The following is a 461373-nucleotide window of genomic DNA, read 5'->3' on the forward strand; positions in this document are numbered from 1 at the left end:
TTACCGATTGCAGTGACTCAGTATCGTGACACATCGCTATGACAGATCACGCCCACAGATCACTGCTTTAATTTGTGATTTCCGATTTGCTACTTATTTGCTACTTATTTGCTACTTATCGCTCTCCCCATCGCATCCCCCCTTTCCCTTGATCCACGGCTAACCATTTCCAATGAGTCATTTGTTGTTCATGAAAGATTCCTGTTACAACGCACCAGTTTGTTCAGTTCAGCAACACACCAATCGTCGACTTTTGTTAAGTAAAAAAGCGCGACGTGGCACTGTAACGCGTGTGCCACTTTTTTTGCCGTTTCCTTACCCGGAGTTTTGCTGCCGCTTTCAATTTGTGAGTAGTAACTGCGGGAGATTCCGGCAAGGCAAGCGACGTGTTGTTGGGTTAGGCCTTTGGACTTGCGTGTGTCGACGAGCCATTGGCGCATGGCGAAACCTCCTTAACAATGCTGTTTTTGATAAGGTTTTGGCAGTTTCATGACTACTTGATTCATGTTTAGGCAATAAATACGATAAGTACGTTTGTGTTAACGAAAGACAATAACAAGTTCGTCAACAGTAGTTCACCTTAGTAGTAAGCACTTCACACCCAATCAATTTAGAAGTCATTAGATTCAAGGAACGAGCTATTCCCATTATAACCATTTGCAATTACTAGTCAACAATTTTATTGCCATTTTCAATTATAACTGTATTTGATTGCCGTTACATAGCTTAAATCTTATGCTCTTACTAACAGATCATTGCTGACTGTAATACTTCGGAGGGAGCAGAATATGAATATTGGATTAAGAATTAGAGAGTTAAGATTAAGCCAAGGTATAACGGTTACCGAGCTAGCCGAGAAAATTCAAATTTCGCAACCATACTTATCCCAAATTGAACGTGGCGACAGGCAAGCTCCCATCGACGTTATTGGGAATATATGCCAAGTGTTTAAAATCTCCTTGTCACAGTTCTTTGCTGACGAGCAAACCCAGCTTCCTCCCGATATCCTTCAGTTAATTGAAGCCGCTAAACAATTAACGCCCTTGGAGAGGAAATATTTAAATATGTTTTTGCAGTTATCTTTAGAAAGGAAATCTCGTGACAGTGAATAAAACCTGTTCATCAATAGACCACCTTATTATCTTTACCACCTTCATGACAGAATCCTGTTACGAAGGTACCAGTTTGTTCAGTCCAGCAACACACCAATCGTCGACTTTTGTTAAATAAAAAAGCGCGACGTGACACTGTAACGCGTGTGCCACTTTTTTTGCCGTTTCCTTACCCGGGGTTTTTGCTGCCGCTTTCAATTTGCAAGTAGTAACTGCGGGAGATACTAGCAAGGCAAGCGACGTGTTGTTGGGTTAGGCCTTTGGACTTGCGGGTGTCGACGAGCCATTGGCGCATACTATTACCTCTAAAATGACACAATACGTGTAATAGAAACCGACATCATTACACAAATTGCGTATTATAAACACCATGCGACACTATTCGTGTAATTAAACTCAATGTCACTCATAGTGTAGATATAATGAAGCCAAAGGAGGGCTGGCCTTGCTTGGAGAACGTTTAATGCAGCTACGAGGGCTGCAAGGGTTACGACAAGAAGATGTTGCAAATAAGATCGGGATTGCTCGAACAACGTACGCCATGTACGAACAAAATCGTAGGGAACCCGATTATCAAACGCTCCACAGTCTAGCCCAACTATTTGAAGTAAGTATTGACGATCTCCTCGGTTTCGAGGATAACCAAACAGACCTTTTTGAGTTACGGAATCTGCTGAAACACGAGCACGTCACATATGGTGGAAAAATACTTAGTGAAAAGCAGCGTCAAATGGCCATAGCGTTTTTTGACGCGGTATTTGTCGATGAAGTAGTGGAGTAAAGAGTTATCATCACGGCATAGGTATAAACAAAACATATCCACCGACAATTACAAATCGGCTAATAAATTCGTGCAAACCTATTTCCAAGTATCAAATCCACCTCTTGTACATATTTTATGACCATGCATTCTAATTGTCAACACATTTTATGACTTTTAGTTCTAAAGTCGATGTAAGACTGTTTTATAAAGGTATTAAGTATACAATGATCATATACATTTTTTTCTAAAGGTGAAGCGAATGAATCAATATTTCGATGGCTCAAAACTCAAGAGGCTACGGAAAGAAAAAGGGCTAACTACTCAGCAGATAGCGAACAAAGTTAACGTATCTCAATCATATATTAGTCGCTTTGAAAATAATAAAGCGATACCCGATGTAGATATGCTTTCAAGAGTGTTGGAAGTGCTTGATACAGATATTTCATCTTTTTATTCAAGCAACGATGAACTTCCACCCGATCTACAGGAGCTTATTAGAGCAGCTAAAAAGTTGACTGTTGAAGAACGGCAAAAATTCACGGAGTTACTTAATACAATCCTGGAAAGATTAGAGAAGCGCAATAACGAATAAACATCAAAAGAAAAAAGGACAAACCACGGTAATTCCGTTATGAATAGGTCGACCAAAACCAATCACATCCTGAGGAGTTACCGATGGTTTTGTCAAGACCAACTGCGAAGAGTACTCCTATAAATCAGGACTATTCGTCCTACTTAGGTACTCTGACGACAAGCTACGATAAAAAAAACAACACACAATTCCCGCTCCCTACTTCACCACTACCCACCTGCTATTGCTCCCTGGTCCCTTAGGATTGGATTTAGTAGGCGCTGCGCCGAGCTTAGAGTATTTCCCTATATTCCTACTAACCGAAACAAACAACAAAAAAGCTCAAAAATTCTTCCGTTCTTAGCAGGAATTACCCATCCCCTTGTCGAATCCACTTACTAACACGCATTTTACCGATGAATGGGGGTCAATAATATGGCGATCGATCCGATCACGCTCGGTTCACTCATTCGTAAACGCCGCAAGGAAATGGGGCTGACATTGAACGACTTGGCGAGTGACACCATCTCCGTCCCGACGATTAGCAACATCGAACGCGGCATCACGGGCAATCTCGCCAGCGATAAAGTCGCCTACATCCGCGAGAAACTCGGATTAACGGACGAACTCGTGCAGCAGATGCTGACGAGCACGAAAGAAGTGGACGCACGCTTCGCGCAAAAAATCGCCAACGTGCGATATTTGGCGGAGCTGAATTTGCTAAGTGAAGCACGCCAAGAAGTAAGCGCCTTAGAAGGTGACGACAAGTTAGACGAATACCCTCGTTACGCCATAACAGTGCAACTGTTAAAAGGAATCGTCTTGCAAAAACAAAGTCAGTGGGAACGAGCAAAAAATGCGCTACTACAGGTGCTACGGCGACTGCGCGAAGAGCCTCTGGAGGATCCGAACAACCTTGCTGCTGAAGCGTACTTTAATTTATCCGTCATCACAGCTCTAGACGACCAAGATTACGAAAAAGCGATTGAGTACGCAAACATGGCGCTCGACGTGTTTCAGAAAGAAGGTGATGAACAACAGCTAGAAGGGCGTGTGCTGTACAATATAGCACTCTATTACTACCACTCCGAACAGTACGGTCAAGCGTACAAATATGCGATCGATGCACGACCCAAATGCGAACAGGTGTATGACATGAAGACTCTACTTTTGACCTTCAACAGTGAAGGGTTAATTCTGTCTGCTCAGCATCTGTACAGTCAAGCCGTGCAAGTGTTTCAACACGCGATTAACCTGTCGCGGTCATATTCCGCCGATCCGTGGATCGGAAGTGTACTTTATCTTAACTTAGGTGATTCGCATTACCGCGATAAGGCCTATACTGAGGCGCTACGGTGTTACGACATCTCGCAGTATCTTTGTAAAAAAACGAAGGACGATCTTCAACAAGCCATGCTGTACTTGTCATACGGTGAGGTCTACTTCGCAATGGAGGAATACGAGAAGGCGTCAGAGTATGCTGACAAAGCCTCGGAGCTAGAAAAGAAGTTCGACCTCGCTTCTGAGTATTTGCAGCTCTTGTTACTAAAGGCGAAAATTGCTGCTGAGCAAAATTCTGCTAAGGTCATGCCTATCTGCGAAGAGGGGATTCGTCTGGCGGAAAAAAGTAAGTTGTTCAACAGAATGAAGGACTTTCACTTCGTTTTGGCGAACTACTTTAAGCGGACAGGCAACCTGGAAGCATTTCATCAGGAGACGCAACATATGTATGACATAGAATCTTTCATTCGCGGGAGGTAAACGTTGTGAAAAAAATTATCGCTTCTATCGTCGTTATCGCAATCCTAGCAATTCCCTTGACTTCGTTTGCTGGAACAAGAGGGCCGATCGTCAGATCCAATAACACCGTCGTGGAGAAATAAACAACTAACACTTAATGGTCCGTTAAGCGGAGCGCGTGAACGCACCTCGCCTAACGGATTTTTTCTATTTTGATGACGACAACACTAATGAGCCACAATAGCAATAACCACGGAATTATTTCTATTGTACCCCTATTGTTAAAGTACACTATCTATCTTTATCTTCCCGCCGTTTTGGCCGTAAAAAAATGCTCCGTTTGTTCACCTCATTTCTATACACTCCAAAAAAGCTCAAAAATTTTTCCGCTCTTAGCAGGAATTACCCATCCCCTTGTCGAATGCTCTTACTAACACATATTTTACCGATGAATGGGGGTCATCATTATGGCGATCGATCCGATCACGCTTGGCGCACTGATCCGTAAGCGCCGCAAGGAAATGGGTCTGACGTTGAACGACTTGGCGAGTGACACCATCTCCGTCCCGACGATTAGCAACATTGAACGCGGCATCACGGGCAATCTCGCCAGCGATAAAGTCGCCTACATCCGCGAGAAACTCGGGTTAACGGATGAACTCGTGCAGCAGATGCTGACGAGCACGAAAGAAGTGGACGCACGCTTCGCGCAAAAAATTGCCAACGTGCGATATTTGGCGGAACTGAATTTGCTAAGTGAAGCACGGCAAGAAGTAAGCGCCTTAGAAGGTGACGACAAGTTAGACGAATACCCTCGTTACGCCATAACAGTGCAACTCTTAAAGGGAATCGTCTTGCAAAAACAAGGCAAGTGGGAGCGAGCCAAAAAAACGCTTCAGCAAGTGCTGCGACGGCTGCGTGAAGAGGCGTTAGAGGAACCGAACAACCTTGCTGCCGAAGCGTACTTTAACTTGTCTATCATTGCCGCATTTGACGATCAAGATTACGAAAAAGCGATTGACTACGCAAACATGGCGCTTGACGTGTTCCAGAAAGTAGGTGATGAACAACAGCTGGAAGGGCGTGTACTGTACAATATAGGAAGCTTTCACTTCCATCTGGAGCAAAACGGCCAAGCGTATAAATATGCGATCGAAGCACGTAGCAAGTGCGACCAAAGTCAAGATATGAAGACATTCATATTGACGTATAACTTGGAGGCACAAACCCTTAAACGTCAATGCCTTTACGAACAGGCCATCCAAACGTTCCAGCAGACAATATACCTTTCGCGGTTGCACTACACCGACCCGTGGCTCGGGAGCATCCTGTACCTTAACTTGGGTGATACGCACTACCGCGCTAAAGCGTACGAACAAGCGCTGCAATGTTACGACACGTCCTACAGGCTTTGTAAAGAAACGAAAGACGAGCATCAGCGTGCCACCATCTATTACTCATACGGCGAAGTCTACCTTGCGATGGGAGAATTGGAGCGAGCAAAAGAATTCGTAAACAAATCTTTAGAGTTAGCGCGAGAGTTCGATTTTACTTCGGAATACTTACACCTTCTGTTGCTGCAAGCAAAGATCGCTTCTGAGCAAAAATCTTCCGATGTAACCGCCCTTTGTGAAAAGGGGATTAGCCTAGCGGAAAAAAGTAAGTTGTTCAACACGATGAAGGACTTTCACTTCGTTTTGGCGAATTACTATGACCGGATCGGTAACCGGGAAGCATTTCATCAGGAAACGCAACATATTTATACCATAGAGTCTTTAATTCGCGGGAGGTAAAGCTGTGAAAAAAATTGTGGCTTCAGTCGTCGTAATTGCCCTTTTGCTCTTACCAATGACTGCGTTCGCCGGTGACAGAATGCCGGTCATAAGATCGCACAGCACTGTCGGAGGGAAATAAACAACTAACATTTAATGGTCCGTTAAGCGGGGCGCGTGAACGCACCTCGCCTAACGGATTTTTTTATTGGTGTCCTATCTCACACACCTGTTAATAGGTATGTGCGTGTTCGTCACCGCTTCATTCCCTTACGCAATCACAATATCCATCAACTCTTCATAGCTACTAACCACACCGTAGTGCAGCTCGTCGGTATTCAACCGTTGGAAATGCTTCCGTGCACAGGCGACCTTCGCTTCCTCCACCCCGCGCAGTTCGAGGGATTCCATTGTACCCTTCGTTTCCGCAATAAAGTATATATGTTTCACCACACCTTCCTTGAACACGATCGCCCAGTCAGGGTTGTAGTTGCCGACCGGTGTCGGGATAAAAAAACCACGTGGCAACTTCGCATATACACTAACTTCGGTACTCGTATCCAGCGCTTTGGCAAAGGATTGCTCCGTATGAGAATCGGTCACAACGTAGTCGAAAATATGTTTGTCTACCGATACCGCATTTTCCCCCAGTTCCCCTTGCAACGTATTTTGTGTAAACACGTCGGTGGTAAACGTATCGCCTAGCACATCGTATGTAATCGATTCGATGATCGTCGCTGCCTTCTGTTCGTTGATGAGCTTTGCTACACGTAGGATAAACTCTTCCGGGTTGATGCGGAACTGACGAAAGGTCGCTTCTTTAATCCCCGTCAAAATGTGGACTATCGTTTTGCGCGTCAGCTTCGTCTCATCCATCAGTTTACCGATGAGATCGTACGTCACTCGTGTGTTCACAACGCTGTCGACCATGCCTGTTTTCGTCCGAAGGATCTTAAAGCCTTCACCCTGCTTCAACTGTTCCTTCGAATCGATTTTTTCCAACGCGCCGTGTGCAATCTTAACACGTAACTGCGGTACGCGTAATTCCTTATCTAAAGTCTCAATGCACTTCTTGATGAGCTCCTCGGAATCAAACCTCACGGTGTATACCGTCTGTTTGTTAATTTTTCGCCACAGCTCTTGAAACTCCCGCTTGTAAAAGTTGTCGTTCGGCTGCAAATCTCGAATGTTTTTGCCCCGTTCATTTTCTGTCAGGCTAACCTTATCCGCGACGTAAACTGTCTCAACTAGCTTAACAATCGACTGCTGGAAAGACGCGAGTTCTTCCGATAACTTAAGATTTCCTGCCGCTGCATCGGCAAAATAATCGTCAGTTAAATGACCCTCTTCATTAACATAACCATGACGAATAAACGCATAATTAAACTTGCTCGCCCAGTCCTCGTCGATACGCAATTGATCGCCATTCGGAGCTTCTAATACTTTGCCCAAAAAGAAGTTTTGGTCCACTTTTTGCGGTCGCTCCGAAAGTGTTTCAGCAATTTCACTCTGCAGATCTTGGGCAAACTGCTCATACGATTCGCTCGCCACGACGGTTAGCCGATTAATTTCGTGCACATCGATTCCAGGCACTGTGGCATCGACACGCTCACCTTCTTGGTTAACGCAAAGCCTGAGGCCACGCCCGACTTCTTGCCGTTTTTTAATCGTCGAGTCGCTTTGCTTCAGCGTACAAATTTGGAACACGTTCGGGTTGTCCCATCCTTCTTTTAGTGCCGAGTGAGAAAAAATGAAGCGTGTCGGTTCTCTAAAGCTAAGCAACCGTTCTTTATCTTTCATAATGAGATCGTATGCGTCGACATCGTCGGACTCCGTCTTTCGGCCACGCACTTTTGGATCGACGAGTCGCTTGCTCTTCTTGTCGACAGAAAAATATCCTTTATGTGTTTCATGCACTTGAATTCCTTTTAAGTAGCGCTTGTACTTCTCATCCTTGCAAATAGCGAGTTGTTCCTCTAATAGGGTCATATATTCTTCAACAAACATGTCGGCATATAGACCGTTTTGTTCTTGGCCATCGGCATCGTATTGTCGGTAGTTCGCCACTTCATCGATAAAGAAAAGGGACAACACCTTAATTCCTTGCGCGAACAGTTCCCGCTCCTTCCGAAAGTGCGATTTGATCGTCTCGCGGATTTGAATGCGCCGAAAATGTTGTTCGTTCACGTCCCCTTGTACATCTCCAGCATCTAACGTCACGCCGTTCGCGAAGTGAAGGCGGTTATTGCGACCGTCAATTTCCGACACTTTGAACCCTTTGTATTGCTCAAGTCGGCCAGATAACTGATACAAGTCGTCGTTCACGTGAATTTTTCTCACTTTCTTGGCCAGCCCCGACTTTTGACGCACCTCGAATTCGAGGCGAGCAATCGGTGCATGTTTGTTGCTCACATCAATTCCCTCTAAGTACAAATAACTTTCTGTGCCCGTAGTTCCTTTTATATCGATACCTTTGACGTTAATTTTTTTTACGAGCTTCTTATTATAGGCATCGAGAGCATCGAGACGATACACTTTGTTGAAATCCTCGCGGTGTGTCGCCGAATAGCGCAACGTGAACAATGGGTTGAACAACTGGAGTGCTTCTTTCGTCTTTTTGCCTTCTACCGACTGCGGTTCGTCGATAATGACAATCGGGTTCGTACTCGCAATGACGTCGATCGGGCGGCGCGATTGAAAGTCGTCCAACTCCATATAAATGCGCCGCGCATCCTTCCCCCGTGCCGAAAATGCCTGAGAATTAATGATCATAACGTTAATACTTGCGTCACTGGCGAACGTGTCTAGTTGGTGTAGCTGCTTCGAATTGTAGACAAACACGCGTGCCTTCATCCCGTATTCCGCCATGAAGTGGTCTTCCGTCATTTGAAACGACTTGTACACCCCTTCGCGAATGGCAACCGACGGCACGACGACAATATATTTGCTCCAACCATACGCCTTGTACAGATCGTACATTGTACGGATGTATGTGTACGTCTTTCCTGTACCGGTTTCCATCTCAACCGTTAAGTTATACTTGCCTTCCAGTTTCTTGGAAACTGGCAACCCGGTCCGCCCCTGCACAGCTTGAATATTTGCCAACAGTTCACTGTCGCCCAATTTTATTCTGCTATTATTGTATCCTTCATCCGAATAAAATTTGCCTGTTTCATAATCTTCAGCATTGATTTGCCTATGGATAACCCTCTTCCCTCTATCAATCGTAAACCGGGACGACTCATTCGGTTGCCCCTGGAAACAGTCGACGATGCTCTTGACGGCGTCCATTTGAAATTGCTGGTGTTTAAATTTGATCTTCAACGTCAGTCACCATCCTTACAACACTTGAATTTCCGTACTTGGGGACAACCGTTTGAACAGTTCCTCCACATTAATGCGGGCCGCGTCATCTCCGAATGACCGATCGCGGAATACGACGCGTAGTGGCTGATCTGCCGCGATCTGTTCCATCACTTCTTCCGACACATCGTCATCGAAACACGCCACGAGTGAATTGCCGGCCACGTAGTGAACTGTTTTCCCGGCGATCTGCTTCGTTTCCATCGGGAGCGACAGTTCTAGTCCGCATTCCAGCATCACTTGTGCGAGTAAGTCTTCCCCAGTCCGGTCTTCTTTAATGTTCGAGATGAGCTCGTACATCTCCATTTGGCTGACGTCGCCAGGTGCATAGTAGACATCCTTCATGTTCGACGAATCGACGCGGAACACGCGGAAGCCATAGTCAATCTCTGCCCCAGTTTCCTCCTTGATCTTCTTTGCAGCACGACGAATGCGTTCTTTGCCGATTTCGCAGATGTTGTGGTAACCGGCTTTGTATGCTTCTGATTTTTCATCCGTTTCCTCGGGGAGCTGCACCATGATAAACTTCCTACCGCTATTATCCTTTGCATTCAATCTGAATACTGCTTCTGCTGTCGTAGCTGAGCCTGAGAAAAAGTCAATAACAATGTCGGATGATCCAGTTACCTGCTCTATTAACTGTTCTATAAGTGATATGGGCTTGGAATAATTAAAAATCGACACTTCAAAAAGGTCTTTTATTGCCCTAGTTCCTTCCGAGTTCATTCCAACATCCGTTAATAATGTTGAAATTGGATCAACGTTCCGTTTCAATTCACTCATAAATCTTTTTAACATCGGACGCCTATTTTCATCATCAGGAAAGTAAATTCTTCCCTCAGCAATCATTTTCTCCATAGACTCCGGTATATACGCCCATACTCGGTTAGGATTCGCTTTATACACCTTGTTAGTCTTGGGATCCACAAGATCATAAAACTGATTTGGTCTTTGGTCCTTGGTCATACCCACAGTTAAGTTATCTAGCATCCACGGGCCCCTAGGATCATTGTCCGGATTTTTGTATGATGTATATTTCTTCGGAATCCCGTTAAATACAATACCACTATTTTTCCCATAAGCTAGTACATACTCGTGGTCAGTAGATACTAATGTTGCAGCAAGCGCAGAAGACGTTCTTCTTTTCCAAATAAAGCAACCGATAAAACTTTCTCTGCCAAATATCTCATTGCATAACTTCTGTAAGTTATCTAGTTCATTATCATCAATACTAATAAAAATAACCCCGTCTTCGCAGAGCAAATTCCTCGAAATCTTCAACCGTGAGTACATCATCGATAACCAATCACTATGAAAACGACCGTTAGAGTCTGTATTATGAAACAGACGGTTGCCATCTCTGTCAACCTGTTCCGTTTTTTCCAGAAAGTACACGGAGGATTCCTTAAAATCATCCTTATAAACAAAATCCTGACCAGTATTATACGGTGGATCAATATAAATACACTTCACCTTGTTCAAATACGACTCCTGCAACAACTTCAACACATCGAGGTTGTCGCCTTCGATGTACAAGTTTTCCGTGCTGTCCCAGTTGACGCTATCTTCCTTTACTGGACGCAATGTTTTATTAATTGGCGTATTGGCGTTTAGGATGGCCTCCTTCTTACCGGGCCACGTCAGCTGATACCGCTCCTTTTCCCCTTCGACGAGTACGTCGGACAGTTCTTGCTTCAATAGTTCAAAGTCGATCGCATGCGTTAATTTCCCTTGTTCATCTTTTGTTTCTGTGATGACGTTCGGAAATAGAGCTGCGATTCTTTCGATGTTTTTTTGTGTTAAGTCGGCGGATTTCATTGCTAGTTTACTAGTCATATATAGAGCCTCCAATCATTGTCCCAATAGTTGATCCAATTCTTTTTTCATCCGTTGTCGCTTTATATTTAACGCCACTTTGTGGTCGAACTGTTTTTCGCGGCGTATCTTTCACGTCAAGCGTGCACATTCTTTATTCAGTTTGTCGATGCGCTGTTGGCGGTCAAGGGCAACTTGCACTGAATATGACGACTTTCCGATTGCCAGGGTTGAGCGGTTTTGCGATCTTGTCGTCGATGACGCGTGCTAACGTGTTTAATTTTTTGTCGTGGGCTGGCGTCACTTTTTCCATCTCTTGCAATAACCCGTGCAAAATGTCGCGATCGTACGCTAAGTCGCTTTCCCAGCTTAACACGTCCATATCGGACAAGTTAATTTTAATCGTATCGCCGATGCTAAATTCGTCGTCCAGCCAATCGTCATCGTCAAGATTGACGCGGGCAATGTCGGTAAAGCCAATATCGCTCGCTTGCTTACTCCGTTCATACCCTGCGATCCGTTCAAGCGTTTGTTCGATTTTGGCCAGTATTTTTTCCAGTGTGATGCGGAAAGAGGCAACCGAACTTTCCAGCCGCTTCAACAAGTTAATGCGCATTAACGTCTGCAAGTTACCTTCGCGATCGAGCTGTTTAAAAGTACTGCTGCCTTGCAACACTGTGTCGTATCGCTGCTCGTAAAAGGACATGCGACTCGGCAAAATGTACTTAAACGGTGCATAAATCCCTAGATTGATGCGCGACAGTCCTGTATAAATGTCGTCGTATCCGATGACGTCTTCTCGCTCGGTTAAATTACAGTACTCCGACCGCGGCGCCAACCTTTTCGGGAACTCGCCAATCTCCTCGGCTTTGTAATATTTTTGGATATGTTTGCGCGAACGGGCGATCGTCAGGCTATCCAGCAACTCAAAAAAATCAAAGTCAAGCATGCCGAGCAGTTTTTCCGTCGTCCGCTGGGCAATGTCCAACTTCGCCCATTGGTTAAACGCCGCTTGCGCCCGTTTAAAAATATCGTTAATTCCCCGCTCAGTCCCGAGCTTCTCATCGAGGTCGACGGTCGTAAAGCCGCTGATTGGCATGTACGTGATGGCACTGTTGACGGGCTGATCATGTCTTAATTTGTCGTCGCCCCTGACTTCGTCGTACCTGTGATCGATGTTACTCTGATCCGCGTAACTGTGATTGGCTTGTTTTATATTGGCGTTCTTTTGGTCGAACTCTGTTTTGTCGCGCGATTGATCACCCGTCTTTAGGTTGATCATGCCAGGCATAGCTCCGGCCGTCCGGTTGGACTTAAACGTCACCTTCCGTTTGATCCCAATCACTGCATTCTTTCGCAATTGCCTTGAGCGTCAGTTCGTTTTTTAAGCGGATTTCAAACTCCGTGCCCGACAAGCTCTTTTCCCGATCCCGCTTCGGTATGTAAAACTCGCGCAACTCCTTCTTGAAACTGTCAGCGACAAACGTCGGCGAGGTAAAGATGAAGCGGATTTCTTCTATTTGTTCGAGTTCGTTCTTTAACGCTTCGTACGCATAAATAGAAAAACAAGACGCCGCAATCGATACTTTCGTCTTTTTCTGTAGCGTTTGTTTTAGATCGTCGCCGAACAGCTGCTCGACGTTGTTGAACACTTCCATGACAACACCTCATAGTTGAAGCTCGTGCATGTACGACTCCTCATCGATATTATACTAGGTAAGTAAGACTACTATCACATGAGCAGCCCTTAGCCGAAGAAGCTAGCCGTGTGTGTTACGGAGCCGAGCATCGTACGAGTGGTGAAAGGCTCGTATTCACGCGAAAATCTTAAATATTATCGTACCTTGACGGTTTAGACCCCGTCAAGGTAGTGGAAGGGAGGAGGTTATCATTACTCACATTCACATACGTCGCATCCACATTCAGGACAGCTGTTTTTTGCTACAAACACTTGGGCACGTTTCACGTTCGTGATCGGTATTCTACCGGTTACGCCTTGTAATTCACCCGTCCCCCAATCCGATTCCTTCATGCGTTCAAGATCGAATATTCTCTCCCAGCTCTCTTCTTGCGTCATCTGACTCTTACCGTCCCTAAACAACCGCTCCTCTTCATCTGACAAATATAAAAACCCGTCGTTTAGCGGGCAATGCCATGCCATAAAGTCAGAGACTAAGACACGCTCATCGTCTACCTCAACTTCCAGACAAACTAATACTTCCCCTTCGTTCCCATGACCTCCGGCATTTAAATCGGGTTCTTCGAGCCATAGCCAAACCGGGAAGGTGCCATCGTGGCCGATCCGCCGATTCATTTGCTTGATCATCCACCGGTATGGACGAAGGAAATAGTCCCATACGTACTGCTCTGAACCGATTAGGTAGCCCCTCTGCTGGGCCTCTTCCCAAGCTTCTTTTTTTTGTATTGTCCAGTATGTGCTCATGTGGTCTCCTTTCATAAAGGTCGGTTGGTTGATGGGATTTAAAACGACGTTTTTGAACCGAAATAACCTTCAAGTGCTAGTGACTAAGTGTCAGGAAGATACACATATTCCTATTGTAATATAAAGAACCTGTCAAATACGGTCAGGGAATGTATGTTCCTAACCGAGGGACTATATGTTCAAAAGGCGTATACCCGCCACGCATTGCGAATTGATACTACATTAAAAAATGATATAATAGGAAAGTAGATCCATTATTTTTTTCTATTATCCGCGACGGTTGACGACCGAGAGGATGCCCGGCGAATGATTCACTTTTAGCTTGCAAATAACCGTGCATCACTTTCAACAGTAATGATCGGAAACTTCCTTCCATATATGGTCTCCACTCCTTATCGATCGGTCACTGTACTATCGTTATATTTCGACCGTTTTAACATAGATAATTAAAAAACAACAGGTATTTCGTTTGTTTTTTTCGCTATACATTTATTTACTATGAGATTGTGACGATGTGGATCATTGGCTTTGTTGCAGTTTTTCGCCAATCAGTACCCCCGTTCGTATTATTCTTTATATGTATACTTTACCATCTTGACACGCCTTTGGCCTACTTATTGGTGAGGTGTGGGCACTAAGGATGTGTCTGTATATTGATACGAATCTTCCACCTCATGACCCTCCTTGGAAATAATAACGCTAGCTGTTCTACTCACGCTTTATAGTCAAAGATCTTGGACATTCGTTCGTCTTTCGCAAACAAATCCTCGATGCTTTTCCTCATTTTACGTATGAGGCGTCGCCCTTGTCGCTTCTCAACATCCCTCCACAGCTGACTTAGCTTATAAATGGCAGCAGCGTCAGCCCCCCACTTCCCGAACCCGGGGGTTTTGTAGTCGTATCCACGATCTCATAGAACTCTTTCAAGTCGTTTTCGAGTGCCTGCAAATCTTCGATCACTTCTTTTTTGTGTGCGTCATCGATTACTATTAAGCCCCTATAGTAACTTGGACATCACTAAACACTTTAAGTTATACTAGTGATGAAAGGGGCAGAATCAAATGAAACGCCGTCAGTTCACCAAGGAATTTAAAATCCAAGTCGCAAAGGAAGCCATGGAGGTTGGTAACCAAGCGCTAGTTGCTCGCCGCTATGATCTCGGTTCTAACTTGCTTAACCGATGGGTTCGCGAATATAAGGACGGGCACTACGGGGACGTCCCGATCGAATCCGCCCAACCACGCGAATTCAGTGATCTTGCTCAGGAAAATGATCAGCTAAAACGGTTGTTGGGCGAAAAGGATTTAGAAATTGCCATTTTGCGTGATCTTGTAAAAAAGCAGCACCCTCACTTGCTGAAAAGATTGAAGTAGCGGACAAGTGGATTTCTAAGGGATACCCGATCCAAACCGTTTTACGGATTGTCCACGTACCGCGTTCCACCTATTACTATCAGAAACACTATCGGGTGAAGGAGAAGAAAGTAAGTGGGGGGAGACCGGCACCAGGTTACTCCTTCACAAACAGCGGGCAAAAAGTGTCCGACGAACAAATTAAAGAATGGCTTATGGAGCTCGTCTCGGGTGATGGCTACGCGTATGGGTACCGAAAATTAACGGTGGCGCTCCGTTCGACGTACGATTTAGTCATTAATAAGAAAAAAGTGTACCGTCTCTGCAAACGGTTAGGCATCTTACTGCCGCAGCGACGGAAGCGAATCCGCCACCCTAGGCGCCTTGCACGTAACCGCCTCGTTGAGCGATCGAATGAGCTGTGGGAAACAGACATCAAGTATGGGTACATTGCCGGAGAAAACCGCTTTTTCTTCCTGCTTTCCTACATTGACGTTTATGACCGTTCGATTATTGACTATCATGTTGGATTAGCTTGCGAAGGTCAAGACGCTGTTCAGGTGCTACAACGAGCGCTTTCGACACGCGGGCTTCAGGAGGCACAAGAAAAGCCGATCATCCGGACGGACAATGGTCCACAGTTCGTATCTAAAGTATTCGAAGAAGCTTGTGAACACTACGGTTGTGAGCACGAACGTATTCCGCCGAACACACCGAATAAAAATGCCCATATTGAGGCGTTTCATCGGATCGTTGAGGACGAATGCTTCAACAAGTATTCCTTTGAGACGTACGAGGAAGCATATCGTACCGTCATAGGCTTTATGGACTTTTATAACAACCGCCGCATACACGGTAGTATTGGGGACATGAGCCCCGCGCAGTTTTTCCATGCGCATCAAACATCTTCGTTGCGCACGAAAGCCGTTCGACTCTGATCCTTCCCTTTCGTCTTCCAAGCCAACAGCCGCTGTAAGACGTGACGTCAAGGGCGAGCGAAAGCGAGGGCGTAGCCTTTACCCTTGACGGAAGGTCTGAAGCGACTACACTTCTATTGACGAAAGGAAGCGAGAACCAGAGATAACGTGAGCTTGTAGTTATGTATGTCCAGTTTTAAGGGGTTTATCCGATTAGACCTTCTTTGACGAGCACATTACATATACCATCTAAGTTTTTCGTTAAGTATTCCACAAATTGAAGAACATCATCGGATTTATGATCAACGTCTGCAATCAATTTAGGAAGCATCGCTACAGTTCCGGGCGTATGTATGCCTAATTGTGTCAAGTTCTTTATTTGTACGCCTTTTACTCCTCTCTTGTTACTCTTCTATAAAAGTGACCAACTCCATTAGCATCTTAGCTTTTTTTTCTTCTTCTTTCACGTTTAGATGGCACGGCTTATTCTTATCGAAACAAGTAACACTATAAAAAAATCTAATTCCTTTGTTACTATTGTTCGATTTAATATAACTAGAGAAATTATATGCTGTATCTTTTTCGTCTTCTAATCGAAATTCATTTTTTGCAAGGTATATTTCCTTGTCCTCCAATTTAATTTTATCGAATTCCCCATTATAATTGGAGGTACTACTTAAGCCTTTTAACTGGATATTTATTGAACTTGCCGATCCATCTTGTATATAATTTATATGCACGTAAAAATCCACGTTATTCTCACTAGTTCCAAAGTCGATTTCCTCGTAAAACTTATCTGGTGCCGAATATCCCTTCTCGGACAACTTAGCCCCCTCCGGAAACAACATTGTATAACCGCCCACCCCCGAGCGAAATAAATAATACCCTTCCTTCACGGGCTCCGTTGAATCCATAAACTTTCTTGTGAATTCGTCTTGAAACGCTGTCACTTGCGGCAATTTCTCGGGAGGTAACGATTGTGGGTCTTTACTCATTTGACAACTTCCTGTCATCAAAAAGAGACATAAAAGGAAAATGGACACACCTCGCTTCAAAAAGACAACTCCTTCCGAATTTGCAATTGCACGATACTATGTTATGTACCATAATTACCGCTTTATTTTTAAAGTCAAGTGTGAATAGTTGACTAAAGGGGGCTCTTCGCTCTTTCTCATGGGTAAACCATGGGAGCCTTTTCGCGCTTAAAAGGTTCTCATAGACGAAAGCAGCCGTCAAGAAAAGCGCTTGACTCCTGCTTTCGTCTATGAGATGGGGCAGCTAAGCGGAAAGGCTAGTTATGCTTGCCTCGACGCGCAAGCCCGAATGTACAACTTGTTTGCAGTCATGTACACCATATGAATGAGATTTTGGGGATTACGGTAACCACGTGCCCTTCGCTTTGCCGCCTGTATAAGGCTATTGAGACCTTCTAAAAGACCGTTAGTCATACGTGTTGTAAACCAGCGCAAAATACCCTCCTTATGTTTCTTTATCGTCTTTGAGACACGTATAAATGGGGGTAATTGCGAGCGTGTTGCCCAGCCTAACCATTCATCTAAGAAAATGTCGGCAAAGAGTTGGTTAACCTGCCATAAATCCTGTAAAGCCAGTTTCATTCGATACGCCCGCCCCGTTTTAAGGTTACCATCTTTTAATCGCTCGAGTGTTTTCTTTTGATCGTTGGTTAACATATCTTCGTTCTTAAGCCAAATATATTTGGTTTTATGTAACTCCGGCGTCTGTTTTTGCTCTTCCTTTCGGACGTCGTCGACTGCCTCGTTAACCATTTTCATCACATGAAACTTGTCGAATGTGATCTGGGCGTGCGGAAAGGCGTCCTGAATCCCCCTAATAAAAGCGGGGGACATGTCACAGCACATTTCAGCGATTTGATCTGCATCTACCCCGTTGCTGGATAAGTGCTCTCGAAAGCGATGGATCGTCTCCGAGCCCTTTCCTTCGACAGCAAATAGAACCAGTTTACGATCCGCATCCACAAACAAGGTGATGTACTGGTGACCTTTACGAGAGGACGTTTCGTCTATCGCGACACGCTTTACATTAGACAGGTCAAGTTCCTCCATGGCTCTTTCCACGTAATGGCGAAAAATGCGCCATAACCGCGTGTCATGTTCACGTAGTTCACGAGAGGCAGCCTTCACTGGCATTTCCGACATTAGGCGCATCGCGTAGGATTCGAAATGCCAGGTAAAATGGGATGAGGGTCGAGACCAGCTGACGTGTACAGTGATGACCTTATGACATTGACGACAGGTTACACGAGGGACACGGGCATGGACATACGTTTTCCACTCCCAAAAATCTAAGTGCCGCCATGATTTTGAAGAAACATCGTATGCTTTGGAGGGGGTTCCACACGTTGGACATGGAAATTCGGCACCACGAGGGAAATCGAGATACAGGTTCCATTGTTCCTGTTCTTCGTCGTACGCCATGACTGTTAATTCCCAAGGTTTTTCGATTAAGAGCGCCGACTGCAATAGCTTAATTAACGTGGTATTCTCTGATGTGATCCACATAGTAACCATACCGCCTTTTCTATCTTTTTTAGCAGTATGGACAACTTTGGAATCAGCAATACCCATCAGCTTTAGCGAGGAGGCTTTTATAAATACAGAAGGACCTTATAATTCTTTAATGCCGTTAATTTATATAGCTTGCCATTCATCACTTCCAAAGCTATGTCATGATTATATCATAACAAACTTATCAGAACGGATGTTCGCACAAAATCTAATTATATTTTATTGATTACCTATTACGTTATTTTATTCTTGTGTCCTTTAGGCACTGCGGATTGTGAAGGGAATCTACGCGGCAGCCACAAGGTTGCGTATTTTATCCTCCTGGTGTTTTTTTTACCCGGCCAATCGCCATCGCCATCATGACACAAAGCACTAAGCCTCACCACGCTAAATGGCGTGCGGAGGCTTTGGACAAAACGTGGTACAGCGCAAAAAGCTTAAGTAACGACACGATCTTGACACCCCCTTACTCCCCCTATATAATAAAGCATGCAAAATAGCCGAACATTGACCGTTTATAATGGCGTTATTAACGGAAGAGGTTCTTAGCTTAACCCTCTATAAAAAACTAAGGACAGGTTGCATTAGCGCGGAAAGATAAACCATGTGCCTTAGGCCATGGTTTTTTTGCTTTTTACCAGCAATTAGGAGGTATTGGAATGGCCGGAAGAAAAGAGGACGAACTAACGAGTCTATCTTCTTTAGGTAACCAAGCGACAACGTATGCGTTTGATTATGCACCCGAAGTATTGGAGGCGTTCGACAACAACTATCCCGACAGAGACTATTTTGTTAAGTTCAACTGTCCGGAGTTTACGACGTTATGTCCAAAAACGGGGCAGCCAGACTTTGCAACGATATATATTAGTTACATCCCCGATCAAAAAATGGTCGAGAGCAAATCGCTCAAGCTTTATTTGTTCAGTTATCGGAACTACGGCGGTTTTCACGAGGACAGCGTCAATATGATTATGAATGATCTCATCGAACTGATGGACCCACGCTACATTGAAGTGTGGGGGAAATTTACGCCGCGCGGTGGCATTTCGATTGATCCGTACTGTAATTACGGGAAGCCAGGAACGAAATATGAAAAAATGGCGGAACAGCGCTTGATGCAGCACGATCTGTACCCTGAGAAAATAGATAATCGTTGAGGTAGCTTATGTTTATTTATTTAAATGCTTTGTTCGTGGGGCTGTTATTAATCTCGAATATTCTTGGTGTGAAATTATTTCAAGTTGGCCCGTTTATTTTGCCAGCCGCGGTCATTGTGTACGTCGGGACTTTCTTGATTACCGATGTCATCGGTGAAGTGTACGGAAAAGAAGCGGCCAGAAAGACAGTCCAGGCCGGCTTCATCACCCAAATCTTTGCCTTGGTGTTCATTTTTATTGCCATCACGCTTCCTGCAGCCCCCCTGTTTGAGCGGCAAACCGAATTCGAAAACATCTTGGGAGGCAGCTTCCGAGTCATACTGGCAAGCTTAATTTCCTATTTTGCTAGCCAAAACGTGGATGTGACCATTTTTCACCGTCTGAAGGCAAAACACGGCACGAAGAAGCTTTGGTTACGTAACAACGTGTCGACAATGACCAGCCAATTCATCGACACGACGCTCTTCATTACGATTGCTTTTTTGGGAACCGTCCCGGTGAATGTTTTGTTCGGTATGATCGTGACGCAGTACGCCTTTAAGTTTTGTATCGCACTTCTTGACACGCCTTTGGCCTACTTATTGGTGAGGTGGGCGCGAAGGATGGACGTGGCTACTTTATTTCCAAGTAAGTAAATAAGCCTTCTTTTTCTACCCCAGTATTTGGATCCCTAACGCCAATTTCCACATCATAATTTGATTTTGGGAGAATTTCCGCGAGGTTCTCCTTAATTGCTGGTGAATGCGTTCACAATACTTCAGTTTACGCCCTTTGTTTAGTGCAAAATAGGATTACATAGTTTTGCAGAAAAACGTATAAAATCTGCAGAACAAAAAAGGCTTGTCAGCCTTCAAATTGCAGGAATACCGACATTCCCGCAATCAATGTATCAAACAATTTAGGGACGAAGAAAATCGTTAGGTCTCCGCCATTGCGAAATGGTGACACCTAAACAGCCGCTACTTGAACGTCTTACGAAAAGACTCCCACATACTGTTGGCCTCAAATACATCCCTTCTTAATTGGAGCATTTGATTCCCAACAGCTTCGCTATAGTCGCCACCCAAAAAGAAACGTACTTCCTCTCCCATATTCCATAACATAATCTCAATGAGATACATTTGGAGGACGGTCTTTTGATTTGTTTCATCTTCTGCTTTTGCATCGCTACTCAGCGTTTGAATCTCTTCTCTTTCTTTTCCCAGTATTTCCCCTATAGGTCTATGTACTTTCATATATTGCTGAAAGTCTGGATCCAAAAAAGGGTAATTTGTTGCCATGTCAATATTCCCCCTTGTAGGCAGACATCGCCTGTGCAAGTGTCATCTCTCGCACCTCAAAGTCATTAGACGTTTCCATTATTACATCAGTTACTTCCATCATTCTCTGGTATACGCCGTCAAGTGCATCTAATAACCTCGACAATTTTTCTTGATCGTAACAACGGTATTTGCCCCTCTTAAAGCGCTCTGTCCTCAACGATTCAACCGCACCAATTCTCGGATCGCTATTCTTTATATCTTCCGACTCCATTGGCAATTGCTCAATATCTGTTTCTGCTCGATCGATGACTGACTTAATGCTCTTGTGAAGATCTTCTTCCATTTGTCCTAGTAAATCCATCGCTCGACGGAAATATGGAGCAATCTCATGTTTAAGGACATTGGCAAAATGTTGATAACGTTCCTTGTCAAACTTTATTGGTTTTGTTCCATCGCTACCAGCAGCAAAATCAATTGGGGTAATGCTATAAACATCCCATAACCGGCCGTCAACACCGCGAAATCCCCCAGTAGAATGTTGTTCAATTGGCCCAGCATGCTTTCGATTCCGTATTCCATGTAGATGGTCCTCTAACCACTTCTCTTTCATAAAAGGATTTGCTTTTATGGATCCTTTTGAGTCCACATGGTAGGTGTTAAACGGCAGTCTTCCAGTAGTCCTAAACATTAAAGCGTACTGGAAAGCCCGTTCATTACGCGCAATTTCTTTATCAAAAATGAACATATTAATATTATCGTATGTTTTTCCATCCATCTTCTTAGAGTACTTCCTGTCGATTGCCGTCGGATTAAACGCATACACTTCGACATCCGGATGTACAATTCCTATCTGTATAGCGAGCTTTCCCGACATTGAATGCCCAGTTACAGTGATTTCTGCTTTAGGATACTTTCGTTTGACTTCCTCGACGTAATCAAGTGCCTGTTGGCTGTAGTCGACTGTTCGAATGCCCTGACGACCAATAGTTTGCTGCGCATCTTCAACATCACTAAAATCTGTTCCCGGAAAGGTGATAACGATCTGATCTGGATTGTCTGGACTACCCTTAGTAATCGCATTCATGTGAAAGCCTGTTTCTTTTTCAATGGCACCACCGCGATAGTTCTCTATTGTGACTTTTTCCTTGGAGTACTGGGGGACTCCCTCGACAAACTGAATTGTCTTATCGTTTAGCCATTTATGATATTCCTCCTCCATTGCTCGATAAAGATCTTCTTCATAAAATTCGTTTCCAACCCGGTTAACCCTTTTTTCTGCAAAATAACTAATATCCATGGCAATGAGCTGGTAGTCAGCTTGTGTAAAGCGTTTAGTCACTTTTTATCCACCTCACTCTATCTCCAAGTAAGTAAACAGACCTTCTTTTGCCACACCATTATTTGGATCACGAACTCCTAGTTGCACATGATAATTTGATTTTGGGAGCATTGTTATTAGTTGCTTCTTAATTTCACTAGCCTGTTGATCATCAATCCCTTCCTTCCTACCTACAATATCCATTTCTGTATCCAATCGACTGATTTTATCTTTGTTGTCCTTAATATATTTCCTTAGCTTATCAAATGACTCATCGCTATCTCGAAGAGCATCTTTCAGATCACTGCTAATCTCAGTATCTAATCCAACACTAGTCTGGAAATACTTGACCTTTGTGTTTTCCGGCCGGAGCGGGTCGATTATTCCCAGACCTTCTAAATAATCAATCACCGGTTTAAATTCATCGTACCTTTCCTCCAAATACAACTCATTAAAGATTTTAACAGCTATGTATTCCTGATGCTCTTTAATAGCTAGCGTTTCCGGATCACCGTTTAGTGCCATGGATAAATACGGATGACCATAGTATTTGATATAAATGCTAAAAAACTTCTCTCCCCTAGGCAACGTAAAAGGGTCACCTATTTCTACAATGTCTAGCTTATCCGGGTCAAGCTTATATCGCTTGACATAATGTCGCACACGTTCTTCAATCTTCTCCCGATTAAGTTCCACAAAGTTCTTCTCCCTATACGCATTGACCATTGTTATTGTCCCCCCAATGACGATGATGGCAATGATGACGATCATTACTTGTTTCGACTTCGACAAGTGTGCGACCTCCCCTCCACGTGGACGAATGCGCTAACATTTTGTGTGAGTGTACGCCTTTTGAGACGTTAGGTACGTCAATAGCTCTTTTGCCTCGACTAGTCGTTATCCGTTCCTATCCTCTTGGCCAATATTATAAATTATTCACCATATCAATGCAACATATCTGTCATACATTTTTGAAAAATAACCCCTCCATTTCGGAGGGGTACAATCATTGTTTTTTCAGCACTCCGCCCATCACGCCGATTTGGCTGATTGCTTTTGCTACAGACATGCTGTCCGTAGTAGGGTCGCCATAAAAGCTATTCAAGGCTTCTATAAAGTAGAGGGCGCCGGCTTGAACGGAGTAACCATCTCTTTTCCAAGCCGATATAATCTTGTCGACCACATATTCTTTCTGATCGTCCGTCATGTACGCCCAATCCTTGCCGTAGGTACTGCCTGGGCTCTTTGTCCATAGTTCTTCTTCCTCATCATAAGTGCTTTCGCTCTCATAGGAATCATTAAAGAAGATAGCGTATATTGCAGCGCCGATCAAAACGACGATAGAAATAGCTAAAAAGCCACCAACAACGTAAACGTCTTTTGACCTGTTTTTTTTATCCATTTTAGTTCCTCCGTTCATTTAATCCCCTCCGAATAGAGAGGATTTATTATCATCTAAAACTTCAATATGCTATCGTACAGAAAAAACATGACGATTGAATCTGTGCGTTCGGTGCCGGGTGGTCAGTCTTGGTTAGACGTCCCATTCGGGGCGTTTTGTTGGTCGGCGGCACTACGACAGGCTTTGAAGTGCCCTATCGCGAAACGTCTGGGTCATGCGGCGTAGCATGAGTATGAAAGAAAACCGTCGCACTTACTCTTGCGTGTTCACCCCACCGTCGCCTGTACCCTTGCCGGCTCGATTCTCATCTCGTCCAACTGCCGCCACAGCGAGGCCATCGCGGCGTCCGGATCGCGGTAAAACGCCGATCCGCGCACGCGCCAAAAAGTCCATCCGGCCCGTTCCAACACATACTGGCGCTCATTGTCTTCCGCCCACCGTTCGATGCCGTGCCAGCGGTCGCCGTCGCACTCCACCGCCAGCCGGTTGTGCAGTCCTTCCACGACCATGTCGATGCGGTACTTACCGACTTTGAGCTGGGGCGTCACGTGGTAGCCGCGGGCGATGATGCGGCGCGCCACTTCTTTTTCAAAGGGCGATTCCAGCATGACGGCGACGTCTTCGTACGCTTCCAGTGAGCGGGTCGGATGCTGACAGTAGTTGAGCAGCCGGTAGCGCATGTCTTTTGGGTTCAAATCGTCCAGCGTCACTGAGTGATACAGGCTCATTTGGTTACGTGCGCGGCTAGCGGCGACGTTGAACCGTTGGCGTGACTTGACGTCAGTCATAGCGCGAAACCTCCGGTTGTCGGCGACGACGAGGGACATGAATATGATGTCGCGCTCGTCCCCTTGGAAGGCGTAGGCGTCGCCACAAATGATGTGGCGCTTCACCATTTCCGCTTCGCCGATCGCCTCGCGCACTTTTTCCTCGATTACTTTCGCCTGGTCGTTGCCTTGCAAGGAAATAATGCCCATCGACTGACCGTCGTAACGGCTATCGGCAATCATCGCCTCTATGTCGGCAGCGATCGCTTCCGCTTCGACGACGTTGATCGTCTTTCCTTGCTCACAGTAGCCGGGCACGCGCTTAGCGACAACGGGGTTATCGACCCGTTCGGCGGCGTTCGGCAAGCGCAACGGGATCATGCTGCCGTCGTAGCACAAGTCGTTGGAGAACTGGATAATCTCCGGCACGGAGCGGAAGTGCTCTTTCAACATGAGACGCGCGTTTTTCGGAAAAATTTGATCGGATAGCTCGAACAGCGACGTTTTCATGTCCAAAATGTCGCGGCGCGGGATATTTTGCAGGAAGCGCCGGTTCAATTCGTTCACTTCCTCCTGATTGACACCGACAGCGTACGGGCTAATTTGTTCGTCGTCGCCGACGATGACCGCTTTTTCCGCCCGCATCAGCACGAGTAAGGAAAAAATGTCGCACTGACTGCTTTCGTCGACGATGACGACGTCGAACTTTTTGCCGTCGACAGCAAAGTTTTCGATGACGCGGTTGATCGGCATAATCCACACGGGGATCGCCGTTTGTGCCCCGGCCATTTCGCGGCGCGCCTGCTTGCGGTACTTGTCGGCATAGCGGCCGATCCCTTTCCCGATCCGTTTGATTTTTTGCTTCCACGCTTGCAGCGACCGTTTTTCGCCTTCGGATATTTGTTCGATTTGCTGTTTCCACGTTAAGTCAGCCACAATCTGCTCGACGAGTTCTTGCTCTCGTTTACGCAATTCGACAATGCGCTGTTGAATCTTTTCCGGCCGGTAGCGGTCGAGCTGCGCCATCCACGTCGCCAGCTGTTTGTATTGCCACGCCTCAGTGTAGTCGACGGGAAATGCCCACGCTTCGCCGAGGGACTGCCGCACATCTTCCTCTAACAGTGGCGCGGTTTCACTTAACTTTTCCAGTAGGTCAAAAAAGCGCTGCACATCTCGCTGCGTTGCCGTCTGTTCCGCCAACGTCTCGTGTAGCTTGTTCCACGTGGCGACGCTGCGTTCTTTATAGGCGTGCGAAAACTTTTGCCACAGTGGGTGTGCATGGTCTTGTTGGCTTGCGAGCTGTAAGCGGTCGAACGTCTCTTGGCTCGCTTCGCGCAAGGCGGTGAAGCGCAAGTCGTCACCTAACGCCGTTACGGCACGCTGCAGCTGTTCCAGATCGCCTAGTCGATGCCACTTGAAGCTGCCTGGTAAGTTAAGGTTGCTGCCGCTCGCCAATGTTCGTAACTCCTCGATCGACGCAGCTAAAGCGAGTGTCGTGTCGATGTCTTGAAGCATTTGCTGTATGCGCACGAGAAGGCGCGGTTCGTCGGCACGGAATGTTGGCCCCTCTACGTCGGCCACGAACTTGTGCCAGACAGTAAGTAGCGTCTCCGTCTCTTCCCGCATCAACACATCGTTTAGCGCCGCGTTCACTTCCTCAGCGTTTTGGAACGGCTGGCCATTGACGATCGGCGCATCCTTCAAGTACTTGATTTTTCGCCCTTTAAACAGCCAAAACATCGCCCCCGGCTTGTCTGCGCGGTACTGTTCTCGCAACTGGGTTAAGTGCGTTTTCAGTTCATACCGCGGTCGATCCGGCAAGTCAATGCTGTACTGGACTGTCTCCCGCTCATAAGCGTGAATGCGGGTTAGGCGCTCTTCGATGTCTGCCTTGAACAGGCGCCACTTCTCCGCATAATCTCCGCCGGCGAGCATGTCTTCGACGACATACTGTAAAAAAAGAGCTCTCCCACACAGTCCGCTGGAGGGTAATGTGCGCCAACCGTTCCGTCGCCTCGCGGCAAAACGGTTCCTCGCGCGGCAACTTATACGATTGGATGAGATCCTACGTTTGTTTCACCCGTTCGCTTAGTGTCTCAAAATCGTTCACCCATTCGTTAAACTGCTCTACCGTCAACAAGTCGTCGGCTTGGGGCAACGTCGCTTCGCGCAAAAAAACGTCCGCTGGCTGTAACGCGTCGCGCAGCGCCCACAATTCCTTCATCTCCTGTGCGGCAAGTGGAAACGGGGCGTTCAATTCGACCTCATCGCGCAGCCAGGAATGGTCGACGCTCGCGTTCCGCAAAATGTGTGCCGCTTCGAGTGGTTTAAGCGTTTGGTTGTACCAGCGGCAGGAGTCGTTTTCTTTCTCCGCCCACTCTTTCAGCAACGTTTTTTGCTCTTGGATGTCGCGGCGTGCGTCGTGTAGCTCGTTACGGTCGCGTGCGATGTAAGTCGCAAGCCGCTCCGTATCGAGCGTACCCATTTTTTCCGAGATTTGATTAATCGCTCCTTCGATTTGCTTGATCGACTGTCCGTCGCCACCTAAATAGGACACGCAGAGGGCGCGAATGTTCTCTGGAATTTTGTCGGCGAGCACCGCTAGCGCCTTCTCCGTCTGACTTGTCACGAGGACGCGTTTGCCGTGTGCCAAAAAGTTGGCGATTAAGTTCGCGATCGTGTGGCTTTTGCCCGTCCCCGGCGGCCCTTGTACGGTGACGCCGATACTGCCCGACACGCGGCGCACGATGTCGCGCTGCTCCTCGTTGGCTGGAAGCGGAAAATAGACGTCCTCGGCGACGCTTTTCCACGCGTGTTGGTCCTCGGGGGACAAGGTGGTAACCCTTTCATCCTCGCTGAGAAGCACTTTGATCGTCTTCGAAGCGTCAATGTCCCCGCTTTTGATCAATTCCACGGTACGGTTTAAGTCTTCCCGCAACAATTGCAGTCCACGGCGACGCATGAACAGCACCGACTCGTTGTAAATGATCGGAACCGTCTGCACAGGGAGTTTTGCATCGATCGTTTCCTTGTATTGCCCGTCGGCGTGCATCGACTGCACAAACGCTTTATAAAAAGCGCTTGCACTCTCTTGGTCTAGCGGGTCTAATCCCCTGTCCTCCTCATATTGACGCTTCAACGCCTCCATGTGATCTAATTTTAGCTCGTGAATGCCTGTCAGCATGTCTGTTTCGACAAGCGTGCCCTTTTGCGTCGGGATCACGTAAAACACACCTTTTTCCGGGTCGAACCTTAAATCACACGGCGTGACGAGCACGGGGCGGTACACGTCTTCGGGGGCGTGGGACAGCGTGAGCAACCCGTGGCCAAAGGCGAGCTCGAGCAACTCCCCTTCGCGTTCAAACCGCTGGTACATATTAAACAGTTGCCCGTACAACCTCTGCACGCTTTGTTTATGCTTCGTCTCCTTGGCCCAGGCGCGCCACTCTTGCAGCCACTGTTTCGCCACCTGTACCCGCTTCGGGTCATCGCCAAAGTAGACGGTGACGACTTCCTTTTCACCGTTTGCCGCTCGAGTAACGCTTTGCACGAGCTTTTCTTTTTTAAATTGGGGCGAGGCGCTCGGATCGCGAAAGCTGTCGTCTTTGAGCCAGGTGCGGATGAGCGGGCTCGGTTGTGGCGGCGGATCGATTTTTTGCTTATGTACTTCGAGCCAAGCATCCCCGCGATCCCCCTCGCCAAACAAATAGCACCCCGTCCCAAACGGAAAATCTACCGTCGCCCAGTGCTTTTCATACGATTTATAGTCTCGGATCGGCGGGGATTTCATTTCATGTAGGGCGGACAAGTATGCAAACAGTTGTTCCGTCTTGCTTCTTAGGTCTTGCACGTCTTTCACCTCAATGTTCTTCTTACCAACGAACATTTTACCACACTCTTATGTCCACATCGGTCAGCAAACATATATTCGGATAAGTATGTAGTTGCGGTTTTGGTGAGAAAAATAGGCTAAATCTGCTTATATAATCATATACGCATTTGGGGCGTTATCATAGATGCCGTTAATGCTACTTCCCAATTACTAGATGTATCGAATTGTTACACACTACGGTGGGAAGTCGATTCCGTGTGCAACAACTTCAGGGGGGTTGCGGCGTGTTCTAGAGGAGATTGGCGTATATGGACAATTTCTCTTATTGGGTTTTAGTAGAAATGAAATAACCGAACCTTTGAGCATGCCTATCAAAGTTCAACTGGTAATAAATGGGTTAATAAAGGATCACTATATGTCTCCAAAGTTTATTTACCCCAGTGTTGAAATAGAAAAAACAAGCTAATTGTATCTAATGACAATACTACTTACGCACCCCTTTCTATGCAAATACCGATGTAATGTGACCCCATTGATAATCATATGGTGGTAAGCCTAACATTTATCCCGGCAAGAATACTCTCGAGGATCGAAGCGTCGCCCACCTCTCCCTCGCCATTAACCGCTTCCACTTCTAAACCATCCACTCCGAACTCGCCGACACCTTCCGGCGTTCTCGTCCGATTGGTCGGATGGATCTTGTTAATTTCGGTTGAATGTCGGGATTTGGTGGTCGTAGACGAACTGCTGGATACGGGTCACAGCTTCTTCGTAAGGTTCGATCGGCTTGGTGGCAATCGGCAGCTGGTGCAGTTGGGGGAAAATGTCATCGATGTAGTGGGCTGCCTTCTCTTTGGGATGTCAGTTGTGCGAAGGCGAAATAACCAAACCTAGGACGAATGAAGTCTATCAAGGTTCGGTTAGTAAAAATAAGGAGCATCACGTATCTCCAAAAGATTATTGATCCTCCGTGGCGATTAACCTGCATAAACAAGCCAATATGGGTATTCCGCACCGTTAGTAATCTAAGAAACGATCTACCCCTATGTTTTCAACAAAAAGGGAATGTAAGTTCGGGGCAATCATTACAGCATCATCAACATCTAGATTACCAAAATCCGTTATATAGAGGCCGAATCCTCTTGATCCATTTAGATACATCAATACGCCTCCGCCTTCATCATCGCCGATCGCTAAAGATTCCGGAATGAATTCTTGGATATTGTACGCCTTATTCATTTCAATACATCCTAACGGTCCCCAGATACGTATATACTTTTTATTATCAACATTAATTTCCACCTCTGTAGCTTGACGAACAATATCAAAATAGTCCGTAGGGACAACTATTGAGGAAAACCTCTTCAAGTCCGCAATTTCCTTCCCCGTACAAGGAGGTTGTTTAGCATCCACACTAAATTTGCTGCTTAAGTCTGTGAATAAATTCATTAAAAATCCAACCTTTCATATTTCACTCCTAGTTTATCGAGCATTTTATATTGCTGCTCTAATACCCTGGTTATACTATCACGTGAGAAACCGGCCTTGAGTCAATGGGATCGTGCTAAGCGCTCATTGACGAATGCATTGCGACTGTTTAAAGAAGAGGGTATCGATCCACAAACGAACTTAGAAGCGGAAGTGTATCACTTTTTGTCGCTTTGCGCGTTTTACGGCGATCAAGATTATGAGCAAGCGATCGAGCAAGTCGATATAGCATTAGCCGCTTTCCAAGAAGGTGGCGATCTAGCACATTTACCGGGTCAAATGTTGTACGACAAGGCGAATTACTTCTTCCACTTGGAACGCTATGCCCCGGCCTATAAATACGTTGCCGAGGCACAAAAAGCATGTGAGCAGACCGGTGACATAAGGATGCTTATTTTGTCATACAATTTAGAAGGCTTTGTTTTCAAAAGGCAACGTATGCATGACAGAGCTATTCGATGCTTTCGTAAAGCGATCCGGATGTCGGAAGCGTATCACCCAGATTGGCAGCTCGCGAGTATTTTATACTTAAACTTGGGTGACACATACTATCGCCAGCAAAAGTATGACAAAAGTTTGCATGCATACGACATCGTGAATGAACTATGTCCGAGAACGAAAGATGATAACGTGCGTGCAACGTTGTACATCTCGTACGGGGAAGTGTTTTACAAACAGCAAGAGTACGAGAAGGCAGCAGAATACGTCAATCGTGCCACGAACTTTGCCAAGAAGATCCGCCTCACATCGGAGTATTTACAGTTGCTGATACTGAAAGCAAACATCGCCCTCGAAACGGACAGCGCCGAAGTGGAAGAGCTTTGCCGCGAAGGGATCGACTTGGCGGATAAACGGATGTTGCCCGACAAAAAGAAGGAATTCCTCTTTATTATGGCAAAGTGGAAGGTCGCGAAGGTTACTGGTGCGCCTCTTATCGAAGTACAATAGTTACAGATAAAAGTAAATTGTTCTAAGCAAAATGTAGTACATGGCCGATACTTGACTTAACAACATGATCCAACGCGCTGATCCACCAATTAGACAAATGCCATCGGCCATGATTTCACCCAGTTCACCTTTGCTCAGTTGTACGCCTTTTCCGCTGATCCAGCGTCTGCCCGGAAGCGTCTTTCCACTCCATCCATCCGTTATTTGTCCTCCCTAACACGGCAGCTGCAGCGGCACTTGGCGAACTAAATATGTAATCCCCCGTAAAGGTAACGACACCGTTTCCGTCTGCAACGAGCGTACCGTTATCTAACAACTCGCCTCTCATTTTTTTAATCCACGCGCTAGTTGCAGGTGAAACGGTAGGGTTACAAATCGATCCTTTAAAAACGACAAATCCTTCATCGGTATACTCACCTCGGGCATTTGCGTCTCTCACACGGCAGTAAAAAATGTCCTTCTCCCGTTCACTCGAGACTTCTTCAAATACCGGATAACCTAAAGCGGATAGTAGTACTTTCATCGTTTCAAACGTGTCGATTAAGTCGACAACCATATGTTCTGGCAAAAATGGTTCCGTTGGCTTCTGACTATTTTTTACTTGATAACGCCCTGTGTCAACTGCTTTACAGTAACAATACGCCTCCAAGTATTTTACATGCCCCTTTGTAAAACTTTCCGTTTTTGAAACGACAACTACGGCCACATTCCAGAAATCCTTATCCGGATCTTGATGGTGCTGTTTAAGACGCTCATAGCAATTTTCCGCTTCACCAATATAAACATATGGTTTGCTGTCAGCATCACCCTTTCCAAACAAAAAGTAAAGGCCGACCGTTTTTGCCTCTTGACGCAAGCCCATTTCCTGTAACTTATTACGAGGAATCAACAGTAGTTGTACAATACGCGTCGTAATTTCAGCGATTTTAATACTTGTAGGCGAACCGTCGGGCATGAAAATTTGAATCGTTTTCCCTACGGGTTTCTCCTTCATCATACCATCCCTTCTACACAAGCCTCCCGCATCACGTGTGACACAGGAGGCTGTTGATCGTCCACTTCTTTGAATCCGTGTCTTACGTTCCCTTGTCTTACGATCCCTTGATGTGTATTATATCAATACTTAATCTCAAACTGGAACGGTTCGAAGTCGAGTTCATAATTGTCCGATGACCCTTCCAAATACAGCGTCACTTTACCCTGTTCGCTATCAAGTTTCGGAAACACGAGCACGCCTTCCGATGTAACGCCGGGTAAAATTTCCGACTGCACCTGTGGGTAATCGTCATTCAATGTATCTACTATCTCATGCTGTTTATTGTCGGCGACGAGCTTAGTATTAAAGTCATAGAACTCAATTTTGTTTTTCGACTCGTTGGTGATACTTAAGTAAACACGCGTTTCTTTTTCTGCTAGCTCCATTTTTTCGACGGTTACTTTGTAACCGTGCTGGTGTTGCGTGTCGTTAATGTCGACTTCTTTTTGGGCCTCGGCAAATGCTGTAACGTAATCCGTTTTTTCAATGTGCTCAGCATCGATCGCTGGTACAGTGACGTCCCCACCGAACGCGTTGGCGCCACTGAATTCACCCTGCACGACTCCGGTGACGGAAATGATGTCACCGTTGTTCACGTCGATGTCCGGATCGTCACTATAAATTACGATGTTCTGTTCGTACTCATCCGGATCCAAATACGCTTGGATACCTATCTGTCCCTTATGATGTTCCGGTTCGACGAAAATTTTTGCCGCAAACTGGACGCGGGCACCTTTATACTCGTCCGGGTTGGCATACATTTTCTTTAATTCAGCGGGCGATAACGGCTCATCCGATACGGGCTCCTCTTTCCCTGTGCTGCCCTTTTCGCTCGCTTCAACCTTTTTTTTGCCTTTGTCTGCTTTTGATGTCGGCGTTCCGTCGCCGCCGCAGGCGACTAGCAGCGCCATGCTCAACATGGCGAGTACAACAACTAACAGTAGCTTCTTCATTTGAATACCTCCAATGATTTTGTATGTATGATCTGTGATGACGTCTCTAGCGTAGCACGGCTATACTGTCAAACCCGGTCAGCGAACAAAAGTTCGCGAAACTTGTAAATAAAAATTCCATGGTTCTCACTCTCAATCTCTTCACTCAATCTCTTCATCCGTTACCTCTTCACTCGCAACCTGAGTGTGAAAAGGTAATCCCATGTTCTCGCAAAAAAAACGCACGGTTGGATGCCAAAGCATCCTTCCATGCGTTTAAATGACGTAAGTTTTTATCCGTTGATGTAGGTACAACCGCTTGACGTAAGTTTTACCTACTATTGACGTAAGTGTCATCCATCGTATTCACTTTTCAGGTTACTGCACGGTGCGTTAACGGTTGTCCCCCTACTTTTTCTTCGCTTTTTTCACCGTGACGTAAGTCGTCTTGCTTACTTTGCCTTTCGCGTTCTTTGCCGATACAGCTAACTTCGTACCGGTTTTTTGCCGTTTGATCTTCACGCTGAAGTTGCCGCTCTTGTTCGCTTTCGCTTTGCCGAGCACGGTTTTGCCGCGTTTTACCGTGACGGTGGCATTAGCACTCGTTTTACCTTTTACCGTCTTGCTCGTGCTGTACACGTTGTTTACTTTCGGCTTCGCCAGTGCTTCCGACTTACCTTGTTTCACCGTGACGTAAGTCGTCTTGCTCACTTTGCCGTTTGTGCCCTTCGCGGTGAAGGCAAGCTTCGTGCCGGTTTTTTGCGGCTTAATGATGATCGTGAAGTTACCATTCTTGTCTGCTTTACCTTTGCCGAGTACCGTGTTACCGCGTTTGATCGTTACCGTTGCGTTAGCGCTCGTTTCACCTTTCACCGTTTTGGTCGTGCTGTACACCGTCTTTACTTTCGGCGCTGCTGGGGCTTCTGACTTACCTTGTTTCACCGTGACGTAAGTCGTCTTGCTCACTTTGCCGTTTGTCCCCTTCGCGGTGAAGGCAAGCTTCGTGCCGGTTTTTTGCGGCTTAATGATAATCGTGAAGTTACCCTTCTTGTCCGCTTTACCTTTGCCGAGTACCGTGTTACCGCGTTTGATCGTTACCGTTGCGTTAGCACTCGTTTCACCTTTCACCGTTTTGGTCGTGCTGTACACCGTCTTTACTTTCGGCGCTGCTGGGGCTTCTGACTTACCTTGTTTCACCGTGACGTAAGTCGTCTTGCTCACTTTGCCGTTTGTGCCCTTCGCGGTGAAGGCAAGCTTCGTGCCGGTTTTTTGCGGCTTAATGATGATCGTGAAGTTGCCGTTCTTGTCCGCTTTACCTTTGCCGAGTACCGTGTTACCGCGTTTGATCGTTACCGTTGCGTTAGCGCTCGTTTCACCTTTCACCGTTTTGGTCGTGCTGTACACCGTCTTTACTTTCGGCGCTGCTGGGGCTTCTGACTTACCTTGTTTGACGACGACGGTGGTCGCTTTGCTGACGAGACCGTTGGCGTCTTTCACGGTGACCGTTAGTTTTGTACCCGTTTTTTGCGGCTTAATCGTAACGCTGAAGTTGCCGTTTTTGTCCGCTTTGGCCGTGCCGAGTACCGCTTTGCCAGCCTTGACAGTGACGGTACCGTTAGCGATCGTTTGGCCTTTTACCGTCTTGCTCGTGCTGTAGACGTTGTTCACTTTGGGCGCTTTTGGCGCTTTCGGTGGAACAGGGGTCGTCATGTCGGCGACGAAGTCTTTGTACAGCAAGTAGAAGACACTGGAAGACCAGCTAAAGTTGCGCGCGTGCAACGTTTCCCCAGTTTCCGGGTTGTAGTTCTCGTGGATCGGACCGTCTCCTAGCAAACCTTCGGCACTGTCAAACAGCTTTTTCGCCATTTGACCGGCTTCTTTTTTGTAACCGTAGTTGTCGAGTGCTTTAACGCCGAAGTACGCTTGGTCCATCCAAACCGGTCCTCGCCAGTATTTATCCGGCGAATAACGCGGGTTGTCTTTCGATGCAGTCGGGAACGGCATTTTCGTGTTAAATTTGTTTTCGTCCATTGCCGCGTTTTTGACGGCTTCCGCTTGTTCTTTGCTTGCAGCTTTCGCCCAGAGCGGAATGAAGCCTTCCACACCTTTACCGCGTTCGACTAACGGTTTCTTCGTCTTTATGTCGACGTCGAAGAAAAAGCCTTCTTTTTCGTCATACATGTGCTTTTGGATGTAATCTTGCACATACTTTGCTTCTTTTTCGTATTTAGCTGCGTCCTGATCTTGTTTGAGCAATTTCGCCATGTCGGCAAGATACAGTTTTTCCGCGTACAAGTAGGCGTTGAGGTCAACCGATTCTTGCGAAATCGAATAACCGAGGAGCTTGCCGTCTTGATCCTTGTTTTCTAACACTTCGATGCCGTAATTGACGTCAAAGCGCGGCGCGTTGTCCATACCGCTTTCCCACGCGGCAGCCAAAATGATTTCTTCTTTGCTGTTGTTTAAATCGTCAACCGTGCCGCCGTATTCGGCGATGCCGTTGCCGTCGTGGTCTCGGTTCGTGTACCACCAGTTGTGGTATTTGACGAGTTTCGGATACATTTCTGCGATAAAGTCTTTATCGCCGGTCTCTTTGTACACTTCCCACACGGACCATGCGGCGAGGGCCGGTTTCGAGTTACGTTCGTTCCAGTTGCCACCACCGTCTGCTTGGTCGTTGTAGAAGACGCAGTCGATGATCATTCCGTCGTCTTGCGGACGGTGCGAGTCTTTCGTGATTTGGTAATCAAACATGGAGCGAATCGATGACTTTGCCAGTTCCGGATCGAAGTTGACGACCCCTACCGATTGTTTCCACGTGTCCCAAGCCCAAAATCCGCCCGTAAACCAAACGTAAGAAAACGATGGCGTGATACCGTCGTGCTTCAATTTACCGGCCGGACTGCGCCAGTTCGTCAGGAGCGTTTCCATCGCTTTCACTGCGGCGCGGTCGTAGTCGTTAATGTCCGACGATTTTTTCACCGTGCGCTTGACGTAGTCGTCCCAACGTTTGTCCGTGTCTTTAATGTACTTCTCCGGTTGGGCAAAAATGCTTTTTACTTTGTCGTGTTCTTGCGTTCTTTCTTTGTCGGTGAACGTGTAGCTATGCGTCGTGTACAACGCGTGGTCTTTTTTCGCACCGACGGTAATCGGCTGATTCAGTTCGGTCGTGTAGCTGTCTCCGTCGACGACCGTCTTCACTTTTTCCGGATATTTTACTTCGAACTTCACTTGATCCGTCGTGAAGTACGACCATGTGCTTCGCACTTTTTTAAAGTCGACGCGCACGCCGTCTTCAGTCGCAGCGAGGTCGTACGCGCTTTTGATCGGCTCTTCTTTGTACCGTAACAGATCACCTTTCCACTCCATCTGCAAGGTGAGTGGCTTGTCCGTTTTGTTTTCGACGACCGTCTTAACGAGTGCGGTGCGGTTCGTCGCATAGCGCAGCTCGAGAACGACGTTCATGTCTTTCAGTTTGTACACTTGCTTGAGCATTCCCGGGTAATAGGTCAGTTCTGGGCTGGCGTCTTGCGCGAGGTCAACCTTTTTCCCTGTTTTTGCGTCAAAAATTTCTAGTTGGTTGAACGCTTTACTGAGGTACCAAGGATATTCCTCGGCGACGTAAATCGGCCCGACAAAGGCACCGAAAAAGTCTTTGTCTTCCTTCGATGGGAGCGAATAGCCATGCCACGCGCCCAAGTCGACGAACGTGTTCATTTTGTGGTGGCCGCCGGGGTAAGCGCCCTCTGGCACGCCGTACGGGTTTAAGACGTTAGCGAGTGCTTCTTTAGTGGAAACTTTCTTAGCGGCATCTTCCTTAGTAACGGAAGCTTCCTTCGCGGAAGCTGCCTTCGCCACAGCCGGATTCGCCTGAAACGGCGTGACGTAAGTGAACAGAAGCGCTATCATGGTGACGACGACTAACCATTTCTTTCCTCTCACTTTACTTCCTCCATTGTATTTTTATTGTCCTGTCCTTTTTTATAGCAGCACCTTATTTATAGCACCCTATGCGTGGAATAACAACAAACACTTTTGTGGACAACACGCTCTATCCGACGCGCGCGGTCCGTCGCAAGACGCCCGAGTAAAGAATGAAATAGGCCGAGCGCCAGCGCCTTTCCCCCTCTCTAGGCGTACATTTACGGTAAAACTGTAATTATTTAAGTATTACTGTAAATTCACTGTGCATAGCTTTGTTCGGTGCGCAAGACAGGGTTTGCTATGTCACTAATTTAACAAGCAAAAGGTGTGCCAACGTATCAAAAGGGTTGTCATACCAAGGAAAAAAGGCCCTGGTGCGCACACATTGCACACACAGAGCCTTTAAAACCTTGCACACATTTCTTACTAAACGTTAGGCGCCACCTTGCGGAGCCTTTTTCAACTTTCAACCGCGGGCTTACTTGGCGAACTTTTGCTCTGTAAAACTGTCTCTCACATTGTGAAGAGTTGCTTGGCAAGCCCTCACTTGGCGAGACGCGCCATGTTTTCCGCGGCGTCGTCCGGAAAGGTCACTTCGTGTTGCTCGGCGATACGCGCGAGTACGGGGCGCCAGACAGCGATATCGGTCTCGGTGATGTCGATTTTTTTTAGTGGCGGCGGCGTTGGTTGCTCCTGATCGCTACCGGTTAATTGCTGCTGTAACAGTTTGTCCGTCACAATCCCGAGATGCATCCAGATGCCGAGCTCACGTTCCGGTTCCCAACCGAAGTGATCGCGCACCGGGCCCATTTCGTTCGCCAGCAGCTGACAAAAACTGCGCGGGTTGAAGTGTTGCACCGTTTCACTCAAACCTTGTTCAATAAGGGCGGGTATGTCTGCCACTTGCAGTGATGCCGTACGCGGCGCGGTGATCGGCCCGCGCGTGCGCTTGAGTAGACGCTCGAGGCGGGCTGTCCCGTCGGATTGCAACAGTTCCCAAATAGGGATGTACGGTACGCCCTCAAGGTTGGGCGGGACGGTGCCGACGACGGCGATGAGCTTGTATTCCTTCGCTAAATGCTCGAGTAGCGGCGACTGACGACTCTCCGGGTCGATGCGCACGGAGCGCACGAGGACATCCGCGTCGGTATCACTTTCCGCCAACTGTTTGCGCAGCCAATCTTCGAGGGAAACGGCCGCTCCTTCGCCCGTTAAACAGACGGTGGCTATGAGGCGCTGCTTGTCTTTCTCGCCATCGTCGCCCGCCTCTTCGGAGGCGCTGAACGGTTGGGCAAAGTAAGCGAAAGGCGAACGCAATACATGGGCGGCACTGTCGGCAACGGTTTGCAAATCGTTTTCTGGCAGCATCGCCTTTCGCCCGGCCTCGATCACCATTGGCAAGTTGACGTGGGCGAGCGTCTTTATCGGTTTCCCGAGTTCCTGGCTAAGCGCTTCGCCCATCGACACGAGGGAGCCGATGTCGACGAGCATGAGCACGCCCGCCCCGCTCTCGATGCGCGCAATTTTTTTCGCAATGCGCCGATAAGCGATGGATGTCGACTGGCTGAGTGGCATGTCGACGGCGTGGATGATCGCATTGCCGAGTAACGCGTTCGTCACGTCGGCCATCGAGCTAGCGGCAGCATCGCCGTGGGTGACGACGAGTACGGCGACGCGGGACGTTTTGGTCACGTGTTGCGCGGGCGGAGCTAGTAACAGCCCGAGCAAGTCCGTTTCGCGTGCCGGCAGTTTTACATTGAGCCGATGTTCGAGAAACGCGGTCAGTTTTTGCGCTGCTTTTTGGTAGGCGGCGGACACGGGCGCGATTTGCGGCAAGTCGCCGTACCGCGCCGACGATCCTGGTCGGCGCAACATGTTTTGCGTGTGCAGGGCGATCGCAGCGATTTGGTGGACGGTTAGTGGTGTCGGCAAGTCGTCGTTAATGTGCGTTGCCGCTTCGCGAATCGTCTGCAGCAATTGCTCGTTTACTAGACGCATGTCGTCGAGGACGTGGCCGTCTTGGTTGCGTGACGTGTTGAACAGAGTTTGTACGTATTCGTCGACGACTTCTTGCAGCGCTTGCGCCGTCTGTACCGGACCAGCCCCTCGTTTATGCAAAGCCCGTTCGCGTTCGGTGAGTAATTCGTACACGTTAGGTAGTGGCATCGTTTCTGCGTTCGCCTCGATCCTCGCCGTTTCGACGACAGGTGTGGCGTGTCGTTCCTCAGACGGTGAATACGAGGTGCCACTACTTTGTACGGTACTCGGTATGTCGCGGCTCGTGATCGTTACACGTTGTTCGCGGTGATTCAGACGGCGCAAAAACGCACGGGCACAAGCGATTTGTACGTCGCTCTGCAGTTGTCCGATGTTGCCCGGACACGTGTAAGAGAGCAGCATCGCCCTGCTTTCCGGCGAGATGGACAAAGGAACGCCCATCTGTGTCGCTTCGTGCTGTAAAAAGTGCGTCAATAACGCTTCCCGTTCAGATCGCGTCCGTTTGCGCAGCGGCGGGAGTGTCAGCTTAACCGAAAAGCGGCGGTATAGCGTCGGCAAGAGGACGTCTTGCGGCAATTCGGTCGTTGCGCCGATGAGCCGAATGCTTGCGTGCCGTTCCAGCGACGCTTCCCCGAGCCGGCGGAACATCCCTTGGTCGATGAGGTAAAACAACATTTCTTGGCCGGACGGCGGCAAGCGGTGTATTTCGTCGAGGAACAATATGCCGCCGTGGGCGCGCTCGACGAGTCCGATGCGGTCGGAGGTAGCGCCAGTAAAGGCACCCTTCTTCACCCCGAACAGTTGCCCCATTAACAGTTCCGGGTTATGTGCGTATTCAGCGCAGTTAAAGGCGACGAACGGCGCCGCTTCTTTAAGCCGCTTTTGTTCGACGGCGATGTCGTACAATTTGCGGGCGAGAAAGCTTTTGCCGACGCCTGTTTCGCCGAACAGTAAAATCGGCAAGCCGTTCGGAGGGTAAAATAAGGCAGGGAGCGCCTCCTCGAGTACCGGTTTTAAGCTTTCTCCCGCACCGATCACCGCTTGCGACAGTTTCGATAGAAGCGAGTTGTTGTTGTCGTGCTTAGGCTTCGACTGTTGCGGCGGTTGCAGTCCCTCAGGATTCACCTCACGTGATAGCTGATCCGAGGACATCTGCTGGGCGTTATGCCGTGTATGCTGCGAATCGTGTAACTGTTGCTCTGAATCGGACGCCGTTGATCGCGTGTCCAGCAGCGGCTGTTGTGGGTCGGCTGAATTCTGGAGCGACTCGGCTCGCGCAGGGATCGGGGCCGACGGTGTGCGTGGTAGACCGACCGACACGTCCCGCTCACCCTGGAGGCGCTTACCAGCATCAACCGGCAAATAACGTACGGGACGTCCGACGACTTTTTGAGCCCGCTCGGCTTTCACGAGTTCGTTCAAATAGCGGCTCGCCGTCGAGCGTTCGATTTGCAGTGCCTCGGCAAGTTGTGCCGCCGTGATCCCCGACAGTGTGTGAGCAGCGAGCGTGTGCAATAGCTGTTCGGCAACGTCGACCTTTTTCAACACTAATTCCTCCATTCTGCCTCCATTATACACACATCACACACTAACAAACAGGCGGAACGACAGGGAACTCATGGAGAAAAGACGACACTTGCACAATGGGATATCTGTTAATGTTTTGCTGAAGTTTTTCTATAGCTCCTGTCACTTAACCGCTGCGGCGATTTTTCGGTTGATCGCTTCCCGTTTGCGTAGCAACCAATCGCTGTCGACGGGGTAGTCTCGAAACGTTAACGGGCGCTCTAAGTCTTCTTCTAACAGCGCGAGCACTTTTTCCTTTCCGACGAGTGTCTCCAACAGTTGTAACGCGCGCAAGTCTTGCAGTGCCTCGTAAAACACTTCTAGGCGGATCGATTCGATCGGGCCATCGTCGCCGGGATAGACGAGAAAGGCATCCCCCGACGGAAACGCGGCATCGGCATCAGTCGTACGAAACGGGTCGATTGCGCGTCGCGAATACTGGGAAAACCAAAAATTGTATCCCCAATGGAGAAAGCCGGCGATGTCGTACTTGTACAGTTGCATCCCGAGCACGCGATTTCGCGCCGACGGGAAGTTGAAGAAGCGGTTGGACACGTCTTTGTACTGTGAACAACAGTAATACGTCCACAAGTTGGGCACACCGTTCTCAAGAAAAGGTTCAATGTGGTCGCTGGCCGGAATCGGGTTTTTCACCAGTCCTTGTTCATAGAAGGAATAGTCGGACAAGGCGTCGATGAGCGGAAACGCTGCTAAGTGGCGGTGCAGTAGACGACTCGCTTGGCGGTAGGAAGACAAGTGCTCAGCGTGTGGCTCGTCCGATACGTGGAAAAAAACGTGCTTTTCTAGGCGATGCTGTTTAATATAGCGAACGAGTTCCGGTAAAAACTGATCCAAAAATTGTTCGTAATCACTTCCTGCCGCGTCCGTTTTCCAGCCAAAGATCTTGCGTTGTTCGCCGTTTTCCGTCGCGACAATTTTTGGCGCATGGCGGGCGCCCCACTGCGTAAACAGGTGAGAAAACTCAAAGTAGCGCATGCCCCGCGAGCGGCAGCAAGCGATCCAACGGCTGAGTCGTGCAAACCCGAAAGTGTACTGATCGCCCACTTTCTCGACGTCGACAAGTTGTACTGTCGGTCGTTCCCCACCAACTGCTGTATCGAGTGGCGGTGTAAAAAGCGGTGTCAAAATCGTGTTCACGCCGTGTCGCGCGGCAGTGTCCACATATTGTGCGATACGCCGCCAATGTGCCTCGCTAAATACGTCGTCACTGTAATAAACAGCGAGGCAGTCGGCGTGGAACCATTCCGTATGGATGAGTCGCTGCTCTGGTAGCGCTTGTGGTATGACGTCGAGGGTGAATGTCTCTTCGCCGAGCAGTTCGCCTGTGGCGGTCCCGAAGGCGACGCGAATTGGGTGCACACCCGGCGCCACATCTTCGCTAAGGTGTACCGTCACCCACACGGCCCGCCACTGCCCGGGGTAGCCGACGAGCCCTTCACCAGTGTAAACAGCGTGGCCTACGTCACCTGCATTGCCGGCGTGACCTCCTTTACCCACGTTACTATTGTCGCCACGGTCGTTGCCGTCTCCGCCGTCTCCGAGCGAGTACAGTGGATACAGCGGGTCGGGGTACAAGCCGGGCGTCGTTCGCAGCACGCGACCGTCACCGTCGTGGTAAGCCGGTAATTCCGATGGGACGAGGCCGACCGAACGTACGCTAATCACATCTCCTAGGTCGGAATCGATTCGCACGCGCATCCCTTTTAGTAAAGCATCGCTGTTGCGGTAGGCGACTTGAAACGCATACGTTTCGTTCCATAGCGCAGAGCCGTGGCAATAAGCGGAATCGGTTAGTTCTTCGTCGGCAAAAACTTTTGTAAGCGAACTTAAGCAGCGGGTTTCGAAGCGCCGGGTTGTTGTAGCCATAAGAAAGGTTGCCTCCTTTTACTTAGTGGGTTGATGGGTTAATTGTTTTCTCCATTGTATCACAAGCGTCGCGCATTCATTACATCGATCCTTTGCCCCTCTTCGCTCCACACTTATTCGACCATTACACAATGGAAGCCCCTTACAACAAAAAGGCGCTCCCACCCGTAGAAACCTGCGTTTGGGTGCGCCTCTCTTCGCATGTGCCCCTCTCCAGCACTTTATAACGAAATTGCATCACATCTTCTGATCAAACCGCTGCACTGTCGCAAACGAATCACTTTCCTCGTACGACCACTGCAACGCAAGTCTTGCCATACGAGGATGCCGGCGCCTAAGCATACAACTCCTGCCACTCGGCCAACTGTTCTTTCATTTGCTGCCTGTAAGCGACCGGTGCCAATATTTCTGCTTCTGGGCCGTACTGATACACCCAGTTCAAAAACTCGCGGTCGTGGTTGAGCGTCACCTCAAATAACAACCCGCCGTCCGGAAGGTCTCTCATCCACGGCCGGACGAACATCTCCTCCTCTTTTATGTACGGTGCAATTTTCGGGCTAAAGCGCACCTTGAAGCGAATTTCCCGATCGCCTCGCTCGATCGACCACGTGTTTTTCAAATACTGTTTAATATTAAATTTAGATTTATCGAATCCTTCATCCGTCAACTTTACATCGCGGAAACGACTAAGCCGGAATGTCCGCTCGGATTTAGCTTGGTGACAGTAACCGATCACATAAAAGCGCTGTTCACGCGGCACGAGGTAATACGGGTCGATCTTACGCTGCGTCAATTGACCGCGACTTTGCGTATAGTAGGCGCAATCGATCGTCTTCTCCTCAAGAATGGCCTGAATGATCGGAGAGAGATAATTCGCGTGCGCTACCCGGTATGCCGGTTCCCCCATCTGAATAATTCCTGCAACATCTTCTAATAGATCTCGCTGATCGTTTCGTTCCTTCGTGTGAGCAGCCATTACTTTGTCGTAAGCTGTGTTAAATCCCGGCGGTAACTTTGACCGATCGATAATGGAAGGCAGTAGTGAAAAAGCGAGCTCTTCTTGGTCTGTCCACTTGATCGGATGCATCGCAAACCGACCGATGAACGTATACCCTTTGCCGTACCCGACATTCGTAATCGGCACGAACAAACTAAGTTCTTGTAAATCGCGGTAAATCGTCCGCTTCGTCGTCTCACACCGATCCGCCAATTCATCGGCTTTAATGCCCGGATTGCCTTGTATCGCGTAAATAATCCTTAAAAAACGAATGAGTCTTGACATGTATCAACCATCCTTTTTTACCGTGTAGTTCGCATCCTAGTTAGACGATTATGACGTCCTCATCTTTCGTTGACAACCTCATTGTACGAAACATCAGTGACAACATAGCGTCAGCGAACGACTGTTTGCCAAAAATAAACAAAACAGTCCCCGCACAATGTCGTAGGACACGATCACAGTTACGTCACGTGATTCAATAAGTATGTACGACGTGCGCGAAGACCTCATCTGTAGGCGAATTTATAATGTGCGGATCTATCATGTGCTGGGCTATAATGAACGGAGAATAGCGATGGCCATACGGAGAATAGCGATGGCCATACGGAGAATCGCAATGGCCATAAGGAACAAAATAAGACTGGGCTACTAAAACGACCGCGTCTCATACTCCTGTTCCCGCTTCAACTCTTCAATATCGACTTCCTCTTCCTTAGCGTGCCTCTTTACGTCGTCCGGTACGGTAATTTCCTTCACTTTGTTAAAACTGTGGAACTGCGACGCGGAAATGGATTGCACGTTCTCCAAACCAAAACCGCTATTTTCGGTGCCGTCCTTCGCTACGACGATGCGCGTCAAGCGATGATTTTTGCGATCGATGTAGGTGACTAACTCATACACCTTAAACTCGAACGCTTTAAAATCTTTATCCCATAAGTTCTGCGTCAATTCATCTAGCGTGTCGTAAGATATTTGCCACTTCTTGAGCTCAATGGCATCGCGCGTCGTCAACGCAAACGTCAGTTTATAAAACGAGTCACTTTCTTCCACGTCTTCTGGTTCGGGCAGATGGTCGAGCATGCCTAATTGTTTCTCCAGAAACAACTGGTTGTCGTCAAAACCGTCTAGCACGTTTAAGTCGGTCGCTTTAATAGGAAAGGTCACGTACTCCCCTAATTCGTGCATCTCAAACCCGTCGGTCCACAACGCGCCGTCTTTATAGTAATCGTGCATCTCGAGTGAGTCATCGTTAACAGTAGAGCTTAAATCGCGCGTAAAACTGTACGGCTTGCGAACAAAGGCGGCTTTCTCCTCAATGAATATTTCATCCTCCCCTTTAACCTTGGAATCGAGGGAGCCTACTATACTAAGTAACTGAAAATCGTTCTTGTAACTCGCAATCCCTGCCTCTGCTTGCCGCACTTTCTGTTGTAGTTTTTTCCACGATTGCTTGGACGGCTTGTACTTGCTTTTTTCTTCATTCCCGGTGGATAGGAGCGTTAACAAGTGATTCTTGTCCGATAGTTTTGCCGCGACGCCACTTTTACTATCCCTTTTGCCGCTCTCTTTACCGCGCTTCTGCTTGGAATCTTTCTCCTTCTGTTCACTCTCCCGCTCTAGCTCTTCCATCTTTTTCTTCATATCCCGTTCATACGTTTCTGCCTTTTTTTTCACCTCATCGGGCACTTTGATCGTGATTGGTTCGTTGTAGTCGGATAGCGCTAAGTTGCTTTTGACTTGAATCTCTCTTTCTTCTTTGAACATCGATACCTTAGCCTTATAATGTAGCTCGTACACGAGGGGGCGGAACGTCTTTCGATCGACGACGAGCGTTGCACTTATGTTGTCGAGCGACAGAAGTTCGATTGAATCTCTACGAGTATTATACTGTTCACCCAAGACACCGATACTGAATCGCTCAAACCGCCGCGCCATTTCCCCGTCATCTTTTACGGTAGCACGGACGCGGTACACGCCCTTTTCCACTTTGACCTTTTCCTCTAGTAGGTGCAGCGCCTCAAAATCGCTCGTTATGTAATCGAGGATTTTTTTATAATTGGTCGCTGGGTAAAACTTGGATGCGTCGAACCATTCCCTCTCCCGGTAGTCGTCGTACCGCCACCTTTCGTCCTCAGGCAGATCCCCGCGATAAAAACCGGTGCCTTCGTATAGTTCCCCACCGGAAAAATAAGCCTCCTGACTGAGGTCGTCTCCATGCAATCGTTGCGAGTGAAAGGCAAAGGGCTCCTTCAGCACGTCGTATTTCCATTCCGTTTGGTAGTCGATGTGGCTGTCGCCTCGCATGTCGCTAACGATATTCACTCGGTAGCTTTTTAAACCGCTTTCAGACTTCTCGTTGACAAGTTTCATTAACTCGTCGACCGTTTGCGGATGCTTCTTTCCCCCTTTCTCCTTACTCCCTCCCTTCTTTTTCTCTTTCTTCTCTTCCTCTCCCTTCGCCGACGCCGCTTTGTCGCCTGCAGCTCCTTTCCCTTGCCCAAAAAAGTTACAGCCGCTTAATAAAAGTCCGGCAACGACGATGAGCGTGACGAACATCTTCCATCTTGTTACTGTTTTTCGCAAACTAACGCCTCCTTACTCAGCTCCTAACTTAGTTACCCCTTATAAACACGACGTGCATTAAAACGTATGGATGCCAAAATCATTTGGTGTGAAAGAAACTCCTTCGCCGCGATCTGAATACGTCTCAGCAAAGGAGTTGTCATGTTTAGGATAACATAATATTGGCATTGGTGGAACATATTTTCGCGAATACGATACGAATTTTTTCTTTATTTAAGCCCCGTAAGGGCAATTCCTTGGGTAAAGTACCGTTGGAAGAAAATAAACACTAAAAACGTCGGGATAAAAGATACGACCGCCCCTGACATCTCGATCCCGAAGTTCCCTTCCCGCGTTAACAGCGACGCCAAACCGACGGTTAGTGGGTACATCTTTTCTTGCGTCGTGTAGATGAGGGGGGCTAACAGCTCGTTCCAGTTACCGATAAAGGCAAACGTCCCGACAGTCGCCATGACCGGCTTGGAAATCGGAGCAATGATTTTGAAGAAAATTTGCCCGTCGCTCGCGCCGTCCATATAAGCCGCTTCTTCCAACTCCTTCGGAATTGTCTGCATAAACTGTTTCACTAAGAAGACACCCATAATCCCCCACAGTTGCGGGATAATCATCGGATAGTACGTGTTGATCCAGCCGAATTTGCTAAACATGATGTAGCGCGGGATGATGAACAGCTGACTCGGGATCATCACCATCGCCATCATCGTCCAGAAAATGACTTCCCGCCCGAAAAATTTCTTCTTCGCAAAAATGTAGCCGAGAATCGTACACAAAAAGACGTCCGTGATGACCGGAATGATCGTAATGAGCGACGAGTTCAAGAACCACCTAAAGAAGGGGGCACGGAAAAAGATGTAGTGAAAGTTGTCCAACGTCGCTTCTTTCGGCCACCAAAACATCGGATCGGCCATCATATACTGTATTTTTTGCAATGAACCTGACACCATCACGATGAAAGGTAACAAGAAAATAAGCGCGAGAAAAGTTGTCACCACGTAAAGGGTAATTTTTTTCCCTGTTCCGTTTTTCGACATGACTTAACTTCACCACCTAACGCAAATCTTTTTTTAATAGTAATCGACCTGTTTGCCTAACGCTTTGCGCTGGAAGAGTGTAATCGCCAAAATAATGAAGAACAACAGGTAGGCCATAACACTCGCGTAGCCGAGTCGGAGCGATTTAAACCCGGTTTCGTACAAGTAGAACACGATCGTCATCGTCGAGTTGTTCGGACCGCCGCCCGTTAATATAAAGGCAGAATCGAAGATTTGGAACGAGCCGATCGTCGTAATGACGGCGACGTAAAAGTGGATCGGTTTTAATAACGGAAAGGTGACGCTCCAAAACGTGCGCCATGCCGATGCCCCGTCAATTTTCGCCGCTTCGTACAGCTGCGCCGGAATCGACTTTAACCCCGCAAAATAGTAAATCATCGTACTACCTGTCACTTTAAAAATACTGAGACCCGCCAGGACGATGAGCGCTTGCTTATCGGTCGCAAGGAACAGCTGTGTCGGGATGCCGAGAAGCTCTAAAAATCCGTTGATCAACCCGTACTCCGTCCCGCGGAACAACCAACCCCAAATACCGGAGACGACGACGAACGATGTGACGACCGGTAAGAAAAAGACACTCTTGTACACGTTGGAAAATTTAATGTCTGAGTTAATGAGTAGCGCTAATATTAACCCGAGAGCCATCGTGGGCAAAATGTAGTAAATGGAAAACAACGTCGTATTCCAGAGCGACTTCCATGCGAGACCGTCACTGAATAGCTCTTTCCAGTTCGCTAGCCCGACAAATCGCGGTTCTCCGATGATCGGCCAATCCATAAACGTCAAGATGAAACTAAAAATCATCGGGATGAGCTGAAAGATCGCGAAGTGAATGAGAACGGGAATGAGGACAATGTAGACAATCGCATTGCGCCTGAGCTCTTCCTTGATCCGCTGCCCAAGCGGCCTCTTCCGTTGCTTCAACTGGCCTGCCGTTAGCTTGTTCATTTCTCTCACCTACTTATAACGGCTCATATAGGGAATCCGCGTGGACTCCCTATACGAGCCAAAGTTGCGTTTATTTAAAGCCTTCCCGCTCCATAACAGCCTTTATTTCGGTCGCCGCTTTCTCTGCTGCTTCTTTTGGCTTCAACTCGCCGGAAAGCATCGCTTGGATGCTAGCCGTCATGTTTTGCCCGATCTCACGTCCGATCGGATGGATAACGCCTGGACGCGTATCTTTCGCTTGCTCGACGAGCTCTTTCAAAACGTCGTCGCCGTCGAATATTTTAGCAGCCGATTGACGCGGCGGAATGTACTGCGTAATTTCGTTAAACTTCTCGATATTTTCCTTGCTGGCCATGAACTTAACGAATTCTGCAGCGGCCGCCTTATTTTTACTGTTACTTGGTACCGTATACATGCCTGTCGTACCGTACGAAACTTTCTCTTTGCTTTCTAACATCGGGCCGACGCCCCACGCGAAGTCAGGCTTCTCAGCGCGCAGTGTCGCTACGAGTTGACTGTCTCCGAAGTAGGACAACGACTTTCCGGCGCGGAATATTTCAAACTGCGACGGCGCGGAAACGGAGTCCTTCGGTACGAACCCTTTTTCGTAAAGGGTGTTGATATATTCGTAAGCGGCGACACTTTCGGCTTCGTCGACGCGTACTTTACCTTCGTCGTCGATCACCCGGCCGCCCGCTTGCCAAATGTACGGGTACACCGCCATGTTCGGGGCGTTCCCACCTTCAAACACACCGATGAATTTACCTTTTTTCTTCGCCTTCTCTGCCAACTCCAAGTATTCGTCCCAGTTGGTCGGCAGTTTTTCTGGATCGCCGCCCACTTCTTTCACTAGGTCGGTGTTATAGTACATCCCCATGACACCTTGCAAAACCGGTAACGCATAAACTTTGTCTTCGAAAGTCGCTGCGAGTAACGCAGACTCGTTAAAGTCGTCTTTGTCGTAGCCGTCGAGATAGTCGTCTAACGGTTCCAACACTCCCTTGTGTGCAAATTGCGTCAGCATGTCCGGGATGATGTAGAACACGTCCGGCCCTTCATTCGCGGCGAGCGCTGTCAGCAAACGCTCCTCGCGGTTTGGCCACGGAATTTCTTCGATCGTCACTTTCACATCCGGGTATTTCTTTTCAAACGACTTTTTCAGATCGTTGCGAAAGTCAGCTTCTTTTTGTCGCAAGTCGGTACCGACAAACGGATGTGTCCACACCGTAATTTCTCCAGAAATTTTGCTGTCATCTTTTCCCTTCTTACCGTCTGCCTTCCCATCGCCAGCGTTGTCCGAGCTGCACGCTCCGAGAACGAGTGACATCGCTAGCATGACGACTAATAACGTGTATGACCATTTTTTCAACAAGGTGTACCCCTCCTCCGTCATTTGCCTACTTTTTATATTGATAAAGCTTGTGGCCGCGAGAGAAGTAAATGTTACCCGCCGCGTCTTGCGCGAATAGGGCGGCATTGTCTACGAGCGTTTCGCTTTCCCACGTCTTCGGATCTACTTTGAACAGGTGGTTTAACGCACTGCCGTACAAGTAGCCATCTTCGTCAAACGCAAGGAATCCTCCGCGCCAGTAGTGCTCCACTTGCTCCCACTTAAAAGGATACAGCTGTTCGTAACGGACAACTTTCCCAGCTTCTGGATCGTATTGGAATAAGTAGCCCGCTGTAATGCCCCACAACTTCCCGTCGTTGTCGAAGGTGAGGGCGGTAATCGCTTTTTCTCCAGGGATGGGAACGACTTCGGATACTTTCTTTCCTTTGGCGACGTCCCAGACGAATAGCTTCCCTTCCTCTTGTGAAGGTGTCGTCCCGAGTCCGCCGTAAACAGACGTTCCACCGTATACGAGGCCGTTCTTGTAAGCGAGTGCGGTGATACTTTGCTCCTTTACGACATCATGGTGGACGAAATATTCTTCAGTTGCAGGATTAAAGAACGACAATGTCCCGCCTAACTTCCCGTAGTCGGGCACTGTCCCCATCGCTAACTGTTCGCCAGCAGGTGCTAACGCAAACGGGCGGTCTTGTCCTTCGTCTCGCAACCGAAAATGTTCCACCGGGTTGACCCCGTAGTTGTACGGCTGCTGCGGATCGTATGAATGCAGTTGCGCACCGGTGTAAACACCCATGTACAGCTTATCTCGGAAGGTCGTCATCCCTTCGATTTGGGCAATCCCTTTGTATTCCGTTATGGCGTCCGCTTTGTAGTCGTACGTGGACAGGCCGCCGGAAAAGTAACCACCGACATAGATGTTGCCGTCCGGGCCTTGTGCGAGCGACTGGATCGTCGCCGGTTCACCTTCTACTTGCCCTTGTATCGTTTGATACTTGCCCGACTGCGGGTTGTACATGCGAATGCTGCCGTCGAAGGTGATACTGACTAACGTTTTCCCAGGAAAACCTTTCTGCTTTAGCTTCACCCACCCGAAGTCCCGTGCGGTCATTAAATTGTCAAAGCCGGTTGCCCGCAGACTCTTCTTTTTCAAATGATAGGCGTGCAGCTCTTTGTTAATGATCATGTACACTTCGTTTTTGGGACCAGCTGACGATACGTCTAGTCCGTCCACGTGTTCAATTTCGTCGACGAGATCCATCGTTTCTAAATCGTAGACGAGAACGGTGTTGACGCCTGTCACCCAAGCAAACAGTTTGTCTTTTGCCACGTTTACACCGTATACATTAGCGCTGTCGGCGTATTTTTCCGGTAAGGGAATTTCCCGCTTCTCACCGGTTTCAATGTCGAGTTCGACGAGATTCGGGCCTTTCGTGCCGACGCCGACGTACACTTTATCTTTGTATACGTCTAAGCTACGCGCATACTGTTGCCCTTCTACCATCTGGCCGTAGTCGCGAAACGTATCGGTCTTCGGATCGTATTGGAATACTTTCCCTCCTGGGTATGTTCCGCCGTAAATCCTCCCTTGATCGTCCGACGCGAGGCGCCAAATGTACGATTCCCCTTTGATTGGCTTCCCGATCAGCTCGACGTGATCGGCCCCGGGAACGTAACGGAACAATAGGGAACTTCTGTAAGTACCGATATACACGTTCCCGTCGGGGTCAACGGTTACACCCCAGGAACTGCTCGCTCCTTCTAAGGGGAAACTGTCCACGCGCTCCCCCGTTTTGGCGTCGATCACATTAAAAATTGCGGGGGAACCGGTCGAGACGGCGTAAATCCATTCCTCGCCGTTCGGCCCTTTCCCGTAGGCCGCACCGGGAATCGATACGTTATGTATCGCTGTTCCGATCTCGCGGACGTTTTCGCCGTCGGATACCGCTAGCACCGAAGGCGTCCAAACGAATGCACATGCTAGTAAAACAACTAGACTTGCTGTTAATAGACGTTTTATCATGTTTTACTATCAAAGCTCCTTTTCCCCAGCGACATAACATCTATGATTCATCTTCTTTACTGTGTTACCCTCCGTCAGACGCGCTTCGTGCAATCACCTCCTTAAGGGCTGACCTCCCCCTCGTCTACGTTCGCTTACAACGCGCTCGCTCGTTAGCGGTCAGGTGCTACTTAGGGATGCATAGCGTACTAACCGGTCGCCGCCTAATATTCGATGATGATCCCGAGTGTCGTCTCCGGCGATTCGCGGAACGAATCGTACGCTTTGCGGGCGTCGTCGACATGCAGCACACGGCTGATAAGTGGATCGACTTGCAGCTTATTCTCCGCTAGCAGGTGGACGTATTCTTGCATGTTGCGCCCTTCGGTCCAGCGTACGTAGCCGATCGGATAGTCGACGCCGCCTTTTTCATAATGTCGGTCGTAACGCCCCGGACCGCCGGCGCGCGAGATCGCAAGTTCCGCCTCTTTTTGAAACATGAGCTCACGGTCGAGTGTAACCGGTAGGTCACCGACGATGACGATGCGGCCACGGTCGCGAAGCCACGCCAAGCTCGTGTCGATGAGCTCTGCATTTTCTGCACTGGCACAGATGAGGACGCTATCCGCACCCGCCTGCTCCGTCTCGGTGCCCAGATGCGCCTCTAACTGCTCCTCCGTATCGCACACGATGACGTGGCGCGACGTCTCACGCATCATTTTGCGCCGACTGGCGAGTAAATCGTAAGCAATGACGCGGTAACCAGCATTTTCTGCGATTTGCGCCGTCAGCTGCCCGAGTAAACCGAGCCCGAGTACGACTGCCGTCTCCCCGAATTGCATGTTCGCTTGCCGCAACCCGTGAATGACGATCGCGCCGATCCCGCTAAACGCCGCCGCTTTCAGGTCGACGGTCTCTGGGACGGAGACGGCGAGGTTTTTCGGGACGACTAAATATTCCGCATGGTACACGTACGGCGCACCATAGCAAGTCACGCGGTCGCCTTTCTGTACGTGAGTCACTCCGTCGCCTACCTCAATAACCTCCCCAGCGGCACAATAACCGAGCGGTGACGGATTCGGGTTGTTTTGCTCAATCATCATCATTTCCGTCCCCGGGCTGATGGCGGAGTACGTTGTCTTTACTAATACGTGATCTTTCGGCGCCGTTTCCGGCCGGGGGAAGTCAGTTACGAGGACTTCCCCTCTTTGTCTAGCGATGCACTTCATCGATAAGCGCCCCTTTCTAATGTGACAAGATGTGTCACTCAGCAGCCGCGCCCTCGATCGCCTCGTACAGTCGTTGTAAGTGATCGCCGGCTACTTCGTGTGTCGTATCTGCCAGTTCCTCCATTTGCGCGGCCAATGGCGCGACGCTTTCCCCACGGCGGTCGGCGTCGAGCAGTTGGAGCCCAAACTGACTGACGCGCTGTAATTGCTCCGCCCACGGCTTGAGGTTTTGCGCCAAGCGCTCATTTTGCAAGCGCCCTGTGACAATGAGCTTCGCTGCCGAGTCCATTCCTTTTAAGTGCGCGTACAGGCGGACGTAGTGATCGCCACCGCCAGCAGCACCGTTTTCCTGTGTACCGACGCCGAGGGCACTAGTTTCTTGAGCATCTGCGTCGGCGGCACGGCGCTCCCGCAAGTAGGCGTCGACTAACGTTCCGAGAGGCGTATGCGGCTGCTCTTTCAAGTTGTAGTACAGCGAGTGCTGACAAAACGTCCACACGGGAAGGAAATCGTCGTCCCCCGCGATTTCCGCGACCGCGTTGACATAGGAGAGCTGCGGATCGTAACCACACGGATCGTTCAAGTAGTCAGCAGCCGTCGCCAGCGGAATCTTTGACGCCTCTGCTTGGTTCATCGGATTGAGAATAATACCGCGGCTCACTGCGGGTAAGTGCGGGTCACGATTTATGTAGGGTCCAATGTGCAACAGGTGTGTCATTGCGGCGTCGTTAACGGGAAAGTTATCCCAGTAGAGCGGTGGCCGTTTAAAAATGTTTGTCAGCACTTGCGCCTCATCTTCGCGAATCGCCCGCGCGCACACATCGACTCCCGTCCAAAAAATGTCGATTTCTGGCGCGACGCGCTCGCCGAGTTCTCGCACATACGCGTGGTCGCCGTCTCCGTGATACAATGTCGGGCAAATGATGAGGTGGTTCCGCTCGTCTAACGCCTTCAGTCGCGCATACGTTTTAGCGATTAAGTCGCTCTGCGCTTCAGCTAGTGACTTATAGTTAGCCTTGTCTTGTTCGTGTACTAATTCGAAGGGGATATCATCTAGAAACAACCCAAATGTGTTCACGCCTTGTTCACTTAGAAGTCCGAACTTCTGTACTAACAGGTTCAAATCTGTTTCATCACTATAAACAATACTTAGTCCCGGGCTTACGGAAAACACGAAGTCAACGTCGTGTGCTCGGCAAGAGTCGATCAATTGGACTAACTCGGCTAACGCCTGCTCTGGATACGGTTCGCGCCAAAGTTCGCGGTGGTAGCTGTCATCTTTAGGTGCATAGACGTACGTGTTGTATTTGTGCTTAGCCATGAAGCGGATCATGTCGAGCCGTTCGTCCATTGTCCACGGTTCGCCGTAAAAACCTTCGATAATCCCTTTGTACGTAAACGACATCGTTTACATCCTTCCTGTAAGTGTTTAGAAAACGATCATATAGACGTTACTTGTAGTTCATATCTGGTTTATACTAAAGATAAAGGATACAAGATTGTTTGTCAACAACTGTGTTATCCGTTTTCATTAAGAAAAAGAGGCAGATTTTCGAACATCGCCCAGGGAGGAAGGTAGCGAGTGAAAAATAAACGTCCCACACTACTTTTTTCAAAGCAGCTCGGGACGTTTGTGACGAGAACGGGTCGACCTCCACTACTCAGTCAGCCAGAGAAACTCGCGCATAAATTGTTCTTCGCTAATCATATGCGACCAGAGCAATTTCAACAGCGTGTGCATGTCGCGGCTGATCAGTTTACTACTGAGCCCGAGTTCATCAATCCAGTGAAATGTCGGGATAATTTCTCGAAACATGTGATAACGCGACGGATGGGGGACTTCCGTCGCGCCGTTCCACTCGGCCGCTTGTTTGACTGCGGGAATACTGAGCGTGCGCTGACGGATAAGCATCTGTGCCTCTAGCGACGTTAAATAATCCACGAATAGTTTACACGCCCCCGCATGGCGCGACTCTTTGTTCACAGCTAAACCAATCGCCAGCGTCAACGTGCGTGGCTCATCAAAAAATGGTAGCGGCGAGATGTCGTAACGGAACGATGCGTTCCTTAATTTGTTAATATTGAAATAGGTCGTCATAATGACCGACGCTTTTTCATCCTGAAATAACGCGATCGTATCTGCTTCACTTTCCGACAAGAGCAATGCAAACGGGTTATTGTCAGCCACTAACTGGTGTGCATCGTTTAATCGCTGCATAAAGCGCTCGTCGGCGACGAAAGGGCTACCGTCCGTCGGCAAACTTTGCAACAAAAAAACGGGCCAACGGTTCGGTGACAGTAAGTGGGCGTAAAACCCGCAGCGGTTCTCACCCTTCAATTGCAAAGCGACACGGCGCAACTGTTGCCACGTCCAGCCACTGTCCGGCTCGGCTAGTCCTTTCTCTGTAAAGTGGTCTTTATTGTAACAAAGTATGAGCGGTGAAAATACAAATGGTTGCACGAGCAGGTTCTCATCCACTGTGAATACATCGGTTAAAAATGAGTAAATGTGTGGCTGCTTCTGCAAAGGGGCAAATTGGGCCGACCCACCTGTTTCTTTCACCGCTAGAAAGTCGTGATAATTAATCGAAATGACGTCGACGAGATCGTGAGCAAAATAGTGTTGCACTGTTCTTTCATAGTCGTCGTAAGGCAAAACGAGTGGTTTCACGCGAGTCGACGGGTACGACTTTTGAAAACGGTCGATGAGGTGCATGAGGTCGGCTTCTTCTAATAGCGACGGATAGTAGCCGAACCGAATCGTCACGACCTCCTGGACCGATTGCTTGACGACGACATTGCCGACGCGTGGTTTTTTTTCGATCAATCCTTCTTGAACGAGCACGTCTAACCCTTTGCGCACCGAGTTTTTACTCAAGCGGAATTGCTTAGATAGCTCGTTTTCCGAAGGGAGGAAGTCCCCGTCTGCATATTTGTTTGACTGTATTTCTAAGCGCAACGTATCGATCATGCCCTCGTAACGGGTGCGAAACGTTTTACGACTCACCTTTTGGTTCATTCGTATCCCAGCCTTATAAACTAGACATATACCAGTTTATTATACACCATATACGGCCTATACGAAAAGTAGGGCAGGGAAAGGCGTGGTGTTCGGTTTAGTCAGAAGAGGCAATGCCGTCGAGCGCTAGGCGAGCGGCACCGATCATACCAGCTTCGTTTCCTAGCGGGGACGCAGCGACGTGAACCGTTATTTTAGCCCCTTCACATAACGTTTGCGCGAGAAGGTCTTTCCACTCTGCGTATGAGTCGATCACGCCGCCGCCGAGAATAACGATCTCCGGATCGAACATGTTTTGCACATTAATTAAGACGACACTTAAGTCGGCGACGAACTGCCGGACGACTTCTAACGCTTTCTCATTCCCCTGACGATATTGCGCGAGTAGTTCATAACTGTCCCATGCCGGATCCACCTCAGCCGCCAAACGGTTCAGCGCCGTGCCCGACACGTACTTTTCGACGCAGCCTCGCTGTCCACAGCCACACGGAATGCCATTTGGGTACAATATCGTATGCCCAAATTCCCCCGCGCCACCAGTGATACCGGGTATGACCTTCCCGCCATTGACGAGTGCGCCCCCTAAACCAGTACCGATCGTTATATACGCATATTGCGTGCGCGCTTTTCCCGCACCTAACCAACCGTCTCCTAAAGCGGCCGCGTTCACGTCGTTCGTGACGAACACCGGCAGCGACAAATCCCCTTCTAACACCTTTTTTACTTCCGTGCCCGCCCACCCCGGAATTGTGTCTCCAGCGGCGACGATGTTACCTTTAATCGGGTCGACTCGTCCCGCCGTACCAACACCGACGGCACCGATCGCTTTCCCTTCGCTTTTCGCTTGGAGTGCGCGCACTAATTCGGCCACCGTTTGCAAAATCGCTTCGCTACCGCGCGGCGTTGCGGCGCTAACCGTTGCCTGAATTGTCCCGCCACCATCTAGCAGCCCTACCTTTATTTTTGTCCCACCTAAGTCGACACCGATGACGTTCATTGTTCCATCACTCTTTCTTCTAATGTAATGTTTACACGGTAATCCCCCTCCTTCAGAGAAAGAGGACATTACCCCGGGACGTTAATTCCTCTAATCGCATCCGCATACCTTGCCGTGATTTCTTGTGGACGGGTAATTGCTCCCCCGACGACGACAAAGTGAGCACCGGCATCTAATGCTGCCACTGCTTGTTGTGGTGACCGGATGCGTCCTTCCGCAACAACTGGAACGGCTAGTTCTTCCGCCAGTTTACTGACGAGCGCTAAGTCTGGTTCTTGTTGTTGTGGACTGTAGGGTGTGTATCCGGACAATGTCGTCGCCACATAATCAGCGCCACAGGTCGCAGCGTGTACACCCTCTTCAAACGTAGAGACATCGGTCATGACGGTCACCTCATGCCGATGTAGCTCGGCGATCGTTTCGGCGAGCGTTTGTTTGTCCGGCCGTGCACGCTTCGTCCCGTCAATGGCGACGATGTCGGCACCCGCTTCGTGCACGGTAACGGCATCGGCGACTGTCGGGGTAATATAAATGTCGTAGTTCGCATAGTCTTTCTTCTTAATCCCGATGATCGGTAGGTTGACCGCCTTTTTAATGGCGGAGATATCGTCTTCGCCATTCGCGCGAATCGCAACGGCGCCACCCATTTTCGCAGCGCGCGCCATCGCAGCCATATGATGTGACCCGTGTAGTGGTTCGTCCTCTAACGCTTGACACGACACGACCAACCCGCGATGGGGTATTATCGTTCCCATTATATTCTCCTCTTTCTTCTCCCAAATGAATGCTAGCATTTGCGAATACTTATTGCCCTTTTTCTTTTCCTATGCTCCTGCCAACAATCTAATGTGTACTATCGTTTCACATGCTAGGTCGTCCTTCACTCTAGCCTTTTACTGCACCGGCAGTCGTTCCGTGTCAACTGGCGCTGGAAGATCAAGTGAGCGCCACGACGTACTCATTCCATATGCCGACATAGTTAAAAATCGACGCTTACACCAACTAAAATAAACAGCTACCCCATCGCGATAAACGTCGGAAACATGAGCCCGCTAATTAAAGAAGTAGTAAAAGAGTTGCGTGACTTAAACCGAATCCTCCCTGACACGTAAGCGGGTAACGCTGACAGCCCGACGATCGTAAAGATCGAAACGAACGTGACGATGACACTATTTTTAAAGCCGGTACCGATGCCGGCCTGTTTCCATACATTCACAAAGTTATCCCAATTAGGGGGAAGCGGCAATGCCCACGGTTTCGTCAAAATGTCACTCGATGATTTTAGCGCGTTAAACAAGGTCCAAATGATCGGCAGTAAAATGAGTACCGTCCATATGCCTAAGATGACATTGCCGACAGTACTACCTATGCCCCATTTAGATTTAAGCTTCGGCATTTTCTTTCCCCCTCATCACGCGTAATGTCAGTATGGTCAAAAAGAGTGTTATGATGAAGCACACAACTCCCGACGCCGAGGCATAACCAAAATTGTAATTGTCAAACGCCTGCTCATTAATAAACAGTGAAATTGGCTCCGTCGACCGGTTCGGGCCCCCTCCGGTCATAACTGATATGTGGCCCAGTTTCAAAACAAACTAATATCCAGCTGCTCCATTAACAGCCCGACGCCGAGCAGCGCATTCGTCCAGCCACTTTCCATACAGTACGGTCCCCAGCCCGTGTCGCCGTTGTTGCCGAAGTACTCCCCGCGATTTAAGTCAAAGGCGCGCATCCAACCGCCGTTGAAGCGCGGATTATCGCTCTGGAGTTGTACCTTAGAAACGAAGTCGCGAACGTTTTCGTACATGGTGTGTACCGTTTCGTCCTGCGTCGCTTTCCACAACTCCCACAAATTCATGAGCAAAAAGTTGTTCGTGTACAACAGGTCAGCAATTCCTTCCCCGTTATGAATGAACACGCCCGCATCCTCTTTTCCATACCGTTCCGGGTCAGGGTTGTCTGCTTCAGCGATCGCCCCGAGCGGGTGCGCGTGTTGCCGTAAATAAACGATGACGCTAGCGATTGCGTCATACAGTTTCGCTTCCGGACGATAGCGAACGAGAATCGCCAACGCGAGTAATAGGCGCGTATAGCCTGACGTCTCACTGTACATGAATTGCAGCTCGCCCGTGTGGTCTAGCAAATACATCGTCCCGCGGTACGCCGTATCCAAATAGGCGTCGTCACCACTCACGATGTAAGCTTGTAAATAAGCGGCGTGGGTAATACTTTGAAAGTGCGGGTTCATGTTTACCTGTTGCTGGCGCGCCCACTTGCGACCGTGTGCCCGCAGCTCGTCACCGTCGAACTGCTCGGGGCGCAACCCGTTAGCGTGCTGTGTCTCTAGGAGCGCTTGAGCAGTTAGTAAGCCGCGTTTTTTGTATTGTTCGCGACCGGTTTGCCGATATAAGTAGAGCAGGACGAGGCACACCCACGCATTGTCGTCGGTAAACACTTTGCCCGGCTTACTGCCCGGATAGCGAAACCACTTCCAAAAACCGTACGTCGCTGACTGCGGATCCATATCTTGATAACCTTCGCAAAACAGATATTCCAGTAGTTTGTGTGCCCGCGCTTCCCAAGTCGTATCTCCCGTGTGCTTACTGTACAAATAACACATGAGTGCAGTATGCGCGTGACAGTCGGGACGATGGTCGCGGCGGATCCTCCGCGTCAAGGAGTGGACGTTTTCATACACGCCCTCCGACCCGTCGCGTTGCGGCAAAATGCCGGAGTGCAAGAACCAGTCGGCTACTGCGGCAAGCGCCTCTTGCGGCGTGTGGTACGCTAAGCGCAGCGGTGCCTCCCATTCGCTGAGCGGAAGACCAACTTTCTGTCGTAGTTGTGCCCATACGCCACCCCACAGGGCATACGGCCGGTAAGGAATAATGTCCTTGCTACCTAACAAGGAAAAAGCAGCGTAAACCGCACGCCCTTCGCCCAATGTGCGAGACACGAGGGTCGGGGTACCGACACGTTCCTCCCCTAGGTGGACGGCTCGGTGCGTCTCGTAAAAATGTCCACACGTCAGCCACACCTCACTGGAAAAGTTAAAGCCCTTCTGAAAATAGCCGTCCCATTCCAATAGCACCCCCGCATGCTCAGCGAGCAAACCTTCCGCGACCCGCATCTTCTCCGACGTGCGTACAACGGACGGATAATCTTGCTGAAACCCGAACAAGCGCGACGTCGGGTAATCGAGGCAGGCCAAATTCTCACCGTACAACGTGCCCCCCGCAGCGACGTAATGCCACAACGCGCTGCTCATTTCGTTCGTCAGCTCTGTCGACTGAGGGCCGTTCGCCCCGAGGACGACGACGTAGTCATAGGCGTGTAACGCATCGCCCCCTGCTGCGGCTAAACCGGCTAACGGCTTCATCTCAACCGGTACCGTCCAGCGATTTAACACATACTCAGGGTGCGCAGACAATTGTGCATCGTAAAAAACAACTATCTTCATCATCTGTCACCTTTCTCATAGCGCCTGTAATTTCGGCCACGCCAATTCAATGCCACTCGCTGTTAGCTGGCGCTGAAAGTCCTCCAGAAGTGCCTTTTGTTCGTACACTTCCCGCGGTCGCTTTTTTTTCGCTAACGCGAAAGCTGCCAAATGACCAGCCACTTCGCCGATGTTCCACTCGACGGGGTGCAGGCGGTAACAACCGTTCGTAATGTGCGTCGAACCGATATTTTTACAGGCGGGCAGCAAGTTGTTCATCCGCACAGGGATGAGCGACCCTAACGGAATTTGGAACGGGTGGCTGGCGAAGTCGATGTAATGCCGGTTACCGGTACTCGGGTGTAAATCGATGCGGTAACTACCGACACCTACCGAATCGTGAAACACTTCTGCCCCGCGTTCGCCGCGCACCTCGCCGCTAATGTGTTGTTCTAGCACGGTAAAACACGCTTTAATGCGGCGTGATTCGCGAATGTACGGCCCCATCGCCAATCCGTCGTCGGTTCCCATGACATCTTTGCGCAACCGGAGCTCTCGATAACCGTATCCTCCATCGTGTCGCGGCGCCTCCGTTTGCATCCAGTACAAGAGTGACAAACTCAACTGCTTCGCGCCCTCTAAATGACGGTTCGCTGTCGTTTCGTCCACTTCAAACACCGGCCCGAGCCAGTAGTCGTTTTGAGGCCAGTTGACGATTGTTACATCGCGGAACCCGCTCCCCGGTAGAAAGTGGCGTTCGTCGATGACGCGGCGGTACGTCCATAGCGAGAAGTGCTCTCCCTCTGGAAACAGCGTATACGTCCGATGCTGTAACGTCTCCGGGTACACCCCAGACCAACTGAGCTGCAAATCGGGCCAAAAATCGGCCTGATACGTGCGCCAGAAGTCGTATTGCGCCGGTTTTTCAATCGTATGGTCTTCTTCCGGCACAAAATCGACCGCAAAGCAGTGCGTGATCGCTTGCATGTCGAGCGGATCCGCCTCGTCGGGCAAGGCGTGCGGCTCGCCTGTTTGCGCTTGAGACTCCGAGCCAGTTACGTATTCGACACCGGCGAGCGGCAGCAGTTCACCCGTTTCCGTCGCATCTAAAAAGTACGGCGCCGTCAACTGGTTTTGCTCTCCGCCGTGGCAGTCTTTAACAGTTAGCGATAAGATACGATCTCCTTGAACTTCCGTGGCGACAGGCGTATGGTGTGTCCACACGGTCAAATTGCCGTTGTGAATGTAGGGTGCCAACATTTGGTACATGACCGCAAGCGCTGCACGCGGTTCGTGCGACAACTTGCTAACGATCGCGCTTCCCGGGTTGAACTGATCATCCGCTAACGCCTTGGCGCGGAGCGGGAAATTGCTTTTGTAATATGCCCGCACGAGTTGGCGAAAGCGGCGGTACGAACGCGTACAGCCAAATTGCTCCATCCACGGATGTTCGTCCGGCGGCACCGCCTGACTCGTCAGCTGACCGCCGATCCACGCCGTCTCTTCCGTCAGTATGACTTTCATGCCCCTACTGGCCGCTGCAAGAGCTGCCGCGACGCCACCCGTGCTGCCTCCGATAATGACTACGTCTGCCGTGTATTCTCGCATTGCCGTTCCTCTCCTTACTTACGTAGTTACTAAGGATTGTAATTATTGGGACTTGGGTACTGGGGCTAGTTACCAAGTCTTGCAGTTACTGGGTCCCACAGTTACTAATAACCTAAAGTTAACTGGGATTTGTAATTAGTTTCACTTATAGCCCCCAAACTTGTGATTCCTTGCCTTACAAGCGTTTCCGCCGGCGTTAACGTCGCCGTGCGGATGGCATCAGTTACGGGAACGCCACAATGCTCGACCATTACTCGAAGCGCTATATTCTGACGGTTCAACCCGTTTTCCCCTTCGTTATGGACTACTTCGTAACTTTCTTGCGCTATTTTTCTTCGCAATGAACGCGTATGTGACCTTTTGCTTAAGCTCGTATAATCTCCTTGACTTAATTGTAAGTTGACATCTCTCTGCTGTCAATATAATCTGCTATAATATGAATATAAGGAGGATATTTTCTCCTAATGGAGACATTTAATTGGAGTGAAGGATCGATGACACGCACCGTTGAACAACCGCTCGTTGCTTTTGGGGACAGTAACACGGAAAGAGCCAATTGGAAAAGTAACAGTTACGACCCCGCGCTTAAATGGGTGACGCTATTACAGCACGACCGCGGTAAGTGAATCATAAATGCCGGTGTCGGCGGAAACACCTCTTCCCCGCTTATTCGCATCTTTCTCTTCTGTCTCCAAACAGACCGTTTCGTGCAAACGGTGTTCTACTAGCGAAATAATGCTCGATCCCTATAGCTCACACCAACCAATTATTAATCAAAAAGACCATCCATGTTCAACGGATTGAGATACATTCGATTTATTTTTGATGAAAAAGCTGCCATTTAAATGTTATGATAGCAAGAATAAACGGTTATTTATCTCTTTTACTCACTAGCAAGGAGGTGCTGATCATGTGGAAACCGGATCGCCATAGCAACCAACCACTTTATCAACAAATTGCTGAAGACATCGAACAACGAATTTCATACGGCGAGTTTCCACCCGGCAGCCTACTGCCTTCCGAACGAAAATTAGCGAAACAACTAGGCGTCAATCGGAGCACCGTGATCCTTGCTTATGCGGAACTTCGTGCACTTGGGATCATCGAAAGTCGGATGGGAAGCGGTACCAGGGTCAGCAAATTTAAATGGGGGGCGACACCGAAGCATACCCCTAACTGGCATCGCTATGTAGAGGGTGGACATTTCTTACCGAACTTACCCTTTTTGCGCCGGATCCGCGAAGCACTGCAAAAAGATCGTCGTTTGATTGATTTTGCGAGCGGTGAACTGTCAGCAGATCTCTCGCCGGTGAAGGAAATAAATCTCGTGATGAGCGAGAACCATTTAACACAATATTTGGGATATGACAACCCGCAAGGATTTGCTCCACTTCGCGAGGTGCTCGTCGCATATTTAAATCAATATCGCGGTATTCATACGACAGAATCATCCATTCTCATCACATCTGGCTCTCAGCAGTCGTTATATTTAATTACGCAATGTTTACTGACTCCAGGGGATGCGGTGGCAATCGAAGATCCTTCCTATTGCTATTCCTTGCCTATGTTTCAATCGGCCGGTCTTCGTTTGTTCCGCCTTCCTGTCGATCATAAAGGCATTCGGCCCGAAGATGTCCGTGCCCTGTACAAAAAACACCGGATCAAGATGGTGTTTATAAACCCGAATTATCAAAACCCTTCAGGTGCCCTTCTCGATTCAGAACGACGCATTGAATTGCTAAATGTTGCAAGCGAACTGGGACTCCCGATTGTTGAGGACGATCCCTTCAGCCTGACTGCCTACGATGGCAACCCGCCCTCACCGCTGAAAGCAATTGACCCAATTGGCTCGGTTCTCTATATTGGCTCCTTCTCCAAAATCGCGGCATCTGGCTTGCGCGTCGGCTGGATGGTCGCGCCGCATGCTGTCGTCGAACGGCTGGCCGATGCGAGGCAACAGATGGACTTCGGACTGAGCGTCGTGCCCCAACAGGTGGCTGCGCAATTTTTGCAGTCTCCATACTTCGATCCCCATTTGGATCGGTTGCGCACGCAGTTGTTTTATAAGCGAAATTTGTTAGTAGAAGCCCTGCAGAAAGAATTGTCCCATTTAGTCAGTTTTCAAATCCCTTCTGGAGGATTGCACATGTGGTGTAAAATAAATCCGACGATAAACGATCAGAGGCTTTTCGAAGAAGCGATCCGACAGGGAGTCATTTATGTGCCTGGTAGTGTCTACGGGTCTGATTCCGGTTATGTGCGCTTCACTTTCGCAAGGCCTAAAGCTGAGGAGATCGTTCCGGGTATTTCCAAATTCGCAGCATCCTTGCGGACTGTTCTCCGTTAATCCTCCGTTCACAGCGTTAAAGTGGATAGGAATAGTGGATAAGAACGGTGATTGTAAAAGTAAGTGGATGGGGTAAAAAGCGGAAGCAATGGATGGTTACCGATGGATGAGGTCCCCTTATAATAGTCGTAATGGATAATTTTTAAACAAGGGGGCTTACAGTCGTCTAGTGAACAATCAAAGCGTGGCTACAGGAATATTATCTGCGTTACTCGCTTGCACAGGTGGCGCCATTTTAGTCATTCATACGGCCGATCTCGTAGGATTAAGCCGGCCAGAACTGATCTCATGGCTATTTATTGTTTATGTTATAGGTGGCTGCTTGAGCATTATTTTCACAATAAAATATAAAATACCGATGGCGGGTGCGCATTCGATCACTGCAATCGCTTTTCTGAGTACGGCAGCCGCCGACTTTACTTTGCCGGAATTGGCCGGGAGTTTTATGATGGCAGGTGGCTTAATGGCTTTGCTCGGCTTCTCGGGCATATTTAAAAAAGTGTTGGCACACATCCCTAAACCGTTAATCGATGCGATGTTGGCGGGTCTTATTCTTAATTTTGTCGTAGAAATCGTTCCCGCTTTTAAAGAGTCCCCCCTGATCGCTGGGTTAGCCATTCTAGGGTTTTTCGTTGTTCCTAAAATCTCTAAATCAATCCCCCCACTACTCGGTGTGCTTCTTTTCGGCGTTCTCGGCCTCCTCCTAGGATACGATTTCCCGAAGATTTCAGGCGAACCGTTTAGCTGGCCACATCTTGTCACGCCATCTTTTACAGCACACGGTTTCTTTTCCATTTCTATTCCAGTCGCCGTATTGATTTTGAGTAACGACCTCGCGGTCGCACTAACGGCGTTGAAAAAAAACGGATTTGATCCACCGATCAATCAAGCGATTGCTTTTTCTGGTTTAGGGACAGCACTGGCCGGTCTATTCGGAGGACATTCTGCCAACATCGGAGGCATGATGACTGCCCTTTGTAGTAGCGAAGAAGCAGGTTCAAAGGACAGTCGCTATTGGGCAGCCCTCGTTTCAAGTGTCGTTGTGACTCTATTCGGCCTCTTTGTCTGGAAAGTCGTTGTGCTCATCGAAAGTCTACCTGCCTTTTTTATTACTTTGATAACCGGATTCTCCCTTATAGGCGTGTTGTTAGGGAGTTTACAGTCCGCATTCACGGAGCCGACATACAAATATTCCACATTGTTTGCCTTCGTGATTGCCATCTCTAACGTATCCTTTATCGGAATATCGTCTGCCGTGTGGTCACTGTTAGTTGGCGGGATTGCTGCCAAAGTACTCGGTGAAGGCGACATTGGTAAAGACAACCCAGCCAAGCGCCAAAATAAAGCCATCTAGGGAGAAAAATTTCTTCCAAAGACGGCGCTTTTGTACACAAAAAGGTATTAAACGGTCAAAGCTCGCTTGTTCTAAAACTGGATGGGGAGTAAATCACAGTGAATGGGTGGTTACTTTTCGAAAGGAACGTTTTACAATATGTCACACGATGACCGTTGTAGATGGAGGGATTCTTGTGAAACTACCACAATTTAGCGATACAAGTAAATCGTTTCGCCTCGTTCTCGGTATAGTAGCTTTTATTGTCGCCATCATGCTTGCAATCGGGTTTGGTATAGTCGCAGTTAAACTCATCATAAACGACGTGCCTTATTCAACGGCGATTCTCATCGTTTCACAAATAATTTTATGGTTATTTGTCTATAGAGGTGCAGATTGGCTTTACAAATCAATTGTTTCATCTAAAGAGGAACAAGTGACTCAACAGGAACAATCGATTCAAAAGGAACGGACCACCTCCCCGACCTGCTCTGATAAAGCCGACCGTACTTCGTAAGTAAGTGCCATTATATTCAGGAGATGACCGCGGAAATCCCGACCATACCCATTGCCCCATCGCAAGAGCTTCGGGCTGCCCGTAGGAGTTTGTACTACGCGGGCAACCCGAAGAAAACTTAGTGGAAACTGAAGCGACATAGTGACCAGTCCTTCCACATGTGACAGTCCTTCCACATCCATTCCCACGAACTTTATGACTGTTCTTTCCCTTTACGTAATCCCCTCGGAATAAGAAGCAAAAACAACAATAATGTTCCAATGGCAATGAGTACAATATATAAGATTGTTAAACTAGACGAAGCCGCTGCATTGTCTCGCTCGTCCTCTACCGTGTGAGATGGCCGTCTGTCATGGGTGGAAAACAGCTTTAATTCCGCAGCTTTAGCCGCAATCGTATTGTGTTCCTTCGTGTCCCTGAGAAACAATTGACCCGTCACTTGTTTGAAAACGTCGTTTTCCTTCCTTCGGAATGTCAACTTCTTTTGCTCCTCAGAAAAGTCGCCTTTCTGACGGTATAGCGACGGATCATGAAAGTAATCCGTATTCAACTCTACTTCCGCATCTTTATACTCGTTTGGTTCAACATCTACGTCACTATCCCCGAAATCCGTCTCCGCTAATGTTACTTTACTAGGGACGAGGACTAGGAGGGTCATCATTAGGAGGGCCATCACCAGGACGACCCCTATAGCGATTCGCTTAGTACCCATAAGTTAATCACCCTTTAGATACGTACTTACGCCCCTTCCTTCTTTTTATCCCTCTTTCTGTTATCCGCCCTTTGACCCTCGCTTGCCGAGTCCGATGTCTTTGACGTCGTCTGGCTCAGTTTTACCCCCTCCTCCTCGCGGTCTTCTCCCGTTGGTTCCTCGCCCTCATCTTCAACTTCAGCACGCCATCCGAATGCCCGTGCCACCCACGGAATACATGTCAGTACGATCGTAAAACTGAGTAAAACGACGACTGCCTCGACGAACAGAGGATCTGTCCCGTACTGAATCGCCAAATAAACCATTGTCACCGGATCGACAAAGTTGAAGTTCGGAATGGCATTGTCGAGTAACGGGGTAATGAATAACACAATGAGCCCGACACTCGCAAACCAACCGATCATTGTACTAAAGCGGAACGCGACGCGGACAAACGTCGAACTAGCCGTTAGTAAGAGAATCGTAAACACAGCCCACATAATGGCACGCTCGTCGGGCATCTTGTAAATTTGTAACCCGAATAAACTAATCGTCAGTCCGACAACTATATTTAAAAGCGCGAACAGCGCTCCCCTCACAAGCAGAGGTGCCCTTTGATAATAGTGGCTGAAGTAACCGATCAACAAGCTACTGATTAACACGATGACCAAAATGACGAAGGGCGGCACCGTTTTCTTTTTCTCGGAGGGCACTTCCCCCTTAACTTGTAATGGGTTTGACAAATAGTCATACACGTGGCCGCGGTTTTGACCATCGACGATCGCATTACCCAAAACGTTGTAGACGTCGCCCTGCACCATTTCTGTCGACTCAACGTTTTTCTCCCAATTCTCATTCAAGCGGTCTGCCTGTTTCTGTACGCCAGCTACATTTTTGTGCAATTCATTCGTGTAATTGATGATGCCCACTTGACGTTCTCCGAAAGATTGCACGAGCCGATTCATGCCGTCGAGCTGAAGCCTCATGCTTTTGTGCGCTGACAGGACGATCTCACCGTTTGACGGCCCTGTTTTTCCGCCTTCGGGTGTCGATTGCATGTCCGTTAAGATCGATTGTGCGTTTTCGTGAATCGTTTGCAGCTCCTCAATGGCCGCTTCCTGCTCATGCGCCACACGTTCGCCATACTCTTTGGCCAACGTTTCAATGTCACCGTTGTGTAACTGCATTTCCTCCCCGGTGTTCTCCAGGTCGGTTTGCAATTGTTGCCAGCCGTCTTGTTCGTCCTGATCGGTAGCAAGCAGACGTTGGAGGCGTTCGTTAAGCTTCTCATCGCCTAGAACAGCGTCTTTACTCGGATTGTGCGTTTGACCGATCCCTTTTACGGTAGCCATATATTGCGATAGGTAGAAATAGTAGTCAATCGCTTTCTCCAAAAAGGCACCCTCTATGTCCGTTTCAAAGGCTTCCTTTAATTTTTTCTTCCTTTCTTCGGACAGCACTTCCGAGTTTAAAAGCGATTGCTCTTGTTCCTTGATTTTTTTAATGATTGGGGCTACAACGTCGTTAGCTAGCTTGTTGTATTTTTTATCCAACTCGTCGTACTCATCCTGCAACTTCTTGTGTTCTTTTTCTAAGTCCTCATACTTTTCCTTCCAACCGGCGTCCGCCTCGTCTTTTTCGCGAAGTTCTTTCGCAACCCCTTCAATTTCCCCCCTCAAACCGTCTAACTCTTCTATGACCTCGACGACCTGCTCCGGCTTCTCGTCAGGGATCGATTCCAACGTCTCCTTTAATTTACCCATTGACTCGGCGACACTTTCCAATCTTTCCTGTAGATCTTCCCTATCCCTTTCCTCTGGATCAGGTTCCTCCTCCTTATCGCCTTTGTCACTAGGTGGGGGCTCTTTGGAGGAACCTTCCACATCCTTTTCCCGTAATTCCTTCCTTAACGGAAGCATCGTTTCTTCCAATTTGTCTAGTGTAACCCGTTCGTATTGCTGTTTATAGCGATCGATCAATTCACTTTGCAATTCTTTTAATGCCTTTTCCTGCTGTTCAACTTTACTCGCACGCACTTTACTGAGATTTTCTATAGATTCGTTACTCTTCTCAATCATTTTTTGCATGCTACCCGCACGTTCAACGACAGGATCGACGTATTTTGCAAGATGTTCGTTGAGCGGCCCTTGCCTTTCGGCAATACTCTTCATTCCTTGCTGAATCTGCAGCATACTTTTGTGTTGCGCCTCTTGCAAAAATTTCCTTTTTTCCTCTTGGAACTCCCTGTAGTCAGCAATCATTTGCACAAAACTCGTAAGTTGTTGTTCGATTTGTGTCGCATCACCATCACGCTTGCCGGAGTCTTTAGCCACTTGTTGCATATTCTCTTGCAGGTGTTTGAGCTGCTCCCTTTGTTGATCCACTCTCCCCGCTAACTTTTCCGAATTTGGCCCGTAGAAGGCGTACATCGCCTCTTGGAAGGCGATCTCCTTCTCCAAAATATTGTCGAACTTCTGGCGTATATCGTCAATTTCTTGCGCCACATAGCTCCAGTAGAGGGAAGAAGTGATCGCATTCATTCGATGCGTCGCTTCTTCCAATTCCCTAAGCACCTTCTCTTTATTCACTGCGTTCAGCTGATTTTGCACATCGTATTGCAACGTCGCCCTAGTCGGCTGCTCATCGCCATACGTCAAAATATTTGCGGAAAAGTTGGACGGGATGTACATGACGGCATCGTATTTCAATTTTTTTAGTCCGCTTTCCGCTGCGCTACGACTGAGGACCGTCCAGTTGTAATCGGAATCTCGATGCAAGCCCGCTGCGATGTTTTCACCGAAGCGCACCGTTTCATCAACAATAACAACGCCTAAGTCTTCATTCACTACGGCAATCGTACGCGTCGCGTTTTCTTTCACGCGAAGCGGGTCGTGCCCAATGTAACTGAAAAATAGCGCAGGTACTGCTAAAATCAACACCACTGAAATAATTACTTTAAACGTATGCTTCCACTGCTTCTTCATACCGCAATCCTCCTTTCCACCGTATGGTGTGGAATTTGAATTTTTTTGTCTTTGCCATTGAGGACGTAATAACCGAATCCGGCATTAATGTCTGCCTCATTGCGACTGTACGGAAAGGTAAACATGCCTTGATCCGCTTTTCTCATTAAAAGAATCACTTGACGAATCTGTTTTACCTCACTGGTAAACCCGTCGTACCCCTTAGAGAAGTCGTTACTATTACCACAGGCGATCACATTGAATCCTAAGTGACTGTAATCATTCATAAACTCAGCGAGCCGATTTTGCACGGTACTATCGATCGTTTGTTGCAATCGTGCAAAACCGTCGACGACGAAAAGGAGCTGTGAAAATGAAAGTTGCTCGATTTCTCCTTGCTGGACCGCCTGCAAATACGTTTCCTCTCGTTCTTTCAATTCACTTTCTATGTCGTCTAACCATTGTGCGATGCTATCCTTCGTTTCCAAATAGTCGATGCCTTCGACTTTGGCATAGCTCGCTAGCCCGCGGTCGATCGAATCAAATAAACCGATGCTAAACGCTTGCTGCGACAACGCTTCGTCTAAGATGACCTTGATGAGATTCGTCTTCCCCTTTTGCGATTGACCCAAAATTAGGCAGTGCTTATTTTTAACCAAATCCATGTGAACGGGCTCTACATATTCCTCGTCCAAACCAATCGGATAAATGCCTTGCTGTCGAACGACACGTGGGTCACTGTACAAGTCGCTCACCTCTAATGTCGCAGGCAACATGGGGATCGACTCCGGTTTCTTTGCATCGCGGTATGTCTCTCCGATCAATTGAATGTCGCGTTTCACACGGTCTAGAATCGCAAGATCATCCTCGCCATCAGCCGGAGAAAACACTTGCGCATAGAAGGAGTCCTCTTTTTTAATAATCGCCCGCCCAGGAATCGGCTCAAGCTCGTACGGCAGTTTTCCGCCAATCGAATAAACTTCGGACTTGTCCATTAAATAATGAACAATTTTCGTCTTTAAGTTATTCATGAGCGCCTGGCGAATCGCGTTCACGCGCGTCACCGTATACATCATATAAATGCCGAGGGATTGCCCGTCGCGCACAAATTGGGTGAATTGCGTCTCCATGTCCTCGTACTCTTCTTTGGCGAGGTCAAAGTTATCGACCGCAATAAAGATGATCGGAAGTTTCTCATCGCTCAACGCGTTGTACATTTTAATGTTACTCACTTCTTTTTGCTGAAACAATTGCTTCCGCCGGCTAATCTCCTCTTTCATAATCCGCATGAATTTATCCATCTTACGCGCCTCGTCCATACGGAAGTAATCGGCCGTATGCGGCAATTGCCGTAGCGGTAACAGCGCGCCGTTGCCGAAATCAAAAATGTAACAGTGAAACTGCTCCGGACTGTAAATGGACGCGAAGTTTAATAGCAACGTCATAACCGTCATCGATTTTCCGTAACCCGAAGAGCCGAAGATGCCGATACTACCGTCTTCGATCATTTCGTAACCGTACGGGCGTTGACTTTGCTTCTCCGGTTCGTCAATCATGGCAAAATAAAACTCCCCGTCCTTTTGCGATACGTGGTCGTAACGCGATAGGCGTTCGGCAAGTGGCGGCAACCAAGGGCTTTTTAGCTTACGGATGTTCAACTGCTGCTGCGTCTCCTCAACGTGATCGACGATTACTTCAATTTCCGATTTGACGGCTTTCTTCTTTTGCTCTTGCGAAGACGATACTTCAGACAGCGGAATGAGACCGAGGTCGGTCACGATCGCCACTTCATCCTCTGTACTCGATGCGTCTTCCATGTACGGTGCCCCGCTCCAAGCCGATTGGAACAGTTCGTACACTTCGTTGTTCCCCACCTGTAAATAGCCGCGACCGGTCACTGTAATCGAGGCAGCGTCGGCGTTTTTCAACACTTCTTTACTGTCGGCGGCGTCTTGTACTTTTAAGGCTACGCGAAAGCGGGCGTTACTCCAGATCTGGCTGTCAATGACACCCCCCGGTTTCTGCGTAGCCAAAATGAGGTGCACCCCTAGGCTACGACCAATGCGGGCGGCACTGACGAGTTCCTTAATAAAATCCGGTTCTTCACTTTTAAGCTCGGCAAATTCGTCAGAGATTAAGAATAGATGCGGCATCGGCTCTTCGGCCACACCTTGCTTGTACAAATCGGTGTAATCGTTAATATGGTTCACTTCATACCGGTCAAACAGCCGTTGCCGCATTTTTAACTCACTCTTAATCGACGCCAGCGCACGGGCGCTGAAGTTTTTACTGTTTTCGATGTTCGTTATGACACCGAGTAGGTGAGGAATATTTTTAAACGGCTGTGCCATCCCCCCGCCTTTGTAGTCGATGAGCAAAAACGCCACTTCGTGCGGATGATAACGAACGACTAGCGATAAAATGTATGTCTGTAAAAACTCACTTTTCCCCGACCCCGTCGTACCAGCCAATAAGCCGTGTGGACCGTGCGCCTTTTCGTGTAAGTTCAACTCGACGAGGTCGTCTTTTCCCTTCAAGCCAATCGGCGTGGCAAGCGACTTCGACGTATCCGTTGAGAGCCAGTTTTGGGCAATATTTAAATCATTGACGTCCTCTGCCTTAAACAGTTCTAAGAAGGACACCTTCGTCGGAATAGAGTTCGTCATCCCAACTTGGTGATCGAGCGTACGCAGTGTACGGGCGAACCATTCGTTTCCAGCGTACTGGTGGTCGTCCAATTGAAACGGAATTTGTACCGCTTTCCCTTCTTGAATCAGGATGTCGCCTTCTTGCTCGTTAATGTAGCGCACGAGCGTCTGGATCTGTTCAGATAAACTTTCCTTCGCTTCGGCGGCAAAAATAACCGATATTCCTAAGCGAGGGTCCCCACCTTCTAAATATTCCATAATGACGTGCTCGCTAATGAGCTGGTGATCTGTCACGATAAAGACAAAATGGGGTGAAAACCTAATCTTGCCTTTCCGTTCATCGAGGTCGCGCTCCCTGAGCAACTCGTATATGGACGACAGCAATTGGTCCCGTGTCTGCTCGTTATAAACAAATCCTTTGGCATACGCGTGTGGTAGTTGAAAGTGAGGCAACCACTTCATCCACTCCCAGTCACCGTATTCTCGCTCGGAAAAAATTAACACGAAGCGGAGCTCGTGATAACTGTGGAAAAAGGCGAGCTGCCCGACCAACTGGTGGATTTCGCGCTTGACAATTGCCGCTTTGCCGATTAGCCCCATCGCACCCTCAGAGAGACTGACTGTAATCGGCACATTCGGAATCTCTTTGTACACTTGTTCCATCACTTGCGACTGTTCGAGTAAATCGTCAATTTCGCGGTTAGACATATCGCTACTGCTTAAAGAAATTTCATAGCTTGCCGGAACTGTCCCTGTCCCTAAACGCAAATCCAAAAAGTCGTCACTCTCAGGCGTTCGTTCCCAAATGCGGTCGGAAATTTGCTCTGTGAAATATTTCATCCGCTCAAAGGACGGGTAATGGTAACGCAAAAAGTGTGTTTGTTTTTCTGATACTTCATGCATTTCTTGTCGTTTATTTTGCAAATACCTCGTATATACCCGTAACCTCTTTTCCTTTTTCTCTTTATGTTTCCGCTTTTCCCGGAAATATTGAACCGTTGACATAATTAATGTCATCGTAAACATGACGATGGACATTAAAATGAAAATCCCCCGCGGTTGAATGATAACGATTGTCCCCATAACGAGCAACATAACGAGCGGTGGCAAAATCGTCATCCACAGCCCTTTCGAGCTATCCTCACTTTCCTGAGAAGGAAAGGACAAACTAATCTTTTCTTCCGGCAACTCATAGATCATGCGCGGCGTGCGGCGGAAAAATGGGTATTTCTTCATCATTTCTGATGTGGGCTGTTCAATTAGCGGTAGTCCCGCCCGAAAGTCCACAAAACTCGTAATCTGTAGCACATCGTCTTCTAACAAGCACAGAGTCATGAACGGCCAAAACAGACGATCCCCTCTTGTGAGAGTCGTCGGCACCGTCACTTTTTGACCGTTCACATACAGCCCTGCACCGTTCGGTAACACCTTCCACCTTTGACCGCTTTTTATTAAGCGAAACCCGTTCCTAGATAAAAAGGTGAAATGCTTATGGATCATACAATATGCGCGATCGCTCATAGAAACGGCGCTGGATTCGCTAGGCTGTCCGCTGTCGCCGTGATCGCTTAAGGAAAAAGACAGTTGTTGACGATCGCCGACATAATATTTTCGCTCCCTAGGGGGCGAATCGGTAATCAACAACGACAACGTGTGTGACCCGTCAGTCAATTGGAAGGGTTCCGTCTTGGACAGTGTCATAATCAGTTGACCATCCTGAAACAGCTCAAACACTTTCTCCCCGTCTTCGTGCTCTCCCACGTGGATCGTTAGTGCTCCCCCAGAAAAGGGGAACGAACGAACAGTCAACGTATGTTGTATTTCCGGTCCGATGGTCACTGTACGCAACGATCGGTTATTTAAAAACAATTGATGATAACTTGTATCCGTAAACACCCACAAACAATTCACGCGACCACCTCCAGATACAATTGGCTAACTTTCCGGCTTCCGTTGAATGTTATTTTTTCCCTCACTCTTTCTTTTCTTTATCCTCTCCGGATTCCTTTTTCGCCTCTGAATCAGCCTTTTTCCCATCTGACCCTTTCTGCTCGCCCTTTTTCTCTTTTTCCTCTTTCTTCCGCTGTTCTTCTTGTTTTCTTCGCTGCTCTTCTTGTTGCTTCCGCTTTTCTTCTTGCTGTTTTTTCTCCTCCTGCTCCTTTCTTTCCTGCTCCTCTTGTTCTTTATGGTACTCGTCGATCTCCTTTTGGATCCCCTCTAGTTTCTTTTGCTTTTCCTCACCCGATAAGTCCCCGTCAGCTTTAACCTCCTCGCTGTATTTAACGAGCGCGTAGACGAGCAAATCTTGTTCCTCCAACGAACGCGCAACATCGATTGCCTCCTCGTTTTCCCCGCGTCCAAGGTGAATCCAGTAGGCGTAATATTGCGGGTCTGACTGAAGGGTAACCATATCGCGAATGTTTTTCCGTTGCTCTGCATCTAACGTCATCGACACGCTCACCGCATACGATGTCGCTAGCCCGTACTGAACGACTGGCGGCATCTCGTCGATCTTGTAACGCTCCAACGTATTAACCACTTCACTGTATTCATTATTTAGGAAGTACTTACTGCTATCCAAAAACGCGTCGTGTTTCGGTTGCTGAAAGAAGATCGCATAACCCGTATAAATTAATGCCGGAAGCAAGCAAACCAAAAGCCCGATAGATATGTAACGGTTTCTCTTCCACTTTTTTTGCGGAATATGTACAAGTGTTTTATCCTTGGCTTCCAACTGATCGATCTGCTCTTCAATGAGCGCCTGTAACTCTTCCAAATCCTTGGCTGTCATGATACGTTTAGTAGTTTCCGAGAGCTTCGATGTCTTATGAAAGTTTAAATACTCGTCAAACGTATATTTCTCATCAATGGCTGCCGCTACCGCCGCCTTGACCTCGTGCTGTAACCGTTCGCCATCCTTCTCATAAGGTGGGATACTCTCCTTCACGCCGTAGTGAAGGAAGTACGGTTCCATACTTTTGTCAAACACAATCGTCTCCGGACATACAATGAGATGGAGCCGCGACAGTGAATGTTCCCTTACCTTTTTTACTAGCTGATGCGCAAATCGCCACCTACTCTGCCTATTTTTAGTACAAATAGCGTCAAAGGCTTCAAAGTTGGACGGCGGATGGACAATAACGATTAACTCATCATCTGTTTCGACAATTTCCTTATGTAAACAAGGTGTCATTTCCTTAAGAAGGTCAATTTCTAACCTGTCATCGAGTTTTATTTTTTCCTTTTGAAAAGCAAACGTATAGCCATTCTCTTTACCGATGCGGGCTTCCAATTGCTGCTCCAAATAGGTAGGCTGTTGTTCAGACATCCCGATCGACTCCTTCTTCGTTATAGGATCTCTAGACGATCTCCTGTAGTAATCCCGCAATCGACCAGTTTATCCCTTCCGGAAAAAACGACGTGCTTGTTGGGGATACGCACCCAATACCCTTCCCTCGGTTCAACGCCAATCTGCTGCGCCTGCCAGACGATGTCTACGACTTGTTTAATCGAATGGTAGTCAGAGAGACGCAAATCGAACGTTTCTCCTGTATAATGTTTTAAATCGATCGTAATCTCAATATACATGCGTCGTCACCTCAAACATGCATCGTCACCTCAAAAAAAGGAGGAAGCGCCTTCAAACGTCAGAAGTGCGCTTCTCTGGACATTCATGAACTTCGTGTCATCGATCTTTATGTATGCGCGTTCAGTATACTCGCTAGATGACGTTAGCGGGCGTTAATTTGGCTAGCGATGCTTTGGTCAGTGTCACGAAGGATACCAGCGGTTTTATGGAGCTGTTGACCGATTTCATCAAGCAATTGACGCATTCTCTGAAACGAGGGTTTCAGATCCTCATATTGTTTAATAAATGCTTCACTCGATGCACCTTGCCACTTATCCAGCAATTCACCCGCCATCGTTTCTAATTTGCCGTTAACGTCTTCCAAAACGTTACCATTCTCCAGATAACGCTTAGCTATTGCTTCAAGTTCAGCGGGGGTTGCGCGAATAACTTCCGACACAATAATCACTCCTCCTAATATAGTTAATTCATCATTATTGTATAATACAAATAGAAAAATGGCAAGCATTTTTTGAAAATGTCGTCGAGATTTTTTTGTTGAATGTATCGTTATATTTTCTTCACCCCTAGTTTTATTTTATATTTCACGCATACCTCCTGAAGCGCAATTCTCGCGTGTTGAAAATTTCTTCATTCGCCACCCTCATCACTCCTTTCTTCCGAAGAAGGTTCTATAAACGTCACTGATTCCATCAAAAGCTTCGCCTTCTGCTCTTCCTGCTTCACGTCCAAGTTACAAGGCTTCTCCGAATCCTGACAGGCGACACTGTAATAAAAAAGGATCTCCTGAGGATTGTCTTCGGCCCGTATGTAACTAAAAAAGTCATATACAGTGTCATTTTCATGCTCAAATTCTGTTTTCGTCGTTCCATAGTTAATCGTTTTACCTGGCATAGCCTTCTTTTCGAATTTACCATTATAGTTAAAGACGCCACGTACCCACCCTAATTCACTATCCTCCCATTCGCTAAAGTCAGAAGATATGTAATCAACTTTAACGTGATAAGCAATGTTTTTCTCCTTTGCACCAAAACCCACTGTCTCGAAATGGTCGCCAGGTGCTTAATATACTAGATCCGCCATTTTTGCATCTTCCGGAAATAGCATCGTATAACCGTTAACCCCGGAACGGAACAAGTAATAACCTTCCTGCACAGGTTTTATTGAATCCATGAACTTGCGGGTAAACTCATCTTGAAACGCTGTCACTTGCGGCAGTTGTTCTTACGGTATCGCTTTCAATTTTTCGTGTTCTTTGCTTTGGTAATTCATTTCACAACCCCCTAGCACGATCAGCAATCCTATAAGTGTGATGACGGCACAGATGCGGTGTTTCAATCGTGTAACTCCCTTCATCTTTCGCTCATCTCTGTCTTACGTACTATTATTACTGTTTCCTATTGAGAAATCAAGGTTTTTTGCACTAATTATCATATAAAGGAGTCCTTTACTTATGTAAAATTATCTTCATTTTTTTCGTCCGTTACGTTGTTCTTCCGATGATGGTTCTATAAACGTCACCGACTCCATCAGCAGCTTCGCCTTCTGCTCTTCCTGCTTCACGTCCAAGTTACAACGCTTCTCCGCCTCTTAGCAGGTAACACTGTAATAAAAGAGCATCTCCTGAGGATTGTCTTCGGTCCGTATGTAACTAAAAAAGTCATATACAGTGTCATTTTCATGCTCAAATTCTGTTTTCGTCGTTCCATAGTAAATTATTTTACCTGGCATAACCTTTTTTTTCGAATTTATCATGAAAATTAAAGTAACTATGCACCCATCCTAATTCATCACCCGACCATTCGGTAAAGTCAGTTGACCTGTATTGAACTTTAGCGTAATAAACTTCATTTTTCTCCGCTTTCCCATAATCACCACCAAAACTCATGGTCTCAAAATGACTACCAGGTGCCGAATATGCTAGATCCGTTATTTTTGCATTTTCCGGAAATAGCATCGTATAACCGTTAACCCCGGATCGGAACAAGTAATAACCTTCCTGTACAGGTTTCGTAGAATCCATGAACTTGCGAGTGAATTCATCTTGAAACGCCGTCACTTGCGGCAGCTGTTCTTCCGGTATCGCTTTCAACTTGTCGTGTTCTTTACTTTGGTAATTCATTTCACAACCCCCTAGCACGATCAGCAATCCTATGAGTATGAAGACGGCACAGATGCGGTGTTTCAATCGCGTAACTCCCTTCATCTTTCGTAAAAATAATCGCAAGGCTTTCATACAATGCTCATCCCCAATCTAGTTAATCCAGTTGTTATATATGTTCTAAGATACTATACTTAGAGCAATCATGCGCCCGCAAAAATTCATAATACGCAACCCGCAACCTTTTGCAAGCGCATACGTATAACAAGTATTAAAGGAGGACAAATGATGCAAAAACTAATTGTGTTTTTTATCGGGGTACTCACAATGGTTGGTCCCACCCTCACTCAGTTTACATCGACCGAAGAAGTCTTTGAACAAGTCATCGCCGCCCACGAAGCGATTGACTCCGTACAAATTGACTTTACTGATGAGGATCGCACTGAAGATGACTCAAAAGAGACAGGCATTGAACAATACGACTTTAAAAAAGACATCGCATCTGCCCACTACAACGAATCTAAACGTACGACCTATCAAGATAAAAAAGGTGTCGTCGTTGTTCAAGACGGTAAAGTAGCGAAACTTGACCCGTTTGCACGCGATGTCTTCTCCGTTATGTTAGATAATAGTAAACAGAAGCATAAAAATTGGCTCGCCTACTATCAGTCCTTTGACAGCGATATATGGAAACAGTTCGACGTCCAGGAAGATGACGAAGCGTACATACTTACGTATAGTGGGGATAGCGATCATCGTCAAAAGCTCCTCGAAGCAACAATTGATGACCACTACACAAAAATAAGTAAAAAACGCGGCGAAAAAGTTAAATATTCGGATGTAACAATCAAACAATTCGACATGAAAATCACTGTCGATAAAGAATCATTTTTAATAAAACGGATTGAGCAGGAACAGAAGTACTCTATAACGAATGACAACGGAAAAGCGTCGTTCGATAATGTAGTCACCTACGACTACTCTCACTACAACGACGTAAAAGCGATCAATAAACCGAGTGAGGACAAAAAGTCGGCAAAGGATAAAAAATCGGCGCAAAAAGAGAAAGGTAAACCTCTTAGTAAAAAAGAGAGCAAAACTTACGAGCAGGAAGCAACCGATTATTTAGAAGCGATGATCCAAGCGACTGTCTATCAAAACGTCGACGGCTACGTGGAGAATATTCCGGGTTCACAGTCCAAAAAGGAAAAACGAGAAGACGGGGAAGCGGAGAAGCTCTTATTCGTCGAGTTCTATAAACAAAACTTGCAGAACAGTTTACAGCAGTCTGGCGAAAAAATTGAGGACAAGCAGCTTGACGCCGTAGCCGATGCGTTTCTCAATGCCCTCTCACAAACAAAGTATAAAATCGTCGACGCCAAGGCAAAATCTGCCGACGAAATTATCGTTCGTCTCGATATCGAAGGGTTTAATGACACGGCGATTAATGAGGAGATCTTTCCACCGCTCGCCCAACAATATGAGGACGGTAAAATTAGCACAGAGGAGTTTACCAAAAAGCTTTTCAACGCACTGATCGAGAAGTATAAGGGGGACATTGCGTTAGAAAAGCCTGCCACCACCGAGGTCACCGTTTTGAGAAACAACGACGGGTCCTACACCGTGATACAGGATCAATACTTGATGGTGTTCGTGCAATACTAAAGGCAACCGACAGCGTTGCGCAGCCTTCTTGGAACAAACGGTTGCCTACCGACATGGTCCGACGTAGTGCGAGATGCACGGTTGTCGTTCAAAGTTGCTACTCAAAGTTGTAGCGCCTTCCCCGTTTCCGCAGATTCGTACAACGCGTTAATGATTTTTTGCAACACGATGCCTTGTTGCGGCGTGCTCAGCGGCTGGCTCCCCGTCAAGCAGCAGTCGACAAACCGTTCAATCTGCAAGTCGTGATTTCCTTTTTCCGAAAGGTGGGCGGGGGTAATATCGATGAGTGTGTCGTGCTTTTCTTGATATATTTTAAGCGGGAACACGTCGGCTCCTCCGCGATCCCCCATGACGGTCACATCCATCTTGTCGAGGGGGCCGACGTTTGCCGCAAAAGCCGTCTCGAGCAAGATCGAGGCGCCGTTCTTAAACGTGATCATCCCGCGAGCCATGTCTTCGACAGAGTAATTTTGCCAATCCCACGCACCGAGCAGGCCAACCCCGCGTTTCGTTCCTAACTTTTGATAAGTAACCCCCAATACACAATCCGGCTCGGGGTAGTCCATCAAATACAGGGCCGTGTCGAGCATATGTACGCCGATATCGATCAGCGGACCGCCCCCTTGCAGTTCTTTATTCGTAAACACACCCCAACCGGGAATGCCGCGCCGGCGCACGGCGTGCACGCGGGCCGCGTAGAGATCGCCTAATTCGCCAGCGTCGACGAAGCGCTTTAGAACTTCTACTTCTGGCGTGTGGCGATAGTTGAGCCCGTAGGTCAAATATTTTCCTACTCTAGCTGCCGTAGCCGCCATCTGCTCTGCCTCGGCAACGGTCATCGCGGGTGGCTTTTCACAAATGACGTGACAGCCTGCCTCCAAAGCGGCGATTGTCGTCGGAGCGTGAAACTTATTCGGGGTGCACACACTGACAGCATCGAGGTGTACCTTTTGGAGCATCTCCTTATAATCGGTAAAAACGTGCGCAATGCTGAACTTCTCCGCTAGCTGTTCCGCCTTCGCACGGACGATATCGCACACAGCAACTATTTCTACTTTATCTCCACATTTTAAGTAAGCGGGTACATGAACGTCGCTCGCTATACTGCCAGCACCGACGATCCCCACGCGCAACACATTTGTCAACTTCTGCAGCCTCCTTTTTTCTGTGATTATACTATCTTAACCGTCTACAGGTTGCAAGGGGCCATACCGATCAGACACAAACGACATGTTATAATAACCGTACACACATTCTCACCTTTACCACTAAAAAACGCAGGGGGGACAAGTATGCACAAAATTGAAGATCGTGCCGTCGTCTTATTTCAAGGGGATAGCATTACTGATGCCGGTCGCGTACGCACTGACGATAGCGACTTGGGGCAAGGTTACGCGATGATGGCTGCGTCCCTATTTACAGCCCGTTACCCGGAAAAAGAAGTGACCTTCCTCAACCGCGGGATTAGCGGTGACCGAGTGATCAATTTGCAACAACGGTGGCAAGAAGATTGCCTCGACTTAAAGCCGACGTGGGTCTCCATCCTAATCGGCATTAACGATTGCTGGAGGCGGTTCGATCAGAACGACCAAACGACTGCCGACCAATTTGCACAGTCCTATCGCGAAATTTTACAGCGTACGACGGAAACAGTTGGAGCAAACTTAATTTTACTCGAACCGTTTGTATTGCCTTACCCTGTGGATCGGAAGCGGTGGCGCGAGGACCTAGATCCCAAAATTCACGCCGTCCGAGAGTTAGCACGGGAATTCCAGGCGCTTTACATTCCGTTAGACGGCCTTTTTGCCCAAGCGGCGGCAAAAAGGCAACCGAGTTTTTGGGCGGCGGACGGCGTCCACCCGTCATTAGCGGGACACGCATTAATCGCGAACGCTTGGCTCGCTGCGGTAGGCGCACAGGAGTAGTCCCAAGACATCTAATATCCAGCGTTCTATAGCCTTTGCCTTCATTTTCGTACGATAGTCACCCTAAATGTAAGACTTTTTATTGTAGGGTAGACTGCAATCTCGTCCGTAAACTATACATCGTTAGGAAGACAGCTATGACTCAGTCAACCGAGAAACAGAAACAGCACCGTTTACCAACGGCACCAAGCCGAAAGCGACAGCTGCTTAAAGACTACACCCTGTTATTTATCGGGGCGTTGATCGTCGCCTTATCGTTTAACCTTTTCCTGAATCCGAACCAAATCGTCGCCGGTGGCATTAGCGGCGTGAGTACGATTATTTACTACTTGTTCGGCATTGAACCGGCTTACACGCAATGGCTCATCAATATCCCGCTATTCGCAATTGGCGTCTATATTTTGGGGGCGAAGTACGGCGTGAAAGCGGCGATTGGTACCGCCGTACTGCCGCTTTTTGTCTATTTTACGAAAGTGATCGGCCCGCTGACGACTAACCCGTTACTCGCTTCGTTGTACGGTGGACTCGTGCTCGGCATTGGCGCGGGCGTCGTCTTTCGCGGCGGCGGTTCGACAGGCGGTACCGCACTGCTCGCACAAGTGATCAATCGGTTAACCGGCCTTTCTTTAGGTGCTGGCGTGCTCATTTGTGACGGTCTCATTATTTTAAGTGCCGGTTTCGTATTTGGCCCAGAGCGGGCGCTATATGCACTCATCGGTCTGTACGTTACGAGCAAAACGATCAACTTAGTGCAAGTCGGGCTCAACTACTCTAAGGTCGCCTTCATTATTTCCGACAAATACGAGCGGGTACAACAAGCCATCCTTGACGATTTAGATCGCGGCTTGACGAAAATCGGCGCACAAGGCGGGTATACGGGAGATGACCGAGCGGTGCTCATGTGTGTGTTCCCGCACACGGAACTCGCTAATTTAAAAGAACTCGTGCGCCGCGTCGACACAGACGCGTTCATCATCGTCACCGACACGAACGAAGTGCTAGGACAAGGATTTCGCTCCAATGTATAACAGCCGCACGACATGGCACACCGATCATTTCTGCGGCATAGCGTCGCCCTTCCATTCCGTAACGTAGTGACGCCGCTGTGCCGGCTCTAGTTTCCGAAACATATCCGCCAATTCTGTCGGCTTTAAGAAGTTGTAGACACGGTACCGCTTTTCTCCATCTAATTCTAGAAAAAATGCTAATTGGTCAGCCGGATGCAGGTTCAAAAAGTCGCGTCGAAACTGCTCCCGCTGTCCCACTTTTAACGCCCGAATCATGAAGTACGTATACTCTTCGCGAAACTTGTATTTATAAAGTTTAATCATGGCAATACTCCTTCCGTAAAATATGTTAAATGTGTTCGACCTCCACCGAAAGAACGTGATCGATTTTTTTTAGGAAATAATATATTTCTGTCGTGTACTGTTTTTCCGGAGCCGCAACGGTCAGCTCGATTTTTTGGTTGCCGTTTTCCAAATCCTTCAATTTTATATGTTTGATGTTATAGTCGACGCCTTTTTTCTGTCCTTGTTCACTCCGTTTGCGCTCGATCGTTCGTAGCAACTCGGTCATTTTCATATTCGGCTCCATAACGATTTTGACTAACACGTTGCGCTGCCGCAGCGTGCGCGGGCCGACTATTTTTAGCAAAGACGGCACGCCGTTTACAGCAACGATGAATAAAACGACCGCGCAGACGGCCTCTAGATAAAATCCAGCGCCAACCGTAATACCTAACCCCGAAGCGCCCCAAATGAGCGCGGCCGACGTTAATCCCGAGATGGCATCGTTGTTGCGGCGCAAAATGACGCCAGCCCCGAGAAACCCGACACCGCTGACGATTTGTGCCGCCAGCCGCATCGGATCCATGTTCGGATGGGTCGGACCGGCGAACTTGGCAAACGATTCAATGGAGACGATCGTCACCATACAACTGGCAATGCTAATGACCATGCACGGCTTAACGCCGAGTGGTTTTTGTTTCATTTCCCGATCCATTCCGATCAACATGCCGAACAGCAGAGAGAGCACCAGTTTGATAACCATTTCCATCATTGTTCGCACACCCCTTTCACGTAAGCATTATTCACAATAGCATCCCCTTCAATAAAGGCACGTTGTTCATAAAACATATCAAAACATCGCGTTCGCAAAATAAATAAACTCCCCCTGCCAATAGGGAGAGCAAGATTGTCGACTTCTCTGCCTGGTGCGGTCTGGCGTACGCGAAACGGCAACGGCGGCCTTACACAAGGCACGGCGTACACTCGTAGCAGCATTTGCAGCACGCAAATTGTCCGCCAGGCGCTAGGCGGCCTGCGCAAGGCGACTGTATGCGCGGTGTCTTTTGCCATAATGTACCGTGTGCGCGAGGCAATACGGCGAATCCTATCTGCACGGCACAACGCAAATGAGACGCGAACGGATACACGCGGTAAACTTGAACCTGAACCATGTGCGATCGGCCTCGCTTTCCCTAAACTCCCTAACATTGCAAAGTCATTCGTCTTTGATGATCTCAGTAAACAACTTTCTTCACCCACGCGGCATCCGCCCCCTCTCATAAAATAGTAAAAAGCCCTCCAACGATGCCAGAGGGCTTACGAATTTATGCGCAAACAAACAGCATGGGCCCCCTTGTCGAGTTTTGGCACTACACAACGTAAAGAGACACTTATGTGCTCTTAGCCACATTAAGAAGAGCCTTAAGCCGGCAATTCCTGTTCTACCCGTCGGCATCTTTCGATATTTCCGGGCAGTGGCCTATGTTCGTGTAGGAGCCTCACCTAACGAGTATTAATACAATTGTCTGAACAAAACTTAAGACCAGTATGTATCATACCGTTGTTTTTTCATATTGTCAACCGCAACATGCCTTTCAACGAGTCTAAATATTATTATAGCCCATCGCCTTCGCCCCCCTCGCCGTCATCGATATAAAGGTGGCGCTCATCCTCCATCTTCGCTGCATACATGACGCGCCGCAAGTCGCGATAACCTTGCGTCGTCAACTCATCAGTTAACCAATGTTCATCTTTACCGATCAGCGCCAGGTTGTGGTACTGAATGTGGCCATCGATGACAAGCGGCAGGGCGATCCCGCGATAAGATTTGTCGATCCGTAAGTCCCGTGGCGTCACTGGGTACAAGTCCTCGAAGGGCAACACACTAATCGTGCCCGTCGGCTCCAAGATAGCGTACAGCACTTCCCTTACGTCGGGGTAGCCTTTCGCGCGAATGTACGTTAACAACTCAGCTAAGGAAATTTTGCTCCTCTGTAAGTTGTCCTTCACAATTTTGCCGTGTTTCACAAGAATGGTCGGTTTCCCCAAGATAAATTTATTGCCCCACTTAACGAGCGTCAAGCGGGAGAAACCAATTTGCACGGTCAGTAACACGGCGATGCCGACGAGCGTCTTCATAATGCTTTCATCTAAAAGCGGCTTCGTCGCCAGTGCAGCGATCATAACGATGGCAATTAAATCGTGCGGTGTCACCTGTGCGAGGACAGATTTCCCCATTAGGCGCAAAACAGTAATGGCTATGAGGAACATGCCAATCACTTTAACGATATATAAAAACAAAGGACTCACTCCGGATTTCTTGCCGTTAACTGTCGTTCGAAACAAGTGTGTATCGTTTGGTATCTTAATATGTCCATTAGAAACGCCTTTTTATGAAAACGCACATGGATTGCTTTTGTACGACAACCGTCCGTGAAAATACGTAACGGATAAAAAGTCAGCCGTACAGCCGCAATGTGTTTTCACGAACAGTTTGTGCCACAACGTCTACCGGGAGTCCTTTTATTTCGGCTAATTGACGAATGACCGCGGCTACCATGCGCGGGTGTGTCCGCTGCCCGCGAAAGGGTCCGTCAAACGGCCACGGCCCGTCTGTTTCCACCATGACGCGTTGTAGCGGATACGTTTTCGCCAATTGTTGCCTCGACGGCTCGTACAAAAGATCGGGGGTAAATGAAATATAATAGCCGTTGTCGATCATGCGCTGAACAGTGGTCTCATCCCCTTTAAACCAGTGAAAGTGTGCTTTGGTCACGCCGTACGCCTCCAATAAGTCACATGCTACCGCCGCGTCTTCGTAAACGGCGTGCAACGCGATCGGCTGATGTAGTTCGGCCGCTATTGCGACGAAACGCTCCAATAAGGTGACGTATGGTGCTAAGTTAAAACACTCACCCTTTTTTTCCGCTTCTCGGCGCCGATAGTAGGGCAATCCAACTTCCCCGATCGCCGCCACCTCCTCTCGGTGTGCGCGGATCCACGTGAACAGCTCATCCAATTCACACGTCGGCGGCAGTGATTGCTCCGGGTGAAAACCGTAAGCCGGTAAGACACGTTCGGGGTAGCGTAAATACAGTTGCCGCGTTTGTTCGGATGAGTTAAGATCCATCGACACAGCGACGACCCGCTCCACCCCGTACGTGGGGAGCCCCTGTAAAATTTGTGTTTGTGCGGTAGAATCGTATTGATCTAGATGAATGTGTGCGTCAATCATGTGCTTTTTGACCCCATTTCGTCTTAAATTCGCGACTTACTTCCCCAAATTTCCGTAGAATCGAGTATACTATTACAAATAGTACGTTGCAATTGACAGGCAACGCGTCTATAACGCTACACAATGAAACATATGTATAACGCTACAATGAAACGATTGGAGTTGGTTGGCCGTGTGTCCCTTACACACCACAGACAAACTTATGCGTGCCGAACAAGTACTAACATACATCAACGACGGCGACGACCTTATCGTTCCTCTATCTAACGGCGAACCGCCAACATTATTGGACACACTCGAAGCACACGCCAGCCGCTTAAAAAACGTCCGCATCCACCAGGCAAACCCGCGTCAAGACCGTGCCTATATTCGCGGCGAATACGCCGGTCACTTGCGCCACGTCGCCTATTTTTTGAGTCCTGCCTCGCGCGAGGCGTACAACGCCGGTCTGTGTGACCTCATGCCGAATGACTTTCACCGGACGCCGCGCATACTTTTAGAACAAACGCGGGCGAGTCTCGTCCTTGCCGCCGCAGCGCCACCGGATGCGGAAGGCTATTTCTCCCTTGGTACGAACGGCGATTATGCAGCTGCCCTTATCGGAAAAGTACCGTTTTTCCTCGAGGTGCGCCCGACGATGCCGCACACCTACGGCCAAAACCGGATCCATATGAGCCAAATTGAAGGATATATCGTCAGCGATACGCCGAACCTCGTCGTACCGGCCGGTACGTTTACGGATAAAGATCGACAAATCGCTGCCCACGTGATCGAACACATTCCCGACGGCAGTACACTACAAGTAGGGATCGGTAACATTCCGAGTGCGATCATTAATGAATTAAAGGCGAAAAAACATCTCGGCATCCACACCGAGCTGCTTACCGACGGCATCGTCGACCTCGTGGCGGCTGGGGCGATCGACGGCAGTATGAAAAAGACACACCGCGGAAAAATTGTCGGTACGTTCGCCCTCGGTACGCAAAAACTGTACGATTTTATCGATGAAAACCCAGATGTACACATCTTACCCGTCGACGCCGTTAACGACCCGCGCATCATCGGACAAGAAGATCACATCGTCGCCATTAACGCGACGACGGCAGTCGATTTTTACGGCCAGTGTGCGTCTGAGACGATCAACGGCAACTACTATTACAGTTCGAGCGGTGGACAAGCCGATTTTGCCCGCGGCGCCGCTTTTGCTACAGCGGGAAAAAGTTTTATCTGCCTCCATTCGACGACAAAAGACGGTAAAACGTCGAAAATCACCCCTCATCTCGCACCCGGTTCCGTCGTGACGACCTCCAAAAACGACGTGCACTTCATCGCCACCGAATACGGGGCAGTCGACCTAAGAGGCAAAACCGTGCGGGAACGGGCAAAACGACTCATTAGTATCGCCCACCCGAAATTCCGCGAAGAGCTGACGTTCGCCGCGAAAAAGATGGGACTGTAAACGAAAATCCCCGAACGTTATTTATAAATTTTAACGCTGAGCTATAGGCCTACAAACGACACAGACGGTACGCTTTACGTACCGTCTGTTTAGGTCAGGTGGAGTCCCGAGTGTTGTCGATCAAGTGTACCGTTACAAGTTTTTCCGTTATGCGATGCGGCGAGCCGCAGGCTTACGATTAATCGGCTAGTCCAGTCACAACTTGCTGTTAATCGATTAGTCCCGTCACAAACTTGCTGTTAATCGATTAGTCCCGCCTCTTTCAAAAAATCGACGGCGACGTCTTCATACTGTTCTTTATCGATATCGACGCGCGCATTTAGCTTTTGCATCGTTTCGTTGTCAATTTTGTCAGCTAGCTTATTCAACACGTCTTCTAGTTCAGGGTGTTTCTTTAACGTGTCGGCTCGAATAAGTGGCGCTGCGTAATACGGCGGAAACAATTTTTTGTCGTCCTCGAGCACTTTCAAGTTAAACGCAGGAATGCGCCCGTCCGTCGCATAAGCGTCAATGACATCTACTTTTTCATTTTTTATTGCCTTGTATATAATCCCCGAGTCCATCGACTGTGTCGCGGCAAACTCGAACCCGTACGTTTTTTGTAGTCCCGCATAGCCGTCTTCCCGTTCCAAAAACTCCGGTTCCGACCCGAGCGTCAGCTCCCCGGCCACCCGCTCAAGATCGGAAATCGTCTCTACGCCCCACTTTTTCGCATCTTTTTCACGGATCGTGAGTGTGTACGCGTTGTTGAAGCCGATCGGTTTTAGCCACACTAAATCGTATGCTTCCTGAAATCTCTTTTTTACGCGCTCATACGCTTTGTCCGGGTCGTTAATCGTCTTTTCTCCCAAAATATTCATCAGACCTGTACCAGTATATTCGACGTAAAGATCGTAATCGCCGCGGCGCAGGCCATCGAACACTGGGGCCGTCCCACCGACGAACGACTCGTAAGTGACGTTTAGGTCGGTATGAGCCTCAATGAGGTGCCCCATCATGTACACCATAATTTCCTGTTCCGTAAACGGCTTTCCGCTTATGGTGATCGTGTGATCTGTCTGTTTTGCGTTATCGGCCACGTCGCCCTGGCCAGGTGTGTCCGACTTGGCTTGGTCGGCGTTACTCATGCCGACGAAGACGGCGATGGGCACGATTAATAGCGCTGCCGCTACCGCAACCCAGCGCAATTTGCGCGTACCCGTTTTCGGTTGCTTTACTTTGTCCCCTTTGGGCTTTACGCGTATCTCTATTTTTTTTAACACAAAATCTAGCGCGATCGCCAGCAGTGCAGCTGGCAGCGCGCCCCCGAGAATGAGGCCAGTGTTGTACGTTTGTAGGCCGCGGTAAATTAAGTCACCGAGACCGCCTGCTCCGATGAGACCCGCAACCGTCGCAACCCCTACGATTAAGACGGCTGCCGTGCGGATCCCGCCCATAATCACGTTTAAGGCAAGCGGGAATTCGACCATCCACAACACTTGGCGATTCGTCATCCCCATCCCTACTCCTGCTTCGATCACCGAACGGTCAACGCCGAGAATGCCGAGATACGTATTGCGCAAAATCGGCAGCAATCCGTATACAGTGAGCGCGATAATCGCCGGCGTCTTCCCCGTCCCGACGAAAGGAACTAAAAATACGAGTAAGGCAAGGCTCGGAATCGTTTGAAATACGGCAGTAACCCCGATTATGGGATCGGCAATTCTTTGGTGGCGCGTCAACCAAATCCCGAGCGGCACAGAAATGATAATGGCGATTCCGACGGAAATTAAAGACAAATACATGTGTTCGACAATAAGCCCCCACACCATCGGCCAACGATTTATAAATACGTCAGCTGTATCAGAAATAATTTCACTGATCGTGATGACCTCCTGCTCCTTAAGTTCCTTAAAGTTACTATTGCTCGTAGTAGGGGTCAAACGGGCTCACGTCACGTGAGCCCGCTCTATCAGGCGCAGGAACCGTTGCGCAGCACTCAGCTTCCGTATCCATCCTATTCGGCCGTATTTCGCACGTCCCGTCCCCTGTGAAAAATAGAAAAAGGCGGCAGCCGCCGCCCTTGTACACGATGAACTTGTCGGAAGTGGGAAGTGAACATATGATGCTGGGCGCACGGATGAGTTAGCCGACAGTGACCGACAGTAATCGAGAGTGGCCGACAGTGACGGACAGTGACCGACTGCTTACGGCTAGCCCGTCAACGACGATACGTTATCTTTCTCCGGCTTGTTCATCACGCGGTTATTGCCGCCGTTCGCAATAATGTTATCACGCAAATACGCCCACTGCTTTTTGGCAACCCTCCCTTGATTTTCTTTCGCATAGAAAATATTCAACACTCTCTCCCGCTCGTCTTTATAGTCGTCGATCCCGGAGGCGAAGTCGGTTAACGTCTGCAGTAATTCTTCAAATTCGCGCACGTGCGGCCCCGGGGTAACTTCGTCGTACTCGTAATACATCTCATTAGACGTTTTTAAGTATTTTTCCAGATCGTAACAGTAAAAAACAACAGGCCGGTCAAGCAACAAGTAGTCCGTATAACAACTCGAGTAATCTGTGATTAATATGTCTGTATACTTTAAAAGCAACTGCGGATCTAGATTGTCGTGACTGACGTCGATGACGTGCTTCAACAACTTTGACACGTGCCCGTTGCTATACATGTGGCGTTTTACTAAAAACTTATATCCATAAGTTTCACAAAACGCGTCGATGGCCTTGAAATCTAGGACATCGTTAATATCAGTGTCCTTTTTACCGTGGTTTCTATGCGTTGGCATGTACGTAATAATTTTTTCCCTTTTAATATATTCCGGAAATTCCTTCTCTTCGTCTGATTCATAAAAGAAGACGTCGTTACGCGCTTGCCCCATTTGTAACACATTTTTTGGCGATACGAGAAATGTCTCTGGGTAATACGACGATACCCGCTCGCTCGTCGAGATGACGTAATTGTTTTTCGCCGTTTGCGTATGCACAACGCGCATGTTGAAAAACCGTTTGAGGCGTTTCGGTTCGTGCATCGCTTTATACGTAAATGTCCTTTTGTTGGCACCCCACACCTTTTTTAAGCCGACGCCGTGCCACGTATTGATCGAAGTAGCACCTCCGAGCAGCATGCGGTTAAAATCGTCGTGAATGGAATGTGAATGAATAAACGTTTTGGCACGCAATTGCATAAATATTCCTTTTAACGAATGGTAATAATACGCTTCGTAACCGAGCTGGCGGACGCGCTTTACCGCGCGTTTGTTTTTTAACACCCACACACAGCGCAGACCGTCTTCCTCGATCGCTTCTAAAAACAAGTATTTTGGGTTCCCGCGAAAACCGTTGCCGTTTTCGGCACCAAACACGATGAGTTGCTTGTCTCGCGGGAACAGTTTTGCCAAATGGTAAACGATGACGACCAACGACCGTCTTATGAATACTTTCGCAAACTTCCCTGTCTTTACCAAAAAGTTTTTGTTCAAGGAAAGGAATATGAAGAACAAAAGCGCTGTTTGGATGACAGGATTCCATTCCAAAAAAGTTACCATGGACGATTCACAACCTCTTTTCTCTCCTTTGAGCACCCGCGTGTTGCGATCGCGCGTATCAGACGACGGTCGCATCGCGAGGCACACTTTTCTTCACACGATACACCCGACGCCTGCCATTATTAGCGTTTAACGTCAGGGGCTGATTTCTTTTATTATTGTACCAAATTTTGTGGTATGCGGGCTGACATTTTTTGTACGCTGGCAAAGTCTTATTATTTCGGCGCTGTCGGAATAAGCGACCGCCTATTGAATCATCGCGCTTTAATAACATCAAAAACTTGGCTGTAACGTTTTTTCGTTGCGAAAAAATAACAGGGAGCGGCTTTTTCTACCCCACTCCCTGCGTACACATGCATATGCCTGTTGTTCGCATCCTGTTACCATTTTATTGATGCTTAAACAGCACCCGACAACTATCCGCATTTTTCGTCTCCCATGAGAAATATATTTCATACTCCCCCGAATTGTACACGACAGACCAGGTTCCATCCTTCATGCTTGTGCCTTCCGAGCCAGGGGAGCCGAGGATGCGCGTCACTTCGTCGAGTCGTACATCCGCCAACAGAGTGATTGACGAAACGGTTGATTGGTAGATGTGAAAGACTACGTTTTGCGCATTGTAAGCAATGTAATCGACTTCGTAAACGCCGCGTTCGTCCGGTTCCCCCCACCTCTTTTCAATTTCTGCTTGCTCAGTGGCTAAAGGGATGTCGATGCCGTTTAAGATCCCTTGTGATGCTAACTGTAGCGTTTCTTTATTCAATTTGAATAGTGGGTGGATCGCTTTTGGCTCTTGGTGTTTCTTGTCGGGAGATTTGTCGGAACCGCCTTCGCTGTCCCTAGCGACGGTTTCCTTTCGAGCGTCCTTCGCACCCGCTTCTTCTCCCTCTCCGTCCCCTTTTACATCTTCCTCGGAACGACTAGCGTCAGTTTCTTCGTCATCCTCTGACGCGACGCCTTCGTCATCCGTTGCTTGCCCGGAGCGATCTCCTTCTGTTTTTTCAGCATCTTCTTTCTCGGCGTGGTCGCCCTTTTTATCCGTACTGTTTTTCTCCAGACTCTCTTGTTCCGTCTTCTTGCTATTGCTATTCGTTCCCTTTCCGCTATTCTCCGGTTTTCCGTCCTGTTTCTCTTCTGCACTCCCCTTTGATACGTCCTTGTCCTTCGCCCCACTGCCACATGCGGCTAGTGCAAAAACGAGTACGACAGAAATGAGTGAAAAAAATGTGCGCCGCATGCGTATACCCCATGCGCTTCCCGTGAACAACTTGCCTCTCCCCCTTAATCACGTACATCAAAAAAGCTCGCAGTAACATCTTATGGATATGCCTAAAATAAGTGCGATATGTTTTACCGTGCTATGTCTTATTAATGCCTTTCGTATGTGTAACATTTCTCTCGAAGGGTTTTAGCAGGAATTTGGAGGGAGAATATAGAAAAGGAAGACCTAAATAGTACTCCTAACCACCACGAAAGGAGAGGTCTTCCTTGAAAACCATTATACCAGAAATCGCTACTATCTTGGAACAGTCTACAGATATGTTGTCGTTTTGGGAAAGCTTACGTATTCGCCTGATGGAAGTGATGGCTGATCTGTTCGGAGAATTTTTGGAGCAGCTCGATCAGATGATGACGACGCATTACAAGGAAAAATACGGTTGGAAAAGTGAGCGATTGGACAGCCGGGAGTTCACCAGTTTTTTTGGGACAGTGTCCTATAAACGCCACTTGATGTACGACCGAAACGGAAACGCACATTACCCTGTCGATGAGGCAATCGGTTTAAAACGCCGTAAAAGATACAGCCCAGACCTTATGATGCTCGGAGCAGAGTTAGCTGCAGCGCCGGGAATGACCTACCGCCTCGCCTCAGAGGTCACGCAAAAACTTGCCGGTATAACGATCAGCCATACGACGTTTCAGCGCTTAGTAAAAGAAGCAGGTGAAGCTCAAGCTGTCATGGATGCTGAAAAAAGGGATCGAATTTTTGAGGATACGGTAATTCCTAACTCTCCGTCCGTTAAGCACTTATATTGCGAAGCAGATGGCTTATACGTCAAAGGGAGAGGCAAAGGAATAGAGATCAAAAATATGCTTGCCTATACCGGGTGGGAGCAAAACGGACAGCGTGTCTCGTTAACAGATCGTCACGTCTTTTCTACCGTTGAATCGGTGGATGACTTTTGGGAAATAGGTTATGCAGCGATTCGACATCGTTGGGATCTCTCACATACACATGTGGCGACTAATGCGGATGCGGCTTCATGGATCTCTGAGGAACGCGTTCAAAATACCTTTTCTGAAGCGACATCGGTTGTCCGCCAATTGGATCCTTTTCACGTAAAGAGGAGTATTCGTCGCGGGTTGAGCCGCCAGCCAAGGCTCATTCCTCAAATTGAAAAGGCAATATCCGAAAAAAATAAGGATAGGTTTAAAGCGGTGATTGATACGGCACAGGGAAATGCAGAGACGGAGCGAGAGGAAAAGCGTATCGAGAACATGCAGAAGTATCTTGAAGGGCACTGGGAGATCCTCTGCGACTGGCGTGAGGTTAGTCCAGACGTGCCAAAAAATGCTCGTAGGATGGGATGCATGGAATCGAACCAGAGACGTCTGGCATACCGCATGAAACGTCGTGGCATGTACTGGAGTGAAGAAGGGGCTCAAGCCATCGCCAAAGTACAACAAGGCGTTACCAATGGGACGTTGAGACAGGCATTATTAACTGTCTGGCCCAACCGCCAAGTGACACAAAAACTAAAACGCCATGCGAGGCGAATAGGTAAGTCGGATCACATTGGGGTTCAAGTTGGCAGGATCCAAGTAGGTGCCGCATCAGCTTCAAGTGCTATTGGGTATTTGGATAAGGTGGTTAATCGCCGTCCTTGAAGAGTTAACTCCTCAAGGGCGGACAACAAGTGAACGTTAGGGAATGACATATTTAGGTCTTTAAATCCTTGATCCTGTAAGGTCGTCGAGTAAAGCTTGACACATACATGCCTTTCTGCCGAGGCGGTTCACCTTTCTTTCTATGCTACAATTAAAAAACGGAGGAGATAGGGAATGAAAATAAAGAAGGTGCTCAATAATAGCGCCGTCATCGTACAAGATCAACAAGAAGAAAAAATCGTTCTCGCCCCTGGAGTCGGCTTCTAAAAACGGAAAAACGACTTCGTCGACCGTACGAAAATAACAAAAGAGTTCGTCATGAACAATCCAAGCGAACAAAAGCGGTTCAAGACTCACTAAAGACGATTCCTAAGGAACACATCACCCTTTCGGAAGAAATTATTACTTACGCTGAGGCGCGCCTAAATACAGAGCTCCGATTTCGTATGACGAAGATGGAAAAATGTTTTTAATACGTTAACAAAAATCGGCCCTTCCACCATCGCTTGGGCGAAGAGTGTAGGGCCGTATCCTTATTTTAGTATAGGAACACGTGGCACGTCGGTACGCGACCATCAATCATCCCCTAACGCAAGACGTAAGCCGATCAACACAAAGAGCAGCGCTTTCGCTAAGCCGACGTATCGTGCTACCCGCGGTTTTTCCCACAGCTTTTTGCCGACGCTGCCGGACAAGAGGGCCACAAGGAAGAAAATGCATACCGCCTGAACCATGAACAAGATCCCTAAAAAAATCATCTGTAAAGGCGCGTTCCCCGCTTGCGGCGAAACGAACTGCGGCAGAAAGGCTAGGAAAAACAAAGATACTTTCGGATTCAGCACGTTCATAAAGATCCCGCGCCGGTACAGCTGTCCTAACGTTTGGCGTTTCACGGTACCTGCAGTTGGCGCTTGTTTCCCTTCGCGCAACGCTTGCCACGCGAGGAACAACAAGTAGCAGATTCCGGCGTATTTAATCGCTTGAAAGGCGAGCGTCGACTGGTGCAAAATCGCGGAAATGCCGAGGGCGGCGGCGAGGGTATGCACGGTAAGACCAGAGCACAACCCTAACGCAGTCGCAAGCCCTGCTTTTTTACCGTGAGATACGCTTTGCGCGGCGACGAACAAAATATCTGGCCCAGGTGCAAGTGTCAGTAGCGCTGAAACGGCAGTAAAATAAAGGATAGTAGAAATATCCATAACGTCCCTCCCCTCCCTATTAAACGAATCAGTTGAATATATTTTTCGCGGCGTATAACGATGTTTCACTCTACATTAACGTAAAGCTTCCCCGCTGCCAACTGTCGCGTTTCATTGCCGAAGTGATCTCGCGCCGTCACTTCGATATGTGCCCCAGCAGCACGCATGTTCGCCGGTACGGTCCAGTAACCGACGTAGTAACCCGGCTTTGTTTCCATGAACGGCAGGTGGATCGCATTGGCCTTCGTCCCAGCGCGGACGCTAGCGGTGACAATAGTAAACTTGCGGCCAGTACGAAAGAGAGCAACGTTTTTGACAACATACCCTTCTTCTTGTTCATCTGCATTAACCCTTCCCTCTCCAATATTTATGTATATTCCCTTTATATTATAGTTAATATTTGTAGTCATGCCTAGCATGTTTTTGTATTTTGTCAATTTTCAATATGCCTTGTCTTCCGCTCGTCACCTCGAAATACTGTTGGGAAACGCTGCCAACTGTCGCGTTGATCCTTGCTTCCTTTCTATGTTCATAATAAAGAACGGCAAACGATGAAAACAGTCGTTTTCATTCGCTACTACGTACTAACTACCGCAAATTGCTCATTTTTCGTGCCTTTTGACCCTTCCATCTACTGACTGTTTCCGCTATAATTCTTAATAGAGAACAAAGGTAAGAGAAGCTTTGGTAAGAGGAGCTTTCCATTACCGCACACCGTACACACTTTCGATTTACCTGCGACTGGGAATGTGCCTACGATTGAACTTCCTCGGTCAAACAAAAGCGCCGAAACAGTTGGCCAAGGAATTCAATATATTTCACACACTATGTTAAGGAGGAAATAAAGTGACAAAAAGAACTAAAATTTTATCGACGTTAGGCGTTTTGGTATTTGCCATCGCCCTCATTACCGCTGGGTCTTTCGCACTCTTCACTTCGGAAGCGTCCAACGAAGGAAATACGCTCAACGCGGGGACGTTAGAACTCGTAAATGCGCACGGCAGCCATGCCTTCTACATTAACAACGTGGCACCTGGCGACAGCGGTACCGAAACGGTGAAAGTACATAACAAAGGTACGCTCGACGCTTGGGTAAAAGTGTCAAAGGTTGAAACGAGCGGTGCGCTCTTCGATGGTAGCCACCCGGTTCAACTGCAGCACAGCGAAGACGTTATCAAAATTGAAGCTGGCGGCTACGGCGACGTGCCTGTCAACTGGGTCTTCCCGCGCGAAGCTGGCAACGAGTACCAAGGACAAACCGGTAAAGTTAACATTCACGTCCAAGGGGTACAAGTGAAAAACAACGACGATCCGAACAACATTGACTGGTAAGTCTTAAGGTTTATGAAGTTGGGCGCTTAACTTCAATCTTTAAAAATTGTGCGCGGCGATGACTCGTTTTGCCGCGTACATTTTTTGATGTTATTCATTCCCTCAGCATGTTACTATTAGCATGTTACTATAAGACGATCGATCCGATTGAGCGACGTTTGTAAGTCTACTTTCTACTAACTGGGGGAGGTTCTCATGCGCAGACCTTTATTTACCCTCATCAGTCTCTCCGTCACCGTTCTTTTACTACTGGCGGCCGTACCCGCCTCGTCGTACGCCCTCATGCGAGCGGAAGTGCAAGCGCCGGCCGGAACGTTCGGTGCAGCATTTGTCTTTCCCGACACAGTCGACAAACTGGCTCAAAACGTTCACGAGGCACGCGTTCGCGTGAAGGAACTGCAGCAAACAGCGCGCTCTCTGAACAAACAAAAGTCGTGTTCCGAAGCGAGAGACGCGGTACAAGCGATCCAAGACTCGCACCGGCAAGCGAAAGCAAGCGTTAAGAAGCTTACGCAGTACCGCGAACGAGCCGCACAGGAGGTAGCGGATGCGTCCGAGAAATTTGCGGCACAATCGCCCAATGTGCAAGCGGCAAAACGGTTGCAACAAACGATCGCGCGCGCCTACAACCGTGCACAAAAAGATTTCGCACAAATTGAGTCGGTAACCCAAACGGTAACCGAAGCTGTGAAAATGTGTCGCGAAGACGACAGCGCGAAAGAAACAGAAAAGAAAAAGCCTAAACAGCGGAAAGTGGACAGCCCGCAAACTAAACGGGGCGAGAAGTTAGACAAGCCGCCACGCAAGACGAAGGACAAGACTGAAGAGAATTCTGTAGACGAGTCTGCAGACGAGGGGAAAGACGGTTCTAAATCGGGCACGACCAACGAAACTGGCGACACGACAAAGGATCGGGCAAAAGACGGGAAAAAGGATAGGACGAACGACAGGACGAAAGACGACAAGCGAAGCGAACAGTCTGAGCCCACCAACCCCCGTTCGCCTGCCAACAGAACGAAGCCGTCGCCAGATGGATCGAACGGTACTGAGAAAAACGAGAAAAAAGTATCAGATGCGACGGAAGGCACCGCCCAATAAAAAAGCGATAGCCGACCAAATTAGTGCATTTGAAAAAGTGAAGCATACAGCAAGGCGGGATTGTAATGAAAGCGAAGGGCGCAAAAAAGTGGATCAGCCGCATCGCAACGACAGTCGTTGTCGTTGTCTTGCTCTTAATGATATTAATGACCGTGTCGACCGTCACTGCAGGCGGGCCACTAAATCCGCTAGGATATGAACTGTTTGTCGTCTTATCCGGCTCAATGGAACCTTCCATGCAGACTGGTTCTGTCATTCTCGTCAAACATACCGACGCGGAGCAGCAACCGTACAAAAAAGGTGACATCATCACGTTTCGCGCTGAAGGGCAAACGCTCATCACGCACCGCGTTCAAGAAGTCGAACGCGACGGGGACAGCTACAAGTACATTACAAAAGGTGACAACAACGACGCCATCGATCCTAACCCGGTACATCCGGAACAAGTCGTCGGTCATTTTAGCGGGGTCCACATCCCTTATTTGGGCCATGTGCTCGCCTTTGCCCGTTCGAAGGCAGGGATCGCTTTATTGCTCATTATTCCCGGCCTATATCTCATCGTCACCCAAATCGTTTCGTTGCTACGACTTAAGGAAAAAGAAAAGTCGGCACACGAGTCGGCAGATTGAGGGGCAACGCCAACGCGCGTGCCGTTGCCCCCCTTTTTTTTACTTTAATCGACGAGCTCTTTCCAACGAAAAATGGCGACGGCCACACAGTTAAGAGCGCAACCATTACCCCGATTGAACAGAGCGTGACAGCCAGAAACGAATCGCCAACCTCCCCTTCGGCCAACACGGCATATGCATGTGTCGTTAACTGCCCCGGGCTCCAACTCAACCACTTTGTAAAAGTGGCAGTAGCGACCGATAAAACGGTGACGCTAGACAAGGAGAGAAACGCGACGGCACCGACATTTTTCATTAAGATACTGTAAAATACGACGACAGTAACGACAAAACTGAGCCAGAAGCCGTACAGGAGCAAACTGTAAAACCACCGCTGAGGTGAAACCGCGCCGATTAACAGCTCCGTATAGTACCACGATGCGCCGTAACCACACAACAAGGCGACCCACGTGAGTAGTAACAGACTAACCCATTTCGCCGTTACGTATGACGTATACGGGACAGGTTTTAGCAGCACGATCGCCGCGACGCCGCTTTTCCGTTCCTGGGCAACTGTTCCCATCGCAGCCAACGTAAGTACGAGTAAACCGAGCACTCCAAAATCGGCCAACGATTGCGTAAGTACTTCTGCCCCTGTCGGCAACGGAATGTCAATCGAAGCCCCTTCTGGAAGGCCGCCAGCCGTTTCCAATATTTGCGGGAGATAGTAAAAGCTAAGTGGTTTCATCAACCCGAGGACGACAAACACGAGCGGAACCCAAACCCATTTATAGCTGCGCCACATATCTAGCAATTCCTTATGAAATAACACGAACCACTGCGTCATGACTGTACCACCTCCATAAACAGTTGCTCTAGTGACGTGTTCCCCGTCTCAAACCGCGACAGCGACACGCGGTGAGCGGCGAGGGATTGAAGGAGGCTCATTCTTGCCTGCGCCAGATCGTCCACGACCAGTTTGTAGGCCAACCCCTCTTGAGAAAAGTGACTGATCACCCCTTGCCGCTGCCACTCCTTTGCAAGCGGTGCTAGTTCCTCGTCACCTTCGATGACAACTGTACCTCGTTGATGTTTCTGGCGGATCTCTTGTAAACGAGCAGATAGTTTCAACTGTCCTTCATGCATAATTAAGACCGAGTCACTAACCGCCTCGGCGTCGTGCAACACGTGCGTGGAAAATAATACAGTCGTTTCCCGCTTAAGCTGACCAAGCAAGTTGAGTACGTCTCGCCTACCGAGCGGGTCTAGTGCGGAAACTGGTTCATCCAACATGACGAGTTTCGGACGGTGAATGAGTGCTTGCGCAATCCCGAGACGCTGTTTCATCCCGCCGGAGTAGTGACTAATCCGACGGTTCTCGGCGTCAGCGAGACCGACGAGCTCCAGTAGTTCGTCGGTCCGCTTTATCGCGTATAAAGGCGTACCGATTGTAGTACGCTTAACGACACGTTTTCGTTCACAAAAAAAAAGACTACGAATCGCGTGATCCTTAGTCTGATTGGCAGAATCGACAATGCATGCCACATAAGCATCTCGGCACGTCCCAACTGTTTGACATCTGGGAGTTCGTCAGCCGTTAACCTTCCGACATTTGCGGAACCCTTGTCCTTAACAACTCGAGGAACAGCTCCATCGCCTTCGTTTGAAATGGCGTCCGCTGTGTCACGAGCGAAAACTGCCGCACGAATGGAAACCCTTTTAGCGGCACAACATGTAGCGTACGCAAGGCGAGTTCTTTGCGAATTGCCCAGTGCGATAAAAAGGAGATGCCGAGCCCTTCCTCCACTGCTTGCTTAATGAGCTGCGTACTACCAAATTCCATGACTGACGACGGCTTGAGACCGTTCTCGGCAAACATGTGCTCGGTTACGCTACGCGTACCTGACCCGACTTCGCGGACGACCCACGCCTCCTGCGCCAAATCGGCGATCGCTACGCGCGACTGCTGCGCCAATCGATGATTCGCACCGACGACAACGACCATCGCATCGTCGGCGAAGGGCGCCACATAAGCGTTATCGGGGGCAACATCCCCTTCAACAATGCCGACGTCTAACTGGCGGTTGGCGACGCGGTCGGCGATGTAACGCGTATTGCCGATTACCACAGTTGGCTTGATTAACGGATAGGCGGCGTGTAGCTCAGCGATCAGGCGCGGCAAAACGTATTCGCCAAACGTATAACTCGCCCCGATTGCCAGACTGCCACTCGCTTTATACATCATTTCATCGACCAGACCTTGCATCCGCGAATACAACGCAATAATCTCTAGCGCATGGTGCAACACGACCTCGCCAGCCTTAGTCGGACGAATGAATTTGTTGCTCCGCTCTAACAAACGCGCGCCGACGCGTCGTTCCAGCGCCTGGACGTACTGGCTGACCGCTGGCTGAGTCATGTGCAGTTTTTCCGCCGCTCGCGAAAAGTTTTCTTTTTCCACCACGGTTACAAACACGAGTAGTTGTTGATCCATATGACAACCTCTCCTCCGTCAGACGACTCAATTGTATAAGTGTTTACTTATGATAACCATCATAAATGCTTATTTCACTTATTGCATGTCTTCTTATATGATAGCACTATATGTGATCGTTCCATTACGTTAAGTACCTTTCGCCATTTTACACAAAATTAACAAAACACTTTTTAATCAATGGAGGTAGGCGTATGTCATTAGAAGAAACACATGCGTCTCCAGCTGAGACGCCCCTCACCGCAACCAGCAAATCAGCGGATGCGCGGTCTTTACGTACCGCACGTATGTACCGCTGGCTGGGAGGTATCTCGTTTACATTAGCAATCGCCTCGCTCGGATGGGGATTGGCACTCGTTCCCGGTTTTAACCGCGTCGGCCCGCTCGCTTGCGCCATCGTTATCGCCGTTGCGTATCGGCAACTGTTCGGATACCCAGAAGCGATCCGTTCCGGTATCCAGTTTTCAGCAAAAAAACTATTGCGCCTAGCAATTATTTTGTACGGTTTGAAGTTAAATATCGACGTCATTTTGCACCAAGGTCTAGGATTGTTGGCAATCGACGTCGGGATTATCGCTTTCGCTATCATTTTTACGGTTATGCTGGCAAAGTGGCTAAAAGCCGATGCGTCGTTATCACTGCTGTTAGGAGTCGGTACGGGCGTGTGCGGGGCGGCGGCGATTGCAGCAGTCTCGCCAATCGTCAAAGCAAAAGAAGAAGATACCGCGATCGGCGTCGGGATTATCGCCTTAATGGGAACCGTGTTTGCGATCGGTTACACCCTCTTACGTCCGTTCTTGCCGCTCGCCGACGTCGATTACGGCATTTGGTCGGGATTTAGTTTGCACGAGCTTGCCCACGTCGCCTTAGCAGCCGCACCAGCTGGCGAAGACGCGCTCGCTGTCGCGCTACTGGCGAAACTCGGTCGCGTCTTTCTCCTCGTACCTCTCTGCTTCATTTTAATGTACTGGATGAAGCGCTCCGGAAAAGCAAACGAGGATACGACGGTCGACTTTCCTTGGTTCCTGATCGGCTTTATCGCCATGAGTCTGTTTGGCAGCTACGTCCTCGGTACGTTCATAACTGTTCCGCAAGCGGCTATGGACGCGATCTCGACAACGACGACGTTTATTTTAACGATGGCAATGGTCGGGCTAGGGTTGAACGTCAGCTTGCACGACGTACGCACGAAAGGCATGCTGCCGCTACTGGCGATGACGATTACGTCGCTCTTGCTGTCGGTCGTTACGTATGTGGTCGCTGCGAATATGTAATATAAACGTCAGTACTGTTCGCAAGTAAAAAAAATAAACGCCGGTTTTTTTACCGGCAAACAGCGCCTCACGCAAACCGTTCTAAAATGGCGGCAAAATCGAAGCGGTCGGCGATCGTCGTCTTTTTTGGCGGCTGTAAATACCGCTTATCTTTCTCAAACCGCTTGAACACCTCGTACGTCGTCAACGCATCGTCGAGAGCTTTATGCTGCTGGCCTGTCCCATTTTGGCCGTAAGCGCGAATGGCATTGCGTAAACTCGTTAAGTTGCGATCGCCGAAAAAACGACGGTACTCATCAGCTAAGTCAAGTGTTCTAAACGGATTCGGAAATGGTAGGTTTGCCCGATAACAATTGCGCCGCAAGACAATCATATCGCCGTCCCCCCACGTCACGACGATCGTCGGTGCCAACTGAATGTACGCGTCAAACGTCTCTACGAGCTGTGAAAATGATATTCCATCGTCGACCGCATCTTGCGAGATGCCGAGGAACGTCTTGCATCGCTCGCTCAAGACGGGAAAGTGCTCTGGCCGCACGTAGCTGGAGAACGTATCGTATATTTGCCCCCCGATGACCGACACGATCCCCACCTCAATAATTTCTGCAAAAAATCGGTTATTGCCGTTTTTTCTACACGGTTGTTGACGTTTTTTTCCTTCGGGCATCGTGAACTCAAAATCGACAAATAAATATTGATTCATAGCTACTCCTCCTTTGACTGTCTCACCGTATTTGCCTTGCGATGTGTGCATCTTTCCGGTTCTTTTTACCGCTGGGCGCTATTACTATTTTTATGGTGCGTAAGGTGTGAAATGCCTTTTTCTATGTATAACGTACCATGGGCCATGTACCCAATCTAGTCAGCGAACATCAGTTTTGTTATGAAAAACACCCCCATCTCTTGCGAAGAGATCGGGGGGAATAAGCAGCTTCTGTTTGGCAACCGTTACACTTCGGTTGGTACTCATTGCCTTTCCTTGCGGCACGACTAATGATATACTTAAATGACAGCATATACTGTTGGATAAAGATGGATCTTTAGGTACAACTGCTATAAATCTAGGGGGAGTGGCAGAAACATAAATTGTACAAAAGAGGGTTGGAAAAATGAAAAAAGTACTCGCACGCGTCCGCTCAGACGTGCGTTTAGTGGCAACAAAAAGCGCGCACCGCACGCCGAAAACTAGAAAGTTTATTATAAATAGTCTAAACACGAATCACCTTCATCGTAAGGTGTTTTTTTATTGTTTGTTTCGCCGTTACAACTTTATGTAGTCTAAGCACCTTTTTTACTTAGTCGCATCTTTATCGTTCCGTAAGGTAACTGTTTGACTGCGTTATCTGTTCACGTTTGCTAAAGATTGCAGGAACAAAGCGTTGGATACACTAAAAATTGTAGGATTTGTAAGAGGTGAGGAATATGCGTTCATCCCGCGTCGCTGCATTATCGATCGTCAGTAATACAAGTCTCGTCGTTTTAAAAATTATTATCGGGGCGTTAACGGGTTCAGTCGCGATCGTTTCGGAAGCGATCCATTCCGGTCTCGACCTCGTCGCTTCAGTAATTGCTTATATTTCCGTGCGCACGTCGCACCAGCCACCTGACCGTTCGCACCCTTTTGGGCACGGCAAAATAGAGAATGTGTCCGGGACGATTGAAACGTTACTCATATTCATCGCTGGTGCTTGGATTATTTATGAATCAGCGAGTAAATTACTGAGTCCGACTACTCTGCGCCTGCCGTACCTCGGCATCGCAGTCATGCTTTTCGGGGCGCTCGTCAACTTCCTTGTCGGACGAAAGATTGGCCGCGTCGGAGAAGAGACTAAGTCGGTAGCGATGAAGTCGAACGCACTTCACTTAATGACAGACGTGTACACATCTTTGGGTGTCGCAGCGAGCCTAATGCTCGTCAGTGTAACGGGAATGCACGTTTTAGATCCGCTCATCGCGATCGGCATCGCCTTGTTTATTATGAAAGAAGCGCTCGATTTAGGGAAGGAGTCGTTCTTGCCACTCGTCGATGTAAGCTTGACGGACAAGGAACACCGGCAGATCATCAGTATTCTTAAAAGATACGCCCATGAATACATCGAGTTCCACGACTTGCGCACGCGCCGCTCGGGTCCAGAAGAACATATCGACCTCCACCTCGTCGTCGCAGCAGACAAAACGGTCGCAGAAGCCCATTCCTTGTGCGACCGGGTGGAAGCCGATATTCGCAGTAGTTTTCCGCAGGCGCAAATTCTCATCCATATCGAACCGGAGTCGGAGCGGGGGCAAGCTGAACTACCGTTGCCGTAGCGCGGGCGCATCCCTCGCCACGGCGACTGTTCGTTCAACGTTCGGTCGCGCCTCTCGTCACACGAGTGGGTTAAATCTGATGAACAGGTGGTACAAATAAAAGCCGGCGTTACCTAAAAAGGCGAGAAACGTCACGTAAAAACCGACTGTCGTTAAGTTGATAATTAAGTCCTGCCGTTTCTCGTCCTTTAATTTAAGCAAACTAACTACGAGAATCGCTAACGCCAATACGATCAAAAGCACGACCGTCGTTTCGAACATCGTAATATGTAACGAGGCCGTTTTCAAATCCAGTTGGCCAACCTTGTGTAGTAATTCTGTCGGCTGATCCCATAACTCCTGCGGCGCAACCGCCAGTAGAACTGCCGTACCGATAAACATCGATATAGCAATAACCGCTGTTACGAGTAAAGAAACGATAATCACTCCCAAAGCGGGATCTCTCCTCTCACACTTCACATTATTTTACAGTATCTATAGTTTAGTTTAAACCGCTTATGAATGGAACTACTATATAAAATGTGTGCGGGTTTAGTTCTAAAAACGATGTGACGGCCATCTCGATTCACACATTGCGACCTGCACGTTACTACTTTATCGCAATGCGTGTTTTTGCACAACATTATTACACACATCGTATGCTATCGTTCACATTAAAAGCAGCAAGTCTTGTGGATCGGCCAACAGTTCGCCAAGCCTGTTCGTAAAGTTGACCGCTCGTACACCGTCAGTCACGCGGTGATCAAACGACAAGGACACATTCATCATATCGCGAATGACAATCGTCCGTTCATCTTGTGCCTCCACGACGACAGGACGCGCTTTTATTTTGTGAAATGCGATGAGAGCAACTTCCGGATGACGAATGATCGGAGTAGCGGACGTTCCACCGCGCGCGCCGACACTGCTTACGGTAAACGTGCCGCCAGAGATGTCATCCCGCGTCAATCGCTGCGCCCGCGCCTTCTCGGCTAACTGTTGAACTTCCTCTGCCAACGTCAGTAAACTTTTTTTGTCCACGTCTTTGATCACTGGTACGACGAGTCCTTCAGCTGTATCGACAGCGATGCCGAGGTGATAGTGCGGGTGCAAATAAACGTCCGTGCCTTCCGCACTCCACGTCGCGTTGAAGACGGGATACTCCCGCAAGGCCAACGCTAACGCTTTAAGAAAAAAAGGAAGGAACGTCAACTTGACGCCGCGCGCCTCTGCTTTCGGCTTCAACTGCTCGCGAAGATGGATTAACTCAGTCACGTCCAACTCCTCAAAATGGGTGACGTGCGGAATCGTAAAGGCGGATTTGACCATATTTTTCGCAATCGTGCCGCGCAGCCCATTAAAGTCGAGCTTTGTGGATTGTGTGGCGACAGAAACGTCCGTCGACGGGTTCGGGTTAGTTGGGTCCGCCCCGGAAACATAGTGCGTATCATACAAATCGCGACTGTCGCGATTGTCGCCACCGTGATTAGCTATGTTATCATGAGAGTCGTGTCTATCACGGTTGTCCATGCGATCACAACGATCATCGCCACCGTGGTTGTCATCGATGTCACGACGGTCGAGCACGTCCAGGTTCTGCCGTTCCGGGGAAATTTGAGAATAGTCTGGCCGCAATGAGTCGCGGCGCACATCTTCTTCTAGTACTCTCCCCCCTGGACCTGTACCCTTTACCGTCTCGAGGCGCACGCCTAGTTCGCGCGCGAGGCGGCGCGTGGCTGGAGCGGCTAGCACGAGTTGTTGCCGCTTAGTCGGCGAGTGCACATGGTGCACGGTACTGTCGCTTGCGATGAGCGGAAGCTCCCTGTGAGGATCGGGACTTGTTCGACTGTTTTTTCGACTGTCATCTCGACTGTGATCTCCCTCTACGGCAATGCGTAAAAGTAAGCCGTTCACTTCGACCACCGTTCCTGCGTCGACAAATACGCGTTCGACGACACCTGTGGCTGGTGCGGGAATTTCCGCTACGACTTTGTCCGTCAGCACTTCGACAATCCCTTGATCTTCAACGACTCGCTCGCCTTCGCGGACGAGCAGTCGCACGATTTCACCTTCTTGCATCCCTTCCCCAATATCCGGTAAACGCACGTCTACAGCCATGCGCTCCCCTCCTCAGTTTTGTTTTACCTTTTATTTAACTATCGTTCCTTAAGCAGTGATCGACTCGACCATCGCGGCAGTGACTCTAGCAGCCGTCGGCAAATAGTCGTCCTCCACGGCAAAAGCGGGCACGGGGACGTCGTAACCGCAAACGCGTTTCAGCGGCGATCGCAAGTAATAAAACGCTTCTTCGCTAATGAGTGCAGCGAGTTCACCGCCTAAGCCGCCCGTTTGGTGCGCTTCGTGCACGATGGTCACACGGCCCGTTTTTTTTATCGAAGCGACGACGAGATCGCGGTCGAGCGGGGCGAGGGTACGCAAATCGATCACGTCAGCCGTCCAACCGTGTGCGCGCTTTAAGCGCTGTGCAGCTTCTAATGCGACCGATACCATCGCCCCCCAAGCGATCACCGTCATGTCGTCACCGCTCTGTACACGGACGCCCTTCCCGATTGGCACGCGGTAAAGCCCGCTCGGTACCTCTTCTTTTTGACTACGATAGACCTTGGTCGGTTCGAGAAAGATCACCGGGTCTGGATCTTCAATCGCGGAGATGAGCAACCCTTTCGCATCGGCAGGACGACTAGGAACGACGACTTTCAATCCTGGGGTGTGAACGAAAAACGACTCCACACTTTCCGAATGCAGCTCTGGGGCGCGCACACCTGCACCCATCGGTGCGCGTATGACGAGCGGCACCGTATATTGACCTTGCGAGCGCACGCGTAAGCGCGCGACGTGAGAAACAATTTGCTCGAAGGCGGGGTAAAGAAAACCGAGAAATTGCATTTCTGCGACTGGCAACAGCCCGTTTAAGGCCATTCCGATTGCCGTACCGACGATCCCCGACTCTGCCAGCGGCGTATCGATGACTCGCTCGTCGCCGTACTTTTCGTATAGCCGATCCGTCACGCGAAAGACGCCGCCGTTGACACCGACGTCTTCACCGAGTACGAGGACTCGTTCGTCGGTGGCTAATTTCACATCGAGCGCATCGTTGAGCGCTTGCACCATATTCATCTTCCGCATCGTCTGCGCCGTCATACGAAGGCCACCCCCCAATCGTTTTTGTTAGACGCCTCGCGGTGGGCGCGCATCACTCGTTGTTGCTGCTCGTAGAGCAGCCAGCTTTTTTCCGCTGTCACATGCTCAAACATTGCCGCTGGATCTGGCTTTGGTGCTGATTCCGCCAGCTTTAACGCCTCTTCGACGCGCGCCGTCGCCTCCTGTTGCCACGCGCGCTCCCGCGTTTCATCCCACTTACCATGGTGCGCGAGTAACAACTGCACCCGTTTTAAAGGATCCTTCTCCCGCCAGCGTGCGGTCAACTCCTCTTGGGCGCGGTACTTGGCGGCGTCGTCTGCCGTCGTATGCGCCCCGTAACGGAAAGTTACCGCTTCAATCAAAGTGGGGCCGCCTCCGCCCGCAGCGCGCCGCACCGCTTGTTCGCTCACCTGTTTGACTGCAAACACGTCGTTACCGTCGACGCGCACACTCGGTATGCGGTATGCCTGTCCCCGTTCGGCCACCGTTTTTGCCGCCGACTGACGCGAAAACGGGACGCTAATCGCATAGCCGTTATTTTGGCAAAAAAAGATGACGGGCACTTGAAAAACACCGGCAAAGTTTAACGCCTCGTGAAAGTCGCCTTCCGATGTCGCCCCGTCGCCAAAATAGACGATTGCGACCGTTTGTTCCCGCTTCAGTTTCGCCGCCCAAGCGACGCCGACTGCGTGCAACATTTGCGTCGCAATCGGTACAGACGGCGGCAAAATGTGCCGCTGACGCGTGGTACGTCCACCTTCGACGCGACCCATCCAATAAATGAACTGTTGCACGAGGTCGTCGCCGAAGGCGATCATTGCGGCGTGGTCGCGATACGTCGGAAACATCCAGTCGTCGTCCCGCAGTGCAGCCGCACTCCCGATTTGGGCTGCCTCCTGTCCCTCGAACGGCGCGTATGTGCCGATGCGCCCTTGCCGCTGCAACCGAATCGCTTTGCGGTCAAACGTGCGAGCGAGCAGCATCTGCCTGTACATTTTTTCAAAGAATGGCATGTCCCACGTTTCGCCGTCATCTTGCAATTCCCCGTTCGGGGCAAGCAGCTGTACCATTTTTTCTTCCACTCGGCATCCCTCCGTATCCGTGATCCGTAACTGGCTTCAAGTAGCCGTTATGAGCTATTAGCTCCCAGAAGCCGTCAGCGATTGTCTGCCGCCTTCGGTAACGTTGCCGGCTAATCTGGCAGTTTCTTTACGATCGCAGACAATTGGCGATATGCTCCGTTGATTTGCTGTGTCGGTAGGTGACGATTCGTTATGTTTATTTGTCACGTTGAACTGTTTCGAAGACGTTCTCCGTTCGTCGGTCGACGATGCGCACCGCTTTCCCTTCACTGCGCGCAATGCCGCCTGGACGGATGAACTTAATTATAGCCGCCACATTGAGCCGTTCTCGTAACTTACTTTCGAGCCGCAACCGCAGGTCGTGTACAGCATCACACCTCTCAATCTCCTCGCTATTCGAATATTCGTACCGCAATCCATAAGGTGGTTCTGAAGCACCCCTGAGATCCGCACCCTGCTCCTTTGCGCGTCCGGCAATGTGTGCCGCATAATAATGTGCCGTCAGCTCGACGTGCAGTTCACAATAATCGAGCGCGCCCCGCTTACTTAAATGCAACTGATAGTGCGGCGCCAGTTCCACGTGTTCCAACAGCACGGGTTCGATTTCAGCCGGAAACACGTTCACGCCGCGAATAATGAGCATGTCGTCGACACGCCCCTTTACGCGAGACATGCGCGGTGTTGTACGACCGCACTCGCACGGTGTATACGTCAACGAAGCGATATCGCCCGTGCGGTACCGAATAACAGGAAACGCCTCTTTCGTCAGCGACGTAAAGACGAGTTCCCCCGTCGCCCCTTCGGGAAGCACTTCCCCAGTCTCGGGATCGACAACTTCCGCATAAAAGTGGTCGGCGCCGATGTGCAACCCGTCTTGCGCCTCGTAGCACTCGATGGCGACGCCGGGTCCGACCACTTCGCTAAGACCGTAAATATCGACCGCCTTGAGCGCCAATTTCTGCTCGATCGTGCGACGCATCGCGTCTGACCAAGGTTCCGCGCCAAAAATGCCGTAGCTGAGAGACGTCTCGCGCGGGTCTAAACCGAGCTGTTCCATTTTTTCCGCAATCGCCAGCATGTACGACGGCGTCGCAGAAATGCCGTCCGGTTGTAAATCGCGTATGAGTGTCACCTGCCGCTCGGTAAACCCTCCGGACACTGGGACGACCGTCACCCCGAGCCCTTCTCCGCCGTAGTGTAACCCGAGACCGCCAGTGAATAGGCCGTAACCGTAGGCGTTATGCAACAGATCGCCCGGTTTCCCCCCGGCACACATAATCGCCCGCGCGCACAACTCTTGCCAGATGCGAATGTCATTGCTCGTGTATCCGACGATCGTCGGTTTCCCTTTCGTTCCAGACGACGCGTGTACGCGCGCCAAATGCGTCCGTTCAACAGCTAACATACCGAACGGGTAATGCTCGCGCAAGTCACTCTTTGTCGTAAACGGCAACTTGGCGACATGCGGCAACGTCTCGATGTCATCTGCGGAAATTCTCGCCGCAGCTAAGCGTTCCCGGTAAAAAGGTACCTTCTCGCTGACGCGCGCGACGGTTTGTTTTAACCGCCCCAACTGTAAAGCCGCAAGCAGCTCCCGCGGCATTGTCTCTACTCCGCGATGCAAAATCACACGCTCTCCTCCCTCACCTCAAGTTTGTCTCCCTCTTTTTTTTACGAATATGCACAATGCGACACAATAAGGACGACTCTTACCGACCCCAAAATGCCTAAAAACCCAAATGTCACTTACTACCGCTGGGTGGTACGTCCGTTAACCGGTATGTGTCCCTTGTAAAAAAATTGTTGCGCGCGCGTTGCATGGCGAGGCGCTGTTCGACGACGCGATCGGCCGCTGCTGCCGTGCATATGCCTTCCCCCTCGGCCATGGCATAAACTTGTCGCAACGTATCGTAAATCGTTTTCGTCTTTTGCAACACTCGCTCTTTGTTCGCGCCGTACAGTTCGTCGGCCACTTGAATTAAACCGCCACTGTTCACGATGTAGTCGGGCGCGTAAGTAATCCCTTTTTGCTGTAACCTTACCCCGTGCGCTCGCGACAGTAGTTGGTTGTTCGCGGAGCCGACGATAGCTTTTACTTTTAACGCGTCAAGCGTGTCGTCGTTAATGACTCCACCGATAGCACAAGGGACAAACACGTCTGCACGTGCTCCGTATATGTCGCGTTCGGGGACGGTTCGCAGCGTGCCAGGAAGCGTTTCACTGTGCGCCGCCATCTGCGCCATTTTCGTTTCGTCGACGTCCGTCACGTACACGTCGGCACCTTCGGCCAACAACTGTTCCGCTACTTTCCAGCCGACCTTCCCTAACCCTTGCACCGCATACGTGCGCCCCGCCAGTTGCTCATCGCCCCAAACGACGGCGTTCGTCGCTTGAATGCCGTAAAGGACGCCTCGTGCCGTCGGAATAGACGAATCGCCACTGCCACCGTACACTTCCGGCAAACCGACAATAAAAGATGTTTCTTTACTCGCGTGCACAAAGTCTTCCGGCGTCGTCCCCATGTCTGTCCCCGTATAAAACCGCCCGCCTAACGACTCTACAAACTGACCGAACGCGCGAAATACATCGGGCGATCTGTCTTTGTGTGGGTCGCCGATCAGTACCGCCTTTCCTCCGCCGAAAGAGACATCAGCGGCTGCGCATTTGTAAGTCATTCCTTTGGAAAGCCTAAGCACATCTTCGAGCGCCTCGTCGACCGAAGCGTACGGCCGCATGCGGCACCCTCCCATCGCCGGTCCAAAAGTCGTATTGTGAATCGCAATGATCCCCTGCAAACCCGTTAGCGGATCGTTGCAAAACACGACTTGCTCGTGTTCTCGCATTTTGTCAAACACTTTTCTCTCTCCCCCATAAACAGATATACTCCACACCGCCGCCTCGTTATGCATACGTACTGCAACGCTTTAAAGCGAGCGTAAGCGCTTTCATTATTTAGATAAAAAATGCGTGCGCTCCCGCACCGCGTTCAACGATTTTTGTAAACATGCCCTATATGATGTTTATTTACCGACATGGTAACATTTCGTCATAATCTCTGTCAATGTGTTTCCGTTTCAGTCGCAGCAAAAAACCGCCTACTAGTTGGCGGTTTCCATTAATATTTTAAAATGAGGGGATGCTTAACTTAAGCGTATGAACCGTACCGCCACATGATGATTGTTTCCTCGAAATCTGATAATAATGACATGAGTAGGGCATGCTACATGTTAACCTATCGGTCGGCCACACCTTTATTATTCCTTATGGACACGCGTGAATGTTAGGAGATGATTCCGATGACGATTAAACAGCGTTCGCTAACCATTTTGCTCACTTTAGCACTGCTCGCGGGCTGCTCCAACTTTTATAAAAAAGGCGGTACTGCCACCCCGAGTAACAAAACGCTGACCATTCTAACGGCAAAAAGCGCGCATGCCACCGCTTGGCAGTCGGTCATTCCCGACTTTGAAAAAGAGACGAGCATTAAAGTGAAGGTACTCGAAGTTGCCCCAGAGAAATTCCATAAAACGTTGCGGCAAAAGTTTTCGGAGGCAAACGCTGACTTCGATGTCGCCTATGTCCCACTGAATTGGGTGTCTGACCTGTATCAGCCTGGCGACATCGGTGCGATCGCAGAAGGGGAAAAAATTAAAGAGTGGCCACTGAAAGATTTTAGCGGGATCGACAACGCTTTTTTTGGCAAGAAAAACAAGCTCTACTTTATTCCGTATATGCAGGAAACACACGGCATCGTCTATCGGACCGACTTGTTTAACGACCCGACCGAACGGGCCAATTTCCAAAAAAAGCACGGCAGCAAACTCGAACCGCCCAAAACGTTACAGCAGTATCGCCAACTCGCCGAGTTTTTCCACCGTCCCTACAAAAACATAAACGGTGTCACTTTAGCGGGGAAGGGGAATATGCTGACAGGTTTCCAATTTTATGATCGGTTGTTCAACTACGGCGGCAACTTGTACGACAGTAACTTCCATGCCGCGTTTAATAACGAAGCGGGCGTCAAAGCATTAAAAGACCTTAAGCAACTGATGCGCTATGCGTCGCCGGACGCTAAACGGTTCAGCTGGACAGACGCCGCTAACGAGTTTTTGCAAGGTCGCAGTGCGATGGCCGAAATGACGACGTCGCTCGCCCTCGCGGCGCAAAACCCGCAGCGCTCGAAAGTCGTCGGGAAGGTCGGATTTACACCGTTCCCGGGTGCAGACGCAACCGCGCGGTCGAAAGCGTCGCCGGCAACAGTGCCCCGGCTGTACGTCCCGTACGGCTTTGTCCGGGTGCAAAAGTCGACTCTTAAAAAAGAAGCGGCACAATGGATTGAATTTGCGACTCGAAAAGCCGCGATGGAAAAAGCAGCACCGCAGGGCAACATTCCTTCCCGTTACTCAGTGTTAGTAAGTAAAAAGCTGAACGACAAGTACCCTTTTTATCGCCAGCACGCCGCTGCGCTAAAAAATGTGAAGTGGCGACCACTACCGCACATTGCGGAAGGCGATACGATTGCGACGGAGATTGTCCCGAATGCAGTAGCGGAATATTTAAACGATCAATTGACTGCCGAAGAAGCGTTAGAAAAAGCTGCACGGCAAACGGAAGACCTACTAAAGCGGCACGGTTACTATAAGAAATAAGACATGTAGTTACGTTTGGTTATTTTGTGATAACTTCGTTGTCACCCACCGTGTCGCCTGTTCATCGGCTGTTTGCGGGTAAGCATATGTCAGCTGCTCTGCCGTCTCCGTCGCGACCAACCGAAACAAATCCATCGTTTTTAGCAGTGCACGACGTACATCTTTTGCCTCGTAATGGGCAAAACAATGGCGCAAGGAGGCGATTACTCGCTCATCTGCCCACGCGGAAAATCGCTCGATGATTTGTGCAAACTGTTCATGATGACTTTTGCTTGCCACGTTAACGCCCCCCACTATAACAATAAATTTAAGTTCCTTTCCCATAGGCACCTAAAGATGCTTCTTCGACACCTCGCCCACAGTGTAGTTGAACCCGTTCACGCTAAACACCCATGTTCAATCGAGCTACGGCCCCTCCCAATGACCGTATATACGTGTATACGTTGCAAAAAACGTTTCGTTCCCGGCTATTCTCGATCAGTCACCTTTATTTTACCTCGCCGACAGACGACATACAGCACGTATAAACAAATGGCGACGGCCAGCGCAGCGAACAAGTAGCCCTGGTAATCGTTAAAAAACTGTCCGACCGCCTGGACGTTTCCTTGGAAGGTGCGCCCGAGCAGCAACATCGTAAACGCCCACGGGAACACGCCGATTAACGTGTACAACGCATACGGAATGGCGCGGACGCGGCACATCCCCGCGACGTAAGAAATATAGTTACCAATACCAAAAGGGCGTGTGAGCGCAATGCTCCACAAGCCGTAACGGTGAAATACATTTTTCGCCGCATGTAACTTAGAACGAAACCGTTTCGGCACCGCCGTCTCTAGGCGGTAACCGACGAAGTACGGCACATAACTCGCCGCACAGTAGACGATACTCATCGCTAACGCGTAGCCGACCAACTCCGCTAGCGACGGATAGAGCAAAAAACCGTACGTAACTACGACAATAAAGCCGGGAAACGGAAGGGAAGACCCTTCGGCAGCCATCGCCAAGAGCAACCCTACGACTCCGAGTTGCGCGAGCCAGTCGACAATCATCTGCACCTCGTTCCACCCTCCTTCTTTGCCTCCCTATAGTGTGTGTGCCTGCCCGCTACCTCATGCGTTGCCCCACAAAAAAACCGACCACTGAAGGCCAAGAGACCTAACCAGCATCGGTTCCAATGTCGTTCCAATGTCGTTTCAATTTGGGTTCTATGTCGGTTCAATGTCGTTTTAAATGTGAGTTTCAATTACGCCCATATTAAATCGTGTACCATGTCTTCGAAGGCCGGATATTCCAATGACCGGTATTCATTGACGGTATTCATTGTTCGCCAGTTTATTCGTCACTGTCGGGGGCAGCGTTCGCTTTGGCATTCCCTTTGACATTACCTTCTGCTTTCACTCCGACAACTGCGGCCTTCGCCAGCAGTTTATACGTCACATCGTCCATCGGCGGGTTGTGCAGTCCTGCACGCACGTCGCGATACAGCCGTTCCATCCCAAAATCATCCGACAAACTGCGCGCCCCGACGATGCGCATCGCCAAATCGACAACTTCTAGGGCGACATTCGTGGCGTGCGTTTTTACGGCCGCTAATTGGGGCTGTAAAGAGAGCCTCTCCTGTGGCGACGCTTCGTCCCAACGGCGCGCCACGTCGTACATAAACGTACGCGCAGTGAGCAGTTGCAATTCCATCTCGCCGATTTTTGCTTCAACGTGCGGCACTTCGGCGATCGGATGGGTCAAGCTGTTCGGCTGGTAGTGCGCGGCATAATCGACGGCAATGTCGCGTGCGTTCAGTGCAACGCCTAGATAACAGGCGGGAATATGCAGCATCCATCCTCCACCGTCCGCGTTGCGGCGGGACCGCTCGCTGGCAGCGCGCGTATCAATTAAATATTTTTCCGGGACAAACACGTCGTTCATGACGATGTCGTGACTACCCGTCGCCCGCATACCGAGGGCACGCCACGTCTCCACGACTTCAATATCGTCCCCACGCAGCAAAAAGTCCCCCACCTTCCCGTTCTGCGGGTCGCCAAGCACATCGCTCTCAATGGTTGCCGGCACCAAAATCCACGAAAGTTCAGGGCTAAGCGTACTGAACGTTTTGCGCCCACTGATACGGTACCCGCCAGCGACGCGCGTCGCCGTCGTCTGCGGCTTCCCACCGCGACTCGGGCTGCCTGTCGCCGGTTCCGATGCACAACTGTTTATTAAAGCTCCCTCAGCTACGACTGAGCGACACACTTCGGCAAAAATGTCCTGCGGGAAAAACCCGCTCTCACGCAAGTTAAGCATAATGCCCACATGCCAGCCAATCGCCAGCCCCGTCGACCCGTCGCCGCGGGCGAGCTGCTCCTGGTGAAGCAACATCTCGTACAAAGAAATTTCTTTTCCTCCGTATGCTTTAGGCGTCGTCCAAGCCACGTAGCCTGCGCGCCGCAAGGCAGTGATGTGTTCGTGCGGAAAACTGCGTTCCCGGTCGTGTTTAGCCGCTGTTTGCGCAAACTGGCGCGATAAGTCACGTACGAGGCTAAGTCTGGCGCGTTCTTCTTCTGTGCGAGTAAACCACGTCTGTTCCATGCGAAAACTCCCCTTCCGGGTATTCAATAAATGATGTAGGATCACAAATCCCTGCCCACAGATCTTTTATCGATGGATGTAACTCCTCAAACGGCTTCGTTTAAGTAGTCGCGTAAAATCCACATGACCATAAGCCCCCCGAAAACAGAAAAACCGATAAGGCTAAAACTGTCTAACGGCAAAAGCGACTGTTTCACGACAACCGCACCGATCACTAAAGTCACAACGATAAACCACATCGCCACATACCCTGCAAAATGTGCATTGGCCCGCGTACGTTGATCGTGTTTAACGTAAACCTCGTTCCACTGTTTTTGTTTATGTGTAATGATAGCCGTACGTGTGACTTGGATCGCCTTTAGCCCGATTAGCGCGAGCATTACCTTTGGATTAGCCGCGAGAAAAAAAGCGAATAAAAGTAAAGCTACAAGCGTTAAACATTGAAACAAAAAGTAAGTCTTGTACTTAACGTTTACCATTGGACATTTCCCCTTCGATCCAGAATAACTTTTCTACTGGGCAATCTAACGCTTTAGCTAACTTTAGTGCCGTTCCGACGTAAGGTTCGTAGCGTTGTTTTTCAATGGCGATTACCGTTTGCCGCGTGACTTGAACGACTTCGGCCAGTTGCTCTTGCGTCATTCCCTTCTGTTTGCGGAACTCCTTTACACAGTTTTTTACCGTCATTTACATTGCCTTTCTGCATGCCTTATTATGTAATGTATACATTACATTTCCTATCATAATGCGGTCCGAAGGTAATGTCAACCTTACAATTTTCACTCCTTCAATCGTCGCTAGTTGTCTGTCTTCTTAGTAAATATCCCCACACGTAACATCACACTTTTACAATACAAAAAAACTGTCTCGAAAGGTTTTTTTCCCCTTCAAGACAGCCCCCAATGGCTCCCTCGGTCTTAATCGATAGCAATTTCCCATTTTCCGTCGGCGTGGACACTAATCACATACACTGCTCGATCGTCGACTTTTTTGGCAACCGATCCTTCATAGTGACCAATCTCGTTCACGAGTAGGTTGTCTCCGTCTACTTTTACGATAAAATTGCTTTCACCCGAATGTTTCGATGTAAAAGTAGTCAGCTTGTCTTCCAGTTCCACAAAAACGACGCTATCTCCTACACCTTCTATTTTAGTCGGCGCGACGGGATACTCTGCGGGAACGTTTTGCGTCACGTTTATATGCCAAGGACCGTCCGCATTAACGTTTAAGTAAGTACTTACCGTCAGCAGGGATCAATGCTAACGTTTTTCCCTTATACGTCCCGATTTCATTGATGAGAAAGTCTTTTTTGTCGCCGTTTTCGTCCAGCAAATGTACAATAAAGTTGGAACCACCTTGATGGTCCGCCTCGAAGACGGCAAATCCGGATGACAACTCAAAGGGTTTCGTCGCTTGATCGCCTGTGCCTTCGCGGACAATCGGTTTTACTTTCTCATAAAGGCTCTCCGCCGCGACAATGTTAACGTCTTCGTCATCATTGTCAGCGGTCACTTTGTCGCCGATCATATATTGACCTTGTTCTCCGTACGTCTCTTGGATTGTCTCGTCTTGTTTTTCCGGTCGAAAGACGAGATAGGCGTATATTTCCCCGTTAGCAAAGTGACTAATATCCTTTTTGACCTTAAATTTTCCATCTTTAACGGTCAGTTCTCCCCGGACCAATTCATCTTCATTTTCTAAATGGGTGACAATATAGCTGAGGATCGCCCCGTCTTCGAGGTTTGTCTTCCCTTTAATCGTCACTTGATCGTCCGTAATGGAAATTTTTTCGTCCAAGACTACCTCGACTAAGTCCTTACCGTCCTCCTCGTCTTCACCGTCTGTGCCACTTTCAGTTTGATCGTCCGATTGATTGTCGCCTGTTTGCTCGTCATTTGTTGCACCAGAGGATTCATCCAAGCTTCCTTCATCGTCTTCATTCTTTCCGTCTTCAACTGTTTCCGTAGCTCCCTCACCTGCCGCTTCTGCACCACTCGCTTTGTCCTTGATGCCGACCTGCTCAGCAACGACCACAATAAATAGACATCCAAAAACAACTGAAGCAAGTGTTCGACCGATGACGCCATGGTGCTTATACTTCCACATCAACACAATACCAACAGGCGCAAACAAAATAAGTACCACCCACGCAAACCATACTTGTTCGTAAATCTTCTTCTCTTCCACTTTCGATGCCTCCCTTGTCATGTGGTGTCAATAAAAGAAATTTTGTCGTTATGCATCCCATTGTACCGACCAGAACTGTCGGCTCTTGTCAGCGAACGACAGTTCGAACAAAAAAAGCCCGGGGAGATGATCCGGACAAGGGAGTTATTCAAGGAAGCGTAATCCTTAATGATCCAGGATACCGATCGCGACTTGCGCCATACCGCTACTCATTATCTAGCAAAGGAAGAGTTCAAAATCATGTAGAAACGGCGGGGAGTATGGTAAACTAAATCGGACGACTAACCTTCCGCGCGGAACGCGATTTTAAAATAGGCTTGTCACTACTTACTAGAGGGATCGACAATGGAACAAACCTTTTCGTTGCGCCAAAAGGCGCGCCAGCTCTTTATTATCTTATTGCCAATCTTAGTGACGCAACTTACGTTGTATGCGATGAACTTTTTTGACACGGTCATGTCTGGACACGCGAGTGCCGCTGATTTAGCTGGGGTGGCGATCGGCTCGAGTCTTTGGGTACCTGTCTTTACTGGGCTGAACGGTATTTTGCTCGCGTTGACGCCGATCGTCGCGCAATTTGTCGGCGCGGCACGTACAGAACGCGTCCCTTTCACCGTACAGCAAGGAGTTTACCTCGCCCTCGCGATTTCCGTCCTCGTTATCGCCTGTGGGGCGTTAGTACTGCAACCGATTTTGAACGGAATGGATTTGGAAGACGGCGTACGCTATGTCGCTTTGCACTATCTGATCGCGCTCGCTTGCGGTATCGTCCCGTTGTTTGTGTACACTGTGTTTCGCTGTTTCATTGACGCGCTCGGCGAGACGCGGGTGACGATGGTGTTAACGTTGCTCACTTTGCCGATTAACATCGGCCTCAACTATGTCCTCATTTTCGGTAAGCTCGGTTTTCCGCGTCTCGGCGGCATCGGGGCAGGGTACGCTTCGGCTGTTACTTACTGGTGTATCGCCAGTTTTGCTTGGTATGTCCTGCGGCGCCGGCAGCCGTTTGCCACTTACCGTCTATTTAGTAAGTGGCACAACATCTCGCTCGCCGCGTGGAAAGAGCAGTTAAAACTCGGCGTCCCGATCGGGTTGGCCATTTTTTTTGAGACGAGTATTTTTTCCGCGGTGACGTTATTAATGAGTCGGTTCAGAACGATCACCATCGCGGCGCACCAGTCGGCGTTGAATTTTGCTTCCTTTTTGTACATGGTGCCAATGAGTGTGTCGATGGCGTTGACGATCGCCGTCGGATTCGAGGTCGGCGCCAAACGGCCACGCGACGCCAAAACGTACAGTTACATCGGCATCGCGATTTCGTTAGTCGTGGCGATATGTTGCGCGCTCGCTTTGTTCATTTTTAATGAGCAAGTGGCTTATCTTTACACGAATGAGCCGACCGTGCTGGAACTGACGCGACAGTTTCTTATGTACGCCATATTTTTCCAACTATCGGATGCGATCGCTGCGCCAATCCAAGGGGCGCTGCGTGGCTACAAAGACGTCAACGCGACCTTTGCTTTGGCGCTCATTTCCTATTGGGGCGTCGGGCTGCCGCTCGGCTACGTGTTAGCCACTTATACGTCCCTCGGCGCTTTCGGCTACTGGATCGGTTTAATTTCTGGACTCGCCGCGGGGGCAGTCGGACTGTTGTGGCGGTTACTTGCCATCCAGCGACGGCATGAGACGCTTGTCGGCGGACAGTCTTCTGCGGCAAAGGTTTAGTAGGTTGACAGGTGCTTGTGAGAGAGGATGTTGTGTGGCTTGCCTTAGTGCATCACACGACTAGCGCCTGTCACCCGGCGGTAAATCGTGTCGCGACCGCGTAAAGGCCTCCTGTGTGGCCGTTCTTGGCGACGATTTCTGCCATGATACTAACGGCCATTCGGAGCTAGTTGGAGCAGCCATTCATTGGTATAATAACGGAAGCACACATAGGCAGACACACAAAACGGCAGAGGTGAAAGTCGACGATGAGCAAAAGCGAACAAGAGTATTTGGAATTATGCGAGCAAATTTTACAAAATGGTATAAAAAAAGAAGACCGCACAGGGACAGGGACGCTTTCGATTTTCGGGCACCAGATGCGGTTTGATTTAAGCGAAGGCTTCCCCTTACTGACGACGAAGCGAGTCCCGTTCCGGCTCATTGTGAGCGAACTGCTCTGGTTTATTAAAGGTGACACGAACATCGCCTACTTACTGCGTCACAACAACAACATTTGGAACGAGTGGGCATTTAAAAAATGGGTAGAAAGCCCTGCCTACAACGGTCCCGACATGCGCAATTTCGGGTTGCGCGTCCAGCAGAATGACCAGTTTCGCCAGCAGTACGAAATAGAAATGGCGGCCTTCAAAAAGCGCATTCTCGAAGATGAGCCATTTGCAAAAACGTACGGCGATTTAGGTCACGTTTACGGACAACAGTGGCGCGCATGGAAAACGTCGGCCGGCGAGACGATCGATCAATTAAAAGACGTTATCGAAGCGATTAAGCACAACCCGACGTCGCGGCGGCTCATCGTCACGGCATGGAATCCGGAAGACATCCCGAGCATGGCGCTGCCACCTTGCCATACGTTGTTTCAATTTTACGTATCAGAAGGGAAATTATCGTGCCAACTGTACCAGCGAAGTGGGGATGTGTTTTTAGGGGTGCCGTTTAATATCGCCAGTTATGCGTTATTAACGCACCTTATCGCGCACGAGTGCGGCTTGGCCGTCGGCGACTTCATCCACACCCTCGGCGACGCACACATTTACTTAAACCACGTCGAACAGGTGAAATTGCAACTGTCCCGCACGCCAAAAACCCTCCCGACATTGTGGTTAAACGGGGACGTGCCGTCAGTGTTCGCCTTCGATGTGCCTGATATTCGTTTGGAAAACTACGAGCCGCATCCGGCAATCAAGGCTCCCGTTGCGGTGTGAGGTGACGAGTGCCAATTAGCTTAGCGAAACGCCGAACGATTGTAGCATTTGGAGAATGCGTACGGGATGCGTCGCACGACAAACGCGGTGTGCGCACCGTACGAGCATCCATGCTTGGGGCAGGGCCAGACGTACAAGTGTGCCAAGTGCCGCGTTTGTGATATTATTTTTACTAAAAAGGCTGTGATTATAATGATCGTATCGCTCATCGTCGCCATGGATCAAAACCGAGTCATCGGGTACAACAACCGCTTGCCGTGGCACTTACCGCGGGAATTGCAATACGTGAAGAAGACGACGATGGGACACCCGATCGTCATGGGGCGCAAAAACTACGAATCGATCGGCCGCCCGTTACCCGGCCGGCGTAATATCGTCTTAACGCGCAATCGCACGTTTACCGCACCAGGTTGCGAGATTGCCTACACGGTCGACGACGTTTACCGCATGTGCAAAGGTGAAGCTGAGATATTTATTTTCGGCGGCGAACAAATATACAAGCTATTTTTACCTGTGGCAAACAAACTGTATCTAACGAAGATCCACCACTCCTTCCCAGGGGATACATTTTTCCCCGAGATAGATACGGACGAATGGAAAGAAGTGTCTGCCACCCAAGGCATAACCGATGAAAAAAATCCGTACACGTATTACTTCCACATTTATGAGCGAAAAAACGTGTAATGGCACGACACCTTTTATGTCGTCGCCCCGCTTTTTGTGTAACCCGCTCTCGCTCTTTTTTGGTGAGAAAGATCACGAAATAAAAGGTCTGTACCGCTACAGACCTTTTATTTGTGAAAGACGTTCCCGCCGGCTTTCATACTCGACCTCTGCCACTACTCCCTACGGCTGTTTTTTATCTAGCTATTCAGCACCAGGCTACTATTTCCCCGCTGCATACCACCTAACTGCATACCACCTAACTGCACACCACCTAACTGCATACCACCTAGCGGTACAACGTGTACGGCAATGCACATTCCTTAAAATCTGCCACTTCCTCGGCACATTTTTCCAAAAATACTTCTGTCGATCCGCCCAAAATGTGCGCGCGGAGGCGGTCCGTCCCAGCGAGCAAATCAAAAAAGTAGCGCCCGTCCTCACTGAGCGGTTGGAAGGCGAAATCCTGTGGATACAGTTCGGCCACCGTCTCTAATAGCTTCAAGCCCGTTTGCAACGCCTGAACCGTCCGCCGCTCGGTGACGTGCAGTTGGACTCCTTCACAGCGAACGCCGCAATGTTTTTGGTACGTCGGCACGAAGGAGATCGGACGGGCGATCACCCCGGGAACACCCCGCGCGTTAAACCGCTTCGCCAGTTCATAGCCATCGACGTACGGCGCCCCGACATATTCGAACGGCCGCGTCGTTCCCCGCCCTTCTGACAAATTCGTCCCTTCGACAAGACAAGTACCCGGATACAACACACTCATATCGATCCCGGTCGTATTCGGAGATGGCGGTACCCAAAACAGGCCCGTCTCGTCATAGTACATGTCGCGCCGCCATCCCTCCAGCGGTACAACGGTCAGCTCACACGCAATCCCGAACGCGTACTTAAACAACAACGCTAGCTCCCCAATCGTCATCCCGTGCCGATTCGGCAGCGGAAACATGCCGACAAACGATTGAAATTCAGATCCAAGTAAATTACCCTCAACTTGCACGCCGCCAATCGGGTTAGGTCGGTCTAACACGACGAATGCCTTACCCTGCTCGCCGCACGCTTCCATGACATGGGCCATCGTATAAATGAACGTGTAATAGCGCGCGCCAATGTCTTGTAAATCGAATACGACGACGTCGACCGGATCCAACATTTCCAGTGTCGGCTTTTTTGTCGCGCCGTACAAACTGTACACGGGCAATCCGGTGTACGGGTCCGTCGACGAGGCGACTTCTTCACCTTCTTTCGCATCGCCGCGGATCCCGTGCTCTGGCCCGTACAACGCCGTCAACTGTATGTCGGGATGCGCGTACAACAAATCGATCGTCGGGACGAGCGCACTGTTCACCCCAGTCATATTCGTCACGAGCCCGATCCGTTTCCCTTTAAACTGCTCTACCCGCTGTTCCAAAAATACGTCTAAACCTACTTTCACCTTACCAATTCCTCCCCGTCCGGCACCTTTTTCTCTCTTAATATCCTTAAAGTGGCATACTATCACTCTTCGTGCTCATTTTGCTCAAGATCGCACGCTACCGCCTCATCTTGCCCACTGCTTGTCCGGTTCCGTCTTCCACCAGACCGATTCACTGCGACCAAATCCCGCGCATAGGCACGGTGGTGAGCAACTTTAAAAAAACTGCAACCGCTTCGTCAGTGACCCCCGCGGTACGGCAAACGCCTGTGCCCGTTTGAAACCAGCAGGCGCCCCACGTACGATTGTTAGCGCTTTATAGTATTCGATAAACGGGAAGCCCGACGTCTCTCCGCGCGCATAGGCATATACGTGCATCGCTTTCACCCACGTATCATACGCTTCCTCTGGGATGTCGATAAACACCTCCGGGTGAAAGTCGTGCGGGTCTTCCCAGTTGTCCGCGTAATATAAGTGCGGCGCAAAATGGGCGGGCAAATCGCGATTAATCGTCTTTAACGCCGCATAAAAGCGGGCATCTTCCACGATATGGTGCGTGTTCGTATGGTCCTTATGGATACTGCCTTTCCAATGAGTCAAAATAATGTCCGGTTTCACTTCGCGAATGACGTCGGCGACTTCGTACTTCACCGTATCGTTTAGCGGCAATTCCGCGTCTTTGTAGTCTAAAAAGCGCACATCGGCGCCGACAATTTCCGCAAACTGGTGTGCCTCTTCAATTTTCTGTTTGGCATAGTCTTCCGGAGAGAGCGTCGGATGCCCTTTTTCCCCTGGGGTTAAATGTAAAAACGTCGCTTTATGCCCCGCTTGCGTGTACTTGGCGATCACGGCTCCTGCCGTTAAGTCCAGGTCACCCGCGTGACCGCCAATCGCCAGAATGTGTGACTTTTTTTCGTTAGTCATTTTTTAGACCTCCCACACGTTTATCGTTCATTCCTCCACTCGTTAAAATTATAATAACTTCTTCATCACGTGAAAGTGACGGGTTACTGAAAATCCTGCTCGCTTATACAAATGACCGGCAGACGTCTTTTCGCCCGTCCACAAAAACCACGCCCCGTGCAAGCTTTCCGCCCGCATAAGATGTAAACATTCGTAGAGCAATATTTTGCCGAGCCCTTTCCCTTGTTGTCCCGGGTCGACACCGAACGGACCGAATCGTTCGGGAAAGCCTTCATAACCCCCATACAAGCAAAAACCGACTAACTCCCGTACCTCGCGGGCGATTAACAGGCGTTCTAACGGCAGCCCTTGTAAGATCCCTTCGCGAATCGCGCGTCCCCAATCAGGGTTAAACACGTCCTTCGCAAATTGAATCACCTCATACAAATCGCGATCCGCGGCTTGCCGGAACGTATACCCTTCCGCTTCCCGCTCTTTTTTCAACGCCTGTACGTCCTGCGGAATCTCGTAACCGACGAGTGAGCGATCCATCGCTACTGGTGAATACTGCACCGCAAACTGCTGCGCGAGTAAAAACTGATACGCTTCAGGATATGTCTTTTCATCGATACCGGGTAAAATGTAGTTCGGCGCATACGAAGCAAAAAACACGTGCTTGCGACCGTTAGCCTGCAAAAACTGGCACACTTCCGCAAACAACTGCGTCCCGATCCGTTGCTGGCGGTACGCCGGGTGTACGAAAAAAAACGGCATCCACCCGTTCTCCGACTCCAAGTCCGTGCCGTGCATCGGCATTAGCCGCCTTACACCGTACGCACACCCCACTAATTCACTCCCGGCAAACGCTAACTGCATCCCCTTCGGATCAAAATTCGCATCGAGCAATACGAGGTGACGAAAGCGCTTAGACGTGATCGGGTCCCGCGGCAAACAATCGTTCCACAACTGGACGATGGCAGCTTCATCCCCTGGTGTATACGTACGGTACGCGATCTTCCCCATCGTTCCTCCTCCTAATGTCTTTTATGTTTATGTACGACAACAATACGACAACAATACCACAAGTAATAGAAACCGGTTACATGAGACGCAACCACTTTTTTTATTCGGTACTGTTTAAGGTCTATTTTAACACAAGGAAACGTGTTGTTCGAAGCACTGCAAAACATATGAAAAAGGTAACAAAACAGATGAAAAGGTTCCTTTCACCAGTGACAAAACGTGTGGACAGAACACACCCGCTATCAATGGCATCACTTACAAATGTATGAACGAATACATTTTACAGTGGGTTTTCCGCCTTTCTTATCGAAAAGAGGTAGTCAGCGCTGTTCGTTCGGTGTATGCTGGGAGTATTGTTACAGTTGTACCGTTGTCTCATCAACTGATACTGGGGCACCCATCTCCTAACAAGGAAAAGGAGGATGCACATGATTAACGTCACTGTATGGAATGAACATCGCCATGAACAGACCAACCCGGAAGTAAGCGCAATTTATCCTAACGGCATTCACAACGCCATCGCCGACTTTCTCACCGCAGAGGATGGCTTAGCTGTGAGAACAGCAACGCTTGACCAACCGGCACACGGTTTGACCGCCGACGTTTTGGACGCTACCGACGTGTTAATTTGGTGGGGACATAAGGCACACAAAGAAGTAAGTGATACGGTCGTCGCCGCTGTGCAGCAGCGCGTCTTGGACGGAATGGGCTTGATCGTCCTCCACTCCGGCCACTTCTCGAAAGTATTTAAAAAGTTGATGGGAACGTCGTGTGATCTAAAGTGGCGTGCAGACGGTGAAAAGGAGCGCCTGTGGGTAATCGACCCGACCCATCCAATCGCTGCTGGCATCGGGCCGTACATCGAACTAACCGAGGAAGAAATGTACGGGGAACACTTCGATATCCCAGCCCCAGACGAACTCGTATTCATAAGCTGGTTTGCCGGCGGAGAAGTATTCCGCAGTGGCTGTACGTTTCGCCGCGGCAACGGCAAAATCTTTTACTTCCGCCCCGGACACGAAACGCACCCGACGTACCACGATCCTAACGTGCAGCGCGTCATTGTAAACGCCGTCAGATGGGCGCACCGCGTCAATCGCGAACGTCCGAGATATGGCTGGGTACCGCCGCTCGAACCGCATACACCGAGTTAATTTATTTGGCGTAAGCGTCAGGGCGCGATAACGTCAGTCGACATTGTAATCGTGCGACATGGCAGATGGCGAAAGAATCTCTGTCTACTAGCTCACTGTGGCGGAACATAAAATGTACGGATGATGTCTTTTGCTTTTTAACCTAAATAACTTTAAAGAGGTGACTGTACGTATGCAAAAGTTAAAAGTAGGTGTCATCGGGTGCGGCAGTATCGCTAGACACCGCCACTTACCGGAGTATGCAGCCAACGCACAGGTGGAAATTGTCGCCGTCAGCGACCCGCACACCGACCGCGCAGCAGAACTCGCAGACAAATACGGAGCCACCGCGTATACCGACAACACACAGCTGCTCGCGCATCCTGATCTCGCTGCCGTTAGCATTTGTACGCCGAACAACGTCCACGCACCGCTGACGGTAGCGGCTTTGAACGCTGGAAAACACGTGTTGTGTGAAAAGCCGATGGCGACGTCTCGCGAGGAAGCACTCGCAATGATCACCGCCGCGAAACAAAATGGCAAAAAACTGATGATCGCCCACAACCAGCGGTTCGTCCCGTCACACAAAAAAGCGCGGGAGCTTATTGCGAGCGGAGCCGTCGGAAAAGTATACAGTTTTCGCACTGCTTTCGGTCACAGAGGACCGGAAAGTTGGAGCATCGACGGTATACAAAGTTGGTTTTTTAACAAGAGCGAAGCATTTGTCGGCGCCATGGGCGACCTCGGCGTACACAAGTCCGATCTCATCCGTTACTTGCTCGGCGAAGAAGTCGTCGAAGTGGCCGCTTTCGTCGACACGCTAGCGAAAACGGATACAGATGTCGACGACAATGCGGTGTGCGTGCTACGAATGGCAAGCGGTGCGGTCGGCACATTGACCGCCAGCTGGTCGTACAACGCCGGAGAGGACAATTCCACAGTCATTTACGGGGAGAAGGCGACTCTCCGTCTCGAAGAAGATCCCGCACACCCGCTCATCGTGCAGTATGCGAACGGCGAGGTGGAACGCCACGCACTCGCAAGTATCCAGTCGAACGAAGAAGGTGAACAACACAATTCTGGGGTGATCGATCGGTTCGTCTCGTGCATTTGCGACGACAGTGAGCCCGCTGTCAGCGGCGAAGAAGGAATGAAGTCCCTCGCCGTCATTTTGGCAGCACTCGAATCACAAGAGGCGAAAGCAGTCGTGTGCATTGACGTCAACACATAAGCAAGTGGCGGATACGAAGGAGTGTAAGCGCTGATGTGTAAGCGATGACGAGTAAGCGATGACGAGTAAGCGATGATGACGGATCAGCGCCGAAGGCGGGTCAGCGCCCAAGGTGGGTCAGCGCCCAAGACGGGTCAGGCGCCGAAGACGGAGACACTCCAATGCGCAGACAACCGCGCGATGACGTTCACTGTATCGCATAAAGAGCCGTTCGAACCAGTCCTAACGATGAAAGTGAGCGTTTTTTCTATTAGCCTTTTTCTATTAATGAAAGGAGATATGAGTAATGAAACTCGGGGTATTTACAGTCCTTTTTTCAGATCGTCCCTTTACAGAAATGCTCGATGACGTGCAAAGCGCCGGTTTAAAGGCAGTTGAAATCGGGACGGGCGGCTTTCCAGGCAACGCCCACTGCCAACTCGACGAGCTGCTCGACAGCGCGGCGAAGCGGAAAAGCTATCTGCAAGAAATCGAGTCGCGCGGGCTGACGATTAGCGCCTTCAGTTGCCACGGCAACCCGCTCTCCCCCGACAAAACGTTCGCGCAAACATCGCACGATACGTTTGTAAAAACGGTACAGCTAGCAGAACTGTTAGAAGTACCAGTCGTCAACTGTTTTTCCGGTGTCGCCGGCGACTGCGACACGGCAAAATATCCGAACTGGCCCGTCGCCCCGTGGCCGAACGAATACGGCGACGTACTTAAGTGGCAGTGGGAAGAGAAATTAATCCCTTACTGGAAAGAGTGGGGGAGTTACGCGCAAGACCACCACGTCAAGATCGGGCTCGAGTTGCACGGCGGTTTCTTAGTCCATACGCCGTACACGATGCTCAAGCTGCGCGAAGCGACGTGTGAAGCTGTCGGGGCAAACCTCGACCCTAGTCATTTGTGGTGGCAAGGGATCGACCCCGTCGCCGCCATAAAAATTCTCGGAAAAGAGCAGGCGATCCACCATTTCCACGCCAAAGATACGTACGTCGACCAAGATAACGTCAACATGTACGGCCTCACTGACATGCAACCGTACAGTAACGTCCAAACGCGGGCGTGGACGTTCCGCTCAGTCGGCTGCGGCCACAGCGTGCAAGAGTGGTCCGACATGATGAGCGCCTTGCGCACGTATGGGTACGACTACGTCGTCAGTATCGAGCACGAAGATCCGCTCATGTCGATCGACGAAGGATTCATGCGCGCCGTGCGCAACTTGCAGTCCGTTCTCATTGAAGAACAGCCGACCGACATGTGGTGGGCGTAGAACCGCCATCGGTGGGCGTAAAACTGACATGTAGTGGGCGTAAAACCGACATGTGGTGGGCTTAAACCCGTGATGTGGTCGGTATAACGCGTCACGCGAACGACTTTTGCAACAACTGCTGCGGGGCGAGGCCGGCTTGTGTGTACGCCCAAGCGAGCGCCCCGATCACCGGTTCGACCTGCGGACGGATAAACTTAGGCGCAACGGCGAACGACTGCGCCATTTTTTGCGCCAACAATTGCTGCAGTGCCGGTTGGAACGCCCCGCCGATTAACCCGACGCGCGGCGCATCGCCCGTGAGGTCGAGTTTCGTAAGCGCGGTATGAATGGCGAGGGCTAACTCGTCGGCCGCCTCGGCTACAACCTCCGCCGCGACGCGGTCACCGTCAGCGTGCGCTTGGAACAGCTCATACGTAAACGAAGCGATCGTCTCTTTAAACGCACTTCCGTACAATTTTGGAATGAGATCGGCCGGTGAAGAAACTTGCCACTTACTTAGCGCCAACTCGGTTAAAGCAGTCGCTGGCCCGCGCCCGTCGTAAGCCTTCATCACTTGGACCAGCGCGCGCCGCCCGAGTTGGAAGCCGCTCCCCTCATCCCCTAACAAATAGCCCCAGCCACCGACGCGACACCGTTCACCCTTCTTGCCGATGCCGAACGTAATTGCACCCGTCCCCGCGATTTGCACGACACCCGGCCCGCCAAACGTCACCGAACCTAACGCGTTCATCCCGTCGTGGTCTAACGTCAGGCGCGGCTCCTTCCCGAAGGCCTCGCGCAAACAAGCGTGTACTTTTTCCGCTTGCGCCGAGTGACTCGTCCCCGCAACCCCCGCAAAAATGACGCTGTCACGCCAGCTTTGAACGTGTGGGGCAAGTTGTGCCTTTATCGTGTGAAACGTCTTTAGCACGTGTGCCTCACTCGTCCCGTTCAAGTTGGAAGATCCTGCGAGCGCCTCCCCGAGAATATTGCCCTCTGCATCGGCGGCGACTGCCGCCGTCTTCGTCCCGCCACCGTCAATCCCAATGTAGATCGTCACCTTTGTCACCCTTCTATGTTTTAGTCACTTGATGCAGCTCTTAATGCCATATCCGCTAAACGTCTGCTCATTCCAGTATACAGCTTCTGTTCAGCATACAATACGGGGCAATAACTTGTCACCGAAACGTCCACATTCACGGGCGGTGGATGGTTTTACTTGAATAATAATTTTATAATACATATGACATTTCACTATATGTTTTTTCGTTTTTTGAATGGATACGCTCGGGTGACTTCATAGTCGCCTCGCCCACTTACCAATAGTTTTTTTTTCGGACACATGTCGTTTCTAAATCATAATACGATACAAAACATGTTATAATACATAGTGAACACTAATGATAACTACGATGTGTTCACTTCAGTTTGTATCCGGTATGCAAACACACTTAACAAAAAGGGGACGTATTCATGTACGATTTCTTTATGCCCAACGTAAACTATTTCGGTCGAGGATCTGTAAAAATTACCGGTGAACGATGTAAAATTCTCGGAGCGAAGAAAGCGTTAATCGTCACGGATCGCTTTTTGCGCAATCTCGAAGGTGGGCCAGTCGATCAAGTAACAGCCTCACTACAAGAAGCTGGAATCGCTTTCGCTTTCTACGATGGAGTCGAGCCCAACCCGAAAGATACGAACGTACAAGACGGTTTAAAAATATACGAAGCAGAAAAATGCGACCTCATTTTGACTGTCGGCGGCGGCAGTGCCCACGACTGCGGGAAAGGGATCGGGATCGCTGCCACGCACGACGGCGATTTGTACGAAGACTATGCTGGCATTGAGACGCTGGAAAACCCGCTTCCGCCGATCGTTTGCGTAAACACGACAGCCGGCACGGCGAGTGAAGTGACGCGCCACTGCGTCATCACGAACACGAAGAAGAAGATTAAATTCGTCGTCGTCAGCTGGAGAAACACCCCCCTCGTATCCATTAACGACCCTGAGTTAATGGTGGGAAAACCGCCGGCACTAACCGCGGCTACCGGGATGGATGCATTAACCCACGCCGTGGAATCGTACGTCTCGCTCGGGGCGAACCCGGTAACAGACGCTTCCGCCATTCAAGCGATTAAACTCATTTCCAACAACTTGCGCCAGGCGGTCGCCTACGGGAAAAACATCGATGCCCGCGAAAACATGGCCCACGCCTCACTACTCGCCGGAATGGCCTTTAACAACGCCGGCCTCGGCTACGTACACGCGATGGCTCACCAGTTAGGCGGACTGTACGATATCCCGCACGGCGTCGCTAACGCCGTCCTCTTGCCGCACGTCGTGAAGTTCAACATTATCTCGAACCCGCAGAAATTCGCTGACATCGCCGAGTTTATGGGGGAAAACATCGAAGGGTTATCTACGATTGAAGCGGCGGACAAAGCGATCGACGCGATTAAGCGCTTGTCGACAGACGTCAATATTCCAGCAAACTTGCGCGCGTTAGGCGTCAAAGAAGAGGACTTTGAATATATGGCAAAAATGGCGCTGCAAGACGGTAATGCCTTTAGCAACCCGATTCAAGGGAAAGAGCAAGACATTATCGACATCTTCAAAGCAACGTATTAAGGTATTAAGCCTATTGAATGCATGGTCGTGGATAAAAATTGTGAAAGGCTGGTCTGACTACAGACTAGCCTTTTTCTAGAACGAGATGTAGTTGACACCTAAGGGTATAATTCCTGTTTAAAAGGCGGGCTGACTTAAACGCGTTGTGGTGTTTTTGGTCAGCCCTTGCTGCTTATTTCTTTGCTTAGTTCACCTTCAAATGCGGCTCCATATTACCCCTATTACCTCCCACCGATCGGTATTTCGTTCTGCTCAAGCCCCAATTTCTGTCTAACCCGCCGCGTCGCCTTGACGAGGTTCTCTAATGCCGGCACAACCTCTTCCTCGCGGCGCGTCTTCAACCCGCAGTCGGGGTTGACCCAGAACTGCTCCGACGCGATCACGCGGATGGAGCGTAAGATCGTCTGCACGATTTCTTCCTGTGCTGGCACTTGCGGGCTGTGAATATCGTACACGCCTAACCCGATTTGCCGCGGGTAGTCGTACTGTTCAAACGTCGCGATCAGTTCTCCGTGGCTACGAGATGCCTCAATGGAAATGACGTCTGCTTGGAGCGCGTCAATCGCTGCAATCGTCTCTGCGAACTCGCTGTAGCACATGTGCGTATGAATTTGCGTCTCGTCTTTGACCGCACTCGACGCGAGGCGAAACGCGTTCACCGCCCACTCTGTGTACTGCTGCTGGTCTTCCTCTTTCAGCGGCAACCCTTCGCGAAACGCCGGCTCGTCGATTTGGATAATTTTCAGGCCGTGACGCTCCAAGTCGAGCACTTCGTCCCGTAGCGCCAGTGCGATTTGGAAGGCGATATCTTGACGGGAAATATCTTCGCGCGCAAACGACCAGTTCAAAATCGTCACCGGTCCGGTGAGCATCCCTTTTACAGGACGCTCAGTGAGCGACTGGGCGTACACTGTCTCCTCGACCGTTAGCGGTTCCGGACGCGACACATCGCCGTAAATAATCGGCGGCTTCACCCCGCGCGACCCGTAAGACTGTACCCAACCGTTTTTCGTAAACGCAAACCCGACTAGTTTCTCCCCGAAAAACTCGACCATGTCGTTGCGTTCAAACTCGCCGTGCACGAGGACATCGAGTCCGGCGCGTTCTTGAAAGGCAATACAGTCAGCGATTTGCTGCCGAATGTACGCGCGGTAAGCCACGTCGTCCAGTTCTCCTTTTTTCCAGCGGCGACGCTGTGTCCGCACGTCTTGCGTTTGCGGAAAGCTACCGATCGTCGTCGTCGGCAGTAGCGGTAACGGTGTGTTTGCCCGCTGCTTTTTCACCCGCTCGCCGTACGCCGACGCCCGTCGGAAGTCGTCGTCACCAACTGCCGCAAGGCGCGCTTTCACTGCGTCGTCATTGCGAACCGCCGACTGCTTCAGGGCAGATAACGCCTCACTGTTTTGCCTAAATTCGCTTACGACAGTTTGTAATCCCTCGTTACACGCCGTCCGGAGGAGGCACAATTCGTCTAACCGCTCCTCTGCAAAACTCAAACCGCCCTGCAACACGGTAGGTAACTGATCTTCACTCGATACGGTATGCGGTAAGTGCAGTAAACTAGCTGACGGTTGCAGCCATACTTGCTTCGCACCGCTCACGTTTTGCACTTCGTCAATTAAGGCCCGCGTCTGGACGAGGTCGCTCTTCCAAATGTTGCGCCCGTTGACGACTCCGGCGGCTAACACTTTCTCTTGCGGAAAACCGTATTGCTTCAGTTGCGAGAGGTTGCGCCCGTTGCGCACAAAGTCTAACCCGAAGCCGTGGACCGGCAACGTCACGAGCTCGCGGTAAGCGGTTAGTCCGTCAAAATATGTCTGAATGAGTAGCTTGCTCCCGCTAACCCCTGCGACGAGTTGTTCATAACAGGTGTGAATAAGCGGAACATGCTGCGCGACGTCACTTAGGACGAACGCCGGCTCGTCGAGCTGGATCCAGCGCGCGCCTGCCGCCTGCAACTGTAGGATGACCTCGCGGTACAGTTCGGTTAACCGGGCTAACAACACCGGAAACTGTTCTGGACGGTATCCTTTAGCCAACTTGAGGAAGGTGTATGGCCCGAGTAGCACGGGCTTACCGTCGATGCCTAACTGTTCTTTGGCGAATTGATACGCCTTAAGCGGTTTGTTCTCGAGTAGCCGCAGCCCTTCCGTAACCGTTGAACCCGTTACCGCAGAAGTTGTAATCTCCGGAATCGCGTCTCCCACATTTGTCCCCTGCGAACTTGCTTCTTCTTCCGTACTAATTACTCCTACACTCGCTACCTCCCCACTTCTCGTACCCGCTACCTTCCTACTTTGTACCCCCGTTTTCCCCCTGCTCGTTCCATCAGCACCTGTCGTTCCAGCCGGATCTGTTACTGTGAAACCGGTAAACTCCGGGACAATGTAATGGTAGTTCGTGTCAAACCATTTCGTCATCTCGCACGCGGGACGTCCCGCCTTGCCCCGCGCTAAGGCAAAATACGTGTCGAGGGAAAGCGGGTCGTCGATCACGTCTTTGAACCGATCCGGGATGAGGCCGAACATGATCGCGTGGTCGAGCACGTGATCGTACAGGGAAAAATCGCCGACAGGGATGAGATCCACCCCTTTTTCCTGCTGCGTCTTCAACAGTTCGAGCTGCAATTGACGCACTTTGGCCGTAAACGTTTCCTCGTCGATTTTCTTACTCCAATAAGCTTCCAGCACCTTCTTAAGCTCGCGCTTTTTCCCGAAGCGCGGATAACCGATATTGCTCGTAATGACGTTGTTGGACATACGATCTTCTCCTTTCCGATTCATTTTTCTTACCGTTTTGCTTTATTTGCCCATTTATTTTATCGAAACGCTTCTTCTCTCTTTCATCCTTGCCATCCTATCTTTATTAGATCGCCACACCGCTTCTTTATGCTGTACAGATCTTTGTTCAATCACCTGTACCCACTTCAGTTGCTACACTGTACCCGTTTTGGTGACAACACTTTTACCTGCCCCTGTTGCTACGTGTGCTTCGAGAGCATCTGCCACACCCTTCGATTCACCGACGGCGGCAAACAGTTGCTCCACGAGCGATGCATCGCCGAGCGGGTAGATGTGCACCCCACTAACAAACGGGCGGATCTGTGTGAGTAACTCGGCGACAACTTGCACGCCTTGCTCCCGTCCACCCGCTTGCACCCGCGAGAGCGCCTCGTCGCTGAGCGTGATTCCTGGCACCTTTTCGTGGACATAACGCGCCATTTTGTAGCTTTTTAGTGGCATGAGGCCGAACAAAATCGGTACGTCGAGATGCCCAGTCGCCGTTAAAAACTGTTCGACAACATCGCGGCTAAACACTGGTTGAGTCTGTATAAACTGTGCCCCCGCCGCTACTTTTTCTTCAAACGCGCCACTTCGCGCGGCAAGTCGTCACTGCCGGGATTCGCCGCCGCACCGATGAAGAAATCGGGAATACTGCTTAATGGGTGACCTGTCTTGTCTTTGCCGAGTTTTAACTGCTGCGCGAGGCTGATGAGACCGACCGTGTCCACTTCGAACACTCCTTTTGCATCGGGGTGATCCCCGCGTCGGCAGTCGTCGCCAGTCAGTGACAAAAAGTTGCGCAAGCCGAGGGCAGCCGCCCCTAACAGCTCCGCTTGCATCCCGATCACGTTGCGATCCCGGCACGTAACGTGCGGAATGACTTCTACCCCGAGATTTTCTTGCAAAATGTGACCGAGGGCGAACGGATTCATCCGCATCGTCGCCATCGGACTGTCTGCAATGTTGAACGCATCGACCCACGGCCGGATGCGGCTCGCACTGTCTAACGTCGACTGCGGGTTACTCCCTTTCGGCGGCTCCACCTCCGCCGTGACGACAAATTTTCCATACCTAAGCTTCTCGCGCAATCCGTGCACGTGAATACTCATCGTGATCACTCCTTATCGCTTGAATAATATCTTTCTTTAAATCCCGCGGATCTTCTAACCCGACCGACAGCCGCAGCAGCCGCTCACTAATACCGCGCTGTACCCGATCCGCCACTGGCATCGCGGCATGAGACATCGTCGCTGGATGTGTCAAAATACTTTCAACCGCCCCAAGGCTGACACCGACGAGGGGAAGCTTCGTCTGTTTCAGTAGTGCCCGCACGTGTTCGTCGCGTGCCACCTCAAACGAGAGTACGGCCCCGAAACCACTCGTCTGACGCTCCGCCAGTTCGTGTCCCGGGTGGTTTTGCAAACCGGGGTAGTACACGCGCCGCACCCACTCCTGCTTACCTAGCCACTCCGCTAATTGCTGCGCGTGTATGGTCGATAAGTCTAACCTCGCCTTTAACGTTTTTAATCCTCTTAGCACTAACCAACAGTCTTGTACCCCTAACACTGCGCCGAGCGCGTTTTGCAAATAAGCGATTTTCGCTGTCCAAGCGGCGTCGTTACTAACGACTAACCCCGCGACGACATCGCTGTGTCCGGAGAGGAACTTCGTCGCACTGTGTACGACGATGTCGCATCCTAAGGCGAGGGGCCGTTGATAGTACGGTGTCAAAAACGTATTGTCGACAATTGTCAGTAAGCCTCTCCCCTGACCCAGCGCACTGATCGCGCGAAGGTCCGTCGTCTTCAACAGCGGGTTAGACGGCGTCTCCACATAGATCGCCTTCGTCTCGGGGCGAATCGCTGCGCGCACACTGGCGATGTCAGTCGTGTCGACAAAACTCGCCGTCATGCCGAAGCGTGGTAACACTTGGTCAATGAGCCGGTACGTCCCTCCGTAAACGTCAGCGGAAACGACGAGGTGATCGCCGCTAGAAAAGCCTAAAAGCACCGTAGAAATAGCTGCCATCCCCGAAGAAAAGGCAAACCCAGCCTCACCCCCTTCTAACTCGGCAATCACTTCTTCGAGCGCGTGACGCGTCGGATTGCCCGACCGCGCATAGTCGTACGTGTTAGACCCTCCGCGTTGGTCCAGCCGGAACGCACCTTGTTGATTCGGCAGGTTGAGTTTGTTGAGCTGGTCGAGTTGGTCAACGTCTTGCGCATACGTCGACGCTAAATAGATAGGTACTCCCGCTGCCCCTGTCACCGGATCGACACTGGCGCGGTTGTGCACCAACTTTGTGGCGAAATCCATCCTTATACACGCCCCTTTCGTCCCCCTAACGTTATTTCGAGGGATCGTCATTTGTTCGTTACGTCATTTTCGCTTTGCATGATTTCCTCATAACTTCCATTCCAGCGACTGTTAGGGAACATCACCCCCTTACCTTTTTCACTTTGACACCGCTTTTTGCCCTAAACCCCTCGTGGAGAACACCGCTCGGCAAAGGCAAAAGCTTGCGCCAAATCGGCACACAGATCGTCCACGTGTTCGATCCCGACCGAGAGGCGTAACAAATCGTCACTCACGCCGATGCGTTCGCGCACCTCCTCCGGGACGTCAGCGTGCGTCTGCGTCGTTGGATACGTCATAAAACTTTCCACCCCACCTAAGCTTTCCGCAAAAGCGATCACCTGCAGCTGCTGTAAAATGTGTGGGATGAGCCGCCGATCGCGAACCTTGAACGAAATCATGCCACCGCCGCATCGGTAAAGGTCGTCTGTCTCGTCGGTGGAGAAGTCACCTCCTGCGCTCAACGACTCGTTCGAGAAAAGCGGCTTCTCACTCGAGATGGTCGCCCGCCCCATGGGGTGATCCCGCCAATCGACAAAAACCGCCTCCTCTGTCGAAGGCATGCCATGCGGCTGTCTTTGCCCCAACGTCTGCTTCTTTAATGCATCTGGCGAACGGTACACTTGCGGATAGTACACGTCCGTCACTAGTGGGTGCTGTCGTAAAAAGCGAACCACATGTTTCGCGTTACTTTCATGGCGCGCCATGCGCAGTGCCAACGTTTTTAACCCCCGCAACAACAGCCAGCTGTCAAACGGACTGAGTACGGCACCTGTCGCATTTTGCACCGCGTGTAGTTGTTCGCCGAGAGCCTCGTCCGTGCAAACTAACGCACCAGCTAACACGTCGTTGTGACCACTCAAGTACTTCGTCGCGCTGTGGACGACGAGATCCGCCCCGAGCGCGAGCGGTTGCTGTACGTACGGCGTCAAAAAAGTGTTGTCGACAATCGTCCACGCGCCGTGCGCTTTGGCGATAGCCGCCACAGCTGCAATGTCAATGACGTGCATGAGCGGATTGGACGGCGTCTCTAAAAACACGGCTTTCGTCCGCGACGTCATCGCCGCTGCCACTGCCCCGGCCTCGCGCAGGTCAACTGTTTTCACGACGATCCCCGCTTGGCGAAAAGTCGTTGCAAACAACCGATATGTGCCGCCGTACAAATCGAGCGGAGTGATGATCTCGTCGCCGGAAGAAAACAAGCTTTGCAAGGCGTGAATGGCCGCCATCCCGGAACTAAACGCCAACGCGCGACAGCCACCTTCTAATTCGGCGAGTACTTGTTCAACCTGCTGCCGCGTCGGATTTGCCGTGCGGGCATAATCGAATCCGGTACTTTCCCCAATTGCCGGATGCCGGTAAGCCGTTGAGAGGTAGAGTGGATAACTGACCGCTCCAGTGCGTTCCTCCCTGTCGACCCCCGCTTGGCAGAGCGTCGTCTCAATGTGCATGGATACATCCCCCTTCCTTGTCTTTTACATCGGTGACATCACATGTCTGTGTCCACACCCGTCCTCATCGGTGACAGCATATGTTAGTGTGAAGCCCAAGTTTGTACAAAGCCGGATGAAACATGTTAGTAAGCCATTGATCACATGATGGGAACCTCCCAAAACAAAATCCCACCATAAATCCCGAGATACATCCGCGAAACAAAGAAAGAGGCCGCCGGATCCCTCACAACATCACGTGGGATCAACGGCGGCCTCTAGTTTGTCTAGTCAGCCGAATCATTCTTTCACTTGTGTTATTCACTTTAACCGCACTTTCTCGTTTGTCTCGATTTGAATGACTTGACCATTTTGTACTACTAGCGTCACCGAACCGAATTGCAACCGTTGCAAAATACCTGTTAAACGCTGCAATACTTCCGGATTATCCGCTGCGACTATTTTCCCGGAACTACCCTTTTTTGTCGTACATACCAACTTACATCACCTAAACCTTTCTTGCCAAAGCTCTTCCATAACGCGCTTGTCTTTTGTGCCGGACAGCTTTTGTTCGGTTACTTTCGAACGACTACTTGTGCTGCTTGCGACTACTTGCGCTGCTTGCGGCCGACTACTTTCGATTAACTGCTTGCGATCGACTGCTTTTTGGACGCTACAAACCGTATTGCGTTTCACGTGTACACGTGTACTGGTCATGGATAACAAATAACCGCTGCAACCCGCTCCTTTCCAAAAATTAAAAGCTCCCCTTCCCATATTGGAAAGAGGAGCGCATTTGCGTCGTTAGACACACTCTTATCTTCCAAAACGGGTCAACCATTTTGCGGGAATTAGCACCTTTCAGTTCGTAAACTGAGGTTGCCGGGTTTCATCGGGCCAGTCCCTCCACCACTCTCGATAAGTACGTATGCAATTTTTTTAATGACTGTATTGGCAATGCTGCTTGAAAAATGTTTCATTTATCATAACCATAAGGTATTATCGATGTCAAGGGTTTTTTTGTGGCGATCAGTACGAACCGATGATATACGCGGTTCAATGCTGATCATATGATAAAATTCTCCGCCTTTATGTCATCGACAAATTCAATAAATGGTGGGTCAAAATACATCGAATGCCCATATTCCCCGGGCACCCCTATTCCATACACTCCTGAAGACTTCTTTCATTCGCTTCCTCAAATGACAATTGTATATACTCCTTAGCCTCTTGACGATATTCATCTACATCGATCCATGTCGTTTGGTCAATACTTATCTTGGCGCAGCATCTTTCAGCAATGTGAATGACCGCCTTGTGAACCGCCCTGATGTCGACTAAACACGCGTCTTCATCAACCTCGACAAATACTAAATGCAAATCACTATTTAAAGATACAACTTCAAAATAGATGTTTTCTTTAGACTGTAAGTTTCCACTCCATCTTTTATCGTCAAGCCACTTATCCCATGATAATGTGAGACCAGTACTTTCCCTTAAACTTTCTTGCCACCCAACCCTCGATACGTTCACACCGTCTTTCCACATTTTCGCGACTAATTCATCTGCAGTGGGAAGACATGTTTTACCGTTTGTTTTCAGAAAAAATCTCATTATTCCTCCTAATTATTCAGCCAGCGTACAGCTTTTTCTAAATTACTTAGTAGTTCCTTTTTCTTCCCTTTACTTAATTTTAGACTATTCGGTATCTGTGGTTCTAACGGTAGCTTTGGATCAATTCTATAATCAATTATTGACCTTTTATCACCACCCGCTTGAATTTGTATTTTACTCCGTCTGGCTCAGCATCGACTCGTATCTTAATTTTTTTGCCCCGATAAATCACTTCAATTGGCTTACCAAATGTTTTACTTGTTATTTTAACATTTTTATAGCGAACGGGAGGGACATCAGGAACTCTATTTCTATCTCGCCAATCATTCCCCTTCTTAGACAGACGAAACGTATCCCCTGCATCATTGGGCACACCTACAGTCGCCGGACGACGTCCCTGAAGGTCTTGTGCCAGCCTTTCCGCATACTCCTTCAAACTTTCACTGCTCTGACGAAGTCAAGCTTCCCGTTGTTCTTTAGTCTATTCGCGTACTCCTTAATTCGAGCCACTGTCTCTTTTGTAGCCTTAAACCGTTTGGCCGCCCTTGTTCCCTTTATCGTCCCTTTAACACCGCGACCTACTTTACCCATTTTCGCATGCTTACTCAATCGTGAGGGGGGGAAATATCGTTAGAATCCCCCAAGCAACAGACTCCTCCCACTCCTCCTCCGATATTTCCTGCTCAAAAATGGGCTCCTCGCCGAAAATAGCACGATAAAAGTCGTTAATACCAGCAAATTCCCCCGCCTCATATAGCGCCTCTTTTGCAAGTTCCTCCGGAGTCATCCCGTTAATGCCTTCCACTTCTACCGTCTGATCTGCCGCGTGAATTTTATCAATTTCCTTGATGAAGGGCGTAATCTCATGATCCGTCAAAAAGTGGTTGATCGCAAGCAGGGCGTCTTGATACGGCTCTAGCGGACGGCCGGTGTAGTACATGTCGTGTATAAACGGCATCATGTCGTCCACATATTTTTTGCCGAGCTGCTCGACAGGTGCCAAGACATGCTCGATCGCTGAGAGGTCTTCCGCGGCAAGCGTGTCTCGCGCCTTGCGGTAAATGCTTAAATGCTCGCTAATGACCTCCTCCTGCTCGGAAAAATGACGGTGGACATCTTTAAAGTATGTAGCGATCTCGTATGTATTGACGACGAGTTTGCTCACTTTAATCACTCCTTTGACCAACCCTGACCCAACTTTAATTCACCCATTCTTACCCATTCTATTGACAACATCTGTATCGGCCTATCAACATTTGACCGCTATGAATTAAATAGTTTCAACTTATTTCCCTACTGATCCCTTCATCGACTTGCATGAAGTTTTCTACGATCCCCGTTGCATTTTCTCGGAGCGTTCCTTCAATGCGAATAAGCATTTCCAGAAGGCGAGTTAACGCTTCGGCATAATCGACGATCGGGGACAGACTACTATTTAAAAAACCTTGTGCCACTAAGGTCTTCTTGAACGCCTTTAATGTTTCCAGCATCGTCTCTGTTTGTGTCTTGACGGCATTCCCGAAGTTTTCCTCCATGAGGTGACGATCGATAATAATCGTTGATGTTGGCATTGCTATCGTAGCCTCCTTCTTAGTTAAAGATCTGACCGGTCGTGGTAACAGACAGCATGTTATCAGGAAAACTGTCATGCCCCTTCATCCAACATATTGGCACTCCGCTCATCGGCACCCGTTATTTGCTCATTGACGATCGCCATTAGCTCGATAAACGTCGTCATGTGTTGCACAACGAGTTCGGCCGATTGCAAGTATTCCTCGAACGTCTCTTTGTACGCCTCGACGGCTTCGCCTGACATTTCACCGAGGGCCTGCTCCATTTGCGAACGGGTCTGGTCGTTCGCTTCGGCAAAAAGATCGAGATCGCTTTTTAATTTCGACATCCCGTGAGTTGTTTGTTCCGAATCGTAGGAAATTCGCGCCCCCGGGCCACCCCCGCCATCTGCGGTGTGAGTAAGCATTCGTCGACACCCCCGTTAATCAACGGACTCCAACTTTAAAAATGTGCCCGTCTCGTTAAAATAAATGTTGTAGCAACTTTAGTACACTCGGATCCATCACCGCGTCCTCCATGTACGATGCCCGTTCTTCGCGAGTCTTTGGGAATAGAATAGAATAATAGTGCTTATATTCCTCTTGTTTTCGTGTATAGACCGTTTTTAACTGTTCTTCGACAGCACGGATTAGTTGCGAATGCTGTTTTGCGTAGCTCGCCAGATGCCGCTCCCTTTTTGCAACGATCGCCTCATTTGCTTTAAGCGATCGGCTATTGTGCCACATCGCGTAATCGATCTCATTCGCAAAACCGCTACTGATCGATGAAGCATCTTTGAGTGCCTGTAAGACTTCGCCTAAATGCTTGATCCGCGTATCATAATCCATCGGTATCACCCGATTCTGCGGATTTACCTTGCACGGGCGGCGCATTATTCTCGGCCATATTTCCTTTGGCAAGTGGAGTCAATTGCTCCCATTCCTCCATCATCCCGACAACTTCTTCCTCTTCTTTAGTCACATACCCGCGGAAAATGACATCTTTAATGTCTTCTTCGTTAAAAAACGTCACATCCTCGTCGGTGATGCCTTCCGGATAAAAACAACCCATATAGTCAAAGTAAACATCCTCGGTCATGCTGTCGTTACCGACGACAGTTTTCCGACCGACGATCATTAACGGGACAGTTCCATCGTGAAGACATATGACAGACCCGATCGGCAGCATTCGTTTCCACTCCTTGCGACTGATTGCCCACTTAGAATAATAGAGATACCGCTTTTACTTTATGCAACAAAATAAAGTGACACCGATATGATACCGCTGCCAAACAAATAATTGCAGCCATACCGTTTCAGCTATTCCCGTTGACGATAAACTTATGTACAAATGTAGCAGTTGCAAGTTCAATAAACAATGTGTTCAGTCCAGCGTGATACCTCAATACTATTACTTTACCCTGAATTCTCCAAATTGTGTGTTAGATGCATTTTACTACATACGCATAATAATAGCAATCATAATTTTTACTTCAGTTTGATACATTCCCCTGTCTTACTAGGAGATCAAGGTGACAGACATCACTAACATTGAGCTAGCGAGCTGTACCGCGATCTCCCTTTTCCTTGAACTCTTCGTCTAGACCCACTTTTCGTCTAGACCTATATATTTATATTTGTCGCTTATATTACCGCAAAATTACCCCGATAGCACCATGCGCTCTTCTGTTTGTGCTCCGACTCGCCTTTGCGCCTCTCCACGCTTAAGTGGAAGTTCAATACGCGTCTCATCACCGTCTGCTTGGAAAAAATGGACATTCGCTAAGGGCAATTCAAGTAGCACCGGTTGATCGGGTTTACTGTTTTCTACGGCTCCACTGAGCGCCCCTGTGCGCGTCGCCCGCAAGATCTGACTGCCGACGCGCACATGATACACATACTGGTGCCCCAAGTATTCGACACGGACGAGCCTGCCGTGGATGCGAATCGCCGACGCGCAACTGCCCGCGATGCAATCAGTCGTCGAAGTAGTAACGGCCTCCGGAGATGTAATAGTCGCCCGAGTGGAAACGATACCCTTTGATACGATTCGCACATCTTCCGGACGCACACCGAGTTGAAGCCCATTGCCGCGTACGTGCTTTTCGAGTGCGAAACGCATGTGCTGCGGCAACGGCAGTACCTGCCCTTTCGACCGAATAGGTTTACCATCGGATGCCTCCGCAACAACAATACCTTCCCCTTCCAACCATACAGAGACGATGTTAATCGTCGGGCTGCCGACGAAGCGGGCGACGAACACATTCCCCGGTTGTTCGTAAATCTCCTGCGGCGTCCCAATCTGCTGCAATTGCCCGTCCTTTAACACGGCGATGCGCTGCCCGACCGTCATCGCTTCCACTTGGTCGTGAGTGACGTACACCATCGTCGTCCTTAACTTCTCGTGCAACTCGACTAACTCCTCCCGCGCACTGTGGCGCAGCTGCGCATCTAAGTTGGACAGCGGTTCGTCAAGCAAAAAGTACGGCGCTTCGCGCACGGCAGCCCGCGCCAACGCCACGCGCTGCCGCTGCCCACCGGACAGTTCTCGCGGCTTACGCTGCAGTAAGTGTTCAATGTTCACCATGCGCGCCGCTACTCTAGCGCGCGCCTCCCGCTGCTGCCGCTTCACTTTGCGCAATTTCAACGAAAATGTCAAATTGTCCAATACCGACAAGTGCGGGTAGAGGGCGTAGTTTTGGAACACCATCGCCACGTGCCGTTCACTCGCGTCGACATCGTTCACGCATTGATCGCCAAAATAAATCTCCCCCGCCGACGGCTCCTCTAATCCGGCGATTAAGCGCATCACCGTCGTTTTGCCGCAACCAGATGGACCGAGTAACACGAGCCGCTCACCACTCCGGACTGTAAGACGTAGCGGTGGAATGACCTGCACGTCGCCAAAACGCTTTTCTACATCGATAAAACGAATATCACCTTTCGTCATCATGCCTGCGCCTCCCTTAGCCGCGGTGTATAATCCTCTTAAACCCTCTTAACCTTCTTATATCCTCCTAAACCCTCCTAAACCTAAACCCTGTTAAATCTTCTTTAATGTCCTTAAACATCCTAAAGATAGGTCGTAGCTTAGCCACCTTCGACCTTCATTAGCAGCCACGTCCTCCTATCCTACCTCACCAGCCACACGAGCAACCTGCCACCTCCCCTTCATACGCGAGCGACTATCCTTTCACCCCCGTGTGGAGGAAACTACTCATAATGTGCTTCTTCACGAACAAAAAGGCGAGTAGCGGCGGTAACGAAGCGAGCGTCGCCACGGCCATCATCGGGCCCCACGACGAACCGCCTTCCGCGTTGATAAACAGTTGCAAGGCGAGCGGCACCGTCAACATCCCTTCATCGTTAATGACGAGAAGCGGCCAAAAGTATTCGTTCCACACGTTAATAAAAAACAAAATCCCGAGGGCGACGACCGTCGGACGAACCGCAGGAAAAACGACGCCCCACAGGCGCTGCCAATCACTCGCACCGTCGACGCGCGCCGCTTCCAACAGCCCGGGCGGCACACTGCGAAACGCCTGCCGCAGCAAAAAAACGCCCATTCCGTTAGCCAATTGCGGCAAAATGAGCCCCGTATACGTGTTGAGCAACCCCATGTCGCTAATGAGCAAATAGTTCGGCAGCATCGTCACTAACACCGGAATGAGCATGCTCGCGACGACTAAGTAGAACAAAAAGTTTCGTCCCCAAAAGCGGAATTGCGTAAACGCGTACGCCGCTAGCACACTCGACACTAACTGAAAAGCAGTCACGACAATCGCGACGACGAACGAGTTAAAGAAGAAGCGTAGCAGCGGCACACCCGTGAGGACGTGGACATAGTTGTCCCAAGAAGGCGGCAGCGGCACGGGATTAGCGTAGTCGTCAAAAATTTGCTCCGGTTGTTTAAACGCCGTACTGACCATCCACAGGAGTGGAAATAAACTCATGGCGACACTGACTAACAACAGCACATGCCACGCATTCCACTTAATTTTCATAGTAAATCCTCCGATCGATCACGAACGCCTGCAGCAAAATGAGCAAAAGGAACAGCAAAAACGTTACGACCGCTACAGCCGAGGCCAAACCGCTTTGGAAAAACTGGAATGCATATTGATACACTAAAAACACGATGTGGCTCGTCGCCTGGTTCGGCCCGCCGTTCGTCAACATTTGGATCGGTACAAACGCGTGCTGAATCCCGAACACGACTGTAATGACAAACACGTACAACAACGTACCGCCGCTAAGCGGCACATATATATTGCGCAACAAACCAGATGCGCGTTTTAATCCTTCAACCCTCGACATCTCAATGACATCTTGCGGTACAGCGAGCAAACCGGCTAACAAGACGATAAAATGGTACCCAAACGTTTTCCACGCCGTAATGATCGCCACTGACCCTAACGCCCACTCCGGATCAGTCAACCAATTGACTTTCGGGAGCCCGATCCATTCAAGTAGCTCGTTAACGATGCCGATCAACGGGTTAAACAACCACAAAAACGCAATCGAGGCAACGGCGAGCGACACGACGGTCGGAGTGAAAATCGCACCTTTGTAAAAAGCCTGCCACTGCCCTCTAACGCGCGTCACCGCAAAGGCGACGAAAAACGGTGCGACGAGTATTAAAGCGAGTAAGAGCACGATGTAAAGCCCCGTATTTTGCACCGCCGTCCAAAACTCGTCACTCGACACTAACGTTTTGTAATTGTCCCACCCGACCCACTGTTTGTTCGGACTCACCATGTTCCAATTGAAAAAGCTAATGGTCAACGAATGCAAGAGTGGGTAGTAAACGAATACGAGCAGTGGGATGACCGCAGGCGCGATGTACACGTACGGTTTTATTTTTTTTGCGACTTTCGCGACTTTCTGCGCATTCCACCGCTGCAACTTCATCGCGCGCCACTCCTTTGCTCGTGAAAGGTTTGCTGCGCCGAGAGCGTGACATGGCTTTCCTCCGCCAACCGCCGCGCGACTTCCTCACCGTGTGCAAGCAACGTATCTAACGGTGTGCCGATGCCGTATTCGAGTATGACCGTGCAGTCGTGCGTGTACTCGCCGAGCGCCGCCCACACCGGATCCCAATCAATCGTTCCCGTGCCGACCGGTAGGTGCAAATCGCGGACGCCGTCGTTGTCGTGCACGTGTACGGCGGCGACTCGTTCCCCTAACTGCCGCAACAAACTAGGCACGTCCCAACGGTTCATGTGGGCGTGACCGATGTCGACTAGCGCGTCGATTTCAGGGATTTCAGCAAACAACTGCGTAAACTCGACTTGATTAAATAAGGCAGTCTCGGCCGCACCGACGTTTTCCACGACAACTTTTACCCCGACATCGTGGGCGAGCCGCCCCAAGTTTCGCAAATACACTTTGGCCCACGCTTGTGCCTGCTCCCGCCTGAAAATGGGCGCAAGATGCATGTTCGGATGGATGACGACGTGTGTCGCACCGATCGCCGCCGCCCACTCCACCGACTGTTTGTACACGGCAAACGAATATTCCCGGATGGTGCGGTAGCGCGAAGCTGCTAAGTTCACTTCAAAAATCGGCGCATGTACACTGAGTGGACCGCTGTAGGAGGAAAAACGGCCCCGCTCGCGCTGCCAATCGTACGGATGTTCCCTCCATTCCGGGCCGTCGGTAAGTATTTCAATGCCACCTTCCCACGTGTATAGAAGTTCTTGCGCCTCACTGATGCGGTTCATGTAAGGCAACAAGCTAATTGAAAGTGCCATTCCTCGGTCTCCCCTTTTTTCGCTATTTTGGAAAAGCATAGTGACCCTCTCCATGCAGAGCGATCGTTCCTTCTCATATCGGATGTCCAATCAGGATGTCCTAACAGGATGTCCAATCAAGGTGACAAACAGGATATCCTAGCGAAGACCATTAATTCAGCAGCTCGTTCACTTTCTCTGCCGCTCGTTTTAGGGCATCTTTCGCTGTACTTTTGCCGGTGAGCACGTCATCGCGCGCATCGATCAGCGCTTGCTCGGCTTGCAAACCGTTCGCACCCGGAAAGTTCACCCACGGAACGACGACGTCCATTTGCTCCAACGCCGGTTTCATTAACGGGTTAGAATCGAGGAACGGTTTAAGTGCCTTTGGATCTTCGTCCACCCCTTTGCGCGGTGGCAAATAGCCCGTTTCTTGCACCCAAATCGTCAGCGCCTCAGGTGACTGTAAGTACTTAATGAATTCCCACGCAGCCGCCTGTTTTTGCGCATCTGTCGCTAATACGAACAAGGCGTTACCGCCGGCAGGAATCGCACGCGGCTTATCGCCGAACGTCGGGAACAACGTCGTGCGTACATCGAACTTACTCTGGCTTTCAATATGTTCCCGCTTGCCGATCGTCGTCAGCATCATCGCTACCTTGCCGTTCGAAAAAGCTTGAATCCCCTCTTCCCAATTCGCGTGGAGCGCGCGTTTGTCCTTCACCATTTCCCCCATCATGTCGTACACCTCAGTCACTTCCGGCGAGTCGAACGCTGCCTTTAACTTGCCACCCTCTTCTCGCAGCCAATCGCCGCCATTCGACTTCGCGAGACCATACTGAGCCCAATTATCCGGTGGCTCCTGAATGTAAAGCCCGTACTTGCCCGTTTTGTCCCGCACCCTTTCGCTAAGCTTTTGTACGTCTTCCCACGTGTGTGGCGGCTTATCTAGATCGGCACCCGCTTCCTTGAGTAGATCGGCGTTGTAATACAGCACCGGGTTACTGACCGCGTAGGGCAATCCAGCCAACTTTTCACTGCCCGTGCGGCCAAGGTCCAAAATGTTCGGCAGGAAGTTGTCCTCGACAAAATTCGGCTCCTCCGCATCTTTTGTAGCTAACTCCTCGATCGGCGTGTACGGGACGTTCTCATCGACGTACGTAATAAAGTTGTACCCGATTTGCGCGACATCTGGCGGGTTGCCACCGCTAATCGCCGCCTGCGCCTTTTGTAGCAGACCGGGATAGTTACCGGGTTGATACTTTTCCTCGACACGAATATTTTCGTGTGTTTCGTTAAACTTTTTGACAATCTCTTTAACGCCGTCACCGCCCCAATCTTTGGAGTTCACGTGCCAATACTCAATCGTCACCGGATCGCCGCCGTTGCCGTCAGCTGCATCCCTACTTGTCTTGCCACTCGACTGCGCCGTTTGACAACCGACGACTAATGCGAGCAACCCTAGCGCCAACGACGAACAAAGTGTCGCTTTCACCCATCGCTTCAAGCTAGTCCCCTCCCCTTATAAAATGATGTGCGGGCTTTTGCAAATCACGCAAGCTACGTAGATGCGCATTACAATTAATAGCTTAAACGGTGAATATTAACTATGCGTCAAACAGCAGTTAACGGCGTGTAAACGTCTTGTGTGATCATTGTTAATGAATGTCATTGTAAATGTTAAATATCGCAGCAAAAGAAAAAGCCGAGTGGGGAACTCGGCTCTTGCACCTTTTTCACTTAATTTTCTTCGTTCACTTTATTGCTCCCCGCTTGTGTGGAAAAACTGAGGCGGAGACGTTTTTTATCTCTTGTAAATAACGCGTAAAAAAGTAAGTAACGTACTTAGTGCACGTTTCCTCGTGCGTTCCCGTCCTGTAGTTTCCCGTCGCGTTGCTGAATTTCTTGCACCGCATCCTGCACGAGCGTCACCCCTTGGGCGATGGCGGGACCACCGCCAAAAGCAGTAGCGACACCGACCGCCTCCAATATTTCTTCTTCCGTCGCTCCATGTTCAAGCGCCCCTTGCACGTGATATATCGTACAATACTCGCTGTTTGCGACGACGCTAATAGCTAACGCCATCAGTTGCTTTGTTTTCGCATCTACCGCTCCCGCTTGAAAACACGTGTCGGTAAAATGGTTGAAGCTATCCACTAAGTGAGGGGATTGCTCCTGCAGGCGCCCCAACCCTACTTTGTAGTCTTGCAGCGCTAACCCTACCCAATTTTCTTTGATCATGCTGCTTTCTGCTTCCATATGAATACCCTCCAGTCACCTTTGCTTTCCTCAACCTGTCTAACTGGCCATTGAACGACAAACAAACCGCGATCGCATATCTTCACCTGTCACTTCCTTAGCTTGTGTCTGGGAACATTTTTTATGTTAGGATCAAATGTATTCCGAGGAAAAATGCAAAACTGTACGTCTTCCGTGAATAAGTTATTATTCCCTCACCTTCTCCCCCTTCACATACGCACTGCTGAAAAGAAACAAACGCATAAGGAAGACGAGCGACGGAATAAGCAACAACAACCCGGCGACAAAGGCAGCGACGAGCGCCGTCCCCATCGCGGTGCTCGTGACGCTGGAAATCGTTACGTGCGGGTACAAAATGTACGGCAAGTGGGAAGCGCCGTACCCGAAAAAGGCAAACAAAAACTGCAACATGACGAGCAGGAACGCCCAGCCGTACGCTCGTCGCCTAAAAATGAGCACGGTCGCAGCGACAAAACAGGCGAGAGACAGCAAAAACACCCAGGCGATGTCGACCATCGCTTGAAAATGTTGCGGATTGTGCAGGCGCAACGTGAAAAAGACGAGGCCACTGGCGACGATCGTCGGTCCGCTCCATCCGAGCGCGTACGTCCTGAGCACGTCCTCCGCCTCCCGATCTTCTGCCCGCCGCGCATAATACGTGAGGAAACTGCTGCTAATAAACAGGACACTGACGAGCGCGAGCAACACGACTGTCCACGAATACGGACTAAACAACAACTTTGTCGGCAAAAGCTGTACCTGACCGTCCACTTTTTTAATAAAGCCACCTTCAGAAATGGTCAACACTGTCGCCAGAGACGCCGGCAGGAACCAACTCGTCAGCGCGTAAAAAAACAAGTACACGTTACTTTCGCGAGCCCCGTAGTTGGCAAACGCGTAAAACGAGCCGCGGATCGCTAACAAAATGAGCGCCACGCTACCGGGAATGAGTAACGCCGTGCCGAAGTAGTACGCCGTGTCCGGAAAAAAGCCGACGATCCCGACGAAGAAAAACACTAAAAAAACGTTCGTCACTTCCCATACCGGAAAGAGGTATCGGTCGATAATGTGGTTGATCGCGCGGTCTTGCTTCCGCAAACGACTGTAATACGAGAAAAACCCGGCGCCGAAATCGATCGACCCGACGATCACGTACAAGTATAAAAACGTCCACAATACGGTAATTCCAATTTTCGCTAGCGTTATCTCCACTGTTCTTCCTCCCGTATCTTGCCGCGCTCTGCCCGCTCTGAAAGCTCTTTTTCCGCAGGGTTGTTTTTAAACATGCGCCTGAGGATGACGACAGTGATGATGCCAAGTACGAGATAGAGTAACACAAAGGCGAGAAATACCGTACCGACGTTGTCCGCCGTCGTCGCTCCTTCCCCCGTTCTCATAATGCCGCGCAACACCCACGGCTGTCGTCCTACTTCGGCAAAAATCCACCCTAATTCGATCGTCAGCATCGCGAGCGGACCGCCGACTGCGATTGCCCACAGCAACCACTTCGGAACAGCGGGCGCGCGCCGGATGTCCGCCTCGTCTAAAGATGCGTCACGGGCGCCTAAGTCTCGATCTGTCGCTTGATCGCGTCGAGTAACTTTGCGCCTCTTACGCACCTTCCGCAAATACCATCCAACGAACACCCCGGAAACAACTATTAAATAAAAACCGTTGACGACCTTCGAGTCAAATAAGTAATGCACATACAACGGAGGCCACTCATCGCGCGGAAAGTCATTTAAGCCGACGACTTCCGTATTTGGATGCGTGCCGGCCAAAATGCTGAGCGCGTACGGAATCGTAATCGCGCCTTTCACTTCCTGCGTCTCTTTATCAAGGAAGCCACCAAACACTAACGGTGCCTGCCGTCTCGTCTCGAAGTGCCATTCAGCAGCAGCAAGCTTTTCCGGTTGATGCTTAGCGAGGAATTTTCCGGACAAATCGCCGTTAACGATTGTGAAGAGCGCAAAGACGAAAGCACAAACCATCGTCAGTTTTAACGCTTTACGGTAATAGATGTGCACACGTCCGCGCAACATTGCTAGCGCAGCAATCGCAGCGAGAATAAATGCCGTCGTCACATAAATGGCGAATAAAAAGTGGGAAACTTTGGACGGAGTCGCCGGATTGAACATCGCAGCGAGCGGCCTTACATTGACGATTTGTCCGTCTACGAGATCAAAGCCAGTAGGGGTGTTCATAAACGCGTTAACCGACGTAATGAAGACAGCGGACGCAAGCGATCCGAAGACGACTGGCAGCGACAACAACCAATGGTAAAGTGGCCGTTTGAAGCGATCCCACGTGTATAAGTAAATGCCGAGAAAGATCGCCTCAATAAAAAAGGCGAACGTCTCCATAAACAGTGGTAAAGCGATCGCCTGGCCGGCGACGCGCATAAAGCTCGGCCACAGCAAACTAAGCTGTAACCCGATCGCCGTACCTGTTACGACTCCGACCGCGACCGTAATCGTAAACCCACGCGACCAACGCCGCGCCATGAGCACATAGTGCGGGTCATTGCGCCTAATGCCGATCCACTCCGCCAGCGAGACGAAGAGCGGCACCCCGACCCCAAGTACGGCGAAAATAATGTGAAAGGCGAGTGTCGTCTCCGTAAGCGCCCGCGCTAGCGTCACATTGTCGAAGGTGCCACTACTAAATAAACTGAACATGCCTTAAGTCACTCCTGCCTATCCTTCCACTCACGATCATCTTGCGATGCTAAGGGATATGTTTTTCCGTGCCCTTACGATGTGATAGTCGGTAACTACTCATCGTTAGTAGTTACCAACTTTTTGCAGGATATGAGTACAGGAGTTATTTTTTCGTGAGACTGTCACTTGTTGTACCTGTGTTGTGTACGTACTAGTACTATCCTAAATACCGCCCGTCGCTACGACACATCCGAATCTTTTCGCGTACTGCCTGTGCCATTGCTTCTTTCGCTGGATACATGTACTTTCGCGGGTCACTCGCCTCTGGATGATCTGCCAAATACTGTTTCAAAGCTGCGGCAAACGGCAGTTTTAGTTCGGTCGCGATGTTCACTTTGCAACAGCCCATATCGATGCACGTTTGCACATCGGCGTGGGGAATGCCCGAGCCCCCGTGTAACACTAACGGTACGTCAACCACTTCCCTAATAGCAGCTAGGCGTGCAAAGTCGAGTTTCGGTTCGGCCTTGTACATCCCGTGCGCCGTACCGATTGCCACGGCTAACGAATCGATGCCCGTTTTCTCTACGAACTGTTGTGCCGCCTCCGGATCCGTGTAGTACGCATCAGCCACATCGACCACGAGATCGTCTTCCTGCCCACCTAATCGGCCGAGTTCTGCTTCGACCGTCGCTCCATGCGCATGTGCGTAAACGACCACTTCTTGTACGATCGCAATGTTTTCCGCAAACGGAAGATGCGAGGCGTCGATCATAACCGACTTCGCTCCGAGTTGCACCGACTGCTTAATTTGCACCAATTGTTCGTGGTGATCGAGGTGTAGGGCGATCGGGATCGCATACCGCTTCGCCGCAGTGTCGGCAATCGCTTGAATATAGTCGCGTCCAGCATAGTCGAACGTACCGGGTGTCGCCGCCAAAATAACCGGGGAGCCCATCGTAGCAGCTGTCTCCACAACGACTTGGATCGTTTCTAAGTTGTGAATGTTAAACGCTGGAACGGCATATCGTTCTTTTTGCGCCTTTAATAGCATCTCTTTCGTATTCACTACCATCGTATACGCCTCACCTATCGTTAAATGTAAGTTGTTGTTAAAGCAACGATGTATCAATCCGTTGTTGCAGCTAAAGCCATTCGCAGTTGCTCGTACACTTCTTGTGCGCTTTCTGCCGCTAACAACCGTTCCCGTGCCTCTTCGTGCACGAGCATGCGCGAGAGCGAGGCGAGCAAGGTCAAATGTGTACTCCCCGCTTCCCGTTCCGGTACGAAGAGTGCAATGGTGAAGCGGATCGGTTTCCCGTCCATCGACTGCCATTCCACACCTTCCATCGTCCTGACGATGACTATTCCCGGTTTAAGCACGTCTTTTACTTGCGTATGAGGGATGGCAAACCCGTCGAGAAAACCGGTCGTCCCTTCTTTTTCCCGGGCGAGCAACCCTTTGACAATCCGCCTTTTCGACGACGCAATCCCGCCCACAACAGCTAATTCGGCAATGCGCGCAAACACGTCTTTTTGCGTTTTCAAGTTTTCGTCGATCTTTATAAGTGCCGGGTTGAGTAACGATTCGATTTCCATGGCAATACACTCCCTTTAAACGCTAAATCAAATGCGGTGCGTTGCTTTACATAACCTGTTAAGCTGCCGTCGCTTTTTTCTTTCGGTACAAGCCGTACAGTACAGCGCCGACGAGCGACCCAACTAAAATCGCCAATACCCACTGGAACGCCCCAGTGACGACTGGAAGGACTAAGAAGCCGCCATGCGGTGCCGGTACTTGCACTCCGAACAAATACGTGAGTACCGCCGAAATGGACGAGCCGACCATTAAAATCGGGATGACGACGAGCGGGTTTTTGGCCGCGAACGGAATGGCGCCTTCCGTAATGTGCGTCGATCCCAAAATAAAGTTGACTAAACCGGCGTTGCGCTCCGACGCATCGAAATACTTTCTAAAGAAAACGGTCGCAAATGCGATGACGAGTGGCGGCGTAATACACGCAGCGGAAACGCCGGCCATAAAATAGTGATTCCCTTCCGCCAATAACGCTGTCCCTGTCACATAAGCCGCCTTGTTCACGGGACCACCCATATCAAACGCACTCATGCAGCCGACAATAATCCCGAGCAATACCGGGTTAGCCCCTTGGAAGTCAGACAGAAACGCTTTCATTGCTTCGTTAATGCCTGTCATCGGCTCAACAAGCACGACCATGATAGCGCCGATTAAGAAAATCCCAATGACTGGATACAGGAAAATAGCTTTTAAACCGTCGAGCGATTGCGGTAGCTTACTAAACACCTTTGACAGCAAAACGACGATGTATCCGGCGAGAAAACCAGCGACGATCCCGCCGAGAAAACCGGCGCCACCAGTGTGGGCAATCATCCCACCGATAAAACCGACGACTAAACCCGGCCGTTTCGCAATCGATTCAGCGATAAACGCGGCCAAAACGGGGACCATCAGTTCAAAGGCAATTCCGCCGGTACTCTTTAAAAACTCTGCGATCGGATGATACGTTTCGTGTTTCGGATCGAACGCGTGAATGCCGAATAAGAAGGAGACGGCAATGAGCACACCGCCACCGACGACGAACGGCAACATGTGGGAAACGCCGTTCATTAAATGCTTGTAAATCGCCCGACCGACTTTATTCCCTTGCATCTGTTCCGTATCGTTTTGTCTCCCATTGCGCGATGGTGCGTCGCCGTTAGTTGCACGGTACGGTTTCGCTTTCCCGTCTACGATGAGCTGGATCAGCTGTTCCGCATCTTTGATTGCCCGCGCCACCGGGACATCGACGGCCGGCTTTCCGGCGAACCGTTCCGCTTGCACGTCTTTGTCCGCCGCAATAATGACTCCGTCCGCCGCATCGATGTCGGCTTGAGTCAACTCGTTTTCTACCCCAACTTGTCCGTGCGTCTCTACTTTAATCTCGACGCCGAGCTTTACTGCCGCTTTTTTTAAAGCTTCTTCGGCCATAAACGTATGCGCGATCCCCGTCGGACAACCAGTAGCAGCCACAATTTTAAGCTTACTCATCTGTATCGACACCGCCTTTAATATGATAAATGTTTGACTCTCACTTGCTGCGCCAATGTCTCGAGATTTGTCAAGTCACTTACCCCTTTGGAAAAAGCTGTCGACGCACCTGCTGCCGAAGCGTATACCATCGCTGTTTCGACCGTCTGCCCAGCCGATCGCTTGGCGAGAAACGTAGCGAGCAACGTATCGCCGGCACAGGCCGAATTGACGGCTTCTCCTGGCACAGACGACACGTACAACACGCAATCGGGGGAGAAATACATGGAGCCGCGTGCGCCTAACGAAACGATCACTTGCCTCGCCCCCCTTTGCAGCAACTCTTTTCCATACCTTACAATTTGTTCATCGCTTAGCATGTCGCGTGAGTCGCAATCAAAGAAATGCGCCAGTTCTTCTTCGTTCGGTTTAATTACATACGGATGAAACGGTAAACAATCCAACACTTTTTTTGAACTCGTATCGAGGACGAACTTTAACTGATGCCGTGCGGCAATTTGCGCCATCTCGACAAAAATGTGTGCATCTACCCCCGGAGGAAGACTGCCCGAGACGACGAGTGTACTTCCACCTGGAAGTGCCTTTATTTTTTCTAGCACGGCTTGCACGTTGTCTTCGGAAATGCGGGGCCCTCTGTTAACAATTTTGTATTCTTCGTCGGCACGTACAAAAATGTTCACTCGCGTAATGCCAGCAACGTCGACAAAGTCGGTCGCGATCCCTTGTCGTCGTAACTCGTCCTTAATGTAGGCGCCGGTGAAACCGCCCACAAAACCGAGCGCCACACTGTCAACGCCTAAATGTTTTAACGCTACGGACACATTAATCCCTTTGCCGTTCGCTTGATAGTCTTCTTCATAGGTGCGATTGACAATGTCTGGTTTAAGGGCTTCCATGGCAACAAATAAATCGATCGCTGCGTTTAGCGTACAGGTGTAAATCATTGTTACCACCCCCTCCCTAACCTCATTATGTCATACGAATGGGTGCACGTGTTTACAGCCTGTGTAAAGGTTTTCGTGCATCGTGCCATAAGAGCAGGAATAATGCCATAAAAAAATGCCCCTCCGAAATACAAGTGTCGTCGGGGCGTGAATAAAAAAACAGCGCGGCTTATATGGTAAAAGACGGTACAGGTGCTACATTGACCTTCGATAGTACATGCAGTTACTGCCTGTTGAATTGTCGTTCTCACAACATACGAATGACGTACGCATCCAACAAAATGCGCGACAGGACGTGCAAAGGTAAGCGTGAGCGCACTTCGTAGTCGGGGAAAAAAGAGTGCGCACTTTTATAACCAACCAACACCATTTCCGATAACTTCGCTAAAGTAGAATCGACCTTCGTCGTCAACGTGAGCGTGCTAATATTTTTGATCTTAAAGTTTTTACAGGCTTCCACTAATTCAATCGTTTCGCCGTTTAACGACACGAAAATGACGACATCTTTGACGTGCAGTTTACGCGATTTGACGCGAATAATGTTCGGATCGGTATGCATCTCGCAATTTTTACCAATCAGCTGTAGTTTTACCGTTATTTCATTACCAATCATTTCCGAGAAGCCACGAGCAAAAACGTAAACTTTTTCTGCATCGTATATTTTTTGAATCGCATCTTCGATATTACCGATGTTGAGCATTTGAATCGTCTTTAACACTTCGCGCTCATTTTTCTCGATTGCACCCTTGATTTGACTATCGATGTCTTCCATCGTATTTTTCTCGCTTGACGCTTTTATTTTGTCGCGAATGCTGTATTTGAAGGACGTGTAGCCTTGGAAGCCAATTTTCTTCATCAATCTAACGATCGTCGCCGTGGAAACATTCGCTTCTTCGCTCAAGGAAACGATCGACATGTCTGCGATTCCCTCGATATGGTCGTAAATGTATTGGAGCAAGTGTCGTTCGGAGTCACTTAATAGCTTAAGCTTTTCATAAGGGATGTCGAAAATGATGTTATCCATGTAAGTGCCTTCCTCATCCGCTGAATAGTTGATCTTGAAACAACTTTTTAATGTCGACACGTTGTAGATGACACATTGTGGACCGCTACGATGCGGGCAAAAACCGTGTGACACGATCGATTACGACGAATAACAAATGAGCCGCCAGCCGCACTGTTAGCGCGTCCCGATCCAAGCGCAGGATAAACTTTCGCTATGTCAAAACTTGACACGTTTCCACTAGTGACGATTTCCTCGATTAAATGTTTGGCAGTATTCGGATCCAACCCGAACGGCGTCGGTGCACTTACGCCGGGCGCACAACCATCTGCTAAACGATACATTTGGATCACCTACTAGCCTCGTTTTATCCTGCGGATGATACCGATTTTTTTGTGATATCCCTCGTATGATGCCCATTTTTAGTATAGCGGATGGGAGCGACGTCGTTCAAGCAAGTTATTTGCATTTTATTACATAATTCAACATTGTACAATCGATACTTTCAGTTTATTACACCGCAATAAATCCAGTTGAAAAAAGCGCTTCCACATACCATAATATGAGATATAATACAATATACAGAGGTGAACATTGTTTGACATTAAGTGAAGAGGGGGATTTACGTGTTCAAGAAGCTGTCCTTTAACAAAGTGTTAGTTGTCATCGTTACAATCGGCCTCGTCGTCATCGGATCGATATTTATTTATGAGATGAGTGGAACCGTAAAAGCTGACTCCGCAATGCCGCAGCCTCCGAGTATTGACGATGTCCCGCACGATGCAACAGGTGAATCTATTATGTATGGATACCGTATTTTAAAAGAGACGCAAAGTGCTTTGCCGCCAGAGTACATCGGTAATGCACTCTCTTGTTCTAGTTGCCACGCGATCGAGGGACGTAAAGAAACGGCGATCCCGCTCGTCGGGGTTACAGTGGCATACCCGCAATACCGCTCCCGCGAAGATCGAGTCATGTCTGTCGAAGACCGCGTGAACGGCTGTATGATTCGTAGCATGAACGGCCAAGAACTCCCCGAAGATTCGAAAGAAATGCGCGCACTCGTCGACTATATCACTTACATTTCGTCTAACGTCCCCCAAGACAGCAACACGCCGTGGCTCGGTCGAAACGCGCTAAAAAACGCGCCAGAGCCAAATATCGCCCGTGGCGAAGAGTTGTACAATAAGTCGTGCATTGCGTGTCACGCCTCCGATGGCTCGGGCATCGGGCCGACAATTGGGCCAGCCTTATGGGGCGAAGGGTCGTTCAACGACGGCGCCGGGCTAGCGCGCTTTTCGAACCTCGTCGGGTTCATTAAGCGCAACATGCCGCTCGGAAGGGGAGGCACATTAACTGAACAACAAGCGGCCGATTTAGCCGGATTTATTCTCTCGCACGACCGCCCGGAATTTAAATGGAAAGAAGGAGACTGGCCCAAAGGGGGTAAACCGTCCGATTCTCCGTATTAAGAAAAATGAGTACAGACCCGTCTGGTCTCGCGTTCAACCCGGCGGGTCTTATCGATTCAGCTGCTTAACGCGATAAACAGCTGTCTAACGCAATAAATTGTTGCAGACTAATGAATATCCCGTTTCTTGAACTGGCCGCCTTTAACGTCGTGAATGTCGCCGATCGCTAGAAACGCCTGACTGTCGAACTCGTCGACGATCGCTTTCAACTTCGCTTCTTCCAGCCTGGTGACGACGCAAAAAATCATCTTTTTCTCGTCCCCGGTATAGCCACCTTCCCCATTGAGGTAAGTAACCCCCCGCCCTAATCGGTGGAGAAGCGCCTCGCCGATCTCTTGGTGACGGTCGCTAATAATCCATACCGACTTGGTCGAATCGAAACCTTCAATGACGATGTCCATCATTTTATAGGCGATAAAATAAGCGATCAAGGAGTACATCGCATGATTCCAACCGAAAACAAACCCGGCACTCCCCAAAATAAAAATGTTAAAAAACATAATGACTTCGCCCACAGAAAAAGGAAGCTTCTTATTGAACAAAATCGCCATGATTTCCGTCCCGTCGAGTGAGCCGCCGTTTTTAATGACGAGCCCGACTCCGATGCCTAACGTAATACCTCCGAACACGGCTGCTAGCAGCGGGTCGTCCGTCAACGGCTTAATGTCGTGCAACTGGACCGTTCCGATCGACATAATGACGACACCGAACACAGCCGAAATAGTAAACGTTTTGCCAATCTGCTTGTATCCTAAAAAGAAAAATGGAAAGTTAAGGACGAACAGGAGCAAACCTAACTTGATTTGCAAAATGTGAGACAGGATGATCGCAATCCCCGTAATCCCACCGTCGATGACTCGATTTGGAACGAGGAAAATCTCTAACGCAACGGCCATTAGCATAGCACCGAAGACAATACATACGGCACGCCTGAGCACGTTCACCTTCGTTAACGTCTTGTGTAAATTTTTTGTCGTTGTCGCCAAACGTCCACCTCGCCTTTAATGTTTTTTTTACTGTATTATTATACCACAAAAAGGCGTGTAAACTGAATAAAAAGCCTGTTACGAACCATAACACCATTTGTGTTATGTAAACCCGATGAGTAATTACCCCCTGCCTTCGGTACAAAGACAGGGGGTAATATGTCCTAAATATTTAAATACCATGTAGCGATCGAGAAGTAAATGAGTACGCCGGTCATGTCGCACAAGGACGTAATGAGCGGTGCGCTCGCCGTGGCCGGGTCTAACTTAAGTTTGCTAAAAATAAACGGTAAGGACATGCCGATCACGGAACCGACGATCACAATACAAAGCATCGTTAAGGAAACGACAACTGCTATTTCCACCCCGCCCCGGAAAACGCCGATGAGCGACACAGCGACCCCCATCGCAACACCTAGTAACCCCGCTACGACAAACTCTTTTCGAAACAGCTTTAGCCAATCTTGTACGCGCACATCGCCGACTGCTAACGCGCGGATCATGAGCGTCGCCGACTGTGAGCCAGCGTTACCGCCACTGTCGACGAGTAACGGTAAGAAGAACACGAGGGAAATATAGGCCTCAATCGTATCTTCAAAATGTGCGATGCCAGCACCGGAAAAAATGTTCATAAACACGAGTATGATGAGCCACGACACCCGTTTGCGAAACAACATAAACACACTGGCTTCTTTAACGTTTACATCTAGCCCAGAAACAGGTGCCATCTTGTGAAAGTCTTCCGTCGCCTCGTCATCGATGACGTCGATGATATCTTCAACGTGGATGATGCCCACGATGACGTCGTCTTTGTCCACGACTGGGATCGAGACGAAATCGTGCGTCCTCACTATTTTTGCAACTTCTTCTTGATCCATATCGACGGGGACAGCAATCACATCGGTCGCCATCACCTCTACAATTTTACGCTCCGTCGGCGCGGTAAGCAATTCGCGCAAGCTAAGGACCCCAACTAAACGCCGTGCGCGATCAACCACGTGAATGTAATGCATGCCGGACATATCTTCGCCGGTCTTACGCAACTCGCGGATGACGTCGTCTGTCGTGCGCTCGCCCTCCACGACTAAAAATTGCCCGCTCATAATCGCCCCAGCCGTCTCCGCCTGGTATTGTTTTGACGTTACTGGAAATGTCACCATGTCTACTTCCTCCTCTGGTGCCTCCATTTCCTACAGGAGTGGTGGAAATGGAAGCACGCATTACTTTCTACTCTGAATAATTGCTTAAACTGCCTAAAATAATTGATTGAGTAACACCTACTTGAATATGAATCACTATCCATTTGATCCATTTCACACCACCCCCTCAATAAACGAGAAAAAAATAAAAAAATGCATGCTCAACGAAAGAAGACGTGCGCATGCATGGCGTGTTTCCCCTAGTCGTTGAGTTTTAGCACTGTACGGCATAGGATTATATCCAGCTACGTTAGAAACCACCTTAACTCGATAGTTCCTGTTGACCCATTGGCGTCTTTGGACATTTTTGGGCAGCAGCTTATCTCCGTACAGGAGCCTCACCTAACGAGGTTTATGAACTTTTTCCAGCCACATAAGACCTTATTACACTCTCGCTATCTTGTCAAGACGGATGATCTCCTGCATCCGCAACCTCCCGTTAGTGTCACTTTAACGGTTGGGGGAAACGATCCGTGTCCCGTCCGAACAGTTTCATCACCACTTTATACGCGACGACTGCGGCAATTGCACCGACGACAATCCCGCCGAGCACATCTGTTGGGTAATGATGACCGACGTAAATGCGCGAGAAGCCTAACAGTAAAGCGAGTAATATGCCCACACTACCGATTTTACGGTTGTACGCCCACAGCGCTCCTGCGATTGCAAACGCCGCCGCGGTGTGGTTACTCGGAAAAGAAGGAGACGTGCTGTGCTCCAGTAATAAATTGACTTGATGTTCGCTAAAGGGCCGCGCGCGAAAGTAAACGAGACCGATGACATAGTTAACGGCTACAGCAAGAAAGGCTGCCCCGAAACCGGTGAGTGCCGCCTTCCGGTGTCCCCTAAAGGCGAGTAAGATCACGAGTGCCCCCGCAAACACGTAAGGCCCATACGTCGTCGTCAATTTCATTAACGTGTCGCACACGTCATTTTGCCCTGCTAAACCGTTAATTGCTTCAAACAGTTGGTAATCCATAGCTGCCTCCATCGTAAGCAGATTGTAAATAACACCCTTTTAAGTATAACTCTTTTATTATACAGTTTGTTTCAATTTGTGCAATATGCCAAGTGATCGAGGCGGCCATTTTGCAACTCGTCCATAAAAAAAGTCGACAAAGTGTCACTTATTCATTCATACTTTTTTTCCGTATTTTGTCTCGTCCTCTTACTAACAGAAAGAACAGCAACGGCACGATCAAACATAAACTAAGGATGCTCCAAACAAGATTCGCGACACTTATCGTTTGTCCTGACCATAAACGGTAAACTGTATAAAGCGCGTACGGGAAGACGATCAACACGGAAGTAACGACTCCCGGCGTATAGCGACGTAAATAGAGCGCTTGACCGAGGTGCGTGAAAGCGTGCAGGCCAAAGAACACGACAAACGGCAAAAAAAGGTAATATGCAGAAAAAACAGCGGCTAACACGGTCGCTAATGTGACACCACAAAAAACCCAAAACACGTCTGTCGCAAATTGCAATGTCGTCATTTGAAAACTACTAGACAAAAATTTTCTCATTCTCGGTGATATTTTTTCTAAGACGTAAGTCTGGTTTCGTTTCGTCCATTTCTCTGCGGTTAATATTTCTTCGAAGTCGTGAAACATGAAGACGACTGGAAAAAGCCACACGACACTTAACAAATCAAGGTGTGCATTCAACCAATTTAGTAGCATATGCCCCCACTCCTTACCCTCGCAATTTTTAACGTTTCTCCTCTGCCACGATGCCGTACAGAAACATCTCGGCCATCTGTTTCCCAAGTTCTACCGCGCCGATCTCTTTCGAAAACACATTATTCTCTTTTGACAAACTATACGATCCGCTTGTAGGCCTATTTTCCTCACTTGCTAACAAGTTCATTGCGCCCAACGATGCATCTCCCGCTCTTGCATACTCATCTCCCCCTTTCGATAACTCGCTCTCCTCGTCTGACCACTCACCCGCCTCTTTCGCTAACACGTACCGCTCTGCCAATCTTTCAGATGCGGCAACGACGGATTCGGCGATCACTGCAACGTCTAAATCGCTTTTGACTAACCCTAACCTTTGGTTTTGTGACATATTACATGCGATTTGCCCGACGATTTTTTCCCGCATCTGTTCGCGATCCAGCGCATGGTGCAGTGCGATCTTTGATAGGTTATAATTTTCACTAAACAAGTTAAATAACGTGGCAAACGTATTGCCAATGTAAGATGGCAATTCTTGCGGCAATAGATCTGTTGCGCGTTTACCCGCATCACTAATTTGCATGAGCCGCTCGTCAAAATCGCTCAACAACTGTTCAAAGACCTCTTCTTTGCTCCTAAAGTACAAATAAAAGGCCGCCTGCGTTAATCCAGCTCTGGCAACGATGTCACTCACTTTCGTCCCTTTGTACCCTTTTTCCGCAAAAAGCGCTTCGGCTGCCGCGAGCAGCCTTTTCTTACTTTCCGCCCCAGACGTTCGTGCCATCGATCATTCCCCTTTCCAGATGTTCGTACTACCGACGTTCTCCTTTGTCACGACGTGCATTTGCCGTGTATTTACGTATATTAGCGAATGTTTCGTTGATAACTAACTAGTTAGTTATAGTTTAAGTCAATTCGTACAACAGTGCAAGGGGAAAATGCCGCCCTTTTTTCACATTTAAATGCCTTCGTCTAAAAATAAAAAAAGTGGTTGACACAACACTAATCGACGGTTATTATATAACCATCGGTTACTAACCATTGGTTATCAAATGGCGTTATTGATAGAGGAGATTAAATATCGCTATTAAACGCAGTGATTAAATAGATGTCGTCCTTTAGTCGGGAGAAAAAGAATGCGATAGGAGTTGTTACAATGGCGAAAAACAGAAACGACACGCGTGCAGTAGAAACGAAACAAAGCATCCTCGATTCCGCAGCGACATTGTTTGCCTCACGCGGCTTTGACACGGTTACCATTCGCGAAATTGCTCGCGCCGCTGGCTGCTCGCACACGACGATTTACTTGTATTACAAAGACAAACTCGACCTGCTTCAACAACTGTCGATCCCGCCACTTATCGAATTGGAGCAGCAAATGCAGACGATTTTGGACGATGGAGAGGTTACTCCGACGGAAGCGTTGCACCGCCTCAGTTATGCGTTTCTCCACTTCGCCCTGTCCAATCGCAGCATGTACCGCCTTTTCTTAACGGTGCGCGCGGGCCGGGTAGACGAAGAGCACGTGGAAATGCCCCTTAATCAACTGCGTAATCAGTTGTTCGCACATTTAAGGGAAGCCTTGCGGCGATGTTTTCCCCATGCGGGGACCGAGGCTAACCTGCTGTACACGCGTATTTATTTTTACATGTTGCACGGCGTCATTGAAACGTATTTAGAAAGTACGGAACCGCTAGACGAACTAATAAAACGCGTTGCACCGCTACTCGACGAGGCGCTCGACGTCGTCCTGATGGGAATCCAACAGAAAGCAGCCAACGATGAGGGGTCGACAACAGAAGGAGGTAAACAATGATGATGAAAAAGGTACAACTCTCGTCACACGTTTGGCGGTTAAGCAGCTGGCTGGTCGTACCGATCAACGTGTGGGTCGTCGTAGAAAAGCAAGGGGTAACACTGATCGATGCCGGCATCCCTTCGATGGCGAAAGGGATCGTCCAATTCATTGAGCAGCTAGGAGCTGGCCCACTTACAAAAGTGCTATTGACGCACGGGCACGTCGACCACGTCGGCGCACTCGCGCACATTCGCCGCACGTACGACGTTCCCGTCTACGTCCACCGGAAGGAAATTCAGTATATGGAAGGGCAGCTCCCTTATCCGCGTCGCAAAAAGGCAGCCGCCACAGTTCCGCCCGCCCTCGTCCAACCCCTAGAGATGGACGAAAGTAGACAATTGTTACCGGTTGGCGACTTAACACCCTACTTTTCCCCTGGCCACGCGCCTGGACACGTCGTCTATTATCACAAGGAAGACGATGTGCTGCTCGCTGGCGACCTCTGTACGACGTTTGGCGGGAAACTGCGCCGCCCAATGCCGATGTTTACGAGCAACATGGCACAAGCAATAGCCAGTTGCTCACTCATCGACACGTTGCAACCGCACCTGCTCAGCATTTGCCATGGGAAAGAAATTTATCATCCTCACGAAAAGTATGGCGCCTTCCATAAGCGTTGGCATCGTCGTACAGCAGCAACTGTGCAGCAGCGTACGGGTTCAAGCTTTGGACACACCGAAGGTGACGCTTAAGCCTCAAGGACTTATGACGTTCCCGCGTTTATGTCCTCGTACGTAAGCATTAGAAAGAAATTGCGCGAACTCTCACTCTGCGACATTCGCTAACGCCTCGAGAAAGCGCGCTTCGTCCCACACCTCGATGCCGAGTTGTTCTGCCTTAGTCAGTTTGGAACCAGCCTTTTCCCCGGCGATTAATAAATCGGTGTTTTTGCTGACGCTACCAGTCACTTTTCCGCCGAGGGTAGTGATTTTTTCGCCTGCTTCTTTGCGCGACATCTCGTGCAATGTACCGGTGAGCACGACAGTTTTACCGCTAAAGGGACTATCCGTCGCCACCTGCTCTTGCCGCAACCCTTTATAGGCAAAATTCACTCCCGCGGCTTGCAGACGTTCCAACGTCGCCGCCACTTCCGGTTTGGCAAAGTAGGTAACGACACTGTCCGCCATTTTCGGCCCCATACCTTCAATCGCCAGCAGTTGCTCCTCATCGGCTTGGCGCAGTGTGTCGAGGTCGCCGAATGCTTGCGCCAGCAACTCGGCCGCTTTTGCCCCGACTAAGCGAATGCCGAGACCAAAAATGAGTTTCTCAACTGAATTTTGTTTGCTTCGTTCGATCGCAGTGAGTAAATTGTCCACCGATTTCTCACCCATCCGCTCGAGCTTCAGCAATTCGTCCCGCTGTAAATCGTAAAGGTCGGCGGGGCCGCGGACGAGTCCGGCGCGGAACAGCTGTGTGACAACTTTTTCCCCTAAACCGTCAATGTTCATTGCGTCGCGGGACACGAAGTGAATAATCCCTTCCCGCGTTTGCGCCGGACAGTTCGGGTTAATACAGCGCAGTGCCACCTCATCTTCTAACCGTACGAGTTCACTCCCACATTCCGGACAGTGCGTCGGCATGCGGTATTCGCGTTCTTCTCCTGCCCGCCGTTCAGCTAGCGACTGCACCACTTCCGGGATGATATCGCCCGCTTTTCTCACGAGTACGTGATCGCCGAGGCGAATATCTTTCTCGCGGATTAAGTCTTCGTTGTGCAGAGAGGCGCGCTGTACGGTCGTCCCGGCTAACGTCACCGGCTCTAACACGGCGGTCGGGGTGACGACACCGGTGCGCCCGACAGTCACTTCGATCGCTTTCAAGAGCGTCACCGCTTCCTCGGCCGGAAACTTGTAAGCGATCGCCCAACGCGGACTTTTTGCCGTCGTTCCTAACGCTTCTTGTAGGGAGAAATCGTCCACTTTAATGACGATGCCGTCGATCTCGTAATCGAGTTCGGCGCGGTGCGCTTGCCAGCGATCGATATAGTCGAGGACATCGTCGATCGAATGGACGAGCTGCCGCTCGTTGTTCACTTTTAGACCTAGTTCACTTAAATCGTCGAGCATCGCCGACTGCTGCCGCACGTCCAACTCTGCACTGTCGGCAATCCCGTACATAAACACACTGAGGGCGCGTTTGGCGGTTATTTTCGGATCTAACTGACGTAGCGACCCGGCGGCGGCGTTGCGCGGATTGGCAAAGAGCGCTTCACCTGTTTCTTCCCGTTCGCGGTTGATGCGCATAAACTCTTTTTTTGGCAAATACGCTTCCCCGCGCACTTCTAAGTCGACGGGTCGGCGCAGTCGCAGCGGGATGGCGCGGATCGTTTTTAAGTTTTGCGTAATGTCTTCACCGACACTTCCGTCGCCGCGCGTCGACCCTTGTGCGAAGCGCCCGTTTTCATAGCGGAGCGATATGGCTAAGCCGTCGATCTTTAGCTCACACATGTAGGAGATGCGCTCGACTCCGGTCGCTCGTTTGATACGTTGGTCGAACTCGCGCAACTCTTGTTCGTTAAAAGCGTTGCTCAAACTGAGCATCGGGATCGGATGCGCCACTTTTTCAAAGTGCGGGAGCGGCGCCCCACCGACGCGCTGCGTCGGTGAGTCGGGCGTGACGAGGTCGGGAAACGCCGCCTCCAGTTGCTGCAGTTGCCGCAACAGCTGGTCGTACTCTGCATCGGTAATTTTCGGATCGTCGAGCACGTGGTAGCGGTAGTTGTGCGCGTCAATCGTCTCCCGTAACTGTGCGATGCGTGCCAGTGCAGTCCCACGGTCTACTTGGGACTGATGAGCTTCATCTTCCACATGATTAGTTTGCGGTTCATGTGGATGGTTCTCTAGCTGTCCATGTGTATGGTGATTATGACGTCGATTCTCCTCCGCCTGCCCTTGCGCATCTTGTTTATGCGGGTGGCTCCCTTGCTGGATATGCCGTTGTTGCTCTCGCTGTTCGTCGCGTTTGTCGCGTTTGTCCACTCGCGTCGCCTGCCTTTCGGAAACGTTTCGCTGGAGTTTTTCGCGAAATGTTTCTTAGTAATTTTTTGCTACAATGAATTTTAAGGTCATGCAGCTATTTTTAGGTTGTACAGTTAAAGTTTTTTCAACGGTGCAAAGCGTGCTAGTAACCGTTTCACGCCGTTCGGAGCGGGAAAAGCGACATTCAATTCGACGTCGTCGCCTGAACCGGTCACTTTGACGACAGTACCTTGGCCAAACTTGCGGTGTTCAACTTTGTCGCCAACTTTCCACGCGTCCGGAGACACATTCGGTTCGGCGATGCGGTGCGATTTTAACAACGGTTTTTGGGCCGAGCTGCCCGCGCGCCCGCCCCCATCTCGCGAGCTGCGACTGCCGCGTTCACTGGAACTTCCCCACTCGCGGTTACCGCCTCGACTGCCCTTGCCCCAGTTATCTCGATCGCCCCGCTTGCCGAATCTGGAACCATAACTGGCGCCATTTGCTCGGCCAAACGCCTGCCGACCGCCTCCGGCCATACCGCCTTCGGAAACTTCTCCAGCCAGACCGACGTCTTCAACGAGTTCAGCCGGTATTTCCGCCAAAAAGCGCGACGGCATGTTATTCGCTGTCCGCCCGTACAACGTACGCGACTGTGCTCGGGTTAAGTATAGCCGCTGCATCGCCCGCGTGATCCCGACGTAAGCGAGGCGCCGCTCTTCTTCCAGCTCTTCCTCTTCCATCAGCGCGCGCATGTGTGGAAAGACTCCCTCTTCCATCCCGATGAGGAAGACGTGCGGAAACTCCAGCCCTTTTGCGCTGTGCAGCGTCATGAGCACGACGGCGTCTTTGCCTGCACCTTCTGTTTCATCTTCGTCCATCGTATCGATATCGGCGATGAGGGCGAGTTCGGTCAAAAACGCCACGAGTGACTTGTCGTCGTTTTTTTGTTCAAAGTCTTGCGTGACGGAAATAAATTCGTCCACGTTCTCCAGCCGCGTCGCTGCCTCGATCGTCCCTTCGCGCTGCAGTTCTAGGCGGTATTCCGTCCGCTTTAACACTTCTTCGGTCAACTCCGTCACGGAGACGTACTCGATCATCGCATGTAGTTCGCCGACCATTTGCCGGAAGTCGCGTAAACTGTTGACGAACCGTTTTTGCAAGCCGATGTGTTCCACTTCGGCCACCGCTTCGTAGAGGGAAAGGCCGTTTTCCGCGGCATAGGCGGAGAGCCTGTCGACGGTCGTCTGCCCGATGCCTCGTTTCGGCACGTTCACGATGCGCGTAAAACTCAAGTCGTCGTCCGGGTTCGCCACTAAGCGCAAATAAGCGAGTAAATCTTTAATTTCTTTTCGTTCGTAGAAGCGGATCCCGCCGACGATTTGGTACGGAATGTTCGACTTGATGAGAACTTCTTCCATGACGCGCGATTGGGCGTTCGTGCGGTACAAGATGGCAAAATCGCGGTACGCACAGCCGTCGCGCTTGCCGCTGACGATTTTGTCGACGACGTAGTACGCTTCGTCGTGTTCGCTGTACCCTTCAAAACTTTCGATCGCTGCACCTTGTTCGCCTTCGGTCCACAGTTTTTTTTCTTTGCGCTGCGCGTTGTGCGCAATGACCTCGTTCGCCGCGTTCAGGATCGTCTGGGTGGAGCGGTAGTTTTGTTCGAGTTTAACCACTTTCGCTTGGGGGTAGTCGTGTTCAAAATTTAAGATGTTACTAATGTCTGCTCCGCGCCATTTGTAAATTGACTGGTCGCTATCGCCGACGACACAAATGTTTTTGTGCTGTTCTGCCAGCATTTTTACTAACATATACTGGGCGTGGTTCGTATCTTGGTACTCGTCGACGTGAATGTATTGAAACTTTTTCTGGTAAAACTGTAACACATCGGGCACTTGCCGGAACAACTCGATCGTCACCATAATTAAGTCGTCGAAATCGAGGGAGCTGTTGGCACGCAACTTATTTTGATAGGCATCGTACACATCGGCGACGACTTGTTGGAAGAGATCGCCCGCCTTTGCACGATAGGCACCAGCGTTGATCAGTTGGTTTTTCGCCTGACTAATGTGCGCGAGAATCGCCCGCGGCTCGAATTTTTTCGGGTCGAGGTTTTGCTCTTTTACAATTTGCTTTACGACGGTCAGTTGGTCGCTGCCGTCCAAAATGGTAAAGTTGCGCGAATAGCCGATGCGGTCGATGTCGCGTCGCAATATGCGCACGCACATGGCGTGGAAAGTAGAAATCCAAATGTCTTCCGCTTCCGGTCCGACCATGCGGCTAATGCGTTCTTTCATTTCCCGCGCGGCCTTATTTGTAAACGTAATCGCCAAAATATTCCATGGGGTAACGTGCCGCTGATGCAACAAGTAGGCGACGCGGTGCGTCAATACGCGCGTCTTACCGCTGCCAGCACCGGCGACGATGAGCAGCGGCCCTTCCGTCGCCGTTACTGCCGCACGCTGTGCGCTGTTTAAACCGCGCAACAAGTCCTCCCCTTCCGGTGTTCCAAAGTTCATGAACGTCAACTCCTAAACCGAACATATGCTCTATATCGACAATCATACCATACGCTAGCCGCTCGTTCTATACTCTTATTTTTATCACTAGCAGCCACTCATGTTTCACGCTATTTTTTTACTGCGGCGACGGTGCGCAGCGCCTCGTTTAAATTGTCGTACAACCCGTTGCCGACGACGATCGTATCGGCAATGGCCGCCATTTCCCGCGCCTCAGCCACTGTGCGAATGCCGCCGCCGTAAATGAGTTGCGTGTCACTTAGGCCGCGTGTTGCGGCGCGCACCACTTCCGGATCGCCGTAAACGCCGCTGTATTCGAGATAAAAAAGGGGCAACCGTAAGAGATGCTCCGCCAGTTCCGCGTAGGCAGTCACATCTTCTGCACGCAAGTCGGTGCGGCTTCCGGTCATACGAGCGACCTTCGATTCCCCGTTGAGTACGACGTATCCTTCTGCCAGCACGTCGGTCCACGGAATCATGCTGCCGAATTGCTTCACCGCTTGTTGTTGAATCCCGACGAGCCAGTGCACGTCAGTCGTATTTAAAATCATCGGAATGAAATAACCGTCAAAACCGGGCACGACTGCGTCGCGGCTCGACACTTCCTGCACACAGGGCAGTTCATAGCGGCGAATGCGCGCCAACAAATCGACGGAGTTGTCGAAAGTGACGCCGTCCGTCCCGCCGACGATGAGCGCGTCGGTTCCGGAATGGCAGATGCGTTCTAAGTCGGAATCTGTCAGTTGTTTTTGCGGATCTAGTTTAAATACGTGCCGCCAGTCGGCGACTGTCTTGGCTAACGTCATTGTCTCGCCTCATTTTTTACTGAACTTTTCTTTCCCTATTATAGCGAAACGGCTGCTCTGTTTCATGGTATAACTACTGTAAAACTATGCGCGCCGTTGCAAGTGTCGTGAACGTCGTTGTGAACGTCGTTGCGAACGTCGTAAATAAAGAACCCCTTACTCCTTTTCATAGGAATAAAGGGCTACCCGTCGCCTCTCACCCGCAAGAGGCGACTGACTGTATATGATGGTGCGATCGTCGAGTGCAATGATGCATGAGACTGCTGTAAGGTTAAGGTAACGGCATCGAATCGCGCCACCGCAGAACGACCGTCTCGTTAATACGCCCGTGCAAACCAAACAGTGTGCTCAGCCGACTTGCCGCAAGCGACACACGTGTCCATTTTCTCTGGCGGGCCGAACGGAATGTTGCGACTCGTCGCACCAGACTGCTCTTTTACCGCCTTTTCACACGCATCGTCGCCGCACCAGCCAGCGAGGGCAAAACCTCTTTTCTCACGGACGATGTCAATCATGTCGTCCATGTTGTGGGCGACGTGCTCGTTGTCGTCGCGGAATTGTTTCGCCTTCGCGTACATGTTTTGTTGGATGTCGTCTAACAGGCTAGACATCCGCTCCAGCAATTCGCTCTCCGGCACGAACAGTTTCTCCCCGGTGTCGCGGCGGACGAGCACGACTTGGCCGTTGTCCATATCGCGCGGTCCAATTTCCAAACGTACCGGTACGCCGCGCATTTCGTACTCGTTAAACTTCCACCCCGGACTGACGTCGTCTCGCTCGTCCATTGTGACGCGCACTCCAGCTCCAACTAACCGCTTGCGCAGCTCTTCCGCGTGGACGTTCACGCGTTCGCGCGCTTTTTTCGGGCCGATCGGGATGACGACAACTTGCGTCGGTGCAATGAGTGGCGGCAGTGCCAAGCCGCGGTCGTCGCCGTGTACCATAATAATCGCACCGAGAATGCGCGTGCTCACGCCCCAGGAAGTCGTATACACGTGCTTCAGCGCGTTGTCCTTGTCCAAAAATTGAATGTCGAACCCTTTGGCAAAGTTTTGCCCGAGGTAGTGCGACGTACCCGCTTGCAACGCTTTGCCGTCTTTCATCATCGCTTCGATCGAATAGGTATGTACGGCGCCGGCGAATTTTTCCGAAGGCGTCTTCTGTCCGCGGTAAACCGGGATCGCCAGCACTTCTTCGACAAATTCGGTATACACATCGAGCATTTGCTTCGTTTCCGCCTCCGCCTCTTCTGCCGTCGCGTGAGCGGTATGGCCTTCTTGCCACAAAAATTCACTCGTGCGCAAAAACGGCAAGGTACGCTTTTCCCAGCGCACGACGTTAGCCCACTGGTTAATTTTGAGCGGCAAATCGCGGTACGACTGAATCCAGCGCGCGTACATGTGACCGATCACTGTTTCTGAGGTCGGCCTAACGGCGAGGCGCTCTTCTAGTTTTTCGCCGCCCGCTTCCGTGACCCACGGCAGCTCGGGGTTAAACCCTTCGACGTGCTCTTTTTCTTTTTGAAAAAAGCTCTCCGGAATAAAGAGCGGAAAGTAGGCGTTGCGGTGCCCTGTCTCTTTAAAGCGGCGATCGAGTTCGCGCTGGCACGCTTCCCACAGCTCGTACCCGTCCGGCTTAAACACAATACAGCCTCGTACCGGTGCGTAATCCATTAAGTCAGCTTTTTGAATCACGTCGAGATACCAACGTGAAAAATCTTCTTTTTGCGGTGTGATGTCTTTAACAAATTGTTTGTCTTCTTTTCCCATATTCAGCATCCCTTACTCGATTCTCAAAACCGTTCGCCCGTTTCATCACAGCTGACGACTCGTGCAGAGGTTTGTTATGCTTTCATTATAGCGGAATTGTCGCCCTGTTTCATGCGCAAAGCGCTTTACCGTCCCTGTCCCACGACTCTGGCGTCGCCTTTCGCACCATTCCCGCGTCGCTTTTTCTAACCATGTTGCGATTGTTCGCGACTCCCTCACTTTCACTACTCGTCATCGCGATTTTCCGCTGCCCCTAACCGTTCGAGGGCAAGCTTGTAGCCGTCCGTGCCGTAGTTGAGACAGCGTTTCACGCGCGAGATCGTCGCCGTGCTCGCACCTGTCTCGGATTCAATTTTGCTATATGTGTGGCCCAATTCGAGCATGCGGGCGACTTCGAGCCGCTGTGCGAGCGACTTTATTTCATTCGCCGTGCAAAGGTCGTCGAAAAATTTGTAGCAGTCATCCAACGTTTTCAATTCGAGTACAGCCTCAAACAGTTGGTCGATTTCACGATCCTTCCACTTTTCTAAGGACATCTATAATTCCTCCCGCCGCTTTATAATTGTCGTCTTATAATTGTCGTCATGTAATTGTCGTCAAAAGGATGCGCAGCTAATGATCGTCGACAACAATCTGACGACGATCAACCATTCTTTAACCCATTATCACTTTAACCCTTCGACGTTGTAAAGGAATTTTCCTGCTATTCCTCGTAAGTAACTGTGGCATCTTCTGGAATGACGTTCACCCACGTTTTTCCGGGAACGAGCGGCAACTCTTGTCCGTCAGCAAAAGGGCGCGGGAAACCGTCCGCGTACTTCCACTCGATGTCGCGGACTCCTCCTCCTTGGAACAACCACCCTTGGCCAGAGCCGGTTAATTCTACCGCCCGTCGCCCCTTATTGTCAAGTACGCGGTGCTTCGCTTTAATCACTAACACGTTTTGCATCGCCAGCACCTCGCCACTCTCCCGATCGACTTGCTTTTCCCCCATCGTATCGCGGGTGTATCGTTTGGCATCTGCATCGTACGAGTAGCCCAATTCGTACAGGCTGCTGTAAACGACGCGAATGTGATGCGCCTTCTCGCTCACCTTCCCCCCGGCAGCTGTCTCCACCGCCTCTGCAGCAAAAGACAGCTGGGGTAGTGTACGTCGGTCAGTGAAGCCGTTCGCGGCAATTCCTTGCGCGACTTCCTCTAAACTCGTATACAAGTTGTGCGGTGCCTCGCGGTCGTCGGCACGCCAAAAATACTTCCCGTTACGGCTAATCTCGTTTAAACTCGGATACCCCGGTTGCGTAAACCGCGCTTCTGCTTCCGGACTGCCTCCGGCGTGCACGACGACACTATCGAGCCCTTCGGCTAAATCCAAAAAATAAGGACGTACGCTACGAATTGGACCGATTGTCCCCTTCTGTTCCACATGATAAAACGCAGCAAAGCGCGTAATTTCTCCTTCCGCCAACACTTCAAACACGATGTCGGCACGTCCTAATCCGGACTGTGGCCGCGCCGCGGGATGGTTGTTGATCATCGCCATGACGGCGGGACGATCTGTCGCTGTTTTCATTTTTTCACCAGTTAACGGGGCGATGCCCGTCTTGCCTGTCGTTCCGCCGCTCTTGGGATCCTTCGTCCCGTCCGTCTGAGCGGGCGTGCCAGTTGGGGCACTCGTACACCCAGCGAAAACGACACTGAAAACGACAAGGATGAGGCAACAAAGTTTTGGTACCTTTTTCATAAACAATAATCCTACCTTTTTTATAAAAGTTATTGGTCTGTCTCGTAAACAAAGGTCGGTCAGCTCTAGTATAGACCAACTGATAGGATTTAAGAACAACGCGCCTTGGGTGAACTGAGTAGTTTTGCAAGCATGCCATTGCGAGCAGCACCACTTTGAAAGCGTTTTTATTTGTAGTAGAAACAATATACCACAGCCGCCAACAGCTGTGCAAACCGCTACTGTCTCATCGCTAGTTATACCGCTCGTTCGACCGCTTGTTATACCGCTCGTTCGACCATTTACAGATCGGTGAAACCCGCCAGCCACGAACCGTTTACTGAACGGACTACAAGTAAACGATCCTTAATCAGTAAAAAATCCCATCCCGTATAGTTTCGTTTCCCCGAGACAAGCTATGCACAACATTCGTGCGGGAGGTGTAAGAAGCAGTGCAAAAAAATGTCGGTACGTTGGACGCCACGTTACGCATCACGTGCGGTTTAACGGGGCTCGCTTGGGCGACGGCGCGCCTCGTTCAGCACCCAGATCGAACGACGCCAAAAATGATTGCTTGGTTAAGCGCGATGAAAGTCGCAGAAGGCATCACCCGATATTGTCCGATGCTCAAATTGTTATGCATCGACACATTAGAAGGAAAAACAGCGAAAGATTTGTTTACGAACAGCGGTTCCAACACTATTCGCGCATAATGACCCGTTAAAATGGGTGTATAAACGAAGGCACGGGGTAGTTAGGGAAAAGCTTGTAGCCTTGTAGCCGCACAAATGCAGGGGAGAACGTTTTATATATATGTCACGGGCGTTTTATCTCGATTCCTTAAGTAGAAAACTCCCCCGCTACGTGCGGTAAGCACTTATATTCAACAACTGGGGGATCGTTTTAAACGCGTAGCCTTCACCTCGGAGCGAGTTAATGATCCGCGGCAACGCCTCCACCGTATTGCTCAAGTCTTCCCCCGGTCCTCCAGCCGAGTGCATGAGGACGATCGATCCGAGGCTAGCGTGCGCTAGAACGTTCGTCGTCACTTGGGCGGTCGGAATTCCCGTCCAGTCCAAACTGTCGACATTCCATAATATGATCTTGTACTGTAATTCGCGCGCAACGCTGATAACCTCTTCATTCAACGCCCCGTACGGCGGGCGGAACAACAGCGGCCGCACTCCGCCGACTCGCTGCATTTCATCGCTCGTCCGCGTTAATTCGCTACGAATCGTTTCTCTATTTTCCCGTGCCAAATTCAAATGGTTCCACGTATGGTTGCCGACGACATGTCCTTCCCTTAACATCCGCTGAAACACACTCGGCTGCTCTTGAATACGCGTCCCGATAACCATAAATGTCGCTTTCACACCGTAGTTGCTCAGCACGGTTAATATGCGCGGCGTGTATTCGCCATCGGGACCATCGTCGAACGTTAGCGCGACTTCTTTTTTCTCTGGTCCTTTTAAAATGACGTCTTGCGGATAGCGCGCATGCCAATCAATGATGCGTGGATAAGGTGGACGCCCGCCACTTCGCTCCGTGCCCCCTTGCATCGGCGGAACTTGTTGCAGCCAACTCCGGTACCGCTGTAGCCACTGATCGCGTCGGTAGAACCAACTGTTGTGCGGGTAGAAAGTTTGGTTAAAGGCTTGTCGTGGAAACACTAAGCGCGAATCGAGAGTCGCAAAAGGCGTTGGAGGTGTCGATAAATACCAGTTGTGCGGGTTGATGTAACGGTTCACGCGTTGCCCCCCTTTGGTACCATCTTACGCCGAAACATGGGCAGACGTTCTATTGTCGTGTCAACATATGTTAGTGGGTATTTAGGCGCTAACCAGTAAACGGCTCTAATTATTTTCCTTTAACACTTCATCCCCTTTAACACTTCATCCACGGCATCACTAAATATATCGGGATCCTCCTTCTTTATTTCAACCAAAAAACCCTTTATTACATCTGCCGTTAATGGATCAACATTTGTTAACACTTTCCTATAGACAGATCTTACTCGAGCGTGGTTAAGAATTCTATAGTGCAATATTTCCATCCATTCTTTGGAGTAACTTATGCTCGAGGGAACAGATTTAGCAACTAACGCTAGCCCCCTTTCTATATCATTCTTGTATAAATCCTCAATCGAATGGATTAACCCAAACATAACCTCGGAGCATTCTGTATCATCATCCAAAACTTTGCACAAGCTCGGAATGATAGATACATCTTCGTTGGCAATAATCATCGCTAGAGTCTCTTCAAATTCCCGTATCTCATCTTCATTCTTCATTAATCGCTTATCATAAAGTTCTTTTAACATTTGATCACTGTTCATCCTGCAAATCACCCCTCTCCCTCGCCATCAACCATTTTCACCTCCAAACCATCTTCGCCGCATTCGCCGACACCTTCCGACGCTCTCGTCCGATTGATCGGATGGATCTTGTTAATTTCGGTGATGAATGTCGGGGTTGATGGTCGTAGACGAACTGCTGGATACGGGTCACGGCTTCTTCGTAAGGTTCGATACCGTTAATCTAAGAAACGATCTACCCCTATGTTTTCAACAAAAAGGCATGTAGGTTCGGGGCAATCATTACAGCATCATCAACATCTAAATTACCAAAATCCGTTATATAGAGGCCGAATCCTCTTGATCCATTTAGATACATCAATACGCCTCCGCCTTCATCATCGCCGATCGCTAAAGATTCCGGAATGAATTCTTGGATATTGTACGCCTTATTCATTTCAATACATCCTAACGGTCCCCAGATACGTATATACTTTTTATTATCAACATTAATTTCCACCTCTGTAGCTTGACGAACAATATCAAAATAGTCCGTAGGGACAACTATTGAGGAAAATTTCTTCAAGTCCGCAATTTCCTTCCCCGTACAAGGAGGTTGTTTAGCATCAACACTAAATTTGCTGCTTAAGTCTGTGAATAAATTCATTAAAAATCCAGCCTTTCATATTTTACTGCTAGTTTATCGGTCATTATATTAATTTTGACCTAGTTTCTTTATAAATTTCTCCAACAGATCTGTGTACTCTTTCGCGTCCTCTTCACCAATCCACCCGAGATCATCTAAATTATCCATAATACTAGTTGTTAACTCTGTCAACGTTTCCACTTTATCCGCATACACCGAGCGATCTAGCTCGTATAATAACTCCAAAAATTGCCCGTCATAAAGTTCCCCCGCTAAAGGATCTTCTTTGAGAAACTGTATGGCTTTTTCTACCCCCAAGTCAATTAACACGTTTTGGCCTATCATCCTATAGACGTCATTAACATCGATGTCATCAACTGTTTTTTCTATAAAGGTACTGTACCACTTTTCCAGGGCGTACTTTGGATTTTTTGCTGCGGGAGGCATACTATAAATCTCCTTAATCTTTCTTCCGTCGGACATCATTTTATCCTTCCGTAAGGATCGAATAATTTATCGAACACCTTTAGTTCCGGATGGATGGTAACTATTAGTCACGCAAATTCACGGGAATTGGCGATGAGCCGAAAATACTAGCTAAATGTATCTAATGACAATAATACTTTCACCACCTTTTCTATCAAATACCGATACAATGCGACCCCATTGATAATCATATGGCGGGAGGCCTAACATTGATTCAAGCCATTCGTCATGTTTTTTTTCTTTTTCATTTCATTATCCAGAGACCAGTCAATCCATGATTCACCTGGTGTGTCTTCCGAAAGATGTATACTGTTAAGGAACCCGCTTAAAAAATAAAGGCTTCCTCGCTAAAGCTGATGGGTATTGCTGATTCCAAAGTTGTCCATACTGCTAAAAAAGATAGAAAAGGCGGTATGGTTACTATGTGGATCACATCAGAGAATACCACGTTAATTAAGCTATTGCAGTCGGCGCTCTTAATCGAAAAACCTTGGGAATTAACAGTCATGGCGTACGACGAAGAACAGGAACAATGGAACCTGTATCTCGATTTCCCTCGTGGTGCCGAATTTCCATGTCCAACGTGTGGAACCCCCTCCAAAGCATACGATGTTTCTTCAAAATCATGGCGGCACTTAGATTTTTGGGAGTGGAAAACGTATGTCCATGCCCGTGTCCCTCGTGTAACCTGTCGTCAATGTCATAAGGTCATCACTGTACACGTCAGCTGGTCTCGACCCTCATCCCATTTTACCTGGCATTTCGAATCCTACGCGATGCGCCTAATGTCGGAAATGCCAGTGAAGGCTGCCTCTCGTGAACTACGTGAACATGACACGCGGTTATGGCGCATTTTTCGCCATTACGTGGAAAGAGCCATGGAGGAACTTGACCTGTCTAATGTAAAGCGTGTCGCGATAGACGAAACGTCCTCTCGTAAAGGTCACCAGTACATCACCTTGTTTGTGGATGCGGATCGTAAACTGGTTCTATTTGCTGTCGAAGGAAAGGGCTCGGAGACGATCCATCGCTTTCGAGAGCACTTATCCAGCAACGGGGTAGATGCAGATCAAATCGCTGAAATGTGCTGTGACATGTCCCCCGCTTTTATTAGGGGGATTCAGGACGCCTTTCCGCACGCCCAGATCACATTCGACAAGTTTCATGTGATGAAAATGGTTAACGAGGCAGTCGACGACGTCCGAAAGGAAGAGCAAAAACAGACGCCGGAGTTACATAAAACCAAATATATTTGGCTTAAGAACGAAGATATGTTAACCAACGATCAAAAGAAAACACTCGAGCGATTAAAAGATGGTAACCTTAAAACGGGGCGGGCGTATCGAATGAAACTGGCTTTACAGGATTTATGGCAGGTTAACCAACTCTTTGCCGACATTTTCTTAGATGAATGGTTAGGCTGGGCAACACGCTCGCAATTACCCCCATTTATACGTGTCTCAAAGACGATAAAGAAACATAAGGAGGGTATTTTGCGCTGGTTTACAACACGTATGACTAACGGTCTTTTAGAAGGTCTCAATAGCCTTATACAGGCGGCAAAGCGAAGGGCACGTGGTTACCGTAATCCCCAAAATCTCATTCATATGGTGTACATGACTGCAAACAAGTTGTACATTCGGGCTTGCGCGTCGAGGCAAGCATAACTAGCCTTTCCGCTTAGCTGCCCCATCTCATAGACGAAAGCAGGAGTCAAGCGCTTTTCTTGACGGCTGCTTTCGTCTATGAGAACCTTTTAAGCGCGAAAAGGCTCCCATGGTTTACCCATGAGAAAGAGCGAAGAGCCATTTTTTATAAGGTCATCGACCTCGGGAACAAATATTTGCGGTAGTTTCTCTGTGACTAGTTGTGGCTTAAAGAGACTGGAATTCAGAATCCTCTTGCGGTGGGCGTTTACATATTAATGGTTTAATAATTCAAGGAGTCGTATTAAATAAGTCGTGATTTTAGTGCATCTTCGAGCATAGCGTCAAAGTCTTCGTATGTACTCATGGGTGTTCCTGAAGGCTTATCAAGTTCCAAATAAACCCCCTTTATTCTATCCAAACAATACCACGCAACATCAGAGTCCCCAAAGAAAAGGAACCTTTTTTGCCACTCATTGTCATACTATATCTTATTTGTATCTACAAACCCGCAAATTTGATCATTAATTATTTCACCGATTAAGAATTTATCAACCTCATAAATAACTAGCCCGTTGAAATCCAATCCATTAGTAACCTTAAGAAATTCCAGGTATCCAGCGGGCAGTTTAGAACAATCTAATTCCTCTCTAACCTTATGCACCATTTGCCTAATGGCATTCGCGTCTGCTGGGCTCTGAATTCCATTTCCGTACTTGGCCTCAATTTCTTGTATTTTTAGCGGTAAGTCCTTCCACATATATTATCCTTCCTAAAAAAACCCTTCGGATACATGATCCCTTTCGGCATCGGCGGAGAATCTATTTCGATTCCGGGGATGAATCTCACACACGATCACTTTTTGGCGGCTCATCTGGTGATTTCCCAAGGGCTTCTGAGGTCATTTGCTCTGGTGCAAACTAGTTGCAACAGATCACAGGCAGGAAGCGCGACGTACGGCGAGTCTTCGGCAATAAATTGCTCGAGCGCGTGCAAAGAAGAGAAAATCGGAAGCATATTAATTGATAAATTGACCATTATTCACGTACGATTCTAATTTACACTATTGTCCTATTACTGGCAATACCTTTGTTTTATTTCTAACAAAAAAGTGTCACAAAAAGGGCTACTGCTGAACAAAGTCACCTCTCGAATAGCTGTATGTACATGAATCTCCCGTTTTTCCGGAAAAATACTGCAAGCGGCTGCGTACAACTAACAGCGTCGAAAGGCTCCACGAGGAAATTCGTCGTGAACGGGTCATTAGTACTTTACCGAATCGTCAATCGATCGTACGCTTAATCGGCGCGTTGTTCATGGAAAAAGATAAGCAGTGGGAGAGCGGTAGGGGGTATCTTGGACCGCGTACTTTGAGTGGCGAAGGACAAAAGAGTTCGCCACCAAAGTCACTCACATCGTGCAGGCTTTACATGGCGGGGCGGGCATGATCGGCTGGTTCGCCGTGCGGTATGTCATTTCACATCCGCCCAAGCGCAAGAAATCATGCCCGTAGAAGCTCCATGTCAAGCCGTCATCGGCGCTCATTCTAGCTGAGGTTATTTTTACACATAAATTAGGGTTTGATCTTGCTTGGGTCAATTAAATCATAATGTTTTATAAATAATCAATCATTGTAAATAAAAGCCACTGCTTTCATCGCTTTCTCCCCAATATCCTGGCGGTAGTGTCGGTCCGTAAAATGAATGCCCTGCACGGCATCGTATGCACGCTGCTGGGCGTCTTGTAAGGAAACGCCCAAAGCCGTTACACCTAACACGCGCCCGCCGTTCGTGACGAGCTGTCCCGCTTCGTCGATTTTCGTGCCCGCATGAAACGCGTACACATCAGGCACTGCCTCGTCCCTGTCGCGCGGCACACAATCGTCGTGCAGGTCATCGTTACGCGCGGCTCTATCGTCGTACATGCCGTCATTGCACTGCACGCTATCGTCGTGTGGCTCATCGTCGTGTGGACCACCATTGCGCGTAGCATTATCGTCGTGTGGCACATCGCCTAACGACGGCAGGCCGTCGATCGGATGCCCTTTTTCGAAGTCGCCGGGATAACCGCCGGAAGTGAGGACGACACAAAGCGCAGCCCGCGAATCCCACTCCAACGCGACCTGATCGAGTGTCCCGTTACTCGTCGCTCGTAACACAGGCAATAAATCGCCGTTCAGCCGCGGCAACACGACTTGTGTCTCCGGATCGCCGAAGCGCACGTTGAATTCGATCACTTTCAGCCCTTCGGCTGTGTGCATGAGACCTGCGTACAGCACACCGCGAAAGTCGAGCCCTTCCGCTTCCATCGCCTCGGCCATCGGTTGCAACACTTGTGTGACCGCCTGCTGTATAAGCTCCGCATCGAAGTGGGGCACAGGTGAATAAGCGCCCATGCCACCCGTATTTGGCCCGGTATCACCGTCGTATACCGCTTTATGATCTTGCGCTTCGACCATCGGCACAACGGTGCGGCCAGCAACGAATGCCATCAGGGACAACTCTTCCCCGCGCAAACATTGCTCCACGACGACTTCGTCTCCCGCCGTACCAAACACGCGGTCACACATGATGCGCTCAAGTGCCTGCTCTGCTTCATCTAACGTCTCGGCGACGGTCACGCCTTTGCCCGCGGCTAAACCGTCCGCCTTAATGACGATCGGTGCGCCGACGCGCCGCACGTAACGGCGCGCTTCTTCGTAATCGGAGAACGTGCGGTAATCCGCTGTCGGCACGCCGTATGTCGCCATTAACTGTTTGGCGTACGCTTTACTGCCTTCGATTTTGGCTGCACGCCGGTTCGGTCCGAAAATCGGCAAACCCCGTTCGGTAAAATAGTCGACAATCCCGTCAAACAGCGGTTGCTCTGGCCCGACGACAGTATAGTCGATACGTTCGGCGACGGCGAACGCCGCCAATCGGGCAAAATCGTTTGCCTGAATATCGACACACGTCGCCACCGCGGCGATCCCTCCGTTTCCCGGGGCACAAAAAACAGTCTCTACGCCTTTACTTTGCTGCAACTTCCAACAGAGGGCGTGTTCCCGCCCACCACTGCCGACAACGAGTACGCGCATCGTTTTTGCCTCTCTCCTTTGGAAAAAATTAATGTTTGAAGTGACGGACTCCCGTCATGACCATCGTCATCCCGTGTGCGTCGCACACGTCGATCGAATCTTGATCCCGCTTCGAGCCGCCCGGTTGAATGACGGCCGTAATGCCTGCCGCAGCAGCGGCTTCCATCGTGTCTGGCATCGGAAAGAACGCATCGGAGGCGAGTACAGCGCCGCGCGCTTTTTCCCCCGCCTGTTCGAGAGCAATCTTTGCCGCGCCGACGCGGTTCATCTGTCCCGCTCCGACGCCGATCGTCTGATTGTCCTTCGCAAGCACAATCGCGTTCGACTTCACGTGTTTGACGACGCGCCAAGCGAAGAGCAATTGTTCCCATTCCGCAGCCGACGGTTCGCGTTTCGTGGCGATGCGGCACGCGTCTTGATCCAACTTGTGCACGTCGGCTTGCTGCACAAGTAAACCGCCTTGCACCGATTGCATCTTATACGTCGCTCTGGCTACTCCCGCCGTGTGCATTCGCAGGAGGCGCAAGTTTTTCTTCGTTTGTAAAATAGCGAGTGCCTCCGAGGTAAAGTCGGGAGCAAGGACGATTTCGAGAAAAATGTCGTGCATGCGCCGCGCGGTCGCTTCGTCGACGGGGCGGTTCGTCGCGACGATTCCCCCGAAGATCGACGTCGGATCAGCTGCATACGCCTTCTCATACGCCTCGCGAACCGTTGCGCCGAGGCCGACGCCACACGGATTCATATGTTTCACCGCGACGACGGCTGGTGCGGAAAACTCGCTGACCATTTCCCACGCCGCGTTGGCGTCGTTAATGTTGTTGTACGACAGTTCTTTTCCGTTCAACTGCTCACTGGCGGGCAAACCGATAATGGTGTTCGGTTCGCGGTAAAAAGCGGCCGATTGGTGCGGGTTTTCCCCGTAACGCAGCGTCTGCACGCGTTCAAAGGGGAGCGTCAACCGTTCCGGATAGGTACCATCAGAAGCAGTAGCTGCTGTGATCGCTTTTTTCGCTGTTGTAGACACTTCCTTTGTTACTGCTGCTTTCTCTGCCACAGCCGCTTCGGAAGTTGTATCTGGGGCCGATTCGGTTTCCTGCGTAAAGTAGGCAGCGATCACACTGTCGTAAAAAGCGGTGTGGCGGAACACTTTAGCCGCGAGCCGCCGCCGCCAAGTGGGGGACGTCTCACCGTGTGCCCGCAATTGCCCCACGAGTGCTGCATAGTCGGCCGGATCGACGACGACGGTGACGGCCGCACAGTTTTTTGCCGCTGCACGCAACATGCTCGGTCCGCCGATGTCGATGTTTTCAATCGCCTCATCCCACGCGACACCTTCTTTGGCCACCGTCTCTTGAAACGGATATAAGTTGACGACGACGAGGTCGATCGGTGTGATGTTCAGCTCGGCCAACTGATCGCTGTGCTGCGTAAGGTCCCGCCGCGCTAAAATGCCACTATGGATGTGCGGGTGTAACGTTTTGACGCGGCCGTCCAATATTTCCGGGAAGCCGGTCACGTCGGAAATACCGACGACCGGGAGACCGGCTTCTTCAAGTGTGCGGTACGTTCCTCCCGTCGAGACGACCTCCCAGCCTAACGCCGTCAGCTCGCGCACGAGTTCGACGATTCCCGTTTTGTCTGACACGCTAACAAGCGCCCGTTTTTTCATCAGTTTACGCCTCTTTCCTTCGCTATTGGATAACACTATCGATTCATTCGCTTCGTTTTTGCGACAGCTGTCGCTGATTACTACCGCTTACTGACGCTTTTTTAGTTACACGCTACTGTGTTTCCTCAATTAAGCGGCGTATGACTTCCGGATACAATTCGTGTTCGACCGCCTGAATTTTTGCCGTTAGTGTCTCACGGCTGTCCGTTTCCGCCACTGACACTGCCCGCTGGGCGATGATCGGGCCGGTGTCCATCCCCGCGTCGACGTAGTGCACCGTCACGCCCGTCACTTTCACCCCGTGCTGCAGCGCTTGTCCGATTGCGTCTTTTCCCGGAAAAGAAGGTAGCAGCGAGGGGTGGATGTTGACAATCCGCCCGGCGAATTTATCTAGCAATGTCGGTCCGATTAGGCGCATGTAGCCGGCGAGCACGAGCCACGAAACGTCGTAACGTCGAAGGACGTCTCGCACGGCCGCCTCATACGCCGCTTTGTCGGAAAACGTGCGCGGGGCAAACGCATGCTGGGGTACGCCGAGTCGCTCTGCCCGTTCGAGCACTGTCGCGCCAGGACGGTCACAAATGAGGACCGATACGGGGACGCGCCACCCTTCCTGCTGGCTCACTTCAACGAGTCGCGCAAAATTAGAACCGCTCCCCGAGGCGAATACTGCGATGGTCACGACCAATCCCCCTTAAGCGTTACGCGTGTGGGATTGGCTGTATCGCCTACTTCGACAGTAGCGTCTCCACTTGTTGCACCGTCTGCACCGACAGTAACGTCTACACCGACAGTTACATCTCCTGCAGCCTTTTCCTCTCCACCGGCTTTGTTCCCTCCGTCTTTCTCCGATAACTCTTGAGGTACGACCGCACCGATGCGGTAAGCCTGTTCCCCTAAGGCATTAGCCCTTTCGATGACGGCGTCGGCCTCCTGCTCCGGAACGGCCAGCACGAAGCCGATGCCACAGTTGAACGTTTGCGCCATCTCCTCCGGCGATAATTTGCCCGCGCGGCGCACGACGTCAAAAATTGTCGGTACGGGCCACGTGCCCCATGTGATCTCGGCCGCTAACCCGTCGGGTAGCATGCGGGGCACATTTTCAAAAAAGCCGCCACCGGTAATGTGGCTCATACCGTTTAGCGTGTGTTCCCGCAAAAGGGTCAGTACTGTGCGCACGTAAATGCGTGTCGGGGTGAGCAATTCTTCTCCGAGCGTTTTCCCGTCAGCTGCCGGCGACATCTTTTCATGCGGCGCGATCCCACCGATTGCGGCGACAACATCCGCCACAGGCCTCTTCAGCAGCGTTGAGTCAGGGTCGACGAGCAGCCGCCGCACGAGAGAAAACCCGTTGCTATGCAGCCCCGAAGAGGCGAGTCCGATCAAAGCGTCCCCAGCCTGGATGCGCACCCCGGTGACGAGGTGTTCCCGCTCGGCAATGCCGACGCAAAATCCGGCCACATCGTACTCGCCGCGCGCGTACATTCCCGGCATTTCGGCGGTCTCCCCGCCGATCAAGGCACACCCGGCCTGTGCACAGCCGTCGGCGATCCCTTTGACGACTGCCTCTGCCTGTTCCGGCTGAAGCTCTCCCGTCGCCAAATAGTCGAGGAAAAACAGCGGTTCCGCACCTTGCACGGCGACGTCGTTCACGCACATCGCCACACAGTCGACCCCAATCGTGTCATGTCGATCGAGGGCAAAGGCAAGCTTCAATTTTGTCCCTACCCCGTCTGTCCCGGCGACGAGTACCGGTTCGCGGTAACCGGCGGGAAGGGCGAATAAACCGCCGAACGCCCCTAAACCGCTCAGCACTTCCGGCCGCGCCGTGCGCGCCACGTGCTGCTTAATCCGCGCGACTGTTTCGTACCCCGCTTCGAGATTGACGCCCGCGCAGGCATACGCTTTGTTAACACTGTTCTGACCGGCTCCGCTATTTTCCGTTGCACTCACTATGCCGTCTCTCCCCACAAAATTTTTCTTGAATCTCGGCGTCCGCTTTTCCCTCCGCTATCTCCTATCTGTACATGACGGGATTGCTATTTATCGCTCCCCAATATAAAGGAGGAAACCTCTTAATGGACTGAGCGTCTTTACGACGAAAGATCTTCGTATATTTCTGTCGGATACACCCCGTCGAAACACGCGAGACAGTGCCCGCGGTTCACCTCATCCGCCGGTCGTCCGACTGCCTCCAGCAACCCGTTCAGCGAGAGGAACGCCAAGCTGTCTGCACCGATCAATTGGCGGATGTTTTGCGGCGAGTGGTTCGCCGCAATTAATCCGTTGCGGTCTGCCGTGTCGATGCCGTAAAAACACGGGTTTTTTACCGGCGGCGAACTGATGCGGACGTGTACTTCCGTTGCGCCAACTTGCCTGAGTAGCTTGACGATGCGCTTAATCGTCGTCCCGCGGACGATCGAGTCGTCAATTAAGACGACCCGTTGTCCTTCCACGACGCGGCGCACCGCACTGAGCTTCATTTTTACGCCTTGCTCGCGCAACTGTTGGCTCGGCTGAATGAATGTCCGCGCGATGTAGCGGTTTTTAATTAACCCTAATTCATAAGGGTATCCAGCGGCTTCCGCATAACCGATCGCAGCGGATATGCTCGAATCGGGGACTCCAGAAACGACGTCCGCTTCGACTGGCGCTTCCACGAACAACTGTTTGCCGAGCCGCTTGCGCACGCTGTGCACGTTTTGCCCATCGATGTCGCTGTCAGGACGCGCAAAGTAAATGTACTCAAACGTGCAAACAGCGCGCCGCGTCTGTCCGGTGAGACGGTCGACGTGCATGCCGTCGCCGTCTAAGACGAGCAGTTCCCCTGGCGCCACTTCCCGCACGTACTCGGCCCCGATGGCATCAAACGCACACGTCTCGGAGGCGAACACGTAACTGTCGCCTAACTTGCCGATCGACAGCGGACGAATGCCGTGCGGGTCGAGAGCGGCGATGAGGCAATCTTTCGTCATGATCAAAAAGGCGTACGCCCCTTTTACCATGCGCAGCGATTCCTTCACCACTTGCTTCAGCTCGCTGTAGCCGGAACGAGCAATCAAGTGGGCAATCACTTCGGTGTCACTCGTCGTCTGAAAAATTGAACCCATCCGCTCCAACTGATGTTTAATTTGCGACGCATTGACGAGGCTGCCGTTCATTGCAAGCGCCAACTCACCGTCATGGTAGTTAAACAACAGTGGCTGCACGTTCGCCGGCGACCGTTCGTCGCGCGTCGAATAGCGCACGTGCCCAATCGCCATGTGACCTGATAGCTTTTGCAGGGCTTCGGCGTCAAACACTTCCGTCACTAACCCCGTGTCGCGATGAGCCGTAAAGCGATGCCCGTCTGAACTGACGATCCCACAACTTTCTTGGCCGCGGTGCTGCAGCGCGTGTAAGCCATAGTATGTCAGCTGCACCGCGTCTTCGTGCCCGAACACGCCAAACACACCGCACTCTTCGTTTAGTTCGTCGATGATCGGCTCAACTGACATGCTAGCGTTCCCTCCCACACATGTTTCAACTCGCTGACGTCTTCACGTACGACGACGTTGTCGTTAACGGCTATTTGTAGCGGAGTCCCCGCCACTGTCACCTTACCGATCACCGCACACGACGCACCGTGCACCTTCGCGATCTTCTGCACGTCGTCTAACTGTGCCTCGTTCACCGCGAGCAACACGCGCGACTGACTTTCACTGAACAGGACGTCCGTCGCCGACAGTTCCGTTTGCAATATGACGTCGGCACCGTAACCACCCGCGAAACACGCCTCGCAGAGGGCAACGGCGAGTCCGCCTTCCGATAAATCGTGCGCCGCTTGCACGTGTCCAGCGCGAATCATCGCTAAGGTAGCCTGCTGCACAGCTCGCTCCCGCGCCAAGTCGAGCCTAGGCGGTCGCCCAGACGGCTCTCCTTCCCGCACGTGTTGCCACACACTGCCGCCGAGCTCCGCGTACGTTTCGCCGAGCAAGACGAGCACGTCTCCCGCTTGCTTAAAGGCGTGTGTCGTCGTATGTGCCACGTCGTCGATCAACCCGACCATGCCGATGACTGGCGTGGGGTAAATCGCTTTGCCGCCCGTCTCGTTGTATAGGCTGACGTTGCCGCTGACGACAGGCGTTTCTAAGCTGCGACACGCGTCACTAATGCCGCGGACACTTTGCTCAAGTTGCCAATAAATGTCTGGTTTCTCCGGATTGCCGTAGTTCAAGTTGTCGGTTACGGCGAGTGGTTCCGCCCCGGAACAGACGACGTTGCGCGCCGCCTCGGCGACGGCAATCGCTCCCCCTGTGTACGGATCGAGGTACACGTAGCGCCCGTTGCCATCCGTCGTCATCGCCAGCGCTTTTTTCGTGCCAGTAATCTGTACAACGCCCGCATTCGCACCTGGTCCGACAACGACATCAGCATGTACGCTGTCGGTTGGTGCTTGATCGCAGACTTCAGCGCCGTTGCCTCTGTACGCGACATCCGTATCCGCACATCCACAGCTGTTTTCCACTGGTGAAGCCCCTGCTACTGACGCTACAAATTGCTCGTACACCACGCGCTTACTCGCTGCGTTCGGCGACTGTAGTACCTGCCGCAACGCCGCACCAACGTCGTCCGTCTGCAACGTCGCACCCGCTTCGCGTACACCGTTTTGCGCATAGTCATCCGGTTCGCGCGCCGCACGGGTATACTCCGGCGCCTCGTCAACTAACGCCCGTACCGGGACGTCACACACTTCTTTTCCGCGGTGACGTAAGCGCAGACACTCGTCATCCGTCACGCGGCCGACGACGGCCATCGGTACGCCCCACTTGTCGGCGACGGCGCGAACGTCGTCTTCCCGGCCTGCCGCCACAACGATGAGCATCCGCTCTTGCGACTCGGACAACATCAGTTCATACGCGCTCATGTCATTTTCCCGCTGCGGTACTTGGTCGAGGTCCAACTCAATGCCGTTCCCTGCCTTTGCCGCCATTTCCGCACTCGAACTCGTCAATCCAGCTGCACCCATGTCTTGAATGCCCTCGACGATGCCTTGGGCGATCAGTTCCAAACACGCTTCCATGACCCGCTTCTCCATGAACGGGTCACCTTTCGGCACGACCGGCTGTTCCGCATCTGTATCGTCCGCCAGCTCTTCTGAAGCAAACGTCGCCCCGTGAATGCCGTCGCGCCCGGTACTTGGCCCTAAATAAATGACCGGGTTGCCGACGCCAGCAGCGACACCTTGCTGGATGTGCTTATGCTCGAGCACACCGACGCACATCGCGTTGACGAGCGGATTCCCGCGGTATGCCTCGTCAAATAGGACTTCGCCGCCGACTGTCGACACGTCGATGCCCCTGCCGTATGCGGCCATCCCCTTAATCGCCTCGGTTAACAACTCCCGAACCCGTTCGTCAGACAGCGGTCCGAAGCGTAGCGAGTTCAACAGGGCGACCGGCCGTGCCCCCATGGAAAACACGTCGCGCACAATACCGCCGACACCCGTCGCCGCGCCGTCGAACGGCGCCACAGCGGACGGGTGATTGTGACTTTCAATTTTGAAGACGACGGCCTGTCCGTCGCCGATGTCGACGATGCCAGCCCCTTCTCCCGGCCCTTGCAACACGCGTGCTCCCGTTGTAGGAAAAAGCCGTAACACCCGCTTGGAATTTTTGTAACTGCAATGTTCCGACCACATGACACTGAAAATGCCCGTTTCGACATAATTCGGCTCGCGGCCTAACGCGTGGCAAACTTTCGCGTACTCTTCTTCGGAAAGCCCCATCGTTTCATACAATTTGCCCTCAGCAATTTCGCGCGCTGTCGGTTCTCCCTTGTGCACTGACGTTCCCCTCCTGTGATCGGTCCATAAATGATTTGTTAATTGTTAACTGCTTATTCTCGATTTTTTACTCGGCGGCTACTTCTCCGCCGCCGAGACGCTTGTAAATCTCCTCATACGCCTCGCGCACATTGCCTAGGTCGCGGCGGAAGCGGTCCTTATCCAACTTTTTTTTCGTCTCCGCATCCCAAAAACGGCACGTATCCGGCGAAATCTCGTCGGCCAACAGCAACGTTCCGTCCGCCGTCAATCCAAACTCGAGTTTAAAGTCGACGAGGATCACTTGCCGTTCGCGCAAGTAGCTTATGAGCAAATCGTTCACTTTAAGCGCCATTTGCTTCATTTGTTCTACGTGTTCCGCCTCGGCTAGCTTAAGCACGGAAATGTGGGAATCGTTAATGAGCGGATCGCCGAGGTCATCGTCTTTGTAGTACGTTTCGACGACGGCGTGGGCGAGTTCCGTCCCTTCCGCTAACCCGAGTCTTTTCGCCAGCGAACCGGCCGCAATGTTGCGCACGACGACTTCGATCGGCACAATCTTCACGCGCTTTACTAACTGTTCCGTCGGCGACAATTGGCGCACATAGTGCGTCGGAACACCGTTCTCCGCTAAATAACGAAAAAAAATGTCGCTAATCAGGTTGTTCAATTCCCCTTTGCCGCTAATTTGGCCGTGTTTTTTCCCGTCAAAAGCGGTCGCATCGTCTTTATACTTAACCCACACGACATCGTCTTCAGCTGTCGCAAAAATTTGCTTCGCTTTCCCTTCGTACAACAACTCGCCTTTTTCCATCGGTTTCCCTCCGACTCCAAATTTTTTAAACGTCACGCGAGATGGTTGACTACACAAACCGACTATTAAACGTTTCGCAATGCAACTGCACGGCAACTTTGCGTTTCATAAGAACCGCTCTATAACCGCTCTACTCCAACCCTAGCCGTTTAAAAATCGTGTCCACGTGCTTCAAGTGATAGTTGTAATCAAAACAGTCCGCGATCGCCTCGTCACTGAGTACAGCAGTAATACGGGCGTCGCCTGCGATAAAGTCGCGAAATGGCTGCTGCTCTTCCCACGCGCGCATCGCGTGGCCTTGGACTAAGTCATACGCTTCTTCGCGCGTCATGCCTGCGTCGATGAGCGCGAGTAAGACGCGTTGCGAGTAAATGAGCCCGTACGTCCGCTGCATGTTGGCACGCATGTTCTCCGGCAGAACGCGCAAGTTCTCCACGATACCGGCAAAGCGTCGCAACATATAATTGAGCAAAATCGTCGCATCCGGCAAAATGACCCGCTCGACTGAGGAGTGGGAAATGTCCCGTTCGTGCCACAGCGGCACGTTTTCGTACGCCGATACCATGTGGCCGCGCAGCAAGCGCGACAGGCCAGTAATGTTTTCTGAGCCGACGGGGTTGCGCTTGTGCGGCATCGCCGACGACCCTTTTTGTCCTTTGGCGAACGCCTCTTCTACTTCGCGCAGTTCCGTCTTTTGCAACCCGCGTATTTCGACGGCGAACTTCTCTAACGACGTGGCGATGAGCGCCAGTGTCGCCATATACTCCGCATGGCGGTCGCGCTGCAGCGTCTGTGTCGAAATGGGTGCCGGTTTGAGCCCCAACTTGTCACAGACGTACTGTTCCACCGACGGCGGCGTGTTGGCATACGTCCCGACGGCGCCGGAAATTTTCCCGTAACGCACCGTTTCCGCCGCGCGCTGAAACCGCTCGATGTTACGCTGCATCTCCGCATACCAGAGCGCCATCTTCAGCCCGAACGTCGTCGGTTCAGCGTGTACCCCGTGCGTCCGCCCCATCATCACCGTGTCTTTATGTTCGATCGCCTTCACTTTTAACACTTGTAAAAAATGCTCTAAGTCGCACTGTAAAATGTCGTTCGCTTGCTTCAACAAAAACGATTGCGCTGTGTCGACGACGTCAGTCGACGTCAACCCGTAGTGCACCCATTTAGATTCCGGTCCGAGTGTCTCGGATACAGCGCGCGTAAAAGCGACGACATCGTGGCGCGTCTCCTGTTCGATCGCGTGGATGCGGTCGACGTCAATGCGCGCCTTTTCCCGAATGAGAGCGACGTCTTCGGCAGGAATTTCCCCGAGTTCGGCCCACGCCTCACAAGCGATAATTTCGACTTCCAACCAAGCGCGGTAACGGTTTTCTTCCGTCCAAATCGCGCCCATTTCCGGACGCGTATAGCGGTCAATCATGTGTGTATCCCTCGATTCCGTCTGCTTGTAACTTCGCGTCTTTTTGCGCCGCTCGTTCCGCCATTTGCTCGCGGACGCGGGCGAATTGTTGCCGCACGTCGGCATCGTGACTCGCGACGATTTGCGCTGCGAGCAACCCGGCGTTGTACGCCCCGTTCACCGCAACCGTCGCCACGGGAACGCCTTTCGGCATTTGCACGATCGCGTACAGCGCGTCCGTTCCCCCTAATGCGCTGCCGGCCAGCGGAACTCCGATGACAGGTAAGTTTGTGAACGCCGCAATGACCCCAGGCAAGTGCGCCGCCATACCTGCCCCGGCAATAATTGCACTAAACCCGCGCGCTTCCGCTTCCCGCGATAGGTTTGCCGTCTTGTCCGGCGTACGGTGTGCCGAAGAAATGTGCACCTCACTGTCGACACCGCATGCAGTGAGCGCGTCGACGGCCTGCTTCATTACTTCTAAATCCGAATCGCTGCCCATGACCACGAGTACTTTCGCCATGAAGATTGCCCCTTTTTCATAAAAATATAATAACGGCAAAAAAATAACCGAACGAGAGATTTTCGACAACGAGAAAAATCTACCGTCCGGTTATAGGACTCGGCACGTATCGACAGTGTGATGCTGCCTTAAGCCACTAGCCTAGCCTAGCCGCTAGCCGCTCGCTTAACGCCGCTTTGCACAGCTAAAACATAAAACCACTTCGCGCAAACCGCTTTCTGCAGCTTAGAAACCTGTCGACTTTCGCACCGGGCATCCGACCTAGCCGTAACACTTTTTCCCGTAGTCCAGGAATTTACGGTTCCCGGGTAGAGACTCTCGAGCCAATTCTCGAGTATATACGAGAGACTATGCGTTTTTCAGTTCACTTACAGTCTAACAAATGCGCGATCCCTTTGTCAACGTAGAAACGAACAATTTATAGTTTTTCCTTTATATAGTTCGTGTCTAGCGAATTAAGAGGGCAAATGAGCGCCCATCTTCCCTTGACTGCCTCGCTGATTGTACACGTTTGTCCCTATAATTTGCGTGAGACGTTCGCCATTAACGGCGCCTAATGTAAAAATTATCCCGCAGTAAGCGCCAGTTGTTCGGAAACGACTCGCTTATTTCCCAATAACTAACTCCGCGAAGGCCGTATTTTTTCACTAAATTAAATTTCTCCTGCATGCTTTTGTCATTTTCAAACCACACGATGTGCTTTTTCCCCCTCCCGTCCGTATAGCGGAAAAACGGCGCCTGCGCATCCCGGTCGTAATTTACCGTCGCCCCGTATTTCTCCGCGAGTGCCGCTGCTTTTTGCGGTCCGATTCGTTTCGCTGGCGGGCCGCCTTTTTTGTAGGGCAGTACCCAATCGTAACCGTACAGCGGTGCTCCCATCACAATCTTCTCCCGTGGGATGACTGAGACGGCGTAGTCGAGGACATTTTTTACTTGGCTGATCGGCGCTACCGCCATCGGCGGTCCCCCGGTCCATCCCCATTCGTAAGTCATGAGGATGACGAAGTCGACGATGCGCGCGTGAGCACCGTAATCGTGGGCGCTATACCACGGCCCGGCCTGCTTGCCACTAATTTTTGGCGCAAGCGCCGTCGACACGGGAAAGCCGGCCGCTTTCACTTTAGGGGTAATTGTTTTCAGAAATTCGGTGTAACGGTCGCGGTCAGAGGCGAAAATGTGTTCAAAATCGATGTTGAGCGCGGCGTACTTTTTACTCTTCATCACTCCGAGGACGTTGTCGATCAACCGATTCATCGCCTCCTTATCCGTGAGGATCGCATGGGCCACTTCTTGTGAAAACGTCCCGTCCGCAAAGTTCGTAATGACGAGCATCGGCTTCGCCTTACTCTGCCGGGTAGCGGCTAAGGCCGTATCATCTTTCAGTGGAATGAGTGACCCGTCTTTTTGCACCCGGTAGCTGAACATCGCGACGTACGTTAAGTTGTCAGCGACTCCCTTCACGAGCTGCGGCGCTTTCGTCGGACTAGTCGGTTCCAAGTAGCCGATACTGTCGATCGTCGGCTTGTCGCTAGCGATCCGCGCGCCCTTACCGCCGCGAACCGTTCCTTTACCGACGCGGTTCGTCCCTTTACCGACGCGGTTCGTTCCTTCATCGCCCAGCATTTTCGCCGGTTTTTGTCCATTACTTTTCACCCGACTTTGACCGCTCGTTTTCGTTTGCCCTGGAGGTGTGGCAGATTGATCGCGTCGCGTCGCCTGTCCCCCCATCCTGCAAGCACCTAAAAGCATACAAATTAACGCTAACAAAAGCAGTGTTTGCTTCGATCGTTTCATGGTGAACCTCCTTTGTCATGTTCAAAATCATTGAATGGTAGGTGTTTTTAATATGTATCGCGGAAAAAGTTCTATACAGAAAGAACGCTGCAAAGGTCTAGGAGAGGGGAACGTCTTCAAAGGCAGGGGAAAAATTGCTCCTCGGCAATCACCTGTATAACTTGCGTTTCCATTCGTATGCATTATGATAAAAAAAGGAATATACACACGGATGAAGAGCGAGAATGGAGAGCGAAAACGGTGGAAAACAATCAATGGAAAAACCGTGAAAACAAAGCAGAGGACGACGAACACCGCACGTCTTTGCCATCAACGACGCCGGGGCCGGAACGAGAGCCGGATCGCAATCGCAATGCTGGGCGCCAAAAAGGGTTTTGGAAATGGCTCGGGGGGATCGGCGCGATTATCGTTACCTTTATCACAAAACTAAAATCGCTACTACCACTACTGAAACTGGGGAAATTCGGCGGCACGATATGGAGTATGGCACTGATGATCGGCGCTTATGCCACCTTTGCGCCGTGGACGATGGCCATCGGCATAGCGGTCATGATCTTTATTCACGAAATGGGGCACGTCCTGGCGGCAAGGCGGCTAAATATTCCCGTCTCCGCCCCGACGTTCATCCCCTTTCTCGGCGCATTAATCAGTATGAAAAAACAACCGCAAAATGCGCGCGGCGAAGCGTACCTCGCGATGGGCGGTCCCTTACTCGGCACAGTCGGGGCACTCGTCTGTTACGGATTGGCAGAAGTGACAGGCTACACGCCACTTTACGGCGTGGCCCTGATCGGTTTTTTTCTCAACTTAATTAACTTGTTGCCGATTCACCCGCTGGACGGCGGCCGCATCGTTACCGCTATCTCGCGCTGGCTGTGGCTCGTCGGACTCATCGGCGGCTTAGCCGTCATCATTTACTTGCGCTCGGTGCTGTTTTTTATCATTTGGGCCTTGTTCGCCTGGGAACTCGTCAGCACGTTCCTTTTAAAAAGAAAAAGGAACGATTACGTCGATCGCTACCGCAAAACTTTTCCCGATGTGGAAGTACAGCGGTTTACGGAAGTGGGGGTCCCCGTGCCAGCAGAACAGCACGTACGCCAGCTCCCTTACACCCAATACTGTGACGTCGCCACGAAACAACAGTTGCTCGCCGTCGCTTATCCCGGCATCGGGGTGATCGGCCGTTTTCCGTTTGACGAAGCGCAAATTGAAAAAGTGGAGTTAGTAGAGACGAAACAAGCTTCTCCGACCGACGTACAAATGACAGTGACGATCTACTGCCCGCACAACCCGGACAAATACCCTTCACTCGGTAAAGACGCTTATTACGATGTCCCGTTAAAATCGCGCATCTTGTTCGGCATCGGCTATTTCGGCCTAGCCGCCTTGCTCGTACTCCTGTTATACGCTGTCAATGTGAGTGCCCAGGCAGGGAACGTCCTGCCTTAAAAAGTCCTTTGTCGAACTCGGCTGCGGGACTAGCAGGGTGACGATCCCGCTCGCCGCCAATGACCACGCGCTCGTCGGGGTCGACTAGCGCAACCTCACGTGATCACGACGCAAAACGCATGCCCATTCAATCATAGACCCGTCGCAACCGCGCCAGTAACTCATTGAGCGGCAGCTCAGCCAAGGAGTCGAGCTGTACATCGACCCCAACGTGGTCAAACGACAGATGCTCCGTCATCGCATTCGGTACGACGACGCAATACAGTCCCGCCCGCTTCGCAGCTAAAGCGCCGTTCGGGGAATCTTCGATCGCGACTGCCTCCGCACCGTTCAATCCGAAGTCGTCAAGCACTGCTTCGTACAAATCCGGCGCCGGCTTCACCCGCGTCACATCGTCCGCGCACCTCATCGCACCAATGTTCGGCAGCAAGTGCAATCGCTCTAAATGGCCGCCGACCCAGTCCCGCGGTGAACCGGACGCTACCCCCACCTTCAGCTGCAAGCGTCGCGCCTCTTTCATATATTGTGCGACCCCAGGCCGGATCTCTTGCCCCTCCAACAGCTGCATCAGGCGCGCCCTGCGCTCCCGCCGCACGCACGCCCGGTCGATGTTAGCGCCGAGTTGCTGTTCCAAGTAGGTGATCGGATTAAACATATCATTAGCAGTGCCAATCACTTGTGCCCACATAGAAAAGGGCAGCTCGCAGCCGTACGCCTGGTACGTGTCTTCCCACGCTTTAAACTCGGCACTTTCCGTATCGAGAATCGTCCCGTCGAAGTCAAATATAATCGCTTTTATCATTTGATCCCTTCCTCCATCGCCACATCATTCCCAGATTGGTAGGTGGTCATCTACGCGAAAAGATAACCCTTTCGGCAGCATACAAGTCCTACCTATCTCGCAACCGACTCCGTCAACTAGAATTATAGCGTATATCGCCATTTATTTTCCGCCATACAATGTCTGTTTGCTGACGTGTTTTCTGACAAAATCCATCCTAAACCGCAGCAAAAAACCGCCCGCATTCCACAAAAAAATGCCACAAAAAAACGATTGCATTTCCCATAATTTCGTTGTATCGTTTATCCTGTTCGCTTATTTTGACAGGCAAAGGGGGCTACCTTATTGGCAGCACAATCTACTAAACAAACGAAATTAAAACGGACACTCACACTCGCACCGGTCGTCCTGATCGGGCTCGCCTACATGGATCCGCTCGTCGTGTTCGACTCGTACGGCATCGTCGCACAAAAGACGCAAGGCCACGTCGCTGCAGCGTATATTGCCATTTTGATTGCCCTATTGTTCACAGCGTACAACTACGGGCAAATGGTCAAAGCGTATCCAGTCGCGGGTTCGACATATACTTACGCCCAAAAAAGTATCCACCCGAAGGTCGGGTTTCTCGTCGGCTGGGCGGTCATGCTCGATTACTTGTTTTTGCCGATGGTCAACTTCGCAATCGGCAGCGCCTACTTGACGGCGGTGTTTCCGCAAATCCCAAGTGCCGTGTGGGTGCTCTCCTTGACCGCCCTAATTACGACGATCAACGTGTTTGGCATCAAACTAACCGCCAACGTAAACACTGTATTCGTATTATTCCAAACAATTGTACTCACCGTGTTTGTCGCCTTTATCATTTACGGTTTATCACACGGCATGGGCGAAGGGACTCTGCTTTCAACTGAACCGTTTTATTCGCCGACGGTTGAGTTGCCGCTTATTTTAACGGGTGCGTCTATTTTGTGCTTTTCCTTTTTAGGTTTTGACGCGGTGACGACACTGTCGGAAGAGACGCTGAATCCACAAAAAACGATTCCGCGCGCCATTTTTCTCATTGCACTGATCGGCGGGGTCATGTTTATCGGCACATCGTATTTTTTGCAACTCGTCTTTCCGAACTTTATGGACTTTAAAAACCCAGATGCGGCGTCGTTACAGATCGCTTCGTACGTCGGTGGAGCGTTCTTGCATTCCTTTTTTCTGGCGGGTACGATGGTCGCTGTCATTTCATCCTCGCTCACGTCGCACACGAGTGCATCGCGCCTGTTATATGCGATGGGGCGCGACGGCTCCTTCCCGAAAATATTTGCCTACGTCCATCCGAAATATAAAACGCCGGTGTTTAACATTTTGTTAATCGGCGCGATTTCGCTCACCGCTATTTTCGGAGAGCTCGAAGTCATTTACTCGTTCATTAGCTTTGGGGCGCTACTCGGGTTTTTGTTCGTCAATCTATCCGTCGTTGCCCACTATTTCGTCCGACAAAAGAGACGCAACGCCCGGGACGTCGTACGCTATTTGCTCGCTCCGCTCATTGGTGCCGCCCTTACGCTGTGGTTGTTCTCGAGCTTACAACCGTCGGCTTTGCTGCTCGGCACCGGCTGGATCGTCATCGGCATCGTGTACTCTGCCTTCGTCGCCAAACAGCGCCCAGCACTCGAGTTTAACCAAATTTGACCGTATGACGAGTTACTCCTGTGCTCGGCGATACCAATCGGCGACAAAAGACTGAAAGGAATGTTTCGTCACCTGCTCAAACGCCGCACGCGTACGCGCGTTCAGTTCGCTGCGCTTATCGACACTCGCCGCATCGATTTCCGGATACATTTTTAACGCCGCACACCACGCGTTTAATTTTTGCTCACCGAACGTTTGTATGTAATAACGCAATAGATCGTAGCAGTGCGCATAATACGCTGCCGCCTCCCGTGCTGACAATTGCTCTAAATTGAGCCGCTCCATTTCCGCAAACGTCCAGCGCGGCTTTTTTAACGACATATTTTCTCGCGTACGCAGGCCCGGTAACAAGTGGTGTTGATAGTACTCGGCCAATCCTTCCTGCATCCAGTAAGCCGCATTGTCTCGCGTCTCTTCACTCAGTAACTGGTGTGTCAATTCGTGGACGATTCCGGATGCGAACGTCTCGTTCGGCGCGACGGCTCCGATAAACTTGATCGCCTGCCCGCTTTCGTTCCAGCCAGCCACCCAATGCGGGAGTGACAGCTTGACCGATTGGCGGAACGCCTCCCGTTGGTGGTAAAGTTTAATTTGCACATGCTGCTCGATTTGCCATTCTAATCGTTCTTGAAAAGCCATAAGCGCCTTTTCAGCTACGTTAAGCGCCACAGTCGCTTGTTCCACTAGCGATTTATCCGTATATTTAACAGTCGCGCGTTCACCGGACTTCGTATAAAACTGCACGTCCGCGTCTTTCCAGCCGTCTTTCGTCTGTACGTACATCACCGGTTGCTCCAGTACGTGTGCTACCCCGTTTCTTTTATAAGTCTGACGTAGGCGAACTTGCAAAATGTCTGGTTTGTACGGCGCGATCGATTCGACCGTCAGGGCAAATGTTCCAGAGTCGATTGTCGCGACAGCGTCGGCAAACCAGCGCCGCCTCTCTTGCACGTACATGTCGTCTTCCGCCAACAAATGTGCGGCGAACTTTTCCCAATCGCCCCGATTAACTGCCTTGCTTTGTGCGTGTACGACTTTTTTAATTTGCCTTTCCACTTCAGGGATACGCCCTTTGTTGTGGTTCTGTCCCACCGGGTCGATGAGTGTCGCCTCGTCAATCAGTCCTACTTCGTCAACCGCTCCCATCTTGTCGACCCGCCCCGCTTCATCGACCTGCCCTGCTTCGTCGCCTCGCGCTGCCCTCTCGATCCACCCAATCAGTCTAGCTTCGTCGCTCTTCCGTGTCTCAGCCGCATACAGCGGCGCCGCTCCCCAAGCGCTCGCTACGGCACACACGATGCACAAATATATGAAAAACGTACGCAATCCGCCCACACCTCCTCCCCTTTAGTGTAAACCTGCCATGTCTTATCTTATTCATTCGGCGAGGGCGCGAACAACCTCTCGTACGAAAACCGTTCCGCCGGGCAAGGCCGCGCGACAAACAAAAGAAAGACCTGCCGCACGCACCCGCGTACGGAGGTCTTTCTTCCGCAATTATCCGTAACAATCCGTAATAGTCGTCACAGTCGAAAACCGTCCACGCCGTTAATGACTAAATACTACCTAAGTAAATGAAGCGAAAAATGAACACGATGCCGAGAACGTACACGATCGGATGCACCTCGCGCCACTTTCCTTTAAACACTTTCGCTAACGGATATACGATGAATCCCATCGCAATGCCGGTGGCGATGCTAAAAGCGAGCGGCATGAAAATGACGGTCAAAAACGCCGGCACCGCTTCGTCGATCGCATCCCACTCAATTTCGCGCAAGCTCTTCGACATGAGCACGCCGACGATAATGAGTGCGGGTGACGTAATTGCTGGCACGGACGCTAAGCTTTCCACGACCGGGAAGAAAAAGAGCGACAACAAGAAAAACCCAGCTGTCACGACCGACGTCATTCCCGTCCGCCCCCCAGCAGCGACACCGGCCGTCGATTCGACGTACGACGTGACCGTCGACGTCCCGAGCATCGACCCGCCGATCGTCGCGAAGGAGTCAGCTAACAATGCACGGTTGGCTCGCGGCAATTTATTGTCTTTCATCAGCCCTGCCTGCGTCGCGACCCCGACGAGTGTACCAGCCGTATCGAACAAGTCGACGAAGAAGAAGGCGAAAATAATCGTCAGAAACCCAGCTTCCAACGCACCGAGAATGTCCATTTGCATGAACGTCGGCGCAATGCTCGGTGGCGCCTGCACGATCCCTTGCGGCACGCTGACGACGCCAGTGAGCATACCGACGACCGCAGTAATGAGCATGCCGTAGAAAATCGCCCCTTTGACATGGCGCACCATGAACAACACCGTCACTAATAATCCAAACAACGTCAATAAAATGCCAGGTTGGGTCAATTCGGTGTTGAGCGATAAATACGTCGCCTCATTCGGGACGATAACTTCCGCGTTTTTCAAACCGATAAAAGCGATAAACAAGCCGATCCCCGCCGAGACGGCGTGTTTTAGTCCTTTCGGGATGGCGTTAATAATCATTTCGCGCAGCTTCGTCAGCGATAAGAGGACGAACACGACTCCGGAAATAAACACCGCACCGAGCGCCGTTTGCCACGAAATGCCCATCCCTAACACGACCGTGTACGTGAAGTAGGCGTTCAATCCCATACCCGGCGCGAGTGCGATCGGATAGTTGGCAAGCACACCCATTAGTAGTGAACCGAGTGCAGCTGCCAGAGCCGTCGCCACAAACACGGCGCCGAAGTCCATCCCCCCGTCTTTCCCTAAAATGGCTGGGTTCACGAGCAAGACGTACGCCATCGTCAAAAACGTCGTCGTCCCCGCCAATAGCTCGGTGCGCATGCTCGTGTTGTGTTTTTCAAATTGAAAAAAGCGCGATACGGACAACATCCATTCCTCCCTTGTTTTGAATAAAAAAAGAGCCTAGTTCTCCGGGCTCTGTGAGGCGATTTGTCCTACAAAAAAACCAACGCTACCTTTTCTTTAAAATAACCATTGCTCATTGCTAAAATAACCATTCCGAAGTTATGGATAAAAATGGTACATAGCCATTCACAAAATGACGCGGTAACGTGGTGTTTTCGTAGTCAAGCAATTTACGGTTGCCTGGTAGAGACCGTTGGACCGTATTACCAACGATATACGAAAAGACGTATATAGTTTTCGTTCGTGTATTTCACATCGCGTACACTGCTTGTACAAGTGACACTGACAGGTAGGAAGCCTATGTGCACCTCCCATGCAATCCAAAAGATGCTGACAACTTTCCGAACCTATGCAGCGAGGACACCCTATAGAGGCGACTTTCACGTCCCGATGTATACAAAGTGTACGCGATATGCGTCGTTCTTGTCAATAGAATCGAACATTTTCCAAAAACATATACATATTATTCGTGTTTAGTTACTCCCACTCGATCGTAGCTGGCGGTTTGGACGTTATGTCGTACACGACGCGGTTCACGCCAGGTACTTCCTTCGTCATACGGCTGGACACGCGCTGTAGCACGTCGTACGGAATACGCGCCCAGTCAGCCGTCATCCCTTCGACCGAGTGGACTGCGCGAATGCCGATTGTGTAATCGTACGTACGCGAGTCGTCCGTCACCCCGACGCTGCGCAAATCGGTGAGTACGGCGAAGTATTGCCAAATGTCGCGGTCGAGCCCAGCGTCACTAATTTCGGCGCGCAAAATCGCATCCGCTTCGCGCACGATGTGCAACCTCTCTTCCGTCACCTCTCCGATGACGCGAATGCCGAGACCCGGGCCAGGGAACGGTTGCCGCCAGACGATTTCTTGCGGTAAGCCGAGCGCTTCGCCGACTTGGCGCACCTCGTCTTTGAACAATTTTCTTAACGGCTCGACGAGTTGAAAAGACATGTCTTCCGGTAAGCCACCGACGTTGTGATGCGATTTAATCGTCGCCGACGTGTCCGTCCCGCTCTCGATCACGTCCGAGTACACCGTGCCTTGAGCTAAAAACTCGTGATCGCCGAATTTCTTCACTTCTTCTTCAAACACGCGGATAAACTCGTTCCCGATAATTTTTCGCTTTTGCTCGGGATCGGTGACGCCGCGTAGCTTGTCTAAAAAGCGTGCGCTCGCGTCGACTTTGACGACGTGCATGTCAAACTTACCCGCGAACGTCTCCATCACACTGTCCGCTTCCCCTTTGCGCAACAGTCCGTGATCGACAAACATACACGTTAATTGATCGCCGATCGCCTTGTGCACGAGTGCCGCAGCGACCGATGAGTCAACGCCGCCGCTCAATGCGCAGAGCACTTTGCGCTCCCCGATGCGCGCTTTGAGCTTAGCGACCGTATCGTCGACGAATGACTCTGTGCGCCAATCGCCCGTGCACTGACAAATCTCATACATAAAGTTTTTTAAGATTTTATCCCCGTACACTGTATGCCTTACTTCCGGATGGAATTGAACGGCATACACGCCCGAACGGGCGTCGCTCATCGCTGCTACCGGCACATCCGCCGTACGCGCGTCCACGCTGAAACCTTGCGGCACTTTCGTGACGACGTCACGGCAATTCATCCAGACGTCGTGCGTGTCTGCCACCCCCTTGAGCAGCACACTGTCGCCGACGTTTTCCACTTCCACTTTACCGTTCGCACTGACCGCGCCCCGTTCGACGGTTGCCTCGAAGTGAGTCGCGATCAGATGCATGCCGTAACAAATGCCGAGAATCGGCACCCCTAACTCGAAAATCGCCGGGTCACACTTGCGAGAGTCTTTGGCAAACACACTGGTCGGTCCCCCAGAAAACACGATGCCGCGCGGCAAGTTTTTCTTCAGCTCAGCAGCCGTCGTCTTGTAAGACAACAGCTCGCTGTAGACTCCCAAGTCGCGAATGCGACGCGCGATTAACTGGTTATACTGTCCTCCAAAATCGAGAACGACAATGCGTTCATGCAGTTGTTCCACGGTTACCATCTCTTTTCTACAAGCAGCGGTATGATCAATGCACATATTATATCAGAGCATTTCCCGCAATCAAGGGCGCAGCCCTTTTAAGAATTTTTTCCATAAATCTTGCGCCGTTTGCCACATCTCGCGCGTCCAAGCCCGATCCCCATAGCGAGAGGCTTCGTACAGCCGCGTTAAGTCGATCAGTTCGTCCCGGTCCTGCTTGCGCCAAGCGAGCGACGTCGCGATGTAATCGCGCACCGACTGATCGGGGGTACGCTCCCCGTAGCGTTTTTCCAACAACTGCAATAACTGTTCGTATGCGGCCACGAAGCGTGCTTTGTTGTAGCGCCCATCGGTGGTGAGCCCCTCGTCGCCGTGTGCTCCCTTGCGGTGGGTGGCCCCTTCGCGCTGTAAGGCGCGCTGCAAGGCGTATAGCCGCCAGCGCCAAAATCGGCGGCGCCCGATCCACCAACCGACTCCGGTTAAAGCAAATAGAGCGGCACCACTTGCGACCCACCACTTCCACGGCGTCCCCGCTGTGTTTGCCTGCTGTGTGGAGGCGTCATATTCAGGTGCATTGTCGGGCGCTTCTTCTGGCGGTGGAAAATCGGCGAGTTTGGGCAAATCGTCCGGTTGCTGGGCCTCCATCCCGTCGTGATTGAACAGCTCGTCAACGTTAACGTCTTCGTCCTTTTCGATCGTTACCGGGCTATAAAAGCCGGGCGTCGGCTCAAACGGTAGCCAGCCAACGTCCGGAAAATACACCTCGACCCATGAATGAGCGTGTAAATTTTTTACCGTTACCTCGTACCGCTCGTTGTCGGAATCATAAGAGCGCTCACCCGGGGCAAAACCTTTGACCCATCGCGCGGGGATCCCGTTTGCGCGCAGTAACACGACCATCGACGTCGAGAAGTGGTCACAATACCCTTGCTGCGTATCGAACAAAAACTGGTCGACGAAGTCGCGTTCTTGCGGCGTCTCGGCGACAGTTTCTGTCTCGTACGTCAAATCGGGATTGTGCTTCAAAAAACTTTCCACCGCTAAGACGCGATCGTACGGTGTCTTTCCTTTTACTGTTTCCTCGGCCAACTGTTTGATTCGCCGCGGGAGCTTTTGTGGTAGTTGTAAATATTTTGCCGTAATTTCCTGCGGGTATTCCACGCCACTTTGCCTGAGCTTGGCTTCATTTACGAGTGGCTGCTCAACGCCGATTTCATAGCGAGCGAACGGCTGATCGTTCGCATTGCGGTAGCCGCTATCTGGGGCGATCACTTCGAGGACGGCATCTTCCGGTTCCACTTGTGCTGCATCGTAAGTCATCAATTGACCGGCCGTAAATAGCACCGGATATTTGCGCTTGCCTGTAAACGTCACTTGCTGCTTCACTTTGCGCCCCTGCATGTTTTGAAACAGCGGCCGCGGCGGTACTTTTTCTACCGTACGCCGCTCGTGCGATTGAAACCAGCCGTGCCCATCGTAGCGGTCTTTCGCCTCCCCGCGCCAGTAGAACGGTTCGTCGACCGTCGCTTCAAACACGACTGTCTCGTCTTGTGTAAACGAGCCACCTAAATACGAGTCGTTACCGCCGTAACCGATTTTGCGTGTCGACGTCCCCCCCGCACCAGATGGTGCCTTATCGTTGTAACTCGTTATAAATGGCACCGGGTTCGGCCAACTAGCTTCTGATTTCGGCGCATAATAACCGATCGACACGGCGCACACGATGAGGGCGAGTGCGGCAGAAAACCAAGCGAGTAACTGGCGCCGCTCCGGCGAACGCGAGCGACGTCGCAACTGATCCAACCGGCTAAAAGCGAGCATGAAAAATCCGTAACTCATCGTGCGCACAATCGCAAAACTGCCGTCAAAGGGCGTAAAGCTATCTAACACGGCGAGGTAGACGACAGTGAGCAGCAACAGCCAAAAAATGCGGCCACGCCGCACGACGTCACGGTACATGACAACTTCCAGCAACCAAATAAAGAAGAAAAAACTTATCGTACGGATAAGCGGACTCATGTCTAGCCATGCCATCTGCCGCAATAGAGCGACATCTTGGCTGACCGTATCGGCAACAGTTAGTAACCACTGTTTTCCGAGAAAAGGGATGCCTTGTGCGTCCATAAACAAGTGATGGACGAGAAAGAGCAAAAAAAGCGGCTTCAGCACCACCCTTATCGGCCACGGGAGGCGCAACATGTCCAACAAGAGCAAAAAGGTAAAGGCGATGACAAAAAAGTCAATACGCACAGTGTCGGTATACTGTTTGAGCGGCTTCATCCATTCGTAAAACAGCGCCAAACTAAAGGCACCGTAAAATAGGAGCCTAACGAACTTACGCACTCGAGCGTCCACCTCCCCGCACGATTTCGGCAAAGCGGTCGTCGTCGACGAATGTGACAGACACTTTTAGCAGCGCTACCGTCTTGAGGCGCGACTGTTCGCTGTCCGCCAGCTGTCGCCGGGTACGCACCCAAAATAGCGTCACGTTTAGGCGGCGGGCACGCAATTCACTCAGCGCCCGCACCGTGCTCGCCCCGAGCTGCGATGTGACAAAAACGACCGTCGCACCGTACGGCAAACGCTTCGCCTCTTGCAACATCACGCGATCCGCTGTGAACGGGCAATCGGCGGCGACTTCCGCCAAATGTTCGTAAAGTTGCATAAGGTCGCCGCCGCTATGTTGCGGCAGCAGCGCGAAGGGCTGTTTTCCGTAAGAAATGAGACCAACGCTAAACCGGCGTTTCACCGCATAACGGGCGAGCGAGGCGACAAGACTGACGGCCCGCTCAAAACGCTCCACATCGTACGCGTGCTCTCGGCGGTCGAGAAAAAACACAATGTCGTTCGCTTGCTGGAGTGCAAATTCTTTCGTTTTCAACCTACCGCCCCGCGCCGTCGCCTTCCAGTGAATGCGCCCGAGCCGATCGCCGTTCACGTAATCGCGAATGCCGACGACCGTCGTCATATCTTCGGACAGTCGGTTGTAAGCGATCGCTGCGCCCGCCGCTTGTTCATTAACCGTCTGCCAAACGGGAATCTCACAAGTCTTAGGATAGACGAGGATCTCACTTTTCACAGCAACCGTCTGCTGTCGCTGCAAAAAGCCGAACAAATCTCCCACTTGCAACTGTACCGCATGCCACTCGTGTCGTCCGCGCGGCAAATCGTCACAGACGTAAGTAAACGTGAACGTCTTCTTGAACCACGGAAATAACACCGTCGCCGCCCGGTGCTGTGACCGCTTTAGCGCCTCCGGCAGGATATCTTTTACGTACACCCACGGCAAAGGAAACGCGAACCGCCGCGTGAACGTGAGTTGCACGTCGAGTTCGCCGCCCGCGTGCAATCGCGCATACGTCATTTCACGCGTTACCGTTACCCCTTTTAGTGCGAACAAATAGACGAACAGTTCATAAACGGCGACCGTTAACAACGTATAAAAAAGAAACCACGGGACAAAGCCGCCTTGAAACTTACCGTAGAGAAATGCGGCCACCAATAGCAACAGCACGCCGATTAAGCCAGTCGCACGCCGAAATGGACGCAGGCGCAACATCGTCACTCCTTCCTTTACAAAAACCCGCCATTCAGTTTCACACACTGTTTTTTAATAAACGTTTTATTTGTTACGGTATACGGGCACAGGCGTATGTTGCAAAACATCTAGTAGCACTTTTTCCACAGCAATGTCTTTCAGACGCGCATCCGGTTTAAGAATGAGGCGGTGACTAAACGTCGCGAGCACGAGTTGCTTGACGTCGTCGGGAACGACGTATGAACGTCCGCGCATAAAAGCGAATGCCTGAGCCGTACGGAAAAGCGCGAGTGAACCACGCGGTGACACGCCGAGGTAGACGTGGGGATGCTGGCGCGTCGCTTCACTCAGCTGCACAATGTACGTACTGACTGAAGCGTCGACGTGCACATCGCGCACGCGCGCTTGCAACTGACATAATTCCTCCTTGCTGACGACCGGTTTAAGCGCCGCGAGCGGATGGGTTGTTTGCTGCCGCTCAAGCATCTCCACTTCATCGCGTTCACTCGGGTAACCGAGGTGCAACTTCATGAGAAAGCGGTCCAATTGCGCTTCCGGCAGTGGAAATGTCCCTTCGTATTCGATCGGGTTTTGCGTCGCCATTACAAAAAATGGTTGCGGCAGCTGGCGAGTCACGCCGTCGACGGTAACACTTCCCTCTTCCATCGCTTCCAACAACGCAGCTTGTGTCTTCGGGGACGTGCGGTTGATTTCATCGGCCAAGACGACATTGCCCACAATCGGACCCGGACGAAATTCGAACTGCAACGTTTGCTGGTTAAACACGGAAACACCGGTGACGTCCGAAGGCAATAAGTCGGGTGTAAACTGGATGCGCGTAAAGTCGCACCCAAGTGACTTGGCCAGTGCCTTTACGAGCATCGTCTTGCCGACGCCGGGTACGTCCTCCAACAACACGTGTCCACCGCAAAGCACCGCTGCGACACTCATGCGGATGACCTCTTCCTTGCCGACGATCACTTTCGTAACATTGTCCGTAATTTTGGCAATTGTCTCGTGACGCTTGTCGAATCCCTCACTCGCTGCTCTATGCATCGACAGTTTCTCTTCCTCCTCAAATTCCGTGGCGCGTTGACTTCTTTCCTATAGTGTAACTAACAAATGTATCGTTGACTAGTGAGAACTTCTAAGTAATAAAAGTGAAGTGAAAATTGGAATCCAGCCTAGTGACTGACATACGATAAGAGTAACACCGATCGGTTAAAGGAGTGAGAACCGAATGTACGATAACCCATTCGCATCTGTTCATACGATGGAGGACACCCGTTTTATCAAAGGCATTACCGAAGCCATTAATGGTGAATATAGCGCCATTCACTGCTACACTCACTTATTCAAGATTGCCCCTACGAAAGAAGAACAGTCAGTCATTCGCGAAATCAGACGTGATGAGAAAAGGCACTTTCAAGAGTTCGTTGATCTTTACATTAAGCTGACAGGCACGAGGCCAACACCGCGAATCTCAGAGCAATGTCCAAAAGATTACTGCAAAGGACTAACCGTTGCTTTTAAAGACGAACAGAAAACGGTCGATTTTTATTTGGATCTCTCTGACAAGGCGACGAATCCTCATATAAAAGATAGCATTCGCCGTATAGCTTCTGATGAACAAAATCACGCAGTTTGGTTCCTGTACTTTTTGACAAAAAACGATTGCCGGTTGTAATGGAAATCTGAAGGCCATGCCCGTAGATATTGTATCATGTCCACTTGCGTACATTTTACATACTTCACCGTCACAAGTTTTAAGTTGCGTTTATTCACGTCTTATCTACGGGCGACACTTATTTAATTAGCGAGCAATATCCGCGGCACAAAATGTTCTGTAGCGAGGACAAGTGAACAACGCCAAGTGAGCGTTTTGCCCGCGGCAACTAACTACACGATAGCTTCCTTCCCAAACCCGAGGACCCTCGCTTTAAAATAAATCCCCTTCGCGACGGCCAAATCAAAATACGCCGCCCCGACCGATTTAAAGAATGTCACTTCCTCATTCGTCTCCCTAATTAAACCCTCTCGCCCACTTACTTGACTGAGCTCCGCATAAATATATGAAAAACTCCAGTCGCTTTCTTCGTTTGCGTGCATCAGTTCTCCAGCTTCTTCTTTCACACCTGTTAGATCGTCGACGACAATTTTATCTGCCCGCTCAATAGTTCTCAGGTCGACTTCTCGCATCGAGGGCAAATACGAACCGACTCCGTTAATGTGCGTCCCTGGCTGTAGATCGTTCCCGTCGAATACGGGTGTATTGGAGCGAGTGGCACAGCAAATAATATCGGCCTCCCGCACAAGTTCTGCGACAGCTTGGGCGACAACGATCTCTTGGCGAACGCCATATGCTAGAAGCTTTTCTTTAAACTGCTCCGCCTTTTCCCGGGTGCGATTAAACAGTGCAATTTTTTCAATATCCCGTACTTCCAGTACACCTAACACTTGTTCAAACGCCATCGCCCCGGTGCCAATGACACCTAGCGTCTTTGCGTCTACTCTCGCTAATTTTTCTGTTGCAATTCCACTCAGCGCACCGGTCCGGAGCCGCGTTAAATAAGACGCATTCATCATGCACAAATGTTCACCGGTTTGCGCATCGGTCAGCAGCATCACCCCTTGGGTCGTCGGTTTACCTCTCTGAGGATTTTCCGGAAATATCGATACGACTTTAACAGCGGTGATTTCCTCTGCTAAATCCGCACTCGGCATATACAACGCAGATGCTTGATGTTTAGGAAATTCAATCACGGTGCGGTGAGGGTTGTCGATTAGCCCCTCGTTTTTTGCCGCGAGCCCACGCTTTAAATCGGCAATCGCATCTCGCATCAAATAATTTTTCTGTATGTCTTGCTCGGCTAAAATAAGCATGATTTCTCTTCTCTCCATTTTCCGTTTTGTAGTCGTTTTATTTTTGTCGTTTTATTTTTATGATTGTTTCCTGATCAATTCTTACTGACGACTTCCGGCGTTCACTTCTTCATCTAACTCCTTGTCTAATTCCTTGTCTAACTCCTCGTTGTGGCGATCCTTCACTGCCCAAACGGCGAGCAAGGAGATGACCGCAGTGAAAATAATGTACAACGCCACCGATACATACGAATTATTAAACCGCATCAGCAAAGCGGTTGCAACTAGTGGCGCCGTTCCACCTGCGACAGCTGCACCGATTTGATAACCTAAGGTGATTCCCGTGTACCTCACTTGCAGCGAAAATATTTCGGAAAACATTGTTCCTAACACCGCCGTGATCGGCGCCCAAATAATCCCCAACCCGATCACCGTCGCCAGTACTAATAGTAACACGGAACCTTGGTGAATCATCCAAAAGTACGGAAACGCATACACGATCATTAAGATGGTCCCCCATACGTACAGCGGTTTACGACCGACCTTATCGGACAATTTCCCCATCACTGGAATCAGTATCGTCGTAATAATGGTCGCGATCATCACCGCGTTGAGCGTTACCGTCTTACTATAATGTAATTGATCCGTCGCATAGGAGACAATAAAGGTGCCAAAAATATAAAAGGGTGCCGTTTCGACCACTTTAGCGCCAATCGCAATAATCACTTCCCGCCAGTGATAACGAAACGTGTCGACGATCGGTAGTTTCGATATTTCCCCTTTAGCTTGTGCTTTTTTAAAAGAAGGCGTTTCCTCGATGCCTTTACGTATCCATAACCCAAAAATGACGAGCAATATACTCAAAATGAAGGGCACCCGCCAGCCCCACATCATAAACGCGTCATTGGGCAATAGCGTCATAAGCGACAGGGCAAGCGTTCCCATTAACATCCCGATCGTCACACCCATTTGCGGGACACTGCCAAAAAACCCTCTCTTTTCTTTCGGCGCGTATTCGACCGCTAGCAACAAGGCGCCACCCCACTCGCCGCCTAAACCTAAACCTTGAACAAGACGCAACACAATGAGCAGAACCGGTGCCCAAATGCCGATCGTCTCATAAGTTGGCAACAAGCCCATCGCGAACGTCGCGCCACCCATCAAACTTAACGTTAACACCAACGTCTTCTTTCTACCAATTTTATCACCGATATGACTAAAAATAATGCCTCCAAACGGGCGAATAAAAAACGCCAGCGCAAAGGATGCATACGCATACAATAAACCGAACGTCGGATCATCGCTTACAAAAAAAATCTGGTTGAATACTAAAGCGGCGACGCTTCCATAAAGAAAGTAATCAAACCATTCAATCGCACTCCCTACTAAACTCGCAATGAGAACTCTGCGGTTGCCTCGATCCATTTGGTGCCTCCTCCCATTCGTGTAAAGTATCTCGTTTGAGGTAAGATTACACTATTTCCTATTAACCAGCAATCTAGCCTAGATTAATCGTGAAAAAAGAGGGTGACAACTTTATTTTGTAATATCTAATTTATAACATAGCGTCAACTGTTGTACGCTCATTTGATCGACTTGTCGATTGTAATTTTTAGCAAAGTTCATGTGCTGTGTGTCAATATTTCTCAAGGCACTTACATGCTCACTCGCTTTATCAGCCATTTTGTTTTGAATCGCTTGCACGAGTTTTCCCTGGCTGTCTTTTGTTTCGTTTTTGATTAGCCGTTCCAGATCGTGTGTCTTTCGGATGAGGTCATCGACGTGATTGTTCAGTGTAACCCCCTTATACGACAGATCCCCGACAGTGACGATTTGGAATGTGTCTGTATATTGATACGAGTCTTCCACCTCATGACCCTCCTCTGAAATAACCGCGCTAGCTGTTCTACTCACGATTTATAGTCAAAGATCTTAGACACCCGTTCATCTTTCGCAAACAAATCCTCGATGCTCTTCCTCATTTTTTGTATGAGGCGTCGCCCTTCGTTGTTCTGTTTTGAAATTTCAGGAATGACACCACCGACTTCAGTCGCATTCAGGCCGGGAAAATAATCGGCGGCCACAATTTTCTCTAACCTACCCGCTTTCGTATGCACACCACTTCTAAATAGAAGCATCTCTGCTTTCCCTCTATTTTCTGGGTAACTTAGTAGTCCCTGAAAGTTCTTCGGGTCTGCTTCTAAGCTGCTAATTTTATCGGCAATGGCTCGCTGCCTGTTCCGATAATCCTCGACAATTTCCCGCGCAAACGTATCGACATACTGTTTTAACATCTCTTCTTTTTCGTCGATAATAGCCATTCCCTTTTGATACATGCGCACCGCCGAAGATAGGTTCACTTGAATCGACTCGCCACCGGATCCACCCTTAATGAGGAGCAAATCGTCGCCGTCATACGCCCTCCCTTTTTTTCGTCCAATGGCGTTCAGCATTTCTTCAATCCCGTGACTTTCGACGATGGTGGAGACCTTCTCAAAGACACCTTTGAGTCGCCCTTGTCGCTTTTCGACATCCTTCCACAGTTTGCGGAGTTGAATAAGAGCCGCGGTTGCTGCCGCCGCCTTATTTCCACCTTTAGCATGATCGACCTTAGCTACAATCCGATAAAACTCGTCCAAATCTTTTTCAAGTGCCTTCAAATCTCCAATCACTTCTTTTTTTTCCGCGTCATCGATTAATCCTTCTTTAACGAGTACGTCAAATATTCCATCTAAGTTTTTCGTTAAATGCTTGATGAAAGCACGGACTCCATACGATCTTCGGTGAACGTTTCGAATCAATCTGGGGAGCATTGCTGCAGCTACGGGTGTATGTAAACCTAACTGCGTTAAATTCCTTACTTGCTCTATGTCGACTCCTGTTGCTTGCCATACGGCTGCTTCTAGTCCTCCTTCACGATAGGCATCCCCATACCGCGCAAAGTAGGATTGAATCTTGCGGATTTCCTCCTCCGGTATTTGTTCCGTGTATTTACGAAGACTGTTAAAGGCCGGATTTGTTTCCACATACTCAACTTCGCCAACTTCAAAGAAGCCCGCCCCAGCCAAGCTTGCTGCAAACAGCGGGTCTTGTAGCGATATCATGTTGTATATTTCGTCTGTGACGCCTTTGTTTTTGTAGTATTCTTCGGCGAATTTCTTGACTTCGGCGGCGGGAAGTTTGTTGATGGCGTCGAGATCCCTAGGGTTGATGTTAAACCTTTTGGATAACCTGTATCTGAAATCGGGGTCAAAATTCCACAATTGATTAAAGTTGGGCTTTGCTCCGTTTACACCGTACAATTTATCAAAGTATATTTTACCATCTCGACTACCAACCAAGCGTACATTTGTATTATTGTTTTCCGCAAGAGAGTGTCCTAAGCCAATTGTCAGGATTTGTTTACCATCTGGGTTGACTGCTTTTATGACATTGTCATAAAATGCAAGGGCATCTCTGTATTGTCTATTATCCTTCCCGGGAAAAATCCCCAATAGATTATACAGCCAATCTTCTAGTGACGTCGAGCCTTGCGAGACAATGTACAATTGGTTGATTTTTCGATCCTTATGATGAAAATGAATGGCGGTACCAATGTAACTCGATTTAATAAGCGGGTCCATTTCCCCTTTTTCGTTCCATTCGCCTAACGTACCAGATTTAATAATGTCAAAACCAGCTGGAACTTCTTTTCCTGTTTCCTCAAAGTAAATTCGCCTAATTTCCTTTTTTATCGTCTTATCATCCAGATTATCTTCCTTAATCCGATACTCCAATTGTATAATACGTAACCTTAGCTCTTCTGTGTTAAGAATCTCTTTATTTACCACGTCTTTCACTCCTTCTTCAAGTTATTTCTCTATAAAAGTAATGGATTCCATAAGTATTCTAGCCTGTTCTTCTTCTTTCCTCACATCTAAATGACAAGTTTTTTTTGCATCTAGGCAAGTTACACTATAAAAAAATCTAATCCCCTGGTTACTTTCTTTAGATTTAATAAAACCAAAGAAATTATACGCTGTATCCTCTTTGTGATCCGAAAGAAATTCATTGTTACCTATGTACATTATCTTTTGTCCTACTTCCCTCTTTTTGAATTCACCATTGTAATGAGCCTCACTTCGAAAACTATCTAACTGACTGTCTATTAGATTAACTGTTCCACTGAAATGATATTCTATTCTTACATAGTAAGTTACATTTTTTTCTTCGCCTCCAAAATCAATCGTTTCAAAAAATTTATCCGGTGCCGAATACCCTCTCTCAGATAACTTAGCCCCCTCCGGAAACAACATCGTATAACCATTCACCCCCGAGCGAAATAAATAATACCCTTCCTTCACAGGCTCCGTTGAATCCATAAACTTTCTTGTGAATTCGTCCTGAAACGCTGTCACTTGTGGCAATTTCTCGAGAGGTAACGATTGTGGGTCTTTACTCATTTGACAACCTCCTGTCATCAATAAGAGACATAAAAGGAAAATGGACACACCTCGCTTCAAAAAGACAACTCCTTCCGCTCCTCTTATCACCCAATGTTATGTACTATTATCAAACGCGATGGTCGATCGGAAAAAGGTGCCGCTCCCTCGCACCAGACCCAAACAGACGGTCATCGTCAAAAAAACGTGGGATCGATTCATCTGGTCGACTATGTAACAAGTTTAGATGTGTACGACCAAAAATTGTTTCGGTAACACTTCCATTTGGTTATGCAAAAAAAAGTAACGAAAAACGTCCGTGTTTCGATTACGGGGGGAGGTTTTTCGTTAGGAGGACAATTCGACAACTGTCCTCCTAACAGATTGCTAAGCGTTCACCAACACCCACCAAGTGGACTTTAACATTAGGCATTAGCACCATAAATAAATGCTAATGGGCGGACCAGTCTGTTACTTGCCGTCTTGTTGAATGTGCACTTCCATGCCGTGCGCCGGAGGATTTCTCGTAGCAGCAAACGAGGTCATTGGCAATACCAAGAGCGCAGTAGCGATGATTGCAGCAATAAGTTTTTTCATAACGTTTCCTCCTTGCGAATTAAAGATTCTACCTGATACATATGTTCGGCTTCCTGCAGAAATGATTCTCTGTTGCCTGTTCGCTCGTAATAATTCGCCAAAACAAAGTGGAAGTCCTTCTTTTTGTTGAACAACTTACTTCTTTCCGCCAGTCGAATCCCTTCTGCACAGACCGATGTTATTTCCGAAGAACTTTGCTCCAAAGCGATGTTAGCCTGCAACAGGAGAATTGGTAAATACTCCGATGTGTAATCGAACTTTTGTGCTAATTCAGCAGCCCTGTTAGCATATTCCGTTGCCTTCTCGTATTCTCCCATTGCAAGATAAACTTCTCCATATGAACAATAAAGAAGTGCACGCTGCTGTTCATCTTTCCTCTCTTTACACAATCTGTACGAGAGGTCGTAGCAGTGCAACGCTTGTGCGTACGCTTTGTTACGATAAAGCGCATCGCCCAAATTAAGGTACAAGACACTTCCAAGCCACGGATCGGCGTAGTGTATGCGCTGTAAATGAATCGCATGCTGAAACACTTCTGCAGCCTGGACGTATAGATGCTGGCCAGACAAGATTAGCCCCTCGGCGTTGTATGTCAATAAATAACATTTCATGTCATGAGCCAGCTCGCACTTTGGACGAGCCTCCATTACATATTTATAAGCTTGGCCATACTGCTCTAGATGCAAGGAATAGCTCGCTTTATTATACAGCACACGACCTTCAATATGCTTTTCATCACCTTCTTTCTGAAAGGCGTCGAGCGCCATGTCGGCGTATTCGATCGCCTTCTCGTAATCCTGATCAGCTAGCGCAGCCGTTACGGACAAGTTGTAGTACGCCTCGGCTGCAAGGTTATTCAATTCAGTAAGCGAATGTTCGCGAAGGTGCCGCAACACTTCGTGGAACGCATTTGTTGCCCGCTCCCACTGACCCTGTTTTCGCAAAACAACACCTTTCAGAAGTTGTGTGGTCGTCGCGTACAGCGGGTAGTCGGCCAACTTGCCGTCTTTTTCTAAAGCGCTTACTTCGTGACGTGCTTCAGTAAGCAAATCGTGCTCAGCCAAGTGTCTGACGGTGGCTACCATTTGCTTGAGGCGTTCTTCGTCCTCTCCCGTTTTTTTCAACATTTGCTCAACCAGTTCGTCCGTCAAGCCAAGTTGTTCACGGATGTAGGTAACCTTCTCACTAGCGAGGTTACCGGTGATGCCACGTTCGATGTTGCTAATTGTCGGGACGGAGACACTATCGTTAGCCAAGTCGTTCAAAGTAAGCCCCATGTCCTTGCGACGTTTACGGATGAGTGAACCTAACGTAATCGGATCAAGCACCACAGTAAAATAACCCCCATTCTGCGACAAAAAATATTGTTACTAGAACTATTCGATAGTAATCTGCTAATTCCTGCTGCTAACGAAAAAAATTTTGAGTCTTTTTTTGTGCTTCTTCGCTATTATGTATGTTTAACCCTTGTTCAGGCTACATTGACTGATTAGCTTATAACCGCAAAAAAAGGTAAGTGGTCGTTTACGTAAAATTCCGTAGGGGTAAAGTAAATGCCTTAGGCTGTTGTCAGAATCGCAGCTTGGATTCTGCGATACGCGCAAAAGCTGATGCACATCCATAACCCGTCATGCTCTATATGAAGTATGGTGAACGACCGGCGAAAGAAGTAATCGATGAACTCGGAGAAGAAGTGTTGCCGGAATTTCCGGTTATTGATTAAATAACAGATCGTTGCCCCCCTCTTCTTTAAAGAGGGTAGGATTTAACAGTATTTGAAGCGTTATCATTGATAATCGCATTCGGCGCTTTAGTTGCCGTACGGTTAGATGAGCGAGAAAAAAGACCGCCCTTGTACAAAGGTATGCGGTCTATCCGTGAAACCCCTGAGCCTGCCACCCTTGTAGGGTAAGCCTATTGTACGTGACCGTAGGTGTTCCTGCACCTGCAGTCTTTCTCAGTGCATGCAATAACTTGGAAAGCTATTCCCGATCCCCATGCACGCCTTGCTTTGTTTGGTTGCGCCTAATCTAACCATCCACTCTTCTACTTCGATAATACCACAATAGTGAATCAAAACAAACACCGAATATGTTCTCATTAACCTTTGGCAACAATGACATTGCCAAATTGATAGTATCTTTTTATTGTTGTTTCCATACAGCAGTCCTAAGATGAAGGTAAGGAACTTAAAAGAGAGGTGCTACAAAATGGCGACCGAACAAACTGGGCAAACAGGCGGTTTCCGTGTGAAGGTACAGCAGTTTGGCAGTTTTTTGAGCGGGATGATTATGCCGAATATCGGCGCTTTTATTGCATGGGGCCTTATTACGGCGCTATTCATTCCGGATGGATGGTATCCGAATAAAGGGTTAGCGGAATTAGTTGGCCCGATGATTACGTTTCTATTGCCTGTATTAATCGGTTTTACGGGTGGACGTCTCGTTTACGGTATGCGCGGTGGCGTCGTCGGTGCCACAGCGACGATGGGGATGATCGTCGGCGCGGACATTCCGATGCTATTAGGTGCCATGATTATGGGACCCGTTGGCGGTTATGCGATTAAAAAGTTTGACCAATTAGTTGACGGTAAAATTAAATCAGGTTTTGAAATGCTAGTCAACAACTTCTCGGCGGGGATTATTGGGGGAATTTTAACCGTTTTAGCGTACGTTGCTGTCGGGCCAACCGTACTTTCGTTAAATAAATTACTCGCAAGCGGTGTACAGATCATCATCGATGCCAGTTTACTTCCCTTGGCAAGTGTGTTCATCGAGCCAGCGAAAGTGTTGTTTTTGAACAACGCCATTAACCACGGTATTTTAGGTCCGATTGGGATTGATCAAGCGGCATCAGCTGGTAAATCTATCCTCTTCTTACTGGAAACAAACCCTGGTCCAGGTCTTGGTATTTTACTCGCATACATGCTTTTTGGTAAAGGAACGGCAAAACAAACCGCACCCGGAGCGGCGATTATTCATTTCCTCGGCGGCATTCATGAGATCTACTTCCCTTATATCTTAATGAAACCCATCTTATTGCTCGCTGTGATCGCCGGTGGGGCATCAGGTGTACTGACGTTCTTGTTATTTGGCGCAGGCCTAGTGGCAGCACCGTCGCCGGGAAGTATGATCGCACTTATGGCGATGACACCAAAAGGCGGTTACCTCGGCGTATTAGCAGGTGTCCTCGTAGCGACCGTCGTCACGTTCGTTGTGACCGCTTATATTTTGAAAGTATCAAAACAAGACAGTGGCGATTTGCAAGAAGCGACGGAAATGACGTCGGCGATGAAAGGTAAGACAAACGATGCCACACGACTCGCGGAGAACGAGCCAAACCACGAGCGGGTCGATGGAATGAACGATGGACGGCATGGTCAAGTAGAGCCCGGTGTCGGCGAGGACGATCTATCAAAAGTAAAAAAGGTCATCTTCGCTTGCGATGCTGGCATGGGATCGAGTGCGATGGGAGCCTCCATTTTAAAGAATAAAATGAAAAAATCTGGATTAGACGTTCGCGTATCGAATACAGCGATTAGTCAGTTACCAGATGACGCGGATATCGTCATCACGCATAAAGATTTAACCTCTCGAGCCCAAGAAAAACTGCCGACAGCCCGTCATATTTCAGTCGAGAATTTCTTGAACAGCCCGAAGTACGATGAGTTGGTCGACAAGTTAAAAGGACAACAGCATTAAACCGAGACCGAGGTGAGCAAAAATGTATATTTCTTCAAGGGAAAAATTAATTTTGTCCACCTTGTTATATCAAACGACAGACGTAACGGTGAAAGAGCTTGCGGAAGCAATCGATGTCAGTACGCGAACCGTTCACCGGGAATTGAATCATATCGAAGACATCGCCAAAACATACGGCATGTCACTCATTCGAAAATCAGGTGTAGGGATCCGACTCGTCGGCAACGACGCGCAAAAAAAACAGCTCGAAGCAGCCTTTGCCAAAAAAAAGTTGTTCGATTATACGAAAGAGGAGAGGCAAGCGCTTCTCCTCACCATTCTACTGGAAGTTTCGGAGCCGGTAAAGCTGTTTGCTTTAGCGAGTGAATTAAATGTCACAGTCGCAACGATTAGTAACGATTTAACACAACTAGAGTCTTTCCTTCAGCCCTTTCATTTAACCGTTTTGCGCAAAAGAGGTTCCGGCGTCGAAATCAAAGGAAGCGAACGAGCGAAGCGACAAGCTTTAAGCCACCTCGTTGCTGATTATGTGAACGAAACGACGTTAATGAACGCAATGAAGAAACAAAATGACGAAACCAATGCAGATTCTATTTCAAACCGCCTATTGCAACTTGTTGAATACGATCGATTAACGGCGGTAGAGCAGGCGGTAAAAGAGGCGATTCACGCGTTGCCATACGAAATGTCTGACGGTTCGTACGTCGGTCTCGTCGTCCACTTGACATTAGCCATCGAGCGCATAAAAAAGGGTGAAACGATCCGAATGGATTGCGCCTATTTAGCGGAGTTGGCAAAGACGCCTGAATACAATGTCGCACAAATGATTGTGGACCACTTAAGCGAACATTACGATATACCAATCCCTTTAGCTGAAGTGGGTTACATTACGATGCATTTGCAAGGTGCAAAAATACGCGGCGGCCAACATCCGCTATTGGACGAAAATGATTTGCAAGTGGCGGTCTATGCGCGAAAGTTAACGGAATACGTCAGCGAACAACTCGGTGTTTCCTTAGTCGGTGAAATGTCACTAATGAAAGGGCTCGTCGCACATTTAAAGCCTGCCCTTTATCGCATTGAACAAAAAATGGGCATTGCAAACCCTCTTCTAGAAAAAATTCAAGCAGATTATGCGGACTTGTTCGAGGTCGTGAAACGTGGTGTCGCCCACATCTTCCCGCAATGGGAGATTCCGGATGAGGAAGTCGCCTATTTAGTCATGCATTACGGCGCTGTCCTGCTACGCACGAAGCAATCGCAAAAAGTAAAGGCGTACGTCATTTGTTCGAGTGGCATTGGCACGTCCAAAATGTTGGCTACACGACTACGCCAAGATATTCCCGAAATTGGCGACGTACACAACGTTTCAATGTTTGATTTGCACAATATCCATATTCGCGAAGAAGATGTCGTCATCTCGACGACTCATATTCCCGATGCGACTTTTTCTTATCATTTGTTAGACCCGATTCCGTCAGCCGAAGACATTCAACAGACGCGTCGCCATATTCAACGCCATTTGCTCACGCACGCGGCAAAACAGCCACACGTTAAACGACCTTCTGAAGGGACGGACCCTGTTCATCTGTTTGAAGAGGTGCATCTGTACAGTGGTATGGTCGTGCGACTGTTAAAACACATTCGCGTCGTACGTGCAGAAGCGACGCATTCGGTGGAGACGATTTTAAGGCATCAATGTACCTTGTTGGCCCAATCGTTACGTATAGACGATGTCCAACCGATCCTTAACGCATTATTAGTGCGAGAACAGCTCGGTGGACTCGGCATTCCAGGGACGGAATTGGCACTGTATCACACGCGCGACGCGCACGTACGAGAACCGCTGTTTACTGTCATCCATCTCGATGAAGGTAAGACGATTCAAGGCATGGATCGAAAGCCAATGACAGTGCGTTCAATCTTACTCTTGTTATCGCCTAGCGACGCGTCGAGCCAAATGTTAGAGCTCCTTAGCTTAATTAGTGCCAGCATTATTGAGAGCGATGAAAGCATCCATCTATTTGAGACAGGAAGTAAGCAAGACATTCTTCGTTATTTGTCGGGGAAATTTTTTGAGTTTCTAGAGGAAAAACAGCAAATAGTCCCAATATTGAAAAGTTAAGTTAGTTGTCTTAGGCACCGAATCAATTTTTAAATACATAATGGGAGTGAAGAAACATGTCATTGCCAATTTTATCGGCAAACAACATTCAATTAGGAGCAACTGCCCCAACGAAAGAAGACGCCATTCGCCAAACCGGACAATTACTCGTCGACCGCGGATATGTCGAAGTTGGGTATATCGAGAAAATGTTAGCGCGAGAACAGTTAACGACCACATATATAGGGAATGCCGTCGCGATTCCACACGGTACAGAAGACGCGAAAAATGAAGTAACGACGTCGGGGATTGTCATTTTGCAGTTTCCGGAAGGTGTCGACTTCGGGGACGGCAATATCGCGAAATTGTTAATCGGAATTGCCGGTAAGGACGGCGCCCATTTAGAGATCCTTTCCCAAATTGCAATTGTATGTTCCGAAGAAGAAAATGTCCAAGGCATGACTCAGGCGACAACAAAAAAAGAGATATTAACTTATTTTGCGGACATGACTAGCCCACAAGCTGTTCATTTCGGGGCAGGGAACATCGGTCGCGGCTTTATCGGTAGTTTATTGTACCAATCGGGTTATGAAACGTCATTCATAGATGTGAATGAAGCGGTTGTAGACGCGTTGAATCGCCGTCACCAGTACACCGTTCGTTTGGCAAACGAAGAAAAAACGGCGGAACACGTGAAAAATGTGTCGGCGATCAATAGTGCAAAGCAACCGGAACGTGTCACGGAAGCGATCGTGCACGCAGATATCGTCACAACAGCCGTCGGTGCAGACGTATTACCGGTCATTGCCGAGGCCATTGCGGCTGGACTACGCGCGCGTTACGAACAAAATCGTCAGCCATTAAATATCATTGCCTGTGAAAATATGATCGGTGCCAGTCAACTGTTGCGCTCCTGCGTATACGAACATTTGACGCAAGAAGAACAAGAGGCGTTTGATGCACTATTCCACTTCCCGAATGCGGCTGTCGACCGAATCGTCCCGGATCAAGGAAATGATGATGGACTAAACGTAACGGTTGAACCGTTTTATGAATGGATGGTCGACGAGTCGCTGGTAGTTGGAGAAAAACCGGACATAAAAGGAATGACGTATGTTCCATCCTTGACGCCTTACATTGAACGAAAGTTATTTACCGTAAATACCGGCCATGCCGTTGCCGCTTATTTCGGATACTTGGCAAAGGCGGAAACGATTTATGATGCGTTACAAGACGAAGAAATCCTGGGCTTGGTCAGGTCGGTGTTGCAAGAGACTGGGGAAGTGCTCGTTGCGAAACACGGTTTTAACAAAGCAGAACATGCCGCATATATTGAGACGACGATTCAACGCTTTAAAAACCCACTCATTGTCGACGAAGTGATCCGCGTCGGTCGTTCGCCAATGCGTAAACTCGGCCGTAATGACCGCCTCATGAATCCTGTTTTTCAATATGAACAACTGCTTCAGAAGGAACCCGTAGCGTTATTAAAAGGTGTTGCTGCTGCCCTTCGATACGACGTCCCTACGGATGAAGAAGCAGTAGACGTGCAACGCCTCATACAATCAAAAGGCTTGACGAAGGCGATTGAGACGATTACAACTGTGTCGAAGGCATCACCGATGATGACGCACATCGTTGAAGCTTATGAAGCATACGAGACTCAAGAAGCATAGGAAAAAAGACGCCCAAAATAAGGCGTCCTAAATGATCGCCTTCGGCGCTTTAATCGCCATACTGTTAAAAGACCAATAAGGATCGACCGCTCGCTCTTGTGCTAAAGGTGTGCGGTCGAACCGTCATACCTATGAGCTGCCCCTTGTAGGGCAAGCCTATTGTACGTGACCGTAGGTGTTAACCGCACCTGCAGTCTTTCTTGATCTATGCTTGGATAGTGCCACAATAGTGAATCAAAATAAACACCCATAAGAAAAAAGCTTCTCACAAGTCCAACGAACTCGCGAGAAGCTTTTATCTATTATCCAAGAGATACCCTTATATTACCGTATCCACGTCTCGGGTTTCTTGAATTAAATGCCTGTATTCAGTGGGTTTTAAGCCCTTGTTACATCATGCCGCCCATTCCGCCCATGCCGCCCATGGCGTCCATGCCCGGAGCGCCACCTGCGCCTTCTTCTTCCGGCTCGTCAGCGACAATCGCTTCCGTCGTCAAGAACATGGCCGATACCGATGCAGCGTTTTGTAGTGCGGAGCGGGTTACTTTCGCCGGGTCGACGATCCCTGCTTTAATCATGTCTTCCCACTCACCGGTCAGCGCGTTGAACCCAACGCCTGCTTCCGCCTGGTGCAACTTGTCGGCGACAACGGAACCTTCGAGGCCAGCGTTCGTCGCAATCATGCGTACCGGCTCTTCGAGGGCGCGCTTCACGATGTTGACACCTGTCGCTTCGTCACCTTCGGCCGCAACTGCTTCCACTGCTGCGGTAACGTTGACGAGGGCGGTACCGCCACCGGAAACGATCCCTTCTTCAACAGCCGCACGCGTCGAGTTGAGGGCGTCTTCGATACGCAGCTTTTTCTCTTTCAATTCCGTTTCGGTCGCCGCACCGACTTTGATCACTGCAACACCACCAGCCAGTTTGGCCAAACGCTCTTGCAGCTTCTCTTTGTCGAATTCGGACGTCGTGTCTTCCAACTGTTGACGGATTTGGCCAATGCGCGAACCGATTTCCGCCTTTTCGCCTACACCGTCGACGACGATCGTGTCTTCCTTCGTAACGCGAACTTGACGGGCGCGTCCGAGTTGGTGAATGTCGGTCGATTTCAGTTCGAGACCGAGATCTTCCGTAATGACTTGACCACCTGTCAGGATGGCGATGTCTTCCAACATCGCTTTACGGCGATCGCCGAAGCCAGGAGCTTTAACGGCAACAGCAGTGAAGGTGCCGCGCAGTTTGTTCACGACGAGGGTCGCCAGCGCTTCCCCTTCGAGGTCTTCTGCGATGATCAAGAGCGGCTTGCCTTGCTGTACGACTTTTTCTAACAGCGGCAAAATGTCTTGGATGTTGCCGATTTTCTTATCCGTAATTAAGATGTACGGATCTTCCAATACAGCTTCCATCGTGTCGTTGTCCGTCACCATGTACGGCGAGATGTAACCGCGGTCGAACTGCATCCCTTCCACGACTTCCAGTTCGGTCGTGAAGCCTTTCGACTCTTCAACCGTGATGACGCCGTCGTTGCCGACTTTCTCCATCGATTCGGCGATCAACTGGCCGATTTCGTCGTCGCCGGCGGAGATGGCTGCCACTTGCGCGATCGATTCTTTTCCTTCGATCGGCTTGGAGATCTTTTTCAACTCTTCGACAGCTGCCGCGGTCGCTTTTTCGATCCCTTTGCGGATGACCATCGGGTTCGCCCCAGCGGTGACGTTTTTCAGTCCTTCGCTAATCATCGCTTGCGCCAATACGGTAGCAGTCGTCGTACCGTCACCCGCGACGTCGTTCGTCTTCGTCGCTACTTCTTTGACGAGTTGCGCACCGGCGTTTTCGAACGCATCTTTCAGTTCGATTTCTTTCGCGATCGTCACCCCGTCGTTCGTGATGAGTGGCGAGCCAAACTTCTTCTCTAATACGACGTTACGCCCTTTCGGTCCGAGCGTAATTTTGACAGCATCAGCTAACTGATCGACACCGCGTGCCATCGCACGACGCGCGTCTTCACGAAACTTAATTTCTTTTGCCATTCGTCAATTGCCCTCCTCATATGTAGGTGGTTAGTTTTTTCACTACTGGAGAATCGCGAGAATGTCGCTTTCACGCAAAATCAAATACTCTTTATCGTCAACTTTAACTTCCGTGCCGGCGTACTTGGAGAAAATCACACGGTCGCCTTCTTTTACTTCCAAAGCAACTTTTTCGCCGTTTTCGTAGCGTCCGCTACCGACGGCTACAATTTTACCTTCTTGCGGCTTCTCTTTCGCCGAATCGGGAAGTACAATGCCGCTAGCAGTCGTTTCCTCTTTCTCCACAGCCTCTAATACGACACGATCACCTAAAGGTTTAATCACGAAAAACCCTCCTCTGTTCTTACGGGTGTTTTAGTCGCGTGTTAGCACTCACCGAGGCTGAGTGCTAACATCACTTTCTATGATATGCATTTTTACGCCCGATTGCAAGTCGTTTAAGGCGAATTTTTTACTTTTTTTATTCCGATGCCTCGTTCCACTCCGCATCTTGTGCTTGTATTTTGCGGTAGACGCGCTGTGACAGCCAAATGCTAATCTCGTATAGCAAAATGAGCGGGATCGCCACGAGTATGTTGGAGATAAAGTCTGGCGGCGTGATGACCGCTGCGACAATGACGAGAATGACGTAAGCAAAACGACGCATCTTGCGCAAAAAATCCGGTGTAAGTATGCGGATGCGCGTTAAGAACATGACGATAATCGGCAGTTCGAATGTCACGCCGACGGGCAAGACGAGGCGAAACATAAAGCCGAAGTATTGGCTAATCCCGTACATTTCCTGGGCGCCGAGCCTATCCGCGAGCATCGAGACGAACTTGACGAGATAAGGAAAGAGAAAGAAGTAGGCGAACGAGACGCCGACGATAAATAAAATAAACGCCACAGGGATGTATATCAGCGTGGCGCGCTGTTCTTCCGTTTTTAGACCCGGCTTGACGAAACGCCACGCTTGATACATAGCAAACGGCAACGTGAAGACGAGCGAAAGGACAAAAGAAAACTGCAAGTAAACGCGTAAAGAGTCCCCTAAAGAAAAGACGTTCCACGGAATGTTTTTCGCCGCCGGATCGTTTTTCAAATAGTGAATGACCGGTTCGACAAAAATAAAGCCGGCGATGAGGGTTGCTAAAAAGACGAGTAGCACCCAGATGATTCGCCGGCGCAATTCGCTAATGTGTTCGACGAGGTGTTGTTCACGATCACTCATAGCCATGCTGCCTCACTTTTGTATTTCTCAGTTACTTCTGATCACTAGCAGGTTTCTTTACGGAAGGCGTATCGTCGTCAGCTAAATCCTTTGTCGCCTTTTTAAACTCGCGCAACGTATTGCCGAAGGCGCGCCCTAACTCCGGCAGCTTATTCGGTCCAAACATGATCAACGCGGTGACTAAGATAAGAATTAACCCGGGAATACCGATGCTCGGCATATTTAGCACCTCCTTACTAACGTTTTCAAGTTTATTTCAAGTTTACTTGACGTGCTTACACTTCTTCGGCTTACTTTTCGCCTGATGCTCCTGGCACTGAATCTTTCGCACGCACAGTCGATGGCGCCGCATCTTTGGCACTCGCCTTTGACCGCGCTGCCTCTTTGCTACTCGCATCGGGCTGCGCTGCACTTTTGGCGTTCAGTTGCTCGTCGTTCGGTTGCTCGTCGTTCGGTTGCTCGTCGTTCGTACTGCCGACGTTCGTAGCGCCAATGCCTGTATGCGCGTTATCGCCTGCGGCTTGCTCTTCCTCGTCGGCGTCTGCAGGGTAGTTTTTCAAAAAGTAAATGAGTGTTTGCAACTCGGTCGTTAAATCGATGTGATGCATGCGTACGTGCGGCGGAACCGTCAGCCGGGCCGGGGTGAAGTTGAGAATGCCGTAAATGCCCGCAGCGATGATTTCATGTAACGCTTTCTCCGCTGCCGTAATCGGCACCGTCAAGATGGCCACATCGACCTGTTGCAGTTGCTTTACTTCCGCCAGACGGCTCATCGGATATATTGGGATGCCGTTTATTTCGCTGCCGACTTTTTGCGGATCGTTATCAAATCCGCCGACGATTTTCGTATTGTGACTGCGGTAAAAATTGTAGTGCAGCAAAGCGGTACCTAAATTACCGACACCGACTAACACGACATTCGATACCTCGTCTTGCTTCAAGAATTCCCGTAAAAACTGCAGTAAATAATTGACGTTATATCCATAACCTTTTTTTCCTAATTCTCCGAGGTAAGAGAAGTCACGGCGGATCGTTGCCGGATCAATTTGTAAGGCATCACTCAACTGAGCAGAAGATACACGCATTTTTCCAATCGCGTGTAACTTCTCCAAATAACGGTAATATACTGGTAAACGTTTTGCTGTTACTTCCGGCAATTTTTGTTGCTCTGCCATAAGTCTCCTCCAAATGATGCGTCAATCTTAACTCCCAATTAGTAGATGCACCCGACATCTGTATATCGTATCTTTTCTATATGATACACCTGTAGGCATCCGTCGGCAAGTTAACCATTTTTGACAAGTTGTCGACTATTTAATTTGCAAACGACAGCGTTTCCCTTTCTGTAACGAGTCCGTCCAACTTTTGGTCGTAGTCATTGTGCGGCACTTGTGGGGCGACTTGGAGTGAAAAAGCGACGCCGATCGCGTGAGCGGTAGCAGCTAACGTCGGTAAAAAACGGTCATAGTATCCACCGCCGTATCCGATGCGGTAACCGTCCCGCCCGAAGGCAATGCCCGGTACGACGACGAGGTCGATGTCAGCCCCTTCCCCGCGGCGTTCTTCTTGCACGGGCGGTTCCAATATGCCGTACACACCCGGCACCAATTCAGCAAGATCGTTCACCCGGTAACATTCGATTTGTTTCGTTTCTTTGTTCGCATGGGGCAAATACACCACTTGGCCATTCTGCCAGGCGCATTCGATCAACGGGCGAACGTCGACTTCTTGTCGGATCGGCATATATAAAAGAACCGTCTTGGCCGCCTGAAATGACGCAGTCGCTGCCATCCGCTCGCAAATTTGCTCTGAATATTGTTCGTATAACGCGGTCGGCAATTGACGGCGCCGCGCCAAATAATCCCTCCGCCACTCTTTTTTAGACAACTAAATGCCCTCCTCGCACATACCGATCAGTACCTTCTTATTTTTTTCTTACCCGTTCATTTTTGTCAACCGACAATTTGTCATTTGAACTTGTTGAAACCGTGCATGAGAGGCAATGTTCTCCTATGGTTAGCGTTTTTCGTATATACGTTGTCCACAGTATAACGCTATTTATCCACAGTTTGCGAGTGATTACCCACAACTTGTTAGTACGTTATCGACAGGTTATAGACAGTTACAGTTATGCACGGGGCGTCCCGGTTTGCCAATCGCGGCAAATGATGATGAGTAGCGGAATGACGACGTAGACGATCGCCGTCGCCGCCGAGACGATGCCGGAATCGTTAAGGACGAGGGCGCTAAAGGCGGCGACGACGATGGCTGTAAACCCGTGAAATAAATACGGGTACCGCTGTTGGAGCCACTGTAACCCGCGCATCGGTTGAATGATGATCACCGTCATCGCTAAAAACGACACAAAAAACACTTTTCCCCACAATGATCCTTTAATGAGGCGAATGTTGAGCATTAATTTGCGCGAGGCAATATCGACGATTTCGGCAAAGTCGCCAGACAATAAGTAGGAAAACGCCCGACCGACATGAGACGGTGATCCCGCAGCCACCGTCACGTTCATGAGGAGGAGACAAAGGGCTCCCACGACACCTAGTCCGACCAAGGAGAGCCAAAACCGCGCCTGCCACTTCTCGTAATAAAAACGCGCATAGGCCACTCCAAACCCGATCGTGGCAGCTAACGCACCGCCCGCGTTCGTTCCTAAAAACGGCGCAGAAAAGTAGAAGACTAAAAACGTAAACAGCGCCGCGACTATAAGTCGATGCCAGCGGTTGGCGGGGCGCTTCCATTCCAGTAGTGCCGCGACCATTAAAATGACCGACCCGAGGACGACACCCATATATTCATTGCCGATGCCGTAATAACGTGCGCCGATAATCGGGTCGTAGCCGAGAAACGACTGCTGAATTAAACTGCCGCCACACAACCCATCGACGAGCACGGGCATGAAACCGACAATGCCTAACACGAAAAACAACGGCACAGTCGGCAACCGTTTCAGCAAGGCGGCACTCGTAAACGCCAAGCCCATCAATAATGCAGAAAAAAGTAACGACGACTTTACCGGCACGGTCGCGAGCACTAAAAATAAGACCGGTGTCAACACGATACACAGTAGCGCGATTTGTAGTGCCTCTGTACGGCGCCACTGCTTGTTTAACAACAGCCATAAAGCGATGAGCAGCATCGCCACTTGATAAAAAGCGTACGTATATATGACAAACGGGCGCAAGCGGTAGACGGTCAGTACTTGCTCCAGCGTCGGCCACAACTTATCGGTTAATCCGTTACTTACGGTTACAGGTCGTCCGACCATCAACCGCGGTACCGTGACGCCAAATGCTTGTAAAACGGTCGGTGCCACGTCGATGTTGGCGATGATCCCCGTACGCCGCGTCGTCCCCGAAGTAAGAACACCGCCGGACGTTTGGGGGCGCCCGGGCTCATACCAAATCGTCGGCGCTAATTGCGCCTGCCGACTCGCCCGTCCCGTTTCGACGACAGGGGACAACAACCACAACACGTCACCTTGCCCCATCGTTTGCGCTAATCCGGCGAGAAAGCGATCCATCTCGTGCATAATGTTGCGCACCATTTTTTCGCGGCGTATGTCCGTCATGAGCGCCGTCTCTTCTTGCAGTCGAAATAAGTCTCCCAACTCGACGATGCGAAACTGCGCCTTTGACGCGCGCAGTTCCCGCAACAAATAGCCGTAATTCGTCTTTACCCCGCCCGGGCGTCCCGCTTGCGCGGTGTACATCGGCGCGTCGATTACCGCTTCTTCTACTCTTCCGTACCGGTCCATCGCCATAAACGGCGCGAAGCGACCGCTGTCCCCGCTTCCCCGTACGACATCTGTATTTCCCCAAACGGCGGTGTGAATGTCCGCTTTTTTTAACCTTTCACCGAGTAACGCGCTAGTCACGCGTTCATTGCCGACACGGTTTGCCTCATCGAACGGAATGACTGTCGGATAGACGACACCTTGCCGAGGTTTAATGCCGAGGCGCTCTTGCACAATGTGCGCGACTTGGCGTTCTTTAACTGTTTCGCCAACTTGGTAAAAACCGTCTGCCTGCGGCACGGCGACGCGGCGCCCCGCCGCTAACGTCGCATAGCTGTTCGCTAACGTATCCGGCCCTTTCGTACGCAAGTTCATCGCTCCTACAGCGCCTTGTGCGAGTAGTTGGCGAAACAGCGGATATGCGGTACTGAAGGGATCAGCAGCCTCGTGCAAATAATCGAAAGAAAGCGCCGGGATCGAGACGACCGTCATGCGCTGAATGGGCTGTCGTTGTTGTGGGGACTGTCGGGGCTGTCGAAGCTGCTTTGCAAATCCACGCGCGACGTGTCGTTCAAGCGGCGCATTGCGATGTACCTGCGCATAACTAACGGGAAGCGTACTGTGGATAAGAACACCGATGAGTATAACAGAACTAAGTAAACGTTTAACCGAACTAGGTAAACGTTTAACCGCGAGCGCACTCACTGGACGGTTAACGACGTGTGGACATTTACGAAGGGATAGCAGGCTGCTTACTGACGATAAATACTCGCGAAATAAACATAGCGAGTTGTTAACGAAACGTAAACAGCATCGTATACGGTCCAATGAGAATCTACGATCCGACAAGAATCTACGGTTCAACAAAAATCGCCTCTCTCAAAAACTGGGTGCCTTTAGATTGCCCAACTCTCCTGTTTTTATCGTCATTCGTTTATACACATGCTAAATGGTTCACATAGCAAGTTATCCACTGTTTTATCCACATTATCCACAGATTTTTGAGTATTTCGGAGGGATATGCTGTGGATAACAGCTTTGTACGCCCCAGTTGTTTCTTCGTTGTTTTCCACAATATCCACAACATCCACTTTCAACTGTTGACAGATTACCCACAACGATATGTTCGTTATTTTGTTCGCAAAATAAAAAAACAGGGATAAATTTGGCCTGTAGCGAATTGAGATATATAATTTTTTAGAGTACAAAAAACCCGAGGCTCTAAACGAGAGAGAGCCCCGGGTCAGCGTTTAAATCCCAACTCGCGGTGATTCCTTTCTTTTTCCACGCGTAGTAGCCGGCGGCAGCGATCATCGCCGCATTGTCGGTGCATAACGCAAGAGGCGGGATGTGCAGTGTTACGGCACTAGCCTTCGCGCGCGCTGTTAACTGTTCGCGCAAGCCGCGATTGGCAGAGACACCCCCTGCGACTAGCAACTGCTTGACGCCTGTCGCGCGGACGGCGCGAAACGTCTTTTCTATGAGCACCTCTGAGACGGCTTCCTGAAAACTGGCGGCGACATCGGCGGCAAACCGTTGCTTGGCGCTTCCGCCCTCGGGATGGCCGTTTTTTTGTGCCGTCATTCGTTCGTGCGGTACATCGTTCCGTTTGTGTCGTTCATGCTGTTCGTTTCGTTCCTTCGGCAACCCGGTCCGCGCCTCTGCTCCTAGTCCATGCTCTTTTTCCCAGCGGGCAACGGTCTGCATGACAGCAGTCTTCAAGCCGCTAAAACTAAAATCGAGCGACTCCGGCTCCAACCACGCCCGTGGAAACGTGTACGTAGCCGTTCCTTTATGCGCGAGCTCGTCCACTTGCGGTCCTCCCGGATACGGCAGGTCTAACAGCCGCGCCACTTTGTCGTACGCTTCCCCGGCCGCGTCGTCCCGCGTTTGCCCGAGACGCGTAAACGAGTAGTGATCCTCCATATAAATGAGCTCCGTATGTCCCCCCGAGACGACGAGGGCGACGAGCGGGAATTGCATCTCGCCTACGAGCTGGTTAGCGTAAATGTGGCCGGCAATATGGTGTACGGGAATGAGTGGTAACTGACGCGCAAAGGCAAGAGCCTTCGCAGTATTCACTCCGATCAGTAAGGCCCCGACAAGACCGGGACCTTGGGTGACCGCCACCGCGTCGATCTGCGCCAGCGTAAGCTCCGCCTGCGCTAGCGCCTCTTCTAACAACACTGTGATCGCTTCGACATGATGGCGGGAGGCCACTTCCGGTACGACGCCACCAAATTTCCGGTGAATGTCGATTTGTGATGACACGACATTGCTGAGTAGCTTCCGTCCACCTTGCACGACGGCAACCGCCGTCTCGTCACAACTCGTCTCAATCCCCAAAATGTTCGTCATCTAATGTCACCCACATAATCCATGCATCTTCACGGTCGTCCGCGTAATAATTTGGCCGCGTCCCCTCGTGTTGAAACCCTAACTTCCGGTACAACTTTAGAGCAACGGTATTCGAAGGCCGCACTTCTAACGTCATTTTATCTGCCCCTTTCGCTTTCGCGAGCACCATGACGTAACACATGAGTTTTTCCCCAAGTTTGTGACCGCGAAAAGCGGGATGGATCGCGATGTTCGTAATGTGTGCTTCGTCAAAGATGACCCACATCCCACAATAACCGACGACGCACTCGCCACACGTTGCGACCGTATATTGGGCAAACTGGTTTTGCTCCAGTTCGTAGTGAAAAGCGTCCTCAGACCACGGTGTCGTAAACGATAGCCTTTCAATTTCTGCTAGTGCGGGTATGTCTCGCGCCTCCAGCGGCCGGAAGGCAAAGTCTCCTACGGAAAACTCGCTACGTGTGCAGTCGTTCAGTTTTTGCTGGCGCGGTTCTGTCGGTTCCAATTCCGCTCGGCCTCCGTTGCTTGCAAATAGTTTGGAGCGAAGCGGTGTACGTCGTCGCTACCGTTTACCCGCCATTTTTCGATCGCCAACAGGCCGACCGCCGCTGGGCGAACCGTATCGTCAAGCGCGCTCGCAAAGAAGGCTCGCTCGCCTAATTGAGCCGCGATCGATGCGCGGTACGCTTTGGCTCCGTCGCCTAAAAAGAGGCACGGCCCGTCTGTACGGCGAGCTAACTCGTCGATCCACGCGTCGAGCGGCGTCACGCGTTCCGCCAAGTGGCACGTCGGCGAGAGGTGCATCTGTTGCCCTTCAGACATGGCCGTGTACGCAAACTGATAACAACCCGTATACACGCGCTCGCGGCGCGCATCCCACATCGGAACGACGTATCCGTTAAACGAGCGCCCATTCGCGGCGAGTGCGGCTAAACTAGAAATGCCGATGAGCGGAACGTCGAGCGACCATGCGAGTGTTTTGGCCGTCGTCACCCCGATGCGTACGCCGGTATAGGAGCCCGGTCCTCGTGTGACGGCAATGCCGTCGATCTGCGACATCGTACGCTCAGTTTCTTGCAGCAGACGGTCAATCGCCGGCAACAGCCGTTCCGTATGGTGCCGCCGCTGCGCGGTCGTCCGCTCTCCCAAGAGAGTGTCGGCGCTCATGACGGCGACGCCCAACACGGACGTGCACGTGTCGATCACTAACCAATTCACGTTAGGGACAACTCCTTCAACCGTTCGCTCCAACGGCCGTCGGGTGCCTTGATGTCGATGCGCCGTAGGCCGTCCACTTTGACCGCGAAATGAATATGTAAGGCGTCGTCCGGCAAGTAATCCCCTAACCGCTCGGGCCACTCGACGACCGACACCCCGTCCCCGCAAAAATATTCCTCAATCCCTAATTCCAATGCTTCTTCTTCCGCTGACAGACGATAAAGGTCCATATGATAGAAAGGCAGCCGCCCTTCGTATTCTTTAATGAGTGTAAACGTCGGGCTATTCACTTGTTCCGTCACTCCGAGAGCTGTCGCAAACCCTTGTGTAAATGTCGTTTTTCCCGCCCCGAGATGCCCTGTTAGCGCGAGGACGTCTCCGGGCTGGACGATTGCGGCCAAGCGCTCCGCTTGTCGGTGCGTGTCGTCGACGGAAGCACTCTCTACCGTAAGATGTATCATCGTTTCTCCCTTTCACTCTCGTCCCGGCACTCGCCGCCCTTCGTTTACGTGCAGCGGCGGCGGGTCACGTTGTTACGACGAACGGCGTATTTGCTTGTCCGTCCGTTTCCATCTTATTATAACTGTTCGCCTTAAGGCAATCCATACGCGTATAAAGTACGAGAGAAGTGCCACAGCCATGAGAGGCAAAGAAATGTGCAACGATGTCGCGGTGGTCTAAAGCTGCCTTACCTCGTTAGGTGTGCGAACACGTGTTGCAACTGCTGCTTCACTTCTGTAGCACTTTGGATCCGCTCGGCGGGCTGCTGTTGGATGAGCTGGTGTACGCATTGCAGGAGCGCCTGCGGTAAATCGCGGCGCAAAGCGGCTAACGGCTGGTTCCCCGCATACACATACTTCCCGCCACTCAATAAATAGTAGAGCATCGCGCCGAGGGAAAAAAGATCAGCCCTTGAATCAGTTTGCACTTTTTCAAACTGTTCCGGCGCGGCAAATCCGTTCGTCCCCAGCTGGACCGTATCGTGACTTTTGTTCGCGTGAAACGTGCGTGCTGTTCCAAAATCGATCAAGCGGGCTTTGCCCCCTCTGTCGACGATGACATTACCCGGTTTTAAATCGCGGTAGACGATTGGCTCAGGTTTGCGCGTGTGTAAGTAGTGCAGCACATCGCACAGTTGCAGCGCATACGCAATGACCTCCTCATCGGGTAACTGCTTGTCTGCTGCACGAAACCGTGCCAAAAGTGTTTCTCCGGCAATATACTCCTGCACGAGATACGAATACTCCCCATCCGGAGCGGCAAAGAAATCTGCAATGAGGGGGAGCTGGGGATGATCCAACGTACTCAAACACTGCGCTTCTACGACGAGGCGCTTCGCCCCTGGGGTAGCCGTGCGCGCTTCTTTTAACGCCCAGTACGTTTGTGGCAAACGGCGGTCCTCAGCCAAGTAAACGGTCGCCATCCCCCCCACACCGAGTACGGACAATACCCGGTACCGGTCTTTTAGGACATCGCCTCGCTGTAAGTGGACATCGTAAGTATCCAACTACTTTCAGCTCCTACACTTTTTTCGCTATCGACGGCAAATAATTGTTCACTACTGTTTGTTTTGGATAGATAACGCATGCGATTGACCCGCGTAAATGTGGCGTAGCAAAGCGACGGTAATGTTGTCGGTCGATCCACTCCAGCGGGCGTAACGCGTCAGTTTGTCGCAGACGCTTTGGAAGCGCGTATAGCGCTCCTCTAACGCTTCCAGCATGAAGCGAATCTCCTCATCCGAATATACCGAGTAATAGCCGTCTGTGCACAGTAAAAAAATGTCATGCGGTTGGTAAATGCCCCGCGTCTGATACGGAACCACCCCTTGTTCCAGTCCGAGACACTGTACCAGCACGTTGCGCTTGGTGTGTACCCGGGCTTCTTCCTTCGTCATTTGCCCCAACCTCACTTGCGCTTGTACCCACGAATGATCTTCGGTCAATTGGGTGATGTAGCCGTCGCTTGTCAGAATTTCCGTCTCCTCGAGAAAGACAGGCTCGGCGGCAGCAATGCTTTCTTGGGAAAGGCGACGCACGTATGATTGAAACGAATGACTTCGGCCGCTACTTCGGTAAATGCGACTGTCGCCGATGTGAAAAATGACGTACTCGCCTTTATAAAGCAACAAGGCCGATAAGGTCGTTCCCAGTTTCTGGCGCATCTTCTGTCCGATCTCTAGTAGACGTTCATTAATGTTGTACACGCACGTGTTTAGTTCGACCGCAATTTTTTTAATAAATTGCTGTTGCTTTAATAGCTTTGGCAGGCGTTCGTACCACCACATTTCGATCATGGCGACAGCTGTCTGACTCGCTAAGTCGCCCCCTTCGTAGCCCCCCATACCGTCCGCTACGACAGCAATCGCCACTTCGTCTCCCGCCGGATCGGCCATCGCCCGCACAAACACTGCGTCTTCATTCACTTTTCTTACAGCACCCGCATCTGTCGCCAACCCGATCTGCCAATGCGCAAAGTTCGTCCCGCTCATGTTTTTTCACCACTTACTACATAAATTACTGTTACAAATGACGACTAAAAACAACGGTTAAACATAACGACACCGATCGCCAGCTGCCTACTATCCCACGCGATCGGTGTCGTCCCGCTACCGTACCTCACTATTCGATCTGGAACGTATACACCACGCGGCCAATCTTGATCGAATCGCCTGTTTTCAGCGCATATATTTTGTACGGCACCATTTGCTCGTCGTTTAACTTACTTCCGTTTTTTGATCCGACGTCTTTCACCCCGTACAAATCGCCTATGCGAATAAACTCGAGGTGCTGACGAGAGACACCGATCGAATCCTCGACGTACTGGCACTTTTGCGGATGGCGCCCGACTGTAAAATGATCGCGATCGATCGCGACGCGCTCCACGTCTTCCCCACGTTTCACTTCGAGAAAAGGTACACTGTGCGGCAATGCGTAAGCGTCACCCGCGTCGTCCTCTTCATCGCCGAGAATGACGGTCGGATCGTCTTGTCCAGCGGTCGCTTCGCCCTGTCCTGCGGTCGCTTCGCCTTGTTTGGGCATACGCTTGGCCTTACGTTCGGGCATACTGTCACGCTCACCTGCCGCCGACACATCTACTGGCACATCAATTTGTTGCTTCCGGGTGGCGTCTGCAGGGTCTGTGGGTACATCTGCAGGGACTGAGGATACGGCCGACGCTTTCGATGCAACATCGCGGGAAGCCGGCTTTTCCGCGGATTGATTCGCCAAATGAACGGGTGAAGGCGTTCCTTCCGCCGAAGCGTTCGCAGAATTAGCGTGAATCGTTCTCATCGCCGCGGCGTCCGCCAAATCACTATGAGACGATCCTTGTCCATCGGAGGCACTCACTGAACCAGAAGCAGGTGCTGTCTTTTCCACAGGAAGCTCTGTCTGCGCTTCAGCCGTGGCCGCCACTTCTGCTTGCACAGATCCCTCAGATCCCTCGGAACCCTCGAATCCCTCGTCCGCTACGACGCGGTCTCCTGTCGATGTCACACCGCCCTGTCGCTCCGCTGCTTGCTTCTCTGCTTGAAACCGTTCAGCAGGGCTGGAAGTCGGTGTCGACTGTGGTGACGTAGGTTGATACGACATTGGCTGGGACGTTGACTGCGACAATGGCTGCGCTCGTTGCGGAGTTTCTAGTTCTGGAGTCCCCAGTGTCCCCGTATGCGGTTGCGGTACGTGCGTTGTGCCTTGCTGCCCCACACCGACGGTCGGTTGTTGTGCCGCATGAGGTTGCCGGCCTACCGGCGTAGCAGGAACAACATCTCTTGCCAGCGACTGCGCGGTCTCCTGTCCAAGCGCCTCCGTGGATCTCTGCTGCTCTACAGAGGCGACAGCTTCTTCCTCTAACGAAGTCAATGGTACTTCCGGCCCGTCAGCACCCGCTGCTGCCACAACGTCTCCTCCGCCGCCTTTTTGCCAAATTTTAAAAATGACGTAGCCGTTAATGGCAATGACGAGCACAGCGACGACGGCAAGTAACAAGAAGTCTTCTTCAGCCGGCTGATCGGTTGCTATAAAAACAAGCGCGATCGCAAGTACGGCCGATACGAGTAAAAGTAACTTTTCCCTACGCCCGAACGAGGAAGCCACCGCACCTGTCGGGTCGTCGCTTCCTTTTCCCTTCTTCACCGCTTTTTCCTTGCCTGACGCTTTATCTTTCTGTTTATCTTTCTTTCTACGTTTTTTCTTCTTACCCGAACGGTCGCTGGCATCGTCGCGTACGTTTTGTGCGGCAGTGACGGCAGGTTCTGCAGCCGGAGCCGCCTCTCGCGATGCTTGTCCCCCCGTTGCGCTATTTGTTTGCAACTGCAAAAGTAACGCTTTAAGTCCGCTTAAGCTGAAACTAGAGTCGTTCGTATAGGTGGCGATTTCTTGGTGTGCTCTACTCGGCATGCCTTCGACACCGTGCGCCAATCGTAACAGCAACGCTTTTAGCTCGTCGTACATTGGCGCTTTGTTTTCGAGCGTTTGCAGCGGTAAGTACGTGACGAACAGTTCATTGACATCTTTGCCAATGTATATAAAGTCCTCCAGTAACACGTACTGCTGGTCACTCAGCATGTACATGGTACTTTCTTCGAGTGTCACCACAAGATGCAATAGGAGCGCATAATATTCGTATGTGGAGAGCCTTTTTTCTTGCAAATAGCGAGATAACGGCCGCTTACCAGCAATGTTGTAGTGAAAACGGATGTTAAAGTCGATGTCCTCTACTTTCAACGGCAACAGGCGCGGAATGTCGTTCGACTGGATCATCTTGACTTGAATCGGTACTAAGTCATCGTTACTAAACCCTTGCGCCTCGTCTTTTGACACGACCATGTAATGCCCGTTTTGTTGAATGAAACTGCAATGTAAGTTGTACACAGACGTTTGCATAAACAAGTCCCCCAAAGTTACAAAGTAAACCAATATGTCGTGGCGACACCAGGTAACACCGCATACATGAACGGAAAGCGCGTCGTTTTCCCGACGCTAAATTCTAACGCCTTAAAATCGCGTGCGAGCCATTTCATGAACACCTGCATAAACGCGTTCACCACGCGGAGCATGATTTTACGCGAAAATAGCAACAAAACAATACCGATGATTCCAGCGTAAACGATCGCATACATCATGTCGTAAAGTGCGTGTTCCACGCCGACGAGCGCGCCAATGCCAGCAAACAGTTTTACATCACCGCCCGCGACAGCTTTAAAGAAGTACAAAAGTAACAGCAGACCACCGCCAGCGAGCATACCGAGGCCGGAAAAAATGAGGCCGTCGATGCCGCCTACGATTAGGTGGTAAACGAGCCCGGTAGCTACCGCCCCCATCGTGAGCCAGTTAGGGATTTTATACCACTTCACATCCCAGACAAAGGCGACAATCAAGTAAGCGATGAGTAAATAATCGTGTAATTGCACGTGCTACATTCCCCCCTTACTTACCGATCCACAACCGCTCGCTCACTTGCTTGCGGAGCTTAAGTTCCTTATTGATGAACGGCGCATTAATTTTTAGCTTGTATTCAACTGTTAGTTTGAGGTAGGGCTGTGAGCCGTTTAAATTTGGAACGGTAAGGTCGGTCACTTTTACTTTATCTTTCTTAAAAAAGTCGTCGTTAGCGTACTCAGCAAATTTGTCCTGCATGATCGATGTTAGTAGTGCTTTAGACTGGTTAGTAAAAATTTCTTGTGCGGATCCTTTGCCGAATAGTTGAATGACTTTATCCAACAGTTTCTTTACGTGATCAAGATTTAATACGCCGGCTGTGCCCTCCTTAATTTTATCATCGATAGTTTTGTTCGCTTTCCCCCATACGACGCTTGCAGGGTAAGCGTGGGTTGCAATGAGCCCCGCTGTGTCTGAAGCAGCGTGGTTGAGGGCAACTTCTGCAATGGCCAAGCGAATCATCGTGATGAGTAACATGACGAACAGGAGAAAAACAGGTAAAAGCATAGCTGCTTCGAGTGTCATACTGCCATCGGATTCGCGGCGGAATGTGCGTAGACGGCTCACGCTGTCGGTGATGATCATGATCTATCCCCCTTTACTAGTAGCTTTTGATTCCTTACTTTACTTCACTTGCGTCAAACTCCCATTCGACCTTGTTCATGACAACTCCTAAACCTTGACCAAATACAAGCTTATAGGTCTTCCCTTTTCTAATTTCGAATAGGAGCTCGCCATCTGTCGATTCATAGGGCGATAACTTCCCTTTTAATAACTTCACACCGCCTACTACATCTGCTACGTTATCAAAATATGACCCATCTACTTCTATATTTGATCCTTGAACAGCACTTGCTTCAAGAATTTTCTTACCCACATTCTTCACTGTCACGTCAACAATCAAATAGACCTCTTCTATCGATTCCCTACCCCCTACTTCATCGGCATATTTCGCGGAATTAAGCGTTACTTCATATTTTCCCGCGGTGCTCTCGATTAAGGCAGTCTCCCCCATCTTTAACCCGGACTGACTTTTAACATCACCAGACGGTAGGTCACCAGAAGTTTCGTCAGCATCCCCATCCTCGTCAGCCGTACCATCACTTTCATCCTGAGCACCCTCCGATCCGTCAACCGTTTTGTTATCTTTTGTTGTTTCAGCAGACGGTTTGTCTCCCTGCACCTTACCCCCACCCGCTTCTTCACCGCCGGAAGAACATCCGACGATGAAGAAAAGGAAGAGGGTGAGTACGAATATCATCTCTAAAATATATCTCTTCACTCGTAATCCCCCTTAAGCAACTTCCTACAGCAAGGATCTGTTTACTTTACTTCGCTACCGTCAAATTCGAATTCTACTTTGTTCATGACGGTGCCTAAACCTTCCCCGAATACGAGTCTATAATTCCCTGTTTTCTCAATATCAAATAGCAATTCGCCACTAGCCGATTTACCAGGGGCTAAATCACCCTTAAGCGCTTTTATACCCTTGACTAAATCAGCCTGATTATCGTAAGCAATTTTCTCTTCAGTAAAGACCTTTGATCCCTGAACCTCACTCGCATCAAAATTCTTATCTCCAACATTTTTCACAGTCACATCTAAAATGAGAAAAACATCTTCAAATGGCTCCTCGTCCCCAACCTTATTTGCATACTTTGCCGAGTTTAGTGTTATTTCATTTTTGCCTACTGCGCTCTCAATAAGTCCTGTCTCGCCAATTTTCAATCCAAGCTGATCTTTGACATCACCAGACGGTAATTCTCCGTCATCCTCATCGTCCGGATCTTCTTTAGCGGACAACCCATCTTCTTTTTCTTGTTGTTCGCCTGATCCTTTGGACTTTCCTTTATCTTTTGCTTGATCCTTGGTTCCATCTGAAGCCTGCGTATCACCAGAATCCTTCTTACTAGCTCCCTCACCACCAGAACAACCAACGAGTAGAATAAGACTAAAAACTAACACCAACATCACCTTAAACATACGTTGCATACAATCTCTCCTCTCGGTTAATAAGAATAAACTGACTCCTTCGTAATTTCATACTTCCCATCCCTCACTCTACCTGACACCATCTCCGCAATGTGAGGTAGAAACCACAAGTCGACAGAAGCTTTTACCCGCGCCTTCACATACGTCGGCCGCTTCGTAAGATCAGATTTTGATCTATGTTCGATAACGGCAAGCACCCTTTGCATCTGACTACCTCTTGGGTGAAGGAAGAAAAAGACTCGTAGGTAATCTTTGTAACCGAACTGAACCCGCAGCTTCTTTAATAAGAAATCTTTTTTTCCTTTAACAAGTAGTTTATTTAGATCCAGTACCGTCTCCGTTAAAGCGTATGCCACCATTGCAAGAAATTTAATAAGCGGATGGGGAATTGCTTTGATCCAATCCACGGTCAACGCATTGATCATATTCATCGCAAATCGCAAAGCAAACAATTCACCGATCGCTGCTCCGTAGTTTGCACCAGGAACGTGGATACCATAAAGAATGTATTCCACTTCTTTTTTCTTAAGACTGTAATTGCCAATCTTTAACGGATCGAGATCCTTACTTTCAAAGTGCGTTAAAATATATTCGTTAATGTATACACGATCCCGAGCGCTCACCAACCCGTCACCCAACGCCTTGAAAATGTTGTCGACGATATCCATTTGATCTTTAGCTAGGTCACTTTCGTCTTCGGACAAATCTGGCTGCTCATCGGATGCATCTCCACCTCCCGTGGATTCGGCGTACTCCGCATACTTATCGACAAATCCTTTGAGCCGCTCATATTGTCTCGCTTCATCCTGAAGTCCAGTTTTAGCATTCCAAATTTCGCTCAAAAATTTATTTGCATCTTTAACCGCTTTGGAAAATTCCTTCCAATGCTTCTTGTACTCCTTGTCCTCAAAAACCTTCAGCACCTTATCGTACAACTTTTTAATACTTTTTGCTTTTAACCATGCCTCAGCGATGTATCGGTCAGCCTCAACGTGAGCTGCCAATATTTTTGCATGGTCTCCAGCAAAATCGAGTTCCCCCAGATGGAATTTAGAATCCAAATACTCGATATGATTGGCAAAGTTATCGACGGACGTGGCTAGATCGCCCTTTTTAGGTGACTTATCCTTTTTGGATTTATCCTTTTTTGGCGCCTTATATTTTACCGCATCTTTCGCCTTGCCAACGAGCTCTACGAGCTCATCGAGTCGTTTCTGGTCGATGACATTATCCTCTATTTCCTTCTTCATTTTGGCGATTTCTCGTGCGATATCGCCTGTATCACTGTCGCCATCAGCATTATTAATGGCATCATCGTAATCATTGTTTGCTTTCTCTTTTGCTTCCTCTAGATCCTTTTTGATCTCCTTATTTAATTTGGAAGCTTCCTTGAAATGCTCCTTTGCCTTTTTTAAATGACCATCAATCTCGCCTACTTTTGATTTTAAATCTTTAAGTAGCTTTTCAGCTTGTTTCTTATACTCCTTAGCCTCCTTTTTTTCCTTTTCCTTCTTCTCCTTTTCCTCCTTCTTCTCTTTCCCTTTACCCTTATCGTCTTTGCCTTCTTCCTTATCTTTATCCTCGTCTTCTTCCTCCATAATCTCCTTATATTTTCTAAAGTGTTTCGTCACATCCGCTAAATTCTCAACGTTAGGGAATTCCGATTTACTAGGTCCAGTAATAACGGGAATCGTCTCTGCTTGCTTTTTACTTGCTTGCCCCAGCTCAAAGTACCCCTTGCCCCACTCTACGTTCCTATTCTTTAACTTCTTCTTGATCTTCTTTAACACATCCGTGAGGGCACTAATCTCCTTCATCCCTTTAGCCGTTGGTAGAAACTTCTCCAACACTTCCCGCGTGAACTCGATCGGGGCACGATATTTCATATCCTCCAAAATTTGGTGAGTTATAATGTCTTCGTGAGCGACCATTCGGTTATTTTCTGGCTCGATCGACGTATCCTCCGCGATTGTATTAACAAATTTGTAGTAATCCTCTTCACTCAGTGCTAAGTTATCCTTAAACACCTGTTCGAAAATCTCCTGTTCTTTACCATCAAAACCGAATAAGCCATACTTCTCTTGGATCTTACTGTCAAATGATGACATAACCGAACGAGTAGCGGCTTTAACAGCACGATCCACCTGTGCCTCGGCGACGTAAATACGCGCATAGTCAATGAGCACGGCATTAAAGATGAATAATAGCAACACCATGATAATTAAGTAGATCGATATCGCACCGCGCTCATCGCGAATGAATTTCCGTTTAAACTTTCTTGCCCATTGACGCATTATTAACACCCTCTATACATTCAAGGCCAACCGTAGGCTAGCCCATTATTTTTTCCCCGACTTCTTGTTGAACTTTAACAACTTCTTCGCGTCCTTTTTTAATACATCCAGGTACGTTAGCATTAAATCCGTTGTGCGGGTAATTTCGACGGGTTCACTAATAAACGAGCTAGCCTCGGCCTCTACCAAGCTTCCACCGAGCATTTTACTCACGAAGCTTGGCAGGCTCAACTTCTGTTCCAATTTCACCGTTATTTTTCTACCGGTAATACTATTCTTGTACGAAATCTTACCCTTTGCCCCACTCGGCAACATATCCGTCGACGCACGACCCATTTTACCCTCTGGGCCTTTACCGCCGCCACCGCCCCCAATTGATACGCTTGCCGAAGAGTTACCGAATATATTCACGAACTGCGACAAAAACATATCGTCCGTCAAGCGCCAATACAGGCCGTCGCCGCCGTCGCTCGTCGTATACTCCTTAATACCGAACTCCCCGGTCTTTATATCCTTCTTACTGTTGTCCCACACGTAAGCGACCTGCGAAGCGATGACGCTCGCCCGCTGGTGCAACAGCGCCTTCTGGTAGATAACGAGGCTAAAAAAGATGAGCAACATCGTTATGATTAAAAGAATGGGGAAGAGGATGGAAGCCTCGATCGTAAAGGCTCCCTCCTCGCACCGCCATCGCTTACCCGAGTTGGTCAGAGGCTGCATCACGCATCTCCCTCTCTCTTGAACTTTCCCTGCATACGTTTAATTGAACTGCTTGATGTTTTTGTCTCCCACGCCGATTAAATGATCGATCCATTCCTTAATCTTACTTCTAAACAGAAGTGCGATTACGACGATGACTGCGATGATCAGCATGATTTCTAGTGTTTGCAAACCCTCTTCATCTTTCCAAAAACGCTTCAACCATTGCCACATATGTTTCACCTTCCTTTCTCCTTTATTCGACACTCATATATAGTTGTCTGGCGCAGCGAATTAGAGCATCTTGAGGGCTGGCCAGCCAACGATGATCATCACGGCGATAAAAATAAGTAAGAGTGGGAATACGAGTTTCGAGGAAGCTTCTTCCCCCTTCGTCTTAGAGATCAATTTGCGCTTTTCCCACAAGTCCTGTGATAGCTCGCGCAAGGAGAGTACGAGATCGTGCCCGCCCTTGCGGTAATTGAGCAGCACGGTCGTCGTAAAGATCGAGACCTCCTGGATCCCGCACTTCTTACTCAGCCCTTCAAGAACTTGTTGGAACGGTTCATTCGTCGCCATCTTATTGACGACTTCCCGCAACTCGACGTAAAGGGGGTTGTCCTCGTCATCCTGCTTTAACTCCACACAGCGTACGATCGCTTGTTGCACCGTTTCGCCGGCGTTGACGAGCAGAATGACTTTGTTGACAAACTCGGGTAGCTCGATGATGATGTCGTGGCGCCGCTCTTTTTCTTGATTCGTCAGCGAGCGAAACATCATCATCGGGATCATCACCGTGATGAAACACCCAACAACAAAAATGACGTGGTCACCTTCAGCGACGAGGGCGAAGACAACGCCGCCCAAAAAACAGAGTATGACTGCCGATACTACTTGCGCTAAATACATCTTCGTGTACTGGGAAGCGTATCTCAGTCCGTACAGACTGATCATTTTTTGCTGTACGAAGGCGATTTTCCCGTAAAAGCGCTCCATCAGTTTGAAACGGTCGAGAATGTACAACGGAATCGGCGCCATGAAGGTTAGTTGAAAGCCGTCTTTATACTCTTCCACAAATTCGTCGTAACGCTTCCCAGCGCGCAACTTTAAGACGAGTAGTGCAACGATGAGAATGACGGCTAGTATGGCATAAATAGTCATGTGACGCACTCACACCTTAATATTCATAATGCGCTGGCTCAACCAATACGACGCGCCGAGCAGTAGTAAACAAAACGTCATCACGACGGGACCGAAGTCACTCCACCGGTACAGTGGCTCTAAGTAGTCGGCAGCCATATACTTGAGTAGTAAAATCATCCCGAGTGGCACGACGCTTAAAATTTTCGACTCGAACCGTTTTTGCGCCACCATGACGGAGATTTCTTGCTGAATGTCGATTTTGTCGCTAATGATATCCGACGTGCGGCGAATGACTTCGACTAAGTCGCCCCCGGTGCGCTTACACGTCGTAAACACATCGACGAAGTTAATAATGTCTTCCACCTGCGTCCGGCGCGCAAAGTCTTCCAGCGCCCGTTCGATCGTCGCCCCGTTTTCCACCCGGCGGTTAATCAATTCGAATTCGCGGATAATGTACGTATTCGGATCCGGGTAGAGGAGGCGCAAGTCTTTCACGACTTCGCGAAAACTGTTCTCCGTCGAACGACCTGCCGCCAGCGATGCGGACAAAGAGGCGATCGCCTCTTTAAACTGCAAACCGAGCTCTTGTTCGCGTTTGGCGAGCAGCTTCTTCTTTTGCACACGTGGGAAAAACAAACCTAGTAAGGCGAAAATGGCAGCCGCAATGAATGAGGAATAAAAAATATACCCGATGAAGAAGAAGAACACTCCCGCTGCTAACGCGTACAACACGTACTCTATGAGCCGCATGTGGTAGACGGTATAATCGAGCGGCGCATTGTCGTCGACTGGTTGCCACAGCTGCTTGACCCGCTCAGCGAGAGACTGTTTGTGAGGTTTCTTCGCTAATACAGTATCTACGTCTGCAAACGTGTTGTTCACGGCCACCCCCACCTCGTTCTCCGCTGCTTCAGCCGCAGCTTCTCTCTCGGCGCGCTTCCGCTGCCGAATCGAGTAGAAGAGATATCCGACGAGCCCTAATACGACGACGAGCAACACACTATCGACGAGCTCCATTTCATAGCCCCCCTTTCTGTAGAAGTAGTTATGCAACGACTTGTAGCCCATTAACCTAATACTTGGTCAGCTCATCTGCCAAATAAATGGATCATAGCCAACAAAAAGCGCCCCGCAATTGGAAGATAATTACCATAATCCTGGACTATCATTCTCTACAAAGAAATACCGGCCATGCGCAACTTCAATTGGTTCTGTAACGCGTTCCCTGTCGGCTGTAAGGCCCCTTTGACAAATCCGTCCTCCGTCTCGCCCTCTTCGACAAATTCGTATAGCGGATTCAACTGTAGTTCTCCGCCTTCGACACCGAGCACTTCGCTAATGTTCAGCACTTTTCGCGTATGGTCGCGCAAGCGGGCGAGGTGTACCATAATGTCGATCGCCGAACCGATTTGCTGGCGAATCACTTCTACGGGCAAGTTTGCACCGCTGAGTACCATCGTCTCGAGACGACTGAGCATATCGCGCGTCGAGTTGGCGTGACCGGTGGACAGTGACCCGTCGTGGCCAGTGTTCATCGCCTGTAACATGTCCAGCGCCTCGGCGCCGCGCACTTCCCCGACGATAATGCGATCCGGCCGCATCCGCAATGACGAACGAATAAGGTCGCGAATAGTAATTTCGCCCTTCCCTTCCGTGTTTGCGTTGCGCGTCTCTAACCGGACCAGGTTCGGAACGCCCTGAATTTGCAATTCAGCCGAGTCTTCGATCGTAATGATGCGCTCGCGCTTCGGAATGAAGTTGGACAAGACGTTTAGAAAAGTCGTCTTCCCGGAACTCGTTCCCCCGCCAACGAGGATGTTGTAACGCGCTTGCACGAGCTTTTGCAAGAAGGTCGCCGTCTCCTGCGACATCGCCCCGTTGGCAATTAAGTCGTCGACGACGAGAGGCTTGTCCGGGAACTTCCGGATCGTCATAACCGGTCCGTTGAGCGCAATCGGCGGGAGGACGACGTTGACGCGCGACCCGTCGTGCAAGCGCGCATCGACAATCGGCGACGATTCGTTGACGACGCGGTTCACCCGGGAGACGATCGTCTGGATAATGTCCTCTAGCTTTTGGTCGCTTTCAAACTGGACAGGTATTTTCTCGATGTTCCCCGCCCGCTCGATAAAAATATCGTCGTGACCGTTAATCATAATTTCGGTAATTGCCTTATCATCGATGAGCGGCTGCAACACGTCGAGCCCGCGAAACGCGTTGTAAATGCGGTCGACGAGCCACTTCATACGGGAAGCAGTGAGCGTATGTTCTTCCGCGTATTGAAACACGGCATCTTCGACGAACTGGCGCAATTCTTCATTCGTCGTCGTATGTACAAAATCTAGCGTTTGCCGCAACTTTACAATTAACTCTTTTACGACGTCATCTTCGATCACGGCTCACACCTCACTCTGCTGCAGTGTCTTTTGCCATAAAGGCCATCACTTTTTTCGTAAAAGTTGGGGAAGCGAGGAGTCGTCTCGCCTCTCCGATCGATTGCCACTCGGGGACGAACGGCAAGTACCCGTCAATCTTAAAGCGAAATTTTAACAGCTCGCTCGCAATCGTGCCCGTGTACCGATTCAGTGCGAAAACAATTTTTTCACTATCGATTTCGTTCCTGGATAGTCCGTCTTCCTTCTGCAACAAATACGCGGTTTTGGCAAAACTGAACACGTTGTTGTCCAATACCCATACGACTCGGTCGGCACAGCGCAAAGCCGCTCGCACGCGTCCGTCGGCAGAACTGTCTACATCTACGACGACAAAATCGTAGTTTTCCGTCTCGATGAGGCCAGAGATGAGTAGCTCTACTTCGTCCTCCGACAAATCGGCCATCTCCTCAGCACTCATAGAGAAATCGAAGTAATCTATCTTTATATACGGGTCATGCCTCTTTAAGGTTTCTATTTTCGACACGATTTGTTCACGTTCGGCCATTTTCACATAATACAAAATTTGCGGCGACGACTTGCGCGCCTCGGTTTCGAACCACAGCGGCGTCGAGTTGAACAATTCTAAATTCAGGTAAAAGACGTTTTTCCCCTGTAACGCCCACTGCTTGCACATATTAAGGGCAAGTGTCGATTTGCCCGCACCCCCGGTCGCTGCGTAGACGGTGACGATCGACGTCCGCTTTTCCCCGCCAAAAAACGTCATTTCCTTCCCGAAACGTTCGTAGTAAAGTGACAACAATCGCGAACGCAACTGATTGAGCGGCTGGTATTTGAATATGTACGGTATCTCGTCGACTCGCTGCGATAGCCGCTCATCTTCTAGCAAGATCGTCAACCCGATCTCGTAGGCCGATAAATCGTCGGGCAGCAGCTCCGGAGAGACGAGTAAAATGTCGAGGCGGGAATTTGACTGTAAATATTCGTTCAACCGTTCTTTCGTCGAGAAAGATTTTAAGTCGAAGCGCATCCCGTCATCCGAGGCTCGGACAAAACCGGAGACGAGCTCGACGTAGGATACGTCAGTATCAGCCATCACTAACGATAACTTTTTCACTGTGATCACCACTTGACTATCTACTATTTCTTTTATTCTTGCGCCACATATTAATCACGAAAAATAAGTTGCCATAAAGCCAAAAAATGCAATTAACCCATTAAAGACGATATAAAACAATTCCGGGTGTGTCAAGGAGGACTTTTCTACGAGGTGCTAATGGTCTTCATATTCTCATAAACAGCATGCAAATGTCAACAAAATGTGATAATATTAAACGGAATTATTTTAAGGGGTGGACAAGTAATGAAGCGCAGCGACAACAAGCAACAACAATCGGAAGCAACTTCGCGCAGCTCAAAAATGCTGTGGACAATCATTTCAGCTATGTTAATCTTCGTCGCGGTTTTCGGGCTTTATACGGCAGGTGAATCAATGGCTTCACCGCGTAACCTCGCTGGCGAAATGGTAGCGGCAATCGACGACAAAGACGCGGCAGCGTTAGCAGCTTTGTTGACAACGGAAGATGAAGAGCTATCTCTAGATAAAACGTCCTTAAACAACTTCATCAATTTTTTACATAAGAACGAGAAAGCTTACAAAAAATTAACAAAGCATCTCGAGCAACAAATAGCTGCTTTCGAGTCGGGTGCGAAAGTTTCCAAACGACATGCGACGATCAATTTGCAGCCACAGGGGAAAAAATGGGGAATATATGACAGCTATCGTCTCGTCGTCTCTCCCGCTACCGTCAACGTATCGTCCAACATCGGTGCGAGCGACATTTATGTCGACGGCAAAAAAAGCGGCACGGTCAAAGAAGGGAAGACAGCCTCGATCGGACCGTTACCCCCCGGCTCTTACGAATTAAAGGCCGTCGCTAAAGACAAGCAGCTACAAAAAGCGGAAACGAAACAAAAGCTCACCTTATTCCAACTACCGAAGGCTGAAAAAAAAGTGGCACTCTCCTTTGACGCCCACCCAATTGCCGTTACATCGACTTACGCCAATGCTGAAATATACGTCAACGGAGAAAGTACCGGTTTGACGGTAGGTGAGGCAAAGTCGTTCGGCCCACTGCCAGTCGACGGTTCCGCCGTCGTTACACTAAAAAAACAGTTTCCATGGGGTGTCGTGGAAAGCGACGAGGTGAAGGTGACTGACAAACAACTGCGCATCGATTTCGCTCCGATCCCGGAGGAAATGCAAAAACAATTAACGGATGTGCTGAACGACCACTTGGAAGAGCACTTCGCCGCCTTGGCGCAAGCTGACGAGAAAAAAGTAAAGCACGTGACAAACGCGTATCGCAAGAACTTCGCGAAACAACTTAAAACGTTGACAAAGGAAGAAAAGAAAAATGCTAGTAAGGTGAGCCGCGCAAGTTACGACACGAGCGCGCTGACAGAGCCGAAATGGAATAAAAAAGAGAAACGGTACGAGCTGATCGTCGATTTCGCCTACGTCGTCAATGAGGACAAAGACCAAAAGAAAGATCAGAAGAAAAAAGATAGTAAAGCGAAAGACGATAAAACGAAAGACCGTAAAGCAGAAGCAGACGGCACACAATACGTATCCCAACTCGTCCTCAGTTACGACGAAAAGGAAGAACAGTGGCTCATCGACGACATGACCACTGCCAAACAGCTAAAGGCAAAGGAAACGTTCAAGGGAGACCAAGAGATCACCTTGTGAATGAGACCACCTTGTGAATCAGATCAACTTGTGATTGAGACTACCTTGTGAAATCGAGAGAACCCATTGTTAATGAATAGAAAACCTTTGTAAGCTCGTCGAAAACCCTTCACAGCTTCGCACGAAGGGTTTTCGATTCAAGAACGGTTTAAGAACGATTCAGGAACGGTTCAAGAACGATAGTGATCCTTTTTTCTAGCAATTGCGTTGTGCTAAAATAGAACGATATTACCAAACTATAACGTAAGGAGAGGAATTGGATGAAATGTACGAACTGTGGACAAGTATTTGACGGCGACGCTGCCTTCTGCCCAAATTGCGGCACCCCGTTCAGCAGCGAAAGCGGTAAAGGTCCCACGCCCCCTCTCACAGAAACGCCTCTTGAGGGATCGGAACCGCAACCGTCGCAACAACCGCAGCAGGCGGAGCCGACGGACGATTCGTCACCGTATACAGCCGGAGGGAATCTGGTAGACGGACAGTCGGCGCCATCGCCGGGACAGCCACCGTCTTCTGGACAATCATCGCCGACCGAACCGTCCCAGCCGACAGGGCAAACACCGTCTAACGGACAAACTTCCCCACTGGGACACGTACCATCTGCCGAGCAACCATCGCCGGCCGGACAAGCACCTTCAGCCGAGCAACCATCGCCGGCCGGACAAGCACCTTCAGCTGAGCAACCATCGTCGGCCGGACAAGCACCTTCGATGGAGCAGCAGCAGGCATTAGGGTCGCCCCCATCGTTTCAACCCGGGCAACAGGCACAGGCAGTCCCGCCCCAAAGTCCACCTACACAGCCTAAGAAACCGATGAATAAAGCAATCATTTGGATCGCTGCTTCGGTCATCGTCCTCATTGGGGTCGGTTTCGGACTGTTTAAGTACGGTGAAACCCTTGCAGCACCGGCTAATGTCGTCGACGAATTTGAAGCTGCCGTCAAAAGCAAAGACGCCAAAGCGCTGGTAGGCATCCTGGAGTCCGGGGACGAAAAACTAAAGCTAAGTGAAAAATCTTTAGCGAACTTTATCAAGTTTTTACAGAAGGATAAAGACGCCTTCGACGAGCTACTGGAACACTTGCAGAGACAAGCCAATCATTTCGATCCGAAAAAAGATGACTTCCCAGCTGAGGAAGAGAACGAACACGCCAGCATCAACTTAAAGAAATCCGGTAAAAAGTGGGGCGTGTACGACGACTACCAATTGATTGTCACACCTGCATCACTGAACGTTTCATCGAACCTCGACAATAGCGATATTTTCGTCAACGGCAAAAAGGCCGGTAAGATTAAAAGCCGCGACAAAACGCTTACTGTTGGCCCACTCCTGCCGGGCAGTTATGAAATTAAAGCAGTCGTCGACGGGAAATTAGCAAAGACGGAAGCGAAAGAAAAGGTTACTCTGTTCCAAATGGACCGAGCAAAGGAAGAAGCTAAACTTTCCTTTGACGCTGATTTCGTTACACTCCGCTCCGAATATGCCGATGCGGAAGTATACGTTAATGGTAAAGAGACGGACATGACCGTAAAAGATGCCGTCGACGTCGGCCCGCTCCCGCTCGACGGTACGATTGCGATCAGCATAAAGAAAGACTACCCGTGGGGAACAATTGAGAGTGAACCAATAAAAATCGAGGAAACGTTTGTCGATATTGACTTTTATCCAATCTCGGAAAAAGAGAGCAACGAACTGATGGACTTCATGAACACGCACATGAAAGAACGCTTTGCCGCCTTGGAAAAGCGGGATGCAAGTAAACTGACGGGCGTGACGAAGAACTATGTGCAGGACATCGAGAAGGAAATCAAAAAGATGAAAAGCGATAAAAAACGCTTTTCCGGCGTGTTCAAACGCATTGGTTACGATGTAAAGTCGATTGTTCATCCGATCTGGAACGATAGCAAAAACCGCTATGAGATCCACGCAAAACTCGTTTACGACTCTAAAGAGGACGAGTATAACGAAGGTGAAAAACCAAAACTAAGTGAACGCCCATTTATTTCGCGCACGTTAATCCTCCTGTACGACGAGAAGGAGAAAGAATGGGTCATTGACCACATTCAAAGCGATATTCACATTCAAACCGACCGCGACTTTGAGTTCTAAATTTCTAACGAACAGCAAAGAAATAAAAAAACCTTTCGCAACTTACATCGCGAAAGGTTTTTTCTGTTGGAGCGGGTGATGGGAATCGAACCCACGTATCTAGCTTGGAAGGCTAGTGTTCTACCATTGAACTACACCCGCAAGTGTAGCGAATCCCACGTCGACCTATAAAAATAAAATGGTCGGGATGACAGGATTTGAACCTGCGACCTCCTCGTCCCGAACGAGGCGCTCTACCAAGCTGAGCCACATCCCGATAAATGGTGCGGTCGGCGAGATTCGAACTCGCACAGCCTTGCGGCCACTACCCCCTCAAGATAGCGTGTCTGCCAATTCCACCACGACCGCACATATTGAATGGTGAGCCATGCAGGACTCGAACCTGCGACACCCTGATTAAAAGTCAGGTGCTCTACCGCCTGAGCTAATGGCTCACAACATTTGGCTGGGGAGGCAGGGATCGAACCTGCGCATGACGGAGTCAAAGTCCGTTGCCTTACCGCTTGGCTACTCCCCAACAAAATAACTGCTCATCTGGTCGACTATCACTAACTGTTCAACTATTACCGAGGTAACAGCTAACGGTTTAACAATCGACTGTTCATTAACTAATCGTTTAGCAATTAAATTCTAAGACCGATGTTACCTTTACACCGTGCAAATCACAGTGGCAAACCGTCATGGTGGACGGTGACGGGATCGAACCGCCGACCCCTTGCGTGTGAAGCAAGTGCTCTCCCCCTGAGCTAACCGTCCGCAAATCACGACACACTTGAGAAACAACGGTTGCTACATAACGTACCCGTTTGTCCGCTTGTCCATACACAATCCAATCAAACCAAGCCATGTAAAGAAAAGAAAGGCAATCAAATCAGATCAGCGCGACAAAGCGAGTACTACTGGCGGAGAGAGAGGGATTCGAACCCTCGCGGGGTTAAAAACCCCCTAACGGTTTAGCAAACCGTCCCCTTCGGCCTCTTGGGTATCTCTCCATAAATAAAACTGGCTCCTCCGGTAGGATTCGAACCTACAACCTATCGGTTAACAGCCGAGCGCTCTACCGTTGAGCTACGGAGGAACAGTAAGTAGGCACATCTTATAGTATACAGCTTCCACTGAAATAATGCAAGAGAAATTTTACACATTCTTTGCCGCATCGCTAAACAACATGCGAATGCGAGCTGTTCTAAGGATCGCCGTGATCCGTCATACAAACGAATCGACAAAAAGGCGATTTGAGACAGCGAATATAATTTAACATATTTGCGGGTAGTTGGTCAAGACCTTTTTGATACCTTTGTTAACGATAATTCGCCCGAACACTTCCCACAGTAGTACCGCCTTGGATCCATTTTCCGCTTACGATAATATTTCGTACGACAATCGCGACAAGTGAGCACGTATTTGATCGGGCGCGATTTTGTCGCATTTCCTGGGAGTGGCGTGCAAAAACGGGAACCGCCCACCTTTTTTAACAAGGCCTTAAACTCCGGGTCACGGTGCTTGTACCCTTTTCCGGTCAAATGCAAATGGTAGTGGCACAATTCGTGGCGAATGATGCCGAGTACTTCCTCCTCGCCCAACTCCCAATACTTCGGATTGATTTCAATCGCATGATCGTGGGGAAAATACCGACCACCTGTCGTACGTAGGCGCGCGTTGTAACGCGCTTCGTGACGGAAGGGTAAGCCAAAGTCTGCAAGGGAAATCTGCTCCACCCACGTTTGTAACTGTCGTTGATCCATCGGAAATCTCCTCGCTCACTTCCGTCGCTGACGCGAGTGTTCCACCGCCTGCTGGCGACAGAACACAAACGTCACGCATATCAAACTTTGTATCGGTACGGTCAGACACGAACGAGCCACCTGTACGCATATACTATTATCGCACGAACGACACGGTAAAGTAGCCAATCTTTTCACTGCGACTTAACTTACGGAGAACCACTTAACTGGGAACCATTTTAGTTGCGATCCATCACAGTCTGTTACCCTACCACCACTTTACACGCGAAAGGAGGGGCTTTTTTCATGCCCCTATGGCTGCAGCGGCAACTAATGCGCGCTTTTTTGCATAAAGATATTAGACAAATACGTATGGTGAACGAGTGCTGGTTTACTTACCGCGAAAAAGTTACCGTGCGTAATGCATAATAAAACTACAAATGTCCCTTAATAAATATTATACCGCGATATCTACCGCCATGCATATGACCAGACATCTGCCGAATTGCCGAATGACCTACTTAGCCGTTACAATCGGGATCGACCGCCCGACGGCTTTGCGCTACTCCTTCATGCTCTATAAGCTTGGTGGGATCATGCTGAGAGACACGCGCTCGCGACGTGTATCGACACCGATCACCCATACGTCGACGTGATCGCCGACGGAAACGATTTGCATCGGATGGCGCACAAACTTGGTACTCAGTTTGGAAATGTGCACGAGGGCGTCATTTTTTAAGCCGATGTCGACAAAGGCGCCGAAATCGACGACGTTGCGTACCGTTCCTTCGAGTTTCATCCCTTCGGATAAATCTTCGATTTTCAATATATCCGTGCGCGTGTTCGGTTTTGGCAATGACGCGCGCGGATCGCGCCCAGGGCGCAGTAATGCTTCGACAATATCTTTTAACGTCGGAATACCGCAGTTTAACTGTTTGGCAGCGGCTTCGTAATCTAATTGCCGCAACTCTTCATTCAACAGTTCGACACCGATTAACTCGTAGTCGGCACCTAGCCAGTCGAGTAGCGCCTCAACGGTCGAGTAAGATTCCGGATGAATCGGTGTATTGTCGAGCGGATGTTCACCGCGCGGAATACGTAAAAAACCGACAGACTGCTCGAATGTTTTTGTCCCGAGGCGCGGCACGTGTTTTAGCTCTTCTCGCGAGTTAAAACGCCCCTCTGTTTCGCGGTATTTGACAATGTTGCGCGCTACGGCAGGCGTAATGCCGGAAACGTATTGCAATAGCGACGTCGACGCCGTATTTAAGTCGACTCCGACGTGGTTGACGGCCGATTCGACAACTGCTTGTAAACTTTCACTCAATTTCTTTTGGTTCACATCGTGTTGGTATTGTCCGACGCCAACGGCTTTCGGCTCGATTTTTACGAGTTCGGCGAGCGGATCTTGAATGCGTCTAGCGATGGAAACAGCGCTGCGCTCCGACACGTCGAGATCCGGGAATTCGTCTTGCGCGACCTTCGAAGCAGAATACACGCTGGCACCTGCCTCGTTGACGACGATATATTGCACGTTTTTGCTGCACTCTTTAATGACGTCGGCAACGAACAACTCCGTTTCCCGCGAAGCCGTCCCGTTGCCGATCGCGATTAGGCTGACGTTGTACGTTTTTATAATGCGGTGAAAAATGAGTTTGGCCTCGGCAATTTTTTTCTGTGGCGGAGTCGGGTAACACACCTCGACGTGCAGCAATTTTCCCGTATCGTCAACGACGGCCAATTTACATCCCGTGCGGTACGCCGGGTCGACGCCGAGTACGACGTTGTTCGGAAGCGGCGGCTGCAACAATAAATTTCGCAGGTTCTCTGTAAAAATGTGAATCGCTTGTACTTCCCCTTTATCCGTTAACTCGTTCCGGATATCGCGCTCGATCGCAGGGGCGATTAACCGCTTATAACTATCGCGCACAATGTCGTCCCACCACGGTGTCGTCCCCTCTTCACTACCGAAAGCCTTTTGCTGTATATATTCGTAAATGGCTTCTTCTGGCGCCTCGATCTTAATGCGCAACACTCCCTCTTTTTCCCCGCGGTTGATCGCCAACACGCGGTGCGGCGGAATAGCGTCGATCGGTTCCGTGTAGTCGTAATACATTTCGTAAACCGATTCAATCGATTCATCGCGCACGGTCGTGTGCAAGTTCCCTTCTCTCCAGATCGTCTGGCGCACCCATTGACGAATGTCCGCGCGGTCGGCGATTTCTTCAGCGACGATGTCAGAGGCGCCTGCAAGCGCTTCCTCAGGGGTTGCAACTTCCTGTTCTACAGAAACAAATTGGATGGCTAGCTTCTCCAACTGTTCCGCATCGCGACACTGTTTGAGATGTGCTGCGAGTGGTTCTAGCCCTTTCTCGCGCGCGATGGAGCCCCGCGTTTTCCGCTTTGGGCGATAGGGGCGGTAGAGATCATCCACTTCTTGTAACTTCGTCGCTTGGCGGATGCTTTCCGCTAGTTCTTCTGTCAACTTTTCCTGTTCGTCGATTAAGCGAATAACTTCTTCTTTACGCGATGTCAGTTGTTTTAAGTAGCGGTACCGTTCATCGACGGCTCGGAGTGCGTCTTCGTTCAACTCGTCCGTCATTTCTTTGCGGTAACGCGCGATAAAAGGGATCGTATTCCCTTCGTCTAGCAAGCGAATGCTCGCTTCTACTTGCGCTGGGCGTATATTTAATTCTGTAGCAATCTGTTCGCTATATGACAGCTCCATGTTATCCTCCACATTATTATAATGGCACTAGTATAGTATCTTTGTCCAGTTTAGCGGTAATTGTATCAAAAATAAAGAGGAATCACTCATTTTACATGTTAATCGTTAGAAGACTAAGCTTGCGTTCGTCGTGGTGTCCATTATACTTTACGTTCGTTAAAAGCATTCGCATGCGTCCATGTGCATCGCGTGCTTCAATTTTTTTAAGGCGCGGCGCTGTAATCTGGAAACGTGCATTTGTGAAATGCCTAACGCTTCTCCTGCTTTTTTCTGACTGAGGTTTTCATAAAACGTCAAATGAATGATTGTATTTTCACGCTCACTAAGCACGCGGCGCGCCGTATCTAACGCGACCTGCCGGTTGACTCGTTCGTAACCGTCTTCGTCTACACCGATGAGGTCGAGCATCGTCACCGTACTGCCGTCACCGTCTGCCTCAATCGGGCTGTCAAATGATAACGCGTGGTAGCTGCGTCCCATTTCCATCGTTTCTAATATTTCTTCTTCCGTTACTTGCAAATACTCGGCAAGCTCGTAAATTTTTGGGGAACGCTGGTAGTAAGCGGTCAAAACGTCGACTGCTTTTTTTATGCGGGGACCAAGCTCCTTAATGCGCCGCGGCACATGCACACTCCACGTTTTATCGCGAATGTACCGCTTTATTTCACCGACGATCGTCGGCACGGCAAATCCTTCGAAACTAGTCTCAAATCGCGGGTCATATCTTTCTAATGCACCAAGTAAGCCGATCATGCCAACTTGTACTAAGTCCTCATACGACTCGTTTCCCCCGGCAAAACTAGCAGCTAGTGATTCGACTAGCTTGCGATAGCGATTGACAATCTCGTGTTGCAACGTACGCGTCGGATTACTCTGGTACTGTTCGATGAGAACACGCAAGTCACCGTTATCCCGAAGGTGCGTGTTTGCGGACATGATCTTCCACCTCATCCCTTTGCAGCAACTCAAGTTTTTCCATCAAGCGCTCATCATTCATAATTTCAGTGTGATCCATTAACGCTTTCATTTAATACAACTACGAGAGGCGGTTGAATGTTTCGCTCTACTCTGCCTTTCTTTCGGTTACCGCCCCTGTGTTAGCTTTGTCATCCACTATGGATTTGTTGGAAGGAAAGTTCTAGTCGGTTGCAAAAACGAAGCATCTACTTAAAAAGTCATATTTAGTTAGAAATCGATAAGCCCTAGACTAATTTGTAGGGCTTCATCGATTTTTTCCATTATATCTTCGTCTAAGTGAGTAATCTTATCGGTTAGCCGTTGCTTGTCGATCGTGCGGATCTGTTCTAGCAGCACGACAGAGTCGCGGTCAAAACCGTACATTTTTGCATCGATCTCTACGTGCGTAGGGAGTTTTGCCTTCTGAATTTGCGCTGTTATAGCGGCAACGATGACAGTGGGGCTAAAGCGATTGCCAATATTGTTTTGGATAACGAGTACCGGTCGTACACCGCCCTGTTCAGAGCCGACGACCGGGGACAGATCCGCAAAATAAACGTCGCCGCGTTTGACGATCAAAGATCTACACCCCACTAACCAGACGGTTTAAAGTGAGATCCGCTTCTTCCTCCGCTTCAAACGCTTCTGACGCCATATTTAAATTTATTTTGGCCATTTCCATATAACCGCGCTGCATCGTTTCGCGAATGTGTCGTTTTTTCCGTTCCTGAATGTACAACTTCATCGCCCGGCGAATGAGTTCACTGCGGTTGGAACATTCTTTTTCCACCATACCATCAACCTCACGGAGTAAATGCTGCGGTAAACTAATCATGATCCGCTTTGTTTCAGACACTCAACGCACCCCCAACAAACATCTCCGTTCACACTATCCCAATTATATTACCATTATGTCGTACCGTTTGCAAAAATATACGACGCAGCCACGTTCTCACATAAGAGGCAAACTCATTCATTCGCCCATGTATTCGCCACGATTTCGCATATTCCTGCTGCAAACGTCATTTTTCTAATTTTCATCCATTATCTCAACACTAATCGACACATCTCGCTTTTTTGCTTCCTACATAAATACGCGGGACGCGATGACCGATCGCACACGTCACTTCGTAATTGATCGTCCCTAGCAGTTTAGCGACTTCGTCGACACAAATTTGTTCGTCTCCTTGACGCCCGTAAAGGACGACTTCGTCTCCGTTGGCGACGGTTAGTCCGTCTGGAACGGCGAGCAACGTTTGATCCATGCAGATGCGACCGACGATCGGCACGCGCCTTCCGCCCACGAGGGCACAACCGCGGTTAGACAACAGGCGGTTCAAGCCGTCGGCGTAGCCAATCGGCAGTGTCGCGATTGTCACGTCTGTCTTCGTCCTATACGTCGCCCCGTAGCTGAGTGCTGTCCCTGGCGGCACGCGTTTGACGTGCACGATTTTCGTCTTTAGCGTCAGCGCAGGTTTTAAGGCGACGTGTTGCTTCTCTACTTCGTCCGACGGATACAAGCCGTATAAACTAACGCCGATTCGCGCCATATTGTAACCGTATTGCGGCATGTCGATCGCTGTAGCACTGTTAGCACAGTGAACGAATGGAAAGGTGACTCCGAGTGCTCGACATTTCGCTACAAATTGTGAAAAAAGATCCGCTTGCTGATCAGTAGCTGTTTTATCGCGCGCATCAGCACACGCGAAGTGCGTGAAAATACCTTCCCACGTCACCTCGCGGCTATTAATCGTCGGACGTAACAACGGTTCGACCTCGCTCAGTTGTATGCCGAGACGACCCATACCTGTATCTACTTTTAAATGGAGGAGTGCCGTTTGACCTAATGCGCGCGCCGCCGCCATCACTTGTTGCAACTGATCGGGGCGGTATACGGTTAAACGTACGCAGCGGCGAATCGCTTCGGGGAGTCCGTATGCAGGAACGTATCCTAAAACGAGAATTGGCGCGTCGATCCCTGCTTCTTGTAATTCAATCGCTTCGTCTAGCGTTGCCACTGCCAAATAACTCGCGCCACTCGCCAGCGCCTCTCGGGCAACCGGCGGTGCACCGTGACCGTACGCGTTCGCTTTTACGACAGCCATAATGTTCGTTTCGCGGGGCAGCCAGGCGCGAAAGGCTTGCACGTTATGCCCGATCGCATCCAGATCTATTTCTACTACCGTCTCGCGGTAATAACGCTGTGTCATTCTGTCAAATCTCCTACTGTTTGTAGCCTCTTTCCGCCATAAATCGACTCTGCTTCAACTACATAATATATGATCGCGGTCGCCGAGTGCAACATCAAAAACCGTTAACAATATACGATGCCTCGCGTTCGCTCGTTTATGATCACACGTTTATGATCACAAAAAAACGCCCGCGGATCTTTAGCACATCCTCTGTGAACGAGAATGATTCGCGTGACCGCGCGGTACGGAGCGGGGAATATACCCATTCAATTATTTGCTCGCTTGTAGTGATTCGGCGATCTGGACCATCTCTGCTTCCGCGAGCGCCCCTCGCAATTGAAACTCGACGCCGTTGTTCGTCCAGCTTAGCTCTTTCTCCTCGCCTTTATGGAGGACAACGCCGACAGTGTCTCCCAGTTGCACGGGCTCGCCGATACTGTTAGCGATAGTAGGAATCGCCGTATTAGCAGGCCGCTCTAGGAGAGTGAACGGATGCTCACCACTATAGCGGTAGACGATGCCCTCGCCGTTCTGTAGGCGGATGTGCTGTTCGCTTTCGAGCTTTGTCCCTTGCGGGAGGTGTGCCGGGGTAAGGCTGCCCACCTTAGCTACCGCTTCTTTTTGAGTGTCTCCGGCTCCGGCTAACGCCTCCTCCCCCCAATCGTCCATATTGCGTTTCATGTCGAATGCTTTATCGTCAAACCTCACATCGGATTCAAATTTCTCGAACGAAACTTCTACTAACGTTTTTCCGTCAGCGTCAAGTAGCGACATTTTTTCGGGGGAGTATTTTTTATTCAACTGAATGCGTTGGCGTTTTAACATTTGATTCTGTTTGTAGTTGGCCGCGACATCAAAAATATAGCTGTCTTCGACTTTTTCAAAGGTGCGGCTTTCGTCGCCGACAATGCTGTTAAGCAACGTTTGGTACAAATATGGTTGCCCGTGCTCGTCAGGCCAATTGCTTTGGAAACTAAAATATTTGTCGTCTTTCGGCGTGAGAACGAATACCCCTTCATCGTTGCGCAATATGATTTGGGTGACGTCTTTCCCTGTATTTTTCAACGCCACGCGGTAGTAGTGCGGCGGTTGGTACCACACTTCGATCGCGTATTCGTGCTTTTCTTTCCCTGACTGGATCGTCATTGTCGCATGGGATCGGTAACTGTCGACAGCGTGAGATTTCACCGTTAAATCTTCCACGATATCCGCTTCGCTCTTCATGCCACAGCCAGTGACAACGACGAACAGAGCGAGTATGAACACGAGGAACCACTTACTCCGAGGCACGCAATCATCCCCTTAAGGAAAATGTCAATTTCCCGGGAAATGTGTCGGTTATGCCTCGAGACTAGACTAGTTGGATGTCACTTCGCGAAGCGCGGGCCCGATGTGTTCCACCGTATCCGAAGCGAGTACACTATAAGGCGTATCGTCAGCCTCCGCCAGTTGTCCTGCATAGCCGTGAACGTAGACAGCGAGCGGGACGGCAACTGCGGGATCGATCTGTTGCGCGAGTAAAGCGGCAACGACCCCGGTCAGCACGTCGCCGGAACCGCCCTTCGCTAGCGCCGGCGTGCCCGTCGGATTCAAGTACAAGCGGCCGTCAGGTAACGCCGTTAACGAGTACCGCCCTTTCAGTACGACGACCGCACCGCTTTCGCCGGAAAGCTTACGTGCTGCTGCCGGGCGGTTTTGTTCGATATCGCTGACTGACGTCCCTAACAAGCGAGCCATTTCTCCTGGGTGCGGCGTTAGCACGACGGTCTCGCGGCAACGAGTTAACATGGCCAAGTCTTCAGCTAGTACCGATAAGGCGCCGGCGTCGAGCACGATCGGCGCCTTAGCCTGTGCGACAAGCGTGCGCAGCCATTGTGTGTCACCGGAAAAACGCGGCATACCTGGTCCAATCGCCACCGCCTGAAACTGCGACATTCGTTCACACAGCGATGCAGCCGTCGTTTCGTGCCAACCATCTGCCGTACCTCTACCGACTCCCCACGTCATCCCTTCCGCAAAGCTCGCCGCGACGACGTCTTGTATGTCACGTGGCACTGCTGTCGTCACTAGCCCCGCACCCGCCTTCAGCACCGCCCGCGCCGTAAGGACGGGCGCCCCAGCCATCCCGCGTGAGCCACCGACGACGAGAACGTGCCCGTACGTCCCTTTGTAAGAAAAAGGGGTTCGCGGTTTTACCGCCTCCGTCCACAACAGTCGTTCGCTCACTTGGGCGCGGACGGGAAACGCAGCGGCTAACGACGATGGAATGCCGATGTCGGCGACGACACATTCGCCCGCCAATGTCGCACCAGGCGCCAAATAGTGACACCACTTCGGAAAGGCGAATGTCACCGTACAGTGCGCGCGTACAGCAGCCCCTAACACGGCCCCCGTGTCCGTCTCTACCCCGCTCGGCACGTCGACCGCGACGACGAGGGGGACATTTGCTGCGTTAATCGCTTCAATAACCTCGTTCAGCGGCTCCCGTACCGCTCCCTTAACTCCCGTGCCGAGCAAACTGTCGATGACGACATCACTCTGCCACAACGCTTCCTTTAACCTCGGTGCGTCTATTACGCGGTACGTCTGCATGCTTAACTGCAAGTTCTGACAAACATTCCAAAAATTACTCGCCTCGCTGCTCATTTTTTCCTCGCTACCGATCAACCACACCTCGACGTGATAACCAGCGCAGTGTAAATGGCGCGCAGCCACGAACCCGTCGCCCCCGTTGTTACCGCTTCCCGCGAGTACGGTGACGCGACTGCCACATCGCGCACGGCGCTTCACTTCGTCAGCGACTGCCCGACCTGCTACTTCCATCAACACGGCAGAAGGAATGCCCACCTCTTCGATCGTTTGTCGATCCAACTGGCGCATCTCTCGTGCATTAACCAAATACACACTATTCCCTCCTAGATGCGTTATATATGTATGTCCGCCTCGTCCACAATATGCGCGCCTCAACCTCGTTCGAGGACGACTTGTGCCGCAGCAATCGTCCGAGAATGGGTTATCGTGACGTGGATCCGTACGTCTTCCCACCCGAGCCGTGTACGGGCCTCCTCGCTGACGGTCATTGTTGGCCGTCCCGTCGCCTCGGCTAGCACTTCGATGTCATGCCAGCTCACTTGGCGTCCGATTCCCGTCCCCGCCGCTTTAGAAAGCGCCTCTTTGGCCGCAAATCGCCCCGCTACATACTCACGCTGGCGCACGTCGCCGCCGACGAGCTGCGCGCGTTCCCGCTTTGTGAGAATGCGTGCGGCGAGGCGCGTAAACTGGTCACCGGTGAAACGCTCCAACTCGACAACATCTAACCCGATCCCGATAATCACTCATACAGCCCCCTTATTTTAACATGACTTAACGACCCTCGCCCTCCCTACCGCTTGGGATGCCTGTTTCAACCATTATACCAAACCGCATTTCCTTTTTTTGCACGCCTCCTTTGTGACGATTAAAATCGTTATGAGGGGAGAAATAATAACATACTAATGACGAATCGTATGGGAGTGAACGAACGTTGCTCGACATTGAAGAAAAAATGCACACATTTTCCAACACGCGCATGTACGTGCAATGCGCGGGAAGCGCAGAGCAAGCCGTCCTGCTCATCCACGGCTTTCTCGGGTCGACGTTTTCTTGGCGATTCCTGTTGCCGCAGTTAAGCCCATTTTGCAAAGTGTTCGCCGTCGATCTCCCCGGTTTCGGCCGTAGTGACAAAAGCACGAAATATCCATACACACTCGCTGCATACGCAAAATCGCTTTACGACCTCCTGCAAGCTGAAGGTGTCAAACGAGTCACGTTGATCGCCCACTCACTCGGTGGGCAAATCGCGTTGCGGTTAGCGACGATCGCCCCGCAGCTCGTGAAACAACTCGTCCTAATCGCGCCATCAGGTTATTTACCAGAGGCGACGCGCCTCCAAAAATTTATATACGCCCTCCCCTTTACTCACCGATTCGTCCCGTTCATGCTCAAAGATGAACGGGTTCACAAAGAACTGAGTAGCGTCATCTACCGCACGGACGCCATCGACATCCAAAGCTTGTACGACGGTTACGTGCCACCGCTCAAAGAACGTTCCTTTCACCGTGCGCTACTCAAGTTCGCACGTGCGCGTGAGAGCGATCTGTCACCAGAAGCGTTACGGAGCGTTAGACACCGCACACTACTCATCTGGGGGCGCCACGACCGCGTCGTCCCGCTCACTGTGGGACAGCGCCTATCGCAAGACCTCCCTAATGTGCAATTAGAAGTTGTGGAAGAAGCTGGACATTTACCGATGGAAGAAAAACCGCGGGAAGTGATGCGCCATGTGACAAACTTTCTCTCCCTCCCAGTGAAAAAAAGTCGTGCAACGGAGCCAGACACGACATCAACAGAAACGGTGGAAACAGGGACAACGGAAACGGAGCATCCTGTCAGTAAAGGTGCGGTAATGGATTCGTGAATACAAACCGTGTAGAAAATGAACAATACGTCCGCCGCAAGCTAAAAACCCCGCGCTCGTTCGCGGAGCCGCGGGGCTCGATTAGTCTATACCGCCTTAACTTGGCAACCGGGAATGCGGTATTTGCGGGAATACAGCCGTCAGTCTTAGCCGCAGTATTTGTCGTACGCCGCAGTTAAATCGGCGACAATCGCGTGTCCGTCGCGTCCTTCAATTTGTTCGCGCGGCAACATCCACTGAATGTGACCATCTTTCAGCAGTGCGATCGAAGGAGATGACGGCGGGTAGCCCGTAAAGTACTCGCGGGCCTTTGCGGTCGCTTCTTTATCTTGGCCAGCGAACACCGTCACTAAATGGTCTGGCGTCACGTCGTGTTTCAGCGAATACGCCATTGCTGGGCGGGCGAGACCACCGGCACAGCCACACACCGAGTTGACAAAAACGACCGTCGTCCCTTTATTGTTTTCCAGTGTTTCGACGACGTCTTCGGGGGTCAAAAGCTCCTTAAAACCGATCGAAGTCAGTTCTTCGCGCATCGGCTTAACGATATCGTCCATATATTGCCTATAAAACATCGACATGGCAATCCCTCCATATGTTGTCTTTCGCTTGCCTCTCCTTGCTCTCATTATAATGTGTTTATTATGTTTAATAAAGGTCAGCGGGTATTTTTGGCTACAAACGACGCTAACCTAGACAAAAAATGAGCACTTCGTTAAAATATAGAAAGTTATCCTCACACACAGCATCCGATTACCGACCGTCGTATCCACATCGTGTGGCATTTTTGTTAATTATAACCAAAGAAAATTGACAAAATTTAAATCCCCGTAATATAATCGTAACTATGTTACTGTAAAGTAGCGCAGAACAATAAGAAAAGGCGGTGCAGTATGAAAGAAAATACAAATCCGTACGAAATTGTCAAACAGCAAATTCAAGCTGCAGCAGAAAAACTCGGACTGAACGACGGTGTCGTACAAATTTTATCGCGCCCGATGCGTGTGCTCTCTGTGTCTTTTCCCGTGAAAATGGACGATGGCACGATTCGCGTCTTTGACGGGTACCGCTCCCAGCACTGTGACGTCCTCGGACCGACGAAAGGCGGCATCCGCTTTCACCCGGACGTCACAAAAGACGAAGTCGTCGCCTTATCGATGTGGATGACGTTTAAATGTAGCATCGTCGGCGTGCCGTACGGCGGGGGTAAAGGCGGTGTCATCTGCGACCCGCGCAAGCTAAGCGAAGGCGAACTTGAGCGGGTAAGCCGCGGCTTCATGGAAGCAATCGCTAGCTTCGTCGGCCCGGACAAAGACATTCCCGCACCAGATATCTATACGAACGCACAAGTGATGGGCTGGATGATGGATACGTACAGTCGCATCAAGCAAACGTACTCCCCGGCAGTCATTACCGGAAAGCCGCTCAGCATCGGTGGCTCGCGTGGACGCAGCGAAGCGACAGCCAGGGGATGTGTGTTCGCGATCGTCGAAGCGATGAACCAACTGGGAAAACCGCTGGCATGCGCCACAGTGGCCGTACAAGGGTTCGGCAATGCCGGTAGAGTAGCCGCCAACTTATTGCATGAGCTCGGGTGTAAAATCGTCGCCGTATGCGATACGACGGGCGCTATTTACAACCCGGACGGCCTTAGCGTTGAAGAGTTAGAACACCTCAAAGACGACGAACATAGCACGATTAACGACTGTCACGGCTTTTCAATTACGGTAGATGAACTGCTAGAGTTAGACGTCGATATCCTCATACCGGCGGCGATGGAAAACTGCATTACCTCGGAAAACGCACACCGCATCCAAGCACGGATCGTTGCCGAAGCAGCAAACGGCCCCACGACACCTGCTGCTGACCGCATTTTGGCGGCAAACGACGTACTCGTCATTCCTGACGTATTAGCTAACGCAGGCGGGGTGACCGTCTCATATTTTGAGTGGGTACAGAACTTAATGAACTTCTATTGGACCGAAGACGACATAAACACGAAACTGCACGACGCCATGGTCACGGCTTATCGCAAAGTGACAGATGTCGCGAAGGAATACGACACAGACTTGCGTACAGCGGCATTTATGACCGCCCTCTTACAGCTCGCAGAAGCGATGGAGGCACGTGGCTGGGTATAACCCCTAAACAATCAAAAACAGGTCGTGAAAAAACGGCAGCGTCATGAAAAACTGTGACGGCAAGTTTTTCTTGACGCTAAAGTTCACGGCCACAAGGTACAAGGTTCAGTTGTTCACTTGTCAAAAAAACTGAGCTGAATCGTGGGACGCTGCTCCAAATTAGAGACAGCTAAGCCAATGAGCCGTGTTTCTTCGTGCGGTGCCAGTTGCCTGAGCAATTGTAGCGCCGTCTCGGCAATCGTATGCTCATCCCGCGTATATGCCCCCAACGTCGCGCTCTTCGAACTCTCCTGGAAGTCAGCATTTTTCACCTTTACTGTAATCGTCCGACCAAAATAGTGCCGTCTTTCGAGCCATTCGGCAATGTCAGCGGCAAACCGCCGCAAATGTGTGGCCAACTCGGTCGGATCTTTCGTGTTATAGGCGAACGTCGTCTCTCGGCTAATCGATTTACTCTTGCGTTCTGTCTTCACTTCTCGTCGATCCACGCCGCGGGCAAAATGGTACAGCGCCTCCCCCTGTTTACCAAACATACGCCGCATTTGCGGCAAACTGTAAGCGTACAGGTCGGATATTTTATAACAACCCAAGCGGTGCAACTTCGCTTCCGTGCGCGGACCGACACCGCGCAACTTGCTAACGGGCAAGTCGCGAATCCGTTCGATTGCTTCCTCTTGGCGAATGACAGTAAACCCGTTCGGCTTTTCCAAATCGCTCGCTAGCTTTGCCAAAAATTTGTTCGGAGCGATCCCGACAGAAATCGTAATCCCCGTCCGCCTGCTCACTTCTCGTTTAATGTCCCTTGCCGTTTCGACGATGCGCGCCCCGTGCGCTGACAGATCCAAATACGCCTCATCGATGGAAACTGGTTCGACTAATGGTGTAAACTGGTAAAAAATGCGAAAGATAGCGCGCGACACCTCTTTGTAGCGCTCGCGGCGCGTCGGTAAAAAAATGCCGCGCGGACACTTGCGGCGAGCCATAAACGTCGGCATCGCCGAGTGAACGCCGTAAGCGCGGGCCTCGTACGAACACGTGGCGACGACGCCCCGCTCCCTGATACCACCGACAATGACCGGTTTGCCGCGTAGTTTTGGATTGTCGAGTACTTCCACAGCTGCGAAAAAACAGTCACAGTCTACATGCGCGATACGTAAGGACATCCCTTGAGCACTCCACTTGTCTCTTTTAAACGAAGGGAATGTGTGTTCCCAACCCTTTCATTTAGCATAACAGAAAAAAGACTGTTTCGCTACACATACGAATCGTTCGTAATAAGTGGTGTGTGTATAAATGCATGTGTGTTAATGTACGTTCACGCGGGGTATACAAGTGTTGCGATGGAATGGAAGCAATAGTTTGCCGCACTTCTGGCACTTACTCGTATAATACGGTACCCCCGTCGAGCTGCCGAAACCCGGGGCGACTGGCCAACTCCCGTGCGAGGTGAAACACTGCTTCGTCTTTTTTTTTCGCCTCGATCATGACATCGAAGTCATAGACGCCTTCATTTGTGGCGAGTTCTCGAACGATCGCGAGAAAGGGTAGCAAGTCGTCCGGATTGATCCAGTCAGCGTGACGGCGCTGTCCAGCAGCACTTTTCACGCTTTGGGGCGAAGAGATGTGCACTTTCGGTACAAGGCCACTCCCTTCCCACGTCTGGAAGATCGGTCTAACGAAGTCACGCAAATCGCTATCCGTTTCGCGGTTACACTGGTGGTGGTGTATGTCGAGCACCATCGGCACTTGTAACTTCTCACTGAGGACGAGTGTCTCCCGCGCTGTAAACGTTTTGTCGTCGTTTTCTAACGTAAGGCGCGCTCTGACGGCGGACGGCAGTAGTCGCCAATGATCCTGAAAGCGCGCCAGCGACTGTTCTTTGTCGCCGTACCCACCTCCGACGTGCAACACGAACTTCATCTGTTCGTCCAGCCCCATTGCCATCGCCAGTTGTACGTATCGTTCAAGGTCGGCAACCGCCTTTTGTACGATTTCGTTTTTGGGTGAATTCAATATCGTAAAGTGTTCCGGGTGAAAACTCACGCGCATCTTTTTCTCGCGGACAAATGCGCCAATGGCTGCGAAATCGCGCCGCAAATAGCGAAAAAAATCCCATTCGCGCGTCAACTCGTGCCCGTACAACGGGATCAGTTTGGAAGAAAAACGGTACACGTGCACTCCAGACGCGTACGCGTGGCGTAAGATCCGCAGTGTATTCACTAAGTTTTTTTCCGCGATACGCGTTACTTTTCGCAATGCCGCTTTGCGGTCAGCGATCTGTTTAAACCGCGTCACCGTCATCGTCTGTGACGGCGAAGCGTTTTTTAGCGATAACGCCATGGCGACAAAACCGAAGCGAATCCGTAACAAGTTATGGCCCCCTAACAGCAACTTGCTTCTCACATCAACTGTCCGCGTGCAAGCTGACTCCAATTGTCCACTACTAGCTGACATGTCCTCCGTACGAACTAGTACCTATTTTCCACCGCGTGCGCTCACATTATCCACTACATGGAGATCATAAAACGGGCCATAGTAGACACTTGTCCCTACGGTACGCTATAGTAATTAATTAACATCTATGCTTTATTTTGCACTTATAATTTTCATCTAGGAGGCTCATTAATGACTCAAGCAACGATCGCCACCTTACTCGTCGGAAAACCGCAAACGTTTGGGACCGAAGGTGCCGCTGATCCACTGAACCGCCCATGGACGAGTGGTATTGTGAAGCGCCCCGCCCGTGGACCGATCTGGCTCAGTAAAACTAACTTGCACGGAGATGGACAAGCCGATCTACGCCATCACGGCGGACCGGACAAAGCCGTGCTCGTCTACGCCGATTGCCACTATACCGCTTGGGAGCGCGAGCTACAGCTACCCAACTTCGGACACGGCGGATTCGGAGAAAACTTCACTGTGACGCATATGACTGAAGAAGACGTCTGCATCGGCGATACGTACCGCGTCGGGGAAGCGGTCGTGCAAGTGTCGCAGCCCCGTCAACCGTGTTGGAAACTAGCCCGCCGCTGGCATGTGAAAGATTTAGCGTTGCGCACGCAAAAGACAGGGCGCACGGGATGGTATTTACGCGTGTTGGAAGAAGGGAACGTCACAGCAGGCGCGTCCATCACCTTACTCGAACGCCCGTATCCCGAGTGGACAGTCGCCTACTGCAACGAAATTATGCATGAGCGGCGCAAAGACAGTGAGTTAGCTGGCAAGTTAGCTGCCTGCCCCCTCTTAGCAGCCAGCTGGGTGAAGACGTTGTCGAAACGAGCGACAACAGGAGAGCAAGCGGACGAGCGCAAACGGACGATTGGGTCGAACGAGGACGCGTAAACATAGAAAGCGACCGGTATTTTCCGCGTCGACACATGCAAGGTTATTAACACGGTACAGAGTTATCACATACACGCTCATTGCATACAAAGTCATTACATGCGTTGTCGTCCCGATTAAAAAAACCGCAGAGTAGGGGCCGATCCCCTACCCAAGCGGCGATTTTAATCACGTACACGTTTCTTTTTATAGGCGACAAACTCATCTACCGTCAAAAACGTCTCCTGTATGCCGAGTTTTTGCGCCAGTTGCGTGACAGCGGGGGGTTCGAGATAAGCGCGTGCTAGCAGTTCCCGCTCGGCGAACACGTCGCGCGTCGCTCCGTCGGCCAGCACTTGCCCGCGGTTAAACACAATCGTGCGCGCAAAGCACTCTGCCACAAAGTCCATATCGTGAACGATTGTCATGACGAGCTTATTTTGCGCCTCGAGCGCGCGCACAATTTGCTTAATGCGCACCTTCCCCGCTTCATCTTGTGCAATCGTCGGCTCGTCGAAAATGACGATGTCCGTGTCCATCGCGACGATGGCGGCAATACAGACGAGCTTTTTGTCCGACAGACCGAGATCTTGCGGGTTGACGTCCACCTTGTGCTGTAAGCCGACCATCTCTAACGCCTTGAGCGCATTTTCCCGCGCCGTCTGTTCCGTCTGCCCGATGTTTAACGGGCCAAACATCACCTCGGCGAGTACGTTCCCTTTAAAAATTTGCTCATCCGGATTTTGAAACACGAGGCCGATCTGCTTGGCGAGTACTGCTGCCGTCGTCTGTTTCACGCTGTTCTCACCGATAAAAATATCGCCCGCCGTCGGCTTGAGCAACCCTTTCAACAGTTTCACGAATGTCGTTTTACCGGCGCCGTTTTGCCCGATAATCGCCGTCGAGCGGTTGTCAAACGTAAGGTTAATATTTTTCAAGACGGGCGTCCCTTCGTTATACCCAAAGGACATATCTTGTACGCGAATCATCGTCATTGCTTTAACACCTCACAGGCGGCGTCGAGTGTCACCGGGTAATACGGGGAGTCCGCCTGCTTCAGCTGCAGCGCGCGACACACTTGCGTATAGATCGGAGCCGTCATACCGTACGTTTGCAAATCGTCCCGAGAAAACACTTTTTCTGGCGCGGCAAAGTCGATACATTTTCCTTCGTCGAGCAATAACACTTTGTCCGCGTACTGGGCAATCTTTTCCAACTTGTGTTCGACCATGACGACAGTCATCCCTTCGCGGCTCAAGCTTTGGATCGCGCGAAACACTTCTTCTGACCCTTGCGGGTCGAGTTGTGACGTCGGTTCGTCGAGCACAATTACTTCCGGCTTCATTGCGATGATACTCGCGATCGCCATCCGCTGCATTTGCCCGCCGGAGAGGGCAAATGGGTTACGCGCTTTAAATTGGGCGATGTCTAACAGCTCGAGTGCCGCATCGATACGCCGCTGCATCTCCTGCCGTTCGACGCCCATATTTTCTAAACCGAAGGCAATCTCTTCGTAAACGGTCAACTTCCCGCCCGTTACTTGCGTAAATGGATTTTGGAAAACGATACCCGCCTTGTGCGACAACTCGCTAATCGAATGTGTCTTCACTTCTAATCCATCGACGATCACTTTCCCGCCGTAAGCCCCGTGGTAAAAGTGGGGCACGAGGCCGACGAGCCCTTGGCACAACGTCGACTTCCCCGCACCATTCTGCCCGACGACGCCGATGAACTCACCCTGTGCCACTTCAAAAGAGATGTCGTCCAAGGCTAGTTGATCTGTCTCTGGATACTTGTACTTCAATCCGTCGACAACGATTTTTTTCATTGCACAATCCTCCAAACGACTGCCAACACAATAACAGCCCACATGCTCCAGCGAATCGCTCTCGTAGCGATATACTGCCTCTCTTCGTTTAAAAACGTCTTTTCCCCTTGAGCGTTGAAGCCGCGCACTTCGAGCGCCATCGACCGCTCTTTGACACTAATTAACGAATTGAGCACGACTGGACCGATCAATGGAAAAAAAGCCTTCATTCGCACACGCAAGCTCCCTTCCGTTTCCATGCCGCGGGAGCGCTGCGCATCCGTAATCGTCGCCATCGTCGCCATCATTTCCGGCACGATCTGAAACACGGAGCCGATCACGTACCCGAAGCGCGGCGACAACCCCCGCCGCACGAGTGCTTCCACCAACTCCGGCGGCGGTGTCGTTAACACTAAGAGCGAAAACGCACTGACAATTGTCACGACGCGCAGCGTAATGACAGTGGCAAACGTGAGCCCTTCTACGTAAAACTTCATCGGTCCAATCGTAAACGAGACCGTTTCGTTACCCGGGTAAAACAAACCTTGAATGATGACAACTGTCAGTAAGATTAGAAAGACAAACCCAAACATCGGCAGAGAACGTTTAAACACTTTACCGACGAATAAAAGACTTATACTGACGAGGGTACAGGCGATTAACCCCGTAAGAGTCGGTACGAGAAACGCCACGACGAGCGCCGCTACGGCGTACCACAGTTTGTTCACCGGGTCGACGCGGTGGATGAGCGACTCCCGTTCAACGTATAAGCTAGCAAATTTCACAGCGATTCACCGTCTTTCTGTTACTCGTGCTGTTTAATCTAATTCCTCAACTTCGTTCTTGCTGTACAGCTGCTTTACACCGTTCGGCAGCCCGCGGAAAATCGCATAAGATACTAAGACGACTAACAGTTTATCGGGCAAGTCGACGACGATTTCATTACAAAATGAGGCAAGCCACATCGAGCCAGTAGAACCCATCACTGTCGCAAAAAGTGCGTCTCCCCAAGGATTCCCTGTCTGTCCACCCCAAAAACCGATGTTTAACGGGGTAGAAACAACGACTGCAGTGAGTCCGACGACGAGACCGGTCACAATTGCTTTCTTCCAACTGGCAATCCACCCTTTGTACGCCATAATCCCGGCGACGAGACCGATGGCTGCACTCGTAATGCCGTATACGATAGAAATCGGGTCCATCGTCAATCCGTAAATCACATTGTTCACGGCACCGGAAATCGCCCCGATGATCGGACCCGCTAACATACTGGCTAAAATCGTCCCGATCGCATCGAGCCATAGCGGTAGTTTTAATGCCCCGGCAAATAGTTTACCGATGTAGTTAATCCCAATCGCCGCCGGAATGAGGACGAGTGCCGCCGTAGAAAACTTAATCGACCACATACTTTGTTTTTGCAATGTTATTTGACCTCCTAAGGTAGTACTTTCCTAAAAGGCACACGGATTTTTTTGAACAACGCCATAAGATTTTCTGCCGTTATTTAAAGGCGCTTGACACCCTTAGTATCTACAGTAACCTCGCCAAAATTGCCGATAATATTTTTATTCGCCTTTAATTGTTGGTCTAATTTATAGACAGGCCTAGCGTTACTTTAGCATCGGCGACGACGGTTTCCAGTGCAGTTGTCATTTGCCGTTCTTCACCGCGCGCACTCGCGTTCTCTTGCGCCACAAATTCGTTAATGCCCCCCTCCAAACTGCCTGCCGCTTCGACGACGACGTTTAAAAGAGAAGCCGTACGCACTCCGCGCAACCGACCGATCACGAACAGCGCCGCCGTTTCCATATCTGACCCGAGCACCCCTCGCTCCGACCAAAAACGGTCAATCGCTTCCTCCCGGTCGGTATAAAAACTGTCGTGACTGCGCACAGGCCCACAATAATTAGTATAGCCCAGCCGATCGGCTGTCGCGACTGTGCGCGCTAACAAGTGTGGGTCGGGGATGGCCGGGTAACCTTGTTCAATATATGCTTGTGACGCACCGTCATTTCTTACGGCGCCAGCAGCAATAATAAGATCTCCGATGCGCGCCTGCGGTTGCAGTGCCCCGCAACTGCCGATGCGAATCATCGTCTGTACGCCGATATTGTGTAGCTCTTCAATCGCAATGCCCGCCGACGCACCGCCAATCCCGGTAGACGTGACGAGGACGCGTATGCCTTTGTACGTACCGCAAACTGATTTGTACTCGCGGTTGTAGGCGAGTTCACGCGGCTCTTCCAAAAAGCGCGCCACCCGGTCGACGCGCGCCGGATCCCCCGGCAACAGGGCATAAGTAGCCCCTACGTCGTTACTTAGTTGAATGTGTGGTTGCAATTCCTCCGTCATCGTGCAAACCCCTTTCCGTCATCACCTAATTCAACGTCCCTTAAATCAAGCGACTACGCGCTTCTTCCCGCTTTAATTTGTCGACGTCTGTGACGATTATCTCGTCATTGTCACTTATAATTATCTTTTGTTCACTTAAATTTTTTAAAATGCGGTTGACACTGCGCGGTGTGACGGCAAACTGGTGACTCAACTGGTGCTTATCTACCGTCACTTTAATCCCATCCACCTGGCGCACACCGTGTGCCAAACTACGCACCAAAAAGCGACAGATGCGATGGTACAACGAGTAAAGGCTGTCTTCCCCTGCCTTCTCAGACAAACGGTAAAACAACGCACTTAATTCTCGCATAAAACGTGTACTAAAATGTGTGTCCCTTTCAATCCATTTCATAAAATAATCGCGCTTTAAGCCAATTAGCTTAACATCTGTCAACGCTTCCACATTGCACACAAAGGGTCTTAAGTCAAATATTTCTAATTCGCCAAGTAAGTCACCTTTCTCATACGTCGCTTGTGAATATTTACGCCCATTTTCTGCTAAGACGTTAATATCGAGTAACCCTTCGACAACGATAAAAAAGCTGTCTTGCACATCCCCTTGCCGAAAAATAACGTGTCCGCTTTCGTACGCGTACGTTACCCATTGTCGTAAAATCTCGTACGGGCAATGTTTAAGCAGGTCGTATATTTGGCGGTTGCGCTCCATGATGTCTACAATCTCTTGGATATACAACGCATTCACTCCATATGGTATCCCGTTTCCCTTTGCTCGCCAAGGACATTTGTCCCCGGCTACACGTATTTTCACCCAACTTTTTATAAAAAACAACTGTCGCGCGGGCAATTGTCCTCTAAAAGACAAACATGCCACAATGAGGGGCGTACGACTGCACACCCCGTGCGGCATGTGTATGTTTAAATGTGAGACTCAGTAGTTAGTCATTAACGTCGTGTTGCGTGTTTTGCCCCTATTTTTCTCCTCTTCCACACCTCAATTTCGGCACGAGCCGCGTTGCGACGAGATAAATGACAAGCGGGCCGGGAACGCTCGTCAACCCCCAAATGCCCCAAAACCACTCGTTCCGATTTCGTTTGCGCGCATCGACGAACAACCACATCCCTTGAGCGAACAAGAGGAGACCGATGGCGACCCAAACGATTAACGGGATGTCATTCGCGGTGACGTTCATCTGCTACCCTCTCCCCTCGCACAGCGGCACGTTTCCGCTCTTTTCTCACGAATACGGCTAAAGGGACGACGAAAGCGAACAGTTGCACAGCAAGAATGTATTCGATTGGCAATCGGTGATACACGAAGAGGAAAACAGTACATACAGCGATCGCCACTAAACTAAACGACACTAAGTCGCGCCGTAGATTTTTGCGTTGCTGCTGCCTTTCAGCGGCGACAAACTCGCGAAACCACTCGGGATCGGGCGTGTACACCGGCGCCACTCTATCTAATTGTTCCAGCCCGGCCTGCAAGCGGTCGATCGTTTGACGCTCTGCCTGTTCGCCAAGCGATTCGTTTGTCACCTCACGCTCGCAATCGGTAAGCCGATCCATCCCTGTGCAACCGAACCCCTTCGTATCGTTGCCCTCACAAACGAGCCCTTCGTAGCCGTCCGCCCGAGTCATCCCCTTATGACGATCGGTTCCATACTTTCTTTCCTTACCGTTTGACCGATTCGTTTCCTCATTCACCTTGCGTCAACTCCTTTCGCAGCTTTTTTAAGCCGTTGTGGACGCGCGATTTTACCGTACCGGCGGCGATGCCTGTCATCGCAGCTATTTCTTCATACGTGTAGCCGTAATAATGCTTTAAGACGAGCGGCACGCGCACGTCGTAAGCGCACTTCGCTAACGCGTCGAGAACAGCGGGCCACTCTTCGCGCACGTACTGCGCCTGCCAGTGCATTTTTCGTAACGCGCGCTGTTGATCCCGCCACTGTTTCTCCCTTTTTTTGCGCCGTAAATCGTCAATGTACATGTGCGTCGCAATCGTAATGAGCCACGAAGAAAACTTCGCCTTTCCGTTGTACGTACCAATTTTTTCAATGCATGTCGCCATCGTCTCTTGCACCAAATCTTCGGCCACGTGCGGGTCCATTGTAATTTTTGTTAAATATTTATATAAAAATGAATAATTATCCTGTAATAATGTCGCTAACGCCCGCTCGTCACCTTGCATTGCCTGTTTGATACACTTTTTTTCCTGTAGTGTATCCATCAATCGTCGCTCCTCCTACACGGCTACTTCACTTGGCTTTCGAACAACGCATTACGGTTGTTCCACTTCGCGACCCTGGGTAATATCAATATGATCGCGAGCAACAGTACGCCGCCGATAATGAATAAGACAGACACGTGTAACAGTAACAGCCCTGTAAATTGCATGATGAATAAGGCGACGAGCGGTACGACGATCAGTCCCGACAATTGGTATGCTTCTTGATAGCCTTTGACTTTCGCTGAAATGACGACCGTCAGTAAAATGACAGAGAAGCTAATGATCGGTACGACCCACAACAGCAACACGAGCCAATTCCACGTCGGGAATATAAGCGACTGAAATAGCGGATAGGCGAGTGCATTCACCGCGATCCCGTACAAGACAAAAGTAGCAAAGGTGATGGCCATCGCGGGTAGGAAGGCCGACAACAGTTTGCCGACGAACAACTCTTTAATGTCGATCGGTGCGAGCAACAAACTTTCTAACGTTTTGCGCTCCTTCTCCCCGACAAAGCTGTTCGCGCCGATCACACTTGCCACCATGACTGGAATGAGCAGAAAAAACGGGACGAATATATAGTTGACGAGCATGTAGATGGCCTGCTGTTCCAACCCCGCAAAAGATTGTAACGTCTCCTTAAGGTTCCCACCCGGCAGTTGTTCGATTAAACCGACGAGCATCTCGCCGCCGTTCATACTCGCAAGGCCGATCGTACGGATGACGACGATGATTGCTATTGGTAAAATCACGCCGATCACGAGCGGTACGACGAGCAGCGGTAGCCATATTTGTACATTCGATGTCGTACTGCGGATGTCTTTTTTAGCAATAGCCCACAGCGCACGCCTATTCACGGTTAGCGCCTCCTCTAATTTTAAAGTATAGCGTCTCTAAATCGCGATTGACGATTTCCGCGGCAAATACGTCGGCTTCTTGTGACAATGTACGCAAGAGCGCAGGAATCTTATTTTTTTCCGGCAGAGTGAACAACAGCTCCCGCTCGGACAGCCGCTCAAACGAACAGCCTGCGACGCGCCCTGCGACCCCGTGCCAATCGGTTTCAACCTTTAACATGGTCTCAGTCAAATATTTTTGTTCAATCTCATGTAAACTCCCTTGCTCGATGACGCTTCCGCCGTCGATAAAAATGTAGCGGTCACAAACGGCGGCGAGTTGATCTAAAATGTGTGAACAAATGAGCACCGTCGTCCCTTGCTGCTCGTTCAGTTCTTTAATGTACGCCAATACCATGCGAATGCCTTCCGGATCTAGTCCGTTCGTCGGCTCATCCAAAAAGAGAATGTGCGGTCGATGTAGGAGCACTTTCGCGAGACCGAGCCGTTTTTTCATCCCTGTACTGTACGTGCCGACTTTTTTGTGCTGGTGTTCTGTGAGAGCGAACTGCGCTAACAATTCATCGATACGGGCTCTGTCGTCTACGCCGTACAAGTCACTGAAAAACTGTAAGTTGTCGCGGCCGCTCATATGTTCATACAAACCAGCCGTCTCCGTCAACGTACCGCTCCTCGCCCGCAGCTTGTTGCCGTGGCGAAACGGATCGCTCCCCGCGACGGCAACCTTTCCCGCGTTTGGTATGATTACGCCGTTGAGTAAGCGAATGAGTGTCGTCTTGCCCGCGCCGTTCGGCCCTAACAAACCGACGATCTCCCCGCGGTTCATGTGAAACGTCACGTTATGCAACACAGGCTTCCCGCCGAACGATTTGTCGACTCGTTCGACCGATATGAGCGGTTGACTGTGGCCGTTATCCTTGTCGCCCTTGGCACCCCGGTCGAGTAACTGGTTGTCCTCTCTTGCGATCGTCGCATGCGATTCATTTATGGATACGCGTCGCTTACCTCCCTCTGTTGGAAAAACGGGTGCGTGATCTCCACCTTTTTCAGTAAGTTGACCTGTTCCAGTACTCGCTGCCATGCGATCAGCTCCTTTCCTTGTATATCCGTGCCGACACTGTGTTTTCACGATTGCGCCAGCACGTGTACCACCTTCATCGTGCGATATTCAAAAGTCACCCATAGTACGAACGAGTCACGTGAATCGTTCACTCTTTTTTTTAAAAAAAATTGCAAGGGGGGCGCCAGCAAGAAAGGGTCACGGCGAATTTCTTTTGGTCGGTTTCGTTTGTAATCCGCTTGGGAGGTTCGGTTACGTATAGGCGTTGTTACATTATGAGCGCAAAATGAGCGAAAAAAAAACGCCTACACCGTAGAGGTAAAGGCGTGGGATTGCTCCGCTGTATTCGTGAGCACCGTCTTTGAGGAGTGTATTCCTACTGATCAGCAGCTTCGCGAGATATCCCTGCTTCCTCCGCCCCTACCGCTTGCTGCCGCAGGCGAAACTTTTGCAATTTCCCGCTCGCATTGCGTGGCAGCGCATCGACGAAGTAATACTGGCGGGGCCGTTTGTAGCTAGCGAGTTTGCCGCTCACCTGACAAAACTGATCGAGCGCCGCGGCGGTCAATCCAGCTTCTTTCGGTACGACATAAGCAGCGACGCGCGCACCCCACAGCTCGTCCGGCTCACCGACGACGGCGACGTCCAACACGCCCCTGTGCTCGTACAGGACATCCTCAATTTCTCGGGGATAAATATTTTCGCCGCCACTGACGATCATGTCGTCGACGCGGTCGGCCACCCACAAGTAACCGTCCGCGTCGAAGTAGCCGAGATCGCCGGATCGGTACCACCCGCCCGCGAGCGCTCTGGCCGTCGCTGCTTCCCGATTGAAATAACTGCTCATCATACAAGGCCCTTTAACAATAATCTCGCCGACTTCCCCAGGTGCGACAACATCATCCGCATGCGTCGGTTCGTCGTCGCCTGGACGGACGACGCGAATCTCGTGATTCAAGCAGGCACGTCCCGCCGAACCCGCTTTTGTCAGCTGCTCATCTTCGAGCAAAAACGATACGGCCGGCCCCATCTCCGTCATGCCGTACGCCTGAATGAGGCCGATCCCGAAGCCGTCGTGGCAAGCGCGCACGAGCGCAGGCGCCATCGACGCGCCCCCGTACAGCCCGAGCCGGAGCGTGCGAAGGTCGTAGGTAGTCAAATCTTCCTGCAGTAACATATTCCACATCGTCGGAGCGGCAAAAAATTGCGTGATCTGCTCCTCTTGAATGAGTTGTAACACGTCTTTCGCGTGAAAGTGGTGCATGATAACCGTACTCCCGCCTACGTGTATACGCGGTAAAAAGGCACAGTGCAACTCGGCGCAATGAAACATCGGTGCCGTCACTAAGCCACGGTCGCGCGCGGTCAAGCGCATCGTACTAATCATAATAAGGCTATGTTCGACCATGTCGCGGTGTCGGTGCACGACCCCTTTCGGCTGACCCGTTGTCCCGCTCGTGTACATAATCGCGTACACATCAGATTCGCAAACGCTTACAATCGGTCGAGCCGACGATGCTTGTGCCACCCGTTCGTCGTATACATCTGCATAAGCCGGGGGGTCGTCATCCACATACCAAAATTCGAGCTGTGTGAATTGCGATGCTAACTTCTCCACTTCCTGCGCCACTGCACGCTCAAACAGTAGCACCTTCGGCGCCGCATCACGCAAGATGAACGACAGTTCATGCGCCGTAAGGCGAAAGTTAATCGGGTTAAAGACCGCGCCGATTTTCGCACAGGCGAACAAAGCGGTTGCAAATTCACTCGTGTTGTACAAAAAAGTCGAGACGCGGTCCCCTTTCGTTACCCCAGTAGCTAACAGGGCATTGGCTAACCGGTTAATTTGCTCGTCCCATTCGCCGTACGTCCAGCGCTGCCCCCGCTGAACGTCGTACAGTGCCTCTTTCTCCCGAAATTTGTGTACTGTCTGTTCAAACAGATCACCGATCGTCACATACATAAAAGAAACTCCCTCCCCTGTTGCAGTCAGCCGCCGCCGATCCATACCGCAGTGATCAGCTGAACGATCAGCTGACGATCAAAAGCTACAACTGCAATGGACTGACTATTTTTGACTCACACTATACGCGAGGGAGGGTGGGTTGTCAATATTTTAAATAGTAATGTACTGACTACCTCAACTGATCGAACACACCTGACGCTTCTTCCACTTCTTCCTTAGATAAAAAACCGGTAAATTGATAGACGAGTACACCGCTCTCCGTAACTTTCACCGTAGCAATGCCGCGGCGCGTAAACGTTTCTAACAACTCTGTCGCTTCCTCCGTATTAAGTGATGTTTCCGTCGCCAATTCAACCGCCGTTAACGCGCCGCCTTTACGTTCAGCCAAACGCAAAATTTCCCGTTCAAAGCGCTCATCGTATTGCTGTGACAACACCTTGCGTTTGCGAACGACCATGAACACACCCAAGCAAAAAGGCAATACGCCGAAAAAGAGCAGAACGACTAAGTCGGTCGTGAGCGAAGATTCCTTCCCGATCGCCATTGCCGCCAAGCCAATAATAAAGATTAATCCGCCAAACAAAATAAGGACGATCCCCAACACTAAAATAAAGCCGTTAAATATACGACTTTGTGGCTTCCGCATCTCTTTAGCCTCCGTTCCCCTGTTTAATATTTAGCAATATGTAACATACGTTTCCGCATGGCTTCACCTACCGCTTACGCCTGTCGCAAACTAGCTACAACTATGAGCGGTATCATTGCAAACTGACAAACACACAGGCACGCACTGAACACCGCGTTTGGCGGTACCTACACACTGTACTAAGTATGTACGTTCATAGTACCACAAAAGTTTCACTAAGCGCAGTACGGCGGCTATTCGCGCTTAAAAACGAATAGCCGCCGTCGATTCGCTTTTACGTTATCTGGAATCGTCGTCAGAAGTCGATCGTATCATCTTGCGTCCTACCATACGCCATAACGCTTTCAGTTAATCCGTCTCAATGCCGATGTTATCGTAAAATTGTAAGAGGGTCGTCTCGACAATTAACTACGCCTGATTTCGCCGCGTTTTTTTGACAGCCTTTCTCCCTCTAAGCTTGGCCTTTTGCGCCTCTCTGCGCGCAAGATACATCTGTTCGCGCTGCAGTTTGACATAATTGTGGTAACGGGCCGCAGCGAGCGTTCCGTCAGTAATCGCTTGTCTGACAGCACAATTTGGCTCCCGTTCGTGGCGGCAGTCGCGGAAGAAACAGTACTCTGCCAGTTGCTCGATGTCGGCAAACGCATCGCTGAAGCCGTCGTCCGCTTCCCACAACGTTAGCTCGCGCATTCCCGGCGTATCGACGATGAGGCCGCCCTGTGGCAGTACGATCAATTCGCGATACGTCGTCGTATGCCTGCCGCGGTCATCCCCTTCTCGCACATCGTTAACTTGCTGCACCTCTTCCCCGGCGAACGCGTTCACGAGCGTCGATTTCCCGGCGCCGGAAGAACCGAGTAAAGCGACCGTTCGCCCTCTTCCCAAATGCGAAGTGAGTGCTGCCATCCCTTCATTTGTATGGGCGCTGACGACGTGAATCGGTACGCCGGAAGCAATCGCTGCCACCTCAGCTACCTTCGCCTCGCTGTCCGCACACAAATCAGCTTTACTTAAAACGATCACAGGCTCGGCACTGCTTTCCCACGCCAAGACGAGATAGCGCTCGAGGCGGCGCAAATTAAAGTCACGATTAAGGGCGTTGACTAAAAAAACAGTGTCGACGTTGGCGGCGACAATTTGCGCCTCGTGTGTCGTCCCTGCTACTTTGCGCATAAATTGACTTTTCCGCTGCAGCACGCGGTGAATCGTCGCTCTCCCTTCAGGCCGTACTGAAAAAACGACCCAGTCGCCGACTGCTGGAAAGTGTTCCCGCCCCGCCGCTTCCGCCTCAAACCGGAACTTGCCGGCTACTTCTCCTAACAACTCTCCGTAAACGGAAAAAATGCGGTACATCCGCTTATGTTCCAACGTGATCCGTCCGACCGCGTACGATTGCTCATCGACATCTGCACACTGTGCCGCAAAAAAATCATTCCATCCTAACGTTGCTAAATCCAAATGTAAATCCAAGCGGATTCCCCCTAAAAAAGTTTGACCATAAACATACGGATGCGGTCACGGAAGAATCCTCGACAAAGCTTCCTTCGAAAAGGTGTCGCGACGTATAGAAGGCCCTTTTTAACCTTCGAACGTCGGAACGTCGGTCATGTCTTGTTGGAGATGCTCCGTGACACAGTGACAACTACTTCGCATAAATCAAATAAAATTTCCGACATAACACATCACTCCTCTACCGTTCTTGTGCAATGATTGCGTTTATTATAGGCCGACTGCCACTTTTTGTCTAGCGCGGGCGGTGGCTCTGTATGTGTCAAGCTTTACTCGACGACCTTACAGGATCAAGGATTTAAAGACCTAAATATGTCATTCCCTAACGTTCACTTGTTGTCCGCCCTTGAGGAGTTAACTCTTCAAGGACGGCGATTAACCACCTTATCCAAATACCCAATAGCACTTGAAGCTGATGCGGCACCTACTTGGATCCTGCCAACTTGAACCCCAATGTGATCCGACTTACCTATTCGCCTCGCATGGCGTTTTAGTTTTTGTGTCACTTGGCGGTTGGGCCAGACAGTTAATAATGCCTGTCTCAACGTCCCATTGGTAACGCCTTGTTGTACTTTGGCGATGGCTTGAGCCCCTTCTTCACTCCAGTACATGCCACGACGTTTCATGCGGTATGCCAGACGTCTCTGGTTCGATTCCATGCATCCCATCCTACGAGCATTTTTTGGCACGTCTGGACTAACCTCACGCCAGTCGCAGAGGATCTCCCAGTGCCCTTCAAGATACTTCTGCATGTTCTCGATACGCTTTTCCTCTCGCTCCGTCTCTGCATTTCCCTGTGCCGTATCAATCACCGCTTTAAACCTATCCTTATTTTTTTCGGATATTGCCTTTTCAATTTGAGGAATGAGCCTTGGCTGGCGGCTCAACCCGCGACGAATACTCCTCTTTACGTGAAAAGGATCCAATTGGCGGACAACCGATGTCGCTTCAGAAAAGGTATTTTGAACGCGTTCCTCAGAGATCCATGAAGCCGCATCCGCATTAGTCGCCACATGTGTATGTGAGAGATCCCAACGATGTCGAATCGCTGCATAACCTATTTCCCAAAAGTCATCCACCGATTCAACGGTAGAAAAGACGTGACGATCTGTTAACGAGACACGCTGTCCGTTTTGCTCCCACCCGGTATAGGCAAGCATATTTTTGATCTCTATTCCTTTGCCTCTCCCTTTGACGTATAAGCCATCTGCTTCGCAATATAAGTGCTTAACGGACGGAGAGTTAGGAATTACCGTATCCTCAAAAATTCGATCCCTTTTTTCAGCATCCATGACAGCTTGAGCTTCACCTGCTTCTTTTACTAAGCGCTGAAACGTCGTATGGCTGATCGTTATACCGGCAAGTTTTTGCGTGACCTCTGAGGCGAGGCGGTAGGTCATTCCCGGCGCTGCAGCTAACTCTGCTCCGAGCATCATAAGGTCTGGGCTGTATCTTTTACGGCGTTTTAAACCGATTGCCTCATCGACAGGGTAATGTGCGTTTCCGTTTCGGTCGTACATCAAGTGGCGTTTATAGGACACTGTCCCAAAAAAACTGGTGAACTCCCGGCTGTCCAATCGCTCACTTTTCCAACCGTATTTTTCCTTGTAATGCGTCGTCATCATCTGATCGAGCTGCTCCAAAAATTCTCCGAACAGATCAGCCATCACTTCCATCAGGCGAATACGTAAGCTTTCCCAAAACGACAACATATCTGTAGACTGTTCCAAGATAGTAGCGATTTCTGGTATAATGGTTTTCAAGGAAGACCTCTCCTTTCGTGGTGGTTAGGAGTACTATTTAGGTCTTCCTTTTCTATATTCTCCCTCCAAATTCCTGCTAAAACCCTTCGAGAGAAATGTTACACATACGGTGGCTCTTGTAGAAGCAAAATAAAACGCCTAATCTTGTCCTGAAAAAAATTCTTTGCCCCAAGTGCAACTTTCTGCTCCCAAATAACGTCTTTTTTTTATAGAATATGAACGTGCGTTTTTGAAAGGGGTGTGCGAATGGAATCATTCGTCAGCATCTGTAAACGACTCTGGCAGAGCAGCGCGACCCAGTGGACCGTAAAAACGGCCTATTACTTATTCATTCTGCTCGCCTTGCTCTGGATTCACGTCCTCGGCGATGCAAGCTCTAGTAATTTCATTTATAACGAATTTTAAGGTGTGAAAACAATGAACATCGTGCAACTCATCAATCGTTGGGGCAGTGTCACCCCGGAGCGCATCGCCTTTCACGCGAAAGAGCAACCGCTCTCGTACGGGCAACTGCGCAGTCGTTCCGATGCGTTAGCTCACTGGATTACGACACAATTTCCGCAGGATTACGCGCCGATCGTCGTCTACGGGCACATGCAACCGGAAATGCTCGTCTGCTTTTTGGCGTGTGTAAAGGCGGGACACGCCTACATTCCGCTCGACGAGTCGCTGCCGCTGGAACGCGTGATGCGTATCGTCGCTGACTCGGGTGCCAAACTCGCCTTGTCGCCGACGGACTTACGCGACCGCTTACTCGTTAGTACATTAGCGGGCGACTGCGCAGCCACTCGAGCGAAAGACGGTGCACGGGGTGCGCCGGATAACGCACCCGGTTATGCGAGTATTTCGACGAATGGTACACCCGCTCCGACGGCTGACGGTGCGACAGCTTCCTTGATTGATCCGGTGCCCGATTATGCGACTGGTCAAGCCACCAGTGCCGCGATTGAACCGACATCCGAGTACGCGGTGCTGCCAGGTGTAACCGTGCTCGACTACAGCATACGTAGCGCGCTTAAGTTGGATGAAGTCATCCGCGCACACGATGGCAAGCGACCGGATCCTGCCGATTGCGTTAGCGGGGAAGACAATTTTTACATCATTTACACGTCCGGTAGCACCGGTGCGCCCAAAGGGGTGCAAGTTACGCACGACTGTCTTGCGAGCTTTATCGCGTGGGCGACGCGCGAATTCGCCTTAGAAAAAGGGCAAGTGTTTCTCAACCAAGCACCGTTTTCATTCGACTTGTCGGTGATGGATCTTTACCCGGCACTGCTTAGCGGCAGTACGCTGTGGCCCGTGGACAAAGAAATGATCGCCCGGCCACGGGACCTGTTCGCGGCACTCGCTAAATCGGGTATAAACGTGTGGACATCGACGCCGTCCTTCGCCGAAATGTGCTTGCTCGACCAATCGTTTCAGCAGCAATTATTGCCGTCCTTACACACCTTTTTGTTTTGCGGCGAAGTGCTGGCGAACGACTGTGCAGAAAAGTTACTGGAACGCTTCCCTGACGCGCAAGTGTTCAACACGTACGGCCCGACCGAGGCGACCGTCGCCATCACGGCGGTTCGCGTCGACGAAGACCTCGTGCAGCGTCACCGCCCGCTACCGGTCGGCTATTGCAAACCGGACTGCCACCTGCTAATCGTCGATGAAGACGGACACCCGGTGGCAAGCGAGGAAAAAGGTGAGATCGTCATCGTCGGCCCGAGCGTCAGTAAAGGGTATTTCAATGACCTCCAGCGTACGGCAGCGTCGTTTTTGACCGTTGATGGCATGCGTGCCTACCGCACAGGGGACACCGGTTATTTGCAAGAAGGCCTGCTGTTTTACGGCGGACGCAAAGACTTCCAAGTGAAGTTACACGGTTACCGCATCGAGTTGGAAGACATTGAACACCACTTGCGCGCCCTCCCGCTCGTGAAAGCAGCGGCAGTGCTCCCGGTGTACAACGAGAAAAACGGCAAGTGCGACTTTTTGACGGCGGTCGTCGTTCCCGAGTACAACCCGTCAGGCAGTGCGTTCAAGCTAGCAGCAGCGATTAAAAAGCAACTTGCCGCGTATGTGCCAGCGTACATGGTGCCGCGCAAAATCGTGTTTAAAGACAGTTTGCCGATGACCGCTAACGGTAAGTTGGACCGCAAACAGCTCGTCGGCGGGATTTAACGACCGATGACGCCTTACGAAACATTACCTTTTTTCCTGTTACTGGCGGTCCTGCTGCTGCCGACCGTCATCGCCGGTTTACGGGAAAAACCGTTAATAACGTATAACTTAGTCCTTACGCTGCTGTTCGTCGGGATCATTTTTTACGACAAGTGGTGGGAGCTGTTCTGGCTGTGCCTGTACGTCGTCTGGCAAACGCTGCTCATTAAGACGTACCTCGCCTACCGCCGTAAGCAAAATGCGACGTCGGTGTTCGTTGCAGCGGTCATCTTGGCGATCGTGCCGCTTTTGACGGCAAAACTGACGCTTTCCAGCTTGTTCGCGGCACCAGGCGGTGCGAAGTGGTTCGCTTTTCTCGGCATTTCGTATTTGACGTTCAAAAGCGTGCAAATGGTGATGGAAATTCGCGACGGACTCATTAAAGAAGTCGGCACGATTGACTTCTTGCGCTTCCTGTTGTTTTTCCCGACCCTCGCTTCCGGCCCGATCGATCGCTGGCGCCGTTTTCAGAAGGACACGGCACGCACGCTAAACCGCGAGGAATACATCGATTACTTGTACAGTGGGATCAATCGCATTTTCCAAGGGTTTCTGTACAAGTTTATCATCGCCTTTTTGCTGAACACATACGTGCTCGAAACGGCGTTTGTGCAAAGTGACAAGCCGTTGGCGACACTCCTGTACATGTACGCGTACAGTTTGTACTTGTTTTTTGACTTTGCGGGCTACAGTTCCTTCGCCATCGGCGTCAGCCGCATGATGGGCGTACAGACGCCGGAAAACTTTAATAAACCATTTATAAGCCGCAACATTAAGGACTTCTGGAATCGGTGGCACATGAGTTTATCGTTTTGGTTCCGCGACTACGTCTACATGCGGCTCGTCTTCTGGCTGACGAAAAAAAAGTTGCTCAAAAACCGTTACACCATTTCGTACATCGGCTATTTCGCCTTGTTTTTATTGATGGGATTGTGGCACGGTCTGCAGTGGAACTACATCGTCTACGGCTTGTATCACGCCGTCATGATCATTAGTTTTGACTGGTTGGAGCGGAAAAATAAGAAGCATAAGTTTTGGCCAGATAACCGCTTTACCCACGTGCTCGCTGTCGTCGTCACGTTTAACTTTATTTGTTTCGGACTACTCATTTTCTCGGAACGCGGAGCGGCGTTCTTCGGCTAACTTAGGAGGTAAATTGACATGACTTTACAACAACGAGTTCTCGACATTTTAACGGACATTTGTCAAACAGACGAAGTAAAAGAAAGACTGAACGTCGATCTGTTTGCGGAAGGATTGCTAGATTCGTTCGCTACCGTGCAGTTATTAATAGAAATCGAAGAGAAACTAGGCATTAGCGTCCCTATTTCCGACTTTGACCGAGAGGAGTGGGCGACGCCACAAAAAATTGTCCAGCACCTCGAGGGGGTAAAATGAAAAAGCCGCGGTTCGGCCCTTTGCTAATCGCGCTCACCTTACTCGGCACGTGTATCTTTCTTCCGACGTCGCTCATTGTCGGGCAAATCGACAGAAACAAAACAGAACAAGCGGCGACGTCCTTGGATCCAATCGTGTTCAAAGGGACTACCGTGCAAGAAGCGATGCTAAAAGACGAGCGCTTTTTGCCTATTTACGGCTCGTCGGAGCTGTCGCGGCTCGACCCGTACCACCCGAGTAACTATTTTTACAAATATCCCGCCGGCTTCACCCCGTTCTTAATCGGACGCGGCGGGTCCCAGTCCCTTATTCACTACTTGAACATTGCGTCAGTCGGCGATGCGCTGCAAGGGAAAAAAGTGGTCGTCATCTTGTCCCCGCAATGGTTTAAGCCGAAGGGAATTACGGAGAACCACTTTGCGGCGAATTTCTCCAAGCTACACGCGTACCGCTTCTTGCGCAATGAGAAGATCGACGAGAAGGCGAAAGCGAACGTAGCGAAGCGGCTACTTAAATTTAAAACCGTCAAAGAAGACTCGCTCCTCACTACAGTGCTCAACAGTTATGCGAAAAAAGGCGAGGGCGCCCAATGGCAAACGGCGGCAGCTAAGTCGCTCCTCAACATGCAGATCAGCTTGCTAGAAAAAAAGGACGCGGTCAACACGCTGCTCCGCGTGCGCAGCAAGAACTTAAAGGCGCGGAACACGTTGAAAGAGAACTTATCGTGGAAAGAACTAACGCGCGACGCAGAAACGTACGGGCGCAAGCATTCGCGCAACAACCAATGGGGGATCGAAGCGCGCTACTACAAAAAACATAAGCAGAAAATCGAGCGCAGAACGTTCAAAAATAACGCTTCGTACGCTAAATCGCCTGAGTACAAAGACTTGCAGCTGATGCTCGACTTGTTTAAAGCGCTAAACGTGGATGCCTTGTTCATCTCGATTCCAGTTAACGGGCCGTGGTACGACCAAGCTGGCTTCCCGAAGCAAGGCCGCACGACATATTATGCCAAAGTGCGTAAGCAAATCACGTCGCAAGGCTTTAAATTCGCCGATTACAGCAAACACGAGTACGACTCTTACTTTTTGTGTGACCCGACTCACCTCGGTTGGAAAGGCTGGATGTACGTCAACCGCGATCTCGAGAAGTTTTATAAAAACGAGTTCAAGAATGCGAGTAAGAAGCAGGAGAAATCAATCGAGAAGCTGAAGAAGAATCAATCGAGAAACTAAAGAAGTAAGTAATGGTAAAAATGGACCGCTCACGATGCGAGTGGTCCTTTTTGCGTTATATTGAAGTTATTTTGTGGCTTTACTTTAGGAGTTACTTCCCATCCTTCTTTATAGGCGTACCTTCCGTACGTCCCTTGGCGATCGACGTTTCTCGTAGACTTTTACCGCTTGTTCATGTCGTTCGGATGTGGGCCACGGCGGGCACCGCGGTCGAGGCCGTCGATCGTCGCCATTTCTTCATCCGTCAATACAAAGTCAAATACGTCATAGTTTTCTTCGATGCGCGACGGCGTTACCGATTTCGGAATGACGATCGTTTGCTGTTGCAAGTGCCAGCGTAACACGACTTGCGCCGGCGATTTCCCGTGTGCGTCGGCAATCGTTCTTACCGCCTCATCTTGCAAAACTTCGCCACCTTGATCGAGCGGGCTCCACGCTTCGACATAAATGTCGTGCTCTGCACAAAACTGTTTGAGCGGCTTCTGCGCAAAGTACGGGTGACACTCTACTTGGTTTAGTACCGGCTTAATCTCACACTCGTTAAACAACCGCTCCAAATGTTCGCTCTCAAAGTTGCAAACGCCGATCGCCCTAACTGTACCGTCTTTGTATAGCTTTTCCAGCGCTTTGTATGTATCGACGTACGTATCGTACTCCGGGGTCGGCCAATGAATTAAGTACAAATCGACGTAGTCCGTTCCGAGCCGCTTTAAACTTTCGTCGTACGCCTTCAACGTTTGCTCGTAACCTTGGTCACTGTTCCAAACTTTCGTCGTCAGGAAAATGTCTTCCCGCGGGATCCCCGACTGTTTGAGCGCCTTGCCGACGCCCGCTTCGTTTTCGTAAACTTTCGCCGTATCGATCGACCGATAGCCAACTGCGAGCGCCTTTTCGACGGCGGCCGTCACTTTGTCGTCTTCTACTTGCCAGACTCCAAACCCGAGTTGGGGCATGGCAATCCCGTTATTTAGCTTGACTTCCTTCATTTGTAACAGCTCCTTTTTGAAAAGTTAGACAGTAGGCATAGTTGTAGGCATATTATACCATATATCACTAGCATTGCGTTAAACTGCGTTAAACCATTCATACACTTCTCAACGGTCCCGGAAAATATTCGCATCACTGTCATTTAACCCATTAAAAAGATTTTTCGGAATGAGGGTACAGGTCATCCTGTACAAATCTCACACTAAGGAAATTTAATTAATGGATTACGGCAAATAAATCGTGCGCTTGCCCAGCCAAGGCTTTTCAGGCCTTCTGCCCGTATGTTTTAAACTTCTCTAGCATATGCGTCATTTCTTTGTCGTCTAAAATGACTGGTTCGCCGATTGATTTTGCGCGGTAATATACTTCACAGCAAAACTCGATCTCCTCAGCGATGTTGAACGCCTGCGGCAAATTGTGCGCACCGGCGAGTAAGCCGTGATTCGCCAGCAACACCGCATAACGGTCTTGCATCGCCGCAAACGCGTTTTCGGCAAGCTCTTTCGTACCAAAACTGGCATACTCGGCGCAACGCACGTCTTTTCCGGCGAAGGCGACTAAATAGGAGACGGCTGGCAACGACCAACGCAGCGAAGCGAGCGTCTTAGCATACACCGAATGTGTGTGAACGACGGCGTCAATGTCGCTGCGCCGCTCGTAAAAAATCGCGTGCATCTCCAATTCGCTCGACGGCTTGCGCGTCCCTTCGACGATGTTGTGCGCGCGGTCGAGCACGACGACGTCTTCCGGTGTCATGACATCGTAATCAATTCCGCTCGGACTAATCGCCATCAGTCCTTGTGCACGGTTAAAGACGCTAATGTTGCCCCCCGTCCCTTTCGTCAAGTTGTGTGCGGTCAGTTTGCGACAGTATTGTACGATTTGTTTCCTTTCACTCGCTAACAGCAACGGTTCTCCCCCTTATCTATTTTCAGGAGCTATTCCTTAGGTGGCGGCGCCATAATGACCTCGACGCCATTCGCGCGAAAGTCTGCAAGGCACTGGCGCTGCCGTTCGGTAAACGGCTGTTCTTGGTCGGTAATAATCCCATCAATCCGTTCAGCCGGACAAATTTTGAAAAAAGCGAGCGTGCCAATTTTCGAATGATCCGCCAACACGTACACTTTGTTCGAACGTTCGATGATCGCCTGTTTCGCTTCGCCTTCATCGATGGCCGAATCGGTCACGCCTTCAGTAAAGTCTAATGCTTTACAAGAAATAAACGCTTTGTCGATATAGAGCGACTGCAAGTAGTGCTGCATGGAGGAACCAATTAACGACAGCGACCCCCGACGCAAAAAGCCACCTAACAGGATGACCGTAATTTCCGGATCTGCGGAAAGTTCCACGGTAATGCTAATGTTGTTCGTAATGACGGTTACTTTTTTCTTAAACTTGATTAAGCGGCTCAACTCGAGCGCTGTCGTACTGGCGTCAAACGCGACGACATCCCCGTCTTCGATCAACTGCAATGCTTCGTAGGCGATCTTTTTTTTCTCATTGACGTGTGTCCGCAAGCGATCTTCTAGCAAACCGTCGTACACGCGCTTCTCCTTTAAGCGCACGCCTCCATAAACGCGTATAATTTTTCCTTCGTCTTCTAGCTTGTCAATATCGCGGCGGATCGTCATCTCAGAGACGGAGAAGCGCTCGCTAAGAAAGGAAAACTCCGCGTAGTCCGTCGTCTCTAAAATGTCGAGTATTTCTTGTCTTCGCCTTTCCGGTAACTTTGACATCACACCTCGCCCAATCTGTATATTGTGTCGTGTCGGGCGTTTTCGCCCGACACTTAAATATGATAACACGCCGGGTTTAGTCAAACAATTTCCGTAAGTTTTCATTGTACGGCGGGCGGACGACCCCTTTTTCTGTGACGATGGCCGTTACATTTTCATAGGGCGTGACGTCGAAGGCCGGGTTGTACACCTTGCTCTCCTTCGGTGCGGTGTACACGCCGAAGCGGTTAATCACTTCTGCTTTATCGCGCTCTTCGATCGGAATGTCTGCCCCTGTCGCCGTTTCCAAATCGATCGTCGACGTCGGCGCCGCCACGTAAAACGGAATGCCGTAATATTTTGCTAAAATGGACACGCCGAGTGTGCCAATTTTGTTCGCCACGTCCCCGTTGGCCGCGACGCGGTCCGTCCCGACGATGACGGCGTCGATTTTCCCTTGCGACATCACCATTGCCGCCATGTTGTCCGTAATGACGGTCACATCGATGCCCGCGCGCATCAGTTCCAGCGCCGTCAACGTCGACCCTTGCAGGCGGGGCCGCGTTTCGTCGGAGTACACTTTTAAATGCCACCCTTTTTCTTTCGCTAAATACATGACCGATGTCGCGGTGCCGTACTTCGTCGTCGCCAGCGCCCCCGCGTTACAGTGGGTGAGGATGCCCATCCCTTCGTGGACGAGCGAGAGCATGTGTTCCCCGATTTTCCGGTTGCTGTCTTCATCTTCTTTATGAATCGCTTGCGCTTCCTTTAACAGCCGCTGCTTCAACTCGGCAATCGGCAGCTGTTTGTTTTGCTCGGCGACGCGCGTCATCCTCTCGAGCGCCCAGAACAAATTGACCGCTGTCGGTCGCGAATTCGCCAAAATATCCGACTTTTCCTTTAATACGGCAGCAAAGGCGTCATACGACTGTTCCGGTGCCCCTTGAATGCCGAGGTACAGCCCGTACGCCGCCGCCACGCCGATCGCCGGCGCGCCGCGGACGATCATGTCGGCAATCCCTTCCGCCACCGCTTCCGCTGTGTCATACGCGTGATAAGTGATATCATTCGGTAGGACTGTTTGGTCTAGTAAAACTAATTGGTCATTTTTCCACTCGATGGCTAACAGTTGGTCCGCCATTTACGCCACTCCTAACTATTTTGTAAATGTTACTCCGTACGCCGGACGGGATCGTTTCAGCTGCAGGTGGATCGCCGGCTCACTAGTAGCCGAGCCACCAGTGTAAGATAAACGGTCCTCAACTGTGCACACGTGCCTGCTGCTTTAACGCCTGCAAGCAGTCGTCACCTGTACGGAAGTGGGCGTGTCGTTTAATGAATTGTTTGGCTGTCGACAAGCAAATACGCTCCGCGCGCACTCTCGCCGCCGCGTCTTCGATCGAGGTAATATCTTTTACTTTGGCTAGCCCGACGATACGGCGCGTCAGCTCCAAGCCCGCGACGGCAACCGTATCGCTCAGTACGGTCTCTAAATACCATTGTTTGAATCCAGGTTCTAACGCCATCACTTCAGTGGCGTGTGCGTCCCAGGCACGGTTAAACTTGTCCACGAATAAGTCAAACACATCGACGATCGTCTGCTCTACCCAGACGACAAAGTCGCGCTTGTCGTAGGCGTCGCCGTTTGCCCAGGCAAAGATGAGGTTGGCAATGACGTTTCCTAAGTCGTAGCCGATCGGTCCGTAAAAAGCGAATTCTGGGTCGATCACTTTCGTCGACTCCGGAGTTACGAAGACGGAACCAGTGTGTAAGTCGCCGTGGATGAGTGCTTGCGCATGGGTCATGAAGGCAAACTTTAATTTCGCGGCCTCTAAGCGCAATTCGTCATCGCCGTATATTTCCGCTTTAATCCACGCCTCGTTCGGTGCAAACAGTTCGTTGCGCTGTTTATAGTCGTTGAACGGCTCCGTGTACACGAGGTCCTCCGATATTTCACACAACTCGGGATTTAAGTAGCGCCGCACGAGTTCCTTCTTCTTTTGATGGTCCAAGACGACATCGGTCGTCAAGAACGTCGTATTTACGATAAACGTCGTCATATCGTCGGCAAAACGCGGAAACTGTTTATGAGCAATGAGGGCGTCACGTAAAATTTCGTGGTCCGATAAGTCTTCCATGATGAAACAGCTCATGACATCGTCGTACAAATAAACTTCTGCCGCGAGGCCAGGCGCGAGTTCTCCTTGTAACTGAAGGGCATTCGCTTCAATTTGGATGCGGTTCGTCGATAACTTAAAGTCGTCGGAGATGCGCGCCGTCGTGCCTGCATGTTTGACGATGACCGATTTCCCCGTTTCCGGATCTTGCACGCGAAACACGTAGTTTAAGTTGCCGTCGCCGATTTCTTTACACGTTAATTCACTGTCTACACTGAAGAAGTTTGTCTTTTCTTTTACGTATTCTACAACGTCATCAGCATCCATTAAAAAATAGCTCGTAAATCGGGACATAGTTGGGACACCCTTTCCTAGTAATTAAAATTGCTCGCGCATTCATCAGGCTGACCAGGACATTCGCGCCATATAATAAATGTTAATCCACGTGTAGATGATGATAACAATTAACATGTATGTGTTAATTGTTAACGATATTATAACATGTATTCACTGTTTATAAACACGTTTTAACAATTTTATTGTGGTAACTCAAACCAAATATGTCCTTAACGGGAGTGGATTCGATCGGCGGAACAGAAGTTCTGCAGCATAACGTGCGGGATGGTAGCATCTGCTTTTACTGGCAACTTATTATATAATCAAAGGAGGGAAAACTTGTATTGCGCCTACGCCAAACGGGGCGGGGGCAGCTGACGAGGAGGCATCACATTAATGAAAGGACGGACGTCGTGCTGGCGTCTCTCGTGGCAATTTATTAAACAGTTCACCGAACGTTTTATCGCCGACCGCGTGACCGACTTGTCGGCGCAGATCGCTTACTACTTTTTACTGTCATTGTTTCCTTTTCTTATTTTTACTGTAACTTTACTCGGCTATTTCGTTTCCACGGAAGCCGTCTTAACACTTGTCAAAAACTATGTGCCGATGGAATCAATCCCGCTAATCGAAAAAAATGTTCGCGACGTGCTAGAAGTGGACCGCGGCAGCCTGTTGTCAATCGGAATTATCGGCACGCTCTGGTCTGCGTCTAACGCGACGAACGCCATCATACGAGCCATTAACCGCGCTTACGACGTGCAAGCGAACCGCCCGTTTTGGAAAGAGCGGAGCCTCGCCATCATCTTGACGCTAGCGTTAATTTTTGTCATTTGGGTCGCGCTCGTATTGCCAGTATTTGGACGGGAGATCGGGATGTTTGTATTCTCTTTACTGAACTTGTCGGACACGTGGTTGTCCATTTGGGCGTTTTTTCGCTGGGCGCTTAGCTTTTTCGTCTTGTTTATCGTGCTTTTATTTTTGTACTACTTCGCCCCGAATAAAAAACTGCGCATGCGCCACGTCTTTTGGGGGGCACTTGTAGCGACGGTCGGCTGGCAACTCGTTTCTTTGGCCTTTTCATACTTTGTCGGACAGTTCAGCAACTTGTCCGCCACGTACGGGGGGCTCGCCGGGGTGATCGCGTTAATGATTTGGGCGTACATGTCCGGCATGATTATGATTGCCGGCTGTGAAGTGAATGCGACGTTGGAAAATTTGCGTACAGCAGGTGGCAGAGGGCCGGATCGCGACGGCGATTGTCATACTAAAGATGACGACGGAGGTGCCGGCGATGACGGCGACGGCGACGGTGACGACGACAGGAATGGTGGCGGAGACGACGGAAACGGAAGTGGTAAACAAGGACGGCCGAAACGACGGATCATCGCCAAAGGCGTTCGCTAGTCGCCTTCACCCCTCTTTTTCACGGAAGGCTATCACCAATTTGGGTAATATAAAGATATTGTTATGAGCTCTTATCACGACAGAAGAGAGTGATCGCAGTGTGGTACGAAAAAAGCGTTACTGACGTCATCGAGCAATTGCACACGAATCCTGAGGAGGGTCTAACGCAAGCAGAAGTTGCCGCGAGGCAGCAAAGACACGGACCGAATGCGTTTGCGCCGCCTAAAAAGCAGTCGATCTGGCAATTGCTGTTCGCGCAAATTAACAGTCCGCTCATCTACATTTTACTCGCAGCGGCTATCATTTCCGCCATCGTCGGCGAACTGAGCGATGCGGTTATAATCGGCCTCGTCATCGCCTTGAATGCGGTCATCGGGGTCATTCAAGAAGCGAAAGCAGAGCAATCGCTCGCGGCGCTACAAAAGCTGTCGACGCCGCAAGCTGTCGTCCGCCGCGACGGGGAAACGAAAGAAGTCCCCTCTGAATTACTCGTCCCGGGAGATATCGTCCTAATCGATGCTGGGCGCTACGTGCCAGCCGATTTACGATTGCTTAAGACGACCAACTTCAAAGTTGAAGAATCGGCGTTGACGGGGGAATCGGTTCCGGTCGACAAACGGGCCGACTGGTCCTCTTCAGAAGAAGTGCCGCTGGGCGATCAACAAAATATGGCCTTCATGTCCACACTCTCGACGTACGGGCGCGCCACAGGCGTCGTCGTCGCAACGGGCATGGCGACGGAAATCGGCAAAATCGCCGGTATGCTCGGCGCGGAAGCGAAAGACGAAACGCCGTTGCAGCGGCGTCTAGCTAGTCTCGGCAAAACGCTCGGCATCGGTGCGCTCATCGTTTGTGCGGTTATCTTTGCCCTCGGCTACTGGCAAGGGCGCGAACCGCTAGACATGTTTCTACTCGCGGTCAGCTTAGCCGTCGCCGCGATCCCGGAAGGGTTGCCGGCGATTGTTACGATCGTCCTCGCGCTCGGGGTGCGGCGAATGATTAAGCGACACGCTATCGTGCGCAAGCTCCCCGCGGTAGAGACGCTCGGTTCAGTCACGGTCATCTGTTCCGATAAAACGGGGACGTTGACGCAAAACAAGATGACCGTCGTCCGCTATGCCATCGGCACAAAAGCGGGCGACATCGCCGCGCTGAACAGCCGCCGCTTTGCCGAGAGGCGGTTGTTGGAACATTTTAGTCTCTGTAACGACGCCACCTATACAGCAACTGAACAGACGGGCGACCCGACTGAAGTCGCACTGTTAGCCGCGGCAGCTACGCACGATATTCACAAAGAATCGCTTGAACGCGCAACCCCGCGCGTACATGAAATTCCCTTCGATTCGGAGCGGAAACGGATGACGACGGTGCACAGGAGCAGTCACAGCAATGACGACAGTGGCAAGTATGTCGTCATCGTCAAAGGGGCGATCGAGCGCGTGCTTCCCCGCGCCAAACATGCCATTATTAACGACTCCGTCGTTCCGCTGACGGACGACGGACGCGAGGCGATTGCCGCACGCGCGAACGACATGTCTGAAGACGCGCTACGGGTGTTAGCGACGGCCTATAAAGAAGTTGACACGATACCGGAGCGCCCAGAAGATCTAGAGAGCGACCTCATTTTTAGCGGCTTCGTCGGCATGATCGATCCACCGCGCGAAGAAGTAAAGGATGCACTCGCTGCGTGTAAACGAGCTGGCATTAAGACGGTCATGATCACGGGCGACCACAAAGTGACCGCAGTCGCGATCGCTCGTGAATTAGGGATGGCGCACGATGCTAAACAGGCGATCACTGGCGCGGAAATCGATGACCTATCTGCTGCAGCACTCAAGGAACGCGTCCCTGACTTGGCGGTATTCGCTCGCGTGTCGCCGGAGCATAAAGTGCGCATCGTCGAAGCTTACAAGGCGAACGGCCACATTGTCTCGATGACGGGCGACGGCGTCAACGACGCCCCTTCGTTAAAGCGGGCCGATATCGGAGTAGCGATGGGCGTGACCGGGACGGACGTGGCCAAAGGCGCTGCGGACATCGTACTGACAGACGACAATTTCTCGACAATCGTCGCAGCAGTTGCGGAAGGACGCAACATTTACCGCAACGTAAAAAAGGCGATCCTCTTTTTGTTGTCGTGTAACGTCGGAGAACTGATCGCCCTGTTTTTCGCTATTATGTTGGGCTGGCCCGCCCCGCTCCGCGCGATTCACATTTTGTGGGTTAACTTAATTACGGATACACTGCCAGCTATTTCCCTCGGGGTCGACCCCGGAAGCCCCGACGTGATGGATGAAAAGCCGCGTCGGCAGAAAGCGGGCATTTTTGCTGGCAGCAGCGGCATTTTTACCGTCGGCAACGGCTTACTCATCGGCGCGTTAACGCTCGTCGCTTTTTTAATGAGCGTCAAAATGTATAGTGGGGCCCCTTCTCTATTTGCCGTCGACTTCGACAACTTGTCCGCGGACGCGCTGGCGCACGCACAGACGATGGCGTTCGTCGTGCTTAGCGTGTCCCAGCTGTTTCACGCGTTAAATTTGCGCCACCCGCGGCGGCCACTGTGGCAAATCGGCCTGTTCGGCAACAAGTTATTGCTCGGTAGTATTGCCCTCGGCATTGCCATCCAAGCGGCACTCGTGAACCTCCCGTTTTTTCAAGATGTGTTTCACTTGCACCGCTTAAGTGCCAGTGACTGGCTGCTCGCGCTACTGTTGTCGCTCGTGCCGCTCGCACTGAACGAACTCGGCAAACTGTTCGCCTCAGTCAAACGTCGGAAACTCTAAATCGTGTAAAATGTAGGCGAGGAAAAAGACGGCCGACGGCTGCTCGTACGTCTGCTGCACGACGCGCAGTTGGTGACGGTAGACGTACTCGTACTCGCTCGGATTGTTGCGTCGCTCCATGTTTACTTTTATGAGAGCGTCCAACTTATCGACGAGGTCGACCATCTTCCCTTCGTACGTATTTTCCTTCGCCTCGACCGTGTATGAGATGAAAGCTTCGTGCATATACGGTGGCAGTTTGTGTACGAGGTCTAGGTTCACTTTCCGTTCGTACGCTTCAAAGGCGCGCTTAATTTCCGGGCTGGAATGTTTCACCGGCCCGAGCACGTCGCCGGTCACTTCTTCTACGATGTCGTGCCCTAACAATTTCCCGACAACGGCTAAAATGTCAATCTCGACGCCGTATTTAATTTTTTCTAAGTAACTGTTAAAAATGCCGAGCGCGGTCGAACGGAAACCGTGAATCGCGTCATCGTCGTACACAGTGTTCACTTTTCCTTTCCAGCGGCGCACGCGGTCTAACATTAAGACGCTAAATAAAAAGTCGTACAGCTCGTCGCCTGCATCGACGGCGGCCATGAGCGTGCGAATGGACGGCAAGTGATGCCGCCGCAGTTTGTCGGCCAGCTCCTCGTATTTGTCCGCGAAAAAGTATGTCGAACCGTATAGCACTTCGCGGTGGCAAAACATCATCGCGTCAAACGTATCGACCCCGTCGACAAGTTGCCCCTCGTATGAGTCGTCTTCGGCGCAAACGATAAAGTCGGTAAAAATCGGTTGCAACGACTGGGACAGATACGAGACTATTTCTGTACTCGCTTCTTTTTCTAAGCGATAAATGTGTTCTCGCACTTCTTCGCTCTTTTTCGTCCGGTGTTTGATCGGTCCTGTAATGACTTCGTTTAAATCGTGAAAAATGGCGCGACAGACGATTTTGAGCACGTCGGGGTCTTTCCCGTACTGTTTTTGCTCGATGAGTGCCGCGATCAACCCGTACACGGCGCAGCGGTAGCTATGGCTCGCCGTATTGTCTTCAAACTTCGGGGCGTACTCGTCCCACCGCGGCACGTACTGCATACGCGTCACAATGTTTATAAACTTCCCGTTTTGCATCGTTTCTCCTATCACCTCAACTACTGTTTCTTTAACCCGCGATAGCGCGCTGTACGGAGCTCTTCCACATACGGCTCCAAGTCTGGCATGTTCAAGTCCCGCGCGATATTGACCGCGTCCTCGATGTCGTACGGCACGCGCACGAGCTGGAGTCCGAAACCTGCCGCCTCGTCACTGCCGTACACGCCCTCCAAGACGGCATACGACGCTTGTGGCACATCGAGGGGGTTGCCGACACTCCCCGTGTTAAACAGCGTCTTACCGCGATAACTTTGTACGAACGCGTTGTGCACATCGCCGTAACCGACGACGTCCGGTTCTCGCTTACAGCCGGCAGCCGCGACGAGCTCTGTATTGTCAAACATCGCGAGGCGCCGCTCGAACGGATGCCACGGTTGCACGCGGTGGTGCACACTTTGCGGCGAGGCGTGTACGAAGCGGACAAGCTTCCCGCTCAACACGATGTCGTGCGAAAACGGCAGGCTTGTCAAATAGTCAATCCGTTCGGGTCCGAGCCGCCTTTGATGCCACGCAAATGTCTCGTGTTCAATCGGCCGCTCGATCAAGTCGTCCCAGTTTCCCCTAATGACAATTTCGCACACTTCGCGGATGCGGTCGACGACGAGATCCGATTGCGGGCCTTTACCGATTAGATCTCCTAAGCAAAAAATGCGTTCAATCCCGCGTCTACGAATATCTTCGAGAACGGCGTCCAACGCCGGCACGTTCCCGTGAATGTCTGAAATAACCGCTATCCGTTCCACAACTTCGTCCCTTTCTGTTGTCAAATGTGATGTGTGATATCTATTTAACCATATCACGGATTGTGTTTCCAAATGTTTTAAGTTGGCGCCAACTTTGCTAAAATAGAGGCATACACTTTTGATAGCGTTTTCTTAAATGTGCAGCGTCAATCACATGGGGTAAAAAAGGGCGCAAACTTTACGCAACGTATATCGTGCGACGACTAGTCGTGCTGACACGAAAAAAAGTGGGACGTAAGGAGTGATTTTTTGACAAAAACAGTATGGCACCCGACTCCAGCACAAATGCAAACGACGCGCTTGTACCGCTGGATGAAACAGCTCGGGTTCGGCGACTACGAGTCATTTTTTCAAGCGTCGATCGACGATATAAATTGGTTTTGGGGCGAGGCGGAAAAGGCGCTAGGCATCGCCTGGTTTGCACCGTATACGCGCGTCCTCGACCTGTCGCGCGGCATTGAGTGGCCCGAGTGGTACGTCGGCGGCAAGCTTAACGTGACGTACAACGCCGTAGATAAGTGGCTCGTCGATCCACAAATAAGCACGCGTCCGGCTGTCGTGTGGGAAGGCGAAGACGGCACCGTCGTCACTTACACGTATGAACAACTTTCCGCAGCGATCGATCGCTTCGCCCGCGGCTTACGGCGCGAAGGGATCGCCAAAGGGGACCGCGTCGCCATCTACATGCCGCTCCTTCCAGAAACGATCGTCGCCATCTTAGCGATTATAAAAATTGGCGCCATCTTTATCCCTTGTTTCTCCGGTTACAAAGCTGACGCGGTGGCCAAACGGTTAACGGGCGCGCAGGTAAAAATGCTCATTAGCGCCGACGGCTACTTGCGCCGGGGCAAAGCTGTGGCGATGAAAGAAGAGGCGGACAAGGCGTGCGCGCTGGCGCCGTCTGTACAAAAGCTCGTCGTCGTACGCCGCCTCGGGCGTGACGTCGCTTGGCAAAGCGGACGCGACCTCGATTGGCGCGATCTAGCGAAGAGTGAAACAGAAAGCACAGCTCATTTCGAGCGCGCGGATCGTGCGCACAAGGCATACCGTGTGGATCCTGCGCATAAGGAACCGACTGCAGCTGCATACCGTCCGCTAGCAGCAGAGCAGACGAACGGTAACGATCCGTTCATGATCATCTACACTTCCGGAACGACTGGCCGCCCGAAAGGCGCCGTGCATACGCACAACGGGTTTGCCCTCAAATCGGCCTTCGATGCAGCGTTTAGCATGGATTTAAAGCCAGGAGACATCCTCTGCTGGCTGACGGACATGGGGTGGATGATGGGACCATTCCTCATGTTTGCTTCTCTGTTCAATGCGGCGACGATGGTGCTGTACGAAGGGACACCGACGTACCCCGAAGCAGACCGCGTGTGGCAACTAGTAGAAGACCACCGCATGACCCACCTCGGCCTTTCGCCGACGCTCATCCGGTCACTCATGCCACACGGCGAACAACTCGTCAAACGGCACGACTTATCGAGTTTACAAGGAATCGCCTCAACAGGTGAACCATGGAACCCGGAGCCGTGGCACTGGCTGTTCGAGACAGTGGGACAAAAGCGCGTGCCGATCTACAACTACTCCGGCGGAACGGAAATTTCCGGCGGCATTTTAGGCAACGTGCCGCTGAAACCGATCGCCCCGATTAGCTTCAACTCCCCGCTACCCGGCATGGACGTCGACGTTTACGACGCGGAAGGCAGACCAGTGCGCAGCGAAGTCGGCGAGTTAGTCATTAAACAGCCGTGGGTCGGGATGACGAACGGTTTTTGGGAAGAGCCTGAGCGGTATAAAAAGACGTACTGGAGCCGCTGGCCAAACACGTGGGTACACGGCGACTGGGTCATTCTAGACGACGACAGTGGCCAGTGGGTTATCACCGGCCGATCCGACGACACGTTAAACGTCGCCGGTAAACGCCTCGGTCCGGCAGAAGTAGAATCCGTGCTCGTCGCACACCCTGCCGTCCTCGAAGCGGGAACAATTGGGATCCCCGACGAGGTAAAAGGCGAAGTTCCTGTCTGCTTCGTCGTATTGAAATCGGTTACTTCCGCAGCTCGTTCACCCGACGGAAAGCTAAAACCAAATGAAGGGAGTCGCTATTCGACATCTCGAGCAACAGGAGATGTGACCGAGCAAGGGCGGCAAGCACCTAGCGCCAGTCAAGTAGCACAACTTCACGACGAATTGATGGTTTTGGTCGCCGAACGGCTAGGAAAGTCTCTTTGTCCGAAGGCGATTCATTTCGTCCCCGACTTGCCGAAGACGCGCAACGCAAAAATTATGCGCCGCGCGATTCGCGCCGCTTACCTCGGCCACGACCCGGGCGACTTATCTGCTTTGGACAACCCAGAAGCGGTGACAGCGATCGCCCACTTAAGTCGGGTCAAAAATAGTTGACGTACCAAGTGACCGTTTTCTCGATCCCGCTCGCAAACGACTCTTCTGCCTTCCAGCCGAGCTCTGTTTTAATTTTCGTGGCGTCAATCGCATAGCGAAAATCGTGCCCCGGCCGATCGCTGACGAAGCGAATGAGTTCACGATAGCTTTTTACTGTTGCGCCCTGCGCGGGCGGGGGCGCCACCCGGTCCAAAATGGTGCACACCGTCTCTGCAATGTCAATGTTCCGGCGCTCGTTGTCCCCGCCGATATTGTACGTTTCACCGCTCTGGCCGCGGTGAAACACTGAGTCGAGCGCCTGGCAGTGGTCGATGACGTACAACCAATCGCGCACGTTTTTACCGTCACCGTAAAGCGGGATCTCCTTAAAAGCGAGTGCTCGGCTAATAATCGTCGGAATGAGTTTCTCCGTATGCTGTTTCGGACCGTAATTGTTAGAACAATTTGTGGTGACGACATTTAATCCGAACGTATGCCAGTAACTGCGTACGAGGAAATCGGATCCTGCCTTACTTGCACTATATGGGCTGTTCGGCGCATACGGCGTCGTTTCGGTAAAATAACCGCGCGCCCCGAGCGTCCCATACACTTCGTCCGTCGAGACGTGTAAAAAACGGGCATCTTCGCACCCCCGCTTTTTGCAGTGTGGACCTTCCATCCACTGCTCTCTTGCGACATCGAGCAACGTAAACGTGCCGTGCACGTTCGTACGCACAAACGCTTCTGGGGCGACGATGGAATTGTCGACGTGCGACTCGGCGGCGAAGTGAATGACCCCTTTTATGTCGTGTGCGCGAAATAAATGCGCGACTAATTCGCGATTACAAATGTCGCCGTGGACAAATACGTAATTCTCGCAATCCGCGACGTCTTCCAAGCGGCTTAAATCGGCGGCTGCTGTTAACTTGTCTAAATTGACAATGCGGTACTGCGGGTATTTGTTGAGGAAGTAAGGAATAAAATTCGATCCGATAAAACCTGCCCCGCCCGTGACGAGGACAGACTGTTGCGGGCCATTTTTAGGGGCAATCTGCTGTTTCATGGCACTTCTCTCCTTTGCCGAACCGTTTACTTTCTCGTTGACGATCCCTTGCTCCTATTGATTTTCCTTTAGCGCCAATCGTTAACGGTAATGTGTCCGTACAGATCATATGATATATTATGAGTTGACAACTATTGCGTCCTTTAAAGTCTCCAAACGAATGACGGTTTTTTTATGAAAGGAGCATTACCCGTGAGAATCGTATCTATCGAACCGACCCCTAGTCCGAACAACATGAAATTAAATATGGATGAACGCCTTCCCGACGGAACGGCTTACAATTTTACGAAAGATAACCGCGCAGGTGCGCCTTCTTATATTGTGCAACTCCTCGACATCCCGGGTGTGAAAGGAATTTTTCAAGTTACCGACTTTATTGCCGTCGAGCGCGACCCAAAAGCGGATTGGCAAACGATTTTGGCTGCCGTGCGCGACTTTTTTGCCAAAACGACGATCGCGCCGAACGAAGCGGCTGAAGTCGAAGAAAACCGCTCCGACAAAACGTACGCTTCGACCCAACTCGCCGCTGCAGTGACGCAAACGGCGTTCGGCGAAGTGTACGTGTACGTGCAAATGTTTCAAGGGATTCCGTTACAAATTAAACTCACTTCCGGCACTGAGGAAAAGCGGGTGGCGTTGCCACATCGCTTCCTAGATGCTGCCATGCGCATACAGTCCGCGGCAGGCAACTTTGTGTTCGAACGTGCGTGGGAAGAGCGCGGAGTGCGCTACGGCGAAATGGACGACGTAGGTGCACAAATCGCGGAGGAAATTACCGCTGCTTACGACGGCGACCGCTTGAACCGGTTAATCACCCGTGCCCTCGAGCAAAAAACGGATCAGCCGCTAACACCTGATGCGCTGTCTGCCGAAGTGGTCGCCGAACAATTAGCGGATCCCGACTGGCGCAAGCGCTTTGCCGCCCTCGAACGGCTCCAGCCGACGGTCAAGACGCTCCCCGTCCTCAAGCAAGCACTAACTGACGAGAAAATGTCAGTGCGCCGCCTAGCGACGGCATATTTGGGCATGATCGAAGACGCGAACGACGTCGTACTGCCCCTCCTCTATACGGCGCTAAAAGACCGCTCGGCAACAGTGCGGCGCACGGCTGGCGACTGTCTTTCCGACTTAGGCGACCCCGCGGCGATCGGTCCGATGTGCAAGGCGCTACACGATCGGAACAAAATTGTCCGCTGGCGCGCCGCCCGCTATTTGTACGAAGTCGGCGACGAGTCCGCCATTTCCGCCCTGCGGGACGCGCAAGACGACCCGGAATTCGAGGTGCAAATGCAAGTAAAACTCGCGCTCGAACGCATCGAAGGCGGTCATGAAGCAGAAGGCACCGTCTGGCAACAAATGACGCGGGCGATTGGCGAGAAAGGAGTGCACCGACCTTGATCTCGATTAAAAATGTCACAAAAAGTTATGGAAACACGAACGTCAAAGCCGTCGACCAGCTGCAACTGGACATTCCATCCGGGCAAATATTCGGTTTTCTCGGTCCTAACGGCGCCGGCAAGACAACGACGATCAAAATGATTACCGGCATTATTAAACCGGACTCCGGCGATATCGAAGTTGACGGTATTTCGGTAACGAAGGACCCCCTCGCAGCCAAGCAGCGCATCGGTTACGTGCCGGACAGCCCCGAGCCGTACGATCGGCTGACTGGCTTGGATTATTTGCGCTTTATCGCCGACGTTTACGAAGTGAGTGCAGCAGAACGACAAGAGCGACTGCCAGAGCTGCTTCAGACGTTCGGCATGGAAGACGCCGTCAGTCAACTCATTCAAAGCTACTCCCGCGGAATGAAACAAAAAATTACCCTGATCGCCGCCTTGTTACACCAACCGTCCGTGTGGATTCTCGACGAGCCGATGGTCGGACTCGACCCGCGCGCCGCCCGCCTCTTAAAAGAAGCGATGCGCGCACATTGCGATCAAGGTCACACCGTGTTTTTCTCTACACACGTGTTAGAAGTGGCAGAGCGCCTGTGCGACCAGCTAGCAATTATTCACGGTGGAAAGCTGATCGCCTCGGGAACAATGGCGCAGCTGAAACAAGGAAAGGGCGAAGACGTGAGTGACGAGAAAACACTGGAAAACTTATTCTTGGAGTTGACTGAACGGTGAATGTTACAAAAGCGTTACTTCTCGTCACACTTAAAAGCCAGTTCAACCTATCGGTACTGAAACACCGCTACTTCGTCAAAAGGGAAAAATTGTGGGAGCCAGCCGTTGCCCTGCTCATTTTGCTCGGATTTATCCCGTTTGAAATGCTTGTCGTAAGCGTGAGTACGCAATTGTACACGGGCCTCGCTGCCGTCGGGCAACAGTCGTCGCTGCTTACGTTACTATTCGTTTTTACGCAAGTGTTGGCCTTCGTCTTCGGCTTACTATACGTCATCGCCAATCTGTATTTTTCGAAAGACATCGAAGGACTGCTCCACTTACCAGTCACGCCGGTGCAAGTGCTGACGGCGCGTATCGCCAGTGTGTGGATTAGTTTAGTACTTACGACGCTCCCGTTCATCGCTCCCGGTTTGATCGTGTACGGGCTGCTTGAAGGGGAAGGCATCGTTTTTTACGTCGCGGCACTACTCATGCTACTACTTGCGCCACTGTTGCCACTAGCGCTAGCGACAGTCGCTAGTATGCTGCTCATGCGGGTGACGAATTTAAAAAAACATCGTGACGCCCTACGGGTACTCGGCGGCTTGCTCGGCGTCGTCTTTTTCTTCGCCTTTCAATACGTGGGCCGCACCTTTTTTGGCGAAGGGACGACGAATTTGGAAGACCCGGGAGCTGTGCGCGACTTGTTCGCTGGGCCAAACGGACTCGCCGCACTCGTCGGCAGTACGTTCCCTCCGAGCCTTTGGGCGACGTACTGCTTAACGACGCCTTTATTTTCGGGTGGTTGGGCTTGGTGGGGACTGTTTCTCGGCACTTCCAGCTTAGCAGTCGTCCTCGCCGTCGGCAGCGGAAAATATTTTTTATATCCCGGACTGATCGGCAGTAGTGAATCGACTTCACAGCGAAAAAAGTTGCAACCTAATGACATTGCGGCACGCATCAGTCACGTCCGTTCACCGCTCATCACGCTGTTTCTCAAAGAATGGAAAGTATTTATTCGCACGCCTGTGTTTCTATTAAATAGCCTCATGTCAGTACTGTTTTTGCCCGTGATGGTCGTCACCCCGATGGTCGCCACGAACGGGATAAATGTGTTATCTCGCCTTGCAGCGGAAGTTCCTCACGGTTGGGAAGTGATCCTGTGGGGTGGCGTCGGCGTCGTCACACTTATATGTGGGGTAAATAGCATCGCACCGTCGGCAATCTCGCGCGAAGGGAAGTTGTTTTACTTGAATAAAACGTTCCCGGTCCCCGCAGCGACTCAAGTGACGGCCAAATGGTTGCACGCGACACTGTTCACGAGTATTGCAGCCTTTATCGTCACTGTCGGCATTGTCATTTTAGGGGCGCCGCTAAGTGTCGGGGCATGGGTACTGTTACTCGGAGCGACCATCGCCGCGGTATTCAATTTGCTAGCCTTAATGATCGACTTGCGCTTTCCGCGCCTCACCTGGTCTAATCCACAAGAGGCAATGAACAAAAACATGAATGCGCTCATTAACATGCTCATCGAGTTTGCGCTCGTTCTTGTCCTCGGAAGCCTCATCGTCATCGCCTTTATCGTCGGCGTTCCGCCACTGGCGACGAAGCTCGTATTGCTACTCCTCTTTGTCGCTTGTAACTGGGGATTGCTTAAGGGCGTGCAAGCGTATGCCGAGCGACGCTACGAACAAATCGAGGTGTAAAACCTTATGTAAACAACAAGCCGGGGCCACTTCCCGGCTTATGCTGCATCGTCACTACTGTACTTTTTCCGGGAAGTCTCAAGCTACCCTATTCCCTACCCGCTCTCACATGTTGCCCTACGTAGGAATAGGCTATTGAAGGCTGAGTTACCGCGAAATTAATGTACAGTATTTGTAAGTAAAAACTCCCTCTCTGTTAAGTAGATGGCCTTTAACAGAGGGAGTTTTTTGCACGCGGTTTTCAGGTATAGGTCTGGTGTTTTTCTCTCGCTTTTTATAAACTAGGCGATGTTGTTATACGTGTGTCCACCGGGCTTTTCGGGGAGCAACCACGCCGCTTCCCTTCTTAAATACGGAACCATCCAGCGATCGAAGCCGATTTTACCGGCATTCATTCCGGCAACGAGGACAAAAACTGTCAATAACACCATCTGCGGATTACTGCTCGTCGTTCCAGAGAAGAGGAAAGCGAAATTCATGACGATCCCCATACATGCTGATAATGTCGTGAGGAAACCGAAGATGAGGCCGAGACCGACGAAAAATTCCCCCCAAGGAATGAGCACATTAAACAATATGATGTGAGGGATGGCGAAACCTTCCAAAAAGTTTGCCCACCAACCTTGTACGGCAGGATGGTCGCCAGCCGTCGCCTGCACCGCCGCGTGTAAATAATTCGTCGCGTCAAACCCGTCGACGATTTTGAGCCAGCCGGCAGTCATCCACGTCCAGCCAAGATAAAGCCGCACGATCAATAATAAGTACGCAGCCACCTTGCTCTCGCGTAAAAACGTAACAAACACTGCGATCAACGCTCCTTCCTTCTCTTGTACCTCAAATGTACAACGCTTGGATGTGCATTAATAGCAGTTTGTTAGTAAATTCACAGTATAGCCTTACCTTTTTGGCAGTTGTGCAACGGTCCGATCCTTACGTGCGTGCGGTGGTAGTTACTGATGACAGCGTGTTGTGCTTCGCTTTTAAAGCGGTTGCGAATGTTCACCGTGTAATGTTTGTCATAAACGTCGACAATGTAAGGGCGGTATAACGCTTCGATGAACGGTGTCTTACTGATCACCATTAACGCTTTCCCCGATAAGTTTTTAAAATCAGCGGCTAGCCGGCGATGCTCCGCCTCGGCAAAGTCGCCGCTGAACCGTAAATTGCCGTAGTCCGTGAACACGCAGTCGTACGGCGGGTCTAGAAATATGAAATCGTTATCATTTGTCTCGCGAAGAATACGTCCGTAATCCGTCGTGCAAATGTGCGCACTTCGCAACAACTCACTGTGCTGACGCGTTAAGACGTTCGCGTTAAAGCGATTGTAGTGACCGTACGGAACGTTGTATTCGCCTTTTTTGTTATAGCGGATCATCCCGCTGTATGCCGTCTTGTTAATGAAGTAATAAACAGTCGCCTCGAGGTATTGGCCGGAAGGGCAATTAAATTCCTCTCGCATGCGGTAATAAAGGCACTCGTTCGGATTGGGCACGCGCACCTCGCTGTGTGCCACTTTTTTTCGCTCTAAAAAGGTGCGGTGGTTGCGCTCGTATGTCGCTTGTAGCTCGTCAAGCTCGCGCCGCACACGGCCATAGCGATCGCGCACTTGTCGGTACGCGCGCATCAACTTAGCGTTAATGTCATTCAGTAACGCCCGCCGCGGTTCGAGGTGAAAAAAAACAGCGCCGCCCCCAAAAAAAGGCTCGACATAGCGCGTGTAATCGCTGGCTGACGGGAAATAGTCAGCGAAAAACGGTATGTCCCGCATTTTTCCACCGCGGTATTTAAGAAAGGGTCTCATCTCCTCACCATCCTTAATCCTTCGCATTCACCGATATGTAAAGACAACAAAAGCTTTGTGCGATAAACCTATTTTTCCAATTATCGCATATTATTACCGTTTGTCGCAACCGAAAAAAAACTGTATAAATATGACCCTTTAGAAAAACAGACCGACAACCACCTAAGGTAGGGCGGTTATCGGTCTGTTTTACGTTTGCCACTAACGTGCGCTTGACTACTTTTGCGAAGCGCGCCACTCGTCGATCTGCTTTTGTGCCTCTTCCATAATTTTGTCCAAGCCAGCTTCCTTAAATTTCTTGGACGCTTTCGGCAAATATTCTTTCGGGTCGACGGAGCCCGTCATCAGCGCTGCCCAATACTCGTCTTTGACGTTGTTGACGGCTGCCAATTCGGTCGATACGTTCGCAGGATCGAAGTTAAAACCTAACAGTGGTGCATCGGTGGCCGATTCGTTAAATTTGTCGAATTGATCCCACTTGTCATCCGGATCGTCTTCAGTTAAATAAGTGATCATCATATTACCGAGCGTGAACGACGGCATATCGTAGTTTTTCCCCGCCGGCAGATCTTTCACGCGATCGCCCTTCACTTTTTCATAGTGTTCCCCTTCGATCCCCGAGTCGACTAAGTTGCGCAAGTATTCGTCGGTGTTCAACAGATTGAGGAACTCCATCGCCTTTTCTGGGTGCTTTGACGTCGCGGAGATCGCTTGTAGCGAGCCGGTCACCGACCACGTATACGTTACCGGATCGTTAATCGGCTTCGTCACAACTTCGTAACCTAAGCTATTTTTCCACCCGTTCTCCGCATACGGTTGGTAGTGGACGCGGTCGACTAACCACTTGCCAGTTTCCATCGCGTCGCCGCCGGTTAACGTCGCGACGTCTTTCGGCAAATAACCGGCCTTGTAATACTTGTGCATCGTTTCCAGCGTCTGTTTCACTTCCGGTGTTTCAAACAAGTTAACGAGTTTGTAGTCCTTCGTATCTAACTTGACACCGAGTGGTAACCCTTCAATTAAGTAATCGTATGGAATGTCCGGTGTAAACGTCTTATCGGCAGAGATCGGCGGTATGCTAGGTTCCTTTTCTTTAAACGCTTTTAACAGCGGCTCTAAACTTTCCAGAGATTGCACATCCGAAATATCGAGGTCGTATTTATCCAAGTACTGTTTGTTAAATCGCCATACCGACTGAGCCGGCAATTCTTTGTTTGCTGGTACGCCATAGTTTTTGCCATCGACTTGTGTCCCTTCGAGAAACGACGGGTGAAGCACGTCTTTAATCCCTTTCCCATACTTGTCTAACAAGTCGTTGATCGGTAAGAAGGCACCTTTGCGCGCATTTTGCACATAGTCAAATGCCCAAGACGACGTAAAGACGATGTCGAACGGTTCGCCCGACGCGGCCATTACTTGCATTTTTTCGGTGTAATCGCCCCAGTCGACCATTTTCATCTTAACAGTGGCGTTAATTTTTTCTTTCGTATACTTGTTAACCTCTTCCATCACTTTATCGACATCTTTTTGCGGGGTTCCGACCGTATACCACACTAATTCGACCGGCTCTCCCTTCTTACCTTTCTTGTCGTCCCCCTTGCTGTCGTCGGCGCTGTTCGAGCAGCCGACAGCGAGCAGTGCAAAAACTAATACACATGACAATGCGACACGTAAGCCCCTGCGAAGTTTCACGTCATATCCTCCTCAAAAGCATATGTTTTATTACAAACCGTCCGCGTGAATGCCGCGACAGCTATCACGGCTAGTCATCCACCCGGCAGCTTATAACCACTTCATGCCGTCGGCGTCACTCTTTAACGGCACCAATTGTTAAACCTTGCACAAAGTACTGTTGGAAAAACGGATAAGCCAACACAATTGGTCCCGTCGCGAGTACGACCATCGCCATCCGCGACGTTTCTTGCGGCAACGAAGCAAGCAGTTCCATACTGACGCCGCTATTTTGCGTGCTTTGCAAAATAAATTGCATACTGTTTTCGATGCGCATCAACATCGACTGTAATGGCACTAAATGCGGTTCATCAATATAGAGCAACGCGTTGAACCAGTCGTTCCAATAGCCGAGCGTACTAAACAGCCCGATCGTCGCCATTGCCGGTAACGAAATTGGCAAGACGAGGCTAAAAAAGATACGAAACTCTCCTGCGCCGTCAATTTTTCCCGATTCGATAATCGCCTCTGGCACGGACGAGCGGAAAAACGTGCGCATAATGAGAATGTAAAACGCGTTTACACAGAGCGGTAAAATGAGTGCCCACACCGTGTTTTGCAAATGCAGCACTTGTGTCACGACCATGTACGTCGGAACGAGCCCCCCGTTAAACAATAGCGTGAAAAACGCAAGGAACGAGAAGAAGTTCCGATACTTAAAGTCGCGCCGCGAAATCGCGTAGGCGTAAAAAGAAATGACGAGCAAACTGACAATCGTACCGACGACAGTGACGAAAATTGTCACGCCGTACGAACGTAGCAACTGATCCCCTGCTTGAAAAATATACTTGTACGCCTCTAAGCTCCACTTCTCCGGAAACAAACTGTAACCGTTGTGTGCGAGTGTACTTTCGTCCGTCAGCGAAATGATAATCACGAAAATAAACGGAAACACGCAGATGAAGGCGAATGCCCCAACGAGTATATTCATCGCTATATTCCAACCCGGGGGGAGACCGTGTATGTCCCGCGGTTTACGCGCGCGCCTCTCGCTCCGTCTTCCGTTCACAGCGGTAGTCGCCATATGAGTCCCACCTCCCTAAAATAGTGCGCTATCTTTGTCGATCTTGCGGACGATATAGTTCGCTGTAATGACGAGAATAAACCCGACGATGGACTGATACAAACCGGCTGCCGCACTCATACCAATCTCTCCGGTCGTTTTTAACCCGCGGTACACGTATGTGTCAATGACGTTCGTGACCGAGTAGAGCGCACCTGAATCGCGGGGCAACTGGTAAAACAACCCGAAGTCTGAGTAAAAGATGCGTCCGACCGCCATTAAGGTCAAAATGATCATCAACGGTTTGATCATCGGCAACGTGATGTTTTTAATTTGCTGCCATTTGTTGGCACCGTCAATCATTGCCGCTTCGTACAGTGACTTATCGATACCCACAATAGCAGCTAGGTAAACAACACTCGAATAGCCGAGGTTTTTCCAGAAGTTCATGAAGGTCAAAATGTAGGGCCAATATGTCGGATCCGAATACCACAACACAGGATCGATGCCGAACCAACTGAGCACTTGGTTGAATACCCCGTGGTCGACGCTTAAGAAACTGAAGGCGAAGTAGCTGACAATCACCCAGGACAAGAAGTACGGCATAAACATGCCCGTCTGGTACCACTTGGCGAGTCGCTTGTTCGCTAACTCACTCAACACGACTGCCAAAAAGACAGACAGCACGAGGCCGACGAAAATAAACACAAAGTTGTACAGCAACGTGTTGCGCGTAATAATCCACGCGTCCCCCGTACTGAACAAAAACTTAAAGTTTTTTAACCCTACCCACTCACTGTTGATAATACTCGCGAGAAAACCGTCCGGACTAAACCGGTACTCCTTGAACGCAATGACCGTACCAGCCATCGGCAAATACGAAAAGAAGAAAAACCACAACGTCCCAGGGAGTACCATCAGCAGCATCGCTTTGTTATTACGCAAATTTTTGCTGAAACGTTTTACCGCTTTCACCACTCATATCCCTCCTCCCGAACGAGCGGGTTACTCACCGCTCTACTACCAACATACTAGAGAAGGGATTGGCGCTAAAGTTAAAAAAAAAAAGGTTTACTGGACAAACTAAATAAAGGGCATACAACCGTTACGGTAAGTTCCGAAATTCAGTCGGCGAGACACCGACGTACCGTTTAAACTGTCGATAAAAGTAACTCGCGTCCCAAAAACCGACTTTGCGGGCAATTTCACGTGTTTTTAAATGTGTCTCACGCAACAGTTGTTTCGACTTCTCGATTCTGTACCTGTTGACATAATGACTAAAAGACTCGTTCGTCTCCTTTTGAAACAGTTGACCTAAGTAAACAGGGTGGACGTTATACGTCTGTCCGAGCATCTTTAACGATAATCCTTCCGCATAATGTGCGTCGATGTGACGCAACACTTGTTGCACAATCGGCGTCACCTCGTCTTGCGGAGTCAAACTGTCCATCGCCGTTTTTGCGACCACTTTTACGTATGTTTTTAACGCATCGATCGACGGCGCTTGGAACACCCGAGCAAACATATGCCGATACACAGTTAATGTGCTCGCCTGTGTGCGGGATCCCTTACATACGTTGTTGAGTGACTGTTGAATATGGACGATGATGTCGATCGCCGCCGTCTGCAAATGGGCAGGCGTCACGCCACTTTGACCTTGCAAACGTGCAAAGTCAGCATCGATTAATTGGAATAGCGCCTGGCGGTCGCGCGCGAGCAGTGTTGCAGCGTAAGCGGGTAAATCCAACTGAAAAGCCGGCGTCCTGCTCAGTGCGACGGGGGACAACTGCTCGATCTCTAATACGTGCGTCTTTGGCTCGATTAAATAATACTGCGCGGCGAGCTGTGCGTCGGCGTAGCTTTTGGCTGCTAGTGCCTTGCCGGACACGTCGCCGCCGATACCGATGACAACTTCGCAGCATACTGCACCTTGTAAGTCCTCGTAAAGGGCGTGGAGCCATTCTGTCGCTTCCACTTTGGCGGCCCTGCGATTCTCAAGGGAAAAAATAACGACAGTCTGCCCTGCCTTGTCCCGAAAACAAACCGTCTGACATCGCTCCTGAACCTTATTTCGCACGATGTCATACGTCAAGTACAGCTGTTCGCGTACTGCGGGCGACGGTACGTCGCTGAAGCCCTGAGCGAAAGAGGTTTCCCCTTCCTCATACGGAATCACTTCGATGACGGCGACGAGATAGTACGGCCCATCCAACTGAACGCCGAGCATGCATAGTCGCATCTTTAACTCTTCGCCGTCGATGGCGTTCGTCAGCCAGCGGTACAATATATTGTCGCGAATAATGTCCATGTTTTCACGTCCGTAGACGGTGTCGGCTATCGATGTATCCAGTTTTTCCACTGTACTGCGAAGTGTCTTTTTTAGTTCTTCAATATTGATCGGCTTTAACAAGTAGTTTTCGATCCCGAGCACCATGCCTTCTTTCAAGTAGTCAAAGTCATCGTACCCGCTAAGGACGATAACCTTCATCTCTTCGTTTAATTCCTTCGCCCGCCGGATCAACGTTAAGCCGTCCATGTTCGGCATGCGAATATCAGTGATCAATATGTCGACGGGTACTTGTGACAGCGCTTCTAACGCCTGACGGCCGTCTTCTGCCTGCCCGACAATTTCTAATCCGAAGTGCGACCAATCGACGATCGCGTACAACCCTTCAACGATAAACGGTTCGTCGTCAACGAGAAACACTTTGTACATCCGCAACATTCCCCCATCAAAGTTGTCTCCTTAAACGCAAAACGTTGCTATCGTCCGTCCGATTGACGTTTCCTCTCCTGACTATCGTAAAATTTTGCTAGAAAATTTGCTAGAAAAGAAGCGTACCTTAAACGTTTAGTGAACTGCTTCACGACACTGTGCCCGTCAGCTCTGAGTTGAGCACAGCCGGAATCGTCACTCGCACTGTCGTTCCTTTTCCTTCAACGCTGTCGACGGTGATACCGTATGAACTGCCGTATAAAATTTTTATCCGTTCGTTTACGTTTTTCAATCCGAGTGACGAAGTGCTATAAGCTTGCGGCGCAGCTAAGGCGCGTTGCAGTTCAGCCAACTGCTCGCTGGCAATCCCTTTGCCGTTGTCTGTTACTTCGATGACAATATCGTCGGCCACTTTACGGCCGTAAATGGCAATCCGGTTATTTTTGCGGTCGAGGCGGATGCCGTGCACGATGTAATTTTCAATAATCGGCTGAAGCGACAACTTCATCACGCGGCATTCTAACACATCTTCCGCCACCGCAACGTCAAACGTAAACTTATCGCGGTACCTGATGCGAAAAAGTTTTAAATAGCGGCGGCAATTTTCAATTTCCTCACGCAAGGTGACGATGGTCGCATCCTTGACTAAATGTTTGAACAGCGAGGCCATAATATAAATCATCTCCCCGACGTCGGTGGCCCCTTGAGAAATCGCCCGCATGCGAATAGCCTCCAGCGTGTTGTACAAAAAGTGCGGGTTAATTTGCGCTTGAAAGGCAATGAGTTCAGCCTGTTTCTGCTTAATTTCCGACTTGTAGACGCGGTCGATATACCGGTTTAATTCTCGGCACATTTGGTTGAAACTAGCGGCAATTTGCGACAACTCGTCCTCTTGTCGTACCGGGATACGTACTGATAAGTCACCCCGCTCTACTTTTTGCATCGCACCGATGACCGTCTGCGTTCGCCGCGAATAATTTCGGACGAAGGCAGCGGCGAGTGTCACGGCAAACACGATACATACAGCAGTCGCGATCGCAATCGTACGCCGAAGCGCGACGTAGTTTTTTTCAATTTCCGCTTTTGGGACGACGTTCGCCGCCATGTAACCGGGCCGGGTCTCGTTAATCGCGGTCACATACGATTCTTCTTCGAGTTGTTCTGTTTTGCCCGTCGTATGTAATCGTTCGCGATATGGATATGTTTGACCGATATAACGGTTGGACGAATCGAATAGGACAGTCCCCTCAGCCGACAGGACGACCGAATACCCTTTTATTTCGTCCGCCTTTTTTTGCAAGACGCGTTCAATGCCGATACGGTCGTACACGACGACTATTTTACCGACTGTTTGTAACGTTTGCGGATCTTTAATATCGTGGGCGAACATAAACTTGCCCTCGTGCGATTCACCGATCGCCTTTTCTAGCCAATAGTTAGCCGCTTGAATCGTCGCGCCATCTCTCATGCGCTCCATGACTTCCGGAATGTACGATCTTCCCGGTTGCAGGGGATAGTAGCGCTTAATCCCTTTTCTTTTGTACACGTACAAATCATTTTGTACCGCACTGTACAAAATGATCTCGGCGATATCCTCGTCTTTATCCATCTCATTTTTGAAAAAAGTATCGATGTTAGGGACAGTAAAGCTGTTGCTGTCTGAAAAGACATCTAATCGGTGCTGCAGATATTTTTGCAAACCGTTTTCCAAAAAAAAGACGGTTTCAGACGTCAACGCTTTTTCTTGATAGAGCCGATGAATCCGAGATTGAGCTGATTCATAGGTCGTGTTAAGGTGGCGACTAACACTTTCTAACAATTGCTTTTGCTCGGTTAGCTCTTTTTCGATGAGCGATTTGGCAACTAATTGATTGACGAGAATAGCGAGTGCCACTAAAGTAATCACGACAATTAACGAGTAAAAAAGGACGATTTTGTTAAACAGCTTCCGTTTGATGTACTTGTTATAACAGTTAATTCTAATCACCTATACATAATTATATACTTGTAACGGTGGACGACAAGTAAGATGCACTCGCTTCCTGCCAACAGTTGTGACAATACACGTAAAAAGCCCGAGAAATACCTTCTCGAGCTTACTGTGTACGCAACTTTAGTTTGTGAACGTTAGCACATACTTCCACTTCGGCTAGTGCTTGTCCAACATCCAACTAATGTTAGCCTAACTTAGTTTGCACCCCTAGTTCGGTTTGAACCACGCGGGCAATGCTGTTCACGTACCGTTCCAGGTCGTGCGCATTCGGTCCTTCCGCCATGACGCGGATGAGTGGCTCCGTTCCCGACGGGCGCACGAGGACACGTCCTTCCGCGCCTAGTTCTGCCTCCACAGCCTCAATCGCGGTGCGGATCGTTGTGTTTTGTTCCCAGCCGTCCTTCTCCCCGACATGGACGTTTATCATTAATTGCGGATACTTCTGCATCGACTCGGTTAAGCGACCGAGTGAGCGCTGCTTCGCTTGGATGACGTTAACGAGTTGTAATGCGGTCAATAAGCCGTCGCCGGTCGTACTATAGTCGAGGAAAACGATGTGTCCAGACTGTTCGCCACCTAAGTTGTACCCGTGCATGCGCATTTTTTCCATCACGTAACGATCGCCGACGCGTGTTTGTACGGTGTGAATGTTTCGCTTCTCCGTCGCTTTGTACAGTCCGATGTTACTCATGACTGTTGTTACTAACGTGTCTTGCGCTAAGCGCCCGTGCTCTTTTAAGTAGGCGGCGAGAATGTACATGATGTAATCGCCATCGACGACGTTGCCATTTTCGTCGACTGCGATGAGCCGATCGGCATCGCCGTCAAAAGCGAGGCCGAGGTCAGCCCCTTCCTGAACAACGCGATACTGTAACTGTTCCGGGTGTGTCGATCCGCAGTTGGCGTTAATGTTTACGCCGTTAGGGTCTCCCCCGATGACAATCACTTCGGCTCCTAATTGTTGAAAGAGGCGTGGTCCGATGTACGACGCTGCACCGTGCGCACAGTCGAGGACGATTTTCAAACCGTCAAAGCGGTGAATGATCGTTTGATTGAGATGCGCCGTATACGACTGCAACAAATCTGGCCGTACGGTGAGTGTCCCGACGCGATCGCCGACGGGACGCGGCAGTCGATCGTCTGCATCGATTAACGCCTCGATCTCCGCCTCCGTCTCATCGGACAATTTAAACCCGCTTTGTCCAAAAAACTTAATCCCGTTATCTGCCACTGGATTGTGGGAGGCGGAAATCATGACGCCGGCGTTAGCCTCAACGTGCTTCGTTAAAAAAGCGACGCCCGGTGTCGTCACGACGCCGAGTTGAATGACGTCCGCCCCGATTGATAGCATGCCGGCAACGAGTGCCGCTTCGAGCATGTGACCCGAAATGCGCGTGTCGCGGCCGACGACGATTTGCGGCCGTTCCGCACGTTTCGTAAGGACGTACGCACCTGCTCGTCCGAGTTTGTAGGCAAGTTCCGCAGTTAACTCTTCATTCGCAATCCCGCGTATTCCATCTGTTCCAAAGTATTTCCCCACTCGCATTGCTCCCCCTAATCACTTATCGTTTATCTTTTAATTCAATCTCTACCGTTTCCGGTGGATCGATGACTTTGATGTAAGCCGGTAAATTCCAATGGATGTTTACCTTATGCTTTCCTGGACGAAAGTTAGAAACGTTAATGACCGGCTGGATCTCGCGTTTCGTCAAACTGCCCATGCGCGTCGCTGAACCGGCGACGACGACAGAAACAGTGTCGTCATCGACAAAACGAACTTTCCACCCTTCCGGCATCCCGTTGACGCCGAACGACAAGTCTTTAAACGTCCGCTTCTTCGACCGGACAATCTCGACTTCGATGCGCACCGTTTTCGGATCTACTTTGTCAACCCCTTTAATTAACGGGATTGGCAGCTCAAACGTTCGATCCTTCGTAACGTCCGATAAATCGAGGGCGGGACCGCGGTACACTTCTAACCCGTCAATGATGTCCTTCTTTCCAAAGACCGTCACTTTCTCCTCACTCATCGTTACTTTTTCCACACTGTACCCATCTGGCGGCAGTTTATCAATCTCTGGCCGGAGTGGTATTTCCTTGGTTGGACTCGTGATCGGTACTTCGACATCGGCAACCGGTTCGCTAATTTCCACATCCTCCATCGCCGTCCCCGCTTCGTTGACGGCCTTTAACTGGACACTCTGTTTCACCGACTTCGTATCTTCGCTCAGTTTCACCGTCGCTTTGACGAAAGCGACATTTTTTAAACGACTTTCACTGGCACGAACGAGCACTTTTTGCGGCGTAACGACCGGGGTGCCGACACTATACCCTTCTGCAGGCTTGCCGACGACTTCGACATCGACACTCATCTCTTTTTGTTGCTTTTCTTCAAGCACGACGCGAACAGTCGAAGGGTCGGTTACGTAATCGGCACCTTGCGGCAGCCCTTCAACTTTTACAGGCACGTTGCGGTGCACGCCCGCATCCAGATCTTTTAAATCGACGTATGCCCGGTAATTGCCGGCAACGACGCGATTGAGAATAAAGTTGGAGCCGCGCAACGTTAAGTTAACCGTCTGCGGTATATCGGCGACGACTAGGTTGTCGTTGTTTAATTGGGGTTCGAGGGAGACGTCGCGAATAATTGTACTTGCAGTCTTGTTATCTTTGGCGATGCCGAGCGCAGAATCGTTGACGACGATATAGAGCAAAACAGCTAAAATGACGGACATTATTTTGACGAATGCGTTACTCCGCAGCCATTTGTCCATTGTCGTCCCCTCCTTTTTTCCGCCAGAACCAATTGCTCTGAGACGGCCTTAGCTCGCTATACAACTTGGCAATTAATGATTCTTCCGATAAATCGCGAATGATATCGCCATCCATCGCGATCGACACTTGTCCTGTCTCTTCCGATACCATGACCGAAATGCAGTCAGACACTTCGCTAATGCCGATCCCCGCGCGGTGACGCGTCCCAAGCTCTTTACTTATAAACGGATTTTCCGTAAGGGGCAAATAAGAACCAGCGGCCATAATTTTATCTTCGCGAATGATGACTGCGCCGTCGTGAAGGGGCGTGTTCGGGATAAAAATGTTAATGATTAGTTCCGAGCTAATGGCGGCATTCATAATAATACCGGTCTCCATATAGTCCGTCACACCCGTTTCACGTTCCAAAACGATCAAGGCCCCAATGCGCCGCTTTGATAAATAACTGATTCCCTTTACAATTTCTCCAATTTGTTTCGTCACGCGCTGCTCGGCGAACGTATTGCCCCGGTTAAATAGCAACTTGCCACGCCCGAGTTGTTCGAGTGCACGCCGCAGTTCCGGTTGAAAGATGATGAGAATGACGAGCACCCCGAAGGTGAACACTTGTTCCATCATCCAGCGCAACGTTTGCAAGTTAAAATACGTACTAACGAACCACGCGAGTACGATGACGATGATCCCTTTTAATAACTGTACAGCCCGTGTGCCACGCACGAGCATTAACAATTTGTAAATGACAAAACTAACGATGGCAATATCGACGATGACGTATAAATAGTCCGTCATTCCTGCGAGCCACTTCATGAAAAATCCCCCGTTTTTAAACCGACCTACGCCCTTTTTATTTTTTTAAAGATGAGGGCTGTTATTTGTTTATGTTACAGCTTGTCAGTTTATCTCTATTTCATTAGCGTGTACCCGTGCGCTTTTTTTAAGCTGTATGCCTTGTTTATAGCTTACTAAAGTCTTATAAAGTAAGCAACGGGGAACCGATTGGTCCCCGTCATTGGAATAATTTACTAAAAAACTGAGCTGTTTCAAACCAAATCCAATCGACAATACGATCGATTTGTTCGTTTTTTCCGTATATGTTTGCCGTCGACGCCAAGAAGACTTCCCCGTCCACGGCGACGACGTCACCTGTTACCTCCCCGTACACTTCGACTTTACCGCCGTTAACGACTAGGTCGCCCTCGACGACCTCACCTTCTTTAACGCGTACAACTTGTTTTTCGTTGTCAAATTCGATCGCCGCTAAATTTTTCGGAGAAGTTGTCACTGAGAACTTCCCTTGCGACTGCCACGCGGACGAGACGAGACTCGCACCCATCAGTATGAAGAACAGCGCTGCCGCGACGAGGAACGGGTGCTTACGCAAGCGGTCTGACCAACCGGCCCCACGTTTCTGCTGTGGCGGGCGGGGCTGATGCCGCGGATCCTTGTTTGCCACTCGCTCGGATGCCGGTCGCGCGTCATCGCTACTGGCCACGTCGCGCATAAAGGGGCGCTGTCGTTCCTCGCTCCCTGTTTGTTCGCCTGTCTCCGGCTTCGCTCTCCTCGCTCGCTCGCCTTCGCGGTGTTGAAGCCCCTCTCCCGCTGTCGGCAGAGGTTGCGCGTATTGCGGTGATCCTTCGGCCGCGGCTTGGCGCGGTAATTTCCGCAGTAGTTTTGCGGTAAAATCGGCGGGCGCCGCGACCGCACCGTCAGCAGCCAGCAAAGTCTCTGTACGGTCAAATTGTTGAAACAACTGACGACAGTGCGCACATTCCCGTAGGTGTTCCCTCAATTCGTTCTGTTCGTCTTCCGGCGCATCGCTATCAAAATAGTCGTGCATATGTGAACGGCTCGTATGGCAATCCACAATCGGCCACTCCTTCCTGCTCATTAAGGTCGTCATAACGAGATCGCAGACCTATAAAGACCCTAGAACTTTGCGCAGTGATTCCCTTGCCCGGTGGACACGCGTTTTTACCGTCGACACGGGCAGCGACAGTACTTCACCAATTTCGGCTAAGGTCATGTCATGAAAATAGCGTAAAACGATGGCCGCTTTGTAATGGGCAGGTAATTCCTCGATCGCGTCCTTAACTTTTGTCCTCAGTTCTAACGACATTAACGATTCCTCCGGTGTCGGTTCACTACTTTCTTGACGACTGTACCAATCCTCCCCGTCATCGTCCCCTATTGAATCATCTAATGAATAGTGGGCTTTTCTCTTGCGGATGTGGTCAATACATAAATTAGTAGCTATCCGATAAATCCAGGTAGAAAACTTTCGCTGTGGATCAAACCGATCTAAGTTCTTATAGACCCTAAGAAACGTCTCTTGGGCAATTTCCTCAGCGTCTTGAGCTGAACGCAACATGCGCAAACTCAAGTAATATATTTTGTCCTTGTACTGTTCGACGATGCCGATAAAAGCCGTTTCATCACCGTCCACCGCTCGTTGAATAAGGAGGGCTTCCAGCTTATTCTCTTCTTGCATCTAACTCATGACCTCCGCTGTATGCGGGATCGCAAATTTACGCGCGTAGGCTTAATTTGCGATCTCTTAATATATACGAAGCGCTAAGCATACGGTTTCACCTTATTTGTGTAACTTTTTTACAAAACTGTTTCCCCGAAAATAGAGCCGAGTAAAGCAACAGCCGTGCGCGCCGTTTTATTTTCCACGTCGAGAATCGGATTGACTTCGACGACTTCGACAGATGTCAGTATGTCCGCCTGGGCGATCATTTCCATCGCGAGATGGGACTCGCGGTATGTCACGCCACCCGCTACCGGTGTCCCTACGCCTGGCGCTTCGAGCGGGTCGATCCCGTCGACATCGAGGCTAAGGTGCACTGCCTCGGTGCCGTCCGTGACGATGTTTAGCGCCTCTTCCATGACAGTGGCCATCCCGAGGCGATCGATTTCGTGCATCGTAAACACGTGGATTCCTTGTTCGCGAATAAGCGCCTTTTCCCCCGCATCTAACGAGCGCGCCCCGATAATGACGATGTTGTCTGCCGCTATTTTTTGCCCTTCCCGCCCACAAGATGTCAACCGCGGGTGCCCCAATCCTAAACTAACCGCGAGCGGCATGCCGTGAATATTACCAGAAGGGGACGTTTCCGCCGTATTCAAGTCACCGTGTGCATCGAACCAAATGACGCCCGTTTTTTTTCCCGCTGCCGTGATGCCAGCGATCGTCCCGATGGCAATACTGTGGTCGCCCCCGATGACTAGCGGAGAACGCCCTCTTTGAACGACATCGGCGACCGTCTCGGCCAATTGTTCGTTGACCGTGGCTACTTCGTTCAAATATTTTAGTTGATGGTCCCCGATCACGTGCGACTCCGGTGTGGGAACTGGTAAATTGCCGAGATCCTCCACGTCGTATCCGAGTGCCTCTAGTTTATCGTTAAGGTGAGCATAGCGAATCGCACTCGGGCCCATGTCGACTCCACGCCTTCCCGCTCCGAGATCTAACGGCACACCGATAATCGATACTTGTTCTTCCATATATATACCCTCCTACCTTTATTTCCTACCTTTATGTACGTCTTCAATGAGCTTGTCCTGATGGGTGCTCACACGGAACGAATGTTCATCGTCACCTGTATGACTCAAATAAAACCGTTGAGTAGTAACTTTTTCCCTTTTTGAATGCAAGGCGTTAGAAACGCTTACTACGCGTTAATGTCGTCTTCTGTCTGTTGGCATTGTTTACTGCACGTTAATGATGTGGCGGACACCCCGACTGCAAGGCACCAACGTGCGTGCTATGTAGTTATTATACCGAAAAAATGCCCGTTATGTTGTCGATTCGTGGGTCTAAAGTTAAGGGCGCCAATTTAGCGGGAAGTGGGACGAAAGTTAGTGTCTAGGAAAGTATTCCCGAATAAATCCCGTTGTACCTATTCCATCCGCATGTGTTGAAACTTTCCTCACATGTTCCACCCGCGAACGTCACACATTAAAAACGACGCAAACGCGTCAAATTCCTTCATCCGAGGTGACGCTAACGTGGCACGCCGAAACCGTAACGAACTGCTCGTCCCTGGCGCAAGACGTTCGATGGAACGATTGAAGGAAGAGACAGCACAGGAAATGGGAATTGAACTCGGTGCCGACCAAACAGCGCGCAACAACGGCGCGGTCGGTGGGCACATGGTCAAAAATCTCATACGGTTAGGTGAAGAATCCCTCGGGAAGAAGAAGTAGGAAGCGGTTTCGCCGTCTGCAATGAGGGTTGATTGACAGGCGTTTCAAAAGGCGATCAAGTTTCCTCAATTTCAAAAAAGCCGCTCGACAACGTATCGAGCGGCTTTTCCTAAAATATGGAGCGGAAGACGGGATTCGAACCCGCGACCCTCGCCTTGGCAAGGCGATGCTCTACCTCTGAGCCACTTCCGCGCATGGTGCGGGTGAGAGGACTCGAACCTCCACGCCGAAGCGCTAGAACCTAAATCTAGTGCGTCTGCCAATTCCGCCACACCCGCGTAACGGTGCGGTGTTTAATTAACAATACATATTGTACCACGTGGCGGATGGTATTGCAAACATTTTTTTGGGGATGGATCGTTGTTTGACTTTAACTTCTTTTTAGACGATCTCCAGGTTCGCGAGCCCTTGGATTTGACTTTATATTGTACTCCACACTGAAACATAATTCCAAGATAAAAAAACCGACAGTTCCCCTAAGGATCCCATCGGTTTTGAAATGACTCCGTATAAAAAACACACGTGTTGTGTGCAGTATCAAAAAAAGGGACTATGGAGGGAAGAGCTTTTGGGGGATTTTTTCCACAAAGGTAACTATTCAAAAGTAAGTTGTGATAGAATAGGGGAAGCAGTAGGTCGGCTTCTCATGGGAGGGTGGCTCATCCCCTGATGAAAGGGGGTGAGGCGTATGACAGTGTTTGAAGCGTTGACGCTCATGATTGCGTTCGGCACTTTGGTTTATATGCTGTCAAGACGCAAATAGACCTCCCTTGAGTAGGTAGCTCAAAAAGGGAGGTCTACTCCTTTGTAAGAGCCGCCCCCTTTAAAGGGGTACGGTCTATTGCGAGACCATAGGTGTAGCAGCACCTGTGGTCTTTATTATGTTACTCATCTTCTATCATCATTATAACACGATTGGCAATAATGTACAGGTCTTGTTCTATGATTCCCTTTTTTTACAGAGTAGCGATACATTGAAGGCCTCACCGCGCATTTCCTTAAGGCGTTCATAGACGCGTCCCGAGGTATGCTTCTGTTTACGCGGAGCTTTTAAGTCGCCCCCTTGCCATTCGTCGATCGTCTCCTTGTAGGGATCCAGTTTGGATCGACGCGGTTTCCGCTTCGGAGTTTCATTCCAATCCTCCATGTCGATGTACTTTTTAATGGTTTTGAAGTCGTGTGTTGTTCGCCGCTGAATTTCTCGTAAAGATAGCCCGTATGTGTAACATTTCTCTCGAAGGGTTTTAGCAGGAATTTGGAGGGAGAATATAGAAAAGGAAGACCTAAATAGTACTCCTAACCACCACGAAAGGAGAGGTCTTCCTTGAAAACCATTATACCAGAAATCGCTACTATCTTGGAACAGTCTACAGATATGTTGTCGTTTTGGGAAAGCTTACGTATTCGCCTGATGGAAGTGATGGCTGATCTGTTCGGAGAATTTTTGGAGCAGCTCGATCAGATGATGACGACGCATTACAAGGAAAAATACGGTTGGAAAAGTGAGCGATTGGACAGCCGGGAGTTCACCAGTTTTTTTGGGACAGTGTCCTATAAACGCCACTTGATGTACGACCGAAACGGAAACGCACATTACCCTGTCGATGAGGCAATCGGTTTAAAACGCCGTAAAAGATACAGCCCAGACCTTATGATGCTCGGAGCAGAGTTAGCTGCAGCGCCGGGAATGACCTACCGCCTCGCCTCAGAGGTCACGCAAAAACTTGCCGGTATAACGATCAGCCATACGACGTTTCAGCGCTTAGTAAAAGAAGCAGGTGAAGCTCAAGCTGTCATGGATGCTGAAAAAAGGGATCGAATTTTTGAGGATACGGTAATTCCTAACTCTCCGTCCGTTAAGCACTTATATTGCGAAGCAGATGGCTTATACGTCAAAGGGAGAGGCAAAGGAATAGAGATCAAAAATATGCTTGCCTATACCGGGTGGGAGCAAAACGGACAGCGTGTCTCGTTAACAGATCGTCACGTCTTTTCTACCGTTGAATCGGTGGATGACTTTTGGGAAATAGGTTATGCAGCGATTCGACATCGTTGGGATCTCTCACATACACATGTGGCGACTAATGCGGATGCGGCTTCATGGATCTCTGAGGAACGCGTTCAAAATACCTTTTCTGAAGCGACATCGGTTGTCCGCCAATTGGATCCTTTTCACGTAAAGAGGAGTATTCGTCGCGGGTTGAGCCGCCAGCCAAGGCTCATTCCTCAAATTGAAAAGGCAATATCCGAAAAAAATAAGGATAGGTTTAAAGCGGTGATTGATACGGCACAGGGAAATGCAGAGACGGAGCGAGAGGAAAAGCGTATCGAGAACATGCAGAAGTATCTTGAAGGGCACTGGGAGATCCTCTGCGACTGGCGTGAGGTTAGTCCAGACGTGCCAAAAAATGCTCGTAGGATGGGATGCATGGAATCGAACCAGAGACGTCTGGCATACCGCATGAAACGTCGTGGCATGTACTGGAGTGAAGAAGGGGCTCAAGCCATCGCCAAAGTACAACAAGGCGTTACCAATGGGACGTTGAGACAGGCATTATTAACTGTCTGGCCCAACCGCCAAGTGACACAAAAACTAAAACGCCATGCGAGGCGAATAGGTAAGTCGGATCACATTGGGGTTCAAGTTGGCAGGATCCAAGTAGGTGCCGCATCAGCTTCAAGTGCTATTGGGTATTTGGATAAGGTGGTTAATCGCCGTCCTTGAAGAGTTAACTCCTCAAGGGCGGACAACAAGTGAACGTTAGGGAATGACATATTTAGGTCTTTAAATCCTTGATCCTGTAAGGTCGTCGAGTAAAGCTTGACACATACAGATAGCCCTTCCCTTTTGTATAAAGACTTGATATAGTGATATAGTGAACTTGAACCATTGTCAACACCTCGTGTTTTCCTCCTCTAACTGATTGGCGTCAATTAGAGGGTAGTAAATAATTGGGGTGCTGGCAATGGTTTTTTCGTTTTCCAGCTAAATGCGGGATTTTTAAGTTGCGTTTTGCTCCATTTCTATTTGCACTAAACAAACGAAGCCACCCAGGCGTGAACACAGGATAAACTGATCGTCTCATTTAGCTGACGTAACATATGATTTGGGGTACAAGTGCTTCATATCAATAAATCGAAAGCCTCTTTTATACTGTCATACTGACATCACTAAATCCCCCCTTATTTGGACAAAGCGTTGTATTGTCCATTTAGTCACCTATGGGATATCTCTTTTCTAGATTGAAACGCATGATATAAAAAACTATTGAACCGGGTATAGTGACTAGAGATGTATACGGAAGTTCAGACAAATCACCGAACACAATGAATGCTATAAGAAAACTATACGCTATCCCTAAAACGGAAAAGTAAGCAATACCTATCCATAGCTGTCTAACTTTGCTCTGTTTAATAGAATATAGAACTTCACCTAATATGCATCCTATTAACACTGTAGGGATTAACAAAATTATATAACTAACAGGGAATTTAATAATAGTATCTGTTACCCCCGCGAATAACGGCCCGATTATTAGCACCAAAATAGCAGAAATGATTGCGGCGATATAGAAAATAATAAATCTAAACATATTTTCGTTCCCCTTTCACACAACATACCATGTTTAACTTACGTATATTTTTAAGGGTGTGGAAGTTCCCTACTTTCAAGACTCCAACGTGTAAAATAAAAAACCAAAGCTCCTATGGCGGCAAAAAAACTATAGCTAATAAAACTTGTTACTTCATAGCCTATGTTAGATGGACCATAAATAATAAAAAGTATAGCCCTCATTATTAAAAGCCCGGTGAAAAAGTCGTCATCGAAGTTATAATCGTATAAAATAGAGTGAGTGACAAGATCTTGTGAAATGAGCGTGAGAGCCTTGAAAGCACAAAAATCATCCGCAACCCAACCGCAACTGTTTCAATTCATCGATATGGAAGCACTCATACCCAAAAGTCATATTTTACGACAATTAAATGAAGCGATCGATTTCTCCTGCGTTTACGACTGGGTGGCTCCGTTATATACGGAACGAAGTGGACGACCGGCTGCCGACCCGGAACGCATCGTGCGATTGATCCTACTTTCCTATTTATTTAACCACTCCGAACGCGGCCTGTATGAGATACTTCCTATGCATGCGGGATACTTGTGGTTCTGTGGGCTCGATTTTGAATCAATTCAACATCCTGATCCCTCCCGCCCATCGCTACCGGATCGGACGACGCTTGTCAAGACTCGGAAACTTTGGCGGCAACACGGTATATTTGAAAAGCTTATGGTTCATGTAATCAATCAATGTATTGCAGCAGGATTGGTCAAGCCCGATGTTCACGTTGGCGTCGACGGGACTCAGGTGCGGGCTAACGCTTCGATTCACAGCTTAAAAGAAATGACTTGTACACCCGTAGAGTCCATTGAGGACTATTTGGCGAGAATCGCTCAACAAGACGGTCAAGCTGAACCGTCTTCATCGCCTCATGACACCGACGATGACCCGCCATCGTCTCCCGGTTCAGCCGACAAAGCATCGAGAAAAAAACAGGGACTGCAGGAAGAAGCCACACATGAGAACTTTCACGGAAAGACTTTTTCTAACGCGACACACCGCAGTAAAACAGACCCTGATGCACGGTTGTATAAAAAGGCAAAGGGGCAAGAGGCTCACCTACGGTATTTAATACACAATGTAACAGATGTCACATCGGGCGTCATTTTGTCGACACAAGCCAGCATAGCATCTGGAGTGGCTGAACGTGAAACGAGCATGCAACAACTTGCGGCGATTCGTTTTTGTCATCCGACCATTCGTGTGTGCACCCTTTCAGCCGATAAAGCATACGGTACGCCAGACTACTTGAATGCCCTGTTCGAACAGGGGATGATCCCCTTGGTTTCTTTGCGAAATCTAACATTAGAGGACGTCCCTACATGGAAACGCCAAACGCGAAACCCTAAATTACAACGCAAACGGCTGGCCAAAGTCAAGGCCGTTCAGGTTAAGAATAAAGCGAGACTTATTCAGCTATCTAGTAAGTATCGCCACCTCCAAAAGCTACGCACGCGATGCGAGCATATATTTGCCGAGAGTAAATGTGATCACGGACTCGACCGCGCACGCAGCCGGGGACTAGACTGCATGCAAGAACAAGCGCTATTGACAGCAATGGTTCAGAACCTCAAAAGACTTTGCCGGTTCCGGTTTAAGAAAAAACCAACTCAAACCGGGATTTTGGCATGCCAAAATCCAACTCGCAGGACAATAGGGACAAAGGTTTCCATGTTTTTTTCGTCACTATTATCGTTAATCGCTTCGCTTCACTTACAGGTAAGGCGGTTTAGTTGATTTAAATCACCGGGCTTTTAAACCATATAAAATACCGAGAGAAAAAAATATTTAACTCCCATCCATAGCCGTATAACTTTTTCCCTTTTTAAGGAAAACAAAATTTCCCCTAGTAAACAACCGATGAATGACAGTGGAACTAAAAAAATCATATATGCAGCAAACCCAGACATAAAATGACTAGTGGAAATAGCGAGCAACAAAATGGATATACACAAAGTTGAAACGAAAGAGATTAGATATTTCAACATAATCATACCCCTTAGATAAAATATGAAATGTTGTGGTCAGGATTTACACTTTAATCTACAAAGTCGTGCGAAACAACCCCCTCCAAACTATAGGAGAGGGTTACTACATTAATATTCAACTTGCCATGATAATCCCTGGTATATTGGTAACAAATGATGAAAACCATAGTTCTTTGCTAAATGGAGAGTTAAAACTGTTGCATCAGTACCCGGCATACAAGCATAGAACTCGTGTGCAGGAGCTTTGTCATGTAATCCATAAATCTTGATCCTACCATTTTTATACACATCTGCGACATAAAAATAATCGATATCAGGCTTTATTTAGCCAAATGGTACATTAGATGGGCGCACCACAACAAACGTTCGACCGAAAAGATTTGTTTCCAACTGTTATAGAAAAAGCTGCGGCATTGATGCGAAGCTTAATAAAGAACCATCCGTTTCACAACGGGAACAAGCGAACAGAAGTGGTAATTTCTGTAAAACACATAGCTAGAACCATGAAAAGGTTTACAGAATATCAATACGTGGATCGAAGCCCCCACAAAAAACTTCTCGACTCCATGCGTAATATAGCTAAAAAGCACTAAAAACATATGCAGATGACAATCAGACATAAAAAACGCGGTTTCCCCATTATCCGAGAAACCGCGTCATAACAACCTTTTTTCTGGTGGGCCATGCAGGGCTCGAACCTGCGACACCCTGATTAAGAGTCAGGTGCTCTGCCAACTGAGCTAATGGCCCAGAACAAAAAAACGCACAGATGCGTCTTTTTTTGAATGGTGAGCCATGCAGGATTCGAACCTGCGACACCCTGATTAAAAGTCAGGTGCTCTGCCGACTGAGCTAATGGCTCACATGGTGACCCGTAGGGGATTTGAACCCCTGAATGCCAGCGTGAAAGGCTGGTGTGTTGACCGCTTCACCAACGGGCCTTGTTTAGACGTGTTTTTTGAAATCAACATAGTTCATTATATAACGGGATGTACAAGTTGTAAAGGGGTTTTATTATATTTTTTCTACCCCTTTCTACCCCTTTTTACCCCAATTGAAGAAATGCGTGTAAAAGACGAGATCGGAGCCTTATTCCCGGCCCCGATCGGTCTGTTAAGACGTACTGCCACATGTGCGTGCGTGTGCATACATAAAATCCACTTAGAGGCGCAAACTGACAACGAGCACGATCGCAACGACAAGTACGATACACACAGTGAGCGTCGTCAAGTAACCCGACAGTTTAACCGTTTGAGCGTCTCCGTCTGCAGGTTTGGCAGCTCCGGCTACAGTGGCAGCTCCGGCCACAGTGGCAGTTAACCGTTTCTTCAGCTTACTCCCCATAATGCCGGTGACGATGAGCGCTAGCAAGATTAACGTACCGCCGCCTTTTTCCATCACTTGCAACCAGAAGGGCTTGTTCGCGCCCCAATTCATTTGTACGATAAGCACAATGCCGCTAATTAATACGGCGACGGCACTCGGATGGGCGATCGTACTAAAGACGCGAATCACCCGTTTCGCCAACGTATTGCCCGGCGCCGTGCCGAGCTGTTCCTTTAGCAATGTGAGCATGACGACGATCGCTAGCAAGGCGCCGAGCCAAGCGAATAGTCCTGTCAGGTGCAAAAACAGCATCCATCCAATCATCTTCTTTCGTCCCCTCTCAGGCGATCCTTCACAAAGCGCCTACTTTTATATTCAGCCATTATCGCTATACCGTCTTATCGATTGACCAGTAACCTTGGTTTTCTTTTCAATCAGCCCTTTGCCTGCTGTTCCCCAACTTTTACCATCACAAAAGGGGATTGGAAAAACACCTGCTGATCCGTTGTAAGCATGTCTATTTGGCACCTGTCGATCCCGTCGTCACTGATGTCGCGCCGACTTTCTTATCGCGCCTTTTTCCGAAGAGCAGCATGAGCGAGGGGAGCAACATCCCACGCACGAGGAACGTATCGATCAAAATACCAATCCCCATGGTGAAGCCGAACAAATACAGCTCTTGCAACGGCTGTGTGATCAGGACACAAAACGTCGCCGCGAGAATGATCCCCGCCGAGGAAATGACGCCGCCAGTGAGGGCAACTCCCCGACTGACCGCTTCTCGCCACGCGACCTGCTGCGCCTCTTCCCGAATGCGCGAGACGAGCATAATGTTGTAGTCGACTCCTAGCGCAATGAGAAAGACAAACGTGTACACCGGCAGCCGGTAACTGATCGCCTCGAACCCTAACACGTAGTGGCACACAGCCCAACTTAGCCCTAACGTAGCGGTATACGACAGCAGCAACGTCCCCATCATGAGCAGTGCCGTCCACAGCGAACGCGCTTGGAACGCGAGCATGACCGTAATGAGGGCGGCAATGAGCGCAAAAATGACGACCGTATCGCGCGCATTCATCTGTCTCACATCGAGTTGCTCCGCCGTTTGCCCCGCGTAGTGCAACGCGAATTGTGACGGGTCGAAGCCACTCTGTTGCAGTAACGTTTCACTGTTGTCTCGCAGCTTCTCTACCGAGTCGAGCGCCGCTGCGTCATAAGGGTTATCGCGCAACGTCAGTTGCAGCTTGAGCGCCTGCTTCCCATCCGCTAAAAAGTTCCGCGGCAACTTGGCGTCGGCTCCTGCAAGCTCAGGCGTCATTTCCGGTGAGACCGCGTCGATCGCCCCTTGCTTTTTTAATGCGGCCGTCAACGACGTCAACTTTTCGACAAACTTGTCATCTAAGGCGATCTCTTTGTCTGACTGCAACACGACGGTCACGGGGGCTAACTGTCCCGGCGGAAACTGCTCCTCCAAAATGTCAAACCCTTGCCGCGAGGAAATATCATCCGGAAAAGACTTTAATAGATTGAAGGAATGGTTCATTGTACCGACATTAACCGAAGCAAGTAGCAGCACACTGAGCAACACCGTCGCGATAATTCCCGGTTTTTTGGCGACAAAGTTGCCCGTCTTCGTCCAAAAGCCGGACGGCTGCACGTCTCGTTCCTCCAACTTCGGGATGAAAGGCCAGAACGCGTTGCGCCCGACGAGGGTGAATACAGCCGGAATTAAGGTGATGCCGCCGAGCAAAATGACGAGGATCGACACGGCAAACACAGGTGCAAAGTGGTTGTACGGCGTGAACACTGCTGCCAACAAGGCCAACATGGCGACGAACACCGTCCCGCCGCTAAAGAAAATTGGCTCCGCCACCTGCATGAACGCCACTTTCATCGCATCGTACGGCGAACCAATTTTTTTCAGTTCCTCACGATAACGCGAGACGACAAACAGGCAGTAGTCCGTTAAGACGGCAAACAACATGATCATCATAATCGAGAGGGCTTGCTTATCGACGACGAACAAGTCGTACTTCGCCATGAGTCCTAACACGCGATCGACGACGGCGTATACCATCCCGGCGACGACGAGCGGCATGACAGCGAGTAGTGGCGAGCGGTAAATGACGATGAGGATGACGAGGATCAACCCGATCGTTGCAAACAACAACACGAGGTCAGCGTTTTTAAAAAGCGTAATCGTGTCGGCAGCGATCCCAGCCGGTCCCGTTATTTCAAACTGCAACTTGCCACTCGCTGTCTTTTCTACATGGCCGCTAATTTGCTGCATCGTGTCGTAAATTTGCTCTGATTCTAAATCTTTCTGCAAGGCGACATTTAACAAAATGGTTCTGCCGTCCGCAGAAAACATTTGATCTTGCACTGCTTCAGGGAACAGGTGAAACGGTAACGCACTGGACACGTGTTTCGGTTTATCGCTTGAAGCTAACCATTCACTAATTTTGGCAATCTCTGCCCGTTCAGTGACCGTGATCGCCTTCTCTCCGTGAAACACGAGCAGTGCGACGATCCCGTCGTCCGACGGAAACTGTTCGTCGGCAATCGCCTGAGCCATCTCCGAAGGCGTATCGCCAGCGACACTTCCTTCCCCACTGCTGATTGCATACTGTTTCGCTCCCGGCGCTAGTACACTGAGAACGACGATGAGCAGCAGCCACGTGCAGAAGACAATTTTCGACCCGCGTCGACTACTCACGAAGCGCACCAACGGATGCAGGAGACGCTGCATAACGTGTGTACCTCCTCTAGTTAGTCTCTTGAGGAGATATTAGCGCACGAATATGAACGGAAGATGAACGAGCAGTTACAGAAGCAATTACAGGAGCCATCCGGTAGAAAGGATACGGTTTTATTCATAAGTTTTTGTCGTCCTGTTTCGCGTGTTAAGTCTCCCAATGACACTTGACGGCGAGCCGTGTTAGCGAGCAACGCCAGCGACATATGGCAACAGCGAACAGCACACGCCATTACGCGCCTTTAACGGTAAGGCAGCCGGACGGTAACTGTCGTCCCGTGTCCCCACTCGCTCGCCACCTCGATCGTCCCTCGGTGGCGTTCGACAATTTTTTTGGCGATGGACAACCCTAAGCCGCTACCGGAGCGGGAACGGCTTCGCGCCTTATCCGCTTTGTAAAAGCGCGCGAAAATGTGCGGCAAATCTTCCGCACGGATCCCGCTGCCAGTGTCGCTAACCGTCACGACGATGTCGCGTTCGACGCGCAGCGCCACGCCGAGCGTCCCTTCTTGTGCCGAAAACTTAATGCCGTTCCCGATTAAGTTGAACCACACTTGATACAGTAACTGTTCATCGGCAGTAATGACGACTTCGGGCAAGTCGAGGTCTAACGTCAAGTCCTTTTCCGACCATTGCCGCTCGGTGACGATTAACACTTGGCGGATTTGCTCGTCCAAGCGAAACGACGTCCGCTTGAGTGCGTGAGCCTCTTTGTCTAACGTCGCCAAAGTGAGCAGCTGTCCGCTTAAACTGGACAGACGTCGACTTTCTTCAGCAATAATGTGCAAATAGCGTTCTTCCTCTTCCGGTGTCGTTTTTTTGTTTAAAATCGCTTGAGCAAAGCCTTGGATCGAGGTGAGGGGGGATTTAATTTCGTGGGAGACATTAGCGACAAATTCCTGCCGCATGTCGTCGAGCTGTTTGAGTGATTGCGCCATATGAGTAAAATGGCGCGCCAAATTGCCAATCTCGTCCTTCCGCGACACATCCATGTCAAAATCGTAGTCACCGTGCACGATTTTATTCGTCGCTGCTGTCAATTTTTTTACTGGTTTGACGATAAAACGCGTAAAAAAGACAATGAAGACGATACTGAACAAAAAAGTAAAGCCGAGTAGGACGGCCACGAGTATACGCACTTCACCGATTTGCTGTTCCAAGTTTGGGCGGACGAATAGCGCGTACGTCTCCCCGCGCCCCGTTACCGGAAGGCCAACCGTATTTTTGATGCTGTTTTCAAAAAAACCGGTCACCATCTGCAAATGGCGCTCTTCGAGTAATCCCCGATACGTCCCGCCTGCCAGCACGCGGCGCACGTGTGCGTCGTCGAACGCCGTATGTTTGAACGGCGCCCCGTAAAAGGTCCCTTCCATCTGTTCATTGACGGCGTAAATTTGGAAGCCCATATTACCGATACGGGTCAAATAAGACTCGAGGTCGAGAGCCGGCGTCTCTTCGTATAAGGCGCGAATTTCTTTGCTAATCGTCAATACTTTTTGCTCACTGTAGGTCCTGAGCTTATCCAAGTAGTACATGTTTGTAAATAACAACGCGAGCACGCTGCTGGCGATGGCGATGAGAATAAACGTAGCGACGATGCGTAAATAAAGTGTCCTCATGTGCCGTACACCTCGAGCTTATACCCTAAGCCACGCACCGTCACAATGACAAAGTCGTTCGTCCGCGCAGAAAATCGCTCCCGCAGCCGTTTCACGTGCACGTCGATCGTCCGACTATCCCCTTCGTAGTCGCTGCCCCAAATGAGCTGCAACAGCTCATCCCGCGTATAAATGCGCCCTGGGTGACTTGCTAACTGTGCCAGCAGTTCAAACTCCTTAGGTGGAATGACGAACGTCTCTCTACCGATGCGCACCTCGTAACTGTTGCCGTCGATTACCGTGTCGCGGAAGCGAATCACGCGCTCGTGCACCATTTGGTAACGGCGCAGCAGAGCTTTTATGCGAAAGAGCAGTTCCTGCGGTTCAAACGGTTTAACGACGTAATCGTCCGTCCCAGACAAAAACCCCTTTTCTTTATCCCGAAGTTCCCCTTTCGCCGTTAACATAATGACGGGAATATCGTAGTGCGCGCGAATGTCTGCACATAGCTCCCATCCGTTTTTCGCTGGCATCATTACGTCGACAATCGCTAAATGAATGTGTTCCCGCTCCAAGATGTGCAGAGCTTGCGCCCCATCTTCCGCTTCAAATACGACGTATCCTTCTTGCTGAAAAACGAAGCAGAGCAGCTCGCGAATGTGCGAGTCATCGTCGGCGACTAATAAATGTGATCTCATTTGTATTTATTTAACTGTGCCTCCTTAACGCCACTAATTTGCTGTACCTTCTCCCCCATTTGTATCATATCTTTTTTTGCCGGCATGCGCATGCGAAATGTCACCGCCGTATAAACAATACCGCCCTCACTCTTTTTTTCGGCGAACGTTACTTTGCGCACGTCTATTTTCTCTTGCTCCAACAGTTTGCTAATGTCCCTCAATATACCCATTTTGTCTTCGCATACAACTTTAAGTTCGCCAATTTTGGCCCGTTTTACGTATTTGACTTCAACACCGCGCAGCGACAACACACTGATCAAGGCAATGATCGTCGTTGCGATCGCCGCGACATAAAACCCGGCTCCGACACTTAGCCCGATCGCCGCAACGACCCATAACGTCGCTGCAGTGGTCAATCCTGAAACGAACACGTTTGAATGCCGCAAAATGGCGCCTGCACCGAGAAAACCAATCCCGTTGACGACTTGCGCCGCCAGGCGCGCCGGGTCATAGCGCGCATTCGGATGATCCACAAAATCGGCGAACCCGTAAATGGAAATAAGCATGATCAGTGCGGAACCGACGGAAACGAGCAAGTGTGTCTTCACCCCAGCCTGCTTGTTACTCCGTTCTCGCTCCCAACCGATAATCCCACCGAGTGCAGCTGCCACAAAAAGCCTTTCCACAATGATATAGTAGTCAATCTGTAACATCGCTTGAGCTCCCCCTTAAGATATAGAAAAAAACCCGAACGCGGCAACAAACCTTTCATGCCGTTCGGATTTTTTCATCCCCTCCTCAAAATCGCTAGATCAATAAAGAATGATCCAATATAATTATACGATTTTCATAAATGATCCATGCCCTTTACGTGTCGCGTCGATACGCATTTCATACGCTAGCAGCTAAGTGCGCAAACAGCACACGCCCTGCGCGACCTCTCTGTCGCTTTCGACGAAGTTACGTGAGCCTTTAGCTGCGACGTCCTATTTTCCGCCTTTTCCCGTCGTTTTGTTGTAGTGCGTAAGTCCCTTTGTCACCTTTTTGACCGCTTCGTCGAGGGCCTCTTGTGCGGTCTCGCTACCGTCGTACATACGTTCAATGTGATCTTCAATCGTCGTACGCATTTCGGGAATCGTCCCGATCGCGGCCCCTTGTGTCGCCGGAATGAGCTTCGTCTGTTGCATTTGTTCAATCGGCGTCTTGAACTGCGGGTTTTCCTCTAAGTTCTTTTGCAAAACGTCTTCCTTGTAGGAGGCTTTCGTAATTGGAAAATATCCCGTACTTACCGACCACTTCGCCTGACTTTCGGGCGAAGACAAAAACTTGATCACTTCCCACGACGCTTGCTGCACTTCTTCCGACTTACCGGCCATAATCCAGTGTGAGTTGCCGCCTAGTTGCGCCCCTTGCGGTTCCATCCCCTCCGGGTACGGCAGCGGCGCGGTACCTACCTTAAACGACGCATCGTCAATCGTCGCGGCGATCCCGGCTGACGAATCGAAAATGATCGCAACTTTTCCGGACTTGAACGCGGCGCGAATGTCATCCCACTTCCGCCCGAAGTTGCCCGACGTCCCCTCTTTGTACATATCTTGCAACCACGTCATGATGCGTAGACCCTCCTTGCCGTTGAAAACCGCCTCATCAGCTAGTCCGGTGCGCCCGTTGTCGTGATTGACCATTAACGCCCCTTGGTTCGCCATTAACTGTTCAAAAAACCAGCCGTAAATCATAAAACCGAAGCCGTACCTTTCTGTGGAGTCACCTTTTTTCACCGTCAATTGGCGCGCTGCCTCAGCTATCTCCTCGTACGTCTGCGGCGGTTTTTCCGGGTCTAAACCTGCTTCCTTAAACGCGTCTTTGTTATAAAACATAATCGCGTTAGACGTACTGAACGGCATCGAATACAACTTGTCTTCAAAAGAGTAGTACCCCATAATATTTTCTTCAAACTCACTCGTATCGTAGTTGTCGGCTTCGATAAACTTGTACATCGGCACGATATCGCCTGTATCGATCATTTGTCGCGTACCGATGCCGTACAGTTGCATGATCGCCGGCGCTTCGTCCGTCCCTTGCACCGATTTCAATTTATTCACCGCTTCTTCATACGACCCTTGGAACGTTAAGTTAACTTTGATCTTGTCCTGACTTTGATGAAATTCGTCGATTAAACTCTCTAATGCCTCCGCTGTCGGTCCACCCATCGAGTGCCAAAAATCGACGACGACTTTCCCATCTTTGCTACGATCGCCCTTATTTTGCGACGAACCCGCATCCGAACTGTCGGAACTGCAAGCTACTGTAGATAGGATGAACACGAACACTAATAGGAGGACACTTAATCGTTTAGCTGTCATCTAATAACACCCTTTCTCCTTAAAAATGTTGCAGGATTAATACAAAAGCGCCAACTTAAATTGCTCGATCTTTTTTGTTGCACGATCCAAACACGATAAAACGAAACTCACCTGCACCTATCCTTTTAACGCTCCCGACGTCAACCCTTTTTGCAGTTGTTTTTGCCCGATGAACAAGAGCAGTAACGTCGGTAGGACGACGAGGACGACGGCGGCCATGACGGTCGGCCACTGTGTCGACGCTTCTTGCGCCTGCATCATTTTTAAGCCAATTTGCACCGTGCGCACATCGTTGTTATTCGTCACGAGCAGTGGCCACAAATACTCGTTCCACGTCGTCAGGAAGGAGTAGATCGCCAGCGTCGCCAGCATCGGTTTGGACAACGGCAGCACCATGCTTAAATAAAAGCGAAAAATACCGCAGCCATCGATTTGCGCCGCTTCGTAGAGCTCCTTCGGAATCGTCAAGAAATATTGCCGCAACAGGAAAATGCCAAACGCCGTCGCCAGCTTCGGCACCGTCAGGCCGGCAAACGTATTCATCCACCCTAAATCGCGAATCGTGGCGAAGTTAGGGATGATGGTCGCTTCCCACGGAATCATCATCGTCGAAATGACGATAAAAAAGATGAGCGTCCTCCCTTTAAAGTCGATAAAGACGAATGCAAACGCGGCCAAACTACACGTGACGAGCATACCGATTGTTACAATGCTCGACTGTACGAAACTATTGCTCAAAAACTGTAGCAGTGGGACGTTGCTTGCTGCTTTGACATAGTTAGCGAACGACAGCGAGGAAGGTAAGAGCGCTCCCGAATGTACGTCTTTCCCGTCCATAAAACTAATCGATAACGTATACAAGAGGGGTCCGAAGACGACGAGCGCCGACAAAATAAGTAGTGCGTACGTAAGGATCTTCCGGGTCATTATTGATAGTGCACCTTCCTTTCGCCGAACTTAAACTGAAGCAAGGTAAAAATAAGCACTAGCAAGAACAAAATAATTGCTTGCGCACTTGCCGACCCGATGTAATCGTTAACAAAGGCGTCTCGGTAGATCGAGTAGACGATCAAATTTGTCGCCCCAGCTGGTCCACCTTTCGTCATAATATCGATCTGGCCGAATGACTGAAACGCGTTAATCACCCCGACGACTGTGACAAAAAACAATGTCGGCGAAAGCATCGGTACGGTAATTTTACGAAACTGTTGAAAAAAACCTGCCCCGTCAATTGTTGCGCTTTCGTACAAATCTTCCGGAATGCTCTGCAGTCCCCCCAATAACACGATGAAGTTAAACCCGAGGTGCATCCAAATCGTTGTCATCGAAATCGATAGGAGCGCCCAATTCGGGTCGGTCATCCAACCGATGCTAGACAAGCCTAATTTCCCAAATAAATTGTTGAGCAATCCGATACTCGGATCGAATATAAAGAGCCAAATGACTGCGGCAGCCGCAGCAGACACGCCTAACGTCGAAGAAAATAAGACGCGAAACAGTTGGACGCCCCGCAATTTTTCGTTTGCCAAAACGGCGAGGAACAAGGCAAGGGCGATCGTCGGTACGACCGTGTAAAGGACGAATAAGAAGGTAGCCTGCAAACTTAGTAGAAATTCCGGCGATTGGAAGAGCTCCGTATAGTTTTCTAGCCCGTTAAAAAATACGGGATCTCCTTTCGAGTCCGTTAAAAAGAAACTAAGGTAGACGGTGCGAAACATCGGATAAAACACAAAAACGATTAAAATAATGAGTGCTGGAGACAAAAAGAGTAAACCGGTTAACAAGTTTTTTAAACTGCGGTTGTTACTGTTGTTCTTTCTATCTTTTCTGCTACTGATCCCGCTGCCGTTTTTGCTATTGTTTCCGCTTCTGATGCTGATTCTGCTGTTGTTCTCGTTACTGATATTTCTACTGTCTCCGCTGTTCACCAACTATCACCTTCCCCGCGTTGTAAATCCAGTCCATGACAGCTTCACTTTCCCCAAGTTGATACAATCCAATGACGTTCTCCGAGTTGTCGATACAATCCACTCTCCTCACCACACCCCATCCTACGTTGTCGATTCACGCCCCCTTCACATAATGAACGTAAGCGCGAAATGAAAAAAACCCTCTCGCCATGGATAGGCACAGGTCCCCCCCTGTACCTCCGAGTAAGGGTTTCTCCAGCTCTCCGCTTAGCCGTTAGGTTGTTATAAGCAGTATACTAAGCCGCATATGCGCTGTCAACCGCTTTCATAGTGAACTTTTGCACGAGGCCTCCTATTGTGACATATGTATACGACACATGTGTTCAAGATGCCCGCTCGTAGCACACCACCCACGTCATAAAAACGACACCTGCTTGTGACTATTAATGCGAACACATAACATTAGTCGACGCTCATGACATACGTTGATGGCACATGAGTGGCACATGGATGGCACATGAGTGGCACTTGCTCGTTTCTACTGTAAACGCCAAGCGCTAGCGAAGTAACCCTTTACTTATAATTGTAGAGGGTAATTATGGATGTTTGTTGAAGCGATCGTTAATATGTTGTTAAGAATAGCAGCGGTAACGATCATTTTTGTCACATTTTATTTGATATTATATAGTAAAGACAAGAGATTACTAACTAGGTGAAAAACGGAAGCGGTTTAATATTGTGTAGAATGTCATGCACCAAAGGGTCAAAATAGTTGGAGACAATATTTGTTGTATACGACATAAACCGTGTGGGAGAGACGACATGGATATTCGCGAACTGAAGTATTTCGTACAAGTAGCAAAGGACAAAAACTTCACATTAGCCGCCAAAAAACTTCACATCTCACAACCAGCTTTAAGTAAGACGATCAAAAACCTCGAACACGAACTGGACGTGCTACTCTTCGACCGTTCTGACAAAAAAGTTAAGCTAACGGAAGTCGGGAAAAACTTTTTGATCCAATCCGAAGAAATGATCGAACGATTCGACTCCCTTAAAGACTCGTTGTACGACAAAAGCAAACTGAAAAAGGGAAAAGTCATCGTCGGCTTACCTCCGGTAATTGGGACGAGTATTTTCGTGCACGTTCTTACATCTTTTCGCGAGCGGTTTCCGGATATTACGGTGCAAATTGTCGAAAATGGGGCGAAGATGGTCGAACACAACTTACAAAACGGCACGATCGATTTAGGGGTTGTCATTTCACCCGTCGACCTCACTAAGTTTGACTACATATCCGTGATGGAAGATGAAAGCGTGTTAGTCGTCAATAGTGAACACCCGCTGGCAACACGCGATCATGTGACGTTTGCCCATTTGGAAGATGAAACATTTCTCATTTTAGATAAGACGTTCATGCTCCATTACCACATCGTTGACGGCTGTTTGGCACACGGCTTTAGGCCGAACATTTTTTTCGAAAGCTCGCAGTGGGACTTCCTCGTCGAACTCGTGGCGCAAAACGAAGGTATAACGATCTTGCCGCGGCCGATTTTAAACCGCGTACAAAGTCAATCGATTAAGATCATTCCTTTCCGCCATCCGTCGATAACGTGGGAAGTTGGTTTTTTGTTAAACAAAGATCAATATGTCACACACGTTATGGAAACGTTTATTGACCATACGTTAGATGTCATTAGTTCTGGGAAGTGAACAGAGGTTTACTAGGGGAATCTTACGGAAGCGACTCAATATGTGCGTATCATTATATGGTGCATATATTCGAGTACGTTGAATACAGCGATAAATCCGAAGCACACTAAGGCGAAACGGCTCACACGTCAGCGCGTGTCAGCCGTTCCACCTCCACCATTCATTACCACAAAAACTGCGCCACCCGATCACTGAACAAATGCGTGTCCAGTACGCCAGCCATGTGACCTTTTATGCTCTCAAATTCGTACAGCTCAGCTTGTTGTCCTCGCTTTTGCATGATCTCGATCATGCGCCGGTTGTAAATCGTCGGCTGTAACAAATCGCGCGTGCACGAAACCATTAACACTTTTGCCTTAATCTTCGCTAACGCTGCTTCTAAAGAGCCGTGTCCGTGGGCGATGTCGTGCATCATCGTCGCGCGACACGTGTAATACCAATGGCTTGCGTCAATTGCCGCAGCGCCAACTTTGATCGCATCGTACAACTGTTGTTCGTACGACGTTTTCACGCGGTGATCGCTATAAGGCCTTTGCTCCTCACTGTCTCGCTTGTACAGTTCCTCGTACAACTCCGGCGTAAACGCGCCGGCATTCATCATTTGGATCGCAAGGTACAGCCCTTCTGTCGGTTCTTGGCCGTCCTCATAGTTCCCGTCGTGCCAATTAGGGTCAAGGGCAATTGCACGCATCGCGTGCTGCAACACATTGAAGGACGTAATGACCGGGTTTTGCGGGTTGGTGATCACTCCGATCACCCGCTCGACCATCTCCGGATAATTGACGGCCCATTCGAGAGAGATAAAACCTCCTGCCGACGCCCCCATCACCGCATACAGCTTGTTAATCCCTAATTGCTGCGTCAAAAATTGGCGTTGGATACCGGCCATGTCACGAAAGGTGTATGTCGGAAAGTCCATCCCCCATCGGTTCCCCGTCTCCGAATTAACCGTCCGAGGTCCCGTCGTAATGACAGTCGAGTTTTTCACTTGTACGTTGGCCAAGTTATCGGTACTGATGACGAAGTACTTGTTCGTATCGACCGCCTTACCCGGTCCGATTAGCCCATCCCAATAACCGGGCTCCGCATCCCCTGGAGAATACTTGCCCGCGGCGTGACTAGAGGCGCTAAAGTAATGGGCAACTAAGATGACGTTTGACTTGTCTTCGTTCAACTCCCCGTAAGTTTCATACCCTAACGTCACCGGAATCGTGGCACCGTTTTCCAATGTGTAACGGTCGAGCGTAAACTGCTGTTTTTGCACGTGGTTCATGTCCATCTCTATTTCCCCCCTTGGAAAGGGTATGATTTTTTTATCGGTTACTTAAGCGGTTACTTAGCAGTTACTGACTTTTTTCCTGCTTCCGATACTGATGCGGATTTATTTCCTGTTTCCGGTAACAAAAATGAACCGATAAAGAGCGATAAGCTTAAGGCGATCGAAAAGTACAAGCCCGCTTTAAACCCGGAGGCATCGATGACGACGCCAATCTCGGCAAAAGCGCCTACGACACCTGCAAAGGCGACGACCGTGCTCAATGTCTTCGGATCGATTGCTGCACTGTCAGACGAAGGGTAGAGCGTTAAAATGACGATATACAGTAACAGCAGTCCGGCGTACGTGAATGGAAAGACGTAGTTTAATTTATCTTTGAGGCCATCTTTAAACGTATACACGCTCCTGACTGGGCGTTCGCAGGTTTGTGCAATTCAAAGTCTTCCCCGACGACGAGCCACAGCACGAAGAGCACTAAACTACATCGCTAGCTCTTTATGTGCAATCTTAAGTCCCATCGGCCCTTCACGGAAAATGACGGCATCCATCTGCTTAAGGTCCGGTGCGATTGGGGGTACAAAGTCCATTTGCTGCAAAATGTGTTGCTGCACATCGATTCCCGGGGCGATCTCGACTAATGTCAGTCCTTCCGCGCGCAACTCAAACACGGCGCGCTCCGTCACGTATACAACTTTCTTCTCGTTCTGTCTAGCTACAGCGCCGCTAAACGTGATTTGTTCCACGTCGCGGACGAATTTTTTTACGCGGCCTTCTTGGGCAATAACGAGCTTGCCGTCCTCTACGTGCGTCTCTAAGCCGCCAGCTGTAAATGTGCCGCAAAAAACGAGCATTTTTACATTCTGGGTAATGTTAATAAAGCCACCGCACCCGGCAATTTTCGGACCGAATTTGGAGACGTTGACGTTTCCGTACTGGTCGCACTGTGCCAACCCTAAAAACGCGGCATCTACCCCCCCTCCATCGTAATAATCGAACATATACGCTTCATCGATAATCGCATCGGGATTGACGGAGCAGCCAAAGTCGAGTCCCCCCGCCGGCGTCCCGCCAAATACGCCCGGTTCAATCGTCGGAGTGAAATGCTCTTCTTGTCCCTCTTCGGCGAGCACGTTCGCTACGACTTCCGGCACGCCGATGCCGTAGTTAATCACTTTCATCGACTTGTACAAATTTAGGGCACAGCGGCGCGCAATAATTTTTCGCACGTTGAAGGGATACGGGCGCTGCTCGCTTTTGACGACGATGTCACTCTTAAGAAATGCCTCGTTGAATGGCGTGCCGAACGTTTGCATATGGTTTTCGATGTTCTGGACGACGACGATCGCATCGACTAACACATGGGGGATTTTGACGCTCTTCGGGTCGAGTGCCGCGTTTTTCACGACTTTCTCCACTTGTACGATCACTTTGCCGCCGTTGTTTTTGGCCCCCATCGCTAGTGACAAAACGTCTAACGTCAACGGCTCGTTCTCTAAGCTGACGTTGCCTTTTTCATCGGCTGTCGTCCCTTTTAAAATCGCCACGTCGATCGGATGCGTTTTATACGCTAAATAATCTTTTCCGTCGAAGGTTACCTTTTCCACGATATCTTCGGTCGTCACGGCGTTCAATTTACCACCATCGAGATCGGGATCGACGAAAGTGCCTAAGCCGACATGGGAGATCAAACGCGGATGACCGGCAGCGCCTTCGCGAAACAATTGGCTAATGACGCCCTGCGGTAAGTTGTACGCTTCGATTTTGTTCTCCTCGACGAGCGGGGTTAGGCGAGGGGCCATGCCCCAATGCCCGCCGATTACCCGCCTAATTAACCCCTCGTGCGCATAATGGTTCAATCCTTTCGATGCCCCATTGCCATCGCCGATACCTGCTGCGTAAAACAAGGTGACATTTCGCGGGTGGCCCGTTTCCAAAAATCGTTGTTCCACAGCGATGTGGACTTCTTCGGCTACCCCTGTCCCGATAAACCCACCAACTCCGATAATATCCCCGTCAGCGATTAAGTGAGCTGCATCGCGGGCACGCATAAATTGTACATTCGTATCCACTTATGTTCACCCTCCCAAAACTTATACAAAAGAGACTGACTAAAGGCTCACGGTTTCAGCCCTACGGTCAAGGTGTTAATTGTTTTAGTTGTTCAAGGTCGACTTCCGCCTCGAAAGTCGATGCCGTCGATCGCAAAACCGTTCAGTTGCATAAATTGTTCGCGGAACAGCGCAAAGTCTGTCACGTCCTTAAAGTTGTCGACTGTTATACGATCCAGGAGGTCGCGTACTGCGCCTTGGACAGACTTAACAGTAATTTCCGCGCCATAACACTGATTAGACCGATTGAACCGATATTTGGCTCTACTGCCGTTTTGTTAGACAGATTTAATGAGTACTGCCGTTCCCATTCCACCGCCAATGCATAGCGAGGCTAATCCGTAGCGGATGCTGCGCTTCTTCATTTCGTGCGCGAGTGTCGTTACGATCCGGGCACCGGAGGCGCCGATCGGGTGTCCTAACGCGATCGCTCCGCCATTTACGTTGACGCGCGACGTTAACCACTCTTCGCTCACACCGTATTTGTGCTGCAGTTCGCGCATCACGCCGATGGCCTGAGCGGCAAACGCCTCGTTTAACTCGAACAGCTCGATGTCTTGCATTGAAACAGTTACTTTACTGAATACGTTCGCAATCCCTTGCACCGGTCCTAACCCCATAACTTCTGGCTCGACGCCACCTTGACCGACAGAGACAATTTCCGCTAACGGTGTTAAACCGTATTTTTCGAGGGCTTCCTCTGAAGCAATGAGTAAAACTGCCGCTCCGTCATTAATGCCGGAAGCATTGCCGGCAGTAACGGTGCCTTCTTTTTTAAAAGCCGGCCTGAGTGCTGCTAACTTCTCGCGCGAGGTTGTCCGGTTCGGGTATTCGTCTTCCGCAAACTGTGTCGTATGCCCCCGTCGATCCGTCAACGTCACTGGCACGATCTCATCTGTAAACCGCCCGTCTGCAATGGCCTGCAGTGCCCGCTCTTGCGATTGCATCGCTAACGCGTCTTGTGCTTCACGCGCAATCTCATATCGCGCAGCGACATTTTCCGCAGTAATCCCCATGTGGTAATTGTGAAAAGCGTCCGTTAACCCATCGCTGATCATCGTATCGTCTAGCGCGAGCGCCCCCTATCTTCTTCCCCGTCCGCACCTCTCCCGGAACGATAAACGGCGCTTGCGACATCACTTCTACGCCACCTGCGAGTACGAGATCGGCCATCTTTGCTTTAATGCTCGCATACGCGGCCATGGTTGACTTCATGCCGCTGCCACACACCATGTTAAGTGTATAAGCGGGTACTGCTGCGGGTATGCCGGCCTTCATACTCGCTTGCCGGGAGATGTTTTGCCCTTGCCCAGCCGATAAGACGTTACCTAAAATGACTTCGTCAATCGTCGTTACGTCTAAGTTGTTGTCCGCTATAACGCGTTTGATCACTTGTGCCGCTAAATCGGCTGGAGTAATGGCAGCGAGGGAGCCTAAAAACTTCCCGATCGGACTTCTTTTCGCATCGACGATATATACGTTAGACATGTCGCACTCCCCTTGAGTACAAATTTTGATCTATCGCGATTACTTTCGCCTCTAGAGTCATCCACCACTTAATGACATTTTTCGTCCCCTACATTTTCTTCTATAGTCCCTAGCTCTTATAGCGTTAAGCCACCATTTACCGACAAGACGTGACCGTTGACAAAACTCGCTTCGTCACTCGCTAAAAAGAGGGCGGCGTTAGCAATTTCCCGCGGTTGTCCGAGACGTTTTAACGGCGTTTTGTCGCGTAGCGGCTGTAGTATTTTTTCAGGCACCGTTTTTACCATTTCCGTTTCGATATATCCTGGCGCGATCGCATTCGTGCGCACAGCGGCACCTTTACGCGTGAACTCTTTTGCCCACGTGTACGTCATGCCAATGATCCCCGCCTTCGTCGCCGCGTAATTCGTCTGTCCGACGTTTCCGTACAACCCGACGATCGAAGAAATGTTGACGATCGCTCCTTTGCCGTTAGCCATCATGAGGGATGCAATTTCTTTCGTCATGTTGTAAACACCTTTTAAATTCACATCGATTACCGTATCCCAAGCGTCGTCATCCATCTTTTGTAATAAGGCATCTCGCGTGACCCCCGCGTTATTAATAAGCACGTCGATGCGCCCGTACTGTTCGCGCACTTGCTGCACAAAGTCGGCAATTTCTCGTCGTTCGGTCACACTTAACGCAACGTGACAAATGTTTTTTGCCGCATAGTCGCCAGGTGTAACGTCGACCGCATAGACGACTTTCGCTCCTTCATGGGAAAAGAGCTCACACATTTCTTTCCCCAGCCCCCGCGCACCACCCGTTACGACGACGACTTGCTCGACTAACCGTTTCATCTCCATCACCTCATGTTAAATTAGAATACTTAGTCATACAAAGTTACGAAATAATGATCACGACTTTACAAGTCGTTCAATTCACAAAGAGATCGCTTTCACTGCCGTCCCAATCGAATAGTCGTAAGCAAGAGAACATGTTTCATGAAAAAACGCCTTGCATTCTCTCGCGTTACGTCTTATAGCGTTTAGCCCCTTGCTTATCTAAAGTGTACCTCCCTTTTGCCCAGCTGTATAATACATGTTCGTTCTAATGCCTATAACTAAAAGTCATAGTCAATTAAACTCCAACAAAAAAAGCCCTCACACAGGGCGATCAAAATCGCCAACCGCGTGGAGCTTGTTGATGCTGAGGCAGCAGACAGCAAAAAACATCTACATAACAAAAAACCCTTCATCGCTGAGGGTTTACTATCCTTAGGTAGGCTTTATTTTAACTTTGCTGGAGCTCCCAGTCAGACTTGAACTGACGACCTCTTCCTTACCATGGAAGCGCTCTGCCAGCTGAGCTATGGGAGCATATGGCTCCTCCGGTAGGATTCGAACCTACAACCTATCGGTTAACAGCCGAGCGCTCTACCGTTGAGCTACGGAGGAATATACACAAATCCGTCTGGCAACGTCCTACTCTTCCAAGGGCTCGCGCCCTAAGTACCATCGGCGCTGGAGGGCTTAACGGTCGTGTTCGGGATGGGAACGCGTGTGTCCCCTCCGCTCTCGTCACCAGACAGGAGATGTCGTATGAAGTTGTTTCCTTCAAAACTAGATGGAAGCATTCCCAGTTACTTACTTATATTGATTAAGCCGATCGACCGATTCGTATCCGTCAGCTGAACACATTGCTGTGCGTACACCTCGGACCGATTCTCCTCGTCTTCTACAAGGGGTCTCATGGGAAATCTTATCTTGAGGGGGGCTTCACGCTTAGATGCTTTCAGCGCTTATCCCGGCCACACTTGGCTACCCAGCGGTGCTCCTGGCGGAACAACTGGTACACCAGCGGTGTGTCCATCCCGGTCCTCTCGTACTAAGGACAGATCCTCTGCAAATTTCCTACGCCCGCGACAGATAGGGACCGAACTGTCTCACGACGTTCTGAACCCAGCTCGCGTACCGCTTTAATGGGCGAACAGCCCAACCCTTGGGACCGACTTCAGCCCCAGGATGCGATGAGCCGACATCGAGGTGCCAAACCTCCCCGTCGATGTGGACTCTTGGGGGAGATTAGCCTGTTATCCCCGGGGTAGCTTTTATCCGTTGAGCGATGGCCCTTCCACTCGGTACCACCGGATCACTAAGTCCGACTTTCGTCCCTGCTCGACTTGTAGGTCTCGCAGTCAAGCTCCCTTCTGCCTTTGCACGCTTACACGCGATTTCCAACCGCGCTGAGGGAACCTTGGAGCGCCTCCGTTACTCTTTAGGAGGCGACCGCCCCAGTCAAACTGCCTACCTGACACGGTCCCGCTACCGGATAACGGTAGTCGGTTAGAACTTAACGATGATCAGGGTGGTATCCCAACAGTGCCTCCACCGATCCTAGCGAACCGGCTTCTATGGCTCCCACCTATCCTGTACAAACCACCGCCAAATTCAATATCAGGCTACAGTAAAGCTCCACGGGGTCTTTCCGTCTTGTCGCGGGTAACCAGCATCTTCACTGGTACTACAATTTCACCGGGTCTCTCGTTGAGACAGCGTCCAAGTCGTTGCGCCTTTCGTGCGGGTCGGAACTTACCCGACAAGGAATTTCGCTACCTTAGGACCGTTATAGTTACGGCCGCCGTTCACTGGGGCTTCAGTTCAGAGCGTTGCTAACGAATCGTCAGCTAACCCTTCCCCTTAACCTTCCAGCACTGGGCAGGCGTCAGCCCATGTACTTCGCCTTACGGCTTCGCATAGACCTGTGTTTTTGCTAAACAGTCGCTTGGACCTCTTCACTGCGACCCCCTCAGGCTATTCACCTTAACGGGGCACCCCTTCTCCCGAAGTTACGGGGCGATTTTGCCGAGTTCCTTAACGAGAGTTCTCCCGAGCGTCTTAGGATTCTCTCCTCGCCTACCTGTGTCGGTTTGCGGTACGGGCGCACAACCTTCTCGCTAGAGGCTTTTCTCGTCAGTGTGAGATCAGGGATTTCGCTACTGCAATCTTCACTTAACCGTCGGCTCAAGGTATGCGTAAACGGGGATTTGCCTCCGTTTACCCTCTCGCCTTCCGGACAGAACTCCATCAGTCTGCTCCCTTACCCTCCTGCGTCCCCCCTTCGCTCAATCGAAGGTCGGCGGTACAGGAATATCAACCTGTTGTCCATCGCCTACGCTTTTCAGCCTCGGCTTAGGCCCCGACTAACCCTGAGCGGACGAGCCTTGCTCAGGAAACCTTAGGCTTTCGACGGAGAGGATTCTCACCTCTCTTTTCGCTACTCATACCGGCATTCTCACTGCCTTGCACTCCACCGACGCTTTCGCGTCTGCTTCTATGCGCAAGGTACGCTCCCCTACCACGCAAGGTAGATCCTTGCATCCATAGCTTCGGTGATCCGTTTAGCCCCGGTACATTTTCGGCGCGACGTCACTTGACCAGTGAGCTATTACGCACTCTTTAAATGATGGCTGCTTCTAAGCCAACATCCTGGTTGTCTAAGCAACGCCACATCCTTTCCCACTTAACGGATACTTAGGGACCTTAGCTGATGGTCTGGGCTGTTTCCCTCTCGACGATGGATCTTAGCACCCAACGTCTGACTCCCAAGGTCGAAAACTGTGGCATTCGGAGTTTGACTGAGTTCGGTAACCCGGTGAGGGCCCCTCGCCCAATCAGTGCTCTACCTCCACGTTTTATCCTTGAGGCTAGCCCTAAAGCTATTTCGGGGAGAACCAGCTATCTCCGAGTTCGATTGGCATTTCACCCCTACCCACACCTCATCCCCGCATTTTTCAACATACGTGGGTTCGGGCCTCCAGTGCGTGTTACCGCACCTTCACCCTGGACATGGGTAGATCACTCGGTTTCGGGTCGACGGCGTGCAACTTAGATCGCCCTCTTCAGACTCGCTTTCGCTGCGGCTCCGCCTCATACGGCTTAACCTCGCTACACGCCGTCACTCGCCGGCCCATTCTACAAAAGGTACGCCGTCACATCTCTACGGATGCTCCGACTGCTTGTAGGCACACGGTTTCAGGTACTCTTTCACTCCCCTTCCGGGGTGCTTTTCACCTTTCCCTCACGGTACTGGTTCACTATCGGTCGCCAGGGAGTATTTAGCCTTGGGAGGTGGTCCTCCCGGATTCCCACGGGGTTTCACGTGCCCCGCAGTACTCGGGGTTCGCCTCGGAGTGACTAAAATGTCGACTACAGGATTGTTACCTTCTCTGATGGGCCTTTCCAGACCGCTTCGTCTATCCCAGTCATTTCTTACTCCATGTGAGACGCCCCACAACCCCTCGAGGTAAACCTCGAGGTTTGGGCTACTTCCGTTTCGCTCGCCGCTACTCAGGAAATCGAGTTTTCTTTCTCTTCCTCAGGGTACTAAGATGTTTCAGTTCCCCTGGTTGCCTCCGCGTTGCCTATGTGTTCAGCAACGGGTACTCTCCTATGAAAGAGAGTGGGTTTCCCCATTCGGAAATCCTCGGATCAGCCTGCTTACGGCTCCCCGAAGCATATCGGTGTTCGCTCCGTCCTTCATCGGCTCCTGGCACCTAGGCATCCACCGTGCGCCCTTTGTAGCTTAATCTTATTCTTTCATTCTGGAATGATACATCTTACGATCATCCCGGTGAATGCTTCCTATCCAGTTTTCAAGGAACATGGTGGAGCTGAGCGGGATCGAACCGCTGGCCTCCTGCTTGCAAGGCAGGCGCTCTCCCAGCTGAGCTACAGCCCCATACATTTAATTTGCTATTCGCGGTTTAATCGCAAGTCGAAATTGCGATTAAATGACGAAAGAGCTGGTGGGCCTAGGTGGACTCGAACCACCGACCTCACGCTTATCAGGCGTGCGCTCTAACCAGCTGAGCTATAGGCCCATTTACCTCTATAGGTACGTGAAGAAAACATTCCATCACAGAAGGAATATTCCTTCAAAACCAAACGAACACTGCCAACGTGCCTTATATACTCCGTAGAAAGGAGGTGATCCAGCCGCACCTTCCGATACGGCTACCTTGTTACGACTTCACCCCAATCATCTGTCCCACCTTCGGCGGCTGGCTCCTAAAAGGTTACCTCACCGACTTCGGGTGTTACAAACTCTCGTGGTGTGACGGGCGGTGTGTACAAGGCCCGGGAACGTATTCACCGCAGCATGCTGATCTGCGATTACTAGCGATTCCGGCTTCACGCAGGCGGGTTGCAGCCTGCGATCCGAACTGAGACCGGCTTTATGGGATTGGCTCCGCGTCACCGCTTCGCTACCCTTTGTACCGGCCATTGTAGCACGTGTGTTGCCCAGGACATAAGGGGCATGATGATTTGACGTCATCCCCACCTTCCTCCGGTTTGTCACCGGCAGTCAACTTAGAGTGCCCAACTCAATGCTGGCAACTAAGCTTAAGGGTTGCGCTCGTTGCGGGACTTAACCCAACATCTCACGACACGAGCTGACGACAACCATGCACCACCTGTCACTCTGTCCCCGAAGGGAACACTCTATCTCTAGAGCTAGCAGAGGATGTCAAGCCCTGGTAAGGTTCTTCGCGTAGCTTCGAATTAAACCACATGCTCCACCGCTTGTGCGGGCCCCCGTCAATTCCTTTGAGTTTCAGCCTTGCGGCCGTACTCCCCAGGCGGAGTGCTTAATGTGTTAACTTCGGCACTAAGGGTATTGAAACCCCTAACACCTAGCACTCATCGTTTACGGCGTGGACTACCAGGGTATCTAATCCTGTTCGCTACCCACGCTTTCGCGCCTCAGCGTCAGTTGCAGGCCAGAGAGCCGCCTTCGCCACTGGTGTTCCTCCCGATCTCTACGCATTTCACCGCTACACCGGGAATTCCGCTCTCCTCTCCTGCACTCAAGTCCCCCAGTTTCCAATGCCATCCCACGGTTGAGCCGTGGCCTTTCACATCAGACTTAAGAGACCGCCTGCGCGCGCTTTACGCCCAATAAATCCGGACAACGCTCGCCCCCTACGTATTACCGCGGCTGCTGGCACGTAGTTAGCCGGGGCTTCCTCCTGTGGTACCGTCACGCTTAAGGCAGTGACTCCTCAAGCCATTCTTCCCACATGACAGAGCTTTACAACCCGAAGGCTGTCCTCGCTCACGCGGCGTTGCTCGGTCAGGGTTTCCCCCATTGCCGAAAATTCCCTACTGCTGCCTCCCGTAGGAGTCTGGGCCGTGTCTCAGTCCCAGTGTGGCCGATCACCCTCTCAGGTCGGCTACGCATCGTCGCCTTGGTGAGCCGTTACCTCACCAACTAACTAATGCGCCGCGGGCCCATCCGAGAGCGGTAGCTTGCGCCACCTTTGGACAGTCGGTCATGCGACCGTCTGTCGTGATCCGGTATTAGCGCCGGTTTCCCGACGTTATCCCCGTCTCTCGGGCAGGTTACCCACGTGTTACTCACCCGTTCGCCGCTAGGTTCCGCTGCGTCCACCCGAAGGCTTCGGCTGCTTCACCCCGCGCGACTTGCATGTATTAGGCACGCCGCCAGCGTTCGTCCTGAGCCAGGATCAAACTCTCCATAAAAGGTAAGTTTGTTATTCCTAACTGTTGTCCATCAAGTGAATGATGGGTTCCTCGCACGTTGGCTTGTTCGTTCAGTTTTCAAGGAACATTCTCGTTCTTTGCTGCCGCGCTCTCTCGAGGCGACTTTCTTATCTTATCACGCAGCTGAGCGTTTGTCAACAACTTTTTTTAAGTTATTTTCGCTCGAACCCGTGCCCGCCGCGGCTATCTTATCTTGCCGCTTTGGCTGTCGCTGGCGTTCGCGGTAACCCGCTCTCGCGGCGACAAGTTATATACTATCACGGATCGACGGCTCACGTCAACACCTTTTTTAAAAAAAATCGTGGCTGACGTTTTTTCATACGCTGCCGTCAACCTCCGGTGCACACTCACACTTATGTTATGGGGATACGGATGCCATCGCAATTAGTGCACTCTCAATCGTAGCGGCAACGAGCAACAACGCGACGACACCGATACATAAGAGCGGTAGTCGTCGTACCGTTGTACGCGTATCGCGACTAACCGCTGTACGTAGCCCCGGATTCCACAGCGAACGTATCCACCCGATCGCGAGCCAACCGAACTTGATGCCGAAGCCTCCCGCAATGATAATCGCCGGAAGCTCAAACATCCCGTGCGGCATAATTTGCGTCACAAACAACCTCAAAGGGCTTTCCCCATACCTTAGCGCCGCGTCGCTTATAATGAATCCGAGCATAAATCCGTTCGACAATAGCGCGATCGCCGGATACAGTCCGAACAGCAAGCCACTCGCCAACATAATAAACGCTGCCTTCGTATTGTTTAAAAAGATCGTCCAAAAAATGTTCGTAAACGTGTGATCAGCTGCAATGTTTTCCACGACGTCTTGCAGCTGTTTGAGCATTTCTTTAACGATCGGTTGCACCTCGTCGTGCATGACGAAGCCAATGACACTACTGCCGACCATTAGTCCGGCGGCAATCCACACGAACGACTTATTTTGCTTTAACAACTGCCAAAACGCTCGCATCGCCATATCCCCCATAACTGCTTTTTTTTTCACGATACATATGTGTAAGCTGTTCATATCCTCTATGGACGAACATAGATTGTACTATGACCTAAGTTCGCAGGGAGGTGAAAGTATGTTCTGGGTGCTGTCCGGAAAGAAACTGAAGCGCACCCTCGTCGCGACTGTCGCGCTCGTTTTTGCCGCCGGCATTTATTACGCTAACAAACAGAACATAAACGTGTTTTCGATGGAAAATGAAGGGCCACAAGCTTATTATTCGGTTAAGACCGACGATAAAGTGTTGGCCCTCACGTTCGATATTAGCTGGGGAGAAGAAATTGTCGGTCCCGTCCTCGATACGCTCAAAGAGGCGAACCTCAATAAAGCAACGTTTTTCCTCTCTTCTCCTTGGGCAAAAAGTCATCCCGACGTCGTTAAACGCATCGTCGACATGGGCTTTGAAGTTGGTAGCCACGGTCATAAACACGAAAATTTTAGCGAACACGATGAAGCGTGGATGCGCGAGCAAATTACGAAAGCCCATCAAATACTCGCTGATGTGACTGGTCAAAAAAGAATCAACCTGATCCGCCTGCCAAACGGCGACTTCGATAAGCGCACATTAAATGTCGCCAACAGCTTAGGTTATCGCGTGATCCAATGGGACACCGATTCGCTCGATTGGATGCGGAAAAGCGCCGACGAGATCGTGCAACGCGTGACGTCGAAAGCCCACCCGGGCGACATCGTTCTTTTTCACGCGAGTGATTCCGCAAAAAACACGCCAGAAGCTTTACCGCGGGTTATCAAAGAGCTACGGGAAAAAGGATACAGTTTCGCCACGGTTTCCGAATTAATTGCCGGAAGCACGATAAAAACCGACCCGGTTGAAGATGCGAAATCCGATTAATCATTATTGGCTGCCTCGCACGCAGGTACCCCGTCGGCCAAACGGCTGATTCACCGAGCTTAAGTCGACACGTGTATCATATGCAGCACCACATCTGCCCATCCGAGCTAGACACCCGTTGTCTAGCTTATACTTTTTGTTGCACCGCTTGACTTTGCTGTTTTGTAGCAGGTAGCAAGCGGTGTAGCTGCATAATTTGCCACGTATTACACGTAAGGAGAGTCGTCAGTGCAATCCACAACGAATTGGCATTGTTCCCTTTGAGCACGGGAATTAGTTCAATAAACGTAAACACGAACATAAAGAAAACCGTCGACGCAAACGCCTTTCTGTTAGTCGCGGTAGCTTTTTTCCAAGCGACGCCAACGGCGATGACCAACACGGCGAGCGGTAGCCACACGTAAGGAACGAACGTTTCGTTACTCGCCCCGAAAAACGCGTATCGCAAATAGATGACGTCAAAAAAAGTAAAAGCTAACAAGAGCCATAACACCGCTTGAAAAAGCCGGCTATTTTTAAAAATACTGAGTAACAAAATATTCAACACGCTAAAGGCAAAAAAACCGAGCGAGGCGACAACACTAAACAAAGCGCCCATCCACAGTTTCCCTAAAAGGCTATAAAAAAGCTCGACAACCCACTGCTCACCGTAACTGATGCCATTGTACCATTCGACAGCGAAGCCGACGACGAGTGCGGTCACAATCCCGGCGAGCAGTGTCGTCCTAAATAAGTAAGCCCACTTTTTTATCGTCATAAAAATGATATCCCCTTTATGCGACAATCGATATACTTTCTCGATTGTACCAAAAATACAGCTGCCAATACTACCCAAAGCCCATTTTAAAGTATGATCGCTACCTGTCAATGTCATATTAGGGTTAGATCACTCTCTGTTAAAAAGGTGGTTTTCGTATGCGCACGTCGCTTGCCGCCATTTGCATCGCCTTCGCCTTTGTACTCACCTCTTGCAGTCCACAATCGAAGCCTTCAGGATCGCCGGACTACCAAGAAACGAAGCAAATGGTCGTCGATATTTTAAAAACAGAAGATGGAAAAAAAGCTATTCAAGATGCGGTGCAAGATCCAGCGATTAAAGAAAAAGTGTTACTGTCCGGATCGCACATGACTGAAGCAGTCGATCAGGCGATCAACAATCCGAAAAATAAAGCACACATCGAAAAAATATTTCAAAACCCAAAAGTAGCAGCCAATTTTGCTAAAACAATTCGCAAAGAACACGAACAGTTACTAAAGCAGCTGATGAAAGACCCAGATTACCAAAAAATGCTGTTGGATGTCATGAAAAACCCAGATTACGAAAAGCAAATACTCGACTTAATGAAAAGCGAGCCCTACCGTAAGCAGACGATGACGATTATGAACGACGCCTTGCAAAATCCGCTCTTTAAGGAAAAATATATGGAGTTGTTGTTAAAGGCAACAGAGGAAACATTAAAATCAGAGAAAAAGAAAGGGCAGAAATGATTAGAAGTAAATTCTTCCTATCCGACATAAAAGACCCCGTTTTCCAAATGGGAAACGGGGTTGGTCTTCTGTTAGCTCTTCACTGGGAGCTGACAGCGGGCGATCACATCTGTCGCCAGATCAGCAAATATTTTCCCTGTTTTACTCGATGCATCGTAAACAGACGGCGAACTGTCTGGATCGCGTAAATCTGCTTCGGGCGCGCCGAGCGGAATTTGTGCGAGGACGTCGGTACGCAGCTCTTCCGCTAACTTAGTACCGCCGCCTTGTCCAAATACGAATTGTTTCTCGCCGCAAGAGCCACACTCGAGATAGGCCATGTTTTCGACGACGCCGAGTAAGTCGTGTTTCGTGTGCAACGCCATCGCTCCGGCGCGCGCAGCGACAAATGCAGCCGTCGGGTGCGGCGTCGTCACGATCAGCTCTTTACTTTTCGGAATAAGCTGGTGCACGTCTAACGCGATATCCCCCGTTCCAGGCGGCAAATCGAGCAGCATGTAGTCGATATCTTCCCAAAGTACCTCGACAAAAAAGTTGCGCAACATTTTACCGAGCATCGGGCCGCGCCAAATGACAGGGTTATTGTCTTGCACGAAAAAGCCCATCGACATCACCTTCACCCCGTACCGCTCGACGGGGAGGATCGTCTTATCGATTACCGTAGGCCTTTGTTCGATCCCCATCATATCCGGAACACTAAATCCGTATATGTCGGCGTCAATGATGCCGACACGCTTTCCTTGCCGCGCGAGGGCAACCGCCAAGTTAACAGTAACCGTCGATTTTCCAACACCGCCCTTACCGCTAGCGACCGCGATAAACTGGGTTGGCGAATCGTCAGCTAACAACGGCGAAAGCGGCGCTTGCGGACGCACCGGTCCTTTGCCCGCACCGAGTTGCCCTCTTAGCTTGGCCGATAGCTCTGCGCGCTCTTCGTCTGTCATCGCGCCAAATGTCAGGTCGACGTGCGCTGCGCCAGCTTCCTTCACTTTATGAATGACATCTTCTTCGATTTTCGCCTTCAATGGGCACCCGACAATCGTCAGCACGACCGTTAAAGAGACGTTTTTCCCGTCAACTTTAATGTCCCGAATCATATTTAACTCGACGAGGCTCCGGTTTAATTCCGGATCTTTGACGTCTTTTAACGCCTCGAGAATCATCTTTTCCGTCAACATACCGAAACACCCCAATGCTTATGATCACGTTTTCGTTCACGCCCATTATAACACATTCCTCATTCAGTCCCTAATGGGGTGCGGCGTGTCGGGTTCCCCTTCGTTTTTAGCGAAATATGAGAGCACTCCGCGGTAAATACTCGCCGCCAACCGCTCTTGATACGCCCTGTCATTCAATAGCTCCGCTTCGGCAGGGTTGGACAAAAAGCCCGCCTCGACCAATACCGCGGGTACGTGCGCCGCTTTAAGCACATAAATATCGCTCGTTTGCTTGGCGGCACGCGTCGTGTTTCCCAAATCGTCGATGAGTTGCCTTTGTATGATGACAGCTAACTGTTCACTCTGCTCTAACGATGGATGGTAAAATGTCTGTGCCCCGGACCAGCGCGGCGAAGGCATGCTATTCAAATGAATACTAATGACGAGATTCGGTTCCGTTTCCTTAATGATCTGTACACGTGCGTGTAAGTCCTCAACTTTTCGCTTTCTTAAACCCGGTGTACCTCCGTTCGCCAAATCCGTATCCGACTCCCGCGTCATGACGACATATGCACCCGACTGTTGCAAGTAATTCCGAAGGCTCTGCGCAATGTTTAAATTAATGTCCTTTTCTAAAACACCTTTGGCACTGACAGCCCCCGGGTCCGGTCCGCCGTGTCCTGCGTCGACGACGATGATTTGTCCCAAGAGCGGCATGCCCCCCACAGTCCATTTCGCCTTAAACGAAGGTATCGAGAGCACGACAGCCGTCGTTAGCCCGACGATCGCCACGATTAATAGCCATTTGCGATTCATCCAACGCGTATTCGTTGCACGCATCCCACCCGTCCCCCCTTGTAAAGTTTACGGGACGAGTCGCTAAGTTATGAAAGAAATCAAGTAAGTTCCTCATAAACGCTTATTTAAATGGGAATAAAAAGCCCCAAATCGAAGTTCGATTTGGGGTTTGAAACGTTGATCCATTACCGTTTCGAGAACTGCGGAGCACGGCGAGCACCTTTCAAGCCGTACTTCTTCCGTTCCTTCATGCGCGGGTCGCGCGTTAAAAATCCTGCTTTTTTCAGCGCTGGCCTGAGCTCGCTGTCGGCTTTCAGGAGCGCGCGGGCAATACCGTGGCGAATGGCCCCAGCTTGACCCGTATATCCGCCCCCGTGAACGTTAACTAACACATCGTAACGATCAGCTGTGTCGGTTAAAACGAGCGGTTGTTTGGCGATCGCCTTTAACGTCTCCATACCGAAGTAATCGTCTAAATCGCGTTTATTGACGATGACGCGCCCGTCCCCAGGTACGAGGCGAACGCGGGCGACAGATTCCTTTCGGCGTCCTGTTCCGTAATACATTACTTGCGCCACAAACGTGACCTCCTTTAGCGAAAAATGTCACCTTAACCGCGAAGTTCCCAAACTTCCGGTTGCTGTGCTTGGTGGGGATGTTCTGGACCGGCGAACACTTTCAATTTCTTAAGTTGTGCCCGTCCTAAGCTGTTCTTCGGCAACATACCTTTAACAGCGATTTCGACCATTTTTTCCGGCTTTTTGGCAAGCAGTTCCGCCGCTGACGTCTCTTTTAACCCGCCAGCGTAATTTGTGTGACGGTAATACGTCTTGTCTTGCATTTTCTTTCCAGTTAACACGATTTTATCGGCATTAACGACGATCACAAAATCGCCTGTATCGACATGGGGCGTGTAAGTCGGCTTAAGTTTACCGCGCAAGATGCTGGCCACTTCGGATGCTAGGCGTCCAAGCCTTTGACCGGCCGCATCTACCACGTACCACTTCCGCTCCACTTCGTGCGGTTTTGCCATAAACGTGGTCCGCATGGGATTACCTCCTAACAAATACAACTCGCGTCTTATTCACGTTCTGTATCATTAATAAACCCGGGGCTTGTGGGTTTATAAAATACCAACGTTCATAATAATACACTCGCGCGCTTGAGTCAAGAGTACAGCGCGTGGAGTATGTGTCAAGCTTTACTCGACGACCTTACAGGATCAAGGATTTAAAGACCTAAATATGTCATTCCCTAACGTTCACTTGTTGTCCGCCCTTGAGGAGTTAACTCTTCAAGGACGGCGATTAACCACCTTATCCAAATACCCAATAGCACTTGAAGCTGATGCGGCACCTACTTGGATCCTGCCAACTTGAACCCCAATGTGATCCGACTTACCTATTCGCCTCGCATGGCGTTTTAGTTTTTGTGTCACTTGGCGGTTGGGCCAGACAGTTAATAATGCCTGTCTCAACGTCCCATTGGTAACGCCTTGTTGTACTTTGGCGATGGCTTGAGCCCCTTCTTCACTCCAGTACATGCCACGACGTTTCATGCGGTATGCCAGACGTCTCTGGTTCGATTCCATGCATCCCATCCTACGAGCATTTTTTGGCACGTCTGGACTAACCTCACGCCAGTCGCAGAGGATCTCCCAGTGCCCTTCAAGATACTTCTGCATGTTCTCGATACGCTTTTCCTCTCGCTCCGTCTCTGCATTTCCCTGTGCCGTATCAATCACCGCTTTAAACCTATCCTTATTTTTTTCGGATATTGCCTTTTCAATTTGAGGAATGAGCCTTGGCTGGCGGCTCAACCCGCGACGAATACTCCTCTTTACGTGAAAAGGATCCAATTGGCGGACAACCGATGTCGCTTCAGAAAAGGTATTTTGAACGCGTTCCTCAGAGATCCATGAAGCCGCATCCGCATTAGTCGCCACATGTGTATGTGAGAGATCCCAACGATGTCGAATCGCTGCATAACCTATTTCCCAAAAGTCATCCACCGATTCAACGGTAGAAAAGACGTGACGATCTGTTAACGAGACACGCTGTCCGTTTTGCTCCCACCCGGTATAGGCAAGCATATTTTTGATCTCTATTCCTTTGCCTCTCCCTTTGACGTATAAGCCATCTGCTTCGCAATATAAGTGCTTAACGGACGGAGAGTTAGGAATTACCGTATCCTCAAAAATTCGATCCCTTTTTTCAGCATCCATGACAGCTTGAGCTTCACCTGCTTCTTTTACTAAGCGCTGAAACGTCGTATGGCTGATCGTTATACCGGCAAGTTTTTGCGTGACCTCTGAGGCGAGGCGGTAGGTCATTCCCGGCGCTGCAGCTAACTCTGCTCCGAGCATCATAAGGTCTGGGCTGTATCTTTTACGGCGTTTTAAACCGATTGCCTCATCGACAGGGTAATGTGCGTTTCCGTTTCGGTCGTACATCAAGTGGCGTTTATAGGACACTGTCCCAAAAAAACTGGTGAACTCCCGGCTGTCCAATCGCTCACTTTTCCAACCGTATTTTTCCTTGTAATGCGTCGTCATCATCTGATCGAGCTGCTCCAAAAATTCTCCGAACAGATCAGCCATCACTTCCATCAGGCGAATACGTAAGCTTTCCCAAAACGACAACATATCTGTAGACTGTTCCAAGATAGTAGCGATTTCTGGTATAATGGTTTTCAAGGAAGACCTCTCCTTTCGTGGTGGTTAGGAGTACTATTTAGGTCTTCCTTTTCTATATTCTCCCTCCAAATTCCTGCTAAAACCCTTCGAGAGAAATGTTACACATACGCGCGTGGAAAATAAAAAAACAACTAAAATGAAGACGACCAGACGACCGCGAATAGCCGTTCCCATAAATTGCGCAGTGCCCGCCGAAGCACCTAATCTCATTTTTAAGCAACACTAGTTGCGCAGAAACGAGAAAACCTGCGCGACGATGCTTACAACTACAGGTACTAGCTACTCGTACACGACCTCCCACAACGTCAACCCTTCGGGCGGCATCGTGCGTCCAGCCAACCGTCGGTCGCGCGCCGCCAGAATGTGTGGGATCGCGTCCGGCGACAACTCACCGGCCCCTACCGCTACTAACGTCCCTGTAAGGATGCGCACCATATACTGCAAGAAACCATTGCCGACAAACCACAACTGAATGCGCGTACCAGACGTACAAATCTCGATCGACTGCAAGTGGCGTACGCGATCCTTTACTTGCGCTTGCGCCGCCGAAAAAGACGTGAAATCATGTGTACCGATCAAATGCTGCGCTGCCGCTCGCATCGCTGCCACGTCGAGCGTACGCGGCAAATGGGTGTAATAACGACGGGTAAACACGTCAGGCAGTGCGGCCGTCTCCAACGTATAGCGGTATACTTTCTCACGTGCGTCAAACCGCGGATGAAACGCCTCTGGAACAACTTCAGCCTGCCGTACGACGATATCCCGCGGTAGACGGTGATTTAATACGCGGGACCACCGTTCCGCCGGCATCTTACCCGACGTCTCGAACGTTACGACTTGCGCACGCGCGTGCACACCGGAGTCCGTACGTCCGGCCCCCGTCACCGCTACCTCCTTAGCGCAAATACTCCCCAGTACTTCTTCGAGTACACCTTGCACGGTGCGCACGGGAGGTGCGAGTTGTACTTGAAATCCGTGGAAGTCCGTGCCGTCGTAAGCGATCGTCAACTTAATTTTCTCCGCCACTACTAGTCATTCCCCCCGGTCTAATATCCGATAAACTTCCCCGCTGCTACCTGTGTTCCTCGTTTCCTTGTACTGCACCGCTGACCCGATCCACGCTTCACACAGAGTAACTGATAATATCCTCAGATTGGGGTAGACGCACCCCGTTACACCAAGGAAGCGGCGTGTGTGCTCCCGTTATACCCGCAATAGTCGCTAACAGGTGACCAATTACCCCCACTAAGCCCGCAATAGCCACAGACAGACAGCGAGTACGAGCAACACACATGCAAGTCCGGCATCGCGGGGCGTGAATTTTAATTCGCGCCACTTCGTCCGCCCGTCGCCACCGCGGTAGCCACGCGCTTCCATCGCTACCGCCAACTCCTCGGCGCGCCGGAAGGCGGACACGAACAGCGGGATTAAGACGGGAATGAGATTTTTGAGACGCTGTCGTAGCGGGCCGCTGTCAAAACTTGCGCCGCGCGACATTTGCGCTTTAATGATCTTATCCGTCTCCTCTAGTAGTGTAGGAATAAACCTTAGCGCGATTGACATCATTAGTGCTAACTCGTGCGCAGGGACACCGATGCGCTTGAATGGCCTGAGGAGCGATTCCAACCCGTCCGTCAATTCAAGGGGCGATGTGGTTAAAGTCAACAGCGACGTCAACACGACAATGACGAGTAACCGCAGTGCAATAAAGACAGCCTGGCGTACGCCTTCTTCGTATATGACGAACGAACCGATCGCGACGAGCGGCTCTCCCCCTTTCGTGAGCCATAAATGCATAAGCGTCGTAAAGACGATCAAAAACAAAATCGGGCGCAGCCCTTTCCACAAAAATGCAAGAGGTACCCTGGAAATAACGACTGCTAGCAGCGTAAACAAAATTAAACAGGCGTATGAGACCACGTTATTCGCCAAAAAGACGACCGCAACTAAAAACATGACGGCGAGCAATTTCGCGCGCGGGTCTAGTCGGTGCAACACGGTGTTGCCAGGGATGTACTGCCCGATAATGACGTATTGTAATAAGTTCATCGCGCCAGCTCCTTCGCCCGCCACCGCTTTGCGATTTCTTCGGCGAGTTGTTCCGGCGTATATAAACCCTCTGGCAGCGACGGGCGGATGAACCGATTCACCTCACGTAGCCACTTCAGCTCTGGCGGCGTGTCTAGCCCGAGCGCCTGTAATTGACATTCCTCGGCAAAAACATCAGCTGTCGGCCCTTGCAAAGCGACCGTTCCTTTACTGAGGACGAGTAATTGGTCTGCGTAACGGGCCACCTCGGCCATATTGTGCGAAACGAACACGACAGTTAGCTGCCACGATTGTTGCAATGCGACAATCGTCTGCATAATCTCGCGCTTCCCTTGCGGATCCAAGCCCGCTGTCGGTTCGTCTAACACGAGCACGCGCGGACGCATCGCGAGCACGCCAGCGATCGCCACGCGCCGCATCTGTCCGCCGCTTAGCTCAAACGGTGACTTAGTAGCTACGTCATCGTATGGCAAGCCGACTTTTTCGAGCGCTGTACGCACCCGCTGCTCAACTTCTTCGGCAGGCAATTTAAGATTTTGCGGTCCAAAGGCGACGTCGGAAGCGACTGTCTCTTCGAACAATTGGTGTTCCGGATATTGAAACACCATCCCGACATCTCTTCTGAGCGCGCTTAATTTTTTCGCCTCACGCGTAAGCACCGTCTCCCCGACGGTAAGTTTACCGTGCGTCGGACGCAGCAACCCGTTAAAGTGTTGGATTAACGTCGATTTACCTGACCCGGTACGCCCAATGACGCCGGTAAAGCTGCCACTAGGGATGTGAAAGCTTACCTCGTGTAACGCTCGCCGCTCGAACGGCGTGCCCACCCCGTAAGTATGTCCTAAGTTTTCTGCCACAATTTGCATAAGGCGTTCACCAAACCTATCTCTTCAACGTGCGCCAAGGGAACACCCCGCTCGCGCAACGCACCCTCTAACCTTACAGCGAAGGGAACGTCTAAACCGAGTTGTACGAGCTGTCGCTCTTGTTTGAACACCTCTTGCGGCGTGCCTTGAAATTGAATGTTCCCGTCGGCGATGACGACAATCCGGTCCGCCTCCGTTACTTCGTCGAGCATATGTGTGACGGTGACGACGGCGATGCCTTCCTGCCGCACTAAACGGACGACTTCCGCCACTTGACGCCTGCCCTCGGGGTCCAACATCGCTGTCGCTTCGTCTAAAATAATGAGCTCTGGCCGCATCGCGAGCACACCGGCAATCGCCAAACGCTGCTTTTGTCCGCCGGACAATCGATTTGGCATCGCCTCCTCCAGCCCGGTTAAACCGACGCGCGCGATCGCCTCGCGCATGCGTTCCTCCATCACTTGGCGTGCGATGCCGAGGTTTTCTAGGCCGAAGGCGATGTCGTCCTGCACCGTCGGACCGACAATTTGGTTATCCGGATTTTGAAAGACCATCCCGACTTTGCGGCGTACGTCCCACACCTCCCGATCGTCGGAAGGGTCCAGGCCATCGACTCGTATACACCCCGCGGTCGGTTTTAACAGGCCGTTAATTATTTTGGACAACGTCGACTTGCCAGAGCCGTTCGGGCCGATGATTGCTACCATTTCCCCTCGTGCGATGTCGAGGTCGACGTTGCGCAGCACCGGCTCCGCCTCAGGCCGGTAGTGAAAGCATATGTCCCTGATCGATACAAGCGGTTCCGCAGCCATCCGTACATACTCCTCATAAAAAAACGTCATGAGTACAACCTATAGTGAATGATAAAGAACTACAGTATATAACTGTGCATAGTGTAACATAACAGTTTGCGGTTTGCGACCAAACAAAAAAAGGGTGAACATAGGAATCTGATAAGCAGATTCCTTCCCACCCCTTTACTTGCCACGTGCTATTTTACGAGTTCGATATACACCATCGGCGCGGCGTCGCCACGGCGCGGTCCAAGCTTCATAATGCGCGTGTAGCCACCTTGGCGTTCAGCGTAACGCGGCGCAATGTCGTCGAACAACTTCTGAACCGCCGTTTCGCGAATTTGCTTTTTCCCTTCTTCGGTCGTATGATCGAACATTTTTTCCTTCTTCGCGTGCGGATGAATGCGTTCGTTGCGTACAAAAGCCGCAACTTGACGGCGTGCGTGCAAATCGCCGCGCTTAGCGAGAGTAATCATTTTATCCGTAATGCGGCGTAGTTCTTTCGCTTTCGCTTCCGTCGTTTCAATCCGCTCGTGAATGATAAGATCGGTCACTAAATCCCGGAACAACGCTTTGCGCGCCGCCGAATCTCGACCTAATTTCCGATAAGCCACAGATGTTCCCTCCTCCGTCCATCACGCTAGTTGATGGTTCAAAAAGCGACAATTAATCGTCTTTACGCAGTGAAAGACCGAGCTCGCCTAACTTCTCTTGGACTTCTTCTAACGATTTCCGTCCTAAGTTACGCACCTTCATCATGTCTTCTTCTGTTTTCTGCGTCAATTCTTGTACTGTGTTAATACCTGCCCGTTTGAGGCAGTTGTAGGACCGTACCGAAAGATCGAGTTCTTCGATTGTCATTTCGAGAACTTTCTCTTTCTTGTCCTCTTCTTTTTCCACCATAATCTCCGCGTCTTGCGCCTCATCTGTCAGACCGACGAACAGCATGAGATGTTCGGTCATTATTTTAGCCGCAAGACTGACCGCTTCTTCCGCCCGAATACTACCGTCCGTCCACACTTCTAACGTCAGCTTGTCGTAGTTCGTCACTTGCCCGACTCTCGTGTTATCGATAGTGAAGTTGACGCGCGTGATCGGGGTGTAAATGGAATCGACCGGAATAACACCAATTGGATGATCTTCTTGTTTGTTGCGGTCAGCCTGAACGTAGCCACGGCCGCGATTAGCCGTAATGCGCATGTGCAAACGCGCATCGTCGGCGAGTGTCGCTAGATGCAGTTCCGGGTTAATGACTTCGACGTCGCTATCGGCACGGATATCGCCGGCGGTCACCTCGCCACCGCCTTCGACATCCACTTCCAACACCTTTTCCTCATCCGAATGAATTTTAAGTGCCAGCTTCTTCAAGTTGAGGATAAGTTCCGTCGTATCTTCTACCACTCCCGGAACAGTTGAAAACTCGTGTAATACACTATCGATTTGCACTGCTGTCACTGCGGCCCCCGGGAGTGACGACAGCAGGATGCGACGAAGCGAATTGCCGAGAGTCGTCCCGTAACCACGCTCTAAAGGCTCCACGACAAACTTCCCATAGTTGCCGTCATCGTTAACTTCAACGACGTCAATTCTCGGTTTTTCGATTTCAATCATTTACGGAGTTACCCTCCTTCAAAAACGTCGAATTCCGACCGTTCTCACAAGACCGTGCACCATGTGAATAAGCACTTTCTCCATGACAATGGATAAATCCCTATCCACCTATTATTGACGTGTTGCGGTAATATATACCAATCACACGCGTCGACGTTTCGGCGGGCGGCATCCGTTGTGCGGAATCGGCGTTTCGTCCTTAATCGCACTGACGTCCAAGCCCGCCGCTTGCAAGGAACGGATCGCCGCTTCCCGACCGGCACCAGGCCCTTTAACCATCACTTCGACAGATTTCATCCCGTGCTCCATCGCCGCTTTAGCCGCTGTTTCTGCAGCCATTTGCGCAGCGTACGGTGTGCTTTTGCGCGAGCCTTTGAAACCTAGGTTACCAGAGCTCGCCCAGGAGACCGCATTCCCGCGCGGGTCGGTAATCGTTACGATCGTATTGTTAAAGGTAGAGCGAATGTGGGCAACGCCACTTTCAATTCTTTTCTTCGCTTTGCGTTTTACCCGCGTTGTTTTACCGCGTTGTTGTTTAGCCATCTCAAAAATCCCTCCTGTCCGTTATTTCTTCTTGTTCGCTACTGTACGACGCGGACCTTTACGCGAGCGCGCATTCGTCTTCGAACGTTGACCGCGCACAGGCAAGCCACGACGATGACGCATGCCGCGATAAGAACCGATCTCGATCAGCCGCTTAATGTTGAGTGCGACTTCGCGACGAAGATCCCCCTCAACTTTCACGCTTTTATCGATCGTATTGCGTAACGTATTCACTTCTTCTTCCGTCAAATCGCGGACGCGCGTGTCCGGGTTAATCCCAGTCTCCGCTAACAACCTTTTAGACGTCGAACGACCAATCCCGAAAATGTAAGTGAGCGCCACTTCAACGCGCTTATCTCGGGGTAAGTCGACACCGGCAATACGTGCCATATTCAGCCTCCTCCTAGCTCATTAGCCTTGTTTTTGTTTGTGCTTCGGATTTTCGCAAATGACCATCACTTTTCCTTTGCGCCGAATGATTTTACACTTCTCGCATATCGGTTTAACCGATGGGCGTACTTTCATTGCTCAAATAACCTCCTTAAGGGAGAGTGCGACTTATTTATAGCGGTACGTAATACGACCGCGCGATAAATCGTAAGGTGACAATTCCACCGTCACCCGATCGCCAGGCAAAATACGGATAAAGTGCATCCGAATTTTACCGGAGACGTGGGCTAACACTTTGTGCCCATTCTCCAACTCAACGCGAAACATCGCGTTTGGGAGCGGCTCGATGACCGTTCCTTCCACTTCGATGACATCTTCCTTGGCCACGGTTCACTCTCCTTTCTCTTCCTCAGGGGGACGTCTTAAATGAAAATCGTGTAAAGCGTATCTCAGTTTAGCATTCGTGACGCGACCTTGCTCGTGCAAGCGATTGGCGATTTCCTCACTGACATAGTCCTTTAAATCGACGTGAAGGAGGTTTTTCTTCTTTGGCCGATCAGACTTTCGTTTGTCTCCGTCGGCCAATAGGACGTATTTTGGACTGATCACACCTACAATTACCGCGTACTGACCACTGTCTCTTCCGCGCAAAACTTTAACGACTTGCCCGAGCTGCGGTCGACAGTTCTCACAATCCTCCACTTTTCTCCCATCACCTTCAACCAGCTATCTCCAAGCCGTTTTCAGTACGTCAATCTCTAAGCTGATGATATTACCTTCATTTAACCGCCCTGCCCCGGGGGCACTGTGAACGAGCACCTCGTCCACAGACGTACAAAACACTGCCGGGAAAGCCGCCATGACCTAAGAAAGACGGCGTCGCACCGTATTCGCGCATTCGTTCGGCTAATTCACAACTGGTCTTGCGAATGGTCATCGAGATTGCCCTCGAAGAGCCGCTTTAACATCTATGAAAACTTTATCGATCGCTTGCTCGCCGTCAATCGTTACGAGCTTGTTTCTTTGCTTGTAATAATTGAGCAACGGCGCGGATTGTTTAATGTTGACGTCGAGACGGTTAGCGACTGTCGCTTCATTATCGTCCGAGCGTTGGTACAACGTACCACCGCATTGATCACATACCCCAGCTTCGCGCGGCGGGTTAAAGGTCACGTGGTAAGTCGCCCCACAGTTTTTACAAATGCGGCGACCGGTCAGACGTTCAATCAGTCGCTCGCGTGCGACTTCAATCACAATCACCTTGTCTAACTCCCGGGACAGCTCACTGAGCATCTCATCCAAGCTTTCCGCTTGCGGTACGGTGCGCGGAAAGCCGTCAAGCATAAAGCCGTGCGCACAATCGTCTTGACTAAGTCGTTCGCGGACGATCCCATTTGTCACTTCGTCGGGCACTAAATCGCCGCGATCTAAATACTTCTGCGCTTCTTGCCCGAGTGGCGTCTGTTGTTTAACAGCTGCCCGGAACATATCCCCCGTCGAAATGTGCGGGATGCCAAACTCGGCTTTAATGCGTTCAGCTTGCGTACCTTTTCCCGCACCCGGTAAACCCATTAATACGATGTTCACCCTGTCGTCCCTCCAGTTCATCCGTTTCTACAGTCATCCGAAACGCCCTATTTGTTAATAAACCCTTTGTAGTGGCGTTTGATCAACTGACTTTCGACCTGCTTCATCGTATCGAGTGCGACACCGACGACGATGAGTAAGGACGTCCCCCCGATTTGTACCGACTGCGGTAAACCGGCGAGTGACGTAAAGAATACCGGAAGGATGGAAACAGCGGCGAGAAAGATCGCGCCAGCGAGCGTGATGCGGTTAATGATTTCCGTTAGGCGGGTTGCCGTCTGCTTACCAGGCCGAATCCCGATGAGAAACGCCCCGTTCTTCTTCATCTGATCCGCCAATTGTACGGGATTCATTTGTACAAACGTGTAAAAATACGTGAAGCCGATAATGAAAATCACGTACAGGAACATCCCTAATCCGGCATTTAAACTAAAGTTGCGAATGATCCAGTCCGCAAATGCGTTACCTGCCCAAAAACTAGCGATCGTCGTCGGAAAGTAGAGGACTGCCGAGGCGAAAATCACGGGAATAACGCCAGCCGCATTCACTTTTAACGGAATGTGTGTCGATTGGCCACCGACCATTTTTCGTCCGACGACGCGTTTTGCGTGTTGGACGCGTACGCGGCGCACCCCTTGCTGCACATAAATGACACCGACAATAATGGCGATGACTACGGCAATTAAGACGACAACTTTCACGATCGTTAAGAACAGTTGATCCCCGCCGGCGAAGAAGCCTGAGGCGTACATGTCACGGACCGACCCGGGAATACCTGCTGCGATACCGGCAAAGATAATGATCGAAATACCGTTGCCGATCCCTCTTTCGGTAATGAGTTCCCCTAACCACATGAGGAACGTCGTCCCTGCTGTCAAGGTTAACGCGATTAACGTATACGTGAGAAACCCTTTATTTTGAATAAACTCGATGTTGCCGCCAACCATGTTATCGAAACCGATCGCTGTCCCAAACGCTTGAACGAGCGCGATAATGACCGTGCCGTAGCGCGTAACTTGGGCAAGTTTCCGCCGCCCGGCTTCTCCTTCTTTCGCCCACTGTGCAAATTTCGGCACGACGTCCATCTGCAACAAGTTGACGATAATTGAGGCCGTAATGTAAGGCATAATCCCCAAGGCAAAGATGGAGAAGTTGTTTAGCGCCCCACCCGTAAAGGTGTTTAAAAACCCAAACACGTTGTTACCTTGTGTGATCTCCGCCAACGCGCGCACGTCCGTATTCGGCACCGGGATAAAGCTGCCGATGCGAAAAACGACGAGCATCAGAAGGGTAAAGATGATCCGCTTCCGCAGATCATCCACTTTCATGATATTTTTCACCGTCTCAAACATGTTAAATCACCTCGGCTGTGCCACCAGCTTCCTGGATCTTCTCTGCGGCAGACTTGGAAAACTTATGTGCTTTCACCGTCAACTTAATGTTCAAGTCACCGTCACCTAACACCTTTAATCCGTCTTTTAAGTTTTTGACCACTTTTTGCTCGAGGAGCAATTCTGGCGTCACTTCTGATCCCTCTTCGAAACGGCTCAATTCATCCAAATTGATAATCGCGTACTCTTTGCGGTTGCGGTTCGTAAAACCTCGCTTCGGTAAGCGTCTAATGAGCGGGTTTTGTCCACCTTCAAAACCAGGGCGCACACCGCCGCCAGAGCGGGCATTTTGCCCTTTTTGTCCGCGTCCACTCGTTTTGCCGTGACCCGAACCGATGCCGCGCCCGACCCGCTTCCGCGTTTTCTTTGCTCCCGGTGCAGGCTTGAGTTCGTGTAATTTCATTCTTGCACCTCCTCTAGGCGTTCTTACGCATCAATTTCTTTCACTGTCACGATGTGTTGCACTTTTTGCACGGCACCGCGCACAGCGGAATTATCGTCGTGAACAACTGTCTGTTCGCGCTTTTTAAGGCCTAGCGTGCGCAATGTGACACGCTCTTTTTGCGGCCGTCCGATCACGCTGCCTGTGAGGGTGATTTCAAGTTTTTTAGCCATGCTTGTTCCCCTCCTATCCTAACAGTTCCTCAACTGATTTGCCACGTAGTTTGGCGACTGCTTCCGGGTGTTTCAAGCTGGTCAGTCCTTCTAAAGTCGCATTCACCATGTTAAGCGGGTTATTCGACCCGGTCGACTTCGTCAAAATGTCACCGACGCCAGCCACCATCAACACGTCGCGCACCGCTCCCCCGGCAATGACTCCCGTACCAGGTGCCGCCGGCTTCAATAACACTTTACCAGCGCCGAAATGGCCGATAATTTGGTGCGGGATCGTCGCGCCGACGAGCGGGATCGTAATGATGTTTTTCTTCGCTGCTTCAATGCCTTTCTTGATCGCTTCCGGCACTTCTGCCGCTTTACCCATACCCGCGCCTACGCGCCCTTTACCGTCCCCGACGACGACGAGCGCGCTAAAGTTAAAGCGCCGTCCGCCTTTTACGACTTTCGCCACTCGGTTAATCGTAACGACGCGCTCTTCGAATTCACTATTTGCATCTCTACCTCTTGCCATATCGTTCCCTCCTTCGCTTAAAAGTCTAAACCTGTTTCGCGCGCCGCGTCCGCTACCGCTTTGACGCGACCGTGGTACACGTATCCGCTGCGGTCAAAGACCACTTGGTTAAACCCTTTTTCTAGAGCTTTCTTCGCGATCAATTCGCCAACTTTTTTCGCAGCTTCAACGTCGCTCCCGTTCCCAATCCCTTTCAATTCGGGATCTAACGTAGAAGCAGCGACGAGCGTATGACCTTTAGTGTCATCGATCAGTTGGGCGTACATATGCTTCGATGAACGAAAGATGTTCAGACGCGGGCGTTCGTGCGTCCCATTCACTTTCTTCCGTACACGCAGATGGCGCCGTTTGCGGGCAATCGTACGATTTCCTCGATTAATCAAGCGACGTTCACTCCCTTCAGCCTATTGCGTGCCTTATTTTTTACCTGCTTTACCTTCTTTGCGAATAATGCGTTCGCCTTTGTACTTAATCCCTTTGCCTTTGTAAGGTTCAGGTTCGCGTACGGAGCGAATTTTTGCAGCCATCGCGCCGACGCGCTCTTTGTCGATCCCTTTGACGACAACTTCCGTTTGCGACGGAACGTCGAACTCGATCCCTTCTTCCGGCTCAATTTCGACCGGGTGGGAATAGCCGACAGTAAGGCCTAGGTTTTTCCCTTTCTTTTGCGCCCGGTAACCGACACCGACGAGCTCTAACTCTTTCGAATAGCCCTTCGCCACACCTTCCACCATGTTGGCGATTAGGCTACGAGTCGTGCCGTGTAGGGAACGATGTTTTTTCGCTTCGCTCGGACGTTCGACGAGCACTTCTTTATCCGCTACTTTAACGCTCATCTCTGAGTGAATCTCTCGACTGAGCGTTCCTTTCGGTCCTTTAACGGTTACTTGTGCACCGTCAACCGTCACTTCGACGCCGTCCGGTACGGCGATCGGTTTCTTTCCAATCCGTGACACCGCGTGACACCTCTCTTCCGATTCAAACTTGTATTACCAAACGTACGCAAGTACTTCGCCGCCAACCTTCCCTTTGCGTGCTTGTTTGTCCGTCAACACGCCTTGCGAGGTCGAAATAATGGCGATCCCTAACCCTCCGAGTACGCGTGGTACTTCTTCGTGCTTTGCGTATACGCGCAATCCCGGCTTACTGATCCGCTTCAACCCAGTGATCACCCGCGTGTTGTCTGCACTATATTTCAAGAAGACCCGAATAATCCCCTGCTTGTTGTCCTCAATAAACTCTACATCGCGCACGAAACCTTCGTCTTTTAAAATACCGGCAATTTCTCGCTTGATGTTCGAGGCAGGAATTTCGACGCTTTCGTGACGCGCGATGTTCGCATTGCGGATGCGCGTTAGCATATCGGCAATAGGATCTGACATGCTCATGCGATTACCTCCTTCCGTTTGACCTTACCAGCTAGCTTTTTTCACTCCGGGAATGTGCCCTTTATACGCGAGCTCCCGGAAACAAATCCGACACAGTTTAAACTTCCGCAGCACAGAGTGGGGACGACCACAGCGCTGGCAACGCGTATACTCGCGAACTTTAAACTTTTGAGGTCGATTTGCCTTAACGATCATTGACTTTTTAGCCATGACTTCCCTCCTAACTATTTGCGGAATGGCATGCCAAGCTCTTTCAACAGTTCACGCGCTTCTTCGTCTGTTTCAGCAGTGGTAACAAAAATAATGTCCATGCCGCGCACTTTGTCCACTTGATCGTATTCGATTTCCGGAAAGATAAGTTGCTCCTTCACTCCGAACGTGTAGTTACCGCGCCCGTCAAATGCCTTGGGCGACAGCCCGCGAAAGTCTCGAACGCGCGGCAGGGCGACGTTGAACAACTTGTCGACGAAGTGGTACATCCGCTCGCCTCTAAGTGTCACCTTGCATCCGATCGGCATCTCTTCGCGTAGTTTAAAGCCAGCGATCGACTTTTTCGCCCGCGTGACGACCGGTTTCTGCCCCGTAATTTTCGTTAAATCTTCAACCGCACTGTCTAGCAGTTTCGCATTTTGGACAGCTTCCCCTACCCCCATGTTAATGACGACTTTCTCGAGGCGGGGAACTTGCATTACGGATTTGTATGAAAACTTGTCTTTCAACGCGGCGACGATGTGATTCACGTATTGTTCTTTTAATCTTGCTGCCATAAAAACCCGTGCCTCCTTTCATTCACCTGGTTACTAATCGATAACTTCACCAGATTTTCGGGCAAAACGCACTTTCTTCCCGTTGTCTAATGTTTTAAATCCGATGCGCGTCGGCGCACCGGTCTTCGGATCGATGAGCATGACGTTGGAGGCGTGAATCGGCGCCTCTTGCGTCACAATACCACCTTGCGGGTTGTCCTGCGACGGCTGCGCATGTTTTTTGACCATGTTGACACCTTCGACGAGCACGCGGTGTTCACGCGGATACGTATGGAGCACCCGCCCTTTTTCTCCTTTGTCTTTCCCGCTAATCACGATAACTGTATCGTCTTTTTTAATGCGCAATTTTTTGTGTGCCTGTTTCTTTTTCACCTTGGCACCTCCTTTACGTCGATGTCCAAAAAATAAAGGAGCAGAAATTGTTAGAGTACTTCCGGTGCGAGCGAGACGATTTTCATAAAGTCGCGTTCGCGCAGTTCACGTGCCACCGGTCCAAAAATACGCGTACCGCGTGGTGCTTTGTCGTCCTTTACAATGACAGCGGCATTTTCGTCAAACGTAATGTACGACCCGTCTGAACGGCGTGCCCCGCGCACTGAGCGGACGATGACGGCTTTCACGATTTCGCCCTTCTTAACAACGCCGCCTGGTGTTGCTTGTTTGACTGACGCGACGATCACATCGCCGATGTTCGCCGACTTCCGCCGTGTACCACCGAGTACTTTAATGCATTGTAGTTCGCGCGCCCCGGAGTTATCAGCAACTTTTAAGCGCGATTCTTGTTGAATCATGCGCTGTTCCCTCCTTCCGCTTAAGCTCTAGTCTTTCGTTCCCATCCGTTAGATGATCACAGCTTCTTCCACGATCTCGACTAAGCGCCAGCGCTTGTCTTTCGACAGCGGCCGCGTTTCCATAATCTTCACGACGTCACCTTGCTTCGCCCGGTTCTGCTCGTCGTGCGCTTTAAACTTCGTCGTGTACTTCACACGCTTGCCGTACAGTTTGTGCCGCTTATACGTTTCGACACTGACGACGATCGTTTTATCCATCTTGTCGCTAACGACGCGACCGATCCGTACTTTGCGATTGCTGCGTTCTTCCATGAAGTTGCCCGCCTCCTCCCTAGCTTATTCCGAGTTCACGTTCGCGTAAAACTGTTTTTGCTCTGGCGATATCTTTACGCACATGTCTAATGCGCGTCGGGTTTTCCAGTTGTCCGGTGGCCATTTGAAAGCGCAAGTTAAACAGTTCTTCTTTCAGCGACGACACTTTTTGCTCAATTTCCGCAGTCGTCATGTTGCGAAATTCCCGCGTCGTCTTTTCTGCTTTCGTCAACTTGCGCTCCTCTTTTTTAGTTTTCATCCGTGTCACCACCCATTTCTTCACGTTTCACGAACTTCGTTTTGATCGGAAGTTTGTGGGAGGCGAGACGTAGCGCTTCACGGGCAACTTCTTCGGAAACACCGGCAACTTCGAACAAAATTTTTCCCGGTTTAACGACAGATACCCAATGTTCGGGAGACCCTTTCCCGCTCCCCATCCGTACTTCTAACGGTTTTTGCGTGACAGGTTTGGCTGGGAAGATCTTAATCCACACTTTCCCGCCCCGTTTCATGTAACGGGTCATCGCAATACGGGCGGCTTCGATCTGGCGGTTCGTAATCCACGACGGCTCGAGTGCCTGTAGACCGTATTCGCCTAAGGTGACTTCCGTGCCACCTTTGGCCCGACCGCGCATCCGCCCGCGAAATTCCTTGCGGTATTTCACGCGCTTAGGCATTAACATGTTAGCGGCCTCCTTCCTTGCTTTCCTTTTTCTCCGGAAGTACTTCTCCGCGGTAAATCCAAACTTTCACCCCGATACGACCGTACGTCGTATGAGCCTCTGCTGTACCGTAATCGATGTCGGCGCGAAGTGTGTGTAGCGGCACCGTTCCTTCGTTGTATCCTTCTGTACGTGCAATATCCGCACCGCCCAACCGTCCACTCACTTGGGCGCGAATCCCTTGTGCGCCGAAGCGAAGCGTCCGTTGGATCGATTGTTTGAGCGCACGGCGGAACGATACGCGGCGTTCGAGCTGTTGCGCAATGTTTTGCGCGACGAGCGTCGCATCGAGTTCCGGAGTCTTCACTTCGTTAATGTTGATGTGCACCCGTTTGCCGGTCAACTCGTTCAGCGCGAGGCGCAACGCTTCGACCTCTGAACCGCCTTTACCGATCACCATACCCGGCTTCGCCGTATAAATGCTGATGTTCACCCGATTGGCGGCCCGCCCGATCTCGACGCGCGACACCGCAGCGTCCTTCAGCCGTTCGAGCAAATACTCGCGAATTTTAATGTCTTCGTGCAGTAAGTCGGCATAATCTTTCCCAGCGTACCATTTCGATTCCCAGTCGCGAATGATCCCCACGCGGAGACCGACTGGACTTACTTTTTGGCCCATTTCGTTATCCCTCCTTGTTCTCAGCCAGAATGATCGTGATGTGACTCGTCCGTTTGTTAATTCGACTGGCGCGCCCTTGCGCCCGCGGGCGAATCCGTTTCAACGTGGCTCCTTCGTCGATAAAAATTTTGTCCACGATCAAGTTGTTGACGTCCATGTCAAAGTTGTGTTCGGCGTTGGCGATCGCCGAGCGAAGCACCTTCTCGATAGTCGGCGAAGCTGCACGCGGCGTCAGACGTAAAATAGCTAACGCCTCATCGACGTGTTTACCGCGAATTAAGTCGGCCACAAGGCGCACTTTGCGCGGCGCAATCCGAATGTGGCGCGCAACGCATGACGGTTTCGCTTCAATCACATCGGAAAAGTTTTTCCCGACCATCTCGTCAGACACAGTCACTTTCGTAAATTTGTACCCATCGTTCACGCGAAACGTCAGACCGACGTAACTCGGAACAATTTCTTGTCCGTAACGGCCTCGGCGCACTTTATTTGTAGTTGCCATATGTCTCTCTGCCTCCTTCCTCATCAATCGTGCCATTAACGCTTCGTGCGTCTGTCTTCCCCTGCGTGTCCTCTAAAGGTACGCGTCGGTGCAAACTCGCCCAGTTTATGGCCGACCATGTCTTCGGAAATGTACACCGGTACATGCTTGCGGCCGTCGTGTACGGCGATCGTATGTCCGACAAAGCTCGGGAAAATCGTCGAGCGGCGCGACCACGTTTTAATGACGCGTTTTTCCTTTTTTTCATTGAGGGCATCCACTTTTTTCAATAAGTGCTCATCGGCGAAAGGTCCTTTTTTCAGGCTGCGACCCATGCATTGTTGCCTCCCTTCTCAACTAGCGTTATTTCTTTTTGCGGCGCCGTACGATGTACTTGTTGGACGGCTTGTTCTTCTTCCGCGTCTTGTAACCGAGTGTCGGCTTACCCCATGGGGTGACCGGCGATTTCAGACCGATCGGCGCTTTACCTTCACCGCCGCCGTGCGGGTGATCGTTCGGGTTCATGACGGAACCGCGTACCGATGGGCGACGACCTAACCAGCGGCTACGGCCAGCTTTCCCGATGGTGATGTTTTCGTGGTCGACGTTGCCAACTTGTCCGACGGTCGCGCGGCATTCGAGGCGTACCATGCGCATCTCACTCGAAGCTAAGCGAATGATCGCATACCCTTTTTCTTTACCGAGCAACTGACCTTCCGTGCCAGCGGCGCGCACGAGTTGTCCGCCGCGACCTGGTTTAAGTTCGATGTTGTGGATCACCGTACCGACCGGGATGTTCGCGAGCGGCAGGGCGTTACCCGTTTTAATGTCCGCGTCAGGACCCGATTCGATCATATCGCCCACTTTCAAGCCGTGCGGCGCGAGAATGTAACGTTTTTCACCGTCGACATAATGAATCAGTGCGATGTTCGCCGAACGGTTCGGATCGTATTCGATCGTGGCAACGCGTCCGGGTATGCCATCCTTGTCCCGTTTAAAATCGATGATGCGGTACATGCGCTTATGTCCACCGCCGTGGTGCCGCATCGTAATTCTACCTTGGTTGTTGCGACCAGCCTTTTTGTGCAGCGGAGCCAGCAGTGACTTTTCCGGTTCGCTCGTCGTAATTTCATCAAACGAGGATACGGTCATTTGGCGCCGAGCCGGGGAGGTCGCTTTAAAATTCTTAATGGACATGTCAGATTCGTCCCTCCTTTACGAGATGTTAAACAGTCTCAAAGTATTCAAGCGGCTTGCTGTCTTCACTCAAGCGGACAACCGCTTTTTTCCGCAAGGCCGTATATCCGGAATAGCGTCCAAACGTCTTAAACTTGCGCGGCATTTTGATCGTGCTGACGCTAACGACTTTCACATTAAAAATCGCTTCTACCGCTCGTTTAATTTCCGTCTTGTTCGCCCGTGGGTGTACTTCAAAAACGTACTGTTTCTCTTCCATCAGGTCTGTCGCCTTTTCCGTAATGAGCGGGCGGATAATGATATCGCGAGGGTCTTTCATGAACCTAGCACCTCCTCCACGTCGGAGACGGCGTCCACAGTCATAATCAACTTGTCGTGTGCGAGCACGTCGAGTACATTGATTTTGTTTGCGGCAATATAGGTAACTCCCGGAATGTTGCGCGTAGATAACGACGTGTTTTCATCGTAATCTTTACAGACGATGAGCGCTTTTTCCGCGTCCAAGTTTTTCAGTACTTGTGCTATTTCTTTCGTCTTCGGCGCGTCTAACGTCAGTTTATCTAACACGACGAGCCCGTCGCCTTTTACTTTTGCCGACAGGGCGGATTTGATCGCTAGGCGGCGTACTTTTTTCGGTAATTTATAGCCGTAGTTGCGCGGCGTCGGACCAAACACGACACCTCCGCCGACCCATTGTGGCGAGCGAATACTCCCTTGACGCGCTCTACCCGTTCCTTTTTGCCGCCACGGTTTGCGGCCTCCGCCTCTTACTTCCGAGCGATTTTTTACGTTGTGTGTGCCGCGGCGCGCTGCGGCTTGCTGCATGACGACTGCTTCGTGCAACACTGTTTCGTTCGGTTCAACACCGAACACAGCTTGCGACAGTTCGAGTTCGCCGACTTCGGAACCGTTCATATTCCGAATTGCTACTTTAGGCATCTCTCAATTCCTCCCTTCACGTACGTGATTGCTACTTACTCTTAATTGCCGATTTAACTGTAACAAAACTATTTTTCGCACCTGGAATCGATCCTTTGATGAGGAGTAAGTTTCGTTCCGCATCGACTTGGACGACTTCCAAGTTTTGAATCGTCACCCGTTCGCCACCCATCCGACCTGGTAACGGGCGTCCTTTAAAGACGCGTGCTGGGTCTACTGCACCGAGCGAACCTGGGCCGCGGTGGTAGCGAGAGCCGTGGGACATCGGACCGCGCGCTTGATTGTGCCGCTTAATCGAACCTGCAAATCCTTTACCTTTCGACTCGCCGACGACATCTACTTTATCTCCTTGAGCGAAAATATCAGCTTTCACTTCGTCGCCCAACTTATAGTCTGTCACACTTACGTCGCGAATTTCCCGAATGTAGCGCTTAGGGGCGGTTTCTGCCTTTTTTGCGTGGCCGACTGCCGGCTTCGTCGCTTGGTGTTCTTTGCGGTCACCGAAGCCGAGCTGAATCGCCTCGTAACCGTCTTTTTGTTGATCCTTCACTTGCAACACGACACACGGCCCGGCTTCGATGACGGTTACCGGAATCGCTTCGCCGTCTGCGGCAAACACTTGCGTCATGCCAAGTTTTTTCCCTAAGATACCTTTCATGTTCGCGCACCTCCTATTACATAAGTTCCATTAAAGTTCGTTTTCAGCCGTTACAGTTTTATCTCAATGTCGACACCGTAAGGCAAATCCATACGCATGAGCGAATCGACCGTTTTCGGTGTTGGATTGATGATGTCGATGAGCCGTTTATGTGTGCGCATCTCGAATTGTTCGCGCGCATCTTTGTACTTGTGTACGGCGCGAAGAACGGTATACACATTTTTTTCGGTTGGCAACGGCACCGGTCCCGATACGTTCGCTCCAGAACGCTTTGCAGTGTCAACAATTTTTTCAGCCGACTGATCCAAGATCCGATGGTCATAAGCTTTTAAACGAATGCGGATTTTTTGTTTTGCCATGACTTTCCCTCCCTCTTTCGCCTATTTGATCAACAGACAATTCTCCGCGGGAAAACCTCACACACCATGACAAAGCATCCGGGTGTGTCAGCAACCTCCCGCTTCATCGCAAGTCCATGACAACATTCAACATTATATAAAAAAATGTGCGGGGATGCAAGGAAAAATTATATTATCGTAAAAAAACCCTTGAACAGCTAGGCTCAAGGGTTTCTTCGCGTGCTTTTAAATCAGAATGATCGCCGAAATTACTCGTTAATTTTCGTAACGACGCCCGCGCCAACGGTACGTCCACCTTCGCGGATCGCGAAGCGGGTACCTTCTTCAATGGCGATTGGCGCGATCAATTCGACGTCCATCGTCACGTTATCGCCAGGCATGACCATTTCGGTGCCTTCCGGCAATGAGACGACACCGGTGACGTCCGTCGTGCGGAAGTAAAATTGCGGACGGTAGCCGTTAAAGAACGGGGTGTGGCGGCCGCCTTCTTCTTTGGACGAGACGTATACTTCACCGGAGAATTTCGTGTGCGGCTTCACCGAACCAGGCGTGGCCAATACTTGTCCACGTTCGATGTCGGATCTTTCGACACCGCGCAGGAGGACACCGATGTTGTCGCCCGCTTCCGCTTGGTCGAGTAGCTTGCGGAACATTTCTACGCCAGTGACGACCACTTTGCGCGTTTCGCTCGAAATGCCGACGATTTCCACTTCGTCGCCAACTTTGACCACACCGGACTCGACGCGACCCGTGGCAACCGTTCCGCGACCGGTAATGGAGAAGACGTCTTCGACCGGCATGAGGAAAGCTTTGTCGACGTCGCGATCCGGGGTCGGGACGTATTTGTCAACTTCTGCCATCAGTTCGAGAATGTTTTTCGACCAGTCACCTGTCGGATCCTCGAGAGCTTTTAAAGCAGAACCTTTAACGACCGGAATGTCGTCGCCCGGGAAGTCGTACTCGGTTAAGAGGTCGCGTACTTCCATTTCGACAAGTTCCAGCAATTCTTCGTCGTCGACCATGTCACACTTGTTCAAGAAGACGACGATGTTTTTGACGCCAACTTGCTTGGACAACAGAATGTGTTCACGCGTTTGCGGCATCGGGCCGTCAGCAGCGGAGACAACCAAGATCGCCCCGTCCATTTGTGCGGCACCGGTAATCATGTTTTTGACGTAGTCCGCGTGACCTGGGCAGTCGACGTGCGCGTAGTGGCGGTTGTCCGTTTCGTACTCGACGTGCGAGGTTGAAATCGTGATGCCGCGTTCGCGCTCTTCCGGCGCGTTGTCGATTTTGTCGTAAGCCATCGCTTCTGCGCCGCCAGCTGCAGAGAGAACCGTCGTGATTGCCGCAGTCAACGTCGTTTTACCGTGGTCGACGTGACCGATCGTCCCAATGTTTACGTGTGGTTTTGAACGTTCATATTTTGCTTTTCCCATTTTGAAGAAATCCTCCTTCATACATTAAATAATAGTTTTTTTATGGATGAGGCCGCAAAACGGCAAAGCCGCTTTGCAGGCTAAAAACGAGCTAAGTTATTCGCCGGTCGCCTTGCTAATGATTTCTTCGGCGATATTCTTCGGCACTTCTTCGTAGTGGTCGAAGAACATGGTGTAAACCCCGCGGCCTTGCGTGCGCGACCGCAGCGTCGTCGCGTAACCGAACATCTCCGAAAGCGGTACGAAGGAGCGAATAATTTTTGCCCCGGCCCGGTCGTCCATCCCTTCGATGCGTCCGCGCCGCGAGTTGACATCGCCCATGATGTCACCCAAATATTCTTCGGGGATCGTAATTTCCACCTTCATGATCGGCTCGAGTAACACTGGGTTACATTTCGATTTCGCCGCTTTTAAAGCGAGTGAGCCAGCGATTTTAAATGCCATTTCCGACGAGTCGACGTCGTGGTACGAACCGTCGTACAGCGTCGCTTTCACGTCGACGAGTGGGAAACCGGCTATCACGCCGTTTTGCATCGATTCTTCGATCCCGTTCTGTACCGCTGGAATGTATTCACGCGGTACGACCCCACCGACAATTTTGTTTTCGAATTCGAACCCGCCGCCTTCTTCGAGCGGCTCGAAGCGCACCCATACGTGACCGTATTGACCGCGGCCACCGGATTGACGAATGAATTTCCCTTCGACTTCTGCAGCGGAGCGGAACGTTTCCCGATACGCCACTTGCGGCTTACCGATGTTCGCTTCCACCCTGAATTCGCGGAGCAAGCGGTCGACGATGACGTCCAAGTGAAGCTCACCCATACCGGAAATAATCGTTTGCCCGGTTTCTTCGTTCGTCTTCGTTTTAAACGTCGGATCTTCTTCGCCCAGTTTGGCGAGCGCGATCGACATTTTTTCCTGGTCCGCTTTCGTCTTCGGCTCGATCGCCAAGTCGATCACCGGATCCGGGAAGACCATCGATTCGAGAATGATCGGGTGCTTCTCATCACATAGCGTATCACCGGTCGCCGTATCTTTCAAACCGACAGCGGCAGCGATGTCGCCAGCGTGCAACTCTTTAATTTCTTCACGGTGGTTCGCATGCATCTGCAAGATGCGCCCGATGCGTTCCCGTTTTTCCTTCGTCGAGTTGAGCACGTACGACCCAGACTCGAGCGATCCGGAGTAGACGCGGATAAACGTCAGTTTACCGACGTACGGGTCAGTTGCAATTTTGAAGGCAAGTGCTGCGAGCGGTGCGTCGTCTTCCGATTGCCGTTCAGCCTCTTCACCGTTCGGCAACTGTCCTTTAATCGCCGGAACGTCGAGCGGCGAAGGCATATATTGCACGACCGCGTCCAACAACGGCTGAACGCCTTTGTTTTTATAGGAAGAGCCGCACAGGACGGGGATGATTTCCACGTTACACGTCCCTTTGCGCAGAGCGGCGTGAATTTCGTCCTCCGTCAAATCTTCGCCTTCCAAGTATTTCATCATTAAATCTTCATCTAATTCGGCAACAGCTTCTACTAACGAGCTGCGATACTCTTCTGCTTGCGCTTTGTAATCATCCGGAATATCCCGCGCTTCGGAGCTTTTTCCGAGGTCATCCAGATAATAGTAGGCTTTATTTTCGATTAAGTCAATGACTCCTTCGAAAGTGTCTTCCTTCCCGATCGGCAACTGAATCGGGACAGCATTTGCGCCTAACCGTTCGCGCATTTGCTCGACAGCGCCTAAGAAGTTCGCGCCGATAATGTCCATTTTGTTGACGTAAGCGATCCGCGGGACGTGGTATTTGTCTGCTTGTCGCCACACCGTTTCCGACTGTGGCTCCACGCCGCCTTTCGCACAGAACACGCCAACTGCTCCATCCAACACGCGTAGCGACCGTTCGACTTCAACGGTAAAGTCGACGTGACCCGGTGTATCGATAATGTTAATGCGGTGACCTTTCCACTGCGCCGTCGTCGCAGCCGACGTAATCGTAATACCGCGCTCTTGCTCTTGTTCCATCCAGTCCATCGTGGCTGACCCTTCGTGGGTCTCCCCAATTTTGTGTACGCGGCCAGTATAGAACAAAATGCGCTCTGTCGTCGTCGTTTTACCCGCATCGATATGGGCCATAATACCGATGTTGCGCGTGTCTTTTAAGGAGAATTCGCGAGCCATAAGTGTTTCTCCTTTCTTCTTCGTAAGGTTACTGCTGTTTACCAGCGGTAGTGTGCAAACGCCTTGTTCGCTTCAGCCATGCGGTGCGTCTCTTCTTTTTTCTTAACTGCTGCACCGGTGTTGTTTGCGGCGTCCATAATTTCCGCTGCCAAACGCTCTTGCATCGTCTTTTCGCCGCGTAAGCGTGCGTAGTTGACGAGCCAACGCAAGGCGAGACTTTTGCGCCGCTCTGGCTTCACTTCCACAGGTACCTGGTAGTTTGAGCCCCCGACGCGACGCGCTTTAACTTCGAGCACTGGCATAACGTTCTTCAGTGCTTGTTCAAACACTTCCAACGGGTCTTTTCCTGTACGCTCGCGGACGATCTCAAATGAATCGTAAAGGATGTTTTGTGCTACACCTCTTTTGCCATCAATCATCATGCGATTGATTAAACGAGTCACTAATTTACTGCTGTAAATCGGATCCGGCAATACATCTCGGCGAGCAACGGGTCCTTTTCTCGGCATGTCGTTTCCCTCCTTTGCTCCCTATGCGTTCCCTCGGAACGCGTATTGTTACTTCGGACGTTTTGTACCGTATTTTGAACGCGCTTGTTTGCGGTCTTGTACACCCGCTGTATCCAGCGCGCCGCGCACAATGTGGTAACGAACCCCGGGCAAGTCTTTGACGCGTCCGCCCTCGACGAGGACGACACTGTGTTCTTGCAAATTGTGACCAATCCCCGGAATATAAGCAGTCACTTCGATTTGGTTCGTCAAGCGTACCCGTGCATACTTACGCAACGCCGAGTTCGGTTTCTTCGGAGTCATCGTCCCGACACGCATACATACGCCGCGCTTTTGCGGAGAACTCAAGTTCGTCAGCGATTTGCGGTAGCTGTTATAGCCGTGTTGCAAAGCCGGCGAGTCCGATTTCGTCGTCTTGCTTTTGCGTCCTTTGCGCACTAGCTGGTTAATTGTCGGCATCGTGTCACCTCCTCCCTCGCTTGCAAGCCCACAGATCCAGGCGGTTCATTTTTAGACATAAAAACAGTTCAAAACAACACATAGGAACCGCGCGCCCCTTGCACACAAGAGGGCACGGTTCGCCTGTGAATGTGTACGCCTATTTATATATGCCTACTGTCGAAGCCCCAACCTTGATGTTACTTGCTTTTCCTAACTGTTTCATCGAATCGACGTACGCCACGTTTACGCCGTGCCGGCCGCACATCGCGACGATCGGTTCCGTCACGTGTGCATCGGCGTCTTTCGCAACGACTACTTCACACAGTTGCAGTTCTTCCAGCGCTTTGACAGTCTCTTTCGCGCCTACACAAATGTTCGTTGCCTGCTTCACTTTATCATAAGACATAACGGCCCTCCAAAGTTGACAGGTGACATTACACACGTCGATATATTACCACTACCGGAACGCTCATGTCAACAACTAACACGACGTAGTATGTGTCAAGCTTTACTCGACGACCTTACAGGATCAAGGATTTAAAGACCTAAATATGTCATTCCCTAACGTTCACTTGTTGTCCGCCCTTGAGGAGTTAACTCTTCAAGGACGGCGATTAACCACCTTATCCAAATACCCAATAGCACTTGAAGCTGATGCGGCACCTACTTGGATCCTGCCAACTTGAACCCCAATGTGATCCGACTTACCTATTCGCCTCGCATGGCGTTTTAGTTTTTGTGTCACTTGGCGGTTGGGCCAGACAGTTAATAATGCCTGTCTCAACGTCCCATTGGTAACGCCTTGTTGTACTTTGGCGATGGCTTGAGCCCCTTCTTCACTCCAGTACATGCCACGACGTTTCATGCGGTATGCCAGACGTCTCTGGTTCGATTCCATGCATCCCATCCTACGAGCATTTTTTGGCACGTCTGGACTAACCTCACGCCAGTCGCAGAGGATCTCCCAGTGCCCTTCAAGATACTTCTGCATGTTCTCGATACGCTTTTCCTCTCGCTCCGTCTCTGCATTTCCCTGTGCCGTATCAATCACCGCTTTAAACCTATCCTTATTTTTTTCGGATATTGCCTTTTCAATTTGAGGAATGAGCCTTGGCTGGCGGCTCAACCCGCGACGAATACTCCTCTTTACGTGAAAAGGATCCAATTGGCGGACAACCGATGTCGCTTCAGAAAAGGTATTTTGAACGCGTTCCTCAGAGATCCATGAAGCCGCATCCGCATTAGTCGCCACATGTGTATGTGAGAGATCCCAACGATGTCGAATCGCTGCATAACCTATTTCCCAAAAGTCATCCACCGATTCAACGGTAGAAAAGACGTGACGATCTGTTAACGAGACACGCTGTCCGTTTTGCTCCCACCCGGTATAGGCAAGCATATTTTTGATCTCTATTCCTTTGCCTCTCCCTTTGACGTATAAGCCATCTGCTTCGCAATATAAGTGCTTAACGGACGGAGAGTTAGGAATTACCGTATCCTCAAAAATTCGATCCCTTTTTTCAGCATCCATGACAGCTTGAGCTTCACCTGCTTCTTTTACTAAGCGCTGAAACGTCGTATGGCTGATCGTTATACCGGCAAGTTTTTGCGTGACCTCTGAGGCGAGGCGGTAGGTCATTCCCGGCGCTGCAGCTAACTCTGCTCCGAGCATCATAAGGTCTGGGCTGTATCTTTTACGGCGTTTTAAACCGATTGCCTCATCGACAGGGTAATGTGCGTTTCCGTTTCGGTCGTACATCAAGTGGCGTTTATAGGACACTGTCCCAAAAAAACTGGTGAACTCCCGGCTGTCCAATCGCTCACTTTTCCAACCGTATTTTTCCTTGTAATGCGTCGTCATCATCTGATCGAGCTGCTCCAAAAATTCTCCGAACAGATCAGCCATCACTTCCATCAGGCGAATACGTAAGCTTTCCCAAAACGACAACATATCTGTAGACTGTTCCAAGATAGTAGCGATTTCTGGTATAATGGTTTTCAAGGAAGACCTCTCCTTTCGTGGTGGTTAGGAGTACTATTTAGGTCTTCCTTTTCTATATTCTCCCTCCAAATTCCTGCTAAAACCCTTCGAGAGAAATGTTACACATACCACGACGTAAGTTTATTTGACCGCTACAGTTGCGGCTTTGTTTTTGTTGCTTGTTTTTTGCGCTGTAGCTTGCTCGGCGACTTTTACTGCGCGGTAGCGATTCATCCCCGTACCTGCGGGAACGAGTTTCCCGATTATGACGTTCTCTTTTAAGCCGAGTAGCTGGTCGACTTTTCCTTTAATCGCCGCATCGGTTAACACGCGTGTCGTTTCTTGGAAAGAAGCCGCAGACAAGAACGAATCGGTCTCCAGCGACGCCTTCGTGATCCCGAGGAGCACCGGACGCGCCACGGCCGGTTCTTTTCCATCGGCAAACGATCTGTTGTTCGCTTCTTCAAATTCGTGAATGTCGATGATCGCGCCTGGCAACATATCCGTGTCTCCCGCTTCCGTGATGCGCACTTTGCGCATCATTTGCCGGATCATCACTTCAACGTGCTTGTCGTTAATTTCTACCCCTTGTAGACGGTACACTTTTTGTACTTCTTGCAAAATGTACTGTTGCACGCCGCGCACGCCTTTCACCCTAAGCAGTTCCTTCGGGTCGATCGAGCCTTCGGTCAAGGTGTCGCCAGTCTCCACTTGGTCGCCGACAGCTACTTTTATGCGCGCTCCAAACGGCACGTTGTACACTTTCGCTTCGATGCTGCCCTCTACTTCCACTTCGCGACGGTCTTTCGTTTCGCGAATGTCCTTCACTGTCCCAGAAATCTCTGTAATGACAGCCTCCCCTTTCGGGTTGCGCGCCTCAAACAGCTCTTGAATCCGAGGCAAGCCTTGCGTGATGTCGTCCCCAGCTACACCGCCGGTGTGGAAGGTGCGCATCGTTAGCTGCGTCCCCGGTTCACCGATCGACTGGGCGGCAATAATCCCTACCGCCTCGCCAATTTCGACTTGCGTCCCGAGCGCTAAGTTGCGTCCGTAGCACCGCTTGCACACCCCGTGGCGCGTGCGACAGTTAAGCACGGAGCGAATGTCTACAGCTTCGATGCCAGCCGCAACAATGGCGCTCGCTTTTTCTTCGTCGATCATCGCGTTCCGTTCGACGATGACATCACCCGTTTCCGGATGGCGCACCGTGCGGAATGAGACCCGCCCGACGATGCGGTCGTATAGATCCTCGATCACTTCTTTACCTTCTTGCAACCGCGTGATATGGACTCCTTTGTCCGTGCCGCAGTCTTCCTCGCGCACGATCACATCTTGTGCCACGTCGACTAAACGCCGCGTCAAGTAACCGGAGTCGGCCGTCCGCAGCGCCGTGTCAGCCAGACCCTTTCGCGCGCCGTGTGTCGAAATAAAGAACTCTAACACCGTTAGGCCTTCGCGGAAGTTCGATTTAATCGGCAGCTCGATGATTTTACCGGACGGCGCTGCCATGAGGCCGCGCATCCCGGCGAGCTGCGTAATTTGTGACACATTACCCCGCGCCCCCGAATGGGCCATCATGTTAATCGGATTAAAACGGTCGAGCGACTTCATTAAAATAGCGGTGATTTCGTCTTTCGCCTTACTCCAGAAGGAGATGACGCGCTCATAACGCTCTTCTTCCGTAATTAAGCCGCGGCGGAATTGCTTCATCACCATCTGCACGCGATCGTTCGCCTCATCCAAAATCCGTTCTTTTTCAGCCGGAACGATGACGTCGGATACAGCGATCGTAATACCGGCCCGCGTCGAATATTTAAATCCAGCTGCCTTGACGTTATCCATAATGACAGACGTCTCGGTCGTCCCATAGCGACGGAAACATTCCGCGATAATGAGGCCGAGGTATTTTTTCACGACTGCGTCACGAGGTTCACTCGCCTGAATGGCCGCGCGCACGTCTTGCCCTTTTTCAAATATAAAAAACTCATCCGGCGTGCGTTCCAAAGAACTATCTGTACCCGGCGCGTTAATGTAGGGAAAATCGGCTGGGAAAATTTCGTTGAAAATCACTTTCCCTGCCGTCGTTACGATGAGCGCCTCTTGTTGCTGTTCGCTAAACGACGTCTTGCCGAGAGAACGCGCCGGTAGCGCGACGCGCGAGTGCAAGCTGACGTACCCGTGTTCATACGCGCTGATGAGTTCGTCCGGGCTGCTGTAAATACCGCCCTCGCCCACTTCCCCCGCCTTCTCTAACGTCAAGTAGAAACAGCCGAGCACCATGTCTTGCGACGGCGTCACGACCGGCTTCCCGTCTTTAGGGTTCAAAATGTTTTGCGCCGCCAGCATTAAAATGCGCGCTTCTGCTTGCGCCTCGGCCGACAGCGGCACGTGCACGGCCATTTGGTCGCCGTCGAAGTCAGCGTTGTACGCCGTACAGACGAGCGGGTGCAGTTTGATCGCTCGCCCTTCGACTAAGACGGGCTCAAACGCTTGAATCCCTAAACGGTGCAACGTCGGAGCGCGGTTTAAGAGCACCGGATGTTCTTTAATGACGTCTTCCAGGACGTCCCACACTTCCGGATGTACGCGTTCCACTTTTCGTTTGGCGCTTTTAATGTTGTGCACGAGTCCTTTGCTCACTAGTTCTTTCATCACGAACGGCTTGAATAGTTCGAGCGCCATTTCTTTCGGCAAGCCGCACTGATACATCTTTAGACGCGGACCGACGACGATGACCGACCGTCCGGAATAGTCGACCCGCTTACCGAGCAAGTTTTGCCGGAAACGGCCCTGCTTTCCTTTGAGCATATGACTGAGCGACTTCAGTGGGCGGTTACCGGGTCCGGTAACCGGGCGGCCGCGTCGTCCGTTGTCGATCAATGCGTCGACTGCCTCTTGCAGCATCCGCTTTTCGTTTTGCACGATAATGTCAGGCGCCCCTAAATCTAAAAGCCGCTTCAACCGGTTGTTGCGGTTAATGACGCGGCGGTACAAGTCGTTCAAGTCCGACGTCGCAAAGCGACCGCCGTCCAGTTGCACCATCGGCCGCAGTTCCGGGGGGATGACCGGAAGCACGTCGAGAATCATCCACTCCGGATCGTTGTCGGAGTGGCGAAACGCCTCAAGCACTTCTAACCGTTTGACGACGCGGTTGCGCCGCTGCCCTTGTGCCGTACTTAGCTCTTCCTTTAGCCCCGCCACTTCTTGGTCTAAGTCGAGTTCGGACAGCAGCCGTTTCACCGCCTCCGCGCCCATCGCCGCTTGAAACGCTTGCCCATACTTTTCGCGGTAGCTGCGATATTCTTTTTCTGACAACAATTGCTTTTTCTCAAGCGGCGTATCGCCGGGGTCGGTCACGACGTAGGAGGCAAAGTAGATCACTTCCTCCAGCGAACGGGGCGACATGTCGAGCACGAGCCCCATGCGGCTCGGGATCCCTTTAAAGTACCAAATGTGCGAAACGGGGGCCGCTAGTTCAATGTGGCCCATCCGCTCGCGCCGCACTTTTTGCCGCGTCACTTCGACGCCGCAACGGTCACAGACGACACCTTTATAGCGCACGCGCTTATATTTCCCACAGTGACATTCCCAGTCTTTCGTCGGGCCGAAAATCTTTTCACAAAACAGGCCTTCTTTTTCCGGCTTCAACGTACGGTAGTTAATCGTCTCCGGCTTTTTAACTTCGCCGCGCGACCACGAACGAATTTTGTTAGGAGAAGCGAGTGCGATTTTCATAAACTCAAAGTTATTGACATCCAACAAAGGGCAACCCTCCCTAGTGTGCGGAGCTTTCTAGATTTAGGTTCAACTTATCCCCTGACTGTTCTTCGTCCTCGTCGAGTTCGCGAATTTCGATTTCCTCTTCGTCTCCCGAGAGGATTTTCACGTCCATGCCGAGACTTTGCAGCTCTTTAATGAGCACTTTGAACGATTCCGGTACGCCTGGTTCCGGCACGTTCTCACCTTTGACGATCGCTTCGTACGTTTTGACGCGTCCGACGACGTCGTCCGACTTGACGGTCAAAATTTCTTGTAGCGTATAGGCAGCACCATACGCTTCCAGCGCCCACACTTCCATTTCTCCGAAGCGTTGACCGCCGAATTGCGCCTTCCCGCCGAGCGGTTGCTGTGTGACGAGCGAGTACGGTCCAGTCGAGCGGGCGTGAATTTTGTCGTCGACCATGTGCGCCAGCTTAATCATGTACATGACGCCGACGGTCACGCGGTTTTCGAACGGTTCGCCCGTACGGCCGTCGTACAGGACTGTTTTGCCGTCTCGGTTTAACCCCGCTTCTTCGAGCGCGTCGAAGACGTCCTCTTCTGAGGCGCCGTCGAACACGGGCGACATGACGTGAATGCCGAGCTGTTTAGCCGCCATTCCTAAGTGCGTCTCTAACACCTGTCCGATATTGAGCCGGGACGGAACCCCTAATGGGTTTAACACGATTTCTACCGGTGTGCCATCCGGCAAGAACGGCATATCTTCCTCCGGTAAAATGCGCGCGATGACGCCTTTGTTACCGTGGCGCCCAGCCATTTTGTCCCCTTCGGAAACTTTCCGCTTTTGCGCGATGTAAACGCGGACTAACTGGTTGACACCCGGCGGTAATTCATCGCCGTTTTCACGCGTAAACACTTTGACGTCGACGACGATCCCGTCCGTACCGTGCGGGACGCGCAGCGACGTATCGCGCACTTCGCGCGCCTTTTCGCCGAAAATCGCGTGTAGGAGGCGTTCCTCGGCCGTCAGTTCGGTGACGCCTTTCGGAGTCACTTTGCCTACGAGAATGTCGCCCGACTTTATTTCCGCACCGATGCGGATAATGCCGCGGTCGTCTAGGTTGCGCAAGGCGTCCTCGCCGACGTTCGGAATGTCGCGCGTAATTTCTTCCGGCCCGAGCTTCGTGTCGCGCGCTTCTTGCTCGTACTCTTCGATGTGAATCGACGTATACACGTCTTCGCGCACGAGCTTCTCACTGAGCAAGATCGCGTCTTCGTAGTTGTACCCTTCCCACGTCATAAAAGCGACGACGACGTTTTGTCCGAGGGCGAGCTCGCCCATTTCCGTCGAAGGGCCGTCAGCGATAATGTCGCCAGCCTCGACGCGTTCACCGACGCGCGCGAGCGGCCGCTGGTTGACACACGTCCCTTGGTTGGAACGAATAAATTTGTACAGTTTGTATTTATCGAGGTTTCCTTTAACCTCTTTGCCGTCTACAATGTCGATGTTGCGGATCCAGATCTCGTCGGCGCTCACGCGTTCGACGATGCCAGGGCGTTTCGCGAGGACACACACACCGGAGTCTTTCGCCGCTTTATACTCCATCCCGGTACCGATAATCGGGGCACGCGGTACGAGTAGCGGTACCCCTTGCCGCTGCATGTTCGATCCCATCAAGGCGCGGTTCGCATCGTCGTTTTCCAAAAATGGTACACACGCGGTCGCGACCGAAAACACTTGTTTCGGTGAAACGTCCATGAAGTCGACTCGTTCTTTCGGTACAGTGAGCACATCCTCGCGCAAGCGCACAATCACTTCGTCTTTCACAAACGAGCCGTCTTCATTAAGCTCTGCGTTCGCTTGCCCGATAATGTAATTGTCCTCTTCGTCGGCGGTCAGATAGACGATTTCGTCTGTGACGCGACCCGCGTCCTGATCTACCTTGCGATACGGCGTTTCAATAAAGCCGAACTCGTTGACGCGTGCATACGTAGACAGCGAGTTGATGAGCCCGATGTTCGGACCTTCTGGCGTTTCGATCGGACACATCCGGCCATAGTGCGAATTGTGCACGTCGCGCACTTCTAGTCCGGCGCGCTCCCGCGTTAACCCACCTGGCCCGAGCGCGCTGAGGCGCCGTTTGTGCGTAAGTTCCGCAAGCGGGTTCGTCTGATCCATAAATTGTGACAACTGGCTACTGCCGAAAAACTCTTTGATGGAAGCGATCACCGGCCGAATGTTGATGAGCGCCTGCGGCGTAATCGCGTTCGTGTCTTGAATCGACATCCGTTCGCGCACGACGCGTTCCATCCGCGACAGACCGATGCGGAATTGGTTCTGCAGCAATTCCCCGACCGAGCGCAAGCGGCGGTTGCCGAGATGGTCGATGTCGTCAGTCGAGCCGATCCCTTGCAACAAGTTGATAAAATAGTTGATCGAGGCGACGATGTCTGCAGCGGTAATATGTTTAACCGACTTGCTGACGTCCATGTTGCCGATCACTTTCACAACTTGCCCTTCTTCGAGCGGCGAGTACACTTTAATGCCTTGGACGACGATCTCTTCTTCGTCGGACAGTCCGTCCACGATGCCGTAGTTCTCAGCGCCGAGCCCGCCTTCGAGCATTGGAATCAGCTTGTCAAGTAAGCGACGATCGATGAGTTGCCCCTCTTCGGCGACAATTTCCCCTGTCTCCGGATCAGCAATCGTTTCCGCAAGACGCATATTAAGTAAACGGTTTTTAATGTGTAACTTTTTATTCACTTTATAGCGGCCGACGTTCGCCAGGTCGTACCGCTTCGGGTCAAAGAAACGCGAGTTGAGCAAGCTTTTCGCGTTTTCGACTGTCGGCGGCTCCCCGGGACGCAACCGCTCATATATTTCGATCAACGCTTTTTCCGTAGAATCGGTGTTGTCTTTATCCAACGTAAAACGGATGTACTCGTCCTCGCCGAGCAACTGAATAATTTCCGCGTCACTCGCAAAGCCGAGCGCACGCAAGAGCGCCGTCACTGGCAGTTTGCGGGTGCGGTCGATGCGCACGTAAATAATGTCTTTCGCATCGGTCTCAAACTCGAGCCACGCACCGCGGTTCGGAATAACGGTCCCCGTATAAGTTTTTTTGCCGTTTTTGTCGACTTTTGTGTTAAAATAGACACTAGGTGAGCGGACCAACTGGCTGACGATGACGCGCTCGGCTCCGTTGATAATGAAAGTGCCAGTGTCGGTCATGAGCGGAAAATCGCCCATGAATACTTCCTGTTCCTTCACTTCACCCGTTTCTTGGTTGATCAAGCGCACTTTAACTCTAAGTGGTGCAGCGTACGTGACATCGCGTTCCCGCGATTCTTCGACCGAGTATTTCGGCTCACCCAAGCTGTAATCGATAAACTCTAACACTAAATTCCCCGTAAAGTCTTCGATCGGCGAAATCTCTTGGAACATTTCGCGTAAGCCCTCTTTTAAAAACCACTCATAAGAACTTAGCTGAATTTCAATCAAGTTGGGCAACTCGAGGACTTCTTCGATCCTCGCGTAACTCCTCCGCTGGCGTCTGCCGTATTGTACCAGTTTACCTGTCAACACTTTCACCCCTCATGCCCGTTATCACAAAAAAATAAAGTGGGTTGACGTTCTTTGCATACGAAGACTGTATACCCCCATCTTTACCTTTTTTATCCTGTTTATTCATTAACTGTTACAATTTTAACTGAAAAAAGTGATAGTTTATTGGCATTAAAAGATAATATCATAATACAGAAGATGAGTCAACGTATGCAGCGAATGACGTTGTATCCTTTATGCCGGGAGGCGATGGATACGTCCGCAAAAAGTGTACGCAGTTTCTTTACGGCAGAAGGTGCTCCCTGCTTTTTTTGGATCACTAACCAAAACTCCCCGCCCTCTCGCAGATGCGCGCTCACTTCGCGCAACAAACGGTAAACGGTTCGTTTGCCCGCGCGAATCGGCGGATTGGTCAGCACCCAGTCAAAGGCGCGTCCCGTAAGCTGAGACAACCCGTCACTCTCCAAAACGCTCACGCCGCTTACGCCGTTCTTCTCTGCGTTCAGGCGACAAAGTTCGATTGCCCGCCGGTTGACATCGATCATCGTGACGCGAGCCTTCGGTGAGGCTACGGCAACCGCGATCCCAATCGGCCCGTAACCGCAACCGACATCCAACACATCGCCGCTGAGTGGCAACGGTAAGCTCTCGAGCAACACACGCGTCCCGTAATCGACACCAAGCTTCGAAAACACGCCGGAATCCGTCGTAAACGTAAACTCTCGCCCGCCGATTTCGGTATGAAATTCGTGGGTTTTGTGCGCACTTTGCGGATCGCGGGAGTAGTAATGGTCCCTCATGTCGCTTAGAGCCCCCAGGAACAAGCCGACAAAGACTTGTTTAAGAAGTTTTTTATTGCTGGTGAGGTAGTTATCAATGAATGGAGTTACATTCCCTTTTTAGCATATGACATCGTCCTTCTATTGTATCACACCTCGGATTTAGGCACTCCGTTGTATGAAGGCAGAGTGCGCCGCATAGACGGTGGGATGCACCGTTACCGTTTCTAGCAGGGGTGGCGATGCGCCGTATAAGCGGTACACCCCGCCGTATAAACGACGGGGTGCGCCGTGTAAACGATGGGGTGCTACGTGCACACACATTACTTGAGTTCTACCGTTGCCCCTGCTTCTTCTAACTTACCTTTGATTTCTTCGGCTTCTTCTTTCGAGGCGCCTTCTTTGACAGCCTTCGGCGCTTCATCGACTAACGCCTTCGCTTCTTTCAGCCCCAAACCAGTAATGGCGCGAACAGCTTTAATGACGTTAATTTTCGATCCGCCCGGGCTCGTCAAGATGACGTCGAATTCGGTTTGTTCGGCGGCTTGTTCTCCTTCGCCTGCACCGCCGGCGACAGCTACCGGCGCAGCGGCCGTTACGCCGAACTCTTCTTCGATTGCCTTAACTAAATCGTTTAATTCGAGTACACTCATACCTTTTATCGCTTCAATGATTTCTTCTTTCGTCATGTCGTTACCTCCTGTTTATTGGAAATTTACGCCTCAGCAGCGTCCCCTTGTTCTTGTTGGTCGGCAACAGCTTTAACAGCCAACGCCACGTTGCGGATCGGTGCCTGTAACACACTGAGCAACATCGACAACAACCCTTCGTACGACGGCAGTTCGGCTAGTTCTTCGATTTGTTCGACCGTGACGTACTGCCCTTCCAAGATACCGCCTTTAATTTCGAGCGCCTCATGTTCCTTGGCGAATTTATGCAAAATTTTGGCCGGTTCAACGACGTCGTCGCGACCAAACGTTACCGCGGTCGGTCCGACTAAATGTTGATCGAGGTCAGTAAACCCCGTTTCCGCAGTCGCGCGGCGCATCATCGTGTTTTTCAACACTTTGTACTCGATGCCCGCGTCGCGCAGCTGTTTCCGCAGTTCGGTCACTTCAGCGACGTTTAAACCGCGGTAGTCGGCGAGGATCGTCACTTTGCTGTTCTTCAAGTTCTCGACAATGCCAGCGACAACTTTCTTCTTCTCTTCGATCACAGCTCTCGTCATGTTTCCACCTCCTGAAATAACAACCTGCAACTCGCGACATATGAAAAGCCTCCGCAAGACATACGGAGGCCTAATGACTATCTATCACTCGTCCATATGCCTCGGCAGGGCAATCGTTTAAGCCGCGTCGGCCCCTGCAGTCTACAGCATTGATTAAGATGCGATTGTAATAAAACACAGCAACGTCAGTTTACCACAACCCCATCGCCGGGGCAAACGTTAACGGGTAGCGAGCGACGACACGTTCACGCGTACGCCTGGTCCCATCGTCGAAGAGATGGTTACACTGCGCATATACGTTCCTTTTGCTGCTGGCGGTTTCGCCTTCACTAACGTGTCAATCAACGTCTCTAAGTTTTCTTGCAACTTAGCGGCGTCAAACGACACTTTACCGATCGGCGCGTGGACGTTACCCGCTTTGTCGACGCGGTATTCCACTTTCCCCGCTTTAATTTCGCCTACCGCCTTTGCCACGTCGAAAGTGACCGTTCCCGTTTTCGGGTTCGGCATAAGCCCTTTCGGCCCGAGAATACGCCCGAGCTTACCGACTTGACTCATCATGTCCGGCGTCGCCACGACGACATCGAAGTCGAGCCAGCCTTGGCTTACTTTGTCCACCATGTCTTCGTCACCGACGTAATCGGCACCGGCCGCTTCCGCTTCTTTCGCCTTCTCGCCTTTCGCAAACACTAAAACCGTTTGCGTTTTACCCGTACCGTGCGGTAGCACGACAGCGCCGCGCACTTGTTGGTCAGTGCGCTTCGGATCGACGCCGAGGCGAACAGCGAGTTCGACCGTTTCGTCAAACTTAGCCGTCGCAATCTTTTTGACGATCTCAATCGCTTCAGCGGCAGCGTACGTCGCTTCGCGATCAAATTGCTTTGCAGCTGCTTCGTATTTCTTACCTTTACCTGCCAATGTTCTTTCCTCCTTTGTGGTCGTAACGGAAGGATCTTCCTCCCACTTTTATCGAGATGCGACTTAATCTTCGATCGCAATGCCCATACTTTTAGCCGTTCCTTCAACCATGCGCATCGCCGCTTCGACCGTCGCCGCATTCAAGTCAGCCATTTTCGATTCCGCAATTTCCCGAACCTTATCGCGCTTAACGGTGGCAACCTTCTTTTTGTTCGGCTCCCCCGATGCCGTATCGATGCCGCATGCTTTTTTTAACAGTACGGCGGCCGGTGGAGTCTTCGTTACGAACGTAAACGAACGGTCTTCGAAAACGGTAATTTCCGCAGGGATAATTAGTCCAGCTTGTTCTTGTGTGCGGGCGTTAAACTCTTTACAAAACGCCATAATGTTAATCCCCGCCGGACCGAGCGCTGTCCCGACAGGCGGTGCTGGATTGGCTTTCCCGGCCGGAACTTGCAACTTGATGACCTTGAAAACCTTCTTTGCCACGTCACCCACCTCCTTGTGTCAAAATGTGGTAAGCGGGCCAACTGCCCTCCCACTTTGCAAAACGTACGTAACTGTTCATCGTTTGACGGTGTGATGAGAGGAAAGGGTGAAATAAGGCCCATACTGCTACACCCTTAAACAAAAACAATTTATCACACCTACCATGCAATTGCAACACTCACTTTCGCAATTACACGCCAGCCGAACGTGACGCCACACTCAGCCGATCGGTGTGGCTAGTGAACGATGCTAGCGCGCTATCTACTACTTGGCGCCAACGTCAACCAGATAAAAAAGTGAAACTCGGCTCCTTGTGGGGGCCGAGGCGACTTACATTTTTTCCACTTGGGTAAAATCTAACTCAACAGGCGTCTCTCTACCGAACATGTTGACGAGCACTTTTACTTTTTGGCGACTCGCATCAACTTCTTCGATCGAGCCGACAAAGTTAGCAAACGGCCCGTCTTTTACCTTAACCGTCTCCGCAATGTCGAAATCAACTTTCGGCGTTGGCTCGTCGACACCCATTTGTCTCAGTATGGCGTGAACTTCATCCGGCATCAGGGGGGTTGGCTTGGAACCAGCACCAGAAGAGCCGACGAAACCGGTAACACCCGGTGTGTTGCGCACGACGTACCACGAATCGTCTGTCATGATCATTTCTACTAAGACGTAGCCAGGAAACACCTTGCGCTGCACCGTTCGTTTTTTCCCATCTTTGTTTTCCAGCTCTTCTTCCGTCGGCACTAAAACCCGGAAGATCTTGTCCTGCATCTCCATCGATTCGACGCGTTTCTCCAAGTTGGTCTTCACCTTGTTTTCATATCCGGAGTAAGTGTGAATCACATACCAAAGTTTTTCCATGATTCTATCGGACAACGATGTCCCTATTCCCCCTTGTGCGGATCAATTAGCGGACAATTAATTTTACGACTTCAGAAATACCAAAATCCAACACCGCAAAGTAAATGACAAAAAAGATGAGCGTCACTAACACGACAATCGTGTAGCTCTGCAATTCCTTGCGGGTAGGCCAGCGCACGTTTTTTAGCTCTTTGATTACATTTCTAAAAAAACGGCCGATTTTCGATACGCTGTTCTTAATACCAGTCCCCATTCTCGCCACGAACCCCAAGCTCGCCACCCCCTCCAACGCCTACAGTCCACTAGTCAATCAAAAACGTCAACGGTTATTGCAAATCGTTGGAAGTCTCCCGCGGATCCTACCTGTACTACTTCGTTTCCCGATGTAGGGTATGGCGGTTGTCGCGCGGACAAAACTTCTTAAACTCAATACGTCCAGAATGCGTCCGTTTATTTTTAGTCGTCGTATAGTTTCTCTCACCGCACTCGGTGCAAGCCAGCGTCACTGTTACTCGCATGAGGCGCACCTCCTTAACTAAAATCATCTGCTCGCGAAATATGTCGCGGAATTAACTATTTATATCCAGAATAATGTATCACAAGGTAAGGTAACATGTCAACCTAGTAGTAGTGAAAACAACTGGCAGTGCATAACGAGAGTAGACGGTCCTCACGGCTGTGCCACCCGATTAAACAGACCGTCGCGAAGTTCGAGGTAACGTTCTAGCTTCCGCTTGACCCGCTGCAGTGCATTGTCGATCGATTTGACATGACGGTTTAAGTCGAGGGCAATTTCTTGATACGTCTGCCCGTCCAAGTAAAGCCGCAGCACTTTTCGTTCCAAGTCGCTTAATATTTCCGACATGCGTACCTCGATATCGTCAAATTCCTCTTGGTTGATGAGAAGTTCCTCGGGATCAGCCGCTTTCGTACCACAAATGACGTCGAGTAGCGTGCGATCCGATTCTTCATCGTAAATGGGCTTGTCCAACGAAACGTAAGAATTAAGTGGAATGTGTTTTTGCCGCGTCGCTGTTTTGATCGCGGTTATCATTTGGCGCGTAATACACAGTTCGGCAAAAGCCTTAAAGGAGGCTAGCTTGTCCCCGCGAAAATCGCGGATCGACTTGTATAAGCCAATCATTCCTTCTTGGATAATGTCTTCGCGATCCGCACCGATAAGAAAATAAGACCGTGCTTTCGCCCGTACAAAGTTTTTGTACTTATTGATTAAATACTCCAGTGCGTGGCTGTCGCCAAGTTGCACGCGCTTGACCAATTCCTCGTCCACCATTCGATGATAGTCGGTTAGTTGCTCCATTTCTTCGAAGTCAACAACGTTCACACCGATCCCTCCCGACCATGAGCTACAGCGGTTACAGCCTGTTAGTAGAAACATTATAACCAAATAGTCATAATTTCGTCAACGAATTGGTTAATGTTCCCTGCGAATTCGTTCCAGCTCACGTCTCACCTCTTCTGTCAAATCGTGCCCCAAGGTCATTCGCTCCTGTTTCATCTCCCGCGTTTGTTCGCGCACCCGCCGTTTCGCGTCCACAACCATTTCTAATAGTTCCCGTGCCGAAATGCGTAAGGCGCCGCGCCCAAACGCGATCCGTTGCTCAGTGTAATCGGAAGTGGCGACAAACACGCGCCTGCCCCCCGCTTCCCCTACTAGCCGTTCAATACATTCGTCAGCCGTTTCTCCTGCTTCTGTATAGACGACGGTACAATGCGTATGCGTCTCTAATTGTGCCTGTCCACGTATTAAATGCGCGTCAAACACTACTATAACATATTTACCCGAATACGCGGCGTACTCCTCTAACACTTCTACTAACTTTTCCCGGGCTAACCCAAAATTAAACCTTTTTAACGCTTGTAGCTCCGGCCAAGCACCGATAATGTTGTATCCGTCGACTACTAACCACTCTTGCATCGCCTTAAGCCCGCTTCCGTAACACTTCGTACATTAGGAGACCCGCTGCCACTGACGCGTTTAACGAGTTGACTTTCCCCTTAAGCGGCAAGTGTACTAAGTGGTCACAACTTTCCCGCACGAGGCGACTGATCCCTTTACCCTCGCTGCCGATGACGAGAACGGTCGGCACCGTATAGTCGACGTCGGTATACGCTTGTTTAGCTGCCGCCTCCGCACCAGTCACCCACATCCCGAGCTGTTTTAAGTCGGCGATCGTCCGCGCTAAATTCGTCACGCGGACGACGGGCACGTGCGCAACTGCTCCGGCTGACGTTTTGGCGACAGTAGCGGTCAACCCGACCGCGCGCCGTTTTGGAATGATGACGGCGTGCACACCAGCAGCATCCGCTGTACGTAAAATGGAGCCGAGGTTGTGCGGATCTTCTACACCGTCCAACACGACGAGAAACGGCACCTCGCCGCGTGTTTGCACGCGTGTGAGCACCTCGGAAAGCTCACTGTAGTGCCAAGCGGCAACTGTCGCCACCACCCCCTGATGGACGGCGCCTTTCGTTAATTGGTCGAGCTTTTGCCGCTTCACCCGTTGTACGACGATCCCGCGCTCTTTCGCGAGCTGCACAATTTGTGCAATCCCCTGCTGCTTCACCCCTTCCGCGAGCCAAATTTTTTCGAGCGGCTGCGTGGCGACTAACGCTTCCCGCACCGCATTTTTGCCGGCAATCCATTCACTCATTCGTTTCACCCCCTTTACCGTCGAGCGTTTTGAAGACGAGTACCATTAACTGTTCGATCCGTCGCAGCTGATCGGTCACATACAAGTAGCCGATAAGCGCTTCTACTGCCGTACTCTCGCGGTAAGTACGTACAGGCGTATTTTTCGGCACGGTTTTCGCCTTCGCGTTTTTTCCGCGGCGCACGTGGGATCGTTCCTCATCCGTTAGGAGTGGCAGTAACACTTGGAGAGCGGCCGCTTGCGATTTTGCGGACACATAGCGGATCGACTCCCGCTGCAATTCGTGCGGCTTTACGATACCGCGCGCGAGCAAGTGATTGCGCGCGTACAGTTCCCACACGGCATCGCCGACGTAGGCGAGGGAGAGGGCGTGGTCGACGCGCAGCGGGCGTTCGCGGTCAACTGCCACGACTCCAAACTTCGGCGGGTCGAGAGACTTTGGCGAGCCGTTCGCGCCACCGCCTGTGGCATAACTGCTGGCTTCCCCACGGTTGTCCATGTCGTTTGCCGTACCGTGCCTCATTTGCGCCGCCACCGTACCCCTTGTGGGGTATCCTCCAAGGCGATTCCTTCGGCCGATAGCTGATCGCGAATTTCGTCGGCTCGGGCAAAGTCACGCCTTTTGCGCGCGGCGTCGCGTTCAGCGATGAGCGCTTCGACTTGCTCGTCGAGTAACAGTTCTTCCCCTTCTAACAAGCCCAAGATATCTCCCGCGTACAGCGCAAACCAGTCGAGGTAAGCGGCGACCGATTCGCGGTAAACGACGGGGCGACGGAGTAATTCATTCGCTGCCCGCACCGCTTCGAACACGACGGCAATCCCATTCGCCGTATTGAAGTCGTCGTCCATTGCCGCGTGGAACTGTTCCGTGAGCCCCTCGAGCGCCTCTGTAACGTCGGCCTCCACTTTTTCCGCGCGCGCTGTTTCTAAGCGGTGCTGTAAGTTAGTGACTGCGTGTTGAATCCGTTCGAGAGCGTGCTCAGCCTGTTCGATTAAGTCGCGGCTGAAGTTAAGCGGCTGACGGTAGTGCGCCGACAACAACAAGTAGCGAACAGCGAGTGCCGGATACTCGTCGAGCATATTTTTGACGAGCACGAAGTTGCCGAGAGACTTCGACATTTTTTCGTTATCGATGTTGACGAACCCGTTGTGCAGCCAATAGCTGGCGAACGGTTTCCCCGTCAACGCTTCGCTCTGCGCAATTTCGTTCTCGTGATGTGGGAACATCAAATCGCTGCCACCGGCGTGGATGTCGATCGAGTCGCCTAAGTACTTGCGGCTCATCACCGAGCATTCAATGTGCCAGCCGGGCCGCCCTTTTCCCCATGGGCTGTCCCACGCAATTTCTCCCGGCTTAGCCGGCTTCCACAAGACGAAATCGAGCGGGTCTTCTTTCTTCTCTGTCACGGCGACGCGAGCACCTGCGCGCAATTCGTCGAGCGACTGGTGGGACAACTTGCCGTAATCGGCCTTGTGACGCGCGCGGTAGTAGACGTTCCCGTCCCGTTCATAGGCAGCCCCTTTCCGTACGAGTTGTTGCACACTAGCGATAATTTCCTCAATCTCTTCGGTGACGCGCGGATGGACGTCGGCGCGATGGACTCCTAAGCGGTCAGCGACGTCAAAGTACGCCGCGATGTAGCGATCGCCGACCTCCAGCACGGTCAACCCTTCTTCGTTGGCGACGCGAATCATTTTATCGTCCACGTCGGTAAAGTTCTGCACATAGGTCACACTGTATCCGCGGTAAGTTAAATAGCGCCGCACGACGTCATACAGTACGAACACGCGTGCATTGCCGATGTGAATGTGATTGTACACTGTCGGCCCGCAGACGTACATACGCACCTTTTGCGGCTCAAGTGTCTTCAGTTCCTCCTTCTTCCTAGTCAACGTGTTGAACAACTTTACGGTCATCGTTTACTTCCCCTTCCTTCCGTCAATCGTACACTACTTTCGCGTAAGTTTGCTTAATATTAGCCTCCGGTGTGCCGTACGCACTCCCCTATGCGCGGCACGTTTCTTCCTCCTCTACACGATGCGCTGCTTTCTCTTCGCAACAGGCGTGCATTTCCGCTTGCAAGGCAGCCAGCTCACTTCTTAGCTGCACAATTTCCCGCTCCATCCACCGCAACCGATCGCTGACTGGATCGGGTAAATTCGTCTGATCGAAGTCGCTCGGTACACGTTCGCCGTCGCGGCGCACGACTCGCCCCGGTACGCCGACGACCGTTGCATTAGGTGGTACTTCCTTTAGCACCACGGAGCCAGCACCGATTTTCGCGCAGCGCCCGATGCGAAACGCCCCGAGTACTTTTGCCCCGGACGCGATGAGGACTCCGTCCTCGATCGTCGGGTGCCGCTTCCCTTTTTCTTTTCCGGTACCGCCGAGCGTCACGCCTTGATACAACGTCACGTCGTTGCCGATCTCGCACGTTTCCCCGATGACGACGCCCATGCCGTGGTCAATAAATACTCGCTGACCGATCGTCGCCCCCGGGTGAATCTCAATTCCCGTAAAAAAGCGACTCAACTGGGAAATGATGCGCGCGAGCAACAGTAGTTTGCGTTTGTACAATGCGTGAGCGATGCGATGTGCCCAAATAGCGTGCAACCCGGAGTACGTCAGCACGACTTCAAACTTGTTGCGTGCCGCCGGGTCGCGCTCCAACACGACGTTGACATCGTTTTTTATCGTTTGCCAAAATGCCATTGTCACCATCCCCCAAGCAGGCCGCTCCGAATAAGGCGACCGTTATTTACCGCTCACTTCGCTACAAAAAGCTTTTCGTACGTTAGTGTGTACGAAAAGACCGCCTCTCATAGCCTTCAGCTACAGAGACGGTCTTTTTGTGTCCGCGGTTCCACTCTGCTTGAGTCTTTTGCCACGCAAAAGACTCCCCTCATCATTCCCGGTAACGGCGGGATCCGGTAAGAGCCTACACTGCGAAGTGCAGCTTTAGCTCCCAACTCCCAGGTGCATCGCGACTAACGACAAACTAGGACGGCTTTCAGCCGGTGACCGCCTTCTCTGTCAGTTCGTCGTGTCTTTAGTCGCCTCTCCTGTTCATCGTCTGTCCATCGCTATTCTTATATGCCACGTGAACCTTAAAAGGTAAGTTCATAAAACAATCCATTCGTTCTCTTATTTTGCAACGGTTTGTGCGTAATTGTCAATGAGCCACTGTAAGCGAGCTAGCACTTTTTCCCGCCCGATTAGCGCAAGCGACTCACCCAAATCGGGACCGTGCACACTGCCGGTGAGTGCAGCGCGTACAGGCATGAACAGTTTTTTCCCTTTTTGCCCGGTCGCTTTTTGCGTCGCCTTCATCGCTTGTTTAAACGCCTTAGGCGTAAAGGAGTCGAGACTGTTTAGCTGCCGCTGCAGTTCCTGGAGCACGTCTAGCACGTGCTCCTCTATAAGAACTTCTTTCGCTTCCTCGCCGTAGTTGAGCTGCTGCTGAAAGAACAATTCCGCGAGCTCGACAATTTCCGCTCCGTACTTCAACTGTTCTTGGTACAAGGTGACGAGCCGCCGCACCCATTCGTCCTCTTTCGCCGTACGCTCGGCCGCGATCAGCCCTGCCGCTTCTAAGTGCGGGGTGCACAAGGCGACGACGTCGTCTAAGTCCGCCGCTTTAATGTAGTGGTTGTTCAGCCAATTCAACTTATCCGGATCGAACACGGCGGGCGCCTTCGAAAGGCGATCCAGTGAAAAGAGCTCAGCAAGCTGTTCGCGCGAAAAAACCTCTTCTTCGCTATGTTCTCCCGGTGGCGACCACCCGAGTAGCGCGAGAAAGTTGACGATCGCTTGCGGCAAATAGCCTAGCTGCCGGTATTGATCGACAAACTGTACGATCGACTCGTCCCGCTTGCTCATTTTTTGCCGCTCGCGGTTTAAAATAAGCGATAAGTGGGCAAAGTGCGGCACGGGAAACCCGAGTGCCTCGTACAACAATATTTGCAGCGGCGTATTGGATAAATGCTCTTCGCCGCGAATGACGTGGGTAATTTTCATTAACGCGTCGTCGACGGTGACGGCGAAGTTGTACATCGGACGCCCGTCGGCGCGCGCAATGACAAAGTCGCCGATCCCGTCCGACTCAAACGTCACCCGTCCGCGCACGAGATCGTCGACGACGATCGTCTGTCCGGCCGGCACGCGAAAGCGAGTGACAGGCTTACGCCCTTCTGCCTCGAACTGTTGCCGCTCCGCTGCGCTCAAATGGCGACAACGCCCGGAGTAGCGCGGCATCTCCCCGCGCTTAAGTTGGGCTTCGCGCGCTTCGTCTAACTCTTCTTTCGTACAGTAACACGGATATGTCTTCCCCTCATCCGCTAAGCGCTGCAAATACGTCTCGTACGTGTCTAGCCGTTCCATCGAGCGGTACGGGCCGTACGGACCGCCAACGTCGACACTTTCGTCCCACGCGATGCCGAGCCACTGTAAATTCGCCAGTTGCTCCTCTTCCGCGCCGGCGACGTTCCGTTCTTGATCCGTATCCTCGATGCGGACAATAAATTTTCCATCCGTCTTTTTGGCCAACAAGTAACAGAATAACGCCGTGCGCGCACCGCCAATGTGTAAATGACCTGTCGGACTCGGCGCATACCGCGTCCGTACGACGTTCGTCCCTTCCATTGCTCAACCGTCACCTTCCTGTCTAACTGGATCGTATCTAACTAAATCGTATCTAACCGGATCGCAAGTTATCGTTTTTCGAGCGCGACGACAGCGAGAGCGGCAATCCCTTCACTCCGCCCGACGAACCCTAACCATTCCGTCGTCGTCGCCTTTATGTTCAATTGCGCCTCGCTACAGTCGAGGGCAGCGGCGAGTACACGCTTCATCGCTGCGAGGTGTGGCGCCATTTTCGGCGCTTGCGCAATAATCGTCGCATCTAAGTTGCCGAGGCGATACCCTTGTTCCTCTACTGAGTGCCACACGCGCCGCAGCAGCTCGACGCTGTCCGCGTCTTTGTACGCTGCGTCCGTATCGGGAAAATGCTTGCCGATATCCCCTAGGCTACAAGCACCTAAAATAGCGTCTGTCACGGCGTGCGTCAACACGTCTGCGTCAGAATGACCCGTTAAACCGCGTTCGTACGGAATGTGTACCCCGCCGATTACGAGCGGGCGGCCAGCGGCAAATTGATGTACGTCAAAACCTTGTCCTACTCTCACCGTCACTACTCCTCCGGCCTTCGTTTATGTAAGATTGTCTCCGCAATGTACACGTCCTCGGGCGTCGTCAGCTTAATGTTGTCGTAATCGCCGCGGACGACGTACACGTCTCTCCCCATGCGTTCCATGAGCATTGCGTCGTCCGTCACGTCAATCCCGAGCGCCGCCGCTTGTTCGTGTGCCCGCTGTAGTTCAGCCGTACAAAACGCTTGCGGTGTCTGTACGGCCCACAACTGTTCCCGGGGCGGCGTCGATTCGACAAAGCCTTCCGCGTTCACTTTTTTTATCGTATCTTTCACCGGTACTGCTAACACAGCTGCCCCGTACGTGCGCATACTGGCGATTAAGTCGGCAACAACCACCTCGGTAACGAACGGTCTGGCGCCGTCGTGTACTAACACCCATTCCGCCCTAATTCGGGCGAGGCCACAGCGCGTACTCTCCTGACGCGTCTCTCCTCCGGCGACGATGTCTGATACTTTCGTTAAGTTGTATGCGCGACAAAGAGCCTGACACCTTGCCAAATCCTCTTCGCCCGTCACGAGAACGACGTGCGCAATGTTCGCCATGCGTTCAAAAACTTGCAGTGTGTGCACGAGAAGTGGCCGGTCACCGAGTGGGATGAACTGTTTATTGTAACCTCTCCCCATCCGCTTCCCTTGCCCGGCCGCCACAACAACTACACCGACGTCCACGAATAATCCCCTTCACCATTGCATACGTATTTCCTGCCATCGCGCGCGATGACGTGTAAAAAAGGCTTCACCTTAAGAGAAGCCTTTTTACGGATGATACACTTATCATACGAAAATATCCCGTACAAGTAAACTGTTGGTCACGCGAGTAGATCGCGTGTTTACAACGCGTGTTTACAACGCTTTTTCCAGCAATTTTGGTTTAGCAAAAATCATGCGCCCCGCCGACGTTTGCAGGACAGAGGTCACGAGTACGCTAATCGTCTTTCCGATGTAGTCACGTCCGCCTTCGACGACGATCATCGTACCGTCATCGAGGTAGGCGACCCCTTGTCCGTGTTCTTTCCCGTCTTTAATGACTTGTACTTGAATTTCTTCACCGGGCAACACGATCGGTTTGACCGCATTCGCCAAGTCGTTAATGTTTAACACCGGTACTTGCTGCAATTCACACACTTTGTTTAAGTTGAAGTCGTTCGTGACCACTTTCCCCTTCAATACTTTCGCCAGCTTGACAAGTTTACTGTCGACTTCTTGAATGTCTTCGAAGTCGCCTTCGTAAATGAGCACTTTCACTTTCAGCTCTTTTTGAATCTTATTGAGGATATCTAAGCCGCGGCGGCCGCGATTTCGCTTTAATACGTCGGAAGAGTCGGCGATGTGTTGCAGTTCCTCGAGCACAAAGCCCGGAATGACCAACGTACCTTCGAGAAAACCTGTCCGGCATATGTCGGCGATCCTCCCGTCTATGATGACGCTCGTGTCCAACACTTTATATTCGTGCTCACGGCCTTCCTTCTTCCCTTTTTCCTTCTCGCGACTGCCTTTACCGATGGATAGAACCGACATAAAATCGTCGCGTTTCTTATAACCAATGCGAAATCCGAGGTAACCGAAAATGGCCGAGACGACGAAAGGGAGCACCGAAGCTAACAGCGCAATCGGTAGCTTAGAGATGGAAGGACCAAGCAAGTAAGCGACAATTAAACCGATAATTAAACCTAAAGCACCGGCAAGCACGTCTCCTGACGGCATCTTCAAGAGACGATCCTCACTGCGCAGCATCCATTTAACGATTTCTTCAGACAGGTTCTTAGTTGCAAAAAAGATGATAATAGCGCCCAACGCCGCACCGATGTATTCCGGGAAAGGTACTTCGCCTATATTGAGCAACTTTTCCAACATAACAAACAGTTTTGGAGCGATGTAATATCCGAGAACCGCTCCTGCGATCGTAAATACAGCTTGAAAGACTCGTTTCATAAAACGATTCACCTCCTTTTACTAATTATAGCCAACTCTGCGGAAAGTAAACCACAGAATCGGTAAATAACGAGTCGAAAAACGGCATTTATTGCTTAACCACCCGATGAAATGCGGGAGGTTGTCACTCCGAATTTTTTTGGCCGACGGTATCGTCCACCAGCGAACACATCTGCTCTTCTTCCATGTCTTTCGCCAATACGAGCTCGCTAATGAGAATGCGCTTCGCTGTGTCTAACATTTTTCGTTCACCTGTCGACAACCCTTTACCGTGATCGCGCGACATGAGTGAACGAACGACGTCCGCCAATTCGTATATGTCACCGCTCCTCATTTTGTCGAGGTTGATGCGGAAACGATGATTCCAGTTCGCAACCGATAGGTCATCTTCACCCTTTAAGAATTCGATGACGCGGTTAGCTGATTGCTCATCGACGACGCCTCTCAGACCGACGCTGTTCACACTGCTCATCGGCAAGAGAGCTTTAATGTTCCCTACGGGAAGATGCATGACATAGTACTGCTTTTTCTCCCCGAGGATCTCTTTTTCTTCAATCGCTTCGATGATTCCAGCTCCGTGCATCGGATAAACGACCTTATCGCCCACCTTAAACAAACGCGCCACCTCCACGGAAAATATACTTTCAAAGTAACACACACAGCGGGAGATGTCAATTGTTTTAAAAAGATTAATCGTAGCATATCCCTACGAGTGCCGTCAATACATTTTTTCTAACAAAAAATCGGCCTGCGGAAAGCGATGATCACCTTTTTAAATAATTTAAGAGTAGATGACTATAAATATCTGGTTATTTCTATCATCTCCTCCTAAATAAGGGCGCGAATAAGGTTATGTTGATAATTTTACTTTCACGCTAATTGATGAAACTGCAGTGCCTTCGCTTGCACATATGCGCAAAAGTAGGCAGCCAAAAAAACATCTCTACCTTAATCAACGGAATAATTTTTGTAAAGGTTCCACCTTTTTCACGCCAACCCCAAAAAAAATGGACCCGTGCAGGTCCAACGTAAACAAACTAGTAATGAATGTCCGATTCCATCGAATGGTCATCGCCTTTGTGCTTGCGTACGTTTTTCGTAATCCCCCAAATGGCGTACGCAAACAACGGAATGAACACGAGCTTCGGAAATTCACTCGGAAATTTAATCGCCAAAAACACGGCGAGTGCGATGACGATCGGCCCGAGCCAAAACACTTGTTTCGGTACACCGACTTTTTTGAAATTCGGATACTTCAGCGAACTAACCATTAAATAAGCGAGTGCCAGCATCCCGAAGATGAGGATGAGTGGACTGGCGACGACTTCTTTGTACAGTGCCATCGTCGCGAGCACGCCCCCGGCAGCTGTAATTGGCAACCCGACAAAATAGCCCGGCGTCCCTTTCACGACGTTAAACCGCGCCAAGCGCAAGGCACCGCAAGCCGGAAAAGCAGCTGCCACGACCCAGCCGATAAAGCCGTACGGCTGCAAAATGGCAATATACATAATAACTGCAGGGGCAACGCCGAAAGTGACGATATCACATAATGAATCCAACTCTTTACCGAACTCGCTCTCCGCATTTAAGAGGCGCGCAACTTTACCGTCCAACCCATCAAACAACATCCCGGCAATAACAGTGATCGCCGCATATTGCCACTGGTCGTTAAACGCGAGAAAAAGGGCAACCATCCCTAAAAACAAATTGCCGATCGTAAACATGTTAGGTAACATCCGGATCATTTGTTTCACCTCCTTAAATATGACGGTCGACAAAAACTTGTTCTTGAATGCGTTTCAAGCCATCCTTGATCATACGCGCACGCACTTCGCCGATGCCGTCTACTTCGTCCAACTGTTCAGCCGTCGCGACAACGATCTTCGCCAAACTAGAAAATTTGCGGATCAAGTTTTCGACGACTGTCTGCGGCAGACGCGGAATTTTATGCAATAAGCGATAGCCGCGCGGCGCGACTGCCGCTTCTTCGACGTTGTCAATGCCGGTAAAGCCGATGATGCGCACAATGTGATTTTTGTCCAACAGTTCGTCGGAAGCTAATCCCCTCAGGCGCGTGAGCACTTTGTCGGTCGGCCGCTCCCCCGGATGGTTCACGTAATCTTTGATCAGCCACCGTTCTTCCGCTTCGACGCCGGCAACGAGCTCCTCGACTTGCATGCGAATGAGACGCCCTTCCGTCCCTAACTCGTTAATGTATTGTTCAATTTCGTTTTTTATGCGTAGCACTTGTTCGAAGCGCTGAATCACCTTAGCGACGTCGTGTAACGTGACGAGATTTTCAAATTCGAGCGCCGACAAGTTCGTCATCGACTGATCGAGTACCGATTTGTACTTCTCCAACGTCTGTACAGCTTGGTTCGCTTTCGTCAGGATGACGCCGATATCTTTTAGCGCGTAGCGAAACTGTCCTTTGTACAACGTGATGACGTGGCGCCGTTGTGAAATCGAAATGACGAGTTTTCCCGTCTGTTTGGCCACCCGCTCCGCTGTTTGGTGGCGGATCCCCGTCTCTGCCGAATGAATCGCCGCATTCGGGTTTAAATGGGTGTTCGCGTACAAAATGCGTTTCGCGTCACCTGATAAGATGATCCCGCCGTCCATTTTTGCCAATTCGTACAAGTACGCCGGTGAAAACGGACAATCGATGTGAAATCCGCCGCCAATCACCTTTTCCATCTCATCGTCGTAACCGATGACGATGAGTGCCCCTGTCATGGCGCGGAGGACGTTATCTAAACCGTCTCGCAAGTCAGTGCCCGGGGCGACGAGGCGCAACACGTTACTCTTCTCGCGATCGTGCGCTGTTTCCTCAGGCAAACACATTCCCCCCAAACGCGACTTCCATCGCCTCTTCTACCGAACGTACGCCGCACAGTTCAATGTCTGTGGGCGGTTCCCACCCGCCGATGTTTTTTTGCGGAACGATGACGCGCTGGAACCCTAGTTTCGCCGCTTCGTGTACGCGCTGTTCGATGCGTGTGACGGCGCGAATTTCTCCTGTCAGTCCGACTTCGCCGACGAACACATCGTGTGGTGAACTCGGGGTATCGCGAAAACTAGAGGCGATGCTGAGGGCGATGCCTAAGTCGACCGCCGGTTCGTCGAGCCGTACCCCTCCGGCGACGTTGACGTACGCGTCTTGATTTTGTAAAAATAGGCCGATTCGCTTCTCCAACACAGCGATGAGTAAGGAGACGCGCTGATAGTCGACTCCCGTCGCCATGCGGCGCGGTGTAGCGAACGCGGTGGGGGTGACGAGTGCCTGTAGTTCGACGAGTACGGGCCGCGTCCCTTCTAAACTAGCGACGACGACCGATCCAGCCACTTTCTCGGGCCGCTCAGATAAAAATAGCTCGGACGGATTTTCTACTTCGGAGAGCCCCGCCGCTTTCATCTCAAACAAGCCGATTTCGTTCGTCGACCCGAAGCGGTTTTTCACGGCGCGCACGATGCGGTACGTCGAGAAGCGTTCGCCCTCGAAATAGAGCACACAATCGACCATGTGCTCTAACAAGCGCGGTCCCGCGATTGCCCCTTCTTTCGTCACGTGGCCGACAATAATGACGGCGATCCCCCGCAACTTCGCGATGCGCATGAGATGCGCCGTACACTCCCGCACTTGGGCGACACTGCCTGGCGCCGATGTGACGTCGGGGTGATAGACGGTTTGAATCGAATCGATGACGACGAGGGTGGGGAGACTGTCCTCAATAAGCTGCTCGACGTGCGGCAAACTCGTCTCGGTCGCCACGTACAGCCGCTCGTTTAACGCGCCAATGCGGTCAGCGCGCAGTTTCAGCTGCTTCACCGATTCCTCGCCTGAGACGTACAGTACTTTTTGCTCGCGAACGGTCAACTCGTACGAAGCTTGCAGTAACAACGTCGATTTCCCGATCCCCGGATCGCCGCCGACGAGAATGAGCGATCCAGGAACTAACCCGCCGCCGAGTACGCGGTTCAGTTCTTTAATCCCCGTATTGAAGCGGGGTTCATCGCCGGATACAAGCGATGTGATCGGCTTCGCGGCTGCCGCTTTCCCACCGCGGGCGCTGCGTGACAGCGCGCGCCCGTCCGGTTCCCGCTCTTCGACGAGCGTGTTCCACGCCCCGCACCCGGGACATTTCCCTAGCCATTTCGGTGCGATTAAGCCACACTGTTGACAGACGAATTTCGTTTTAACTTTCGCCATTCACCGCCCCCCAGTCACCGGTTAGCACTGTCCACTCTTGAAGCAGTCTACTATATATACGTATTCACTTTGAAACAAGTTTCATTTTTTCTAATGACAATAGAAATGTGTGACGACATTTTTACACCTTCATTATATCACAGCCCTACAAAAGACAGTATGTCGCTATTTGGGTTTGCAGGGAACGCCGGGAAAGGAAGCCCATTTTATAGCAATGCCCCCTCGTGCGAATGCGCAGGAGGGGACTCAACTGTTTAGTGTATAACTGCTTTCTGTTATCTGTTAACAATGTTTTGCGAGAACGAGCGCCGGGGCTGCGAAGGGCGGTGTACCACATGTCACTCGCAATTTATACTCAAGGTTGCGGCTGTGCCGACGGGCTACTATCTGTCTTTTGCACAGTGAGCTGGTCGTCTTGGACGTCGATCGCCACTGTATCGCCTTTTTTAACCGTAGCTTTCAACAATTCCTCTGACAGGCGGTCTTCAATGTGCTTCTGGATGGCGCGCCGGAGTGGCCGGGCACCGTACGCCTGATCGAAGCCTGTCTTCGCGAGCCACTTCTCAGCTGCGTCGCTAAGCTTAAAGTGAATGTCCTGCTCGGCGAGCCGCTTCCGCACTTGCTCGGCCATGAGCGTGACGATTTCTTGAATGTGCGCTTCGTTTAAGGAGTGGAAAACGATCACTTCATCGACGCGGTTTAAAAATTCCGGGCGGAAATGGTTCTTCAGTTCTTCCAGCACCTTGCTCTTCATATCGTCGTGACCGTCGTCGTTGTTGACAGCAAAGCCGAGTGATTTGTTTTTCCGGAGCGACTGAGCGCCCACGTTGGAGGTCATAATGACGACCGTGTTGCGGAAGTCGACCGTCCGCCCTTTTCCGTCCGTCAAACGCCCGTCTTCTAACACTTGCAGTAAAATGTTAAACACATCCGGATGCGCTTTTTCAATTTCGTCGAGCAATACGACCGCGTACGGTTTGCGCCGCACTTTCTCCGTCAACTGTCCACCCTCTTCATAGCCGACGTATCCAGGAGGCGCCCCAACTAACCGCGCTGTCGTATGCTTCTCCATGTATTCCGACATATCTAAACGGACGAGAGCTTCTTCGTCACCGAAGAGCGCCTCGGCGAGGGCGCGACTCAGTTCCGTCTTCCCGACGCCAGTCGGCCCGAGGAAAATAAACGAACCGATCGGCCGCTTCGGATCTTTCAGGCCGGCGCGCGCACGGCGGATCGCCCGCGACACCGCTTTGACTGCCTCTTCTTGGCCGATGACGCGTTGGTGTAAAATTTGTTCCATTTTTAGCAGCCGTTCCGACTCTGCTTCGGCAATTTTTTTCACCGGTATGCCGGTCCAACTCGCGCAAATTTCGGCAATGTCGTCACCGGTCACTTCCGAATCGTCCCGCCCTTGATCTTGTTTCCATTTGGCGCGCGTCACATCTAGCTTTTCGCGCAGTTTTTGCTCGTCGTCGCGTAAGCGCGCCGCTTTTTCAAACTCTTGACTTTGGACGGCGGCGTCTTTTTCTTTGCGAATGGCCTCTAACTGTTGCTCCATCTCTTTCAAGTTCGGCGGCATCGTGTAAGAACGCAAGCGTACTTTTGACGCCGCTTCGTCGACGAGGTCAATCGCTTTGTCCGGCAAGTAGCGGTCCGTAATGTAGCGATCAGACAGTTTTACCGCCTGCTCGATCGCTTCGTCTGTTATTTTCACGCGGTGGTGTGCTTCGTAGCGGTCGCGCAACCCTTTTAATATGAGGATCGCTTCGTCCGGCGTCGGCGGTTCCACCGTGATCGGTTGGAAACGGCGTTCGAGGGCGGCGTCTTTTTCAATATGTTTGCGGTACTCGTCTAACGTCGTCGCCCCGATACACTGTAGTTCGCCCCGCGCCAGCGCCGGTTTGAGAATGTTTGAAGCGTCGATCGCTCCTTCGGCTCCGCCGGCGCCGATTAACGTATGCAATTCGTCGATGAACAAAATGATGTTACTCGCCTGCCGAATCTCATCCATAATTTTCTTCAAGCGGTCTTCGAATTCGCCGCGGTATTTCGTCCCGGCGACGACGGTGCCCATATCGAGCGTCATTACCCGCTTGTCACGCAGTATTTCCGGGATTTCGTTGTCGACGATTTTTTGCGCTAACCCTTCGGCGATCGCCGTCTTACCGACGCCTGGTTCCCCGATGAGCACAGGGTTGTTTTTCGTACGACGGCTAAGCACTTGAATGACGCGTTCGATTTCTTTACTGCGCCCGATGACCGGGTCGACGTCACCTTCCTTGGCGGTAGCGGTCAGATCGCGCGCCAAACTGTCAAGTGTCGGCGTGTTCGCGTTGTTGCTCCGCCCTGCTTGATTCGAAGCGACGGCCTCGTTTGAACCTAACAGTTGCAACACTTGTTGCCGCGCTTTATTGAGACTGACTCCTAAGTTGTTCAGCACGCGGGCAGCGACACCTTCCCCTTCGCGAATGAGGCCGAGCAAGATGTGTTCCGTTCCGACATACGTGTGACCGAGCTTGCGCGCTTCGTCCATCGATAGTTCCATCACTTTTTTTGCGCGCGGCGTGTAGGCTGGCGTACCCAGTTGTTCTCCCCCGCGGCCGATGAGCGCCTCGACTTCGTTATGGATTTTTTCTAAATTTAGGCCTAGGCCGATGAGTGCCTTGGCGGCAATCCCTTCACCTTCCCGCACTAGGCCGAGTAAAATGTGCTCCGTACCGATGTTGTTGTGTCCGAGCCGCGCGGCTTCGTCCTGCGCGAGCGCGAGAACTTTTTGCGCGCGCTCTGTCAATCGACCAAACATCATACACAAACACTCCTTTTATCGTTATCGTTAACTCTTTATACGGCATGCCTATTAGCGTGCCTTGCATTACGTACCGTACGAGCGTCTGACTAGCACTTGAACTCCTAAGGTCGTCAATCTTCACCATTACCGCGACCGAGGCGCTCGCGAATCAAACTGGCGCGGCACACGTCCCGTTCGTCCGTGTCGAGTTGTCGACCGGAGATGTGTTGCAAAAAGCCTGGCTGCGTCTGCACTATCAGTTCATTTAATATCGTTGCCGAAATGCCGCTCACTAAACCGAGATCGATCCCTAAACGCAGATCAGACAAACGGCGCATCGCCTCTTTACTGTCGACGACGCGAGCGTGAGCCAAAACGCCGAGTGACCGCTGCACGCGGTCTTCCAACTTTACGCGCACCTCGTGCATTAACTGTTCGCGCGCGCGTTGCTCGTGGTGAACGAGTTGTAGCGCGACGCTGGAGATTTTATCGACAATTTCTGTTTCCGACTGTCCTAACGTCACTTGATTCGATATTTGAAATAAACTGCCCACCGCCTCACTACCTTCACCGTATATGCCTCTGACAGCGAGTCCCACTTGTGTGACCGCCGGAAGGATGCGATTAATTTGCTGTGTCATGACGAGTGCCGGAAGATGCATCATCACCGATGCGCGGACACCTGTACCGACATTCGTCGGGCAGCTCGTTAAATAGCCTAACGTTTCGTCAAAAGCGTAGTCGAGCCGTTCTTCAAAAAAATCGTCAATGCGACTAGCTAGCGCCCACGCTTCCTTCAGTTGCAACCCGGGGAATAAACATTGAATGCGCAAGTGGTCTTCCGCGTTGACCATCACACTAACCGCTTCGTCGCCGCTTAAAACGACGGCCCCGTGACGCGATTCGTCGGCAAGCGCTGGGCTAACGAGATGCTTTTCAACTAACACCCGCTGTTGCAGCGGCGTGAGGTCGTCCATGTGCAGCAATTCCGCTCCCACAAGATGCTCCGTTTGTGGCAATTGGGCGAGTGTTTGCTCGGTGCGCGTCACGACTTCCGCCGCTTGTGAGGCAGTCGCCAACATCGGAAACGGAAGGTCCGAAATGTTTCGCGCGATGCGCACGCGACTACTGATGACGATGTCTGAATGCGGGCCTTTTCCTTTCATCCACTCACTGACTGGATTGTTCATAAACCGTTGTAAAGACAAAACCGATCCCCCCTACTGATCCCGCTCGAGCTCGCGAATGCGGTCGCGAACGTGCGCCGCTTCCTCGAACTCCTCTTTGGCAACTAGTTGTGCAAGCCTCTGTTTTAGCTCACTCAATTCGCGACGTCGTTTTAAATGTTCGCCCCTGCGGGCTGGCAATTTTCCGCTGTGCTGGGTATTACCGTGTACGCGGCGAATGAGCGGCTCTAAGACAGGCTCAAAATAGTGGTAACAGTCACTGCACCCGAAGCGGCCGATTTTACTAAACTGCTGGTAAGTCATCCCGCACGTTTCACAGCGCAACTGCCCTGAGTCACCGGTCCGCGGCCTATTATCGGCGTCAAAAAAATCCGTATTTAACATACCTGCTAGCAAGTTATGAATGGAAAAGCCGTTATGCCAGTCAGGCAGAAACTCCCCTTTTTCCTTAGCGCACGGTTCACAAATGTGAAACTCCGTCTTCTCCCCGTTAACGATTTTCGTAAAGTGCAATGTCGCCGGTCGCTTTCCACATTCTTGACAAAGCATGCACTTATCCCCTTTCTGTGCGCACCACTAAGCTCCTAATGAATGCCAACATGATGTTGGCGCGTAGTTGGTCGCGAATCGGTGTCGGCACTTTAATGACTTCTCGCGAGATCGCGGCTCGCATCAGATGCGCTTCACGCGTGGTCACCATATCTTGTTCGTACAGCTGTTCGATCACACCTTCTGCTGCCGTCTCCGTTATGCTGCCCCCGATTAATTTTACGATGTTGTCGTACCACGCTTTCGGGCACGTCCACTCTATTTTGGAGATGCGGATGTAGCCACCGCCTCCCCGTTTGCTCTCTACGTGATAACCTTGTTCTACGGTAAAGCGCGTACTGATGACGTAATTAATTTGCGATGGCACGCACTGAAACATTTTGGCGAGTTCGCTGCGTTGGATCTCGAGAGAACCGTCACCGCACTGCGCGAGTATTTGCTTGATGTGCTGCTCGATGATGTCCGAAATATTCGCCATATCCCGCCTCCGTTGACCTTGACTAACTTTGACCTTATGTCTTTATTATATAAAGTGTGCCGCCGTTTGACAAGTGGCGGAGGCCAATTTATTTCTTATATTGCCCTAACCAGGTGGTGCGATATACAAAATTTCAAAAAAAACTTGGTTCCGCCACGACGGCGAAACCAAGTTTTTGAAAAGTAGTTGTTCGAAAGGCCCCGATATGATGACTGTCGTTTATGGTGCTACCATCAGTCGCTTCTCGAACAATTACTTGCACGCCTGTCGGAACATCCCCATGGTGCTTCCGACAGTTGTATCATTAGTGAAAGGTCTCTTCACTCACCGATCACGGTTCGTTAACGTCTAATGCAGCTTTTTCGTCCCCATATAATGGCTTCCCCAGTATGGGCCGTAGACGTTGCTAATTTCTACACCGGAACTTGCGGAGTGAATGAACAAGTTACCGCCGATGTAAATACCCGCGTGAGTGGCACCTGGAGCACTATACGTGCTATGGAAGAAGACGACGTCCCCTTGTTTTTTCTTGGATACGCGCTTCCCTTTGTTCCACATCGCTTGAGTCGTGCGCGGTAAGTGTACGCCCTGCTTTTTGTACACGTAAAGGAGAAAGCCGCTGCAATCAAAGCCGCCCGGTGATGTCCCGCCCCAACGGTAGGGAGTGCCGAGATGCCGCTTTGCCTCTTTAACGAGCTTTTTCGTGTTGAGTCCTTTTTTCTTCTTCGGTGCTTTCTTGCTCTTCTTTTTCTTTTTAACTGGCTTTACTTTCCCTTTCACCGCATCGTTCACTTTCTTAATCGTCTGCGGACCAGCGACGCCAGTCACTTTCATACCGTAAGCCCACTGAAAGTCTTTGACAGCTTTCTGTGTCACTGTGCCGTAATAGCCAGTCACACCGACTTTAAAGTAGCCGAGTTTTTTTAGCTTCTTTTGCAAGTCAGTAACGGCTTTACCAGTTGAACCGATGCGCAGCGTCTTAACTTTTTTTGCTGGCTTCTTTGCCGACTTTTTGGTAGTTTTCTTGGCTGGCTTTTTCTTCGCCTTTTTCGCCTTAGCCGCTTTATTGATCTTAGCAATCGTTTTTGACCCTGCGATTCCGTTTGCCTTTAGCTTGTGCTTCTTCTGGAATGCCTTCACGGCATTCTTAGTGATTGGGCCGTAGTAACCAGTGACGTTCGTTTTAAAGTAGCCGAGTCTTTTCAACTTCGACTGAAGATCCTTTACTTTCTTACCGCTCATTCCTTGGCGCAGCGTCTTCGCCTTTTTGGAACTGCCCGACGCTTTAGAGGTAACTGCTTTACCTTTTTTTACACCTAGCGCTCGGAACGTACGCTTGTCGACGACGCCGCTCGCCTTAACCTTATGGGCGCGTTGAAAGTCTTTCACGGCTTTCGTCGTAATCGGCCCAAAGTAGCCCGTCGACTTTTTGTACTTGAAATAGCCTTTCTTCTTCAACTTGTCCTGCAGCTGCTTCACATCTTTATGACTCATGCCTTCCCGGAGCGTTTGATCCCCGAGTGCGGCATAACTGTTCAGGGGTACTGCGAATAGCGCGACCCCAAGTGTCAATGCTAAGAGACGCTTCATAAAGGTTTGGAAGCGTGACACTAATGTTTACCTCCCCTTACTCTTTCATCTGTGTATTCGATGATCCCCTTATCCGCAAGATGTAGTCTATGTGTATACATGCCCTTGTCGGAATGTCTGTCCGCTACCCTCCTTTCGCTTTGCTATTGCACCTGTTGTATAGCACCTTGCTGTATATTACCAACAATAACACACTTGCGGACAAAATTGGTAGAGTTATTTTTTCGCCTCAGTCACCACCTCCTTATTCACACGTACTTGCTCTAGCTAGTGTCAACGAGGTGTCTGGCGTGAAATGAGCATTCAAACAGGCTAACGTCGCTCGGGAAAAAAAAGTTTCAACACGTGTAAAAAAACCGTTCCAGAGGGCAATTGAAACATCCCCTTCTGCATGGACAGAAGGGGATGTTTTTTTGTCACACCGTTTTTTATTCGCCACTCTTTGCGCGCATTTGTGGAAACAGTAGTACATCGCGAATGGAGGGGGAGTCTGTGAGCAACATCACTAACCGGTCGATGCCGATCCCGAGTCCGCCAGTCGGCGGCAAACCGTATTCTAACGCTTCGATAAAATCTTCGTCCATCATGTGCGCTTCGTCGTTACCTTGTTCCCGCTCGATCAACTGTGCTTCGAAGCGCGCGCGCTGATCGATCGGATCGTTCAACTCGGTAAAAGCGTTCGCGTGCTCGCGCCCGACGATGAACAGCTCAAACCGATCGGTGAACCGCGGGTCGGAGGTATTTTTTTTAGCCAAAGGCGAGACTTCCACTGGATGCCCGTAGACGAACGTCGGATTGATCAGCTTTTCTTCGATTCGCTGCTCAAAAAACTCATTCACAATGTGCCCGAACGTCATTTCTGTCTTCACTTCAATCCCGTGTTCGCGGGCCAGGGCGTGTGCCTCCTCATCGCTCATCTCTTGCGAGAAGTCGACGCCGACGTGCTCTTTAATGAGGTCGACCATCGAACGGCGTCGCCACGGCAGCGACATGTCGACTTTCATCCCTTGGTAGTCTAATTCCCGCGATCCGAGCAGTTCGTCGGCTACGTGGACGACGAGGTTTTCCGTCAAATCCATAATGTCGTTGTAGTCAGTGTACGCAGCGTACAGTTCAAGCATCGTAAATTCCGGATTGTGCCGGGTGGAAATGCCCTCATTACGGTAGACGCGGCCGATTTCGTACACTTTTTCTAAGCCGCCGACGACGAGCCGCTTTAAGTGCAATTCGATCGCAATCCGCATGTACAGCGGTATGTCCAGCGCATTGTGATACGTCTCAAACGGGCGTGCCGCCGCGCCGCCGGGAATGGCGTGCATCGTCGGCGTCTCAACTTCTAAAAAGCCATGCTCGTCGAGGTAACGTCGGATCGCCTGAATAATTTTGCTGCGCATGACAAACGTTTGCCGCACACCCGGGTTCACGATTAAGTCTAAATAACGTTTGCGGTAGCGCAGTTCGACGTCTTGCAGTCCGTGGAACTTCTCGGGCAAGGGGCGAAGCGATTTCGACAATAACGCAATCTTTTCGGCTTGTACACTAAGTTCGCCACGGTTCGTGCGAAAGACGCTCCCTTCCACCCCGATCCAATCCCCGAGGTCGAGGAGCGAGAACAACTCGTAAGCCGCTTCCCCGACAGTATCTTTGCGCACGTATATTTGCACGCTGCCCGACAAATCTTGCAAATGCGCGAACGATGTTTTACCGTGCCCGCGTTTGGACATGATCCGCCCGGCAATTGTGACGCGGTGCGTCTCCTCGGCTAACGCTTCTTTCGACCAATCGCCGAACGTCGTATGAATGTGCTCCGCCGTGTGCGTCCGTTCATAACGGTGACCGAACGGTTCGATTTGTTGGTCGCGTAACTGCTGTAACTTGTCGCGCCTTATTTGTAATAGTTCATTTAACGCCTGTTCCATTGTATACCTCCTCAAAAATTAACGGCAGCCGCATCGCGAATAAGAGAACCCGACGGCTATGGCCCCCGGGGGTTCACTCGCACATAATATTTTAGTTATACCACAAAAAGTATTGCTTTCACAGGACGCTACCGCTCGTACTCGTCCCCCGAGGGGAGTAGTTCTTCCACGGTAATATGCAGCACCGTCGCGATTTGCGCTAACAGTTGCTGGCTAGCTGTTCGCGTCCCTCGCTCGACGGCACCGACAATGGCTACTGACATGCCTAACTCGTCAGCCAACTGTTGCTGCGTATACCCCTTTAACCGACGGAAAGCCCGAATTCGGCGGCCAATGATAATGTGGCACACAGCGTTACCCCTTCTTTCCCTCCGACGTTTTGGACGTGTTCGGACACGGACTCCGCTGTTCCGGGTAAGACTAGTTCAGGTGCGAGCTCCGAAAGCGGCAGTAAAGCGAAGGCCCGTTCCTTCATGCGCGGGTGCGGTACTGTTAACCGCTCTGTCTGTACGATCCCCGTCCCGTAAAGCAAGATGTCAATATCTAACGTGCGCGGTCCCCAGCGTACCGTGCGTTCCCGCTGCCATTTTTTTTCGATCGCTTGCGTTACGTCGAGTAACGCTTCTGCAGCGAGCGTCGTATCGACTGCGACGACTGTATTTAAAAATTCCCCTTGCGCCGTATACCCGACTGGCTTCGTTTCGTACACAGAAGCGATCGCCGCTAACTGAATGTACGGATGCCTTTGCAAGTCCCCGATCGCACCGCGCAAAAAGCCGATCCGATCGCCGAGATTTGAACCAAGACCTAAGTAAGTGCGTACATATTCACTCATTCTTTACCGACACCGCACGTATCGCTCGTTTGTCGCCTTTTACTTACACTACGTGCACAGCTAGGTGCGTCCGTACGCACTTTGCCCGTACGGCGCACACTAGCTTCCACGCTACACGTCGCCTGCTCACTACCGCTAGACCCGTTGCAGTCGTACTCGCTTCGCTGCCTTGTGATTTCTACGCCTACCGCGCGAAGGTGACCAGGAATCGGGGGATCAGGCTTCATCAGGCGGATTGTAATGTCTGTTACGGGAAACGCGGCAAATAGCCGCTTCACGATTTGTTCCGCCAACGCTTCGACGAGCTTTACAGGCGCACCTTCTACTTCTCGGCGCACGACTTCGTATACTTCTGCATAATTGACTGTTTGCTGTAAGTCGTCGCTCTGCCCCGCTGCTCTTAAATCGAGGCCTAACTGTAAATCGACGGTAAACCGTTGGCCGAGCCGATTCTCCTCTGGAAAAGCCCCGTGGTAGGCATAAAACGTCATTTCCCGTAAAAACACTTTATCCATACGTCATCCTCCCAGTGGCTGTACGAGTACATCGGTCATGCGGCAGACGCGTACCATTTCCTGCACGTCGTGCACGCGGACGATGCGGCACCCTTTGGCAATGCCGACAGACACGGTCGCACCCGTCCCTTCAACGCGTTGGTCGACAGGAAGTGAGAGCGCCTCACCGATCAGCGATTTGCGCGATGTCCCGAGCAAGACAGGGTAACCGAGCGCTACAATTTGTTCTAACTGCTGCATCACTTGCACGTTGTGTTCATACGTTTTTGCAAACCCGATTCCCGGGTCGAGAATGAGTTGATCCTCGTTTACGCCTGCCGCACGTGCGATCGCCACGCTTTCGCGCAAGTCGTCGATTACTTCGTACATAAACGGCCGCCGTTCATCGTAGTCGATCCGCTCCCGATTGTGCATGACGACAGCCGGAACGCCGTAACGGGCGACGATAGTTGCCATCTTCGGGTCGCGCTTAAAGCCCCACACGTCGTTGACGATATGGGCTCCGCTCGCAAGAGCAGCTTCCGCCACTTCGGCTTTGTACGTGTCGACAGAAATTGGCACGTCCAGTTCGCGCGCTAACCGCTTGACGATCGGCAACACGCGCGCCTTTTCTTCTTCGGCTGAAACGAAAGCAGCCCCTTCCCCGTACACACCTGCCGGTCGCGTAGACTCCCCGCCGACGTCGATCATGTCCGCCCCAGCGGCGACAAGGGCGCGCGCGTGCTCGAGCGCAGTTTCCTCTTGCCGGTAACGGCCGCCATCGGAAAAGGAATCAGGTGTCACATTGAGGATGCCCATAACGAGCGTTCGCTCGTGCCAAGGAAGGAACCACTTGCCGACTTTGAGCGGCTTGTGCGGCCACCCGTTCCCCGTGCGCGCAAGCACATTTAACACCGCCTGTTGCCAAGGGGCGAGCGTCTCTTGCCAGCGGGTAACGGCCGCGCGAATTTCCGGCACTGTGCCAGAGAGGACGAGTTGGCGTGGCGATTCCTGCCATTCCGCCCCTATGTTCGTCCCTTGGGCGACGCTGGCACGGGCTATGTGCGGAAAACCTTCCACCGCGAGCGATACGAATGCTGTTTCAGATGCAAGCGGCGAGGGAATAGATTGTAACACGTACACGTTTGCTTCCATTAGGTGGCCTCCTTTTCTTTTATTATGACGTTTAACAGCGATTTAGTTTGCCCGGTTTACAAGGCGTATGACCATGTGTTTAACCGTTTTTTCCTCTGCTGCACGCTGTACAAGCTAATCTATTTTAGTGTACTACATATCTTACTAGCTGACTACGATGCCCACAGTCAAGACCTGATCGTTCGCCATGCAAAATACCCTTAAACACGAAAAAAGGAGCACTGTCACCAACGTGCTCCTTACGTGGATCTTACGCGCTTCACCATGGGCGATCGTTCAATTTTCTTCAAACTGAAAGAGCGGGGTACTCAAGTACCGCTCACCGTTACTCGGAACGACAGCGACGACTTTTTTACCCTTGCCGAGTTTTTTCGCGATTTGCAAAGCAGCACTAACAGCGGCCCCTGACGAAATACCGCCCAAAATGCCTTCCTCGCGTGCGAGGCGACGCGCCCAGTAAAACGAATCACTGTTGCTTACGGCGACGATTTGGTCGTACACGTCCGTATCGAGAATGTCGGGTACGAATCCGGCCCCAATCCCTTGAATTTTGTGCGGACCTGGGTTGCCACCGGATAAAACAGGAGAGTCCTCCGGTTCGACCGCGACGATTGTCACGCTGGGGATGTGCTGTTTTAGTACTTGCCCGACGCCAGTAACCGTCCCACCTGTCCCGACTCCGGCGACAAAAGCGTCGAGCTTGCCGCCCGTTTGCTTGAGCAATTCCTCGGCAGTCGTTTCCCGGTGAGCTTGTACGTTGGCGGGATTTTTAAATTGCTGCGGTACAAAACAGTCTGGGTGCTCGCGGGCGATTTCTTCCGCTTTGCGGATCGCGCCACCCATTCCTTCCGATCCCGGCGTCAAGACGATTTCCGCACCGTACGCACGTAATAAATTTCGCCGTTCCACACTCATCGTCTCCGGCATGACGAGGATCGCGCGGTAACCTTTCGCCGCCGCGACCATCGCTAAGCCGATCCCCGTATTGCCGCTCGTCGGTTCTAGGATAGTTGCACCTGGCTTCAGTTTACCTTCCCGTTCCGCCGCCTCGACCATACTAATCGCGATCCGGTCTTTCACACTGCTCCCCGGATTGAAAAACTCTAACTTTAAATAAACGTCTGCGTCGTCTTTACCTACAAGCCGGTTTAATTTGACGAGTGGTGTTTCCCCGATTAATTCAGTAATAGTGTTCGCTACGCGCATACCGTCAACCCCCCTATTCCTATCGAATCAGTAGGATATTACCTTCATCCCTATAATAGCAATGGCACATGCTGCTGTCAACGAGTTGTTGCCCATATATGTTGTCCCTTGTAGGAGTTACTCTTATCACGATACGTTGCGCTCGTAAATGAGACGAAGCCCTTCTAAGATGAGGAGCGGACGGTGTTCATCGATCGTCTCCGTATCCGCGTATATGAGTTCCGCTAACCCTCCCGTGGCGACCACGGTGGCCTCATTGGAGGCCAGCTCCTGCAAGCGATGGACAATACCGTCTACAAGCCCGATGTAACCGTAGTATACCCCAGATTGCATCGCTTTTATCGTATTTTTTCCTAACAAATGCGTCGGTTTGACGACTTCAAATTTCGCTAATTGATCAGCCTGATTAACGAGTGCCTCAGTGGATATCCCGAGGCCGGGGGCAATTAAACCGCCCAAATATTGTTCGCGGTCATTCACTAAGCCAAACGTCGTCGCGGTGCCAAAATCGACGACGATCGACGGTCCGCTGTACAAATGGTTCGCGGCAACGGCTGTGACGATGCGATCTGTTCCTATTTCTTTCGGATTTTCCGCTTTAATGTTCAACCCCGTCTTTACACCGGGACCGACGACAAGAGGCTCTAAGTGCCAATAGTGGCGCACCATCCGCTCGAACACAATTGTAACGGATGGGACGACGGAGACGATCGCTACGCCGCGGATCGCACGCTCAGCGAGACCGCTAGCTGCCAAAAGCTGTCGGAGGATGACCGCATACTCATCCGCTGTCGCGAGCCGGTTCGTATGGATGCGCCAGTATCGCTTGAGCTGCCGTTCCACATAAATGCCGAGTAAAATGTTCGTGTTTCCGATATCGATCGCGAGTAACATCGCTACACCTACTTTCTGTCTACCCGTCTGTCGACGTTTACCTCATTAGCATAGCAGTTTTACGCGCGGTAAAAAAGCACCACACCGTGCCCGCCACTACCCCGTCAGTATCGCAGCGGACACGAAAGGAAAAAACACCTAGGTTGCCCCGTTGCTTCAACCTAGGTGTTCGTTGTTTATGTTTACGACTGTTGCTGTCTGGACAATAAGAACCTTTGCCCGTTCACGCGCCATCGTCCGTGTTACGCCTTGTCGTGATCATCCTTATTCGGAGTGTTGAGACTGTCCGTCATGTCTGCCAACCAATCGTCTTCTTGAGCGGTCTCATCTTTCTTCCCGTGAATCTGTACTTTTACTTTCGAGTCAACTTCGGGAACGCCCAACTTGCCGTGTTCAATCAACTGTTTAATTTCCTCGGCGTCGAGCGTCTCCTTCACGAGAAGCGTCTGCGCAATGATTTCTAAGTGGTCGCGGTGTTCTGTAAGCAAGTCAGTACAACGCTGATAACAACTGCGAATCGTGTCTTGCATTTCTTTGTCGATTTCGTACGCAATCGCGTCGCTGTAGTTTTGCTCGTGACCGATATCCCGGCCTAAAAACACTTGTCCTTGCGAACGGCCGAACTGCATCGGGCCGAGACGATCGCTCATTCCGAACTCGGTAATCATTCGCCGGACGAGTTCGGTCGCGCGCTCGAAGTCGTTGTGTGCACCGGTACTAATTTCCCCTAACACAATTTCTTCCGCGACGCGCCCGCCGAGTAAACCGATCACCTTTTCCATTAGCTCCGTCTTCGTCATAAAGTAACGGTCTTCTTTCGGTAACATAACCGTGTACCCGCCGGCACTGCCGCGCGGGACGACTGTCACTTTATGCACCATGTCGGCGTGTTCGAGGTGGTAGCCGACGACTGTATGCCCAGCTTCGTGATAGGCAACAATTTTCTTTTCTATGTCGCTTATGATGCGACTCTTTTTCGCCGGTCCGGCAATGACGCGGTCAATCGCTTCCTCGACTTCGTCTTTCGTTATTTGTTTTTTACTCCGGCGAGCCGTTAGTAACGCCGCCTCGTTTAACAAGTTTTCCAGGTCGGCGCCAGTAAAGCCAGGCGTGCGCTGCGCAAACACCGATAAATCGACATCGTCTGCCAACGGCTTGTTGCGCGCGTGTACTTTCAACACCGCTTCCCGTCCGGCGACGTCTGGGCGGTCAACCGTAATTTGCCGGTCAAAGCGCCCTGGTCTGAGCAAGGCGGGATCGAGGATGTCCGGCCGGTTCGTCGCCGCCATAATGATAATCCCTTCGTTGGCGCCGAAGCCGTCCATTTCGACGAGTAATTGGTTTAACGTCTGTTCCCGCTCGTCGTGGCCACCGCCTAAACCTGCACCGCGTTGCCGACCGACGGCGTCAATTTCGTCGATAAATATAATACAAGGAGAATTCTTTTTGGCGTTCTCAAATAAGTCGCGTACCCGCGAAGCACCGACCCCGACAAACATTTCGACAAAGTCGGAACCGCTAATGCTAAAGAACGGCACACCTGCTTCACCCGCTACGGCACGTGCCAAGAGCGTTTTTCCTGTACCGGGCGGTCCAACGAGCAACACGCCTTTCGGAATACGCGCCCCAACGCTAGAAAACTTGCGCGGGTCTTTTAAGAAGTCGACAACCTCGACAAGCTCGGTCTTTTCCTCGTCCGCTCCTGCGACATCGTCAAACGTCACCTTTTTCTTCTCTTCGTTGTACAGTTTCGCTTTGCTTTTTCCAAAATTCATCACTTTGCCGCCGCCGCCCTGTGCTTGGTTAAGCACAAAGAAAAAGAGGGCAAAGAGGATTAAAAACGGGATGATGGACGTAAAGAAGGTGAACCAAAGCGACTGGCCTTCTTCCGCTTCAAACTTGACCTTCACCCCGGCCTTTTCCAATTCAGGAATGACCCTATCATTATAGTAAGGAGCTCGCGTTTTAAAGCTGGTTTTGCCGCCCACATACTTTCCTTCGATAAGGTAGGTACCACCGTCAGGACGAACAGTAATATCTTGGAGTTTCCCATTTAATAATTGTTGGCGATACTCATTGTACTCGATCTGCTTCGTATCTTGTCCGTTGGCTACAAACAAATTCATTAGCCCTACGACAACGAGCAGCAAAATAATATATATTCCGGCTTGCCGGAAAAACCGACTCATCCCTTACCTCCTCTCAAACGCAACATCTTTTATTTTAACACACCGTTTCGCCTGTCACAATACGTTACTCCTTATATATTTCTGACTTCAATACGCCGATATAAGGTAAGTTTCGGTACTTTTCGGCGTAGTCGAGACCGTAACCGACGACGAACTCGTCTGGTACTTGCACGCCGATATAATCGGGTTCGAAATCGTTCGACCGTCGCTCGACTTTATTGAGTAACGTCACAACTTTGATCGACCTCGCGTGACGTCGTTTGAGCATATCCATCAAATACGTCAATGTCAACCCCGTGTCAATGATGTCTTCGACGATTAATATGTGCCGCCCTTCCACTGACACCTCGAGGTCTTTAATAATGCGTACGTCACCGGACGATTGCGTCGCTGAACCGTAACTGGAGACAGCCATAAAGTCGATCTCTAACGGAATTTCCATACGACGTATTAAGTCCGCCATAAACGGTGTCGCACCTTTAAGCACACAAATAACGAGTGGATTTTTTCCCCGGTAATCCTCACTTAGTCGCTGGCCGAGATCGCTGACGATCTTTGCGATGTTCTCCTCAGTGAACAAGATTTCCCGGATATCGTCATGCATACAAAGCCCCCTACCTCTACATATGTAATGAATGCGCAGTATGAAAAAATAAGTAAATGCGCTGCTTGGTCCCCGCCGAAACGAGCGCTTTTTGTGAGCGTCTAAGCTCCGGAATCCACAAGATGTCCGCCTCGTCGGTAACAATCGGCCACCAACTACGCACGTCTCTCCCGACTTTCTCGTCGATAAAAAGCGTCTTTACCCGCTTTTTGCCGCTCATTCCTTTAATATGTATACGGTCGCCTGGCAGGCGCGTGCGCACGTATAGTTTTCCGGTTATGTGTTCCGCGTCAAAAACTGCCCATCGCATCCCCCATTCGCAAGTTTCAATGTCATCCGATGTAACGACAGCTGTCAAGTAAGTGTCGTACGGTGCTGGCACACGCGTCACACCGGGAACGTTGAGCAGGGTACAATCGCCTTCTGAAGCGGAGGGTTCTTTTCGCCTCCTGAACCGGATAAAGTTGTAGTCGCGAACCGCCTCCCATTCTCCGGGGAGATCGTGCTGCGCCGACGGTGAGTCACGGTATGTTAACAGGCGGATTTGTTCAATGTGTACCCATGAACGAATCGAAAGATAACTTAATATTAGTTGAACGACTCGCCTTTGTAAAGCTAGGTTTAACGTGTGAAACTCGGGGATCGACAAGACGCATTCAGTGGTGCCCCGTTTTACAATCACCTGATCTGCCGCTTCCTTAGTCCAATTGTCCCACATTACCTCTTCCGCTGCCAACTGTTCACTTAATTGTAACATTCCCGTCTTAATCTGTGGATTATACTGTTCCAGCACCGGAATAAGTTCTAACCGCACGCGGTTGCGTACATAATTAGTCGAGTGATTGCTCGAATCGTCGCGGGGCGCGAGCTTCGCCTCGCGGCAAAAGGCTTCAATTGTTGTCCGCCACGTACGCCAAAGCGGGCGGACAATGTCAATGCCCTCCCACGTACGCTTAACGGGAATACCTACTAAGCCCGCAGTGCCCGATCCGCGCAAAAATCTCATAAGTACTGTTTCCGCTTGATCGTCCGCATGGTGCCCGAGCGCCAGTTTCGTTGCGCCGACACGCGCTGCAACGTCGCGAAACACGTCGTAGCGGAGACGTCTCGCTACTTCCTGTAAATTCCCACCGTTTTCTTGCAAATGACGTCGCACATCGACCGACCGTACATAACAGGCAACGTCGCGGTCGCGGCAAAACTGGGCGACAAATTGGGCATCTGCTATCGCTTCTTCGCCACGCAACTGATGATTGACATGGACAGCGACGATTTGCCATTCATAGGCGGCAGACAAGTGGCGCAGCCCTTCCAGCAACGCGAGCGAATCCGGCCCGCCGGAAACGCCGACGACGATGCAATCCCCTGTTTGCAATAACGCGTATTCGCGAATAGTCGCCTCCATTTGTTTTATGAACACGAACAATACCACCTTCACCCGGATCAACCGCTATGCAGCTTTGCAACTTTACGCTACATCGAGGAAGTACACATTCTACATTTTCACAGCTAATTATAGCATATACACCTTCCACTGCGCGATAAGTAAGCTTTCTTCTTCAACCGTATCTCGGCATGCGTAAGCAGCCGCATTATTTCCAAGGAAATAATGCGGAGCCGATAGATGTTATACATGGGGGTGCGACCTTCTGAGGCCGCACCCGCGAATTTCCCCTTGTTCAACTCCATCGCTGTATGAACATATCTTTTTAAACGAACATGCCCATTAAGGGTGATTGCATACGTCCTTGCTTGTACCTTTTGTACCTTATATCATCGCAGTTTACTTCAGTGTCGCACCGCTTGCTAACCAGTCGCTAGTCGCTGCCGCTACTAATTAATGTTGTGGTGCTTCATGGCGCGATAGCCTTGGCATGCCCGGGATCGCGATTGTTTGCCAATCGGGAAGCGAATGATCGATTTTAGCGACGACAACGGTCATGTCATCTTCAATCGCCCCATCTTGCTCACGCACCATTTTTTCTAGGAGGACGTCAGCCACCCCTTGCGGTTCCTGCGTTTTTATTTCGCCGATGGCACGCTTGAACCATTCCTCTTTATGGACTGTAACCTCTAACGCATCGTACACCCCGTCCGTCATCATGACGAGAACGTCCCCAGGCAATAGTTGCTCGTGTACAGTATCGACGTCAATATCTTGTAAAATACCGAGCGGAAGATTACTCGCCGTCACACATATGACTTCGTTCCCCCGTTTGATGAAACTCGGAGCTGAACCGATTTTGAGAAATGTCGTCCGCGCGGTATCTAAATCGATGAGTGCTAAGTCGATCGTCGCGAACATTTCGTCCGTTGAGCGTATTCCGAGGATCGCGTTTACCGTCTTGGCAGCGATGCGCTCCTCCATCCCCGATTGTAGCAACTGCCCGAGCAGTTTTAACGCTGCTTGGCTTTCCTCTCGCGCCCGCACCCCATTACCCATCCCGTCGCTTATCGCGACCGCATACTTGCCCGTTCCTAAGTTTGAATAACTGTAACTGTCCCCCGATAGCCAGCCACCCCCTTTGGCCGCTGCCGCGACGCCTGCCTGCACGTCGAAGTTTTGCGCCGATCCGAACGCCACCGTTTGTACGCCTTCTGTACGGTCACTAGCCCCTTCCCGCGTATACACGGTAATGTGCTCACCGATGACATCTGTTAACAGCGGGGCAATAACTTTACGGCTGCTGTCCAAATAGTCGTTTTCCGGTAACGTCACTTCTACCTCGACATTTCCCTCATCTAAACTGATGACGTCAATGCGATCGATGGCGAGCCCTAAGTCTTCTAGCGCCGTTTGTATTTGCTCCTCCTGTGCGGAAAGCACCTCTGTTTCCCGGCGAATTTCTCCCGCCCAGTTAAGCATCACTTGTGACATGCCGGACAACTGCTCAGCGACGATTTGCTGTGTCTCGCGCAAGCGCTCTTGCCAATATAAATCGTACTGATACGTATCGTATTGCTTCTTGATACGTGCCATTATCCGCTCGCTTCTAATACAGTGTGCATCCCATTCTTTCGGCACACGGATGTGACCTTTATTCCCTTCCAGTTCCACCAAAGCGATCAGATCGGTCAACCCAGTGTACGTCTGTACAAACTTCGGTCCCCAACATTCGTCGTACTTACGACATCGGCTGCACGCTGTGTCTGATAACGTATCGACAAACTGCTGTAAATACGCCTCATCTTGTTGCGGCCTATTGTATTTGTCCGAGAAGCTATGTGACAACTCAGTAAACACGTGTGAAAATTGTTCCACTTTTTTCGCCGTCAAATCGCGGACGCGGCGCGCATACTCGTGTTGGCTTTGCACGTTTTCCGTCGTGCCAGGTATATAGCGCGACAATGTGTGCGCGAACGTACTCGGCGTGAGTAAAAACAAGAGCACTGCGAGCGCCGACTCCTGGATCGTCGTCCACCATAACGTGTTCATACCGGCATATAACGCTAAAATGGACGTTCCGATGAAAAAGCCGACTGCGACACCCAACTTTTTCCCTTCGCGGAACAGACCGGAAAGTAACCCCGTAAAGGCGAGTAGACTAATTTCCCACATCGCTTGTTGGTTGGAAAGACTGAGGATCATTCCGATGACGACGCCGACTGTCGCTCCGAGCATCCCACCTCCTACGAGGGCGAAAAGAAGAATGAAGTAGCGGGAAAAAATGTGCTCGACCGATAACCCTCCGATTGTCCATCCCGTCATCCCGGTCATTACCGTCGCGAGCAAAATGACAAGGCTCACGATCTCCTCCGGCTTCATCGTAAATTGGCGCCGTTTGTTCGTAATGAGGGGAAGCGATTGGACAAAGATGAAGGTCAGCAGTACGCCGATCACGACTTCAATCGCCGCGAGCACACCGTCGTAAAATGTCCAGCCCGTAAACCCGAGACGCACACTCGCCGCGACGAGCAAGGTGCAAAATACGATTAACGGTACGTAGTTGACGCTTTTAAACTTGAACTGCTCCGTTCCTTTTTGCAACAGGAAAAACAACGCAAACAACGTCGTCAGCCACGCTAAGTGATTGCCGTCCACCGTACTCGCACCGATGAGGAGAAACACAACTACCGGAAGTAAGCGGTTCCGTTTTAAATAGTACACGACAGCTAAGAAGGGTAAGGCAAAAGGTGACACTTGATCTAAAATGACTGCCCGTCCGAGTAAGAAACTGATCGCGAGTAGCAAGAGGTCCCAGCGTTTCAGGGCGACAAAGGACATTTGACGTGCTGTTCCCCTTATTTTTGGCCACTTGATCAATTTTTTACCCGTGTTTACGACTTGTCGCCCGAGCGAGAATGATCGCATGTACGTCCATCTCCTTTGTTTTGGGTAAGTGGCTCTTATTATACAAGGGCGCATGAACATAATTTGTCAAAAAAACTGACAGCACAAACTTTTTTTCCGACAATGTTCGGGCAGGCCACTTTTCCGCCTTACAACGCAAAAAACTCAGTCCCTGGCACTGAGCTTCTTTACTTGCTACTGTTAAATTGTCCGTCGATTTTATGGAGGATAGGCTGTTTCTTGTCGACTACAGCGATATTCCGACAAATGGTTACACAATTTTAAATAAACATCTCGTTGCTTTACATCAAGTGAAAGTGTGCCTCAAAGTGGGTACATCGTCGCTTCAGCGACGAACGATGGAATGAGTTGGCGTTTTTTTTGCAGCTGAATCATGTGATGTAAAATGTGTAAGGCATACACTTGCTGTTTTCGTTTAAGTTCCCCTTTGTCGATGGAAGTGGCGAATTCATCAATGTCGAGCACATCGTAACTGCCATCGGGGTAAACGATCAGATCGAGCAGCAAATCGACCATCACGTAATGCATGTCGCTCAGGCGCTTCATTTCCATAATGTCACAGTAATAGTATATAAAATCGCCCTTCTTATTAAACACTTTGGAAATGGTATACCCTTGATCCACCATATAATACGTCAAAAAGATGCGTTTGCCGTCCGGGTTCGGGTATTGCGTAGCAAAGCAATTCGGACCGCGCCACGCGCGTACGAGTTCCGTATACGTTTTGTTTAGCGTTGTAAACTTAATTTTCTTGATCGTTACATCCACCGAATCCCCTCCTCTAGTAGACATTTTTTCCTTTTAGTCGCTCTTTAAACGAAACATGCCACGTAATTTGTTTTAAAACAGTGATAAAAAAAACGCCACGCGGCGTGTACAAAAATACCGATCCCCCCAAAAAATTGCGATGCGTGCATCTCGTCGGGAATCGGTTGTGTGGTGGCGGCAGGGAGAGTCGAACTCCCGACCTCACGGGTATGAACCGTACGCTCTAGCCAGCTGAGCTACACCGCCGTATTGAGCAAACTAAACACTGTGTGGCGTCCACGACTGTCGTGTCTTCCTGGTCGTCGTCGTGTCCGCCAATATTGTACAGCCGTATGTCAGCAATGCCGCTTAACCTCTACGGGCTCCGCGACCGCCTCGTTTGCCTTCTGTATGACGACGAAGTGATGTTAGACGATCCTCGCTATCTTTCATAAAGCGGCTTAATTTGTCTTCGAATGAACGATCTCGTCTCGGGCTCCGACGGTCAGTTTTTGGTGGTCGATCTTGCGCTTTGCGAATGGACAAGCCAATTTTACCGTTATCGTCGACGTTCATTACTTTGACAGTAACTGTATCGCCGACCGACAAGTGATCCTTGACGTCCTTTACGTATTGATCCGCGACTTCAGAAATGTGCACAAGCCCAGTTTTACCACCTGGCAGCTCCACAAATGCTCCGAAATGGGTGATCCCTGTCACCTTTCCTTCATATTTGCTGCCCACATCAATTGTCATGAACAAAAACGTCCTCCTTAAAAAGTGCGCAGGACCCGGATCCCACTTTCGCAGTGTTCGTTAAAACGCTTTAATGCCCACATTCTTTTTGTGCGACGTGCGTTCCAGATACCTTATTAATGCATAGTTGTACGGTTAATTATAACCGAGTTTAAAAAAAAGTCAACCGCCGGTTAAGGTGCATAGTCGAAGATTATCTCTCCTTCACCGCTCATATATAAATGTTTACGCGCATACTCAGCAATATACTGGGGATCTTTTAAAAGTTTCACTTCCTCTTGCAATTTTTCGTTGTGTTTTTTTGCCCGTTTTAGCTGTTCATGCGCCCCGACGAGTTCTTCCTGACTCTTCGCTAGATTCCCTTCAATCACAAACAACTGAATGGCGGCCCAGGCGAAAAAAACGACGCAGACCGACAGCCAGACTGTGAGCCGACGTTTCGCTCCTCCCGACCCGCGTTTCGGTTTTGCCAGCGGAACGTTTGCTGGCGGTGTCGCCTGTCTCTCGCGGCTCGGACGGTTACCTTTGTTACCTTTATGCCGGTCACTGTTCCCCCCGTTGTTATTCGCGATCGGGTCAAACCGTACGACGGAGGATTCTCTTTTTCTATTTTTTCTCATCGCTGTTCACTCCGATGCATCATTTTCTCCGTAATAAGACATTCTTCACCTGTTGCCATTTTCCTGCTAAAACCTGTAGTAGCTTTGCGGCAAACGTGATGCGCAGTAAAAACTTGACGATTGTCCAACAGAAAAGGGCAATGGACGTAAGAGGTATCCAAATGAGCACTCGCAACACATTGACAAACAGCCGCGTAAGTTGCTGTACGATTTGAATAACGACTAGCAACACCGCAATCGTCGTCCGACTGAACCACAAATAATACAAGCCGATTCCGAAGAACAACGTTAGCAACATATAAAAACGCAGGTCGCCCCAAGTGCTCCACAGGAGGACTCCGAAGATCCAACAGGCGGCAAGCACCCAATAACACAAATCGACGATCGCGACGACCCAACCAGTTATGCGCAACTTTCCCTTTAACACGCGATACAAGTCAAGGGCACTGCCTAAAAGGAGTCCCGATCCGAGCATGGCGGCGAGCGCCTGCCACTGGGGATACGCGTTCACCGAAACAACTTGCTAAAGAACCCTTTAGCTAGCTCCCGCGTCTGTGTGCCTTCGTCTAAGTACCCGATGTCGTACAGTGCACCTTCGATGGCCACCTTCCCTTGTTCGAGATTCAACGTCTTTATATGCAAATCTTTTCCACGAATTGCCAAGTAACCGCACTCTGTGTTTAGTAAAAACTCTTCACTGTCAAAACTTTCGACATTGACGACCCCGCTCACTTCGAGTGAATTGCGGTTGAGCATGACGATTTCGTGCGTCGTGCGATATTGCTGCTCCGCCATCATAGCATGTACCCCCTTTTGGTACATGATATGGACGGCTATTTCTGTTTAGAACAAACAAAAAGGAACTACCGCACACGCTCGTCGATAGTTCGCTATCACTCCGCTACTAACCCTTAACCCCAGCATCGCTCGAACGTTCCTCGGAAAGCAACGTATACATGTTCGCCGCTTCTTCTTTGCGAGACGTTTCCTGCAAATGTTCGATGCGAGCAGTTACTGTTTTTTGACCGAAACGAATCGTCAGTTCATCGCCGATGGCCACGTTAGCACTCGCTTTGGCCGGTTGACCGTTTATACTGACGCGCCTTTGGTCACACACTTCCTTCGCTAACGTACGGCGTTTAATGAGGCGGGATACTTTCAGAAATTTATCGAGGCGCATTATTTCAACGCTTCTTTTAATTTGTTTCCGGCGCGGAAGGCAGGTACCGTCATCTCCGGAATTTCGATCGGTTCACCCGTTTTCGGATTGCGCCCTGTACGCCCGGCGCGCGTGCGCGTCTCAAACGTGCCAAAACCGATCAATTGTACTTTTTCCCCCGCCTTTAACGTCTCACATATTTCGTCTAAAATCGTATTTAAGACGTTTTCCGCTTCTTTTTTTGTCATGCTGTTTTTACTGGCAATGCGGTTAATCAGCTCTTGCTTCGTCATCGTTTTCTCCTCCCAAAATTGACTACTGCTATAGTTATTCGCGCACTAGTGCCGAACTCCTGCTAGACACGGCAACTTTTTAGCACACTTGTCGTGTAGCCGCTCGATTTCGGAGCAACTAATCCATTATCGTTTACTGCTAATGCGCTGCTTCAGCTTTCTTTACAGTTTGCCACAAACGCTCCTGTTCGCTAGGTGAAAGCTCGCTAAAGGTGCGGCCTTCCTCTCGCGCAAGTTTAGTCATCGCGTCGTAGCGCGCAATGAATTTGTCGTTCGCCCGCCGTAGCGCAAGCTCAGGATCGACGTCTAAAAAGCGTGCCAAGTTAGCTGCGGCAAACAACAAGTCCCCTACTTCTAACTCTACCTCTTCTGGACTAGCTGTCAAACATTCTACGAGCTCTTCGCGCACTTTCTCCGCGACGGGGCGAATGTCGTTCCAGTCGAATCCGGTTTCGGCGGCCCGCTTTTGCAACGTTTCCGCCCGCGTGAGCGTCGGCAGTTCCCGCGGCAAGGAAACAGCAATACTACGCATCCCTTTGCTTTCTCTCTCTGTAGGGGTTCTACCGGGCCCAGCTGCTTCAGCGAAAGATCGCCCCTCTGTTTTCGTACGCTTTTCGCCTCGCTGTAGAGCTTCCATCTCTTTTTCCGCCTGCTTAATCACTTGCCAATTACGACGGACGTCAGCCACGTCAGCGGCGGACTCCCCTGCGAAGACGTGTGGATGACGGCGAATCATTTTCGCACTAATTGAGGCAACAACGTCATCGATCGCAAAGGTCTCCGCTTCGGCGGCAATTTGTGCGTGTAAGACGACCTGTAACAAGACGTCGCCGAGCTCGTCACACATTTTGTCCGCATCGCCTTCATGCACCGCCTCGAGAAATTCCGCCGTTTCCTCAAGTAAGTATTTGCGTAAGCTTTCGTGGGTTTGCTGCTGGTCCCACGGACATCCGTCCGGCCCACGCAACACGCTAATTATACGCACGAGGTCGCGGAAATCCCGCTCTATGTACACGTCGTCCGGCACGGGGGGAACAGCGACAACGCTGAGCGAACTGACGGGGAAGCCGTGATCGAGTTCGTACAGCGGCACGCGCTTAATGTGCTCTTGGCCGGCGATCCCGAGATTGTGGGCGACGATTACTGCTGTGTTGTCGGGGTACCGTTCCATTAACGTCAACTTCACGTCCGAGGCGGTTAACTGATCGTACACTTGGGCAATGACAGTAAAAAGGCGCGGATTGCACGCGTCTGCGGTAAGTGTCAGCGCATCTAGCAGTTGGAACCCGTCGATCGGGTCGACGTTAAGACGCGTGAAAATCGCCTCCAAAAAGCTGCGGCCCCCTTTTACCTCAACGGGGATCCCCGCGGTCTCCCCGCGTGCAATAAGCATCTGTGTCGTCTGTTCCGCTACCATCGGGTGTCCGGGGACGGCGTACACGATCTCGTCCACCTCTGCTGCAGCGAACAAACGCGCGACAATTTCCTCGTACACGTCGGCAAATTGCGCGTGCTGTTCATATGCGTCGTCGAACGCGGTAAAACGCAACCCTTCCCGCTCTAAGTACGCCACGACTGGATGCCGCGCCGTGCGCAAAAAGATGTGGGTTGCCTGTTGCAACGTCCGCCACACCTCTAGCGTCAAGTCACTTTCGTCGCCACTGCCGAGCCCGACAATTGTCAGCGAACCTTTCTCCCTCACCTGTATGACCTCCTGAAATTTCGCGATATGTGCCAGCGGCTGGATCCCCGTGACCTTACCTAAACAAACGAGAGTCCCCGAACGTCAGTTACATTCATCAAATAACTTCCGTCCATTACGAGACGCCCTTACTTCAATAACCGCAACCTCTCCAGTAGCGGAATCGCCCGGCGACCGAGTGACGGCACTGACTGTAAATCTTCGCGGCTAATCGCCCCTGAGCGGAACAAGGCGAGCGCGTACACAACAGCTCCGACGACGAGTGCCACGCACACGGTGCCGAGCATCGCGATCCTCTCGGAACTAATGAAACCGAGGAATAAAGCGCGCGACGCACGCATCGATGTGTACACCGCCACCGCCATTAGCGCCACCGGCAACAACGGCTTTATATAATCGCGCCACGCAATGCGCAAATGGACGTGTTTCACCAAAGACACGTAGTTTAAAAACGCGGCGAACGCATAAGCGATAACCGTGGCAATCGCCGCCCCCGTAATGCCGAGCGGCCCGATGAGCAGAAGGTTGAGAAGTACTTTCACTCCGACCCCGAGGAGCAAGTTGCGCGCTGGCAGTAATACGAGCCCTACCCCCTGCAAAATGCCAGCCGATGTCATATTCAACGTCGAAAATACGGTGGCAAAGGCGAGCACGGCGAGCGTCCCCGAACCGCTGTCGTTCGTATAAATCATAATGTTCGTCGGCACGATAATGACCGCTAAACCGACCGAAGCGGGCAACCCGAACATGTACGTGAGCCGCAAGGCTAAGTCAGAGCGGTGCTGCACGAGATCCAAACGGTTTTTCGCAACGGCTTCCGCAACCGCCGGGACGATCGACAGTGTCACCGCCGTAGCGAAGGAAACGGCAAATTGGATGAGCGAATCCCCGCGGTCATAAATACCTTTTAATTGGGCGGCGGACTCCTTACTCAACCCACCGGCTATTTCTAGCATATTGGCGACGGTAAACGAATCGGCTAAGCCAAACAGCGGTAAGACAAGTGCCCCTAAGCAAATCGGCAGCGCATAGTACAAAATGCGCTTCACAATTTTGAACGTGGACTCCTGTGCTGAGGGCATGTCAAACGTCGTCGCCGTTACGGCAATTTCCCGTTGCATTTGTTCGTTACGGTGCCAATAAATCAGTAAGGTGATTAATCCGGCGATCGCCCCAGTAACTGCACCGAACACAGCACCGGCACCGGCGTACACGACGCCCATGCCGCTAGCCATAAACCAATACGCCAGTGTGACGATCGTAATGACGCGCACAATTTGCTCCACCACTTGCGACATCGCTGTCGGCACCATGTTTTGATGCCCTTGGAAATAGCCGCGAATGACAGACATGACGGGAACGATGAGCAGCGCAAAGGACACACTCTTTATCGGCAGCGTCAACAATTCGGCATTCCCCATCCACGCCGCAATGCGCGGCGCGCCGAAAAAGAGGACACAAAAAAATAATACGCCTGTCCCGCTTAGAACGACGGCTGAGACGCGGAACACGCGCTTCGCCCCGAACGGATCCCCGAGCGTCAACCGTTCGGAAACGATTTTGGATACAGCGATATTAAAACCGGCTGTCGCCAGGACGAGAATTGTTGAATATAGAGGGTACACCTGTTGATAGATGAACAACCCGGTGTCGCCGGTAATGTTTTGATACGGTACTTTATATATTAATCCGAGAAATCGCGTAAAAAAAGCGGCAGCTGCCAAAATAGCAGCACCTTTGACGAATGACTGTGCTTTCATGCTGCTCCTCCCTTTAACGGAACGCGTTACAAGCCAAACCATTATACCACATTGCGACATCCATGAAAAAAGCAGGCCAAAATAAACCTGCTACAAAACAGACATTTTTGTCGCCAATACATTTACTCCCGTCATTTACACCCGTACGAAAACAGGGACAACGTTTTTACAATCTTACAATCTGTTTCCATAAAGGGCAGTTATTGTTCCATTTGTTTCCCCAAAAATCCGGCTGCCGTTTCCGCTGTTTTCATCTCCAAATCCCCCATACTGCCTTCTTTACTGAGCATGACGACGGCGCCGATTGGGTCGCCGCCAGCAATAATCGGTGCGGCGACGTACGATTGCACTTTGTCTGGAACATCGCGTACAATTTCTACATCGACAGCATTTTTTTCAATTGATGTCCGCCTGCCCTCCATCGCGTCCTCAATGATACGGCCGATCGGTTTATCCAAATACTCTTTTTTCGACGCACCGGCTACGGCGATGTACGTGTCGCGGTCACAAATTAAGGTGACGTGTTGCAAGCTTTCAAACAGCGATTCGGCGTACTCGCGAGCAAAATCCCCCAGCTCTCCGATCGGGGAATATTTTTTTAAAATGACTTCACCGTCACGATCGACAAATATTTCCAGCGGATCCCCTTCGCGAATGCGCAACGTGCGGCGAATTTCTTTCGGGATGACGACTCGCCCCAAATCGTCGATGCGCCGTACAATACCTGTTGCTTTCATGTAGATAATGCCTCGCTTTCTGTATGTTGATCACCTTTGATCACCTTGGAAATGTAACCATAGTATTCAACCGACCCCGGCATAATATGCGTTTCCCCATCCGATCAAAAAAAAAACCTAGGCCTCGGGACGGCCTAGGTTTATGCACATGTCATGTGCTCTGTTTACGATTTTTTCGCGTCCTTCTTCTTCGCGTCCTTCTTACCGACTTGATCGACCTTCAAATCTTTCTGCACGTAGTTGCGGTAATGCTCGTCTGCCAGTTCCCGCTTCACGAGCTGCTTGGCCTCGTCGGCCTTCAACGTTTGACGCTCCAATACTTCAATGATGTGGTACCCGAATTGCGTCTTCACCGGCTCGCTAACGGTCTTTAGTTTCAAGTCGCGCGCTGCCTTAGCAAAGTCTTGATCTAAGTTCCCGGCGAGTGGCGTGAGTTCATCTCCGAGCGAACCACCCGTTTCTTTGGATCCGGGGTCGTCCGAATACTCTTTCGCCAGTTTGGCGAAGTCGCCGCCTTTGTCAAGCTTTTGCTTCACTTCTTCGACCCGTTTCTTTGCCTTTTTGTCGTCTCGCTTTTCGTTCACTTGAACTAAAATGTGGCGTATTTTCGCACTGTACAGACGTAAGTCTTTATCTTCTTTCCATTTATCGTAACCGGCGTTGACGTCTTTGTCAGCCAGTTGTTTACTTAAGTGTTCATCTAATTTAATGCTGTTTAAAATAAACGCGTGCAAATCTTTTTCCGTGAAGCCCTTTTCCTTCAAAAACGCTTCGTAGTCTTGTGGCTTGTCCTTTTTATCCTTGTTATCGCCCTCTTGTTTTACCGACTCCTCGAAAAACTTGCGTTGGTTGTCAATCGCTTTGTCCGCTTCGTCGGTCATTTTTTTCGTTACTTTCACTTGTTCGGCAATCGATTTTTGCGCGGCGAATTCCTGCAGCAGTTGCTCCTGCATTTCCGGTTGGTCCTTAAACATCATGACTTGTTGATTGAGCGAGGCCAAAATGTTAATGAAACGGTTCAGCTCCCCTTCGGTCACTTCCCCTTTCGTCAGCCCTTCGTACTTAGCAATTACCTTTTTACTCTTCGTGTCGAGCGGTCCGGCTTGCTGTTCAACTTTTTCTTCCTTCTTCTTGTCCTTTGCTTTCTCCTTCTTGTCCGCTTTTTGATCGCCACAGCCGACAGAGACGAGGCTGACAAGGGCGAGAATAGCGACCAACCATATGAAACGCCGTTTAGTTCGCGGCATGCTGCACCTCTCCTTTCGCGTTTGCCAACGACTCACATTGTATCAAAAAACGTTCTAACATTGCTAGCCTTTCCTCCGCCTTCAACCCTTTTAATTTAAATTCACAGCGAATATCTTTACCCGGTATGAGGCGAATGCGATTTTTATAAAGCTGCGCTAACTTTATCAGCTTGCGTCCCTCGATATTTGTAGCCTGGAATTTCATGTTTACTTGCTCGCCTTTTTGCTTAATAACAGTAATATCACAAGCTTTGGCATACATTTTTAGACGCGATAAATAAAGTAAGTGGTGTACCGGTTGCGGTGGTTCGCCGAAGCGGTCAACCATTTCTTCCTCAATTTCTTTGACGTCGTCTAGCGTGTCAATCCCGCGGACGCGCTTGTAAAACTCTACTTTTTGCCTTTCGTCGGCGATGTAGTCTTGCGGAATATACGCGTCGATCTTCAATTCCACGTCTGGATCCACTTTTTCTTGCGGCGCTTCGCCCTTTAAGTCTTCGATCGCGTCTTTCAACATTTGACTATACAAGTCAAAGCCGACCGAAGCGATATGTCCGTGCTGCTCTGCACCGAGTAAGTTGCCGGCACCGCGAATGGACAAATCGCGCATCGCAATTTTAAAGCCAGAACCGAGTTCAGTAAACTCGCGGATCGCCCCGAGCCGCTTTTCGGCTTCTTCGGACAACACTTTGCCGTGCTGATACGTGAAGTAGGCGTACGCAATGCGGCTCGAACGGCCGACGCGCCCCCGCAACTGGTACAGTTGTGACAAGCCCATCGCGTCTGCGTTATAAATGATGAGTGTGTTCACGTTCGGAATGTCGACGCCGGTTTCAATAATCGACGTACTCACTAACACGTCGTATTCCCCGTCGAGGAAGTCGAGCATCACCCGTTCCAGTTCCAGTTCCGACATTTGCCCGTGGGCGACGGCGATGCGGGCATCGGGGACGAGAGCGGATATTTGGTCGGCCATCGTCTGAATGTTGCTGACGCGGTTGTACAAGAAGTACACTTGTCCGCCGCGTGCCAGCTCCCGCTCAATCGCTTCGCGTACGAGCGTCGGACTGTATTCGACGACGTACGTCTGTACCGGAAAACGGTTTTCTGGCGGCGTCTCGATGAGCGACAAGTCGCGCACGCCTAACATCGACATGTGCAGCGTCCGCGGAATCGGCGTCGCCGTTAACGTCATCGCGTCGACGTTGTGCCGCAGTTTTTTTATTTTTTCTTTGTGCTTCACTCCGAAACGCTGCTCTTCGTCGACGACGAGCAGTCCTAAATCTCGGAACTCAACGTCTTTCGACAGTAAGCGGTGCGTGCCGATGACGATGTCAACCGTGCCGTTTTTTAGTCCTTTAATCGTTTCCCGCTGCTCTTTGCGCGTGCGAAAGCGACTGAGTACTTGAATATTGATCGGAAAGTCGGCGAACCGCTCGCGAAACGTCTCGTAATGCTGCTGTGCTAAAATCGTCGTCGGGACGAGTACGGCTGTTTGCTTGCCGTCCATGACCGCTTTAAAAGCGGCGCGAATCGCTACTTCGGTCTTGCCGTAACCGACGTCGCCGCAGACGAGACGATCCATCGGCACAGCAGATTCCATATCTTTATACACTTCGTCGATCGCCCGCTGTTGGTCCGGCGTCTCCTCGTACGCGAACAACGCTTCAAATTCGCGCACGTACGGCACTTCGGCCGGAAATTGATGACCTTTCGTCGCTTGCCGCTTGGCGTACAGTTTGATCAGGTCGTTCGCGATGTCTTCCACCGACGATTTGACCTTGTTTTTCACTTTACTCCATTCGCTACCGCCCAAGCTGTACACTTTCGGCGTCTTTTCTTCACTGCCGACGTATTTTTGTATGAGGTCGATTTGTTCGACTGGTACGTACAGCGTGTCGTTGCCCGCATAGCGAACATTTAAATAGTCTTTATGCAAACCAGCCACTTGCAGCGTTTCTATGCCTAAATATTTACCGATCCCGTGGTTAACGTGGACAACGTAGTCGCCCGGTTTTAAATCTTGGTAATGTTTAATTCGCTCCGTATTACTCATTTTGGCGACGCGGCGCGCACGGCGCTGCTTCTGAGTAAACACTTCACCCTCAGTGACGACGACGAGACGGATGCTCGGCAGCTCGAACCCGTTGTGCAAGTGCCCGATTAACACACTCGGACGCGGTGGAACCGTGTGGATACGGTGTTCAAGGATGTCGACGTCCATCTTGTAATCGCCGAGGACGCGTGCTAACCGTTCTGCCCGCTCGCGGTTCGACGCGAGAAAGACGACGCGGTGATTCGTCTTTTGCCAGCGGTCCCACTCTGTCTTCAGCACGTGCATTTGCCCGTGAAACTGCTGCATCGCCCGCGTCAACACGTTGACGATATTTTGCGGATTCGTGTTCGGCACCTGCCGCACAAACATCGTCAAATGAATTTTCGGCTGTTTTAACTCGGTTAATAACTGTTCGTAGCGCAAGGACATTTCGAGGTCGGGTAGCAATTTCCCCTGTTTTAATAACGTCGTCTCCCATTCGGCTTCCTCGTGTTCCAACTGTTTCGCCGTTTCTTGTATGCGCGCGGGATCGTCAAATAGGAGTACCGTATCTTGCGGCATGTACGTCGTCAAATTTGCACTGTCCTCATACAACAGTGACATATATTTATACAGTTCTCGATCGGCGACCCCTTGCTTCATCCGTTCGATTTCGGCGCCGATTGCCTCTAGTAATTCTTCTTGCAATTTCGGATCTTTCACCCGACGGAGACGCTCGTCAAGTCGTTTTTGTAACTGTTCACTCCCTTGATACAGCGTGTCTGCTGTGGCGAACAACTCGCGCGCCGGTGGGAGCGTCACGCGCTCTCGGCGTTCCTGCGACCGCTGGCTATCGACATCAAATTCGCGAATCGTATCGATTTCGTCGTCAAACCATTCGATGCGCAGCGGCCGCGCAAACGAGGGGGGAAACACGTCGACGATGCCACCCCGTACACTGAACTCCCCGCCATGTTCCACTTTGTCAACGCGTTCGTAACCGGTCGCAACGAGCCGCGCGGAAAGGTCGTCGATCGTAACGATCTCCGCCTCGGCGAGCGTCACGTGCGCGTCGCGGAAGACGCGAGCCGGAATAAATTTTTTGCGCAGCCCGACGTAAGGCACGACGAGGATGCCGCGAAAGCCGCGGCTGAGGGCACTGAGGACGCCGATCCGTTCACCGCCATTCGCCTGTTCACTCATGGCCATCTCGGCGGCGATCAGTTCGTTGGCCGGATACAACAAGACGTCGTCTTCGGATAAGAACTCTAACAAGTCCTCGACAAGTCGCTGCGCCTGATTTAAATTGTGCGTGATGAACACGATCGGCCGCCGCAGTTCTCGATACACGGCTGCCGCGTACAACGCGCGCGCCGAACCGCCGAGCCCGGCGACGAGTTGTTCGCTAAGGCCGTTCGCTACGCCTTGCACCGTCGATTGCACGTCCTTATCTTCGGCGAAACGAGTAATTAGTGCATCCAAGGGCGATCCTCCTTTCTGTTTCTCCTAATCTATAAACTTAACACACGCATGTTTAAAAGGTTGCTCACGCGTTAACAATCTACAGGTTACTTTCACCTAAATAAGCTTGCGTCCACCCCAATTGGCATAGGCATACGCCGTTGCCACCGTTAACCGTGCGTGGCAACGTTTAAGTACGCATAGCAAAAAGAGGCCCTGGCGTCCAGGCCTAGGCCTTATTCCCACAGTTTATTGTAACAAATTGGTTGGAGCCAGTTCAGGGTGTTTCTCGACAGCTTCTTTACAGTAGTCACAAATCACGTGAACAGTCATATTTCCAACCGGATCATACGTTATTATATCTTTACGTTCGGAAGCGGTCAAGGCGTGAAGGCCTAGCTGCTCCTCGCTGATCGCGGTAACGTCAAGCGCGCCGAGTGATGTTTTGCAATAGCGGCAAATATAGTGGATTGCCATCATGTATATGCCTCCTGTAACGGCTATATCACTCGTAGTATCGCCTGAAAGGCGACCGTTTTATACAGGAAGGCCGCCTTTTTACTGGTGTGTCATTTTTTTGCGTTAAATTTGTTCATCGCCTGTAAAAAATTCGCTTGCAGCCAGAAGTCGACAGCTGCAGCAGCATCCTCGACAGCTGTAGCGACGACATCCTGTTCCTCTTTAGCGAAGGTCGACAACACGTAGTCGGCCGTCGCCATAAACGGTGCGGGGCGCCCGATGCCGATACGGATGCGTTTGAACTGATCGGTTCCGAGGTGTTGCACGATTGAACGCATCCCGTTGTGCCCGCCAGCACTCCCTTTTAAACGTAAACGGATTTTACCGGGCGGCAAATCGAGGTCGTCGTAAACGACGACTAAATCTTCCGCGGTAAGGCCGTAAAAGTCGAGCGCTGGACGTACCGCTTCACCAGACAAATTCATGTACGTCTGCGGCATGAGCAGGACGACTTTCTCTCCGTGCACACGGCCTTCGCCGCAGAAGGCATGCCATTTTTTCTTCGTTACGGGGATACCCCATCGATCGCTTAACTGATCGATAACGAAAAATCCGACATTGTGCCGCGTCCCTGCGTATTTTCTGCCAGGGTTGCCCAAGCCGACAATTAGCTTCACTCGCTACACACTCCTATAAAACATCCTTAAGATGATTTTATCATAAAAAAACACCCCTTCGCAGCTGGGGAACGCAAAGGAGTGTAAATGAGCAATCCTTTATTCCGGTGAACCGTCGTCCGTCGTGTTTTCTACTAGTTTCGGAGCTTCGGGAGCATCTGCATCGTCCGCATCTTCCGCGTCCTCCATTACTGGTGCAACGACACTAATGACGACTTCTTCCGGATTCGTCAACACTTCGACACCTTCGGGAATTTCTAGCTGGGCGACATTAATACTGTCGCCGATGCTGAGGTCATCTATCGAACAAGTGATCACGTCAGGACGTGCATCAGGTAAGGTACGCACTTCTAAGGCGCGCAAACCGTGCTGCAACACCCCGCCGTCTTTGACACCGCGCGCTTCCCCGACGAGCTCGATGACGACTTCACTATCTACCGGTTCGTCCATGCGAATCGTTTGAAAGTCGAGATGCGTGAGCGTGCGTTTGAGTGGATCTTTTTGCACCTCACTCACCATCACTTTGTAAGCCTGTCCACCGGCAACTTCCAAATCGAGGATTGCAAAATCCCCTTCGTCGCGTAAAACTTTATCCATTTCCATCGCATCGACAGCGATTGCCGCCCCGTTCGTATCTTTCCCGTAGACGATCGCTGGAACTTTACCCGCCTTGCGCAATTTCCTTAATACTGATTTTGGTTTGGTCTCACGCGTTTCGGCGCGAATCACAACAGCCATAGTTTGTATGCCTCCTCATCATAATACTATACCCACCGGGTTGAAAAGGCAAACAGTAGCGCTTAATCAAACAGTTTGCTCACCGACATCTCTTCGTGCACGCGAATAATCGCCTCACCGATCAGCGGTGCGACGGACAGTGTATGAACATTGTCCAACTGCTTGTGCGCCGGTAGCGGGATCGTGTTCGTAATGACGAGTTCGCGAATGCGGGAGTTTTTCAGCCGCTCGATCGCCGGACCCGATAAGACGGAATGCGTGCCGCAGGCGTACACATCGAGCGCCCCGTGGTCGATTAACGCGTTCGCCGCGAGCGTCATCGTCCCCGCCGTGTCAATAATGTCGTCGATAATAATTGCCGTTCGTCCCCGGACGTCTCCGACGATGTTCATCACTTCCGCCACGTTCGGCTGCGGACGTCGTTTGTCGATAATCGCCAGTGGTGCTTTTAAATGATCGGCCAGGCGGCGCGCCCGCGTCACCCCGCCGTGGTCGGGCGAAACGACGACGACGTCCTGTAGTTGTTTGTTGCGGAAGTATTCGGCGAGGATCGGCACGCCGAGTAATTGATCGACCGGAATGTCAAAGAACCCTTGAATTTGTGTCGCGTGTAAATCCATCGTAATCATCCGGTCAGCGCCGGCCGTCTCGATGAGGTTAGCGACTAACTTCGCGGTAATCGGATCGCGAGCGCGCGCTTTCCGATCTTGCCGTGCGTACCCGTAGTACGGAATGACGACGTTAATCGTTTTCGCCGACGCACGTTTCAGGGCATCGACCATGACGAGTAACTCCATGAGGTGTTGGTTGACCGGTGCACACGTCGATTGAATGACGTACACGTCCCCGCCCCGCACACTCTCGTTCACAGTGACCCGCGTCTCTCCGTCACTAAACGCGGTAACTGACCCGTCACCTAAAGATACCCCGATGTGATCGGCTATTTCTTGAGCAAGCTGTTGATTCGAATTGCAACTAAACAGTTTCAATTTCGGATAGTGACACTCAGTCATTACTATTATTCCCCCGCATTTTTTCACTTAGTTTACGCACTTTTTCGCTTAGTTTTCTCGCATACTCTGTTTTCGTCGTTTGGCGCTCGCGGGCGATAGCAAACGCATCGTCCGGGACGTCGGCGGTAATCGTCGAGCCTGCGGCAACGTAAGCACCGTCCCCGATGTGCACTGGAGCAATGACATTCGCATTACACCCGATAAACGCACGATCGCCGACGACCGTACGCCATTTGTTTTGCCCGTCGTAGTTGACGGTGATCGCGCCGCAGCCGACATTCACCCCTTGCCCGATCTCGGCGTCGCCGACGTAGCTTAGATGAGGTATTTTCGTATCGGCACCGACGACGGCATTTTTCACTTCGACAAAGTCACCGATTTTAACGCGCGGACCGATGTCGCTTTGTGGTCGTACGTAGGCGTACGGACCGACTGTCGCCTCCTCAGCGACAACACTTTCGACAAGCGTCGCGTTTTCGATCGTTACGCGGTCGGCAATACGGCAGTCCCTTATATCGGCCTGGGGGCCGATCACACAGTCTTCGCCAATGACCGTCTGCCCGCGCAAAACCGTTCCCGGATAGATGACTGTGTCCATCCCGATGGCGACATCTGCTTCGATATATGTGTTCGCCGGGTCGATGACGGTCACGCCGTTTGCCATGTGCTCCCTTAAGGTACGCGCTCTAAAAATAGCTTCTGCTTCCGCTAGTTGCACGCGGTTGTTAATGCCGACTGTCTCGCTCGCGTCGTCGACACAAAAGGCGCTAATGGACTGCCCTTCGCTTCGTAACACTTGCAGCACGTCGGGCAAATAGTATTCGCCTTGCGCATTGTCGTTATCTACTTGTTTTAAGGCCGCGAACAAGTGGGCGTTGTCGAAGCAAAACGTCCCTGTATTAATTTCTTTTATACTCCGCTCTTTCGTCGTTGCGTCTTTATGTTCTACGACGCGCTCGACATCGCCGTTCGCCGCGCGGCACACGCGGCCGTAACCTGAAGAATCGTCTACAATCGCAGTAAGCATCGACGCTGCGGCACCGCTTGCCGCAAAACGTTGTAAAAATGCGCGATAGGTCTCTACCGTAATGAGCGGGTTATCCCCGTTAATCACGAGTGTAGTCCCCGCTTTCCCTTCCAACAGAGACGCCGTTTGCATAACGGCATGTGCCGTACCTAGTTGCTTTTGTTGCACGGCGTAACGGACGCGGTTCCCCAAATAAGCTTGCACAGCTTCCGCGCCGCAGCCGACGACGGCAACGATGTCCTCTACACCCAATTGTGCCAATGTGTCGACAATATGTGCCACCATCGGCTTCCCGCCGATTTGGTGTAGCACTTTATGGGTTTTGGACTTCATCCGCGTCCCTTTTCCGGCAGCCAATATAACGGCGTACGTGTGTGACACTCGCCATCCGCCCCCTCTTTTTTTTTCATAATGACTATATCCTAACTCGTTCCCCTTTGCAACAAGGCCCTTTTTCCACCTGCGCAAAATAGGCGGTACATAAAAAAACCCTCCGCTCTAGTGAAACCTTTGCGAAGGGGTGTAAAAAGATGAGTAAATACAGATCATTGCCTTCCGCTATTCACGCGTCGTTATTCGCTCGTCGTAACCGCTACTTCTAAGTTTGCTGTTTCGCTAGACTCTACCGCTGCCGCTTGTTCATATTCAGCGAGCACGGCGGTTTGAATCTTGCCGCGCGTCTCGGAACAAATCGGATGCGCGATGTCCCGAAACTGACCATCCGGCGTTCGCTTGCTCGGCATGGCAACGAACAACCCGTTGTTGCCGTCAATGACGCGGATATCGTGTACGACAAATTCGTTGTCAATCGTAATCGAGGCAATCGCTTTCATCCTTCCACTCGTCTTAACGCGGCGCAATCTGACATCGGTGACTTGCACGTTAATTCCACCATCCTTTTTCTGTTGTTAGCAATGTTGCTACATGATGTATTCAACAAAGATGGTGAAAATCCTGCAAATATATGCCAAAAACTTTTCTTTTTTTGTTGTTATGTTAGCCTTTTTATGTGAGCGCGACGATGAGCTCGATTTCGATGTCTACGCCTTTCGGTAATGCTGCAACTTGCACACACGAGCGAGCCGGTGCATGTCCTTGAAAAAAGTCACCGTACAACTCGTTCACACGTGCGAAATTGGTCAAGTCAGTTAAAAAAACGGTCGCTTTCACGACTTGCTGAACGGTTGCACCCGCTTCATCGAGCACCGCCTGCAAGTTTTGTAACACTTGTTTCGTCTGTACCTCAATGTCGCCAGTAACTCGTTCACCGTCTTTCGTCAGTGGGATTTGCCCCGAGGTGAACAAGAAGTTCCCACATTTCACCGCTTGGGAATACGGACCAATCGCTGCCGGTGCTTGTTCTGTCGCAATAAATTCCATCGTTTGTTTCCTCCCTTGGTTATTGAGTTCGTGTCATTTAGTTCCTTGCATGCGTAAGTGTAAAGTGTCTCCCCAACAGTAGTGTTGCTTATTCGGAAAAATAATTTCCGCGCACGACAGTCACACAGTGTTTCTCCGGGTCGACTTCGGTTAAGGTAGCTAAGGAGACGACTCCGTCCACGAGGCGCTCTTCCGCTAACAAGTCGACAAAGATGCCGACGCCGACGACTTCTGCGCGAAATTCGGCCAACAAGTCTTTAATTCCCCGTACCGTTCCACCTGCTTTCATAAAATCGTCAATGACGAGGACACGAGAACCTTCCGGAAGGTTCCGCCGCGCGAGGGACATCGTTTGGATGCGCTTGGAAGAACCAGAGACGTAATTAATGCTGACAGCTGATCCTTCGATTACACGGCTATCTCTACGAGCAATGACGACGGGCACGTCGAGATAATGCGCTGTAGCGTAGGCGAGTGGGATCCCTTTGGTTGCAACGGTCAGTACGGCGTCGATCGGTTGAGTAAAATGAGAAGCGAACATCAATCCCAAACAGTTTACGGTTGCCGGCTGACCGAGAATATCGGACATGTACAAATACCCGCCCGGTAAGATCCGTTCGGCTTGGGCCAGTTGGTCGCATATGGCGTCGATTGTCGCCGCTGCCGCTTCGCGGGAAATAGTCGGGATATAGTGAACCCCACCTGCCGCCCCCGCGATCGTTTGCAACTCGCCGTAACCGTCTTCTTGAAACACTTCTTGAATAATTGCCAAATCCTCACTCAAGGACGACTTTGCCGCCCCGTATTGCTCAGCAAACCGCGAAAGGGATATTACTTGTCGCGGACTAGCCAGCAACTGGCGGGTCATGCCGACTAGACGCGCACTTCGCTTTCTTTTCTTCATCATATCCTCCACAGAACCGAATGTTATGGAGTTAATATATCATTTTTGTACGCCTTCCCGCAACATACGCACTGCATACACGTCGTTACAAAAGCCGCGTAACGCGTTAACGACGCGGTTAACACGCGTGTCCTGGTTCAGCAGAGCAAAAACTGTCGGTCCGCTTCCCGACATAAGCGCCATATCGACACCAAACCTCAGCAAACAATTTTTGTACGCTTTAACTTCGGGGTGTTGTGCCATCGTCACACTTTCGAGGACGTTACACGAAAACTTGCACATCGCCTCGTAATTTTGTTCGCGCAGCGCCTGAACCATTAGTGGCGTGCGGGGGTGGTCGCGGATGTCCTCAACCTGCAGCGTTTGGAAGACTTCTTTCGTCGAGACACTTATCGGAGGCTTAGCGAGTACGACCCAACAAGGCGGCGGTGGGGGTAGTTGCTGCAATTTTTCGCCCCTGCCTCGTGCGAGCGCTGTTCCGCCATAAAGGCAAAACGGCACGTCCGAACCAATTTCCGCACCGATTACCGCAAGCTCGTCCAGCGTCAACCCGAGGTGCCACAAGCGATTTAAACCGCGCAGTGTCGCTGCAGCGTCACTACTACCGCCAGCGAGGCCAGCCGCAATCGGAATTTTCTTTTGGATATAGATCGATACGCCTTGCGAAATGCCGTAGCGTTCTTTTAGTCGAGCCGCAGCCAAATAGGCTAAATTCCGCTCATCGGAAGGAAGTACACCTGATGAACTGGCAACATGGATGGCCGAATGTGCCGTTTCACACAAATCGATCCGGTCGGCGAGGTCGATCGTCGTCATAACCATTTCCAGTTCGTGAAAACCGTCACTCCGCTTGTTGAGTACGTCTAAACTGAGGTTGATTTTTGCCGGCGCCTTTTCTGATATCATCTGCCTGCCCTCCTCATACCCGCTCATTTTATCATTTATTGCGGGATTAGTGGAAGGAAAAAAGCTAAGGGGGGACCCCCTTAGCTCGTGTCCCACAACCTTACTCCTCGCGCGCGGCTAACCTTTCTTCGGCGAGTTGGATCGCGCGCTTGACCATATTTCCGGCGTCGCGCGTCGTAATCCCACCCCAACCTTCGCGTTGTACGACATCGTAAAATCCGAGGTCCTTCGCCAATTCTTCTTTAAACGCTGCGGACATAATCGATCGCCGTGCCATGTTGTAGCCCCCTTGGACGATGGTGATGAGACACCGTTAGTGTATGCAACGCGCGCTGTTTTTAAAGACCTGAAAAAAATAGAACACGGTAACCGTGTTCTATTGTGTAACATATTGTATTTTGACTTTTCCTTCGTTGCGATAGACGGTTAGTTCTACTGTCTCGGTGAGGATATCGGCATAGCTGTAGGAAACACGATCAAACGCATGCAGGTCTTTGTCCAACTTTACAATAAAAACTGACGGGTACGTTTCTTCCAACACTCCCGTCCGCTCAACCGTTTTACGACGACCGCCGTTCACAATGAGTTTAATTTTTTCTCCAATGTGACGGTCCAAGTTACTTTTGATCTCCTGTAACGCATTTTTCGCCACGGACATAACCACCTCACTTGCTAAATATTTTAACACTTATTCGGTAGTATGTCAAATGAAATAGTAAATTATAGCAGTGCCGCGAGGTAGTTGTCAATGGTAAAATTGTAATTCCCATTTTTACAAATCGGAGACAAGCGTTAACGATTTTATTTCGTAAAACGATCGGCGACCGCACTGGCACCGTATGCGTCCGGTTTAATTTTGACTGTGTAGCCGACCGCTGTCACCCAGCCGACCACTTCTTGAATTAATTTGCGCGATTCGCCTCTTTGTCCGACGTCCAAATGAATTTCTAGTGGTAAATCCAGGAGTTCTTCAAGAAATCCTTTCTCTTTTAGATGTTGCATTAAATCTAAACTGTATTCCGTTTCACGGTAAATGCGGTAACGCAGGTTGTGTAGCGGCTGCGACCGCATTTTACGCGTGTAGAAGCGCGCCCCTTTACCGATCCGGTGGACAATGACGGCTGTGACGAACAACGTCTGTTGCTGGGTCGTTTGCGAGTCAGTACCGATCACAATTTTGTAATGCGCATTTTCGTCTTCAGCCATAAACGATTGAATGTCGCGAATCATTTCTTCTAGCGTTATTTGGCCTTTGCGCGGATGCATAAAATCCAAGGCGGTTTCCCTCCTCGAAGGCGAGGTTTGCGAACCGTTAACTTATGTCGTCGAGAGCGTTGCTAATACGGGCAAATTCGGCTTGTGACAGCGTCTCTGCCCGCCGCTGTGGATCGATGTCTAAACCAGTTAGCCATTCGTTAACTTGCGCTTTACTCCAGTCTGGGAGTAAATGTGTTTTTATATTATTCGCCAGCGTTTTGCGTCGCTCGCGAAAGCCACTCTGCACGACCGAAAAAAATGTTTCCTCCGACTGTACGGCAACTAGCGCCGTCTGATGCGGTTCGAGACAGACGACAGCCGAATCGACTTTTGGACGGGGAATAAACACGTGTGCCGGTACGCGAGCGACTGTCTTTACGGAGGCGTAATACTGCACCGCGACGGAGAGCATGCCGTAGTCTTTACCCCCTGGCTGGGCCGCCATCCGCTCGGCCACTTCTTTTTGCGTCATAAAGACGAGTCGCTCGAATGGCACCCCTGCCGCTAGCACGTGCATAATGACCGCTGATGTAATGTAATAAGGCAAGTTAGCGACGACGACATATTTTTGCATACCGACTAAGCGCGTATGTATTAAGTGTGCAACATCTAGCGCTAAAATATCCCCGTGCACGATTTGTACGTTCGCTGTGTCGGCGAAATTCTCTTGTAGGACGGGAACGAGGCGCCGATCGATTTCGACGGCTAGCACAGCACCCGCCGCTGCCGATAGCCGCTCCGTGAGTGCCCCAACCCCAGGACCGACTTCAAGCACGCCTGTTTGTCGATCGAGCGCCGCCGCGGCGATCATTTTGTCGAGAACGTGTGGATCGGTTAAAAAGTTTTGCCCGAGCGATTTCTTCGGTTGTAAGGCGTGATCTCGTAACAGTTGACCCGTGCGTGCCGTAATCGGCCGTTCTCTTTCCATTGAATGCCTCCGTTTATGGCGTTTATTACAAGTTTAGCACAAAATTGTCGCCATATTGTTAAGGTAGCTTAAATAAACGTTTCGCGTTCGACGTCGTCTCTAATGCGAGCTGTTCCAAGCTGATCCCGCGCACTTCTGCCATTTTTTGCGCTACGTAATAGACGTAACCCGTTTCGTTCCGCCGACCGCGTCGCGGTTCTGGAGCCAAGTACGGACAGTCGGTCTCGACGAGCAAGCGGTCGTACGGCACTTGACGAGCGATGTCACGCACGTCGTCCGCTTTTTTGAACGTGAGCGGACCGCCTAAACCGATGTAAAAACCTAAGTCGAGTGCAGCGCGAGCGATTTTCCAGTCACCGCCGAAACAGTGCATCACCCCACCGACGTCAGCGGCTCCCTCTTCTTTTAAGATCGCCACGACGTCTCGGTACGATTCGCGAGCGTGGATGATAATCGGCAGGTGAAGTTTTTTTGCGAGCGCAATTTGCCGTCGGAAGACGTCTTTTTGCACATCGTGCGGCGAATGGTTGCGGTAGTAGTCTAAGCCCATCTCGCCGAGTGCGACGACCTTCTCGTGCGCGGCGAGCTGTTCGATCCACACTAAATCTTCGTCCTGCATCGTTTGTGCGTCGTGCGGATGCCACCCGATCGCCGCATAAATAAAGTCGTACGCCTCCGCGAGCGCAAGAGTCGGCGGGATCGTCTCGCGGTTGTAGCCGACGTTGATCATGTGGGACACGTGAAATTCGCTCCGCGCACGGTGAATCACTTCGTCGCCGTCTTCATCGAACTGTGAATCGTTTAAATGGGTGTGCGTATCAATCAATTGCATGTTACAAATACTCCCCCTTCCTCCGCCTATTTATCTTCGCCAATTCATGGACTGTTTCACTAGCTTCTGTTCCTGTTACTTCACTTTCGTCCCGTTCGGGATGTCGCCAGAGACGGTCGAGAGCACGAGGCGCTCACCTTCCGCCGCCGCTAAAATCATCCCATTCGACAGTTCGCCGCGCAATTTCACCGGTTTTAAGTTAGTCACACAGACGACCTTTTGCCCGATGAGTTCCTCCGGCCGGTAATACTCAGCGATACCGGAGACGACTTGCCGCTGTTCATAGCCGAGGTCAAGTTGCAATTTTAACAGTTTGTCAGCTTTCTTCACTCGCTCGGCCTGCACAATTTCCGCGACGCGCAAATCGACTTTAAAGAAATCGTCGATCGTAATTTCCGTGGGACGACCTTCATCTTGTGGCGCATGTTCGTCAGCGGTAGCACTATTTTTTTCTGCCCCTACTTTCGCCTTGTCACTATGGGAAGCTCCCTGTTCGCGCGCTTCCCTGGCCAATTTATTTTGTTCAGCTTGCTTGCGCGCCGCTGCCGTCGACGCATCGATGACCGCAATTTCTTCTTCTAAGTCGAGGCGTGGAAACAGTGGCTCACCTTTCGTTACGCGTTGGCCGTCGGGAAGAAGTCCGAAGGTGGCACACGACTGCCAGTTCGTCAGCGAGTCGTCGCCAGCAATGCCTAACTGTTGCCACATGCGCTGCGGCGCCTTCGTCAAGAACGGCTGTAACAAGATCGATACGATGCGCAAGCTCTCCGCTAAATGGTATAGCACCGTCGCCAACCGGTCTTTCTTCGCCTCGTCTTTCGCTAGCGCCCATGGCATCGTCTCATCAATGTATTTGTTTGCGCGGCCGACGAGGCGCCAAATGTGTTCTAGTGCGTTGCTGTACTCCAATTTTTCCATGTGTGCTTCGACCGCTTGCACCGTTTGTCCGGCGAGGGCGATCAGTTCGTCGTCCGGCGCTTCCCGCACGTCCCGCTTGACGATGTGTCCTTCAAAATATTTTTCGATCATGTTAACGGTGCGGTGGAGTAAGTTGCCGAGGTCGTTGGCCAAGTCGAAATTGAGCCGCTGAATAAATGCCTCTGGCGTAAACACACCGTCGTGGCCGAATTGGATCTCCCTGAGCACGAAGTAGCGTACCGCGTCCGAACCGTATCGGTCGATGAGAAATTTCGGATCGATGACGTTGCCTTTCGATTTGGACATTTTACCGTCCGGCATGAGGAGCCATCCGTGACCGAACACTTTTTTCGGCAACGGCAAATCTAACGCCATGAGGAGCGCCGGCCAAATGATTGTATGGAAGCGGAGAATGTCTTTACCGATAATTTGCACGTCGGCTGGCCAGTACCGTTTGAACTTCGCATCGTCGTCCGACAAGTAGCCGAGCGCCGTCAAATAGTTCGTTAAGGCGTCAATCCATACGTACACGACGTGCTCTGAATCGCCCGGCACTTTAATCCCCCAGTCGAACGTCGTGCGCGACACGCACAAGTCTTCCAGACCAGGCTTCAGGAAGTTATTGATCATCTCGTTCTTGCGCGATTCCGGTTGAATAAATTCCGGGTTCGCCTCGATGTACTGTAATAGGCGCTCCGTATACTTTGACAGGCGGAAAAAGTAACTCTGCTCGGTCACGTGGCTAATTTCGCGCTGGCAGTCGGGACAGGTGTAGCCGTGATCTGTCTTTGCCTGCCGCTCCGTCCAAAACGCCTCGCACTCGACACAGTAGTAACCGCTATATTCCCCTAAATAAATGTCGCCGTTGTCCCGCAAGCGCGTGAAAACCTTTTGCACGACTGCCTTGTGCCGCTCTTCCGTCGTACGGATGAAGTCGTCGTACGCAATATCGAGTTTCTCCCACAAATCTTGGATCCAGGCGACGATCGGATCGATAAATTCCCGCGGCGCTTTTCCTTCCTTTGCAGCGCGGCGCTGCAATTTTTGCCCGTGTTCGTCTGTCCCAGTTAAAAAGTACACATCGTAACCGGTCAGCCGCTTGAAGCGAGCAATCGTGTCAGCGGAAATCGTCGTATACGCATTACCGATGTGCAGTTTATTGCTCGGATAATAAATGGGCGTCGTCACATAAAACGTCTGCTGTTTGCTCATACCATTTCCTCCTCGGGTTCATCGTTTCCTTTTCATTAAAAAAGCCCCCCGTCCAGTTGGGACGAGAGGCTTACTCACGCGGTACCACCCAAATTTAGCGCCGCAAATGCCGGCACTACGCTTTAACACGTGTCACTTATACCGTTAACGCAGGTTCACGGGACACCTTACTATACGGCGCCTTGCGCCGCAGTTCGTTCAGGTGACCTTCTCCCGGGCCATGTTCACTGTATCTGCCTATGCCGGCTCGCACCTTCCCCGGCTCTCTGCTTTATAGGCAGAAGACAATTACTCTTCCGTTCATCGAATGTGATTTCCGTAGCAATGTTGCCTTATATTGTAACGAAATTAATCCGTCTTTGTCAACTTACCGTACACCACAATCCTATTATGATCTTCTTCTGAAGGATTAATAACTTGTCGCGAAGTTATAATTTATCATTGACTGTAAATGGAAACATTGGTACGATAAAATTGTATATATATAATTTGTCAATATATTGGGGAAATAAGGAGAGGTGACACAAGGTGATGAAGTCAACGGGGATTGTGCGCAAAGTAGATGAATTGGGACGTGTGGTGATCCCGATCGAACTACGCCGGACAATGGGGATCGGCGAAAAAGATGCATTGGAAATTTATGTGGACAAAGATCGCGTCATTTTAAAGCGGTACGAGCCTTCCTGTGTTTTTTGCGGTAACGCCGATCGCACGGTAAACTTTAAAAATAAAATTGTGTGCAGCGATTGTATCGCCCAATTGCCGGCGCCAGTTGCCCAAGAATAATATAGAAATATAGGCGACATTCACGAGCGACCAGACGGCCGCTCGTTTTTTTGTGCATTCTATTCATGCCGCCGGTGATAGTAGTTGTAAACGTCGCGTTTTTTCATGTTTCTTTCCACCGCTACTTTTTGTATCGCGTCCCGACTCGACGCGCCCTCGGCGATCCAGTGTGCGACGTGTGCCTCCAAAGAAAGCGCATGCCACCACGGCAACTCTTCCTCAGCCGCCACTTCGCTCGCGTTCCCTTCAATGGCAAGCGAACATTCGCCGCGCGGGGGATGCTGTTCAAACCACACGACCAATTCGTCAATTGTCCCCCGCAGCCACTCTTCGTGCCGTTTCGTCAATTCGCGGGCGACCGCTGCTTGGCGGTTGCCCCATTCATCGGCAATGAGCGCAAGCGTCGACAATAACCGATGCGGTGCTTCGTACAGCAACAGTGTGGCGCTGATGTCCCGCCACTGCTGCAACTCGCGGCGACACGCTTTCCGTTCGCGCGGCAAAAAACCGAGAAACAAAAAGTGGTCGGTCGGCAACCCCGAGGCGATCAACGCCGAAAGCGCCGCATTGGCTCCTGGAATGGGCACGACAGGTATGTCGTGAGCGATGGCAGTCGCTACGAGGGCGCTCCCCGGGTCGGAGATGGCCGGCAAACCGGCATCGCTAACGAGCGCCACCGCTTCCCCTTGTAGCAGTCGCTTGAGCAAGACGTCCCCTTGCTTTTGTTGGTTATGTTCGTGATACGAAACGAGCGGCACATGAATGTCAAAGTAGTTCGTCAATTTTCGCGTGTGCCGCGTATCTTCAGCTGCAATAACGTCGACGGCTTGCAACGTGTGCACGGCGCGCACCGTCATATCCTCCAAGTTGCCGATCGGCGTCCCTACGAGATACAGCGTCCCCCTATTTTCTAACGGGGCAAACGACTTCTGCTGCTGCACGGCCGTCACTCTCCTTTCGCGTTGTCTCGCATTCGTTTCCTTGACGCACGAGCGCCAACTTTTCCTCCCGGGACATCCGTTTAATTTGTCGCTCACGCCGAAGACCCCAGGAGCGGCTCTCCCCCGCTTCGCAGTAGCGCAAGGTAACAGGTGTACGCCCGCGCGTGTATTTCGCCGCTTTACCCGCGTTGTGTGCGGCGAGCCGCTGCGCGATATCGACCGTGTATCCCGTGTACAACGTGTGGTCACTGCATTCGACGATGTATACAAAGTGCCCTTTAGCGTGCGTCATCGGCAACACCTGCGTACACGTGGAGTAGATCTTCCGTATAAACGCCATCCCGCTCATAAACAACGAGCGGCGCCTCGACGTGTAGTTCCACGCCGCCGTCTTTCACTGCCTCGACGAGTACGGTGTGCGCCTCAGCATCGCTGTACGGATGGACGAAGCGCACCCGCTTCGGTTCAAACCGATACTTGCGCATAAACGCGACAATATCGTTAAAGCGCCACGCACGATGCACGAGTGCCAATTTACCGCCCGACGGGACGAGCCTCCGTGCCGTGGCTAGCACATCTTCCAACGTACAGTGTATTTCGTGCCGCGCAATCGCCACATACGGGTTCTCGCTCTTGTCGCTCCCGTTCAGCGGTATGTACGGGGGATTACACGTGACGAGTAGGTACTGCCCGTTCCACGCGGGCGGACAGCTGCGCAAATCGCCTTCGTACATGTGAATTTGCTTATCCAGCCCGTTCATGGCGACGCTGCGCCGCGCCATGTCCACTAGTCGCGCTTGAATGTCTAAGCCGTCTAGCGGGAGCGAGGTGCGCGTAGATAATAGCAACGGGATGACGCCGTTACCGCTGCCGAGATCGAGTATGCGTCCCCGGTGCGGCAAGCGGCAAAACCGCGCCAGCAGGATCGCGTCCATGGAAAAGCGGAACACGTGCGGACTTTGGATAATTCCTAGCTGTTCCGTTAATTGATCGATGCGTTCGTCAGCGCGAAGCACTACGTCATTTTTTGGTGTAAACATATCGTCCCTGCCTTAAAAAGGATATAACATAAACAAAAAAGCCGCCGGTCGGGTAACCGGCAGGCGCTTATTTGTTTAAAAACGACATACAAAATAGACAATCCCCATCTTTACGAATGCTGCCGTAATGTAGATTACAAATATGAAAACCTTCGTTATACAAACGCGCTAAGTTATCGTAACCTTCCCCGATTAATTTGGTGGACTTTCGCTTTTCGTGTGCCGCATCCACACCACTCTCTTGTGGCTCCTCAACGTGCATCCGTTCTCGCAAATGCCGATTCTCAATACTAAGCTGTTGGTTTTCTTCGATGAGGGAAGCAATTTGTGACTTCAGTCCACCTAACTCTTTATACAACTCTCCGATTCTTTGTTCCATCTGAGCTACCTGGGTGAAAATATTCGCTTTGTCCACCGTCTCACCTCAACTCAGTTGTTTCATTTGTCGGTTGACTTCACCTATGTCGTATTCTACAATGCGTTCTGCGTTTTGTAACTCTACTTTAATTCTGCGTTCTAACAAATTTAAGCCGATGACGCGCCCCGCGCCATCCGGTGTGCGCACGCGGTCTCCCATATCGGGCATTTCCCGTTTTGCCTCTTCGTAATGCCCATTTTCATATTTTAAACAGCACATGAGACGACCGCACAAACCTGATATTTTTATAGGGTTTAAGGACAAATTTTGGTCTTTTGCCATTTTAATCGACACAGGTTCGAAATCGCCCAAAAACGATGAGCAACAAAGGACTCGCCCGCAAGGGCCGATGCCGCCTAACATTTTTGCTTCATCGCGAACGCCGATTTGCCGCAGTTCGATCCGCGTACGGAAAACAGCTGCCAAGTCTTTCACTAGTTCCCGGAAATCGACCCGCCCATCTGCTGTGAAGTAAAAGATGACTTTATTGCGGTCAAATGTGTATTCGACATCGATCAGCTTCATATCTAAGCCGTGTGCGTTCACTTTTTGCTGACAAATGACGAGCGCTTCCTGTGCTCGCGCTTCGTTTTCCTGAACTTGGCGGCGATCGTCAGCTGTCGCGACACGAAGGACAGGCTTTAACGGTAGAACGACTTCCCCTTCGTGAACGTATCTTTTGCCGATGACGACGCTCCCGTACTCGACGCCCCGTGCCGTTTCCACAATGACGTCCTGATCCTTGCCGATTTCAAGATCGCACGGATCAAAATAATATATTTTACCCGCTTGTTTAAAGCGAACGCCAACTACAGCGTACATATAGTTTATCCCTCCCGAACGGATAATACCCACCCTTCTAACGCTAATTGAGGTGGAACATGTTGCTTCAATTGTCGCTTGACAAACAACATGTGTTCTATTGCCTGTACTAAACGACTGATCGTCCAGTTAGTCGCTTGTCGTTGCAGGACTTCTTTCTGTTCAGAGAAGGTCAGCGGTTGACGACAACCTAGCATTATATTAAGCATATCTTTATACCACAAGATCATCAAGTCTATAAATTCGTTTAGATGGTCGCGACTAACATCCGACGCCATCACTTTTTCCTGAATGGCGACGACGGCTTGACCACTGGACACACGCGTTGCCTCGCTTAGCTGTTGGACGAGCTTAATCGCCTCGCGAAACGACTCGGAGTGGGCTAACTGACGCGCTGCTTCTAACCCGTCGGCGACATGGGCGACGACGCGCGCCGTTTGCGGAAGGATACCTTCCGCCTCTAATTGCTCACTCACTTTTTCCGCAGAGAGCACGCGAAACGGTACGAGTTGGCAACGCGAAACGACGGTAGGCAATAAATTGTGGACGTGATCCGCTAGGAGGATCGCGACGACGCCGTCCGCAGGTTCCTCCAAAAATTTCAATAAGCTGTTGGCCGCTTGCCCCGTCATCGTTTCCGCTGCTTCGACGATAAACACACTTACCTTGGACTCTAAGGTACGGTAAGCAAATTTCTTTTGCAGGCCGCGGATTTGTTCAATTTTTACCGATTTCCCTTCCGGTTGCACCCAATGGACGTCAGGGTAATTGCCGTGCGCGATGCGCGTACACGTCGTACAACTGCCACATGCGTCGGCGGTTTGTCGTTCACAGTTAAGCGCCTTGGCCAGTTCCAACGCCATCTGTTTTTTACCCGCTCGGTCCGGTCCGAAAAAAATGTAGGCGTGTGCCAACCGCTCGCGACGCAGCGCGTTTTGTAGCATTGTCGCTACTCTTTCTTGCCCTAGCACATCGTGAAAGGCCACCTGTCGCTCACCCTTTTCTCCGCTTAAAATTGTGCAAACTGCTCGACGGGAAGAACAAAGACTGTCGCTCCACCCACTTGCACTTCAACGGGATACGGGACGTACGATTCGGCATTCCCTCCGAGTGGCGAAACGGGTGTGACCAGTTGTTGACGCGCTTTACAATTTTCCTTAATGATGGCCATTAACCGCGGGATTTTTTCGTCTTCGACGCCGATGAGAAACGTCGTATTCCCCGCTTTCAAAAAACCACCGGTACTCGCCAGTTTCGTCGCGCGGTATTCCTCTTGGACTAAAGCGTTTAACAAGCGGTTACTGTCTTTATCTTGCACGACGGCAATAATTAGCTTCACTGTCTTTCCCTCCTAAAGAAAATGATTGCCGTAGATCCGTTTGAATACATGTAAAAATAGTGTCTTCACTCTGCCGGGCATCGATCCGATGAAACCGTGCCGGTTCTTCAGCTGCCAATTGTAAAAACCCTTGCCGTACGCGTTGATGGAAGGCAACTGTCTTTTGTTCCATCCGATCGAGACCTTCAGGCCGATAGCGCTGCAGTCGGTCAATGCCCTCTTCGGCGGGAAGATCGAGTAAATACGTCCGATCTGGCCGAATCCCACCGGTACCGAAATCGTTAATCGCCCGAATATCCCGTAAGGGGTATCCGAGCCCAAACCCCTGATAGGCTAGACTGGCGTCTACGTAACGGTCGCAAATGACAATTTGCCCATCAACTAAAGCCGGTTGGATCACTTCTTCAATTAGCTGCGCGCGCGATGCGGCGTACAATAGTATTTCTGCCTTGTCAGCCATCTCGACGTGTGACGGGTCGAGTAACAACTGGCGCACTTTGTCTCCGATCGCCGTCCCGCCCGGTTCTTTCGCCCGTACAAAGGGAATACCGCTCTCCTTAAGCCATTGACACAAAAAGTTTACTTGCGTTGTTTTACCAGCGCCGTCAGGCCCTTCAAACGTTATAAACAGACCGCTCACAGATGCTCCTCCATTTGTGTTGTGCATTTATTTTATCACGTCTACCCTGCAGAAATCACTACAGCGGGCATTCGGTTTATAAAACTGCAATTTGCACGATTCATCTACCGTTATCATATCACATAATGTAATGCGTCATATTGTCCGTCAATAAAAAAAACAGAGATGTGCCATCTCTGTTTACGATTGCGATGTGCCAACTTATGCATCTTTAAGCCATATACGGCGCAGCCGCTGCACAAATAGTGGATACTTCGCTTCTTTCACATCCGTTTTTATCATTTCACGCTCACACGAGTCGCAAATGAATTGGTCACATACGGTTATACCGCTATCTTTCATGTGGTCGCACACAATGCATTGACGCTCGTTTAATGCATCTTTATGTTCCATACGATCAACCTCGATCTGCATGTGTTCTTGTTACATTTTTTACAACTATGCCATTATATATACTTGACTCGATAAAAGGAGTTACGCTGCCGTCGACATTCATTATATTAAATGAATGTCGTATTCAAAGCGGAACTTGTCCAAAAAAAAGCGCCTCATTCCGAGGCGCATCTAATATAAAGACAGTTACTCATTTCGAGTCCGTAAAATATTGCTTTAACCCTTGCACGATCGCTTCAGCGGCTTTCGCGTGATAACTACTCGTGCGGATGATTTGTTCTTCTTGCGAATTCGATAAAAAACCGAGTTCCACTAATACACTCGTCTGACGGTTTTCCCGCAACACGTGTAGATCGCCAAATTTCACGCCCCGGTTGTAAAGTCCCGTCAGATTAGCCAAATTTGACTGAATGAGCGTCGCGAGTGTTAAGGATTTTCCTGTATAGTAATAATATGTTTCAATCCCGTGAGCACTGTCGAGCGTTGCGGAATTGTAGTGGATGCTCACAAACGCGTCTGCATTGTACTGGTGGCTAATGTCTACGCGGTTAGCCAAATCCGGGTTTGTATCACCTGTAC

General features: G+C 50.5%; 421 protein-coding genes, 18 tRNA genes, 3 rRNA genes, 7 pseudogenes, 6 riboswitches and 2 other annotated features (1 of these 457 running past the window's edge). Of the genes and pseudogenes, 72 read left to right on the plus strand and 377 right to left on the minus strand.

All coding sequences use genetic code 11. The features are described 5' to 3' along the window. Window positions 1-188: 188 nt before the first annotated feature. Window positions 189-440 carry a helix-turn-helix domain-containing protein gene (locus BN1247_RS12715; protein WP_054950729.1) on the minus strand — a complete coding sequence of 84 codons (252 nt, stop codon included), beginning with the start codon at window positions 438-440 and terminating at the stop codon, window positions 189-191. 348 nt (window positions 441-788) lie between these two features. On the opposite strand from BN1247_RS12715, the gene BN1247_RS12720 reads away from it, so the two are divergent. Continuing rightward, the gene (locus BN1247_RS12720) at window positions 789-1112 is read left to right on the plus strand and encodes a helix-turn-helix domain-containing protein (protein WP_054950730.1); all 324 of its coding nucleotides are present in this window, start codon (window positions 789-791) and stop codon (window positions 1110-1112) included. Between the two features lie 169 nt (window positions 1113-1281). Here BN1247_RS12720 and BN1247_RS17470 read toward each other — a convergent pair whose 3' ends face one another. Next, window positions 1282-1407, minus strand: a complete 126-nt coding sequence (locus tag BN1247_RS17470; protein WP_147675254.1) for a helix-turn-helix domain-containing protein — start codon at window positions 1405-1407, stop codon at window positions 1282-1284. A 150-nt stretch (window positions 1408-1557) separates the two neighbouring features. Between BN1247_RS17470 and BN1247_RS12725 the strand changes: the two genes are divergently transcribed. The 4 genes from BN1247_RS12725 to BN1247_RS12740 all read left to right on the plus strand — a co-directional run bounded on the left by BN1247_RS12725 (window position 1558) and on the right by BN1247_RS12740 (window position 5979). Continuing rightward, the gene (locus BN1247_RS12725) at window positions 1558-1893 is read left to right on the plus strand and encodes a helix-turn-helix domain-containing protein (protein ID WP_082415932.1); all 336 of its coding nucleotides are present in this window, start codon (window positions 1558-1560) and stop codon (window positions 1891-1893) included. 241 nt (window positions 1894-2134) lie between these two features. Continuing rightward, the gene (locus tag BN1247_RS12730) at window positions 2135-2467 is read left to right on the plus strand and encodes a helix-turn-helix domain-containing protein (RefSeq protein ID WP_054950731.1); all 333 of its coding nucleotides are present in this window, start codon (window positions 2135-2137) and stop codon (window positions 2465-2467) included. 399 nt (window positions 2468-2866) lie between these two features. After that, a complete protein-coding gene (locus BN1247_RS12735; RefSeq protein ID WP_082415933.1) occupies window positions 2867-4207 on the plus strand; it encodes a helix-turn-helix domain-containing protein in 1341 nt (446 codons plus the stop codon). A 431-nt stretch (window positions 4208-4638) separates the two neighbouring features. Further along, window positions 4639-5979, plus strand: a complete 1341-nt coding sequence (locus BN1247_RS12740) for a helix-turn-helix domain-containing protein (protein ID WP_082415934.1) — start codon at window positions 4639-4641, stop codon at window positions 5977-5979. Between the two features lie 249 nt (window positions 5980-6228). Here the strand turns inward: BN1247_RS12740 and BN1247_RS12745 are convergent, their stop codons facing one another. From BN1247_RS12745 to BN1247_RS17250, 5 genes are all read right to left on the minus strand, one after another. Beyond that, window positions 6229-9282 carry a type III restriction-modification system endonuclease gene (locus tag BN1247_RS12745; protein ID WP_054950734.1) on the minus strand — a complete coding sequence of 1018 codons (3054 nt, stop codon included), beginning with the start codon at window positions 9280-9282 and terminating at the stop codon, window positions 6229-6231. Window positions 9283-9297: 15 nt separating this feature from the next. Beyond that, on the minus strand, window positions 9298-11157 hold the full coding sequence (locus BN1247_RS12750) for a site-specific DNA-methyltransferase (protein ID WP_054950735.1): 1860 nt from the start codon (window positions 11155-11157) through the stop codon (window positions 9298-9300). Window positions 11158-11320: 163 nt separating this feature from the next. Beyond that, window positions 11321-12460, minus strand: a complete 1140-nt coding sequence (locus BN1247_RS12755) for a hypothetical protein (RefSeq protein ID WP_231633280.1) — start codon at window positions 12458-12460, stop codon at window positions 11321-11323. Continuing rightward, a complete protein-coding gene (locus tag BN1247_RS12760; protein ID WP_054950737.1) occupies window positions 12450-12794 on the minus strand; it encodes a phospholipase D-like domain-containing protein in 345 nt (114 codons plus the stop codon). Before BN1247_RS12760 ends, BN1247_RS12755 begins: the two co-directional genes overlap by 11 nt. A 233-nt stretch (window positions 12795-13027) precedes the next feature. Beyond that, window positions 13028-13579, minus strand: a complete 552-nt coding sequence (locus tag BN1247_RS17250) for a DUF3841 domain-containing protein (protein WP_074011157.1) — start codon at window positions 13577-13579, stop codon at window positions 13028-13030. 1061 nt (window positions 13580-14640) lie between these two features. Here BN1247_RS17250 and BN1247_RS12770 point away from each other — a divergent pair. Then, on the plus strand, window positions 14641-14952 hold the full coding sequence (locus BN1247_RS12770; RefSeq protein WP_054948915.1) for a transposase: 312 nt from the start codon (window positions 14641-14643) through the stop codon (window positions 14950-14952). Window positions 14953-14981: 29 nt separating this feature from the next. Next, the gene (locus BN1247_RS12775) at window positions 14982-15869 is read left to right on the plus strand and encodes an IS3 family transposase (RefSeq protein WP_231633368.1); all 888 of its coding nucleotides are present in this window, start codon (window positions 14982-14984) and stop codon (window positions 15867-15869) included. Between the two features lie 383 nt (window positions 15870-16252). On the opposite strand, the gene BN1247_RS12780 is transcribed toward BN1247_RS12775, so the two are convergent. Together BN1247_RS12780 and BN1247_RS12790 are read right to left on the minus strand one after the other, a co-directional pair. Beyond that, the gene (locus BN1247_RS12780) at window positions 16253-16843 is read right to left on the minus strand and encodes a hypothetical protein (RefSeq protein WP_054950738.1); all 591 of its coding nucleotides are present in this window, start codon (window positions 16841-16843) and stop codon (window positions 16253-16255) included. Between the two features lie 300 nt (window positions 16844-17143). After that, window positions 17144-18454, minus strand: coding sequence for an ISL3 family transposase (locus BN1247_RS12790; protein ID WP_231633131.1), 1311 nt, complete (start codon window positions 18452-18454; stop codon window positions 17144-17146). A 472-nt stretch (window positions 18455-18926) separates the two neighbouring features. After that, a riboswitch (PreQ1 riboswitch) is annotated at window positions 18927-18972 on the plus strand. An 81-nt stretch (window positions 18973-19053) separates the two neighbouring features. Here BN1247_RS12790 and queF point away from each other — a divergent pair. Together queF and BN1247_RS12800 are read left to right on the plus strand one after the other, a co-directional pair. After that, window positions 19054-19551 (plus strand): preQ(1) synthase, encoded by a 498-nt coding sequence (gene queF / locus BN1247_RS12795; protein ID WP_054950740.1) that lies wholly within the window; start codon window positions 19054-19056, stop codon window positions 19549-19551. Window positions 19552-19559: 8 nt separating this feature from the next. Further along, the gene (locus BN1247_RS12800; protein ID WP_054950741.1) at window positions 19560-20186 is read left to right on the plus strand and encodes a queuosine precursor transporter; all 627 of its coding nucleotides are present in this window, start codon (window positions 19560-19562) and stop codon (window positions 20184-20186) included. Between the two features lie 324 nt (window positions 20187-20510). Here BN1247_RS12800 and BN1247_RS12805 read toward each other — a convergent pair whose 3' ends face one another. From BN1247_RS12805 to BN1247_RS12835, 7 genes are all read right to left on the minus strand, one after another. Beyond that, window positions 20511-20831 carry a hypothetical protein gene (locus tag BN1247_RS12805; RefSeq protein WP_054950742.1) on the minus strand — a complete coding sequence of 107 codons (321 nt, stop codon included), beginning with the start codon at window positions 20829-20831 and terminating at the stop codon, window positions 20511-20513. A gap of 1 nt (window position 20832) precedes the next feature. Continuing rightward, window positions 20833-22152 carry an Mbeg1-like protein gene (locus BN1247_RS12810; RefSeq protein ID WP_054950743.1) on the minus strand — a complete coding sequence of 440 codons (1320 nt, stop codon included), beginning with the start codon at window positions 22150-22152 and terminating at the stop codon, window positions 20833-20835. A 12-nt stretch (window positions 22153-22164) separates the two neighbouring features. Continuing rightward, window positions 22165-22923 (minus strand): hypothetical protein, encoded by a 759-nt coding sequence (locus BN1247_RS12815; RefSeq protein WP_054950744.1) that lies wholly within the window; start codon window positions 22921-22923, stop codon window positions 22165-22167. Between the two features lie 214 nt (window positions 22924-23137). Further along, entirely contained in the window at window positions 23138-23533 is a 396-nt protein-coding gene (locus tag BN1247_RS12820) for a hypothetical protein (RefSeq protein WP_147675255.1), read from the minus strand. Window positions 23534-23799: 266 nt separating this feature from the next. After that, window positions 23800-26235 (minus strand): AAA domain-containing protein, encoded by a 2436-nt coding sequence (locus BN1247_RS17475; RefSeq protein WP_054950746.1) that lies wholly within the window; start codon window positions 26233-26235, stop codon window positions 23800-23802. Between the two features lie 130 nt (window positions 26236-26365). Then, window positions 26366-28186, minus strand: a complete 1821-nt coding sequence (locus tag BN1247_RS17480; RefSeq protein WP_054950747.1) for an AAA domain-containing protein — start codon at window positions 28184-28186, stop codon at window positions 26366-26368. A gap of 963 nt (window positions 28187-29149) precedes the next feature. Then, window positions 29150-29581: a hypothetical protein gene (locus BN1247_RS12835; protein WP_054950748.1), complete on the minus strand. Its 432-nt coding sequence runs from the start codon at window positions 29579-29581 to the stop codon at window positions 29150-29152. A gap of 96 nt (window positions 29582-29677) precedes the next feature. Here BN1247_RS12835 and BN1247_RS12840 point away from each other — a divergent pair, with 96 nt between their 5' ends. Next, the gene (locus tag BN1247_RS12840; RefSeq protein WP_054950749.1) at window positions 29678-30568 is read left to right on the plus strand and encodes a tetratricopeptide repeat protein; all 891 of its coding nucleotides are present in this window, start codon (window positions 29678-29680) and stop codon (window positions 30566-30568) included. A 124-nt stretch (window positions 30569-30692) separates the two neighbouring features. On the opposite strand, the gene BN1247_RS12845 is transcribed toward BN1247_RS12840, so the two are convergent. The 19 genes from BN1247_RS12845 to BN1247_RS12935 form a co-directional block, all read right to left on the minus strand. Next, complete coding sequence (locus BN1247_RS12845) at window positions 30693-31562, minus strand: GIY-YIG nuclease family protein (RefSeq protein ID WP_054951643.1); 870 nt, start codon at window positions 31560-31562, stop codon at window positions 30693-30695. A gap of 122 nt (window positions 31563-31684) precedes the next feature. Further along, the gene (locus BN1247_RS12850) at window positions 31685-32557 is read right to left on the minus strand and encodes a hypothetical protein (protein WP_054950750.1); all 873 of its coding nucleotides are present in this window, start codon (window positions 32555-32557) and stop codon (window positions 31685-31687) included. Window positions 32558-32944: 387 nt separating this feature from the next. Further along, window positions 32945-36478, minus strand: a complete 3534-nt coding sequence (locus BN1247_RS17260) for an MGH1-like glycoside hydrolase domain-containing protein (RefSeq protein ID WP_074011161.1) — start codon at window positions 36476-36478, stop codon at window positions 32945-32947. Between the two features lie 525 nt (window positions 36479-37003). Beyond that, window positions 37004-40018: a sigma 54-interacting transcriptional regulator gene (locus BN1247_RS12860; RefSeq protein WP_054950751.1), complete on the minus strand. Its 3015-nt coding sequence runs from the start codon at window positions 40016-40018 to the stop codon at window positions 37004-37006. A gap of 129 nt (window positions 40019-40147) precedes the next feature. Beyond that, window positions 40148-41911 (minus strand): DUF4091 domain-containing protein, encoded by a 1764-nt coding sequence (locus BN1247_RS12865; protein WP_054950752.1) that lies wholly within the window; start codon window positions 41909-41911, stop codon window positions 40148-40150. Between the two features lie 334 nt (window positions 41912-42245). Next, window positions 42246-43193, minus strand: a complete 948-nt coding sequence (locus BN1247_RS12870) for a helix-turn-helix transcriptional regulator (protein ID WP_054950753.1) — start codon at window positions 43191-43193, stop codon at window positions 42246-42248. 366 nt (window positions 43194-43559) lie between these two features. Beyond that, window positions 43560-45494 (minus strand): DUF6612 family protein, encoded by a 1935-nt coding sequence (locus tag BN1247_RS12875; RefSeq protein ID WP_147675256.1) that lies wholly within the window; start codon window positions 45492-45494, stop codon window positions 43560-43562. Window positions 45495-45703: 209 nt separating this feature from the next. Beyond that, entirely contained in the window at window positions 45704-46525 is an 822-nt protein-coding gene (locus BN1247_RS12880) for a carbohydrate ABC transporter permease (protein ID WP_054950755.1), read from the minus strand. 33 nt (window positions 46526-46558) lie between these two features. Next, window positions 46559-47494, minus strand: coding sequence for a carbohydrate ABC transporter permease (locus BN1247_RS12885; RefSeq protein WP_054950756.1), 936 nt, complete (start codon window positions 47492-47494; stop codon window positions 46559-46561). Between the two features lie 70 nt (window positions 47495-47564). Continuing rightward, the gene (locus BN1247_RS12890; protein ID WP_054950757.1) at window positions 47565-48866 is read right to left on the minus strand and encodes an ABC transporter substrate-binding protein; all 1302 of its coding nucleotides are present in this window, start codon (window positions 48864-48866) and stop codon (window positions 47565-47567) included. 25 nt (window positions 48867-48891) lie between these two features. Further along, window positions 48892-50796, minus strand: coding sequence for a ligand-binding sensor domain-containing protein (locus tag BN1247_RS12895; RefSeq protein ID WP_054950758.1), 1905 nt, complete (start codon window positions 50794-50796; stop codon window positions 48892-48894). Between the two features lie 272 nt (window positions 50797-51068). After that, window positions 51069-52073 (minus strand): zinc-dependent alcohol dehydrogenase, encoded by a 1005-nt coding sequence (locus tag BN1247_RS12900; protein ID WP_054950759.1) that lies wholly within the window; start codon window positions 52071-52073, stop codon window positions 51069-51071. 34 nt (window positions 52074-52107) lie between these two features. Next, window positions 52108-53478: a protein O-GlcNAcase gene (locus BN1247_RS12905; RefSeq protein WP_054950760.1), complete on the minus strand. Its 1371-nt coding sequence runs from the start codon at window positions 53476-53478 to the stop codon at window positions 52108-52110. 252 nt (window positions 53479-53730) lie between these two features. Further along, window positions 53731-55092, minus strand: a complete 1362-nt coding sequence (locus tag BN1247_RS12910) for an extracellular solute-binding protein (protein WP_054950761.1) — start codon at window positions 55090-55092, stop codon at window positions 53731-53733. 97 nt (window positions 55093-55189) lie between these two features. Continuing rightward, window positions 55190-56089 (minus strand): ROK family protein, encoded by a 900-nt coding sequence (locus BN1247_RS12915; protein ID WP_054950762.1) that lies wholly within the window; start codon window positions 56087-56089, stop codon window positions 55190-55192. A 68-nt stretch (window positions 56090-56157) separates the two neighbouring features. Further along, complete coding sequence (locus BN1247_RS12920) at window positions 56158-56844, minus strand: N-acetylmannosamine-6-phosphate 2-epimerase (RefSeq protein WP_054950763.1); 687 nt, start codon at window positions 56842-56844, stop codon at window positions 56158-56160. A 260-nt stretch (window positions 56845-57104) separates the two neighbouring features. Continuing rightward, on the minus strand, window positions 57105-57485 hold the full coding sequence (locus BN1247_RS12925; RefSeq protein ID WP_054950764.1) for an ABC transporter permease family protein: 381 nt from the start codon (window positions 57483-57485) through the stop codon (window positions 57105-57107). Window positions 57486-57674: 189 nt separating this feature from the next. After that, window positions 57675-59549 (minus strand): hypothetical protein, encoded by a 1875-nt coding sequence (locus BN1247_RS12930; protein ID WP_054950765.1) that lies wholly within the window; start codon window positions 59547-59549, stop codon window positions 57675-57677. Between the two features lie 15 nt (window positions 59550-59564). Further along, window positions 59565-61136: an FAD-dependent oxidoreductase gene (locus BN1247_RS12935; RefSeq protein ID WP_054950766.1), complete on the minus strand. Its 1572-nt coding sequence runs from the start codon at window positions 61134-61136 to the stop codon at window positions 59565-59567. Window positions 61137-61600: 464 nt separating this feature from the next. On the opposite strand from BN1247_RS12935, the gene BN1247_RS17820 reads away from it, so the two are divergent. The 4 genes from BN1247_RS17820 to BN1247_RS12950 all read left to right on the plus strand — a co-directional run bounded on the left by BN1247_RS17820 (window position 61601) and on the right by BN1247_RS12950 (window position 65333). Beyond that, window positions 61601-61762, plus strand: coding sequence for a hypothetical protein (locus BN1247_RS17820; protein ID WP_157360870.1), 162 nt, complete (start codon window positions 61601-61603; stop codon window positions 61760-61762). 284 nt (window positions 61763-62046) lie between these two features. Continuing rightward, entirely contained in the window at window positions 62047-63483 is a 1437-nt protein-coding gene (gene pdxR / locus BN1247_RS12940) for a MocR-like pyridoxine biosynthesis transcription factor PdxR (protein WP_054950767.1), read from the plus strand. Window positions 63484-63652: 169 nt separating this feature from the next. Next, window positions 63653-64837, plus strand: coding sequence for a benzoate/H(+) symporter BenE family transporter (locus tag BN1247_RS12945; RefSeq protein WP_074011164.1), 1185 nt, complete (start codon window positions 63653-63655; stop codon window positions 64835-64837). A 175-nt stretch (window positions 64838-65012) separates the two neighbouring features. Beyond that, on the plus strand, window positions 65013-65333 hold the full coding sequence (locus BN1247_RS12950) for a hypothetical protein (RefSeq protein WP_054950768.1): 321 nt from the start codon (window positions 65013-65015) through the stop codon (window positions 65331-65333). A gap of 193 nt (window positions 65334-65526) precedes the next feature. Here BN1247_RS12950 and essA read toward each other — a convergent pair whose 3' ends face one another. From essA to BN1247_RS12990, 8 genes are all read right to left on the minus strand, one after another. After that, window positions 65527-66045, minus strand: coding sequence for a type VII secretion protein EssA (essA, locus tag BN1247_RS12955; protein ID WP_054950769.1), 519 nt, complete (start codon window positions 66043-66045; stop codon window positions 65527-65529). Between the two features lie 26 nt (window positions 66046-66071). Beyond that, window positions 66072-69008 (minus strand): type VII secretion protein EsaA, encoded by a 2937-nt coding sequence (gene esaA / locus BN1247_RS12960; protein WP_054950770.1) that lies wholly within the window; start codon window positions 69006-69008, stop codon window positions 66072-66074. Next, the gene (gene essC / locus BN1247_RS12965) at window positions 69005-73546 is read right to left on the minus strand and encodes a type VII secretion protein EssC (RefSeq protein ID WP_054950771.1); all 4542 of its coding nucleotides are present in this window, start codon (window positions 73544-73546) and stop codon (window positions 69005-69007) included. Before essC ends, esaA begins: the two co-directional genes overlap by 4 nt. 61 nt (window positions 73547-73607) lie before the next feature. Next, window positions 73608-74963: a type VII secretion protein EssB gene (gene essB, locus BN1247_RS12970; RefSeq protein ID WP_074011165.1), complete on the minus strand. Its 1356-nt coding sequence runs from the start codon at window positions 74961-74963 to the stop codon at window positions 73608-73610. Between the two features lie 20 nt (window positions 74964-74983). Further along, window positions 74984-75223 carry an ESX secretion system protein YukD gene (locus BN1247_RS12975; RefSeq protein WP_054950772.1) on the minus strand — a complete coding sequence of 80 codons (240 nt, stop codon included), beginning with the start codon at window positions 75221-75223 and terminating at the stop codon, window positions 74984-74986. Window positions 75224-75366: 143 nt separating this feature from the next. Next, window positions 75367-75663: a WXG100 family type VII secretion target gene (locus BN1247_RS12980; protein ID WP_054950773.1), complete on the minus strand. Its 297-nt coding sequence runs from the start codon at window positions 75661-75663 to the stop codon at window positions 75367-75369. Between the two features lie 191 nt (window positions 75664-75854). Next, entirely contained in the window at window positions 75855-76262 is a 408-nt protein-coding gene (locus BN1247_RS12985) for a hypothetical protein (protein WP_054950774.1), read from the minus strand. 682 nt (window positions 76263-76944) lie between these two features. Beyond that, window positions 76945-77346: a hypothetical protein gene (locus BN1247_RS12990; RefSeq protein WP_054950775.1), complete on the minus strand. Its 402-nt coding sequence runs from the start codon at window positions 77344-77346 to the stop codon at window positions 76945-76947. Between the two features lie 267 nt (window positions 77347-77613). Between BN1247_RS12990 and BN1247_RS12995 the strand changes: the two genes are divergently transcribed. Further along, window positions 77614-78990, plus strand: coding sequence for a DUF6612 family protein (locus BN1247_RS12995; RefSeq protein WP_054950776.1), 1377 nt, complete (start codon window positions 77614-77616; stop codon window positions 78988-78990). Between the two features lie 101 nt (window positions 78991-79091). Here BN1247_RS12995 and BN1247_RS13000 read toward each other — a convergent pair whose 3' ends face one another. Further along, a complete protein-coding gene (locus tag BN1247_RS13000) occupies window positions 79092-80135 on the minus strand; it encodes a Gfo/Idh/MocA family protein (RefSeq protein WP_054950777.1) in 1044 nt (347 codons plus the stop codon). Between the two features lie 147 nt (window positions 80136-80282). On the opposite strand from BN1247_RS13000, the gene BN1247_RS13005 reads away from it, so the two are divergent. Then, a complete protein-coding gene (locus tag BN1247_RS13005) occupies window positions 80283-80915 on the plus strand; it encodes an SGNH/GDSL hydrolase family protein (protein WP_054950778.1) in 633 nt (210 codons plus the stop codon). Window positions 80916-81052: 137 nt separating this feature from the next. Then, window positions 81053-81943: a YitT family protein gene (locus BN1247_RS13010; RefSeq protein ID WP_082415937.1), complete on the plus strand. Its 891-nt coding sequence runs from the start codon at window positions 81053-81055 to the stop codon at window positions 81941-81943. 24 nt (window positions 81944-81967) lie between these two features. Here the strand turns inward: BN1247_RS13010 and BN1247_RS13015 are convergent, their stop codons facing one another. From BN1247_RS13015 to BN1247_RS13035, 4 genes are all read right to left on the minus strand, one after another. Continuing rightward, the gene (locus BN1247_RS13015) at window positions 81968-82246 is read right to left on the minus strand and encodes a magnesium transporter MgtE N-terminal domain-containing protein (protein ID WP_054950779.1); all 279 of its coding nucleotides are present in this window, start codon (window positions 82244-82246) and stop codon (window positions 81968-81970) included. A 25-nt stretch (window positions 82247-82271) separates the two neighbouring features. Beyond that, window positions 82272-82976 (minus strand): MgtC/SapB family protein, encoded by a 705-nt coding sequence (locus BN1247_RS13020; RefSeq protein WP_054950780.1) that lies wholly within the window; start codon window positions 82974-82976, stop codon window positions 82272-82274. A 570-nt stretch (window positions 82977-83546) separates the two neighbouring features. After that, a riboswitch (M-box (ykoK) riboswitch) is annotated at window positions 83547-83722 on the minus strand. Window positions 83723-83818: 96 nt separating this feature from the next. Beyond that, the gene (locus tag BN1247_RS13030) at window positions 83819-84442 is read right to left on the minus strand and encodes a DUF421 domain-containing protein (protein ID WP_187119790.1); all 624 of its coding nucleotides are present in this window, start codon (window positions 84440-84442) and stop codon (window positions 83819-83821) included. Window positions 84443-84662: 220 nt separating this feature from the next. Beyond that, complete coding sequence (locus BN1247_RS13035; protein ID WP_054950783.1) at window positions 84663-85439, minus strand: TatD family hydrolase; 777 nt, start codon at window positions 85437-85439, stop codon at window positions 84663-84665. A gap of 202 nt (window positions 85440-85641) precedes the next feature. Between BN1247_RS13035 and BN1247_RS13040 the strand changes: the two genes are divergently transcribed. Next, window positions 85642-86898 carry an acetyl-CoA hydrolase/transferase family protein gene (locus tag BN1247_RS13040; protein ID WP_054951646.1) on the plus strand — a complete coding sequence of 419 codons (1257 nt, stop codon included), beginning with the start codon at window positions 85642-85644 and terminating at the stop codon, window positions 86896-86898. A gap of 239 nt (window positions 86899-87137) precedes the next feature. On the opposite strand, the gene BN1247_RS13045 is transcribed toward BN1247_RS13040, so the two are convergent. The 3 genes from BN1247_RS13045 to BN1247_RS13055 all read right to left on the minus strand — a co-directional run bounded on the left by BN1247_RS13045 (window position 87138) and on the right by BN1247_RS13055 (window position 91710). Continuing rightward, window positions 87138-88709: a glycine betaine ABC transporter substrate-binding protein gene (locus BN1247_RS13045; RefSeq protein ID WP_054951647.1), complete on the minus strand. Its 1572-nt coding sequence runs from the start codon at window positions 88707-88709 to the stop codon at window positions 87138-87140. 381 nt (window positions 88710-89090) lie between these two features. After that, entirely contained in the window at window positions 89091-90515 is a 1425-nt protein-coding gene (locus BN1247_RS13050) for a CDP-glycerol glycerophosphotransferase family protein (protein ID WP_082415938.1), read from the minus strand. A 313-nt stretch (window positions 90516-90828) separates the two neighbouring features. Further along, window positions 90829-91710 (minus strand): DUF4309 domain-containing protein, encoded by an 882-nt coding sequence (locus tag BN1247_RS13055; RefSeq protein ID WP_054950785.1) that lies wholly within the window; start codon window positions 91708-91710, stop codon window positions 90829-90831. Between the two features lie 272 nt (window positions 91711-91982). Here BN1247_RS13055 and BN1247_RS13060 point away from each other — a divergent pair, with 272 nt between their 5' ends. Continuing rightward, window positions 91983-93332 carry an ISLre2 family transposase gene (locus BN1247_RS13060; protein WP_187119684.1) on the plus strand — a complete coding sequence of 450 codons (1350 nt, stop codon included), beginning with the start codon at window positions 91983-91985 and terminating at the stop codon, window positions 93330-93332. A 174-nt stretch (window positions 93333-93506) separates the two neighbouring features. Further along, window positions 93507-93599, plus strand: coding sequence for a CAT RNA binding domain-containing protein (locus tag BN1247_RS17270; RefSeq protein ID WP_074011167.1), 93 nt, complete (start codon window positions 93507-93509; stop codon window positions 93597-93599). A 308-nt stretch (window positions 93600-93907) separates the two neighbouring features. Here BN1247_RS17270 and BN1247_RS13065 read toward each other — a convergent pair whose 3' ends face one another. Beyond that, on the minus strand, window positions 93908-94531 hold the full coding sequence (locus tag BN1247_RS13065; protein WP_054950786.1) for a LysE family translocator: 624 nt from the start codon (window positions 94529-94531) through the stop codon (window positions 93908-93910). Between the two features lie 65 nt (window positions 94532-94596). Continuing rightward, a complete protein-coding gene (locus BN1247_RS18240; RefSeq protein WP_222705242.1) occupies window positions 94597-94749 on the minus strand; it encodes a hypothetical protein in 153 nt (50 codons plus the stop codon). 628 nt (window positions 94750-95377) lie between these two features. Between BN1247_RS18240 and BN1247_RS13075 the strand changes: the two genes are divergently transcribed. From BN1247_RS13075 to sipW, 3 genes are all read left to right on the plus strand, one after another. Continuing rightward, complete coding sequence (locus BN1247_RS13075) at window positions 95378-95863, plus strand: TasA family protein (RefSeq protein WP_054950788.1); 486 nt, start codon at window positions 95378-95380, stop codon at window positions 95861-95863. A 195-nt stretch (window positions 95864-96058) separates the two neighbouring features. Next, window positions 96059-96961, plus strand: coding sequence for a hypothetical protein (locus BN1247_RS13080; RefSeq protein WP_054950789.1), 903 nt, complete (start codon window positions 96059-96061; stop codon window positions 96959-96961). A 65-nt stretch (window positions 96962-97026) separates the two neighbouring features. Next, complete coding sequence (sipW, locus tag BN1247_RS13085) at window positions 97027-97590, plus strand: signal peptidase I SipW (protein WP_054950790.1); 564 nt, start codon at window positions 97027-97029, stop codon at window positions 97588-97590. Here sipW and BN1247_RS13090 read toward each other — a convergent pair. The 3 genes from BN1247_RS13090 to BN1247_RS13100 are packed head-to-tail and all read right to left on the minus strand — an operon-like array spanning window position 97550 to window position 100063. Then, complete coding sequence (locus BN1247_RS13090) at window positions 97550-98416, minus strand: hypothetical protein (protein ID WP_054950791.1); 867 nt, start codon at window positions 98414-98416, stop codon at window positions 97550-97552. The two genes, sipW and BN1247_RS13090, sit on opposite strands and share 41 nt — an antisense overlap. Next, on the minus strand, window positions 98413-99114 hold the full coding sequence (locus BN1247_RS13095) for an ABC transporter ATP-binding protein (protein WP_054950792.1): 702 nt from the start codon (window positions 99112-99114) through the stop codon (window positions 98413-98415). The genes BN1247_RS13090 and BN1247_RS13095 overlap by 4 nt, the downstream gene beginning before the upstream one ends. A 52-nt stretch (window positions 99115-99166) precedes the next feature. After that, on the minus strand, window positions 99167-100063 hold the full coding sequence (locus BN1247_RS13100; RefSeq protein WP_054950793.1) for a LysR family transcriptional regulator: 897 nt from the start codon (window positions 100061-100063) through the stop codon (window positions 99167-99169). 287 nt (window positions 100064-100350) lie between these two features. Here BN1247_RS13100 and BN1247_RS13105 point away from each other — a divergent pair, with 287 nt between their 5' ends. Further along, a complete protein-coding gene (locus tag BN1247_RS13105; RefSeq protein ID WP_231633455.1) occupies window positions 100351-101337 on the plus strand; it encodes a YeiH family protein in 987 nt (328 codons plus the stop codon). A gap of 67 nt (window positions 101338-101404) precedes the next feature. On the opposite strand, the gene kapD is transcribed toward BN1247_RS13105, so the two are convergent. Further along, window positions 101405-102040, minus strand: a complete 636-nt coding sequence (gene kapD / locus BN1247_RS13110) for a 3'-5' exonuclease KapD (RefSeq protein ID WP_054950795.1) — start codon at window positions 102038-102040, stop codon at window positions 101405-101407. 719 nt (window positions 102041-102759) lie between these two features. Between kapD and BN1247_RS13115 the strand changes: the two genes are divergently transcribed. After that, on the plus strand, window positions 102760-103644 hold the full coding sequence (locus BN1247_RS13115) for a cation diffusion facilitator family transporter (RefSeq protein ID WP_054950796.1): 885 nt from the start codon (window positions 102760-102762) through the stop codon (window positions 103642-103644). 57 nt (window positions 103645-103701) lie between these two features. Here the strand turns inward: BN1247_RS13115 and BN1247_RS13120 are convergent, their stop codons facing one another. The 6 genes from BN1247_RS13120 to BN1247_RS13145 all read right to left on the minus strand — a co-directional run bounded on the left by BN1247_RS13120 (window position 103702) and on the right by BN1247_RS13145 (window position 110776). Further along, window positions 103702-104076: a hypothetical protein gene (locus BN1247_RS13120; protein ID WP_054950797.1), complete on the minus strand. Its 375-nt coding sequence runs from the start codon at window positions 104074-104076 to the stop codon at window positions 103702-103704. A 216-nt stretch (window positions 104077-104292) separates the two neighbouring features. Beyond that, a complete protein-coding gene (locus tag BN1247_RS13125) occupies window positions 104293-105741 on the minus strand; it encodes a dihydrolipoamide acetyltransferase family protein (RefSeq protein ID WP_054950798.1) in 1449 nt (482 codons plus the stop codon). A 48-nt stretch (window positions 105742-105789) separates the two neighbouring features. Beyond that, entirely contained in the window at window positions 105790-106785 is a 996-nt protein-coding gene (locus BN1247_RS13130; protein WP_231633285.1) for an alpha-ketoacid dehydrogenase subunit beta, read from the minus strand. After that, complete coding sequence (gene pdhA, locus BN1247_RS13135; protein WP_054951649.1) at window positions 106782-107855, minus strand: pyruvate dehydrogenase (acetyl-transferring) E1 component subunit alpha; 1074 nt, start codon at window positions 107853-107855, stop codon at window positions 106782-106784. Before pdhA ends, BN1247_RS13130 begins: the two co-directional genes overlap by 4 nt. A gap of 208 nt (window positions 107856-108063) precedes the next feature. Then, window positions 108064-109497: a phenylacetate--CoA ligase family protein gene (locus tag BN1247_RS13140; protein ID WP_054950799.1), complete on the minus strand. Its 1434-nt coding sequence runs from the start codon at window positions 109495-109497 to the stop codon at window positions 108064-108066. A gap of 112 nt (window positions 109498-109609) precedes the next feature. Next, window positions 109610-110776, minus strand: coding sequence for a Leu/Phe/Val dehydrogenase (locus BN1247_RS13145; protein WP_054950800.1), 1167 nt, complete (start codon window positions 110774-110776; stop codon window positions 109610-109612). A gap of 387 nt (window positions 110777-111163) precedes the next feature. Here BN1247_RS13145 and BN1247_RS13150 point away from each other — a divergent pair, with 387 nt between their 5' ends. Further along, the gene (locus BN1247_RS13150) at window positions 111164-112516 is read left to right on the plus strand and encodes an ABC transporter substrate-binding protein (protein WP_054950801.1); all 1353 of its coding nucleotides are present in this window, start codon (window positions 111164-111166) and stop codon (window positions 112514-112516) included. Between the two features lie 9 nt (window positions 112517-112525). On the opposite strand, the gene BN1247_RS13155 is transcribed toward BN1247_RS13150, so the two are convergent. The 7 genes from BN1247_RS13155 to BN1247_RS13185 all read right to left on the minus strand — a co-directional run bounded on the left by BN1247_RS13155 (window position 112526) and on the right by BN1247_RS13185 (window position 117286). Further along, window positions 112526-112795, minus strand: coding sequence for an aminoglycoside 6-adenylyltransferase (locus BN1247_RS13155; RefSeq protein WP_054950802.1), 270 nt, complete (start codon window positions 112793-112795; stop codon window positions 112526-112528). 188 nt (window positions 112796-112983) lie between these two features. Continuing rightward, window positions 112984-113565, minus strand: a complete 582-nt coding sequence (locus BN1247_RS13160; RefSeq protein ID WP_074011336.1) for a DedA family protein — start codon at window positions 113563-113565, stop codon at window positions 112984-112986. A gap of 283 nt (window positions 113566-113848) precedes the next feature. Continuing rightward, on the minus strand, window positions 113849-115099 hold the full coding sequence (locus BN1247_RS13165) for an acyl-CoA dehydrogenase family protein (RefSeq protein ID WP_054950804.1): 1251 nt from the start codon (window positions 115097-115099) through the stop codon (window positions 113849-113851). Window positions 115100-115185: 86 nt separating this feature from the next. Further along, window positions 115186-115578, minus strand: coding sequence for a hypothetical protein (locus tag BN1247_RS13170; RefSeq protein WP_054950805.1), 393 nt, complete (start codon window positions 115576-115578; stop codon window positions 115186-115188). After that, a complete protein-coding gene (locus BN1247_RS13175) occupies window positions 115565-115786 on the minus strand; it encodes a helix-turn-helix transcriptional regulator (RefSeq protein WP_054950806.1) in 222 nt (73 codons plus the stop codon). Before BN1247_RS13175 ends, BN1247_RS13170 begins: the two co-directional genes overlap by 14 nt. A 230-nt stretch (window positions 115787-116016) precedes the next feature. After that, a complete protein-coding gene (locus tag BN1247_RS13180) occupies window positions 116017-116292 on the minus strand; it encodes a hypothetical protein (RefSeq protein WP_187119792.1) in 276 nt (91 codons plus the stop codon). A gap of 25 nt (window positions 116293-116317) precedes the next feature. Continuing rightward, window positions 116318-117286, minus strand: a complete 969-nt coding sequence (locus BN1247_RS13185) for a hypothetical protein (protein ID WP_054950808.1) — start codon at window positions 117284-117286, stop codon at window positions 116318-116320. A 345-nt stretch (window positions 117287-117631) separates the two neighbouring features. Between BN1247_RS13185 and BN1247_RS13190 the strand changes: the two genes are divergently transcribed. The 3 genes from BN1247_RS13190 (at window position 117632) to BN1247_RS13200 (ending at window position 120900) form a co-directional block, all read left to right on the plus strand. After that, complete coding sequence (locus tag BN1247_RS13190) at window positions 117632-119011, plus strand: MATE family efflux transporter (RefSeq protein ID WP_054950809.1); 1380 nt, start codon at window positions 117632-117634, stop codon at window positions 119009-119011. Window positions 119012-119259: 248 nt separating this feature from the next. Then, window positions 119260-120216: a thymidylate synthase gene (locus BN1247_RS13195; RefSeq protein WP_054950810.1), complete on the plus strand. Its 957-nt coding sequence runs from the start codon at window positions 119260-119262 to the stop codon at window positions 120214-120216. Window positions 120217-120408: 192 nt separating this feature from the next. Then, entirely contained in the window at window positions 120409-120900 is a 492-nt protein-coding gene (locus tag BN1247_RS13200) for a dihydrofolate reductase (RefSeq protein ID WP_054951650.1), read from the plus strand. 268 nt (window positions 120901-121168) lie between these two features. Here the strand turns inward: BN1247_RS13200 and BN1247_RS13205 are convergent, their stop codons facing one another. The 3 genes from BN1247_RS13205 to BN1247_RS13215 form a co-directional block, all read right to left on the minus strand. Continuing rightward, a complete protein-coding gene (locus tag BN1247_RS13205) occupies window positions 121169-122320 on the minus strand; it encodes an exo-beta-N-acetylmuramidase NamZ family protein (RefSeq protein WP_054950811.1) in 1152 nt (383 codons plus the stop codon). Between the two features lie 195 nt (window positions 122321-122515). Then, window positions 122516-123223, minus strand: coding sequence for a PIG-L deacetylase family protein (locus BN1247_RS13210; protein WP_054950812.1), 708 nt, complete (start codon window positions 123221-123223; stop codon window positions 122516-122518). A gap of 48 nt (window positions 123224-123271) precedes the next feature. After that, on the minus strand, window positions 123272-124225 hold the full coding sequence (locus BN1247_RS13215) for a GNAT family N-acetyltransferase (RefSeq protein ID WP_054950813.1): 954 nt from the start codon (window positions 124223-124225) through the stop codon (window positions 123272-123274). A gap of 428 nt (window positions 124226-124653) precedes the next feature. Between BN1247_RS13215 and BN1247_RS13220 the strand changes: the two genes are divergently transcribed. From BN1247_RS13220 to BN1247_RS13230, 3 genes are all read left to right on the plus strand, one after another. Beyond that, window positions 124654-125379 (plus strand): ThuA domain-containing protein, encoded by a 726-nt coding sequence (locus BN1247_RS13220; protein ID WP_054950814.1) that lies wholly within the window; start codon window positions 124654-124656, stop codon window positions 125377-125379. Between the two features lie 172 nt (window positions 125380-125551). After that, entirely contained in the window at window positions 125552-126589 is a 1038-nt protein-coding gene (locus BN1247_RS13225; RefSeq protein ID WP_054950815.1) for a Gfo/Idh/MocA family protein, read from the plus strand. Between the two features lie 286 nt (window positions 126590-126875). Continuing rightward, the gene (locus BN1247_RS13230) at window positions 126876-127844 is read left to right on the plus strand and encodes a sugar phosphate isomerase/epimerase family protein (protein WP_054950816.1); all 969 of its coding nucleotides are present in this window, start codon (window positions 126876-126878) and stop codon (window positions 127842-127844) included. Window positions 127845-127935: 91 nt separating this feature from the next. Here the strand turns inward: BN1247_RS13230 and BN1247_RS13235 are convergent, their stop codons facing one another. Beyond that, a complete protein-coding gene (locus BN1247_RS13235; RefSeq protein WP_054950817.1) occupies window positions 127936-128883 on the minus strand; it encodes an N-acetylglucosamine kinase in 948 nt (315 codons plus the stop codon). Between the two features lie 413 nt (window positions 128884-129296). On the opposite strand from BN1247_RS13235, the gene BN1247_RS13240 reads away from it, so the two are divergent. Next, the gene (locus tag BN1247_RS13240) at window positions 129297-130451 is read left to right on the plus strand and encodes an iron-containing alcohol dehydrogenase (protein WP_054950818.1); all 1155 of its coding nucleotides are present in this window, start codon (window positions 129297-129299) and stop codon (window positions 130449-130451) included. Window positions 130452-130672: 221 nt separating this feature from the next. Here BN1247_RS13240 and metE read toward each other — a convergent pair whose 3' ends face one another. The 28 genes from metE to BN1247_RS18600 form a co-directional block, all read right to left on the minus strand. Continuing rightward, window positions 130673-133210 (minus strand): 5-methyltetrahydropteroyltriglutamate--homocysteine S-methyltransferase, encoded by a 2538-nt coding sequence (metE, locus tag BN1247_RS13245; protein WP_054950819.1) that lies wholly within the window; start codon window positions 133208-133210, stop codon window positions 130673-130675. 174 nt (window positions 133211-133384) lie between these two features. After that, window positions 133385-133768 carry a hypothetical protein gene (locus BN1247_RS18445; RefSeq protein ID WP_261796046.1) on the minus strand — a complete coding sequence of 128 codons (384 nt, stop codon included), beginning with the start codon at window positions 133766-133768 and terminating at the stop codon, window positions 133385-133387. 32 nt (window positions 133769-133800) lie between these two features. Then, on the minus strand, window positions 133801-134343 hold the full coding sequence (locus BN1247_RS18450; RefSeq protein WP_197278553.1) for a methylenetetrahydrofolate reductase: 543 nt from the start codon (window positions 134341-134343) through the stop codon (window positions 133801-133803). Next, window positions 134306-135550, minus strand: coding sequence for a trans-sulfuration enzyme family protein (locus BN1247_RS13255; protein WP_054950820.1), 1245 nt, complete (start codon window positions 135548-135550; stop codon window positions 134306-134308). Before BN1247_RS13255 ends, BN1247_RS18450 begins: the two co-directional genes overlap by 38 nt. Before the next feature lie 161 nt (window positions 135551-135711). Beyond that, window positions 135712-137040, minus strand: a complete 1329-nt coding sequence (locus BN1247_RS18250; protein WP_054950821.1) for an aminotransferase class I/II-fold pyridoxal phosphate-dependent enzyme — start codon at window positions 137038-137040, stop codon at window positions 135712-135714. Between the two features lie 300 nt (window positions 137041-137340). After that, complete coding sequence (locus tag BN1247_RS17275) at window positions 137341-137454, minus strand: DUF2292 domain-containing protein (RefSeq protein ID WP_390622073.1); 114 nt, start codon at window positions 137452-137454, stop codon at window positions 137341-137343. 69 nt (window positions 137455-137523) lie between these two features. Further along, complete coding sequence (locus tag BN1247_RS13265; protein WP_054950822.1) at window positions 137524-137736, minus strand: hypothetical protein; 213 nt, start codon at window positions 137734-137736, stop codon at window positions 137524-137526. A gap of 96 nt (window positions 137737-137832) precedes the next feature. Beyond that, window positions 137833-137944, minus strand: a riboswitch (SAM riboswitch). A gap of 233 nt (window positions 137945-138177) precedes the next feature. After that, a complete protein-coding gene (locus BN1247_RS13270) occupies window positions 138178-138633 on the minus strand; it encodes a hypothetical protein (protein WP_054950823.1) in 456 nt (151 codons plus the stop codon). 136 nt (window positions 138634-138769) lie between these two features. Beyond that, window positions 138770-139069 (minus strand): hypothetical protein, encoded by a 300-nt coding sequence (locus BN1247_RS13275; RefSeq protein WP_054950824.1) that lies wholly within the window; start codon window positions 139067-139069, stop codon window positions 138770-138772. Window positions 139070-139234: 165 nt separating this feature from the next. Further along, the gene (locus tag BN1247_RS13280; RefSeq protein WP_054950825.1) at window positions 139235-139798 is read right to left on the minus strand and encodes a hypothetical protein; all 564 of its coding nucleotides are present in this window, start codon (window positions 139796-139798) and stop codon (window positions 139235-139237) included. A gap of 115 nt (window positions 139799-139913) precedes the next feature. Continuing rightward, window positions 139914-140204 (minus strand): hypothetical protein, encoded by a 291-nt coding sequence (locus BN1247_RS13285; RefSeq protein ID WP_054950826.1) that lies wholly within the window; start codon window positions 140202-140204, stop codon window positions 139914-139916. A 74-nt stretch (window positions 140205-140278) separates the two neighbouring features. Further along, entirely contained in the window at window positions 140279-140533 is a 255-nt protein-coding gene (locus BN1247_RS13290; protein WP_187119793.1) for a hypothetical protein, read from the minus strand. Between the two features lie 133 nt (window positions 140534-140666). Further along, complete coding sequence (locus BN1247_RS13295) at window positions 140667-141032, minus strand: hypothetical protein (protein ID WP_054950828.1); 366 nt, start codon at window positions 141030-141032, stop codon at window positions 140667-140669. After that, complete coding sequence (locus BN1247_RS13300; protein ID WP_054950829.1) at window positions 141022-141372, minus strand: DUF4176 domain-containing protein; 351 nt, start codon at window positions 141370-141372, stop codon at window positions 141022-141024. Before BN1247_RS13300 ends, BN1247_RS13295 begins: the two co-directional genes overlap by 11 nt. Window positions 141373-141843: 471 nt before the next feature. Then, window positions 141844-143133: an ABC transporter ATP-binding protein gene (locus BN1247_RS13305; protein WP_147675310.1), complete on the minus strand. Its 1290-nt coding sequence runs from the start codon at window positions 143131-143133 to the stop codon at window positions 141844-141846. A gap of 235 nt (window positions 143134-143368) precedes the next feature. Continuing rightward, window positions 143369-144187: a carbohydrate ABC transporter permease gene (locus BN1247_RS13310; RefSeq protein ID WP_054950831.1), complete on the minus strand. Its 819-nt coding sequence runs from the start codon at window positions 144185-144187 to the stop codon at window positions 143369-143371. After that, on the minus strand, window positions 144177-145094 hold the full coding sequence (locus BN1247_RS13315) for a carbohydrate ABC transporter permease (protein WP_054950832.1): 918 nt from the start codon (window positions 145092-145094) through the stop codon (window positions 144177-144179). The genes BN1247_RS13310 and BN1247_RS13315 overlap by 11 nt, the downstream gene beginning before the upstream one ends. Next, the gene (locus tag BN1247_RS13320) at window positions 145091-145936 is read right to left on the minus strand and encodes a sugar phosphate isomerase/epimerase family protein (RefSeq protein WP_074011170.1); all 846 of its coding nucleotides are present in this window, start codon (window positions 145934-145936) and stop codon (window positions 145091-145093) included. Before BN1247_RS13320 ends, BN1247_RS13315 begins: the two co-directional genes overlap by 4 nt. 151 nt (window positions 145937-146087) lie before the next feature. Continuing rightward, window positions 146088-147422 carry an ABC transporter substrate-binding protein gene (locus tag BN1247_RS13325; protein WP_054950833.1) on the minus strand — a complete coding sequence of 445 codons (1335 nt, stop codon included), beginning with the start codon at window positions 147420-147422 and terminating at the stop codon, window positions 146088-146090. Window positions 147423-147760: 338 nt separating this feature from the next. Continuing rightward, a complete protein-coding gene (locus BN1247_RS13330; protein WP_054950834.1) occupies window positions 147761-148174 on the minus strand; it encodes a carboxymuconolactone decarboxylase family protein in 414 nt (137 codons plus the stop codon). A 186-nt stretch (window positions 148175-148360) separates the two neighbouring features. After that, entirely contained in the window at window positions 148361-149380 is a 1020-nt protein-coding gene (locus BN1247_RS13335; protein ID WP_054951651.1) for a cytochrome d ubiquinol oxidase subunit II, read from the minus strand. Next, the gene (locus tag BN1247_RS13340) at window positions 149377-150852 is read right to left on the minus strand and encodes a cytochrome ubiquinol oxidase subunit I (protein WP_054950835.1); all 1476 of its coding nucleotides are present in this window, start codon (window positions 150850-150852) and stop codon (window positions 149377-149379) included. The genes BN1247_RS13335 and BN1247_RS13340 overlap by 4 nt, the downstream gene beginning before the upstream one ends. A 199-nt stretch (window positions 150853-151051) precedes the next feature. Next, window positions 151052-151909, minus strand: coding sequence for a tagatose bisphosphate family class II aldolase (locus tag BN1247_RS13345; protein ID WP_054950836.1), 858 nt, complete (start codon window positions 151907-151909; stop codon window positions 151052-151054). Between the two features lie 53 nt (window positions 151910-151962). Next, window positions 151963-152433 carry a PTS sugar transporter subunit IIA gene (locus BN1247_RS13350; RefSeq protein ID WP_054950837.1) on the minus strand — a complete coding sequence of 157 codons (471 nt, stop codon included), beginning with the start codon at window positions 152431-152433 and terminating at the stop codon, window positions 151963-151965. A 58-nt stretch (window positions 152434-152491) separates the two neighbouring features. Beyond that, window positions 152492-153901 carry a PTS fructose transporter subunit IIC gene (locus tag BN1247_RS13355; RefSeq protein ID WP_054950838.1) on the minus strand — a complete coding sequence of 470 codons (1410 nt, stop codon included), beginning with the start codon at window positions 153899-153901 and terminating at the stop codon, window positions 152492-152494. A 17-nt stretch (window positions 153902-153918) separates the two neighbouring features. After that, window positions 153919-154845, minus strand: coding sequence for a 1-phosphofructokinase (pfkB, locus tag BN1247_RS13360; RefSeq protein WP_054950839.1), 927 nt, complete (start codon window positions 154843-154845; stop codon window positions 153919-153921). Window positions 154846-155092: 247 nt separating this feature from the next. After that, window positions 155093-155869: a MurR/RpiR family transcriptional regulator gene (locus BN1247_RS13365; protein ID WP_054950840.1), complete on the minus strand. Its 777-nt coding sequence runs from the start codon at window positions 155867-155869 to the stop codon at window positions 155093-155095. A 47-nt stretch (window positions 155870-155916) separates the two neighbouring features. Next, on the minus strand, window positions 155917-156192 hold the full coding sequence (locus BN1247_RS18600) for an arginase family protein (protein ID WP_390622074.1): 276 nt from the start codon (window positions 156190-156192) through the stop codon (window positions 155917-155919). A gap of 282 nt (window positions 156193-156474) precedes the next feature. On the opposite strand from BN1247_RS18600, the gene BN1247_RS13370 reads away from it, so the two are divergent. After that, window positions 156475-157320, plus strand: coding sequence for a c-type cytochrome (locus BN1247_RS13370; protein ID WP_054950841.1), 846 nt, complete (start codon window positions 156475-156477; stop codon window positions 157318-157320). A 107-nt stretch (window positions 157321-157427) separates the two neighbouring features. Here BN1247_RS13370 and BN1247_RS13375 read toward each other — a convergent pair whose 3' ends face one another. The 5 genes from BN1247_RS13375 to BN1247_RS13395 form a co-directional block, all read right to left on the minus strand. Continuing rightward, complete coding sequence (locus BN1247_RS13375; RefSeq protein ID WP_390622075.1) at window positions 157428-158264, minus strand: YitT family protein; 837 nt, start codon at window positions 158262-158264, stop codon at window positions 157428-157430. A 206-nt stretch (window positions 158265-158470) separates the two neighbouring features. After that, window positions 158471-159466 (minus strand): magnesium transporter, encoded by a 996-nt coding sequence (gene mgtE / locus BN1247_RS13380; protein WP_054950843.1) that lies wholly within the window; start codon window positions 159464-159466, stop codon window positions 158471-158473. 230 nt (window positions 159467-159696) lie between these two features. Further along, a riboswitch (M-box (ykoK) riboswitch) is annotated at window positions 159697-159862 on the minus strand. A gap of 88 nt (window positions 159863-159950) precedes the next feature. Continuing rightward, the gene (locus BN1247_RS13385; protein ID WP_074011173.1) at window positions 159951-160496 is read right to left on the minus strand and encodes a phosphatase PAP2 family protein; all 546 of its coding nucleotides are present in this window, start codon (window positions 160494-160496) and stop codon (window positions 159951-159953) included. Between the two features lie 136 nt (window positions 160497-160632). Beyond that, window positions 160633-161187: an HXXEE domain-containing protein gene (locus BN1247_RS13390; protein WP_054950845.1), complete on the minus strand. Its 555-nt coding sequence runs from the start codon at window positions 161185-161187 to the stop codon at window positions 160633-160635. A gap of 28 nt (window positions 161188-161215) precedes the next feature. Further along, complete coding sequence (locus tag BN1247_RS13395; RefSeq protein ID WP_074011174.1) at window positions 161216-161968, minus strand: TetR/AcrR family transcriptional regulator; 753 nt, start codon at window positions 161966-161968, stop codon at window positions 161216-161218. Between the two features lie 372 nt (window positions 161969-162340). Between BN1247_RS13395 and BN1247_RS13400 the strand changes: the two genes are divergently transcribed. Continuing rightward, window positions 162341-163000: a TetR/AcrR family transcriptional regulator gene (locus tag BN1247_RS13400; protein WP_054950846.1), complete on the plus strand. Its 660-nt coding sequence runs from the start codon at window positions 162341-162343 to the stop codon at window positions 162998-163000. Window positions 163001-163002: 2 nt separating this feature from the next. After that, on the plus strand, window positions 163003-163734 hold the full coding sequence (locus BN1247_RS13405) for an MBL fold metallo-hydrolase (RefSeq protein ID WP_054951652.1): 732 nt from the start codon (window positions 163003-163005) through the stop codon (window positions 163732-163734). Window positions 163735-163806: 72 nt separating this feature from the next. Here BN1247_RS13405 and ligA read toward each other — a convergent pair whose 3' ends face one another. From ligA to BN1247_RS13440, 6 genes are all read right to left on the minus strand, one after another. Continuing rightward, complete coding sequence (ligA, locus tag BN1247_RS13410) at window positions 163807-165849, minus strand: NAD-dependent DNA ligase LigA (RefSeq protein ID WP_054950847.1); 2043 nt, start codon at window positions 165847-165849, stop codon at window positions 163807-163809. A 284-nt stretch (window positions 165850-166133) separates the two neighbouring features. Next, window positions 166134-168524: a DNA helicase PcrA gene (pcrA, locus tag BN1247_RS13420; protein ID WP_054950849.1), complete on the minus strand. Its 2391-nt coding sequence runs from the start codon at window positions 168522-168524 to the stop codon at window positions 166134-166136. A 110-nt stretch (window positions 168525-168634) separates the two neighbouring features. Beyond that, window positions 168635-169330, minus strand: a complete 696-nt coding sequence (gene pcrB, locus BN1247_RS13425; protein WP_054950850.1) for a heptaprenylglyceryl phosphate synthase — start codon at window positions 169328-169330, stop codon at window positions 168635-168637. 317 nt (window positions 169331-169647) lie between these two features. Then, window positions 169648-171099, minus strand: coding sequence for a proline--tRNA ligase (proS, locus tag BN1247_RS13430; RefSeq protein WP_054950851.1), 1452 nt, complete (start codon window positions 171097-171099; stop codon window positions 169648-169650). Between the two features lie 224 nt (window positions 171100-171323). Next, the gene (locus tag BN1247_RS13435) at window positions 171324-171635 is read right to left on the minus strand and encodes a YerC/YecD family TrpR-related protein (RefSeq protein WP_054950852.1); all 312 of its coding nucleotides are present in this window, start codon (window positions 171633-171635) and stop codon (window positions 171324-171326) included. A 167-nt stretch (window positions 171636-171802) separates the two neighbouring features. Continuing rightward, window positions 171803-172840 (minus strand): DUF3048 domain-containing protein, encoded by a 1038-nt coding sequence (locus tag BN1247_RS13440; RefSeq protein ID WP_054950853.1) that lies wholly within the window; start codon window positions 172838-172840, stop codon window positions 171803-171805. Window positions 172841-173271: 431 nt separating this feature from the next. Between BN1247_RS13440 and BN1247_RS13445 the strand changes: the two genes are divergently transcribed. Then, a complete protein-coding gene (locus tag BN1247_RS13445; RefSeq protein ID WP_074011175.1) occupies window positions 173272-173532 on the plus strand; it encodes a YgaP family membrane protein in 261 nt (86 codons plus the stop codon). Window positions 173533-173679: 147 nt separating this feature from the next. Here the strand turns inward: BN1247_RS13445 and BN1247_RS13450 are convergent, their stop codons facing one another. From BN1247_RS13450 to BN1247_RS13465, 4 genes are all read right to left on the minus strand, one after another. Continuing rightward, the gene (locus BN1247_RS13450) at window positions 173680-174567 is read right to left on the minus strand and encodes a polysaccharide deacetylase family protein (protein WP_231633291.1); all 888 of its coding nucleotides are present in this window, start codon (window positions 174565-174567) and stop codon (window positions 173680-173682) included. Window positions 174568-174686: 119 nt separating this feature from the next. Beyond that, entirely contained in the window at window positions 174687-175154 is a 468-nt protein-coding gene (locus BN1247_RS13455) for an Imm30 family immunity protein (RefSeq protein WP_054950854.1), read from the minus strand. Window positions 175155-175374: 220 nt separating this feature from the next. Next, window positions 175375-175779 carry an SMI1/KNR4 family protein gene (locus BN1247_RS13460; protein ID WP_147675259.1) on the minus strand — a complete coding sequence of 135 codons (405 nt, stop codon included), beginning with the start codon at window positions 175777-175779 and terminating at the stop codon, window positions 175375-175377. A 48-nt stretch (window positions 175780-175827) separates the two neighbouring features. Next, window positions 175828-176205, minus strand: coding sequence for a contact-dependent growth inhibition system immunity protein (locus BN1247_RS13465; RefSeq protein WP_054950855.1), 378 nt, complete (start codon window positions 176203-176205; stop codon window positions 175828-175830). A 395-nt stretch (window positions 176206-176600) separates the two neighbouring features. Between BN1247_RS13465 and BN1247_RS13470 the strand changes: the two genes are divergently transcribed. Next, entirely contained in the window at window positions 176601-177911 is a 1311-nt protein-coding gene (locus BN1247_RS13470) for an ISL3 family transposase (RefSeq protein WP_231633131.1), read from the plus strand. 283 nt (window positions 177912-178194) lie between these two features. Here BN1247_RS13470 and BN1247_RS13475 read toward each other — a convergent pair. Beyond that, window positions 178195-178650: pseudogene (locus BN1247_RS13475) on the minus strand (YrhA family protein). Window positions 178651-179068: 418 nt separating this feature from the next. On the opposite strand from BN1247_RS13475, the pseudogene BN1247_RS18260 reads away from it, so the two are divergent. Continuing rightward, window positions 179069-179248, plus strand: a pseudogene (locus tag BN1247_RS18260) (transposase); the annotation flags it as partial. Window positions 179249-179514: 266 nt separating this feature from the next. Here the strand turns inward: BN1247_RS18260 and purD are convergent. The 10 genes from purD to BN1247_RS13525 form a co-directional block, all read right to left on the minus strand. Next, on the minus strand, window positions 179515-180966 hold the full coding sequence (gene purD, locus BN1247_RS13480) for a phosphoribosylamine--glycine ligase (protein ID WP_054950856.1): 1452 nt from the start codon (window positions 180964-180966) through the stop codon (window positions 179515-179517). Window positions 180967-180994: 28 nt separating this feature from the next. Then, window positions 180995-182638 carry a bifunctional phosphoribosylaminoimidazolecarboxamide formyltransferase/IMP cyclohydrolase gene (gene purH, locus BN1247_RS13485; RefSeq protein ID WP_407938289.1) on the minus strand — a complete coding sequence of 548 codons (1644 nt, stop codon included), beginning with the start codon at window positions 182636-182638 and terminating at the stop codon, window positions 180995-180997. 109 nt (window positions 182639-182747) lie between these two features. Beyond that, window positions 182748-183323, minus strand: a complete 576-nt coding sequence (gene purN / locus BN1247_RS13490; protein WP_054950858.1) for a phosphoribosylglycinamide formyltransferase — start codon at window positions 183321-183323, stop codon at window positions 182748-182750. Beyond that, a complete protein-coding gene (gene purM / locus BN1247_RS13495) occupies window positions 183314-184588 on the minus strand; it encodes a phosphoribosylformylglycinamidine cyclo-ligase (protein ID WP_074011177.1) in 1275 nt (424 codons plus the stop codon). The genes purN and purM overlap by 10 nt, the downstream gene beginning before the upstream one ends. 140 nt (window positions 184589-184728) lie before the next feature. Then, entirely contained in the window at window positions 184729-186132 is a 1404-nt protein-coding gene (purF, locus tag BN1247_RS13500) for an amidophosphoribosyltransferase (protein WP_054950859.1), read from the minus strand. Next, window positions 186102-188459, minus strand: a complete 2358-nt coding sequence (gene purL / locus BN1247_RS13505) for a phosphoribosylformylglycinamidine synthase subunit PurL (RefSeq protein ID WP_054950860.1) — start codon at window positions 188457-188459, stop codon at window positions 186102-186104. The genes purF and purL overlap by 31 nt, the downstream gene beginning before the upstream one ends. 67 nt (window positions 188460-188526) lie before the next feature. Continuing rightward, window positions 188527-189252, minus strand: a complete 726-nt coding sequence (gene purC, locus BN1247_RS13510) for a phosphoribosylaminoimidazolesuccinocarboxamide synthase (RefSeq protein WP_054950861.1) — start codon at window positions 189250-189252, stop codon at window positions 188527-188529. A 130-nt stretch (window positions 189253-189382) separates the two neighbouring features. Further along, the gene (gene purB / locus BN1247_RS13515) at window positions 189383-190678 is read right to left on the minus strand and encodes an adenylosuccinate lyase (protein ID WP_054950862.1); all 1296 of its coding nucleotides are present in this window, start codon (window positions 190676-190678) and stop codon (window positions 189383-189385) included. Then, entirely contained in the window at window positions 190671-191180 is a 510-nt protein-coding gene (gene purE, locus BN1247_RS13520) for a 5-(carboxyamino)imidazole ribonucleotide mutase (protein ID WP_054950863.1), read from the minus strand. Before purE ends, purB begins: the two co-directional genes overlap by 8 nt. Window positions 191181-191443: 263 nt before the next feature. Then, window positions 191444-191544: riboswitch (purine riboswitch) on the minus strand. Window positions 191545-191723: 179 nt separating this feature from the next. Further along, a complete protein-coding gene (locus BN1247_RS13525) occupies window positions 191724-192974 on the minus strand; it encodes a glycosyl hydrolase family 18 protein (protein WP_054950864.1) in 1251 nt (416 codons plus the stop codon). 240 nt (window positions 192975-193214) lie between these two features. On the opposite strand from BN1247_RS13525, the gene BN1247_RS13530 reads away from it, so the two are divergent. Continuing rightward, window positions 193215-194423, plus strand: a complete 1209-nt coding sequence (locus tag BN1247_RS13530) for a site-2 protease family protein (protein ID WP_231633293.1) — start codon at window positions 193215-193217, stop codon at window positions 194421-194423. Between the two features lie 127 nt (window positions 194424-194550). On the opposite strand, the gene BN1247_RS13535 is transcribed toward BN1247_RS13530, so the two are convergent. Continuing rightward, a complete protein-coding gene (locus BN1247_RS13535; protein ID WP_054950865.1) occupies window positions 194551-195225 on the minus strand; it encodes an HAD family hydrolase in 675 nt (224 codons plus the stop codon). Window positions 195226-195549: 324 nt separating this feature from the next. Between BN1247_RS13535 and BN1247_RS13540 the strand changes: the two genes are divergently transcribed. Continuing rightward, on the plus strand, window positions 195550-196884 hold the full coding sequence (locus BN1247_RS13540; protein WP_054950866.1) for an APC family permease: 1335 nt from the start codon (window positions 195550-195552) through the stop codon (window positions 196882-196884). Window positions 196885-196896: 12 nt separating this feature from the next. Here the strand turns inward: BN1247_RS13540 and BN1247_RS13545 are convergent, their stop codons facing one another. The 6 genes from BN1247_RS13545 to BN1247_RS13570 all read right to left on the minus strand — a co-directional run bounded on the left by BN1247_RS13545 (window position 196897) and on the right by BN1247_RS13570 (window position 206390). Next, window positions 196897-198210 carry a peptidase MA family metallohydrolase gene (locus BN1247_RS13545; RefSeq protein ID WP_054950867.1) on the minus strand — a complete coding sequence of 438 codons (1314 nt, stop codon included), beginning with the start codon at window positions 198208-198210 and terminating at the stop codon, window positions 196897-196899. Window positions 198211-198439: 229 nt separating this feature from the next. After that, on the minus strand, window positions 198440-199756 hold the full coding sequence (locus BN1247_RS13550) for an NCS2 family permease (RefSeq protein ID WP_054950868.1): 1317 nt from the start codon (window positions 199754-199756) through the stop codon (window positions 198440-198442). A gap of 174 nt (window positions 199757-199930) precedes the next feature. Beyond that, window positions 199931-200032, minus strand: a riboswitch (purine riboswitch). 237 nt (window positions 200033-200269) lie between these two features. Continuing rightward, the gene (gene guaA / locus BN1247_RS13555; RefSeq protein ID WP_054950869.1) at window positions 200270-201808 is read right to left on the minus strand and encodes a glutamine-hydrolyzing GMP synthase; all 1539 of its coding nucleotides are present in this window, start codon (window positions 201806-201808) and stop codon (window positions 200270-200272) included. Between the two features lie 69 nt (window positions 201809-201877). After that, on the minus strand, window positions 201878-204139 hold the full coding sequence (locus BN1247_RS13560; RefSeq protein WP_054950870.1) for a transglutaminase TgpA family protein: 2262 nt from the start codon (window positions 204137-204139) through the stop codon (window positions 201878-201880). Then, window positions 204132-205355, minus strand: coding sequence for a DUF58 domain-containing protein (locus BN1247_RS13565; RefSeq protein WP_054950871.1), 1224 nt, complete (start codon window positions 205353-205355; stop codon window positions 204132-204134). Before BN1247_RS13565 ends, BN1247_RS13560 begins: the two co-directional genes overlap by 8 nt. A gap of 63 nt (window positions 205356-205418) precedes the next feature. Beyond that, window positions 205419-206390 carry an AAA family ATPase gene (locus tag BN1247_RS13570; protein WP_054950872.1) on the minus strand — a complete coding sequence of 324 codons (972 nt, stop codon included), beginning with the start codon at window positions 206388-206390 and terminating at the stop codon, window positions 205419-205421. Between the two features lie 184 nt (window positions 206391-206574). On the opposite strand from BN1247_RS13570, the gene BN1247_RS13575 reads away from it, so the two are divergent. Next, window positions 206575-207021, plus strand: a complete 447-nt coding sequence (locus tag BN1247_RS13575; protein ID WP_054950873.1) for a ferritin-like domain-containing protein — start codon at window positions 206575-206577, stop codon at window positions 207019-207021. A 212-nt stretch (window positions 207022-207233) separates the two neighbouring features. On the opposite strand, the gene BN1247_RS13580 is transcribed toward BN1247_RS13575, so the two are convergent. The 7 genes from BN1247_RS13580 to BN1247_RS13605 form a co-directional block, all read right to left on the minus strand. Continuing rightward, window positions 207234-208217, minus strand: coding sequence for an ornithine cyclodeaminase family protein (locus BN1247_RS13580; protein ID WP_054950874.1), 984 nt, complete (start codon window positions 208215-208217; stop codon window positions 207234-207236). 81 nt (window positions 208218-208298) lie between these two features. Then, window positions 208299-209621, minus strand: coding sequence for an MFS transporter (locus BN1247_RS13585; protein ID WP_054950875.1), 1323 nt, complete (start codon window positions 209619-209621; stop codon window positions 208299-208301). A gap of 111 nt (window positions 209622-209732) precedes the next feature. Continuing rightward, window positions 209733-210065, minus strand: coding sequence for a hypothetical protein (locus tag BN1247_RS13590; protein WP_054950876.1), 333 nt, complete (start codon window positions 210063-210065; stop codon window positions 209733-209735). A gap of 41 nt (window positions 210066-210106) precedes the next feature. Continuing rightward, window positions 210107-212026, minus strand: a complete 1920-nt coding sequence (locus tag BN1247_RS13595; RefSeq protein ID WP_054950877.1) for a DUF6792 domain-containing protein — start codon at window positions 212024-212026, stop codon at window positions 210107-210109. 21 nt (window positions 212027-212047) lie between these two features. Continuing rightward, window positions 212048-212638: a hypothetical protein gene (locus tag BN1247_RS13600; RefSeq protein ID WP_082415943.1), complete on the minus strand. Its 591-nt coding sequence runs from the start codon at window positions 212636-212638 to the stop codon at window positions 212048-212050. Between the two features lie 450 nt (window positions 212639-213088). Then, window positions 213089-213214: a hypothetical protein gene (locus tag BN1247_RS18455; RefSeq protein WP_261796047.1), complete on the minus strand. Its 126-nt coding sequence runs from the start codon at window positions 213212-213214 to the stop codon at window positions 213089-213091. Then, window positions 213211-214545, minus strand: a complete 1335-nt coding sequence (locus tag BN1247_RS13605) for a tetratricopeptide repeat protein (RefSeq protein ID WP_054950878.1) — start codon at window positions 214543-214545, stop codon at window positions 213211-213213. Before BN1247_RS13605 ends, BN1247_RS18455 begins: the two co-directional genes overlap by 4 nt. Window positions 214546-215424: 879 nt before the next feature. Between BN1247_RS13605 and BN1247_RS13610 the strand changes: the two genes are divergently transcribed. Genes BN1247_RS13610 through BN1247_RS13620 form a run of 3 tightly spaced genes read left to right on the plus strand, consistent with a single transcriptional unit; the run spans window position 215425 to window position 220695 of the window. Then, complete coding sequence (locus tag BN1247_RS13610) at window positions 215425-216915, plus strand: PTS mannitol transporter subunit IIBC (RefSeq protein WP_054950879.1); 1491 nt, start codon at window positions 215425-215427, stop codon at window positions 216913-216915. Between the two features lie 22 nt (window positions 216916-216937). After that, on the plus strand, window positions 216938-219040 hold the full coding sequence (locus BN1247_RS13615; protein ID WP_054950880.1) for a BglG family transcription antiterminator: 2103 nt from the start codon (window positions 216938-216940) through the stop codon (window positions 219038-219040). Window positions 219041-219096: 56 nt separating this feature from the next. Continuing rightward, window positions 219097-220695 (plus strand): mannitol-1-phosphate 5-dehydrogenase, encoded by a 1599-nt coding sequence (locus BN1247_RS13620; protein ID WP_082415944.1) that lies wholly within the window; start codon window positions 219097-219099, stop codon window positions 220693-220695. 389 nt (window positions 220696-221084) lie between these two features. On the opposite strand, the gene groL is transcribed toward BN1247_RS13620, so the two are convergent. From groL to BN1247_RS13745, 25 genes and pseudogenes are all read right to left on the minus strand, one after another. Beyond that, entirely contained in the window at window positions 221085-222725 is a 1641-nt protein-coding gene (gene groL, locus BN1247_RS13625) for a chaperonin GroEL (protein WP_054950881.1), read from the minus strand. Window positions 222726-222767: 42 nt separating this feature from the next. After that, the gene (gene groES / locus BN1247_RS13630; protein ID WP_054950882.1) at window positions 222768-223049 is read right to left on the minus strand and encodes a co-chaperone GroES; all 282 of its coding nucleotides are present in this window, start codon (window positions 223047-223049) and stop codon (window positions 222768-222770) included. A gap of 136 nt (window positions 223050-223185) precedes the next feature. Further along, on the minus strand, window positions 223186-223935 hold the full coding sequence (gene tatC / locus BN1247_RS13635) for a twin-arginine translocase subunit TatC (protein ID WP_054951657.1): 750 nt from the start codon (window positions 223933-223935) through the stop codon (window positions 223186-223188). A gap of 31 nt (window positions 223936-223966) precedes the next feature. Further along, entirely contained in the window at window positions 223967-224155 is a 189-nt protein-coding gene (locus BN1247_RS13640) for a twin-arginine translocase TatA/TatE family subunit (protein ID WP_054950883.1), read from the minus strand. 328 nt (window positions 224156-224483) lie between these two features. Beyond that, a pseudogene (locus tag BN1247_RS13645) lies at window positions 224484-225110 on the minus strand (redox-sensing transcriptional repressor Rex); the annotation flags it as partial. Between the two features lie 139 nt (window positions 225111-225249). Then, complete coding sequence (locus tag BN1247_RS13650; protein WP_054950884.1) at window positions 225250-225822, minus strand: 5-formyltetrahydrofolate cyclo-ligase; 573 nt, start codon at window positions 225820-225822, stop codon at window positions 225250-225252. Window positions 225823-226063: 241 nt separating this feature from the next. Beyond that, window positions 226064-228175, minus strand: coding sequence for an alkaline phosphatase family protein (locus tag BN1247_RS13655; protein ID WP_054950885.1), 2112 nt, complete (start codon window positions 228173-228175; stop codon window positions 226064-226066). A 729-nt stretch (window positions 228176-228904) separates the two neighbouring features. After that, window positions 228905-230041, minus strand: coding sequence for a tRNA (adenosine(37)-N6)-threonylcarbamoyltransferase complex transferase subunit TsaD (gene tsaD / locus BN1247_RS17490; RefSeq protein WP_054950886.1), 1137 nt, complete (start codon window positions 230039-230041; stop codon window positions 228905-228907). Beyond that, window positions 230019-230516, minus strand: a complete 498-nt coding sequence (rimI, locus tag BN1247_RS13665; protein WP_054951658.1) for a ribosomal protein S18-alanine N-acetyltransferase — start codon at window positions 230514-230516, stop codon at window positions 230019-230021. The genes tsaD and rimI overlap by 23 nt, the downstream gene beginning before the upstream one ends. Then, window positions 230513-231259, minus strand: coding sequence for a tRNA (adenosine(37)-N6)-threonylcarbamoyltransferase complex dimerization subunit type 1 TsaB (gene tsaB / locus BN1247_RS13670; RefSeq protein WP_054950887.1), 747 nt, complete (start codon window positions 231257-231259; stop codon window positions 230513-230515). Before tsaB ends, rimI begins: the two co-directional genes overlap by 4 nt. After that, window positions 231256-231720 carry a tRNA (adenosine(37)-N6)-threonylcarbamoyltransferase complex ATPase subunit type 1 TsaE gene (tsaE, locus tag BN1247_RS13675; protein WP_054950888.1) on the minus strand — a complete coding sequence of 155 codons (465 nt, stop codon included), beginning with the start codon at window positions 231718-231720 and terminating at the stop codon, window positions 231256-231258. The genes tsaB and tsaE overlap by 4 nt, the downstream gene beginning before the upstream one ends. A gap of 227 nt (window positions 231721-231947) precedes the next feature. Next, entirely contained in the window at window positions 231948-232766 is an 819-nt protein-coding gene (locus tag BN1247_RS13680; RefSeq protein WP_054950889.1) for a serine/threonine protein kinase, read from the minus strand. A 51-nt stretch (window positions 232767-232817) separates the two neighbouring features. Beyond that, window positions 232818-233750 carry a PP2C family protein-serine/threonine phosphatase gene (locus BN1247_RS13685; RefSeq protein WP_054950890.1) on the minus strand — a complete coding sequence of 311 codons (933 nt, stop codon included), beginning with the start codon at window positions 233748-233750 and terminating at the stop codon, window positions 232818-232820. Window positions 233751-233880: 130 nt separating this feature from the next. Beyond that, the gene (locus BN1247_RS13690) at window positions 233881-236145 is read right to left on the minus strand and encodes a DUF6382 domain-containing protein (RefSeq protein WP_054950891.1); all 2265 of its coding nucleotides are present in this window, start codon (window positions 236143-236145) and stop codon (window positions 233881-233883) included. 17 nt (window positions 236146-236162) lie between these two features. Next, window positions 236163-236672 carry an A24 family peptidase gene (locus BN1247_RS13695; protein ID WP_054950892.1) on the minus strand — a complete coding sequence of 170 codons (510 nt, stop codon included), beginning with the start codon at window positions 236670-236672 and terminating at the stop codon, window positions 236163-236165. 16 nt (window positions 236673-236688) lie between these two features. Next, complete coding sequence (locus tag BN1247_RS13700) at window positions 236689-237285, minus strand: TadE/TadG family type IV pilus assembly protein (RefSeq protein ID WP_054950893.1); 597 nt, start codon at window positions 237283-237285, stop codon at window positions 236689-236691. A 34-nt stretch (window positions 237286-237319) separates the two neighbouring features. Continuing rightward, window positions 237320-237982, minus strand: a complete 663-nt coding sequence (locus tag BN1247_RS13705) for a DUF4352 domain-containing protein (protein WP_054950894.1) — start codon at window positions 237980-237982, stop codon at window positions 237320-237322. Between the two features lie 41 nt (window positions 237983-238023). Continuing rightward, complete coding sequence (locus BN1247_RS13710) at window positions 238024-238692, minus strand: DUF4352 domain-containing protein (protein WP_054950895.1); 669 nt, start codon at window positions 238690-238692, stop codon at window positions 238024-238026. A 17-nt stretch (window positions 238693-238709) separates the two neighbouring features. After that, window positions 238710-240986: a DUF5702 domain-containing protein gene (locus tag BN1247_RS13715; protein WP_054950896.1), complete on the minus strand. Its 2277-nt coding sequence runs from the start codon at window positions 240984-240986 to the stop codon at window positions 238710-238712. A gap of 45 nt (window positions 240987-241031) precedes the next feature. After that, entirely contained in the window at window positions 241032-241706 is a 675-nt protein-coding gene (locus BN1247_RS13720; RefSeq protein WP_054950897.1) for a TadE/TadG family type IV pilus assembly protein, read from the minus strand. Between the two features lie 39 nt (window positions 241707-241745). Further along, a complete protein-coding gene (locus tag BN1247_RS13725) occupies window positions 241746-241919 on the minus strand; it encodes a Flp1 family type IVb pilin (protein WP_074011340.1) in 174 nt (57 codons plus the stop codon). A 60-nt stretch (window positions 241920-241979) separates the two neighbouring features. Continuing rightward, window positions 241980-242846, minus strand: coding sequence for a type II secretion system F family protein (locus BN1247_RS13730; protein WP_054950899.1), 867 nt, complete (start codon window positions 242844-242846; stop codon window positions 241980-241982). A gap of 9 nt (window positions 242847-242855) precedes the next feature. Next, window positions 242856-243845 (minus strand): type II secretion system F family protein, encoded by a 990-nt coding sequence (locus BN1247_RS13735; protein WP_082415946.1) that lies wholly within the window; start codon window positions 243843-243845, stop codon window positions 242856-242858. 155 nt (window positions 243846-244000) lie between these two features. Continuing rightward, window positions 244001-245224: a TadA family conjugal transfer-associated ATPase gene (locus tag BN1247_RS13740; RefSeq protein WP_187119795.1), complete on the minus strand. Its 1224-nt coding sequence runs from the start codon at window positions 245222-245224 to the stop codon at window positions 244001-244003. Between the two features lie 10 nt (window positions 245225-245234). Next, a complete protein-coding gene (locus BN1247_RS13745; protein WP_054950900.1) occupies window positions 245235-246338 on the minus strand; it encodes an AAA family ATPase in 1104 nt (367 codons plus the stop codon). Window positions 246339-246584: 246 nt separating this feature from the next. On the opposite strand from BN1247_RS13745, the gene BN1247_RS13750 reads away from it, so the two are divergent. Both BN1247_RS13750 and BN1247_RS13755 read left to right on the plus strand, forming a co-directional pair. Next, window positions 246585-247973, plus strand: coding sequence for a TcaA 3rd/4th domain-containing protein (locus BN1247_RS13750; RefSeq protein WP_054950901.1), 1389 nt, complete (start codon window positions 246585-246587; stop codon window positions 247971-247973). A gap of 260 nt (window positions 247974-248233) precedes the next feature. Further along, a complete protein-coding gene (locus BN1247_RS13755; RefSeq protein WP_054950902.1) occupies window positions 248234-250081 on the plus strand; it encodes a TcaA 3rd/4th domain-containing protein in 1848 nt (615 codons plus the stop codon). A gap of 67 nt (window positions 250082-250148) precedes the next feature. On the opposite strand, the gene BN1247_RS13760 is transcribed toward BN1247_RS13755, so the two are convergent. From BN1247_RS13760 to BN1247_RS13800, 9 genes are all read right to left on the minus strand, one after another. After that, window positions 250149-250222 (minus strand) — tRNA-Gly (locus tag BN1247_RS13760). Between the two features lie 38 nt (window positions 250223-250260). After that, window positions 250261-250337: transfer RNA gene (locus tag BN1247_RS13765), tRNA-Pro, on the minus strand. Between the two features lie 5 nt (window positions 250338-250342). Further along, window positions 250343-250429 (minus strand) — tRNA-Leu (locus BN1247_RS13770). Window positions 250430-250439: 10 nt separating this feature from the next. After that, a tRNA-Lys gene (locus BN1247_RS13775) sits at window positions 250440-250515 on the minus strand. An 8-nt stretch (window positions 250516-250523) separates the two neighbouring features. Then, window positions 250524-250598, minus strand: a tRNA-Gln gene (locus BN1247_RS13780). A gap of 164 nt (window positions 250599-250762) precedes the next feature. Continuing rightward, window positions 250763-250837 (minus strand) — tRNA-Val (locus tag BN1247_RS13785). Window positions 250838-250981: 144 nt separating this feature from the next. After that, window positions 250982-251073: transfer RNA gene (locus tag BN1247_RS13790), tRNA-Ser, on the minus strand. Window positions 251074-251084: 11 nt separating this feature from the next. After that, window positions 251085-251159: transfer RNA gene (locus BN1247_RS13795), tRNA-Asn, on the minus strand. A gap of 199 nt (window positions 251160-251358) precedes the next feature. After that, a complete protein-coding gene (locus BN1247_RS13800; RefSeq protein WP_054950903.1) occupies window positions 251359-251826 on the minus strand; it encodes a SprT family protein in 468 nt (155 codons plus the stop codon). Between the two features lie 285 nt (window positions 251827-252111). Between BN1247_RS13800 and cmpA the strand changes: the two genes are divergently transcribed. Then, window positions 252112-252234: a cortex morphogenetic protein CmpA gene (gene cmpA / locus BN1247_RS17830; protein WP_147675260.1), complete on the plus strand. Its 123-nt coding sequence runs from the start codon at window positions 252112-252114 to the stop codon at window positions 252232-252234. A 148-nt stretch (window positions 252235-252382) separates the two neighbouring features. On the opposite strand, the gene BN1247_RS13805 is transcribed toward cmpA, so the two are convergent. The 8 genes from BN1247_RS13805 to acpS form a co-directional block, all read right to left on the minus strand. Then, the gene (locus BN1247_RS13805; protein WP_054950904.1) at window positions 252383-254533 is read right to left on the minus strand and encodes a Tex family protein; all 2151 of its coding nucleotides are present in this window, start codon (window positions 254531-254533) and stop codon (window positions 252383-252385) included. A 156-nt stretch (window positions 254534-254689) separates the two neighbouring features. Then, complete coding sequence (sigB, locus tag BN1247_RS13810; protein WP_054950905.1) at window positions 254690-255469, minus strand: RNA polymerase sigma factor SigB; 780 nt, start codon at window positions 255467-255469, stop codon at window positions 254690-254692. 249 nt (window positions 255470-255718) lie between these two features. Next, window positions 255719-256069: a type II toxin-antitoxin system PemK/MazF family toxin gene (locus tag BN1247_RS13815; protein WP_054950906.1), complete on the minus strand. Its 351-nt coding sequence runs from the start codon at window positions 256067-256069 to the stop codon at window positions 255719-255721. Window positions 256070-256073: 4 nt separating this feature from the next. Then, window positions 256074-256325 carry a CopG family ribbon-helix-helix protein gene (locus tag BN1247_RS13820; protein WP_054951661.1) on the minus strand — a complete coding sequence of 84 codons (252 nt, stop codon included), beginning with the start codon at window positions 256323-256325 and terminating at the stop codon, window positions 256074-256076. Between the two features lie 220 nt (window positions 256326-256545). Beyond that, window positions 256546-257700 (minus strand): alanine racemase, encoded by a 1155-nt coding sequence (gene alr, locus BN1247_RS13825; protein WP_054950907.1) that lies wholly within the window; start codon window positions 257698-257700, stop codon window positions 256546-256548. Window positions 257701-257952: 252 nt separating this feature from the next. Then, window positions 257953-258972, minus strand: coding sequence for a LolA family protein (locus BN1247_RS13830; protein ID WP_054950908.1), 1020 nt, complete (start codon window positions 258970-258972; stop codon window positions 257953-257955). Window positions 258973-259038: 66 nt separating this feature from the next. Then, window positions 259039-260586 carry a bifunctional ADP-dependent NAD(P)H-hydrate dehydratase/NAD(P)H-hydrate epimerase gene (locus tag BN1247_RS13835; protein WP_054950909.1) on the minus strand — a complete coding sequence of 516 codons (1548 nt, stop codon included), beginning with the start codon at window positions 260584-260586 and terminating at the stop codon, window positions 259039-259041. A 59-nt stretch (window positions 260587-260645) separates the two neighbouring features. Continuing rightward, window positions 260646-261017: a holo-ACP synthase gene (acpS, locus tag BN1247_RS13840; protein ID WP_054950910.1), complete on the minus strand. Its 372-nt coding sequence runs from the start codon at window positions 261015-261017 to the stop codon at window positions 260646-260648. A 188-nt stretch (window positions 261018-261205) separates the two neighbouring features. Here acpS and BN1247_RS13845 point away from each other — a divergent pair, with 188 nt between their 5' ends. Next, entirely contained in the window at window positions 261206-262138 is a 933-nt protein-coding gene (locus BN1247_RS13845; RefSeq protein ID WP_054950911.1) for an alpha/beta fold hydrolase, read from the plus strand. Window positions 262139-262284: 146 nt separating this feature from the next. Here the strand turns inward: BN1247_RS13845 and BN1247_RS13850 are convergent, their stop codons facing one another. Further along, window positions 262285-262719, minus strand: coding sequence for a BrxA/BrxB family bacilliredoxin (locus BN1247_RS13850; RefSeq protein WP_054950912.1), 435 nt, complete (start codon window positions 262717-262719; stop codon window positions 262285-262287). Between the two features lie 312 nt (window positions 262720-263031). Between BN1247_RS13850 and BN1247_RS13855 the strand changes: the two genes are divergently transcribed. After that, a complete protein-coding gene (locus BN1247_RS13855; RefSeq protein WP_054950913.1) occupies window positions 263032-264279 on the plus strand; it encodes a Glu/Leu/Phe/Val family dehydrogenase in 1248 nt (415 codons plus the stop codon). Between the two features lie 113 nt (window positions 264280-264392). On the opposite strand, the gene BN1247_RS13860 is transcribed toward BN1247_RS13855, so the two are convergent. Beyond that, the gene (locus BN1247_RS13860; RefSeq protein ID WP_054950914.1) at window positions 264393-265442 is read right to left on the minus strand and encodes a DNA polymerase IV; all 1050 of its coding nucleotides are present in this window, start codon (window positions 265440-265442) and stop codon (window positions 264393-264395) included. Between the two features lie 214 nt (window positions 265443-265656). Next, window positions 265657-266649 (minus strand): UV DNA damage repair endonuclease UvsE, encoded by a 993-nt coding sequence (uvsE, locus tag BN1247_RS13865; RefSeq protein ID WP_231633297.1) that lies wholly within the window; start codon window positions 266647-266649, stop codon window positions 265657-265659. A 255-nt stretch (window positions 266650-266904) separates the two neighbouring features. Between uvsE and BN1247_RS13870 the strand changes: the two genes are divergently transcribed. After that, entirely contained in the window at window positions 266905-267621 is a 717-nt protein-coding gene (locus BN1247_RS13870; RefSeq protein ID WP_054950915.1) for an MOSC domain-containing protein, read from the plus strand. A gap of 164 nt (window positions 267622-267785) precedes the next feature. On the opposite strand, the gene BN1247_RS13875 is transcribed toward BN1247_RS13870, so the two are convergent. The 15 genes from BN1247_RS13875 to BN1247_RS13945 all read right to left on the minus strand — a co-directional run bounded on the left by BN1247_RS13875 (window position 267786) and on the right by BN1247_RS13945 (window position 281742). After that, the gene (locus BN1247_RS13875) at window positions 267786-268589 is read right to left on the minus strand and encodes an energy-coupling factor ABC transporter ATP-binding protein (RefSeq protein WP_197278560.1); all 804 of its coding nucleotides are present in this window, start codon (window positions 268587-268589) and stop codon (window positions 267786-267788) included. A gap of 2 nt (window positions 268590-268591) precedes the next feature. Beyond that, complete coding sequence (locus BN1247_RS13880) at window positions 268592-269428, minus strand: energy-coupling factor ABC transporter ATP-binding protein (RefSeq protein WP_054950917.1); 837 nt, start codon at window positions 269426-269428, stop codon at window positions 268592-268594. Continuing rightward, a complete protein-coding gene (locus tag BN1247_RS13885) occupies window positions 269425-270192 on the minus strand; it encodes an energy-coupling factor transporter transmembrane component T family protein (RefSeq protein WP_054950918.1) in 768 nt (255 codons plus the stop codon). Before BN1247_RS13885 ends, BN1247_RS13880 begins: the two co-directional genes overlap by 4 nt. Window positions 270193-270225: 33 nt before the next feature. After that, window positions 270226-270828, minus strand: a complete 603-nt coding sequence (locus BN1247_RS13890; protein WP_187119796.1) for an ECF transporter S component — start codon at window positions 270826-270828, stop codon at window positions 270226-270228. Between the two features lie 166 nt (window positions 270829-270994). Continuing rightward, window positions 270995-271759: a nucleoside phosphorylase gene (locus tag BN1247_RS13895; protein ID WP_054950919.1), complete on the minus strand. Its 765-nt coding sequence runs from the start codon at window positions 271757-271759 to the stop codon at window positions 270995-270997. Between the two features lie 40 nt (window positions 271760-271799). Then, a complete protein-coding gene (locus BN1247_RS13900; RefSeq protein ID WP_231633299.1) occupies window positions 271800-272504 on the minus strand; it encodes a Crp/Fnr family transcriptional regulator in 705 nt (234 codons plus the stop codon). Window positions 272505-272730: 226 nt separating this feature from the next. Next, window positions 272731-272952 carry a hypothetical protein gene (locus tag BN1247_RS13905; RefSeq protein ID WP_054950921.1) on the minus strand — a complete coding sequence of 74 codons (222 nt, stop codon included), beginning with the start codon at window positions 272950-272952 and terminating at the stop codon, window positions 272731-272733. Continuing rightward, the gene (locus tag BN1247_RS13910; RefSeq protein ID WP_054950922.1) at window positions 272933-273466 is read right to left on the minus strand and encodes a YxlC family protein; all 534 of its coding nucleotides are present in this window, start codon (window positions 273464-273466) and stop codon (window positions 272933-272935) included. Before BN1247_RS13910 ends, BN1247_RS13905 begins: the two co-directional genes overlap by 20 nt. Continuing rightward, window positions 273459-273992, minus strand: coding sequence for an RNA polymerase sigma factor SigY (gene sigY / locus BN1247_RS13915; protein WP_054950923.1), 534 nt, complete (start codon window positions 273990-273992; stop codon window positions 273459-273461). The genes BN1247_RS13910 and sigY overlap by 8 nt, the downstream gene beginning before the upstream one ends. A gap of 23 nt (window positions 273993-274015) precedes the next feature. Beyond that, the gene (locus BN1247_RS13920) at window positions 274016-274849 is read right to left on the minus strand and encodes an ABC transporter permease subunit (protein ID WP_054950924.1); all 834 of its coding nucleotides are present in this window, start codon (window positions 274847-274849) and stop codon (window positions 274016-274018) included. Beyond that, window positions 274842-275930: an ABC transporter ATP-binding protein gene (locus BN1247_RS13925; RefSeq protein WP_082415948.1), complete on the minus strand. Its 1089-nt coding sequence runs from the start codon at window positions 275928-275930 to the stop codon at window positions 274842-274844. The genes BN1247_RS13920 and BN1247_RS13925 overlap by 8 nt, the downstream gene beginning before the upstream one ends. A gap of 355 nt (window positions 275931-276285) precedes the next feature. Next, window positions 276286-277872, minus strand: coding sequence for a fatty acid--CoA ligase (locus tag BN1247_RS13930; RefSeq protein WP_054950925.1), 1587 nt, complete (start codon window positions 277870-277872; stop codon window positions 276286-276288). A 172-nt stretch (window positions 277873-278044) separates the two neighbouring features. Beyond that, on the minus strand, window positions 278045-278521 hold the full coding sequence (locus tag BN1247_RS13935) for a hypothetical protein (RefSeq protein ID WP_054950926.1): 477 nt from the start codon (window positions 278519-278521) through the stop codon (window positions 278045-278047). Window positions 278522-278929: 408 nt separating this feature from the next. Next, window positions 278930-279979 carry a ribosome small subunit-dependent GTPase A gene (rsgA, locus tag BN1247_RS13940; protein WP_054951665.1) on the minus strand — a complete coding sequence of 350 codons (1050 nt, stop codon included), beginning with the start codon at window positions 279977-279979 and terminating at the stop codon, window positions 278930-278932. Window positions 279980-280392: 413 nt separating this feature from the next. Next, entirely contained in the window at window positions 280393-281742 is a 1350-nt protein-coding gene (locus BN1247_RS13945) for an ISLre2 family transposase (protein WP_187119684.1), read from the minus strand. A gap of 297 nt (window positions 281743-282039) precedes the next feature. On the opposite strand from BN1247_RS13945, the gene BN1247_RS13950 reads away from it, so the two are divergent. Genes BN1247_RS13950 through dltD form a run of 5 tightly spaced genes read left to right on the plus strand, consistent with a single transcriptional unit; the run spans window position 282040 to window position 286634 of the window. Next, the gene (locus BN1247_RS13950) at window positions 282040-282198 is read left to right on the plus strand and encodes a teichoic acid D-Ala incorporation-associated protein DltX (protein WP_054950927.1); all 159 of its coding nucleotides are present in this window, start codon (window positions 282040-282042) and stop codon (window positions 282196-282198) included. A 12-nt stretch (window positions 282199-282210) separates the two neighbouring features. Beyond that, window positions 282211-283962, plus strand: coding sequence for a D-alanine--poly(phosphoribitol) ligase subunit DltA (gene dltA, locus BN1247_RS13955; RefSeq protein ID WP_054950928.1), 1752 nt, complete (start codon window positions 282211-282213; stop codon window positions 283960-283962). A gap of 6 nt (window positions 283963-283968) precedes the next feature. After that, on the plus strand, window positions 283969-285144 hold the full coding sequence (dltB, locus tag BN1247_RS13960; RefSeq protein WP_054950929.1) for a D-alanyl-lipoteichoic acid biosynthesis protein DltB: 1176 nt from the start codon (window positions 283969-283971) through the stop codon (window positions 285142-285144). 18 nt (window positions 285145-285162) lie between these two features. Then, entirely contained in the window at window positions 285163-285399 is a 237-nt protein-coding gene (dltC, locus tag BN1247_RS13965) for a D-alanine--poly(phosphoribitol) ligase subunit DltC (RefSeq protein ID WP_054950930.1), read from the plus strand. Next, entirely contained in the window at window positions 285396-286634 is a 1239-nt protein-coding gene (gene dltD / locus BN1247_RS13970) for a D-alanyl-lipoteichoic acid biosynthesis protein DltD (protein ID WP_054950931.1), read from the plus strand. The genes dltC and dltD overlap by 4 nt, the downstream gene beginning before the upstream one ends. Window positions 286635-286795: 161 nt before the next feature. On the opposite strand, the gene BN1247_RS13975 is transcribed toward dltD, so the two are convergent. The 5 genes from BN1247_RS13975 to mtnK all read right to left on the minus strand — a co-directional run bounded on the left by BN1247_RS13975 (window position 286796) and on the right by mtnK (window position 291807). Then, window positions 286796-287620, minus strand: a complete 825-nt coding sequence (locus BN1247_RS13975; RefSeq protein WP_054950932.1) for an aldo/keto reductase — start codon at window positions 287618-287620, stop codon at window positions 286796-286798. Between the two features lie 265 nt (window positions 287621-287885). Beyond that, window positions 287886-288530, minus strand: a complete 645-nt coding sequence (locus BN1247_RS13980) for an L-fuculose-phosphate aldolase (protein ID WP_054950933.1) — start codon at window positions 288528-288530, stop codon at window positions 287886-287888. 29 nt (window positions 288531-288559) lie between these two features. After that, window positions 288560-289357, minus strand: a complete 798-nt coding sequence (locus BN1247_RS13985) for a DeoR/GlpR family DNA-binding transcription regulator (protein WP_054951666.1) — start codon at window positions 289355-289357, stop codon at window positions 288560-288562. A 76-nt stretch (window positions 289358-289433) separates the two neighbouring features. Next, window positions 289434-290477 (minus strand): S-methyl-5-thioribose-1-phosphate isomerase, encoded by a 1044-nt coding sequence (mtnA, locus tag BN1247_RS13990; RefSeq protein ID WP_054950934.1) that lies wholly within the window; start codon window positions 290475-290477, stop codon window positions 289434-289436. 118 nt (window positions 290478-290595) lie between these two features. Continuing rightward, window positions 290596-291807 carry an S-methyl-5-thioribose kinase gene (mtnK, locus tag BN1247_RS13995; RefSeq protein ID WP_054950935.1) on the minus strand — a complete coding sequence of 404 codons (1212 nt, stop codon included), beginning with the start codon at window positions 291805-291807 and terminating at the stop codon, window positions 290596-290598. Window positions 291808-292185: 378 nt separating this feature from the next. Here mtnK and BN1247_RS14000 point away from each other — a divergent pair, with 378 nt between their 5' ends. Beyond that, complete coding sequence (locus BN1247_RS14000) at window positions 292186-293196, plus strand: YihY/virulence factor BrkB family protein (protein WP_074011179.1); 1011 nt, start codon at window positions 292186-292188, stop codon at window positions 293194-293196. A 92-nt stretch (window positions 293197-293288) separates the two neighbouring features. After that, on the plus strand, window positions 293289-295979 hold the full coding sequence (locus BN1247_RS14005) for a cation-translocating P-type ATPase (RefSeq protein WP_197278561.1): 2691 nt from the start codon (window positions 293289-293291) through the stop codon (window positions 295977-295979). Here the strand turns inward: BN1247_RS14005 and BN1247_RS14010 are convergent. After that, window positions 295956-297092: a YfbR-like 5'-deoxynucleotidase gene (locus tag BN1247_RS14010; RefSeq protein ID WP_054950937.1), complete on the minus strand. Its 1137-nt coding sequence runs from the start codon at window positions 297090-297092 to the stop codon at window positions 295956-295958. The two genes, BN1247_RS14005 and BN1247_RS14010, sit on opposite strands and share 24 nt — an antisense overlap. A 20-nt stretch (window positions 297093-297112) precedes the next feature. Further along, complete coding sequence (locus BN1247_RS14015; protein WP_054950938.1) at window positions 297113-297856, minus strand: metallophosphoesterase family protein; 744 nt, start codon at window positions 297854-297856, stop codon at window positions 297113-297115. A gap of 285 nt (window positions 297857-298141) precedes the next feature. Here BN1247_RS14015 and BN1247_RS14020 point away from each other — a divergent pair, with 285 nt between their 5' ends. Then, the gene (locus tag BN1247_RS14020) at window positions 298142-300262 is read left to right on the plus strand and encodes an AMP-binding protein (protein ID WP_054951667.1); all 2121 of its coding nucleotides are present in this window, start codon (window positions 298142-298144) and stop codon (window positions 300260-300262) included. Here the strand turns inward: BN1247_RS14020 and rfbB are convergent. Further along, on the minus strand, window positions 300249-301304 hold the full coding sequence (rfbB, locus tag BN1247_RS14025; protein ID WP_054950939.1) for a dTDP-glucose 4,6-dehydratase: 1056 nt from the start codon (window positions 301302-301304) through the stop codon (window positions 300249-300251). The two genes, BN1247_RS14020 and rfbB, sit on opposite strands and share 14 nt — an antisense overlap. A 192-nt stretch (window positions 301305-301496) precedes the next feature. Here rfbB and BN1247_RS14030 point away from each other — a divergent pair, with 192 nt between their 5' ends. Genes BN1247_RS14030 through BN1247_RS14040 form a run of 3 tightly spaced genes read left to right on the plus strand, consistent with a single transcriptional unit; the run spans window position 301497 to window position 305121 of the window. Then, the gene (locus BN1247_RS14030; protein WP_187119797.1) at window positions 301497-302702 is read left to right on the plus strand and encodes a virulence factor; all 1206 of its coding nucleotides are present in this window, start codon (window positions 301497-301499) and stop codon (window positions 302700-302702) included. After that, entirely contained in the window at window positions 302699-303436 is a 738-nt protein-coding gene (locus BN1247_RS14035; protein ID WP_054950941.1) for an ABC transporter ATP-binding protein, read from the plus strand. Before BN1247_RS14030 ends, BN1247_RS14035 begins: the two co-directional genes overlap by 4 nt. Then, the gene (locus tag BN1247_RS14040; RefSeq protein WP_054950942.1) at window positions 303433-305121 is read left to right on the plus strand and encodes a putative ABC transporter permease subunit; all 1689 of its coding nucleotides are present in this window, start codon (window positions 303433-303435) and stop codon (window positions 305119-305121) included. The genes BN1247_RS14035 and BN1247_RS14040 overlap by 4 nt, the downstream gene beginning before the upstream one ends. A 281-nt stretch (window positions 305122-305402) precedes the next feature. On the opposite strand, the gene BN1247_RS14045 is transcribed toward BN1247_RS14040, so the two are convergent. From BN1247_RS14045 to rocF, 13 genes are all read right to left on the minus strand, one after another. Further along, complete coding sequence (locus BN1247_RS14045) at window positions 305403-305924, minus strand: DoxX family protein (RefSeq protein WP_054951668.1); 522 nt, start codon at window positions 305922-305924, stop codon at window positions 305403-305405. An 80-nt stretch (window positions 305925-306004) separates the two neighbouring features. Further along, the gene (locus tag BN1247_RS14050; protein WP_074011181.1) at window positions 306005-306922 is read right to left on the minus strand and encodes a DNA adenine methylase; all 918 of its coding nucleotides are present in this window, start codon (window positions 306920-306922) and stop codon (window positions 306005-306007) included. Between the two features lie 216 nt (window positions 306923-307138). Beyond that, window positions 307139-308614, minus strand: a complete 1476-nt coding sequence (locus BN1247_RS14055; RefSeq protein WP_054950943.1) for an ABC transporter substrate-binding protein — start codon at window positions 308612-308614, stop codon at window positions 307139-307141. A 115-nt stretch (window positions 308615-308729) separates the two neighbouring features. Then, window positions 308730-309677: a carbohydrate ABC transporter permease gene (locus BN1247_RS14060; RefSeq protein WP_054950944.1), complete on the minus strand. Its 948-nt coding sequence runs from the start codon at window positions 309675-309677 to the stop codon at window positions 308730-308732. A gap of 15 nt (window positions 309678-309692) precedes the next feature. Continuing rightward, window positions 309693-310583, minus strand: a complete 891-nt coding sequence (locus BN1247_RS14065; protein ID WP_054951669.1) for an ABC transporter permease — start codon at window positions 310581-310583, stop codon at window positions 309693-309695. A gap of 178 nt (window positions 310584-310761) precedes the next feature. Continuing rightward, entirely contained in the window at window positions 310762-312372 is a 1611-nt protein-coding gene (locus tag BN1247_RS14070; protein ID WP_074011341.1) for a response regulator transcription factor, read from the minus strand. A gap of 148 nt (window positions 312373-312520) precedes the next feature. Continuing rightward, a complete protein-coding gene (locus tag BN1247_RS14075; protein WP_187119798.1) occupies window positions 312521-314278 on the minus strand; it encodes a sensor histidine kinase in 1758 nt (585 codons plus the stop codon). Between the two features lie 271 nt (window positions 314279-314549). Next, a complete protein-coding gene (gene glmM, locus BN1247_RS14080; protein ID WP_054950947.1) occupies window positions 314550-315905 on the minus strand; it encodes a phosphoglucosamine mutase in 1356 nt (451 codons plus the stop codon). A gap of 22 nt (window positions 315906-315927) precedes the next feature. Then, complete coding sequence (locus BN1247_RS14085) at window positions 315928-317139, minus strand: CdaR family protein (RefSeq protein WP_054950948.1); 1212 nt, start codon at window positions 317137-317139, stop codon at window positions 315928-315930. Then, a complete protein-coding gene (gene cdaA, locus BN1247_RS14090; RefSeq protein ID WP_054950949.1) occupies window positions 317117-317947 on the minus strand; it encodes a diadenylate cyclase CdaA in 831 nt (276 codons plus the stop codon). The genes BN1247_RS14085 and cdaA overlap by 23 nt, the downstream gene beginning before the upstream one ends. A 199-nt stretch (window positions 317948-318146) precedes the next feature. Beyond that, window positions 318147-319004: a zf-HC2 domain-containing protein gene (locus BN1247_RS14095; RefSeq protein ID WP_054950950.1), complete on the minus strand. Its 858-nt coding sequence runs from the start codon at window positions 319002-319004 to the stop codon at window positions 318147-318149. Window positions 319005-319055: 51 nt separating this feature from the next. Next, a complete protein-coding gene (sigW, locus tag BN1247_RS14100; RefSeq protein ID WP_054950951.1) occupies window positions 319056-319628 on the minus strand; it encodes an RNA polymerase sigma factor SigW in 573 nt (190 codons plus the stop codon). A 119-nt stretch (window positions 319629-319747) separates the two neighbouring features. After that, window positions 319748-320647, minus strand: a complete 900-nt coding sequence (rocF, locus tag BN1247_RS14105) for an arginase (protein WP_054950952.1) — start codon at window positions 320645-320647, stop codon at window positions 319748-319750. 504 nt (window positions 320648-321151) lie between these two features. Between rocF and BN1247_RS14110 the strand changes: the two genes are divergently transcribed. Beyond that, on the plus strand, window positions 321152-321349 hold the full coding sequence (locus BN1247_RS14110; RefSeq protein WP_054950953.1) for an alpha/beta-type small acid-soluble spore protein: 198 nt from the start codon (window positions 321152-321154) through the stop codon (window positions 321347-321349). 117 nt (window positions 321350-321466) lie between these two features. Here BN1247_RS14110 and BN1247_RS14115 read toward each other — a convergent pair. Next, window positions 321467-321541: transfer RNA gene (locus tag BN1247_RS14115), tRNA-Gly, on the minus strand. A 3-nt stretch (window positions 321542-321544) separates the two neighbouring features. Beyond that, window positions 321545-321627 (minus strand) — tRNA-Leu (locus BN1247_RS14120). Between the two features lie 410 nt (window positions 321628-322037). Between BN1247_RS14120 and BN1247_RS18605 the strand changes: the two genes are divergently transcribed. Then, on the plus strand, window positions 322038-322112 hold the full coding sequence (locus BN1247_RS18605) for a putative holin-like toxin (protein WP_222705249.1): 75 nt from the start codon (window positions 322038-322040) through the stop codon (window positions 322110-322112). Window positions 322113-322289: 177 nt separating this feature from the next. On the opposite strand, the gene BN1247_RS18035 is transcribed toward BN1247_RS18605, so the two are convergent. Beyond that, on the minus strand, window positions 322290-322496 hold the full coding sequence (locus BN1247_RS18035) for a hypothetical protein (protein WP_187119799.1): 207 nt from the start codon (window positions 322494-322496) through the stop codon (window positions 322290-322292). Between the two features lie 228 nt (window positions 322497-322724). Here BN1247_RS18035 and BN1247_RS14125 point away from each other — a divergent pair, with 228 nt between their 5' ends. From BN1247_RS14125 to BN1247_RS18520, 3 genes are all read left to right on the plus strand, one after another. After that, window positions 322725-324074: an ISLre2 family transposase gene (locus BN1247_RS14125; RefSeq protein WP_187119684.1), complete on the plus strand. Its 1350-nt coding sequence runs from the start codon at window positions 322725-322727 to the stop codon at window positions 324072-324074. Between the two features lie 1147 nt (window positions 324075-325221). Beyond that, complete coding sequence (locus tag BN1247_RS14135; RefSeq protein WP_054949221.1) at window positions 325222-326703, plus strand: IS5 family transposase; 1482 nt, start codon at window positions 325222-325224, stop codon at window positions 326701-326703. Between the two features lie 595 nt (window positions 326704-327298). Continuing rightward, window positions 327299-327547, plus strand: a complete 249-nt coding sequence (locus BN1247_RS18520) for a Fic family protein (protein ID WP_074011183.1) — start codon at window positions 327299-327301, stop codon at window positions 327545-327547. An 81-nt stretch (window positions 327548-327628) separates the two neighbouring features. On the opposite strand, the gene BN1247_RS14140 is transcribed toward BN1247_RS18520, so the two are convergent. The 12 genes from BN1247_RS14140 to BN1247_RS18460 form a co-directional block, all read right to left on the minus strand. Continuing rightward, window positions 327629-327704: transfer RNA gene (locus tag BN1247_RS14140), tRNA-Lys, on the minus strand. A gap of 36 nt (window positions 327705-327740) precedes the next feature. Next, a tRNA-Lys gene (locus tag BN1247_RS14145) sits at window positions 327741-327816 on the minus strand. Window positions 327817-327819: 3 nt separating this feature from the next. Then, window positions 327820-327895: transfer RNA gene (locus tag BN1247_RS14150), tRNA-Glu, on the minus strand. A gap of 220 nt (window positions 327896-328115) precedes the next feature. After that, a complete protein-coding gene (locus BN1247_RS14155; protein WP_054950955.1) occupies window positions 328116-328604 on the minus strand; it encodes a hypothetical protein in 489 nt (162 codons plus the stop codon). 193 nt (window positions 328605-328797) lie between these two features. Further along, on the minus strand, window positions 328798-331029 hold the full coding sequence (locus tag BN1247_RS14160) for an MMPL family transporter (RefSeq protein WP_054950956.1): 2232 nt from the start codon (window positions 331027-331029) through the stop codon (window positions 328798-328800). Between the two features lie 248 nt (window positions 331030-331277). Beyond that, window positions 331278-332654, minus strand: a complete 1377-nt coding sequence (locus BN1247_RS14165) for a sensor histidine kinase (RefSeq protein ID WP_054950957.1) — start codon at window positions 332652-332654, stop codon at window positions 331278-331280. Next, window positions 332651-333331, minus strand: coding sequence for a response regulator transcription factor (locus BN1247_RS14170; protein ID WP_054950958.1), 681 nt, complete (start codon window positions 333329-333331; stop codon window positions 332651-332653). The genes BN1247_RS14165 and BN1247_RS14170 overlap by 4 nt, the downstream gene beginning before the upstream one ends. Further along, entirely contained in the window at window positions 333328-334026 is a 699-nt protein-coding gene (locus tag BN1247_RS14175) for an MgtC/SapB family protein (protein WP_054950959.1), read from the minus strand. The genes BN1247_RS14170 and BN1247_RS14175 overlap by 4 nt, the downstream gene beginning before the upstream one ends. Window positions 334027-334299: 273 nt before the next feature. Further along, window positions 334300-335676 carry an ABC transporter substrate-binding protein gene (locus BN1247_RS14180; protein WP_054950960.1) on the minus strand — a complete coding sequence of 459 codons (1377 nt, stop codon included), beginning with the start codon at window positions 335674-335676 and terminating at the stop codon, window positions 334300-334302. A gap of 117 nt (window positions 335677-335793) precedes the next feature. Then, window positions 335794-336603, minus strand: a complete 810-nt coding sequence (locus BN1247_RS14185) for a carbohydrate ABC transporter permease (protein WP_054950961.1) — start codon at window positions 336601-336603, stop codon at window positions 335794-335796. Continuing rightward, window positions 336603-337514 (minus strand): carbohydrate ABC transporter permease, encoded by a 912-nt coding sequence (locus BN1247_RS14190; protein ID WP_054951670.1) that lies wholly within the window; start codon window positions 337512-337514, stop codon window positions 336603-336605. Before BN1247_RS14190 ends, BN1247_RS14185 begins: the two co-directional genes overlap by 1 nt. A gap of 70 nt (window positions 337515-337584) precedes the next feature. Beyond that, complete coding sequence (locus tag BN1247_RS18460) at window positions 337585-337716, minus strand: hypothetical protein (protein ID WP_261796048.1); 132 nt, start codon at window positions 337714-337716, stop codon at window positions 337585-337587. A gap of 692 nt (window positions 337717-338408) precedes the next feature. Here BN1247_RS18460 and BN1247_RS14195 point away from each other — a divergent pair. Continuing rightward, window positions 338409-339299 (plus strand): LysR family transcriptional regulator, encoded by an 891-nt coding sequence (locus BN1247_RS14195; protein WP_054950962.1) that lies wholly within the window; start codon window positions 338409-338411, stop codon window positions 339297-339299. Window positions 339300-339462: 163 nt separating this feature from the next. Here BN1247_RS14195 and BN1247_RS14200 read toward each other — a convergent pair whose 3' ends face one another. The 14 genes and pseudogenes from BN1247_RS14200 to BN1247_RS14260 all read right to left on the minus strand — a co-directional run bounded on the left by BN1247_RS14200 (window position 339463) and on the right by BN1247_RS14260 (window position 351692). Further along, window positions 339463-340572, minus strand: a complete 1110-nt coding sequence (locus BN1247_RS14200) for an alpha/beta fold hydrolase (protein ID WP_054951671.1) — start codon at window positions 340570-340572, stop codon at window positions 339463-339465. 59 nt (window positions 340573-340631) lie between these two features. Continuing rightward, window positions 340632-340976, minus strand: a complete 345-nt coding sequence (locus BN1247_RS14205) for a hypothetical protein (protein WP_054950963.1) — start codon at window positions 340974-340976, stop codon at window positions 340632-340634. 78 nt (window positions 340977-341054) lie between these two features. After that, on the minus strand, window positions 341055-342623 hold the full coding sequence (locus tag BN1247_RS14210) for an acyl CoA:acetate/3-ketoacid CoA transferase (RefSeq protein ID WP_054951672.1): 1569 nt from the start codon (window positions 342621-342623) through the stop codon (window positions 341055-341057). Between the two features lie 113 nt (window positions 342624-342736). Continuing rightward, window positions 342737-342901 (minus strand): hypothetical protein, encoded by a 165-nt coding sequence (locus BN1247_RS17495; protein WP_082415951.1) that lies wholly within the window; start codon window positions 342899-342901, stop codon window positions 342737-342739. Between the two features lie 60 nt (window positions 342902-342961). Then, a pseudogene (locus BN1247_RS14215) lies at window positions 342962-344171 on the minus strand (acetyl-CoA C-acetyltransferase). Window positions 344172-344287: 116 nt separating this feature from the next. Beyond that, a complete protein-coding gene (gene fabG / locus BN1247_RS14220; RefSeq protein WP_054950964.1) occupies window positions 344288-345013 on the minus strand; it encodes a 3-oxoacyl-ACP reductase FabG in 726 nt (241 codons plus the stop codon). A 443-nt stretch (window positions 345014-345456) separates the two neighbouring features. Continuing rightward, a tRNA-Thr gene (locus BN1247_RS14225) sits at window positions 345457-345532 on the minus strand. A 3-nt stretch (window positions 345533-345535) separates the two neighbouring features. Then, window positions 345536-345610, minus strand: a tRNA-Asn gene (locus BN1247_RS14230). Window positions 345611-345624: 14 nt separating this feature from the next. After that, window positions 345625-345741: ribosomal RNA gene (gene rrf, locus BN1247_RS14235) — 5S ribosomal RNA — on the minus strand. A gap of 67 nt (window positions 345742-345808) precedes the next feature. Further along, window positions 345809-348743, minus strand: a 23S ribosomal RNA gene (locus BN1247_RS14240). Between the two features lie 74 nt (window positions 348744-348817). Continuing rightward, a tRNA-Ala gene (locus BN1247_RS14245) sits at window positions 348818-348893 on the minus strand. A 65-nt stretch (window positions 348894-348958) separates the two neighbouring features. Continuing rightward, window positions 348959-349035 (minus strand) — tRNA-Ile (locus BN1247_RS14250). Window positions 349036-349134: 99 nt separating this feature from the next. Beyond that, a 16S ribosomal RNA gene (locus BN1247_RS14255) occupies window positions 349135-350698 on the minus strand. The 16S, 23S and 5S rRNA genes sit together here with 4 tRNA genes alongside, the layout of an rRNA operon. 379 nt (window positions 350699-351077) lie before the next feature. After that, complete coding sequence (locus BN1247_RS14260) at window positions 351078-351692, minus strand: stage II sporulation protein M (RefSeq protein ID WP_187119800.1); 615 nt, start codon at window positions 351690-351692, stop codon at window positions 351078-351080. A 115-nt stretch (window positions 351693-351807) separates the two neighbouring features. Here BN1247_RS14260 and pdaB point away from each other — a divergent pair, with 115 nt between their 5' ends. Continuing rightward, the gene (gene pdaB, locus BN1247_RS14265; protein WP_231633303.1) at window positions 351808-352584 is read left to right on the plus strand and encodes a polysaccharide deacetylase family sporulation protein PdaB; all 777 of its coding nucleotides are present in this window, start codon (window positions 351808-351810) and stop codon (window positions 352582-352584) included. Between the two features lie 127 nt (window positions 352585-352711). Here pdaB and BN1247_RS14270 read toward each other — a convergent pair whose 3' ends face one another. Next, entirely contained in the window at window positions 352712-353341 is a 630-nt protein-coding gene (locus tag BN1247_RS14270; protein ID WP_054950967.1) for a KinB-signaling pathway activation protein, read from the minus strand. A gap of 158 nt (window positions 353342-353499) precedes the next feature. On the opposite strand from BN1247_RS14270, the gene gerD reads away from it, so the two are divergent. Beyond that, window positions 353500-354072, plus strand: a complete 573-nt coding sequence (gene gerD, locus BN1247_RS14275; protein ID WP_054950968.1) for a spore germination lipoprotein GerD — start codon at window positions 353500-353502, stop codon at window positions 354070-354072. A gap of 71 nt (window positions 354073-354143) precedes the next feature. Here the strand turns inward: gerD and BN1247_RS14280 are convergent, their stop codons facing one another. The 80 genes and pseudogenes from BN1247_RS14280 to folP form a co-directional block, all read right to left on the minus strand. Continuing rightward, entirely contained in the window at window positions 354144-355250 is a 1107-nt protein-coding gene (locus tag BN1247_RS14280; protein ID WP_054950969.1) for a P-loop NTPase, read from the minus strand. A gap of 63 nt (window positions 355251-355313) precedes the next feature. Next, entirely contained in the window at window positions 355314-356069 is a 756-nt protein-coding gene (gene cwlD / locus BN1247_RS14285) for an N-acetylmuramoyl-L-alanine amidase CwlD (RefSeq protein WP_054950970.1), read from the minus strand. Window positions 356070-356212: 143 nt separating this feature from the next. Then, a complete protein-coding gene (rpsI, locus tag BN1247_RS14290) occupies window positions 356213-356605 on the minus strand; it encodes a 30S ribosomal protein S9 (RefSeq protein ID WP_054950971.1) in 393 nt (130 codons plus the stop codon). Window positions 356606-356637: 32 nt separating this feature from the next. After that, window positions 356638-357075 carry a 50S ribosomal protein L13 gene (rplM, locus tag BN1247_RS14295; RefSeq protein ID WP_054950972.1) on the minus strand — a complete coding sequence of 146 codons (438 nt, stop codon included), beginning with the start codon at window positions 357073-357075 and terminating at the stop codon, window positions 356638-356640. Between the two features lie 246 nt (window positions 357076-357321). Beyond that, window positions 357322-358671, minus strand: coding sequence for an ISLre2 family transposase (locus tag BN1247_RS14300; RefSeq protein ID WP_187119684.1), 1350 nt, complete (start codon window positions 358669-358671; stop codon window positions 357322-357324). A 330-nt stretch (window positions 358672-359001) separates the two neighbouring features. Continuing rightward, the gene (gene truA, locus BN1247_RS14305; RefSeq protein WP_054950973.1) at window positions 359002-359748 is read right to left on the minus strand and encodes a tRNA pseudouridine(38-40) synthase TruA; all 747 of its coding nucleotides are present in this window, start codon (window positions 359746-359748) and stop codon (window positions 359002-359004) included. A 219-nt stretch (window positions 359749-359967) separates the two neighbouring features. Next, window positions 359968-360771: an energy-coupling factor transporter transmembrane component T family protein gene (locus tag BN1247_RS14310; protein WP_054950974.1), complete on the minus strand. Its 804-nt coding sequence runs from the start codon at window positions 360769-360771 to the stop codon at window positions 359968-359970. Beyond that, a complete protein-coding gene (locus BN1247_RS14315) occupies window positions 360768-361637 on the minus strand; it encodes an energy-coupling factor transporter ATPase (RefSeq protein ID WP_054950975.1) in 870 nt (289 codons plus the stop codon). Before BN1247_RS14315 ends, BN1247_RS14310 begins: the two co-directional genes overlap by 4 nt. Then, on the minus strand, window positions 361613-362449 hold the full coding sequence (locus BN1247_RS14320) for an energy-coupling factor transporter ATPase (protein WP_054950976.1): 837 nt from the start codon (window positions 362447-362449) through the stop codon (window positions 361613-361615). Before BN1247_RS14320 ends, BN1247_RS14315 begins: the two co-directional genes overlap by 25 nt. A 179-nt stretch (window positions 362450-362628) precedes the next feature. Beyond that, the gene (gene rplQ, locus BN1247_RS14325) at window positions 362629-363045 is read right to left on the minus strand and encodes a 50S ribosomal protein L17 (protein WP_054950977.1); all 417 of its coding nucleotides are present in this window, start codon (window positions 363043-363045) and stop codon (window positions 362629-362631) included. A 52-nt stretch (window positions 363046-363097) separates the two neighbouring features. After that, entirely contained in the window at window positions 363098-364042 is a 945-nt protein-coding gene (locus BN1247_RS14330) for a DNA-directed RNA polymerase subunit alpha (protein WP_054950978.1), read from the minus strand. A 141-nt stretch (window positions 364043-364183) separates the two neighbouring features. Further along, window positions 364184-364585: a 30S ribosomal protein S11 gene (gene rpsK, locus BN1247_RS14335; protein ID WP_054950979.1), complete on the minus strand. Its 402-nt coding sequence runs from the start codon at window positions 364583-364585 to the stop codon at window positions 364184-364186. 21 nt (window positions 364586-364606) lie between these two features. After that, window positions 364607-364975, minus strand: coding sequence for a 30S ribosomal protein S13 (rpsM, locus tag BN1247_RS14340; RefSeq protein ID WP_054950980.1), 369 nt, complete (start codon window positions 364973-364975; stop codon window positions 364607-364609). 21 nt (window positions 364976-364996) lie between these two features. Next, the gene (gene rpmJ / locus BN1247_RS14345; RefSeq protein ID WP_016205879.1) at window positions 364997-365110 is read right to left on the minus strand and encodes a 50S ribosomal protein L36; all 114 of its coding nucleotides are present in this window, start codon (window positions 365108-365110) and stop codon (window positions 364997-364999) included. 33 nt (window positions 365111-365143) lie between these two features. After that, window positions 365144-365362, minus strand: coding sequence for a translation initiation factor IF-1 (gene infA / locus BN1247_RS14350; protein ID WP_054950981.1), 219 nt, complete (start codon window positions 365360-365362; stop codon window positions 365144-365146). Between the two features lie 3 nt (window positions 365363-365365). Then, window positions 365366-365677: a KOW domain-containing RNA-binding protein gene (locus tag BN1247_RS14355; RefSeq protein ID WP_054950982.1), complete on the minus strand. Its 312-nt coding sequence runs from the start codon at window positions 365675-365677 to the stop codon at window positions 365366-365368. A gap of 231 nt (window positions 365678-365908) precedes the next feature. After that, entirely contained in the window at window positions 365909-366562 is a 654-nt protein-coding gene (locus BN1247_RS14360; RefSeq protein WP_054950983.1) for an adenylate kinase, read from the minus strand. Between the two features lie 47 nt (window positions 366563-366609). Beyond that, a complete protein-coding gene (gene secY / locus BN1247_RS14365; RefSeq protein ID WP_054950984.1) occupies window positions 366610-367914 on the minus strand; it encodes a preprotein translocase subunit SecY in 1305 nt (434 codons plus the stop codon). 1 nt (window position 367915) lies between these two features. Continuing rightward, window positions 367916-368356, minus strand: coding sequence for a 50S ribosomal protein L15 (rplO, locus tag BN1247_RS14370; protein WP_054950985.1), 441 nt, complete (start codon window positions 368354-368356; stop codon window positions 367916-367918). A gap of 23 nt (window positions 368357-368379) precedes the next feature. After that, window positions 368380-368568 carry a 50S ribosomal protein L30 gene (gene rpmD, locus BN1247_RS14375; RefSeq protein WP_054950986.1) on the minus strand — a complete coding sequence of 63 codons (189 nt, stop codon included), beginning with the start codon at window positions 368566-368568 and terminating at the stop codon, window positions 368380-368382. A 13-nt stretch (window positions 368569-368581) separates the two neighbouring features. Next, a complete protein-coding gene (rpsE, locus tag BN1247_RS14380) occupies window positions 368582-369082 on the minus strand; it encodes a 30S ribosomal protein S5 (protein WP_054950987.1) in 501 nt (166 codons plus the stop codon). A gap of 17 nt (window positions 369083-369099) precedes the next feature. Further along, window positions 369100-369465 carry a 50S ribosomal protein L18 gene (gene rplR, locus BN1247_RS14385; protein WP_054950988.1) on the minus strand — a complete coding sequence of 122 codons (366 nt, stop codon included), beginning with the start codon at window positions 369463-369465 and terminating at the stop codon, window positions 369100-369102. Window positions 369466-369498: 33 nt separating this feature from the next. Continuing rightward, complete coding sequence (gene rplF / locus BN1247_RS14390; protein ID WP_054950989.1) at window positions 369499-370038, minus strand: 50S ribosomal protein L6; 540 nt, start codon at window positions 370036-370038, stop codon at window positions 369499-369501. A 33-nt stretch (window positions 370039-370071) separates the two neighbouring features. Beyond that, complete coding sequence (gene rpsH / locus BN1247_RS14395; protein WP_054950990.1) at window positions 370072-370470, minus strand: 30S ribosomal protein S8; 399 nt, start codon at window positions 370468-370470, stop codon at window positions 370072-370074. Between the two features lie 24 nt (window positions 370471-370494). Beyond that, a complete protein-coding gene (locus BN1247_RS14400; protein ID WP_054950991.1) occupies window positions 370495-370680 on the minus strand; it encodes a type Z 30S ribosomal protein S14 in 186 nt (61 codons plus the stop codon). Between the two features lie 14 nt (window positions 370681-370694). Next, window positions 370695-371237, minus strand: a complete 543-nt coding sequence (gene rplE / locus BN1247_RS14405) for a 50S ribosomal protein L5 (protein WP_054950992.1) — start codon at window positions 371235-371237, stop codon at window positions 370695-370697. A gap of 33 nt (window positions 371238-371270) precedes the next feature. After that, entirely contained in the window at window positions 371271-371609 is a 339-nt protein-coding gene (rplX, locus tag BN1247_RS14410) for a 50S ribosomal protein L24 (RefSeq protein ID WP_074011184.1), read from the minus strand. Between the two features lie 50 nt (window positions 371610-371659). Continuing rightward, entirely contained in the window at window positions 371660-372028 is a 369-nt protein-coding gene (gene rplN / locus BN1247_RS14415; protein WP_054950993.1) for a 50S ribosomal protein L14, read from the minus strand. A 48-nt stretch (window positions 372029-372076) separates the two neighbouring features. Further along, a complete protein-coding gene (gene rpsQ, locus BN1247_RS14420) occupies window positions 372077-372340 on the minus strand; it encodes a 30S ribosomal protein S17 (RefSeq protein ID WP_054950994.1) in 264 nt (87 codons plus the stop codon). 19 nt (window positions 372341-372359) lie between these two features. Next, window positions 372360-372533 (minus strand): 50S ribosomal protein L29, encoded by a 174-nt coding sequence (gene rpmC, locus BN1247_RS14425; RefSeq protein WP_222705250.1) that lies wholly within the window; start codon window positions 372531-372533, stop codon window positions 372360-372362. 55 nt (window positions 372534-372588) lie between these two features. Beyond that, window positions 372589-373023 (minus strand): 50S ribosomal protein L16, encoded by a 435-nt coding sequence (rplP, locus tag BN1247_RS14430; RefSeq protein ID WP_054950996.1) that lies wholly within the window; start codon window positions 373021-373023, stop codon window positions 372589-372591. A 1-nt stretch (window position 373024) separates the two neighbouring features. Next, window positions 373025-373681, minus strand: coding sequence for a 30S ribosomal protein S3 (rpsC, locus tag BN1247_RS14435; RefSeq protein WP_054950997.1), 657 nt, complete (start codon window positions 373679-373681; stop codon window positions 373025-373027). Window positions 373682-373685: 4 nt separating this feature from the next. Beyond that, window positions 373686-374060 carry a 50S ribosomal protein L22 gene (gene rplV, locus BN1247_RS14440; protein WP_147675315.1) on the minus strand — a complete coding sequence of 125 codons (375 nt, stop codon included), beginning with the start codon at window positions 374058-374060 and terminating at the stop codon, window positions 373686-373688. Window positions 374061-374099: 39 nt separating this feature from the next. Continuing rightward, window positions 374100-374219: pseudogene (locus BN1247_RS18275) on the minus strand (hypothetical protein); the annotation flags it as partial. Then, window positions 374219-374497 carry a 30S ribosomal protein S19 gene (gene rpsS, locus BN1247_RS14445; protein WP_054950998.1) on the minus strand — a complete coding sequence of 93 codons (279 nt, stop codon included), beginning with the start codon at window positions 374495-374497 and terminating at the stop codon, window positions 374219-374221. The pseudogene BN1247_RS18275 and the gene rpsS, both read right to left, overlap by 1 nt. 28 nt (window positions 374498-374525) lie before the next feature. Further along, the gene (gene rplB, locus BN1247_RS14450; protein ID WP_054950999.1) at window positions 374526-375359 is read right to left on the minus strand and encodes a 50S ribosomal protein L2; all 834 of its coding nucleotides are present in this window, start codon (window positions 375357-375359) and stop codon (window positions 374526-374528) included. Between the two features lie 28 nt (window positions 375360-375387). Next, window positions 375388-375678, minus strand: a complete 291-nt coding sequence (gene rplW / locus BN1247_RS14455) for a 50S ribosomal protein L23 (protein ID WP_054951000.1) — start codon at window positions 375676-375678, stop codon at window positions 375388-375390. Continuing rightward, a complete protein-coding gene (rplD, locus tag BN1247_RS14460; protein ID WP_054951001.1) occupies window positions 375675-376298 on the minus strand; it encodes a 50S ribosomal protein L4 in 624 nt (207 codons plus the stop codon). The genes rplW and rplD overlap by 4 nt, the downstream gene beginning before the upstream one ends. A 31-nt stretch (window positions 376299-376329) precedes the next feature. Next, entirely contained in the window at window positions 376330-376956 is a 627-nt protein-coding gene (rplC, locus tag BN1247_RS14465) for a 50S ribosomal protein L3 (protein WP_054951002.1), read from the minus strand. 50 nt (window positions 376957-377006) lie between these two features. After that, entirely contained in the window at window positions 377007-377315 is a 309-nt protein-coding gene (gene rpsJ / locus BN1247_RS14470; protein ID WP_054951003.1) for a 30S ribosomal protein S10, read from the minus strand. A gap of 248 nt (window positions 377316-377563) precedes the next feature. Further along, on the minus strand, window positions 377564-378754 hold the full coding sequence (tuf, locus tag BN1247_RS14475; RefSeq protein ID WP_054951004.1) for an elongation factor Tu: 1191 nt from the start codon (window positions 378752-378754) through the stop codon (window positions 377564-377566). Window positions 378755-378850: 96 nt separating this feature from the next. Beyond that, window positions 378851-380926 carry an elongation factor G gene (gene fusA, locus BN1247_RS14480; RefSeq protein ID WP_054951005.1) on the minus strand — a complete coding sequence of 692 codons (2076 nt, stop codon included), beginning with the start codon at window positions 380924-380926 and terminating at the stop codon, window positions 378851-378853. A 38-nt stretch (window positions 380927-380964) separates the two neighbouring features. Next, window positions 380965-381435: a 30S ribosomal protein S7 gene (gene rpsG, locus BN1247_RS14485; protein WP_054951006.1), complete on the minus strand. Its 471-nt coding sequence runs from the start codon at window positions 381433-381435 to the stop codon at window positions 380965-380967. 48 nt (window positions 381436-381483) lie between these two features. Further along, entirely contained in the window at window positions 381484-381894 is a 411-nt protein-coding gene (rpsL, locus tag BN1247_RS14490) for a 30S ribosomal protein S12 (RefSeq protein ID WP_054951007.1), read from the minus strand. 139 nt (window positions 381895-382033) lie between these two features. After that, window positions 382034-382282, minus strand: coding sequence for a ribosomal L7Ae/L30e/S12e/Gadd45 family protein (locus BN1247_RS14495; protein WP_054951008.1), 249 nt, complete (start codon window positions 382280-382282; stop codon window positions 382034-382036). Between the two features lie 195 nt (window positions 382283-382477). Next, window positions 382478-383827 carry an ISLre2 family transposase gene (locus BN1247_RS14500; protein ID WP_187119684.1) on the minus strand — a complete coding sequence of 450 codons (1350 nt, stop codon included), beginning with the start codon at window positions 383825-383827 and terminating at the stop codon, window positions 382478-382480. A 171-nt stretch (window positions 383828-383998) separates the two neighbouring features. Continuing rightward, window positions 383999-387619 (minus strand): DNA-directed RNA polymerase subunit beta', encoded by a 3621-nt coding sequence (gene rpoC / locus BN1247_RS14505; protein WP_054951009.1) that lies wholly within the window; start codon window positions 387617-387619, stop codon window positions 383999-384001. Between the two features lie 13 nt (window positions 387620-387632). After that, complete coding sequence (gene rpoB / locus BN1247_RS14510) at window positions 387633-391160, minus strand: DNA-directed RNA polymerase subunit beta (RefSeq protein ID WP_054951675.1); 3528 nt, start codon at window positions 391158-391160, stop codon at window positions 387633-387635. 185 nt (window positions 391161-391345) lie between these two features. Next, the gene (locus BN1247_RS14515; protein WP_054951010.1) at window positions 391346-391942 is read right to left on the minus strand and encodes a class I SAM-dependent methyltransferase; all 597 of its coding nucleotides are present in this window, start codon (window positions 391940-391942) and stop codon (window positions 391346-391348) included. 302 nt (window positions 391943-392244) lie between these two features. Beyond that, the gene (rplL, locus tag BN1247_RS14520; RefSeq protein ID WP_054951011.1) at window positions 392245-392610 is read right to left on the minus strand and encodes a 50S ribosomal protein L7/L12; all 366 of its coding nucleotides are present in this window, start codon (window positions 392608-392610) and stop codon (window positions 392245-392247) included. A gap of 26 nt (window positions 392611-392636) precedes the next feature. Beyond that, the gene (rplJ, locus tag BN1247_RS14525) at window positions 392637-393149 is read right to left on the minus strand and encodes a 50S ribosomal protein L10 (RefSeq protein ID WP_054951012.1); all 513 of its coding nucleotides are present in this window, start codon (window positions 393147-393149) and stop codon (window positions 392637-392639) included. 32 nt (window positions 393150-393181) lie between these two features. Further along, window positions 393182-393314: a sequence feature (ribosomal protein L10 leader region), on the minus strand. 54 nt (window positions 393315-393368) lie between these two features. Then, window positions 393369-394067 (minus strand): 50S ribosomal protein L1, encoded by a 699-nt coding sequence (gene rplA, locus BN1247_RS14530; protein WP_054951013.1) that lies wholly within the window; start codon window positions 394065-394067, stop codon window positions 393369-393371. A 63-nt stretch (window positions 394068-394130) separates the two neighbouring features. Beyond that, window positions 394131-394556 carry a 50S ribosomal protein L11 gene (gene rplK, locus BN1247_RS14535; RefSeq protein WP_054951014.1) on the minus strand — a complete coding sequence of 142 codons (426 nt, stop codon included), beginning with the start codon at window positions 394554-394556 and terminating at the stop codon, window positions 394131-394133. A gap of 330 nt (window positions 394557-394886) precedes the next feature. Continuing rightward, the gene (nusG, locus tag BN1247_RS14540; RefSeq protein WP_054951015.1) at window positions 394887-395420 is read right to left on the minus strand and encodes a transcription termination/antitermination protein NusG; all 534 of its coding nucleotides are present in this window, start codon (window positions 395418-395420) and stop codon (window positions 394887-394889) included. A gap of 46 nt (window positions 395421-395466) precedes the next feature. Beyond that, window positions 395467-395673, minus strand: a complete 207-nt coding sequence (gene secE / locus BN1247_RS14545; RefSeq protein WP_074011342.1) for a preprotein translocase subunit SecE — start codon at window positions 395671-395673, stop codon at window positions 395467-395469. Between the two features lie 115 nt (window positions 395674-395788). After that, window positions 395789-395938 carry a 50S ribosomal protein L33 gene (rpmG, locus tag BN1247_RS17320; protein ID WP_074011186.1) on the minus strand — a complete coding sequence of 50 codons (150 nt, stop codon included), beginning with the start codon at window positions 395936-395938 and terminating at the stop codon, window positions 395789-395791. A gap of 152 nt (window positions 395939-396090) precedes the next feature. After that, window positions 396091-396741 carry an RNA polymerase sporulation sigma factor SigH gene (gene sigH, locus BN1247_RS14550; RefSeq protein WP_054951676.1) on the minus strand — a complete coding sequence of 217 codons (651 nt, stop codon included), beginning with the start codon at window positions 396739-396741 and terminating at the stop codon, window positions 396091-396093. A 114-nt stretch (window positions 396742-396855) separates the two neighbouring features. Further along, window positions 396856-397359, minus strand: a complete 504-nt coding sequence (locus BN1247_RS14555; RefSeq protein ID WP_054951017.1) for an NYN domain-containing protein — start codon at window positions 397357-397359, stop codon at window positions 396856-396858. A gap of 4 nt (window positions 397360-397363) precedes the next feature. Further along, on the minus strand, window positions 397364-398095 hold the full coding sequence (gene rlmB / locus BN1247_RS14560; protein WP_054951018.1) for a 23S rRNA (guanosine(2251)-2'-O)-methyltransferase RlmB: 732 nt from the start codon (window positions 398093-398095) through the stop codon (window positions 397364-397366). Beyond that, window positions 398088-398618, minus strand: coding sequence for a Mini-ribonuclease 3 (locus BN1247_RS14565; protein WP_315969651.1), 531 nt, complete (start codon window positions 398616-398618; stop codon window positions 398088-398090). Before BN1247_RS14565 ends, rlmB begins: the two co-directional genes overlap by 8 nt. Then, window positions 398615-400012 carry a cysteine--tRNA ligase gene (gene cysS, locus BN1247_RS14570; RefSeq protein WP_054951019.1) on the minus strand — a complete coding sequence of 466 codons (1398 nt, stop codon included), beginning with the start codon at window positions 400010-400012 and terminating at the stop codon, window positions 398615-398617. Before cysS ends, BN1247_RS14565 begins: the two co-directional genes overlap by 4 nt. An 88-nt stretch (window positions 400013-400100) precedes the next feature. Further along, window positions 400101-400808 carry a serine O-acetyltransferase gene (gene cysE / locus BN1247_RS14575; RefSeq protein ID WP_054951020.1) on the minus strand — a complete coding sequence of 236 codons (708 nt, stop codon included), beginning with the start codon at window positions 400806-400808 and terminating at the stop codon, window positions 400101-400103. A gap of 432 nt (window positions 400809-401240) precedes the next feature. Further along, a complete protein-coding gene (gene gltX / locus BN1247_RS14580) occupies window positions 401241-402737 on the minus strand; it encodes a glutamate--tRNA ligase (protein WP_054951021.1) in 1497 nt (498 codons plus the stop codon). Between the two features lie 68 nt (window positions 402738-402805). After that, window positions 402806-403279 carry a 2-C-methyl-D-erythritol 2,4-cyclodiphosphate synthase gene (gene ispF / locus BN1247_RS14585; RefSeq protein WP_054951022.1) on the minus strand — a complete coding sequence of 158 codons (474 nt, stop codon included), beginning with the start codon at window positions 403277-403279 and terminating at the stop codon, window positions 402806-402808. Window positions 403280-403284: 5 nt separating this feature from the next. Continuing rightward, window positions 403285-403974: a 2-C-methyl-D-erythritol 4-phosphate cytidylyltransferase gene (gene ispD / locus BN1247_RS14590; protein ID WP_074011187.1), complete on the minus strand. Its 690-nt coding sequence runs from the start codon at window positions 403972-403974 to the stop codon at window positions 403285-403287. Between the two features lie 174 nt (window positions 403975-404148). Continuing rightward, window positions 404149-405237 (minus strand): PIN/TRAM domain-containing protein, encoded by a 1089-nt coding sequence (locus BN1247_RS14595; protein WP_054951023.1) that lies wholly within the window; start codon window positions 405235-405237, stop codon window positions 404149-404151. A 124-nt stretch (window positions 405238-405361) separates the two neighbouring features. After that, window positions 405362-405844, minus strand: coding sequence for a CarD family transcriptional regulator (locus BN1247_RS14600; RefSeq protein WP_231633464.1), 483 nt, complete (start codon window positions 405842-405844; stop codon window positions 405362-405364). Window positions 405845-406274: 430 nt separating this feature from the next. Further along, window positions 406275-406982, minus strand: coding sequence for a CDP-diacylglycerol--serine O-phosphatidyltransferase (gene pssA, locus BN1247_RS14605; protein ID WP_054951025.1), 708 nt, complete (start codon window positions 406980-406982; stop codon window positions 406275-406277). 13 nt (window positions 406983-406995) lie between these two features. Next, entirely contained in the window at window positions 406996-408075 is a 1080-nt protein-coding gene (gene disA, locus BN1247_RS14610) for a DNA integrity scanning diadenylate cyclase DisA (protein ID WP_390622050.1), read from the minus strand. Then, the gene (gene radA / locus BN1247_RS14615; RefSeq protein WP_054951027.1) at window positions 408068-409447 is read right to left on the minus strand and encodes a DNA repair protein RadA; all 1380 of its coding nucleotides are present in this window, start codon (window positions 409445-409447) and stop codon (window positions 408068-408070) included. Before radA ends, disA begins: the two co-directional genes overlap by 8 nt. Window positions 409448-409802: 355 nt before the next feature. Further along, window positions 409803-412253 (minus strand): ATP-dependent Clp protease ATP-binding subunit, encoded by a 2451-nt coding sequence (locus tag BN1247_RS14620; RefSeq protein ID WP_054951028.1) that lies wholly within the window; start codon window positions 412251-412253, stop codon window positions 409803-409805. Window positions 412254-412366: 113 nt separating this feature from the next. Continuing rightward, complete coding sequence (locus BN1247_RS14625; protein WP_054951679.1) at window positions 412367-413425, minus strand: protein arginine kinase; 1059 nt, start codon at window positions 413423-413425, stop codon at window positions 412367-412369. 30 nt (window positions 413426-413455) lie between these two features. Beyond that, complete coding sequence (locus BN1247_RS14630) at window positions 413456-413971, minus strand: protein-arginine kinase activator protein McsA (RefSeq protein WP_054951029.1); 516 nt, start codon at window positions 413969-413971, stop codon at window positions 413456-413458. A 4-nt stretch (window positions 413972-413975) separates the two neighbouring features. Beyond that, on the minus strand, window positions 413976-414449 hold the full coding sequence (locus BN1247_RS14635; RefSeq protein ID WP_054951030.1) for a CtsR family transcriptional regulator: 474 nt from the start codon (window positions 414447-414449) through the stop codon (window positions 413976-413978). Between the two features lie 348 nt (window positions 414450-414797). Then, complete coding sequence (locus BN1247_RS14640) at window positions 414798-416060, minus strand: C40 family peptidase (protein WP_054951031.1); 1263 nt, start codon at window positions 416058-416060, stop codon at window positions 414798-414800. Between the two features lie 407 nt (window positions 416061-416467). After that, the gene (gene lysS / locus BN1247_RS14645; protein ID WP_054951032.1) at window positions 416468-417958 is read right to left on the minus strand and encodes a lysine--tRNA ligase; all 1491 of its coding nucleotides are present in this window, start codon (window positions 417956-417958) and stop codon (window positions 416468-416470) included. A 128-nt stretch (window positions 417959-418086) separates the two neighbouring features. Beyond that, window positions 418087-418308, minus strand: coding sequence for a helix-turn-helix domain-containing protein (locus BN1247_RS14650; protein WP_054951033.1), 222 nt, complete (start codon window positions 418306-418308; stop codon window positions 418087-418089). Further along, the gene (gene folK, locus BN1247_RS14655; RefSeq protein WP_054951034.1) at window positions 418260-418793 is read right to left on the minus strand and encodes a 2-amino-4-hydroxy-6-hydroxymethyldihydropteridine diphosphokinase; all 534 of its coding nucleotides are present in this window, start codon (window positions 418791-418793) and stop codon (window positions 418260-418262) included. Before folK ends, BN1247_RS14650 begins: the two co-directional genes overlap by 49 nt. Window positions 418794-418954: 161 nt before the next feature. Then, window positions 418955-419308, minus strand: a pseudogene (folB, locus tag BN1247_RS14660) (dihydroneopterin aldolase); the annotation flags it as partial. Between the two features lie 3 nt (window positions 419309-419311). After that, window positions 419312-420442, minus strand: a complete 1131-nt coding sequence (gene folP / locus BN1247_RS14665) for a dihydropteroate synthase (protein ID WP_187119802.1) — start codon at window positions 420440-420442, stop codon at window positions 419312-419314. A 3-nt stretch (window positions 420443-420445) separates the two neighbouring features. Between folP and BN1247_RS18040 the strand changes: the two genes are divergently transcribed. After that, the gene (locus BN1247_RS18040; RefSeq protein ID WP_187119803.1) at window positions 420446-420646 is read left to right on the plus strand and encodes a hypothetical protein; all 201 of its coding nucleotides are present in this window, start codon (window positions 420446-420448) and stop codon (window positions 420644-420646) included. Window positions 420647-420718: 72 nt separating this feature from the next. On the opposite strand, the gene cysK is transcribed toward BN1247_RS18040, so the two are convergent. The 34 genes and pseudogenes from cysK to metG all read right to left on the minus strand — a co-directional run bounded on the left by cysK (window position 420719) and on the right by metG (window position 454415). Further along, window positions 420719-421648: a cysteine synthase A gene (gene cysK / locus BN1247_RS14670; protein WP_054951035.1), complete on the minus strand. Its 930-nt coding sequence runs from the start codon at window positions 421646-421648 to the stop codon at window positions 420719-420721. A 126-nt stretch (window positions 421649-421774) separates the two neighbouring features. After that, complete coding sequence (locus BN1247_RS14675; protein ID WP_054951036.1) at window positions 421775-422542, minus strand: type III pantothenate kinase; 768 nt, start codon at window positions 422540-422542, stop codon at window positions 421775-421777. Between the two features lie 242 nt (window positions 422543-422784). Beyond that, window positions 422785-424731 (minus strand): ATP-dependent zinc metalloprotease FtsH, encoded by a 1947-nt coding sequence (gene ftsH / locus BN1247_RS14680; protein WP_054951037.1) that lies wholly within the window; start codon window positions 424729-424731, stop codon window positions 422785-422787. 64 nt (window positions 424732-424795) lie between these two features. After that, window positions 424796-425335 carry a hypoxanthine phosphoribosyltransferase gene (gene hpt / locus BN1247_RS14685; protein ID WP_054951038.1) on the minus strand — a complete coding sequence of 180 codons (540 nt, stop codon included), beginning with the start codon at window positions 425333-425335 and terminating at the stop codon, window positions 424796-424798. A gap of 16 nt (window positions 425336-425351) precedes the next feature. Continuing rightward, entirely contained in the window at window positions 425352-426755 is a 1404-nt protein-coding gene (tilS, locus tag BN1247_RS14690; protein ID WP_054951039.1) for a tRNA lysidine(34) synthetase TilS, read from the minus strand. 417 nt (window positions 426756-427172) lie between these two features. Next, window positions 427173-429647, minus strand: a complete 2475-nt coding sequence (gene spoIIE / locus BN1247_RS14695) for a stage II sporulation protein E (RefSeq protein ID WP_054951040.1) — start codon at window positions 429645-429647, stop codon at window positions 427173-427175. A 303-nt stretch (window positions 429648-429950) separates the two neighbouring features. Beyond that, window positions 429951-430415 carry a ribonuclease FAU-1 family protein gene (locus tag BN1247_RS14700; RefSeq protein ID WP_054951041.1) on the minus strand — a complete coding sequence of 155 codons (465 nt, stop codon included), beginning with the start codon at window positions 430413-430415 and terminating at the stop codon, window positions 429951-429953. A gap of 169 nt (window positions 430416-430584) precedes the next feature. Next, window positions 430585-430661, minus strand: a tRNA-Met gene (locus BN1247_RS14705). A gap of 102 nt (window positions 430662-430763) precedes the next feature. Continuing rightward, window positions 430764-431150, minus strand: coding sequence for a S1 domain-containing RNA-binding protein (locus BN1247_RS14710; protein ID WP_054951042.1), 387 nt, complete (start codon window positions 431148-431150; stop codon window positions 430764-430766). 173 nt (window positions 431151-431323) lie between these two features. Further along, entirely contained in the window at window positions 431324-431770 is a 447-nt protein-coding gene (locus tag BN1247_RS14715; RefSeq protein ID WP_054951043.1) for an FtsB family cell division protein, read from the minus strand. A gap of 19 nt (window positions 431771-431789) precedes the next feature. After that, window positions 431790-432281: a spore cortex biosynthesis protein YabQ gene (gene yabQ / locus BN1247_RS14720; protein WP_054951044.1), complete on the minus strand. Its 492-nt coding sequence runs from the start codon at window positions 432279-432281 to the stop codon at window positions 431790-431792. Next, window positions 432278-432565, minus strand: a complete 288-nt coding sequence (gene yabP / locus BN1247_RS14725; protein WP_054951681.1) for a sporulation protein YabP — start codon at window positions 432563-432565, stop codon at window positions 432278-432280. The genes yabQ and yabP overlap by 4 nt, the downstream gene beginning before the upstream one ends. Window positions 432566-432674: 109 nt before the next feature. Beyond that, window positions 432675-432950, minus strand: coding sequence for an RNA-binding S4 domain-containing protein (locus BN1247_RS14730; RefSeq protein WP_054951045.1), 276 nt, complete (start codon window positions 432948-432950; stop codon window positions 432675-432677). After that, window positions 432950-433228, minus strand: a pseudogene (locus BN1247_RS14735) (HU family DNA-binding protein); the annotation flags it as partial. The pseudogene BN1247_RS14735 and the gene BN1247_RS14730, both read right to left, overlap by 1 nt. A 133-nt stretch (window positions 433229-433361) precedes the next feature. After that, window positions 433362-434924 carry a nucleoside triphosphate pyrophosphohydrolase gene (mazG, locus tag BN1247_RS14740; protein WP_054951047.1) on the minus strand — a complete coding sequence of 521 codons (1563 nt, stop codon included), beginning with the start codon at window positions 434922-434924 and terminating at the stop codon, window positions 433362-433364. 128 nt (window positions 434925-435052) lie between these two features. Continuing rightward, a complete protein-coding gene (locus BN1247_RS14745) occupies window positions 435053-436684 on the minus strand; it encodes a putative polysaccharide biosynthesis protein (protein ID WP_054951048.1) in 1632 nt (543 codons plus the stop codon). 200 nt (window positions 436685-436884) lie between these two features. Continuing rightward, window positions 436885-437421, minus strand: coding sequence for a stage V sporulation protein T (gene spoVT, locus BN1247_RS14750; RefSeq protein ID WP_054951049.1), 537 nt, complete (start codon window positions 437419-437421; stop codon window positions 436885-436887). Window positions 437422-437585: 164 nt separating this feature from the next. Further along, window positions 437586-438668 carry a peptidylprolyl isomerase gene (locus BN1247_RS14755; RefSeq protein ID WP_054951050.1) on the minus strand — a complete coding sequence of 361 codons (1083 nt, stop codon included), beginning with the start codon at window positions 438666-438668 and terminating at the stop codon, window positions 437586-437588. Next, entirely contained in the window at window positions 438655-442185 is a 3531-nt protein-coding gene (gene mfd / locus BN1247_RS14760) for a transcription-repair coupling factor (protein ID WP_054951051.1), read from the minus strand. The genes BN1247_RS14755 and mfd overlap by 14 nt, the downstream gene beginning before the upstream one ends. Window positions 442186-442413: 228 nt before the next feature. Then, window positions 442414-442641: an anti-sigma-F factor Fin family protein gene (locus BN1247_RS14765; protein WP_054951682.1), complete on the minus strand. Its 228-nt coding sequence runs from the start codon at window positions 442639-442641 to the stop codon at window positions 442414-442416. A gap of 92 nt (window positions 442642-442733) precedes the next feature. Beyond that, a complete protein-coding gene (pth, locus tag BN1247_RS14770; protein ID WP_054951052.1) occupies window positions 442734-443300 on the minus strand; it encodes an aminoacyl-tRNA hydrolase in 567 nt (188 codons plus the stop codon). 99 nt (window positions 443301-443399) lie between these two features. Beyond that, window positions 443400-444038: a 50S ribosomal protein L25/general stress protein Ctc gene (locus tag BN1247_RS14775; RefSeq protein WP_054951053.1), complete on the minus strand. Its 639-nt coding sequence runs from the start codon at window positions 444036-444038 to the stop codon at window positions 443400-443402. 62 nt (window positions 444039-444100) lie between these two features. After that, window positions 444101-445051, minus strand: a complete 951-nt coding sequence (locus BN1247_RS14780) for a ribose-phosphate diphosphokinase (protein ID WP_054951054.1) — start codon at window positions 445049-445051, stop codon at window positions 444101-444103. Continuing rightward, window positions 445044-446459 carry a bifunctional UDP-N-acetylglucosamine diphosphorylase/glucosamine-1-phosphate N-acetyltransferase GlmU gene (gene glmU, locus BN1247_RS14785; protein ID WP_054951055.1) on the minus strand — a complete coding sequence of 472 codons (1416 nt, stop codon included), beginning with the start codon at window positions 446457-446459 and terminating at the stop codon, window positions 445044-445046. Before glmU ends, BN1247_RS14780 begins: the two co-directional genes overlap by 8 nt. 191 nt (window positions 446460-446650) lie before the next feature. Further along, on the minus strand, window positions 446651-446959 hold the full coding sequence (gene spoVG / locus BN1247_RS14790; protein ID WP_054951056.1) for a septation regulator SpoVG: 309 nt from the start codon (window positions 446957-446959) through the stop codon (window positions 446651-446653). A gap of 124 nt (window positions 446960-447083) precedes the next feature. Then, a complete protein-coding gene (locus BN1247_RS14795) occupies window positions 447084-447458 on the minus strand; it encodes a RidA family protein (protein WP_054951057.1) in 375 nt (124 codons plus the stop codon). Window positions 447459-447546: 88 nt separating this feature from the next. Then, window positions 447547-448362 (minus strand): pur operon repressor, encoded by an 816-nt coding sequence (gene purR / locus BN1247_RS14800; protein WP_054951058.1) that lies wholly within the window; start codon window positions 448360-448362, stop codon window positions 447547-447549. Window positions 448363-448401: 39 nt separating this feature from the next. Further along, window positions 448402-449268, minus strand: a complete 867-nt coding sequence (gene ispE / locus BN1247_RS14805) for a 4-(cytidine 5'-diphospho)-2-C-methyl-D-erythritol kinase (protein ID WP_054951059.1) — start codon at window positions 449266-449268, stop codon at window positions 448402-448404. Window positions 449269-449368: 100 nt separating this feature from the next. Next, window positions 449369-449545, minus strand: a complete 177-nt coding sequence (locus BN1247_RS14810) for a small, acid-soluble spore protein, alpha/beta type (RefSeq protein WP_054951060.1) — start codon at window positions 449543-449545, stop codon at window positions 449369-449371. 99 nt (window positions 449546-449644) lie between these two features. Further along, complete coding sequence (gene veg / locus BN1247_RS14815) at window positions 449645-449920, minus strand: biofilm formation stimulator Veg (protein WP_054951061.1); 276 nt, start codon at window positions 449918-449920, stop codon at window positions 449645-449647. A gap of 149 nt (window positions 449921-450069) precedes the next feature. After that, entirely contained in the window at window positions 450070-450534 is a 465-nt protein-coding gene (locus tag BN1247_RS14820) for a ribonuclease H-like YkuK family protein (RefSeq protein WP_315969690.1), read from the minus strand. 46 nt (window positions 450535-450580) lie between these two features. After that, the gene (gene rsmA, locus BN1247_RS14825; protein WP_054951063.1) at window positions 450581-451453 is read right to left on the minus strand and encodes a 16S rRNA (adenine(1518)-N(6)/adenine(1519)-N(6))-dimethyltransferase RsmA; all 873 of its coding nucleotides are present in this window, start codon (window positions 451451-451453) and stop codon (window positions 450581-450583) included. A gap of 58 nt (window positions 451454-451511) precedes the next feature. Next, window positions 451512-452285: a TatD family hydrolase gene (locus BN1247_RS14830; protein WP_054951064.1), complete on the minus strand. Its 774-nt coding sequence runs from the start codon at window positions 452283-452285 to the stop codon at window positions 451512-451514. A 75-nt stretch (window positions 452286-452360) separates the two neighbouring features. Beyond that, window positions 452361-454415, minus strand: coding sequence for a methionine--tRNA ligase (gene metG / locus BN1247_RS14835; RefSeq protein WP_054951065.1), 2055 nt, complete (start codon window positions 454413-454415; stop codon window positions 452361-452363). A gap of 54 nt (window positions 454416-454469) precedes the next feature. Continuing rightward, window positions 454470-454728, minus strand: a binding site (T-box leader). Window positions 454729-454943: 215 nt separating this feature from the next. Here metG and BN1247_RS14840 point away from each other — a divergent pair. Beyond that, a complete protein-coding gene (locus BN1247_RS14840) occupies window positions 454944-455201 on the plus strand; it encodes an AbrB/MazE/SpoVT family DNA-binding domain-containing protein (protein ID WP_054951066.1) in 258 nt (85 codons plus the stop codon). Between the two features lie 59 nt (window positions 455202-455260). Here BN1247_RS14840 and rsmI read toward each other — a convergent pair whose 3' ends face one another. The 10 genes from rsmI to BN1247_RS14890 all read right to left on the minus strand — a co-directional run. After that, entirely contained in the window at window positions 455261-456142 is an 882-nt protein-coding gene (gene rsmI, locus BN1247_RS14845; protein ID WP_054951067.1) for a 16S rRNA (cytidine(1402)-2'-O)-methyltransferase, read from the minus strand. Further along, complete coding sequence (locus BN1247_RS14850) at window positions 456105-456434, minus strand: GIY-YIG nuclease family protein (RefSeq protein ID WP_074011193.1); 330 nt, start codon at window positions 456432-456434, stop codon at window positions 456105-456107. The genes rsmI and BN1247_RS14850 overlap by 38 nt, the downstream gene beginning before the upstream one ends. Continuing rightward, the gene (locus tag BN1247_RS14855; RefSeq protein ID WP_231633305.1) at window positions 456421-457158 is read right to left on the minus strand and encodes a tRNA1(Val) (adenine(37)-N6)-methyltransferase; all 738 of its coding nucleotides are present in this window, start codon (window positions 457156-457158) and stop codon (window positions 456421-456423) included. Before BN1247_RS14855 ends, BN1247_RS14850 begins: the two co-directional genes overlap by 14 nt. A gap of 91 nt (window positions 457159-457249) precedes the next feature. Next, complete coding sequence (gene yabA / locus BN1247_RS14860; RefSeq protein ID WP_054951069.1) at window positions 457250-457597, minus strand: DNA replication initiation control protein YabA; 348 nt, start codon at window positions 457595-457597, stop codon at window positions 457250-457252. Window positions 457598-457606: 9 nt separating this feature from the next. Beyond that, window positions 457607-458422 (minus strand): PSP1 domain-containing protein, encoded by an 816-nt coding sequence (locus BN1247_RS14865; protein ID WP_054951070.1) that lies wholly within the window; start codon window positions 458420-458422, stop codon window positions 457607-457609. A gap of 5 nt (window positions 458423-458427) precedes the next feature. Beyond that, entirely contained in the window at window positions 458428-459408 is a 981-nt protein-coding gene (gene holB / locus BN1247_RS14870; protein ID WP_054951071.1) for a DNA polymerase III subunit delta', read from the minus strand. Window positions 459409-459431: 23 nt separating this feature from the next. Next, entirely contained in the window at window positions 459432-459761 is a 330-nt protein-coding gene (locus tag BN1247_RS14875) for a cyclic-di-AMP receptor (RefSeq protein ID WP_054951072.1), read from the minus strand. After that, window positions 459730-460401, minus strand: a complete 672-nt coding sequence (tmk, locus tag BN1247_RS14880) for a dTMP kinase (protein ID WP_187119804.1) — start codon at window positions 460399-460401, stop codon at window positions 459730-459732. Before tmk ends, BN1247_RS14875 begins: the two co-directional genes overlap by 32 nt. Window positions 460402-460602: 201 nt before the next feature. Next, window positions 460603-460794 (minus strand): sigma factor G inhibitor Gin, encoded by a 192-nt coding sequence (locus BN1247_RS14885; protein ID WP_054951074.1) that lies wholly within the window; start codon window positions 460792-460794, stop codon window positions 460603-460605. Between the two features lie 190 nt (window positions 460795-460984). Then, window positions 460985-461373 carry the 3' end of an N-acetylmuramoyl-L-alanine amidase family protein gene (locus tag BN1247_RS14890; RefSeq protein ID WP_054951075.1) on the minus strand. 1336 nt of this gene lie beyond the right edge of the window, so the window shows 389 of its 1725 coding nt (coding positions 1337-1725); its start codon lies off the right edge, out of view; its stop codon occupies window positions 460985-460987.

Origin of the sequence: Numidum massiliense (genome assembly GCF_001375555.1) — a bacterium.
In the GTDB taxonomy this organism is placed as follows: Bacteria; Bacillota; Bacilli; order Thermoactinomycetales; family Novibacillaceae; genus Numidum; species Numidum massiliense.

Excerpts from the sequence above, each read along its gene's own strand:
- BN1247_RS13455 (WP_054950854.1), bottom strand. The coding sequence starts at position 175,154 with ATGAACAGTGATCAAATGTTAAAAGAACTTTATGATAAGCGATTAATG.
- ispE (WP_054951059.1), bottom strand. The coding sequence starts at position 449,268 with ATGATATCAGAAAAGGCGCCGGCAAAAATCAACCTCAGTTTAGACGTA.
- BN1247_RS13160 (WP_074011336.1), bottom strand. The coding sequence starts at position 113,565 with ATGATTGTCGACTGGCTCGCGCAACTCGGAGTCGTAGGGTTGCTCTTG.
- rpsJ (WP_054951003.1), bottom strand. The coding sequence starts at position 377,315 with ATGGCAAAACAAAAAATCCGCATTCGTTTAAAAGCTTATGACCATCGG.
- BN1247_RS13315 (WP_054950832.1), bottom strand. The coding sequence starts at position 145,094 with ATGAAGTTGCAGCGGTGGAATGCGCAGAAAGTCGCGAAAGTCGCAAAA.
- BN1247_RS13045 (WP_054951647.1), bottom strand. The coding sequence starts at position 88,709 with ATGGTGTGGGGGCTTATTGTCGAACACATGTATTTGTCTTTAATTTCC.
- sigW (WP_054950951.1), bottom strand. The coding sequence starts at position 319,628 with ATGCAAGAAGAGAATAAGCTGGAAGCCCTCCTTATTCAACGAGCGGTG.
- BN1247_RS13700 (WP_054950893.1), bottom strand. The coding sequence starts at position 237,285 with ATGATCATCACCGACAGCGTGAGCCGTCTACGCACATTCCGCCGCGAA.
- BN1247_RS12715 (WP_054950729.1), bottom strand. The coding sequence starts at position 440 with ATGCGCCAATGGCTCGTCGACACACGCAAGTCCAAAGGCCTAACCCAA.
- purE (WP_054950863.1), bottom strand. The coding sequence starts at position 191,180 with ATGGCGAAAGTACTCGTGGTCATGGGCAGCGATTCGGATTTAGAAGTA.
- cwlD (WP_054950970.1), bottom strand. The coding sequence starts at position 356,069 with ATGCGTGCAACGAATACGCGTTGGATGAATCGCAAATGGCTATTAATC.
- rplN (WP_054950993.1), bottom strand. The coding sequence starts at position 372,028 with ATGATTCAACAAGAATCGCGCTTAAAAGTTGCTGATAACTCCGGGGCG.
- rplV (WP_147675315.1), bottom strand. The coding sequence starts at position 374,060 with ATGGTCGGGAAAAACTTTTCCGATGTGATTGAAGCGAAACCGTCATGC.
- rfbB (WP_054950939.1), bottom strand. The coding sequence starts at position 301,304 with ATGAAACAGCAGATTGCCCCTAAAAATGGCCCGCAACAGTCTGTCCTC.
- purR (WP_054951058.1), bottom strand. The coding sequence starts at position 448,362 with ATGAAGAAAAGAAAGCGAAGTGCGCGTCTAGTCGGCATGACCCGCCAG.
- BN1247_RS18600 (WP_390622074.1), bottom strand. The coding sequence starts at position 156,192 with ATGTATCGTTTAGCAGATGGTTGTGCGCCCGGCGTAAGTGCACCGACG.
- BN1247_RS12800 (WP_054950741.1), top strand. The coding sequence starts at position 19,560 with ATGTTTATTTATTTAAATGCTTTGTTCGTGGGGCTGTTATTAATCTCG.
- BN1247_RS13750 (WP_054950901.1), top strand. The coding sequence starts at position 246,585 with ATGAAGCGCAGCGACAACAAGCAACAACAATCGGAAGCAACTTCGCGC.
- dltD (WP_054950931.1), top strand. The coding sequence starts at position 285,396 with ATGAAAAAGCCGCGGTTCGGCCCTTTGCTAATCGCGCTCACCTTACTC.
- BN1247_RS14755 (WP_054951050.1), bottom strand. The coding sequence starts at position 438,668 with ATGCCGCGAACTAAACGGCGTTTCATATGGTTGGTCGCTATTCTCGCC.
- metG (WP_054951065.1), bottom strand. The coding sequence starts at position 454,415 with ATGAGCAAACAGCAGACGTTTTATGTGACGACGCCCATTTATTATCCG.
- cysK (WP_054951035.1), bottom strand. The coding sequence starts at position 421,648 with ATGCGCGTAGCGAACACTATTACTGAATTAATCGGGGAAACACCACTC.
- BN1247_RS12880 (WP_054950755.1), bottom strand. The coding sequence starts at position 46,525 with ATGTCGAAAAACGGAACAGGGAAAAAAATTACCCTTTACGTGGTGACA.
- BN1247_RS14885 (WP_054951074.1), bottom strand. The coding sequence starts at position 460,794 with ATGGAACATAAAGATGCATTAAACGAGCGTCAATGCATTGTGTGCGAC.
- BN1247_RS13550 (WP_054950868.1), bottom strand. The coding sequence starts at position 199,756 with ATGTTGTCCGTATCGCGCTTTTTTCAATTTGAAAAACACAACACGAGC.
- BN1247_RS14320 (WP_054950976.1), bottom strand. The coding sequence starts at position 362,449 with ATGGCTGCGGAACCGCTTGTATCGATCAGGGACATATGCTTTCACTAC.
- rpmG (WP_074011186.1), bottom strand. The coding sequence starts at position 395,938 with ATGCGAGTAACAGTGACGCTGGCTTGCACCGAGTGCGGTGAGAGAAAC.
- BN1247_RS14745 (WP_054951048.1), bottom strand. The coding sequence starts at position 436,684 with ATGAAAGCACAGTCATTCGTCAAAGGTGCTGCTATTTTGGCAGCTGCC.
- BN1247_RS13855 (WP_054950913.1), top strand. The coding sequence starts at position 263,032 with ATGAAAGAAAATACAAATCCGTACGAAATTGTCAAACAGCAAATTCAA.
- sigH (WP_054951676.1), bottom strand. The coding sequence starts at position 396,741 with ATGGAGCAACTAACCGACTATCATCGAATGGTGGACGAGGAATTGGTC.
- BN1247_RS13210 (WP_054950812.1), bottom strand. The coding sequence starts at position 123,223 with ATGACTAACGAAAAAAAGTCACACATTCTGGCGATTGGCGGTCACGCG.
- BN1247_RS13100 (WP_054950793.1), bottom strand. The coding sequence starts at position 100,063 with ATGGATCAACAACTACTCGTGTTTGTAACCGTGGTGGAAAAAGAAAAC.
- BN1247_RS14170 (WP_054950958.1), bottom strand. The coding sequence starts at position 333,331 with ATGAGATCACATTTATTAGTCGCCGACGATGACTCGCACATTCGCGAG.
- BN1247_RS14050 (WP_074011181.1), bottom strand. The coding sequence starts at position 306,922 with ATGAGACCCTTTCTTAAATACCGCGGTGGAAAAATGCGGGACATACCG.
- BN1247_RS14185 (WP_054950961.1), bottom strand. The coding sequence starts at position 336,603 with ATGACCCGGAAGATCCTTACGTACGCACTACTTATTTTGTCGGCGCTC.
- BN1247_RS14795 (WP_054951057.1), bottom strand. The coding sequence starts at position 447,458 with ATGGAATTTATTGCGACAGAACAAGCACCGGCAGCGATTGGTCCGTAT.
- purB (WP_054950862.1), bottom strand. The coding sequence starts at position 190,678 with ATGATTGACCGCTATACGCGTCCGGAAATGGGCGCGATTTGGACGGAA.
- BN1247_RS12870 (WP_054950753.1), bottom strand. The coding sequence starts at position 43,193 with ATGTCAAGACTCATTCGTTTTTTAAGGATTATTTACGCGATACAAGGC.
- purD (WP_054950856.1), bottom strand. The coding sequence starts at position 180,966 with ATGCGCGTACTCGTTGTCGGCAGTGGTGGGCGGGAACACGCCCTCTGT.
- secY (WP_054950984.1), bottom strand. The coding sequence starts at position 367,914 with ATGTTTGAGACGGTGAAAAATATCATGAAAGTGGATGATCTGCGGAAG.
- BN1247_RS13755 (WP_054950902.1), top strand. The coding sequence starts at position 248,234 with ATGAAATGTACGAACTGTGGACAAGTATTTGACGGCGACGCTGCCTTC.
- BN1247_RS17270 (WP_074011167.1), top strand. The coding sequence starts at position 93,507 with ATGAAAATAAAGAAGGTGCTCAATAATAGCGCCGTCATCGTACAAGAT.
- BN1247_RS13570 (WP_054950872.1), bottom strand. The coding sequence starts at position 206,390 with ATGCATAGAGCAGCGAGTGAGGGATTCGACAAGCGTCACGAGACAATT.
- BN1247_RS12975 (WP_054950772.1), bottom strand. The coding sequence starts at position 75,223 with ATGTATATTGAGATTACGATCGATTTAAAACATTATACAGGAGAAACG.
- BN1247_RS18240 (WP_222705242.1), bottom strand. The coding sequence starts at position 94,749 with ATGGAAACAAAGCCGGGTTACTACGTCGGTTACTGGACCGTACCGGCG.
- BN1247_RS13720 (WP_054950897.1), bottom strand. The coding sequence starts at position 241,706 with ATGCAGCCTCTGACCAACTCGGGTAAGCGATGGCGGTGCGAGGAGGGA.
- BN1247_RS12910 (WP_054950761.1), bottom strand. The coding sequence starts at position 55,092 with ATGAACCAAAAGGTGAGTCGTAAAACGTTTCGCACCCGTTACGAGGGC.
- BN1247_RS14830 (WP_054951064.1), bottom strand. The coding sequence starts at position 452,285 with ATGCAATTGATTGATACGCACACCCATTTAAACGATTCACAGTTCGAT.
- rpmC (WP_222705250.1), bottom strand. The coding sequence starts at position 372,533 with ATGACGACTGCGGAAATTGAGCAAAAAGTGTCGTCGCTGAAAGAAGAA.
- BN1247_RS13655 (WP_054950885.1), bottom strand. The coding sequence starts at position 228,175 with ATGACGGTCGTCTCGATCCCGGCGCTTTCTTTCGATTATTTGCACGAG.
- BN1247_RS13600 (WP_082415943.1), bottom strand. The coding sequence starts at position 212,638 with ATGAGTAAAGACCCACAATCGTTACCTCTCGAGAAATTGCCACAAGTG.
- queF (WP_054950740.1), top strand. The coding sequence starts at position 19,054 with ATGGCCGGAAGAAAAGAGGACGAACTAACGAGTCTATCTTCTTTAGGT.
- rplM (WP_054950972.1), bottom strand. The coding sequence starts at position 357,075 with ATGCGGACCACGTTTATGGCAAAACCGCACGAAGTGGAGCGGAAGTGG.
- radA (WP_054951027.1), bottom strand. The coding sequence starts at position 409,447 with ATGGCGAAAGTTAAAACGAAATTCGTCTGTCAACAGTGTGGCTTAATC.
- BN1247_RS13080 (WP_054950789.1), top strand. The coding sequence starts at position 96,059 with ATGCGCAGACCTTTATTTACCCTCATCAGTCTCTCCGTCACCGTTCTT.
- BN1247_RS12770 (WP_054948915.1), top strand. The coding sequence starts at position 14,641 with ATGAAACGCCGTCAGTTCACCAAGGAATTTAAAATCCAAGTCGCAAAG.
- BN1247_RS13215 (WP_054950813.1), bottom strand. The coding sequence starts at position 124,225 with ATGGGGAAGATCGCGTACCGTACGTATACACCAGGGGATGAAGCTGCC.
- BN1247_RS13820 (WP_054951661.1), bottom strand. The coding sequence starts at position 256,325 with ATGATTAGTTTACCGCAGCATTTACTCCGTGAGGTTGATGGTATGGTG.
- sigB (WP_054950905.1), bottom strand. The coding sequence starts at position 255,469 with ATGTCCGCAAACACGCACCTTCGGGATAACGGTGACTTGCGTGTTCTC.
- rpsQ (WP_054950994.1), bottom strand. The coding sequence starts at position 372,340 with ATGGAAGAACGCAGCAATCGCAAAGTACGGATCGGTCGCGTCGTTAGC.
- BN1247_RS13225 (WP_054950815.1), top strand. The coding sequence starts at position 125,552 with ATGCAAAAGTTAAAAGTAGGTGTCATCGGGTGCGGCAGTATCGCTAGA.
- BN1247_RS13860 (WP_054950914.1), bottom strand. The coding sequence starts at position 265,442 with ATGTCCTTACGTATCGCGCATGTAGACTGTGACTGTTTTTTCGCAGCT.
- rlmB (WP_054951018.1), bottom strand. The coding sequence starts at position 398,095 with ATGAGTGAATGGATTGCCGGCAAAAATGCGGTGCGGGAAGCGTTAGTC.
- rocF (WP_054950952.1), bottom strand. The coding sequence starts at position 320,647 with ATGGAAGAACAAGTATCGATTATCGGTGTGCCGTTAGATCTCGGAGCG.
- rpmD (WP_054950986.1), bottom strand. The coding sequence starts at position 368,568 with ATGGCTAAAAAACTTGAAATCACCCTCACAGGCAGCGTGATCGGACGG.
- BN1247_RS14270 (WP_054950967.1), bottom strand. The coding sequence starts at position 353,341 with ATGACGATAAAAAAGTGGGCTTACTTATTTAGGACGACACTGCTCGCC.
- BN1247_RS12790 (WP_231633131.1), bottom strand. The coding sequence starts at position 18,454 with ATGGGTATTGCTGATTCCAAAGTTGTCCATACTGCTAAAAAAGATAGA.
- BN1247_RS13020 (WP_054950780.1), bottom strand. The coding sequence starts at position 82,976 with ATGATGGAAATGGTTATCAAACTGGTGCTCTCTCTGCTGTTCGGCATG.
- BN1247_RS13200 (WP_054951650.1), top strand. The coding sequence starts at position 120,409 with ATGATCGTATCGCTCATCGTCGCCATGGATCAAAACCGAGTCATCGGG.
- BN1247_RS13620 (WP_082415944.1), top strand. The coding sequence starts at position 219,097 with ATGTCATTGCCAATTTTATCGGCAAACAACATTCAATTAGGAGCAACT.
- BN1247_RS13875 (WP_197278560.1), bottom strand. The coding sequence starts at position 268,589 with ATGATTCGCGTACAAGATATGTCCTTTGGGTATAACGAAGGGACGCCC.
- BN1247_RS13580 (WP_054950874.1), bottom strand. The coding sequence starts at position 208,217 with ATGCTTATTTTAGCCGAGCAAGACATACAGAAAAATTATTTGATGCGA.
- yabP (WP_054951681.1), bottom strand. The coding sequence starts at position 432,565 with ATGGCGGAGCAGCAATATCGCACGACGCACGAAATCGTCATGCTCAAC.
- BN1247_RS14715 (WP_054951043.1), bottom strand. The coding sequence starts at position 431,770 with ATGAGAAAAAATAGAAAAAGAGAATCCTCCGTCGTACGGTTTGACCCG.
- pcrB (WP_054950850.1), bottom strand. The coding sequence starts at position 169,330 with ATGACGTTAGCCAAGACAGTCGCCGACTGGCGGCACGTATTTAAACTA.
- BN1247_RS13265 (WP_054950822.1), bottom strand. The coding sequence starts at position 137,736 with ATGACCAGTACACGTGTACACGTGAAACGCAATACGGTTTGTAGCGTC.
- BN1247_RS12835 (WP_054950748.1), bottom strand. The coding sequence starts at position 29,581 with ATGAATTTATTCACAGACTTAAGCAGCAAATTTAGTGTGGATGCTAAA.
- BN1247_RS13115 (WP_054950796.1), top strand. The coding sequence starts at position 102,760 with ATGCGTTCATCCCGCGTCGCTGCATTATCGATCGTCAGTAATACAAGT.
- BN1247_RS12845 (WP_054951643.1), bottom strand. The coding sequence starts at position 31,562 with ATGAAGGAGAAACCCGTAGGGAAAACGATTCAAATTTTCATGCCCGAC.
- BN1247_RS13905 (WP_054950921.1), bottom strand. The coding sequence starts at position 272,952 with ATGAACGTCACCGCGAATGACATCCCGTTAATCGTTTGGGTCGCCATC.
- rpsK (WP_054950979.1), bottom strand. The coding sequence starts at position 364,585 with ATGGCTAAACAACAACGCGGTAAAACAACGCGGGTAAAACGCAAAGCG.
- ftsH (WP_054951037.1), bottom strand. The coding sequence starts at position 424,731 with ATGAGTCGGTTTTTCCGGCAAGCCGGAATATATATTATTTTGCTGCTC.
- BN1247_RS13270 (WP_054950823.1), bottom strand. The coding sequence starts at position 138,633 with ATGAGATTTTTTCTGAAAACAAACGGTAAAACATGTCTTCCCACTGCA.
- BN1247_RS13355 (WP_054950838.1), bottom strand. The coding sequence starts at position 153,901 with ATGAGTAAGCTTAAAATTGTGGCTGCTACTGGTTGTCCGACGGGGATC.
- BN1247_RS14155 (WP_054950955.1), bottom strand. The coding sequence starts at position 328,604 with ATGATTGGATGGATGCTGTTTTTGCACCTGACAGGACTATTCGCTTGG.
- BN1247_RS18450 (WP_197278553.1), bottom strand. The coding sequence starts at position 134,343 with ATGAGTATTCACGTGCACGGATTGCGCGAGAAGCTTAGGTATGGAAAA.
- BN1247_RS12735 (WP_082415933.1), top strand. The coding sequence starts at position 2,867 with ATGGGGGTCAATAATATGGCGATCGATCCGATCACGCTCGGTTCACTC.
- BN1247_RS13015 (WP_054950779.1), bottom strand. The coding sequence starts at position 82,246 with ATGATTAAACTTTATAAATACAAGTTTCGCGAAGAGTATACGTACTTC.
- BN1247_RS13010 (WP_082415937.1), top strand. The coding sequence starts at position 81,053 with ATGACTCAGTCAACCGAGAAACAGAAACAGCACCGTTTACCAACGGCA.
- BN1247_RS13175 (WP_054950806.1), bottom strand. The coding sequence starts at position 115,786 with ATGACGGTAAAAAACTGTGTAAAGGAGTTCCGCAAACAGAAGGGAATG.
- rplP (WP_054950996.1), bottom strand. The coding sequence starts at position 373,023 with ATGTTAATGCCTAAGCGCGTGAAATACCGCAAGGAATTTCGCGGGCGG.
- BN1247_RS17470 (WP_147675254.1), bottom strand. The coding sequence starts at position 1,407 with ATGCGCCAATGGCTCGTCGACACCCGCAAGTCCAAAGGCCTAACCCAA.
- BN1247_RS14315 (WP_054950975.1), bottom strand. The coding sequence starts at position 361,637 with ATGCAAATTGTGGCAGAAAACTTAGGACATACTTACGGGGTGGGCACG.
- secE (WP_074011342.1), bottom strand. The coding sequence starts at position 395,673 with ATGGGGACTGGTATTAAGAACAGCGTATCGAAAATCGGCCGTTTTTTT.
- BN1247_RS13285 (WP_054950826.1), bottom strand. The coding sequence starts at position 140,204 with ATGCCAACATCAACGATTATTATCGATCGTCACCTCATGGAGGAAAAC.
- rplE (WP_054950992.1), bottom strand. The coding sequence starts at position 371,237 with ATGGCAGCAAGATTAAAAGAACAATACGTGAATCACATCGTCGCCGCG.
- BN1247_RS13730 (WP_054950899.1), bottom strand. The coding sequence starts at position 242,846 with ATGACTATTTATGCCATACTAGCCGTCATTCTCATCGTTGCACTACTC.
- BN1247_RS13610 (WP_054950879.1), top strand. The coding sequence starts at position 215,425 with ATGGCGACCGAACAAACTGGGCAAACAGGCGGTTTCCGTGTGAAGGTA.
- BN1247_RS13105 (WP_231633455.1), top strand. The coding sequence starts at position 100,351 with ATGTACCGCTGGCTGGGAGGTATCTCGTTTACATTAGCAATCGCCTCG.
- BN1247_RS18455 (WP_261796047.1), bottom strand. The coding sequence starts at position 213,214 with ATGAAAAAACTTATTGCTGCAATCATCGCTACTGCGCTCTTGGTATTG.
- BN1247_RS13255 (WP_054950820.1), bottom strand. The coding sequence starts at position 135,550 with ATGGATTTCGCCACAAAGTTGGTGCACAACCGCGCCAGTGTCGATCCG.
- BN1247_RS14210 (WP_054951672.1), bottom strand. The coding sequence starts at position 342,623 with ATGCGTGCCCGCGATGCAGCTCACTTAATCGCTGACGGGGATATTATC.
- pssA (WP_054951025.1), bottom strand. The coding sequence starts at position 406,982 with ATGATCCGGATGTTACCTAACATGTTTACGATCGGCAATTTGTTTTTA.
- BN1247_RS14160 (WP_054950956.1), bottom strand. The coding sequence starts at position 331,029 with ATGCAGCGTCTCCTGCATCCGTTGGTGCGCTTCGTGAGTAGTCGACGC.
- pdhA (WP_054951649.1), bottom strand. The coding sequence starts at position 107,855 with ATGGTACAGCTGCTTGCCCCGAACGGGGAATTGCAAGATGACGGCGAA.
- BN1247_RS13975 (WP_054950932.1), bottom strand. The coding sequence starts at position 287,620 with ATGAAGGAAGTCAAGCTAAATAACGGGATTGCCATGCCCCAACTCGGG.
- gltX (WP_054951021.1), bottom strand. The coding sequence starts at position 402,737 with ATGGAAGGGACGAACGTCGTACGGACGCGGTATGCGCCGAGTCCGACA.
- metE (WP_054950819.1), bottom strand. The coding sequence starts at position 133,210 with ATGTCCAACAACGTCATTACGAGCAATATCGGTTATCCGCGCTTCGGG.
- pcrA (WP_054950849.1), bottom strand. The coding sequence starts at position 168,524 with ATGAACTTTGGAACACCGGAAGGGGAGGACTTGTTGCGCGGTTTAAAC.
- spoIIE (WP_054951040.1), bottom strand. The coding sequence starts at position 429,647 with ATGCGATCATTCTCGCTCGGGCGACAAGTCGTAAACACGGGTAAAAAA.
- BN1247_RS18035 (WP_187119799.1), bottom strand. The coding sequence starts at position 322,496 with ATGGAGGATTGGAATGAAACTCCGAAGCGGAAACCGCGTCGATCCAAA.
- BN1247_RS13935 (WP_054950926.1), bottom strand. The coding sequence starts at position 278,521 with ATGCGGAAGCCACAAAGTCGTATATTTAACGGCTTTATTTTAGTGTTG.
- BN1247_RS14765 (WP_054951682.1), bottom strand. The coding sequence starts at position 442,641 with ATGGCAATCCACTATATTTGCCGCTATTGCAAAACATCACTCGGCGCG.
- BN1247_RS13240 (WP_054950818.1), top strand. The coding sequence starts at position 129,297 with ATGTACGATTTCTTTATGCCCAACGTAAACTATTTCGGTCGAGGATCT.
- BN1247_RS13350 (WP_054950837.1), bottom strand. The coding sequence starts at position 152,433 with ATGGAAATCGAATCGTTACTCAACCCGGCACTTATAAAGATCGACGAA.
- BN1247_RS13340 (WP_054950835.1), bottom strand. The coding sequence starts at position 150,852 with ATGTTCAGTTTATTTAGTAGTGGCACCTTCGACAATGTGACGCTAGCG.
- folP (WP_187119802.1), bottom strand. The coding sequence starts at position 420,442 with ATGGAAGCAAACGTGTACGTGTTACAATCTATTCCCTCGCCGCTTGCA.
- folK (WP_054951034.1), bottom strand. The coding sequence starts at position 418,793 with ATGAGTGAATATGTACGCACTTACTTAGGTCTTGGTTCAAATCTCGGC.
- BN1247_RS13300 (WP_054950829.1), bottom strand. The coding sequence starts at position 141,372 with ATGCTGCCGATCGGGTCTGTCATATGTCTTCACGATGGAACTGTCCCG.
- BN1247_RS14010 (WP_054950937.1), bottom strand. The coding sequence starts at position 297,092 with ATGCAAAACGGGAAGTTTATAAACATTGTGACGCGTATGCAGTACGTG.
- BN1247_RS14300 (WP_187119684.1), bottom strand. The coding sequence starts at position 358,671 with ATGTTGTCGTTTTGGGAAAGCTTACGTATTCGCCTGATGGAAGTGATG.
- BN1247_RS13305 (WP_147675310.1), bottom strand. The coding sequence starts at position 143,133 with ATGACGAAAGGTGATATTCGTTTTATCGATGTAGAAAAGCGTTTTGGC.
- pfkB (WP_054950839.1), bottom strand. The coding sequence starts at position 154,845 with ATGATTTACACCTGTACGCTAAACGCAGCGATCGATTTATTTGTTGCC.
- BN1247_RS13615 (WP_054950880.1), top strand. The coding sequence starts at position 216,938 with ATGTATATTTCTTCAAGGGAAAAATTAATTTTGTCCACCTTGTTATAT.
- rpsE (WP_054950987.1), bottom strand. The coding sequence starts at position 369,082 with ATGGCAAGAGGTAGAGATGCAAATAGTGAATTCGAAGAGCGCGTCGTT.
- BN1247_RS13065 (WP_054950786.1), bottom strand. The coding sequence starts at position 94,531 with ATGGATATTTCTACTATCCTTTATTTTACTGCCGTTTCAGCGCTACTG.
- rplO (WP_054950985.1), bottom strand. The coding sequence starts at position 368,356 with ATGAAATTACACGAACTCAAGCCTGCACCGGGAGCAAAGAAAACGCGG.
- BN1247_RS14085 (WP_054950948.1), bottom strand. The coding sequence starts at position 317,139 with ATGGACAAATGGCTGCGGAGTAACGCATTCGTCAAAATAATGTCCGTC.
- BN1247_RS12750 (WP_054950735.1), bottom strand. The coding sequence starts at position 11,157 with ATGACTAGTAAACTAGCAATGAAATCCGCCGACTTAACACAAAAAAAC.
- BN1247_RS14400 (WP_054950991.1), bottom strand. The coding sequence starts at position 370,680 with ATGGCTAAAAAGTCAATGATCGTTAAGGCAAATCGACCTCAAAAGTTT.
- BN1247_RS14175 (WP_054950959.1), bottom strand. The coding sequence starts at position 334,026 with ATGTTACAGATTGACTACTATATCATTGTGGAAAGGCTTTTTGTGGCA.
- BN1247_RS13725 (WP_074011340.1), bottom strand. The coding sequence starts at position 241,919 with ATGTGGCAATGGTTGAAGCGTTTTTGGAAAGATGAAGAGGGTTTGCAA.
- proS (WP_054950851.1), bottom strand. The coding sequence starts at position 171,099 with ATGGGAAAAGAAGACAAACAATTTGTTAAAGACATCACACCGCAAAAA.
- BN1247_RS12760 (WP_054950737.1), bottom strand. The coding sequence starts at position 12,794 with ATGGAAGTGTTCAACAACGTCGAGCAGCTGTTCGGCGACGATCTAAAA.
- BN1247_RS12805 (WP_054950742.1), bottom strand. The coding sequence starts at position 20,831 with ATGGCAACAAATTACCCTTTTTTGGATCCAGACTTTCAGCAATATATG.
- BN1247_RS13310 (WP_054950831.1), bottom strand. The coding sequence starts at position 144,187 with ATGAAAATTAAGTGGAATGCGTGGCATGTGCTGTTGTTAGTCAGTGTC.
- nusG (WP_054951015.1), bottom strand. The coding sequence starts at position 395,420 with ATGGAAAAACTTTGGTATGTGATTCACACTTACTCCGGATATGAAAAC.
- BN1247_RS13090 (WP_054950791.1), bottom strand. The coding sequence starts at position 98,416 with ATGACGCAGTGGTTCGTGTTATTTCATAAGGAATTGCTAGATATGTGG.
- BN1247_RS13405 (WP_054951652.1), top strand. The coding sequence starts at position 163,003 with ATGAAAAAGGTACAACTCTCGTCACACGTTTGGCGGTTAAGCAGCTGG.
- BN1247_RS14710 (WP_054951042.1), bottom strand. The coding sequence starts at position 431,150 with ATGACAATTGATGTGGGCAGCAAATATGAAGGAAAGGTGACAGGGATC.
- alr (WP_054950907.1), bottom strand. The coding sequence starts at position 257,700 with ATGACACAGCGTTATTACCGCGAGACGGTAGTAGAAATAGATCTGGAT.
- BN1247_RS13030 (WP_187119790.1), bottom strand. The coding sequence starts at position 84,442 with ATGGGGAAATCTGTCCTCGCACAGGTGACACCGCACGATTTAATTGCC.
- rplB (WP_054950999.1), bottom strand. The coding sequence starts at position 375,359 with ATGTCCATTAAGAATTTTAAAGCGACCTCCCCGGCTCGGCGCCAAATG.
- BN1247_RS13710 (WP_054950895.1), bottom strand. The coding sequence starts at position 238,692 with ATGCAACGTATGTTTAAGGTGATGTTGGTGTTAGTTTTTAGTCTTATT.
- BN1247_RS14565 (WP_315969651.1), bottom strand. The coding sequence starts at position 398,618 with ATGAGGCACGGTACGGCAAACGACATGGACAACCGTGGGGAAGCCAGC.
- purF (WP_054950859.1), bottom strand. The coding sequence starts at position 186,132 with ATGTCAGTTGAGCCGATCATCGACGAACTAAACGAAGAGTGCGGTGTG.
- BN1247_RS13640 (WP_054950883.1), bottom strand. The coding sequence starts at position 224,155 with ATGCCGAGCATCGGTATTCCCGGGTTAATTCTTATCTTAGTCACCGCG.
- BN1247_RS14555 (WP_054951017.1), bottom strand. The coding sequence starts at position 397,359 with ATGCAAGAGTGGTTAGTAGTCGACGGATACAACATTATCGGTGCTTGG.
- BN1247_RS13585 (WP_054950875.1), bottom strand. The coding sequence starts at position 209,621 with ATGGATCGAGGCAACCGCAGAGTTCTCATTGCGAGTTTAGTAGGGAGT.
- BN1247_RS12915 (WP_054950762.1), bottom strand. The coding sequence starts at position 56,089 with ATGAACGTCATCGGTGTCGACTTAGGTGGGACAAAAATAAAGGTAGGG.
- kapD (WP_054950795.1), bottom strand. The coding sequence starts at position 102,040 with ATGAATCAATATTTATTTGTCGATTTTGAGTTCACGATGCCCGAAGGA.
- BN1247_RS18520 (WP_074011183.1), top strand. The coding sequence starts at position 327,299 with ATGGGCGCACCACAACAAACGTTCGACCGAAAAGATTTGTTTCCAACT.
- BN1247_RS14810 (WP_054951060.1), bottom strand. The coding sequence starts at position 449,545 with ATGGCACGGCGATCGATTATGTCCGCAGCGTTTAAAGAAGAATTGGCG.
- BN1247_RS13400 (WP_054950846.1), top strand. The coding sequence starts at position 162,341 with ATGGCGAAAAACAGAAACGACACGCGTGCAGTAGAAACGAAACAAAGC.
- BN1247_RS13050 (WP_082415938.1), bottom strand. The coding sequence starts at position 90,515 with ATGCGACCGTCGTCTGATACGCGCGATCGCAACACGCGGGTGCTCAAA.
- BN1247_RS13035 (WP_054950783.1), bottom strand. The coding sequence starts at position 85,439 with ATGATTGACGCACACATTCATCTAGATCAATACGATTCTACCGCACAA.
- BN1247_RS13125 (WP_054950798.1), bottom strand. The coding sequence starts at position 105,741 with ATGGCTGTAGACGTGCGTTTACCGGATATTGGGGAAGGGATGCAAGAA.
- BN1247_RS13460 (WP_147675259.1), bottom strand. The coding sequence starts at position 175,779 with ATGAATTTATTCACAGACTTAAGCAGCAAATTTAGTGTTGATGCTAAA.
- BN1247_RS17475 (WP_054950746.1), bottom strand. The coding sequence starts at position 26,235 with ATGCTCGCCGGCGGAGATTATGCGGAGAAGTGGCGCCTGTTCAAGGCA.
- BN1247_RS17250 (WP_074011157.1), bottom strand. The coding sequence starts at position 13,579 with ATGAGCACATACTGGACAATACAAAAAAAAGAAGCTTGGGAAGAGGCC.
- BN1247_RS14330 (WP_054950978.1), bottom strand. The coding sequence starts at position 364,042 with ATGATTGAAATCGAAAAACCGAGAATTGACGTCGTTGAAGTTAACGAT.
- BN1247_RS12720 (WP_054950730.1), top strand. The coding sequence starts at position 789 with ATGAATATTGGATTAAGAATTAGAGAGTTAAGATTAAGCCAAGGTATA.
- BN1247_RS13005 (WP_054950778.1), top strand. The coding sequence starts at position 80,283 with ATGCACAAAATTGAAGATCGTGCCGTCGTCTTATTTCAAGGGGATAGC.
- BN1247_RS14635 (WP_054951030.1), bottom strand. The coding sequence starts at position 414,449 with ATGGCGAATATTTCGGACATCATCGAGCAGCACATCAAGCAAATACTC.
- BN1247_RS14630 (WP_054951029.1), bottom strand. The coding sequence starts at position 413,971 with ATGCTTTGTCAAGAATGTGGAAAGCGACCGGCGACATTGCACTTTACG.
- BN1247_RS13880 (WP_054950917.1), bottom strand. The coding sequence starts at position 269,428 with ATGAAAAAAATCGTTGTCGACGGATTGAAGTACAAGTATCCAGAGACA.
- BN1247_RS13945 (WP_187119684.1), bottom strand. The coding sequence starts at position 281,742 with ATGTTGTCGTTTTGGGAAAGCTTACGTATTCGCCTGATGGAAGTGATG.
- sipW (WP_054950790.1), top strand. The coding sequence starts at position 97,027 with ATGAAAGCGAAGGGCGCAAAAAAGTGGATCAGCCGCATCGCAACGACA.
- tsaE (WP_054950888.1), bottom strand. The coding sequence starts at position 231,720 with ATGATACATCTTACGGTAGAGAGTGCTTCCGTCGACGACACGCACCGA.
- rplJ (WP_054951012.1), bottom strand. The coding sequence starts at position 393,149 with ATGACGAGAGCTGTGATCGAAGAGAAGAAGAAAGTTGTCGCTGGCATT.
- BN1247_RS14200 (WP_054951671.1), bottom strand. The coding sequence starts at position 340,572 with ATGAACCACGTGCAAAAACAGCAGTTTACGCTCGACCGTTACACATTG.
- BN1247_RS12820 (WP_147675255.1), bottom strand. The coding sequence starts at position 23,533 with ATGGATAAAAAAAACAGGTCAAAAGACGTTTACGTTGTTGGTGGCTTT.
- BN1247_RS13715 (WP_054950896.1), bottom strand. The coding sequence starts at position 240,986 with ATGCGTCAATGGGCAAGAAAGTTTAAACGGAAATTCATTCGCGATGAG.
- BN1247_RS12905 (WP_054950760.1), bottom strand. The coding sequence starts at position 53,478 with ATGTCGTTTACGTACAAAGGGATTATCGAAGGTTTTTACGGCGAACCG.
- BN1247_RS14865 (WP_054951070.1), bottom strand. The coding sequence starts at position 458,422 with ATGTACGCTGTAGTTGGCGTTCGCTTTAAACAAGCGGGTAAAATATAT.
- BN1247_RS13525 (WP_054950864.1), bottom strand. The coding sequence starts at position 192,974 with ATGAAACGATCGAAGCAAACACTGCTTTTGTTAGCGTTAATTTGTATG.
- BN1247_RS14595 (WP_054951023.1), bottom strand. The coding sequence starts at position 405,237 with ATGAAACGAGTCTTTCAAGCTGTATTTACGATCGCAGGAGCGGTTCTC.
- BN1247_RS13575 (WP_054950873.1), top strand. The coding sequence starts at position 206,575 with ATGTACGATAACCCATTCGCATCTGTTCATACGATGGAGGACACCCGT.
- BN1247_RS18250 (WP_054950821.1), bottom strand. The coding sequence starts at position 137,040 with ATGCACATTGAGACGACGCTCTGCCAAGCGGGGGTCGACAGGGAGGAA.
- BN1247_RS13850 (WP_054950912.1), bottom strand. The coding sequence starts at position 262,719 with ATGTCGATGTTTTATAGGCAATATATGGACGATATCGTTAAGCCGATG.
- lysS (WP_054951032.1), bottom strand. The coding sequence starts at position 417,958 with ATGGAACAGGCGTTAAATGAACTATTACAAATAAGGCGCGACAAGTTA.
- BN1247_RS17820 (WP_157360870.1), top strand. The coding sequence starts at position 61,601 with ATGGAGACATTTAATTGGAGTGAAGGATCGATGACACGCACCGTTGAA.
- BN1247_RS13800 (WP_054950903.1), bottom strand. The coding sequence starts at position 251,826 with ATGGATCAACGACAGTTACAAACGTGGGTGGAGCAGATTTCCCTTGCA.
- BN1247_RS13365 (WP_054950840.1), bottom strand. The coding sequence starts at position 155,869 with ATGGATAACATCATTTTCGACATCCCTTATGAAAAGCTTAAGCTATTA.
- BN1247_RS13040 (WP_054951646.1), top strand. The coding sequence starts at position 85,642 with ATGCGTGCCGAACAAGTACTAACATACATCAACGACGGCGACGACCTT.
- rplL (WP_054951011.1), bottom strand. The coding sequence starts at position 392,610 with ATGACGAAAGAAGAAATCATTGAAGCGATAAAAGGTATGAGTGTACTC.
- BN1247_RS14620 (WP_054951028.1), bottom strand. The coding sequence starts at position 412,253 with ATGATGTTTGGTCGATTGACAGAGCGCGCGCAAAAAGTTCTCGCGCTC.
- BN1247_RS13685 (WP_054950890.1), bottom strand. The coding sequence starts at position 233,750 with ATGAGCGGGACGAACTTTGCGCATTGGCAGATCGGGTTGGCGACAGAT.
- rpsS (WP_054950998.1), bottom strand. The coding sequence starts at position 374,497 with ATGGGTCGCAGCCTGAAAAAAGGACCTTTCGCCGATGAGCACTTATTG.
- BN1247_RS14260 (WP_187119800.1), bottom strand. The coding sequence starts at position 351,692 with ATGCGAGCGTTTTGGCAGTTGTTAAAGCAAAATAAGTCGTTCGTGTGG.
- BN1247_RS14070 (WP_074011341.1), bottom strand. The coding sequence starts at position 312,372 with ATGTACAAAGTGTTTCTCGTTGACGACGAACCGTTTATCGTTGAAGGG.
- spoVT (WP_054951049.1), bottom strand. The coding sequence starts at position 437,421 with ATGAAAGCAACAGGTATTGTACGGCGCATCGACGATTTGGGGCGAGTC.
- BN1247_RS14135 (WP_054949221.1), top strand. The coding sequence starts at position 325,222 with ATGAGCGTGAGAGCCTTGAAAGCACAAAAATCATCCGCAACCCAACCG.
- rpsC (WP_054950997.1), bottom strand. The coding sequence starts at position 373,681 with ATGGGCCAAAAAGTAAGTCCAGTCGGTCTCCGCGTGGGGATCATTCGC.
- essB (WP_074011165.1), bottom strand. The coding sequence starts at position 74,963 with ATGTCTGAACAACAGCCTACCTATTTGGAGCAGCAATTGGAAGCCCGC.
- BN1247_RS14065 (WP_054951669.1), bottom strand. The coding sequence starts at position 310,583 with ATGCTGCTGATGGTACTCCCTGGGACGTTGTGGTTTTTCTTCTTTTCG.
- BN1247_RS14675 (WP_054951036.1), bottom strand. The coding sequence starts at position 422,542 with ATGTTACTCGCGATCGATATCGGAAACACGAACATTTTACTCGGCATT.
- BN1247_RS14125 (WP_187119684.1), top strand. The coding sequence starts at position 322,725 with ATGTTGTCGTTTTGGGAAAGCTTACGTATTCGCCTGATGGAAGTGATG.
- rplC (WP_054951002.1), bottom strand. The coding sequence starts at position 376,956 with ATGAAAGGTATCTTAGGGAAAAAACTTGGCATGACGCAAGTGTTTGCC.
- BN1247_RS14730 (WP_054951045.1), bottom strand. The coding sequence starts at position 432,950 with ATGCGCCTCGATAAATTTCTGAAAGTATCCCGCCTCATTAAACGCCGT.
- BN1247_RS13150 (WP_054950801.1), top strand. The coding sequence starts at position 111,164 with ATGACGATTAAACAGCGTTCGCTAACCATTTTGCTCACTTTAGCACTG.
- BN1247_RS14165 (WP_054950957.1), bottom strand. The coding sequence starts at position 332,654 with ATGAGGACACTTTATTTACGCATCGTCGCTACGTTTATTCTCATCGCC.
- cmpA (WP_147675260.1), top strand. The coding sequence starts at position 252,112 with ATGCCCCTATGGCTGCAGCGGCAACTAATGCGCGCTTTTTTGCATAAA.
- mtnK (WP_054950935.1), bottom strand. The coding sequence starts at position 291,807 with ATGTCCCGATTTACGAGCTATTTTTTAATGGATGCTGATGACGTTGTA.
- BN1247_RS14850 (WP_074011193.1), bottom strand. The coding sequence starts at position 456,434 with ATGACGCACGCTAAAGGGCACTTTGTATACATCGTCGAATGCAGTGAC.
- cysS (WP_054951019.1), bottom strand. The coding sequence starts at position 400,012 with ATGACCGTAAAGTTGTTCAACACGTTGACTAGGAAGAAGGAGGAACTG.
- tuf (WP_054951004.1), bottom strand. The coding sequence starts at position 378,754 with ATGGGAAAAGCAAAATATGAACGTTCAAAACCACACGTAAACATTGGG.
- gerD (WP_054950968.1), top strand. The coding sequence starts at position 353,500 with ATGCGCACGTCGCTTGCCGCCATTTGCATCGCCTTCGCCTTTGTACTC.
- BN1247_RS13230 (WP_054950816.1), top strand. The coding sequence starts at position 126,876 with ATGAAACTCGGGGTATTTACAGTCCTTTTTTCAGATCGTCCCTTTACA.
- BN1247_RS13330 (WP_054950834.1), bottom strand. The coding sequence starts at position 148,174 with ATGGAAGCAGAAAGCAGCATGATCAAAGAAAATTGGGTAGGGTTAGCG.
- BN1247_RS12930 (WP_054950765.1), bottom strand. The coding sequence starts at position 59,549 with ATGAAGATAGTTGTTTTTTACGATGCACAATTGTCTGCGCACCCTGAG.
- BN1247_RS12865 (WP_054950752.1), bottom strand. The coding sequence starts at position 41,911 with ATGGCTACAACAACCCGGCGCTTCGAAACCCGCTGCTTAAGTTCGCTT.
- BN1247_RS14495 (WP_054951008.1), bottom strand. The coding sequence starts at position 382,282 with ATGTCTTATGATAAAGTGAAGCAGGCAACGAACATTTGTGTAGGCGCG.
- BN1247_RS13385 (WP_074011173.1), bottom strand. The coding sequence starts at position 160,496 with ATGGAGGCAGCTATGGATTACCAACTGTTTGAAGCAATTAACGGTTTA.
- BN1247_RS13535 (WP_054950865.1), bottom strand. The coding sequence starts at position 195,225 with ATGATAAAAGCGATTATATTTGACTTCGACGGGACGATTCTCGATACG.
- BN1247_RS13470 (WP_231633131.1), top strand. The coding sequence starts at position 176,601 with ATGGGTATTGCTGATTCCAAAGTTGTCCATACTGCTAAAAAAGATAGA.
- BN1247_RS14515 (WP_054951010.1), bottom strand. The coding sequence starts at position 391,942 with ATGAGGGACCATTACTACTCCCGCGATCCGCAAAGTGCGCACAAAACC.
- BN1247_RS13440 (WP_054950853.1), bottom strand. The coding sequence starts at position 172,840 with ATGAAAAAGGTACCAAAACTTTGTTGCCTCATCCTTGTCGTTTTCAGT.
- rsmA (WP_054951063.1), bottom strand. The coding sequence starts at position 451,453 with ATGGAAAGAGAACGGCCGATTACGGCACGCACGGGTCAACTGTTACGA.
- pdxR (WP_054950767.1), top strand. The coding sequence starts at position 62,047 with ATGTGGAAACCGGATCGCCATAGCAACCAACCACTTTATCAACAAATT.
- BN1247_RS14060 (WP_054950944.1), bottom strand. The coding sequence starts at position 309,677 with ATGGCGACTACCGCTGTGAACGGAAGACGGAGCGAGAGGCGCGCGCGT.
- BN1247_RS13565 (WP_054950871.1), bottom strand. The coding sequence starts at position 205,355 with ATGTTGCGCCTGCGTCCATTTCGGCGTGCGACTGGCTTAATCGGCGTG.
- groL (WP_054950881.1), bottom strand. The coding sequence starts at position 222,725 with ATGGCAAAAGAAATTAAGTTTCGTGAAGACGCGCGTCGTGCGATGGCA.
- BN1247_RS13950 (WP_054950927.1), top strand. The coding sequence starts at position 282,040 with ATGGAATCATTCGTCAGCATCTGTAAACGACTCTGGCAGAGCAGCGCG.
- BN1247_RS13060 (WP_187119684.1), top strand. The coding sequence starts at position 91,983 with ATGTTGTCGTTTTGGGAAAGCTTACGTATTCGCCTGATGGAAGTGATG.
- rpsG (WP_054951006.1), bottom strand. The coding sequence starts at position 381,435 with ATGCCGAGAAAAGGACCCGTTGCTCGCCGAGATGTATTGCCGGATCCG.
- BN1247_RS13870 (WP_054950915.1), top strand. The coding sequence starts at position 266,905 with ATGACTCAAGCAACGATCGCCACCTTACTCGTCGGAAAACCGCAAACG.
- purC (WP_054950861.1), bottom strand. The coding sequence starts at position 189,252 with ATGGAAAAAGGCGAGTTGTTGTACGAAGGGAAAGCGAAGCAAATTTTT.
- BN1247_RS13170 (WP_054950805.1), bottom strand. The coding sequence starts at position 115,578 with ATGGTAAACGTTAAGTACAAGACTTACTTTTTGTTTCAATGTTTAACG.
- BN1247_RS12780 (WP_054950738.1), bottom strand. The coding sequence starts at position 16,843 with ATGAGTAAAGACCCACAATCGTTACCTCCCGAGAAATTGCCGCAAGTG.
- cdaA (WP_054950949.1), bottom strand. The coding sequence starts at position 317,947 with ATGAAGTGGCTCGCAGGAATGACGGACTATTTATACGTCATCGTCGAT.
- BN1247_RS13435 (WP_054950852.1), bottom strand. The coding sequence starts at position 171,635 with ATGTCCTTAGAAAAGTGGAAGGATCGTGAAATCGACCAACTGTTTGAG.
- rpmJ (WP_016205879.1), bottom strand. The coding sequence starts at position 365,110 with ATGAAAGTACGCCCATCGGTTAAACCGATATGCGAGAAGTGTAAAATC.
- BN1247_RS13805 (WP_054950904.1), bottom strand. The coding sequence starts at position 254,533 with ATGGAGCTGTCATATAGCGAACAGATTGCTACAGAATTAAATATACGC.
- dltC (WP_054950930.1), top strand. The coding sequence starts at position 285,163 with ATGACTTTACAACAACGAGTTCTCGACATTTTAACGGACATTTGTCAA.
- BN1247_RS12730 (WP_054950731.1), top strand. The coding sequence starts at position 2,135 with ATGAATCAATATTTCGATGGCTCAAAACTCAAGAGGCTACGGAAAGAA.
- tatC (WP_054951657.1), bottom strand. The coding sequence starts at position 223,935 with ATGAGTGATCGTGAACAACACCTCGTCGAACACATTAGCGAATTGCGC.
- essA (WP_054950769.1), bottom strand. The coding sequence starts at position 66,045 with ATGGGTACTAAGCGAATCGCTATAGGGGTCGTCCTGGTGATGGCCCTC.
- BN1247_RS13145 (WP_054950800.1), bottom strand. The coding sequence starts at position 110,776 with ATGCATAACGAGGCGGCGGTGTGGAGTATATCTGTTTATGGGGGAGAG.
- BN1247_RS12995 (WP_054950776.1), top strand. The coding sequence starts at position 77,614 with ATGCAAAAACTAATTGTGTTTTTTATCGGGGTACTCACAATGGTTGGT.
- BN1247_RS13345 (WP_054950836.1), bottom strand. The coding sequence starts at position 151,909 with ATGGTAGTGAATACGAAAGAGATGCTATTAAAGGCGCAAAAAGAACGA.
- BN1247_RS14625 (WP_054951679.1), bottom strand. The coding sequence starts at position 413,425 with ATGAACAATCCAGTCAGTGAGTGGATGAAAGGAAAAGGCCCGCATTCA.
- BN1247_RS14775 (WP_054951053.1), bottom strand. The coding sequence starts at position 444,038 with ATGGCTGTTGTGATTCGCGCCGAAACGCGTGAGACCAAACCAAAATCA.
- BN1247_RS14820 (WP_315969690.1), bottom strand. The coding sequence starts at position 450,534 with ATGCATCCGCGCAAAGGCCAAATAACGCTAGAAGAAATGATTCGCGAC.
- BN1247_RS14180 (WP_054950960.1), bottom strand. The coding sequence starts at position 335,676 with ATGACAGCTAAACGATTAAGTGTCCTCCTATTAGTGTTCGTGTTCATC.
- BN1247_RS13690 (WP_054950891.1), bottom strand. The coding sequence starts at position 236,145 with ATGCAAACGTCTGTGTACAACTTACATTGCAGTTTCATTCAACAAAAC.
- BN1247_RS13390 (WP_054950845.1), bottom strand. The coding sequence starts at position 161,187 with ATGCTACTAAATTGGTTGAATGCACACCTTGATTTGTTAAGTGTCGTG.
- mtnA (WP_054950934.1), bottom strand. The coding sequence starts at position 290,477 with ATGGCGGACCAACTGTTAGCCATCGAGTGGAAAAATGACCAATTAGTT.
- BN1247_RS13190 (WP_054950809.1), top strand. The coding sequence starts at position 117,632 with ATGGAACAAACCTTTTCGTTGCGCCAAAAGGCGCGCCAGCTCTTTATT.
- sigY (WP_054950923.1), bottom strand. The coding sequence starts at position 273,992 with ATGGATACACTACAGGAAAAAAAGTGTATCAAACAGGCAATGCAAGGT.
- rpsL (WP_054951007.1), bottom strand. The coding sequence starts at position 381,894 with ATGCCGACAATTAACCAGCTAGTGCGCAAAGGACGCAAAAGCAAGACG.
- BN1247_RS17480 (WP_054950747.1), bottom strand. The coding sequence starts at position 28,186 with ATGTTCGTTGGTAAGAAGAACATTGAGGTGAAAGACGTGCAAGACCTA.
- fusA (WP_054951005.1), bottom strand. The coding sequence starts at position 380,926 with ATGGCTCGCGAATTCTCCTTAAAAGACACGCGCAACATCGGTATTATG.
- BN1247_RS12740 (WP_082415934.1), top strand. The coding sequence starts at position 4,639 with ATGGGGGTCATCATTATGGCGATCGATCCGATCACGCTTGGCGCACTG.
- BN1247_RS13395 (WP_074011174.1), bottom strand. The coding sequence starts at position 161,968 with ATGGCACGAACGTCTGGGGCGGAAAGTAAGAAAAGGCTGCTCGCGGCA.
- BN1247_RS14310 (WP_054950974.1), bottom strand. The coding sequence starts at position 360,771 with ATGAACTTATTACAATACGTCATTATCGGGCAGTACATCCCTGGCAAC.
- BN1247_RS13290 (WP_187119793.1), bottom strand. The coding sequence starts at position 140,533 with ATGTCGAAATTAAAAAGCGATCTCGATCTTTTTGCCGAAGCGAACGAC.
- esaA (WP_054950770.1), bottom strand. The coding sequence starts at position 69,008 with ATGAAGAAGCAGTGGAAGCATACGTTTAAAGTAATTATTTCAGTGGTG.
- BN1247_RS13735 (WP_082415946.1), bottom strand. The coding sequence starts at position 243,845 with ATGGAGCTCGTCGATAGTGTGTTGCTCGTCGTCGTATTAGGGCTCGTC.
- BN1247_RS12900 (WP_054950759.1), bottom strand. The coding sequence starts at position 52,073 with ATGAAGTGCATCGCTAGACAAAGAGGGGAAGTCCTCGTAACTGACTTC.
- BN1247_RS13165 (WP_054950804.1), bottom strand. The coding sequence starts at position 115,099 with ATGGAACAGACGTGGTTTACTCGCACAGAAGAAGAACGCGCCAGACTT.
- BN1247_RS13985 (WP_054951666.1), bottom strand. The coding sequence starts at position 289,357 with ATGTCAAAGTTACCGGAAAGGCGAAGACAAGAAATACTCGACATTTTA.
- BN1247_RS13895 (WP_054950919.1), bottom strand. The coding sequence starts at position 271,759 with ATGACGGAGGAATTGCAACCACACATTCAACTAAGTAACGACGTAGGG.
- BN1247_RS13195 (WP_054950810.1), top strand. The coding sequence starts at position 119,260 with ATGAGCAAAAGCGAACAAGAGTATTTGGAATTATGCGAGCAAATTTTA.
- BN1247_RS12925 (WP_054950764.1), bottom strand. The coding sequence starts at position 57,485 with ATGCCGAAGCTTAAATCTAAATGGGGCATAGGTAGTACTGTCGGCAAT.
- BN1247_RS12990 (WP_054950775.1), bottom strand. The coding sequence starts at position 77,346 with ATGAATTACCAAAGTAAAGAACACGACAAGTTGAAAGCGATACCGGAA.
- BN1247_RS14280 (WP_054950969.1), bottom strand. The coding sequence starts at position 355,250 with ATGTTGACGGAAAAGATGATTCTCGAGGCGTTAAAAGACGTCAAAGAT.
- BN1247_RS12850 (WP_054950750.1), bottom strand. The coding sequence starts at position 32,557 with ATGAAGAAGCTACTGTTAGTTGTTGTACTCGCCATGTTGAGCATGGCG.
- hpt (WP_054951038.1), bottom strand. The coding sequence starts at position 425,335 with ATGCATGACGATATCCGGGAAATCTTGTTCACTGAGGAGAACATCGCA.
- BN1247_RS14780 (WP_054951054.1), bottom strand. The coding sequence starts at position 445,051 with ATGACTGAGTGTCACTATCCGAAATTGAAACTGTTTAGTTGCAATTCG.
- BN1247_RS13320 (WP_074011170.1), bottom strand. The coding sequence starts at position 145,936 with ATGGCACTTTCAATTAGCTTGTTGCCTTACATGAACCGCATCAGTGAG.
- rpsH (WP_054950990.1), bottom strand. The coding sequence starts at position 370,470 with ATGAGCATGTCAGATCCTATTGCCGATATGCTAACGCGCATCCGCAAT.
- rplD (WP_054951001.1), bottom strand. The coding sequence starts at position 376,298 with ATGCCTAAAGTAGCAATTCGGAATATGAACGGTTCCGAAGTCGGCGAA.
- BN1247_RS12920 (WP_054950763.1), bottom strand. The coding sequence starts at position 56,844 with ATGGGAACGATAATACCCCATCGCGGGTTGGTCGTGTCGTGTCAAGCG.
- BN1247_RS12860 (WP_054950751.1), bottom strand. The coding sequence starts at position 40,018 with ATGGAGGAATTAGTGTTGAAAAAGGTCGACGTTGCCGAACAGCTATTG.
- BN1247_RS12935 (WP_054950766.1), bottom strand. The coding sequence starts at position 61,136 with ATGCGAGAATACACGGCAGACGTAGTCATTATCGGAGGCAGCACGGGT.
- tsaD (WP_054950886.1), bottom strand. The coding sequence starts at position 230,041 with ATGACGAACATTTTGGGGATTGAGACGAGTTGTGACGAGACGGCGGTT.
- BN1247_RS14020 (WP_054951667.1), top strand. The coding sequence starts at position 298,142 with ATGCAAACGACGCGCTTGTACCGCTGGATGAAACAGCTCGGGTTCGGC.
- mgtE (WP_054950843.1), bottom strand. The coding sequence starts at position 159,466 with ATGGTGACATTTCCAGTAACGTCAAAACAATACCAGGCGGAGACGGCT.
- BN1247_RS13925 (WP_082415948.1), bottom strand. The coding sequence starts at position 275,930 with ATGGCAGCGAGTACTGGAACAGGTCAACTTACTGAAAAAGGTGGAGAT.
- dltA (WP_054950928.1), top strand. The coding sequence starts at position 282,211 with ATGAACATCGTGCAACTCATCAATCGTTGGGGCAGTGTCACCCCGGAG.
- BN1247_RS14195 (WP_054950962.1), top strand. The coding sequence starts at position 338,409 with ATGGATATTCGCGAACTGAAGTATTTCGTACAAGTAGCAAAGGACAAA.
- BN1247_RS13465 (WP_054950855.1), bottom strand. The coding sequence starts at position 176,205 with ATGCCTCCCGCAGCAAAAAATCCAAAGTACGCCCTGGAAAAGTGGTAC.
- BN1247_RS13130 (WP_231633285.1), bottom strand. The coding sequence starts at position 106,785 with ATGACGGCGCAGACGATGCGGAAGATGAATATGGTGCAAGCGCTCAAC.
- BN1247_RS13295 (WP_054950828.1), bottom strand. The coding sequence starts at position 141,032 with ATGGATTATGATACGCGGATCAAGCATTTAGGCGAAGTCTTACAGGCA.
- fabG (WP_054950964.1), bottom strand. The coding sequence starts at position 345,013 with ATGAAACGGTTAGTCGAGCAAGTCGTCGTCGTAACGGGTGGTGCGCGG.
- dltB (WP_054950929.1), top strand. The coding sequence starts at position 283,969 with ATGACGCCTTACGAAACATTACCTTTTTTCCTGTTACTGGCGGTCCTG.
- BN1247_RS13930 (WP_054950925.1), bottom strand. The coding sequence starts at position 277,872 with ATGTATGTGACGATCGGTGATCTGTTTGAACAGACAGTACACAAATTT.
- rplW (WP_054951000.1), bottom strand. The coding sequence starts at position 375,678 with ATGAAAGACCCTCGCGATATCATTATCCGCCCGCTCATTACGGAAAAG.
- pdaB (WP_231633303.1), top strand. The coding sequence starts at position 351,808 with ATGTTCTGGGTGCTGTCCGGAAAGAAACTGAAGCGCACCCTCGTCGCG.
- cysE (WP_054951020.1), bottom strand. The coding sequence starts at position 400,808 with ATGGCATTTTGGCAAACGATAAAAAACGATGTCAACGTCGTGTTGGAG.
- BN1247_RS14000 (WP_074011179.1), top strand. The coding sequence starts at position 292,186 with ATGAAAGGACGGACGTCGTGCTGGCGTCTCTCGTGGCAATTTATTAAA.
- rpsM (WP_054950980.1), bottom strand. The coding sequence starts at position 364,975 with ATGGCACGTATTGCCGGTGTCGACTTACCCCGAGATAAGCGCGTTGAA.
- BN1247_RS12885 (WP_054950756.1), bottom strand. The coding sequence starts at position 47,494 with ATGAACAAGCTAACGGCAGGCCAGTTGAAGCAACGGAAGAGGCCGCTT.
- BN1247_RS13220 (WP_054950814.1), top strand. The coding sequence starts at position 124,654 with ATGATTAACGTCACTGTATGGAATGAACATCGCCATGAACAGACCAAC.
- BN1247_RS14500 (WP_187119684.1), bottom strand. The coding sequence starts at position 383,827 with ATGTTGTCGTTTTGGGAAAGCTTACGTATTCGCCTGATGGAAGTGATG.